Below are 395,771 nucleotides of genomic sequence, written 5' to 3'. Positions count from 1 at the left end.
GTGGCGGCGAACGCGGCGACGCCCCGCCCCGCCCCGCCCGCCCCGCCCAGCCCCGCCACGTCCCGCCATGGAAGAGGTGTCCGGCCATACCACCCGCCCTCCCCCACTCCCGACGTCGCTCGCGCGCGGGCGCCTCCACCGCCCCCGGCCGGCTGCTGTCCGTGCTCGCCGTGTTCGACCACGAGCACCCGGCGCTGTGTCTGACGGACATCAGCCGCCGGGCCGGGCTGAGCCTGACCACCGCGCACCGGCTGGTGGGCGCGCTGACCGAGTGGGGCGCGCTGGAGCGGGACGAGTCGGGTGCCTACCACGTCGGACTGCGGCTGTGGGAGGTCGCCGCGCTCGCCCCGCGCGGTCTCGCGCTGCGGCAGGTCGCGCTGCCGTACCTGGAGGACCTGTACGAGGCGACGCACGAGAACGTGCAGCTGGCGGTGCGCGACGGAGACGAGGTCGTCTACACCGAGTGGCTGGCGGCGCGGTCGTCGGTCGGCGTGCACATCCGCGTCGGCGCCCGCTGGCCGCTGCACGCCACCGGGGTCGGGCTCGCCCTGCTCGCGCATGAGGGACCGGAGTTCCAGGAGGAGTACCGGGCCGGCCCGCTCGCCGCCTTCACCCCGTACACGATCACCGACCCGGCGCGGCTGCGCCGGGTGCTGGCCGGGGTGCGGCGCACCGGTGCGGCGGTGAGTGACCGTCAGATCACGGACGACGCCCTGTCGGTGGCCGCTCCGGTGCACGGGCGGGACGGCGCGGTGGTCGCCGCCGTGTCGGTCGTGGTACCGCACGCGGACGCCCAAGTGCCCACGCTGGTCCCGGCGGTGCGGCTGGCGGCACTCGGTATCTCACGGGCCCTGGGGTGGCGCCCGCCGGACGCGGTACGGCGGACTTCGTGAACGTCGACCGGTTCGGCTTCGGCCGCTGAGCGGCCAACGCCCCCGCTGGTGGGCGGAGGGACTCACGCGCCTGCGTGAACCCCTCCGGCATGATCGGGCGGGGACTCCCGGCGCAGCTCCGTCCGGAACGCCGCCGGGGTCTGGTCCGTGTGCTGCTGGAAGAACTTGGAGAAGTTCGCCGCGTCCGGGAAGCCGACCGCCGCGCCGACCCGGCCGATCGGCATGTCGGTGTGGGCGAGGAGCCGTCTGGCCTCCAGGACGACCCGCTTGTCGATGAATCCCTTGGGCGTCTCGCCGGTGGCGGCGCGTACCGCGCGGACGAGGGTGCGGCGGGAGTAGCCGAGCGCGTCGGCGTAGGCGCTGACGCTGTGGTTGGTGGCGAAGCCCCGCTCGACCGCGTCCCGGAAGAGGGTGAAGGCGTTGTCGCCCGGCGGGTCCGCCTGCCGCCGGCGTGCCTCCTCGGCGGAGCCGGCCGCGAGGTGCGCGAGACGCAGCAGGAACGCCGACAGCGTGTGGCGCAGTACGGCGGTGTGCAGGCTGAGCGGCAGGGTGGTGGCGTCCTCGTACTCGCGCCGCAGCTGGTCGAGGGCCGCCGTGAGCCCGGCGAGCCGTGCCTCGTCGGGGCGGAGCAGGGGCGGCAGGTCGTAGCGGTAGAGGCCGGTGGCCTCCACGGTGGCGCGGGGCAGGAAGCCGGGCTGCATGGTCAGCACCGTTCCGCGGTACTCGCTCCGCGGTGAGAAGCGGTGGACCTGTCCGGGCCGGATCCACAGCAGATCGCCGGCCGTCGCCTCGTACTCGGCGAAGTCGATCATGTGGCGGACCGGGCCGCCGGTGAAGAGCATGACGACGTGGAAGTCGATGCGGTGCACGCGGTGCAGCGGGGCCTGCGCGTGCCAGGTGCGGCCGGCGCCCATGGGACCGACCTGCATGCCGACGCCGAGGAGGCTGAGATCGACCGGGAAGGGAAAGGTTCTGATCCCGTCGCCGTCACCTTGGATGCTTTCGTCCGCCACGTCCGCCATGTCCTTCTCGTGCCGCCCCGCCCGCGCGCCCCCCGGCGCCGGGGCGTGTCCCAGTTTCACCACAGGCTGGCACACCACGACCTTCACTCCAAAAAGTCAGACTTTTAAGTTTGAACACGTCAGACCAGCTACTCCGCTTCGATCGAGGACTTCTTGAAGATGAGCACGCACACAGTGGACGGCGCGGACCGCTTCGAATGGACCGAACTCGACCGGCGTGCCGTCGACACCGCCCGGGTTCTCGCGGCCGACGCCGTACAGAAGGTCGGCAACGGCCACCCCGGCACGGCGATGGCCCTCGCCCCGGCGGCGTACACGATCTTTCAGAAGGTGATGCGGCACGACCCCGCGGACCCGGAGTGGACCGGCCGTGACCGCTTCGTCCTCTCCCCCGGTCACACCTCGCTGACCCTCTACACCCAGCTCTACCTCGCCGGGTACGAGCTGGAGCTGGACGACCTGAAGGCCTTCCGCACGCACGGTTCCAAGACGCCCGGCCACCCCGAGTACGGGCACACCGCCGGCGTGGAGACCACCACCGGCCCGCTCGGCCAGGGCGTCGCCAACGCGGTCGGCATGGCGATGGCGGCCCGCTACGAGCGCGGCCTGTTCGATCCCGGGGCGCCGACGGGTGAGTCCCCCTTCGACCACACCGTCTGGGCGATCGTCTCCGACGGCGACCTCCAGGAGGGCGTCTCCGCCGAGGCGTCGTCGATGGCCGGCCACCAGCGGCTCGGCAACCTCGTCCTCCTCTACGACGACAACCACATCTCCATCGAGGGCGACACCGCGACCGCGTTCTCCGAGGACGTGCTGAAGCGCTACGAGGCCTACGGCTGGCACGTGCAGCGCGTCGAGCCGGCCGAGAGCGGCGACGTCGACGTGCGCGCGCTGTACGCGGCCCTGACGGCGGCGAAGGCGGAGACCGGCCGCCCCTCCATCATCGCCATGCGCACGGTCATCGCCTGGCCCGCCCCGAACGCGCGGAACACCGAGGCCTCCCACGGCTCCGCCCTCGGCGAGGACGAGGTCGCCGCCACCAAGCGCGTCCTCGGCTTCGATCCGGAGCGGTCCTTCGAGGTCGCGGACGAGGTCCTCGCCCACACCCGCACGGCACTGGACCGGGGCGCCGAGGCGCACGCCGCCTGGGACAAGCGGATCGCCAAGTGGCGCGGTGACCAGCCGGAACGCGCCGGCCTGTTCGACCGCGTGGTCGCCGGTCGGCTGCCCGAGGGCTGGGAGGACACCCTGCCGGTGTTCGAGACCGGCAAGGCCGTCGCCACCCGCGCCGCCTCCGGCAAGGTGCTCCAGGCACTCGGCCCGGTACTGCCCGAGCTGTGGGGCGGCTCCGCCGACCTGGCCGGCTCGAACAACACCACCATCGACAAGACCAGCTCCTTCCTCCCCGAGGGCAACCCGCTGCCCCAGGCCGACCCGTACGGCCGCACCATCCACTTCGGCATCCGCGAGTTCTCGATGGCCGCGGAGATGAACGGCATCGCCCTGCACGGCAACACCCGCGTCTACGGCGGCACCTTCCTGGTGTTCTCCGACTACATGCGCAACGCCGTCCGCATGTCGGCCCTGATGCAGCTGCCGGTGACGTACGTGTGGACGCACGACTCCGTCGGCCTCGGTGAGGACGGCCCGACCCACCAGCCCGTCGAGCACCTCGCCGCGCTGCGCGCCATCCCCGGTCTGAACGTCGTCCGCCCGGCCGACGCCAACGAGACCGCCACCGCCTGGGCCGAGATCCTCAGGCGCCACTCCACCCACCCGGCCCCGCACGGCCTCGCCCTCACCCGTCAGGGCGTACCGACGTACGAGCCGAACCCGGACGCGGCGCGCGGCGGCTACGTCCTCGCCGACGCCTCCACCGGAGCCCCGGACGTCGTCCTGATCGCCACCGGCTCCGAGGTGCGGCTCGCCGTGGCCGCGCGGGAGGCGCTGGAAGCGGAGGGCACGCCCACCCGGGTGGTGTCGATGCCCTCGGTGGAGTGGTTCGACGAGCAGCCGCGCGAGTACCGCGAGAGCGTACTGCCGCCGTCCGTGCGGGCCCGGGTGGCCGTGGAGGCCGGTATCGGCCTGACCTGGCACCGGTTCACCGGGGACGCGGGCCGCATCGTCTCCCTGGAGCACTTCGGCGCCTCCGCCGACGCCACGACCCTGTTCGCCGAGTTCGGCTTCACCGCCGAGCACGTCGCCGCCGCCGCCAGGGAGTCCCTGGCAGCCGTCCGCGGCTGATCCCACCGGATCGGCCCACGGACGGATCCGACCGCAGAAAGAGAAGATGATCACTGTGACCGAAGCAGTCGCACCCGCGGCAGCACTCCGACGCCTGTCCGACGAGGGCGTCTCCATCTGGCTGGACGACCTGTCGCGGCGGCGGATCGAGTCCGGCAACCTCGCCGAGCTGATCGGGACGAGGAACATCGTCGGTGTCACCACGAACCCGTCGATCTTCCAGGCCGCCATCGGCTCGGGCGAGGGCTACGAGGAGCAGCTCGCCGACCTCGCGACCCGGGGCGTCACCGTCGACGAGGCGGTCCGCATGATGACCACCGCCGACGTCCGCGCCGCCGCCGACGTGCTGCGTGAGGTGTACGACGCCACCGGCGGCCGGGACGGCCGGGTCTCCATCGAGGTCGACCCTCGGCTCGCCCACGACACCCGGGCCACGATCGCCGAGGCCCGTCAGCTGGCCTGGCTGGTCGACCGCCCCAACGTGATGATCAAGATCCCGGCGACGAAGGCCGGTCTCCCGGCGATCACCGAGGTCGTCGGCGCCGGCATCAGCGTCAACGTCACGCTGATCTTCTCCCTGGAGCGCTACCGCGAGGTCATGGACGCCTACCTCGCCGGCCTGGAGAAGGCGCGGGCGGCCGGGCTCGACCTGTCGGGCATCCACTCCGTCGCCTCCTTCTTCGTCTCCCGCGTCGACAGCGAGATCGACAAGCGCCTGACGCTGCTGGGCACGGACGAGGCCCTCGCCCTGAAGGGGAAGGCGGCGCTGGCCAACGCGCGGCTGGCCTACGAGGCGTACGAGAACGTGTTCGGTTCCGCCGGCGTTCCGTCCCGGGCGGGCGACCGGTTCACCGCCCTGGCCGGGGCCCGCGCCAACCCCCAGCGCCCCCTGTGGGCGTCCACCGGGGTGAAGGACCCGGCATTCCGGGACACCCTGTACGTGGAGGAGCTGGTCGCTCCCGGCACCGTGAACACGATGCCGGAGGCCACCCTGGACGCCGCCGCCGACCACGGCGACGTGCGGGGCGACACGGTCACCGGTGGTTACGCCCAGGCCCGGGCCGACCTCGCGGCCGTGGAGCGGCTCGGCATCTCGTACGACGAGGTGGTGCAGCAGCTGGAGCAGGAGGGCGTGGCCAAGTTCGAGGTGGCCTGGCAGGACCTGCTCGACGCCGTGACGAAGTCCCTCGACAGCAAGGGAGTTGACGGGGAATGAGCGAGGACCTTCCCGCTACGACGGTCCACGAGACCAAGGCGACGAAGGAGGCCAAGGAGGCGCGGACGGCCCAGGAGGCCGCGGGACCGCCGCTCGCCGAGGACGCCGAGGAGTCCCGGGCCTCCGGGACGCCGAAGGCGCCGAAGGCGGCCGGGTCCGCCCGGACCGCCAGGAAGCCGCGCGCGGCCGGCGCCGCCAAGGGGGCGAAGGAGGCGGGCGCGGACGAGAAGGCCGTCGCGCCCGTCGCGCCCCTCGACTGGAGCAACCCCCTGCGCGATCCCCAGGACCGCCGCCTCCCCCGTATCGCGGGCCCGTCCGGACTGGTCATCTTCGGTGTCACCGGAGACCTGTCCCGCCGCAAGCTGATGCCGGCCGTCTACGACCTGGCCAACCGCGGCCTGCTGCCGCCGGGCTTCTCCCTGGTCGGCTTCGCCCGCCGGGACTGGGAGAACCAGGACTTCGCCGAGGTCGTGCACGACGCCGTCAAGGAGCACGCGCGCACGCCGTTCCGCGAGGAGGTCTGGCAGCAGCTCGCCGAGGGCATGCGCTTCATCCCCGGCGACTTCGACGACGACAACGCGTTCGAAGAGCTGCGCAGGGCCGTCGAGGAGCTGGACACCTCCCGCGGCACCAGCGGCAACTACGCCTTCTACCTCTCGGTGCCGCCGAAGTTCTTCCCGAAGGTCGTCCAGCAGCTCAAGAAGCACGGGCTGACCGACGCCCCGGACGGCTCCTGGCGCCGGGCGGTGATCGAGAAGCCGTTCGGGCACGACCTCGGCAGCGCCCGCGACCTGAACGCGCTCGTGCACGAGGTCTTCGACCCGGAGCAGGTCTTCCGCATCGACCACTACCTGGGCAAGGAGACCGTCCAGAACATCCTGGCGCTGCGCTTCGCCAACCAGATGTACGAGCCGATCTGGAACCGGTCGTACGTCGACCACGTCCAGATCACCATGGCCGAGGACATCGGCATCGGCGGCCGGGCCGGCTACTACGACGGCATCGGCGCCGCCCGCGACGTCATCCAGAACCACCTGCTCCAGCTGATGGCGCTCACCGCCATGGAGGAACCCGCCTCCTTCGACGCGGCGTCGCTGCTCACCGAGAAGCTGAAGGTGCTGCGGGCGGTGCGGCTGCCGGACGAACTCGGCGAGCACACCGTGCGCGCGCAGTACGCGGGCGGCTGGCAGGGCGGCGCGCAGGTCCCCGGCTACCTGGAGGAGGAGGGCATCGACCCGGCCTCCGCGACCGACACGTACGCGGCGATCAAGCTGGGGATCGACAACCGCCGCTGGGCGGGCGTCCCCTTCTACCTGCGCACCGGCAAGCGCCTCGGCCGCCGGGTCACCGAGATCGCGGTCGTCTTCCAGCGGGCCCCGCACTCCCCCTTCGACTCCACCGCGACGGAGGAGCTGGGCGAGAACGCGATCGTCATCCGCGTCCAGCCCGACGAGGGCATGACGGTGCGGTTCGGCTCCAAGGTGCCGGGCACGTCGATGGAGATCCGGGACGTGTCCATGGACTTCGCGTACGGCGAGTCCTTCACGGAGTCCAGCCCCGAGGCGTACGAACGCCTCATCCTGGACGTGCTGCTGGGCGACGCCAACCTGTTCCCCCGCCACCAGGAGGTGGAGGAGTCCTGGCGGATCCTCGACCCGATCGAGGAGTACTGGGCCACGCACGAGCGGCCCGCGCGGTACGCCTCGGGCAGCTGGGGGCCGCGGGAAGCCGACGAGATGCTCGCACGAGACGGACGGAGCTGGCGCAGGCCATGAGGATCGACCTGACCGACACCACGGCAAGCAAGATCAACAAGGCGCTGGTGCAGGGCCGCCGGGCCATCGGCACACCGGCCGTGGGCATGGTGCTCACACTGGTGATCGTCACGGACGAGGAGAACGCCTACGACGCGCTCAAGGCCGGAGAGGAGGCCTCGCACGAGCACCCCTCGCGCACCCTGGTCGTCATCAAGCGGCACCCCCGCAACCTGCGCGACCGCACCCGCTCGCACCTCGACGCCGACGTCCGGGTGGGATCCGAGGCGGGCACCGGCGAGACGGTCGTGCTGCGCATGTACGGCGAGGTGTCCGAGCACGCCGACTCGGTCGTGCTGCCGCTGCTGCTGCCGGACGCCCCGGTCGTCGTGTGGTGGCCGGTGGACGCGCCCGACAATCCCGCGAAGGACCCGCTGGGCGCGCTGGCCAAGCGCCGCATCACCGACCTGTACGCGGCCGAGCGGCCGATGGAGGTCCTGGAGCGCCGGGTCCGCTCCTACGCGCCCGGCGACACCGACCTCGCCTGGACCCGGCTGACGCTGTGGCGGTCCATGCTGGCCGCCGCCCTGGACCAGGCCCGGGTACCGGTGACCTCGGCGACGGTGGAGGCCGAGCCCGAGAACCCGGCCGCGGAGCTGCTGGCCCGCTGGCTGGAGGCCCGGCTGCACGTGCGGGTCGACCGGGTGATCACCGACGGACCGGTCGTCACCGCCGTCCGACTGGGCACCGCGAACGGCGAGATCGTCATCGACCGGCCGGAGGGCCCGCTCGCCACCATGACCCTGCCCGACCAGCCCCCGCGCTCCCTCGCGCTGAAGGTGCGCCCCACCTCCGAACTCATCGCCGAGGAGCTCAGGCGCCTCGACGCGGACGAGATGTACGCCGTCGCCCTGCGCGGCGAGGCCGGCAAGGAGACCCCTGTTCATGTCTGACCCCAAGTCCGACTCCACGCCCGACTCCCCGAAGCTCACCCGGCGGCCGGAGTGGGCCGCGCTGGCGGACCACCGCGCGGACGCCCTCCAGCGGCCGGACATCGGCGAACTGTTCGCCTCCGACCCCGGCCGGGCGGAGCGCTACGTCGTGCGCGTCGGCGACCTGCGCATCGACTACTCCAAGCACCTGGTCACCGACGAGACGCTGACCCTGTTGCGGGAACTGGCCTCCGTCACCGGCGTGTTCGAGCTGCGCGACGCCATGTTCCGCGGCGAGCGGATCAACATCACCGAGGACCGGGCGGTGCTGCACACCGCGCTGCGCGCCCCGCGCGACGCGGTGATCGAGGTCGACGGCGAGAACGTCGTGCCCAAGGTGCACGCCGTGCTGGACCGGATGACCGACTTCGCGAACCGGGTCCGCTCCGGTGAGTGGACCGGGTACACCGGCAAGCGGATCCGCAACGTCGTCAACATCGGCATCGGCGGCTCCGACCTCGGTCCGGCCATGGCGTACGACGCGCTGCGCGCCTTCACCGACCGCTCGCTCACGTTCCGCTTCGTGTCCAACGTGGACGGCGCCGACCTGCACGAGGCGGTCCGGGACCTGGACCCGGCGGAAACCCTGTTCATCGTGGCGTCCAAGACGTTCACCACGATCGAGACGATCACGAACGCGACCTCGGCGCGCTCGTGGCTGCTGGCGGGACTGGACGGTGCCGCGAAGGGCGACGAGAAGGCGGTCGCCCGGCACTTCGTGGCCCTGTCGACGAACGCGGAGAAGGTCGCCGGCTTCGGCATCGACACGGCCAACATGTTCGAGTTCTGGGACTGGGTCGGCGGCCGGTACTCGTACGACTCGGCGATCGGCCTCTCCCTGATGATCGCCATCGGCCCCGACCGCTTCCGGGAGATGCTCGACGGCTTCCGCATCGTCGACGAGCACTTCCACAACGCCGAGGCCCCGGCCAACGCGCCGCTGATCCTGGGCCTGCTGGGCGTCTGGTACGACAACTTCTTCGACGCCCAGTCGCACGCGGTCCTGCCGTACAGCCACTACCTGTCGAAGTTCACGGCTTACCTCCAGCAGCTCGACATGGAGTCCAACGGCAAGTCGGTCGACCGCGACGGACGCCCGGTGGAGTGGGAGACCGGCCCGGTGGTCTGGGGCACGCCGGGCACCAACGGGCAGCACGCGTACTACCAGTTGATCCACCAGGGCACCAAGCTCATTCCGGCCGACCTGATCGGTTTCGCCCGGCCCGTCGCCGAGCTGAGCGACGAGCTGAAGGCGCAGCACGACCTGTTGATGGCCAACCTGTTCGCCCAGGGGCAGGCGCTGGCCTTCGGCAAGAGCGCCGAGGAGGTCCGGGCGGAGGGCGTGCCCGAGGAGCAGGTCCCGCACCGCACCTTCCAGGGCAACCACCCCACCACGACCGTCCTGGCCACCGAGCTGACCCCGTCCGTCCTCGGCCAGCTGATCGCGCTGTACGAGCACAAGGTGTTCGTCCAGGGCGCGATCTGGAACATCGACTCGTTCGACCAGTGGGGCGTGGAGCTCGGCAAGGTGCTGGCCAAGCGCGTCGAGCCCGCCCTCACCCGGGGCGCTGACGTGCCCGGCCTCGATCCGTCCACGGCCGCGCTGGTGGCCGCCTACCGTGAACTGAAGGAAGTGCACTGACATGCAGATCGGTCTTGTTGGTCTCGGCAAGATGGGCGGCAACATGCGCGAGCGCCTGCGCAACGCCGGCCACACCGTCGTCGGGTACGACACCAATCCGGAGAAGGCCGACGTCAGCAGTCTGGTCGACCTCGTCGACCAGCTGGAGCGGCCGCGCGCGGTGTGGGTGATGGTCCCGGCCGGCGCCGCGACCCAGCACGTCATCGACCAGCTGGGGACGCTGCTCAAGCCCGGCGACACCGTCATCGACGGCGGCAACTCCCGCTGGACGGACGACGAGAAGCACGCCGAGGAGCTGGGCAAGCGCGACATCAACTTCGTCGACGCGGGCGTCTCCGGCGGTGTGTGGGGCCTGAAGAACGGCTACGCACTGATGGTCGGCGGTGAGAAGGAGACCGTCGACGACCTCAAGCCGATCTTCGACGCGCTCAAGCCCGAGGGCCCCTACGGCTACGTCCACGCCGGCAAGGTCGGCGCCGGGCACTTCTCCAAGATGGTCCACAACGGCATCGAGTACGCCATGATGCAGGCGTACGCGGAGGGCTGGGAGCTGCTGGAAAAGGTCGACTCCGTGGACAACGTCCGCGAGGTCTTCCGCTCCTGGCAGGAGGGCACCGTCATCCGTTCCTGGCTCCTCGACCTGGCCGTCAACGCCCTCGACGAGGACCACCACCTGGACAAGCTGCGCGGCTACGCGGAGGACTCCGGCGAGGGCCGCTGGACCGTGGAGGCGGCCATCGACAACGCGGTACCGCTGCCCGCGATCACGGCCTCCCTCTTCGCGCGGTTCGCGTCCCGGCAGGACGACTCGCCGCAGATGAAGATGATCGCCGCGCTGCGCAACCAGTTCGGCGGGCACGCCGTGGAGTCGGCCGAGAAGCAGTAGGGACGTGGCGGTAACACGTTGACGTGACCGGCCGGTTCGGGTCAGAGTCCCCGCGATGGAGATCAACGACCTGACACCGGCCGAGGCACGCGTATGGCGGGCGTTCGCCACGGGCGCCGCCGTGGACTTCCGCGCCGCCGACGACGAGGACCCGGCCGAAGGCGGTGCCTGGGGGCCCGAACGGACCGTTCGCGCGGCCGTGTTGCGGGCGCTGCTCCTGGACGGCCCCCGGGAGGGCGGCGAGGTGGCCGCGCTGAACCTGGCGGGAGCGCGCGTCACCGGGCCGCTGGAACTCCAGTACGCGACGGTCGACCACCCCGTGCGGCTGCGGCACTGCCACTTCGACGACGTACCGAGGCTGTTCGCGGCGCGACTGCGCGACGTGAACCTGAGCGAGTCGGTGCTGCCCGGGCTGATCGCGCACGCGCTTCGGGTGGAGGGCGTGCTGCGGTTGACCCGCGCCCGGTTCGGCGGGATGGTGCGGCTCGGCGGCGCGGAGATCACCAGCAGCCTCTACCTGGAGAGCACGGAGATCCACGCGCCGGACACCGAGGAGCCGGTGCTCCAGCTGAACCAGGCGGTGCTGGGCGCCGACCTGTGGGCGCCGGGGCTCCGGGCGCGGGGCACGGTGCGGCTCGACGGCGCCCGGGTGGCCGGGACGGTCAACCTCACCGACGCGGTACTCGACCGGCCGGACGGCACCGCCCTGCAGGCCGAGACGCTCGCGGCCGAGGCCGACGTGCTCCTGCGTCGCGCCCGGGTGCGGGGCCGGCTGGAGTTCCGCGGCGCGCGCGTACCCGGCCGGCTGGACCTGTCGCAGGCGAGCCTGGCCAATCCCGCGGGGACCGCGCTGCGCGCGAGCAGTTGCGTGATCGGTGAACTGTGGCTGCGCCAGTGCCCGAGAGTGGAGGGCACCCTCAATCTGCGCCGCTCCCAGGTGGACGTGCTGTTCGTGGAACCGGAGGCGATACCGCGCTGGGTCCAGCTGAACGACCTCACCTACACGTCGCTCATCCCGCACGAGCCCGCCGAGAGGCGACTGCCGATGCTGGAGATGGGCGACAGCTACCTCCCCTTCGTCTACGAGCAGTTGACCGCCGCGTACCGCAGGATCGGTGACGACGACGCGGCCCGTAGGGTCCAGCTCGCCAAGCAGCGGCGGCACCGGCGGACCCTGCCCTGGTACGGCCGGCTGTGGGGGCATCTCCAGGACGTCACGGTCGGGTACGGCTTCCGGCCGCTGCGCGCGGGCGGCTGGCTGCTGTCGCTTCTCGCGGTCGGCTCGGTCGCGTACGGACTGGACCACCCGCCGCCGCTCAAGCCCGCCGAGTCCCCCGACTTCGACCCGGTGTTCTACACGCTGGACCTGCTGCTGCCCGTGATCTCCTTCGGCCAGGAGAACGCCTTCGCCCCCGAGGGCGGCCACCAGACGCTGTCCTACGTCCTGATCATCACGGGCTGGATCCTGGCCACCACGGTGATCACCGGTCTGACCCGCACCGTCAGCCGCCAGTGAATCCCCGCACCGCGTGCTGCGCGGCCAGCCGGACGGGCGCGTTGGCCGCGCCGTAGCCGCGGTAGCCGCCGTCGCGCTGGACGAGTTCGAAGAAGACCCGGCCGACGGTGTGCGTGTAGCAGTGCCGGAAGGTGCCGTGCGCGTCGCGGTCGTAGAGGATGCCCAGCTCCCGGTACGTCTCCAGCTCGCCGTCGGCGAACTCGAAGCGGGCCGCGAGGTCGTCGTAGTAGTTGGCGGGGATCGGCAGCAGGCTCCCGCCCGCCGTCCGGAAACGGCGGGCGGCTGCGACCACGTCGTCGGTGGCCAGGGCGATGTGCTGGGCGTGCGCGGTGTCGTCGGTGGGTGCCGCGCCGACGGTCAGGACGATACGGACCCCGCCGTCGTCGGTGGTGACGGCGCGGCTGCGCAGCAGGCCGTAGGGGTCGGCGACGTCCACGCTCTCCTGCGGGCGCAGCCCGAGGACGCTGCGGTGGAAGAGCGCCGCCTCGTCGAACTGGTGCCAGGGCTGGGTGAGGGACAGGTGGTCGACGCGCCAGGGCTCTCCCTCGTACGAGAGGTGCGAGGGGTGCGAGGGGTCCGAGGGGTGCGCGGGATCCGGGGGGTCCGAGGGGTGCGCGAGGTCCTCGAAGTCCGCCCGCCAGTCGGGCGGTCCGGGGCGCCCGGTGGCGCAGAAGAACAGCTCCGTGCCGTCGGGCGCGGCGACCGCCTCCAGTGCCGCGTCCCCGGGCGCGCGGCGGCGGGGCAGCACCGGAGCCAGCAGGGCCTCGGCGCGGCGGGCCGCCCCGGCGGGGTCGGGCGACTCCAGGCCGACGGCGGCCAGCCGGGTGCCGTCGCGGCGTTCGGCCGGTCCGGTGTTGACCAGGAGGCGGGCGTCGCCGCGCTGCCACAGGTCGACGGGTTTGCCGCGGTGGCGTGCGGTCCGGGCGAAGCCCAGCGCGCCGAGCACGGCACAGACGGGTGCGGCGTCCGGCGTGACCAGCTCGGCGAAGGCGACCCCGGTGGGCGGGGCGGGTGCGGGCGGCGCGGCGAGCCCGACCGTCTCCTGAAGCAGCAGCAGGGAGCGCTGGGCGTCCACGGCCGTGGGGCCGGCCTCGGACTGCCGGAAGACGTCGTTGAAGACCTCCAGGGACAGTGGACCGTCGTACCCGGCACGAAGTACGCGCCGCAGCAGCCCGGCGACGTCGAAGCCGCCCTGGCCGGGGAAGCAGCGGTAGTGGCGGCTCCACTGGAGGACGTCCATCGCGAGCAGCGGGGCGTCGGCGAGCTGGAGGAAGAAGATCTTGTCACCGGGGATGGCCGCGATCCCTTCGAGGTCCCCGGGTTCGCCGCCGCGCGAGAGGATGTGGAAGCTGTCCAGGCAGGTGCCGAGCGCGGGGTGGCCGGCGCTCTCGACGACGCGCCAGGCGTGGTCGTACGTGCTGATGTGCCGGCCCCAGGCGAGCGCCTCGTAGGCGACGCGGACTCCGTGGTCCTCGGCCAGGCCGGCGAGCCGGCTCAGCTGCTCGGCGGCCAGCGCGTCGTCGTCCACGGCGTGCGGGGAGACACTGGAGCACACCAGGACGGTGTCCGCGCCGAGCCTGCGCATCAGCTCGAACTTGTGCCGGGCGCGGCGCAGCGCGCGGGCGTACTCGTCCTCGGGCAGCGCCTCCATGTCCCGCATGGGCTGGTAGAGGTCGATGGTGAGTCCGAGGTCGGCGCAGCGGGCGCGGATCTCCTCGGGGGCCAGGGGGCTGGCCAGCAGGTCGTTCTCGAAGATCTCCACGCCGTCGAAGCCGGCCAGGGAGGCGGCCGTGAGCTTCTCGGTGAGGGATCCGCTGAGGGAGACGGTGGCGATGGACGTCCGCACGTGGCTACCTCTTTCCTACTGCGGGGCCCCGAGGGCGCCCGCCAGGTCGGTGATGTCGGCGAGCATCCGCACGGCGTCGGGTTCCCGCCCGGTGAACAGCCGGAACGCGTCCACGGCCTGGAAGACGGCCATGCCGCCGCCGTCGAGCGTGGCGCAGCCCAGCGCGCGGGCGGTGCGCAGCAGCTCGGTCTCCAGCGGGCGGTAGACGACCTCGGCGATCCACAGCCCGGGGTGGAGCCGGGCGGCGGGCAGGGGCAGCCCGGGGTGTGCGGCCATGCCGGTGGGGGTGGCGTGCACGATGCCGTCGGCCGTGGTCAGCAGCGCGGGCAGCCGGTCCGGCGTGGCGTGTGCGGCGCGGCCGTCGCCGAAGTGCCGGTTCAGCTGGGCGGCGAGTGCGGCGGCCCGCTCGGGCAGGGCGTCGACGAGGGTGATCCGTCCGGCGCCCAGGGTGAGTGTGGCGTGGGCGACGGCCGCGCCCGCGCCACCGGCGCCGAGCTGCACGATCCGGTCCAGCGGCGCGTCGGGCAGCCCTCGGGCGAAGGAGGCGGCGAAGCCGGTGACATCGGTGTTGTGGCCGGTGGCCCGGCCGTCCTCGTCGAAGACGACGGTGTTGACCGCGCCGAGCGCCTCGGCCTGCGGGGCGAGGGCGTCCAGGTGCTCGATGACGAGCTGCTTGCACGGGTGGGTGATGTTCAGCCCGTCGAAGCCCAGGTCCCGGGCCGCGCGCAGCAGGTCGCCCACCGCCTCGGGAGGGACACCGAGGGCGTCGATGTCGATCAGCCGGTACAGGTAGCGCAGACCCTGTCGGGCGGCCTCCCGTTCGTGCAGTGCCGGGCTGAGCGACGGGCCGATGCCGGAGCCGATCAGCCCGACGAGATACGAGTCCTTGGCCACCGGGGACCTCCTGAGCGGCTCGGGCTGTTGCCCGAGCGACCAATGTACGAACCAGTACGTTAGTCATAGCAGGAGGTCGGGGCGGGTGGGAAGGCGGAGGCTTCTAGAATCACCGGCACGCCCTCAGCCGGCGCCCTCGCCCCACGCCCGCCCCGCGCCCGCCCCGCAGTCGAAGGAACCCGATGACCAGCGTCGACGAACCGGCACGATCCGCCACGCGCACCCGCGACGCCGCCCGCACCCGGGCCGAGATCCTCGACGTGGCGACGCGGGAGTTCGCCCGGGCCGGCTACGACGGGGCCCGCGTCGACGAGATCGCAGCCCGCACCCGCACCACGAAGCGCATGATCTACTACTACTTCGGCGGCAAGGAGCAGCTGTTCACGGCCGTGCTGGAGCGGGCGTACGGCGTGATCCGGGAGGCCGAGCAGCAGCTCGACGTCGAGCATCTGGACCCGGTGGCGGCCATCCGGCGCCTCGCCGAGGTGACCTTCGACCACCACGAGCGGCACCCCGACTTCATCCGCCTGGTGAGCATCGAGAACATCCACGACGCCGAGCACATCGCGTCGTCGGAGATGCTGGCCAGCATCGGTTCCCCGGCGCTCGACGTGATCCGCCGGATCCTGGAGGACGGGCAGCGGTCCGGCCTGTTCACGGCCGACGTCGACGCCGTCGACCTGCACGCGATGATCAGCTCCTTCTGCTTCTTCCGGGTCGCCAACCGGCACACCTTCGGCGCCCTGTTCGGGCGCGACCTGGTCGCGCCCGAACAGCGCGAGCACTACCGGACCATGCTCGGTGACATGGTGATCGCCTACCTGACGGCGGAGCGCGCGGGGGGCTGAGCGGTCCGGCTCCGGAGCGGCGGGACCTCTTGACACACAGGAGACGTGCGCGCAACATCCCTTCCCAACCGCGACTAACTACCCAGTGGGTTAATTAGCCGATCGGCACCTCTCCCCGCCGCTCACTCCGCCTACCGTGGAGTCCCCCGAAGGAGCAACGCCGTGTCCGTCCCCGCCCCCGCGTCCCCGGGCGCCGCCCCGCCCGGCCAGCCGAAGAAGGCCGCGACCGCCGCCTGGATCGGCAGCGCGCTGGAGTACTACGACTTCTTCATCTACGGCAGCGCCGCCGCGCTGATCTTCCCCGAGGTGTTCTTCGACGAGTCCGACCCGGCCACCGCGACCCTGCTGTCGCTGGCCACGTTCGGCGTCGCGTACGCCGCCCGCCCGGTCGGCGCCCTCTTCCTCGGTCACGTCGGCGACCGCATGGGCCGCAAGAAGATCATGGTCTTCACGCTGATCCTGATGGGTGTGTCGACGTTCCTCATCGGCTGTCTGCCCACGCGCGACCAGGTCGGCACCCTCGCCCCGGTCCTGCTGGTGCTGTGCCGCGTCCTCCAGGGCATATCGGCGGCCGGCGAGCAGGCCAGCGCCAACTCCATGACCCTGGAACACGCGCCACCGCACAAACGCGGCTTCTTCACCAGCTTCACCCTCAGCGGCACCCAGGGCGGGCAACTGCTCGCCACCCTGGTCTTCCTCCCCGTCGCCGCGCTCCCCGAGGACCAGCTGCTGACCTGGGGCTGGCGCGTGCCGTTCTGGCTGAGCGTCGTGGTCGCCGTCGTCGGCTACGTCATCCGGCGCAAGCTGGACGAGACACCGGCCTTCACGCAGCAGACCGCCACGGAGGGCGTCGTGAAGATGCCGCTGGCCGTGCTGGCGCGCGACCACTGGGCGGACGTACTGCGGGTCGTCGCGGGCGCGCTGATCGCCTCGGTCAGCACCATCTTCACGGTCTGGGCGCTGGCGTACGCCACCAGCGACTCGGTCGGCATGTCCCGTACGGCCATGCTGTGGGTGGGCGCCCTCGCCAACGTCGTCGCGCTCGCCGCGATCCCCCTGTGGGCGATGCTGTCCGACCGTATCGGCCGGCGCCCGGTGTTCCTGATCGGCGCGGTGGGCAGCGCGGTGACGATGTTCCTGTACCTGTGGGCGATCTCGACCGGCTCGTACGCGCTGACGTTCCTGACCGGCATCGTCGCCTTCGGTGTCGTCTACAGCGCCGCGAACGGCGTGTGGCCCGCCTTCTACGGCGAGATGTTCTCCACCCGGGTCCGGCTGTCCGGCGTGGCGATCGGTACGCAGATCGGCTTCGCGGTGGCCGGGTTCGCGGTGACCTTCGCCGCGCGGATCGCCGGTCCGGACGGCGACGACTGGGTCGCGGTCGCCCTGTTCACGGCCGCGCTGTGCGTCCCGCCGGTGATCGCCGCGCTCTCGGCCCGGGAGACCCACAAGGTCCCGACGGAGGAACTCGGCGAACGGGCCCGACGGGAGACGGCGCGGTCCGAGACGGAGACGGTGACGGCCTGACGCCCTCCCGCTCCGCTCCCCTCCCGCTCCCCTCCCGCTCCCCGCCTCCTCCCCAGACGTGACCAGGTCTGAAGTCGCGTGCGCGGGGTAGGCCGGACGCACCTCGACGAACGACCAAGGAGGGCGATGGGGATGGCACCGCTGCGGCAGGAGGTCGACGCGGGTGCGGCCGGGCTGGATCCGCGGGCGCTGGACCGGCTCGACCTGCACTTCGCCCGGCAGGTCGACGAGGGGCGGCTGCCCGGGTTCCTGGTGGCCGTCGCCCGTGGCGGGCGGGTCGCCCATCTGACCGTGCACGGCCGGCGGGACGTCGCGGCCGGGCTGCCCGTCACGGCCGACACGCTGTGGCGGATCTACTCCATGACCAAGCCGGTGACGGCCGTGGCCGTGCTGGTGCTCATGGAGGAGGGACGGCTGTCGCTCGACGACCCGGTGGACCGGTACCTGCCGGCGTTCGCCGAGCCGCGGGTGTACGTGGAAGGGACCGGGGACGAGGTCGTCACCCGGCCGGCCGCCGGGCCGGTCCTCCTGCGGCACCTGATGACCCACACCGCCGGGCTGACCTTCGGCTTCTACCAGGCCCATCCCGTCGACGAGCTGTACCGCGCGGCCGGTCTGCGGTCCTCGGTGCGGGCGGGTGCGGGGCTGGCCGAGACGGTCGACCTGTACGCGAGCCTGCCGTTGCAGTTCGACCCGGGCACGCAGTGGAACTACTCGGTGGCCAGCAACGTGCTCGGGCGGCTGGTGGAGGTGGTGTCCGGGCAGCCGCTCGACGTGTTCTGCGCCGAGCGGATCCTCGGGCCGCTCGGCATGGCGGACACCGGTTTCCACGTCACCGACGAGCAGGCCGGCCGGCTGGCCGAGCTGTACGGCGAGACGGACGGCGGCGGCATCGAGCCGGCCCCCGGGCTGCCGCTGCGGGGCGGCCGGCCGCGGTTCCTGTCGGGCAGCGGCGGTCTGGTCTCCTCGGCATACGACGTGCACCGCTTCGCGGAACTGCTGCGACGCCGGGGCGAACTGGACGGCGTACGCCTGCTCGCACCCTCGACGGTGGACCTCATGACCCGCAACCACCTGCCCGGCGGCGCCGACCTGCGCGCCTACGGCAGCCGACCCGCGCACGACGAGCCCGGCAACGACGGTGTCGGCTTCGGTCTCGGCGTCTCCGTGGTGACCGACCCCGCCCGTACCCAGGCGCCCTCCGGGCTCGGCACGTACGGCTGGAGCGGGGTGGCGACGACGACCTTCTGGGTCGACCCGGGCCGTGACCTGACGGTGCAGTTCATGACCCAGGTACGGCCGAAGTCCTCGCACACGGTCTACCCGGACCTCAAACGGCTCGTGCACGAGGCCGTCCTGGACTGACCGGGGCCGGTACCGCCGCGCGCGGTTCAGGACAGGTGCGCGACGGCGTCCAAGGCGTCCAGGTGGGGCAGGTGGTGGTCCAGGCGCTCCCGTTTGGTCCGCAGATAGGTGATGTTGCTCTCGCACGGCGGTATCAGCAGCGGCACCTGCTCGACGACCTGGACGCCGTGGCGCACCAACGCCTCCCGTTTGCGCGGGTTGTTGGACATCAGCCGCACGGACCGCACCCCGAGATCCGCCAGGACGCGGGCCGCGGCACCGTAGTCCCGGGCGTCGACCGGCAGGCCGAGGGCGAGGTTCGCCTCCACCGTGTCCAGGCCCTCCGCCTGCAGCGCCATCGCGCGCAGCTTGGCGAGCAGTCCGATGCCGCGCCCCTCGTGGCCGCGCAGGTACACGACGACACCACTGCCCGCGGCGGCCACCGCACGCAGCGCGGAGGCGAGCTGGTCACCGCACTCGCAGTGCCGCGAGCCGAAGGCGTCGCCCGTCAGGCACTCCGAGTGCAGCCGGGTGAGCACGCCGTCGGCGCCCGGGTCGCCGTGGACGAGCGCCACTTGCTCGTCACCGCGCTCGTGGTCGAAATAGCCGAACGCCCGGAATTCCCCGTACACGGTGGGCAGCGGCGTGACCACGACGCGTTCCACGTCCGTGCGCCGCGATCGCCTCGACGCTTTCTTGCCGAGTACACCAATTTTTTCTGTCATGATTCTCGCGTTCCTCAACAGATTGCCCATCAGGTTGTTCAGCAGCTCGCTCAGCAGCTTGCTCAGCGGTCGCTGGGCGGAGACGAAAGGCCGTGCGGATATGGATGTTTCACTGGTGCCGGCGGACACGACTCAGGACGTGCGCGTGCGCGGCCTGGGAGTCGCGCGACAGGTCGCCGTGCTGCCGGTCGGGAGTTTCGAGCAGCACGGCCCGTATCTGCCGCTGGCGACGGACACGCTCGTCGCCTGCGCCGTCGCCCGGGAGATCGCCGCCAGGTACCCGGTGCACCTGCTCCCACCGGTGACGATCGGCTGCTCGCACGAGCACGCGGACTGGCCGGGGACCGTCAGCATCTCCTCCGTGACCCTCCACGCGGTGGTACGGGACATAGCGGACTCGCTGCGCCGCTCGGGCGTCGACGCCCTGGTGGTGGTCAACGGGCACGGCGGAAACTACGTACTGGGCAACGTCGTCCAGGAGTCCACCGCGCGCGGCGAGCGGATGGCGCTGTTCCCGGCCGCGGAGGACTGGGAGGCGGCGCGGGAGCGGGCCGGGGTGACCACTTCGCTGCTCACCGACATGCACGCGGGGGAAATCGAGACCTCCATTCTTCTGCACACTCATCCCGAATACGTACGGCCCGGTTACGAGGCCGCCGATTTCGTCGCGGACGACCGGCGTCATCTGCTCTCCCTCGGTATGTCCGGCTATACCGATTCCGGTGTCATAGGGCGTCCTTCACTGGGTTCTGCGGAAAAGGGGAGGGAACTGCTGGGGAGTCTCGCGGATTCCTTCGGCGCGTGTTTCTCGCTGCTGACGTCGGTGCCGGTCGGCGTGCCGGACGGTGAGCACGGGTAGGCTCCGTCGGGCGCGCGGCTCGGAGCCGGGCCGCGGACCCGCGTACCGGCGGACGACGAGCACGACGACGCCGGGCAGGCTCGCCGCGAGGCTGAGCACCCCGTAGACCACGGCAACGCCCAGCCCGGTGCCCGCTCCCAGCCCGGCCGCGCCGAACGCCCAGGCGGTGACGCCCTCCCGGGGCCCCCAGCCGCCGACGTTCAGCGGCAACCCCATGGCGAGCAGCGCCAGCACGGCCAGCGGCGTCAGTACGGCGACGGAGGCACCGCTGCCGGCCACCCGGGCGGCGAGGACGAACATCGTGAGGTGCCCGGCCAGTACGACGACGGACGACACGGCGATCCACGGCAGGTCGCGCCGGGACAGCAGCCCTTCACGCGCCTCGCCGAGCGCCGTCCGCAGGGCTCCGGGTTCCCGGCCTGGGCCTGGGCCTCGGCGCGCGGGCGCCCGGTTCATGCGCAGGGCGAGGACGACGGCGAGCGCGCCGAGTACGGCCGCTCCCACGAGCGGTGCGATGTGCCGGGCCCCGGCCAGCACGGGAGACGGCATCGTGAGCAGCACCGCGCCTCCGACGCCGATCAACACGAGCTGCCCGGCGGCGCGTTCGAGGACCACGGCCCGCACGCCGCGCCCCAGGTCGCCCGCGCTCCGTCCGTGCCGTACGGCGCGGTGCACGTCACCGAGGACGCCGCCGGGGAGGGCGGCGTTGAGGAACAGGGCGCGGTAGTAGTCGGTGACGGCCGGGCCGAGCGGCAGCCGGATGCGCAGTCCCCGGGCCACCAGGGCCCAGCGCCAGGCGCTGAACACCGTGGTGACCAGCCCGATCCCGAGCGCCGCCAGCAGCGTGGGCACGTCGATCCGGCGCAGACCGTCCAGGAGGACACCGGTCCCCGTCCGCCACAGGAGTACGGCGAGGATGGCGGTGCCGGCGAGGCTGCCCAGACGGGCGCGCAGGGCGCGGCGGCGGGTCGGAGCGCTGGGAGGGCCGCCGGGAGGGCCACCGGGAGGGCCACCGGGACGGTCGCCGGGCGGATTGCCGCCGGTCGTCGTGGTGTCCCGGCGTACGGCCGCCGCAGGCAAGGCCCTCGCCGGTGCCGTCGGTGCGCTCACCGGTCCCCGCCCGTCGGCCGGCACAGCGCCAGCAGGTCGGTGTGGTGGACGACGACGCGCAACTCGCCCGCCGCACAGGCCGCGAGGCGCTCGTCCAGGTACCGGCCGGCCCGTTCACGCAGTTCCGGGCGCTGTTCGACGGCCGCGCCGACCCAGCCCCGCAGCCACTGCCCGGTGAGCGCGGCCTCGCCGGGGCCCAGCCGCCAGGGGCTGGGGTGCGCCCGTACGGTGGCGCCGTGCCCGGCGAAGGCCTCGGTCGCCGCGGTGACCGCGTCCGGACCGAGCATGCCGGTGCGCCGCTGGTGGTCGTTGAACGCCTCGGCGATCTCGGCGTCCAGGGGGTGGGCGGGGGTGAGGTCGACGCGCCCGGCGACGGAGAGGGTCAGCAGGGCGGGGCAGCCGGCCGAGGCGCAGGTGGCGGCGAGCGCCTCGACCTCCTCGGCGGTGAGGACGTCGAGCAGCGCGGACGCCGTCACCAGTGCGGCCCCGGTCAGCGCGTCCGGGGTGAGACGGGCCAGGTCGCCGCGCCGTGTCTCGACCGTGACGCGGCTGCCGTCGGCGGCCGACCGCGGGGCGGCGACCGCGGCGAAGTGCAGGAGGTACGGGTCGCGGTCGTGCAGCACCCAGTGCTGGGCGCCGTCGAGCAGCGGGGCGAGCCAGCGTCCCATCGAGCCGGTGCCGCAGCCCACGTCGTGCACGACCAGCCCGTCCACCCGCCGCGGCAGGTTGGCGAGGCGGATCCGCAGCGGGTCGAGCAGGTCGTGCGCCCGCGCGGCGGCATCGGCGTTCTCCCGAAGCCGCAGCCACTCGGGCGCGTAGCGCGGGGATTCGCCGGGTTCGCCGGGATGCCCGGGAGCCTCGCGGAGACGGAGGGTGGCGCGCTCCGCCGAGGGCTGCCCGGGGCGGTCGGTGAGCTGCTCGGCGGGCGGGTCGTCCGACCGCACCACGGGCGGGTCGTCCGACCGCACCACGGGCAGGCCGCCCGACCGCACCACGGGCAGGCCGCCCGACCGCACCACGGGCAGGCCGCCCGACCGCACCACGGGCAGGCCGCCCGACCGCACCACGGGCAGGCCGCCCGGCCGCACCACGGGCAGGCCGCCCGGCCGCACCACGGGCAGGCCGCCCGGCCGCTCAACGGTCGGGCCGCCCGACCGCTCGGCAGACTGGCCGTCCGACCGTTCGACTGGCGGGACGTCCGACCGTTCGACTGGCGGGACGTCCGACCGTTCGACTGGCGGGACGTCGGTCGGGCCGGCGCCGGGGATCATGCCGTGCGCGGTCTCGGGGGAGTCCTGCGGGCCGGGCTGGGCCGGGACGGCTCCCGCGGCCGGTGCCGTCGATTTCCTCATGCCGCCCTCCGGGGTCGGCTCGGCAGCCGGTGCAGTACCCCGGCCAGGCTCTGTGCCGTGGTCGCCCAGCCGTTCAGGGCGGCGCGGCGACCGCGTGCCGCGGCCTTCAGCCGGCGTCGTACGTCCGCTTCCCCGAACCAGCCGCGCAGTTCGGCGGCGAGGGCGGCGGGGTCCTCCGGCGGGACGAGGATGCCGGGCACCCCGCCGTCGGGCGCGCGCCCGACCGCCTCCGGGAGGCCTCCGACATCGGTGGCCAGCACGGGGATGCCGCGCGCGAGGGCCTCCGTCACCGCCATGCCGTACGTCTCGGCGTACGAGGTGAGGACCATCAGGTCGGCGGTGGAGTAGGTGGCGTCCAGTTCCGTGCCGGACCGCGGTCCCGCGAGGACCAGCCGGTCCTCCAGACCGTGCCGCGCGATCAGTGCCCGCAGCCGGTCGACGTAGGCCGGGTCATGACCGAGCCCGCCGACGCACACGCAGTTCCACGGCAGGTCGGTGCCGGTCGCAAGGGCCTCCACCAGCCGGTGCTGGCCCTTGCGGGGCGTGACCGCGGCGACGCACAGCAGCCGGGAGACGCCGTCGGTGCCGGGCGCGAGGGGCGCGATGTCGGCGCCGGGGGCGGCGACGTGGACGCGGGCCGGGTCAAGTCCGTGGTGGGAGACGAGGCGGCGGACCGCCCAGTCGCTGGTGGCGACGACGGCCGGTACGGCCCGCAGCACCGCGCGTTCACGGGCGTCCAGTGCGGCGGCCACGGCGGGGTCGAGGCCGGTCTCGTCACCGAGCGGAAGGTGGACGAGGACGGCCATGCGCAGCCGCTCGGCCTCCGGGACGACGACCTCCGGGACTCCGCAGGCGACCAGCCCGTCGAGGAGGACGACGGCACCGTCCGGCAACCGGCGCAGGGCACGGGCGAGTTCGGCGCGCGCGGCGTCGTCCGGCCGGGGCCAGGACCCGTCGACGGGCAGTCCGCGCACCCGCCAGCCGAAGCCGGGCAGGTCCAGCCGTACGCGCCGGTCGTAGGCGTTGCCGCCGCTGGGCGCCGCCGGATCGTCGACCCCGCCGGGCATGACGAAGTGCACGGAGCGCAGGGCCATGGGGACGATCCCGCCGTTCCTCGACGCGGCCGACGTCTGTGCCGGCACATGGGCGAGACGAGCGCGCCCCGGCGTCGCGGCCGCCATCGGTTCGATGGAGGTGTCGGTCACAGCGCACGCTCGTAACTCGCCCAGGCGACGTGCGACTCGTGCAGGGTGACGGTGAGACCGGCAAGGCCCTTGGCCCCTTCCCCGAGCGCGCCCTTGTGCACGCGCTCGGCGAGCCGGTCGGCGATGACCTTCGCCAGGAACTCGGTCGAGGTGTTGACGCCGGCGAAGTCGGGTTCGTTGTCGAGGTTGCGGTAGTTCAGTTCGCTGACGACGGCGCCCAGTTCGCGGGTGGCCAGTCCGATGTCGACGACGATGTTGTCGTCGTCCAGCTGCTCGCGCCGGAAGGTGGCGTCCACCAGGAACGTCGCTCCGTGCAGGCGCTGCGCGGGCCCGAAGACGTCGCCGCGGAAGCTGTGGGCGATCATGATGTGATCGCGGACGGTGATGCTGAACAACGGACGACCCTCCAGGTGTGGCACGTCTGGTCCTCCCCCGCCTGTCCCTGCGCGGGGTACCGTCCATTACGGCCGGGTGCCCTCCCGTGTTCAGCGGCCGCCCCTCTTTCTCAAGGTCAGGCGCCGATGACTTGGTACCGCCTCAGTGGTCGTCCCCGGCGTAGCCGATCCGGTGGCAGAGGGCGGGGATCTCACCGGACGCCAACCCCGGCATGATGTCCGGCAGTTCCGTGAACGCGGACTCGCCGGTGACGAGCGCGTCCAGCGCAGGGTCGGCGAGCAGGTCGAGGGCGAGGGCGAGCCGGTCGGCGTAGGTGCGGGTGGCGCCGCGCGCCGGGGAGACGGTGCCGACCTGGCTGCCGCGCAGGGTCAGACGGCGGGAGTGGAAGGCCTCGCCGAGCGGGAGGGTGACGCGCCGGTCGCCGTACCAGCTCAGTTCGACGACGGTGCCCTCGGGCCGCAGCAGCTCCAGTGACCGGGCGAGGCCCGCTTCCGTCGCACTGGCGTGCACGACGAGATCGAGGCCGTCGAGGGCGTCGGCGGGGGACGCGAAGCCGACGCCCAGCGCGTCGGCGACCTTCGCCCGGTCCGGGTCGGCGTCGACCAACTGGACGCGGACGCCCGGGAAACGGGCCAGCAGCGCGGCCACCGAGCAGCCGACCATGCCGCCGCCGACCACGGCGATCCGGTCGCCGACCAGGGGCGCCGCGTCCCACAGCGCGTTCACGGCGGTCTCGACGGTGCCGGCGAGCACGGCCCGCCCGGCAGGGACGGCCGGCGGTACCGGGGTGACGGCGGCGGCCGGGACGACGTAGCGCGTCTGGTGCGGGTACAGGCAGAAGACGGTCCTGCCGACGAGCTCCCGCGGCCCCGCCTCCACCACACCCACGTTGAGGTAGCCGTACTTCACCGGCCCCGGGAAGTCGCCCTCCTGGAACGGCGCGCGCATCGCCGCGTACTGGCTCTCCGGCACCCGGCCGCGGAAGACGAGCGTCTCCGTGCCCCGGCTGACGCCGCTGAAGAGCGTGCGCACGAGCACGTCACCCGCCCCCGGCTCGGGCAGCCGCACCTCGCGGATCACGCCCCGGCCGGGCGAGTCGAGCCAGAACGCACATGCGGTGCCTGTCATCGGATGTCCTCCTGAACGATCGGGAAGCCGCCCACGTACCGAGGGATGCACGAGCCGCGCACAAGGTAGCGGCGTTGATCGACTCTGTCACTCGGCCGGAGGGTGTTCGGTGGCCCTGAACAACACGTACGACGCCTACGACGCTTACGACGCGAGGCCCGTTCAGCAGGAGACAGCGGTGGGGGCGGCCGTACAGATCCTCCTGCTCACGCTGCTCGGTACCGCGCTCGGCATGGGCACCGCGGGCCGGCTGACCGGCCTGGCCTTCGCACTCGCGTCATGGGCGGTGCTCTCCCGGGCCCTGCGCCGTTCCCGGCTGCCGTCCTTCGGCCCGGCCAACCGGGTCACCCTCGGCCGGGCGACCCTGGTCGGCGGGGTCACGGCCCTGGTCGCGGACTCCTTCCGCGGCGCACCGCCCGTCTCCCTCCTCGTCGGCCTGACGGCCGTGGCCCTGATCCTGGACGGCGTGGACGGCAAGGTCGCCCGCCGCACGGGCACGTCGTCGGCGCTGGGCGCCCGCTTCGACATGGAGGTCGACGCGTTCCTGATCCTGGTGCTCAGCGTGTACGTCGCGATGGACCTGGGCCCGTGGGTGCTGCTGATCGGCGGCATGCGCTACGTGTTCGTCGCCGCCGCCCGCGTGTGGCCGTGGCTGACCGCCCCGCTGCCGCCGAGCACGGCCCGCAAGACGGTGGCCGCGCTGCAAGGCGTGTTGCTGCTGCTCGCGGGCGCGGACCTGCTGCCGCGGACGGCGAACGCCGGGGTGGTACTGGCCGCGCTCGGTCTGCTGGTGTGGTCCTTCGGCCGGGATGTGCTGTGGCTGTGGCGGCGGACGTCGCGGGTGCGGGACGACGCCCCGGCGGCGCCGGCGCGAACCTTGAACCGGACGGCAGGGCTCGTCGCACGGCGCGGGAGGTGGACGCGTGTGTCAGACGCGCCTGAGCTGGACGGTGTTGCCGAAGCGCTTGCCGAGCCAGATCTTCTGGTCGTTTCCGCTTCCGGCGAGCCGCGGGTTGTCGTAGGTGCGCGTTCCGGAGCCGCCCGGGTTGACGGTGACGGTCACCCTTTCCAGGCACCAGTCGTCGTCGTTGTCCTTGCCCGAGAAGCGGACGTAGACGGGGTACCGGTCGGCGTCGTCGGTGTCGAGCCGGGGCAGGCGCGGGTCGTTGCGAGCGTCGTCCAGGACGTTGGCGCCGTCGCCGAAGATGTAGGTGAACTGGTCACCGGCTTCGAAGTCGTTGCGGGAGGCGTCCACGTGGAACTCCCGGCCGGCGATCCCGACGTACACGAACCCGTCGGTGCCGGCTCCCGCGTCGGTCGCCGTGTACAACTGGACGCTGATCTTGGTGATGTCCGTCATCTTCTCCTCCGTAGGGAGACGCGACCTCCTCGCCCGCATGACGGGCCGGACGCAAGGGGGCCCGAGAGGCACTGTGCGTGGCCAGAGGTCTGTGCGGCGGTACAGCCATACAGCTGAACTCACCACGAGTATTCGGTCCGCTACGCACGGCATTCAATGCCTGGTCCGCCGGTGCGCCTGGCGCACCGAGGCGTAAACGTCGAGCGGAGGTACGCGGCTTCAGGGACAGAAGTCTTGGGTACGGGTGCGAGCTGGGCGTATGCCGGGCATCTCATCACATCGGGCCGCTCGAAACGGCACCACGACGGACCGCTCGTCGCAGCGGCACCACGACGGACCGACCGCCGAAGCGGCACCACGACGGACCGACCGCACGTCGCCGATCCGCACGTCGCCGATCCGCACGTCGCCGACCCGCGGGCCGCGGTGACACGGCGCGGCCGCCCGAGCCGGGCGAACCCCGAAGGACTCAGTGGCGCCGAGGCAGCAACCCCACCGCCGCCAGCGGTACGACGGCCAGGACCAGCCACGGCACGGCGGGCGGCAGCCCGCTGTCCAGCAGCAGGCCGGTCGCGGAGCTGCCGGCGAGCACGATGAGCCCGGAGACCGAGGACAGCGCGCCCGTGTACAGCCCGAGCCGCCCCTCCTCGGCGAGGTCCGGCACCCAGGCACGGGCGACTGGCGCGACGAGCATCTGCCCGAGGGTGAGCAGGACGACGAACCCGGCGGCGGGCACCAGCCCGCTCGTCCCCGTCCATCCGGCGGGCCGGGCGAGCGCAACGACGGCGAAGCCGGCCGCGATCAGCGTCAGCCCCGCCACCATCGACCGGCGCGGCGCCAGCCGCTCCCCCGCCCACCGGGTCACCGGCAACTGCGCGGTCACCACCAGCAGCGAGGACAGGGCGAACAGCCAGGCCAGCGGCGCCTGCGAACCGGCGGCCCGCTCCACCTCGGCGGGCAGTGCCAGATAGAGCTGGTTGTAGGCGAGCAGATAGGCGCCGTACGCACAGCACAGCGCGAGGAAACGCCGGTTGCGCAGCAGCAGCCGCGCCCCGCCCCTGGCCCGGACCCGCGCCCGCCCGGGGATGTGCTGCGGCAGCAGCCACGCGTGCCCGGCGAGGACGAGCACGAAGACCCCGGCCCCGGCCAGACACGCGGTACGGAAGTCGACGGCGAGCAGCAGGGCACCCAGCAGCGGCCCGACGAACGCCCCCGCCTGCCCGGCGACGGTGAACAGCGCGAGCACCCGGGTCCGGTCCCCTCCGCCCTCCTCCTCCCAGGTCACGGCCTGCCGGGCGACCTCGGACTCGACGGCCGGCGAGAAGAGCGCGGCGGCGAACCCGATCAGCAGCACCGCCCCGACGACCGCCCAGGTCCGCTCGGCGAAGCCGAGCCACGCGAACCCGGCGATCCGCAGCACGCACCCGGCGAGCACGACGGGCCGGATGCCGTACCGGTCGGCCAGCGCCCCGCCGACCACGAACAGCCCCTGCTGGCTGAAGGTCCGCAGCCCGAGCACGAACCCGACCAGCCACCCCGCCATGCCGATGGCCCCGCCCAGATGCTCGGAGAGGAAGGGCAGTACGGCGAAGAAGCCGATGTTGAAGGCGAGTTGGGTGAGGATGAGCAGGCGGAGCAGCGGGGAGAGCGGGGCACCGCGGCCGCCGGAAACCTTCGCGGGCCGGCCGGTGGATGTGTGCGTCATCGGATTCCGGCCGGTTCCTTCCCCGCGGTGGGCTGGTCGTCCGCGACCGAGGCCGTACGACGAGACCGCCGACCCGGCCGTCGCTCAAGCCGCCGGTCCGCTGGTCGCCCCGCCCGTCGTCGCGGCCGGCGCAGTCCGCCCGCCGCGGTGACGGCCAGCGCGCCGAGCAGGGCGAGTACGGCGGCGGGGGCGAGGACGGCCCAGGGGGCGCGCTCGGCGTAGGGCTGGTTCTCGGCGAGGAGCAGGCCCCACTCGGGGGACGGCGGCTGGGCGCCCAGGCCGAGGAAGCCGAGCGAGGCGAGCGCGAGGGCGACGCCGGGCAGCCGCAGCAGGGCGTGGCGCAGGACGGGCGGCAGCACGGCGGGGAGGAGTTCGCGCCGCAGCAGGTACCACCGTCCCGCGCCCAGCCCTTGGGTGGCGGTGATGTGCAGGGTGGCGCGTTCCTGGCGCAGCAGCGCCGAGGTGTGCGCGGCGAGCGGCGCCCAGGCCACGGCGCCCACGGCGAGCGCGGGTGTGGCCGCCCCGCTCCCCGCGACGGCGGTGACGAGGAGGGCGGCGAGCACGGGCGGGACGGCGTTGACCGTGTCGACGAGCGGCGCGGAGACGCGGGGCACGAGCCCGAGGAGTACGCCCGCGAGCAGCGCGGCGACGCTGATGGCGGACGCGAGGAGCAGCGTGTCCAGGGCCCCGTGGCCGACGCGGGCGAGCAGGTCGCGCCCGAGGGCGTCGGTGCCGAAGGGATGGTCGAGGGAGGGCGCACGCAGCCGCTCCCCGGTGCTGAGCGCGAGCGGATCGCGGGTCAGCCCGAACCCGACGACGACGAGCAGGACGGCGCCGTAGAGGAGGGGCAGCAGCCCGCCGGCGGGCGGGGCGGGCCGGTGCAGGGAGGAGAGGGCGCCGTCGCGCAGGGCGGGTCCGGTGAGCAGACGGGCGGCGACGCGGGTGGCACCGGTCGCGAGCGCGGCGAGGAGCACGAGGGCGAGGGTGCCGGCCTGGAGGACGGGCAGGTCCTGGGCGAGGGCGGCCTGGAGGGTGGTCCGGCCGAGCCCGGGGATGTCGAAGACCTGCTCGACGGCGACGGCGCCACCGGTCAGCCCGACGACGAACAACCCGAGGTTGGGCAGCAACGCGGGTACGCACCGCCGCAACGCCTGCCGTGCGACGCGCCGTCCGGTCAGTCCCCGGGCGGCGGCGGCCAGCGCCCACGGTTCGCCGAACGCGCCGGGCAGCAGATCGTCGAGCAGCCGCCCGAGCACGGCCCCGGCGGGCAGCCCGAGGGCGAGCGCGGGCAGTACGGTCCACTGCGGCCCGTACCACCCCAGGGCGGGCAGCCACCCCAGCTGCACCCCGACGACGGTGGCGAGCACGGAGGCGACGAGGAACTCGGGCAGCGAGGCGATCACGGCGGAGGCGCTGCCGCCGCGCCGCTTCCCACCGAGCCGCCGCCGGGCGCCCAGCCGCAGCGTGCGCGCGCAGATGAGCCCGGCGGTGAGGGCGGCGACGAGGAGCGCGACGGCCATGAGCAGCAGGGAGGCACCGAGCGCTTGGAGCACGTCGGGCAGGACGTCGCTCCCGGAGATCCACGACTGTCCGGCGTCACCGCGCACGAGTCCGCCGAGCCACTGTCCGAGCAGGTGCAGCGGCCCGTCGTCGAGCCCGAGCTGCGCGCGGATGTCGGCGAGCACCTCGGGTGTGGGGTCACGCTCGGCCGACCGCGCCTTGAGAACGGTGTACGCCGGATCGGTCCGCGTCAGCCACGGCAGCAGCCCGATCCCGCACACCAGCCCGGCCGCGAGGACGATCCGCCACGCAACGGTGGCCACCCGCTGCCGCACGGGTCAGCGCCGCGTGCCGGTGCCGACGAGGGTGCGCTCGTACGGGTCGAGGATCACGCCCTGTACGGAGCTGCCGACGCCGGTGATGATCCGCTGGTGCACGAGCGGCACGACGGCGTCGCTGCCGAGGATGCGGGCCTCGGCGGCCATGGCGGCGTCCTGCCGCTTCGCGGTGTCGGCGATCTTCTCGGCCTCGGCGACGGCGCGGTCGACGTCCTTGTCGCACAGCTGGGCGATGTTGAAGCCGCCGTCGCAGGTGTAGTCGCTGGCGAGGACGGCGACGGGGTCACCGGTGTCGAGGAGGGTGTTCCGGGCCAGCACGAAGGCGTCGAACTTCCCCGCCAGGGCGTCCCCCTCCAGCCGCGAGTACTCGCGGACGGTGAGCTTCACCTTGAACCCGGCCTTCTCCAGCTGCTGCTTGACGACCTGGGCGACCTCCGGCAGCTCGGGCCGGTTGTCGTAGGTGGCGAGGTTGATGGTGGCCCCGTCGGCCTTGCCGGCCGCCGCACGTCCGACGGGCGCGGTCCGCTTCCCGTCGGCCCAGGTCACGGCGGGCCCGTAGATACCGGCACCGGGGTCGGCGTACCCCTCGTACACGTCCTTGGCGAACACGGAGGTGTCGACGGCTCCGCGGGCGGCGGCCCGCAGCCCGGCGTCCTTGAGGGGCCCGGAGGAGGCGTTGAAGAGCAGGCTGGTGGTCCGGGTGGTGGCGGTGTCGCGCCGGGTGTCCTCGTCGAGGGTCGCCGCCTGGGAGACGGGGACGGCCTCGGCGATGTCGAGCTCGCCGGTCCGCAGGGCGTTGGCGCGGGCGGTGCCGTCGGCGATGAAGCGCGCGTCGATTCCGGAGGCCTGGGCGCGGCCGCCCCAGTAGTCGTCGAACCGGTCGAGGGAGGCGGAGGTGGCGCCGTTGACCTTGGTCAGCTCGAAGGGGCCGGTGGCGGTGCCGACGGGGTCGACGCGGTTCTTGTCGGCGTAGGCCTTGGCGGAGAGGACGGCGAGGCTGGGGCTGGAGAGTCGCAGCGGCAGCACGGGGTCGGGCTCGGCGGTGGTGATCCGGACGACTCGCTCGCCCTGGGCCTTGGCGGTGAGGGTGACGCCGGCCAGGGCGGCGGGCGCGGGCTCGGCGTCGGTGGCGTGGGTGAGGGAGTCGGCGACGGCGGCCGGGGTGACGTCGGTGCCGTCCTGGAAGGTGGCGTCGCGCAGGGTGAACTCCCACGCCTTCTCACCGTCCCGCCGCCAGGACTCGGCGAGCGCGGGCGCGGCACTGCCGTTGGCGTCGAGCGCGGTGAGGCCCTCGGTGACCGCGAGGCGGCTGAGGAGGGTGGCGTCGGCGCCGTAGGGCGAGAGGTTCTCGGCGGGCGGGAAGGCGAGGGCGACGCGGAGACGGGAGCCGTCACCGTCCTCGTCGCCGGATCCGGAGTCGTCGCTGCCGCCGCCCGACGCGAAGCAGCTGGATATCAGCGGGATGAGCAGGAGCGGGGCGAGCAGCCGGGAGCGGCGGTGGGAGCGCATGGTCCTCGGATCGATCGGGTGTGCGGGAGCGGTTCGGGCGATGGCGGCGACGAGCAGGAGCCTACATGGCAACCGTTTCCATTACCTTGCCGCCCTTGGTTCCGCCGCCCCTCGCTCCGTCGTCCCGCGTTCCGCCGCCCCTCGCTCCATCGGCACGTCGAAGTGCACGATCCCCTGCCCGCCCCCGGCGTCCTCCCGCTCGTCGTGCACGACCTTGGCGAGCGACCGCCAGAAGGGCTCGGCACCGGTGACGGCCGGGTCGGTGTGCAGATACACGGCCCGGTACCCGCCGTCGGCGGCGGCGAAGGCGAGCAGCTCGTCGACGAGCCGCCGCGCCAGCCCACGCCGACGGTGCTCGGGCCGGACGTAGATCCGGCGCAGCTGCGCGGTCACGCCGGAGGGGTAGCGCTCGGCGAGCTCCCGCGGGTTCGGCGGATGCGCGGGCCCCCGGGAGTCGAGGGCACCCGTGGCGACGACCTCACCGTCCCCGTCGACCGCGACGAGCAGCGTGTGCCGCTCCGACGCGAGATACGCCCCGGCCGGGTCGACGATGTCACCGTGCCAGCGCGGGACGTACCCGGTGCCGAAGTCGCGGTAGACGGTGTCGAGCATGACGGCCCGGGCGCCGTCGAGGTCGGCGGGGGTCGCTGTCCTGATGCTGTAGTCACTGCTGCGCACTTGCACATGGTACGCATTAACCGGGATCCGCTGATCAACGTCCCCCTCGGGTCGTGCCCCCGCCGCCCGCCTCCCCTCGGGTGGTGTCCCGCCACTCCGACCGTTCCCTCAGCCGCGCATCAGTTCGCCCTTGCCCACCTGGGCCAGCAGCGGGGGCTCCGACTCCCCCTCGTATCCGAGGTGGAGCTCGCGCCGGGCCCTGGTCGCCAGGACGTAGTACGTCATGCGCAGGGCGGCGGCGGAGGGGTCGCCGGCCGCGTCCGTGTGGGTGTCGGGAATCACGACCGTGTCGAAACCGAGCCCCTTGGCGCTGGCCCGGTGGACGATGACGATGCCCGGGCGGCCGAGGTCGAGGTTGCGGTACTGACCGCCTTTCGCCTCGGACGTGTAGAGCTGGGGCTTCAGTCGTGGCGCTCGGCGGGCCAGGCTGCCGAGCAGTGAGAACTGGGTGTGCTTGGAGGCCACGATCACGCCGATGGTGTCCTTCGGACGCCGCTCTGCCAGGAGTGCCAGCAGGTCCGCGGCGCCGCGCTCGGGGAAGCGGTGCAGCCGCGGCGGCGGCCCCTGCCGGTCGGGCAGGACCGGCGCTCCGGCGCCCGTGTGGAAGTGGGCGGCGAAGGACGCGATCTGCTCGGTGTTGCGATGGTTGCCGTCGAGTTCGTGCCGGGTGCAGCGGCCGAGGTTCCGGGCGATCTCGGCGAGGGTGGAGTGGGTCTCGGTGAGGCGCTGGCATTCGTCCGCGTAGACCGTCGTACGGGCCCCGAGCATCCGGCAGAGCAGGTAGAACTCGGGCGGCAGGTCCTGGCCCTCGTCGACGACCAGGGTGAGGCCGGGAACGGGTCCGGTGTCGGCGGCCCGGTCGAACAGCGTGTGCCAGTCGTACCAGCCGTCGGCGCTGCGCGAAGCCTTGCCGCCGTACCACTCGGCGAGCCAGGCGTGTGCGGTCGTGACGCGCACGCTGCGGTCGGCGGGGCCCAGGGCGTGGACCGTCGCGGCCAGCGACTGGCGCAGCAGGTTGGAACGGGTGAGCACCACGGCCGGAGTTCCGGTGAGGGCGAGCATGACGGCCCGCTGTGCCGCCAGCAGGCTCTTGCCGCTGCCCGGCGGGCCGCTGACCAGGTGGTTGCCGTCGAAGGGCAGGGCGTCGAGGCCGGCCCGCTGATCGGGGGTGAGGTCGAGGTAGGTGAGGGTCATGCCTGCTCCAGTGCGTCGGCGGCGGCGGCGCGTGCGGCGGTGACGATGGACTGCAGGTAGCCGGGCACGTGCTCGCCACCGACGACGAGGGCGCGGTCCAGGAGGGTGTTGCCGGTCTCGCAGCTGGTTTCGGGCAGCAGGGCACAGGCGTGGCAGGCCGCGCGGTTGAGGTTGCCGAAGCCCTGGCCGGTGTGCTCGGCGCAGAGCGGGTCGGCCGAGCACCAGGCGGCGGCCTCCGTCATGCGCAGGAGTGTCTCCGCCAGTCGCGGGAGCTCGCCCTGGCGGACCAGCCCGCCGAGGGTGCCTTCGGCGTCGCCCGCTGCCGTGTAGACGAGGATGCCGTACTGGTTTTGCCCGGGTCGGGCGTACACGCGCTCGCGCAGGCTCGCGGTGGTGTATCCGGACTCGAAGGAGAGCTGACGGATCAGCAGGTGCGCGAGGGTGTGGAGGAGGACGAAGCGCGGCGCGAGTTCCGGGCCGGTCAGGGCCTCCAGGCGGTCCCGTTGGAAGGAGCGGGCCAGGTCGGCCCGCATGCCGGTGACACGCTGCCGTACGTTCCCGTCCGCCTCCCAGTCCGCCAGCCCGGCCGGGTCGAGAGTCAGGAAGATCCCCTCGCCGAACACCTCCACCGCCGGTAGCCACTTGAGGCGGCGGGCGGTGTCGACCGGTACGGGGGGAGCGTCCGGGGAGACCCGGCTGAAGCCGGAGAGGGCGCGCACCTCGCGGAGCCGGTCGGCGAGGACGATCCTGCCGAACCGGCGGCCGAGGGCGGCCCACGGGTCGGCGGTCTCCCCGGCCAGACCGAGGGTGGTCTCGCGCAGCGCGAAGTCCCGGGTGGCGGGCGGGACGGGCGCGGTGAAGGCAGCCCACTCCTCGCGGCTGAGATCGGGGCGGGCCGGCCCGCCCTGCGCATCGGAGGACAGCGCCTCGGGAGAGGGGACTGGCTGCCCCGTCTCCTCGGCGATCAGCGCGTCCAGGAGAGCGTCGTCGGCGCCGGTGTCCTCCTGGATCATCGTCCGGAACACCCCCGCGCGCGGCGTGGCGGCCACCCGGCACAACGACACCCACAGGTCGTGTTCCCGCACCTCGGCCGCGAGCCTCTCGTCGCCGTGGTCGGCCGGTACGTCGGACTCGGGGATGTCGAGTGCCGAGTGGACGATCGGGTAGTACAGGTTGCCTGCCGTGCGCTGCACGATCTGTACGGGCCGGGGGCACTCCGTCCGCTCGTTCGCCCGCTGCCACGGGTTGCGCCCCGAGCAGCGCAGGCCGTGCGTGCCGAGGATGTCGAGCAGGTCCCGGGACGCGCCGCACCCCTTGGCGGTGCAGGCGACGGAGAGCGCCTCGAGGCCGGAGGCCCGCTCGGAGACGAGGAAGCGCAGTCTGTCGCGCTCCTCGCACCGCCGTCGTTCCCCGGCGTCACGCCGCGAGTGCGCCCAGAACCACCAGTCGACGTCGCTGAGATGCCCGGCCTGGCAGATCTGCACGAACCGCATCGGCGCCAGGGTCCGCGCCGGCGAGCAGGACGGGCAGCGCGGCGGCTGCCCGGGCTTCTCGTCGGCGATCCGCCAGCGCTTCATCCGGCGGCAGGAACCGCAGAACAGCCAGGACGGGAAACGGATGTACGGCGCTCCCGGGGCGTCGGGGACGTCGAAGCGGTCGCCGGCGGCCGCCGGTGCGGCGTAGAAGCCGGTGACGCCCAGGCGGGAGGCGAGACGCGGGGACTCGAGCTTCTGCCTGCCCCTGGTCGGCCAGTCTCCGATGCCGGTGGCGACGAAGGACTCGCCCTGGATGTCGAAGACGGCTCCGACGCCGAACGGCACCACCGTCTGCGACTGGCGTACCCGCAGTGTGCGGCTCACAGGTCGGCTCCCTTCACCGTCACCTGGCATTCCCGGTCCACGTTGCGCATGGAGTTCGGTGTCTCCCACAGGCCGTAGTTCTGCTCGAAGCTCTTGATCAGGTTGGACTGGCCCTTGCCCTGGCTGCGGTAGTACAGCTCGCGGCCGTCCTTGCGGGCCTCGCGCGCCGCGTCCTCCCAGTCGGCGATCAGTCCCGCGACTTCCTTGCGGACGGCGTCGCCGATGGCCGGTTCGGCGGCCTCGGCCCGTACGGCCAGTTCCTCCGCGAGGGCCTCCACCTCGGGGAGGCGTTCCAGGACCTGCCCGGCCTGGTTCTCGGCGGCGAGCCCGAGCCGGTGCCGTACGAGGACGACCAGCGCGGCGTGCAGGGCGCGCCGCCTGGAGGGCACGGACCAGGGGGTGACACTGGTCGGTTCGACGTGCCGGTACAGGGACCGGTGGTACACGTCGAAGGTCTCGTAGTGCGAACGGTCCCTGGGCCGGGTGGCGTTGAAGAACGTCACGACGAGTCCGGGCACGGTGTGCCGGCCGACCCGGCTGGTGGCCTGGATGTACTCGGCGGTCGTCTTGGGCTGCCCCTGCATCAGCATCAGCGCGAGTCGCTTGACGTCGACGCCCACGGACAGCATGTTCGTGCAGGGCAGGAAGGACACCGACTGCGGGTCGTCCCAGTCCTTCTCCAGCCGGTCGAGCAGGACGGGCTGTTCGGCGCGCGGGAGGTTGCTGGTCAGTTCCTGCACCTGGTTGTCCGCCAGTTCCCGTACTCCGCTGCCCGTGTCGAGTCCGGCGAGCTGGGCGGGGATGTCGTCGGCCGCGGCCGTGACGGTGCGGCCGAGCTCGCGCAGGCTGTGGTGGTAGGCGACCAGCGTCCAGTAGGCGTCCCGGTGCTCCTCGGGCAGTTCCCACGCGCCCTGGAGCAGGGCGGCTGCGGTGGCCACGGCGGCGCGGCCGGCCGTGTGGCCCTGGGCCATGACGCCCAGGTAGCGGCGGCCGGGCTTGGACGTGTCGGGTTCCGCGAAGTAGGAGTGGCGGGCGTCGAGTCCGGCCGGCGGGAAGAGCTGGACGCCTCCGCCGCCGTACAGGGCGCGGACCTGTTCCCCGGAGCGGCGGATGGTGGCCGTGGACGCCACGACCTTGGGGCCGGTGCCGTCGGGGCCGGCGCACAGTCCGAGGACGGCGGACTCGTACAGGCCGACGGTGGTGCCGAGCGGGCCGGTGAGCAGGTGCAGCTCGTCCTGGATGACGAGCGACGGCGGCAGGTTCCCGGCGCCACCCGCACTCGCCCCGCCGCCACTCCCCACGCTCGCCCCGCCGCCACTTCCCCTGCTCGCCCCGCCCGCACGGCCCGTGCTCGCCCCGCCCGTGCCGAACAGTCGTCCCGCGCGCGGCTCCCAGGCGAGCCGGGCGAACTTGTCCACGGTCCCGAGGACGAACGTCGGCGGCCGGTCGTAGAGGTGCTCGTCCACGACGGCGACGGGCAGTTCGTCGTGGAAGACGCACTCCTGTCGCGGGCAGAAGAAGGCGAAGGAGTCGGCCGTGGCGCGAACGCCGTAGTCGCCGATGTCGGGCGACTTGTGGGCGGGCAGAACGCGGGTGCCGCACCACGGGCAGCGGTCGAGAATGAAGACGTCGTCGGGCTGGGCGGCCTGGCGGGCGTTCTCGAAGGCCGTGCGGGCCTTGTCGTACGTGTTCGGGGTGGTGGTCTCGCCGACCCACAGACCGATGGAGAACGGCTCCTCGCCGTAGGCCGCCGGATCCGCGCGGCGCAGCGTCTCCAGGGCGCAGACGGTGGTGGCGGCGCGCTGGAACTGCTGGGTGGTGAGCAGACTGAGGGTGTAACGGCTGAGCACGGCGGTACCCCCGCCGTCCGGCCGGCCGCGACGCAGCACGATCGCGAAGGCGGCCAGCAGCAGATACGCCTCGGTCTTGCCACCGCCGGTCGGGAACCAGATCAGGTCCGTCACGGCCCGGTCCGCGTGCCGGGGGTCGGCCGTGCCATCCACGGCGAGCAGGAAGAACGCCAGCTGGAAGGGGCGCCAGGTGGCTCCCGGCTTCGGCTCGGGATCGTGCGGTACGGCTTCGCGGGGCGAGCGCCGGCTACCCGCCAGGTCGGGTGCGGTGTGGCGCATCTGCAGGGCCATGGCACGGTTGGCGGCGCGGAAGGCGTGCAGCAGTTCGGGGCGGCGCGGGTCGCAGAGGGTGCGGACGCCGGACTCGATGCGGGTGACGGCGGTGCCGATGCGGTCGAGGACGCGGGCGGCGGCCTCACGCCCCCACCCGGGCACGTCGGCGTTCAGCTGTCCGACGTACCACGCCCGGTAGTCCGCCGCGAACTCGGCCAGTTCCTCGCGGAGTTGATCGACCGACACGGCGGGATCAGCGAGGTGGAGGAGATCGAGCACCGGCGAGCCACTGAGCCCCGCGGCCCGTACGCCGGTGACCTCGGCCTCCGGCAGGACGGCCGCACTCAGCTCGGTCACCTGTTCACCGGCGTCGTCGTACCGTTCCGCGACCGCGCATCCGTGGCCGACGGCGTGCGTGCGGACGTGCCGGTACTGGAGGCGGAGTTCCTGCTCCTCCGGATCGCGACTGGCCAGGCGGACGCTCGGGTACTGGAGCACCCTGCCGCCCACGGGCCGGGCGCGCAGCTCCACCTGGAACAGCATCCGGTCCCACTGGGCGGCCTTGCCGAGGTCGGGTTCGTGCGCGGCGGCGTTGACCAGTGCGACCGTGACGAGCCGACCGGTCCCGAAGACCCGACGGCGTACGCGGAGTTCGGCGCGCCCGTCCAGCACCGTGACGTGGTCCTTCCCCGGGGCGAGCCGGTGCGTCTCGGCGGTCAGCGGAATCCGCTGCCAGTTCCGGCCGCGCTCACCGGTACGGGCGCGGGTCTCGTAGCGGGCGGCGGAGCAGTCGATCTCCACGGTGTCCGCGTCGGTGTAGAAGCTGAACCCGAGGGAGGAGGGCAGCCAGGCGTTGGACTCGGGAACGGGGTCGGTGGCGGGCGCGGTGTCCTCGGCCCGCCCCTCGGTGCCGGCGCCCTCCAGTTCCTCGGCGGCCACGTCCAACTGGCGCTGGAGGTCCGCCTCCTGCGGATACAGGGTGCCCATGAGGTACTGCCGGTCGGGCGGGGCGTCGAGTGTCTCCCGGTCACCGCCGACCGGGCCGACGAGCTGCCGTCGCAGGTAGGTGACGAGTTCCTGTCGGGGATCCATGGTGTTCCTGGTGGTCGGGCCTGTGAAGTGCTCGGACGGACTGACGGGTGCGGCGGACGCGCTGCTCATGACCGGCGCCAGCGGTCCCGCAGCGAGGTGCGGCTCTGGGCAGCCGCCGCTTCCTGCGCGGCGGCCAGTTCCGCCTGGACGGTGCTGAGCTGCGTCTGCAGATCGGTGACGCGGAGCCAGGCGTTGTGCTCGCTCTGCGCGATGCGCTGTGCCGCCTGCTGCTCGGCCTCCTCGGCGCTCCGGCGGGCCGCCTCCACGAACAGGTCCCGCTGTGCGACGGCCGCCTCGGCCTCCCGCAGCCGCGCCTCCATCTCGGCGACCCGCACCTGCACACCCTGGCGGTATTCCTCCCGGGCCGACGCGGCGGCTCCCTCCCGCTCGGTGGCGGCTGCCTGCGCCTGCCGCATCCGTGACTCGAAGCCCTGGACGCGGGCCTCGGCGCCCTCGCGGTAGTCGCGCAGTCTCTGCTCCAGCTCGTCCGCCCGCTGTACCTCGCCGACCGCCTGCCGGGCGGCTTCCTCGGCGCGTTCCGCCCTGTGCAGCAACGCCTCGTACGACTCACGGTGCTGCTCCTTGAGGTGCGCGAGGTGCTCCTCGGCCTGCCGCCGCACATGCGCCTCGCGCCGGTTGAGGGCTCGGTCCGCACGGTGCAGCAGCTCCTCTTCGAGCGCGTCGAGCCGGCGCTCGGCCTCCGCCCGGACGGCCGCGACACGCTCGTCGGCGGCGCCTCGCACGTCGCTCAGCCGGCGCTCGTGTTCCCGTGCCAGCAGGGCGAGTTCGGCCTCGTGCCGGACCCGCGCAGCGGCAAGCCGTTCCTCGACGTCGACCGCCGGCTGCTCGACCGCCGGCTCTTCGACCGCCGGCTGCTCGACCGGAGCGGTCTTCGCGGCGATCGGCGCCGAGCGCTCATGCCCTGCGTCGGACGCCTCGGCCTTGGACGCGCTGACGCGGTCACCCCTGTCAGGGGGCGCGGACTCGGCACGCACCGGAGGCGCCGCGACGAGCTCCCGCAGAGCATCACGGACGGCCAGACGCGAGGCGGCGTGCACCAGGGGCTTGGTCGCGAGGTATGCCCGAGGGGTCGCACCGAGCAGCGCGTCGGCGGGCTTCTCGAAGAAGTGCTCGGGCCGGATCTCCGCACGCTTGACCGCGTCGAGGACTTCCCTGAGCACCTCGAGAGCCTCCACCACGGGGCGGTCCAGCATCCCGCGCTGCCGTGCGGCCCGCACCACGGAGTCCGTGACGGACGAACCGAGCAGCACCGACAGTTGCAGGTGCCCGAGGGCCAGCACCGCGTATTCGGCGAGCCAGGCCACGCCTCCGCCCAGGGGCGGCCGCGGCAACGCCCGGGCCTTGTCCCAGTCGGCGGTGGTCTGAGGCATCGTCCCGGCCGGAGATTCCGTTTCCTGCGGTTCCGTTTCCTGCGGTTCCGTCTCCTGCGGTTTCGTCTCTTGTGACTTCTCCGCCGGCTCCGCCTCCCGCCCCTCCGACACGGGCTCCGGCTCCGGCTCGGCAGGAGAAGCCTCTGCGGCGAGGAACTCCCGCAGGGCGTCACGCACTGCCAGCCGCGATTCGCCGTTCACCAGAGGGTTGTTTTCGAGGTAGGCGCGAGGTGTCACCCCGCGCAGTGCTTCGGCGGGGCGGTCGAAGAAGTCCTCCGGTCTCCGCCCGGCCTCCGCCACGGCGTCGCAGACGCGCCGCAGTACTTCCAGTGCCGTCAGCACCGGACGTGGCAGCGGTACGCCGTCCCGGGCGCCCCGCGCCACCGCGTCGGCAGCCGACTGCCCCAGCAGCGCGACCAACCCCTCGTCCCCCACGGCCGCCCGTGCGTAGTCCGCGAGCCACGAGATCTGGTCAACAGGTGCTTGCGCCAGTCGGCAGGCATGCTCCCAGTCGGCGACGACCACGTCCGACACCGCAGCGTCGCCGGTCTCCTCGTCGACCGGTGAGGTCTTTTCAGTCACCACATCCTGGATTTCCGGCTCCGGCCCACCGATCGGCGCGCCGCCGCCCTCTTCCCTTTCATCCGCCGCCCCCGCTGTCCGCACCGAAACCGCGGTCTCCAGTCCTCGCTCTGCGGTGGCCCGGGCGAGGCGTTCTGCCCTGACTCTGCGCAGGGCGAGTCGGGCACGTGCGGTCCGGGCCGCCCTGGTGGCACGCGCGAACCGTTCCGCGCGTTCGGCCTCGGCCGCCTCCTCCGCATTACGCTCGGCTGCCTCATACACGGCGTCCCCACCCACGAGCCCCGCCTCGCGCAGCCGTACCAGCAACGCCGGACGTGCCTTCCCCGCGATCTGCCGGATGCGCTCCCGCGTGACGCCGAACTCGCTTCCGAGCTCGTCCAGGGTCGAGGGCTCGTCCCCGTCGAGCCCGAGGCGTCGCACGAGGATGCGCGCCTCCCGTTCGGTGAACGTGTCCACCACGTTCAGCACATCCCGCATGTACTGGTCTCTGACCACCTGCTGCTCCACCGACGGCAACGTGTGCGTCCGCCCCACGAAGTCCGCCAGCGTCGCGCCGTCGCCGATGACACGGTCGAGGGAGTCGGTGCGGCGGGTGAGGCGCCGTATCTCCTCCACCTTCCGCAGGGTCATGTCGCACGCCACCGCCACGTCGGCAGCGGTCGCCGGACGGCCCTGGCTCATCAGGTCCCGTTCCGCCCTGGCCACCTTGCGCATCTGCTCGTGCATGTGGACCGGAATCCGGATCACGGCGCCCTCGTCGGCGATGGCCCGGGTGATGGACTGCCGGATCCACCAGGTGGCGTAGGTCGAGAACTTGAAGCCCTTGCTGGCGTCGAACTTGCGCGCGGCCCTGAGCAGGCCCAGGAAGCCGTGCTGGAGCAGGTCCTCGTAGTCAAGGCCCTGTTCGAGGTAGGGCCGGACCAGGGAGTGCACGAGGCGCTGGTTGTGTACGACCAGACAGTCCCGAGCACGGATTCTGAGGTCCTGCGGCGCCAGCGCCTTCAGATCGTCCTCGGTCGGCTCCTCGCCGATCCGGTCCGGCCCGCCCCTCAGCAGCACGGACAGACCGACCTCCGCCTGCGCGTCCAGCAGACGGGCGCCGGGACGCCGTTCACGCCGGTCCCGGTCCAGCACGGCGTGCGCGGCGGCCACGGCGTCGGCGAGGTCTCCGCGGGGCAGGTCCGCCGTGAGTCCCAGGTCCGGTGCCTCGTCCGGTCCCTCGTCCGATTCCATGTCCGGTTCCCCGTCCGACGAACCGGTCGCCGTGGCTCCGGCGCGATCGCCTCCGGCGGATTCCACTTCCTGGAGGGGCCGCGTTCCCTCCAGGGCGGTTCCCGGCTCGTCGGCGGCTTCGGCACCGTCGTCGTCCAGGACACGGCCTCGCACCTGCACCTGGGCACGCAGGAGGGCGGCCTCCCGCGCGCTGAGCCCGGCCAGTCGGGTCACGCCGTCCATGACCGGCAGGGTGACGCACCCGTCGGCGTCCGCGTATCGCGTTAGCAGACTCCGCACGGCCCGAATACGAGGGAACACATTTTCCTCACCATCCGGTGCAACCTTTTCACCATTCCGCTTGTCGCCCTCTGTGTGCAGAGGCATGTCCCGCACGGGCAGTCCCAGCAGGGCCAGCTCGTCACGCAGTCGCTCTCGCTCGCCGTCGCCGAGCGACAGCTCGCGCACGCCCTCCAGGAAGGCACTCTCCGGGACGACACCCTTCACAGCGGCCTGCCGCAGCCGCACCAACAGCTCGCCCATCGCAGCCCTTATGCCGGGCGAGCCTGTCCCACCCGCCGCTCGCAGCGTCATCCCGTCCACCCCCAAGGCGTTTCACAGATGACGCTAGAGCGATGCGTTGATGATGTCAACAGACGAATCACTACCGCTCTTTACCTGCTTCGTGTACGGTGAGGCTCGCCGCACCGTTCCTCTGCCACGATGACCACGACGATCGACGACGAACTACGACGAACTACGACGAACGGCGGGAGCCCGCGAGGACGGGCGTGCGGCAGCGGGTCAGGGGGCTTCCCGCGCGCGGACGCAACCGTCCGCCGACGCGGGACATAGGACTAAGGAGCGGCAGTGAGCCACGGGCTGGTCGGCGGCAGATTCCGCGTCGGGCGTGTCATCGGCAGGGGCAACATGGGGGAGGTCCATCAGGCGGAGGACCTCCAGGCCGCGGAGGGGGCGCCGGAACGCACCGTCGCTGTCAAGACCATCCTGCGCCGCCGCACCGGGGCGCAGATCGACACCGGCGGCGACGCGAAGGCCGTGCAGCGGTTCAACCGCGAGGTGCGGATCATGCGCCGGCTGCTGCATCCCAACCTCACCCGCCTCGTGGCCGGCGGTATCGACGAGGACGCCGGAGCACTCGCGGGCCTGCCCTACCTGGCCATGGAGTTCCTGGACGGCGAGACCCTGCGCGACCTCGTCGAGGAGGAACCGCAGCTGCCCGTCTCCTGGGCCGCCGCCATCGCCGCTCAGGTCGCCGCCGGCCTCGCCACTGCCCACGCCGCCGGAATCGTGCACCGCGATCTGAAGCCCGCCAACGTGATGCTCACCCAGGGCGGCACGGTCAAGGTCCTCGACTTCGGCATGGGCAGCATCGTCGACGACCCGGACCAGACCCGGCTGACCAGCACCGGCGTCAGTGTGGGCACCGCCCGCTACATGGCCCCCGAGCAGTGCCTGGCCAAGCAGGTCACCCAGGCCGCCGACCTCTACGCGCTGGGCTGCGTGCTCTACGAGATGCTCGTCGGTGTCCCCCCGTTCACCAGCGAGTCCGCGTACGAGCTCGCCGGCCGGCACGTCAACCAGCAGCCCGCTCCCGTCCGGGTGATCCGCGGCGAGGTACCCGTCGAGCTCGCCCGGCTGGTCGAGCGCCTGCTGGCCAAGGACCCGGCGGACCGTCCCGCCGACGCGGTGTCCGTGCGGGACGCGCTGCTCCCGCTCGCCCTGGCCGGCGCCGAGGACTTGCTGCCGCACTGGGGCGCCCTCGACCCGACGGTCCCCCTGCGGGAGGCCGCCCCGGCGCCGGCCTCCGTGTCCCCCGCCGCCCCGGAGGAGGCCGCCTCCCAAGCGGCGGCTTCCCCGGGCGCCGTCATGGACGTCTTCGGTGTTCACCGGACGCTCATCAAGGACTACCGCTCCTTCACCGAGGGCGGCACCGTCATCCGCGACGACCGGGTCGCGGACTACGTCGAGAAGGACCTCGACGCCAAGTCGCAGTGGCCGGACCCGTGGCTTTCGCTCAACCCGTTCTTCCAGGGCGGCGGCACCGTGGTCGAGCTCGCCCAGCAGAAGGTGCTGCACGCCGAGTGCGCCCGCATCTTCCAGGCGAAGAAGACCGAGGGCGGCACCGTCTGCGACGGCCGTCCGCTCACCCTCCACCGCCACCAACGCGACGCCATCGACGCCGCCGCCTCGCAGGCCTCGTACGTCCTGACGACCGGCACCGGCTCCGGCAAGTCGCTCTCGTACATCGTCCCGATCGTCGACAAGGTGCTGCGCGAACGCGACCAGGAGGGTCCCGACGCACCCAAGCGTGTGCGGGCGATCATCGTCTACCCGATGAACGCGCTCGCCAACAGCCAGCTGCGCGAGCTGGAGAAGTACCTGCGCGACGGCTACGGCGACGGCAAGGAGCCGGTCACCTTCGCCCGTTACACGGGCCAGGAGGACGACGAGAAGCGCCGCGAGATCCGCGACAACCCGCCGGACATCCTGCTCACCAACTACGTGATGCTGGAGCTGATGCTCACCCGCCCCGCCGACCGGGCGAGCCTGATCCGGATGGCGCGGGGCCTGGAGTTCCTGGTCTTCGACGAACTCCACACCTACCGCGGGCGTCAGGGCGCCGACGTGGCCCTGCTCATCCGCCGCGTCCGCGAGGCCTGCCAGGCCGGGGACCTCCAGTGCATCGGCACCTCGGCCACCATGTCGACCGAGGGCACACTGGACGACCAGCGCAAGGTGGTCGCCGAGGTGGCGAGCACCCTGTTCGGCACGCGGGTGCGGCCGGAACACGTCATCGGCGAGACCCTGGTCCGCGCGACCGGCGAGGCACCCGAGACCGTACCGGCCGAGCGCCTGATCTCCCCCGCCGCCCCGCGCGCCTACGACGACCTCGTACGCGACCCGCTGGCCCGCTGGATCGAGAGCCGCTTCGGCCTGGTCGAGGACGAGGAGTCGGGCCGTCTGGTGCGGCAGCAGCCGGCGAAGATCGAGATCGCGGCGAAGGAACTGAGCGAGCGGTCGGGCGTCCCCGAGACGGACTGCGTCGCCGCCATCCGCGCCACCCTGGAGGCCGGTTCGCAGGCGCTCCACCCGGTGACCGAACGCCCCCTGTTCGCTTTCCGGCTGCACCAGTTCCTCTCCAAGGGTGACACCGTGTACGTCACCCTGGAGGACAAGCTCTCCCGTCACCTCACCCGCTCCTATCAGCTGGAACAGCCGGGCAGCGGCGGCAAGTTGCTGATGCCGCTGGCGTTCTGCCGCGAGTGCGGCCAGGAGTACCTGACGGTGTGGCGCACCGAGAAGGACGGCGAGATCCGCTACGAGGCCCGCCGTGACACGTCGGCGACCGGCGGCAGGCAGGGCGACGGCTACCTCTACGTCGACCACGAGCGGGAGTGGCCGTCGAACGTCCAGTACGCCGTCGACGACCGCCGGCTGCCCGAGTCCTGGCTGGAGGTGGACGACAGGGGCCAGGAGGTCGTCAAGCGTTCCTACCGCGACCGCGTACCGCGCGCGGTGACCGTCGACCCGTACGGCCAGGAGGGCCAGGGAGAGCTGAAGGCGGCCTTCGTCCCGTCCCCGTTCCTCTTCTGCCTGCACTGCGGGGTGGCGTACGAGCAGACGCGCGGGAAGGACTTCGCCAAGCTCGCCACGCTGGACCAGGAGGGCCGCTCCTCGGCGACCTCCCTGGTCTCGGCCTCGATCGTGCGGTCGCTGAAGTCGGTGCCGGAGGAGGCCCTGGACAAGGAGGCACGCAAGCTCCTCACCTTCGTCGACAACCGCCAGGACGCCTCCCTCCAGGCCGGCCACTTCAACGACTTCGTGCAGATCACCCAGTTGCGCGGGGCGCTGTACCGGGCGGCCCTGGACGCCGGCAAGGACGGCCTGCACCACGAGGAGCTGGCCTCGGCGGTGACGAACACCCTGGCCCTCTCCCCCGCCGACTACACCGGCGACACCGACCTCGCCCCGGGCCTGGCCCGCAACGCGGCCCGCACGCTGCGCGACGTGATCGCCTTCCGGCTGTACCTGGACCTCGAGCGCGGCTGGCGCATCACCATGCCCAACCTGGAGCAGACGGGCCTGCTGGAGATCGGCTACGAGGACCTGCACTGGGTGGCCGGCAAGCAGGACCGCTGGGACACCACCCACCCGGCACTGCGCGACGCCGACCCGGCACTGCGCGCCGAGATCGTCAAGACGCTGCTGAACGAGATGCGCCGCTCCCTGGCGATCGACGTGTCCTACTTCCGCGACGACACCTTCGAGTCCCTCCAACGCGCCACCGAGGAACGGCTGGTGGACCCCTGGGTCCTCTCCTCCGGCGACAAGCCGCGGGTCGGCACCGCCTACCCGCACCCGTCCCGCCCGGGCGCCGACCGCTCCAGCCTCTTCCTGTCGGCGCGCGGCAAGTACGGCAAGTACCTGAAGCGCGCGGACACCTCCTTCGCCGGGCTGGACCAGGACGACCTCCAGCTGATCATCGCCCAGCTGCTGACGGTCCTCACGGGGGCGGGCCTGGTCAAGGAGGTCGAGACCGCCCCGCAGCGCCCCGGCCGCTACCGTCGTGCCTCGGGCCCGACGACGACCGGCTACCGGGTCGCGGCCCAGTCGCTCGTCTGGCGGGCCGGCAAGGGCGAGGCGGGCGCGCACGACCCGCTCACCCGCACCTACCAGAGCGGCGACGGCCCCCGCATCAACACCTTCTTCCTCAAGCTGTACCGGGAGACCGCCAACGCGCTGTCCGGCCTCTTCGCCCGCGAACACACCGCGCAGGTCGCCCCCGAGGACCGGCAGAAGCGTGAGGACGCCTTCCGCAAGGCGGAGCTGAAGCTGCTGTACTGCTCCCCCACGATGGAGCTGGGTGTCGACATCTCGTCCCTCAACGCGGTGATGATGCGCAACGTCCCGCCCACCCCCGCCAACTACGCCCAGCGCTCGGGCCGGGCCGGCCGCAGCGGCCAGCCCGCGCTGGTCACCACGTACTGCGCGACGGGCAACAGCCACGACCAGTACTACTTCCGCCGCTCGCACCGCATGGTCGCGGGCGCCGTCGCCCCGCCCCGCCTCGACCTCGCCAACGAGGACCTGGTCCTCTCCCACCTCCAGGGCATCTGGATCGCCGAGGCCGGCCTGCGCCTCGGCCGCGCCGTCCCGGACGTCCTGGACGTCTCCCACCCGGACACCGGCGACCGCCCGAACCCCGCCCTGGACCTGCTCCCCGACATCCAGGCCGCCTCGTACGACGACGGGGCCCAGCGCCGCACCGTCGACGCGGCCCTGCGCGTCCTCGGCCCGCTCCTCCGCGACTTCGTCGACACCACGTGGTGGCACGACGACTGGATCCAGGACAAGGTGCGCACGGTCCCGGAGCGTTTCGACCGGGCCTTCGACCGCTGGCGCAGCCTGTTCCGCGCCGCCCTCGACGACCAGTACGTGCAGAACAAGCGCCGCCTCGACTACAGCCTCACCGAGGGCGACCGCATCCGCGCCAACGCCCGCCGCCGCGAGGCGGAGACCCAGCTCAACCTGCTGATGAACGAGAGCGTGGACAGCAAGTCGGTCCTCTCGGACTTCAACCCGTACCGCTACCTGGCCTCCGAGGGCTTCCTGCCCGGCTACAGCTTCCCGCGCCTGCCGCTCGCCGCGTACATCCCGACGGTCGGCCGCCGCCGCGGCGACGGCGACTACCTCCAGCGGCCCCGCTTCCTCGCCATCCGCGAGTTCGGCCCCGGCGCGCTCATCTACCACGAGGGCGCCCGCTACCAGGTGACCCGCATCCAGCTCCCGCCCGACTCCTCCGGCGAGCTGACGACGGGCGAGGCCCGCCGCTGCGCGCACTGCGGCTACCACCACGACCCGAAGGAGCGCGAGGACCGCTGCGGCTTCTGCGACCAACCGCTGAGCTCGGCGACGTACGGCCTCCTCCACCTCCACACCGTCTACACCACCCGCCGCGAGCGCATCTCCTCGGACGAGGAGGAGCGCCGCCGGGCCGGCTTCAAGCTGGAGACGTCGTACCGCTTCCACGACCACGGCGCCCGCCGGGGCCGCCTCAACGCCACGGTCGCCGACGCGGCGGGCGGACAGCTCGCCGAGGTCGCCTACGGCGACTCCGCGACCGTCCGCATCACCAACACCGGCCGGGTCCGCGCCAAGAAGGACGAGCCGGCCGGCTACTGGCTGGACCTGGCCGACGGCCGCTGGATGAACGACAAGGACGCCTCGGAGGCCTCCGGCGACTCCAGCGAGCTCCCGGTCGCCGACGCCGACGGCAACGAGCGGCGCCGCAAGAAGCGGGTCATCCCGTTCGTCGAGGACCGCCGCAACATCCTCGTCGTCACCCTCGACGAGGCGCTGCCCGAGCCGATCGCGCTGACCCTGATGTACGCGCTGGAACGCGGCATCGAGGCGGCGTTCGAGCTGGAGGACGCCGAGCTGACGGCGGAGCTGCTGCCCCCGGACGACGGTCCGCGCCGCCGCCTGCTGTTCATGGAGGCCGCGGAGGGCGGCGCGGGGGTCCTGCGCCGCCTCCAGGCCGAGACCGACGCGGTGGCCAAGGCGGCCCGCCGCGCCCTGGAGATCTGCCACTTCTCCGCCGACGGCACGGACGAGGGCGACGAGTCCCACCGCGGCGACCGCGCCTGCGCGCTCGGCTGCTACGAGTGCCTGCTGACGTACGGCAACCAGCTCGACCACGCCCGCATCAACCGCCACACGGTGGCCGCGCTGCTGGTCCGCTTCGCGTCGGCGACGGCGACACGGGAGGCGCGCGGCGAGTCCCGCTCGGAGCAGTTCCGGCGCCTGGTAGCCCAGACCACCCCGGCGCCGGCCGGACCGACGGTGGTCGAGCCGACGGTGGTCGAAGCCGCGGCGGCCGCGGAACTGGCGAAGACGGGCGACTTCCTGGGCTGGGTGAAGGCAAAGGGCCTTCACCTGCCGACGGAGACCGCCGCCTTCCTCACCGAGGCCAACGCCGCACCCGACTACGTCTACCGGCAGCCGGGCCTGCGCCTCGCCGTCTTCGTCGACCTGCCCGACACGGAGCAGACCGCCCTGCGCGACGAGGACGCCGAGGAACGCCTCCTCGACGCCGGCTGGGAGTACGTCCGCTTCCGCCCCGGCGACGACTGGGACGCGCTCGCCTCCTCCTACGCCGACTGCTTCGGCTCCCCCACGACCAACTGACCTCCTGCCCTGCCTTCTCAAGGATCTGACGACTGACATGGCACTCACGTACTCCGCAGGCTCCCTGGTCACCGCACGCGGCCGGGAATGGGTCGTACTCCCCGAGAGCGAGCCCGACCTGCTGGTGCTGCGCCCGCTGGGCGGCTCGGACGACGACATCGCCGCCGTCTTCCCGGCCTTCGAGACGGTCCAGGGCGCGGAATTCGCGCCCCCGGAGCCCGGCGACCTCGGCGACCAGCGGGCGGCCGGCCTGCTGCGCACCGCGCTGCGCGTCGGCTTCCGCTCGGGCGCGGGCCCGTTCCGCTCCCTCGCCGGGATCGCGGTCGAGCCGCGCGCCTACCAGCTCGTACCGCTCCTGATGGCCCTGCGCCAGAAGACGGTCCGCATGCTGATCTCCGACGACGTCGGCATCGGCAAGACCATCGAGGCGGGCCTGGTCGCGAGCGAGCTGCTCGCCCAGGGCGAGGCGAAGGGCCTGGCGATCCTCTGCTCCCCCGCGCTGGCCGAGCAGTGGCAGCAGGAGCTGCGCACGAAGTTCGGCATCGACGCGGAGCTGGTCCTGTCCTCGACGGTCTCGCGCCTGGAGCGCGGCCTGGACCTGGGCCAGTCGCTGTTCGACAGGTATCCGCACGTGATCGTGTCGACGGACTTCATCAAGTCCACCCGCCACCGCGACGACTTCGTACGCCACTGCCCCGACCTGGTGATCGTCGACGAGGCTCACACGTGCGTGGCCGCCGACGACACGAAGGTGAGCACGCAGAACCAGCTCCGCTACGAGCTGCTGCGCCGCGTCGCCGAGGACACGGAGCGGCACCTGCTCCTGGTGACGGCGACCCCGCACAGCGGCAAGGAGTCGGCGTTCCGGAACCTGCTGGGCCTGGTCAAGCCGGACCTCGCCCACGTCGACCTGGACTCGCAGTCCGGCCGCAAGCTCCTCTCCCAGCACTTCGTGGCCCGCAAGCGGGCGGACGTACGCCAGTACCTCACCAAGGAGGACGGCCTGGCCGACGACTCCCTCGCCGAGCGCACGGCCTTCCCGTCCGACCGCTACTTCAAGGACGAGACGTACAAGCTCTCCCCCGAGTACCGGGCCCTGCTGGACGACGCGATCACCTATGCGAGTGAGCGCGTGGAGGAGGCGGATGGCCAGGGCCGGCGCGAGGCCCGTATCGCCTGGTGGTCGGCGATCGCCCTGCTCCGCTCACTGGTGTCGTCGCCGAGGGCGGCGGCACAGACCCTGCGCACCCGTTCCGCCGCGGCCGTGGCCGCGTCCGCGGAGGAGGCGGACCGCCTGGGCGCCCCGCTGACCAGCGACTCGGCGGACAGCGACGCCCTGGAGGGCATGGACGTGGCCCCCGGCGCGGAGACGGAGGAGAACGCGGGCTCACGCCTCGCCGACCTCGCCGCACGCGCGACGACGTTGGAGGGCCCGGCACAGGACCTGAAGCTGAAGGCGCTCATCAAGCACCTGAAGTCCCTCCTGGCGGACGGCCACAACCCCATCGTCTTCTGCCGCTACATCCCCACCGCCGAATACCTGGCGGAGCAGCTCGCCAACGACCCGGAGACGAAGAAGCGCGGCCCGCTCGGCGCGAAGACGGTCGTGAAGGCGGTCACCGGCACCCTCTCGCCGCAGCAGCGCATCCAACGCATCGAGGAGTTGGCGGCGGAGGCCGGCCAGGACGCCGCCGCCCGCCGCGTCCTGATCGCCACCGACTGCCTCTCCGAGGGCGTCAACCTCCAGCACCACTTCGACGCCGTCCTCCACTACGACCTGGCCTGGAACCCGACCCGCCACGACCAGCGCGAGGGCCGCGTCGACCGCTACGGCCAGAAGCGTGACGAGGTCCGCGTCATCACGCTGTACGGCGAGGACAACGGCATCGACGGCAAGGTCCTGGAGGTGCTGATCAAGAAGCACCGCCAGATCAAGAAGGACCTCGGCATCTCGGTCTCCGTCCCCGACGAGATGTCGACCGGCGTGACGGACGCGATCGTGGAGTGGCTGCTGCTGCGCGGCCGGCAGGGCGAGCAGGAGGCGCTCTTCGAGTCGGACTCCTTCCAGCAGAGCTTCGCCGACCTGGACAAGGACTGGAACTCGGCCGCCGACCGGGAGAAGGCGTCCCGGTCCCGCTTCGCGCAACGCTCGATCCACCCGGAGGAGGTGGCCCGCGAGGTCGCCGCCGTGCGGGAGGCACTGGGCGGCGCGGGCGAGATCGACACGTTCGTACGGGAGTCGCTGAACGCGCTGGGAGCGGTGCTGCGCGACTCCGGCGACTCCACCGCCTCCGACGCGGACTTCATGGCGCAGGTCGGGGGCACGCCGAAGGGCTTGCAGGACGCGTTGTCCCCGGTCATCGGCGCGGAGGCGGTCGATCGGGACCGCCCGATCCCGTTCCGCTCGACCTCAGCGGTCACCCGAGGCGAGGCGGCGCTGGTCCGCACGGACCCGGTGGTGGGCGCGCTGGCCTCGCACGTACTGAACGCGGCCCTGGACACCCAGGCGGACGGCGCCCGCCCGGCCCGCCGCTGCGGGGTGGTGACGACGGACGCGGTGACGACCCGCACGACGCTGCTGCTCGTACGGTTCCGCTTCCACCTGACCCTGCCGTCACGGAACGGCGAGAAGCAGGTGGTGGCGGAGGACGCCCGCCTGCTGGCCTTCGAAGGCGCACCGAGAAACGCGGTGTGGCTGCCGCAGGAGCGGGCGGTGGAACTGCTGGACGTGCGGGCCACGGAGAACACGGCGGCGGCGTCCGGGGAACGCACGATGACCCGCATCCTGGACCAACTGGGTGACGTGACGCCGTACCTGGAGTCGTACGGCGACGAACTGGCCGCCGAGCTGGACGCGTCGCACCGCCGGGTACGGACCGCCTCCGGCGAGATCGTCCGGGGCCTGTCGGTCACGGCCCAGAAGCCCGCCGACATCCTCGGCACCTACGTCTACCTGCCCGCCGCCCTCTCCCCCGCCTCTGCTTCCGCTGGAGTGTCCGCCTGATGTCCGCCACCACTCGCAACCAGGTGTTCACCGCCGTCCACACCGTCGGCGGGCTGCTGCCGGCCGACATGCTGGTCCGCATCTCCGAGGGCAAGGACGTCCCCGGCTCCAAGCCCGCCGACTACGGCATGCCGTCGTCACGCTCGGTCCGGGACGAGGCCGAGCGCAGCTGGGAGTACCTGAAACCCCTCTGGCGCGACCTGCGCAAGCACCTGCCCGAGAACCCGGAGACGGGCGTCCCGGCCACCGACCCGACCGGCCGCGCCGACACCGACTGGCTCGCGCCGCTCTGGCAGGAGCTGGGCTTCGGTCGGCTGACACCGGTCGGCCCGGCGGGCATCACGGCCGACTCGGACACGGAGAAGAAGTTCCCGGTCTCCCACCGCTCGGGCCACGCCCTGATCCACCAGACGGCATGGAACGCCGAGCTCGACAAGCGCCCCGGCGGCGCGGGCACGGTCCCGCCCCAGTCGATGCTCCAGGAGTGCCTGAACCGGACGGAGGCCCACCTGTGGGGCGTCCTGACGAACGGGCGTCAGGTGCGGCTGCTGCGCGACTCCAGCGCCCTGGCCACGGCGTCGTACGTCGAGTTCGACCTTGAGGCGATCTTCGACGGCGAGCTGTTCAGCGAGTTCGTGCTGCTGTACCGGCTGCTGCATGTGTCGCGGTTCGAGGTGGCGGAGGCGTCTCCGCCCTCTTCGTGCTGGCTCGAGAAGTGGCGCACGGAGGCTATTGCGTCCGGTACGCGTGCACTGGCCCAGTTGCGGAAGGGTGTGCAGGAGGCGATCACAGCACTGGGCACGGGTTTCCTGCGGCACGCGGAGAACGGCTCGCTACGCGAGGACGTCCGCCCGAAGCCCTTGCAGAAGGCGCTGCTGCGCCTGGTGTACCGGCTCCTGTTCGTCTTCGTGGCGGAGGACCGGGACGCGCTGCTGTCGCCGGGTGCTGACGGCATCGCGCGCGAGCGGTACGAGAACTACTTCTCGTCGGCCCGGCTCCGCGCCCACGCCCGGAAACGACGCGGAACGGCCCACGGTGATCTGTACGAGGCCCTGCGGATCGTCCTGACGGCCCTCGGCGAAGAAGAGGGCCGCCCCGAACTGGCCCTCCCCGGGCTCGGTGGCCTGTTCAACGAAACGGACACGGACGCCCCGCTGCACGACCTGAAGCTCTCCAACGAGGCGCTGCTGACGGCCGTACGGCACCTCTCTCAGGTCCGGGACGGCAGCTCGGGCCGCTGGCGGGCAGTGGACTACCGGCACCTCGACGCTGAGGAGCTGGGGTCGGTGTACGAGTCGCTGCTGGAGCTGGAGCCGAAGTACAGCGCGGCCGACCGCACCTTCACGCTCATCGAGGTTTCCGGCAACACCCGCAAGACGACGGGTAGCTATTACACCCCGTCGTCGCTCATCGAGTGCCTGCTGAACTCCAGCCTGGACCCGGTGATAGGGCAGGCTGTGAAGCGCGGCGAAGAGGCGGCTGCGCGGTCAGGCGCAGCAGATCCGGCGGACGCAATCGTGAACGAGCTGCTGTCCCTGACGGTCTGCGACCCGGCGTGCGGCTCCGGACACTTTCTGGTGGCGGCGGCCCGACGGATTGCCAAGCAGGTCGCTGCCGTTCGTGAGCGCAACCCCGAGCCCACGCTGGACGCGGTCCGCCACGCCCTACACGAGGTCGTTGCCCGCTGCATCTACGGCGTCGACCTCAATCTCATGGCCGTGGACTTGGCCAAGGTGTCCTTGTGGCTAGAGGCGCTAGAGCCGGGCAAGCCGCTGAATTTCTTGGACGCGCATATCAAGCACGGCAATGCCTTGGTGGGCGCAACGCCTGCCCTGCTGAGGGATGGCGTCCCTGACAGAGCGTTCAAGCCGATCGAGGGTGACGACAAGAAGTTCGCCAGGGCGCTGGAAAGGCAAAATCGGCAGGAGCGCGGCGGCCAGCGCGGACTATTTGATCTGGCAACAGAGACGAAGGTAGCCAACACCCGCTTCGCCTTCCAGCTGCGCCGCATCACCACAGCCGAGTCCGGCACCTTGGCCGAAGTCCGCCGCCAGGAGGCCGCCTACCACGATTGGTCTCGGTCGGCCGAGTACGTCCACGCCCTGCATGTGGCTGACGCTTGGTGCGCGGCGTTCGTGTGGCCGAAGAGGCCCAGTGCTCCACTGGCGGTCACGGAGGAGCTCTTCCAAAACCTACAAGACCCGGCGACCGGCGCGGCACCTCAGTCCACTCACGATCAAATCGGCTACCTAAAGGGCCAGTACACCTTCTTCCATTGGCACCTGGAGTTTCCTGACGTATTTTCCGTGCCAGAGTCGGGCACAGGGGCAGAAACGTCTACTGGATGGGTGGGAGGGTTCGATTGTGTGCTGGGAAATCCTCCGTGGGACCAAGTCCAGGTTGACGCAAGAGAGTTTTTTGCGGCGACGCGAGCAGACATCACAGAAGCCCCGACGATGGCCGCCCGGAACCGCATAATCAAGAATCTGGCCAGTGAAGACCCGGAACTGCACGCGGATTTTGCGAACGAGCAGCGAATCAACGATGGCTTCAAGCACTTCGTTCACTCCTCTGGACATTTCCCACTCACCGCATATGGCCGCCTCAACACATACTCTCTATTTTCCGAGCTTGCCCGAAGGTTGGCGAGCCCGGAAGGCACCGTAGGTCAAATTATCCCAACCGGCATCGCCACCGACTCATTCAATCAGCACTACTTCAATGAGCTGATCAATAGGAAATCGCTGGTCTCGCTGTACGATTTCCGGAACACCGGATTCTTCGGCGACGTCGCAGGCGCTCAAGGCAATAGGTTCTGCTTGCTAGTCTCCCGATCGGCGCCCCACGGCCAACCCCTCGACCTTGCTTTCCGACTGGAGTCTGTCTCAGACCTTGGTGATGCAAGTCGACGCGTCCAGATCACCCCAGAGGAAATCCAACTCGTCAATCCCAACACCGGCACATGCCCGATCTTCAAGAGTTCACGCGACGCGCGAATCACAATTGAAGTTTACAAGCGACTCCCGGTACTGATTCGCGAGCGCACCAACCACGGAAACGCTTGGCATCTCGACTTCCAGCTTATGTTCATGACTAACACCGATTCTCACCTTTTCAGGAAGGGTGGTGAGCTACGCGAAGAAGGGTGGCAAAGCGAAAAGAATACCCTTATCGCCGACACCAAGAGAATGCTCCCTCTGTACGAAGCAAAAATGCTACATCAGTACAACCACAGGTTCGGCGACTACGCCCTCACTGAAATACAAGCAGGAAAAGGCGTACGCTCACTTCCCACTCCTCTAATCGGTCAACTAGACACTCCCACCTACTTCACAGAACCTCGCTACTGGATTCCCGAGGCATCGGTTGACGCCAAGTTGACCGAGAAGGGGTGGAGAAACGAGTGGGTCATGGGATTCAGGAAGATCACTAGCTCCTTGGACGAACGGAGCGTAATCGCCTTTCTCGCCCCACGAGGGGGGGTGGCGGATTCAGCGAATGTCATTCTCCCCCGGATCACCAAGCATGTATCGGTTCTCTACGCCCAACTGTCCTCCTTCATTTTCGACTATGTTGCTCGGCAGAAGTTGGGAGGAGTGAATTTGAACTTCTTCATCTTTGCACAGTTGCCCACATTGCTGCCGTCGCAGGCCGAACGCCACGCCCCCTTCGTTAATCCGCGAGTACTTGAACTTGCATACAGCGCTTACGATATGCAGGGGTTCGCGCGCGAGAAGGGCGACGCCGGAACGCCCTTCCGGTGGGACGAGACTCGTCGACAAGGAATCCGCGCCGAACTCGACGCCCTCTTCTTCCACCTCTACGGGATCTCCCGCGAAGACGTCGACTACATCCTCGACACCTTCCCTATCGTCCGCCGCAAGGAAGAGGCCAAATACGGCACGTACCGCACCAAGGAACTGATCCTCACCGAGTACGACCGTATGGCCGCCGCCGGTCTCTCTCTAGAGACCCCCCTCGTCGACGGCGAGAACTACACCTCCACCCTCGCCCCGCCCCCCGGCCACGGCCCCCGCCACCCGGCCTGACCGCGCTTGCACCCCAAGGGTGACGAGGTCGCATTCCGGCGGAGACACCCGCGAGATTTGGACAACGGTCACTGGCTGGCGATAGCCGCGCGCACCCCGACTACTTTCAACTGCGAGAATCCACTTCAGGAGCGGGCCATGGACAACCAGATTCAGCTGATCAGTGACGGTGATGGACTGGCAGTCATAGGGAATGCAGTGGATGTCGACCGCTTCCTCACCTCAGAGGGACTGCCGTCGAAGGACCTCGGACTGCAACGGCTCAAGTCCGTCTTCGGTACCGGGTCTACAGCCGCGCAGGCAGGTTCGGACATTGCCGCCAACACCGGCCGCTGGGTGAAGCTGACCAAAGAGTCCGCAGAGCGTGTCAAAAAGTTCGGGCTGATGGAAGGCAAGACGCCAGGCGTCACCCATGCGATGGTGGGGAAGCCTGGCTCAATCAAGTCATGGCTGCAGATCGAGAAGGGGGCCGGCTCGTTCCTGACCAACCCTGCACGTCTGTCTAGTGCAGCAGGGATCATGGCGCAGCTGTCGATGCAACAGACCATGGACGAGATCACCGACTATCTCGCCACGATCGACGAGAAGGTCGACGATATTCTGCGCGCACAGAAGGACGCTGTGTACGCCCGCATGATCGGAGTTGGCTTCGTCATCGAGGAGTCCATGACGATCCGGGAAATGAGGGGCAGGGTCGACGAGGTTACGTGGTCGAAGGTGCAGAACGCACCGACGACGGTCGGAGAGACCCAGGCATACGCACTGCGTCAACTCGAGGCCCTCGCGGAGAAGATGGAACGCAAGTCCAAGATCGGCGATTTGGCCACAGTGGTCAAGGAAATCGAGCCCAAGGTACGGGAGTGGCTCGCCGTTCTGGCTCGCTGCTTCCAACTGCAGGACGCGATCGCCGTACTCGAACTCGACCGGGTGCTGGACTCTTCTCCAGAGGAACTGGACGGGCACCGCCTCGGACTGAAAACTGCCCGGCAGGACCGTCTGAAACACATCTCTCGGTGCACCGAACGTCTGCTGATCCGGATGAATGAGGCCGCCGACACAGCCAACGCGAAGGTGCTACTGCACCCGTCCAAGTCACCGGATCTGGTCCAGTCGAGCAATCACGTCGCCACGGGCGTACACGTCTTCCACACCCGGCTCGGGATTGAGCCCGGTGGTCAGTCATCAGAGGCGAGACGATGGGTGGAGGCGGCCGCCGAGGCGAGGGACAAGGCACTCGAAACCGGAGCCAAGGGCGTCAATACCGCCAGAAGCCTCCGCAACGAGACCCTCGACCGGGCTAGTTCGGTGAAGGGCAAGATCTCGAGCGGGATCGCCGAGCGAGCACGCCGTCGACGCGGGGAGGAAGAGGCAGGCGCAGCCGGGAAGCCCGAGTGAGCGCCAACCATCAGCCATGGGAGCAGCCCGGCCGTGGGGCGGGCCATGAACCACCCACCCCACGGCCGGCCTTCGTCAGCTCCGTGCCGACGCGAAGCCCACGAAGCGTGCCCAGCCCTCGCGCCCCACGGTGAACGGCAGGCGCGACACGTCCTTGGAGTCCCGGACATGGACGGTCTGCTCCGTGACGGCGACCTCCACACAGTCGTCGCCCGAGCTACCGCTATAGCTTGACTTGAACCAGGCGAGTTCCGTCGTGCTCATGTCTCTCCTCGCAGTCGCTCCAACAAGGCCCGGGAATCTTTGGGGCGCAGGGCCTGCGACCGCAGTGTGTCATAGCGCTGCTGGAGGACTCTCACCTCTTTCGGGTCACCGATCAGTCGTCCGCTCTCCTGGCCCTCTGAGTACGCAAGTCGACGCCCCTCCGGGGTCTCCAGCAGGCGTAGAGGCCCATCCATGCACGAGTGGTACTCGGCTTCCAGCGGCATGATTTGCAAGGTGACGTTGCGAGACAATGTGTGCTCCAGAACGTGGTTCAACTGCTCATGTCGCACGTCGGCCCCACCCAGCCTGCGTCGCAAGACCGCTTCCTCCACGATGAAGTGGAAGGGAACGGTCGGACGTTCGTACAGCGTCCGTTGCCGCTCCATCCTCGCTGCAACCTGGGCCTCCAATTGCTCGTCCGTCAACAGCGGGATCCGGTTCTCAAAGAGCGCCCGTGCGTACCCCTCCGACTGCAACAGCCCCGGCACCAACCGGCACTCATAGGTACACAGGCTCACCGCCACCCGCTCCAGCTTCGCCCACCGCCGGAACCACACCGCCAGCCCCGCCTCCCCCCGCGTCAGAAACCGCGCCGAGTGCCGCAACGCCCCCGTGTTCCCCAGTGCCTCCTCCGCCCGCTCCACGAACGACTCGTCGGGCATCCGGCGCCCCAACTCCACCGACTCCACCGTGTGCTTGGAAAACCGCACCAGCTCCCCGAACTGCACCCTGCTCAGCCCCGCGTGCTCCCGCAGCGCCTGAACCACCGCCCCGAACGTCCGCAGGCTGTCCGACGGATCCGGCTCCCGCTCACACTCTCCGCCCGGCACCGCCGGCTCAACATGATCAGTCGTCATTCGAGGCCCACCTCCAGGTGCTCACACGCCAGGTCCCGCTCCCTGAGAACGCCCAGAGTGGCCGGAAGAAATTCGTACAGTCCACCGAACGTGTCCGTACGATGACACGGCGTACGGACTGGGTCGGTTGATGGAGTACGTCATGCCCTCTTCGGAGATCAGGCCGCAGTGTGCCGGCCATGGGCTGGAGGACGCATCACCTGAATGTCTACCTGTCCAGCTGGCGTGTTCCCAGGCCACCGACGCCCTCGTGCGAGGTTCCCCCGAGATGCGGGGAACCTCAGGTGGACTTCTCCTCCAGTTTCCGGGAGAACGCCGCCGCGGACGCGCGCGACGCCTGCTCCACGATGCTGATGCCGACCTCCTGGGTGCTGCAGCCGTTGAGAAGTACCGCCATCAGGTAGACGCGGCCCTCATGCTGTATCCGACCGATGCTGTTGACGTCCCATTTCTTGGTCTGGCTCCGCTTGAGCCACCCGTTCTTCAGCGCGGTCCTGCCCGAGTCGGCCGCTGCGGACACGCCCCAGGTCTGGCTTCCAACGACGTGCCGCATCAGATCCCGGATGTAGGCACGCGACGCCTCGCTCAGGGGTGACTTGTCGCCGAACACGCAGTGGAGCAGGCGGATCTGATCTTCCGCTGTGGTTTGAGTGATGCCCCAGACGGTCCCTTCACCGCCCTGTGTCTGGGACAGACCGAGCCGTTCGTTGGCAGCGTCGAGCCCGGGGGCACTGCCTATCCGGGTCCACAGGGCACTGGTGGAGTCGTTGTCGCTCTTCTGGATCATGGCAGCGGACTGGGCGCGCTCCTCGGCGCTCAAACTCCGGTTCTGGTCCTGGGCCTGGAGCAGCAGGGCCGCCAGGATGTTCACCTTCACGATGCTGGCGGTGTCGAAGGCGTCGTGTCCGTACGTCGCCATGGCACCGCTGTTGACGTCCAGCATGGCCACGGACATCCGGTTGTCGCCGAAGAGCGCGGTCACGGGGGCCAGAGCCGGTTCGAGATCGAACGGCTTCTGCGCCAGGGTGGGCGATGGCAGCGGTTTCGTTGCGTCCGCAGGCGCCTCGCCCGCCTGCGCCCGGGCCGAGACGGCCGATGAGGACGGAGCCTTCGCCTGGTCAGGTGCGGGCGACTCACCTGAGTCGCTCCCGGTGATGGCATAGATCGTGGCGCCGCCGATCAGGAGCACGGCCGACGTCACGGCCCACGTCATGCGGCGTCGTCTGGCCCTGCGGCGACGTCGTTGCTCCCGGCGGGAGCGGCCGCGTCGTCGAGCAGGTGGGTTCGCATTCACGGGTGAGATGATAATCGAATCAAAGTTCGAGATTATTATGTGCTCGGGCCATCAGGGCGGTGAACACCGCCTCCCGGGTGCCATCGACGGTCAACATCCGGAGCCGGTTGTAGAAGACCCGCCGCCCGGCGCGTGGCCGTGATCACGGACGGAGACAAGGGGGCCGCCGAAAAGACCGCGCGAGCACGAATCAACAAGCCCAAGGCGTTGATGGCGGCTACGGGCTCCGCTGGCCTGGCCCGCGTGTTCCACAACGAGTTCACCCTGAAGCCCGAGATCCTCAGGGCGGGCGGGCCGAACCGCAGCCTGCTCGTCGAGGCTTGACGGGAACAACGGCCTCAGGCGTGGACCCAGCACTGGAAGACCGTGGGTGACGACTCCCCCGACGGGCAGGCGGAGGAACTGAGCGAGCTGCTGCACAAGACGGACAAGATCCGCAAGGGGGGACCTCGCTCAGGCGTTCCTCGCCGCAGCAGCTCAACGTACCGGGTGTGCCAGAGCCCGCCGAGCAACGCGCGGGGCTCTGGCGCGTCTTGAGTTCAGAAGGTTGGGTCAGCGGTCAGGTGCCTGTTGAACCGCCTGCACTCCCTCTGCCTCAGCAGGTGACTGTGCGGTCGTACGTGCCGAAGACACCCTCGTAGATGTACAGCTTGCTCGAATTGTTCGCAATCGTGTAACACGGGCTGTCGCCGGCGTTGTTCACGATCACCTTCACCCGCATCGATTTGCCACAGTTGTTGGAGAGGTTCACGTCGAAGCCGCTGGGCGTGCCGGTCACGTACCGACCGATACACGCGGGCGCGGTGCCGGCTGCCGCAGCGTGAGCGGCCGGAGCGGAGAGAGCGAGGCTGCCCCCGACTGCTGCTGCCGTGGCGACGACCATGGCGAGTTTCCTGCGAGAAGACATGAGTCCCCCTGGAACGAACGTTGCTTCCTCGGTCGAGAGCTACAGTGCCCACTCCGGGCTCCACTTAGGCGTCATCTCACATGGTGGGCACCTTCTTGGGGATCTTCCGGTTACCTCGCTGCTGCCCGAGTTCGCCCGGCTCACCCTCACCGGCGAAGGCGTCCAGCGGTTCCACGGAACGGCGCTCGTACCCATCGACGGCGTCGACTTCCTGCCGTACATGCGTGTCCTGTTGAAGCAGGACGTCGAGAGCGGGCATCGGATCGCCCGGCGCGTGGCCGTGATCACGGACGGAGCCAAGGGGTCCGCCGAGAAGACCGCGCGATCACGCATCCACGACCTCAACGCGCTGATCACGGCTACCGGCACCACGGAACTGGCCCGCGTGTTGCACAACGAGTTCACCCTGGAGCCCGAGATCCTCAGGGCGGGCCCGTGACCTCAACCCGGTGCGCACCCAGCGTGATGTCCGACCCACGTACCATGCACAGAAAGTGAGCGTACGGTGACCCCACGTACGGGGTCACCCTCTGGAACGCGCGGTCGCACGGCCGTCACCGTGGCACCATGAGCGCAACCACGCCCCAGCCTTCCGCCGCCGTGCGGACGTTCACGCAGCAGTTCTCGTCCACGCGTCGCGGTGCTCGTCTTGCCCGGCTGCTCGCCTACGAGCAGTTGCGCACCTGGCAGGCCTCTCCCTACGTCACCGACCGCGCGGAGCAGATCGTGGCGGAGCTCGCGGCCAACGCGGCGCTGCACGGCCGGGTCCAGGGACGCGACTTCCGTCTCTCCCTCACCCACGACCTGGCCACCGGCGTCCTCCGCATCGCCGCGACAGACGCCCGCGGGGACCGACTCCCGTCCCCCGTGACGGACTTCGTCACACCGCTGGACAGCGAGTCGGGCCGCGGCCTGCTCATCGTCACCGCGCTGGCCGACCGCTGGGGCACGGAACCGTATCCACCAGGCGGCAAGACCGTATGGGCCGAACTGTCCCACCAGCCGGCGAGCACCGTGCCGCCTGCCGTCACCGGCCATGACGACACAGCCATGCGGACGACCGTCCCATGGCTGGAGGAAGCCGGCCGTCCACGTCAAGCCTGAAGGCCTTCGCGGGCCGGCACCAAGAGGCAGACACTCGAACGTCGTTCACAAATTCGAATAACTCGCACCCATAAAGCACGTTGACTCCGTTAACAGGCTTCAGGCATGCTCAGACCGCCAACACGGCAGCTCTCTGCCAGTGCTGGTGCCATGCAGCCATGCCTCAAGGAGCAGAACGTGCCCGAGCAGCCGCACACTTCGCCCGACCCCGGTATCGAGTCAGCGGCCGAGAGCCCCGACTCACTGCGCAGCCTCCTGCTCACTCGCCTGAGTCATGCCGGGCTCGAGCCGGAAGCCCACGCGCTGCTGCGGGAGCTTCTGCCGGAAGAGCGGGCCGGGAAGAAGAACGGAGGGCGGGCCGAACCCATCCAGCTCCGGTCCATCACCGCGGCCGGCTGGCGTGGGATCGGGCCCCGGACCACTCTCGAACTGCCGCCCGGACCCGGCCTGGTGGTCGTCGCCGGGCCGAACGGCTCGGGCAAGTCCAGCTTCGCCGAAGCGGCGGAGACCGCGCTGACGGGGCGCAACTCCCGCTGGGAAGAGCGACGAGCCGGCGACTGGCAGAAGGGCTGGCGCAACCTGCACAGTCCCGACGTCACACCTGAGGTCGGCGTCGAGTTGGCGGTCGGAGAGCGGGGCGAGACCGTGACCGTGCGGCAGACGTGGCACGGCAACAAGCTCGACGAAGCGCGGGTCAGGGCGGAGGCTGCGGACGGTTCGGAGCGGAAGCCGGCGGAGGTCGTCGACGTGGAGGCGCTGGACCTGGCGCGCCCCTTCCTGCCGTACAGCGAGCTAGGTTCGATGATCAACGGCACGCTCGGCAGTCTGCATGACGCCTTCTTCAAGCTGCTCGGCCTCGAACTGCTCGCCGAGTTCGACGGCCGGGTCAAGGCCGCCGCGAGTGAGTGCGACAAGACCATCAAGCACGCGGACTCACTTACCGCGCCGTTGCGTGACGAGCTGACCGCGCTGGACGACCCCAGGGCTCGCGAGGCCGCGCAGGCGCTGTCGGGCGCCAGGCCCGACCTCGGCCGGGTGCGGGCGCTGCTGGAGAGCCGTGCTCCCGCCGCGGAGGCCGAGCTGAACCGGCTGCGGCAGCACGCGAGCCTTGCCGGGCCGGATCTGCGGGAAGTCGGCGGGGCGGTGGCCCGGCTGCGGGCCGCGGCCGCCGCCGCTGAGGAGGCGCGGTACGGCGACGCCGAGGAGGCGCGCCGCCTGGCCCGGTTGCTGGAGTCGGCGCTGGAGCACCAGCGCCGGTCCGGGAGCGCGAACTGCCCGGTCTGCGGCACGGAGGACCGGCTCGACCGGGCGTGGGCCGAGCAGGCCCGTGCGGAGGTCGAGCGGCTCCAGAGGGAGGCCGTGGCGGCCGAGGGCGCCCGTAAGGCCGGGACGGTCGCGGTGCGGGCCGTCCACGACCTCGTACAGCCGGTTCCGGTGTGGCTGCGTGGTGAGACGTCCCCGCTCGCGTCCCTCTGGCAGGAATGGGCGCAGTGCCGGGACATCACGCATCCCAGGGAACTCGCGGACCGCGTCGAGCAAGCCGCGACCGTATTGGACGACGCGTGCCGGCAGGAACGGGAGGACGCCGCGCTGCGTCTGTCGGAGCACGACGGTGCCTGGCGGCCGACGGCCGTGCGCCTCGCCGAGTGGCTGGGCGCGGCCGAGGCCGCCGAGGCGGCGCGCGACCGTCGAAAGCACGCGCGCAAGGCCCGGACCTGGTTGCGGCCGATCATCGACGAGCTGCGCGACGAGCGGCTGCGCCCCTTCGCGCAGCGGTCTCAGGAGGTGTGGCAGAAGCTGTGCGAGCACAGCAGTGTCATGCTCGGATCCGTCACGCTCGCGGGCACCCCCGGACGGGGCAAGGTCGAACTCGGCGTCTCCGTCGATGACATGAACGCCCCTGCCTACAGCGTGATGAGCCAGGGTGAGTTGCACTCCCTCGCGCTCTCCCTGTTCCTGCCGCGCGCCACCCATGAGGCCAGCCCCTTCGGCTTCCTCGTCATCGACGACCCCGTGCAGTCGATGGATCACGACAAGGTCGAGGGGCTGGCCCGGGTCCTGGACGCCTGCGCGAAGGACCGCCAGGTGATCGTCTTCACCCACGACACCCGGCTCCAGCAGGCCATCGCTCACCTCGGCATCAAGGCGACCGTCCTGCGCGTCACCCGGCAGACCGACTCAGTGGTGGGCGTGGAGCCTCTCACCGACCCGGTGGAGCAGGCGCTCGCGGAGGCGCGTGCCGTCTCCCTCGACCCGGGCATCCCCCAGGACGTGGCCGAGCACGTGCTGCCGGCCATGTGCCGGGTGGCGGTGGAGGCGGCTTGCCTGGGGACCGCCCGACGCAGGCTTCGTGACGAGCGGGGGATGGGCCTGCGGGCCGTCGAGGAACGCATCGCCTCCCTGGACCGCACGAAGACCTACGTGTCCTTCGCCCTTCTCGGAGACGAGCGGCAGCACGCTCGTGAGGCCGTCGAACGGATCTGCGGCGGCGGCTGGGCGCTGGTGGAGGCCTTCAACTCAGGAGCGCACGCGCCTCTGCCGGACGTCGGTGACCGTAAGGACCTCGTGAGTCGCACCACAGCCCTCGCGACGGCGATCCGGCGCAGCACCGGGCCGCAGCAGGCCGGGGGCGCCCGATGAGCACGTCCCCGGAAACCCTGGTGGCCGCCGCCCGCCGTCTCCTGCTGCCCGAGCCCGGGACCGTGCACTCGCTGGCTCCCGGCCTGCGCGCCCGCGCCGCCGCGGTACTGCTCCGCATGGCGCTCGACCTGGCCCTGGACGCGTACTGGCTGCGCGTCACCCCGTCCATGACGCGCGTCGGCAAGCACCGGATGCTCTGCCTGGAGTGGTACGCGGACCACGACACCGCACGCAGGTGCCGGGCCACCTGGGCGGCGCTCAGTGCCACATGCCACTACCGCGCCTACGAGCTGCCCCCGAGCCCGGCGGAGATCCACGCCCGGCTGCACGAGGTCGACGGGCTTCTGGTGGCCCTGAGCCCGCGGAACAGCTGAGCCCACGTACCCGAACGGCCCCGGAACGGCCCCGGAACGGAGAATGCGACATGGACAACCGGCGCTACCGCATGGTCGTCGCCAGCGGTCTGGACTACGTCAACACGGGTGCGAAGGTCGACGGCCAGCTGCGCCTGTGGCTCAAGGAGCCCCCGAAGGCCTACGACGTCGCGGCGTTCGCCGAGGGGCGCAACGAGATAGCCCGCGGCGTCACCCTCGACCACGACTCGGCCACCGGAACCTCGGGGGCGTACGGACGATGGCGCCTGCGCGAGACGCTGCCCGGCGGAACCTGGCAGACCACCGTGCTGATCCGTCAGGAAGGTGACGGTCCCACCCGGGTCCAGTTGGATGTCGAACACCTTCCGGACGATCCCGAGGTGGTGCCCGTACCGGCCAGGACACCCCGGCTCGCACGCAGTCTCCTCGGGGTCCTCCACGCGCGCGACGGCATCGCCGACGTCACGGCCCAGCCCCAGGTGGTCGAGGCGGAGGACGTGGACGCCGTCATCGATGAGCTGTGCGACGAGACCCGGCGGCTGCCGGTCGTCGTGGCGAGCACGCCGTACGGTGTCGACTTCGACACCTGGCTGGAGGACACGGTGGACCCTTTGGTCCGCCCCCTGGCCGGGCTCGCCGTCCTCTACCTTCTGTCCCCGGAAGCGGAACCCCGTTTCAATCGCGCTTTGGAGTATCACCAGGTGTACGGCGGCGGAGTGCGCACCTACCTCCCCGGGGTCGATCCGGCCTGGCCCGCGGACGGGCAGCGGCACCGGGTGATGTCCCGCCGGTTGATCACCGAGCGAGCCTCCCAGGCCCGCAGGATCATCGCCCATCTGCCCCAGCGACTGGCCGCCCGGGCGCCGCTGCCCGCCGAACTCGACTCCGTGCCTGTCATGCGGACCCGCGCGCTGGGCGACTCGGCCGCACCCGAGCTGGAACGACTGCGTGTGGAGAACGAGGTCCTGCACGAGATCCTGGAGGAGGCTGGGCGGGAACAGCGCGTGCGGGCCGACGAGATCCGCGATCTCAAACACGAGCTGCGCAAGGCCGAGGACAACGAGACTCTGCTGATCGCCGAGTACGACGACCAGTACCGGGAACTGCACACCTCCCGAGCGCGGTTGCAGATTCTGCGAAAGCAGATGGTGGATCTGGGCGCCGGCGCCACCGCCTACGCCCACTTCTCCGCGCCGGACGACGAACCGCAGTCCTTCGAGGAACTCCTCCGCCGTATCGCCGATCTGCCCCGGCTGCATTTCACCGGCTCCCGCAAGGTGACTCTCGAACTCGACGCACAGGCGCACGGGTCGTCATGGGTGCGCATGACCTGGGACGCGCTGCTGGCTCTGCGGGACTTCGCCGAGGCGGCCGCCTCCGGTCGTGCCGGTCGTGACTTCAAGCAGTGGTGCGCCGACGCTCCCGGTGGTGCCCGCACGATCTCCCCGCGGAAGATAGTGCGTGACGAGTCCAAGTCCGTGAAGGCCAACTCCAGCTGGCGTCGTCAGCGCACGTTCCCCGTGCCGGAGCACATCGACTCCATACGCAAGGTCTTCATGGGCGCGCACGTCCGCGTCGGCGGCGGCAACACGATCGCGCCGCGACTGCACTACTTCGACGGGGCCTGCGTCGAACACGGTATCTACGTGGGGTACATCGGGCCCCACCTGTCCAACACCCTGACGTGACCACCCGGAGGCGGAGCCCGCTGTCGGTGACTGCCAGTACGCTGCCAGCCAGGATCGGACCAGCAGGTGAGGGGCACATGGCCGACGAGTACCCGGAGTTCCGGCTGCGGCTGCCGAACGGTGGACCGTACGCACGCGGGCGTGTGCTGCCCTCGAAGGGGATGAACGGCAGCCCGCGGTTCCTGGTGCTGGCCGGTTCGCCGGTGCGGCGGGAGACCTTGCCGGGTGCGGGCCCGTACGCGACGGCGCAGCGGGAGGCGCTGATCGAGGAGGGCGCCATCCGGGAGTCGGAGCAGTGGCCCGGCTACCTGGAGGCGGCGCGGGACATCGAATGCAACTCGCCGTCGGCCGCCGCGTCGATCGTGGCCGGGCGCGGCTCGGACGCCCTGACCGAGTGGCGTACGGAGGAGGACTTCCCGCTCGTCGACTACCTGGGGCATTCGTGGCGCGCGCCCCGCAAGGCGTGGCTGGTCCGCGGATCAAACGTGGCGGGGCGTGACCTGGTGAGGCGGCTGTGGCTGCCCGACGGGCTGGTCACGCTCGCGGCGACGCACCTGCCGCCGGTCGGCGCGGACGACCCCACCAAGAGTGCCCTGCGCCGGTACGTCCAGGACGGCTACGACGCCAGCGCCTCCTACAGTCAGAAGCAGGTGATGGTCGACGAACTGCACTACTTCCTCACGCAGATGCGCACCGGCGACACCGTGTGCACCATCTCCGGCGGACGCCTCCACGTCGGTCTCGTCGACAGCGCGGCCGAGCAGGTCGAGTCCGAGGACGGGCTCACCAACCTGCGCCGGAAGGTGACCTGGCAGCGGGACGTGCCGTACGACGAGTTGCCGGAGGCGCTGCAGCAGAAGTTGTCGGTGCAGCACGACGTCGTGGACCTCACCTCGGTGCTCCCTCTCGTCGACGGACTGGGGCGAAGCGACGAGGAGCTGGCCGAGGAGGCCGAGTCGGAGGACCGGGACCCGACCACGGAGGTGCCGGCGATCGTCGCCCGCCGCGATCCCGAACTGCCCGAGCCGACGGAGGAACTGGCCGCCGAGTTGCTCGTGCACGACGCGGCATGGCTGCGCGAGGTGCGTGACCTGCTGGCCGACGAGCGGCAGCTGGTGTTCTACGGTCCTCCCGGCACCGGCAAGACCTTCCTCGCGCTGAGGCTCGCCGAGTTCCTGGGCGGTGGGCCGGAGCAGGTCAAGCTGGTGCAGTTCCATCCGTCGTACGCCTACGAGGACTTCTTCGAGGGGTTCCGGCCGCAGGAGGACGCGGAGACGCGACAAGTGGCCTTCCGGCTCACCGCCGGCCCCCTGCGCGAGCTCGCGGACCTCGCCTCCCGCGAGGGCAACCGGCACGTTCCGCACTTCCTGATCATCGACGAGATCAACCGCGCCAATCTGGCCAAGGTCTTCGGCGAGCTGTACTTCCTGCTGGAGTACCGGAACAAATCGGTGCGCCTGACGTACTCCGGGGACGACTTCGCGCTGCCGCCCAACCTGTTCGTCATCGGGACGATGAACACGGCCGACCGCTCGATCGCCCTCGTCGACGCGGCCATGCGGCGGCGGTTCGCCTTCGTGGAGCTGTCGCCGCGTACGGAGCCGACGAGCGGGCTGCTGCGCAGGTGGCTGGAACGGGAGGGCAGGGAGGGGGAGCCCGCCGATCTGCTCGACGCGCTCAACTCCCGTATCGACGACGCCGACTTCCGCATCGGGCCCTCGTATCTGATGAAGAAGGGCGTCTTCCGGGAGGGCGGCCTGGAGCGGACCTGGCGGACGAAGATCCTGCCGCTGCTGGAGGAACACCACTACGGCGAGGGCGTGGACATCGAGGCGCGGTACGGGCTGACCGCGCTGCGAGAGTCACTGGGATGACGCCCGCCGGAGACGGTGCCCGCTCGGAGCCCGCGGCAGTGGAGGTGCCGACAGCGGAGGTCCTGTCCGGGGTCGATCTGGCCGAGTACGCGGCCGCCTCCGGCCTGGCCCTGCCCGACGGCGTGGGGCGGGCGCTGGCCGCCGGCGACGTCGTCGACGCGGCGCCCGACCCGTACGCGCCCGGCCGTTGGACGGTGCGTGCCGGCAGCAAGGTCGGGGCGGTGAACGTCGCCGTGCCGGGTGTGCGGGAACCGTTCACCGTACGGGTGAGCCCCAAGGTGCCCATCGCCCGGCTGTTCTTCCTGCTCGGCTACAGCCTCGACCCCGCGGGCGGCTGGCGGGACGGGGAAGTGGACGTGACCGGGCACCGGGACGTGGTCCCCGCCCTCGCCCATGCCGTGGAGCGGCAGATCGACCGCGCACTGCGCCACGGGCTGCTGCAGGGCTACCGGGCCGTGCAGGAGAGCTCTCTGGTCGTCCGCGGCCGGATCAGGGAGGCCGAGCAGATCCGGCGGCGGTTCGGCGCGATGCTGCCGGTGGAGGTGGCGTACGACGAGTTCACCACCGACATCGCCGAGAACCGCGTCCTGCGCACGGCCGTCGAACGCCTGCTGAGACTGCCCGGCGTACCGCGCGGCGTCCGGCGTGGGCTGCTGCACCAGCGTGCCCGGCTCGCCGACGTCACGCCCGTCGTACGGGGGCAGCGGATGCCCGGCTGGCAGCCGACCCGTCTCAACGCCCGCTACCGGCACGCCCTGCGTCTCGCCGAGGTCCTTCTCGGCGGTGGCTCCGTCGAGCACGCGCCCGGTGGGCTGCGCATCGACGGGTTCCTGTTCGACATGAACCAGCTCTTCGAGGACTTCGTGACGGTCGCGCTGCGTGAGGCCCTGAAGGGTGCGGGCCGGGTGGCCCGACTCCAGGACTGCCACCACCTCGACGAGGCATCGGCCATCCGCATGCGTCCTGACTTCGTGCTGTACGGGCCGGACGGCATCCCGTGCGCGGTGGCGGACGCCAAGTACAAGGCCGAGAAGCGGGGCGGCTATCCGGACGCCGACCTGTACCAGATGCTCGCGTACTGCACCGCCCTCGGCCTGCCAGAAGGGCACCTGGTGTACGCGAAGGGCAACGCCTCGCACGCCGCCCACCGGGTGCGTCACGCCGGCATCCTGATCCACCAGCACGCGCTCGACCTGGACCAGGGGCCGGCGGGGCTGCTCGCCGACATCGCTCAGGTCGCGCGGCGGATGGCGGACGGCTGAGGCGACGGTGCCGGGCCGACGCCGGCACCTCGCCCGTATGATCGGCCGGGCAGTGTCCGTCAGGGGTGGGGAGTACGCGTCGTGCCGCAGCTTGCGTTTGCCAACAGCTTCTGGGAGAGCTACGACGCTCTTGAGAAGCCGGTCAGGAACGGCGTTCGCAAGGCGATGCAGAAGTTCCAGCAACTCACCGTGCCGGAGCTGCAGCAGGACAAGGGGCTGCACCTCGAGTCGGTCGAGAAGGCCGCCGACCGCCGCATGCGGACCATCCGCATCAACGACTTCTGGCGGGGCGTCGTACTCGCCCCGGACGACGGCAGTGATGTGTTCCTGCTGGTCAACGTGGTGGCGCACGACGACGCCTACACCTGGGCCGCCAAGCGGCTGTACACCACGAACTCCGCGACGCGCGCCCTGGAGGTCCGCAACGTACGGGCGATCGAGCAACTGACCCCGCAGCTCGAGAAGGCGGCTGCCGCGGCCCAATCGCTGCTGTTCTCCTCGTACTCGAACACCGTGCTGCGCGAGCTCGGTATCGACGGCCAAGTGCTGCGCGCGGTGCGGACGGTCATCGACAGGGCTCAACTGGAGGCTTTCGGGACGCTGTTGCCGGAAGACCAGTTCGAGGTGTTGCAGTACCTCGCCGAGGGGTTCCCGCCCGAGGAGGTGTACCGGGACGTGGTCGCCGTCCGTCGTCCCGTCGACGCCGGGCCCGATCCCGACGAGACGCTCGCCGCCGCCATCGCCAACACCACCAGCCGGATCACCCTCGTCAGCGGACCGGACGAGCTCGCCGAGATCCTGGAGAAGCCGTTCGCGGCGTGGCGGGTCTTCCTGCACCCCTCACAGCGCCGGGTCGCCTACCGGGTTTCGTACGGCGGTCCGGTACAGGTCACCGGCGGCCCCGGGACCGGCAAGACGGTCGCCGCCCTGCACCGGGTCAAGCACCTGCTGACCCGGTCGCCCAACGCGCGGGTCCTGCTCACCACGTACACCAACGCACTGGCCGCTTCGCTGCGCGAGAACCTCGGCCTGCTCCTGGACGGTGACGCGGCGCTGCTCGACCGGGTCGAGGTGACCACGGTCAACGCGTACGCGCACGGTGTCGTGGCCCGTATCGACGGCAAGGTGCCCTCCCCCGTCGGTGACCGGGAGGAGCGGCAGGTGTGGCAGCGGGTCGTCAAGAAACTCGGACTGCCATGGACGGAGCAGTTCCTGGCGCAGGAGTACCGGCATGTCGTCCTCGCCCAGGACCTGCGCACCCTGGACGCGTACCGTGCCGCGTCCCGGCGCGGGCGTGGCAGCGCGCTGTCACCGGCCCGGCGGGAGCTGCTGTGGCCCGCCGTCGAGCTGTTCGAGTCCATGCTGCGTGACCAACGGTCGACGACGCATCTGAAGGTGTGCGCCCGGGCCGCCGAGCTCCTGGCCGCGTCGGCGCCGACGCACGACCACGTGGTGGTCGACGAGGCGCAGGACCTGCATCCCGCCCAGTGGCGTGTACTGCGTGGCGCGGTGGCGTCCGGCAGCGACGACCTGTTCCTCACGGGCGACCCTCACCAGCGGATCTACGACTCGAAGGTCTCGCTCGGTTCCCTCGGCATCGCGGTGGCCGGACGCACCCACCGGCTGCGCATCAACTACCGCAGCACGGAGGAGATTCTCACCTGGTCGACGGGCATCCTCAGCCCGGTGTCCGTCGACGACCTGGGGGGCGAGGGCAGCGACACACTCGCCGGATACCGTTCGCTGCTGCACGGGCGCAGCCCGCAGGTGGAGGGGCACGGTTCGGAGCACGGGGAGGTCGCCGCGCTCGTCGAGCGGGTCCAGGGATGGATCGCGCAGGGCATCAGACCGTCCGAGATCGGCGTGTGCGCCCGGTTCAACGTGCTGCTGGACAAGGCGTACGACAAGCTGACCGGGGCCGGGGTGCCGGTGGCGCGCGTCAGGGACAATCCGGGGCCCGATGTGGACGGTGTGCGTCTCGCCACGATGCACGCCATGAAGGGGCTGGAGTTCCGCTGCGTGGCCGTGCTCGGCGTGACGGCGGGAGCGGTGCCGTTCACCCGGGAGGTGACTCCGGCAGCCGTGGACGCTTTGCAGCACGACTCCGACCTGTTGCGGGAACGCTGCCTCTTGTTCGTCGCCTGCACCAGGGCTCGCGAGGCGCTGGCCGTCTCGTGGAGCGGGGAAGGCAGTCCGTTCGTACCGGATGCTTCGTGACGGGGCGTCATTTCCGTGGTTGCAGCGCTCCGTTGCCGATGCCGTCGCGGGCCAGCTCGGCCGCCTGCCTGCTGAGCTCGGCGATCCGCCGCGTCCGTTCCTCGAACTCACGCAGTCTGCGGTACGCGGTGCCGTAGCGGCGCTGCTCGGCGATGTCCATCTGCGGGATGCGGGCTCCCTTGCCGTCGAGCCGGAAGGTGCCGCTGGCGCTGGTGGAGCGTCGGGTGTTGGACGCGCTGCGCAGGAAGCCCTGCAAGAAGTCCGTGTCGAGCTGGTCGCTGGTCGAGACGGGTTCCGCCTCTCCGTACTCGACCAGCCCGGCACGCGCGAGGTCGGCCACGCTCACCGACGAACCGTCCAGGACACCGGGGCCCTCGCCCGCCACCAGTTCCGGGAGCAACTCGGCCAGCTTCCCCACCTGCTCGGCCAACTCCGTGCGAATGGCCTCGTACTCGGTCGCGTAGTCGCGGTGCGTCTCCCGCACGTGGCGGCCAGGCGTGAGGTCGACCGTGTCGTCGAGGAGGTCGATGAGGGGGACGTCCGCGATCTGCTCGGGTGCGGGTTCCGGGTCCGCGTCCGGATCGTTCGCCGTCAGGTCGATCATGCGGACGCCCGTCGCGGCGTCGCCGAGGGAAGACGGGCGGCGCAGGTGCCAGAGATGCACGGGCAGGGCATGCGAGGCGGCACTGCCGGCCGGCAGGGCGGTGACCTGGGTGAGGATGCCGCGCCGTACCAGCTCGGCGCGGATACGCCGACCGGCCTTGCGGTAGGCGACCGAGGCGGGCATGACCATGACGACCCGGCCTCCGGAGGCGGTGTGCGCGTAGGCGTGCTGGAGCCAGGCGAGCTCCCCTTCGGCGCGCGAGGGTGTGCCCAGTTCCCAGCGGGAGTCGAGCAGCAGCTCCTCCCGTCCCCAGTCCGCGTCTCCCACCGGGGGGTCGCAGACCACGAGGTCCGCCTTGAGGTCCGGCCACTTGTCATCCCGCAGGGAGTCCCCGGCGAGGATTTCCAGCCCGGTGCGCCCCGTCAGGTCCGCGCGCAGCTGGGCGAGCCGGGCACTGTGGGGATCCGTCTCCTGACCGCGTCGTGTCGGCCCGCGGTCAGGGCCGACGGCGAGCAGCAGGGTGCCGATGCCGCATGCTGGATCGAGCACCGTGGCTTCTGGCTCGACCGGATCCGCGAAATACCGCAGAGCACGGACGATGCGAGGCGAGGTGACCTGGTCCGATCCGGCCCGGCGCACGGAGTCCGTGAACCGCTCCGCCAGAGCCTCCACCACCTCCCCCGCCGGCCCGCTCTCGGCGAGGACACGCGCCAGGCGGACGACCTCTTCCGGCAAGGCGTGGGCGTACGGCACGCCGTCGTCCTCGGCGAGGACCTGTGCGACCGCTGCGATCCCCCGGACCATGTCGTCGCCGTATGCCGCCCGCAACGCCTGCCAGAGTTGCACCTCCTGCGAGACGTCCTGACCCTTCCGCTGCTTGTTCAGCCACGTCTGCACATCGGCCAGAGCGAAGAGAGGGCTGTTCACACTGCCGCCGACGGGCGCGGGAAAGTCGTCGTACCGCCGTCTCCAGTTGGATACGGCGGCACGCGTGACGCCCGCCAGCCGGGCGATCTCGGAGCCGGTGACCATGGAGCCGGCCGGGGTCGCGGGAGTGTCTACCATAGTAGGCAACCGTACACAGCACCTATCAGCACTTCAACGGCCGTCTTGTTGACTGCGCTAACGCGAAGAGGGCTGATGTACCGGTAAACCAAATGTGGATCGCCGCCGACGGCAACAACACCGTCTGGACGGCGGGAGCGGATCCGACGGCTTCTACGGCCTGGTGCTCTTCATTCCGGGCTACAAGGAAAGCCTCGACACCCCCGGTGAGTACGACGCTCCGTGGGGCGAGTGGGCCGCCCGGTCGTTCGTGGCCCCCGAGGCGTGGACCCAGGACAAGGACTACAACGAGGGCGACCTGGCCGCCTTCACCGTCCAGGCCCCGGCCGGCTACACGCAGTTCTACTGCACCGGCGATGTCGTGGACGCGATGAACTGGAACCCGTTGGACAACCGGCTCGAGATGAACTGCGACATGGGAGCGGGCGCGAGCGGTGGGCCCATGGCCACCACCGAGGGGCAGATCGTCGGAGCGAACTCCCACGTCGAGACCGACGACCAGGACCAGCGGATCAACGATCACCTGTACTCGTCCGACCACGGCGACCAGGCCGTCGCGGTGATCAACGCGATCAACGACGCGAACTGACCGACCCGACCCACAGCGGACGGGCCTCGACCCGGCCTCGGCGGGGCCCATTCCCTCACTCGTCCTACTCGTCCGCGCGGCGGCCCATGTCCGGGTCGATCTCCTCGGCACTCGGAGCGTTGACCATCCGCTGGTGCAGGTAGCGGCCCCGGATCTCGTCCGTGGTCAGCACTTCCCACCCCTCCGGCAGCTCTTTGCCCGCGTGCTCGAGCTCGGCCGTCCACGCTTTGACGAGTTCGGCCCGGGTTGTCGGTAGCTGCGACTCCGTCGGTTGCGGTACGCCGACCGTCACCGGAGGCGTCTCGTCCTCCTGAACGACCGCCACCGTGAACCCCAGCGCGCCGCCCGCCGCGAACGCCGTCGCGGCTATGCCCCATACCTGCCTGGGCGTCATCCTGCTCCCCTCACGAGCCGCTCCCGACCTGTACCGTGCCACAGCCCGGCGAGGAGGACGAAGACCGGGCACCCGGCGTTCCGTCCGAGCCCCGCGGCCGAGGTCCGGGATCCCGGCCGTCCCCCACACCGCGTACCGGCCTCCCTGCCGCCGTACAGCACCCCGCCGTACAAGCCGTGACGCTGGTGGCGGGCCGGGCGCCGCCGCAACGCTGGGCCCATGCACATCTCCCTCGATCCGCGGACGCCGACCGGTTCGCCATGGCCTTCACCTCCACCCCGCGTGGCGCCCGTCTGGCCCGGCTCTTCGTCTCGCACTGCCTGGATGCCTGGGGGCACCCCTACGACGGCGACGTCAACGAGACGCTGACCCTGATCACCGCCGAGCTGTGCGCCAACGCCGTACGGCACGGGCGGGTCCCCGGCCGGGACTTCCACGTCCGGCTGGCCGTCGAGGCGTGCGGTGGGCGGCTGCGTGTGGAGGTCTCCGACACGCGCGCGGAACGCCGGCCCGTCGTGACCGACCCCACGGATCCCGACGCCGAGGCCGAGTCCGGCCGCGGTCTCCTCCTCGTCACCGCCCTGGCCGACGACTGGGGCGTCACCGAGCGCCACGGCGGCCCCGGCAAGACGGTGTGGGCGACCCTGAGTACGCGCCGGCCCTCGGCCGAATGACCACATCGGATACGCAGCCCGCTGACACCCGGCCCGAATGCGTTGAGCCACGACGTTCCGCTCGCGATCGACACGTATCGAGTGCGAGCGGCAGCCGCCCCTTCGCACCTACCCGATAGGTCCCCCATGCCCGGCCGTCTCCTCGAACTGCGCGTCGACCCGGTCGAACATGTGCGCATCCCTTTCATGCGTCACTGGCCATTGGCCGATCCCTCGCGACCGGCCTGCTCACCCTGTACCGGCGGCCCGTAGTCGGCTCGCGGCACCACGAGCCGGCCGGCGACGGAAGCGAGCCAGCCGCTGGGGCCGTACGGCGCCGGAGGATCGACCTCCATTCCCAGTTCGACGGCGGCAAGGGCGTAATCCGACTCGTCCAGGTCGAGGGCGAGGAGTTCGTGGAGCTCACCGGCGAGCCGGGCGGCCCGGCGGGACCGGGACTCGTCGCGCCGGCGGAGGCGCCGGCGCGGCTCGTCCGGCTGACCCACTCGGGGTAGCTTCCGGTCGCGGCACCCTCCATCGACCTCGTCGATCAGCGGCGCGAAAGGGGAGCCGAAGTCGATGCAAGGGCCGTCCCCTGCCGCGCCTTCCTTGATCGAACACGTTTGCTGGACGAGGCGTCGGTGGGTGATACTCCACCTCCCCCACCTGTCTTGTCGTACCTCTCCTGCCGTGAAGGACTCTGCCCGATGGGTGTGTTCGTGTGTGCGCAAAACGCCGTGGTGATCGTGGCCTCGATGGGCGGTGCGTGACCTGTGGAGATCGCTCGCATCGTCGTCATCGGACTCGCGGCCGCGGTCGGCGTCCTGTACTACCGCCGCACCATGGGCGGTTCCGTCTCCGGACGCCTGTCCCGGAAGGCCAAGGCGCTGGGCTTCCTTCCCCAGCGCAGGCAGGACTCCCAGCGGGCAGCCTCCGATCCCGAGCTGGAAGGGGCCAAGGCCGCGGCCTCCCGCGGCCGTTGGGAGCCGGCGGCGCAGTTGCTGGCCCGGACCAGGGAGCAGCGGGACTGGACGCGCCGCTCGTACTACGCCGCCGCGTTCGGCTCTCACGAGGCCGCGCGTCCTGACAGCTGGCTGGACGCGTGGCAGTCGGCGGTCGGCCAGGACGACCCGGACCTGGCACTCGTTCGAGCCGCCGCGAGGGTGTCACTGGCCTGGCATCTGAGGGGCGGCGGCTGGGCGAAGCACACCAGCCGGGAACAGTTCGCGGGTTTCCACGACGTACTGCTGCGAGCACCGCGGGAGAACGCGCGGGCCGCGGAGTTGAACCCGGAGGACCCCTCGCCGTACGTCTCCGAGATCTGGACCGCGCTCGGCCTCGGCTACTCGCACGAGGACATGCGGCGAGTCTGGGACGAGGTTACCGACCGGGACCCGTACCACTACCGCGCGCACTCCGCGGCGCTTCAGTACTGGTGCGCGAAGTGGCGTGGCTCGGAGGAACTGGCCACATCCTTCGCCCGGGAGGCCGCGGCGAACGCGCCTCTCGGCAGCCTCCTCACCGCCCTGCCGCTGGTCGCCTGGTACGAGCACCGCGACGACGACGCGCAGACGGCCGACTTCCGAGCCCCACAGGTGGTCGCCCTCGTCGACGCGGCTCTGGCGGACGTGGAAGCAGCCCCGTCGGACCATCCGGACACGTCCGCCGTACGGCACCTGCTGGCCTACTTCCTCACCCGACAGGGTCGCTACGACGCGGCGCTGGAGCAGTTCCGGCTGGTCGACGGTTGTGTGGACGCACTCCCGTGGAGGTACTGGGACGACCCCGCCTCCGTGTACTGCCTCTGGCGGAACAAGGCGCTCAGGGGATCGGGCCGGTTCTGAGAGCCGGCAAGCACCAGTTCATCTCGTGGGAGCGTGTCCGTCCTGCCCCACGGGCTCAGCGGGGACCGGCGCGGTGAGCCGGCCAGGGATCCGGCGGCGCGGCGACCACGTGGGACGGAGTGATCGCCGCAGCCGCTCAGGAGTGGGGTGCGACGGCAGGGCGAGCGCGGGGACCCTGTCAGCGGACGACGTCGAAGACGTTCTTCTGCAGGCCGTTGGCGTAGGCCTCGTGCTCGACGAGCTTCAGTTTCTGCGTGTCCTTGTCCGTGGCGCTGAAGAGCCGCTTGCCCGCACCGAGCAGGAGCGGGAAGACGATCAGGTGGTAGCGGTCGATCAGGCCGGCGTCCGAGAGGGCCTGGTTCAGGGAGGCGCTGCCGTGGACGATGATCGGGCCGCCCTCGGTCTCCTTGAGCGCGGCGACCTCGTCGAGTGAGCGCAGGATCGTCGTCTCGCCCCAGTTCGACACCAGGTCGTCCCCGGTGAGGGTGGTGGAGACGACGTACTTCGGCATCACCTTGTAGCCGGCGAAGTCCTCCATGTCGGGCCACACGGGGCTGAATGCCTCGTAGCTGGTCCGGCCCATCAGTATCGCGGTGGCTACCTTCTGCTCCTCGCCCTTGATGCCGAAGGCCTCGGGAAGGAACTCGACGTCCTTGAAGGTCCACCCCGAGTTGCGGTAGCCGGGCTCGCCGCCCGGGGCCTCCACGACGCCGTCGAGCGAGATGAAGGCGGTGCTGATCAGAGTGCGCATTAGAGGGATCCTCGGTATCTCGTGTCCGGTTCTCAGCGGGTTCGGTCGGTGCACGCTGCCGCCACACTCGTAGCTGCGGCGCACCGACCATGATCTCTGACTGCGGAACACGGAGAAACTCATCGGTCGTCGCCCGATCCCTTCCGGCGGCCTCGGTCATCCGGACGAAACGGCCACGTCTCTTGCGTCCAAGGTCAGGGTCAGGACGTGTCCGGCGGTCAGGACCACTGCTTCTCCGCGGCCCCTGACTGTCGTTCCGGTCCGCGTGAACTCCGGGGTGCGGCGGAGTCACCCTGCAACTATCCAGGGTCCCTGTGGTGCCCTCTTGGCGGACCATGTGCCTGACAAGGCCAGGGGTTCGCCGATGAGCGGGGAACCCGCGAGGGAGGAGCAGTACGGATGAGGATCAGACGACAGTTGGGTGCGCTGCTCACCGGAGCACTGCTCACGGTGGGGACGGCCCTCGGCACGGCTACTTCGGCGCAGGCTTACAACCCGGACCCGAGAGCCACGTTCAAGTACGTCGACACGGACAACTGCCCGTGCTCCGTCGGCGACTCGTACGACGGCACGTACTTCCGCCACGACCCCGACGGAAAGGCCGTCAAGATCAACCTGTACCACCCCGACTCGGGAGCCTGGCTGGGCAAGATCGAGTGGCACCCGTACGGTGAGAAGCTCTGGGTCTACGACACCAAGAACGACGGCGACACCTTCTACGTCCAGCTCGCGTACGCGACGGTCTCCAACGTCTACCCGGTGGGACCACTGGTCTCAGCGCCCGGAACGTCCGCCGCCGTCGAGTACACGACCCAGGACTACAACCTCAGCGAAGGCGCTGGGTACCACATCTCCGTGTATGACGACGCCGGCAAGGACGATCACATCACGTCAAGCAACATCATCATTGCCTGACGGCACGACAGCCGCCCCGCCGCCCGGACCGCGCCCACCGCGGTGACGTACGGGGGTCGGCCCGACGGGTGATGTCAGAGGTCACTCCTAAGGTGATCGAATGACGTCGACCACTGCCACAACCGACCCGCTGCCGACCGTAGAAGACTCCTGGGCGCGCATCGACGCCTGGCTCTCGGAACACGCTCCGCTGAGCCGGGCATGGCTGCGGGCGCCCGCTTCTCCTGGCGAGATAGCGGATGCCGAGCGGCGGCTCGGGGTGACGTTCCACCCCGAGCTCGTGGCCTCGCTCCGCTGCCACGACGGTGTCGAGCTGAAGGAGGGGGCGCCGGAGTTCGCACTCAAGGGCCCGTTCGCCGGTGTCGCGGACATCGTGAACCACGCTCTGTTCCTGCGGTCCATGGCTGAGGACATCGAGGACGAGTACGACGACGACGATGAGGACGAGGAGGAGGACGAGGACGAGGAGGCCGAGCTCAACGCCTACTGGCGTCACGAGTGGCTGCTGATCACCCATGGCGTCGCCTGGGACGCCCAGGACGGCTTGTTCCTCACGTGCCGCGAGGGCGACGACTACGGGCGCGTAGGGCGCTACTTCAACGAGGACGCTCCCTCGTTCACCGGCTGGACCTCGCTGGGTGCGGCTCTGTTCGCGTTCGCCGAGGCTCTGGAACGGCGGTTGCCCGTCGAGGGCCGGGTTCCGTTGGCTTTCGACGGAAAGCTGATTTGGGAGGAGGCCACGCGCACCGTCAAAGCGCGGCCCACCTCGCTGCTCGAGCTTGCCACGCGTACGCCCGAGCCCGAGCCCAAGCCCGAACCGGTGCGCCGGCAACCGGAGCCGGAGTCGGAGCCGCCGCAGAGCGGGGCGTACATCACGATCGGCTCCGGGAGGTCACGGACGCCTGGGCCCCGCCAGCCGGACCTGGTCTTCGCCGAAGGCATGACGGCGGAGGAACTGCTGCTGCGTGCGGGCGTGGTGCAGCGGGACACCATCCGTGAACGCACCCACGCACAGGCCGAACGGTCCGCGGCGAGTCCTTGGGCGGCGTCCCGGCCCTTGGTACGCGCAGGCCGGTGCGGTGACTGGGGGTTCCTTGTGCAGAGCGCCGGAACCAAGCAGCTGACCCGCCCGGAGGTACTGCGCAGGCTGTCCCGGGGCACCCGGATCGTGGCCCTGACCAAGCGGGGCCCGGAGGTGCGTCTCACCGTGTACGTCAACGGGCTCCCGCACGCCCAGGGCGCCCATGACCGCCTTGTCTCGTCGCCGCGGGAGGACTATGTGCGGCTCCCGGACGGCACGGAGGTGCGGTCGATCGGAGTCGATCCCTGGCCCGGGTCGACCACCGCGTACGTGGACTTCCTCGCCGGCCTGCGGGGCGGGTTCGGCATCGGCTTCGACCTCGAGCGCGCGCTCGACGAGCCACTGCTCAGTGGCCTCGTCCTACCTGTCCTGGATGATTTCCCCGAGTGGTCGTGCCGTCCTCCCTCGGAGGTACGTCGATTCGATCTGGGCGCGCTGGTCGAGCGCACGCCCACGCCCCGGCTGCGTACGGCGATGGCCGCGCAGCTGCGCAGACTCGCCGCGGAGACGGGCCTTGACACCTTCCCCGAAGTGACACGGGTCCTGGCGGTCGTCGACCGCGGTGAGACCCCGGAGCTCGCCGAGGACAGTCCTCTGGACCTGCTGATGCGAAGTCTCGCGGCCGAAGCAGCGGCGGCCCGGCCGGCACTGGAACCGTCCTGGCGTCGAGAGCGGGACGCACCCGAACCTCCTGTCACTCGGGACGACTTCGAGGCCTGGGAGCTACGAGCCGACGCAGCGGACGCGCTACGCCGCTTCCTCCGACTGCCGTTGCCGGTCGCCGCGGCGTCCGTCCTGCGCCACAGGCTCAGCGAGGACTGGCGCAGTGAGCTGTCCAGGGATCTGGCGCCGCGGCGACCCCTTCGGACGGAGTGATCGCCACAGCCTCTCGGGAGTCATGGGGACGACCATCTCGTGGCCAGAAGGCAGTTGTCCGCGTCGATCTTGGTGGTCGTCAACGGGAGTTCCGTATGTCTCCCGCGCCATGCCGGGCGCTGCTGCTCACAGCCCTGCCCGTGCCAGCAGCAGGGGCAGCGCATCCGACTTCACCTTCTGCACCGACCTCACCTGACCGAGGCGCAGGTCCTCCCTCGGCACGGGGTTGCCGAACAGTGCCTCCGTCGGCTCGGGCAACAGGGTCACGTAGACGCGGTAGCCGTACTCCGGGTCCTCGGGGTCCTCGTAGGGAACCTCGTCGATCTCGGCGACGGCGGCGACCGCCGACGTGGGGTGAGTGAAGAAGAACCACAGGCGGTCGCCCTTGTTCATGCGGTTGCACCGGCTCAGCCAAAGGTCGAGTTCGGGATCCTCACGGGCGAGGCGGTGAATGGTCTCGCTGGTGGAGGGCTCCCCGTCCAGGGTGTCCTTGTTCGGGTTGAGGATGTAGATCCAGTCCTCCACCGTTCCCCCTCGTCAGCCACGGCGCCCGACAGCCCGAGCGCGGATACCGGGTGCCATGGTGCCAGTCGGGAGAGCCATGCGCACCAAGGTTCGCGAGCCGGGATCGAGAAGCAGGCACTCGACATCGTCCTTACACGGTCCCCTGTCCCGCGGTCATCAGGAGAGGTAGTACGCGTCGAGCGGCGCGCGGGCCTCGGGGAACAGGGCCGGTCCGTCGTGTGGGATCGTCGGCCAGGCGCCCGACTGGGGGTTGAGTTCGACGAGTTGCTCGGTGGAGAGCGCGAAGACGACGCGGCCGAGGCCGGAGCGGACGAGGGCGCCCGCGCACATGCCGCAGGGCTGGCAGCTGGTGTACAGGGTGGTGCGTGAGGCGGTGTCGGGGGTGAGTTCGCGGGCTGCCCAGCGGGCGAGCTTCAGTTCCGGGTGGGCGGTGATGTCGTCGTCGCGTCGGACCGTGTTGTGGGCCTCGGTGAGGACCGTGCCGTCCGGGGCGGCGAGCAGGGAGCCGTAGGGGGCGTCCCCCAGGGTGACTGCGTGGGCCGCGACGGCGATCGCGCGGCGCAGGAGTGCCTCGTCGGCGGTGCTGATCACGATGTCGTCCTTCGATGGGTGGCGACGGCGGTGAGCGCCTGCCAGGCCGCGTCGGGCCGCCGGGTCTCTTCGGGGTCTCCGCGGTAGGGGTCGAGTACGACGGTTTCGGCGCCGAGCGCTCGCAGCTGGTCGAGGTCGTCGAGGACCTGTTCGAGGGTGCCGACGCCGGCGATGCGCTCGGGATCGTCGACCGGCGTGCCGGTCAGTCTCAGGGCGATGCGGGGCGCGAACCCCGGCAGGGTGTGTTGGGCCAGGACCGAGCGCATCCACGGGAGGGTGCCGTGCAACGGGTGCCAGGCGTCACCGTGTCCGATGGCGCGCCGGATTCCGGCCTCGCTGTTGCCGCCGACCCAGATGGGTACGGAGGTGGGGTTGTTGCTCCGCAGGGTTTCCAGGTGCTCGTCGGTGAGTCTGCCGCGTGCGCCGAAGGGTACGCCGAGTGCGTCGAACTCCTGGCGCGCCCAGCCGACGCCCACTCCGAGGACGAGCCGGCCCCCGCTCAGCCGGTCGAGGTTGGTCGCCATGCGGGCGGTGAGCAGCGGTGGCCGGTAGGGCAGGACGAGTACGGTCGTACCGAGGCGCACCCTGGTGGTGAGACCGGCCAGCCAGGACAGTGTGGTGAACGGCTCGTAGAACGGTTCCGGGTACCGTTCGGCCACGTCCGGCGTGACGGTCACGTGGTCCGACACCATGAGGAGGTCGAAGCCGAGGCCCTCCACGGTCCGGGCCCACTCGCGCAGCACGCCGGGGTCGGTCCCGGGTCCGAAGTTCGGTACGTTGACGCCAAGTTGCATGGCTGGAGGTTATCCCCGCGATCACCAGGGACTGAAGATGCTTCTCCTGGTCCTTACGGGTTTCTGCCGTGATTCTGCCGGTAGGCTCGCGCAATGGCCGCGAATCTCGACGACGTCGACTGGGCGATCATCAGCCAGTTGCAGCAGGAAGCCCGCGTCTCCCTCAGCGAGTTGGGGCGGCGCGTGAATCTCAGCCCGTCCGCCACCACCGAGCGGGTACGCCAGTTGGAGGCGTTGGGTGTCATCACCGGCTACCGGGCGACGGTCGACCTGGCGAAGGTCGGCTATCCGGTGCTCGCCGTCGTCCGTCTCAAGTACCCGGGCAACCGCCACCAGCCGCTGCGGCGACTGCTCGACGAGCGACACGAGATCTTGGAGTGCCTGCGTACGACAGGGGACGACTGCTACACGCTGAAGGTGGCCGCGACGTCCATGGGGCACTTGGAGACCCTCATGGACGAGCTGGCCGGCTTCGGCAGTACGACCACCAGTGTCGTCTACAACCAGACCTTGCCGTACCGCGGGCCCGTCCGGCCCGAGCCCCTGACCGGCCCGCGCCCCTGACCGGCCGGGCACTGACGCGTCGGTCGGCGGGGGTCGCCGCCGGTCGTGCCGTGCCCTTGGCCGGCCGTGGCCGCCGCGGTTCAGTGGCCGTTGCCCAGCGCCCTCAGCAGCATCGGCAGCGAAGCGTGCAGCTCCCGCTCCCAGTACGCCCAGCCATGCGTTCCGGGGCCGTAGAAGTTGGTGGTCACGTGCCGTGCCCCCACCCGCTTCAGCTCCGCGGCGAGGGCGTGGTTCTGCCGGTTGAAGTCGGCCTCCAGAGCACTGGTGCTCCCTGGTGTGTCCAGGGGTCCCGTGGTGCCGTCGCCGCAGGACAGGTAGACCGGGATCGACCGGAGTCGTTTGGCGAGGTGGAAGGGGTCGTGGGCCCGCCATATGTGGCGTTGGGCGACCGGGTCGCCCCAGACGCGGAGCGGGTCGTTGTCCTGGCCGGCGAAGAAGCCCATGACGCGGTCGACCGACTCGTCGTTCAGGAGGGGGTGCGCGGAACCGGAGTAGGCCGCTGTCGCCCTGAACATGCCGGGGTGCCTGGCGGCGTACAGCAGGGCGCCCTGGCCGCCCATGGAGAGGCCGGCCACCACGCGGTTGGTGCCCGCGCCCCAGTCACGTTCCAGGAGGCGGCGCAGCTCCACGGTGTGGAAGGTCTCCCATGCGGGGTCGCCGCCCTCGCCGTGGTTCCACCAGTCGCTGTACCAGCCGTTCCAGCCGGCCTCGGGCATGACGACCAGGACGTCGCGCAGGCTGTCGGTCCGCGCCACGTCCGTCATGCTCGTCCACGACGTGTAGTCGCCGCAGCAGCCGTGCAGCAGCCAGAGGGTGGGCCATTGCTGTCGGTGGCGTCGGTCGTGCGGGTTCCAGCCGTCCGGGGTCAGGAGACGGACCTTGACCGTGCGGCCTCCGAGGGCCGTCGAGCGGACCGACAGGTCGACCTGCCGGTCCGCCACCTGGGTGACGGCGACGACTTCGGCGCCGGGGCGGGCGGCGCCCTGCTGCCCGGTGGCCAGTGCCGGGGCGGTCGGTGCGAGGGTGGCCAGCAGTACGGCCAGGATCAGGAGGACCCTGGCTCTGAAGGCGGGCAGGACGGTTGTTGGCACGTTCGCGGACACTGCGGCTCCCTGGGGTGGGTTGCTGTTCGTCGCGCTGTGGTGCGGGTCTTCGGTCTTCGTGTCTTCGGGGGTTTGTGTCTCCGGGTCTCCGGGTCTTCGGGTCTCCGGGTCTTCGTGCGGGGACCTGGACGTCAGTTCCCGTGCCTGCGGGGCAGGATCAGCAACGCGTCGCCGACAGGGCGTTCGCCTGCGGCGTCCGACGGCTCGTTGATCACGTCGCCGTTCGTCACCATCGTCGTCGAACCGCCGCCGTCGAGGTTGACCGCGTCGCGCAGGCCCAGTGACTTGGCGACCTTCGCGCTCTCGCCGATGCTGAGCCCGAGGGAGTCGGTGCTGCGTCCGTCGGCGGTGACCAGGACGGTGCGGCCGGCGGCGTCCACTCCGGCCAGGGTGCGCGGGTTGCGCTTGTGGACCCAGCCGTAGTACCAGCTCGGGTCGCCGGGGTGCACCATGCCGTCGGTGGCGGGCGTGACGTGGAGCCGTCCGTCGCGGACGAGTTCGGGGCCCGCGTTCAGGATGTCGGTCCGGGGTGAGGGTGAGACGCGGTGACCGCGTTCGTCGAGCAGGGTCGTGCTGACGCGGAGGCGGTGGCCCGTGTGTGCCAGGGCGGTCAGGTCGGCGACGCGCCGGCCGGTTGCCTGGACCGAGCTGCCGCCCGGCGGGAGTTCTCCGCCTCGTGGTGAGCGCAGCTCCACGACCCGGTCGTGGGCGTCCAGTACGGCCTCCAGGCCTTCACCCTGGGGAGTGTGCCGGCCGTAGTCCGGTGTGAAGGCGACCAGTTCGTCGGGGTTGGTGCACGTCACGTCGTGCAGGGGCAGGGCGGTGGGAACGTCGCCCTCGGTGCCGCCGCAGTTGCGGATCAGGCCGGGGACGCGGTTGACACCGTTCAGGCGGAGGGTGGACTCCCGGCCGGTGACCTGGCCCCGCCAGGTGAGACGGGTGACGTCCGTTCGCCGGCCGTTGTCGTGGATCACCAGGCTGGGGCGGCCGGCCACCGGCTCGCTCAGCAGGCGTCCGTCGTACACGCCCACGCCTGCCGGGTCGCCCGGCGCGCCCGCCTTGGGGTCGAGGACGAAGAATCCGGCGTTGACGGCGGCGGTCGCGTCGGCCGACTTCGACAGTTCGCTGGTGGTCTCCCGCTGCTCCAGGTCGGGGCCGTACGACGCGTCGAGGCTCCCGCGGAACCTGCGCGGGTCGATGGTGAGCACGTCGACGCGCCATGGGCCGCGGTCCGTGGCGTCGCCGTCCCAGCCCGTGTACACGGCGGATCCCGAGTAGCCGGCCGTCCGGAGGCGGGTGCGTTCGGTCGTCGCGGCGGACTGCGAGTCGTACGTTCCGATGCGGACCCGCCAGCCGAGGGTGCCGCCGGCGTAGTCGGCCGCCTTCGGTGTGGTCACCTGTTCCACCCTGGCCTGGAAGCCGTCGCGCTTCAGCTCGGCGGCCAGTTCGTCGGCGCTCGCCCTGTCCTTCAGGGCGGTCGGCGGCGCGTCGGGGTCCGGCGAGGTGACGCCGCCGGGGATGGAGACCTCGACCGTCCAGTGCTGCGACGGGTCGTGCGACGGATCTTCGGCGCCGCGCACGATGCGGGTGAGGGTGACGCCCGGTTGAAGTGTCGTGGTGGTGCGCGTCTCGGGCAGGTCTGTGCGGCCCAGGGGCAGGGCATGCCGGTCCGGTTGGACGGCTGGTGCCGACGCCTGCGCCGGTAGTGCGCCCACCGTGACCAGGACGCCGAGGACGGCACCCGCACCGCACAGTCTCTTCTTCATCTGCCTCTTCTTCATCTGCACCGTATGGATCGAAGACCGGGGACGAACATCGCCATCCTCTCCGCTCACTTCTGACACAGACATGGACAGCCGCCCAACGTCCACTGCACAAGTAGCGACCGGATTCAGCGCAGCGTCAAGGTCCGGACCGGGCTCTCAGCCGTAGCAGGCCGGGAGGGGCTCCAGACCTTGCGGCACCCCGTACTCGAAGACCGCCGTGTACGCCTCCGCGATGTTGCAGCCCCTGTCGAACCACGGGTAGGCGAACCCGCTCCAGATCAGGAGGACGACGATCAGCGCGTTGCGCGTCACCTTTGACATGTATGCGATTATTCCGTCCGGCTCACCGGAATATGCCGCACCGCCTTCTTCCCTACGTGGCGACTCGGCTGGGCTGTTCGCGCCTGCCGGGTCGGTCCGCATCAGCCGCGCCCTGACGGACGGACACGCCGGAGAGGGGCAGGGGGCTGCCCCTGTTTCCGCCCGTGCTCGGCGAGACAGTACGGATGCGTCATCGACGAGACGGGCGCGCCGACTTCGGGGATGTCGGCCGTGCCGTCGGCGGTGGTGTCCTTTCCCTGACTCGCCGCCCCCGGCCCGGGGGCTGTCCCCTCCCGCGCGGGAGGGGACAGCCCGGCCGCTACCGCGCCGGTGTCGACGCCGCTGTCGGCGCCGGGGCGTAGCCGGTGGGCCGGGCGGTGAAGGTGCCTCGGCCCTGGGTGCGGCTGCGCAGCCGGGTCGCGTAGCCGAACAGTTCGGCCAGCGGCACGGTGGCCGTGACGGCCGCCGCGCCGCCCCGCGTGTCGGAGCCGGTGACCCGGCCGCGGCGGGCGGCCAGGTCACCGAGCACGCCACCGACCGCGTCCTCGGGGACGGTGACCGTGACCTCGACGACCGGTTCCAGCAGGACCATCGCCGAGGCGCGCAGAGCGTCGCGGAGACCGAGCCTGCCCGCGGTGCGGAAGGCGGTGTCCGAGGAGTCCTTCACATGGGTCTGGCCGTCGGTGAGCGTCACTCTCAGGCCGGTCACCGGGTGCCCGCCGAGCGGACCCGTGGCCAGGGCGTCCCGGCAGCCGGCCTCGACGGCCCGGACGAACTCCTGCGGAACGCGCCCGCCGACGACCGCCGAGCGGAACACGAAACCGCCCTCGTCCCCGTTCCCCTCCCACGGCTCCACGTCGAGTACGACGTGCGCGAACTGTCCCGCGCCGCCGTCCTGTTTGACGTGCCGGAAGACGAAACCGGACACGCCTTCACCGACCGTCTCCCGGTACGCCACGCCCGGACGGCCGACGGCGACCTCGATCCCGTGCTCGCGCCGTACGCGCTCCACCGCCACCTCCAGGTGCAGTTCGCCCATGCCCGACAGCACGGTCTGGCCTGTCTCCGGGTCGGTCCGCACGGCCAGCGAGGGGTCCTCCTCGGTCAGTCTGGCCAGCGCCGAGGCCAGCCGGTCGGTGTCGGTGGAGCGACGGGCTTCCACCGCCACGTGCACGACCGGCTCGGCCACCCCCAAAGGCTCCAGGAGGAGTGGGGCGCCCGGCGCGCACAGCGTCGAGCCGGCGCGGGCGGACTTCAGCCCGACCACGGCGACGATGTCCCCGGCGACCGCCCGCTCCAGCGGGTCGTGGCGGTCGGCCCGCACCCGCAGGATGCGGCCGATGCGCTCGGTGCGGCGCGTGCCCGCGTCCCACACGGTGTCTCCCTTCTCGATCGTGCCCGAGTAGACCCTCAGGTAGGTCATTCGTCCCGTCGGGGTGGCGTTCACCTTGAACGCCAGTGCCACCATCGGTGCCGCCGGGTCGGCGGGCCGGTCCTGCTCCGTGCCGTCGTGGGTGCCGCGTACCGGAGGCACGTCCAGCGGCGACGGCAGGTAGGTCACGATGGCGTCCAGCAGGGGTTCGACACCGCGGTTGCGGTAGGCGGAGCCGCACAGCACCACCACGCCGTCGCCGCCGCGCGTCAGGTCGCGCAGGGCGGCGGCGAGGGTGGCCGCGCTGAGCGCCTCCCGGTCGCAGAACTCCTCCAGCGCGGCCGGGTGGCGTTCCGCCACCGTCTCCTCCAGCAGTCGCCTTCTGCGGGCCGCCTCCTCGCGCAGGGCATCGGGCACCGGTCCCTCCTCGGCCGCCTCCGCACCATCGGCCCACGTCAGGGCGCGCATGCTCAGCAGGTCGACGACGCCGGTGAATCCGTCCTCCGTCCCGATGGGCAGCTGCACCACCAGGGGCGCAGGGTGCAGCCGCTCGCGGATCGAGGCGACGGCCGTGTCGAGGTCGGCGCCCGCCCGGTCCATCTTGTTGACGAACGCGATCCTCGGCACACCGTGCCGGTCGGCCTGCCGCCACACGGACTCGCTCTGCGGTTCCACACCGGCGACGGCGTCGAACACGGCGACCGCGCCGTCCAGCACGCGCAGGGAGCGCTCGACCTCGTCGGCGAAGTCCACGTGTCCCGGGGTGTCGATCAGGTTGATCCGGTGACCGCTCCAGGAACAGCTGATCGCCGCGGCGAAGATGGTGATGCCGCGATCGCGCTCCTGCGGGTCGAAGTCGGTGACGGTGGTGCCGTCGTGGACCTCACCGCGCTTGTACGTGGTGCCGGTGGTGTAGAGGATCCGCTCGGTCACCGTGGTCTTGCCGGCGTCGACGTGGGCGAGGATGCCCAGGTTGCGGACGGTGGTGAGGGGGTTGGTGTGGGTGCGCACGGCCCGTGGCCTTTCGCTCATGCGTGAACAGGGCGACGCGATTCCCGGGACGAGGGCGGGACGGGGAGACGGCCCGCCGCGAGAGGGCGGGCGTGACGGTACGTCAGATGCTCGTCGCGGGCATCCGGTGCCGGCCGCGCAGCGGACACCGGACGGCCGAAGACACCAGGATCACCTCGTACCGGGACGGGGGAACGACGGCAGCGGTGCGGATACGCACGGCCCGGCTCCCCTCACTCGATCTCGGTGTCGTGGTGAGTGTAGGAAATCCGCGAGGGACACCGCATCGGGTTTTCCACGGCGCTCCCGGCACCCGGACAACGCGAAATGCCGACCGGAATCACTCCCGGTCGGCATGTCACCTTTTGCCTGATCTTGTGTCCGAGGGGGGACTTGAACCCCCACGCCCGATAAAGGGCACTAGCACCTCAAGCTAGCGCGTCTGCCATTCCGCCACCCGGACTAGGTGTCTGCCGCCTGTGCGGGCTGTTCCCCGCGGCGACATGGACAACCATACCAAGGTTTCGCAGTGCCTTTCACCTGCGTTTCCTTCCCCTGCCCCGGGCTCGCCCTCCCTCCGGCCCTCCGCCTGGGCGGCGGTCCGGGACCGGCGGCTCCGCCACACCCGGGGCCGCACCGTGAGTAACCGGACAGCTACTCGCAGCGCGCTTCCGGTGCGACCCCGTGCTTCCGGGCCACCCGCACCAGCCGCGCAATGCGCACGTCCCGCAGCACAGCGGCTGCGCGTCGTGAGCGGCCCATGTGTGTCCAGCTGATCAGGACGAGAAGTGTGCGGGGCGAGGGCGGGCCTTCGCCGTGCTGCCGGAGCCGACCTGGTCCGAACGACACCTCTAGGGCATGAGGTGGTGGTCCGGGAAGTTCCCGGGCAGCCGCTCCCCCGCCGGGCCGCGCGTGACGGCGCGCACCAGCAGGTCGCCGCCGACGAAGGCACCGCGCCAGGACGCGCCGTGCCCGCCGAACAGCTCGTCGCGGTCACCGCGGGAGCGCGGGACACCGTGGCCGACCTTGAAGGCTCGGATCTGCGGCGCCAGCCTGTCGTAGGTCGCCGGGTCGTCCGTGGAGAGGGTGGCGACCAGTGCGCCGTTGGACGCGTTCATGGCGGCGAGCAGTTCGGCCTCGGTGTCGACCAGGACGATGGTGTCGACCGGGCCGAAGGGTTCCGCGTGGTGCAGCGGCGACGACCGGGGCGGGTTCAGGAGCGTGACCGGCTGCACATAGGCCGAGGTGTCCTGGCCCGGCAGGAACCGTGCGTCGTCCGCGCTGCCGCGGTGCAGCGGTACGGCGCCGCGGTCGACGGCCTCGGCCACCTGGTCCCCCAGCTCCTTCGCCTTGGCCGCGTTGATCACCGGCCCGAAGTCGAGGTCCGGGTACGGGTCGTCCGGTGCCCGGACGGCGAGTGGGTGGCCGACCCGCAGCGTGCGCACGGCCGGGAGGTACGCCGCGAGGAACGCGTCGAACAGCTGCCGCTGGACGACGAAGCGCGGGTACGCCGTGCAGCGCTGTTTGCCGTAGTCGAAGAGCTTCGGGATCGTCGCGGTGAGCGTGTCCCAGTCCGTGAAGTTCCAGATACCCCAGGTGTTGAGTCCTTCCTGTTCGAGGATGTGCCGTTTGCCGAGGTCGGCGACGGTCGTGGCGACGGCGGCGCCGGTGTCGCGGCCGCCGACGAAGGAGACGCAGCCGATCTCGGGCGACCGCACGAGCGCCTCGGACAGCTCACCTCCGCTGCCGCTGACGAGGGTGACGGGGATTCCCTCGCGGGCGGCGAGTGCACAGGCCAGGGTGAGACAGGCGACGCCGCCGTCGGTCGGGGTCTTGGCGATGACCGCGTTGCCCGCCAGGGCCTGTACCAGTAATGCGTGAACGAGCACGCTCATCGGGTAGTTCCAGCTCGCGATGTTGGACACCGGGCCGTCCAGCGGGGCCCGGCCCTCGATCATTTCGTCGATGCCGTCGACGTACCAGCGCACTCCGTCGACGGCCCGGTCGACGTCGGCCTGTGCGAGCCGCCACGGCTTGCCGATCTCCCGGACGAGCAGGAGCGCGAGCAGTTCGCGGTGCTGGGCGAGGGCGTCGAGGGTGGCGGCGACGCGGGCGCGGCGTTCGGGCAGGGGGACGTGGCGCCAGGCGCGGTGCTGGTCGAGCGAGGCGCGTACGGCTCGACGGGCGGTGGCCCGGTCGAGGCGGGGCGGGCCGGCGATCGGGCTGCCGTCGACGGGGCTGGTGGCGGGCAGGACCCGGCCGTCCGCCCGCCAGCCGGCGTTCCAGAGGTTGAGGACGCGGTCGTCCCGGAACGCCTCGGGGGCGACGGCGAGGCAGCGTCGCCAGGCGTCGGTCCAGGAGGTGCCGGACTTGAGGGTGAGGACGGCGCCCTCGGCACCGGCCGTCATACCGGGGCTCCGTCCCGTGCCACGCCGCCGAGTGCGGCGACGACGTGCCGTGCCGTCTCGGTCGGTGTGCTCCCGACCCGCACTCCGGCCGCCTCCAGGGCTTCCTTCTTCGCCCGCGCCGTGCCCGAGGAGCCGGACACGATCGCGCCGGCGTGGCCCATGGTCCGGCCCTCGGGCGCGGTGAAGCCGGCGACGTAGCCGACGACCGGCTTGGTGACGTGGTCGCGGATGTAGGCCGCCGCGCGTTCCTCCGCGTCACCGCCGATCTCGCCGATGAGGACGATCAGTTCGGTGTCGGGGTCGTCCTGGAAGGCGGCGAGGCAGTCGATGTGACTGGTGCCGACCACCGGGTCGCCGCCGATGCCGACGCAGGACGAGAAGCCGATGTCGCGGAGTTCGTACATGAGCTGGTACGTGAGCGTGCCCGACTTGGAGACCAGGCCGATGCGGCCGGGCCTGGTGATGTCGGGCGGGATGATGCCCGCGTTGGACTGGCCGGGGCTGATCAGGCCGGGGCAGTTGGGGCCGATGACCCTGGTGCCCCTGGCCTTGGCGTACGCGGTGAAGGCTACGGAGTCGTGGACGGGGACGCCCTCGGTGATGACGACGGCGAGCGCGATGCCGGCGTCGACGGCCTCCACCACCGCGCCCTTGGCGAAGGCCGGCGGCACGAACACGACGGTGACGTCGGCGCCGGTGCGTTCGACGCCCTCGCGCACCGAGCCGAAGACCGGCACGGCACGCTCGTCGAAGTGGACGGTGCGGCCCGCCTTGCGCGGGTTGACGCCGCCCGTCACGTTCGTGCCGGCGGCCAGCATGCGGCGGGTGTGCTTCATGCCCTCGGCGCCGGTCATGCCCTGGACGAGGACCTTGCTCTCCTTGGTGAGGTAGATCGTCATGTCGTCGTGTCTCCTTATGCCGCGGTGGCGAGTCGGGCGGCACGGCGGGCGGCGCCGTCCATGGTGGTGGCCTGTTCGACGAGCGGGTGTGCGTGTGCGTCGAGGACGGCCCGGCCCCGGGCGGCGTTGTTGCCGTCGAGGCGTACGACGAGCGGTTTGGTCGGCCGGACCTCGTCCAGGGCCCGGACGATGCCGTCGGCGACCGCGTCGCAGGCGGTGATGCCGCCGAAGACGTTGACGAGGACGGACTTCACGGCGGGGTCGGAGAGGATCACGGAGAGTCCGTCGGCCATGACCCGGGCGGAGGCGCCGCCGCCGATGTCGAGGAAGTTGGCGGGTCGGGCGCCGCAGCCGGCGACGACGTCGAGGGTCGACATGACCAGTCCGGCGCCGTTGCCGATGACGCCGACCTCGCCGTCGAGCTTCACGTAGTTCAGGCCCTTGGCCGCCGCCCTCACCTCCAGCCGCTCGGCGGGCACCTCCCGCTCACCTCCCCAACGGGTGCGCCGGAACCGGGCGTTGTCGTCCAGGGTGACCTTGCCGTCGAGGGCGACGATCCTGCCCTGGACCGTCCTGACCAGCGGGTTGATCTCGACGAGGAGGGCGTCCTCGCGGACCAGTGCCTTCCACAGCCGGACGAGCGTGTCGACGGTCTGCGGGGGCAGGCCGGCGGCGTCCGCGATGCGTACCGCCATGGCCGTGTGCACGCCCGTGGCCGGGTCGACGGGGATGCGTGCCACGACCTCGGGCCGCTTGGCCGCCACCTCCTCGATCTCCGTGCCACCCTCCGCCGAGGCGATCGCGAGGAAACGGCCGGCCGCTCGGTCGAGGACGTAGGAGACGTAGAACTCCCGCTCGATGTCGAACGGTTCGGCGAGCATCACCGTGCCGACCTTGTGGCCCTTGATGTCCATGCCGAGGATGTGCCGTGCCGCTTCCTCGGCGGCGGCCGGGTCGGCGGCGAGCCGTACTCCGCCCGCCTTGCCGCGCCCGCCGGTCCTCACCTGCGCCTTGACGACGACGCGTCCGCCGAGCGCTCGGGCGATCTCGCGGACCCGTTCGGGCGAGTCGGTGACCTCTGCCCTCGGTACCGCGATGCCGTGCTCCGCGAGGAGTTCCCTTGCCTGGTGCTCGTACAGGTCCATTCCGGCTCCTGACTGAAAGTGCCGCACGCCCCCTGGACACCACCCACCGGATGCGGGATAACAAGCTTCATACAGTATTCGTCGACTGTATGCAATGTACCGCGACAGCGCCCCAACCCCTCGTGAAGGGACAGGACTTCGCCATGCCCGACGACACCCAGGACGTCATCTCCGGCGGTCACCTCGTCGCCAAGGCACTCAAGGCCGAGGGGGTCGACCGCATCTACACGCTGTGCGGCGGCCACATCATCGACATCTACGACGGTTGCGTCGACGAGGGCATCGAGGTCGTCGACGTGCGCCACGAGCAGGTCGCCGCGCACGCCGCCGACGGCTACGCCCGCGTCACCGGCAAGCCGGGCTGCGCGGTGGTCACCGCGGGACCGGGTACGACCGACGCCGTCACCGGTGTCGCCAACGCCTTCCGCGCCGAGTCACCGATGCTGCTGATCGGCGGCCAGGGCGCGCACACCCAGCACAAGATGGGGTCCCTCCAGGACCTGCCGCATGTCGACATGATGACGCCGATCACCAAGTTCGCGGCGACCGTGCCGGACACGGCGCGCGCCGCCGACATGGTGTCGATGGCGTTCCGTGAGTGCTACCACGGGGCGCCCGGCCCCTCCTTCCTGGAGATTCCGCGCGACGTGCTGGACGCCAAGGTCGCGGTGGACAAGGCGCGCGTCCCGAAGGCGGGGGCCTACCGCGCCTCGACCCGCTCGGCCGGCGACCCGGAAGCGATCGAGCGGCTCGCCGACCTGCTGGTCCACGCGGAGAAGCCGGCCATCCTGCTCGGCAGCCAGGTATGGACGACCCGCGCGACGAAGACGGCCGTCGAACTGGTCCGCACACTGAACATCCCGGCGTACATGAACGGCGCCGGACGCGGCACCCTGCCGCCCGGCGATCCGCACCACTTCCAGCTGTCGCGCCGCTACGCCTTCTCCAACGCCGATGTGATCGTCATCGTCGGCACCCCCTTCGACTTCCGCATGGGCTACGGCAAACGGCTCTCCCCGGACGCGACCGTCGTGCAGATCGACCTCGACTACCGCACCGTCGGCAAGAACCGAGACGTCGACCTCGGGATCGTCGGCGACGCGGAGCTCGTGCTGAAGTCGGTGACCGAGGCCGCCTCCGGACGGGTCAACGGGGGCGCGTCCAAGCGCAAGGAGTGGCTCGACGAGCTGCGCGCGGCGGAACGGACCGCGTTGGACAAGCGGCTGCCGCAGCTCAGGTCGGACGCCTCCCCCATCCACCCGTACCGGCTGGTCAGCGAGATCAACGACTTCCTCACCGAGGACTCGGTCTACATCGGCGACGGAGGCGACATCGTCACCTTCTCCGGACAGGTGGTGCAGCCCAAGTCGCCGGGTCACTGGATGGATCCGGGGCCGCTGGGCACGCTCGGCGTCGGTGTCCCCTTCGTACTCGCGGCCAAGCAGGCCCGGCCCGACAAGGAGGTCGTCGCCCTCTTCGGTGACGGCGCCTTCTCGCTCACGGGCTGGGACTTCGAGACCCTGGTCCGCTACGACCTCCCCTTCGTCGGCATCGTCGGCAACAACTCCTCCATGAACCAGATCCGCTACGGCCAGGCCGCGAAGTACGGCGAGGAACGCGCGCGGGTCGGCAACACCCTCGGCGACGTCCCGTACGACCAGTTCGCGCGGATGCTGGGCGGCCACGGCGAGGAGGTACGCGACCCCGCCGACATCGGCCCCGCTCTGCGCCGGGCCCGCGAGTCCGGCAAGCCGTCGCTCGTCAACGTCTGGGTCGACCCGGACGCCTACGCCCCCGGAACCATGAACCAGACGATGTACAAGTGAGGTGGGACCCATGACCGGAACGCCTGCCAAGGCACTCGACGGCATCCGCGTGCTGGACATGACGCACGTGCAGTCCGGACCGTCGGCGACCCAGCTGCTCGCCTGGCTCGGCGCGGACGTCGTGAAGCTGGAGGCGCCGAGCGGTGACATCACGCGCAGGCAGCTGCGCGATCTGCCGGACGTCGACTCCCTCTACTTCACGATGCTCAACTGCAACAAGCGGAGCATCACCCTCAACACCAAGACCGAGCGCGGCAAGGAGATCCTCACCGAGCTGATCCGGCGCTCGGACGTCATGGTCGAGAACTTCGGGCCGGGCGCGATCGACCGGATGGGCTTCACCTGGGACCGGGTCAGGGAGATCAATCCACGGATCGTCTACGCCTCCATCAAGGGTTTCGGCGACGGTCCGTACACCGACTTCAAGGCGTACGAGGTCGTCGCGCAGGCCATGGGCGGATCGATGTCCACCACCGGTTTCGAGGACGGGCCACCGCTGGCGACGGGGGCCCAGATCGGGGACTCGGGCACGGGCGTCCACGTCGTGGCGGGCATCCTCGCCGCCCTCTACCAGCGGGAGCACACCGGACGTGGCCAGCGGGTGAACGTGGCCATGCAGCACGCGGTGCTCAACCTCTGCCGGGTGAAGCTGCGCGACCAGCAGCGCCTGACCCGTGGTCCACTCGCCGAATATCCCAACGAGGACTTCGGCGACGAGGTTCCCCGGTCCGGGAACGCGTCCGGCGGCGGGCAGCCGGGCTGGGCGGTCAAGTGCGCACCGGGCGGCCCGAACGACTACGTGTACGTCATCGTCCAGCCGGTCGGCTGGCAGCCGCTGAGCGAACTGATCGGCCGGCCCGAACTGGCCGACGACCCCGAGTGGGCGACGCCCCGGGTCCGGCTGCCGAAGCTGAACAAGATGTTCCAGCTGATCGAGGAGTGGTCGTCCACCCTGCCCAAGTGGGAGGTGCTGGAGCGGCTCAACGCGCACAACATCCCGTGCGGGCCGATCCTGTCCACCAAGGAGATCATCGAGGACCGGTCCCTGGCCGCCAACGAGATGGTGGTGACCGTCCCCCACCCCGAGCGCGGCGAGTTCGTGACCGTCGGCAGCCCGCTCAAGCTCTCCGACTCCCCCGTCGAGGTGAGCGCTTCGCCGCTGCTCGGCGAGCACAACGAAGAGGTCTACGTCGGTGAGCTGGGCCTCGGCGACGAGGAACTGCGCCTGCTCAAGTCGAACGGGGTGATCTGACGTGAGGGCCGAGGACCGGGTGGCGCGGGTGCGCGGGCTGCTGGACTCCGTACGGGCGAAGGGGCGCACCGCGCTGACCGCTCCCGAGGGCAAGGTGCTCGCCGACGCCTACGGGATCGCCGTACCGGGCGAGGAGCTGGCGCGGGACGTCGACGAGGCGGTGGCGTGTGCGGCGCGGTTCGGCGGGCCGGTCGTGATGAAGATCGTCTCCCCGGACATCCCGCACAAGACCGACGCCGGCGGTGTGGTCGTCGGAGTGGAGGGGGCGGCGGACGTACGGGCCGCGTTCCGCCGGATCGTCGACAACGCGCGCGCGTACAGCGGCGACGCGCGGATCGAGGGCGTGCAGGTCCAGGAGCTGCTGCCGCGAGGGCTGGAGGTCATCGTCGGCGCGGTGACCGACCCGACGTTCGGGAAGGTGGTGGCGTTCGGGCTCGGCGGGGTGCTGGTCGAGGTCCTCAAGGACGTCACGTTCCGGCTCGCTCCCGTGGACGTCGACGTGGCGCTGTCCATGCTGGACTCGATCCGGGCGGCGGAGGTCCTGCGCGGGGTGCGTGGGCAGGCCGGCGTGGACCGGTGGGCCCTCGCCGAGCAGATCCGCCGGGTGTCCGAACTCGTCGCGGACTTCCCGGAGATCGCCGAGGTGGACCTCAACCCGGTGATCGCCACTCCCGAGGGCGCGGTCGCCGCCGACGTCCGGGTGATCCTCGCGACCGGCACGCCCAAGGAGCGCCGACGGTACACGCGCGAGGAGATCCTCACCTCGATGCGCCGTCTGATGCAGCCCTCGTCGGTCGCCGTGATCGGCGCGTCCGGTGAGCCGGGGAAGATCGGCAACTCGGTGATGCGCAACCTGGTCGACGGCGGCTTCGCGGGCGAGATCCACCCGGTGAACCCCAAGGCCGACGACATCCTGGGCCGCAAGGCGTACAGGAGGGTCACCGACGTTCCCGGTGAGGTGGACGTGGCGGTCTTCGCGATCCCCGCCAGGTTCGTGGCCGCGGCCCTGGAGGAGGTGGGGCGCAAGGGGATCCCCAACGCCGTGCTGATTCCCTCCGGGTTCGCCGAGACCGGTGAGCACGCGCTCCAGGACGAGATCGTGGCGGTCGCCGAACGGTACGGCGTCCGGCTGCTGGGCCCGAACATCTACGGCTACTACTCGACGTGGCAGGACCTGTGCGCCACGTTCTGCACGCCGTACGACGTGAAGGGCGGGGTCGCTCTGACCTCGCAGTCGGGCGGCATCGGGATGGCCATCCTGGGCTTCGCCCGGACCACGAAGACGGGCGTGTCGGCGATCGTCGGACTCGGCAACAAGTCGGACCTCGACGAGGACGACCTGCTGACCTGGTTCGGTGAGGACCCGCACACCGAGTGCATCGCGATGCACCTGGAGGACCTCAAGGACGGACGCGCGTTCGTCGAGGCCGCGCGGGCGACGGTGCCGAGGAAACCGGTCGTGGTGCTCAAGGCGGGGCGTACGGCGGCGGGTGCGAAGGCCGCCGGCTCGCACACCGGGGCGCTCGCCGGGGACGACGCCGTGTACGACGACATCCTGCGGCAGGCCGGGGTCATCCGGGCGCCCGGCCTGAACGAGATGCTGGAGTACGCGCGCGCGTTGCCGGTGCTTCCGGCGCCGGCGGGCGACAACGTGGTGATCATCACCGGGGCGGGCGGCAGCGGGGTGCTGCTCTCGGACGCGGTGACGGACAACGGGCTGTCGCTGATGGAGATACCGCCGGACCTGGACACGGCGTTCCGCGCGTTCATCCCGCCGTTCGGGGCGGCGGGCAACCCGGTGGACATCACCGGCGGCGAGCCCCCGTCGACGTACGAGGCGACGATCCGGCTCGGTCTCGAGGATCCGCGCATCCACGCGCTGGTCCTCGGCTACTGGCACACCATCGTCACGCCTCCCATGGTGTTCGCCGAACTCACCGCGCGCGTGGTGGCCGAGTTCCGTGAGCGCGGGATCGAGAAGCCCGTGGTGGCCTCCCTCGCGGGCGACGTGGAGGTGGAGGAGGCGTGCCAGTACCTCTTCGAGCGCGGGGTCGTGGCGTACCCGTACACGACCGAGAAGCCGGTGGCGGTACTCGGCGCGAAGTACCGCTGGGCGCGGGCCGCGGGGCTGCTGGGGGGCGGTTCATGAGCTGAGGGAGCACGGGACCGGCCGACGGTGCGCGTCGGCCGGCCCCAGGACCCGCGCGCGCACGAAAGGAAATGGACAGGGGGCGCTGGCCAGGTCTTTCGAACGCAAGGGGTGCAAACGACATGACAACCACCGAGGTCCCACGGGCAGCGGCGTACAGGGAGGTCACCGACAGGAACGGACGCGTCTATCGCGTGGGCGAGTCCGACATCGACATCATGGGGCGCAAGCGCAAGTGGATGGTGATCCTGCCCTGGATCGGCATGATGGGCATCTCCTCCGCCGAGTACGCGTTCGCGTCCGCCGAGGACACCCTCCACGAGGCCCACCACTGGTCCAGCGGCAACATCTACTGGATGATGACCGCCTGGATATTCTGCCAGGCCGCGGTCGCCTTCCCCGCGGGGCGGCTGCGTGAGAACGGCAAACTGCCGGCGCGCTGGGCGATGATGTTGGGCTCGGCCGGCACACTGCTCGGCTATCTGTCGCTGGCCTTCGCGCCGCACGTCTCGCTCGCCTTCATCGGGTTCGGCGTGTTCAGCGGCATGGGTGCGGGCATGGTGTACGCGACCTGCGTCAACATGGTCGGCAAGTGGTACCCGGAGCGCAGGGGCGGCAAAACCGGTTTCGTCAACGGCGGTTTCGCCTACGGCTCGGTGCCGTTCGTCTTCATCTTCCACGGCTTCATGGACACCTCCAACTTCCGCTGGGTACTGGTCTCGGCCGGTGTGTTCCTCGCGGCCGTCGTGGCTTTCGCCGGCTTCTACTTCCGGGACCCGCCGAAGAACTGGTGGCCGGCCTCCATCGACCCGCTGAACCCGCCGGACGACCCTCGGGCCCGGCGTTCGCTGGCGAAGAACCCCCCGGCCACCAAGCAGTACTCCCCGCTGGAGGCCTGGAGGACGGGCAGGGTGGCGCTGATGTGGTTCTGTCTCGCCTGCACCTCCGGCGTGAACATCTTCGGTATCGCCTTCCAGGTCGACATCGGTGAGGACGCGGGCTTCGCGGCCGGAATCGTGGCCACCGCGATGTCGCTGAAGGCGATCGTCAACGGCACCGGGCGGGGCGTCATCGGCTGGCTCTCCGACCTCTACGGCCGCAAGCAGTGCCTGCTCTACGTGTGCGCGATCCTGGGTCTCGCCCAGTTCGGCATCATCTGGTCGGCCGAGATCAAGAACCTGCCGCTGTTCCTGGTCTTCTCCGCCGTCTCCGGTTTCGGCGGCGGTGCGATCTTCCCGATGTTCGCGGCGCTGACGGCGGACTACTTCGGCGAGAACAACAACGCCACGAACTACGGGATGGTCTACAGCTCCAAGCTCGTCTCCGGTCTGGGCGCGGGCATGGGATCCGTGGTCGTCGGTGCCTGGGGGTACAACGGCGCCTTCACCCTGGCGGGCTGCATCTCGATCTTCGCCGGGTTCATGGCGCTGTTCCTGCAACCGCCGGGACGCTCGAAGAACAGGAGCGTCACGCCCAACCCCCGGCCCCTGGGCGAGGGATGACCGGACGAGGCTTGCCCGCCCGGTCCGTGTCCGGGGTCAGTGACGCCGCTTGCGCAGGGCCGCCAGGTTGTCGTAACTGATCTTGGCCTCGCGCAGTGACTGCGCGGGATCGGTGGCGCTCGGGGAGTTGTCGTCCTCGATCATCGGGTTGTGGTAGTTGCGCTGCCCGACCCGCGAGAAGAACGTCGTGTAGTCGATGACTCCGGTACCGAAGGGCACCATGTCGTAGCCCATGCCGTTGGTCGTGCTGACGACGCCGTCCTTGGCGTGGAACAGCGGGTAGCGCTTGTTGTTGCGGGCGACGAGACCGGCCGGGTCGAAGACGCTCTTGCGGGTGGAGCCGTCGTGGGCCGTGTAGGTGTGGAACTTGTACTGGGCGACGTGTGCCCAGAAGATGTCCATCTCCAGCCAGACCGCCCTCGGGTCGGTGACCTTCAGGAAGTACTCCAGTTTCCGGATGCCCGAGCTGCGGGTCGGCCGGCCCTGGTCGTCCAGCGGGCCGCCGTCGAGCAGGAAGCCGTAGGCGCTGTCGTGGTTGTGGGTGTAGAGCTTGACGCCCTCCCGGCGGGCTATCGCGCCGAGCGCGTTCCACTTGTCGGCGGCCACGTCCCAGTCGGCGCGGTACGAGCTGCCGGTGGGGTCGCCACCGGTACCCATGTGATCCAGCCCGAGGATGTTGGCGATCTCCAGGTGCTTCTTGAAGGTGTCCTTGTCCGCCGTGGTCAGCGGCCAGGAGGAGGGGATGAAACCGTGGTTGCCCTGGGCACGCAGGCCGTAGTCGTCGAGCCAGCGGCGCAGCAGCCTGGCGCCCTCGACGGATTCCAGGTCGGCGCCGCCGGGCGCGTTGGCGTGCTGGCGGTAACCCGCGAACTCCACCTGGCGGTAACCGTGACGGGCCAGCTGCTTGAACACCTCGCGGAAGCCGGAGGGCAGGTCGGAGGCGAGAGGGTCGCGGGCGGTGGCGTCCCGGACGGTGTAGAGGATGATGCCCCGCTTGTCGGCCGGGACGAGGGCGTGCCGGCCGTGTCCGTGACCTTCGCCGTGCCCGTGGCCGTGCCCGTGCCCGTCGCCGTGGTCTCTGTCGCGGCCGTGGGCGAGGGCGGGGGCGGCACCGAAGACGGGGGCGGCGACGGCTCCGGCCGCCACGGCGGTGCATGTGCTGAGGAAGCGCCGCCGGTCCACGCCGAGGGAGCGGCGCAGGTCTTCACCCGGGCCGTCGACGGCGGCCGGGTCCGTGGTGGCATCAGTGCGGGAGGGGTCGGGGAACAGGGTCACGGGTGCCTGCCTTCTGGGTCGTGGCCTGCCCCGATGCCGCTGGGGCGGGCCGTTGTCAGTGCCGTGTGTTTCACTCTCCGTAGCTGGATCTCGGCAGGCTTTGCCTGGTGGCACGTCAGCCGAGTCCGGCGAGCCGGAGCAGGAGTTGTTTCACATCGGTGGCCGCGACGCGGTCTCCGACAGCGCGGGGGGTGGAGCAGATGAGGAGCGGACCGTCGTCGTCGCTCGCGGGGAGGCGGCCGTGGCTGCCCCGAATAGGTGAAGCGTCCAGCGGCACGACCGCCATGCGGTAGCGCATGCCGAGCTTCTTGCGCGCCAGCGCGGAGGCCGCCTTGACCTTGACGTAGGGGTCGAGCGGATCCATGAACAGCTCGACCGGGTCGTAGCCGGGTTTGCGGTGGATCTCGACCAGCTGCGCGAAGTCGGGCGCGCGGTCGTCGTCGAGCCAGTAGTAGTACGTGAACCAGGCGTCCGGCTCCGCGACGGCGACGAGTTCACCGGCGCGCGGATGGTCGAGGTGGTGGGCCTTCTTGCCCTCGTCGTCGAGGAGTCGCTCGATCCCGGGCAGCCCGTCCAGGGCGGCGCGGGTGGCGTCGAGGTCCTCGGGACGGCGGACGTAGACGTGGGCGATCTGGTGGTCGGCGACCGCGAAGGCACGGGAGGCCATCGGGTCGAGGTACTCCATGCCGTCCTGGGTGTGTACCTCGAGGAGTCCGGCGCGGCGCAGGGCCCGGTTGATGTCCACGGGCCGGTTCACGCGGGTGATGCCGTACTCGGACAGCGCGACGACGGTACGGCCCTCGGCTCGGGCGTCGTCCAGGAGCGGGGCCATTGCCGCGTCCAGGTCGGCCGCCGCTTTCAGGGAGCGGGGGTCGTCGGGGCCGAAGCGCTGGAGGTCGTAGTCGAGGTGAGGGAGGTAGCAGAGCGTCAGGTCGGGGTGGCGGGTGCGCATGATGTGCCGGGTCGCGTCGATGATCCACTGGCTGGAGACCAGGTCCGCGCCGGGCCCCCAGAAGTGGAAGAGGGGGAAGGTGCCGAACGCGTCGGTGAGTTCGTCGTGCAGGGCCGGGGGCCGGGTGTAGCAGTCGGGTTCCTTGCGGCCGTCGGCGTAGTAGACGGGGCGGGGGGTGACGGTGATGTCGGTGTCGGCGCCCATGGCGTACCACCAGCAGATGTTGGCGACGGTGTAGCCGGGGTGCGCGCGGCGTGCGGCGTCCCAGAGCTTGTCGCCGGCGACGAGTCCGTTGTGCTGGCGCCACAGCAGGACGTCACCGAGCTCGCGGAAGTACCAGCCGTTGCCGACGATGCCGTGCTCGGACGGGTGGGTGCCGGTGAGAAAGGTGGACTGGGCGGCGCAGGTGACGGCGGGCAGGACGGTGCCGAGAGGGGCGCGGGAGCCGGACTGGCCGAGCTTCTTGAGGTGGGGCATGTGATCGAGGAGACGGGGGGTGAGGCCGACGACGTCCAGGACGAGGAGCGGGGTCGGTCCGTCGGAGGGGGTCGAACCGTCGGAGGGGGTCGGTCGGGTCATGGCAGTTCCTTCAGGCCGAGGTCCGTCAACAGGTCGCGGGCGAGGGTGAGCTCGGCGGCGATGCCGTCGGTGAGCTGGGCCCGGGCGCGGGGCCGCAGCTCGGGCGGAAGGGCCTGCCAGGTGTAGGTCTCGACCTCCAGATGACGGGTGAGGGGGCGCGGGCCGCCGACCAGCCGGGTCAGCGCGGTTTTGAGCACGGGGAGCGTGGAGGTGAGGGGCGTGGCGGGGGCCGCGTGCAGGGGCACGTGGAAGTGGGAGCGCCAGGGCGCTGTGCCGGGCAGCGTGTCGCCCGTCAGGGCCTCGTCGAGGTCGTCGGTGCCGTGCAGGGCGGCGGTGCCGGACGCGTCGACCGGGCCGGTGGTGCGGGTCTGGTGCAGGAAGCGGGGCTCGGCGAAGGCCGCGAGGGCCTGCCGGACCTCGGGAAGGTGGGGGTGTTCGGCGTGCAGGGCGGCCGACAGCTGGGACTTGACGACGGGGACGCCGGCCGCGGTCAAGGCGTCCAGGGCGGTGTGCGGGTCTTCGAAGGAGGTGGCGAGGTGGCAGGTGTCGACGCAGATGCCGATGCGGTCGTGGGCGATCGCGGCGAGGGGGGCGATGGCGTCGTGGGTTGTCTCCACGACACAGCCGGGTTCGGGTTCCAGACCGATGCGGATGGAGCGTCCGGTCAGCTCCTGAAGGGCGTCGAGGCGTTCGCCGAGGGTGACCAGGGCGGTGCGGGCCTTGTCGGCGCGGGTCTCGTCGTAGGTGGTGCGCCAGGCCAGCGGCAGGGTGGAGATGCTGCCCTCGGTGACGTCGTCGGGCAGGAGGCCGGCCAGGAGCCGGGCCAGGGAGGTGGTGTGGTCGAGCCGTTCGGGATCCGCCCAGTCCGGCTTGTAGACACGGTACTTGACCTCTTCCGCACCGAATCCCTCATACGGGAAGCCGTTGAGGGTGACGACCTCCAGGCCGCGCCGGTCGAGCTCGGTGCGCAGCCCGCGCAGCGCGGAGGGGTCGGTGACCAGGGCGTGCGCGGCGTCCCGGGCGAGCCACAGCCCGATACCGAGGCGGTCGCGGCCGAGGCGGCGGCGGACCGGTTCGCAGTGGTCGCGGAGCTGGGCGAGGACGCCGTCGAGGGTCTCGGCGGGGTGGACGTTGGTGCAGTAGGCGAGGTGGACGGTGGAGCCGTCGGGGTGGCGGAAGCGCATGGCTCACTCCCCGCCGCGCAGGATGGAGTTGCCCTCGTGCGTGGTGTCGGCCGAGGTCACCTCGAGGCTCAGGCGCCCGCTGAGTCCGTAGAAGGCGACGGGATTGCGCCACAGCACCCGGTCCACGTCGTCCTCGGTGAATCCCTCGGTGAGCATCAGGTCGCCGACCTTGCGGGTCTTGAGCGGGTCGCTCCTGCCCCAGTCGGCGGCCGAGTTCACCAGGACCCGTTCCGGGCCGTACTCGCGCAGCAGGGCGACCATGCGGGCCTCGTCCATCTTGGTGTCCGGATAGACGGAGAAGCCGAGCCAGGCGCCGCTGTCCTTGGCCTCCTTGACGGTGGTCTCGTTGAGGTGGTCGACCAGCACCCGGTCCGTGGGCAGCGCGGACTCGCGGACCACGTCCAGGGTGCGGCGCAGGCCGGCGAGCTTGTCGCGGTGCGGGGTGTGCACCATCGCCGGCAGGCCGTGGTCGGCGGCGAGCTGGAGCTGGGTGGACAGGGCCGTGTCCTCGGCGGGCGTCATCGAGTCGTAGCCGATCTCACCGACCGCCACGACCCGGTCCTTGACGAGATAGCGGGGCAGTTCGTCGAGGACGGGGAGGCAACGGGGGTCGTTGGCCTCCTTGGGGTTGAGCGCGATCGTGCAGTGGTGGGCGATGCCGTACTGGGCGGCGCGGAAGGGCTCCCAGCCGAGCAGGGCGTCGAAGTAGTCACGGAAGGAGGCGGGGGAGGTACGCGGCTGGCCGAGCCAGAAGGAGGGCTCGACGACGGCGCGGACGCCGGCGGCGTGCATCGCCTCGTAGTCGTCGGTGGTCCGGGAGGTCATGTGGATGTGGGGGTCGAAGATGCGCATCAGGACTCCTTGCCGTGGGGGCCGGCCGTGCCGTGCGGGGGACGCTCGGACTCGGTCAGGGCCAGGACGCGGTGCAGGTCTTCGGGGACCGGGCGGCCGGCGGCGGTGCGTTCGGCGGCGTAGTCGGCGAGCATGCGGGCGAGTTCCGCGTCGGCGTGGGCCCGTCGGCCGAGGTCCGCCACCCGGTCGACGGGGACGCCGGTGAACAGGCACTTCAGAACGGCGTGCCGCCACTGGTGCGCGTCGAGGTGCCGGGCGGCGTACGGGCCGAGGGCGGCGGCGACCAGCCGGGTGTCGTTGGTACGCAGGGCGTCCTCGACGAGCGGGAGAGCGTCGGGTCCGGGCACGAGGTGGGGCAGCGCGTGCAGGACGGCGCGGCGTTCGTCGGCGGTGCCCTGGGAGTAGACCCGGGTCAGGGCCTCCGTGTCGGCGTGGGCCGCGTGCAGGACGAGGACGCGGGCGGCGTCGGCATGGGCGGGGCCGCAGCGGCGTCCCGCCTCGGCGAGGCGCAGCTCCCACACGGAGATGGGGCCGTGGGTGCCGGGGTGGGCGGCGGCCTCTTCCAGGGCCTGGTCCAGCCAGGCGCGGGCGGCGCCGCCCAGGCGGGCGGTGAGGGCGGCGCGCAGTTCGGCGGGCGGGACGTGGGCGGGGGTGGTGCCCTGGGGGTCCTGCCCGGCGCGGGAGCCGTCCGCGTCGTGGGGGGTGGGGGTGACGTCGGTGGCGTGTGGCTGCGTCATGGGGTGTGGCTCCCTTCAGCGGGTGGCGGAGGGCTCGCCCGAGCGGTTCGAGAGGGGGGACGCCGCCGCGGCCCGGCGGAGGAACGGGAGGGAGTGTTCGGCGAAGTGGGGCCCGGCGTGGGAGTGGCGGGGCAGTTCGACGACGGTCAGGCCCTGGTAGCCGGTGGCGGCGAGGGCCTCGAGGACGGGCGGGAAGTCGATCTCGCCGTCACCGAAGGGGAGGTGTTCGTGGACGCCGCGGCGCATGTCCTCGATCTGTACGTGACGCAGCCAGGGGGCGGCGGCACGCACGCAGTCGGCGGGAGGGTCCGGTTCGAGGCACTGGCAGTGGCCGATGTCCAGGGTGAGGCCGAGGTTCTCGGGGTCGCCGAGGGCGCGGCGCAGTCGGTGGAAGTCGGCGAGGGTGGCGAGGAGGTGACCCGGTTCGGGTTCCACGGCCAGGGGAACGCCCGCGGTGGCGGCGGCGTCCAGGACCGGGGCGAGGGATGCGGCCAGCCGCTTCCACGCCGTGTCCTCGTCCGTGCCGGCCGGGGTGATGCCGCTGAAACAGTGCACGGCGTGGGCGCCCAGGTCGGCGGCGACCCGGACGGCGCGGATCAGGAGGTCGGCGCGGCGGGCGCGGTCGTCCGGGTCCGGGTCGAGCAGGGAGGGGCCGTGTTTGCGGCGCGGGTCGAGCACATAGCGTGCCCCCGTTTCCACGGTGACGCCCAGACCGAGCGCGTCCAGCCGGTGAGCGACCTTGCGGGTGCGGGCCGCCAGGTCCGGGGCGAGCGGGTCGAGGTGCATGTGGTCGAGGGTCAGGCCGACGCCGTCGTAGCCGAGGTCGGCGAGCAGGGCGAGGGCGTCGTCGACGCGGAGATCGGTGAGGCCGTTGGTGCCGTAGCCGAAGCGGAGGGGGGTGCGGGCGGAGGTGTCTGCTGCCTTGGGCGTCACGTGATGCTCACCTTCCTCGCGAACTTCCGGCCGAGCGGGGCCAGCGCGGCGATCAGCAGCGCGGTGGCCGGTCCGCCGGTGCGGGCGGTGAGCGCGGCCTGGAGCGGGATCGTGGCGCGGATGCCGCCACCGACGGCGCGTTGGGTGAGCTGGGGTGAGGGGTTGAGGGCGGCGTGGAAGTAGGGGCGGGCCGCGGTGGCGGCGTAGGCGGCGGTGAGGACGGAGGTGAGCGCCGCGGTGGTCCGGCCGGGGGTGAACCGATGACCCGGCCCGGCCAGAGCGGCCCTCTCGGACAGACCCGCCCTCTCGGACAGACCGGTGAGCCCGGACAGCCCGGTCGGCCCGCACCGGCCTGCTCCCCACCGGCCGGCTCCCGCCCAGGAACCGGCTCCCGCAGTGGACGTGCCGCCCGGGGACGGGACGGCCACGCCCGTCGCTCCTCCCAGCAGGCCGGACCCGCCGGGCAGACCGGACGCGTCGGAGGTGCGAGGCCCGTCTGGGGCGGGGCGGTGGGTGGTCGGGCCCGGCAGGCCGGGGGCGGCTGCTTCCCGTCGGTCTGCCGGGAGTCGGGTGGGGCGGTGATGGCTCACCATGCAGGCCAGGAGGCCGGTCGTGGCGAGGGCCGCCAGCGGGGCGAGGGAGGAGCCGCCCCGGGTCTCCTCGCGGGAGACTGCCGTGACCGCGAGGGTGTGGGTGCCGAGCAACGTCGCTGAGGGCACGGCCGCGCGGACGTCGCCGCCGGTCGCCGCGGCACCCAGCAGCAGGTCGAGGCCCCGGGCGGCGGCCATGGCCAGGGGCCCGGCGGGCGTGTGCTTCAGGGTGAGGTCGTACGCCCATACGGTCGCGGCCAGCGGGACGGCCACGGCCACGGCGGGCCGGCCGGCGCGGGCCGCGAGGGCCAGGCCGGTCGCGGTCAGTCCGCAGGCCGCCGTGAGGGCGGCGGCCGGGTGGACGCGGCCGGACGGGATGGGCCGGTGCGGGCGTTCGGCGGCGTCCTCGGCACGGTCCGCCCAGTCGTTGAGTGCCATACCGGCCTCGTACAGGCACAGGGAGGAACCGACGGCGAGCAGGGTGCGGGGGCCGGCCCGGACACCGGTCGCCGCCGCGCCGGCGAGTACGTCGCCGGGGACGGTGAACAGAGCGGGGAGCCGGAGCAGTTCGGCCCAGGCGCCGACGCGGGCGCGGACACCGGGACGGCGCCCGTCGGCGCTCGGGCCGTCCCGGTCCGGTCCCTCGCGGTCCATGTCCGGCCCCTCGCCGTCCCGGGGCGCCGCGCCGGCCTCGGCCGGCTCCACACCCGGGTCGCCCGTGGGCACCGTCTCCGTCCGGCTCATCGCCGCTCCCCGGCGCCGGAGGCGTCGGCGTCCGCGCGGCCGCCCCCTGGGTCCCCGCTCCGCAGCTTGGCCGCGAACCGCGTCAGCTCCGCGTACTGTTCCGCGAGGCCAGGGGGACCGTCGCCCACCGGGTCCTTGAAGTAGAAGCCCAGTTCGCCCAGGGGGCCGGACAGGCCCCGCTCCCGGGCGCGGACGGCCAGACGGGCCAGGTCGAGGACGAGCGGGGCGGCGAGCGCCGAGTCGCAGCCCTGCCAGGTGGTCTGCAGGATCATGCGGGCGCCGAGGAAGCCGTCGAAGGCGATGTGGTCCCAGGCCGTCTTCCAGTCGCCGAGCGCGGGCACGTCGTCGATGTGGACCTCGCCCTGGGGCGCGGCGCCCAGGGTGTCGGCCAGGACGCGTTCCTTGCCGGCGTTCTTGGCGGCGGCCGCCGCGGGGTCGGCGAGTGCGGCGCCGTCGCCGCCGCCCAGGAGGTTGGTGCCGGACCAGGCGCGCACGGCGAGGGCTCGCTGCAGGAACATCGGGCCGAGCACGGAGCGCAGCAGGGTCTGCCCGGTCTTGCCGTCGCGACCCGCGTACGGCAGGCCCGACGACTCGGCGAGCTGGGCCAGCGCCGGGTGGTGCAGGCCCGTGGAGGGGGTGAAGTTGACGTAGGGGCAGCCGGCGCGCAGGGCGGCCGCCGCGTAGAGGGAGCTGGGCGGCAGTGTGCCGTCGGTGGGGGCGGGTTCGGTGGAGGCGACGTTCACCACGACGGCGCCCGAAAGGCCCTGGCGGCGCACGAAGTCGCGGATGTCGTCCGCGAAGACGTCGATCCAGTCGTCCTGGGTGCGGTCCGGGCCGCCGTCCGTGCCACCGGGAAGGGGACGGCTGCCGGTCGGCGGACCGCCGGACAGGGGGCCGCCGGCCAGGGAGACACCAGGCAGGTGATCGCCGGACATGGGCCCGCCGAGCCTGATCTCCCGGTCGGCGGCGACGAGTTCGGCGTGCACGGCGGACGGCAGGCCGTGCGGCAGGACACCGCCGGCGGCGAGGTGTTCGGCACGTTTGGGCAGCGGGCAGTCGACGGTGTCGTGGCCGCCGAAGACGAGAGACGACAGCGCCGGCAGACCGGACGAGGTGAAGGGAGGGGTCTCGGTGATCATGCCGGTCGGTGGATGGAGCCCGGCGGCGACGGCGGCGCAGCCCGCGATCGCCGTCGTGGCCACGGATCCGCGTGCCCCGATGAACCAGACGCCGAAGCGCGGGGCCGAGGAGGGGGCGGGCAGGGACGGTTCGGCGGACATGGGCAGCCTCCTTGTCGTACGCGAACCGGGTGTGAGCGCCGGAAGGGGACGAGCGGGGTGCCGGGCCCGGGGCCCGGCTGGACGGCGGGCGGAGGTCCGGCGTCCTCCGCCCGCCGCCGTTCCGGTAGCCCTAGGAGGACAGTTCCTTGAGCTGGATGTTGCGGAAGGAGACCTGGTCGTCGGCGCCGTGGTTCTGCAGGCCGATGTGGCCGTCGGTCAGGCTCCGCTCGGGGTCCTTGTTGGTGAAGTCGTTGATCTTGACTCCGTTGAGGAACACCTGGAGGCGTTCGCCCCGCACCTTGATCTCGTAGCTGTTCCACTGGCCGGGCGGCCGCAGGACCTGGTCACGGGCCTTGATGTTCGCCGACTTGAACGAGTAGACGGAGCCCGTGGTGCGGTCGGCCGCGTCCGTGGCGTCGATCTGGATCTCGTAGCCCTTGTTCACCGCGGACCAGGGGTCGTCGGAGGCCGGGAAGCCCACGAAGATCCCGGAGTTGTCGTCGCCCCGCATCTTCCAGTCGAGCTTGAGGGAGTACGACTTGAGCTCCTTGGCCTGGTACCAGAGCAGGCCCATGCCGCCGTTGGACTCCAGCGTGCCGTCCTTGACGTCGAAGGAGCCGGGGCCGGCCTGCTTCCAGCCGTCCCGGGTCTGGCCGTTGAAGATGTCCCGGTAGCCCTTGTCCGGCTTGCAGTCCGCCTTCACCTGGCCGGTGGCGTACCGCATGCCGCCGAGCAGGTGGGTGCGGAAGGCCTCGTCGGCGTAGGACTCCTTGGTGTGGCCACCGCCGGTGTAGAAGGAGCGGCCGCCGCCGTAGCTCTGGCACCAGGCGATCGGGTGGTCGCCCTTCATGTTCCCGCCGTCGTAGGTGGTCTCGTCGAGGGTGGCGAGGACCTTGGCCTGGTCGCGCGGGTTGGTGCGGTAGTTGTACCACTCGTCGGTGCGCTCCCAGGTGTCGCCGAGGTGCGCGGTGGACGGGTGGTCGTGGTCGTGGACGCGCACGGTGGCCTTCTGGATGGCCGGGTGCGAGTCGAAGTGGGCGCCGACGAGGCCGCCGTAGAACTCCCAGTCGTACTCGGTGTCGGCGGCGGCGTGGATGCCCATGTAGCCGCCGCCGTTCTTGACGTAGTTCTCGAACGCCTTCTGCTGGTCGGCGTTGAGTACGTCACCGGTGGTGGACATGAAGGCCACCGCGTCGTACTTGGCGAGGTTGGCCGTGGTGAACTGTCCGGCCTCCTCGGTCGCGGTGACCGAGATACCGGCGGGGGCGCCCAGCTCCTTCAGTGCGGCGACGCCCTCCGGGATGGAGTCGTGGCGGAAGCCGGCCGTCTTGGAGAAGACCAGGACCTTCTTGCCCTTCTTGAACGGCTCCTTGGAGAACTCGAAGTCGTCCACGTCGAACAGCGCGCCTTCGCCGCCCCGGAAGACCAGGTAGATCTCCGTGGTGCGCTTGGGCAGCGAGCGCAGCGGCACGTCGACGTTCTGGAACGTCTCCCAGCCGCCGGTCGGCGGGATGTACGCCGAGCCGTGCAGCTTGCCGGTGGGCGAGCCGGTGCGCAGCTCGACGAAGCCGCCGGCGCCGCCGGAGGAGGCCCGGACGGTCAGCTTCTTCTGCCCGTCGAACTTGTAGGGGCTGAAGGAGATCCAGTCGCCGTCGTTGATGTCGCCGACGGTCTTGCCGCCGTTGGCACCGGTCTTGTCGATCACCGCGACACCCTGCTGGGTGGCGAAGTGCTCGGCCTGGCGGTGCGGCGGCTGGATCACGGTGCGCGCGGTGCCGGTCAGTGCCTCCTGGCCGTTCGCACCGCCGTCGGTGTAGCTGGCGCCGACGACGCCGTAGATGTTGGCGTTGGGGTCGTGGCCGCCGTCACCCGGGGGCGGGTTGAGGGTGCCCTCACAGCCCATCTCGCTGGTCAGCTCGTGGGCGTGGGAGTCGTGGCCGAGGCTGTAGGCGACCTTGACCTTGGAGCAGTCGATGGTCTCCTCGGGGTCGGTGACCTTCACCTTGAAGGGGATGGGCTCCCCCATGGGGAGAAGGGTGCCGTTGCCCGGGACCTCGATCTTCACCGTGGGCTCGGTGTTGCCGACCACGATGCGGGCGCTGGCGGTGCCGGTGTTGCCCTCGGCGTCCTTCGCGGTGAAGGTCGCGGTGTAGGTGCCGACCTTCTTGTACTTGTGGGTGGGGGTGAGGCCCTCGCCCTTGGTGCCGTCGCCGAAGTCCCAGCTGTAGGTGAGGTCCGGGGAGTCGGCGTCCTTGGCGGTGGCGGTGAACTTGACCTTCAGGCCGGCCGCACCCGACGTCTTGTTGGCGCTCACCTCGGCGATCGGGGAGAAGCCGTCCTCGGCGTTCTCGATCCGGTACAGCGCGGAGTCCTTGTCGCCCTGGAACCAGGAGAGGCCGTAGTCCAGGACGTACAGCGCGCCGTCGGGCCCGAACTCGCTGTCCATGATCTGGGTGCCGGTCCACGGGAAGTCGTTGATCTTCGCGACCGTGCCGTCCGCGTTCTGCTCGATCCGCTTGATCCAGCGGCGGCCGAACTCAGTTGCGAAGAAGTCGCCGTCGTACTCCTCGGGGAACTTCACGGAGGAGTCGAGGTCCGGGTCGTAGCGGTAGACCGGGCCGCCCATCGGGGACTCGGAGCCGGTGCCGAACTCGGGCACGGAGTCGCCGTCGTACGGGATCCAGGCTGCCTGCGCGGGCGGCAGGTCGGTCAGGCCCGTGTTGTGCGGCGAGGTGTTCTTCGGGGCGGCGCAGTCGAACTTCTCGCCGGAGGTCTTGGTGGCGAAGTCGTAGTCGACGTAGGCGTCGTTGTCGCCGGTGCAGAAGGGCCAGCCGAAGTTGGCGGGCTTGGTGACCTTGGCGAACTCGACCTGGCCCGCCGGGCCCCGGTTCGGGTCGGCGGCGCCGGCGTCGGGGCCGTAGTCGCCGACGTATATGGTCCCGGTCTTCTCGTCGATGTTCATCCGGAACGGGTTGCGGAAGCCCATCGCGTAGATCTCGGGACGGGTCTTGTCGGTGCCGGGGGCGAAGAGGTTGCCCTCCGGGACCGTGTACGAGCCGTCCTCGGCGACCTTGATCCGGAGGATCTTGCCGCGCAGGTCGTTGGTGTTGCCGGAGCTGCGGCGGGCGTCGAAGGCCGGGTTGCGGTCCGGGCGCTCGTCGATCGGCGTGAAGCCGTCGGAGGCGAACGGGTTGCTGTCGTCGCCGGTGGACAGGTAGAGGTTGCCCTCGGCGTCGAAGTCGATGTCGCCGCCGACGTGGCAGCAGGTGCCGCGGGACGCCGCGACGTCCAGGACCTTCTTCTCGCTGGCCATGTCCAGCGTGCCGTTGGGGTTGAGGACGAAGCGGGAGAGGCGGTTGACGCCGTCGAACTTCTTGAAGTCCTCGGCGGTGCCGGTCTCGGGGGCGTCGCCCGCGGGCGTGTCGAGCGGCGGGGCGTAGTAGAGGTAGATCGCCCGGTTGTTCTCGAAGTCCGGGTCGATACCGACGCCCTGCAGGCCCTCCTCGTCGTGGCTGTAGACGTCGAGCTTGCCCGCGACCTTGGTGACGCCGCCCTGGTCGGTGATGCGCAGCGTGCCGTCGCGGGCGGTGTGCAGGACGCTGCGGTCCGGGAGTACGGCGAGCGACATCGGCTCGCCCATCTCGGGCTCACCCTTGGCCAGCGGTACCTGCTGGAACTGGCCCTCGGCGGCCGCCGGTTCGTCGGCCGCCGGCTGGGCGCCGGCCACGGTCGCCGGGGTGCCCACGGCCAGCATCAGGCCGGTGAACAGGGCGAGGGTGGTGCGAAGCCTGGGACGCCTCGTGGTTCTGGTGCTGGTGCCGGTGCTTTTGAGTCTGGTTCTGTGCACGAAGTCCCTCCGGGAACGGGTGGGCCGTACGGAACGGGTGCGAAGACGTGCGATGCGGCGGGCGCCGGGGTGCGCCGTCACCCCGGAGGTGCTGGTGTTCCGATGTCCTGAACACTTCAGGGACGGTAACCGCGTTCTTCCGGGGCGAACACCCCTTGGATCAGAACCGGTTCAACTTTTTCCCAATACAGGACAAAGCAGGATTCGGGCAGGCCGGACCGGGGACCGGCGGACGTTCCGGCCCCCGTCCCGACCTGCGGTCACGGTCGCACTGATCAGCTGTTGAACGCGGCGTCGAAGGACGCGCTGGGCGGATCGAAGTCGAAGGCCTTGAGGCGGGTGAGTGCTTCGGGGGCGCCCTGGAGCCGGTCCATGCCGGCGTCCTCCCACTCGACGGAGACCGGGCCCTGGTAGTCGATGGAGCGCAGCATGCGGAAGACGTCCTCCCAGGGGACGTCGCCGTGTCCGGCCGACACGAAGTCCCAGCCGCGGCGCGGGTCGCCCCACGGCAGGTGGGAACCGAGCCGCCCGTTGCGGCCGTCGAGGCGCTTGCGGGCCTCCTTGCAGTCGACGTGGTAGATCCGGTCGCGGAAGTCCCACAGGAAGCCGACCGGGTCGAGGTCCTGCCACACGAAGTGGGAGGGGTCGAAGTTGAGGCCGAAGGCGGGCCGGTGGCCGACCGCCTCCAGGGCGCGCTGGGTGGTCCAGTAGTCGTAGGCGATCTCGCTGGGGTGGACCTCGTGCGCGAACCGCACCCCCTCGGCGTCGAAGACGTCGAGGATCGGGTTCCAGCGGTCGGCGAAGTCCTGGTACCCGCGCTCGATCATCGACTCGGGGGCGGGCGGGAACATGGCGACCAGGTGCCAGATGGCCGATCCGGTGAAGCCGATGACGGTGTCGACGCCGAGGCGCGCGGCGGCCCGTGCGGTGTCCTGGATCTCGGCCGCGGCGCGCTGCCGTACGCCCTCGGCGTCACCGTCGCCCCAGATGCGGGCGGGCAGGATGGCCTCGTGGCGCTCGTCGATGATGGCGTCGCACACGGCCTGGCCGACCAGGTGGTTGGAGATCGCCCAGCACTTGAGTCCGTACTTGTCGAGCAGTTGGTGGCGCGAGTCCACGTAGGAGGGGTCCGCGAGGGCCTTGTCGACCTCGAAGTGGTCGCCCCAGCAGGCGAGCTCGAGGCCGTCGTAGCCGAAGTCACGGGCGAGGCGGCAGACCTCCTCCAGGGGGAGGTCCGCCCACTGGCCGGTGAAGAGAGTGAAGTTGCGCGGCATGTCGCTGCCAGCCTCCTCAGGGGGCGATCGTGGTGTAGACGGAGTTCTTCTCGGCGCTCTCCTCCACCGCCGCGAGTACGCGCTGCACCTGCAGCCCGTCGGCGAAGGAGGGTTCGGGCCGGCGGCCCTCGGCGACGGCGTGGACGAGGTCGCGCACCTGGTGGACGAAGGTGTGCTCGTAGCCCAGTCCGTGGCCCGGCGGCCACCAGGCGTCCAGGTAGGGGTGCTCGGGCTCGGTGACGAGGATGCGCCGGAAACCGGCGTGCTCCCCCGGCTCCGTACCGTCGTGGTACGACAGCTCGTTGAGCCGTTCCAGGTCGAAGGCGAGCGAGCCGCGCTCACCGTTGAGCTCGATGCGCAGGGAGTTCTTGCGGCCGGTGGCGTACCGGGTGGCCTCGAAGGAGACCAGTGCGCCGGAGCTGAGGCGGCCGGTGAAGACGGCCGCGTCGTCCACGGTGACCTCGCCGGTGGCACCGTCCGCCGAGCCGGCCGACAGGCCGCGGGGTGCGCCGTCGGGCAGCGGGCGTTGACGTACGAAGGTCTCGGTGAGGGCGGAGACGCCCGCGATCCGCTCCCCCGTCAGGTACTGCGCGAGGTCGACGATGTGGGCGCCGAGGTCGCCGAGGGCTCCGGATCCGGCCAGCTCCTTGCGCAGCCGCCAGGTGAGCGGCGCCTTGGGGTCCACCAGCCAGTCCTGGAGGTACGTCACCCGCACGTGTCGCAGGGGGCCGATGCGGCCCTCGTCCACCATCCGGCGGGCCAGCGCGGTGGCCGGTACCCGGCGGTAGTTGAACCCGACCATCGCCAGCTGTCCCCGTGCGCCCGCCTCGTCGGCGGCCCGGGTCATCGCCTCGGCCTCCGCGACCGTGTTGGCCAGCGGTTTCTCGCACAGGACGTGCTTGCCGGCGGCGAGCGCGGCCAGCGCGATCTCGGCGTGGCTGTCGCCGGGGGTGCAGATGTCGACGAGGTCGATGTCGTCCCGTTCCACCAGCGCCCGCCAGTCGGTCTCGGTGCTCGCCCAGCCGTGTCGGTCGGCCGCCGTGCGGACGGCGTCGGCGTCCCGGCCGCAGATCGCGGCCAGTACGGGGTTCAGCGGCAGGTCGAAGACGCGGCCGGCGGTGCGCCAGCCCTGGGAGTGTGCGGCACCCATGAAGGCGTAGCCGACCATGCCGACGCGCAGCGGCGGTCTGGTCGCGGACGCCCCCGTCGCACTGGTCCCGGTCCCGCTTTCGGTCCCGGTTCCGGCGGCTGATGCCTCCGCCCCGGCCCCCTCGGGCTGCTGCGGCTGTCCCATGCGGAAGTCCTCCTCGTCGTGGTGGCGCGGTGGGGGGTGGGCCCCGCCCGACGGCCGGCTGGTCAGGCCGGCCGTGGGGCGGCGGCCCTCACTTGAAGCCCGTGGGCATGTACTGGTCGACGTTCTCCTTGTCGACGACGGCCGAGTAGCAGGTGACGGTCGAGGGGATCTCGAACTCGGCGAGGCCGCTGATGCCCTTGCCCTGGCCGAGGGCGCGGGCCAGGTCGATCGCGGAGGCGGCCATGGTCGGCGGGTAGAGCACGGTCGCCTTCAGTACGCCGCTGTCCGCCTTGATGGCCTGGAAGGCGGAGAGCGCGCCCGCGCCGCCGACCATCAGGAAGTCGTCGCGGCCGGCCTGCTCGATGGCGCGCAGCGCGCCCACGCCCTGGTCGTCGTCGTGGTTCCACATGGCGTCGAAGTCCGACTGGGCCTGGAGCAGCTGGGCCATCTTGGCCTGGCCGGACTCGACGGTGAAGTCGGCGGCCTGCCGGGCCACCTTCTTGATGTTCGGGTAGTTCTTCAGGCCGTCGTCGAAGCCCTTGGTGCGCTGCTGGGTCAGTTCCAGGTTGTCCAGGCCGGCCAGCTCGATGACCTTGGCACCGGACTTGTCCTTGAGCTTCTCACCGATGTAGTGGGCGGCGTTGAGGCCCATGCCGTAGTTGTCGCCGCCCACCCAGCAGCGGTAGGCCTGCGGGCTGTTGAAGATGCGGTCGAGGTTCACGACCGGGATGCCGGCGCGCATGGCCTGCAGTCCGACCTGGGTGAGCGCCTTGCCGTCGGCGGGCAGGATCACCAGGACGTCGACCTTCTTGTTGATGAGGGTCTCTATCTGGCCGATCTGCTGGGCGGTGTCGTTGGAGCCCTCGGTGACCTCGAGGGTGACGTCCGAGTACTTCTCCGCGCGCTGCTTCGCGTTGTCGTTGACGGCGTTGAGCCAGCCGTGGTCGGCCTGCGGGCCGGCGTAGCCGATGGTGACGGCCTTGCCCGGCTTGTCGTCGGCGGCCGGCTGCGTGTCCGCGGAGGCCTTGTCGCCGCCGTCGTCGGGGTCGTTGCTCGTACACCCGGTGAGGACGGCACCGGCGGACACGGCGGCGGCTCCGAAGAGCAGTCCTCTGCGACTCGTGAGCTCTGTCATGGCGGTGAACCCTTTCCTCAATGCGTGCTTGCGGTACGGCGCTGGACCAGCACGGCGGCGACGATGATCGCGCCCTTCGCGATCTGCTGGACGTCGCTCTGCAGGTTGTTCAGGGCGAAGATGTTGGTGATCGTGGTGAAGATCAGGACGCCGAGCACGGAGCCGAGGATGTGGCCGCGCCCGCCGGTCAGCAGCGTTCCGCCGATGATCGCGGCGGCGATGGCGTCGAGTTCGTAGAGGTTGCCGTTGGTGTTCTGGCCGGAGCCGGCCAGGACGATCAGCAGGAAGGCGGCGATGCCGCAGCACAGCCCGGACAGCAGGTAGAGGTAGAGCCGCTGGCGGCGGACGTCGATGCCGGCGAGCCGGGCGGCCTCCGCGTTGCCGCCGACGGCGACCGTGCGGCGGCCGAAGGTGGTCCGGTTGAGTACCAGCCAGCCGATGACGGTGACGGCCGCGAACACCAGCACCAGGGGCGGGATGCCGAGGATGTAGGCGTCGCGCTCACCGAGGTCCAGGACGCTGGGGACCGTGACGACCTGGGTCCGGCCGTCGGTGATCTGCTCCGCGAGGCCACGCGCCGAGGCCAGCATGGCGAGGGTGGCGATGAACGGCACCATCTGGCCGAACGCGATGAGCACCCCGTTGACCAGTCCGCAGCCCACGCCGACCACGACCGCCGTGAAGAGGATGCCGGCGAACCCGTACTCCTGGGTGGCGACCGTGGTCGCCCACACCGAGGCGAGCGCGACGATGGCGCCGACGGACAGGTCGATGCCGCCGGAGACGATGACGAAGGTCATGCCGACGGTGACGACGCCGATCACGGACGCCTGGGTGAGCACCAGCTGGAGGTTGCGGGTGTCGAGGAACGAGTCGGGCTGGGTGATGCCGCCGATCAGGACCAGTGCGGCGAGCACGCCGAGCAGGGTGAGGGTGCGGACGTCGGCGCGGCCCAACTGGACCCGCCAGGCGGGCGGACCGTCCACCGGTGCCGTCTTGCCGGTGCCGTCCCGCGGCGGGGACACGTGCTGCGTCATGACGCCGGGCTTCCTTCCATCACGAGGTCGAGTACGCGGTGTTCGTCGAGTTCGCGGGCGGGGGCCTCGTGCACGACACGGCCCTCGCGCAGCACCAGCACGCGGTCGGCGAGGCCCAGTACCTCGGGCACCTCGCTGGAGACCAGCAGGACGGCGAGGCCCTCGTCGGCGAGGCGGCGGATGACCGCGTAGAGCTCGGCGCGGGCGCCGACGTCGACACCGCGGGTGGGTTCGTCGAGCAGCAGGACCCGGCAGCCGCGCAGCAGCCAGCGGGCGAGGACCGCCTTCTGCTGGTTGCCTCCGGACAGGGTGCGCACGGGTGCGGAGGGGTTGTCGGGCCGTAGTGACAGCTCGCGGGTCGCCTTGCGGGCGGCCCCCAGTTCCGCGCCCCGGTCGATCCAGCCGCCGCGCGAGAAGCGGGACATGGTGGAGACCGACACGTTGCGGGTGACGGACTCCAGCATCAGCAGGGCCTGCGCCTTGCGTTCCTCGGGGGCGAGTCCGATCCCGGCCCGCACCGCGGCGCGCACGCTGCCGGGCCGCAGCGGGCTCCCGTCCACGAGGACCTGTCCGGCGCTCGCCTTCCGGGCCCCGTAGACGGTCTCCAGGATCTCGGAGCGGCCGGAGCCGACGAGGCCGGCGAGACCGACGATCTCGCCGGGGCGGACCTCCAGGTCGAGGGGGGCGAACTCGCCGGCCCGGGCCAGTCCCCGCACGCTCAGCACGGGCTCGGCCGAGGGCGGTGAGGTGGGCCGTTCGGGGAAGACGTACTCGACGTTGCGTCCGGTCATCAGCGCGACCACATCGCGGGTGGGCGTCGACTCGGCGGGCAGTCCGCCGGCGACGGCCCGGCCGTCCTTGAGGACGGTGACCCGGTCGCCGATGCGGCGGATCTCCTCCAGGCGGTGCGAGATGTAGACGACGGCGACGCCGTCGGCGGTGAGGTCGGCGACGATGCGGAAGAGGTTGTCCACCTCGTCGGGGTCGAGCGCGGCGGACGGCTCGTCCATGACGATCAGCCGTACCTCGTGCGAGAGCGCCCGCGCCATGGACACGATCTGCTGCTGTGCCGCCGAGAGCTCGCCGACCAGTTGCCCGGGATCGACCTCCGGGTGCCCGAGTCGCTTGAGCAGCTCGGCTGTCGACGCCTTCGCGGCCCTTCCCCGTACGACGAAGCCGGCGGCGGTCGGCTCGTGACCGAGGTGGACGTTCTCGGCGACCGACAGGTGCTCCACCAGGTCGAGTTCCTGGTAGATGGTGGCGATGCCGAGGCGCATGGCCGCGATGGGCGAGCGCAGGGTCACGTCGTCGCCGCGCCAGCGGATGGTGCCGGTGTCGGGCTGATGGGCGCCGGCCAGCACCTTGATGAGGGTGGACTTCCCGGCGCCGTTCTGGCCGAGCAGGCAGTGCACCTCGCCGGCCTGGACGTCGAGGTCGACGCCGTCCAGGGCCCGGACTCCGGGGAACGACTTGGTGATGCCGGACATGCTGAGCAGCGGTGGTTCTGGTGCCATGTGAGGTCCCCTCGGCGGGCGTACGGGCCGGTGTCAGGGCAGAGCGGAGCAGGGCAGGGCGGAGCGAGACGGGGCAGAACAGGACGGAGCGCTGTGCTGATGGAGCTCGGGAACCGAGTGGTGCCTACGCGGGTGCCAGGTGGCACCTACGCGGGTGCTGGGTGGTGCTGCGCGGGTGCTGGGTGGTGCTGCGCGGGTGCTGGGTGGTGCTGCGCGAGTGCCGGGTGGTGCTGCGCGAGTGCCGGGTGGTGTTACGCGGGTGAGAACAGGTGGTCGCTGATAAGCCGGGCCGCGCCGATGACTCCGGCGGTGGGGCCCAACTCCCCCAGTACGATGGGCAGGTTGCCGGTCGCCAAGGGCAGCGACTGGCGGTAGACCTGGGTACGGATCGCGGCGAGCAGGTTGTGGCCGAGGCCGGTCACCCCGCCGCCGATCACCACCAGGCCCGGGTTGAAGAAGCTGACCAGGCCGGCGATGACCTGGCCGGTGCTCCGGCCGCCCTCCCGGATCAGTTCGAGCGCGGTGGCGTCACCCGCGGCGGCCGCGGCGGCGACGTCGGCGGCACTGAGGCCTCCGTTCGCCTCCAGACGGCTCGCGAGCTCGGCCGACAGGCCCTGCTGGGCGGCCTCCGTGGCGTCGCGGGCCAGCGCCGCGCCGCTGAAGTGAGCCTCCAGACAGCCCCGGTTGCCGCAGGCGCACTGGCGTCCGTCGGGCACGGCCTGGATGTGCCCGATGTCGCCCGCGCTGCCCGTCGTCCCGCGGTAGACCTCACCGCCGACGACGATGCCGCAGCCGATGCCGGTACCGATCTTGACGACGAGGAAGTCGTGCACGGTGCGGGCGACGCCCGCGTGCTGCTCCCCCAGCGCCATCAGGTTCACGTCGTTGTCGACCATGACGGGGCAGCCGAGTTCCTGACTGAGCGCCTCCCGTACGGGGAAGCCGTCCCAGCCCGGCATGATCGGCGGAGCCACCGGCACACCCTCGGGGAAGCGGACCGGCCCCGGGACACCGATACCGGCGCCGTCGAAGCCCTCCGCGAGCCCCGAGGCCCGCAACTTGGCGGCCATGGCGAGTACTTGCTCGAAGACCGCGACGGGTCCCTCGCGTACGTCCATGGGCTGGTTGATGTGTCCGAGGATCTCCAGCTCGGCGTTGGTGACGGCGACGTCGACCGAGGTCGCGCCGATGTCGACACCGAGGAAGCGCAGCCCGGGGTTGAGGCGGACGTTGTGGCTGCGGCGCCCGCCGCGCGAGGCGGCGAGTCCGTCGGCCACGACCAGCTCCGTCTCGAGCAGCCGGTCCACCTCCACGGCCAGCTTGGACCGCGAGAGGTCGACCTGGTCGCCCAGCTGGGCACGGGAGTTGGGCCCTCCGTCGCGCAACAGCTGGAGCAGTCGTGCTTGGTGAGCGTTGGCGGGTCGTGCCGTCATGCGTCTCACGAACCCCTCCCCGCCTCGATCGGCCTTGAGTGTGTGCCGGTTTCCGGCCACGTCCAGTGGCTTGCTTTCGGAGGGAACGTAGCAGTGGGCGCCGGGTGTGGGAAGAAGTCACGCACGAATTGCTGCGAACTTTCTCCACTGAGTGGACAAAGAAGGTTCCGGTGCCCGGCGGCCCAGGACACGACGAGGCCGCCCTGCCATCGCGCCGGGCGGCCCCTGAACAGCCTCTGACCTTACGATTCTTCCCGCGCGTGGTAGGAACGCCGGGTGTGCTCGGTGTGCTCGCGCATCAGCCGGGTCGCCGCCTGCTCGTCCCGGTCGGTGATGGCGGCGATGAGCGCGCGGTGCTCGATCCAGGACTGCCGGCCGCGCTGCCGGGCGATGGGCGTGTAGTACCAGCGGACCCGGCGGTCGACCTGGGCGGCCAGTTCGGCGAGGACGGCGTTGCTCGCCAGCTCCATGATCTTCGCGTGGAAGCGGGCGTTGAGGACGACGGCGGCGTCCACGTCGTCGGCGGCGACGGCCCCTTCCCCTTCCCCGCACAGCTCCTCCAGGGCGGCCACGCCCGCGCTGGACGCGTTGGCCGCGGCGAGCCGGGCCGCCTCGGCCTCCAGGAGCGTACGGACCGTCAGGAGCTGGTCGGCCTCCTCCTCCGTCGGCTCGTGCACGAACGCGCCCTGGGCGGGGCGCAGGTCCACCCAGCCCTCCGTGTTCAGCCGTTGCAGGGCCTCGCGCACGGGCTGCCTCGACACTCCGAGATGCCCGGCGAGTTCGCTCTCGACCAGGTGCTGGCCGGGCTGGAGGGCCCGGGTGGTGATGAGTTCGAGCAGTGCCTCGTAGACACGGTCACGGAGCGGGCCGGGCCGTTCGAGCCTGGGCACCGCGCCCTGCGGCAGTCCTGCGGACAACATCGGTCCCCCCTCGGCGGCCGGAGCACAACCAGTACGCGAAGTATTGATTGTCTTTCGTCTACAGTCTACGGCGCTCGGAGGGCGGCGACCGGGGTGTAGTCCACGTCACACCGTGGGTGGGTGTGGTCGTTCAGGGGCAGCGGACGACCTGTCCGGCGTAGGAGAGGTTGCCGCCGAAGCCGAAGAGCAGCACCGGGTCGCCGGTGGTGATCTCGCCCCGCTCCACCAGCTTGGAGAGGGCGAGGGGGATGCTCGCGGCCGAGGTGTTCCCGGACTCGACGACATCGCGGGCGACCACGGCGTTGACGGCGCCGATCTTCGCGGCGAGGGGTTCGATGATGCGCAGGTTCGCCTGGTGCAGGACGACCGCGGCCAGGTCGGCCGGCTCCACTCCGGACCTTTCGCAGGCCTGGCGCGCGAGGGCGGGCAGCCGTGTGGTCGCCCAGCGGTAGACGCTCTGTCCCTCCTGCGCGAAGCGGGGCGGTGTGCCCTCGATGCGGACGGCGTTGCCCATCTCGGGCATGGACCCCCACAGCACGGGGCCGATCCCCGCCTCCTCACCCGGCGCGCATGCCTCCACGACGGCGGCCCCCGCCCCGTCGCCGACGAGCACGCAGACGGTGCGGTCGCTCCAGTCGGCCACCTCGGACATCTTGTCCGCGCCGATGACCAGTGCGCGGCTCGCCGAGCCGGCCCGCACGGCGTGGTCGGCGGTGGCCAGGGCGTGCGTGAAGCCCGCGCAGACGACGTTGACGTCCAGCGCGGCGGGTCCCGGGATGCCGAGGCGGGCCGCGACACGGGCGGCGGTGTTCGGGGAGCGGTCGATCGCGGTGGAGGTGGCGACCATGACCATGTCCACGTCGGCGGGGGTCAGCCCGGCCGCCGCGAGCGCCTTCGCCGCGGCGTGCCCGGCCAGCTCGTCGACCGGCTCGTCGGGTCCGGCGATACGGCGGGTGTGAATGCCTACCCGGCTCCTGATCCACTCGTCGCTGGTGTCGACCATGCCCGCCAGATCCTCGTTGGTGAGGACCCGGGCGGGCTGGTAATGACCGACGGCGGTGATGCGGGAGCCGTGCATGGGTGGAGACCTCGCTGCCTCGGGTACGGGATCCACCAGTGTGATGAGTGACCGACGGGTACGACGGCAGGTGATACGACAGGAAACGGGCGCCCGGCTTGTCGGCTTCGGTCAGCATCCCCGGCGCCCTTCCCCGCGTCCTCGCGTTCGGCAGGCGCTCAGCCGGTGAACAACTGGGACGCCTTCCGGACGAGTTCGTACAGCCCGTAGGCGAGTGGCGCGCCCACCCAGAGCCAGGCGAAGGCGATCAGCGGCCGCCGGTCGGGAAGGTCAGGCGGACTCTGGCTGCTGTCGTCGGGCATCGGTGGCCTCCTTCGGCGTGGGGGCGGCGGGCAGGTGGTGGCGGGCGTGGACCGGACGGACGAGTTCGTTGGCGACGAAGCCGACGACCAGCAGCCCGATCATGATGACGAAGGACGTCCCGTACAGGGCCGAGCCGTGCCGCCCCGCCTCCTCCTGCCGGTCGGCGATCCAGTTGACGATCAGCGGCCCGAGGACTCCGGCCGTGGACCAGGCGGTGAGCAGCCGTCCGTGGATCGCGCCGACCTGATAGGTGCCGAAGAGGTCCTTGAGGTAGGCGGGGGCCGTGGCGAAGCCGCCGCCGTAGAAGGACAGGACGACGAGGGCGCACAGGACGAACAGCGGCTTGGAGGCGTCGCCGAACAGGGCGATCAGTGTGTACATCAGCGCGCCGACGCCGAGGTAGACGCGGTAGATGTTCTTGCGCCCGATCAGGTCGGAGGCCGAGGACCAGCCGATCCGGCCCGCCATGTTGGCCGCCGACAGCAGCGCCACGAACCCCGCGGCGGCGGTCACCGACACCGGTGTGGAGGTGTCGGCGAAGAAGTCGGTGATCATCGGCGCGGCCTTCTCCAGGATGCCGATGCCGGCCGTGACGTTCATGCAGAGCACGACCCACAGCAGCCAGAACTGCGGGGTGCGCACGGCAGCGCGCGCCGAGACCTGGACGCCCTCGAGCGCGGCCGGTGAGCCGTCCGCCCGTTCCTTCGGACGCGGCACCCGTACCAGCAGCACGCCCAGCAGCATGAAGACGGCGTACGTCAGTCCGTGCACGAGGAAGGCGAGCGCGATTCCGGAGTTGTCGGTGCCGAAGGACTTCAGCATCTGCGCCGACCAGGGGGAGGCGATGAGCGCGCCGCCGCCGAAGCCCATGATGGCGATGCCGGTGGCCATGCCGGGCCGGTCCGGGAACCATTTGATCAGCGTGGAGACGGGCGAGATGTAGCCGATGCCGAGGCCGATCCCGCCGACGAAACCGTAGCCGAGGACGATCAACCAGTACTGCTCCACCGCCGCGCCGAGCGCGGAGAGCAGGAAGCCGGACGAGAAGCAGACCAGGGCGACGGTCATCGCCCAGCGCGGCCCGTGGCGCTCCACGAGCGTGCCGCCGAAGGCGGCCGACAGCCCGAGCATGACGATGCCGAGCTGGAAGGGCAGCGCGCTCTGGGTGCCGCTGAGACCGAGCGCGGACTCGAGGGGCGGTTTGAACACGGACCAGGCATAGGCCTGGCCGATGGAGAGGTGGACCGAGAGGGCGGCGGGGGGAACGAGCCAGCGGCTCCAGCCCGGGGGCGCGACGGGGGGACTCATGGGTCCCCCACCGTAGGCAGCGGGAAAGCGGTTGAGAAGACGGTTGAGCAGACAACCACCGTCCTTGCACAAAGCCTTGCCGGGGCAACCTCCATACTGTAGACAATATTTCGTCGACAGAATCGCTCGAATCGGCTGAATCCCTTGAATCCGCTGGATCGGCTGGATCGGCTGGATCGCTGAACATGCCACCGGTGTCCCCTCGGTATCCCTCGACCGAACGGAGCTCCCCCGCCATGAAAGTCGCAGTCCTCGGCGCCGGGGCGATCGGCGCCTACGTCGGCGCCGCGCTCCACCGTGCGGGCGCCGACGTGCATCTCATCGCCCGTGGACCGCATCTGGCGGCCATGAGGCAGTACGGAGTACGGGTGCGCAGCCCGCGCGGCGACTTCGCCGCGCGGCCCCACGTCACCGACGATCCGTCCGAGGTCGGGGCGGCCGACTACGTGTTCCTGGGTCTGAAGGCCAACTCGTACGCGGCGTGCGGGCCGCTGATCGAGCCGCTGCTGCACGACGCCACGGCGGTCGTGGCCGCCCAGAACGGCATCCCCTGGTGGTACTTCCACCGGCACGGCGGCCCGTACGACGGGCACCGCCTGGAGAGTGTGGATCCGGGCGGCGCGGTCAGTGCGGTCCTCGCGCCCGAACGGGCCGTCGGCTGCGTCGTCTACGCCGCCACCGAACTCGAACAGCCGGGCGTGGTCCGGCACCTGGAAGGCACCCGCTTCTCGATCGGCGAGCCCGGCCGCGATGTCTCGGCCCGGTGCCTGGCGCTCAGCGAGGCGATGCGGTCGGGCGGCCTGAAGTGCCCGGTCGAACCGGATCTGCGCAATGACATCTGGCTGAAGCTGCTGGGCAACATCTCCTTCAACCCGATCAGTGCCCTGGCCCGCGCCACCATGCGGCAGATGTGCCTGCACGGCGGCACCCGCCAGGTCATCGAGACCATGATGGCCGAGACGCTGGCGGTCGCCGCGGCCCTCGGCTGCGAGGTCGGCGTCTCCATCGAGCGCCGTCTCGCGGGCGCCGAGAAGGTCGGCGACCACCGCACCTCCACGCTCCAGGACCTGGAGCGCGGCAAGCCGCTCGAACTCGACGTGCTCCTCGCGGCCGTCGTCGAGCTGGCGGAGATCACCGGGGTGGAGGTGCCCACCCTGCGCACCGTGCACGCCATCTCGGACCTGCTCGCGCTGAGGAGCGCCGCATGAGGAAACGGCAACCGAAGACCTACACCCGACTCACCCACCCGCTGGTGCGCGACTTTCGCGACGCGCCGTTGCGCCGGGCGACCTGGGACGAGGCCCTGGACCGGACCGCCCGGGGCCTGGCGGCGGCGCGCGGCGCGTTCGGGATGTTCTCCTGCGCGCGGGCGACCAACGAGATGAACTACGTGGCGCAGAAGTTCGCCCGGGTCGTCATGGGCACCCACAACGTCGACTCGTGCAACCGCACCTGCCACGCGCCGAGCGTCGCGGGCCTGTCGGCCGCCTTCGGCTCGGGCGGCGGGACCTCCTCGTACGAGGAGATCGAGCACACCGACGTGATCGTGATGTGGGGCTCCAACGCCCGCTTCGCGCACCCGATCTTCTTCCAGCACGTACTGAAGGGCATCCGGGGCGGCGCCCGCATGTACGCCGTCGATCCGCGCCGCACCTCCACCGCCGAGTGGGCGGAGAGCTGGCTCGGCCCGAACGTCGGCACGGACATCCCGCTGGCGCACGCGATCGGCCGCGAGATCATCCACGCCGGTCTCGTCAACGAGGCGTTCGTGAGGCGGGCGACCACCGGCTACGAGGAGTACCGGGCCCTGGTCGAACCGTGGACGCTCTCCCTCGCCGAGAAGGTGACGGGCGTGCCGGCCGCCGCCGTCCGCGACCTCGCGCACGCCTACGCCCGCGCCGAGCGCGCCCAGTTGTGCTGGACCCTGGGCATCACCGAACACCACAACGGCACGGACAACGTCCGGGCGCTGATCAACCTCTCGCTGCTCACCGGCCACGTCGGCCGCTACGGAGCCGGGCTCCAGCCCCTGCGCGGCCAGAACAACGTGCAGGGCGGCGGCGACATGGGCGCGATCCCCAATCGGCTGCCCGGCTTCCAGGACGTCCTGGAGGACAGCGTCCGGCGGAAGTTCGAGTCGGCCTGGGGCACCGTCCTCCAGCCGCGGCACGGCCTCACCCTGACCGAGATGTTCGAGGCCATGGACGAGGGCACGTTACGGGCCGTCTACTGCGTCGGCGAGAACCCCGCCCAGTCGGAGGCGGACGGCGAACAGGCCGTACGGCGCCTGCGCGCGCTGGACTTCCTCGTCGTGCAGGACATCTTCCTGACGAAGACCGCCGAACTGGCCGACGTGGTCCTCCCGGCGACCGCCGGCTGGGCGGAGACCGACGGCACCACCACCAACAGCGAGCGGCGCGTCCAGCGCGTCCGCAAGGCGGTCACCCCGCCCGGTCAGGCCCGGGAGGACATCGACATCCTCTGCGACCTGGCGGCCCGCCTCGGCCACGACTGGAAGTACGCCGACGCCGAGGCCGTCTGGAACGAACTGCGCTCCCTCTCACCGGACCACCACGGGATGACGTACGCCCGCCTGGAGGAACACCAGGGCATCCAGTGGCCGTGCCCGAGCACCGAAGAGCTGGAACCGACCTACCTGCACGGCCGGTTGTGGGAGACGGACCCGGAACGGCGTGGGGCTCCCGCGCCCTTCGGCATCGTCCGGCACGATCCGCCCGTGGACCTCACCGACGAGGAGTACCCGATCCGGCTGACCACGGGCCGGCGGCTCGACTCCTACAACACCGGCGTGCAGAGCGGTGGTTATTCGTCCCCGCTGCGCCGCGGGGAGTCCGTCGAGCTGTGCCCGGAGGACGCCGAACGCTACGGGGTGGCGGTCGGCGAGGAGGTGCGGGTGACCTCGCGGCGCGGGTCGCTGGTCGCGCCCGTGTGGGTCGACACCGCGCTGCGCCCCGGGCTCGCCTTCATGAGCTTCCACTTCCCCGACGAGGTGGACACCAACCAGCTGACCATCGAGGCCAACTGCCCGATCGCCGGGACGGCGGAGTTCAAGGCCTCGGCGATCCGGATCGAGAAGGTGAGCACCGGTGGACCTGCGCTTCGGTGACAGCAAGCCGACGGACGAGGAACGCGCGGCCGTCGACGCCCTGCTCGGTCCGCCCGAGTCGTCCTGGGAGGGCGCCGACCGCTCCGACGCCGACCTGCGGTGGGCGCGCGGCGGGCGGGAGGCCCGGGACCGCCGCGACCTGCTGCTGCCGGGGCTGCACGCCCTCAACGACCGGGTCGGCTGGATCAGCGAGGGCGCCCTGGACTACCTGTGCCGACGTCTGACGGTGCCGCCTGCGGAGGCCTACGGGGTCGCCACCTTCTACGCCATGTTCTCGGTGAAGCCGCGCCCGGCGACCGTACTGCACCTCTGCACCGACCTCGCGTGCACGGCCGCCGGGGCCACGCGGCTGTGCGCGGACGTCGAAGCGCGCCTGGGCCCGGTAAGCGGCGTGCGGGTCGAGCGCGGCCCGTGCCTGGGCCTGTGCGAGCGCGCCCCGGCGGCTCTGGCCATCCGGGCGGGTGTCCCAGCCCGTCCGGGGGTACCCCCTCCGGCGGAGTTCGGGGACGAGGCCGTCCAGGCCGGGAGCGGGGGCCCGGGAGCGGCAGCCCCCGGGGTCGGGAACGGGGAGGGGCTGCGGGGGCGAAACACCCTCCACGCGACGGCGATATGCGCCCCCGCGACCCCGGACGCGGCAGTCCAAGCCGCCACCACCCCCGAATCGGCCCCCGCCGAACCCTCCCCCGAAGCCGCCGTCCCCCAGGCCGGCGACCCCGCCCTCACCCTCCTCACACGCGTCGGCACCGTCGACCCCGCCTCCCTCGACGACTACCGCGCCCACGGCGGCTACACGGCCCTGCGCCGCGCCTTCGCCCTCGGCCCGGCGGCCGTCATCCGCGAGGTCACCGACTCCGGCCTGGTCGGCCGCGGCGGCGCCGCCTTCCCCACCGGCCGCAAGTGGCAGGCTACGGCCGCCCAGCCCGACCACCCGCACTACGTCGTCTGCAACGCCGACGAGTCCGAGCCCGGCACCTTCAAGGACCGCGTACTCATGGAGGGCGACCCGTACGCGCTCGTCGAGGCGATGACGATCGCCGCGTACGCCACCGGCGCGCACCAGGGCTACCTCTACCTCCGCGGCGAGTACCCGCGCGCCCTCGCCCGCCTCACCCACGCCATCACGCAGGCCCGCGTCCGCGGCCTGCTCGGCGAGGACGTCCTCGGCCAGGGCTACGCCTTCGACATCGAGATCCGGCGGGGCGCGGGCGCGTACGTCTGCGGTGAGGAGACGGCGCTGTTCAACTCCATCGAGGGCTACCGGGGCGAGCCGCGCTCCAAGCCGCCGTTCCCCGTGGAGAAGGGCCTGTTCGGCAGGCCGACGGTGGAGAACAACGTCGAGACACTGGTCAACGTGCTGCCCGTCCTGACCATGGGCGCCCCGGCATACGCGGCGATCGGCACGGCGGCGTCCACCGGACCGAAGCTGTTCTGCGTGTCGGGAAGCGTGGAGCGCCCCGGCGTCTACGAGCTGCCGTTCGGCGCCACACTGGATGAACTGCTCACACTCGCCGGAGTGCGGAAGCCACTGCGGGCGGTACTCCTCGGCGGCGCCGCGGGCGGCTTCGTACGCCCCGACGAACTCGACATCCCCCTCACCTTCGAGGGCACCCGCCAGGCGGGCACGACGCTCGGCTCCGGAGTCGTCATGGCCTTCGACGACACCGTCCCGCTCCCTGGGCTGCTGCTGCGCATCGCCGAGTTCTTCCGCGACGAGTCGTGCGGACAGTGCGTGCCGTGCCGGGTCGGGACCGTGCGCCAGGAGGAGGCGCTGCGCCGGATCGCGGACCGCACGGGCGCCGCCGCGGCCGACGACATCGCCCTGCTGCGCGAGGTCGGCCGCGCGATGCGGGACGCCTCGATCTGCGGTCTGGGACAGACCGCGTGGAACGCCGTCGAATCCGCCATCGACCGTCTGGGGGCGTACGAATGACCGCGATACCGCTCGGAGTGCCGCGCCGGCTGGTGGAGTTCACCCTCGACGGTCAGGACACCCGCGTCCCCGAGGGGTCGACGATCCTGGACGCCTGCCGGGCCGCCGGGAAGGACCTTCCGACCCTGTGCGAGGGCGACACGCTGACCCCGAAGAACGCCTGCCGGATCTGCGTGGTGGAGGTCGAGGGCTCCCGGACCCTCGCGCCCGCCTGCTCCCGCCGGGCGGAGCCGGGCATGGAGGTACGGACGGACACCGAACGCGCCCGGCACAGCCGCAAGGTCGTCCTCGAACTGCTCGCGTCCTCGGTCGACCTCTCCACGACCCCGTCGGTCGCGCGGTGGATCAAGGAGTACGAGGCGAAGCCGGACCGCTTCGGCCCGGACGCGGCCCGCGTCGAGGAGGAGCCGAGGGTCGACAACGACCTGTACGTACGCGACTACGGCAAGTGCGTCCTGTGCTACAAGTGCGTGGACGCCTGCGGCGACCAGTGGCAGAACACGTTCGCGATCTCCGTCTCCGGCCGCGGCTTCGACGCCCGGATCTCGGTCGAGCACGACGCCCCGCTGACCGACTCGGCGTGCGTCTACTGCGGCAACTGCATCGAGGTCTGCCCCACGGGTGCCCTGTCGTTCAAGTCGGAGTTCGACATGCGCGCGGCCGGCACCTGGGACGAGGAGCGGCAGAGCGAGACGACCACGGTGTGCGCGTACTGCGGAGTGGGCTGCAACGTCACCCTCCACGTACAGGACAATGAGATCGTGAAGGTCACCTCACCGCACGACAACCCGGTGACCCACGGCAACCTCTGCATCAAGGGCCGCTTCGGCTACCAACACGTACAGAACCGGGACTGACCGGCACAAGGGGCACGGACCATGGGACGAGTCACGGAACGACGCAAGGTGATCCGCATCCGGGACGGGGCGGTCTCCGCCCGCCCGGACACCCTCGTCGCCGAGGAACCGCTGGAGATCCGGCTGAACGGCAGACCCCTGGCGATCACGATGCGCACTCCGGGCGACGACTTCGCGCTCGCGGCCGGGTTCCTGGTCAGCGAGGGGGTCCTCGCGGAGCAGGAGGACCTGCGGAACATCGTCTACTGCGCGGGAGCCACGGCCGACGGCTCCAACACCTACAACGTCGTCGACGTGCGGACGGCCCCGGACGTGCCGATCCCCGACATCACGCTGGAGCGGAACGTCTACACGACCTCGTCCTGCGGGCTGTGCGGCAAGGCCAGTCTGGACGCGGTGCGCACGACGGCCCGCTGGCCCATCGCCGACACTCCCCCGGTCCGCGTCACCCCGGAGCTGCTGGCGGACCTGCCCGACCGGCTGCGCGCCGCCCAGCGGGTCTTCGACCGGACCGGCGGGCTGCACGCGGCGGCCCTGTTCACCGAGGACGGCGAGCTGGTGGACGTACGGGAGGACGTGGGCCGGCACAACGCGGTCGACAAGCTGGTCGGCCGCGCGCTGCGCAACGGCGACCTGCCGCTGTCCCGGTCGGTTCTGCTGGTGTCGGGGCGGGCCTCCTTCGAGCTGGCGCAGAAGGCCGTGATGGCGGGCATCCCGGTGCTGGCCGCGGTGTCGGCGCCGTCCTCGCTCGCGGTCGACCTGGCCGGCGAGACGGGGCTGACACTGGTGGGCTTCCTGCGCGGCAGCTCCATGAACGTGTACGCGGGCGAGGACCGCGTCACCCTGCGGGCCGCGGCCGTCCAGGGCTGACCCGGCTCCCCGCGGCACGGCGGCGGGGCCCCGGCCGGCGGGGAGCGCCCCCTGCGCCGCGGGGGCCCCGTCTCTAGCCGGGGTTCCCGCGTGTCTTCCGCGCGCCTTCACGCGCCTTCACGCGCCTTCCAGGTGTCTTGCGTGGTTCCGTCGGACGACACGCGCGTGGACACAAGGCGCGTATCGGGCATGAGATGTACTGATGTCCTGACGACCGGCTCCCTCCCCACCAGCCGCCCGAAGGGCAGACCGTTCCATGCCGTCACCTCCCCGTACGCGTCCGCGCTCCCCCCTGTTCGCCCTCGCCTCCCTGTTCGCCCTGGCCGCCTCCTCGCTCCCCGCCCCCGCCGAAGCCACGACCAGGGCGCCGGAGTTCGAGCAGCAGGTCCTCTTCAGGGCGGACCGGGACCCCGGCGGTTACGCCTGCTTCCGTATTCCGGCGATCGTCCGGACGACGGGCGACACCCTGCTGGCCTTCGCCGAGGGCCGCGTACTGAACTGCGGTGACGCGGGCGACATCGACATCGTCGTCAAGCGCTCCACCGACGGCGGGCGCACCTGGGGCCCGCTCCGGGTCGTCAACGACGGCGGCGGCGACACCCACGGCAACCCGGCCCCGGTCGTGGACCGCGCCACCGGCCGCGTCCTGCTGGTCGAGACGTACAACGCCGGCCGTACGGACGCCGCCGGCTGCGCGGTGCCCTGCGCCCGCACGCCCCACCTCCAGTACAGCGACGACGACGGCCGCACCTGGTCCGCTCCCCGCGATCTGAGCGCCGGGATCCTGCCGCCCGACTGGAACTCCTGGTACGCCACCGGCCCCGTGCACGGCGTCCAGCTCACCGGCGGCGCCCACCCCGGACGGCTCGTGGTCGGCGTCAACGCCGAGACCTGGGACGGCGGCCGGGTCACCGCCAACCACGCGGCACTCGTGGTCAGCGACGACGGCGGCGAACACTGGAAGGCCGGTGCCACCGACACCTGGCCCGTCGCCGCCGACGGCACCTTCCGGCAGAAGCCGTCCGAGCTCACCCTCGCCGAGCGCGCCGACGGCACCCTCCTGGTCAGCGGCCGGGAGGAGCACGGCACCGACCTCGGCCACCGCGCCCAGGCCGTCAGCCGCGACGGCGGGGACAGCTTCACCGGCCCCTTCAGTGCCCTCCCGGACCTGTACACCCCGCAGGTGCAGGGGGCCCTGCTCCGCCTCGGCGACCGGATGCTGCTGTCCGCGCCCGCCGACCCCGACCGCCGCCGGACGATGACGATCCGTTCCTCCTACGACGGCGGCGCGACCTGGGACAGCGTGGACCGCGGCACGGTCGTCACCCGGGACTGGTCCGGCTACTCCGACATGGTCGCCGTCGACGAAGAGACGGTGGGCCTGCTGTACGAGGGCGGCACGGCCGACGCCCGCGACGAGATCCGCTTCGCCCGTTTCACCGAGGACTGGCTCCGGCCGCGCCGGGCCGCCGATCCCACCACCCCCGACCTCGCCACCGGCGCCGCGCCCGCGACCGTGCTCGGCGGCGCCGGGACGACGGACGGCGTGGTGGGCGGCGCGCTCGCCCTCGACGGCGCCGACGACGCCGTACGGCTGCCGTACGACGAGCGGCTGCCGCTCGGGGCCGGGGACTTCACGGTGTCGCTGTGGTTCCGGTACGCGGCGGACGACGGGGAGCAGCCGCTGCTGTGGATGGGCGGGGTCGGCACCACACAGCCCCAGGTGTGGCTGCGCGCCGAGCCCGGCAACGGCCGGATCCAGGGGCTGATCACCGCGCGCGACGGCGGGGCGGCCCCGCGCTCGGCGTGGGTGCGCACCGACCGCGCCCACAACGACGGCCGCTGGCACCAGCTGGCGCTGCGGCGCGGCGGGGGCCGGCTCACGCTGTTCGTCGACGGTACGACGGCCGGCGCGGCGGACGTGCCGGGCTCGGTCAGCCGGAACTCGCCGTTCGGTGTGCACATCGGCGAGCGCGTGGACGGCCGGGCCCGCTTCACCGGCGCGATCGACGAGGTGCACGTGTGGGACCGGGCGCTGACCGACGAGGAGATCGGCGCCGGGGCGCCGCCCTCGGCCGCCGGGAACACCGTCCTGCACCTGCCCATGGACCGGGTGGACGCGGCCGGCTGAGGGCGCGCGCCCCGCCGGTTCAGCGGCTCCCGGTGCCTGCCGTGGTGCGCGGCGGGGCGGCGGACGCCTCGGCCCCGTCGGACCCTCCGGACCCGTCGGATCCTTCCAACCCGTCGGACCCTTCGGGCTTTTCGGGCCTTTCGGGCCTTTCGGAGGAGGCCGCCTCCGGGTCGTGCGACCGGCGCTTGGCGATGACCGCGCACACCATCAGCTGCATCTGGTGGAAGAGCATCAACGGCAGCACGGCCAGCGACGCCTGGGCGCCGAAAAGGACGCTCGCCATCGGCAGTCCGGCGGCGAGGGACTTCTTCGACCCGGCGAACTGGATCGCGATCCGGTCCTTCCGGCCGAAGCGCAGTGCCTTCGCCCCGTACCAGGTCAACAGCAGCATCACGGCGAGCAGTACGGCCTCGACGGCCAGCAGTCCGGCCAGCCGGGCCGGGCTGACCTGGCCCCAGACGCCCTGCACCATGCCCTCGCTGAACGCGGTGTAGACGACGAGGAGGATCGAGCCCCGGTCGACGAGCCCGAGGACCCTTTTGTGCCGGGCGACGAAGCCCCCGACCCAGCGGCGCAGCAGCTGCCCGGCGACGAACGGCACCAGCAGTTGCAGCACGATCGAGACCACCGAGTCGGCCGAGAACCCGCCCCCGCCGCTGCCGAGCAGGGCGGCCGCGAGCAGCGGCGTGAGGACGATGCCCACCAGCGAGGAGAAGGACCCGGCGCAGATCGCGGCGGGCACGTTGCCGCGGGCGATGGAGGTGAAGGCGATGGACGACTGGATGGTCGACGGGACCAGGGTGAGGAAGAGCAGACCCTGGTAGAGGGGGTCGGTCAGGAAGACCGGGACGAGTCCGCGGGACGCGAGCCCCAGCAGCGGGAAGACGACGAAGGTGCAGGCCAGCACGGTGACGTGCAGCCGCCAGTGCCGCACCCCGTCCATCGCCTCACGGGTGGACAGCCGGGCGCCGTAGAGGAAGAAGAGGAACGCGATCGCGGCGGTGGAGGCGCCGGAGGCGACATCCGCGCCCGTGCCGCGGGCCGGCAGCAGCGCCGCGAGGCCCACCGTCCCGAGCAGCAGCAGGATGTACGGGTCGATCGGCATCCAACGCGGCCATCGCAGGCGTTTCACGGTGCTCCACTTGCTCGTTCACTGTCGTCCGGCGGGGACACGGGCGGGGGAAACGGACCCGGGGTCAGGGGTCCGGAGTCACGGGCCGGGGTCACGGGCCCGGGGGTCACGGGCCCTGGCGATCCTGGCGACGGGTCCGGTTCACGGGTCCCCGCTCCATCCTGCTCCCTCACTCAGCGATCGGGAATCCGGTATACCGCTCTGACTGTCATCACGTCGCGCGATAGCCTGGGAGGATGTACGACCCGTCCCACCTGCGCACCTTCCTGTCGGTCGCCCAGACCCTGAGTTTCACGCAGGCCGCCCGGCGGCTCGGGCTGCGCCAGTCGACCGTGAGCCAGCACGTGCGGCGGCTGGAGGACGCCACCGGCCGGCAGCTGTTCGACCGTGACACGCACTCCGTGGAGCTGACGGAGGACGGGGAGGCGATGCTCGGGTTCGCGCGCCGGATCCTGGAGGTGCACGAGCAGGCGACGGCCTTCTTCACCGGCACCCGGCTGGGCGGCCGGCTGCGCTTCGGGGCGTCCGAGGACTTCGTGCTGACCCGGCTGCCGGAGATCCTGGAGGGCTTCCGGCACGACCACCCCGAGGTCGACCTGGAGCTCACGGTGGAGCTGTCGGGCACGCTGCACGAGCAGCTGGCCGCCGGGAAGCTCGACCTGGTGCTGGCCAAGCGACGGCCGCAGGACCCCCAGGGCGAGCCGGTCTGGCGGGACCGGCTGGTGTGGATCGGCGCGGAGCGGCTGCGTCTCGACCCGGACCGTCCGGTGCCGCTCATCGTGTATCCACCACCGGGCATCACCCGCGCGCTCGCGCTGGACGCCCTCCAGCGGCAGGGCCGCGAGTGGCGCGTCGCGTGCACCAGCGGCAGCCTCAACGGCCTGATCGCGGCGGCCCGGGCGGGCCTCGGCGTGATGGCGCACTCGCGCGGGCTCATCCCGCCCGGGCTGGTAAGGGTGCCGGAGCGGGCCGGACTGCCCGAGCTGGGCCGGGTCGACTTCGTACTGGTCCACGGGCGGCGTCACCCCTCGGCGCAGGGCGCGGCGGACGCCTTGGCGTCGGCGATCCTGGCGAGCGGCGACCGGTTGCACCGGCCGCCGCGGACCGGCCTCGGGTAGCCGGGCGTACCGACACCTCGGACAGCCGGGCGTACCGGCGGTAAGCAGGTCGTACAGATTCGGTGGAGATTACCGCACGGAAACTTACTCAACGGTCAGGAAAGTGTCCGACCCTTCCCCATGTGAGCGCATTTCCACTCGCTGACCAGCGCGAACACAAGCGCTGTTCGATTTTCGCGCCCCTCCCGCCCCCGTTCGGCGTGGGGTAGCTTTCACCGCGCTGTGCGGGGGCGTCACGAGAAGCGGGGAGCGGGGTTTGCGCGAGTTCACCAGTCCTCCGTCGACGTCGGCACCACCGGTGGGCGGTCTCGCCGACGTCGTCTTCCGGCACGCCCAGGAGGACCCGCGGCACATCGCGCTCGGCCGCAAGGACGACGCCGGCCAGTGGCGGGACGTGACCGCCGGGGCGTTCCGCGACGAGGTGCTGGCCCTCGCCAAGGGCCTGCTCGCCCAGGGCATCCGCTTCGGCGACCGGGTCGCCATCATGTCCCGCACCCGCTACGAGTGGACCCTCTTCGACTTCGCCCTGTGGACGATCGGCGCCCAGGTGGTGCCCGTGTACCCGACCTCGTCGCCCGAGCAGTGCGTGTGGATGCTGTACGACGCCGAGGTGACGGCCGCGGTCGTGGAGCACGAGGACCACGCGATGACGATCGCCACCGTCATCGACCGGCTGCCGCGTCTGCGCGGCCTGTGGCAGCTCGACTCCGGCGCCGTCCAGGAGCTGTACGAGGCGGGCGCCCATCTCGACGACGACGTGGTGCACCGGCACCGGAAGGCGGTCACGCCCGACACGCCCGCCACCGTCATCTACACCTCGGGCACCACCGGCCGCCCCAAGGGCTGTGTCATCTCGCACGGCAACTTCATGTACGAGGCGGACACCGTCATCGAGCGCTGGGAGCCGGTGTTCCACTCCAGGAAGGGCGACGAGGCGGCGACCCTGCTCTTCCTGCCGCTCGCCCATGTCTTCGGCCGGATGGTGGAGGTCGCGGCGATCCGCGGCCGGGTCCGCTTCGGGCACCAGCCGCAGTTGAACGCGGCCGCCCTGCTGCCCGACCTGGCGGCCTTCAGGCCGACGTTCATCCTGGCGGTGCCGTACATCTTCGAGAAGGTGTTCAACGCGGCCCGGCGCAAGGCCGAGAAGGAGGGGAAGGACGGTCCCTTCGAGAAGGCCGTCGACGTGGCCGTGAAGTACGCGGAGGCGGTGGAGGCCAAGGCCTGGGGCGTCGGCCCCGGCCCGTCGGCGGGGCTGCGCGTGCAGCACCAGCTCTTCGACAAGCTCGTCTACACGAAGGTGCGGGCGGCGATGGGCGGGCGCCTGCGCAACGCCATGTCGGGCGGCTCGGCGATGGACCGGCGGCTCGGCCTGTTCTTCGCGGGCGCGGGCGTGCAGATCTACGAGGGATACGGCCTGACCGAGTCCACGGCGGCGGCCACCGCCAACCCGCCCGAACGCACCCGCTACGGCACCGTCGGCCGCCCCGTCCCGGGCGTCACGGTGCACATCGCGGACGACGGCGAGATCTGGCTGAACGGCGGCAACGTCTTCCAGGGCTACCTCAACAACCCGAAGGCCACCCACGAGACCCTGCGGGACGGCTGGCTGGCCACCGGCGACCTGGGCGCGCTGGACGAGGACGGCTACCTCACCATCACCGGCCGCAAGAAGGAGATCCTGGTGACCTCCGGCGGCAAGAGCCTCTCACCGGGTCTGCTGGAGGAACGCGTCCGGGACCATCCGCTGGTCAACCAGTGCATCGTCGTAGGCAACGACCGGCCCTACGTCGCCGCTCTCATCACCCTCGACCAGGAGGCCGTCGACCACTGGCTGACGATGCGCAACAAGCCCCGGCTGCCCGCGGCCGAGCTGGTCCACGACGCCGACCTGGAGACCGAGGTGCGGCGCGCGGTCGTCGCGGCCAACACGCTGGTGTCACAGGCCGAGTCGATCCGCACGTTCCGCGTCCTCGCGCAGCCGTTCACCGAGGAGCACGGGCTGCTGACGCCCTCGCTGAAACTGAAGCGCAAGGCCATCGAGAAGGCCTACGGCAGCGAGGTCGAGGCGCTGTACACAGCGTGACTTCGCGGGTCAGGAATGCATCACGGGCCGTGATCGTTGACCATGTGAGTACCACCTGACCACAACCGAAGGATCAAGAGCTCGTGAGCAGCAAGGTCCCCCCGATCATCCTGAACAACGGCGTCGAGATGCCCCAGCTGGGCTTCGGCGTCTGGCAGGTTCCGGACGACGAGGCCGAGAAGGCCGTCGCCCACGCGCTGGAGGCCGGGTACCGCAGCATCGACACAGCGGCGATCTACGGCAATGAGGAGGGCACCGGCAAGGCGATCGCCGCCTCGGGCGTCGCCCGCGAGGACCTCTTCGTCACCACCAAGCTCTGGAACAGCGACCAGGGGTACGACTCCACCCTCCGCGCCTTCGACACGTCGCTGGCGAGGCTGGGCCTGGAGTACGTCGACCTGTACCTGATCCACTGGCCCATGCCGGCCAAGGAGCGGTACGTCGACACGTACAAGGCGTTCGAGAAGCTGCACGCCGACGGCCGCGTCCGGGCCATCGGCGTCTCCAACTTCTACCCGGAGCACCTGGAGCGGCTGATCGGCGAGACGTCGGTCATCCCGGCGGTCAACCAGATCGAGCTGCACCCGCACCTCCAGCAGCACGCCGCCCGTGAGTACCACGCGGAGCAGGGCATCGCCACCGAGGCCTGGTCCCCGCTCGGCCAGGGCAAGGGCCTGCTGGAGGTCCCGGCGATCGTGGCGATCGCCCAGAAGCACGGCCGCACCCCGGCCCAGGTCGTGCTGCGCTGGCACCTCCAGATCGGCAACGTGGTGATCCCGAAGTCCGTGACGCCGTCCCGGATCAAGGAGAACATCGACGTGTTCGGCTTCGCCCTGGACACCGAGGACCTCGCGGCGATCAGCGCGCTCAACGAGGACCGACGGCTGGGATTCGACCCCGCGGAGTTCAACGGAGAATGACCGACGGGGAATGAGACGCGACCCCGCCTGAAGGGGCCCGGCCGGTGCGGCCGGGCCCCTTCACGGTCTCGGTGGGCCTGCACCGGCCGCCGTCGGCCACCCGGTCAGGAAGGCCGCCGGGCCGTGTAGACCGTGTGCGCCACCAGCACGAACACGTCCTGGCGCCGGTGCACGCTCGCCTCGTCCCCGGGGTCGAGCAGCCGGTCCAGGGTGGCCCGGTCGCCCGCGTCCAGACCGTCCCCGACCCGGTCACGCATCCGGGACAACGAGGAGACGACGTAGGCGCGGGCCTCGTCCGAAACGGGCGCGGGCAGGTCGAGCAGGAAGCTGCGGGTGCCGCTGTGCTCGAGTCCCGCCGAGGTCAGCAGCGCCGGCCAGTCCTCGGTCACGGCCACCGTGCCGGGCAGGCTCGCGCGCATCTCCGCGAAGAAGTCCTCCTCCACGGCGTGCATCCTGGCCTGCAGCCCGGGCCGCCCGATGCCGAGGTCGCGGGGCAGGAACCGGCCGGGCAGTCCGCCCTCCAGGACCGCCAGCGTGCCGCCGGGTGCCAGGTGCCCGGCGAGCGCGGTGAGGGCCGCGCGCTGGTCTCCGAGGTGGTGCAGACTCTGGCTGGCCCACAGCAGGTCGGCGGGGTACTCGAGCTCGCCCAGTACGCCGGGCAGGTCACCGGCGAGGGTGCCGAAGCGGTCGCCGACGCCGAGCCGGGCGGCGCGGGCGCGGGCCCGCTCCAGCAGCGGCCCGGCGCCGTCGACGGCGACGACACGGGCTCCCGGGAAGGTGTCGGCGAACAGGCAGGAGACGACGCCGGGCCCACTGCCGACGTCGACGACCAGGCCGGGCTCGGTCACCTCGCGTGCCAGCCAGGTCATGGCCTGCCGGTACAGCGGCGTGTACAGCTCCGCCTGCGCCTCCAGCAGCGGGGCCATCTCGGCCCAGTCCATATGCTCATGGTCGTGGTCGTGGTCGTGCCCGGGTGCGGAGTCGTGGCCGTGGCCGGGTGCGGAGTCGTGGCCGTGGCCGGGTGCGGAGTCGTGCTTGTGCTGGTGGTGGTGGTCGTGCGCCATGGTGTTCAGCCTCCCGTTCGCGGTGCCGCCAGAGTGCGACGACTCACCGCGTCGAGGCAAATCATGTTGCCGCAATCGCAAAAGCGCACCGTCGGGGCCCGGTCCGGAGACCGGACCCCGACGGTGTCACCTACGCGGGGGCCCGCTTACGACAGCGGCGGGTAGGCGTTCTTCATGAGCTCCTGGAACTGCGCGGAGAACCAGTGCCCGGACACCGGGGCGTTGTCCAGGGCGCCCGACGGGTTGCCGCCGTTGCGCGGGTTGCCCTCGTACGTGGGGTCGCACATCCGGTCGAAGCCCTTGCCCTCGTCGTTGTCGATCGGCTCGCTCGCGCCGTCGGACTCGCCCGGGGGCTTCATCCAGACGTACGCGTCGATCCCGGCGGCGGGAGAGGCCTGCGGGCGTTCACCGAGGCCGGCTCCGGACTGGTTGCACCAGTTGCCGAGGTGGATGCGGCGGTCGTAGCGGCCGCCGTCCACGTAGGCGTTTACGTCGGTCTGCGGGCCGGGACCGGCGGGCCGGGCCGCGCCGCCCCAGCCGTTGCGGGAGGTGTCGATCAGCATGCCGAGGTTCTGGTCGAAGCCGAGTGTGACCAGCTTGTCGCGCATGGCCTGGGCGTAGGACAGCTCGTCGGTGTACTGGTTCCAGTCCACCCAGTCGGACTGGCGCACGGAGGTTCCGTTCACGGAGTCCGTGATCTTGAAGTTCTCCTCCTTCAGGGCGCTGTAGTTGGCGGTGTTGACGATGAAGCCGTGTACGTCGTCGACGGTCGCCCCCTCGGTGGTGGCGGCGGTCTTGAACATGTCGGCGGAGGGGCCGAAGTTGCTGTCCCAGCCGAGCCAGCCGTGGTGGCCGGCGTCGACGTAGTTGTAGACGTTGGCGGTGTCACCGAGCTTGTTCAGGGCGTAGCCGACGCCCTTCTGGTAGTTGCCGTTGGCCTTCATCTCGTCGCAGTTCTCCGTGGCGGTCTCCCGCGGCGAGACGTTGGTGACCAGGTTGGGCAGCGAGTCGATCTCGACCGTGGTGACGATCCTGAGGCCCGCGTACTTCGGGTCGGCGAGGATCGCGGCGATCGGGTCGATGTACTCGGTCTTGTACCGGTCGATCTCCGTCGCGTCCAGCTCGCCGTTGGAGGCGAGGGCCGCGCAGTCACGGCCGGGCAGGTTGTAGATGACCAGCTGGATGGCGAGTTCGCCGGAGCCCTTCTGCACCAGCGCCTCGTCGAGGTGGTCGCGCAGGCCCATACCGCCGTTCACACCCTCGATGGCGGCTATCCGGTCGAGCCACACGCCGGTGGGCTGGTCGGAGATGCGGTCACCGCCGGGCTCGGCCGCGGCCTTCTCCTGCCACTCGGGGTTCACGTAGACCTTGGCGCCGTCATAGGGGTTGTCCACCCGGTCGGACGGACCACCGGGGTCCGGCGGGTCGGTCGGGTCCGGGTCGGTCGGGCCCGGATCGGTCGGGCCGCCGTCGTCGACGTTGCAGGTCTCGCCGTTGAGGGTGAAGGTGGCCGGGATCGCGTTGCTGCCGCTGTAGGTGGCCTGGAAGCCGAAGCTGGCCGAACCGCCCGTGGACAGGGTGCCGTTGTACGACTCGTTGGCCGCGGTGACGGCGGCACCGCTCTGACTGACCTTCGCGTTCCAGCTGTTGCTGACCTTCTGGCTGCCGGCGTACGTCCACCCCAGCGACCAGCTGGAGGTGGCGGCGCCGTTGTTGGTGACGGTCACGGCCGCGGTGAAGCCGCTGCCCCAGTCGTTCTGTACCTCGTAGTCGACGGTGCAGGGGACGGCCGCCGCGCCGGCGTTCGCGGAATGGGCGGCGAAGGCCGTGCCGGACGCCCCGGCGACCAGCGTCAGGGCAGCGAGCATCGCGGTTCTGCTACGGGTCATGAGTGCGGGTTCCTTCTTTCGTGGGGGTGCGGGTGCTGTCGTGCGGGGCCGCGCGCCAACCGGGCGCGGCCCGCCGCCGAACGGCATGGGGGTGCCGTTGCCGGAGATCAGGAACGGCCCGCGGGCACGGTGGGACCGCCCGGGGGATGTGCGAGCCGGCACGCCGGCCGATGACGCGTGGGACTGGCCGCGACCGCGGCTAAAAGTCCTGAACACGGAGGGTGGAGCGGGGGGTGTCGCATGAGCGACTCCTTGCAGTTCGGGCGCGCCGTGACGAACGCGTCGACTGATGGAACCGCTCCCACTGGTGCCGACGAAGGTAGCGCCAAGTGACGGTAAAGAACAGGGGAGTCACCGACTTTCTCGCGGCGACATCTGTCGAATCTTTTCGACTGTCCACACATCTTGACCGCAATGGACCCGCTCTTCACTATGGGAGCGCTCCCACTGGTTCAAGGCTTGTTGCTCCTCCCCCACCGCCCCCGAGCCGCAGGAGGAACCAGCACCATGTACCCCCGACACAGACCCGGACGCCGCACCACGCGGCGCCTGTGGACGGCCGCACTGGCGGCCCTCGCGCTCCCCCTCACGATGGTGGGCACCGGCTCGACCCCCGCCCGGGCGGCCGCCCTCCAGTGCAGCGTGGACTACCGGACCAACGACTGGGGCTCCGGCTTCACCGCGGAGCTGACGCTCACCAACCGCGGCGGCGACGCCATCGACGGCTGGACGCTGACGTACGACTACGCGGGCGACCAGAAGCTGACCAACGGCTGGAACGGCACCTGGTCCCAGTCCGGCCGGACCGTCACCGTGAAGAACGCCTCGTACAACGCGCGGATCGCCGCCGGGGCCGCCGTCTCCACCGGCGGGCAGTTCACGTACAGCGGCACCAACGCCGCGCCGGCCGGCTTCGCCGTCAACGGCACCGCCTGCGCCGGCGCGCACCAGCCTCCCATCACCGTGCTGACCAGCCCGGAGGCGGGCGCGGTGTACTCGCAGGGCGAGGCGGTACCGCTGGCGGCCACGGCGGCCGCCGCCGACGACGCCACGATCAGCAAGGTGGAATTCTACGACGACACCACGCTGCTGGGTACGGACACCAGCTCGCCCTACACGCACTCCGCCTCCGGCTTGACCGTGGGCAGTCATTCGCTGGTGGCGAAGGCGTACGACAGCGCGGGCGCCTCCGCGAGCTCGACGCCGGTCGGCATCACGGTCGCCTCGGGACCGACCGTGGTGGCCACACCCGCCCAACTGGGTGTCCAGCAGGGCGAGTCCGGGGCGTACGAGGTCAAGCTCTCGAAGCAGCCGACCGCGAACGTCACGGTGACGACGGCCCGCGCGAGCGGCAACACCGGCCTGACCGTCTCCGGCGGGGCGAGTCTCACCTTCACCCCGTCGAACTGGGACACCGCCCAGGAGGTGACCATCGCGGCCGACGCCTCCGGCACCGGCTCGGCCCTCTTCGAGTCGACGGCCCCCGGCCACGGCAAGGCCGCGGTCAACGTGACCCAGCTGGCAGCCGCGAAGGACTACGACGCCCGCTTCCTGGAGCTCTACGGGAAGATCACCGACCCGGCGAACGGCTACTTCTCGCCCGAGGGCATCCCGTACCACTCGGTCGAGACGCTGATCGTCGAGGCCCCCGACCACGGGCACGAGACCACGTCCGAGGCGTACAGCTACCTGCTGTGGCTCCAGGCCATGTACGGCAAGGTCACCGGCGACTGGACGAGGTTCAACAACGCCTGGGAGATCATGGAGACGTACATGATCCCCACGCACGCCGACCAGCCGTCCAACTCGGCCTACAACGCCTCGAAACCGGCGACGTACGCACCCGAGCTGGACACGCCGGACGAGTACCCGGCGCCCCTGGACGGCGCGGTCTCCGTCGGCCCGGACCCGATCGCCGCCGAGCTGAAGTCGGCGTACGGCACGGACGACGTCTACGGCATGCACTGGCTCCAGGACGTCGACAACACCTACGGTTACGGCAACTCGCCCGGCAAGTGCGAGGCGGGTCCGTCGGACACCGGCCCGTCGTACATCAACACCTTCCAGCGCGGCGCGCAGGAGTCGGTGTGGGAGACGGTGCCGCAGCCGACCTGCGACGCCTTCAAGTACGGCGGCGAGAACGGCTACCTGGACCTCTTCACGGGTGACGCCTCCTACGCCAAGCAGTGGAAGTTCACCAACGCCCCGGACGCCGACGCGCGGGCCGTACAGGCCGCGTACTGGGCGGACATCTGGGCGGAGGAGCAGGGCAAGGGCGAGGAGATCGCCGGGACCCTGGACAAGGCCGCCAAGATGGGCGACTACCTGCGCTACGCCATGTTCGACAAGTACTTCAAGAAGGTCGGGAACTGCGTGGGTCCGACGAGCTGCCCGGCGGGCACGGGCAAGGACTCCTCGCACTACCTGCTGTCCTGGTACTACGCCTGGGGCGGCGCCGTGGACAGCTCGGCGGGCTGGGCCTGGCGCATCGGCTCCAGCCACACCCACGGCGGCTACCAGAACCCGCTGGCCGCGTACGCGCTGAGCACCTACGACGACCTGAAGCCGAAGTCGGCGACGGGCGCGCAGGACTGGGCCAAGTCCCTCGACCGTCAGGTGGAGTTCTACCGCTGGCTGCAGTCCGACGAGGGCGCCATCGCGGGCGGCGCCACCAACAGCTGGGCGGGCCGGTACGCGACGCCGCCGGCCGGTACGCCGACCTTCTACGGCATGTACTACGACGAGAAGCCGGTGTACCACGACCCGCCGTCCAACCAGTGGTTCGGCTTCCAGGCGTGGTCCATGGAGCGGGTCGCAGAGTACTACCAGCAGAGCGGTGACGCGGCGGCCAAGGAGGTCCTGGACAAGTGGGTCGACTGGGCGCTGTCGGAGACGACGGTCAACCCGGACGGCACCTTCCGGATCCCCTCGACGATGCGGTGGTCGGGGCAGCCCGACACCTGGAACGCCTCCTCCCCGGGTGACAACAGCGACCTGCACGTCACCGTCTCGGACTACACCGACGACGTCGGTGTGGCGGCTGCGTACGCCAAGACCCTGACGTACTACGCCGACCGCTCGGGCGACACCGAGGCGGCGGCGACCGCGAAGGCGCTGCTGGACGGCATGTGGGAGAACAACCAGACCGCGCTCGGCATCGCCGTGCCGGAGACCCGCGCCGACTACAACCGCTTCGACGACCCGGTCCACGTCCCGAGCGGCTGGACCGGGACCATGCCGAACGGCGACACGATCGACGAGTCGTCGACCTTCGCCTCGATCCGCTCCTTCTACCAGGACGACCCGGCCTGGTCGAAGATCGAGAGCTATCTCGCGGGCGGTGCCGCGCCCACGTTCACGTACCACCGGTTCTGGGCCCAGGCGGACATAGCCCTCGCCATGGGCTCGTACGCGGAGCTACTGGAATAGCCCCCGCGAAGCGCTCCGCGGGCCGGCGGTTCTCCGGCCCCGGTAACGCTTGACGGCTCCGCGTACACGGTCTTGTCACCGGACGACGAGACCACCCGACCGGGCGGCCCCCACCCACACCGAGGGCCGCCCGGTCCTCGCGCGTTTCCTTCCCTCCCTGGCACCAGGTCCATGAGCGTTGAGGACCGCCCGGGAGGGCGCGTGCCGGCGGCGCGTTCTCCCGCCTCGGTGACCAGTGCGCCCGTTTCACGCCCTTGTGTCCCCGCTGTACTTCTTCGACCGTTGTGGGAGTGGGAGTGGTGGCGAGGACAGGGGGCGCCGCATGGCGCGAACGTGGGAGGGCGCGGCAGGGCGGCTGTCGCTCGGACTGGCGGTGCTGCTGCACCGGACGGTCGCGGGCGAGGCCGCGAGAAGGAGACTTCAGAACTGGCGGGACGCCGCCCTGCGCGACGCGTACCGGCGGGGCGTCCCGGTGGAGGTGCTCGCCTCCCGGACGCGGCTGACACAGGGGTGGCTCAGGACAGTGGTCACCGGCGGGAAGCCCCCGCCGGTGGACCGGGCCGCCTGAAGGGGCGGACGTGGATCAGGGCGTGCGGACCGTCGGCCTGGGTGCCGTCGGCATCCCGCTGCCGAGGAAGAAGCTCGGGTGCGGCGGCTGGTTGTAAGCCGTGTTCTGCCAGGCCAGGGCCGTGCGGTACTGGGTGTCGTGGAGGAGGGTCGTGATCCTGCGGTCCGTGTCGTGCGGCGTGGAGTAGATACGCAGGGCCGTGTTGTTGGTGCTGCGCCAGATGACCTCCTCGCGCCAGTCGCCGAGGATGTCGCCGGCGAGGACCGGTGTGGCCTTCGTCCCGTTGTTGGAGGCGACGCCGGAGCCGGTCAGGAGGCGGGTGTCGCCGGAGGTGCCGTACTTGTCGACGCGGGTGCCGTCGAGGAGTTCGCGGACGGGGTCGCCGTCCCACCAGGACACGAAGTTGGCGCTGGAGGGCTTGCGGCTGTTGACCACCGTGCCCTTCGGGCCGCGGATGCCGCTCTCGGCCGACGACCAGGACTCGGCGCCCGCGCTGCCGGACCAGATGTCGGCACAGACGCCCCGGCCGTTGTCGCCGCTCGCGCCGGTGGCCCAGATGATCTGGCCCGTGCGCGCGTCGGCCATCCACGACGAGGGCTTCGAGCTGTCCTCGTCGACCTTGAACTCCTCCAGGCCCGCGCGGGACGGGTCGAGGTCCCCGACGTGCATGGCGTCGCCGTGGCCGTTCCTCGTGGTCCACAGGGCGTGGCCGTTGTCGTCGACGGCCATGGCGCCGTAGACGATCTCGTCCCTGCCGTCGCCGTCGACGTCGGCGACGGAGAGCTGGTGGTTGCCCTGGCCGTCGTAGCCCCTGCCGGCGTTGGTGGAGGAGTTGGTGTCGAAGGTCCAGCGGCGGGTGAAGGAGCCGTCGCGCCAGTCCCAGGCGGCGATCACCGAGCGCGTGTAGTAGCCGCGCGCCATGATCAGGGAGGGGCGGGAGCCGTCCAGGTACGCCGTGCCGGCCAGGAAGCGGTCGACGCGGTTGCCGTAGGAGTCGCCCCAGGAGGAGACGTTGCCCCGGGCGGGCACGTAGTCGACGGTGCCCATCGCCCTGCCGGTCTGCCCGTTGAACATGGTGAGGTACTCGGGGCCGGACAGGATGTAGCCGGAGGAGTTGCGGTGGTCGGCCGAGGAGCTGCCGATGACCGCGCCGGTGCCGTCCCTCGTGCCGTCGGCGGTCTTCATGGCGACCTCGGCCTTGCCGTCGCCGTCGTAGTCGTACACCTGGAACTGCGTGTAGTGGGCGCCGGAGCGGATGTTGCGGCCCAGGTCGACGCGCCACAGCCGGGTGCCGTCGAGCTTGATGCCGTCGACGATCGTGTTGCCCGTGTATCCGGACTGCGAGTTGTCCTTGGCGTTGGTCGGCTGCCACTTGAGGACGATGTCCAGCGCGCCGTCGCCGTCGAGGTCGCCGACGGAGGCGTCGTTGGCCTCGTAGGTGTAGGAGACGCCGTCGGGTGTGGTGCCGCCGGACGGAGCGCTGATCGGCACGTCCTTGTAGCCGGCCCGGAACTGGATGGCGTGGACCGAGTCGCCCTGCTCCGTGCCGCCCACGACGGCTCGGACGGTGTAGTCGGCGTGGGAGGGGGCGCCGGAGTGGAAGTAGGTGGTGGAGCCGGTGAGAGGTGCGGAGTTGACCTTCGTGCCGGCCCGGTAGACGTTGAACGAGACGTTGTCCGGGTCGGTGCCCAGCCAGCGCCAGCTGACCAGGTTGCCGTCGCCGGTGTGGACGCTGACCACGCCCCGGTCGAGGGCCTCGACCTGCCGGGCGGTGGCGGCCTCGGCGGTGTCGGTGGTGAGAGCGGTCAGGCCGGTGCCGACGAGGCCTGCGGCGGCGAGGGCCGCGCCCAGGACGAGTGGACGACGTCTGCGTTTCTTGTGGGGGTGCCTCACGGGACGAACCTCCTGGAGGACGGATGGTTTCCGTCTGTCGGTCGCCGCCGGGGGCCGCCGGGTTGCCGCTCCGGGCCCACGGCTTCCTACGGTTTCGCGAACGCTCGCAGGGTGAAGACCGGGTCGGGGCGCGGCCGTTCCTGGTCGGGGAGGGCCGCGAGCCGGGCGGCGAAGCGCTCCGCGAGCGGGTCGCCCGGCGGCAGCGTGACGAACCAGCCGCGTCGCAGGTCGGCGACCGTGCGGCGGGGGCTGCGGCCCTGGCCCCGACCGGTGAACCGGACCTGCCCCGCCGGGATCAGGCCGTGGGCGCGGGCGTACGACTCGACGAGGGCGGCGGCGTCGTGGGCGGTGCTGGGCGGGCGGGAGGCGAGCACGGCGTCGATGTCACTGCCCACGTTGTGCGAGGCGCCCTTGTCGACCGTCGTCACGTACACCCCACCGGGCCGCAGGACGCGGGCGCACTCGCCGACGATCGCCCGTACGTTGTCGGCGCCGCCGGCGAGGTGCAGCAGCCACACGCTGCTGACGGCGTCGAACTCCCCGTCCCGGAAGGGCAGCCGGCGGCTGTCGGCCAGCACGACGGCGCCGGGCAGCCGGGCGGCGGCGTAGCGGGCCATGGCGGGGGCGAGGTCGGCGCCGGTCACGCGCATGCCCTCACGCCCGGCGGCGAGGCGCCGGGTGACGATGCCGGTGCCGCAGGCGACGTCGAGCAGGCTGCGCGCCTGCCGCGGCACGAGGCTCAGTACGGCCTGCGCGGCGGCCTCGGCGCGGGGCTCGCCGCCGCGGGAGGCGTCGTACCGCTCCGCTTCCTTGTCGTAGTCGAGCACATCGGTCAGTGTGCCGCATGGCCGGCGGCCAGGTCCTCCACCCTGCGGGCGAGCTCGACGTCCTTCTCGGTGACGGCACCGCCCGCGCTGTGGGTGTGCACGGCCAGGGAGACGGTGTTGTAGCCGAGGGTCAGGTCGGAGTGGTGGTCCAGTTCCTCCTGTGTCTGGGCGATGTGGACGACCATCGCGGCGGCCGCGAAGTGGGAGCCGAGCCGGTAGGAACGGGTGAGGCGGCCGTCCTCCAGGGACCAGCCCGGCAGCTCGGCCAGCCGCTCCTCGATCTCCTTATGCGACAGCGGTTCGACGGGCATGGGCCGCGCTCCCTTCCTGGGGTGGGTCTCCCTCGTGCATCCGGTACCCGGGGTCTCCCCCTGATACCTGGTACCCGTTCAGCCTGCCACAACGCGGCCGTCCGGGCCTTGGCCGGAAGGTCGGCCGGTCCCTGCTCAGGAGCGTCCGCCAGTCCCTGCTCCAGGAGCGTCCGCCAGTCCCCGCTCCAGGGGCGTGGGCCGGTCCCGGTGCGGACCGCTGTCGGCTACCGTTCGGCGTATGACCGCACTCATGTCCGGTACCGCCCCCACCGCCCAGGGCGTGGGCCCGCTGCTGCGGGCCTGGCGGGAGCAGCGGCGGGTCAGCCAGCTGGAGCTGGCGCTGCGCGCCGACTCCTCCGCCCGGCACATCAGTTTCGTCGAGACGGGCCGCTCCCGGCCGAGCGAGGAGATGGTGCTGCGGCTCGCCGAGCACCTGGACGTCCCCGTGCGGGAGCGCAACGCGCTGCTGCTCGCGGCCGGTTACGCCCCGCACTACCCGGAGACCCCGCTGGACGACCCGGCGATGGACGCCCTGCGCGAGGGCATGGAGCGGCTGATCCGGGGATACGAGCCCTATCCCGCACTGGTCGTGGACGCCACGTACCGGGTGCTGGCCGCCAACCGGGGCATTCTGATGCTGATGGACGGTGTGTCGGAGCGTCTGCTGGAGCCGCCGCTGAACGCGATCCGGCTCACCCTGCACCCGGAGGGTCTGGCGCCGCGCATCCGCAACCTGCGCGAGTGGCGCGGGCATCTACTGGAGCAGATGGAGCGGCAGATCGCCCTGCACCGCTCGGAGCCGCTGCGGGCGCTGTACGAGGAAGTGGCGGCGTATCCGGTGCCGGACACCGCGGGGGGCGGTGAGCCGGCCGAGCCGGTGCCGTACTTCGCACTGCCGATGCAGATCGAGCACGAGGGCCACACCCTGTCGTTCATCTCGTCCATCTCCACCTTCAACACACCGATGGACGTGACCGTCGCCGAGCTGGCCATCGAGACACTGCTCCCGGCCGACCCGGCGACGGTCAAGTACCTTCACACACTGCTGTCCTGACGTTGCCGCAGCGCCACGTACTGCAGCAGGGCGAACCCGGCGACGGTGAGCGCCTGGAGCACCGTCCACACCGCGCCGGCCGTGGTGGGCGTCAGCCAGAGGGCGAGGGCGGCGAGACTGACCGCCGCCCAGGCGAGGTTGGCCTCGACGACGGCCCGTACGGCGAGCACCGGGGGCCGGCGGCGGGAGGCCAGCAGGGCGACTCCGGCCGCGTACACCGCGAGGAACGCGCCGAGGCCGATCAGCAGCCCGGAACCGGCGCCGAGGAACCGGCCCAGCGGTCCGGCGAACGCGAGGTAGGCGAGCGCGTTGGCGCCGGTCACCACCGCGTCGAGGGCGAGGAAGCGGCGCAGCATCAGCTGCGGCTCGGCGGTGCGGACAAGTGCGGCCATCTGGTTCGTGGACATGACGAGTCACCCTCCGTCAGGGTCGGACACGGCTGTGGGAACCGGGTCCCGGACCGGAGTGCGCCGGACCGGAACCCGATGACCCCACGATCCCGTCCGGACCGCGCCCGGTCGATTACCCGCCAGGTAATGATGTTGATCCCCGACCACCCCTTGTGAACCTGACCGGAGAGCATGACAGACTGCGGGCAGACTTGGGCGCGTTGGGGAGGCGTGGCGTGAGTGAGCGGCGGGCCGCACCCACCGTGGGCCAGGTGGTCCTCGGCAGACGGCTTCAGGAACTCCGGGAGACGGCGGGCCTCAAGCGCGAGGAGGCCGCCAAGGTGCTGCGGGTGGCCCCGGCGACCGTGCGACGCATGGAGATGGCCGAGGTCGCGCTGAAGATACCGTATGTCCAGATCCTGCTGACGGCGTACGGAGTGCCCACGAGCGAGGTCTCGGCGTTCGTGGCGCTGGCCGAGGAGGCGAACCAGCCGGGCTGGTGGCAGCGGTTCCACGACGTGCTGCCGGACTGGTTCAGCATGTACGTGAGCCTGGAGGGCGCCGCACGGATCGTCCGCTCCTACGAGCCGCACTTCATACCCGGGCTGCTGCAGACCGAGGACTACGCCCGCTCGGTCCTGGAGGCCGGGACGATCGGGAGCGCGGGCCGGGACGCGGTGGAACGGCACGTGTCCCTGCGCATGGAGCGGCAGCGGCTGCTGGAGGACGCGGACGCGCCCCACCTGTGGGTGGTGATGGACGAGACGGTGCTGCGGCGCCCGGTGAGCGTCGACGGCCGGGTGATGCGCGACCAGTTGGACAAGCTGCTGGAGTTCTCGGCCCGGGACCGGGTGACGCTCCAGGTCGCCGAGTTCGAGGACGGGCCGCACCCCGGGACGTACGCGCCGTTCACGCTCTTCCGGTTCGCGGAGCCGGAGCTGCCCGACATGGTCTTCACCGAGTATCTGACCGGTGCCCTGTACCTGGACTCCCGCGCGGAGGTATCCGCGCATCTGGAGGTCCTGGACCACATGACGGCGCGGGCCGCCTCGACCCAGCGCACCGAGAAGGTCCTGCGCGAGTACCGCGAGATCTTCTGACCCGGCGACCCACCGCACCAGGCCCGAACACGACCGCACCCGAACACCACCAGGCTCCGAGGAGACGACAGCGCATGACCGGATCCGACGCCACCCCCGCCCCCATCGACACCAGCCGGCCGCACCCGGCCCGCGTCTACGACTGGTGGCTGGGCGGCAAGGACAACTACCCGGTGGACGAGGAACTGGCCCGCAGGATCCTCGCGGCGGACAACACGGCGGTCCGTGGGGCGCGGGCCAACCGCCGGTTCATGCACCGGGCCGTCCGTACGCTCGCCGAGACCGGGATCCGCCAGTTCCTGGACATCGGCACCGGCATCCCCACCGAGCCGAACCTGCACCAGGTGGCCCAGGCCGTGGCTCCCGAGGCGCGGGTCGTCTACGCCGACAACGACCCGATCGTCCTGCGGCACGCCCAGGCGCTGCTGCACGGCTCGGCACAGGGGGCCACCGAGTACGTCCACGCGGACGTCCGGGACCCGGACCTCATCCTGCGGCTGGCGGGCGAGTCCCTGGACTTCGCACGGCCGGTGGCCCTGTCGCTGGTGGCCCTGACGCACTACCTCGGCGACGCGGTCGACGGTGACGACGTGCACGGGCTGCTGAAGCGGTACGTCGACGCGCTCGCGCCCGGCAGTTTCCTGGTCCTGTCGCAGGTCACGCCCGATCTGAATCCCGAGGCGGTGGGCAAGGCCGCCGGTCTGTTCGCCCGCGGCGGCACGCCGTTCTACCCGCGCTCGCTCACCGAGTTCACGCGCTTCTTCGACGGCCTGGAACTGCTGGGCCCCGGTGTCATCCCGGTCATCGGGTGGCGGCCGGACCCGGAGGACGTGGCGGTCCAGGCGGAGGGCATCGTGCCGGTGTACGCGGGGGTGGCGCGCAAGCCCTGACGGGCCCGGCCGCCGGTGCCTCCTGACCCGTACGGGCGCCGCGAACAGGTGCGCTCCCCCGCCCGCCCCTAGGTTCGATAGCCAGGGCCCGGTCGATCGAGGGAGCGCACGTGACCGACACGCGGACACCGCCCACCGAGCCGGGCGCGGCGCTACTGCGGGCAGGGCGGTTCTTCCGGCCGGGCACGGCCGCGCCCGACCTGCACAGCATCGGGCTGGTCGGCGGCCGGGAGGCGGACGCCTTCTACCGGGACCGCTGGAGCCACGACAAGGTCGTGACCTCCACGCACGGCGTGAACTGCACCGGCTCCTGCCGCTGGAACGTGTTCGTCAAGGACGGCATCATCACCTGGGAGACCCAGGCGACGGACTACCCGTCGGTCGGCCCGGACCGCCCCGAGTACGAGCCGCGCGGCTGTCCCCGGGGCGCGGCGTTCTCCTGGTACACGTACTCGCCGACCCGCGTGCGCTACCCGTACGTGCGCGGGGTGCTGCTGGAGATGTACCGGGAGGCGAAGGCCCGGCTGCCGGACCCAGTACTGGCCTGGGCCGACATCCAGGGCGACCCGGAACGCCGGCGGCGTTACCAGCGGGCGCGGGGCAAGGGCGGTCTGGTCCGGGCGACGTGGGACGAGGCGGTCGAGATGGTCGCCGCGGCCCACGTCCACACCATCCGCACGCAGGGCCCGGACCGTATCGCGGGCTTCTCCCCCATCCCGGCGATGTCGATGGTGTCGCACGCGGCGGGCGCCCGCTTCCACTCCCTCATCGGCGCCCCGATGCTGTCGTTCTACGACTGGTACGCCGACCTGCCCGTGGCGTCCCCGCAGGTCTTCGGCGACCAGACGGACGTGCCGGAGTCGGGCGACTGGTGGGACGCCGCGTACCTGATCATGTGGGGTTCGAACGTCCCGGTGACCCGCACGCCGGACGCGCACTGGATGGCGGAGGCCCGCTACCGGGGCCAGAAGGTCGTCGTCGTCTCCCCCGACTACGCCGACAACACCAAGTTCGCCGACCAGTGGCTGCACCCGCACCCGGGGACGGACGCCGCGCTGGCCCTGGCGATGGGGCACGTGGTCCTCAAGGAGTTCTTCGTCGACCGCGTCACCCCCTTCTTCGACGACTACGTACGGCGCTTCACCGACCTGCCGTTCCTGGTGACGCTGGACGAGCGGGACGGGGCGTACGTCCCGGCGAAGTTCCTGCGCGCGGCCGACCTGGGGCAGGAGGGTGAGGACGCGCGCTGGAAGACGGTCGTGCTGGACGAGGCGACGGGCCGGGCCGTCGTCCCGAACGGCTCCCTGGGCTTTCGCTGGAACGAGGCCGACCAGGGCAGGTGGAACCTCGACCTGGGCGACGTACGGCCCCGGCTGAGCCTGCACGGCCACGAGATGGCGTCGGGCGTCAAGGTGCTCCTCCCCCGCTTCGACACCGACGGCGGCGCGCACGCGCAGGGCCGCGGGGAGGTCGTCCGGCGGGGTGTCCCGGCGACCCGGCTGGGCGGGGCGAACGGGCCGCTGGTGACGACGGTCTTCGACCTGCTGCTGGCGCAGTACGGCGTGGCCCGTGACGGGGTGCCGGGTGACTGGCCGGCGTCGTACGAGGACGCGGACGCGCCCTGCACCCCGGCCTGGCAGGAGACGCACACCTCGGTGCCGGCGGCGGCCTGTGTGCGGATCGCCCGGGAGTTCGCGCGCACCGCCGAGCGCTCCAAGGGGCGCTGCATGATCCTGATGGGTGCGGGCACCAATCACTGGTTCCACTCCGAGACGATCTACCGGGCCTTCCTCGCCCTGCTCCAGCTGACCGGCTGCCAGGGCCGCAACGGCGGCGGCTGGGCGCACTACGTGGGTCAGGAGAAGTGCCGGCCGGTGACCGGGTGGGCGTCGCTGGCGGCCGCGTCGGACTGGTCGCGTCCGCCGCGCCAGATGATCGGCACCGCGTACTGGTTCCTGAACACCGACCAGTGGCGCTACGACCGGTTCGGCGCCGACGTGCTGGCCTCGCCGCTGGGCGAGGGGCGGCTGGCGGGGATGACGGGCGCGGACTGCCTGGCGCTGTCGGCGCGCACGGGGTGGATGCCGTCGTATCCGACCTTCGACCGCAACCCGCTGGAGCTGGGCGAGACGTTCGGCGACCCGGTGGCGAACGCGGTGGCCGAACTGCGCGCCGGCACGCTGAAGTTCGCCTGCGAGGATCCGGACGCGCCTCAGAACTGGCCGCGGATCCTGACCCTGTGGCGGGCCAATCTGCTCGGCTCGTCGGCGAAGGGCGCCGAGTACTTCACCAAGCACCTGCTGGGCACGCACTCCTCGCTGCGTGCCGAACAGGCCGCGCCGGGTGAGCGTCCCCGGGACGTGGTGTGGCACGACGAGGCACCCGAGGGGAAGCTCGACCTGCTGCTGTCGCTGGACTTCCGGCACACCTCGTCCACGCTGCTGTCCGACGTGGTGCTGCCCGCCGCGACCTGGTACGAGAAGCACGACCTGTCCAGTACGGACATGCACCCCTACGTGCACGCCTTCTCCCCGGCCGTGGACCCGCCGTGGCAGACGCGGACCGACTTCGACACCTTCAAGGTGCTGGCGGAGAAGCTGAGCGAGCTGGCCGCCGGGCATCTCGGCGTGCGCAAGGACCTGGTGGCGGCCCCGCTCCAGCACGATACGCCGGGTGAGATCGCTCAGCCGGGCGGCGTCGTACGGGACTGGCGGAGCGGGGAGTGCGCTCCGGAACCCGGGAAGACCATGCCCGGCCTGGTCGTCGTGGAGCGGGACTACACGGCGGTCGGCGCGAAGTTCGCGGCGCTGGGCCCGCTGGTGGAGTCCAAGGGGCTGCCCGCCAAGGGCATCACCCTGAGGCCGGACGAGGAGGTGGAGCGGCTGCGGCACATGAACGGCGCGGTGCGCGGCGGCCCGGCCGACGGGCGTCCGGCACTGGACACGGCGGTGAAGGCCGCCAACACCATCCTGGCCCTGTCCGGCACGACCAACGGGCGCCTGGCCGTCCAGGGCTTCCACACGCTGGAGGCGAAGACCGGGCAGGAGATGGCCCACCTGGCCGCCGAGCACGAGGGCAAGCGGGTCACGTACGCGGACACCCAGGCGGCGCCCGTGCCGGTGATCACCTCGCCGGAGTGGTCGGGCAGCGAGGCGGGCGGACGCCGGTACACGGCGTTCACGCTCAACACCGAGCACCTCAAACCCTGGCACACCCTCACCGGCCGCCAGCACTTCTTCCTCGACCACGACTGGATGCACGAGCTGGGCGAGGCGCTGCCCGTGTACCGGCCGCCGCTGGACATGAGCCGGCTCTTCGGCGAGCCGCGGCTCGGCCCGGACGGGCACCGGGAGGTGACGGTCCGCTACCTCACCCCGCACAACAAGTGGTCCATCCACTCCGAGTACCAGGACAACCTGTTCATGCTGGCGCTGTCCCGGGGCGGCCAGACCATCTGGATGTCGACGCAGGACGCGGACGCGATCGGGGTGTCCGACGACGACTGGATCGAGGCCGTCAACCGCAACGGCGTGGTCGTGGCCCGCGCGATCGTCTCGCACCGCATGCCGCCCGGCACGGTCTACATGCACCACGCGCAGGAACGCACCGTCAACGTGCCCCTTGCGGAGACGACCGGCAAACGCGGCGGCATCCACAACTCGCTCACCCGCCTCATCCTCAAACCCACCCATCTCATCGGCGGCTACGCCCAGTTGTCCTGGGCATTCAACTACCTCGGCCCGACGGGCAACCAGCGCGACGAGGTCACCGTGATCCGCCGCCGCGGCCAGGAGGTCGAGTACTGATGCGCCCGATGGCCCAGGTCGCCATGGTCATGAACCTCGACAAGTGCATCGGCTGCCACACCTGCTCGGTCACCTGCAAGCAGGCGTGGACCAACCGGCGCGGCATGGAGTACGTCTGGTTCAACAACGTCGAGACCCGCCCCGGCCAGGGCTACCCCCGCCGCTACGAGGACCAGGAGAAGTGGCGGGGCGGCTGGGAGCTGAACCGGCGGGGCGCGCTGAAGCTGAAGGCGGGCGGCCGGTTCAGCAAGCTCGCCGGGATCTTCTCCAACCCGAGGCTCCCGGAGATCAAGGACTACTACGAGCCCTGGACGTACGACTACAAGAACCTCACCGACGCCCCGCTCGGCGGCGACTACCCCGTCGCCCGGCCCGTCTCACAGCTCGACGGCAAGCCGATGAAGATCGCCTGGTCCTCGAACTGGGACGACAACCTGGGCGGCGCCCCCGCCTACGGCGACCTCGACCCGATGGTGGAGCGGACCCGCGAACAGGCCTCGGAGAAGGTGCGGTTCGCCTACGAAGAGACCTTCATGTTCTACCTGCCGCGCATCTGCGAGCACTGTCTCAACCCGTCGTGTGTGGCGTCGTGTCCGTCCGGGGCGATGTACAAGCGCTCCGAGGACGGCATCGTCCTGGTCGACCAGGACCGCTGCCGGGGCTGGCGGATGTGCGTGTCCGGATGCCCGTACAAGAAGGTGTACTTCAACCACCGCACCGGCAAGGCCGAGAAGTGCACCTTCTGCTATCCGCGCATCGAGGCCGGCCAGCCGACGGTCTGCTCGGAGACCTGCGTGGGACGGCTCCGGTACCTGGGGGTCGTGCTGTACGACGCCGACAAGGTGACCGAGGCCGCCTCCACACCGGACGAGAAGGACCTGTACGAGGCCCAGTTGGGCGTCTTCCTCGATCCGGAGGACCCGGCGGTGCGGCGGGCAGCGGAGGAGGCGGGCATCCCGTTCGACTGGATCGAGGCGGCCCGGCGCTCCCCCGTACACGCGCTGGTGAGCAGGTACCGCGTCGCACTGCCCCTGCACCCGGAGTACCGCACCATGCCGATGGTCTGGTACATCCCGCCGCTGTCGCCGGTGGTGGACGCGCTGACGGAGACCGGGCACGACGGCGAGGACGCGGGCAACCTCTTCGGCGCGATCGACACGCTGCGCATCCCGCTGGAGTACCTGGCGGAGCTGTTCACCGCGGGGGACGTCGCGCCGGTGCGGGCCTCGCTGGAGAAGCTGGCGGCGATGCGCTCCCACATGCGCGCCATCAACCTCGGCGAGGACCCCGACCCGGCCGTCTGCGCGGGCGTCGGCATGGGAGCCGAGGAGATCCAGGACATGTACCGGCTGCTGGCGATCGCCAAGTACGAGGAGCGGTACGTGATCCCGACGGCGGCCGTCGGGGACGCGCACCGGCTGGAGGCGTCGGCGCTGCCGGACACGTGCAGCCTGGACACCGACGGCGGGCCCGGCATGGGCGGCGACGGGCCGTTCGGCCAGGACTCGGGACGCAGGAGGCTGCCGCTGGTGCCGGTGGAGAACTTCCACATCCTGCGCCGACGGCAGACCGCGGACGACGAGAGGGAGGCCTGATCAGATGCCCGGGTTCGAGGTGCTGTACCAGGCGGCGGCACTCTGTCTGACGTATCCCGACGACGACTTCCGCGTCCGGCTGCCCCTGCTGCGCGAGGCCGCGCCGCAGCTGCGCGCCTTCACCGACCACGCGGCCGTGACACCGCAGGGCGATCTCCAGGCGCACTACGTGGAGGTCTTCGACTTCAAGAACCGGCACAGCCTGTACCTGAGCTGGTGGACCGACGGCGACACCCGCAACCGGGGGATGTCGCTGGTCCGCTTCAAGGAGCTGTACCGCGCCCACGGCCTGGAGTTCACCGACGAGGAACTCCCCGACTTCCTCCCGGCGGTGCTGGAGTTCGCCTCCCGCACCGGGGACATCGGCATGCTCACCGAGCACCGCGACGCCCTGGACCAGCTCCGCTCCCGGCTCACCGCCTTCGGCACGCCCTACGCGTGCGTCCTGGACGCCGTGTGCGCCACCCTGCCGCCCGCTTCCACCGGAGCCCGCCGATGAACGTCTTCCTCTGGGGCGTGCTGCCCTACGCCGCGTTCGCCCTGCTGATCGCGGGCCTGGTCTGGCGTCACCGCTACGACCGCTTCGGCTGGACGACCCGCTCCTCGCAGGTCTACGAGTCGAAGCTGCTGAACGTCGCGTCGCCGGTGTTCCACTACGGCATCCTGTTCGTGCTGGTCGGCCATCTCGTCGGGCTGTTCGTCCCCGAGTCGTGGACGGACGCGATGGGCGTGAGCGAACACGCCTACCACCTGCTGTCGCTGTACGGCGGCACGGCGGCCGGGGTGCTGACGGTCGCCGGGATCCTCGTCCTCGTCTACCGGCGGCGCACCAACGCGCCCGTGTTCCGCGCGACGACCGCCAACGACAAGGTCATGTATGTCTTCCTGCTCGGGGCGATCATCCTGGGCATGGTGGCCAAGCTCGCGCACTCCTCCGGCACCGGCTACGACTACCGGCACACCATCGCGCCCTGGTCGCGCAGTCTGTTCACCCTCCAGCCGAAGACGGAGCTGATGGTGGGGGTGCCGGTGCTGTACCAGGTGCACGCGGTGATCGGGATGGTGCTGATCGCCCTGGTGCCCTACACCCGGCTGGTGCACATGTTCAGCGCGCCGGTGCAGTACCTGTTCCGGCCGTACGTGGTGTACCGGTCGCGCGACCCCAGGCAGCTGGGGCCGCGCCCGGACCGTCCGGGGTGGGAGCGCGCGGGCTCCTAGGCCCGTGCCCCCGGCCCGACTAGGCCAGCTTCGCCGTCAGGGTGATGGTCGTGCCGGTCAGGGCCTGGCTGACCGGGCAGTTCTTCTTGGCGTCCTCGGCGGCGGCGACGAACGCGTCGTTGTCGAGGCCGGGGACGGTGCCCTCCACCGTGATGTGGATGCCGGTGATGCCCTCACCCGGCTGGAAGGTGACGTCGGCGGAGGTGGTGAGCTTGGTGGGCGGGTTGCCCGCACCGGCGAGGCCGTTCGACAGCGCCATGGAGAAGCAGCTGGAGTGGGCGGCGGCGATCAGCTCTTCCGGGCTGGTCTTGCCGTTGGCCTGCTCGGCGCGCGACGGCCACGACACCGGCTGCTCGCCGATGCCGGACGAGTCGAAGGTGACGACACCCTTGCCCTCGAGCAGGTTGCCTTCCCAGACGGTGTGTGCGGAGCGCGTGGTTGCCACGACGGGTCCTCTCGAATTCTGTTGCTGTACAGGGGCGGTGGGAGCCCGTCTCCGGGTTCCTCACCCCCCATCCGATCACACTCCGGCTCAGCTCACGCGAAAGACCGGCCCCCGGGCGGTGAACGGCAGGCGCGCCCCCTGCGGGATCAGGTAGGCGTGCTCACGCCGTACCCGCAGTACGTCGCACCAGCCGTCGGTGATGACGAGGACCGGCGCGGTGGGCGGGAAGTCGTCGGCGCGCAGCAGCAGGTCGACGCCGGGCTGGAGGACGGTGCCGCCCCGGCCGTGCACCCGCACCCGGCCCGCGATGTCCGTCACGGGCAGGTACCCGGCGTCGTGCGGTGCCGCGTCGCAGAAGACGACCCGGGCGGCGGGTACGTCGCGGGCCTCGGCGTAGGAGGCGATGGCGCCGAGCGCCTTGCCGAGCAGGGTGCGGTCCATGGAGCCGGAGGTGTCCAGGACGACGCCGAAGGTGCAGCGGGCGATCTCCTCGGGCGGGAAGTACCGGCCGGCGCGCGGGATGTCGGGGGTGGCCGCCTGGCGTCGGGACGGGCGCGCGTAGGACCGTACGGGCTCGGGGCGGGGCACGAACTCGTCGAACCAGCGGGCGAGCCGGGCGTCCCAGGGCAGCGGTGGGTGGCTGAGGGCGCGGATCTCCTGGACCAGGCCGCCGGGCAGGAAGCCGCGCTCCTGCCGCTGGTGCAGGTCCAGGCCCTGGGCGAGGCCCCGGCGGTAGAAGCCGTCGAGGTCGACGTAGTCGCGGGGCGAGCCGAGCGGGCCGCCGAGGATGTCGCCGACGCCCTTGCCGCGAGGGGTGGACAGGCGGCGCATGCGGCGCAGGTCGCCGGCGACGCGGTCGTAGACCTCCTCGGCGGACAGGCCGGTCAGCTCGGGGTCGTGCAGCAGTCCTTCGGGCATGGTGCCGACCTGCATCTCGACCAGCCAGCCGTTGATGACGTAGTCGCAGGCGACGTTGAAGAGGTACGGGTCGCGGGTGCCGCAGCGGTCGCCGTGGCGCAGGGCGGCGTGCAGCATCTCGTGGGCGAGGACGAAGCGCCACTCCTCGTCGTCGTACCGGCGAAGTGGGTTGACGTAGATCTCGCCGGCGTCGGCGTCGACGGCGGCGACGGAGATGCCGTGGGCGCGGGCGAGTTCGGCGTCGGCGACCAGGGTGATGCCGGACGCGATGCCGCCGAGGAGCGGGTAGGAGGAGACGAACCAGCTCAGGGCCCGCTCCCAGGGGCGCCGGTGAGGCGCCTCGCCATCCATGGAGTCGCGGCGCCCGCCCGCCATGTCCAGCGCGGTGGAGACGGTCCGGGTGAGTGCGCTCGCGAACGCCGTCTGCCAGTCGGGGGCCCGTCCGAGCCAGCCGTTCCACGGTACGAGCAGCAGGTCGGCCGTGTTGCCCGCGGTGCCGCAGTGCTCGTAGACGGCCGGCACCCCGTCCCGGCGCCAGCGCGCTGCCAGCCGCTCCTCGTCGCCGTCGGGGTAGGAGTCGGGCAGGTCGTCCGGGGCGCGGCCGATACGGAAGCCGAGCAGGAAGCGGTTGACGACGGCGCAGCGTGCGGCGAGGTCCGGTCCGTCCGGCTGGGTGCGGTCGCCCGTGGCGGCGGGTACGTGTCCGAAGCCGAGGTGGAGTGCGGCGTGCGCGATCGCCCAGGCCCAGACGGCGGGCTCGGTGAGCCGGTCCGGGTGGGCGTGCACGACGCCGTCGGAGTCGACGCGCACCAGACCCCCGCGGGGCGCGACGGCGCACTTCTCCCGGCGGCAGACGGTGAACTCCACGGCGCCCAGGGACGGGTCGGCGCGGACCAGTCGCAGTCCCGCCTCGAACGCCTCCGCCGCCAGGTCCCGCTTCTTGCGGCCCTTGGTGGTCCGGGTGCGGCTCATCGCCGGGCTTCCACGAGCCGGGGCATGTCGCGGGCGGCCTCGACGAGGAACCAGGCGGGCAGCACCGGGTTGCCGTCGTTGTCGGAGGCGATGACGCTCTGGGCGACCTCGACGGAGATCTCGGCGAGCTGCACGAGCAGCGACTTGGCGCGGTACGCGGTCTGGCGGCCGTTCGCCGACATGTGCTCCTTGCTCGCGGGCAGCTCCTTGACCAGCCGGCCGCGGAAGGACTCGGCGAGGTAATAGAGCAGGTCGCGGTCCTGGAGGCGGTGCGGCCAGCGGGCCTCGCCCTTGAGGACCGCCTCGATGCCGAACCGGCTGCGGACGATCTTGACGTAGCCGCAGAAGGCGGTGGCGTGGGCGGGGGTCAGCGTGCCGTGCGCGACGATCTTGAGGGTCTCCTCGTCGAGGTCCTGCCCGAAGGAGTGCAGGGCGTCGGAGAGCATGTGCCAGGAACGCGGGGTGGAAAAGGGTTCCTCGGTCTTGGGCGGCTTGGACCACAGGTGGTCGGGGCGGTCGGTGAGGTGGTCCGTGATCCAGGGGTGGATGCCGTTCTCGGCGGCCCAGACGAGCCAGTCCTTCGCGGAGGCGTCCAGGTGGACGTGGGTGAGGCGGTTGACCAGCGCGGAGGCGATGGGGCGGGCGAGGGCGTTGTCGGTGGCGCGGTTTCCGGCGCCGATGACGATGGACCCCTTGGGCAGCTCGTAGCCGCCGATGCGGCGGTCCAAAATGAGCGAGTAGAACGCCTTCTGCACATCCGGGCCGGCCGCGTTCAGCTCGTCCAGGAACAGGCAGTACGGCTCGTCGCGGGCGATGGACTCGGGCGGGCAGAACACCGACCGCCCGTCCCGGATCTGCGGTACGCCGATCAGGTCCTCGGGCGCGAGCTGGGTGCCGAGCAGGCTCACGCACTCCAGGCCCAGCGAGTCGGCGAACTTCCTCACCAGGGAGGACTTGCCGATGCCGGGTGCGCCCCACAGGAAGACCGGCCGCACGGTGGCGAGGCCGAGCAGCAGTTCCGGGAGACGGGCGGGAGTGACGGTGACGGCTGCCTGCACGCAGGGGCTCCTCGGGCTGCTCTTCGAAGCGGACCCGCCCAGTGTGGGCGGGACAGGGGCCCGTACGCAGCCGATTTACGGGGCGGTGGGCTCCTGGGCGCGCTGCCTGCGGGCCGCCATCACCGCGTAGACCAGTACGCCCGCGAAGAGGAACAGCACGCCCTGGTACACCGCCGCGTAGCCGGCGCCGGCGACCAGCCAGAGGGAGAAGGCGGCCGCGACCGCCGCGATCACGCCGTCCCGCACGAGCCGCGCCCGGTCGACCTTCTCGCCCTGTCCGGAGATCAGGTGGAAGATCTGCGCGGCGGTGGCCAGCAGGTACGGGACGGTCGCGGTGAAGGTGGTGACGAGGACGAGGACCTCGAAGACCTTCGCCGAGCCGGACGTGTAGTTGTAGACGGTGAGGAGGGAGGCGAGGACCACGGTGACGCCGACACCGAACGTGGGAACGCCGCGCCGCCTGCGGGCGAACGCGGCGGGGAACAGGCCGTCCTTCGCGGCGGCGTACGGGGTCTGGGCGCTCAGCAGGGTCCAGCCGTTGAGGCAGCCGGTCATCGACACCAGGGCGGCGAGCGCGACGGCCCAGCCGCCCCAGGCGCCGCCGAACATGGAGTTCACGGCGTCGGAGAAGGGGGCGCTGGAGTCCACCAGCCGGTCGTGGGCGACCGTGCCGAAGACGGACAGGGTGCCCAGCAGGTAGACGAGGGCGGCGCCCGCGGTGCCGATGACCGTGGCCCGGCCGACCGTGCGACGGGGGTCCTTGACCTCGCCGGCGCTGACGGCGGCGGACTCCACGCCGAGGTAGGAGAAGAGCAGGATCGCGGCGGCGGCGGAGACCGCGCCGATGCCGCTGCCGCCGCTCGCGTTGAACGGGCCGAGGTTGTCCGGGTCGAAGAAGAACAGGCCGCCGACCGCGACGAGCAGCAGCGGTGCGAACTTCAGCACGGTGGAGACGAGCTGCACGGCGCCCACGTAGCGGGAGCCCGCGAAGTTGGCGAGCGCCGGCAGCCACTGGATGACGAGGGCGGCCAGGCAGGCGGTCCAGCGGTGGTCGTTCACCGGGATCAGGACGTCCAGGTAGCCGACGGCGGCGACGGCGAGCGCCGCGTTGGACACCCAGGTGGTGATCCAGTACGCCCAGGCGGCGAGGAAGCCGGCGAAGTCGCCGAAGGCCTCGCGGGCGTAGACGTAGGGGCCGCCGGTGCGCGGGTCGCGGGCGGCGAGGCGGCCGAAGACCAGGGCGAGGGCGATGGCTCCGACGGTCAGGACGCCGAAGGCGAGCAGGCTGATGGTGCCGAAGGGGGCGACGGAGGCCGGGAGGAGGAAGATGCCGCCGCCGATGATGTTGCCCATGACCAGGGCGGTGGCGACGGGCAGCCCGAAGCGGCGGGCGTGTCTGCCGTTGCCGGGAGCCGGGGCGGAGTCGGGGGCCGCGGGGGTCCCCCGCGGGTCCGGAGCCGGTGGGGGGACGGACCCGGTGACGTGCATGGGGTGGTGCGCCTTCCTTGGAACCGGTGCCCGGGATCGCCGGGACGGCGCCCATGGTCGGGCACGGTCGGGCGCGGTTCCAAATCAGGCGCTTTTGTCCTGTACGACCCCGCCCGGCACCGGAAAAGGTCCGCCCTGGACGGTCCTGGGCCGAGGATCCTCCACGGGCACCTGCGGGCCGTTCGACTCGCGCAGCCAGCGGCGCAGGACCCGGTGCACGTGCTCGGCGCCGACGATCTCCGCGCCCTCGGCGACCGGCGCGGACAGGACGACCGGCGACAGCAGGAAGGCGCGGGACTGGGCGCCGCCGAGTCCGCCGTGCGAGCCGATCTGCTCCTCGAAGGCGAGGACCTCGCCGTCGGCCGGGTCGTGGAAGGAGTTGACCATGATGTCGGCGGTGTGCGGGAAGGAGTGCGTGCGGCGCACGGCGTCGGCGGCGCCGGGCCCGAAGGGCGCGAGCGGGCCCGGGTCCTCGTCGAGCCGGTCCAGGGGGATCTCCGCGCCCCGCGCGCCGAGCACCACGCCTCCGTGCTTCTCGCTTCGCACCAGCAGGAAGCCGATGCCGGGGTGGTTGGCGAGGGTCGCCAGCAGGGCGGGGTGGCGGGCGTCGATCTCCTCCCGGGTCATCCGGTGGTGCACGTCCGGGAAGGAGACCAGGCCGAGATTGCCGGAAGCCAGCACGATCGGCTCGGAGCGGCGGCCCGAGGGGGTGTCGGCCGGGCGCTGCTGCTCGGCGCCCTCCTCGACGGGCCGGTGCAGGGCGGCCCGGACGGTGTTGCGGGCCTCGGCGCCGCTGCGGGTGCGCTGGGCGCGGCGCGGCACGGGCAGCCCGCAGCCGGCCCGCACCAGGTCGCCGAGGGTGAGCCCGTAACGGGAGCGGAAGGTCTCGCCGGGGCTCTGGCCGTGGTCGGACAGGAGGACGAGCCGGTACTTGCGGGGGGCGTGCTCGGCGACCTCCTCGATCAGCGCGAGGGACCGGTCGAGGCGCTGGAGGACCTTCGCGGCGTCCCGGCTGCGCGGCCCGGAGTGGTGCGCCACCTCGTCGTAGGCCACCAGGTCGGCGTAGACGGCGGTGCGGCCGGCGAGCATGTCGCCCATCACCGCGGCGACGACGACGTCCCGTTCGACGACGGTCGCGAAGGCGCGGACGAAGGGGTAGAGCCCGCCGCGGGAGACGCGCGGGCGGACCTCGTGCACGCGGGCGCGGATGGACTGCCCGATCTCCCGGCACACCTCGGCGACGAAGGACATGGCGGTGCGGACGGCGTTGGCCGGGTCGGAGAAGTAGGCGAAGTAGCCGGACCGGGACCGGGTCTCGGGGCTGCGGCGGCGGGTGGCGATGGAGAGCACGAGGGCCTGTTCGTCGGCGCCGCCGCCGAACAGGTTGCCGCGGCTGGCGCCGTCGAAGGTGAGCAGTCCGCCGTCACCGGTGTGCTTGACGGCACGGTGCTGGAGTTCGGCGGCGCTGGTGGGGCGGTTGCAGACCACGACCTCGCCGCTGTCCTTCTCGTACCAGCGGAAGGCGGGGACGTCGTGGTTGGAGCCGTGCAGGATGCCGAGCTGGCTGGCGCCGGTCTGGCTGGACCAGTCGGTGCGCCACTGGGCGAGCCGATGGGTCGCGGACGTGCCGTCGCGGCCGAGCCAGCGGGCGACGGTGGGCATGGTGCCGTTGTCGACGGCGGCCAGCAGGACGTCGTGGCCGACGCCGTCCAGTTGCAGGAAGACGGTGCCGGGGTCGGCCGGGCAGGGCGGGCCGGATCTGCGGCGGCGGTCGGCGAGGCGGTAGAGCCGGCGCCGGTAGGCGTCGTCGTCGCGCACGGCCAGGGCACCGCCGGTGGCGGAGGCGACGGCGGACATGACGGCGGCCACCACGACCGCCGTCTCGGGGGCGACGCCGCCCCGCCCGGCCGGGTTCACGTCGATCGCGAGGAGCAGCAGCCCGCCGTTGAGGAAGAAGACGAGGAGTCCGAGGACGAGCGTCGGCACCAGGAGCAGCAGCCGGACCAGCAGCGGCCACACCAGGGCGGACAGCAGGCCGAAGGCGCCGGCGCCGATGGCGGCGGTCATGGCGATGTGGGTCGCGCTGTCGCCGTCGGGCGACTGGAGCCGGAAGTCCGGCAGGATCCCGGCGAGCACGAGCATGGTGAGCGTGGAGACGGCCCACACCGCGACACTCCGCCCGATCTGACTGGCGACCCGGCGCCAACGCCCTCCACCCACGCTCCGCACACCTCACGTCCCGGGCCCGTCGTCCGCGCGGGCCTTCCCCACCCTGTCACAACGGTCCGGAGCGACCGTTTGTCCCCCCAGGTCCGGTTCACACCCCCGCGGCCCGGCGACGGAGGTCAGCGGCCGTCGTACCCGGCCGTCGGCATCGACAGCCGCCGGTGCACGCACGCCTTCATCCGGGCGTCGTAGGACGGTTCCGCGTGGCCGGTCGTCTCGACGCGGACCCCGCGTCGCGCGCACTCCGCGGTGAACTCGTCCACGGACGACAGCGCGCTCTCCAGCACGCGGTGGCTGGGCGCCACGAACAGGTCGTGCCCCGGGCGGACGCCGTCCCACAGGGCGTCGTGGTCGGGTCGCAGACCGCGTACCAGCAGCTCTCTGGCGACGACGTAGCCGTGCTCCGCGGCCCAGCGGGCGCACATGGCGTGCTGGCTGCGGGAGTCGACCAGGAAGGGATCGTCGTCCAGCTGCTCCAGCGGCGTCAGACTCGCGATCGCCGTCACCCGCACCGGCCCCATGGTGTCCCCCTCACCTCCCGTTTTCGCCGCCGACCCTACTCCTGGACGTAGGCTTCGGGGAGTCGCGCGAAGGAGGCAAAGGAGTGCCGGTGGAGCTCACGTGGTGGGGTCACGCCACCTGCACGGTCGAGGACTCGGACACACGTGTGCTCACCGACCCGTTGTTCGTCCGCAGGCTCGCCCACCTGCGCCGCAGGCGGGGCGCGGTGCCACCGCCGGACGCCTGGCGCGCGGACGTGGCGCTCGTCTCCCATCTGCACGCCGATCACCTGCACGTGCCGTCGCTCGCGCGGCTCGCGCCGGGCACGCGCCTGCTCGTGCCCCGGGGCGCGCGACGGGCGGTGCCGGGGCTGCGCCGACTCGGGCATCTGAAGGTGAGCGAGGTGGCGCCCGGCGACGAGATCACCGTCGGTGACCTGCGGATACGGGCGGTACCCGCGCGGCACGACGGGCGGCGGCTGCCGATCGGACCGCACCGCGCGCCCGCGCTCGGCTACGTCGTCGAGGGCGAGGCCCGGACGTATTTCGCCGGGGACACCGGCCTGTTCGACGGCATGGAGAAGGAGGTCGGACCGGTCGACGCGGCGCTGCTGCCGGTCGGCGGCTGGGGGCCGTACCTGGGCGAGGAGCATCTGGACGCGGGGCGCGCGGCTCAGGCACTGGCCCGGCTGGCGCCGCGCACGGCGGTGCCGGTGCACTACGGCACGTACTGGCCGATCGGGATGGACGCCGTGCGCCCCCACGAGTTCCACACGCCGGGCGACGAATTCGTGCGCCTGTCGGCGCTGCGCGCGCCGGGGGTCGCGGTGCACCGGCTGGGGCACGGCGGGAGTGTGCGGGTGGAGGTCGCGCGGTGAGCTGGCTGAGTGCCGCCACGACGCTGAGTGCCACTACGACGAGCATCCCGACCGATCCGGCCCAGCAGGCCTTCGGCTACCCGTCGCTGTTCCTGCTGGTGCTGATCGGGGCGCTGGTGCCGGTGGTGCCCACGGGTGCGCTGGTGAGTTCGGCGGCCGTGGTGGCGATGCACCAGACGGTGCCGTTCTCCATGCTGATGGTGTTCGTGACGGCGTCGCTGGCCGCTTTCTGCGGGGACATGGCGCTGTACTGGCTGGGGCGGCGCGGGGTCGGCTCGAAGAACGGTTCGCGCTGGCTGGAGGCGATCCGGTCCCGGGCGCCCGAGGACCGGCTGGAGCAGGCGCAGAAGAAGCTCGCCGAGCACGATGTCGCGGTGCTCGTGCTGTCCCGGCTGGTGCCGGCCGGGCGCATACCCGTGATGCTGGCCTGTCTGCTGGCCAAGTGGCCGCTGCGCCGGTTCGCCCGGGGCAATCTGCCGGCCTGCCTGGCCTGGGCGGTGACGTACCAGCTGATCGGCATCCTGAGCGGCGCCCTGTTCAGCAAGCCGTGGGAGGGTGTGGCCGCGGCGATCGCGCTGACCGTGCTGGTGGGCGGGGCGCCGAGCGTGTGGCGTCGCTGGCGGGGGCCCGCCAAGGCTTGAGGTCACTCCAGCACGCGCGAGGCGCCGACCGGAAGGTCCCACAGGTGCTCCCGGGGCAGACCGGCCCGCTGCCAGGCGGCGCGTACGCGGGTGAGCGGTTCCAGTACGGGTTCCGCGGAGAGCACGAACGTGCCCCAGTGCATCGGCGCCATCCTGCGCGCGCCGACGTCCTGGGCGGCCCGCACCGCCTCCTCCGGGTCGCAGTGCACGTCGCTCAGCCACCAGCGGGGGTCGTAGGCGCCGATGGGGAGCAGGGCGAGGTCGATACCGGGGTAGCGGCGGCCGATGCGGGTGAACCAGTGGCCGTACCCGGTGTCGCCGGCGAAGTACACGCGCCGCCCGTCGGGGTCGGTGAGGACCCAGCCGCCCCACAGGGTGCGGCAGGTGTCGGTGAGGGTGCGCTTGGACCAGTGGTGGGCAGGTACGAAGTCGAAGCGGACGCCGTCCAGCCGCGCCGCCTCCCACCAGTCCAGCTCGGTGACGCGGGTGAAGCGGCGGCGCTGGAACCAGCGGCCGAGCCCGGCCGGCGCGAAGACGGGGGTGTCGCGCGGCAGCCGGCGCAGGGTGGGGGCGTCCAGGTGGTCGTAGTGGTTGTGGCTGATGACGACCGCGTCGACGCGCGGCAGGGCGCTCCAGGCGACGCCGACCGGAGTGACACGGGCCGGGGTGCCGAGGATGCGACGGGACCAGACCGGGTCGGTGAGGACGGTGAGCCCGCCGATCCGCACCACCCAGCTCGCGTGTCCCGCCCAGGTGACGGCGACGGTGCGCGCGTCCACGCGGGGCAGCGGGCCGGGGGCGCAGGGCAGCCGGGGGGTGTCGGCGAGACCCTCGGGGCCGGGTCTCACCGCGCCCTCCCGGGCGAATCTGGCGAAGGCCTTCAGGCCGGGCAGCGGCGCGGTCAGCCGGTCGTGGAAGGCGCGCGGCCACACGCGGTGCTCGGCGAGCGGCCGGGGTTCGGCGAGCGGCGGGCACGAGGGTGCCGGGGAGGACGTGGCCGACCGCGCGGCGGAGCCCTCGGAGGAGGTCGGGGTGGACGCTGACGTGGGCGTGCTCGCGGTTGAACGGGGCTGCTGCGTCATCGAGGAGGCTCCCATCGCTGAGCGTCGCGGAGATCGCCGAAGACCGACTTCAGCCCGATCAACGCGCGTTGCACGTGTGGCAGTTCCAACGGGTCGGGGGACGTGAGGGCTGCCGCCCGCTGCTCGTCGGTGCCGCCGCCGAGCAGCGGGCCGGTGGCGAGCCGGACGCGCAGGGCCGGGAGGTCGTCGCCGAAGCGGTGTCCGCCGGGGGCGGGCATGCCGAGCCGGGCGGTGAGGAAGTCCTCCAGTTCCTGTGCGTCGCCGACACCCTGGGCGGCGAGCGCGTCGCGCAGCGGGCCGAGGTCGGCGTACAGGTGGCGGCCGGCCTGCGGGGGCCGGGCGGTGGCGCCGGCGGCGACGACGGCGGCGTGCACGGCGGCGGCCACGCGCGCGTGCAGGCGTACGGCGGCCGACCTGCGGGCGGTGACCGGCTCGGGTTCGGCGAGCGCGTACCCGGCCGCGGCGGCGACCGGGGCGGCGACGCGGGCGCCGAGGGCGGTGAGCACGTCGAGCACGCGTGCGTGCAGGCCGTCTCCGGCGGCGGACGCGGGAAAGCGGGCGGCGGCGGCCGGCCAGCCCGGCGGCAGCAGCGCACCGGCCAGGTCGGTGACGACGGTCACCCGCTCGGGCAGCATCTCGGCGGGGCTGAGCAGCACGGTGGCGTGCGGGTCGTGCAGGGTGTCGCGCCAGGTCTCGTCGCTGACCAGGTGCAGTCCCTCACCGGCCGCGGCCTCGACGGTCTCGTGCAGCAGTTCGGGCGGCGCGACGGTGCCGGTGGGGTCGTCGGCGACGGACAGGACGAGCAGGCGGGGGTCGCCGCCCTCGGCACGCACCCGGCGGACGGTTTCCAGGAGGGCGTACGGGTCGGGAACGCCACCGGACTCGGCCGGGGTCGGCACGTGGAAGACGGGCCTGCCCAGCAGCCGCGCGTACGGCGCCCACCAGGCCGCGCAGGGGCGGGGCACCAGGACGTCGCCGCCGAGCGCGGCGGTCAGCGCGAGCAGCAGGGCGTTGGCACCGGGGGCGGCGGCCACATGGCCGGGCTCGGTGGGCAGACCGCGCCGGTCCCAGTAGCCGCAGGCGGCGTCCAGGAGGGCGGGGGCGCCGCCGGCCGGTTCGTCATGGCCGCGGCCCGCGGCGGCGGCCAGTACGGCGGACAGCTCGGGCAGCACGTGCAGTCCGTCATCGGGGAGGTGCGGACCGTAGCGCACGGGGCCGTGCCCCATGGGGGCGAGCCCAGCGGGGCCGTGCCCGGCAGGGTCGCGCCCGGCAGGATCGCGCCCGGCAGGGTCGTGCCCGGCGGCATGACCTTCGCGGTCATGAGCTCCGCGGTCATGGCCTGCGCCGTCATGGCCTACGCCGTCGCCACCTGCGCCGTCATGGCCTTCACGGTCATGGCCTTCGAGGTCCGTCCGCCGCATGCGTGCCTCCGCGCGGTCCGTGGTGCCGTGTCCTGTCGCCGCCCGACCGGGTGCTCTTCGTCCGGTCGTTGCTCCCAGTACCCACCGTGCCGCCCTGCCATGGCTGTGGCCCGGGTCGCGCGGAACGCCCGCGGTCGCGAGCCGTGCCGGTCAACGGTGCTCGGCGTCCCCGCGCAGGCGGTGCCGCAGCCGGTGCGCGGCCGCGCCGAACGCGCCCGTGATCAGGACGCCGCCCGCGACCAGGGCGGGCGTCGAGTCGGTGAACGCCCCGCCCGTGCCGGCCCGGACCCCGTGCTCCACCGTCGCCCCGCCGCAGGGTTTCCCCTGCGCGGAGGCCTCGCCGTGCGGGGCGGCGGGTTCCGGGCACGCGGGCTTGGGGGCGCAGGACGTACCGTGCGCGGAGGCCTCACCGTGCGGGGCCGCCGGGTCGGGACACGCGGGCTTGGAGGCGCCGCACGGCTCGCCCGGTGTGCCCGGTGTGCCCGGTGTGCCTGGTGTGCCCGGTGTGCCTGGTGTGCCTGGTACGGCCGCCGCGCCCGCATCACCCGCCGCGCCCGGCTCAGCCGGTGCGGCCGGCTCGCCCGGTTCGGCCGGTGCGGCCGGCTCGCCCGGTTCGGCCGGTGCGGGGCACGGGGGTGTGACGGCGCCGCCGTTCTCCCCGGGCATGGTCATCGTCGCGCTCCACGGATCGCCCTCGCCCCCTGACGCCTCCGGGCAGGCGCCGTCGACGGTCCACGCGCCCTCGGAGTCCGACGTGTCCGGGTCGGCCTCGAAGTCCTCGGCGGCGGCTATCCGCGCGGTGCCCCGGTAGGCGGGCCCGGACGTGGTCCCGTCGTCGCCCTCCACCTTGCGCAGCGCGACGGTGCCGCCGTCGAAGGCCGGTGAGGTGGCGTCCAGGGTCGCGGGCGCGGCCCCACCGGTCGAGGCGCAGGCGACGGAGACGGTGACGGTGCCGCCCGGGGTGACGTCGGCCGGGCTGACCTCGGCGGCGGGTTCACCGGCTCCCGCCGACGGCTGGGGAACGCCGGGGTCGGCCGAGACGGGGCCCGCGACGACGCCGAGGGCGGCACTGGCCAGGACGGCGGCGGACAGGGCGCGGGCGGTGCGGCGCATGGGGCGGGCTCCTTCGAGCGGCGAGCGGCGAGCGACGGCTGCGGGGGCACGGCACTCGCGCCCCCTCGGCCATCACAGCCCGCCCGGCACGGGCGCGCGCGCCACCGTGCGCCGTTCGCGGGAACGGGGCGCCCGAGCGGGTGAGTACGAGGTTTCGACCCTGCCCGCTGCCGTCACGAAGTTCCCCGCACGTCGCCCTCCGGCGCCCCTGGGCGCACCGCGGCGCGGCGGCGCCGGGGCGCCGCGGGGAGCCGCTCCGCTCAGGCGGCGGCGTCCCGCAGTACCTGCTCCCGCACCCGGTCGCAGCAGCGGCTGATCAGCCGGGAGACGTGCATCTGGGAGATGCCGAGCTCTTCGGCGATGCGGCTCTGGGTCATGTCGTCGAAGAAGCGCATGTAGAGGATGGCGCGTTCCCGCTCGGGCAGTGCGGCGAGACGGTCCTTGACGGCCTCGCGGTCGACGACGGTGTCGAGGGCCGGGTCGAAGCCACCGAGGGCGTCGCCGAGCGAGTAGCCGTCCTCGCTGCCGGGGAGTTCCGCGTCCAGGGACAGGGCCGTGAAGCTCTCCAGGGCCTCCAGCCCGGTCCGGACGTCCTCCTCGCTCAGATCGGCGTGCTCGGCGATCTCGGCGACGGTGGGCCTGCGGCCGGAGATGGTCTGGGACAGGTCCTGGCCGGCGAAGCGCACGCGGTTGCGGAGGTCCTGGACCCGGCGCGGCACGTGCAGGGTCCACATGTGGTCACGGAAGTGGCGCTTGATCTCGCCGGTGATCGTCGGCACGGCGTAGCTCTCGAAGGCGTTGCCGCGCTCGGGGTCGTACCGGTCGACGGCCTTGACGAGCCCGAGGGCCGCGACCTGGCGCAGGTCCTCGTAGCTCTCGCCGCGGCTGCGGAACCGTCCCGCGAGCCGTTCGGCCATGGGCAGCCAGGCCTCGACGATCCGGTCGCGGACCGCGTCGCGTTCCGGGCCGTCGGGGAGGGTGGTGAGTCGGTGGAAGGCGTCGGCGGTGTCGGGGGCGTCGTCGTGCGGGTGCTTCACGCTGGCGTGGATCGGCATGGTGCGTCGCAACTCCCTCGGAGCGCGGGGTCCTGTCGTCGCGGCCGGTCGACGCCCCGGCCGGTGCCGGGGTTCGTCGAGCCTCCGGTGCGCGGGACTGGCGTCACCGGTGCGACGACACGGCCCTGGGGTTCGGGCGGTCACCGTGGGAGGGCGTCCGGCCCGGACGGACGCATCCGTGGCGGCGTCACGCCGCTCCCACGGACGTGCCTCCTGTCCGAAGCACTGCATGTGCGCCTGCCCCCCTGACCCCACGGCAAACACCCGGATGTCCCACCGATTTCTCCGGCCCGGAACGGGGTACCGGCCCGTGATCACCCTGGGGCGATCACGGGCCGGTATCCGGAAGGAGCGGGGCGGGGCGAGTATCCGGCGGAGCGGCGCTCACCCCTTGCGCGGCTGGTTGAAACGCAGCATGTTGCCGGAGGGGTCGCGGAAGGCGCAGTCGCGGACACCGTAGGGCTGGTCGACCGGCTCCTGGAGGACCTCCGCGCCCGCGGCCTGGACGCGTTCGAAGGTGCCGTCGACGTCGTCGGTGGTGAAGATGACGCCGCGCAGCAGGCCCTTGGCCAGCAGTTCGGCCATGGCCTCCTTGTCGGCGGCGGAGGCGTTCGGGTCGGCGAGCGGGGGTTCGAGGACGATGTCCACACCGGGCTGGGCCGGGGAGCCCACGGTCACCCAGCGCATGCCCTCGAACCCGACGTCGTTGCGGACCTCCAGTCCGAGCACGTCCCGGTAGAAGGCGAGCGCCTTGTCGTGGTCGTCGACGGCGATGAAGCACTGCGAGAGGTTGATGTCCATGGCCTTCACGCTACGGGCGGGGGCACCGGCCTCGCTTCTCCGTTTCTGACCGGCCGCGTGTAGATCTTGGCGACGCAGGCCGGGATGTCGGCGCCGTCGGCGTGGTCCCGGGCCCGGTAGGCGCTCGGGCTCTCGCCGACCAGCTCGGTGAACCGCGAGCTGAACGACCCCAGCGAGGTACAGCCGACCTCGAAGCAGACCTCCGTGACGGACAGGTCGCCGCGCCGCAGCAGGGCCTTGGCCCGCTCGATCCGGCGCGTCATCAGGTAGCTGTACGGCGTCTCCCCGTAGGCGGCGCGGAAGCTGCGGGAGAAGTGGCCCGCCGACATGAGGGCGACGCGCGCCAGCGCGGGAACGTCGAGCGGCTCGGCGTATGCGCGGTCCATCAGGTCGCGGGCCCGGCGCAGCCTGACAAGGTCGTCCAGCGTCGTCACCCCACCACGATCCCACAGCGCCGGGCACGAACGGTACCGGCGCTGTGGGCCCGTTCGCGGTCAGGCGCCGACGTACGCCGCGAGGTGTTCGCCGGTGAGGGTGGAGCGGTCGGCGACCAGGTCGGCGGGGGTGCCCTCGAAGACGATCCGGCCGCCGTCGTGGCCGGCGCCGGGGCCGAGGTCGATGATCCAGTCGGCGTGTGCCATGACCGCCTGGTGGTGCTCGATGACGATGACCGACTTGCCGGCGTCGACGAGCCGGTCGAGCAGGCCGAGCAGTTGCTCGACGTCGGCGAGGTGCAGGCCGGTGGTGGGCTCGTCGAGTACGTAGACGCCGCCCTTGTCGCCCATGTGGGTGGCCAGCTTGAGCCGCTGGCGCTCGCCGCCGGACAGCGTGGTGAGCGGCTGGCCGAGGGTGAGGTAGCCGAGCCCGACGTCGGCGAGCCGGTCGAGGATCTTGTGCGCGGCCGGGGTGCGGGCCTCGCCGGTGCCGAAGAACTCCTCGGCCTGGGCCACCGACATCGCGAGCACCTCGCTGATGTCCCGGCCGCCGAGGCGGTACTCCAGGACCGACGCCTGGAACCGCTTCCCCTCGCAGTCCTCGCAGGGCGTGGCGACGCCGGCCATCATCGCCAGGTCCGTGTAGATGACGCCGGCGCCGTTGCAGGTGGGGCAGGCGCCCTCGGAGTTGGCGCTGAAGAGGGCGGGCTTGACGCCGTTGGCCTTGGCGAAGGCCTTGCGGATCGGGTCGAGCAGTCCCGTGTACGTCGCCGGGTTGCTCCGCCGGGAGCCCTTGATGGGGCTCTGGTCGACCGAGACGACGTCCGCGCCGGCCGGCACCGAGCCGTGGATCAGGGAGCTCTTGCCGGAGCCCGCCACGCCGGTGACCACGCAGAGCACGCCGAGCGGGACGTCGACGTCGACGCCCTGGAGGTTGTGCGTCGTGGCGTCGCGGATCTCCAGCGTCCCGGTGGGCTCGCGGACCGTCTCCTTGAGGGACGACCGGTCGTCGAGGTGACGGCCGGTGACGGTGTCGCCGGCCCGCAGCCCCTCGACGGTGCCCTCGAAGCAGACGGTGCCGCCCTCCGTGCCGGCGCCGGGGCCGAGGTCGACGACGTGGTCGGCGATCGCGATCGTCTCCGGCTTGTGCTCGACGACGAGGACCGTGTTGCCCTTGTCCCGCAGCCGCAGCAGCAGGTCGTTCATGCGCTGGATGTCGTGGGGGTGCAGGCCGATGGTGGGCTCGTCGAAGACGTACGTGGTGTCGGTGAGGGACGAGCCGAGGTGGCGGATCATCTTCACGCGCTGCGCCTCTCCGCCCGACAGGGTGCCCGCCGGACGGTCGAGCGAGAGATAGCCGAGGCCGATCTCCACGAACGAGTCGAGGGTGTCCCGCAGCGCGGTGAGCAGCGGCGCCACCGACGGATCGTCGAGAGTGCGGACCCATTCGGCCAGGTCGCGGATCTCCATCGCGCAGGCGTCGGCGATGCTGGTCTTCCCGATCCTCGACGACCTGGCGCCCTCGCTGAGCCGGGTTCCGTCGCACTCGGGACAGGTGGTGAAGGTGACGGCCCGCTCCACGAACGCCCGGATGTGCGGCTGCATCGCCTCCTTGTCCTTGGACAGGAACGACTTCTGGATCTTCGGGATGAGTCCTTCGTAGGTGAGGTTGACTCCGCTGACCTTCACCTTGACCGGCTCGCCGTAGAGGAAGTCCCGCAGCTCCTTCTCGGTGTACTCGCGGATCGGCTTGTCCGGGTCCACGAAACCGGACTGGGCGTAGACCTGCACGGTCCACTGGCTGTCCGACTTCCAGCCGGGGATGGTGAACGCGCCCTCGGACAGCGACTTGGAGTCGTCGTAGAGCTGGGAGAGGTCGATGTCGGAGACCTTGCCCCGGCCCTCGCAGTTCGTGCACATGCCGCCGGTGCGCTCGTAGGTCGCCTTCACGGCCTTCTTGTTGCCGCGCTCGACCGTGATCGCGCCGCTCGCCCGGACGGACGCGGTGTTGAAGGAGTACGCGCTGGGCGGGCCGATGTGCGGGTCCCCGAGCCGGCTGAAGAGGATGCGCAGCATCGCGTTGGCGTCGGTGGCGGTGCCGACCGTGGAGCGGGGGTCGGCGCCCATCCGCTGCTGGTCCACGATGATGGCGGTGGTCAGGCCGTCGAGGACGTCGACCTCGGGCCGTGCCAGCGTCGGCATGAAGCCCTGCACGAAGGCGCTGTAGGTCTCGTTGATCAGCCGCTGGGACTCGGCGGCGATCGTGTTGAACACCAGCGAGCTCTTGCCCGAGCCGGAGACTCCGGTGAAGACCGTCAGCCGCCGCTTGGGGATCTCGATGCTGACGTCCCTGAGATTGTTCTCGCGGGCGCCGTGCACACGGATCAGATCGTGGCTGTCGGCGACATGGGGCGCGGCCGGCTGCCGGTCCGTTCTCCTGGCGCTGCTCATCGTGCTCTCCATCTGTCGGGCGGGTCGGCAGGGACACGCTAGACGGAGTGCGCACGGCCGCGCTTCTCGATTCCTGATCCACTGTCCGCTTCTCCCGACGAGGACGCGGACGCGTCGGGGCCGGGGCCCGGGTCCGGGCCGTCGGGCGGCGGCGCGGTGCCCGGCAGCACCAGTTCCTCGTAGCGGCCCAGGGCCAGCACCACACCGAGCATGAGGACCGGGATGAACACAGCGAGCAGCACCGCCATGGTCCGTCCTTCCCGACGAGGGGTGGGCGTGGGGGGTGGTGGCGCGGGCCGGGTTCCCCGTGCCCGCCGGGCAAACCGACGGTGTACGGGGGCACACGCAGCGTGTCGGGGGAAATCGGACCGGACCCGTCCGGATGAATCCGTGTCGGCCCGCGGTGCCCGGGTACGCGGTCGGCACCCCCTGAAGGATGTGGAGGGAGACATGCAGCGAGGCAGTGACCGGATGAGCGTCCATCGTGACGACGAGATGAAGCACGAACTGCAGGGTCTGCTCAGGTCCGGGCACCCCACCCGCAGTGAGGAGTGGAACGACCCGGAACCGGCCGCGGAGGACGACCCCGAGGTCACCTACGGACCGGTGACGCCGGGTCGCGGGCCGACGTATCTGGAGGCCCTCCGGCTCGAACTGGCCCGGAACCTGACCCGGGGCACCTTCCCCGCGAACCCGCGGGAACTGACCCGGGCGCTGCGCCGCGGCAACGCGCCCGACGCCCTCGTCGAGGGTCTGGAACGGCTGCCGCACAAGGCGCGCTACGACAACGTGCAGGAACTGGCGGTGGCCCTGACCGAGAGCGGCGGATCCTAAGCGGCCGGGCCGCGGAGCGCGTAGGCGCCGGGAAGGGTGACTCCATGGCCGAGTACGCGGCCGAGTACGTGCGGGACGTCATGACCCCGGGCGTGGCCGCCGTCCGCCCGGACTCCTCCCTCGCCGAGGCGGCGCGGCTGATGCGGACGCAGGACATCAGCCGAGCGGAGCCGGACGCCACGGGCGGCGGCTGAGGCGCGCCGGGCCGCGACACACGGCCGAACGACACACGCGCGCCGGGCGGCGACGCCGGCCGACGCGCCAGGAAGGGAATCCGATCACATGCGTATCGCGTTTCTGACCGCTCCCGAGGGCGTGGAGCAGGTCGAGCTGACCGAGCCGTGGCAGGCGGCGAAGGACGCGGGTCACGAGCCCGTGCTCGTCTCCACCCAGTCCGGTGAGATCCAGGGCTTCAACCACCTCGACAAGGCGGACACGTTCCCGGTGGACGAGGTGGTGGGCGACACGTCGGCCGACTCGTTCGGCGGGCTGGTCCTGCCCGGCGGCGTGGCCAACCCGGACTTCCTGCGGACCGACGAGAAGGCCGTGGCGTTCGTCAGGGACTTCTTCGAACAGGGGCGTCCGGTCGCCGCCATCTGTCACGCCCCGTGGACGCTCGTCGAGGCGGATGTCGTACGCGGCCGGGTCATGACCTCGTGGCCCAGCCTGCGGACGGACCTCCGCAACGCCGGCGCCACCTGGGTCGACGAACAGGTGAAGGTGTGCGACCACGGCGACAACGTCCTGGTCACCAGCCGCAAGCCGGACGACCTCGAGGCGTTCTGCGAGACCTATCTCGCGGAGTTCGCCAAGGCGGGCGGCTGAGAGAGGGCGAGAGCCTGACGCCGGGCCCGGTCCGCCGGTGCGCCACGATCGCGCCGGAGGACCGGGCCCCACGCGTGTCCGGACCACTCGCCCCACGCGCGCCCGAACCACCCGCCCCACGCGCGTCCGGACCGCCTGGCCGGACCGACCGAACTCAGCCGCCGGTGGTGGTGTCCTCCCCGCAGCCCCGTTCCCGGGCGCCCTCGCGGGTGCGGCCCGCGGCGACCGGGCGCCGGGGGTTGCGGCGCAGCCACTCGCCCTCCAGTTGCGCCATGCGACCGTTGTGGGCCCGCAGCGCGTCGTTCGACCCGTACAACAGGGTGTCGTGACGCGTGCGGTGGATGGTCTCGAGCTCCTTCATGAGCTGCTGGTCGTCCAGGCGGCCCGGGTCCACTCCGGTCATGGTGCCCACTCCGGTCCTGGTGTCGTCCCTCGTGTCGTGTTCGTTCATGCGGTCCGGGTACCCGCCCCCGAAGCACTACCACCCCCGAGCGGCACCCGGGAGGGAGCCATGGATCTCGCGTTTCTGCATCCTCTCTACGAACATCAGGGGCCCTGGGCCTCCGTGTACATAGACCTTTCCCGGAACACGGAGGACACCCCCCACGAACGTGAGCTGACGGCCGCCGCGGTGGCCCGGGAGCTGGCGGACCAGGGCGCGGACGACGCGACCTGCCGGGCCGTGAAGGAGGCGGTGGAGGGGCTGCGCCACGCCACCGACCCGCACGGGCGGGCACTGTTCGCGTGTGCCGGGCGGGTGGTGCTCGATCCGCCGCTGGCCCGGCCCCCGTACGGCGGGACCACCGCCGACTGGGCGCCGCTGCCGCACGTCGCGCCGCTGCTGGAGCTGGCCGGCGAGGACCCGGTGTGCGTGGTGGCCTATGTCGACCGCAAGGGCGCCGACTTCGAGCTGCGCAGCGCGCTGGGCAGCTCGGACGCGGGCGGCGTCACCGGTCGGCAGTGGCCGGTGCACCGCACGAGCAGCGTCGACTGGTCGGAGCGCCACTTCCAGCTGCGGGTGGAGAACACCTGGGAGCACAACGCGGCGGAGATCGCGGACGCGCTCGCCGTCTGCCAGGAGGAGACGGGCGCCGATCTGGTGATCCTGGTGGGTGACGACCGGGAGCGGCGGTCCGTGCACGAGCGGCTGCCCAAGCGGCTGCGGGGCCGGGTCGCCGAGGCCTCGCGCGGCGCCGGCAGCAGGCTGCTGGACGACGAGGTGGAGCGGCTGCGCGACGACCATGTGCGCTCGCGGGCGCGGGAGGACCTGGACCGGTTCCTGGCCGCCCGCACGCCGGACGGCGAGGGCCGGGCCGGCGCCGCGGAGGGTGTGCCCGCGCTGGTCGAGGCGGCCCGGGAGCACCGCATCGACGAGCTGCTGATCATCCCGGACGGCCCCGACACCCACCGCGAGGTGTGGATCGGCGAGGACGCCGACCAGCTGGCTGTGCGCCGTACGGAGCTGAAGACGCTCGGCGAGCAGAACTCCTGGTCGGCCCGCGCCGACGACGCCCTGCTGCGCTCGGCGGTGATGACCGGCGCCCCGGCGATCTCGGTGACGGCGGCCCTGCCGTCCGAGGCCGCGGAGAAGTCACCGGTGGGCGGCCTCGGGGCGCTGCTGCGCTGGAAGTGAGCTCCGTGTCCGGCGGCGTCAGCGGGCCCGCTCCACCCGCCGTTCGTCCCAGACCGGCTCCGGTGTCTCCCGGACGCGTCCGTCGCTGCCGAAGACGAGGTACCGGTCGAAGGAGCGGGCGAACCAGCGGTCGTGGGTGACCGCGAGGACCGTGCCCTCGAAGCCCTCCAGGCCTTCCTGGAGGGCTTCCGCCGATTCCAGGTCGAGGTTGTCGGTCGGCTCGTCGAGGAGCAGGGCGGTGACGCCCTGGAGCTCCAGCAGGAGGATCTGGAAGCGGGCCTGCTGGCCGCCGGAGAGCCGGTCGAAGGTCTGCTCGGCCTGCTGGGTCAGCTCGTAGCGGCGCAGCCTCGACATGGCGGCGCCCCGGTCCTGGGAGTGTTCGGTCCACAGGATGTCCAGGAGCTCCCGGCCCAGCAGTTCGGGGTGGGCGTGCGTCTGCGCGAAGTGTCCGGGGACCACGCGCGCGCCGAGTTTCCAGTTCCCGGTGTGGGCCACGTCGCCGCCGGCGAGCAGCCGCAGGAAGTGCGACTTGCCGGAGCCGTTGGAGCCGAGGACGGCGACGCGTTCGCCGTAGAAGACCTCCAGGTCGAAGGGTTTCATCAGGCCCGTGAGTTCCAGTTGCTCGCAGGTGACGGCGCGTACGCCGGTACGGCCGCCCTTCAGGCGCATCCTGATGTCCTGCTCGCGCGGCGGCTCGGGCGGCGGTCCGGCCTCCTCGAACTTGCGCAGCCGGGTCTGGGCGGCGGCGTAACGGGAGGCCATGTCGTGGCTGACCGCGGCGGCCTGACGCAGCGTCAGTACCAGTTTCTTCAGCTGCGCGTGCTTCTCGTCCCAGCGGCGGCGCAGTTCCTCGAAGCGGGCGAAGCGTTCGCGCCGGGCGTCGTGGAAGGTGGCGAAACCCCCGCCGTGCACCCAGGCGTCGGCGCCCGCGGGGCCGGGCTCCAGGGAGACGATCTTCTCGGCGGCGCGGGCGAGCAGTTCCCGGTCGTGGGAGACGAAGAGAACCGTCTTGCGGGTCTCCTTCAGCCGCTCCTCCAGCCAGCGTTTGCCGGGCACGTCGAGGTAGTTGTCCGGCTCGTCGAGCAGCAGCACCTCGTCGGTGCCGCGCAGCAGTGCCTCCAGTACCAGCCGCTTCTGCTCACCGCCGGACAGCGTGCTCACCTGCCGCCACTGGGCCTTGTCGTACGGCACCCCCAGCGCGGCCGTGGTGCAGATGTCCCACAGGGTCTCGGCCTCGTACCCCTGCGCCTCGGCCCAGTCTGCGAGCGCCTGCGCGTAGCGCATCTGGGCGGCCTCGTCGTCGACGGTCAGGATGCCGTGCTCGGCGGCGTCGACCGCGCGCGCGGCCTCGCGGATGCGGGGGGACGCCACGGACACCAGCAGGTCGCGTACGGTCGTCTCGTCCCGGACGGAGCCCACGAACTGGCGCATCACCCCGAGGCCGCCACCGACGGTGACGGTCCCGCCGTGCGGCTTGAGCTCCCCGGACAGCAGGCGGAGCAGGGTGGTCTTGCCCGCCCCGTTGGGTCCGACGAGGGCCACGACGGCCCCCTCCCCCACCCGGAAGGAGGCGTCGCCGAGCAGCGCCCTTCCGTCGGGGAGGTAGTACTCCAGGTGCGCGGCTTCAAGATGACCCATGGCACCGGATTCTGCGGCTCCGGGCACGTCCGGGGCAAACCACTTTCCCCCGCCGCGGCCCCGGGCGCCGGTACGTGGGGCGCGCCACCCGCAGGAAACGCCGTCCGCAGGGTAGGCGGGAGCCATGAGCCCCGACGTAGACCTCACCGCCCCGACGCCCGGCCCGCGTCCGGTCCGCACCGGTTTCCTCCGGCTGGACCAGCGTGTGTTCGAGGCCGTCGCCGCCCGTACCTGGCCCGGCGCCGACCCCCTCCTTCCCCTGCTGAGCCGTAGCGCCAACCACGGCGTGCTGTGGTTCGCGGCGGGCGCCGTCCTGGCCGCGTCCCGTACTCCGAGGGCCCGTCGCGCCGCCGCCAGGGGACTCGCCTCGCTGGGTCTGGCCTCGCTGACGATCAACACCCTCGGCAAGCGCTCGGTCCGCCGGCCCCGTCCCGTACTGGACCCGGTGCCGCTGATCCGGCAGCTGAAGCGGCAGCCGATCACGACGTCCTTCCCCTCCGGCCACGCCGCGTCGGCCGCCGCGTTCGCGACCGGTGTCGCGCTGGAGTCCCCGGCGTGGGGCGCGGCGGTGGCGCCGGTGGCCGCCGCGGTCGCCCTCTCGCGGGTCTACACCGGGGTCCACTTCCCGAGTGACGTGCTGGCGGGCGCGGCCCTCGGCGCGGGGGCCGCGTTCGCCGTACGGGGCATGGTGCCGACGCGTGCCCAGCTCACCCCGCCGGCCCGGCCGCGTGCCGAGGTGCCGGCGCTGCCCGGCGGCGAGGGCCTCGTCATGGTGGCCAACATCGGCTCGGGCACCTCGGACCGGGTGCGGGCGCTGTGCGACGCGCTGCCCGACGCGGAGGTCGTCGAGTGCGAGCCCGCGGACGTCCGGGCGGAGCTGGGGAAGGCGGCGGGCCACGCCCGGGTGCTCGGCGTGTGCGGCGGCGACGGCACCGTGAACGCCGCCGCCGAGATCGCGCTCCGCCATGGACTGCCGCTGGCGGTCCTGCCCGGCGGCACGCTCAACCACTTCGCCTACGACCTGGGCGTGGAGGACGTACGGGATCTGTGCCGGGCACTGGAGCGGGGCGAGGGGGTGCGCGTGGACGTGGGCCGGTTCGCCTCCGGCGGGCAGCGCGGCATCTTCCTGAACACCTTCAGCCTCGGTGTGTACCCGGAGCTGGTGCGCGAGCGGGAGCGCTGGTCGCCCAGGATCGGCGGCTGGCCGGCCGGGGTGCTCGCGGCCGTACGGGTGCTGCGCGCCGACCGGCATCCGCTGGAGGCCGAGGTGCGGGGCCGTCGGCGTCCGCTGTGGATGCTGTTCGCGGGCAACGGCACGTACCACCGTCGGGGCCTCGCCTCGGGGCGCCGGCTCGACCTGGCGGACGGGCAGCTGGACGTGCGGGTGGTGCACGGTGGCCGCCGGCCGGCCGTGCGACTGCTGTCCGCGGCCCTCGCGGGTCCGCTGACCCGCTCCCCCGCCCACGCGGCCGTGCAGGTGGGCCGGCTGCGCCTGTCCGGGGTCGCGCCGGGCACGCTGATGGCCTTCGACGGCGAACTGACGGAGACGGAGGGGGAGCTGACGCTGGAGAAGCTGCCCGAGGCGCTCACGGTGTACCGCCCGCTGCCGGGTGACGGGCTCCTCTCCTGACCGCGTCCGACACGCCGTTGGTCCATATACTGATACGTGGGTCTCATCATTCGGCCGGTGTGCGTACGGTGGGCGCATCGTCGGGAGAGGGGACCCACCATGTCGAAGCCGCGGGAGACCGCCGTCTACACGCACGGGCACCACGAGTCCGTGCTCCGCTCGCACACCTGGCGCACCGCCGCCAACTCCGCCGCCTACCTGCTCGGATCCCTGAAGCCCCACATGCGGGTCCTGGACATCGGCTGCGGCCCGGGCACCATCACCGCGGACCTCGCGGAGCTGGTCCCACAGGGTCATGTCACCGGCGTGGACCGAGCGCCTGAGATCGTCGAGCGGGCCCGGGCCACGGCTGCCGAACGCGGGCTGGCCAACACCGCCTTCGCGGTCGCCGACGCGCACGCGCTGGACTACCCGGACGACACGTTCTGCGTGGTCCACGCCCACCAGGTCCTCCAGCACGTCGGCGACCCGGTCCAGGCCCTGCGCGAGATGAGGCGGGTCGCGCGGCCCGGCGGGATCATCGCCGTCCGCGACTCCGACTACGGCGCCATGACCTGGTACCCCGCCTTGCCGGGCATGGACGACTGGCTGGACCTGTACCGCCGGGTCGCCCGCGCCAACGGGGGCGAGCCGGACGCCGGACGCCGGCTGAAGGCCTGGGCGCTCGAGGCGGGGTTCACGGACATCACGGCCACCTCCGCCACCTGGACCTTCGCCACGCCCGAGGAGCGGGAGTGGTGGAGCGGGCTGTGGGCGGACCGCACCGTCGCGTCGGCATACGCCGGGCTCGCCGTCGGGGGCGGCCATGCGACGACGGAGCGGCTGCGGGCCGTCGCGGCGGCCTGGCGGGAGTGGGGCGAGCGGCCGGAGAGCTGGTTCAGCGTCCTGCACGGGGAAATTCTGTGCCGAAAGAAAGCCTGACGGGCGCCTGATCGATGGAATTCGGGAAAGCAGTACGACAGGAGGTACACATTATGGTTCCGCTTCTGATCGTACTGCTTCTCGCCCTCATTCTCTTCGGTGCCGGATTCGCCGTGAAGATTCTCTGGTGGATTGCCCTGGCAGTCCTGGTCCTGTGGTTGCTGGGTTTCCTGGCCCGCGGGACGAAGGCCGGCGGCGGCAGGGGCCGCTGGTACCGGTGGTGAACCGCTGACGGCGAACCACAGGCGACGAGGCTGCTGCCCCGGGAGGCTCACTCCCGGGGCAGCAGCGGTCCCAGCGGCCCGAGGTCCAGGTTCAGGTCCTCGGGCCGCAGGCCGTAGCGGTCGCGCAGTTCGGTCATCCGGTCGTCGAGGAGCATCAGGGTGAGCCCGATCCGCTCCTCCTGCTCCTCGTTCAGGTCGCCCTCGTCGACGCGGCGCAGCGCCTGCCGTTCCATGAGCTGACGCAGCAGCTCGACGACCGTCAGCACCAGTTTGATCAGGTCGCGCTCGACCGTGTCGGGCTCGAGGTCGAGGCGCTTGCGGGGCTCGGGATGTTCACTCACGTCAATCCCCGAACGGCGACGGTACATTGCGGTTGACCGAGCTGATCAGCGCGTTCAGGTCGATGCGGACCAGGTCGACGTCCGCGATGCGCAGCGTGACGTCGCCGGTGATGACGACGCCGCCGGCCAGCAGCCGGTCCAGCAGGTCGACGAGGGCGATCTCCCGGCGTTCGACGACGGTCATGATCCCACCCCCGTACCTTCCTCACCGGCGGCCTCGTCACCGGTGCCCTCGTCACCCGCGAATGAATACGCGGCCCATGGACCGGTGAGTTCCACGCGAATTCCGGGCGCGTCGTCCTTCGTCCGGTCCACCCTTTCCACGAATTCCTCGGAGACGTCCCGGCGCACCAGATAGGCGGCGTTGAGAACATTCCGTCCGGCGGCGCCGGAAATGCTGGGATTCTGCGGCGCGTGCAGCCGCGCGTCGTCGGCCCGGGAGGAAAGCGTTTCGTGCAGGCGCGTGGCGAACTCCTCCGCCTTGGACCACAGATCGTCGTTCGCCCGCGTCCGCATGCGCCGCTGCCGCAGGTAGTCCCGGCCCGAGGCGGGCTTGGGGGCGGGCTCCGCCGGGCCGGCCGGCCTTTCGGGCTCTGTCTCGACGTACACCTTGACGCCCCATTCCACCCGCCCGTCCAGCCGGTCGAGCGTGCGCCGGAAGGCATCCTCCCGCTCCTCCAGCATCACGCGCACGCCGCTGTCGTCCCGGAAGACGGTGGCGAGCCGGAGCGGCAGCGGGGTGGTGACGGCGGTGAGCGCGTCGATCACCTGCTGGTGGGCGCGGGCGGTCCCGGCCAGCCAGTCCAGGTTCTCGAGGTGGGCGCGCAGCGCCTCCTCGGAGAAGTCGGCCTCGGGCACATGACTGACCACGGCGACCAGGTCGCGGTGGGCCAGCAGCCGGGGCGGGTCGCCCGCCACCCCCGTCAACTGGGCCTGGAGGGCCGCGTCGAAGGGGCGGCAGACGGCGTAGACGTACCGCAGTCCGGTCACGGCGCCTCCCTCGGTACGCGGCCCGGGTCCAGTTCGCGCAGGCGTTCACGCAACTCGGCGTTCTCCCTCGTCAGTTCCTCGTGCCGGGCGCGCGAGGAGAGTGCGGGGTCGCTCTCCCACCAGTCGATGCCCATTTCCTTGGCCTTGTCGACGGAGGCGACGACGAGCCGCAGCTTGATGGTGAGCAGCTCTATGTCGAGCAGGTTGATCTTGATGTCGCCGGCGATGACGACTCCCTTGTCGAGCACCCGTTCCAGGATGTCGGCGAGGTTGGCGCTCTGTCCCTGGCCGCCGTAGGGATCGGGCAGCCGGCTGGGCGTGGTCATCGACGGCTCCCGCGGTCGGCGTCCTCGTGATCGTCGTATGCGTCACGGGACGGGTACTCGTCCTCGCCGGCTTCCTTGTCCTCCTCCTCGTACTCGCCCTCGGGCTCGGAGTCGGAGTCGGGCTCGGAGTCGGAGTCGGACTCAAGCTCGCCCTCCGGGTCCTCCTCGTACTCGTCCTCGTACTCGCCCTCGGGCTCCTCCTCGTAGCCGGCTTCGGCTTCGTCCTCGTTCTCGTCGTCCCCGTCCTCGTCCTCGTCGTACCGAGCCTCGTCCTCGGGGGCGTCCCGGGCCTCCCGGTCCTCCTCTTCCGCGCCGGGCTCCTCGCCCTCCTGCTCCTCGGCGAGGGCGTCCTCGTGGCTGCGGACGACCTCGCCGTCGCGGATCTCGCCGCGCCAGCCGTCGTCCGCCTCGCCCTTGAGGGTGATGTGGCGGACGTAGTTCTTCAGGTCCAGGCGGGCCCGGCGGCCCTGGGCGCGCCAGATGTTGCCTGTCTTCTCGAAGAGGCCCTTGGGGTAGTACTCGATGACCAGGATCACGCGGGTCAGGTTGTCGGCCAGCCGGTGGAAGCTGACGACGCCCTTCGTCGTGCCCTTGGCGCCCTCCGACGTCCAGGAGATCCGGTCGTCGGGCACCTGCTCGGTGGTCTTCGCCTTCCAGCTGCGGTTGGACCAGAAGACCTTCAGCTGCCAGTCGGACGAGGTGTCGTCGGCGCGGTTCGCGCTCTTGACGCCCTTGGCGAAGGTGCTGAAGTCCTGGTACTGGGTCCACTGGTCGTAGGCCGTGCGCAGCGGTACGCCGACGTCGACGTACTCGATGATGACGGTCGGCTTCTGGCCGCCGCCGCCCTTCTTCCTGCCCTTGCCGCCGCCGAGGTTCTTGAAGGCGCCGACCACGTTGTCCTTCACCTTGCCGGCGCCGACCTCGAACGCGGTCCGCATGGGGCCCTTGCCCTCGGCGAGCTTGCGTCCGCCGTCGAGGGCGAGCTTGGCGAATCCCGGGCTGTTGCCCTCGGCGATGTCGTTCAGCTTGCCGGTGGTCTCCCCGAGCTTGGTGCCGACACCGGTCAGCAGCCGCGTGACCTGGGCGGCGAGGTACTCCTGCACCTCCGCCTTGAGGCGGTCCGCCGCCTCGCTCTGGGCCACGTCGGCGATCGGGTTCTTCTTCGCGGCCTTGCCCGCCGTGGAGGCCGCGGAACCGAGAGTGTCGGTCATCGTTCACCACCGCCCTTCGACTGCCGGGTGCCCACGCCGCGGGCGGCGCTCCTGGGCCCGGCCGCCTTCTTGCCGGCCGCCTTCTTCGCGGGCTGCGCGCGCTTGGCCGCGGCCTTCCTCGCGGGTGCCTTGGCCGCCGCCTTCTTCGCGGGCGCGGGCGCCTTCCTGGCCGCCTTCCGCGCCTCGGGCGGGGCCTTCTTCGCGGCCCGCTCGCGTCGCGGCTCCCGTCGCTGCGGACCTGGCTCCTCGCGCTCCCGCCCGGTCCGCTCCTCCTCCGGCTCGTCCTCCCGCTCGTCCTCCTCGTAGCGCTCGTCGTCGTCCGCCGCGCGCTCCTCCGAGTCCTCCGAGGCCTCGGAGTCGCGGGAGTCGTCGGAGTCGTCGGATCCGACGCCCGGTACCTGGGACGTCACGCCGGCGAGCTGGTCGCGCACCTGGGCGGTGCGGCCGTGCAGGCGGTCGGCGAGCGCGTCGATCTGCCGCTCGACCATGGCGCCCGAGGCCGCCTTGCCCACGCCTCGCAGGTCCGTACGCAGCTGGTCCCCGATCTCCTTGAACTGGGGGTTGTTCTGCAACTGCGTGGAGACCAGTTCGGCGATGCCCTTCGGCGTCAGGTTCATCTTCTTGCCGGCCACCATGGTGCCGACGGCGACCGCAAGTTTCAGCTTCTTCGTGCGTCCCAGCAGATAGCCGGCCCCTACCGCGAGGCCCATTCCCACTCGATTCATGGCGCCGTCCCGTTGCCCAATCCCGCGCTCGTGCGCGTAGCGATCTCCAGCCGGTCCAGAAGCTCGTCCTCCTGTCGGTCGAACTCCTCCTCCGTGATCTCGCCGGCCTCCAACTGCTCTTCCAGACGGGCAAGTTCGGCTCTGATCGTGGCCGGGTCGTAGTAGATCCGCTCGGCCTCGCTCAACACCTGTCTGATGGCCCACGCGCCGCCGCGCACCGGGGCGAGCGGCAGCAGCAGAACCTCCGAGATCAGTCCCATCTCGTCACCCCGCTCCGGCGTCAGCCCCGCCGGCCGCGGTGCCCGCCGGCTCGGCCGGGCCGGGCTCGACGAAGCTGTACGGCGGCAGGGGTCCGTTCACACGCACCTCCAGGTGCGGCATGTCCCCGCGGGCCCGTTCCACGGCGGCGAGGAACTCCTCGGCCGAGTCCTGCTTCACCAGGAACGAGACGTTGGCCAGCCACCCGGTGGACTCGGGGCCCACGCTCACCGCGTCGGCGACCGGTTCCAGGGCGCGCTCCAGCACCAAGGCGTCCTCGGCCTCCTTGCCCTGGATCGCGGCCGCGACCATCTCGCCGAGCTGGATCTTGCTCTCGTAGCTGCCGCCACCCGACTGCCGGTTGGACTCGGCCAGGGCCCGGATCTCCGGGTTCTCGGCCATCACGTGGTGCAGCACGGCCTCTTCGACGTGGTTGGCCTTGACGTTGTACTCCACCCGGCCGTCCAGCGCCCCGAGGCGTTCCTTGTAGTGCTCGGCCCGCTCGGCGAGGACGCCGGTGACCGCGCTGTCGTCCGGAGCCACGCTGCCGAACCGCATGGGCAGCACACAGCCGCCCGCGCCCGCCTCGCTGAGCACGTTCTGGTGGGCGAGCAGCTCCCTGCGCTTGGGGCGCAGTCCCTCGGGCGCGTCGCTGACGACGGCCGCCAGGCCACCCGCCTCGACGACGCGTACCTCGCGCGGTGGTTCACCGACGCCGGCCAGTCCCTCGGGCAGCGAGGGGTGGGAGCCGGCGGTGATGCCGTAGACGTACGTACTCACTCCTGCTCCTCCTTCCGGCGCGAGGGCGCGGCCTTACGGGCGCGCGGACGCGACGCGGTCTCGCGCTCGCGCTCGGAGCCGTCCTCGTCGCGGGCCTGCTTGAAGGCGTCGGATATGGTCTCGGCGGCGCCGGACAGCGCCCCCTTGGACTTGCCCTTGGCGCCGGACTCGGTCATCTTCCCGACCAGGTCGGGCAGGCCCGGGTCCTTGCGCGGTCCGGCCTCCAGATCGAGCCGGTTGCACGCTTCGGCGAAGCGCAGATAGGTGTCGACGCTCGCGACGACGATACGTACGTCGATCTTCAGGATCTCGATGCCGACCAGGGAGACGCGCACGAATGCGTCGATGACGAGCCCCCTGTCCAGAACAAGCTCAAGTACGTCGTAAAGGCCGCTGCTGCCGCCTCCACCGCCGGACTGTTGTGCCGGTACGACAGTCATGCCTGCTGTTCCTCCGTCTTTTCTCGGGTGTGAGTGTGCTGAGTCGGTCTGCGGCGGACCGCCTAGCGGCCGCCGGACCCGCGGGCGTCGGACCGGCCGCGCTCGTAGCGCCTGACTCGGCGATAGCCCGTGAGCTGCCCCTCGACGTCGAGCTCCACCTGGTAGCTCCCCATCAGGCTCATCGTGTCGGGCACGCGCTCGAGCTCGAGAACCTCGACCTCCAGCGCCCAGCCCTCCTCCGTCTGCTCGAAGGACGACACCGTCTCCGCGGTCATTCCGGTGAGCTCCGCCAGTTGGGCGCGCGCCTCGCGCAGCACCTCCATCGGCCGGGGCCGACGCGACTCCTGTGCGTCCTGCGACTCTTGGGACTTCTGTGGTTTCTGTGTTCTGCGTGAACTCTGTTGTGAGCCTTGTGATTCGGACGTGTTGTTCGTGTTCGACATGGCCACCTCCCCCTCCGTGTGGCCGCAAGAGTGTTCGCCAAACCTCCACGGGCGCATGCATGTGCCACCCGCGGATGCCCCCCCCTACGGCCCCGGGCCGGCTCAGCCGCGCAGGGCGTTCAGCCGCCGCCGGGCGGGGCCCAGGGCCCGGGCGCGGCTCATGGACCCGGCCCAGGGCCGGGTGCGCGCCTGGTCGACGGCGTCCGCGATCGTCCAGCGCCGGGCGTGCAGCGCGGGGTCGTCGAGCTGGTCCCAGGAGATGGGAGTCGCCACGGGCGCGCCGGGCCGGGCGCGGACGGTGAAGGGGGCGACCGCCGTCTGCGCGTAGGCGTTGCGCTGGATGTCGAGGTAGAGCCGCTCGCCGCGGTCCTTCTTGCGGGCGGCGGTGGTGAGCCGGTCGGAATGGGCCGCGGCCAGCACCTCGGCGACGTCGCGCGCGAACTCCCGTACGTCGTCATATTCCTGACTGACACTCAGGGGAACGACCACGTGGAGTCCTCGGGACCCGGTGGTCATGAGGGCCGAGGGCAGCTCCAGCTCGTCGAGCAGCTCGCCCAGCAGCCGGGCCGCCTCCCGTACCGCCTCGAAGTCGTCGCCGGCCGGGTCGAGGTCGAAGACCATCCGGTCCGGCCGGTTCACCTGCCCGGCCCGGGACAGCCAGCGGTGCAGGGTGAGGGCGGCCTGGTCGGCGAGGTAGAGGAGGGTGGCGGTGTCGTCGCAGACGGTGTGGCAGACGGTGCCGCCCTCCTTGCCCACCTCGACGCGGCTGATCCAGTCCGGGTAGTGCTCCGGAGTGTTCTTCTGCATGAAGCGCGGCCCGTCGACCCCGTCCGGATGGCGCTCCAGCATCAGGGGACGGCCCCGCAGGTGCGGCAGCATGAACGGGGCGACGGCACGGTAGTAGTCGACGAGGTCGCCCTTGGTGTACTCCTCCTTCGCGCCGCCGTCTCCCCCGGCGCCGCCCTCGCCCGTGGGGAACAGCACCTTGTCCGGCCGGTGGACCTCCACCGTGTGCCGGCCTGCCCGGACGGTCCGTGCGGCGCCACCGCTCACGGGATGATCGCCTGCTCCACCAGCATCCGTGCGGCCGCCTCGATGGACTCGGCGTCGATCCCGGCGGCGTGCAGCTCCTCGGCCGGGGTGGCGGAGCCCGGCATCGTCCCGACGGCGAGCCTGACCAGGCGGGGCACGGGCCGTCCGTCGCAGAAGGCGTCCAGGACGGCGTCGCCGATGCCGCCCTCCTGACGGTGGTCCTCCACGGTCAGCAGACAGCCGGTGTCCTCGGCGGCCTCGCGCAGGGTGTCCCGGTCGACGGGCTTGACCGAGTACAGGTCGATCACCCGGACCGCGATGCCGTCCTGGCCGAGGGCGTCGGCGGCGGCGAGCGCCTCGTGCAGGGTGACGCCGGCCGCGACGACGGTCAGCCGGTCGCGGTCGGAGGAACGCAGCACCTTGCTGCCGCCGACGGGGAACTCCTCGTCGGGGCTGTAGATCACCTTGCTCTCGCCCCGTGAGGTGCGCAGGTAGCGGATCCCCTCCAGGCCGGCCATCTCGACGACGAGGCGAGCGGCCTGGTTGGCGTCGCACGGGTAGAGCACGGTCGAGCCGTGGATGGCCCGCATCATCGCGAGGTCCTCCAGACCCATCTGGCTGGGCCCGTCCTGGCCGATGGCGACACCCGCGTGGGAGCCGACCAGGTTGATACCGGAGCCGCTGACGGACGCCATGCGCACGAAGTCGTGGGCGCGGGTCAGGAAGGCGGCGAAGGTGGTGGCGTACGGCACCCAGCCGCGTGCCACCATGCCCACCGCGGTGGCGACCATCTGCTGCTCGGCGATGTAGCACTCGAAGTAGCGCTCGGGGTGTTCCTTGGCGAAGAACTCGGCGCGGGTGGAGTCGCCCACCTCGCCGTCGAGGGCGACGACGTCGCCGCGGGCGGTGCCGAGTGCGGCGAGCGCCTCTCCGAAGGCGTTGCGGGTGGCGACCTCGTCGCCCTCGTCGTAGCGGGGCAGCTCGGTCTGTCCGGTGCCGGCCGAGTGCAGTGCCCGTGCGGAAGGCGGCTCCTGCACCCGGACCGTGAGGTCGCGCGGGCCGCCGAGTTCCGCGATGGCCTCCTCGGCCTCGGGGAGCGGCTTGCCGTGCTGGCCCTCGCGGTCCTCCACGGCCTCGACGCCCTTGCCCTTGAGGGTGCGGGCGATGATCGCGGTGGGCTGGCCCTTGGTGGACAGGGCCTCCCCGTAGGCGCGGTCGATGGCGTCCACGTCGTGGCCGTCGATCTCGATCGTGTGCCAGTCGAAGGCCCGGAATCGGCGCGCGTACGCGTCGAGGTCGTGGCCGTGCCGGGTCTGACCGCGCTGGCCGAGCCGGTTGACGTCGACGATCACGGTGAGGTTGTCGAGGTGCTCGTACCCGGCGTGCTCGGCGGCCTCCCACACGGATCCCTCGGCCATCTCGCTGTCGCCGCACAGCACCCACACCCGGTAGTCGGCGTGGTCCAGCCGCTTGCCGGACAGCGCGATGCCGACACCGACGGGGAGTCCCTGGCCGAGCGAACCGGTGGCCGTCTCGACCCACGGCAGCCGCTGCGGGGTGGGGTGCCCCTCCAGGCGGCTGCCCAGCTTGCGGAAGGTCAGCAGCTCCTCGTCGTCGATGGCGCCGGCCGCCTTGTAGGCGGAGTAGAGAAGGGGTGAGGCGTGTCCCTTGGAGAGCACGAAGCGGTCGTTGCCGGGGTGGGCGGGGCGCTCGAAGTCGTAGCGGAGGTGGTTGGCCAGGAGTACGGCCATCAGGTCCGCGGCGGACATCGATGAGGTCGGGTGTCCGGAGCCCGCGGCGGCGGACGTCCGTACGCTGTCGACGCGCAGCTGCTGTCCGAGGTCGACGAGTTCACCGGTGTTCATGAGTCTCCTTCCGCTCCACGTCCGTCGGAGCGCTTGACGGGGCCGGGGGCGATGTCGGGTCCGGGGGGTGGCTGGTCCGCCGGGGGTTCGGGGCCGGGGTCGTCGGACGCGCCGGCGGACCGGGCGGGGGTGGGCGCGGCTCCGGTGGGCCGGGGCCTACCGTGCGCCGCACCGGTGGGCCGGGGCTTGCCCGGCGCCGCGCCCGGACGCCGTTGACGCCGTGGCTCGGCGGGCGCGTTGGCGGACGGCGGCTCGGCGGGCGCCGCGGTGGACGGCGGCTTGGCGGGCGGCCCGGCGGGGCGTGACTTGGCGGTGGCGTCGGCTGGACGACCCCCCTTGGCCGGTTCAGCGCCGGGCTGCTTCTTGGCGGGCTCACCACCCGGCTGCTTCTTGGCGGGCTCACCACCCGGCTGGTTCTTGGCGGGCTCACCACCGGGCTGGTTCCTCGCCCGCTCACCACCGGGCGTGCCCGTCGTCGGCGTCGTCGGCTTGGCGTCGGCGGGCTCGGCGCTCGACCGGTGGCTCTGCGCGGACTTGGGGCCGTCTCCGCCCCCCGCGCCGTCTCCGGCCGCCGCTTGCGCCTTCTTCCGTGTGTCCGCCCCGCCCGGCACCCGCGCCACCTCCGGCGACGCCGATTCCAGGGGCACGGACCAGGACCGTACGAGGCCCAACTGGACCGCCTGGCGGGGCAGTACCGCGTCGAGCAACCAGTCGGCGGCGACCCGCACCCGGTTGCCCGGCATCGCCGCGAGGTGGTAGCCCCGCGTGACCGCGCCCGCCGCCGGACCGGACATCGGCACCCCCAGCGGGTTGGCGGCGGCCTTCGCGCCGCCCAGGTCCACGACGAACCCCATGTCACGGTGGCGGTACGTCCTCCGCTCTCCGCCGACGCCGAGCGACGCGGCGACGTTCCGCGCGCAGACCTTGCCGTGCCGCCACGCGTGCTGTGCGGTCATCGGCGTGTACTGGCCGGGCCGGTTCAGGTCGGGCACCGCGGCCACGTCACCGCACGCGAACAGCTCGGACCGCCCCGGCACCTGGAGGTGCGGGTCCACGAGCAGCCGGCCGCGTTCCATGGGCAGCCCGAGGGACTCCACCAGGGGGTCGGGCCGTACGCCCACGCACCACACCAGCGTGCGTGTGTCGACGCTCGTGCCGTCGGTCAGCAGGACCCCGTCGTGCGTGGCCTCCTTCACGGAGATCCCCATCCGCACGTCGACGCCCCGCTGCCGCAGTACCCGGTCGGCGGTGCGGGAGAGCCGTTCGTCCATCTCGGGCAGCACCCGGGGCGCCACGTCCAGCAGCATCCAGCGGGGCCGCATACCGGTGCGCATCGGGTGCTTGCGGACCTGCGCGTCGGTGTACATCTGGCCGTGCGCGGCGACCTCCGTACCGGTGTATCCCGCCCCGACCACGACGAAGGTGCACCGCGCGGCGCACTCCGCGCGGTCGCCGGCCGCGGCGGCCAGCTCCACCTGCCGGGTCACGTGGTCGCGCAGATAGAGCGCCTCCGGCAGCCCGCGGAAGCCGTGGGCGTGCTCGGCGACGCCGGGGATGGGCAGCAGCTTGTTGACGCTGCCCGCGGCGAGCACCAGCCGGTCGTAGGACAGGGTGCCCTCGTCGCCCTCGGGACCGGTGTAGTGCACGGTGCGCCCGTCGAGGTCGATGCCGTCGGCCTCCCCGAGCACCAGCCGTACGCGCGGCAGCGTGCCCGACAGGGACACACTGACCCGGCGGGGTTCCAGGATGCCGGCGGCGACCTGCGGCAGCAGGGGCAGGTAGAGGAAGTAGTCGGTCGGGTTGAGCAGGGTGATGTCGGCCTGGTGCCGGGTGAGCCGGGACAGGGTGCGGGCCGTCCGGTACCCGGCGAAGCCGGCACCGACGATAACGATGCGGGGTCGGCTCACGGTTCGCCTCCGGGCTGTCGCGTACCTCGTGAGCCTTCCGCGTCCCCCTGACCAGGGCACCCAAACGTCCGCCGGGCCCGTACGGCGGCGCCATACGACGGCCCCCGCGCGGTACTGCGGCCCCGCACCGCCGGTTTCCGGCCGGGCCCCCGGGTAACCCGGGCCGGGACCCACCCGCTGCATGTCCCGGAGGCAACCCCCCATGCCCGAGTACGGCTATTTCCTCTCGTGCGAGCAGTACGGTCCGGCGGAGTTGATCGAACAGGCGCGGATGGCCGAGCAGGCCGGATTCCAGGCGCTGTGGATCTCGGACCACTACCACCCCTGGAACGGCGAGCAGGGGCAGAGCCCGTTCGTGTGGTCGGTGATCGGCGCGCTGTCCGACGCGGTGTCCCTGCCCGTCGAGACGGCCGTGACCTGCCCGACCGTGCGTATCCACCCGGCGGTCGTGGCGCAGGCCGCGGCGACCAGCGCGGTGATGACGGACGGCCGCTTCCGGCTCGGCGTCGGCACCGGCGAGGCGCTGAACGAGCACATCTTCGGTGACGCGTGGCCGGCCGCGCACGTACGCCTGGAGATGCTGGAGGAGGCCATCCTGATCATGCGCCGGCTGTTCACCGGCGAGGAGGTCAACCACCACGGCACGCACTACACGGTCGAGAACGCCCGCCTGTACACCGTCCCGGACGAGCCCGTCCCGATCGACATCTCCGGCTTCGGCCCGGCGGCGACCAAGCTGGCGTCCCGGGTGGGCGACGGCTACATCACGATGATGCCGGACACCTCGATGGTGGAGCAGTACCGCAAGGGCGGGGGCGGCGGCAAACTGGTCAGCGGGGGTACCAAGGTCTGCTACGACACCGACCGGGACGAGGCGGTACGGACCGTGCACCGGCTGTGGGCCAACGAGCAGCTGCCGGGCGAGCTGGGCCAGGTGCTGCCCTCGCCCAAGCACTTCGAGCAGGCGCAGACCCTGGTCACCGAGGACATGGTCCGGGACAACCGGGTGTGCGGCGACGACGCGGACGAACACGTCGCGGAGCTGAGGAAGTTCGCCGACGCCGGCTTCGACCGCGTCTACGTCAACCAGATCGGCCCCGACCTGCGCGGCTTCTTCGACTTCTACCGTACGACCGTGCTGCCGCGGCTCCAGCGGAGCGCCTGACCGGCACGGCACGGCGCCCCCCGAGCCATTCTCGGGGGGCGCCGTGCCGTGCCGGGTCGCGGCCGGTCAGCCTCGGCCGTGAGTGCCGTGAGTGCCGTGCGGGGCCTCGGGGTCGATGTCGTCCCGGCGCGGCGCCGCCGGTCCGGTGCCGCCCGGTGCGGGTGTGCCCGCACCCGGGGCGCCGGTCGCGCCGCCGACTCCGCCGGGCGCGACGGGCGGCATCGGCGGGTAAGGCACGCCGAGTCCGCTCGCCGGCCCACCCGGCGCGTCACCGCCGAGGGTGCGGTCGTGCCCCGGGCCGTGGGCGGACGCCGGCCGGGCCGCGCCGCGCAGCAGGTAGGCCGCGACGCCCAGGAGGGCGGCCGTGATCAGCGCGGCGGCCCAGTCGGGCATACCGGCGGCGAGGGCCAGGCCCACGGTGAGCGCGAGCGCGGCACCCGCGTACAGGGCGGCGGCACCGGACGCGGCGTACAGCGTGGCCTTGCGGCGCTGCTTGCGCGTCTGCTCACGCAGCTCGTCGCGCACGGTCTCGCGTGCCACCTGCGCCAGTTCGTCGACCAGATGCTTGTCCAGGTGTTCCAAGTGATCCATGCGGTCCATACGTCGCGGGTACCCGGAGGCGGAACTTCCATGGGCCGGACCGTGCGTTGGACCCGTCCTGTGCCAACTAGGCTCGTCCGCATGGACATTCTGGGAGCCACACTGCGCATCTACGTCGACGACCTGGACAAGGCGATCCCCTTCTACGAAGGACTGGCCGGCGGCCGGGCCCACCGCTCCGAGCGCGGCGGTGTCGAAGTCGCCGCGGTCGGCTGCTTCCTGCTGATGAGCGGGCCCGAGTCCCAGCTCGAGGTGCTGCGCAAGATCACCGCGACGATCGCCGTGACCGACGTCGAGGAGACCCACCGCGTCCTCTCCTCGCTGGGCGCGGACATCGTCGCGGGTCCGGTCCCGACACCCGCGGGCCGCAACCTGATCGCCCGGCACCCGGACGGGACGATCTACGAGTACGTGGACCGACGGGCGTAACCGCGGACAGCGGCGGGCCGGGCGGGCTCACCTCCCGCCCGGCCGCATCCGGAAGTCGTGCCGGACGGGGAGCGGTTGGTCGCCGAGCCGGGCCCACAGCCGGTCGATGCTCTCCGCGCCCTCCCGCAGGTCGGCGACCTCGAAGCCCTCGTCGAAGACGGCCCGTGCCTCCTCGCGGCGGCCCTCGGCGGCCAGCAGCTCCGCCTCGGTCAGCCGGAACCGGCCGAGGGCCCGGGTCGCGGGGCGCAGCCGCTCCCACACGGCACGGGCGTCCACCGTGCGCCCGACGGCGAGCAGCGCCTCGATCGCCTCACGGCCGAGCGCGGCGGCGACGGCCGCCCACTCCTCGTCACCGCCGCGATCGTCCCTCTCCTCCCGCGCTTCCTCCAGCCGCTCGCACAGGTCGTCGAAGGCCTCGGTGTACCGGTCGGCGGCCCGCTCGTGGTGGCCGTCCTCCTGGTCGGCGACGGCGAGGCAGCGCAGCAGCGGCCAGCCGGCTGTGGCGGTCTTCAGGCCGCGTTCCCAACTGCGTACCGCCTGGGCCCGGTCACCGCCGTGCCACTGTGCGATGCCGAGGTGGTACTCGGCGACCGGCGTGGCGGCCGTGGTCTCCAGCATGTCCCGCCAGGGCCGGGCGACCAGCGTGTCTCCGGGCGGCCGATGACGCTCGGGACCGGGCAGCGACCCGGCGCGCAGCAGGTGCAGCCAGGGCCGCTGCTCGTCGCCGAGGGTGCTCTCCTCGAAGGGCGTGCCGGGCAGCTTCCAGCCCGCGCGCAGCACTTCGAGCGCGCCCCAGCCCGAGCCGGTGGCGAGGCTCTCACCGGGCTCGGCGTCGGCGTGGGGCCGCCATGCCTCGTACGCCGCGTCCACACGGGCGCGCGGCAGGACCGTCTCCAGCCGGTCCTCGGCCCCGCGCAGTACGGTGTGCCACTCGCCCTCGGGTGCCGCGTCGAGCGGCCCGTAGGCCTCCAGCCACGACACCTCGCTCTCCGCCTCCAGCCTGACGTGCTCGAGCTGGGTGCGGGCGAGCCCTGCCTGGATCTCGCAGTAGCCGCCGGTGCCGGGCTCGGTGAGCCACTCCTGCCAGCGCCGCCCGCCGGGTCCGGTGCCCCACACGAACAGCTTGCGGCCGCGCAGCACGTCGGTGGACGTCTGCACGAGCCCGGTCCCGTGTTCGTCGAGTGCGGCGATCCAGCGGCGCCGGCCGTCCGGCACCTCGTAGAAGTAGTCGGCGGGGTAGGTGCTGTTCAGCGGGTACGTCCGGTCGGTCCCGTCGTACGACGGGACGCTCACGCGGCGCAGCCGCCGCTCGTAGCCGAAGTGCCAGGCCTCGTCGGCCGGGGCGAGGACACGTCGCTCCTCGGGGACCGCGATGTTGGACCACCAGTACGTCGGCACCGGGCGTTCGTGCGGGTTGCGGATCCGGACGCCGACGTGGAGGAAGTCCGATCCCTCCGGCAGCCACAGGTCGACCTGGAAGGGCAGGTCGCGCAGCCGCTCCCACTCCCACAGGCGCAGCATCTGACCGCCGTCGGGGGCGGGCACGCGGGCCGCGTGAAGGGGCGAGCAGGACAGGGTGGTGTGGCCGGTGGCGCCGATGTTCCACTCGATACCGCCGGAGAACCAGGCGCCGTTGAGGGCGAAGTTGGCGGGCTGGAGGACGGGGTTGACGTTGAGGAGTTCGCGGTCGGTCGGTTTGTGGTGGAGGGAGGCGACGCGGCCGCCTAGACCGGGCAGGACGGTGGCCCGCAGCCGGTCGTTCTCGATGACGAGGGCATCGATCTCCCGTGCCTCGCGGGTCCGGTCGTAGCCGTCCCGGACCCGCACGGGCAGCAGGCCGCGCAGCGGCTCGTAGTCGACCTGGCGGGCCATGTCGCGCGGCAGGGCGGCCCGGTCGCGTTCGTCGATGCGGTGGGCCTCGTCCAGGGGGCGCAGCGGCGGCAGGGGGTTGTCCGGTCCCAGCGGCGCGGCGGGCAGGGTCAGTACCTCACGTCGGATCGTCGTCACGCTTCCCCATGGAAGCCGCTCACCGGCCCGCTGAACAGGGGCGCCGTCGGTCACGTTCGCGCGATGTCGCTCACGTTCGGCACGACGGGGATCACCCGGAGGTCACGGTCTCGGCGGTGATCGCCCAACGCTGGTGGTCGCGCCAGGCCCCGTCGATGTAGAGCATCCTCGGCGAGAAGCCCTCCAGGTGGAAGCCGCAGGCGCGGGCCAGCGCGATCGAGGCGGCGTTGCCCGGCTGCACGTTGATCTCCAGCCGGTGCAGCCGCATCGGCCCGAAGGCGTACCGCACGACGAGGTCCAGCCCCTCGCGCATCAGCCCGCGGCCCGCCGCGTGCGCGAAGGCGCCGTAGCCGAGCGCGCCGCTGCGGAAGCCGCCCTCGACGATGTTGTTGATGTTGACGAACCCGGCGATGGAACCGCCGTCCGCCCCGCCACCGATCGCCTCGCGACCGATCGCCTCGCCACCGTCCGTCCCGCCGCTGTCCGTCCCGCTCGCGTCCTTCTCGCACACCAGGAACCCGGCCTTGGTCGGGTCCTCGATCAGCCGCGCCGCGTAGGCGTCGTACGCCCGGGCGCTGTCCGGCGGGAAGAGCCACGGGTGGTGCAGGTCCTTGCTCTGACGGGCCCTGGCGGTGAACTCGGCGCCGTCCTCGTGGGTGAAGTGCCGTACGACCACGCGGGGGCCCTCGGCGAGGATGGGGGACGGGGTGCGCGGCATTCCGTCAGCCTACGACGCCGGGTCGCCGCGCGCGGGGCCGGTCAGCGCAGCGCCGGCCGGTCCAGCGTCAAGGTGCCCGCGTCCGCGTCGAGTTCCGCCGTTACTCCGAACGGGACGGTCAGCGCCCCCTCGCAGTGCCCGAAGCCGAAGTCCTCGACGACCGGCACACCGAGGCCGCCGAGCCGGTCGGCCAGCATGGGCCGCAGCCGCTCGTAGGGCTCGCACTCGTGCCACGAACCGAGCAGCACGCCGCCGACCCCGTCGAGCAGGCCGGCGCGCAGGAGCTGGGTGAGGTAGCGGTCCAGCCGGTACGTCTCCTCCCCCACGTCCTCCAGGCACAGCAGCCCGCCGCGTGTGGACGGGCGGGCGTGCGGGGTGCCCAGTTCGGCGGCGAGCAGGGCGAGGCAGCCGCCGAGGGTGACGCCGCGCGCCCGGCCCGGGACCATCGGGGTGCTGCCGCCGGAGGCGATCACGCGGACCGTCTCCGGGGCGAACAGGGTGGCCTTCAGATGCTCCTGCGCCCGCGCGTTCTTGAGGAAGTCGATCCCCGCGGCCATCGGCCCGTGCAGCGTGACCAGGCCCAGCCGGGTGGCGAACGCCTCGTGCAGCGCGGTGATGTCGCTGAAGCCGACGAGCACCTTCGGCCCGGCCGCGCGCATCGCCTCCCAGTCGAGCAGGTCGGTCATGCGCTGGACGCCGTACCCGCCGCGGGCGCACAGCACCGCGTCCACGGCCGGGTCGCACCAGGCGGCCTGGAGATCGGCGGCCCGGTCGGCGTCCGTGCCCGCGAGGTAGGCGAAGGCCCGGTGCCGGTCCAGGACGTGCGGCCCCACGACCGGGTCGAGGTCCCAGCCCCGCAGCACGTCCAGCCCCGCCTGCAGCCGCTCCTCGGGCACGGGCCCGCTGGGCGCGACGACGGCCACCCGGGCTCCGGGGGCGAGCCGGGCCGGCCGGGTCAGCTCCCGCACCGGTCTCCCCTCCCTCATCCGGTCAGCTCCAGGGTCGGGATGCCGCGCGGGTCGAGGCCGAAGACCTGCGCGTAGAGGGAGAGCTCGGCCTCCAGGGCGCGCACCATGGTCCCCGCCCGGCGGAATCCGTGCCCCTCGCCCTCGAAGGCGAGGTACGCGTGCGGCACTCCCCGGCCGTCCATGCGGGCGAGGAACCGCTCGCACTGTACGGGCGGGCAGATCACGTCGTCGAGCCCCTGGAGGAGCAGGAAGGGCACGGTGACCCGGTCGGCGTGCTCGGAGGGCGACCGCTCGACGTACCGGACGGGTACGTCGGCGTACGGGCCGATGAGGCTCTCCAGGTACCTCGACTCGAAGTCGTGGGTCTCCCCCGTGCCCCAGCCCGTCAGGTCGAGGATCGGATAGATGACCGTGCCGCAGGCGTAGACGTCGGTCGTGGCCAGCGAGGCGGCGGCCGTCCAGCCACCGGCACTGCCACCGCGCACGGCGAGCCGCTCCCGGTCGGCGGTGCCCTCCTCCGCCAGGGCGAGGGCGACGGCCGCGCAGTCCTCGACGTCGACGACGCCCCACTGCTCTCGCAGCCGGTTGCGGTACTCCCGGCCGTACCCGGTGGAGCCGCCGTAGTTGACCTCCGCGACGCCGATGCCGCGCGAGGTGAAGTAGGCGATCTCCAGGTCGAGGACGAGGGGCGACCGGCTGGTGGGACCGCCGTGCGCCCAGATGACGTACGGCGGCAGCTCGCCGTCCGGTGCGCGGCAGCCCGGGTTGTGCGGCGGATAGAGGTGGGCGTGGATCTCCCGCCCGGCGGGTCCGGTGAAGGTGCGGATCCGCGGTTCGGGGTAGTACGCCGGGTCCACGGCGTCGTCGTGAGCGGCGCCGACGACCCGGGCCCGGCCGGTACGGGCGTCCAGTTCGACCACCTCGTAGGAGCTGCGGGGACTCGCGCCGACGGCCACCACTCGCTCGCCGTACGCGGCGAGGGTGCCCGCGAACTCGGTCCAGGGGCCCGCCGCGTCGACGACCTCGCCGGTCTCCGGGTCGAGTATGCCGAGGGCGGTGGCGCCACGGCCGTGCACGACGGCGATCAGGCCGCTGTCCAGCGGCGCGAACCAGCGCTGGCCGAGCTTCCACAGCGGCCCGCCGAACTCCTCCTCGCGGGCGCACAGCGGCTGCCCGTCGCGGTAGAGGTTCCACCAGCCGGTGCGGTCACCGGCGTACAGCAGGGCGCCGTCGGGGGCCCAGTCCGCCTGGGCGATCGACTCCTCGGGGCCGCCGGCGACGGTCCGCGCGTCCCGGAACGTGCCCTCCGGGCCGACCTCCGCGACGATCAGCTCGGTGCCGTCCCAGGGCATACGCGGGTGGTCCCAGGCGAGCCAGGCCGCGCGCCGCCCGTCGGGCGAGAGGCGGGGGCCGGTGACGAAGCGGTGCCGGTCGCCCGTGAGTTCGCGAACCGCGTCCCGGTCGTCGGCCGCCGAGCCGTCCAGCGGCACCGCTGCCAGGACCCGGCGCACGTCGCTGGGCCCGTCGCCGGTGAACTCCTCCAGGACGCACCAGACCTCGCCGTACTCGTCACGCACCTCCGGCTCGGCCCAGCGCAGCCCGCCGCCCACCGGCGAGACGGGTGTCAGCGGACGCGGCTCGCCGCCGCCCGGCTCGTAGGCGTACAGCCGCTGGTCGGCGAAGTTCACGAAGACCACCAGCGGCCCGGTCCCGGTCATGTGCGCGGCCCAGGGCCGGCCGCCGTACTCGATGACGCGGCTGCGCACGTTCCAGGGGGCGGGCAGCACCGGCTCCTCGGTGCCGTCGGGGTGCCGCCGCACCAGGGTGCGCCGGCCGCCCTCGGCGGGCCGGGGCGCGGTCCACCACACCTCGTCGCCGACGAGGCCCACGTCGTCGGGCCGTCCGTCGTGCGCGGCGGCGAGGGCCGCGTCGACGGGCGAGGGCCACGATCCGTACGCCAGGGTCGGCACTGACTTCCCCACTTCTCCTCCAGATCCTTGTCGAACGGTCCCAGGGTGTCCGCTACGCCGTGCGCAGGAACCGGTCGAGGACGCGTACGCCGAAGTGCAGCGCCTCGACGGGGACCCGTTCGTCGACACCGTGGAACAGGGCCTGGTAGTCGAAGCCCTCGGGCAGCTTCAGCGGCGCGAAGCCGTAACCGGTGATGCCGAGCCGCGAGAACTGCTTGGCGTCCGTCCCCCCGGACATGCAGTACGGCACCACGTGCCCCTCCGGGGCGAACTCCTCGACGGCGGCACGCATCCGGGCGTACGTCGGCGAGTCCACCGGCGCCTGGAGGGCGACCTCGCGGTGGGCGAACTCCCAGTCCACGTCCGGCCCCGTGAGCCGGTCGAGGGTACTGCGGAACTCGTCCTCGCAGCCGTGCAGGAAGCGCCCGTCGACGTACGCGACGGCCTGCCCGGGGATCACGTTGACCTTGTAGCCGGCGTCCAGCATGGTCGGGTTGCTGCTGTTGCGGACGGTGGCCTCGACCAGCCCCGCGGCGGGCCCGAGCTTGTCCAGCAGCGCGTCGACGTCACGCAGATCGGTCTCGATGCCGTAGACGGCGGCGAGTTCGGTGAGGGCGGCGCGCACGGTCGGGGTCAGGCGCAGCGGCCACTCGTGGTCACCGATGCGGGTGATCGCCGCGGCGAGCCGGGTGACCGCGTTCTCCCGGTTCACCTTGGACCCGTGGCCGGCCCGCCCCCGCGCGGTGAGCTTGAGCCAGCCCGTGCCGCGCTCCCCGGCGGCGATCGGGTAGAACTGCCGGCCGGCACCGTCGTGGAAGGTGAACGCACCCGACTCGCTGACACCCTCGGTGCAGCCCTCGAACAGCGCGGCGTGCCGGTCGGCGAGGAAGCCGGAGCCGTCCTCGGCGCTGGCCTCCTCGTCCGCGGTGAACGCGATGACGACGTCCCGCCGGGGACGTACCCCACGCCGGGCCCAGTCGCGCGCGACGGCCAGGATCATCGCGTCCATGTTCTTCATGTCGACGGCGCCGCGCCCCCAGACGACCCCGTCGCGGATCTCCCCGGAGAACGGGTGGACGCTCCAGTCGGCGGCCTCGGCGGGCACCACGTCCAGGTGACCGTGTACGAGCAGCGCGCCGGCCGACGGGTCGGTGCCCTCGATCCGGGCGACGACGTTGGTGCGGCCCTCGGTGCGTTCCAGCAGCGTGGGCTCGATCCCGGCCTCGGCGAGCCGCGCGGCGGCGTACTCGGCGGCCGGGCGCTCCCGGCAGTCACCGCCGCCGCGGTTCGTCGTGTCGATCCGGATCAGCTCGGAGGTGAACCGCACGACCTCGTCCAGCGCCTGGGCGTCCGTACCCCCGGACGTGCCGTCGGACAGGCCGTCGGACGGGCCCTCGGATGTGCTCACGGCCCGCTGCTCAGCCATACTGCTCCTCCACCGCGGCCGAGGCGATCGTCGTGACCGCCTTGAAGGTACGGATCGCCTCGAACATGGTGTCGTGGGTGTACGCCACCTTCCGCTCCGCGACGCGGGCCACGCCCGGCACGACGGTCGAGGCCGCCGCCAGGTGCTCGGCGTCGAACTCCACGGCGACGGTGAAGGGCCCCCCGTTCACCGGCTCGTGCCGCACCGCGAGCGCCGCCGCCTCCTTGGCCGCCGCCCGGATGTCACCGGCGGTCCTGGCCGGCGTACGGCACACGGCCGCGTACCGCGACACATGGTCCTTGACCGCGACCTTCAGCGCCTCGGGCGCGTACCCGAGCGCGTCCTCGCACGCCACGTCGTCCCCGGTGACGAGCACCACCGGCACCCCGTACTCGGCGACGACGTGCGCGTTGAGCAGGCCCTCACTGGCCCGTACGTCGTTCAGCCAGACGCCGGTGATCTGGTTGGCGAGGAAGGTGTGCGCGAGGACGCCCTCCATCCCGGCGCCCGCGTGGTACCCGACGAAGGCGATGCCGTCCACGTCCCCGTGCTGGACGCCCTCCACCATGGACAGCGGTTTGTGCCGGCCGGTGAGCATCTGCGTCCGCTCGTCGAGCCGCTCCAGGAGGAGGTTGCGCATGGTCCAGTGCGCCTCGTTGACGAGCACCTCGTCGGCCCCGCCGTCGAGGAAACCCAGCACGGCGGCGTTCACGTCCGAGGTGAACATCGACCGGCACCGCTCCCACTGCGGCGTCCCCGGCAGCACGTCGGCCGGCCAGGTGACACCGGTGGCGCCTTCCATGTCGGCGCTGATGAGGATCTTCATGCTGCGCCACGTTACGCGGTCGTGCCGAATGGCAGCCAGGCCTGTGGAAAACTCTCACCGGCCCAGACCAATGGCTGGTCACCGCCCCGTGCGCCCCGTCACGCGCGCCGCCCCGCCACCACCCACGTCGACGGCAGCTCGATCCGGGCGCCGTCCGGTGTGTACTCCGTGGTGATCAACGGGAGTTCGCCGCTCGCCAGGACGGTGAGGCCGGCCGCGGCCAGGTACTCCGGTATCGCCTCGTCGGGGACCGCGCCGGGGGTCAGGCCGTGCCGGAGGACGGGCGCGAGCTTGGCCGGCGGCCCCTCGGGGCCCTGGGCCAGCCCCGTCAGTACGGTCCTGGCGGCCTGGGAGGGCTCCACCAGGAAGGCGCGGCCACGTTCGCCGACGAGTGCGGCCAGGGCGTCGGCCAGTGGCCGGCGGTCGTCGGGCTCGCACTGGTGCAGGACGCCCCGCACATAGACGTTGGCGTCACCCAGCTCCGCGTGCAGCGTCTTGGTCTCGGCCTTGTCGGCGGCGTCCAGCCGCCGGTACGCCGCCCGGCCGGCGGGGTCGGCGTGGCGGGCGTGGCCGAGGGCGGCGGCGGACAGGTCGGCGCCGACGACGTGCGGGAAGCGGTCCGCGAAGTAGCGGGTCTGGGTGCCGTTGCCGCAGCCGAGGTCTATCAGGGGCAGGCCGGGGTCGGTCAGGTGTGGCTCGAAGTGCGCCAGGTGACGGCCGGCGGTCAGCATCGGCTCCGCGTCCCAGAACACCGCCCCCTGTCCTTCGGGCGCCTCGCTCCAGAAGCTCTCCCAGGCGTCCCGGTACCGACTCGTCACGCTCATGCCCGTCTCCCCACCTGCGACGACGTACGGCCCGCCGAAGGCGACGAGCCCGTACGGTGTACCGCGCCCCGCTCACGGCCACAAGCGCCCGGCGCATACCTTCACCGGACATACCAACGGCGCGCGCCCCCGGGTGGCGCGGGGCGGTTCAGCGGCGGGGCAGCGTCAGCTCGAACCAGACGGTCTTGCCCGCCTTCGTGCGGCTCGCTCCCCACTCGCGGGCGAGGGTGCTGACGACGCGCAGGCCGCGCCCGGCCTCGTCGTCCGGGCCGGCGCCGCGCAGCGCGGGCAGTTCGTGGTCGTCGTCGTCCACCTCGCACAGCAGCGTGTCGGCGCGGACCAGACGCAGCTCGACGGGGCGGGCGTGGGCGTGCCGTACGGCGTTGGTGACCAGTTCGCCGGCCATCAGCTCGGCGGAGTCGGCCAGCTTCGGCAGGCCCCAGTCGTGGAGTTGCTCGCGGACCGCCGCGCGGGCGCGGCCGACCTCGGCCGGGTCCCGGGCGAGGCGCCATTCGGCGACGGCGTCCGGCTGGATTCCGGTGAGCCTGGCCATCAGCAGGGCCACGTCGTCCTTGCGGCCCCCGCGCGTGCCCAGCGCGCGGATGATGGTGTCGCAGGCGTCGTCCATGGAGGCGGCCGGGTGGGCGGCGGACTCGCAGAGGGCGGCGAGGCCCACGCCGATGTCCTCGCCGCGCACCTCCACCAGGCCGTCGGTGCACATCACCAGCCGGTCGCCGGGCGCCACGCGTACGCGTACCGACTCGAAGGGCACTCCACCGACCCCGATCGGCGCCCCCGTGGGCAGGTCGATCAGCTCACTGGCGCCGTCCTCGGCGCGCACCAGGACCGGCGGGATGTGACCGGCGTTGGCGAGGTGCAGCTCACCGGCGATGGGGTCGTAGACGGCGTACAGGCAGGTCGCCAGGTGGGTGTCGCCGAGCCGCTGGGCGAGGTCGTCGAGGTTGCGCAGGAGTTGGGCGGGCGGCAGGTCGAGGCCGGCCATGGTCTGTACGGCGGTGCGCAACTGGCCCATCATGGCGGCGGAGCCCAGGCCGTGGCCCATCACGTCGCCGACGACGAGGGCGGTGCGGGCACCGGGCAGCTTGACCGAGTCGAACCAGTCGCCGCCGACGCGTCCGAGGAGGGTGCCGGGCAGGTAGCGGGTGGAGATGTCGCAGCCGGCCATGTGTGCGGGGATGTGCGGCAGCATGCTGTCCTGGAGCGTCTCTGCGACGTTCTCCTGGTACGTGTACATGCGCGCGTTGTCGAGGACGAGGCCCGCGCGGGCGGCGAGTTCGGCGCCGGTGACCCGGTCCATGTCGTTGAAGACGGGCCGCTCCGGGTGCCGGAGCAGGATCATGAAGCCCAGGACGACGTCGCGTGCCTTCAGGGGCACCAGCAGCATCGAGCGGCCCGTGATGAGCGGCCGGATGTCCCGCTTCTCGAACTGGGAGGCGATGGCGTGGCCCATCTCCTCGGTGATGCGGGGCACCAGGACCGGCTCGCCACTGGTCATGCACTGGAAGAAGGGGGTGTGCGCCGGGAACGGCATGGCCTCGCCGACCGGTACGACGTCGTCCCAGCGGCCGGGTTCGTCGGTGTGCTCCAGGGCGACCCGGTGCCACATCGTCGTCGTGTCCGGCACGCCGTCGGGGAAACCCTCGCCGGCGACGACCTGTTCGCGCAGGTAGGTTCCGGCGACGTCGGTGAAGCGCGGGACGACCGCCTTGCTGACCTCCACGATGGTCCGGGAGAGGTCGAGCGAGGTGCCGATCCGGCCGCTGACCTCGTTGAGGAACTCCAGGCGTTCGCGTACGGCGGCGTACTCCAGGTCCTCGGCCTCGTCCCGCAGGTCGTCCGGTACCGGCTCGCCGGCCGCCAGTGCCCGGGCCGCCCGCTCGCGACGCGCCCCGCGCCCGGCCCGCCGGGGCACGCCCCAGTCGGGAGTGACGGGTACCCGGTCGTTCCGGCTGAACTCCAGGATCGGATAGCCCAGTTCGAGGACCTGCGCGACGATGCGGGCGCTCTCGCCGACGCTCATGCTGGGCAGGATCTCGGGGAGGCGGCGGGCGAGTTCCCCGGCGCCGGGGAAGTCGGTGTGCGGCGCGAAGCCGGGCGCGATCCGTTCGACGGTCGGCCCGTCGCCGGCCGACTCCTCGGCCCTCGTCTCCGGGGTGGGCCGGCCCCCGGCGCGCCCTTCGGTGTGGTCCCGCCGCAGTCCGTCCGCGTCGGCGGCCAGTACGAGCAGCCGTTCCCGCCCGGGCCCCACCAGGGGGTACGCCCACCACAGCACGTCGACGCGGTCGTTGCCCGGCACGGTCAGACGGGCACGGCCCGCCACCGGGTAGGACAGCTGTCCGTCGAGGGAGGACTCCAGGCCGGGCCCGAGGCCGTCGTACGCCGCGTACCGGCCGTAGGCGGTGGCGTCCTCGGTCTCGTCGTCCGGGAGCACGCCCGAGACGGGCAGCAGGTCGGGGGCGGGCCTGCCGATCGCCTCCTCCTTGGGCAGGGCGAACAGCCGCCGTGCGCCCCGGCTCCAGTGGGAGACCAGCCCCTCTCGGTCGACCACGACGACGGCCAGCGGGACACGGCCGGCCACGGGGTCCGCGGGCACGGCGCCGGGTCCGGCCCGGCGGCCTGGAGGTGCGTCCCGCTGGGTGCCATGGTCCATGGCGTCAGGCCCTCTCTCCCCACGGCTCCGCGAGATCTGTGTCGCCGTCACCACCGTACGGCGGTGGCCGGTGGCCGTGTGCGGCAACGGGGGAATTGGTGGCGCGCGAACACACCGGCGCGCGCCCGCGCGCCGGTGTCCGGTCTCAGTCCTCGTGCCCGAGCTGGAGGTCGCGTTCCGTACGGCCGCCGCCGGCCACCTGGAGGACGGTCGCGACGGGCGGGTAGCCGGCGGCGATGACGGTGTACTCGCCGGACGACAGGTCGACGAACCGGAAGGTGCCGTCCGGCCCGGTGGTCATCGTGTCCACCACGTTGCCCGCCGCGTCGAGCAGCGTCACGCGCGCGTCCTCCACGGCCCGTCCGCCACTGGCGCGCACGGTGCCTCGCAGTACGGCGCCGCCGGCCAGCTCCACGTCCTGGCGGGTCTCCCGGGCGGCCTGGACGCTGACGGGCAGCGCGGCCGGGCGGAAGGCAGGGGCACTGCCGGCGAGGGTGTACTCGCCGGCCACCAGCTCGGTGATGACGTAGCCGCCCTCACGGCCGCTGCGGGTGGTGGCGACGACCTCGCCGTGGACGTTGGTGAGGGTGACGGTCGCGTCGCGTACGGGGCTGCCGTCCGCGGTGAGCACGCTGCCGGCCAGGCGCCCGGCGCCGCCGAGGACCACGTCCAGTTCCACCGGGCGTTCGCCGACGGTCACGGAGACCGCCTGCGGCTGGTGGCCGCCGGCCGCGGCGATCAGGACGTACGACCCCGAGCCGGGCGTGGCCAGCGCGTACCGTCCGTCGTCGCCGCTGGCGCCCCGGCCGATCTGCTGCCCGCCGACGTTGATGAGGGTGAGCGCCGCGCGGGGCACGACGGTGCCGTCGGGGTGCTGCACCGTGCCGCAGACGGGGATGCCTGCGGCGTACGGCGAGCGTGCCTGCGGGACGGGGGCGACGGGCTGTGCGGTCTGCGGGTCGGTGACGGGGGCGTTGTGGGACACCAGGGGTTTCTCCTTGAGGAAGAAGGCGATGAGCAGCCCGAGGACGAGCACCGGCACCAGGTAGAGGAAGATCCGCGGCATGGCGTCGGCGTACGCCCCGATGTAGGCGTCGCGCAGCGCCGGGGGCAGGGAGTGGACGAGTTGTGGGGTGATGGCCTCGGCGTCGGGCAGGGCGGTGCCCGCTTCGGCGGGGATCCGGTCGGCCAGGGCGTCGGTGAGCCGGTCGGCGAAGAGGGTGCCGAAAATGGCCGCGCCGACGCTGCCGCCGATCTGCCGGAAGTAGTTGTTGGCGCTGGTGGCGGTGCCCAGGTCGGCGGGGCGCACGGAGTTCTGCACGGCGAGGACCAGGACGGGCATCACCATGCCGATGCCGGCGCCGAGGACCGCCATCCAGAGGCTGTAGTGCAGCCGGGGCGTGTCGGCGTCGAGCCGGGACAGCAGCCACATGCCGATGACGGACAGCGCTCCGCCGAGGATCGGGTGGATCCGGTAGTGACCGGTCCGGCTGATCATCTGCCCGGAGATGATCGAGGCGCCGACGATGCCGCCCATCATCGGCAGCATCAGCAGGCCCGACTCGGTGGCGGTGGCGCCGTCGACCATCTGCAGGAAGGTCGGCAGGTAGCTGGCGGCGCCGAACAGGGCGACGCCGATGACGAGCCCGACCAGGCCGGTGACGTTGAAGACGGAGTCGCGGAACAGCCGCAGCGGGATCAGTGGTTCGGGCGCGAAGTGCTCGGCGACGAGGAAGAGGACGGTGGCCGCGACCGCTCCGGCGGCGAGACCGAGGATGACCTTCGAGCCCCACTCGTACTCGGTGCCGCCCCAACTGGTCAGCAGGACCAGGCAGGTGGAGGCGGCGGCGAGCAGCAGGGCGCCCAGGATGTCGAGCCGGGGCTTGACCTGCGGCTTGGGCAGCTTCAGGACGACGGCGACGACAGCCATGGTGACCAGGCCGAAGGGCACGTTGATGTAGAAGCACCAGCGCCAGGAGAGGTGGTCGGTGAAGTAGCCGCCCAGCAGGGGGCCGGCGACCGAGGCGAGCCCGAAGGCGGCGCCGATCAGACCCATGAAGCGGCCGCGTTCGCGGGGCGGCACGATGTCCGCGATGATCGCCTGCACACCGATCATGAGGCCGCCCGCGCCGACGCCCTGCACGGCGCGGAAGGCGATCAGCTGGTCCATGGTCTGCGCCCGCCCGGCGAGTGCCGAGCCGACGATGAACACCAGGATGGCGAACTGGAAGACGCCCTTGCGTCCGAAGAGATCGCCGAGCTTGCCGTAGATCGGCAGGCCGACGGTGGAGGTGAGCAGGTAGGCGGTGATCGCCCAGGACATCTTGTCCAGACCGTGCAGCTCGCCGACGATCTTCGGCAGCGCCGTGGCGACGATCATCTGCTCCAGGGCGGCGAGCAGCAGCGCCAGCATCAGTCCGACGAAGACCAGCCGGACCCGGCGCGGGCTCAGCCCGGCATCCCACTCCGGTGCGGGAGCGGGGGGTTCGGGAGGCGTCGGGGGTGCGGCGACCGGTTCGTCCTGCACCAGAGTGATCCCGCCCACGTACCGCTCCCCTCGTCACACCTGCTCACAATTGCCACCAGAGGCGACAACTGCGAACAAGTGCGAAGAGTTACGGCATACAGCGGAATCGCATGGATATCACTCGAACCGGTGAGACGGTCGATGGCCGCTCAACATCCCTGTCACATCTGCTCGTTGGCTACTTCTCGACCTCGGCGGCGAGCTTGACGAGCATCGCGTCGTAGATCCGGGCGAGCCCCTTGGGCGCGAAGGTCTTCTCGAAGAAGCCGCCGACGCCGCCGGCGCCCTGCCAGGTGGTGAGGACCACCACGCGGGACTTGCCCTCCCCGGCCGGAGTGACCCGCCAGGTGGTCACCATGGAGGAGTTGCGGTCCTTCTCGACGAGTTCCCCGTCGGTCGGCTCGGTGACCTCCAGCAGGCAGTCGCGGACGCGCTTGCTGGTGGCCTGGAGCTTCCAGTGCACGAGGGTGCCCTCGCCGTCGCCGCCCTCGCGGACCTCGTACTCGCTGAAGTGCTCGGGCAGCAGCTTCTCGCGGGTGCCGCTGTAGTCGGCGAGGGTGTCGAACACCGTCTCCGCGTCCGCCGCGACGATCCGCTCCGTCTCCGCCTCGACCTGCGCCATCGGGTACCTCCAGGGCCTGGTTCTCGGGGTCGGGGCAAGCCAACCACCCCGCCGCCCGGCCACCAAATCGGGGGCGCGAAGCGGACCGGCGCGACTCGTCCGCACGATCAAGGGAACAAGTGTTCTATTGTGTGGGCGCAGCACTACCGAGGAGGCGCCATGCGCTGGGAGAACCTCACGGACTCCGACCACGCCCGAGCCGCCGACCCCGCACTGTTCGGCGCGGACGCGGTCACCACCCGTACCTTCGACACGCCCGAGTTCCGCGGCATCACCTTCCACGAGGTCCGGGCCCGCTCGATCCTGAACCGGGTGCCGGGCGCCTCGCGCATGCCGTTCGAGTGGACGGTGAACCCCTATCGGGGCTGTACACACGCGTGCGTGTACTGTTTCGCGCGCAAGACGCACGGCTACCTGGACCTCGACACAGGACTCGGCTTCGACTCACAGATCGTCGTCAAGGTGAACGCGCCCGAGCTGCTGCGCCGCCAGCTGGCCTCGCGGCGCTGGCAGGGCGAGCACGTCGCGATGGGCACCAACGTCGACTGCTACCAGCGCGCCGAGGGCCGCTACCGGCTGATGCCGGGCATCATCGCGGCCCTCACCGAGCGGGCCAACCCGTTCTCGGTCCTGACCAAGGGCACGCTGATCCTGCGTGACCTGGACCTGCTGACGCGGGCGGCACGCGTGACGGACGTGGGGATCTCGGTCTCGGTCGGCTTCACCGACCCCGAGCTGTGGCGCACCGTGGAACCGGGGACGCCCGCGCCGGAACGCCGCCTGGAGGTCGTACGTACCCTCGGCGAGCACGGCATCGGCTGCGGTGTGCTGATGGCGCCGGTCATCCCGTTCCTGAGCGACGAACCGGCCCAACTGCGCGCGACGGTGCGGGCGATCGCCGCCGCCGGCGCCACGTCGGTGACGCCCCTGGTGCTGCATCTGCGTCCGGGCGCCCGGGAGTGGTTCATGAGCTGGCTCGGGCAGCACCACCCCCACCTCGTACGCCGGTACGAGCGGCTGTACGCGGAGGGCGCCTACGCCCCGAAGTGGTACCAGCGCCGGATCACGCGACAGGTGCACGACCTGGCGCGGGAGTACGGCATCGGACCCGCGCGGGCGGGGACGCCGCGACGGATCACGCGACCGGAACCCGAGCCCGCGCCCACGCCCACGCCGACCGAGCCGGTCCAACTCTCCCTCATCTGACAGATGACGCCGCCGCGCGTGACCGCGTACCACGGCAGGCGTTCGAAGAGGACACCGGGCGACGTCCGCCACCGTCCGTGCGGGCGCGCAGCCGGGCGCCGCCGCCCGGGCGTCGGGTCGTACCCGGGCGGCTCACCACCGCCCGGCTCCCGCCGTGCGCACCCGGCCCGGACCGCGCGCCCGACCACGGCCTCCCCCGGGCGGTCGCGTGCCGGCGCTCCCCCGGTGGTCAGGGGTTGGCGTGCATCAGGACGGTGACCCGGTCGAAGCGGAGTGCCGCGAGGTACTGGCGGGGCATGGTCCAGTACACGGTCGACATGGGGAAGCCCACCCACTGCGCGAGCAGGACCCAGTCGTCGGGGTCCAAGACCTCTTCGTCCTGCTCCGCGTACGCGGCGGAGGCCACCGGGTCACCGTAGTCGTCGAAGTTGGCGGCGTGGCCGCCGAGCTATCCCGGATGCAGGTCCGCGACGGCGGCGACGCTCTCGTCCGGCCAGTTGCCGCTTCCGGACACCATCCGCGCGTACTTCGTGGATCGCGGGTCGTCCAGTACGGCCAGCATCTCCGGTCCCGTGCCGTGCAGGACGTACCCGAACACGCCGTCGTAGACACCCCCCGACTTCAGCGGCGTCAGGCAGGTGCGCAACGCGGACGCGAGGTCGGCCGGTGTACTCGTCGGGAGCTGAACGTCCCTGTTCCTTTCTGTCTCATGGCGCGGCATTCAGCAGATTCTTGCGAGGAACCCCAGGATTTCAGTCTTGGGAGGAATCGCATCCTCGTGGTCGCGGCGCGGAGCGCCGCGGCATCGCTCGTGTGTGCTTGGCCGCGAAGCGGCCGAGTGTCGTGTCCGGCGGAGCCGTGTGCGCCGGAAGTGGCGGGTTCACTCGGCCGGGTGACGCATGGCGAACGTACGGTGGCTGGTCGTACGGGTATGTAGGTTTGTTGATCGTGAAGCTGATGGTGCAGGTCAAGTTGGTGCCGACGCCGGTGCAGGCGGCGGCGCTGGAGGCAACCCTGCGGGCCTGCAACGAAGCGGCGACCTGGGCGAGCGAGGTCGCCTTCGAGAAAGACGTGAAGAGGAACTTCGCGCTGCGCGAGCACACCTACACCGAGATCAGGGCCCGGTGGAACCTGGGTGCGCAGGCCGCCCAGCACGTGATCAAGAAGGTGTGTGACGCGTACGTCACGCTGAAGGCCAACCTGAAGGCCGGGAACCTGGGCAGGCCGGGCTCGGAACGCTACCGCGGGGCGGTGGAGAAGCCGGTCGCCTTCCGCCCGGCGGGCGCGCAGCCCTACGACGACCGCATGCTGTCCTGGCAGATCGACCGGCGCCGGGTCTCGGTCTGGACGACCGCCGGGCGGGTGAAGGACGTGGCGTTCACGGCCTCACCGGAGCAGATGGCGACCCTGGCTCTGTACCGCAGGGGCGAGTCCGATCTGCTGTGTCGGGACGGCATGTGGTTCCTGAACGCCACCTGCGATGTCCCCGAAGCGCCGCCGAACACCGCTCCGGTGGACTTCCTCGGCATCGACCTGGGCGTCGTCAACATCGCCACCACCAGCGACGGCGAGATCATGGCCGGACGAGAGCTCAACCGCACCCGTAGCCGGGAGCGCACGCTCCGCACCAAGCTACAGAAGAAGAACACCCCATCCGCCAGGCGTCGGCTGAGGAAACGGCGGCGCAAAGAAGCGCGGCGGGCCAAGGACATCAACCACAAGATCGCGACACGTGTGGTGGCCGAGGCAGAACGCACCGGTCGCGGAATCGCCCTGGAGAACCTGACGGGCATTCGTGAGCGGGTACGGCTTCGCAAGCCCCAACGGGCCACCCACTCCAGCTGGGCCTTCGCCCAGCTGGGGCAGTTCATCGCGTACAAGGCCCGCAAGGTGGGGGTGCCGGTGGTGTACGTCGATCCGGCGTACACCTCCCGCACCTGCGCCGAATGCGGCCACATCGACAGGGCGAACCGGGTCTCCCAGGCCCGGTTCGTATGCCGGTCCTGCGGATTCGTTGATCACGCGGACCGGAACGGCTCCCGCAACATCCGCGCGAGAGCGTGGGAGTTGTGGCGACGCGGGGCGCAGTCAACCGCCCCAGACCCACTTCCCCGACCGGGACGTGGGACAGGACGCAAACGCAGCACCCCAGCCAGTGGTGCCCGTTCTGCAAGCCCGGGACTTTAGTCCGGGTCGTTGACGGATCCTAGGTCTTTCTGAACCCCGGCAGGGACGGTCGGTGCACGCCTGTGCCAGGAGCTGAGAACCAGTCCGAATCCCGCCCGGCGCCTCCGTGCCTGCCGCGGTGACCGGCCCACGTGCACGGCGAGCACGGCGTCCGACCGGCGCCGTACGACCCGGCCCGGGAGCATTCGAGGGCATCTGCCGACCCGATCGGGTCAAGCACGGTCCGGCGGCGTTCTTCCCGAGGCGCTCTCCGGGACGATGCGGCGAGGACCGCGACCCGCGCGGGCCGCAAGCCGCTCCGTCCTCGGAGGACGCCATGAGACAACGCGCAGCCCTGCTGTGCGGCGCCGCCGTCATCGCCGCAGGGACCGTCACGGCCGTCCCCGCCGGGGCGAGTGCTCCGCACCCCGTGGGCGCCCCCTACGCCGCGGAGCCCGACTGGGAGAAGTGCGGCACGGACGACTACCCGTCGCTCCAGTGCGCGTCCCTCACCGTGCCGCTCGACCACGCGCGTCCGGACGGGAAGCAGATCACACTGGCGCTGTCCCGCGTTCCGCACACCGCCGAGAAGTACCAGGGGCCGTTGCTGGTGAACCCGGGCGGGCCGGGCGGCAGCGGGCTGACGCTCGCCGGGTTCGTGGCGTCCTCGCTGCCCGCCGAGGTGGCCTCGCAGTACGACGTCATCGGCTTCGACCCGCGCGGTGTGGGCGAGAGCGAGCCCGCCCTGAACTGCCGGCCGGGCCACTTCGACCCGGTGCGCCCGGACTCCGTGCCCACCACGCCGGACGTCGAGAAGGCCAACCTCGCGCGGGTGAAGTCCTTCGCCGAGGCCTGCGGCGAGAAGTACGCGGACGTGCTGCCGTACATCGACACGGTCAGCACGGCACGGGACATGGACGCGATCCGCAGGGCGGTCGGCGCGAAGCGGATCAACTACTTCGGTTACTCGTACGGCACCTATCTGGGCGCCGTGTACGCCAAGCTGCACCCGGACCGGGTGCGGCGCCTGGCCCTGGACTCCGTCGTCGACCCGACGGACGTGTGGCACGACGCCAACCTCAACCAGGACCTCGCCTTCCAGGACCGCCACCAGGACTTCCTGGCCTGGACCGCCGAGCACGACGCGGCGTACGGGCTGGGCTCCGACCCGCGACGGATCGAGGCCGCCTGGTACGCCATGCGGACGGCGCTGGTGAAGGCGCCGGCCGGCGGGAAGGTCGGCGCCTCGGAGCTGGAGGACACCTTCCTGCCCGGCGCGTACTACAACGGCTACTGGCCTTACCTGGCGGAGGCGTTCGCCGCGTACGTGAACGACGGGGACACCGGTCCGCTCGTCGAGGCGTACGAGAACTTCGGGGCCGTGGACGCCGGTGGCGACAACGGTTACAGCGTCTACACCGCGGTGGAGTGCCGGGACGCCGGCTGGCCGCGTGACTGGGACGAGTGGCGCGACACCCACTGGGGTGTGTACGAGAAGGCACCCTTCATGGTATGGAACAACGCCTGGTACAACGCGCCGTGCGCGTTCTGGCCCACGGACTCGCGTCGGCCGGTGGACGTCGCCAACCACGAGCTGCCGCCGGCCCTGCTGTTCCAGGCGACCGGTGACGCGGCCACCCCGTACGAGGGCGCCCTCACCGCGCACCGGCTGCTGCGCGGCTCCCGCCTGGTGGTCGAGGAGGGCGGCGGGAGCCACGGCATCACACTGAGCGGGAACACCTGCCTGGACGAGCACTTGGCCGCGTATCTGGCCGACGGCACCGTGCCGCGCCGCGTCGGCGTCGGCGACGGCGACGGCGACGGCGACGGCGACGGCGACGGCGAGGCGGACGCGGTGTGCCCGGCACTGCCCGGCCCGAAGCCGCTGGAGGCGAAGGCTGCGTCGACGTCCTCGCGCGGCTCGACGCTGCACGGACTGCTGGGATTCCGGGGATAGTACGGGGGCGTTGTCAGACCCATGGTCCACCATGGACGCATGAGTGAGCTGACCAGGATTCCCGCCCCCGACGGCGTCGCGCCCGCCGCCCAGTACACCCATGTCGTCCTCGGCACCGGGCGGTTCGTGGCCGTCTCCGGCCAGCTCGCCCTGGACGAGGACGGCGAGCTCGTCGGCGAGGACGATCCGGCGGCTCAGGCCCGCCAGGTCTTCGAGAACCTGCGCAGGTGTCTGGCGGCGGCCGGGGCGACCTTCGACGACGTGGTGAAGCTGACCTTCTTCGTCACGGACATGGCGCACATGTCCGCGATCCGCGCGGCCCGCGCCGAGCACATACCCGACGACCGGCTGCCGGCCGCGTCGGCGGTCCGGGTCGCCGGGCTGGTCCGGCCGGAGTTCCTGATGGAGATCGAGGCGTTCGCGGTCGTGGCCCCATGAGCGGGGGACGGGTGCGGGAGATGACACTCGACGACTGCGACCGCGTCTCCGCGATCCGCGTCCGGGGCTGGCGGACGGCCTACCGGGGGCTCGTGCCGCAGCCGTACCTGGACAGGCTCGACGTGAGCGAGGACGCCGAACGGCGCCGCGACCTCCTCACCCGCGCCCCGGACGGCATGGTGAACCTGGTCGCCGAGGACGACGCCGGCCAGGTCGTCGGCTGGGCCTGCCACGGTCCGTACCGGAGCGGCGAACCGCGCACCGCCGACGCGGAGTTGTACGCCCTGTACGTCGACGCCGGGCGATTGGGCACCGGCCTCGGGCAGGCCCTGCTCGGGGAGTCGGTACGCCGGTGCGCGGCCGCCGGGCACGCGCGCATGCTGCTGTGGGTGCTCGAGGGCAACGCCCGCGCCCGGCGCTTCTACGAACGGGCGGGTTTCCACGCCGACGGTGCCGAGGAGCCGTTCGAGGTGGACGGGGTGATCGTGCCCGAGGTGCGGTACTCGAGAGCACTGACCGGCTGACGGGTCATCGCTGCCCCGGGATGCGCGCCAGCGCCCGCACCGCCGCCTGAGCCAGCGCCGGGTGGGCCAGGGCGTCGTTCAGGACGGGGCGTGCCCGGTCGTCACCGAGTGTGCCGAGGCCGTCGACGCAGGCGAGCGCCACGCGCCGGTACGGGTCGTGCGGGCGCAGCCGTCGCTCCAGCGTGGTGATGAGGGCGGGCACGGCCTCCGGGGCCCGCAGTCCGACCAGCAGCCGCACCGGGTGCAGGGCGTAGGCGACCCGCAGTTCGTTGGTGGCCAGGGCGGCGGCGGCGCGGGCGGTGCGCGGGTCGCCGAGGCGGGCGAGGGCGTGGGCGGCGGAGGCGCAACGCGGCGGATCGCGGTGGTTCAGCAGCAGCACGAGGGACTCGAAGGCCCGCCGGTCCCCCGCCACGCCCAGCCGGAACGCGGCCAGTTCGCGGGCCCACAGCGGCTGTCCCTGCTCGGTGAGCACCGCGGCCAGCTCGTCCAGGTCCCCGTTCGCCACGAGCCGGTCGTACGCCGCCGAGGCACCCTGAGCGCCCTGAGCGCCCGACGCCGCCGCTTCGGCCCGTAAGCGCTCCGTGAGCGTTCGCAACTCTTCGTCCATGACACCGAGGTTAGGGGCCTCACAGGACCTGTGGGACGTACATCACGAACACCGGGGGCTGGCGCGCTCGTTACCCGCGAGTTAATCTCAGACGAGCGAGTTACCCACTCGCGGTACTCCTCACGACGGTCTGGTGACGCGGCCGCCGTGAGCGCAGAGAGCAGTCGGTTCGGTACTCCAGGTACCCGGTGGACCAAGCAGACCAAGTATCCGGGTCTCAGGTACCGCTGTACGGCTCGGCCTCGGGACAGGGCCGGTCGCAGACCGCCGCGCGGGCGTGTGCACGCCCTGAGCGACGGCACCGGGCGTGTGCGCCAGTCAGCCCGGCAACACCCGCACTCCACTCCCTTCCGCACGCACCCGGTGCGCCCCTCGGCGCACCCGGGCGTGTTCCCGTCGTCACCCTCATTCCTGGAGTCCCGCGATGGCCACTCCCCCGTCCGACACCCCTCTGTCCCCGATCCGGAGCGTCGCCGTCGTCGGCCTCGGCACCATGGGCACCGGCATCGCCGAGGTCCTGGCCCGGGCCGGCCGTGACGTCGTCGGCATCGACATCAGTGAGGCGCAGGCCGCGACGGCCGTCGCCACACTGGAGTCCTCCACCGCCCGTGCCGTCGAGCGCGGACGCCTCACCGGGCAGGAACGCGCCGACACCCTCGCCCGTATCCGTACCTCCACCGACCTGCGGGCGGCGGCCGACGCCGACCTGGTGATCGAGGTGGTCCCGGAGTCGTACGAGATCAAGCAGCAGGTCTTCCGGGAGCTGGACGCAATCGTGCGCCCCGAGACCGTCCTGGCGACCGGCACCAACGCGTTGTCCGTGACGCGGCTGGCCGCCGACTCGGCCCGCCCGGAGCGGGTGCTCGGCCTGCACTTCTTCAACCCGGCACCGGCGATGAGGCTGGTGGAGGTCGTCTCCTCCGTGCTGACCGGGCCGGGCGCCGTCACGGCGGTCACCGACCTCGCCCTGGACCTCGGCAAGGAACCCGTCGCGGTCGGCGACCGGCCCGGATTCGTCGCCGACGGGCTGCTGTTCGGCTACCTCAACCAGGCCGCGGCGATGTACGAGGCGAACTACGCCTCCCGCGAGGACATCGACGCCGCGATGCGGCTCGGCTGCGGCCTGCCCATGGGCCCGCTGGCCCTGCTGGACCTGATCGGCGTGGACACCGCCCGCACCGTCCTGGAGGCCATGTACGCCGCCTCCCACGACCGTCTGCAGGCTCCGGCACCGATCCTGAGGCAGCTCAGCGAGGCGGGTCTGACCGGCCGCAAGGCCGGGCGCGGCTTCTACACCTACGAGGCGCCGGGCAGCGCGGTCGTCGTGCCGGATGCCTCGTCCCCGCGTGCGAGCGACACCCCGGTCCCCGGCCGTCCCGTCCGCGCGGTGGGCGTGGCCGGCTCCGGCACCATGGCGTCCGGCATCGCCGAGGTGTTCGCCAAGGCCGGGTACGAGGTCGTGCTCGCCGCCCGCAGCGCGGAGAAGGCGCGAACGGCCAGGGCCCGTATCGGCAAGTCCCTGGCGCGCGGCGTCGACAAGGGGCGGCTGACCGCGGAGGCCGCCGCGCAGGCGCTGGAGCGGATCACGCCGACGGGGACGTACGACGACTTCGCCGACGTCGATCTGGCGCTGGAGGCGGTCGCCGAGGACCTGGACGTCAAGCGGCAGTTGTTCGCCACGCTGGACAAGGTCTGCAAGCCGGGCGCGGTGCTGGCCACCACCACCTCCTCGCTGCCCGTCGTCGCCTGCGCCCGCGCCACCTCGCGCCCGCAGGACGTGATCGGCATGCACTTCTTCAACCCGGCGCCGGCGATGAAGCTGGTCGAGGTCGTGCGTACGGTGCTGACCGCCGACGACGTGCACGCCACCGTCCGCGAGGTCTGCGCCAAGGTCCGCAAGCACGCCGTGGACTGCGGCGACCGGGCCGGGTTCATCGTGAACGCGCTGCTGTTCCCGTACCTGAACAACGCCGTGAAGATGGTGCAGGAGCACTACGCGACCCTCGACGACATCGACGCGGCGATGAAGCTCGGCGGCGGCTACCCGATGGGCCCCTTCGAGCTGCTGGACGTGGTCGGGCTGGACGTCTCGCTCGCCATCGAGAAGGTCCTGCACCGCGAGTTCCGCGACCCGGGCCTGGCTCCGGCGCCGCTGCTGGAGCACCTGGTGGCCGCGGGCTGCCTCGGCCGCAAGACGGGTCGCGGCTTCCGCGAACATGCCCGCCGCTGAGCCCGGTCCCGGCCACTGGTTCCGGTCCGAGGAGGACTGGGGCGGGCTGCTCGATCCGGCCGCGTCTTCCCCGGCCTCCCCGGCAGGGGCTTCCCCGCCTTCCCCCGCCGGTTCTCCCCCGCCCGTCCCGGGCGGGGGAATCCCCGGTCACGCGCATGATTGCGTGCACATGCAGTACGTTCGGGGCATGTCCCAGCCCGCCAAGTCCTCACGTACACCAGCTACGCCCGACGCGCCGGAGAGCGCGGCCGGCAACCGAGCCGCCGCCCAGCGGCTCAAAATGCGCCGGGAGCTGGCGGCAGCGGCGATGGAGCTGTTCGCGACCAAGGGGTACGAGGCGACCACCGTCGACGAGATCGCGGCCCGTGCCGGGGTCGCCCGCCGCACCTTCTTCCGCCACTTCCGTTCGAAGGAAGAGGCGATCTTCCCGGACCACGACGACACCCTGGTCCGCGCCGAGGCGGTGCTCAACGCGGCACCCGCGCACGAGCATCCGCTCGACACGGTGTGCCGCGGCATCAAGGAAGTCATGAAGATGTACGCGGCCCGGCCGGAGATCTCGGTCGCCCGGTACAAGCTGACGCGTGAGGTGCCCACCCTGCGCGAGGCGGAGATCGCGTCGGTGGCCCGCTACGAACGTCTCTTCACCCGCTATCTACTCGGTCACTTCGACGAGCACGCGCACGACGACGACGCCAACGACGACCCGCTGCTGGCCGAGGTCGCCGCCTCCGCCGTGGTCACCGCCCACAACCACGTGCTGCGGCGCTGGCTGCGAGCGGGCGGCCAGGGGGACGTGGAGAACCAGCTCGACCACGCCTTCGCGATCGTGCGGAAGACGTTCGGCACCGGCATCGGCGCCGGGCGCTCCACGGCCTCCTCCGCGCGGCCGGCCGCCTCCTCGGCCTCCGTGCGGGGCGAGGTACTGGTGACGGTCGCGCGGACCGACGCGCCGCTGCACGAGGTCATGCGCACCATCGAACAAGCACTCAAGGAGCGCTGACCCGCTCCACCGTCTGTGTGACAACGGCCACCCACCGGGTGGCCGTTTTTGCATGTCAACGCCCCTTTTCGCGGCCCGCCCGATCCTCGTTCGATCGATCATCGCTCATCTGATGGGTAAAGATTTCATCTGAGAGCAAGTTCTGGCACTCAGTGCCTTGCGGGGTGACACGCGGTGTCATACGTTGAAGGTGTCCGGGCTGTCCCCGCAAGCGACCGCCTGCGTGCCCGGCGCCTGCGTCACAGGCACCCTCCCGCGCCACAAAGCGCTGCCGAACAGCACCCTCCCGCCGAACCGACGGCACCCCTCACCACAACCCTCAGCAGCACCGACGTAACCCTCAGCGCCCCTCCCTCAGGGCGCTCACCGCCGGAGGCAACACCGTGACCATGAAGGACATCCTGGCCGCGATCCAGTCACCCGACTCGACGTCGGCCGACATCGCCGCCCTGCCGCTGCCCGAGTCGTACCGCGCGATCACCGTCCACAAGGACGAGACCGAGATGTTCGCGGGCCTCGAGACCCGCGACAAGGACCCGCGCAAGTCGATCCACCTGGACGAGGTGCCGGTGCCCGAGCTGGGCCCGGGCGAGGCCCTGGTGGCCGTGATGGCCTCCTCGGTCAACTACAACTCCGTGTGGACCTCGATCTTCGAGCCGATGTCGACGTTCGGGTTCCTGGAGCGCTACGGCAGGGTCAGCGAGCTCGCCAAGCGCCACGACCTGCCGTACCACGTCATCGGCTCCGACCTGGCCGGCGTCGTCCTGCGCACCGGCCCGGGCGTCAACGCCTGGCAGGCCGGCGACGAGGTCGTCGCGCACTGCCTCTCCGTCGAGCTGGAGTCGTCCGACGGCCACAACGACACCATGCTCGACCCCGAGCAGCGCATCTGGGGCTTCGAGACCAACTTCGGCGGACTCGCCGAGATCGCGCTGGTGAAGTCCAACCAGCTGATGCCGAAGCCGGGCCACCTCAGCTGGGAGGAGGCCGCGGCCCCCGGCCTGGTCAACTCCACCGCCTACCGCCAGCTGGTCTCCCGCAACGGCGCCGGCATGAAGCAGGGCGACAACGTGCTCATCTGGGGCGCGAGCGGCGGCCTCGGCTCCTACGCCACCCAGTTCGCACTGGCCGGCGGCGCCAACCCGATCTGCGTCGTCTCCAGCGAGCAGAAGGCGGACATCTGCCGGGCGATGGGCGCCGACGCGATCATCGACCGCAGCGCCGAGGGCTACCGGTTCTGGAAGGACGAGCAGACCCAGGACCCCAAGGAGTGGAAGCGGTTCGGCAAGCGCATCCGCGAACTCACCGGCGGCGAGGACATCGACATCGTCTTCGAGCACCCCGGCCGCGAGACCTTCGGCGCCTCCGTCTACGTCACCCGCAAGGGCGGCACCATCACCACCTGCGCCTCCACCTCGGGCTACATGCACGAGTACGACAACCGCTACCTGTGGATGTCCCTGAAGCGCATCATCGGCTCCCACTTCGCCAACTACCGCGAAGCCTGGGAGGCCAACCGGCTCATCGCCAAGGGCAAGATCCATCCGACGCTCTCCAGGGTCTACTCGCTGGAGGACACCGGCCAGGCCGCGTACGACGTCCACCGCAACCTCCACCAGGGCAAGGTCGGCGTGCTGTGCCTGGCGCCCGAGGAGGGCCTGGGCGTGCGCGACGAGGAGATGCGCGGCCGGCACGTCGACGCCATCAACCGCTTCCGGAACGTCTGAGGAGCGCCGTATGACCGATCGTCAGAAGGACCGGCCGTGGTTGATGCGGACCTACGCCGGCCACTCCACGGCCGAGGCGTCCAACGAGCTGTACCGGCGCAACCTCGCCAAGGGCCAGACGGGTCTGTCGGTCGCGTTCGACCTGCCGACCCAGACCGGCTACGACTCCGACCACATCCTCGCCCGCGGCGAGGTGGGCCGGGTCGGGGTGCCGGTCGCGCACCTCGGTGACATGCGCCGGCTGTTCCAGGACATCCCCCTGGAGCAGATGAACACCTCGATGACCATCAACGCCACGGCCATGTGGCTGCTGGCGCTCTACCAGGTCGTCGCCGAGGAGCAGGGCGCGGACGTCACCGAGCTCAGCGGCACGACCCAGAACGACATCGTCAAGGAGTACCTGTCCCGGGGGACGCACGTCTTCCCGCCGGGGCCCTCGCTCCGCCTGACGACGGACATGATCGCGTACACGGTCTCCCACCTCCCGAGGTGGAACCCGATCAACATCTGCAGCTACCACCTGCAGGAGGCGGGCGCCACACCGGTCCAGGAGATCGCCTACGCGATGTCCACCGCGATCGCCGTGCTCGACGCCGTGCGCGACAGCGGCCAGGTGCCGCGGGAGCGCATGGGCGACGTCGTCGGCCGCATCTCCTTCTTCGTGAACGCGGGCGTCCGCTTCGTCGAGGAGATGTGCAAGATGCGGGCCTTCGGGCGGATCTGGGACCGCGTCACGCGGGAGCGGTACGGCATCGAGGACCCCAAGCACCGCCGCTTCCGCTACGGCGTCCAGGTCAACTCCCTGGGCCTGACGGAGGCCCAGCCCGAGAACAACGTCCAGCGGATCGTGCTGGAGATGCTGGCCGTCACCCTCTCCAAGGACGCACGCGCGCGCGCCGTGCAGCTGCCGGCCTGGAACGAGGCGCTGGGCCTGCCCCGCCCCTGGGACCAGCAGTGGTCGCTGCGCATCCAGCAGGTGCTGGCGTACGAGAGCGACCTGCTGGAGTACGGCGACCTCTTCGAGGGCTCGAAGGTGGTCGAGGCGAAGGTGGACGAACTGGTCGAGGAGTCGCTCGCCGAGATCGAGCGCATCCAGGAGATGGGCGGCGCGATGGCGGCCGTCGAGTCCGGCTACCTCAAGTCGCAGCTGGTCGCCTCGCACGCCGAGCGGCGGGCCCGGATCGAGTCGGGCCAGGAGAAGATCATCGGTGTCAACGCCTTCGAGGGCACCGAGCCGAACCCGCTCACCGCCGACCTGGACACCGCCATCCAGACGGTCGACCCGGCGGTGGAGGCCCGTGTCGTCGCCTCGCTCCGGCACTGGCGGGACACCCGCTACCAGCCGCCCTTCAACCACCCGCGCCCCTGCAAGGCCCTGGAGAAGCTGAAGGAGGCCGCCAAGGGCACCGACAACCTCATGGAGGCCACCCTGGAGTGTGCCCGCGCCGGTGTCACGACCGGCGAGTGGGCCGGGGCGCTGCGCGAGGTGTTCGGCGAGTTCCGCGCCCCGACCGGGGTCTCGTCGGCGCCGGTGGCGATCGCCGCCGAGGAGGGCTCGGCGCTCGGCGAGGTCCGCCGCAGGGTGGACCTGACCGCCAAGGACCTCGGCGTCGGCAAGCTGCGCTTCCTGGTCGGCAAGCCCGGCCTGGACGGCCACTCCAACGGCGCGGAGCAGATCGCCGTGCGGGCCCGCGACGCCGGGTTCGAGGTGGTCTACCAGGGCATCCGGCTCACCCCGGAGCAGATCGTGGACGCCGCCCTCGCCGAGGACGTGCACGCGGTCGGCCTGTCCATCCTGTCCGGCTCGCACGCCCAGCTGGTGCCCGACGTGCTCGAACGGCTCCGTGTGGCCGGTGCCACAGACATTCCGGTGATCGCCGGTGGCATCATCCCGAACGGAGACGCCGAAGAACTGCGGGCCGCCGGAGTGGCCGCGGTCTTCACACCGAAGGACTTCGACATCACCGGAATCATCGGCCGCATCGTCGACGAGATCCGCAAAGCGAACAAGCTCGACCCCCTGGAGGTCCCCGCATGACCAGCCCAGCTCCCCAGGTCAACCGCCTGCGCCCCCGGCGTTCCTGCCTGGCGGTGCCCGGAAGCAACCCCCGCTTCCTGGAGAAGGCCCAGGGCCTCCCGGCCGACCAGGTCTTCCTCGACCTGGAGGACGCCTGCGCGCCGCTCGCCAAGCCGGAGGCACGGCACACCATCGTCAAGTTCCTCAACGAGGGCGACTGGACCGGCAAGACCCGCGTCGTGCGCGTCAACGACTGGACGACCGAGTGGACGTACCGCGACGTCGTGACGGTCGTCGAGGGCGCCGGCCCGAACCTCGACTGCATCATGCTGCCCAAGGTTCAGGACGCCCAGCAGGTGGTGGCCCTCGACCTGCTCCTCACCCAGATCGAGAAGACGATGGGCTTCGAGGTCGGCCGTATCGGCATCGAGGCGCAGATCGAGAACGCGCGGGGCCTGAACAACGTCAACGAGATCGCGCAGGCCTCCCCGCGCGTCGAGACCATCATCTTCGGCCCGGCCGACTTCATGGCGTCCATCAACATGAAGTCGCTGGTCGTGGGCGAGCAGCCGCCCGGCTACCCGGCGGACGCCTACCACTACATCCTGATGAAGATCCTCATGGCCGCCCGCGCCAACGACCTCCAGGCGATCGACGGCCCCTACCTCCAGATCAAGAACGTGGACGGCTTCCGCGAGGTCGCCGGCCGCGCCGCCGCCCTCGGCTTCGACGGCAAGTGGGTGCTGCACCCGGGCCAGGTCGAGGCCGCCAACGAGGTCTTCTCCCCCTCCCAGGAGGACTACGACCACGCCGAGCTGATCCTGGACGCGTACGAGTACTGCACGTCCGAGGCGGGCGGCAAGAAGGGCTCCGCGATGCTCGGCGACGAGATGATCGACGAGGCCAGCCGCAAGATGGCGCTGGTCGTGGCGGGCAAGGGACGCGCCGCCGGCATGACGCGCACCAGCGAGTTCGAGATCCCGGAGGGCTGAGCGCGATGCAGTTCGGACGCACCTACGAGGAGTTCGAGGTCGGGGCGACGTACAAGCACTGGCCGGGCAAGACGGTCACGGAGTACGACGACCACCTGTTCTGCCTCCTCACCATGAACCACCACCCGCTCCACATGGACGCCAACTACGCCGAGAAGACGACCGACTTCGGCAAGAACGTGGTGGTCGGGAACTACATCTACTCCCTGCTCCTCGGCATGTCCGTCCCGGACGTCTCCGGCAAGGCGATCGCCAACCTGGAGATCGAGTCGCTCCGGCACGTGGCGCCGACCTTCCACGGCGACACCCTCTACGGCGAGACGACCGTGCTCGACAAGTGGCCGTCCAAGTCGAAGGACGACCGGGGCATCGTCCACGTCGAGACCAAGGGCTACAAGCAGGACGGCACGCTCGTGTGCGTCTTCCGCCGCAAGGTGATGGTGCCCACCGAGACGTACACCAAGGAGCGCGGCGGCGAACAGCCGGGCCGCCCCGAACCGAGGGAACAGGGGAAGCAGTAATGGCGCGACTCGCCCAGACCGCCGGTCTGACGGACATCCAGCGGGAGATCCTGTCCACCGTCCGGGACTTCGTGGACAAGGAGATCATCCCGGTCGCCACGGAACTGGAGCACCGCGACGAGTACCCGCAGGACATCGTGGACGGGCTCAGGGAACTGGGCCTGTTCGGCCTGATGATCCCGGAGGAGTACGGGGGCCTGGGCGAGTCGCTCCTGACCTACGCCCTGTGCGTGGAGGAGATCGCCCGCGGCTGGATGTCGGTGTCCGGCATCATCAACACGCACTTCATCGTGGCGTACATGCTCAAGCAGCACGGCACGCGGGAGCAGAAGGACCACTTCCTGCCCCGCATGGCCGCCGGTGACGTCCGGGGCGCCTTCTCCATGTCGGAGCCGGCGCTGGGCTCGGACGTCTCCGCCATCTCCTCGAAGGCGGTGAAGGACGGCGAGGAGTACGTGCTGAACGGCCAGAAGATGTGGCTGACGAACGGCGGCACGTCGTCGCTGGTGGCCGTTCTGGTGAAGAGTGACGAGGGTCACCCCGACGGCACGGCGCCGCACAGGTCCATGACGACCTTCCTGGTGGAGAAGGAGCCCGGCTTCGGCGAGGTCCGGCCCGGACTGACCATCCCCGGCAAGATCGACAAGATGGGCTACAAGGGCGTCGACACGACCGAGCTCATCATGGACGGCCTGCGCATTCCGGCCAATCGGGTACTCGGCGGCGTCACCGGCCGAGGTTTTTACCAAATGATGGACGGCGTCGAGGTCGGCCGCGTCAACGTGGCGGCACGTGGTTGCGGCGTCGCTCAGCGTGCCTTCGAGCTCGGAGTCCGGTACGCCCAGCAGCGTCACACTTTCGGCAAGCAGATCGCCCAGCACCAGGCCATTCAGTTCAAGCTGGCGGAGATGGCTACCAAGGTTGAGGCGGCGCATGCGATGATGGTGAACGCTGCACGCAAAAAGGACTCGGGCGAACGAAACGACCTGGAAGCGGGTATGGCCAAGTACCTTGCCTCCGAGTACTGCAAAGAGGTCGTGGAGGACGCCTTCCGGATCCACGGCGGGTACGGCTTCTCCAAGGAGTACGAGATCGAGCGCCTCTACCGCGAGGCCCCGATGCTGCTCATCGGTGAAGGCACCGCCGAGATCCAGAAAATGATCATCGGCCGTCGACTGCTCGAAGAGTATCGATTCCAGGGTTAGATGTCCGGATACGGGGTGTTTTCTTGGAGAAGAAGGTCACACCCCGTAGGCACTGTTCGGCCGCCGACTCAGCTTCCTGGCTTACCCAGTTGCGGCGTGGAGCCGCTACGATCGCCGGAAAGCCGCCGTCCCCCGTCGAAGCGCGGCATCATCCGCTACGAAGGTCATCCATGCCCCACAGCCAAACCTCTGCATCTCGCGACAGCCTGGCCGGCGTACGCCTCGCGCGCGGAGCATCGCCGTGGCTTCTGCCGACCGTCGCCACCGCAGCCGTCAGCCTTCTCCGTGCCCGTCGTTCCGGCGCCGCCAAGGCCGTCGCCGTCCCCGCCACCGCACTCGCGGCGGGGATGCTGTGGTTCTTCCGCGACCCCGAGCGCGAGATCACCCAGGGCCGGGTCATCTCGCCCGCCGACGGCGTGGTGCAGAGCATCATGCCGTGGAAGGACGGCCGTACCCGCGTCGCGATCTTCATGAGCCCGCTCAACGTCCACGTGAACCGGGCCCCGCTGGCCGGCGAGGTGACGTCGGTCGAGCACGTCCCCGGTGGCTTCGTTCCCGCCTTCAACAAGGAGAGCGAGAACAACGAGCGGGTGGTGTGGCACTTCGACACCGAGCTCGGCGACATCGAGATGATCCAGATCGCCGGCGCGGTGGCCCGCCGCATCGTCCCGTACCTGCCGCAGGGCACGAAGGTCGAGCAGGGCGACCGGATCGGCCTGATCCGCTTCGGCTCCCGCGTCGACCTGTACCTGCCGGAGGGTGTGGAGGTCGCGGTCGAGGTGGGTCAGAAGACGGTGGCAGGGGTGACTCGAATTGACCGTGATTGATCCACAGACCCAGGCCGGATGGGTACCGGAGGCCGACGAGATGGACGACGAGGAGGAGATGCCCCTCTCGCTCCGCCTGTCGATAGCCGACACGCTCACCCTGGGCAACGCCACGTGCGGCTTCATGGCGGTGTACTTCACCACCACGGGCATCCTCATCCCGCACCTCATGGGCGGCGACGAGTCGGGCATGGCCCGGCAGAGCGCGGCCACCGCGGTCATCCTGATGCTGTGCGCGGCGATCTTCGACCTGTGCGACGGCCTGGTGGCGCGCAAGCTGCGCAGCTCGCCGATGGGCGCGGAACTGGACAACCTCTCCGACCTGATCAGCTTCGGGCTGGCCCCGGCGTACTTCGTCCTCGTCTACGGCATGGTCGCGCACGACGCGTACCAGCGGGTGGCGGCGGTGGGGGCGATCGTGGTGCTGCTGGCGGTGGTGCTGCGGCTTGCGCGGTTCTCCTGCGTCACCGTCAAGGACGGCACGTTCCAGGGCATGCCGTCGCCGTTCGGAGCGCTGACGGTGGTCTCGATCGTGCTGCTGGAGCTGCCCTTCGTGGCGACGCTGCTGGCGATCATCGGCACGGCCTGGCTGATGGTGAGCCGGGTCGAGTACCCGAAGCCGCGGGGGCGCCTGGCGGTGGCGATGCTCGCGTGGATCGTGCTGTCGATGGGGCTGCTGGCCGGCTGGGCCTTCGACGCGCCGAGCGGGCAGCTGCTGCTGCAGACGGGATGCGCGCTGCAGCTGGTGATGGGCGCGGTGATTCCGCTGTTCGCCACGGCTCGGCGGGTGAACAACTTCCGTGACAACCGGCGGGAGGCGCGGGCGGCACAGTTGCCGTGACGCGCTCCGCCGAGTGGGCCCCGGACCCGGGTCGGGTCCGGGGCCCTTTCGTTCGTCCGCGCCCGGCGCCGGGCCTGGCCGAAGGCTCCGCCCCCAGACCCCGCCCCGGGCCTGTGCCCACCCACCGACCCGACTCGGTCGGGACAGGCTCCTAGGCCAGGAAGTCCCGCGCGATGCGCTCCGCGACCCGCTCCAGGATCGGGCCGGCCTCGGCGACGCACTTCGCCACGTCCGGCTCGACATCCGTCAGCGGATACGCCCGCCGGATCCCGGCCCGCCCCAGCGCCTCGGCCGGCAGCGCGAGCCGCCCGCACACCGCGACGACCTCCTTGCCCGCGGCCCGCCCCGCCGCGGCGACGCCCGCCGGGGCCTTCCCGTGCAGGGTCTGCTCGTCCAGCGAGCCCTCCCCCGTGATCACCAGGTCCGCCCGCTCCAGCGCCGGCGCGAAGCCGAGCACGTCCAGCATCACCTCGATGCCCGGCCTGAACCGCGCTCCGAGCAGCATCGCGCCGAAGCCGATGCCGCCCGCGGCGCCGGCGCCCGGCGAGGCGGCGTACTCGGCGGCCCGTGCTCCCACGGTCTCCGTCTTCTCCAGCACCGTCGCGAAGTGTGTGAGGGCCGCGTCCAGCGCCTCCACGTCCTGCGGGGAGGCACCCTTCTGCGGGCCGTAGACCGCCGGGGCGCCCTTCGGCCCGGTCAGTGGATTGTCGACGTCGCTCGCGAGGACCAGCTCGACGCCGGACAACCGCGGATCGATGCCCACGAGGTCGGCCGAGGCCAGGCCGGCGAGGCCGCCTCCGCCCGGCGCGACCGGCTCCCCGTCCCGGCCGAGGAACCGCGCGCCCAGCGCGGACAGCATCCCGGCGCCGCCGTCGGTGGTCGCGCTGCCGCCGACCCCGAACACGATCGTCCGCGCGCCCGCGTCCAGCGCGGCCCGCAGCAGCTCACCGGAGCCGTACGTGGAAGCGGTGAGTGGTGCGAGTACGCCGTCGGGCAGCCGCTGCAGGCCACTGGCCTCGGCCATCTCCACGACCGCGGTGCCCTCGCGCAGCGCGTACGCCGCCGTCACCTCGTCGCCGAGGGGCCCGGTGACCCGTACCTCCCGGCGTTCGAACCCGGCCGCCACCGCGGCGGCGACGGTGCCGTCGCCGCCGTCGGCCACGGGCAGGGCCTCGACGCGCAGGCCCGGCACGACGCGGCGCAGTCCGGCCGTCACCCGCTCGGCGACCTCGACGGCCGTCAGCGTCCCCTTGAACTTGTCCGCGGCGACGAGTACCCGGCGGGTCCCGTCCACTGCAGCGTCAGCCACCTTGCTCTCCCCTTGCTCTCCGAGCCTTGCGCACGTCAAGGCAGTCGCGCCGCTGCGACCTTAACCGCAGGACGGCCACGCCGTCATGCCCCTGCCCGCAGGGTGGACCCACGGCCGCCCGGCCAGCCGGTGGGCGCCGGCGCGGAAGCCGGGTGGCCCGGGCCGGCACGGCGGCCCCGGTTCTCCCGCCGCGTCCGGCCCGGTTCTCCCGCCGTGTCCGGCCCGGTTCTCCCGCCGTGTCCGGCCCGGTTCTCCCGCCGTGTCCGGCCGCGGGCTCGTTACGCTTCCGGAATGACCACTCCTGACTACGCCACCTACATCGCCGGTCTCCCCCGCGTCCTCGCCGGTGCCGCCGCGGTCCTCCGGGACGCCGAGGGACGGGTGCTGCTCGTCGAGCCCAACTACCGCGAGGGGTGGACTCTGCCCGGAGGCACGATCGAGTCGAACGACGGGGAGACCCCGCGGCAGGGCGCGTGGCGGGAGACCGTCGAGGAGATCGGGCTGGACCTGCGGCTCGGCCGGCTGCTCGCGGTGGACTGGGCGAGCGGGACGGGCCGGCCGCCGATCGTGGCGTACCTGTACGACGGCGGGGTCCTGTCCGAGGACGACTTCAAGGCGATCCGGTTGCAAGAGGAGGAGTTGCTGTCCTGGCGGCTGGTGCCGCGCGAGGAACTGGGCGACCACCTGCGCGGCTCCCTGCACGGCCGGGTGCTGGCGGCGCTGGACGTGCTGGCGGAGGGGTCCGGGACGGCCGAGCTGGAGAACGGCGTCCGGGTCGACCGATAACCGTTCGCCGCCCGCACACCGGCGCCCTACCCTCGACCGCATGACCAGCAAGCCCCTCGTCGCCATCCTGAGCGGTGCCGGTGTCTCGACCGACTCCGGCATCCCCGACTACCGCGGGCCGAACGGGCTGTGGCGGCGCGATCCGGAGGCCGAGAAGCTCGTCACGTACGAGTACTACATGGGCGATCCGGAGATCCGGCGCCGCTCCTGGCGGATGCGGCGCGACAACCAGGCACTGGGGGCCGAGCCGAACGCGGCGCACCGCGCGGTGGCCGAGCTGGAGCGGTCCGGGGTGCCGGTCCGGGTGATCACGCAGAACGTGGACGGTCTGCACCAGCTCGCCGGACTGACCGCCCGCAAGGTCCTCGAACTGCACGGCACCGCGCGCGGTTACGTGTGCACCAGCTGCGGTGCCCGGGGTCCGATGGAGGAGGCGCTCGCCCGGGTCGAGGCCGGTGAGGACGACCCGCCGTGCCGGGAGTGCGGCGGCATCCTGAAGTCGGCGACCGTCATGTTCGGCGAGAGCCTCGACCCGGTGGTCCTCGGCGAGGCGGTCGCCATCAGCAAGGCGTGCCAGGTGTTCATCGCCGTCGGCACCAGCCTCCAGGTGCAGCCCGCCGCCGGACTGGCCGGTGTGGCCGCCGACCACGGGGCCCGCCTGGTCGTCGTGAACGCCGAGCCGACCCCCTACGACGACCTGGCCGACGAGGTGGTCCGGGAGCCGATCGGCTCAGCCCTGCCCGAGCTGCTGCGCGGGTTGGGCTGAGCCGGACGGGTCAGAACAGCGGCTGGGGTCCCGCCGTCCCCCGTTCGAAGTCCAGCAGGCGCTGCTTGCGCTCCAGGCCGCCGCCGTAGCCGGTGAGGCCGCCGCTCGCGCCGATGACCCGGTGGCAGGGGACGATGATGCCGACCGGGTTGCGGCCGTTGGCGAGGCCCACGGCACGGGAGGCGGCCGGGTTTCCGAGGGCGTCGGCGAGTTCTCCGTAGGTGCGGGTCTCGCCGTACGGGATGCGGCGCAGTTGGTCCCAGACGGTGCGCTGGAACGGCGTTCCGTTCAGGCGCAGGGCGATGGTGAAGTCCTTCAGTTCGCCGGCGAAGTACGCCGTCAGTTGGTCTTCCGCCTCTGCGAACGGCCCGTCGTCGGCCGCTCCGAAGCTCTCCTCCGGTGGGCGGTGGCGCTGGTCGGTCATGTAGAGGCCGCACAGGACGCCGTCCTCGGCGACGAGGGTGAGCGCGCCGTAGGGGCTGTCGATCACGGTGTGCTGTTTCAGGGATCCCACGGGGTTTTTCCTCACACGGGCAGGAAGTTGATCGGGTGGCTGTCGGTCGCCCACAGGTACTGGACGGCGTACGCGCGCCAGGGCCGCCACGCCGCCGCGCGGGCGGTGAGCGCCGCCGGGGTCGAGGGCAGGCCCAGTTCCCCGGCGGCGCGGCGGATGCCGAGGTCGGTGGGGAGGAAGGCGTCGGGGTCGCCGAGGGCGCGCATGGCGATGACGTCGGCGGTCCAGGGGCCGAAGCCGGGGAGGGCGAGGAGCCGGGCGCGGGTCTCGGCCCAGTCGCACTCGACGCCGAGGTTGAGCGAGCCGTCGGCCAGGTGGGACACGAGGGTGGTGAAGGTCGTGCGGCGGGTGCGGGGCATCGCCAGGGTCTCCGGGTCCACCGAGGCCAGCGCGGTCGCCGTCGGGAAGAGGTGGGTGAGGCCGCCCTCGGGGTCGTCGACCGTGTCGCCGTGTGCCGTGACCAGGCGGGCGGCGTGGGTGCGGGCGGCGGCGGTGGAGACCTGCTGGCCGAGTACGGCGCGTACGGCGAACTCCGCCTCGTCGACCGTGCGCGGGACGCGTCGGCCGGGTGCCTTGTCGACCAGCGGCGCGAGCAGCGGGTCGGTGCGCAGCTGGTCGTCGACGGCCGCCGGGTCGGCGTCCAGGTCGAGGAGGCGGCGGCAGCGGCTGATGGCGACGGTCAGGTCGCGCAGGTCGCTCAGGGTGAGGCGGCAGGCGATGTGGTCGAGGGCCGGGGTGAGGGCCACGATGCCGTGACCGTACGGGAGGCGCAGGGTGCGGCGGTACGCGCCGTCCCTCCACTCCTCCACGCCGGGTACGGCGGTGGCGGCGAGGTGGCCGAAGAGGTTGTCGGGGTTGAGCGGGGCGCGGAAGGGGAGGCGGAGGGACAGGGTGCCCGGGGTGGTGCCGACGACGCGGCTCTTCGGTGCGCGGGCGCGCAGCTCGCTCGGGGAGAGAGCGAAGACCTCGCGGACCGTGTCGTTGAAGGTGCGGATGGAGGAGAAGCCGGCCGCGAAGGCGAGGTCCGCCATCGGCAGCGTGGTCGTCTCGATGAGCAGGCGGGCGGTCTGGGCGCGCTGCGCGCGGGCGAGCGCGAGCGGGCCCGCGCCCACCTCGGCGAGGAGCTGGCGTTCGACCTGCCGGGTGCTGTAGCCGAGCCGGGCGGCGAGGCCGGGCACGCCCTCGCGGTCCACGACGCCGTCGGTGATCAGCCGCATGGCGCGGGCGGTGAGGTCGGCGCGCTGGTTCCACTCCGGGGAGCCGGGGCTGGTGTCCGGGCGGCAGCGCTTGCACGCCCGGAACCCGGCCTGCTGGCAGCCCGCCGCGCTCGGGTAGAAGGTCATGTTCTCGGCTTTGGGCGGCACCACCGGGCAGCTGGGCCGGCAGTAGATGCGGGTCGTCAGGACCGCCGTGAAGAACCAGCCGTCGAACCGCGCGTCCTTCGACTGGACGGCGCGCACGCAGCGCTCCGTGTCGGTGTGCATTCCCGTCTGCATGCGCCCAGGATGGTCCACCGACCGGGCCGGGGCTGGCGGAATTCCGACATGGACGTCACTCTTCCTGGGCTTCGCCGGATCGCCCTCGACCTTCCGACGGTCCTCGTCGTCCCGGTCCTCGTCGTCCCGGTCCTCCGCGTCGTCACTCCGCTCGCCACGCCGACTCGCGCAGCAGCCGCAGTCCGTTGAGGCCGACCAGCACGGTCGATCCCTCGTGCCCCGCGACGCCGATCGGCAGTGGCAGGTGTCCGATCAGGTCCCACAGGACGAGGACGGTGATGAACACGCCGGCGATGACCAGGTTCTGCAGCACCAGCCTGCGCGCGCGCCGGGAGAGGCGTACGACGGCGGGCACGGCCGCCAGCTCGTCGCGCACCACGACCGCGTCGGCCGTCTCCAGGGCCAGGTCGGAGCCGGCGCGGCCCATGGCGACGCCGGCGTGCGCGGCGGCGAGCGCGGGGGCGTCGTTGACGCCGTCACCGACGAAGAGCACCCTGCGGCCGGACCGTTCCAGTTCCCGTACCGCCTCGACCTTGCCCTCGGGCAGCAGCTCCGCGCGGACGTCGGTGATGCCGGTAGCGGTGGCCACACGGGTGGCGGCGGCCGCGTTGTCGCCGGTGAGGAGGGCGGGGGCGGTGCCGGTGAGGGCGGTGAGCGCGGCGGCGGCCGGGGCGGCGTCGACGCGGAGGCGGTCGGTGAGGGCGAGGGTGCCGACGGGGGTGCCGTCGCGGCTGACCTGGACGGTCGTGTCGGCGCCCTCGGGGGTCTCGGCGCGGCCGACCCGTACCTCGTGGCCGTCGACCACCGCCGTCACCCCGCGGCCCGGGGTGGCCGTGAAGTCCTCCGCGGGCGCGATGCGCAGGCCGCGGGTGCGGGCGGCGGCCACGATCGCGCGGGCCAGCGGGTGCTCGCTCGGGTGCTCGGCCGCGGCGGCGAGTGCGAGGAGGGCGTTCTCGTCGAGGCCGGAGCCGGGCAGCGGCCGTACGGCGGTCACCTCCGGGGTGCCCTCGGTGAGGGTGCCGGTCTTGTCGAGGGCGGCGGTGTCGATCTCGCCGAGGCGTTCCATGGCGACCGCCGACTTCACCAGGACGCCATGCCGGCCGGCGTTGGCGATGGCGGAGAGCAGGGGCGGCATGGTCGCGAGGACGACCGCGCAGGGCGAGGCGACGATCATGAAGGTCATGGCGCGCGGCAGGGCGTCGGTGAGGCCGGCGCCGAAGGCGAGCGGGACGCCGAAGACGGCGAGGGTGGCGGCCACCATGCCGACCGCGTACCGCTGCTCGATCTTCTCGATGAACAGCTGCGTCGGGGCCTTGGTGCGGGACGCCTCCTCGACGAGGGTGACGATCCGGGCGATCACCGAGTCGGCGGGGTCGCGCCCGACGCGGACGCGCAGGGCGCCGGTGCCGTTGAGGGTGCCGGCGAAGACGTCGTCGCCGGGACGCTTGAGGACCGGGAGGGACTCGCCGGTGATGGTCGCCTGGTCGACCTCGCCGGCGCCGTCGAGGACCGAGCCGTCGGCGCCGATCCGCTCCCCCGGCCGGACCAGGAGCACGTCGCCGACGGCGAGGCCGGCGGTCGGGACGGTCTCCTCGCGGTCCCCGGTGAGGCGGGTCGCGGTGGTGGGCGCGAGGTCGAGCAGGCCGCGTACGGAGTCGGCGGTGCGGGCGGTGGCCAGGGCCTCCAGCGCGCCGGAGGCGGCGAAGATGACGATCAGCAGGGCGCCGTCGAGGACCTGGCCGATGGACGCCGCGCCCAGCGCCGCGACGATCATCAGCAGGTCGACGTCCAGGGTCTTCTCGCGCAGCGCGCGCAGGCCCTCCAGAGCGGGCTCCCAGCCGCCGGCGGCGTAGGCGACGGCGTACAGCGGGCCGTACGCCCAGACGGGGGCGCCGCCGAGGTCGAGGGAGAGCGCCGACAGGAACGCGAGCAGGGCGGCCATCGCCCAGCGGGCCTCGGGCAGGGCGAGGACGCGGGTACGGCGGCGGGGCGCCGTCCGGGCGGGTGCGGGGACGGGAGCGGGGGCGAGTGTGGTGGACACGCGGCACACCATACAGGAACAAATGAAGACTCATTCATGTGTTCATCCGTGGTGAGTAGGATGAGCGCATGGGTCACGGAGCCGCCACCACAGCGCAGGACGCCGCCGCACGCGTGCGTCTGGACGCGGACAACGTCGCCAAGGTCGCCACCACGCTCCAGGCCCTGTCCACACCCTCCCGGCTCCTGATCCTGGCCCGGCTGCGCGAAGGCCCGCTGCCCGCCACCGAGTTGGCGGCGGAGGTCGGAATGGAGCAGTCGGCCTGCTCGCACCAGCTGCGGCTGCTGCGCAACCTGGGCCTCGTGGTGGGTGAGCGCCAAGGCCGGTCGGTGGTGTACGCGCTGCACGACCACCATGTCGCCGAGCTGCTCGACCAGGCCGTCTACCACGTGGAACACCTGCGGCTGGGCATCAGCGACGCGACGGACTGACCCGCCGCCGCACGTGGGCGGCGACGGGTCGGTACGTCTCGGTACGGGATCCGGCCGGTGCTATTCGGTCGCCGTGGGCCGCCGCGAGGCCGCCATCGCGTCCTTCACGTCGGTCAGCGGACGCAGCCGGTACGTGTAGGAGTAGTCCCGGTCGGTGAAGAGCTTGAACTCGTCGTGGGTGTGCGCGCCCCAGCTGTTGTCGCCGCCGACGCCCATCTGGCGGTGGTTCAGGCGCAGGACGACCTCGTCCCTCGGGGTGAGCTGGTAGTCGTGGCGCACGCCGGCCGACAGGTCCTCCGGTGTGAAGAAGGAGGCGTTCGCCTCCAGCAGGGGTTCGCCGGAGGCGAGCAGGCCCACGCCGCGGCGGTCGGTGAGGGCGATCCAGCGGACGTCGGTCTTGTTGCCGTTCTCCTGCGGACGGATGTACGGCGTCCACTGCTCGGCGACGGTGCCGGAGTACAGGCCGACGTCGGTGCCGGTGTTGCGGTCCCAGTGGTTCTCCTCGGGGCCGCGGCCGTAGTAGTGGAGGCGGTCCAGACGGCGCGGGAGGAAGAGCAGGGTGCCGACCTCGGGGATGTAGGGCAGGCTCGCGGCCCCCGGGTGCAGGGTGTTGTCCACCTTGATCTCACCGTTGCCGAACACCGTGTACGTGGTGGTGTACGTGGACTCCACCGTGGTGGGCAGCGTGCCGCCGACCTCGATCTCGACGGCCCGGTCGCCGAGGGCCCGCACGGTGACGTCCGTGACCTTCCGCCGGGCACCGGCGTCGCGCCAGGTCTGGTTGCGGGTGTGCTGGCCGTTGCCCTTGTCGTTGTCGGTGGGCGCCCGCCAGAAGTTGGGCGCGGGCCCGGAGGTGAGCAGCCGGGTGCCCTTCGCCTCGTAGGAGGTGATGGTGCCGGTGCGCTTGTCGACGGTGACCGAGAAGCCCCTGCCGCTGACCCGCACGTCCTTGTCCCGGTCGTCGTGACGCAGGGCCGGGACGCGGTCCAGGCGTACGGGGGTCGCGCCGGGGCCGCCGGACTCGACCGGGAGCTGCTGCCGGGCGACCTCGAAGCCGGCCTCGGCCCACTGCGTGGACTCCTTGGTGGTGAAGGAGAGTTCCAGGAAGTACTCGGTGCCCGGGTCCGGGTCTCCCGGCGGCCGCACGGGGATGATGATGTCCTTGCTCGACCGCGGTGCCACGTCCAGCTGGCCGCGGGTCAGCTTTCCGCGCCGTACGGCCTTGCCGTCGGCGACGAGTTCCCAGCGGGCGTCGAAGTCGCCCAGGCCGGTGAAGAGGTACTCGTTGGTGAGGGTGACGGCGCCGGGGCCGCCGCCGGGAGTGCGGGCGGCGTTGATGGCCTGGTAGACGCGTTTGACCTCGGTGGCCTTGCCGGTGTGCCCGCGGTCGGCGGTGACGATGCCGTCCGCGACGAAGGCTCCGTCGTTGGGGTTGTCGCCCCAGTCGCCGCCGTACGCGAGGAACGTCTTGTCCTTCGGCCGCTTCTCGCTGGTCCGCACGGTCGCGGCGTCGAACCAGAACCGCACGCCGTCGTCCCCGGGGCCGCGGCCGTCGTCGGCCAGTTCGGTGGCGCCGAGCGCGCGGGCGTAGACGCGGGCGCGGCGGATGGTGCCGCTGAACTCCCGGACCTGGGTGTCAGCGTCGGTGGCGAGCGCGAGGGGCGCGGTGTTGCTGCTGGGCCGCCGGCCGGTGGTGCGGGTGGCCCGTACCGTGCCGTCGACGTACAGGGTCAGGGTCCCGGCCTCGGCGTCGAAGACACCGGCGATGTGGTGCTCCCGGCCGGTCCAGTCGTCCGGCACGGTCCAGTTCGCGGTGATCCACTGGCCTTCGGAGTGGATGAAGAACTCCAGTCGCCGGTCGTTCTGCTTCAGCGCGTACTGGGTGTCGCCCTTGGCGAGGATGGGCTGGTGGTAGCCGGTGAAGTGCGGGGTGACCCAGGCCTCCAGGGTCAGGGAGTCCGTGAGGTCGAGGCTGTCGTCGCGCTCGAAGACCGTGATGCCGGACAGGCCCTTGTCACGGTCGAGCCTGCCGCGGGTGGCGAGGATCTCGCCGCGCAGCCCGGCCGGCCCGGTCTCGGTGAGCAGGGTGCGGGCGGGGACGGGCGTGTACAGGGACTGGTCGACGAAGTCCCAGATCCAGCCGCCCTGGAGCACGTCGTGGCTTCGCACGATGTCCCAGTACTTCTTGAAGTTGCCGTTGGAGTTCCCCATCGCGTGGGCGTACTCGATCATGACGTACGGCCGGGTGTCGGCGGTGTCCTTCGCGCGCTGCTCGACGCGCTGCGGGCTGTCGTACATCTCGGAGCGGATGTCGCTGATCCCGGGGCGGTCGTCGCCCTCGTACTGGATGACCCGGGTGGTGTCGTAGGAGCGGATCCAGTCGTGCATGGCGGTGAAGGTGCTGCCGCCGCCGGCCTCGTTGCCGAGCGACCAGATGACGACCGAGGCGTGGTTCTTGTCGCGGTGGACCATGTTCTGGGCGCGGGCCACGCAGGCCTCGGTCCAGTCGGGGTGGTCGCCGGGGTACTCGTCGCGGATGCCGTGGGTCTCGAGGTTGGTCTCGTCGACGAGGTAGAGGCCGTACTCGTCGGCGAGTTCGTACCACACGGGGTTGTTCGGGTAGTGCGAGGTGCGGACGCTGTTCATGTTCATCCGCTTGATGATCTTGATGTCCTCGACCATGTCCTCGCGGGTCAGGGCCGTGCCGCGGGCCGGGTGCATCTCGTGGCGGTTGGTGCCCCGGAAGGAGACGGGCTCGCCGTTGATCCGCATCAGCCCGTCCTTGAGCGCGAACTCGCGGAAGCCGACCCGGTGCGACAGGGTCTCGACCACCTTGCCCGCCGGGTCCCGCAGCCGCAGGACGGCCGTGTAGAGGTCGGGGTGCTCGGCGGACCACAGCCTGGGCTTCGGTACGGCCCTGGCCGCCCGTACGGTGACGTCCTGGCCGGCGCCGACCGTGCCGAGGTCGGCGGACTGCTCCAGCGGCCGGGACCAGACGGCGTGGCCGCGCGCGTCGTACAGCTGGGTCTCCACGGTGTACCGGCCGGTGGCGCCGTCACCGCCGCCGTACGCCCGTACGCTCGCGGTGACCGCCAGTTCGGCGTCCGTGTACGTGTCGTTCAGCGGGGTGTCCAGCTTGAAGTCGCGCAGGTGCACGGTCGGGGTGGAGTAGAGATGGACCGAGCGGAAGATGCCGCTCAGCCGGATCATGTCCTGGTCCTCCAGCCAGTCGCCGTCGGCGTAGCGGTAGACCTCCACGGCGATCTGGTTGGTGCCGGGCCGCAGGTGGTCGGTGATGTCGTACTCGGAGGGCGTGTAGGAGTCCTCGTCGTAGCCGACCAGTTCGCCGTTGATCCACACGTAGTGGGCGGACTTGACGCCCTCGAAGTGGAGGAAGGTGCGGCGGCCCTTCCAGTCGCGCGGGACGGTGAAGGTGCGCCGGTACTGGCCGACCGGGTTGTAGCGGGTCGGCGCGGCGGGCGGCCGCGGGTCCTCACCGCGGCCGTTGGGGCCCCAGTAGGGGTACGTGATGTTCAGGTAGATCGGGAAGTCGTGGCCGTGCAGCTGCCACACCGAGGGGACCGGGATGGTGTCCCAGTCGCCGTCGTCGGTGTCGGTGCGGTGGAAGTCGGCGTCCCGGTCCTCGGGGCGGTCGGCGTAGGCGAACTTCCAGGTGCCGTCGAGGCTCTGCCGGTACGGCGAGCGGGTGCGGTCGCCGGTGAGGGCCGCTCTCACGTCGGGGTAGGGCATGAGCGTGGTGTGCGGCGGCTCGGTGCCGAGCCGGAAGACACCGAAGTCGTTCCACTCCGGGGGTTGGCCGGCCGCCGCCCGCCGGCCGGCCGCGTGCGTCGCGACCGGCGACGCGGACGACAGGGCGAGCGCGCCGAGGACGGCGGCGCCGCCCTCCAGGAGACGGCGGCGGCTGACGACCGGACGGGAGGGGCTGGACGGGCGGGACGTGGATCCGGCGGGTGACACGGGCGAGTGCGGCATGACCGTGGCCTTCCGTGGGCATCGGGGGCGGCTCAACGCACGGTGCTGTGACGGCGGTTGTCGTGGGGCTGGAACACAACTGCCGGTGACGCGGCGACTACTGAGTCAGCCCACACCCTAGGACCCGAACACAACCGAATCAATTACCCCGTCGGACTTTGTTGGTTCCTGAGCGACAGGCGCCGGCACCCGAACAGGAGGCCGACGCCCGACGCCCGGACACGAGGCCGACGCTCGCCGGCCGCCGCCCGCCGCTCAGACGGCCTGGACTCCCGGCACGCCCGTCTCGATCACGAACGACTTGTCGGTGCGGACCGGGGCGCCGGGCCGGGTGACGTAGTCGACGACGCGGTAGTCGGCCGTGTACCGCTCCTTGGACACGGTGCAGCGGACGTAGCCGCGGCGGCTGCTGTAGTACTTGGTGTGCGGGTTCTCGTCCCAGTAGACCTGGCCGGGATCGTGGGTGGCCGATCCGTCGCCGCCCGAGGTGATCGACGTGGTGACGAACTCGCTGCCCACCAGCCGCGTCTCGGGACGCTCGAAGTCACGTCGCAGGTCGTTGGTCCAGTTGTTGTGCACGTCGCCGGTGAGCACGACGAAGTTGTCGATGCCGCGCTCCTCCACGTAGCCGAGCACCCGGTCGCGGGAGACGCGGTAGCCGTCCCAGCCGTCGTTGTAGCCGCCGTCGTCCGGGCCGGCGACGGCGTCCCAGTTGGCGAAGTAGATCTGCTGCGGGAGCACGTTCCAGGTGGAGCGCGAGCGCGACAGGCTCCGCTCCAGCCAGGCGTGCTGCTCGTCGCCCAGGATGGTGGCCTTCGGGTCCCACTGGTCCGGTCCGGAGACCTGCCACTTGTCGCCGTAGGGCTGGTTGGTGCGGTACTGGCGGGTGTCCAGCACGCTGAAGGTCGCGGTGGACCCGAACTCCAGGCGCCGGTACAGCGGCAGCGCCGTGTCCACCGGCTTGCGCAGGCGGCGCAGCGGCATGTGCTCCCAGTACGCCTGGTAGGCGGCCCGGCGGCGGGCGGCGAAGTGGGCGGTGGTGTCGTTGCCCTGGCCGGCGTCGCTGTTCTCCGGGCTCAGGTCGGCGTAGTTGTTGTCGGTCTCGTGGTCGTCCCAGGTGACGACGAACGGCGCCGTGGCGTGCAGCAGCCGAAGGTCGGGGTCGGTCTTGTACTGGGCGTGCCGCGCGCGGTACTCGGCGAGGGTGTTCATCTCGTCGCCGTGGTGGGTGCGCACCTTGCCGTTGACGCCGGCCGCGTACTCGTAGAGGTAGTCGCCGAGGTGGAAGACCACGTCGGGGCGCTCCTCGGCCATGTGCCGGTACGCCGTGAAGTGGCCCTGCTCCCAGTTGGCGCAGGAGGCGAACGCGAAGTCGACGGTGGGCGACGTGCCGGCGGCCGGGGCGGTGCGGGTGCGGCCGACCGGCGAGACGGCGCGGCCGGCGCGGAAGCGGTAGTAGTACTCGTGGTGGGGCCGCAGGCCGCGCACGTCGGCGTGGACGGTGTGCGCCTCGGCGGGCACGGCGTGCTCTACGCCGCGCCGGACGACCTTCCGGAACCGCTCGTCCAGGGCGATCTCCCACCGCACGGCGACGGGACGCCGGGGCATGCCGCCGTCGTCGTCGAGCGGCTTGGGCGCGAGACGGGTCCAGAGCACGACACCGTCGGGGAGCGGGTCGCCGGACGCGACGCCGAGCTGGAACGGGTCGGCCGGGACGTTGCCCGGCGCGGCGGGCGCGGCACCCAGGGCGGGTGCGGCACCGGTGCCGAGCAGCACCGCGCCGGCGCCGGCGGCGCCCGCGATACCGAGGAAGCCCCTTCTCTTCAGGGCGTTCGGGGTACTGGTGCGCGGCGGGGTCATCGAACCTCCAGAGGACGGACGGCCGGACGACAGACAGGCAAACGGCACGGGATGAACCCCGGCTGCTGTGCCCGTGGACCGCACTTGACGGAGACATGTCGATGAAGGTGTTCAGCGGGAACGGGGGCGGGGCGCGTCGTCGCGGCCCTGCCCCCGTCGACGCGTCCCGGTCAACACGTCCCGGTCAACGCGTCCCGTCCGACGGTGCGGTCAACGCGCCCCATTCGACGGTGCGGTCGCACCAGCGGTCCAGGAGGACACGGTCGTGGCCGACGGCCAGCAGCCCCGCGCCGGTGTCGGCACGGTAGTCCTCCACCACGCGAACCAGGGCGGCGGTGGTCGAGGCGTCCAGCATCGCCGTCATCTCGTCGCACACCAGCCAGCGTGGACGCAGCACGAGGGCGCGGGCGAGGCAGGCGCGCTGCAACTGGCCGTCGCTGACCTCGTGCGGGCGCCTGCCGAGCAGGTCGGCGGTGAGCCCGACGGTGGCGGCCAGTTCGGCGACCCGGTCGGCGACGCCCTCGCGCCGGCCGGTGGCGCGCAGTGGCTCGGCGATCAGGTCGGTGAGTGCCAGCCGGGGGTCGGCGGAGAGCCGGGCCTGCTGGAAGACGACGCCGAAGGCGGTGCGCTGTTCGCGCGGGGCGCGGTGGCGCCAGCGGCGTACGGGTGTGCCGTCGACGACCAGGGTCCCGGCGTGGGGGTGGTGCAGCAGGGCCGCGACCCGCGCGAGGGTGGACTTGCCGCAGCCGCTCGGTCCGAGCAGCCCGACGGCCTCGCCCGGCGCGACGGACAGGGAGATGTCCCGGATCACGGGCGGGTTCTTGTCGTATCCGGCGGTGACGGCACGCAGTTCAAGCACGGTCGGCGGCCTCCGTGAGGGCTGCGTGCGGATGGTGGCAGGCGACTGTGGCGGTCAGCGGCGGCAGCGCGGCGCAGGCGTCGGTGGTCCGGTCGCAGCGGGGGGCGAAGGCGCAGCCGTCGGGAAGGGAGCCGAGTTCCGGCGGCAGGCCGGGGATGGGGGCGAAGGCGCGGTCGGGCAGGGCGTCGAGCAGGCCCCGGCTGTAGGGGTGGCGCGGGCCGGGTGTGCCGAAGAAGTCGCGGGCGTCGGCCAGTTCGACGATCCGGCCCGCGTACATCACGGCGATCCGGTCGGCGATGCGTTCGGCGGCGGCCAGATCGTGGGTGATCATCAGCAGGGCCCGGTCGACGTCCGTCGCGCCGCCCCCGGGGCCGCCCTTGTCGACATGTCGTCGTAGCTCGTCGACGGTGCGGTCCACCAGGTCCCGGTCGAGACCGGTGGTCGGCTCGTCGGCGAGCAGCAGCGGGGCGTCGCCGACGAGGGCGAGGGCCGTGGCGGCGCGCTGGGCGAGGCCTCCGGAGAGTTCGTGCGGGTGGTGGTCGAGGTGGTCCAGGGGGAACGCCGCGCGCTCGGCGGCGGTCTCGGCGGCGGTGCGCAGGGCGGCGCGGCCGCGGACGGCGGTGAGTTCCGCGACCGTCTCCTCCAGCTGCGAACGGATGGTGCGGACCGGGGTGAGGTGGGCGGCCGGGCTCTGCGGGACCAGACCGATCAGCCGGCCCCGTACGGTGCGGGCGAAGGTCCGCTCGTCGGCGGCGAGCAGGTCCAGGTCGCCGAGGAGCGCGCCGCCCGCGGTCTGCGCGTTGCCGGGCAGCAGCCCGAGCAGGGCGGAGGCGAGGACGGACTTGCCGCAGCCGCTCTCGCCGATCAGGGCGAGGCACTCGCCGGCCGCCACGTCGAAGTGGGCGTCGGTGACGGCGGCGATCCGGCGCCCGCCCGGCATCAGGAAGCGCACCGACAGACCGCGTACGGACAGCACGGGGGCTCGCTCGGTCACAGCATCAGCTCCGATCGGCGGCGCGGGTTGATCCGCTCCCGCCAGGCACCGGCGAGGCCGGCGACTGCGAGGGTGGGGACGATGATGAACAGGCCGGGGAAGAGGGTCGGCCACCACTGCCCGGCGAGCAGCGAACCCCGTGCCTCCTGGATCAGGTTGCCGAGGCTCGCGGTGTGGGTGGGCAGCCCGAGTCCGAGGAAGGACAGCGCCGACTCGTGCCACATGGCGTGCGGCACCATCAGTACGGCGGCCAGCGCGGCCTGGGGCAGCACGCCGGGCAGCAGATGCCGTACGGCCACCCGCCACCGGGAGGCGCCGCCGGAGACGGCCGCGTCGACGTAGGGGCGCGAGCGCAGGGACAGCACCTCGGCGCGGACGATGCGCGCGGTGGACAGCCAGTGGGTGAGCGCGACGGAGATCACCACCGGCCAGACGCCTGGCCGGAACATCGCGACGATGAAGATGCCCATCAGCAGGTGGGGCACGGAGGAGAGGGTGTCGACGACCCGCATGACGGCCCGGTCGACCCAGCCGCCCAGCGCTCCGGCGGTGGCACCCACGGCGGTGCCGACCACGGTGGCCGTCAGCGCCGCCGCCACCCCGACGAGCAGGGAGACACGCAGTCCGTACACGCAGCGCAGCAGCAGGTCGCGGCCCACGTCGTCGGTGCCGAACGGATGCTCCCAGCTGGGCGGTCGCAGCTTCGCGGCCAGGTCGACCGCCTGCTGGTCGAGCTGCGCCAGGGGCGGTACGAGGAGGACGGCGAGGACGGTGACGGCCAGCAGCACGGCGGAGGTGCGCAGGCGCAGGGTGCGGGTGGAGCGGCGGTTGCCGCCGTGGGAGCGCCACACCGGGCCGAGGCGCTCGGTCTTCTCCGCCTTCCCGGCCCCTGCCTTTTCCGCTGTGGTCTCAGCCATGGACATCACATCTCACTGTGCTTCACCCTCGGGTCGAACAGTCCGTAGAGCAGGTCGGCGAGCAGGTTGCCGGCGAGTACGGCGGCGGTGGCGAGGACCGTCAGGGCGGCCAGCAGCGGGAAGTCGACGGCGGTGGCCGCCTCGACGGTGGCCGCGGCGATGCCGGGCCAGCTGAACACGGTCTCCACCAGCAGGGCGCCGGTGATGAGTTCGGGCACGCGGGAGCCGATCAGGGTGAGCACCGGCAGCAGCCCCGAGCGCAGGGCGTGCCCGAGCAGGACCCTGCCCTCGCCGATACCGCGGGCCCGCGCGCCGCGCACCGGGTCCTCCGCCAGGGCGTCACCGACGCCCTGGCGTACGTACAGCGTGAACCAGGGCAGCTGTGAGACGGCGAGCACGCCCGCGGGCAGCAGGATGTGGCTCCTGACCTGCCCCGGCGTGACCTGTTCGCTGGCGGTGTCCGTCAGGCCGCCGGCCGGCAGCACGTCCCACTGGAGGGCGAACAGCCACACGGCGAGCAGCGCGATCCAGAACACCGGCGCGGCCTCCAGGACGTACGCGAGCGAGGTCACCGCCCGGTCGAGCATCGATCCGGGGCGGCGGGCGGCCAGCACGCCGAGGAGGGTGCCCACCAGGACGGCGACGGCGAAGGCGACGGCGCACAGCAGCGCGGACCAGACGAGGCGTTCGCCGATGACCTGTGCCACCGGCTGGCGCATCACCCCGGAGTGGCCGAGGTCTCCGGTGAGCGCGGAGGTCAGCCAGTTCCACCAGCGGACGACGAACGACTGGTCGACGCCGAGGTTGTCCCGCAGGCGGTCCAGGGTCTCCTGGTCGGCGCCGAGCGCGGCGGTGCCGGCGTACGCCTTGACGGGGTCGAAGGGGGAGGCGGCGGCGATGGCGAAGACGCCGAAGGTGACGACGAGGACGATGGGGGCGGCGAACAGGGCCCGCCGCCCGGCCAGGCGTGCCATCGCTCCCCACGGCAGCCGCCGGGGAGACCGGGTCATTTCTTCGGCTGCCAGTCCTCGATGTTCCACCAGGGCCCGCTGGCGAAGCCGTGCTCGTGCGGCTCCAGCTGCGTGGTCAGTCCGTCCCAGCGGTCGGCGAGGACGTACAGGTGGTCGATGTGGGTGAGGAAGGTGTAGCCGGGGTTCTCCACGAGCGCCTTCTGGATCTTCTCGTAGGCGGCGCCGCGCACCTCGGGGTCCTGGCTGCGGCGGCCGGCGTCGAGTGCCTCGTCCACCGCCGGGTTGTCGTAGTGGGCCATGTTGTTGAAGCCGTCGCCGGCGAGCGAGGAGTGCAGCAGGGTGTAGAGGCCGAAGTCCGGGTCGCCGACGCTGCCGAAGCCCGCCATGACCGCGTCGCTCTTCATCCGCGGCTCGATGACCTCCCAGGTGGCGCCCTCCACCTTCACCTCGATGCCGGCCTTCTTGGCGTCGGAGGCGTAGGCGAGCGCGTGGTCCTGGCGGACCTTGTCGCCCGAGGGGTAGTACAGGGTGAAGGAGGCGCGCTGTCCGTCCTTGGCACGGACGCCGCCGGAGCCTTGCTTCCAGCCGGCCTCGTCCAGGATGCGCTCGGCCTTGGCCAGGTCGTGCGGGCGCTCGATGCCGCGCGCGTACCAGGGGTCGTCGGCGGGCAGCGGCCCGTACGCCGGCCGGCCCGCGCCGTCGAGGATCTTGTCGACCATGGCCTGCCGGTCCACGGCGGCGTCCAGGGCCTGCCGGATCGCGCGGTCGCCGGTCACCTTGCCCGCGGTGGGCAGGGTGACGGCCCGGAAGTCGTACGACTTGGCCTCGTACGTGCGCCGGCCGTCGTCCTTCTCGAAGGTGGCGGCGAGGTTGGGCGGCAGGACGGCACCGTCGAGGTCACCGGAGCGCAGGCGGGTGGCGCGTACGTTGTCGTCGGCGATGACCGCCATGGTGAACGACTTCACCGCGGGCTTGCCGCCCCAGTAGTGCGGGTTGGCCTTGAAGGCGAGTTTCTCGCCCTTGCTCCAGTTCGTGAGGACGTACGGACCGGTGCCGACGGGCTTGGTGTTGAAGTCGCCGGTGTTGGGGTCCTGCTCGCCCGCCACGTGCTCGGGGACGATGGGCAGCACCGTGCGGGCGGCGAAGGGCGCGTAGGGGTACTTGAGCGTGAAGACGACGGTGTCGTCGCCGTTCGCGCGGACGCCCTCGATCGCGTCGAGTTCGCTCCGGGCGGTGCTGTTGGTCTTGGCGTCGAGGATGGTGCGGTACGTGTAGACCACGTCCTGGGCGGTCAGCGGTTCGCCGTCGCTGAACTTCACGCCGTCGCGCAGGGTGTACGTGTACGTCCGGCCGCCGTCGGCGATCTTCGGCAGCGCGGTCGCCAGGGCGGGCTTCAGCTTCAGGTCGGTGTCGCGGGCGAGCAGCCCGTCGAAGATCTTGGAGTTTCCGTCCTTGCCGTAGCCGAGCAGCGGGCTGAGGGTGTCCGGCTCGGAGCCCACCCCGATCACCACGGACTCGGCCGCCTCCGCGTCACCGTCGCCCGTTCCGCCCCCGGGTGCGGAGCAGGCGGTGACGCCGGCGGCAAACGCCGCCGCGGCGGCGGCACTTCGTATCCGACGGGTCGTCATGTCTCCCCCACACTTGTTGTTGATGCGAGGTTATTGCACATCAGTGGCAATTACCTCGTCAAGCCAGGTGGGCGAGATGTGCCGCCCCTCGGCGAGAGGCCGACACGGCCGACCGGTGCTGGACGGACCGCGTGATCGGCAGCACACTGCCTTAACGCCCGAGTCAGCCCATATGGGCGCCAAACCGGAGGAAACGGCCGTGTCGACCGCAGGAGACAAGAGCGCCGGAGCGGATCCGGAAGGGCCGTCGCCGGACACGGAAGCGGCGGGCACCGGCACGCTCAAACCCGTGGTCTTCTTCGGGTCGGCCGTGCTGATCCTGGCGATCTCGGTCTGGGCGATCGTCACGCCCTCCGGCGCCGAATCGGCCATCGGGGTGGCGGTCGACAGGATCTCCTCCTGGTTCGGCTGGTACTACTTCCTCGCCGCGACCGTCTACCTGGTCTTCGTCGTCTTCATCGGCGTGTCCAAGTACGGCACGATCAAGCTGGGCCCCAAGCACTACAAGCCCGACTACGGGCTCTTCGCATGGGCGGCGATGCTGTTCGCGGCGGGCATCGGCATCGACCTGATGTTCTTCTCCGTCGCCGGTCCGGTCAGCCACTACCTCGCGCCGCCGGAGGGCGACCCGGAGACGGTGGAGGCGGCCCGGCAGGCCGTGGTGTGGACGCTGTTCCACTACGGCATCACCGGCTGGGCCATGTACGCGCTGATGGGCATGGTGCTCGGCTACTTCGCCTTCCGGTACCGGCTCCAGCTCGCGATCCGTTCCGCGCTCTATCCGATCATCGGGCGCCGGATCCACGGGCGGATCGGTGACGCCGTCGACCTGGCGGCCATCATCGGCACCGTGTTCGGCATCTCCGTGTCGCTCGGCATCGGTGTGGTGCAGCTGAACTACGGGCTGAAGGTGCTCTTCGACGTACCGGAGGGGCTTCCCGCGCAGATCGGCCTGATCGTCGTGGCGGTGGTGATGGCCACGGTGTCCGCGGCATCCGGTGTGGACAAGGGCATCCGCCGCCTGTCACAGCTCAACGTCCTGCTCGCCGCCCTGCTGATGCTCTTCATCCTGGTCGTGGGCGAACCGTTCCGGCTGCTCAACTCGCTCGTCCAGAACGTCGGGGACTACGTCAGCCGCTTCCCCTCGATGACCCTGAACACCTTCGCCTACGACCAGCCCACCGAGTGGCTGGACGCGTGGACGCTGTTCTTCTGGGCCTGGTGGATCGCCTGGGCGCCGTTCGTCGGACTGTTCCTGGCCCGGATCTCCCGCGGCCGCACCCTGCGTCAGTTCGTCGCCGCGACGCTGATCATCCCGTTCATCTTCACCGGCCTCTTCCTGTCCGTCTTCGGCAACAGCGCGCTGTTCGTGGTCCGTGACGGCGACACCGCCTTCGGCCAGAGCGCGATGAACGCCCCCGAGCAGGGCTTCTACGGCCTGCTGGAGCAGTACCCGGGTGCGCTGTTCAGTGCCGGGCTCGCCACGTTCGTCGGGCTCCTGCTGTATGTCACCTCCGCCGACTCCGGGGCCCTGGTCATGGGCAACCTCAGCTCCCATCTGCCGACCCCGGTGACGGACGCGGCGCCGTGGCTGCGCATCTTCTGGGCGGTGACGACGGGGCTGCTCACCCTCGCCATGCTCATCGTGGGCGGCGTGCAGGCACTCACCGACGCCACCATCATCATGGGTCTGCCCTTCTCCTTCGTGATGTTCCTGATCATGGTGGGGCTCTATCTGGCGCTGCGCACCGAGTCCATGCGGGAGGAGGCGCTGGCCACCACGCTGCCGGCGTCACTGTCCGGGCGTACCACGCAGCAGGGGCCCCCGGGGGCGCGGAACTGGCGGCACCGGCTGGCGCGGGCGATGGCGTTCCCGGGCAGGCGGGCCGCCGCCAGATTCGCCGAGGAGGTGTGCCGCCCCGCCTTCCAGGAGGTCTGCCAGGCACTGCGGGAACAGGGAGCGGAGGCGGAGTTCCTGGAAGGGGTCAACGAGGAGAACGGCCTCGCGCACGTCGGTCTGAGGGTACCGATCGGTCCGAGCGCCGCGTTCGTGTACGAGGTCTGGCCCGTCGAGAAGCCGACGCCGGGCTTCGCCACCCGGTCGGTGACCACGCACGACACCTACGTGCGCTACGAGGTCCGGCTCGCCGAGGGCAACCAGGGCTACGACGTCATGGGGTACACCAAGGAACAGCTCATCGGCGACAGCCTCGACCAGTACGAGCGGCATCTGGAGTTCCTGCGCATGCACCGCGAGGCGGCCGACCGCTCCGCCCTGCCCGACCACCGCCCGGACGCTCCGGAGGCACACCTGCCGGAGTAGTCACCCGACGGCCGGCCGGCCGGCCGAGCCGTGACCGGCCGAGCCGAGCCCGGTGACCGGCCGAGCCCGGTGGTCAGCCGAGCCGCGTGGCGAACGCCGCGTGGGCCCGGTCGTCGAAGAGCACGAACCTGACCTCCTCGACTTCGGTGTCCGCCTCCCGCACGGCCGCCACGGCGATCCGGGCGGCGTCCTCCAGCGGCCAGCCGTAGACGCCGGTGGAGACCGCCGGGAACGCCACGGTACGGGCGCCCAGTTCGTCGGCCACGCGCAGGGACTCCCGGTGGCAGGACGCGAGCAGGCCGGAACGGTCCTCGCCGGCCGACCAGACCGGACCCACCGTGTGGATCACCCAGCGCGCGTCCAGGTCTCCCGCGGTGGTGGCGACCGCACGGCCGGTGGGCAGGCCCTTGCCGAGGTGCCCTGCGCGGAGCGCCCGGCACGCTTCCAGGATCGCGGGACCACCGCGCCGGTGGATGGCACCGTCGACGCCGCCTCCGCCGAGCAGGGAGGAGTTGGCCGCGTTGACGATCGCGTCGGCGCTCTCGCGGGTGATGTCGCCCTGGACGAGCGTGATGGCGGTCATGGCCGCTTCCCGGTCATGTCGGCTTCCCGTTCGTGTCGGCTTTCCGACCGTGTCGGCTTCCCGATCGTGTCGGCTTCCCGATCGTGTCGGCTTCTTCGTGGCGCGCCCGCCGTGGTCACGTCTGCCGCAGCCGGCGCCAGACGGCCTTCGCCGCGTTGTGCCCCGACATGCCGTGCACGCCGGGGCCCGGCGGCGTGGCCGACGAGCAGATGAAGACGGCCGGGTGCGGGGTGGCGTACGGCAACAGGGACACTTTGGGGCGCAGCAGGAGCTGGAGTCCGGAAACCGCGCCGGAGGCGATGTCCCCGCCGACGTAGTTGGCGTTGCGGACGGCGAGTTCGGGCGGGCCGGCGGTGGCGCGGGCGAGGACACGGTCGCGGAAGCCGGGGGCGAAGCGCTCCAGTTGGCGTTCGACGGCGTCGGTGAGGTCGCCGGTCCAGCCGTTGGGGACGTGTCCGTACGCCCAGAAGACGTGCTTGCCCTCCGGAGCGCGGGTGGGGTCGGCGACGCTGGGCTGCGTGGTGATGAGGAACGGCGCGTCGGGGGCGCGGCCCTCGCGGGAGGCCGCGTTCAGCGCGGCGCCGATCTCCGCGCTGCTGGCGCCGATCTGCACGGTGCCGGCGGTGCGGGGTTCCTGGGCGGTCCATGGGACCGGGCCGTCCAGCGCGTAGTCGATCTTGAAGACGCCGGGGCCGTAGCGATAGTTCGCGTAGTGGTTGCCGAGGCCGGCGATGCGGGCCAGGGCCGTGGGCGAGGTGTCGAAGACGTACGCGCGCGCGGGTGGCAGGTCGTCGAGGCGCTTGACCTCGTAGTCGGTGTGGACGGTGCCGCCGAGGTCCTTCAGGTAGGCGGTCAGGGCGTCGGAGATGGCCTGGGAGCCGCCGCGGGCCATGGGCCAGCCGCGGGCGTGCGCGGCGAGGGCGAAGACCAGGCCTATGGCGCCGGTGGCGAAGCCGCCGAGCGGGGCCATGACGTGCGCGACGAGGCCGGCGAAGAGGGTCTTGGCCCTGTCGTCGCGGAAGCGGCGCATCAGCCACGTCGACGGGGGCAGGCCGACCAGGCCGAACCGGGCGAGGGTGACCGGGTCGCGGGGCAGCGCGGTGAGCGGCAGGGACATGAAGTCGCGGGCCAGGGTGTCCCACCGGGGCAGGAAGCGCTCGACCAGCCGACGGTACGCGCCCGCGTCGCGCGGCCCGAAGGAGGCGGCCGTCTCACCGACGGACCGGGACAGCACGGCGGCCGAGCCGTCCGGGAACGGGTGCGCCATGGGCAGCCCGGCGTGCAGCCACTCCAATCCGTACCGCTCCAGGGGCAGGGCGCGGAACGCGGGCGAGTTGATGCCCAGCGGGTGCGCGGCGGAGCACGGGTCGTGCCGGAAGCCCGGCAGGGTCAGTTCCTCCGTGCGCGCCCCGCCGCCCACGGTGTCCCGAGCCTCGAACACGGCGACCGAGAAACCTCGGCGGGCCAGCTCCACGGCGGCGGTCAGTCCGTTCGGCCCCGCACCCACTACGACAGCATCGAGCATCGACGGCACCTTCGGACCCCTTCGTCAGCCGATGGCCACTGGGGAGCAGGATATGCCCGGGCACCGACAGCCCACGGGCAAGGGTGGGACGGGCGGGGCCGATAGGGTCCGGGGATGACACGCCGGACATGCTTTCCCGGCCCCCGGGAGGGGCTGTGGCTCTGGTACGAACTCGGCGTGGACGGCCACGCCCTGCGGCAGGCGGCGTTCGACCGGTCGCTGCCGGTCCCGCACGCCGGGGACCTCCTCTACCGCGCGGGCGAGGTGGTCACCGACGGCGGCGCGTCGGTGGCGGCCGCGCGCGACGACCTCCGCTCGACGCTCGAACGGTTCGGCCCGGACGCCCTGCCGTTCTACGAGACCGTGTACGGCGTCCTGACGGACGGCCCGGTCGAGGTGCCGCCCGGCGCCGGTGACGTCACCGGCGCCGAGTTCGAGCGGGTCTGGGAGACGGCGAGGCGCCACCGGCGGTTCATGCGCCACCTCACCGGGCCGCTGCCCGAGGGATCGCTGGTCACCGGTACGGTCACCGTCGCTCCGTGGGGCCCCGGCCGGACGGGGCTGGTGGTGGACATCGACCGGCCCGGACGGGCCTTCGTGGACATGGGGCAGCTCCCCCGGCGCGACGAGGACTGGCCACCGGTCGGGACCGTGACCGAGTTCGAGGTCGTCCAGATCCGCTTCGACGTCCGGCCGGAGCGCCCCGACCTCGAGATCAGGCTCCGCCCGACAGCAGTGCCACCACCTGGCGGGCCGTGGCCGCGTCGCGGGCCGCGGTGAACGGCAGCTCGTTGCCGCCCGTGATCCGGAAGGGCTCGCCCGAGCGGGTCAGGTGGGTGCCGCCCGCCTCCTCGACCAGGAGGATCCCGGCGGCGTGGTCCCAGGCGGCCTCCCAGGAGAAGGCCGTGGCGTCGGACTCTCCCTGGGCGACGGCGAGGTACTCCAGTCCGGCCGAGCCGCAGGAGCGGGGGGCCACCCCCGGGGCGCGCAGGCCGAGCAGTACCTGCTTCTGCTCGTCGGTCGTGTAGTCCGGGTGGGACGTGGCGACCCGCAGGTCGTGGCCGGGCTCGGGCGGGCCCGCGTACAGCCGCTCACCGTTCAGGAAGGCGCCTCGGCCGCGTACGGCGGTGGCGAGTCGGTCGTCGGCGGGGGCGTAGGTCCAGGAGGCGTGCACGACTCCGTGCTGGGCGAGCGCCACCAGCGTGCAGAAGCCCGGGTCGCCGTGCACGAACTGCCGTGTCCCGTCGACGGGGTCGATGATCCACACCGGTGCCTCGCCGCGTATCGCCTCGTACGAGGCGGGGTTGTCGTGCACCGCCTCCTCGCCGACCACGACGGAGCCGGGCAGCAGGGCGGCCAGTATCTCGGTGAGGTACAGCTCGGCCTTGCGGTCGGCGTCCGTCACCAGGTCGTGCGGGCCGGCCTTCTCGTCGACCTCGTGGGCCGCGAGCCGGCGCCAGCGGGGCATGATCTCCAGGGCGGCCGCCTTGCGGACGGCTTCCTCCACCTCGTCGGCGTGCCGGGCGAGAAACTCGTCGATGGTTTCGTTGTTCTCGATCATGGCTCCATGAGAGCACGCCCCACTGACAATCCCCACCCGGGTGGTGTACTCCGGGTGGAATCGGCACGAACACGGGGGTCGGGGTCAGCGGCCGACCGCGTAGCCCTGCGCTCCGCGCGGGTTCGCCGCCGCCGACAGCACGCCCGTCTCCGGGTCACGTGCGACCGCGCACAGCCGGCCCTCCGACCAGGCCTCGCCGACCGTCACGTCGTGCCCGCGGCGCCGCAGCTCCTCGACGACCTCCGCCGGCATCCGGGACTCCACGGTGACGCTGCCCGCTCGCATGCCGCGCGGGAAGAAGGAGCCGGGGAAACTGTCGTTGTGCCAGTTCGGGGCGTCGATCGCGCCCTGGAGGTCGAGACCGCCGCGGACCGGGGCGCGCAGCGCGACCGCCAGCAGGAAGTGCAGCTGCCACTGGTCCTGCTGGTCGCCGCCGGGCGTGCCGAAGGCCATGACGGGCACCCCGTCGCGCAGGGCTATGGAGGGTGTGAGCGTGGTGCGGGGCCGTCGGCCGGGCGTGAGCGAGTTGGGCAGGCCCTCCTCCAGCCAGGTCATCTGGAGCCGGGTGCCGAGCGGAAAGCCCAGTTCGGGGACGACGGGGTTGGACTGGAGCCAGCCGCCGCTGGGCGTGGCCGAGACCATGTTGCCCCAGCGGTCCACGATGTCGAGGTGGCAGGTGTCGCCACGGGTGCTCCCGTCGGCGGCGACGTCCGGTTCGCCCGGCACGGGGGACGTGGGGCTCTTGGCGACCGTCGGCTCGCCGATCCCCAGGGCGTCGAGGCCCTCGCCCTCGACGGCCGCCACGCGCGCGTGGGCGCTGAGCCGCGGGGCGCGTCCGCCCGGGCTGCCGGGCCGCAGCTCGAAGGACGCCTTGTCGCCGACGAGCGCCCGCCGTGCCGCGTTGTACCGCGGCGACAGCAGGTCGTCGAGCGGCACCCCTGCCGCACCGTCCGCGTCCCCGTACCAGGCCTCCCGGTCGGCCATGGCGAGTTTGCAGCCCTCGACCAGCAGGTGGACGTAGTCGGCGGTGCCGTGGGCGGGCAGTTCGGGCGGGAGCAGCGCGAGCTGCTGGAGCAGGACCGGGCCCTGGCTCCAGGGGCCGGCCTTGCACAGGGTCCAGCCGTTCCAGTCGTACGTCGCGGGAGCCTCGTAGGACGCGGACCAGTCGGCGAGGTCGGCGGCGGTGAGGGTGCCGGTGTGGCGGTCGCCGCTGGTGTCCATGGTGGGCCGCCCGGCCTGCCGGACGAGGGCCTCGGCGACGAACCCGGTGCGCCAGACCTCCCGGGCCGCGTCGATCTCCGCCTCCCGGTCCCCCGCCCCGGCGGCCTCGGCGAGCAGCCGCTTCCAGGTGGTGGCGAGGGCGGGGTTGCGGAAGAGCTCGCCGGGGCGGGGCGGACGGCCGTCCGGCAGGTAGACCTCGGCCGAGGACGTCCACTCCGTCTCGAACAGCTCCCGTACGGTCTCGATGGTCTCCGTGACGCGTTCCACGGGCGCGTGCCCGTGCTCGGCGTAGCCGATGGCGTACTTCAGTACGTCGGCCAGCGGCCTGGTGCCGTGGTCGCGCAGCAGGAGCAGCCAGGCGTCGAAGGCGCCCGGCACGGCGGCGGCGAGCGGTCCCGTGCCGGGGACGAGGTCCAGGCCGAGCCCCTTGTAGTGCGCGACCGTCGCCCCGGCCGGCGCCACGCCCTGCCCGCACAGCACCCGCACCTCGCCGCCCGCCGGTGCGAGCAGGATCGGCACCTCCCCGGCGGGTCCGTTCAGGTGCGGCTCGACGACGTGCAGCACGAAGGCACCGGCGACGGCGGCGTCGTAGGCGTTGCCTCCGTCCTCCAGCACCGCCATGGCCGACTGGGAGGCCAGCCAGTGGGTGGAGGAGACCATGCCGAAGGTGCCTTGCAGGGTGGGGCGGGTGGTGAACTGCATCTCTCACCTCGGTGACTGCGTGTGTCGGGTGGGTGCGTCGTCGGCTGTGTGCGTCGTCGGCTGTCCGTGTGCGTCGGCGGTCTCAGCGATTCTCCCCGCCCGCTTCGGGGGTGAGGGCGGCGGGGCCCGGGTCCCCGGGGCCGGAGCCGGTCGCGGTGGTGTCCCGTGCGCGGGGTCGGGCCTCCTCGTCGGCGCGGCGGCGAGCGGCGTCCTCGTCGGTCCGGGCGTCGTAGCTGATGAGCCTCGGCAGTGCGACGGTGAGCATGCCCACCGCGGCGACGCAGGCGAGGCCGCCGGTCCAGATCGCCGGGCGGGCGCCGGTCCAGCCGGCCATCGCACCGGCGCGGACCTGGCCGAGTTGCGGACCGACGCTGTAGGAGAGGACCTCGATGCCGGCGAGGCGGCCGCGCAGCCGGTCGGGGATGGTCTGGTTCCAGATGGTGGAGCGGCCCAGCCCGCTCAGCATGTCCCCCGCACCGGCCAGACCGAGGAACACCAGTACCAGCCAGACCTGCGACGTCCAGCCGGCCGCCGCCATGGCCAGGCCCCAGGCGGCGGCGCCGAACACCACCAGCAGGCCGTGCCGCTGCGTTCTGGACACCCAGCCGCTGGTCAGGCTCACCAGCAGCGATCCGACGGCGCCCGCGGAGTACATCAGTCCCAGCGACCAGTCGGCGTCGAGTTCGTCGGCGAGGAAGGGGAAGATGGTGTTCGGGAAGGCGAAGAACATCGCCGCCAGGTCGATCGCGTAGGTGCCCAGCAGCACCGGTCTCGACCAGGCGTACCGGGCCCCTTCCACGATGCCGCGCAACGACGGCTTGGTGGCGTGCTCGACGGGCGGCACGGACGAGAGCCGACGGCACATCAGGACCGACACGCAGAAGCAGACCACCGTGGTGGCGTACGCGGGGACGTTGCCGGCGTAGGCGACGACGAGGCCGGCCAGCGCGGGGCCGGCGATGGCGCCGGCCTGCCAGCGCAGGGCGTTCAGGGCGGCCGCGGCGGCGAGCTGGTCGTGCGGGACGATCCGGGCCAGCAGCGAGTCCAGCGCGGGCCGTTGGAGTCCCGCGAGGGCCGCCACCCCGCCCGCCACCACGTACAGCGGCCAGAGCAACGGATTCGGCAGCAGCGCGTTCACGAGCAGGACGGCCGCCAGCAGCCCCAGTCCCGCCTCGGTCAGCACGATGACCTTGCGCCGGTCCACCGCGTCCGCGAGCGCTCCGCCGTACAGTCCGAAGACGACCAGCGGGACGAGTTCGACGGCGCCCATCACACCGACCGCGAGCGGGGAGCCGGTCAGGTCCTTGATCTGGAGCGGCAGCGCGATCAGCGCCATCACGCTGCCGAGGTAGGTGACCAGGCCCTGCGTCCACAGCAGGCGGAAGTCGCGGGAGGAACGCCAGGGCGCGAGATCGGGCAGCAGCGCCGCGAGTTTCGGGGTCACGGCCTCGCTCCGGACTTCGGGGTGCCGGCGCGGGAGGTGCCCGCCGTAGTGGTCCCGGCCTCGGTGCCGGTGTGCGAGGTGCCCGACGCGGTGGTCCGGACGGCCTTGGCGGCGTCCGTCGTGTGGTGGCGGCCGATCGGCAGGACAAGGGGCTTGCCGGAGACCGGGTCCTCGATGACGCGGCTCTCCATTCCGTACAGGGCCCGGACCGTGTCCACGGTCATCACGTCCTCGGTCGTCCCGGCGGCGTGCAGTCGTCCGGACGCCAGGGCGATGAGCCGGTCCGCGTAGCGCGCGGCCAGGTTGAGGTCGTGCAGGACCATCACGATCGTGGTGCCGCGGGTCCGGTTCAGGTCGGTCAGCAGGTCGAGGACCTCCACCTGATGGCTGATGTCGAGGAACGTGGTGGGCTCGTCGAGCAGCAGCAGGTCGGTCTGCTGGGCCAGCGCCATCGCGATCCACACCCGCTGGCGCTGGCCGCCGGAGAGTTCGTCGACGGCCCGGTCCATCAGGTCGGTGGTGTGGGTGGCGTCCAGAGCGGCGGCGACCGCCGCGTCGTCCTTCGCCGTCCAGCGGGAGAAGGCGCGCTGGTGGGGATGGCGTCCCCGGCCGACCAGGTCCAGCACCGTGATGCCCTCGGGGGTGACCGGCGACTGGGGCAGCAGGCCCAGGGTGCGGGCGAGTTCCTTGGCGGGGGTGCGGTGGACCTCCTTGCCGTCCAGGACGACCCGGCCGGTGCGCGGGACGAGCAGCCGGGACATGGCGCGCAGCAGCGTCGACTTGCCGCAGGCGTTGGCGCCGACGATCACCGTGATCCGCCCGGCCGCGAGGGTCAGGTCCAGGCCCTCGATGACGGCACGGTCGCCGTAGCCGAGCGTGAGGTCCTCGGTGGCGAGGGTGTGGGACGCGGTCACAGTGAGCCTCCGGCCCGGTTGGTGCGGACGATCAGGTAGACGAGGTAGGGCGCGCCGAGAACTCCCGTGACGATACCCACGGGGTAGCGGGTGTCGAAGGCGTACTGGCCGGTGAAGTCGGCGACCAGGACGAGCAGGGAGCCGACCAGTCCCGCGGGCACCAGCAGGGATCCGCCGGGCCCCGTCAGCCGGGCGGCGATCGGCCCGGAGAGGAACGCGACGAAGGCGATCGGTCCGGCGGCCGCCGTCGCGAACGCGATCAGTCCGACGGCCGCGACGATCACCGTGACGCGGGTGCGTTCGACGCGGACGCCGAGCGCGGAGGCCGTGTCGTCGCCCAGGCTCAGCGCGCTCAGGTCGCGGGCCCGGGACAGCAGCACCGGGCCGCACACGAGTACGGCGAGGACGGCGGGCACGGTCTCTTCCCAGGTGGTGCCGTTGAGGCTGCCCGTGAGCCAGCGCATCGCCTCCTGGAGGTCCCACTCGCCGGCCTGCGACAGGACGTAGGAGGTGACGCTGTCGAGCATGGCGGCGACACCGATGCCGATCAGGATGAGCCTGGTTCCGGCGACCCCGTCGCGGAAGGCGAGGGTGTACATGACCAGCGCCACTCCGAGCGCGGCGGCGATCGCCACGATCGACACCCCGGTCCCGCTCATCGAGAAGGTCACGATGGCGAGGGCCGCCGCCGCGCTCGCCCCCGCGCTGATGCCGATGACGTCGGGGCTGGCGAGCGGGTTGCGGAGCATGGTCTGGAAGGTGACGCCGGCCATGCCGAAGCTGAACCCGGCGGTCAGCGCCAGTACCGCCCGGGGCAGCCGCAGCGTGCCGACGGTGAAGGAGGCGCCCGGCACCTGCTCGCCCATGACCACGCGCAGCACGTCGCCGGCCGGGTAGAAGGTGTGGCCGGCCATGAGTGTCGTGACGAACGCGGCGACGACGAGCAGCAGCAGCGTCAGGGCGAGCAGCCGTCGCCGGTACGCGCCGCGGACCCGGGCGCGGGTGACGGCCGCCGACGTGGACGGGGCGCGGACGGCTGGGGCGCTCACAGGGACCTGACCTTTTGGCGTCGGACGATGTGGATGAAGAAGGGGGCACCGATGATCCCGGTCAGGATCCCCACGTCGATCTCGGCCGGCCGTGCCACGACCCGGCCCAGCACGTCCGCGGCCGTCAGGAGGATCGCGCCGCTCAGCGCGGAGAACGGCAGCAGCCAGCGGTGGTCGACGCCGGCCAGGAGCCGGCAGACGTGCGGTACGAGGAGACCGACGAAGAGGATCGGCCCGGCGACGGCGGTGGAGGCGCCGCACAGCACGACCGCGCCGAGCGCCGCGCCGGCCCGGACGAGGGCCACCCGTTCACCGAGTCCGGCGGCCAGGTCGTCGCCCAGTGCCAGCGAGTTGAGGGCCCGGGCGGAGACCAGGCAGATGACGAACCCGGCGCCGAGGAACGGCAGGACGCTGCCGAGCTGGTCGTAGGAGGCGCCTCCGACGCCGCCGATCTGCCACAGCCGGAAGGTGTCGGAGATGTCGTTGCGCGGCAGTACGACGGCGCTGACCAGGGAGGTGAGGGCGGCCGTGATGGCGGCGCCGGCGAGGGCCAGCTTCAGCGGGGTGGCGCCGCCGCGGCCCAGCGATCCGATGGCGTACACGAAGCCGGCGGTGAGTGCCGCCCCGAGCATCGCCACCCAGATGTAGCCGTCCGCCGAGGAGAGGCCGAAGTAGGCGATGGCGGTGACCACGGCCAGGGAGGCGCCCATGTTGACGCCGAGGATGCCGGGGTCGGCCAGCGGGTTGCGGGTGACGCCCTGCATGACCGCGCCGGAGAGTCCGAGGGCGGCGCCCACGACGACGGCGAGGAGGGTGCGAGGTATGCGCTTGGCGACCGCCGCCTCCTCCAGGGTGGACTCCGCGCCGCCGAGCGCCGCCCACACGTCGGACCAGGCGACGCCGCGGGAGCCGAAGGCGAGGGAGGCCGTCATGACGGCGATGAGGACCGCGGCGACCACGAGGAGCCACAGGACGCGGACGCGCGCCGGACGCCGTAGCAGCACGGCGTCCGGCGCGGTCGGGGTGTCGGTGACGGTCACTTGACCTTGTCCGCGGCCTCGGCGAGCGCCTTCGCGTAGTCGTCCAGGACGTACGGGATCGACAGCGGGGTCGGGTTGGCGGCGGTGGCCAGCGGGGTGCTGCCGGGCAGCAGGTAGATGGAGCCCCGCTTCACGGCGGCCAGCTTGGAGGTGAGCGGGTCGTCCTTGAGGGCCCCCAGCAGTTCGCCCGTGTCGTCGCCGTAGCCGGTGATGATGTCGACGTCGTTGAAGTCGTCGATGCGCTCGGCGCTCTTGGTGAGGACGAACTTCTTCGTCGACTCGGACGGACCGGAGACGCTCGCGGGGATCTTCATGCCGAGGTCGGTGAAGAACTGGGTGCGGGTGTCGTGGGTCGTGTAGAAGCCGACCTGGCTGACGTCCTTGGAGGACACGTGCGTCATGAACATCGCCGTCTTGCCCTTGAGCTGGGGGTACTTGGCGGCGGTCTTGCTGATCCGCCCCTCGAGGTCGCCGATGAGCTTGTCGCCCTCCTCGGCGAGTCCGATGGCCTTGCTGTTCTGGCGGATGATGTCGCGCCACGGGGTCGCCCAGGCGGCCTCGGGGTAGGCCACGACGGGGGCGATCTGGCTGAGGGTCTCGTAGTCCTGCTCGGTCAGCCCGGAGTACGCGGCGAGGATGACGTCGGGCTTGGTGTCGGCGACGGCCTCGAAGTCGATGCCGTCGGTCTCGTCGAACAGGACGGGCGTCTTGGCGTCGAGTTCCTTGAGGCGCTTCTCGGTCCAGGGCAGTACGCCGTCCCCGTCGTCGTCACCGAAGTTGGCCTTGGCCATGCCGACGGGGACGACGCCGAGTGCGAGCGGCACCTCCTCGTTGGCCCAGTTCACGGTGGCGACGCGCTTGGGCTCGGACGGGACGACGGTGGTCCCGAGCGCGTGCTTCACCGTCACGGGGAACTGACCGGAGCCGTCGGCGCCGGCGGCGCCGCTGTCGTCCTGCTTCCCCTGGTCGCCGTCCTGGCCGCCGCAGGCGGTGAGGCCGAACAGGAGGGCCGCCGCGAGGGCGAGCGCACGAAGGCGTGGAGTTCTCATCGACCCGTGTTTTCACTTTCGGTCGGCGGTGCCGGGGCCCCTGCTCCGGACCGCGGACTCGGGGGTCACGGACTCAAGGGTTCACGGAGCAGGGCACGGCACGCGCACCAGTACGGTTAGGTAAGGCTTACCTGCACAGAGTATGGAGTTGGTGCACGCGCATCAATCGAGCCTTTTCGACAGGCCTTGTAGCGATCGGGACACCGACGAGTCCGTCAGCGGACCCGGAACCTGCCCGGAGTCGTCCCCGTCGTCCGCCGGAAGGCCGCCCCGAAGGCACTCGCCGAGCGGTAGCCGACCACGTCGGCCACCACGTCGACCTCGAATCCTCGGGCGAGGAGCTGCACGGCGTGCTGGGCCCGTACCGCGGCGACCCAGCGGGCGAAACTCGTGCCCGTCTCGGTCTGGAACGCACGGGTCAGGGTGCGGGCGCTGCACCCGAGGGCGGCGGCCCAGCCGGTCAGCGTCCGCTGGTGGGCGGGGTCGGCCCGGACCGCGTCCACGATCGGCCGCAGCAGCGCGGAGGTGGGCAACTGCACCAGCAGCGCCCGGGACGACGGCCGCAGGACGTCGAGGACCATCGCCTCGGTCACGGCCCGGGAGCGCGACGGCAGGTCCGCCTCCTCCAGCCGCTCCAGGAGGAGCCGGAGCAGCGGGGTGATGTCCACCGCGACCGGCACGTCCGGCAGCGCCGACACCGTGCCGTGCCGGAAGAAGTGCGCCCGGTACGAGGTGCCCGCGACCGCGGAGGCGGAGTGCAGTTGCCCCGCCGGCATCCACAGGCCCAGCGTCGGCGTGACGCACCACACCTGGGGTCCCACCACGACCGTGGACGCCCCGTGCTCGTTCCAGAGCAGTTCGTGCCACGGGTGCGAGTGCTCGTTCCAGGCCGTGTCGTCGGCGACGACCTCCTCGTACCCCTTGATCACGAAGGGCACGTCCACCTCACCGGCGGCGAGCGTCGGCAGCTCCCTCGTGACACGCATGCGGTCAGGCTAACCGGCGGCCGGGCAGCGGCGTGCCGCCGGTCGCGTTGCGGCATGCCCCAGGTGGGCGAGGGTGACGCCGACGCGTGGTTCGGGAGCGCGGTGCCGGTCGGTGGCGGCCCGGACCAGGTCGGTGAAGCCGCCCGGTCCGGCTGGAACAGCGGGACCGGGCGGGCGGAGGCCCGGCCAAAACAGCGGAATCTCACCCGGCGGCGCGGCGCCCCGGCGGGCTGAAGACATGGAGGTCCAGGATCTCCGGCAGGGGCGCCACACCGGGGCCGCCGGCGCCGACCCACGCGGCGACGTCCTCGGTCGCGTCCGGGTCGTTGACCAGTCCGAGCCAGACGGGCCGGGCACCGGCCGCGCGGCCTTCCCCGGAGGGCTGTACGACGATGACGTTGGCCTGGTCGCAGACGTCGAGGCAGTCGGAGACGCGTACCGGTGCCGCGGCGCGCAGGCGTTCGGTCTGGGCCGCGTGGTCGACGCCGGCGACTTTGGGGCTGCCGCAGCAGCAGTCGCGGCACACGACGATGCGGCACGGCACGGGGCCGGTGGCTCTCGCGGGCCACGCGTCGTCTGTCGTTCGTCCGGTCGGCGTTGCGCGCATGCGGTGCCGTCCCTCTCTCCGGGGAGATCCGCCCCGGTGGTCCGTCGAGGAGGCGACCGCGTGAGTCTCCTGGCTCTCGGGTCGATGCTCGTCCCGGCCTTCCCACCCGCTGTCGGGCAGTGGCCTGTCGGGACTCGCTCGCCGATCACAGTGGCGGGACCGCGCCGGATTCACACCGGCTTCCTCGTTCCGCCGTCGCCTTGTCGCCGGCCATCATCCCATTCCACGACGCCGTCCCGCCCGCCCCGTTCCAGCCGTCATTCCGTCTCCTGTGTGTGCGGGGCCGTCGCGGGCGGATGGGTCGGACGGTCCCGTCCGCCGTCGCGGCCGGACACCACCACGATGACGAGCCCGACGACGACGGCTCCGACGGCGACCCGTCCGGCCGCCCGCACCCACCACCCCGGCCGGGCCGCGCCCTCGTGCCCGCCCGGCCGGCCCAGCTGTTCGGCCCGCCGGGCCGGTCTCAGCAGACGCAGCAACAGCAGTCCCGCGACTGGCAGTTGCAGCAGCCACAGGACGGTGCGCGGCCACTCCCCGAACCAGACGTTGGTTCCGTACAGCAGGGTGTGCCACACGCTCAGCACGTAGACGACGATCACGAAACGGTGCAGCCGCCGCCAGGTGTTCGCCCCGATGCGGTGCCGGACGTAGAACAACAGCCCCAGCGGAATCGCCAGGTACAGGGCGCCCTGCCCCAACGGGATGGCGATCCGGCCGGTCCCGGAGTCGTACCAGCCGGGGACGAAGCTGTCGGCGAAGCCCACCCACAGCCGCTCGGCCCAGTCCACCTTCGTCTCGTAGCGCACGAGTTCCGCCGCGAACATCAGCGCGTGCGCGAACATCAGGGCCATCGTCGTCAGACTCGTGGTCCGGTGCCAGCGCTCCAGCACCTGCCGGGAGACCGGCAGCCGGGTGGGGCGTGGTCCCGACAGCAGCAGACCGAGCATGACCGTGCCCCAGGCCCACAGCAGCCCCGACCATCCGAACGCCTGGCTGAGCAGGTACATCCAGTATGTCCCGGCGTCGTCCATGAACGGCATGACCGCGACGGTGTCCGAATCACCCGACTCCATGCGCGCGTACAGCAACACGAACACGAGCGCCGTGACCACCACGGCCGCGGAGGCGTCCGGCAGAGCGGACCGCAGGTCACCGCGGAGAGCGACGCGGTCACCGGGAACCCTTCGCCGTCCGGACGGGTTCGCTGCCCCGTCCTCGTCCGGCCTCGCGTCTGACAGCATCCAGGGCCTCCCGGGCACGGGCCACCGCGGCAACGGGGCGCATGTGTCGTGGGGCAACAAGTCTTGCTGAGGGGACGACGAACCACCGAGGCGATATCCGGCCAGAGACCGGACCGGTGACGCGGGCCACCTCGACCGGTTCGTGTACAGCGCCGCGGCGGACGGCCGAGGAGGCGGGGACCGGCCGCGTGGCCGTCTTCGGCGGCAGGGGCGGCACGCCCTTTCGCCGCCGGCTCGGGGAAACGTAGGATCACCGGGTCATCGCCGCGACGGGAGACAGGAAGCCGGTGCGAATCCGGCACGGTCCCGCCACTGTGACCGGGGAGTACACCCTCTCGACATGCCACTGCGCGCCGCGCGGGAAGGCGGGGGGAGCGTCGATCCGGGAGTCAGGACACTGGTCTGTCGCGGGCCCATTCCGAGGAGCGCGGACTCCGCAGGAGGCTCTACGTGTACCACGGCATGCCCCATGCCCTTCTCTTCTCCCCTGCCCGACGGCGCCGGTCCCCGCACGCCGCGGCCGCGGCCGTTGCCCTGGCCTCGGCTCTGCTGGCCGGCTGCGGCTCGTCGGCCGGCACCGCCGAGGACCCGAAAGCCGCAGCGTCGTCGGCAGCCGGCTTCCCCGTCACCATCGACAACTGCGGCGTGCGCACGACGTACGAGGAGCCGCCGTCCCGGGTGGTCACCATCCACCAGCACCCGGCGGAACTCATGCTCGCCCTCGGTCTGAAGGACCGCATGGCCGGCACCGCCTTCCCCGACTCCCCCGTCCTGCCCGAGCTGAGGAAGGACTACGAGTCCGTCCCGGAACTGGCCGAGAGGGAACCGTCCTTCGAGACCGTCCTGGACGCCGAACCGGACCTCGTCTACGGCGGCTACGGCAGCGCCTTCGACGAGAACCAGGGCCGCTCCCGCAAGGCGTTCGCCGACGCCGGGATCGACACCCACCTCAACCGCGAGTACTGCGGCGAGAAGCGGGTGACGATGCGGGACACCTACGACGAGATCCGCACCGTCGGCAAGATCTTCGGTGTCCCGGACCGGGCCGACGAACTGGTCGCCGACCTCGAGAGCCGTGTCGACAAGGCCGCCACCGCCGTCGGCGGCGAGCCCGAGGTGCCCGTCTTCGTGTACGACAGCGGCGACAAGACCGCGTTCACCGCGGGCGGCAAGAGCCTGGGCACCGAACTGATCCGGCTGGCCGGCGGCACGAACGTCTTCGCCGACCTCGACGACGTCTTCGGGGACGTCTCCTGGGAGCAGGTCGTGGCACGCAAGCCCGAGGTCATCGCCATCTACGACTACGCCGGCGCCGGAAGCGTCGAGCAGAAGAAGAAGTTCCTGCTCTCCCAGCCCGCCCTCGCCGACGTACCCGCCGTCAGGAACGAGCGGTTCGTCGTCCTGCCGCTGACCGCCACCCTGGTCGGCATCCGCTCGGCCCACGCGGTCGACGACCTGGCCCGCGGACTGCACCCCGAGAGCTTCCGGTGACCCAGGCCGCCGTCGACACCTCCACCGAGCGGACGGTTCAGCGGCGGAAGACCACCGAGCCGGGGGCGGGCCGTACCAGGCCGGCCGTCACGCTGTTCGTACTCACCGCTCTGCTCCTGGTCTCCGCCACGGCGGGGCTGGCGATCGGCTCCGTCCAGGTCCCGCCCGGTCAGGTGTGGGGCATCGTGACGCACGCGCTGGGTGCCGACTGGCAGGAGCCGGGCTGGACGCGGGCCCGGGAGACCATCGTGGTGGACGTGCGGGCGCCGCGAGTACTGCTCGGCGCGGTCATCGGTGCCGGACTGGCGGTCATCGGCACCGCCCTGCAGGCCCTGGTCCGCAATCCGCTCGCCGAGCCCTATCTGCTGGGCGTCTCCTCCGGGGCGTCCCTCGGGGCGGTCTCCGTGATCGTCTTCGGCGTCACCCTGTTCGGGCCTCTCTCCCTGTCCGCGGCCGCGTTCGTGGGCGCGCTCGGCGCGCTGCTGCTCGTCTACGCCACCGCGCGCACCGGCGGACGCATCACCTCCACGCGGCTCGTGCTGTCCGGGGTGGCGATCTCGGCGGTGCTCACCGCGGTACTCGATCTGCTGCTGCTCACCACCGACCAGGGCAACGAGGCCCGCGCGGTCCTCGCCTGGACCCTCGGCGGCCTCGGCGGCGTCACCTGGGGCACCCTGTGGCTGCCGAGCGCGGCCCTGCTGCTCGGCATCGGCGTCCTCATGGTGCAGGCACGCAACCTGAACCTGCTGCTGGCCGGCGAGGAGGCCGCCACCACGATGGGACTGGACGTGGCCCGGTTCCGCGCCCGTCTGTTCGTCCTGCTGTCCCTCGTCACGGGCGTTCTGGTGGCGGCGGCCGGGCCGATCGGCTTCGTCGGCCTGATGATGCCGCACATCGTGCGCCTGTTCGTCGGCGGCGACCACCGCCGGGTGCTGCCGACGGCGGCACTCGGCGGTGCGGTCTTCCTCATCTGGGCCGACATCGCCGCACGGACGGTCGCCGCACCGATGGAGATACCCGTCGGCGTGCTCACGGCCCTGTGCGGAGGGCCGTTCTTCCTGTGGCTGATGCGCCGGGACGCCCGGCGCGGCACCGACCGAGGAGTGGCATGACCGCGACCGAACTCTCCGTCGACGGCGTCACGCTGACCGCCGGAGCCCGCCACCTGGTGCGCGACGTCTCCCTGACGGCCCGCCCCGGCGAGACCATCGGGCTCGTGGGCCCCAACGGCAGCGGCAAGTCGAGCCTTCTGCGTACCGTCTACCGCGTGCTGCGCCCGGACACCGGCCAGGTCCTGGTCGACGGGAACGACGCCTGGTCGGTGCCGGTGCGGCGGCTGGCCCGGACGGTGGCGGCGGTGGTGCAGGAATCGGCCGCCGACTTCGACCTCGCCGTCCGCGAGGTCGTGGCCATGGGGCGTACCCCGCACAAACGGCTCCTCGACGGCGACACCCCCGAGGACGCCGGTCTCGTCGACTCCGCGCTCGTCGAGGCCGACGTCGCCCACCTGGCCGACCGCCCCTTCGACCGGCTCTCCGGCGGCGAACGCCAGCGGGTGCTCATCGCCCGGGCCCTCGCCCAGCAGCCCACCCTGCTGGTCCTCGACGAACCCACCAACCATCTCGACATCCGCCACCAGCTGGGGGTGCTCGGCGTACTGCGCCGACTGCCCGCGACCGTGCTGCTGGCCCTGCACGACCTCAACCTCGCCGCCTACTACTGCGACCGCCTCTACGTCCTGAGCGACGGCGCGATCACGGCGTCCGGCCCGCCCGCCGCCGTCCTCACGCCCCGGTTGCTGGCCGAGGTGTACGGGGTGGAGGCGGAAGTCGCCACCCATCCGCGAACAGGCGCCCCGCAGGTGACGTTCCTTCCCGGACAGCGGCACGTCTGACGGGCTCCGCCGGGCGGCGACTGTCCCGAGGGCACGATGACGATCGCACGCCGGGCACCCTCCGGTACCGACCGCTGCGTGGCCGCTCATCGCGGGCGGGCATTAAGGTGCGATACGAAGCATGTGCGTGTCTGTCCGGATGCCGGAGCAGCAGGCCCGGGATCCACGCCGCGCACTGGAAGGGAACGAAGCCGTGCATGGCGAATACAAGGTGCCCGGCGGCAAGCTGGTCGTCGTGGATCTGGACGCCGAGGAAGGCGCCCTCCGCGACGTGACCGTCGCCGGGGACTTCTTCCTGGAGCCCGACGAGGCGATCCTCTCGATCAACAAGGCCCTGGAGGGCGCCCCCTCCTCCACGGACGCGGCGGGACTCGCCGCGCGGATCGACGCGGCGCTGCCCGAGGGCACCGTGATGTACGGGCTGACCTCGGAGGCCGTCGGCATCGCCGTGCGCCGCGCCCTGGCGCACGCCACCGACTGGACGGACTACGACTGGCAGCTGATCCACGAGGGCCCGCAGCCCCCGGCCCTGCACATGGCGCTGGACGAGGTGCTGACCGCCGAGGTCGCCGCGGGCCGGCGTCCGCCGACGCTGCGGGTGTGGGAGTGGGGCGCCCCGGCGGTGATCATCGGCAGCTTCCAGTCGCTGCGCAACGAGGTGGACGCCGAGGGCGCCGCGCGCCACGGCATCGAGGTGGTGCGCCGGATCTCCGGCGGCGGCGCCATGTTCGTGGAACCCGGCAACACCATCACCTACTCGCTGTCCGTGCCGGAGGCGCTGGTGCAGGGGCTCTCCTTCCAGGACAGTTACGCCTACCTCGACGACTGGGTGCTCGGCGCACTCGGCGACATGGGCATCAAGGCCTGGTACCAGCCCCTGAACGACATCGCCACCGACCAGGGCAAGATCGCGGGTGCCGCCCAGAAGCGCGTCGTGGGACCGGGTGGCGGTCCCGGCGCCGTGCTGCACCACGTGACCATGTCGTACGACATCGACGCGGACAAGATGCTCGAGGTGCTGCGCATCGGGCGCGAGAAGATGTCCGACAAGGGCATCAAGAGCGCGAAGAAGCGGGTGGACCCGCTGCGGCGCCAGACCGGGCTGGCCCGGGAGGCCGTCATCGAGCGCATGATCGAGTCGTTCGGCGGCCGGTACGGGCTGTTCCGGGGCAAGGTGACCGACGAGGAGCTGGCCCGGGCGCGGGAGCTGGCCCGCACCAAGTTCGGTTCCGACGAGTGGACGGCGCGCGTCCCCTGACGGCGGCGCGCGTCGCCTAACGGTGGCGTGCCTCCACCAGGCCCGACTCGTAGGCGAACACCACGAGCTGTGCCCGGTCCCGGGCGCCCAGCTTGGTCATCGCCCGGCTGATGTGCGTCTTGGCGGTCAGTGGGCTGATCACCATGTGCGCGGCGATCTCCTCGTTGCTCAGGCCGTGGGCGGCGAGCGCGGTGACCTCGCGTTCGCGGCGGGTGAGGCGGTCCAGGCCTGGCGCGGTCGCCCGGTCCGGGGGCCGGGCCACGAACTCGCCGATGAGGGTGCGGGTGACCGACGGGGAGAGCAGCGCCTCGCCCCGCGCCACCACCGCGATGGCCTGGAGCAGGTCGGCCGGCTCGGTGTCCTTCAGGAGGAAACCGCTCGCTCCCGCCCGCAGCGCGTCGAAGACGTACTCGTCCAGGCCGTAGTTGGTGAGGATGACCACGCGGACGGCGGCGAGGGCCGGGTCGGCGGCGATACGGCGGGTCGCCTCGATGCCCGACATCACGGGCATCTGCACGTCGACCAGTGCCACGTCGGGCACCTGTGCCCGCACCAGTGCCACGCCCTGCTCGCCGTCGGCGGCCTCGCCGACCACCTCGATGCCGTCCTCCGCGTCGAGGAGCGCCCGGAAGCCGGCGCGCATCAGCGCCTGGTCGTCGACGAGCGCCACCCTCAGGGCCACCTCGCTCATACCGTCTCCCCCAGCGGCAGCCGTGCCCGCACCGAGAAACCGCCCTCCGCGCGCGGGGTGGCGGACAGAGTGCCGCCGAGAGCCGTCACGCGTTCCCGCATGCCGGTCAGGCCGATGCCCGGCGTCGGTGGGCGGGCCGGGTCGGCGGCTCCGTCGTCGTCCACGTCTATGGTCAACTCCCCTTCGTTTCCCGTGCCGTAGTCGATCCGGACCATCACCTTCGCCGGTCCCGCGTGGCGTGCAGCGTTGGTGAGCGCTTCCTGGACGATGCGGTAGGCGGCCCGGTCGAGGGCCTGCGGCAGGGGGCGCTCGTCGCCGGTGACCGTCAGGCCGGCGGCCAGACCGGCCGCGCGGGCCCGCTCCACGAGCAGCGCCGGGGTGCCGGTCGGTTCGTCGGCGCGCAGCACCTGGAGGGCGGAGCGCAGCTCGCGCATCGCCTCGCCGCCGGCCTCCTGGATGGCGAGCAGCGCGGGAGGCACCTCCTCGCCGCGTTTGCGGGCCAGGTGGACGGCGACGCCCGCCTGGAGCTTCACGATGGAGATGCTGTGGGTGAGCGAGTCGTGCAACTCCCGCGCGATGCGCAGGCGTTCCTCGCCGGCGCGGCGCAGTGCCGCCTCCTCCCGGGTGCGCTCCGCCTCCAGGGCGCGCTGTTCGGTCTGACGCAGATACGCCTGCCAGTTCCGGTCGGCCAGCCCGGTCACCACCGCGCACAGGAACCAGCCGGCGAGCAGCCCGGCCCGCTCGGCCACCTCCTGCGTCCCGGGGCCGGTGGCCACGTATCCGGCCAGGAACACCGCGCCGCCGGCCGCCGCGACGCCCCGGTGACCGACCCGGGCCGCGGTGTGCACGGCCCCCAGGACGGGCAGCGCGGCAAGCGGCCCGGGGTGGGCGTGCAGGACGTACGCCGTGCCGAGCACGGTGGCGACGGCGAGGACCGCGCGCGGGGCGGCGCGGTGGAAGGCGAGCGCCGCCGAGGCGAGGGCGATCAGCGTGTGGTCGAGGGCCCGCGTGCCGTCGTCGAAGGCGGCGGCGGTCATGCCGAGGGCACCGACCACGACCGCGAGGATCACGTCGGCGAGCCGTCCGCGATCGATCTGACGCCCACTCATGCCCGCACCCTAGACGGACCCGCCGGCGGCCGCGTCGGCCCTGGGGACGGCTTGCGGACTACTCCCGGCGAAGTAGTGCCCGTCGGGACCGGGCCTCGGCGGCGCAGCGCCGACCGCATCCGGCCGTACGACGACCACGGGCACCCCGGCGGCGCACGCTGCTGTCCATGCCCACACCCTTCCGTCACACCGAACCGCTGCCCCCGAAAGCGGCCACCGGCCGCGTCGCCGAGGTCTACGCACAGGCCGCGCGGGACTTCGGCATCCCCGAGCCCGCCCCGTTCGTAGTCCTGTCCTCCGCGCCCGCGCTCGTCGCCCCGGCCTGGGCGCTGATGCGCGAGTCCCTGATCGCCGGCCCCGGCGGCCGGACCGGCAAGGAGGTCGCCGCCTTCGGGGTGTCGCAGGCCAACAAGTGCCGGTTCTGTGTGGACGCGCACACCATGCTGCTGCACGCGACCGGCGACCACGCCCTGGCCGAGCGGCTGGCCCGGGGCCGGGAGCCGGCGGACGAGGGGCACGCGCGCGTGCTCGACTGGGCGCGGCGCACCCGGGTCCCAGGGGCCGCGCGGGATCCGTACCCGTTCCCGCGCGAGGAGGTTCCCGGCTATCTCGGCACCGTGCTGGCCTTTCACTTCATCAACCGGATCGTGTCGGCCCTGGTGACCGAGAACCTCCTGCCGGCCGACGCGCAGCGGCTGCGGCCGGTGCGGAGCCTGGCGGGCCGGTCGCTGTCCCGTACCGTGCGCCGCCCGGCCGCCCCCGGCGCCGCCCTCCCCCTGCTCGACGACCCCGGCCCGGGTCCGGCGTGGGCGGCCGGCACGCCGGTCGGCCCCGCGTACGCGGCGCTGAGCAGCACCGCCACGATGGGCGCGGGTCTCCTCGACGCCGACGACCAGACCCTCGTACGCACCACCCTGCGCGCCTGGGACGGGTCCCACCCGGGTCTCGTCCCGGACCCGTTCCCCGACCGGCGGGAGCGGCCCGGCGCGCGGCTCGCGCTGCTGGCCGCGCTCGCGCCGTACCGGATCACGGACGCGGACGTCGCGGCGTGGCGCCGGCCGGAGCACACCGACCACTGCCTGGTGCATCTGGTGGCGTACGGCGCGTTCGCCGCCGTGGACCGTGTCGAGACCGCCCTGACCGCGCCCGCCACCCGGCCCACCACGCCGCCCACCGGCAGGGAGACCCCATGACCGTGCTCGTCCGTCCGCCCGAGGCGCGGACGCGTGCCTCGTCCGCGGTCCTCGCCGGGCACGAGGAGGTGGCGGCCGGCCCCGTCACCTTCGAGGCGGCCGGGGGCCGGGACGTGCGGGACGCCGTCGAGTTCCTGCTGTCGCCGGTACCGGGCGGCGCGCTCCCCGCGTCCCGGCTCGACCGGACCCGGCGCGTCCGGACCCGGCGCGTCCGCTCGTCTGCGTCACCGCGCGGCCACGCACCGAGTTCGCCCTTCCGCCCCACGGGGACTCGTGTGAGACTGGCGTCCCGTCCGCTGTGCGGGCCCCCCGCACCATCCCCCACGAGAAGTGCGCCGTGCGTTCTCTTCCCCTGCCGCTCGCCCTGACCGCGCGCCTGGCACCGGTCGCCGTGCTCGCCACGGCGGGCTGGGCGCTGTCGTCCGGGCCGGACTCCTCACCGGCCGCGAAGGACAAGACGCCGCCCGACACCACGAACCGGTCGGCCTCCGCGCCGGCGACCGAGGCGGTGACGAAGACGTACGCCGCCGCCCCGGCGCCCTGCGAGAGCCTGGCCGGCAAGACGGTCGGCTCACTGGTGCCGGGCGCGAAGGCGGACGGCAAGGAGATCCCGTCGACGGACACGCAGGCACGCCGCACCTGCTCCTGGAACGCCCTCAAGGGGTACGACTACCGGTGGCTCGACGTCGCCTTCGAGGTGATGGAGTCGGACGAGGCGGCGCTGAAGTCGTACAAGGAGCGGGTCGCCGACCGGAGCGGCGGTGGCGAGGTCCCGGGGCTCGGCGACGCGGCCTACTCCGTCGTGAACCTCACCACCGAGGACAAGCAGCAGACGCGCGAGGGCACCGTGCTGGTCCGCGCGTCCAACGCCCTGGTGATGATCACGTACAACGGCAGTGACTTCGAGTCGAAGAAGGCACCGAGTACGGAGACGATCAACAAGGGTGCCATCAAGGCGGCCAAGGAGGCGGTGGCCGCCCTGGAGAACGGTCAGGGCTGAGGAGCCGGGCCGGCCGCCGTACGGGGCCGGGTGGCGGGCAGCAGCATCAGCGCCAGGTACAGCACCGTGGAGGTGCCCAGGCCCACCGCCCAGCCGTAGTCGGCCAGCGGTTCCAGGAACGGCACGGGACGGCCGTCGATCAGCGGGTGGAAGTCGGCGCCCCCGATGGCCAGGACGCCTCCGACGAGGAAGGCGACGACCGCCCGCCAGTTCCAGCCCCGGTCGTACCAGTAGCGTCCGCCCGTGCGGTAGAGGTCGACGAGGTCGAGCCGGGCGCGGCGCAGGATCCAGTAGTCCGCGATGAGGATGCCGGCGACCGTGCCGAGCAGACCGCCGACCAGGCCGAGCCAGGTGAAGATGTAGCCCTGCGGGTCGGAGTACAGCTTCCACGGGAAGATCAGGACGGCGAGGACGCAGGTGATGAGGGCGCCGGACCGGAAACTCACCTTGCGCGGGGCGACGTTGGAGAAGTCGAAGGCCGGTGAGACCAGGTTGGCCGCGATGTTCACGGACAGGGTCGCCACCAGGACGGTGACGAGGGCGAAGAGCAGTCCCACCACGTTGTCCGTCTTCGCGGCGAGCTTCACCGGGTCCCAGATGGCCTCCCCGTACACCGCCTGCGAGCCGGAGGTGACCATCACGGAGAGGAACGCGAACAGCGTCATGGTGGTCGGCAGGCCGAGGGCCTGGCCGCGTGTCTGCGCCTTCTGGCTCTTCCCGTAGCGGGTGAAGTCGGGGATGTTGAGGGACAGGGTGGACCAGAAGCCGATCATGCCCATGAGGGAGGGCCAGAACAGCTTCCAGAAGTCGCCGCCCCAGCCCAGCCGCGACGGCTGGTCGAAGAGCGGGCCGAAGCCGCCCGCCTTGTCGGCCATCCACCACAGCATCACGAACGCGCCGACCAGGACGAAGGGCGCCGCCCAGTTCTCGAAGCGGCGGATCGTCTCCATGCCCCGGTAGATGATGGCGACCTGGATCGCCCAGAAGATCGCGAAGGACAGCCACATGGTCCAGGCGTGGCCGCCGAACGTCGCGGCGTTCGTCCAGCCGTCGCCGATCAGTTTGCCGGCCAGGAAGTAGATCGCCTCGCCGCCGATCCAGGTCTGGATGCCGAACCAGCCGCACGCCACCAACGCCCGTACGACAGCGGGCAGGTTGGCGCCGCGGATGCCGAAGGAGGCGCGGGCGAAGACCGGGAAGGGGATGCCGTACTTGGGTCCCGCGTGCCCGGTGAGCAGCATCGGGACGAGCACGATCAGGTTGGCCAGGGCGATGGTGAGCACCGCCTGTTTCCAGTCCATGCCGACGGCGATCAGACCGGAGGCCAGGGTCCAGGAGGCGGTGTTGTGGGCCATGCCGACCCACAGGGCGGAGAAGTTGTACGTGGTCCAGGTGCGCTTGCCGACGGGGACCGGCAGCAGGTCCTCGTTGGCGTAGGGGCCGCTCGGCGGCGGGGAGCCCGGGGCGAGCTCCACACGCCCGTCGGGGAGGGTGACTTGGGCGGACGGCGGTATGGCCGTGGGCGCGGTGTCGGTCATGGGCAGGCCAATCGTGCGCTGGGACGGGAGAGGCCGTGCGGGCGGTGCCGAGGGGGGTGCGCGGGTGCGCCCTGGGCCCCCTTCCCCGAGGCGGGGAAGGGGGAAGGAGAGGGAGTCAGGCGTTGACAGCCGGGATGATCTTCGTGCCGTAGGCGTCGATCACGGCTTCCTGCGCGTCGTGCATGTCGTAGAGCGCGAACTGGTCGACGCCGAGGGCGCGCAGCGCGTTCAGCTTCTCGATGTGCTTCTCTGGCGGCCCGATCAGGCAGAACCGGTCGACGATCTCGTCCGGCACGAACCGGGTGTCCGGGTTGCCGCTGCGTCCGTGGTGGGCGTAGTCGTAGCCCTCGCGGGCCTTGATGTAGTCGGTGAGTTCGTCGGGGACGGCGGCGGAGTGCTCGCCGTACTTCTCGACCAGGTCGGCGACGTGGTTGCCGACCATGCCGCCGAACCAGCGGCACTGCTCGCGCGCGTGGGCGAGTGCTTCGGGCGAGTCGTCGGCGGTGACGTAGGCCGGGGCGGCGACGCAGATCGTCACCTCGGACGGGTCCCGTCCGGCGGCGACGGCGGCGTCCTTGACGGCCTTGACCATGTACTCGGTCAGGTAGAGGTCGGCGAGCTGGAGGATGAAGCCGTCGGCCTCCTCGCCGGTCATCTTCAGCGCCTTGGGGCCGTACGCCGCCATCCACACGGGCACTTCGGCGCCCGGCTTGGTCCAGGGGAACCTGACGACGGTGCCGCCGCCGAGGTCGGCCTCCTCTCCCCTGCCCAGCGCCCGGATGACCCGCATGGACTCGCTGATGCGGGCCAGGGTGTTGGGCTTGCGGCCGGCGACACGCATCGCGGAGTCGCCGCGGCCGATGCCGCAGACGGTGCGGTTGCCGAACATGTCGTTGAGGGTGGCGAAGGTGGAGGCGGTCACCTCCCAGGTGCGGGTGCCCGGGTTGGTGACCATCGGGCCGACCTTCAGAGTCGTGGTGTTGGCCAGGATCTGGCTGTAGATCACGAACGGCTCCTGCCACAACACGCAGGAGTCGAAGGTCCAGCCGTAACGGAAGCCGTTGCCCTCCGCCCGTCGCATCAGGTCGACGACACGGGAGGCCGGCGGGTCGGTCTGCAGGACGAGTCCGAAGTCCATGGGCACCGCTCCTAGTTCAGGTACTGGCAGGTGGCGCGCGGGGTGTAGACGCCGTGGCCCTTGCGCCCGGTGTACTCCCGCTCGGTGACGACCGGTACGCCGCGCGAGAGCACGGTCTCCACCCGGCCGGTGATCCGCCGGCCCTCGTACGCCGAGTAGTCGACGTTCATGTGGTGGGTCTCGGCGGAGATGACCTGCTCGGCGTGCGGGTCGTAGACGACCACGTCGGCGTCGGCGCCGGGCGCGATGGTGCCCTTCTTCGGGTAAAGGCCGAACATACGGGCCGGGGTGGCGCAGGCGATCTCGATCCAGCGGCGGCGGGTGATGTGCCCGTCGACGACGGCCTGGTGGAGGAGGTCCATGCGGTTCTCGACGCCCGGCATGCCGTTGGGGATCTTGGAGAAGTCGCCGCGTCCCCGTTCTTTCTGGCCGCTGAAGCAGAAGGGGCAGTGGTCGGTCGACACCACCTGGAGGTCGTTGGTCCGCAGGCCCCGCCACAGGGCCGCCTGGTGCTCGCGCGGGCGCAGCGGCGTGCTGCACACGTACTTGGCGCCCTCGAAGCCGGGCTCGGCGAGGTTGTCGGTGGACAGGAACAGGTACTGGGGGCAGGTCTCGCCGAAGACGTTCAGGCCCTCGTCGCGGGCCCGGGTCAGCTCCGCGACCGCCTCGGTCGCGGACACGTGCACGACGTAGAGGGGCGCGCCGGCGACCTGGGCGAGCTTGATGGCGCGGTGGGTCGCCTCGGCCTCCAGGAGGGCCTTGCGGACCTCGCCGTGGTACCGCGGGTCGGTCTCGCCGCGGGCGAGGGCCTGCTCGACCAGGACGTCGATCGCGATGCCGTTCTCGGCGTGCATCATGATCAGGCCGCCGTTCTCGGCGGCGCGCTGCATGGCGCGCAGGATCTGGCCGTCGTCGGAGTAGAAGACGCCGGGGTAGGCCATGAACTGCTTGAAGGAGGTGACGCCCTCCTCCACCAGCAGGTCCATCTCCTTGAGCGTCTTCTGGTTGACGTCGGAGACGATCATGTGGAAGCCGTAGTCGATGGCGCAGTTGCCCTCGGCCTTGGCGTGCCAGTCGTCCAGACCCGCGCGCAGGGAGTGGCCGACGCCCTGGATGGCGAAGTCGACGATCGTGGTCGTACCGCCCCAGGCGGCGGCCCTGGTGCCGGTCTCGAAGGTGTCGGCGGCGTAGGTCCCGCCGAAAGGCATCTCCATGTGGGTGTGGCCGTCGACACCTCCGGGGATGACGTACTTCCCGCTCGCGTCGATGCTGTGCTCGGCCGTGAAGGCCTCGGCGGCCGGGGTGCCGGACGCGGCGAGGGCGGCGACGCGGCCGTCCTCGATCAGGACGTCGGCGTGGATCTCGTCGGACGCGGTGACGACGAGGCCACCGCGGATGACGGTACGGCTGCTCATGCTGCTGTTCCCTCCTGTCAGGAGCCCCGGGTCGGTCAGGGCGCGGTCAGCGGGGAGTACGCGCCCGGCGCCCGGTCGCGGTAGAACTGCCAGCGGTCGCGGACCTCGCGCAGCTTGCCCATGTCGAGGTCCCTGACGACGAGTTCGCTCTCCTTGTCGCTCGCGACCTCGCCGACGAACCGCGCCTCGGGATCGACGAAGTACGAGGTGCCGTAGAAGTCGTTGTCGCCGTACTCCTCGACGCCGACGCGGTTGATGGCGCCGACGAAGTACTCGTTGGCGACGGCCGCCGCCGGCTGCTCCAACTGCCACAGGTAACCGGACAGGCCGCGCGAGGTGGCCGACGGGTTGAAGACGATCTCCGCGCCTTCGAGACCCAGCGCCCGCCAGCCCTCCGGGAAGTGCCGGTCGTAGCAGATGTAGACGCCGATCCTGCCGACGGCGGTGTCGAAGACCGGCCAGCCGGAGTTGCCGGGGCGGAAGTAGAACTTCTCCCAGAAGCCGCGCACCTGCGGGATGTGCGTCTTGCGGTACTTGCCGAGGTAGGAGCCGTCGGCGTCGATGACGGCGGCGGTGTTGTAGAGGACGCCGGGCTGCTCCTCCTCGTACATCGGGAGCACCAGGACGATGCCGTGCTCGCGGGCGAGCCGCTGGAAGCGCTCCACGATGGGGCCGTCGGGGACGCGCTCGGCGTAGGCGTAGAAGTCGGGGTCCTGGACCTGGCAGAAGTACGGTCCGTAGAACAGCTCCTGGAAGCACAGGACCTGTGCCCCCTGGGCGGCGGCGTCGCGGACCGCCTGCTCGTGGACCTGGATCATCGATTCCTTGTCGCCCGTCCAGGTGGTCTGGAAGAGCGCGGCACGGATCACTCGGCTCATCTTCGGCCTCCACTCGCTCGGTGTGCTGCGAGCCTAGGAAGGGCGGACGGCCGAATTGAGTGGCACGGTGTCACGTCTGCGGGGGTCGGGCATTGCACGGTGTCACCCCTGTTGCGCGTCGTGGGCGAGGAGCGCGATGTGGACGGAGGCGGCCTGCTCGAAGTCGTCGAGGTCCACACCTAGACGGCCCTGTATGGCTTCCAGGCGGCGGTAGAGGGCGGGGCGGGAGACGTGGTGGAGCCGGGCGGTGCGGGACTTGTTGCGGCCGGTGGCGAGGTAGGTGCGCAGTACGGACAGCAGGTCCTCGTCGGGGCCGCGCAGCAGCCCGTCCAGCTCCCGCTCGGCGAAGGACTGGACGCGGGGGTCGTCGCGCAGCAGTCGGACCAGTCCGCGCAGGTGGATGTCGCGCAGGCGTACCACGGGCGGCGGGTCGAGGGCGGTGGCGGAGTCGGCCACGGCGTCGGCGACGTGCCGGGCCTCGCGCAGGCCGGCGGGTACGTCGTCCCAGGCGGCGCGGGCGTCGGCCGCCGCCACCACGGTGTGCGAGGAATCCGGCTCCGACCGCAGCCGGGCCGCGAAGTGGGCGGTCAGCGCCCTGGCGTCCTGGTCGGGGGCGAGGCTGAGCAGGACGGCGCTGTCGCCGTCGGCGAGTTCCGCGACGATCCCCGGCAGACCCAGCAACCGCAGCACCCGGTCCAGACGGGCGGGTTCCCGGTCGTGGACGACGAGCGGGACGAAGACGCGCCGGTTGACCGGCAGCCCGGCGGCGCGCGCCCGAGGCAGCAGCTGCCGCGCCGGTACGGCACCGCTGACCAGGTCGGTGAGCAGGCTCCGCGCGGACTGCGCCTCCCAGGAGTCCCAGCCGCCTCCGGGGCCCCCACCGGCCCCGGAGCCCCCGTTGTGTGTACCGTCGCCGCCGAGCATGCGGTGCAGGACGAGTGCCTCGGCGGCGCGGTCGGCGAGCAGCCGGCCGGCCGCCCGGTCACCGCGGTAGCCGCACAGCACCAGCCGCCCCCAGCGCTCCCCGCGGCCGCTCAGCTCGGCGCGGATCCAGCCGTCGGCCGTCCCGGCGCCGGCCTGGCGGGCGATGCGCTCCCAGTCCCGGAGCACGTCGTCGACCGCGGGCCGCTCCCCCGCCGTGGCGAGGACGCGGTGGGCGAGGTTGGTGACGACGACCGGGCAGCCGGCGTGCCGGGCCACCTCGTCGAGGATGCGCTGCACCGGGGCGCCCGCGGTGATCAGGCCGGTCAGTTCGGTGCGTACGGCCTCGGAGAGGCTGACGGCGGCGAACTTGCGCCGCAGCAGCCGGGACTGCACCTCCTCGGTCAGTTCGGCGAAGGGGAAGGGCCGGTGCAGGACGACCAGGGGCAGTCCGCACCGCTCGGCCGCCCGGCGCATCACCTCCGGCGGGGCGGGGAAGGCGCGGCCGAGTCCGAGTACGACGGCGGCGGCCTCCGCACGGTGCAGGGAGCGGATGTACTCGCCCTGCTTGTCCTCGTCGCCGGCGAGCAGGACCCCGGTGGTGAGCACCATCTCGCCGCCGCTGAGCATCACGCCGACGTCGGCCGCCTCGGCGACGTGCACCCAGCGCACGGGCCGGTCGAGACGGTGCGCGCCGGCCACCACCTCGGGCTGCCCGGCGAGCACCCGCTCCAGGCCGAGGACCTGGCGGACCGAGAGGGCGGGCTCCCAGGCCTGCTGCTCCGAAGCCTTCGAGGTCCCCGAAGCCCTCGAGGTCTCCGAGGCCTTCGGGCTCTCCGAGGTGGAGGTCATGGCGGCGGTTCCTCCGCTCGTTGCACGGCCCGCGTACGGCTGTCAGACGCTCCGCAGAGCGCGTTCGAGGATCGCGGCGCCCTCCTCGGCCTCCGCGACGGTGAGCGACATCGGCGGGGCGATGCGCAGGACGCTGGTGCTGTGGCCGCCGCCCTTGCCGATGAGCAGCCCGCCCGCGCGGGCCTCCTCCAGCACGGTGGCCGCCACCTCGGGGACTGCCTCGTCGGTGCCGGGCCGGGCCAGCTCGACGCCGATCATCAGCCCGCGTCCGCGCACCTCGCGTACGTGCGGCACCCGGGCGGCGACGGCCCGCAGCCGTTCGATGAGCAGTCCGCCGACGCGCCGGGCGTTGCCCTGGAGGTCGTGCTCCAGCAGGTACGTGAGGTTGGCGAGGCCGGCCGCCATGGTGACCTGGGTGCCACCGAAGGTGGAGATGCTGTTGGCGTCCAGGCAGTTCATGATCTCGGCGCGGGCGATCACGCCGCCGACGGACATGCCGTTGCCGATGCCCTTGGCGAAGGTCACGATGTCCGGCGGGCCGCTGCGCCCGTGGGCCTGCCAGCCCCAGAAGTGCTCGCCGGTGCGGCCCCAGCCGGTCTGCACCTCGTCGGCGATCCACAGGATGCCCCGCTCGTGCAGCACCTCGCGGAACGCGGCGTACAGGCCGTCCGGCCCAGAGGTGAAGCCGCCGACGCCCTGGACGGGTTCGGCGATCAGCGCGGCGGGCGGGCGGGTGTGGCCGAGGAGGTCCTCGAGGTCCGCCACGCAGGCGTCGATGAAGTCCCGGTCGTCCAGGTGCGCGTAGGGGCCCCGGGTGCGCACGCCGCCGTGGACGTAGAGCGTCTGGAGCGGGGAGAGCGAGGTCGGGGACCAGCCGCGGTTGCCGGTGATGCCGACCGAGCTGAAGGAACGGCCGTGGTAGCTGTTGCGCATCGCCAGGATCGTGTTGCTGCGCCGGTGGGCGGTGGCGAGCAGCAGGGCGGTGTCGTTGGCCTCGGTGCCGGAGGTGGTGAAGAAGACGCGGGCGTCCGGGATGGCGGACACCTGGGCGACGCGCTCGGCGAGTTCGACCATCGGCCGGTTGAGGTAGAGGGTCGAGGAGTGGATGATCCGCCCGGCCTGCTCGCTCACCGCCTTGGTCACCTCGGGCAGGGCGTGGGCGGTCATCGTGGTGAGGATGCCGCCGAAGAAGTCGAGGTACGTGTTGCCCGCGGCGTCCCATACCCGGCGGCCCTCGCCGTGGGTGATCTCCAGCGGGTCCTCGTAGTACAGGGCGAGCCAGTCGGGCAGGACGGCGCGGTGCCGGCCGAACAGGTCCCTGGTCATGGCCGCACCAGCCCTTCGTAGGCGTCGGGGCGGCGGTCGCGGTAGAAGGCCCACTGCTGCCGCACCTCGTCGATGAGGTCGAAGTCGAGGTCCCGGACGACGAGTTCCTCCTCGGTGTCGCTGGCCGTCTCGCCGACGAACTGCCCGCGCGGGTCGACGAAGTACGACGTCCCGTAGAAGTCGTTGTCCCCGTACTCCTCCTGCCCGACCCGGTTGATCGCGGCGACGAAGTACTCGTTGGCGACGGCCGCCGCGGGCTGTTCGAGCCGCCACAGGTGGGCGGAGAGGCCGCGGTGGGTTGCGGAGGGGTTGTAGACGAGCTGGGCGCCGCCGAGGCCGAGTTGCCGCCAGCCCTCGGGGAAGTGCCGGTCGTAGCAGATGTAGACGCCGACCTTGCCGACGGCGGTGTCGAAGACGGGCCAGCCGAGGTTGCCGGGACGGAAGTAGAACTTCTCCCAGAAGCCCTTCACCTGCGGGATGTGGTGCTTGCGGTAGGTGCCGAGGACGGTGCCGTCGGCGTCGATCACGGCCGCGGTGTTGTAGTAGAAGCCGGACTGCTCGACCTCGAAGACGGGGACGACGATCACCATGCCGGTCTCGCGGGCGAGGTCCCGCATACGGCGGGTGGTCGGGCCGTCGGGCACGGGCTCGGCCCAGCGGTAGTGCTCGGGGTCCTGGACCTGGCAGAAGTAGGGGGCGTTGAAGACTTCCTGGAAGCCGATGACCCTGGCCCCCTGGCGGGCCGCCTCGCGGGCGTGCTCCTCGTGCTTCGCCACCATGGACTCGGTGTCGCCGGTCCAGGTGGCCTGGACCAGAGCGGCACGTACGACGTTGGCCATGAGCTGCTCCTTCGACACGACGTCAGAGCCTCTACGCCCGTAGAGCAGGCCGTAGAGGGTCGAACGTAAGCCTGCCCGGAGGGGCTTGCCAAGACCATCGTCGCCACGGCGCGGTGTCGATCGGTTTTCGCACTCCTGCGGGTGAGTGGAGTGGCCGGTGGTGCGGCTGGGCCGGACGTCGCCGTCCGGCGCTCACACGCCCGCGAGTGCGCACCACCCCGCCAGCTCGTCCATGGAGAGGCCCAGCGCGCGGGCCAGCGCGGCCACCGTGAAGAACGCCGGGGTGGGCGCCCGGCCGGTCTCGATCTTGCGCAGGGTCTCGGCGGAGATCCCGGCCTCGGCCGCGACCTCCGTCATGCTCCGGTCGCCGCGGGCCACGCGGAGCAGCCGTCCGAGGCGCTCACCGCGTTCACGCTCTTCGGGGGTCAGGGGGGTGCGTACCATGCCGTCATTCTAATACCGGTTTCCCGTACCGGGCCGGTGTGCGGACCAGGAGACCGGTGACGCGGGCCTCGGCGGGAATCCAATTCAAATACCGGTATAGTAATTGGCATGGTGGAACTGAAGACAGACTCATCGATCGACGCCATGCACGCGGCCGGCCAGGTCGTCGCGCGCGCCCTGACCGCCGTACGGCGGGCCGCGGCCGTGGGCGTGTCCCTGCTGGAGCTGGACGCGGTGGCCCGCGAGGTGCTGCGGGAGGCGGGCGCCGGTTCGCCGTTCCTCGGCTACCGGCCCTCCTTCGCGCCGACGCCGTTCCCGGGCGTCATCTGCGCGTCGGTGAACGACGCGATCGTGCACGGCATCCCCGACGGCTACCGGCTGCGCGACGGCGACCTCGTCTCCATCGACTGCGGCGCGACGCTGGACGGCTGGGCCGGCGACTCGGCCATCAGCTTCGTCGTGGGCACCCCGCGCGCCGCGGACGTGACGCTGATCGACGCCGCCGAGCGGGCCCTCGCGGCGGGCATCGACGCGGCCGTCGTCGGCAACCGCGTCGGCGACATCGCGCACGCCATCGGCACGGTGTGCCGGGGAGCCGGCTACGGCATCATGGAGGACTTCGGCGGACACGGCATCGGCCGGCACATGCACGAGGACCCCGGGGTCCCCAACGAGGGCCGGCCGGGACGCGGACTCCCCCTGCGGCACGGCATGGTCATCGCCATCGAGCCCATGCTGATCAGCAGCGGCCGGGACGACTACCACCCCACCCCGGACGGCTGGACCCTGCGCACGAACGACGGCTCCCGGGCGGCGCACGTGGAGCACACGGTGGCGATCACCGAGGCCGGTCCGCGCGTCCTGACCTCGCGGGACGGCCTCTGAGTCGGGCCGGGGCCCGGGGTTCCCGCACATGCCCGCCGGAACAGAACGTGTCATGTTGGGCATGAGCTCACCCCGCCCGGGTTACCCGGCCCCGGCACGTCGATCAGCGAAGCAGCGGAGGACCGGAAACGATGAGCAGCGGCTTCATGGGCCCGGAGGGTGACCCGTTCGCGGAATTCCTGGCACGCTTCTTCGGCGGGCCCAGGCCGAGGCAGATCGACATCGGGCGGCTGCTCAGCCAGCCCGCCCGGGAGCTGGTGCGCGGCGCCGCCCAGTACGCCGCCGAGCACGGCAGCCGGGACCTGGACACCGAGCACCTGCTGCGGGCCGCGCTCTCCACCGAGCCGACCCGTGGCCTGCTCAGCCGGGCCGGTGCCGACCCCGACTCGATGGCGTCGCAGATCGACGAGCGGAGCGGCCCGGTGCAGCACCCGCCCGGTGAGGCGCCGCCTCCGACCTCGCTCTCCCTGACCCCGGCCGTCAAGCGCGCCCTGCTGGACGCGCACGAGCTGGCCCGGTCGACCGGCACCGGGTACATCGGCCCGGAGCACGTGCTCAGCGCCCTGGCCGCCAACCCGGACTCGGCCGCCGGGCACATCCTGAACGCCGCCCGGTTCGCACCCTCGGGTCTGCCGACGGAGGCACCGGACGCCGCGAAGGCCCGCGCGGAGGGGCCGCGGACCACCAACACGCCGACCCTGGACAAGTACGGCCGCGATCTCACCGACCTGGCCCAGCAGGGCCGGATCGACCCGGTGATCGGGCGCGAGGAGGAGATCGAGCAGACCGTGGAGGTGCTCTCCCGCCGCGGCAAGAACAACCCGGTCCTCATCGGCGACGCGGGGGTCGGCAAGACCGCCGTCGTGGAGGGGCTGGCGCAGCGCATCACCGACGGCGACGTGCCCGACGTGCTGGTCGGGCGCCGGGTGGTCGCGCTGGATCTGACCGGCGTGGTCGCCGGCACCCGCTACCGGGGTGACTTCGAGGAGCGGATGAACAACATCGTGGGCGAGATCCGCGCCCACTCCGACCAGCTGATCATCTTCATCGACGAGCTGCACACCGTCGTCGGCGCGGGCGGTGGCGGCGAGGGCGGTTCGATGGACGCCGGGAACATCCTCAAGCCGGCCCTGGCCCGCGGCGAGCTGCACATCGTGGGCGCCACCACGCTGGAGGAGTACCGCCGGATCGAGAAGGACGCGGCCCTCGCCCGCCGCTTCCAGCCGATCCTGGTCCCGGAGCCCACCACCGCGGACGCGATCGAGATCCTGCGCGGCCTGCGCGACCGCTACGAGGCCCACCACCAGGTCCGCTACACCGACGAGGCGCTGGTGGCGGCCGTGGAGATGTCCGACCGCTACCTCACCGACCGCCGGCTGCCGGACAAGGCCATCGACCTGATCGACCAGGCCGGCGCCCGGGTGCGGCTGCGGGCCCGCACCAAGGGCACGGACGTACGGGCCATGGAGCGCGAGGTCGACCAGCTGGTCCGGGACAAGGACCAGGCGGTCGCGGACGAGAGTTACGAGCAGGCCACCCAGCTGCGCGACCGGATCGTTGAGCTGAAGAAGCGGATCACCGAGGCCGACGGCGGTGGCGAGGCCGACGAGGGCCTGAACCTGGTCGTCGGCACCGAGTCCATCGCCGAGGTGGTGTCCCGGCTGACCGGCATCCCGGTCAGCAGCCTCACCCAGGAGGAGAAGGACCGCCTGCTGGGCCTGGAGTCCCACCTGCACGAGCGGGTGGTGGGCCAGGAGGAGGCCGTACGGGTCGTCGCCGACGCCGTACTGCGCTCCCGCGCCGGCCTGGCCAGCCCCGACCGGCCCATCGGCAGCTTCCTCTTCCTCGGTCCGACCGGCGTCGGCAAGACCGAGCTGGCCCGCGCGCTGGCCGAGGCGCTGTTCGGCAGCGAGGAGCGGATGGTGCGGCTCGACATGAGCGAGTACCAGGAACGGCACACGGTCAGCCGCCTGGTCGGCGCCCCGCCCGGCTATGTCGGACACGAGGAGGCCGGTCAGCTCACCGAGGTGGTGCGCCGGCACCCGTACTCGCTGCTCCTGCTGGACGAGGTGGAGAAGGCGCACCCGGACGTCTTCAACATCCTGCTCCAGGTGCTCGACGACGGGCGCCTGACCGACTCGCAGGGCCGGACGGTGGACTTCAGCAACACGGTCGTCGTGATGACCAGCAACCTGGGCTCCGACGTGATCACCCGGCGCGGCGCGGGCATCGGCTTCGGCGCCGGCGGGTCGGAGGCGGACGAGGAGGCCCGGCGCGAGCAGGTGCTGCGCCCGCTGCGCGAGCACTTCCGGCCCGAGTTCCTCAACCGCATCGACGAGATCGTCGTCTTCCGCCAGCTCAGCGGCGAGCAGCTGCGGCAGATCACCAGCCTGCTGCTGGAGCAGACCCGCCGCATGGTGCACGCGCAGGGCATCACGGTCGACTTCACCGACGAGGCCGTGGACTGGCTCGCCGAGCGCGGCTATCAGCCCGAGTACGGCGCGCGTCCGCTGCGCCGCACCATCCAGCGCGAGGTCGACAACGAGCTGTCCCGGCTGCTGCTGGACGGCCGTATCGCGGAGGGCGGCCGGGTGACGGTCGACGTCGAGGACGGGCGGCTGGCGTTCCGGACGCCCGAGCGGCCCGTCCCCGAACTGTGAGTCCTGGCTAGCGCACCGGCCGTACGACCATCGCCGAGCCGCCGCCGCGGCGTTCCTTCTCCGCGGCGGCCAGCCACGTGCCGTTCGGCAGTCGCTGTACTCCGGTCGCCGCGCCGATCTCGGGGTTCTCCTTGAAGGAGTGCCCGAGTGCCTCCAGCTCTTCCCGCACTCCGCTGTCGTGGAGGCCGGGTTCGAGCTCCGTCTGGGTGGTGTTGCGCTGGCTGGCGCGCGGGGCGGCGATCGCGTCGACGAGCGGGAGTCCGCGGTCGATGACGCCGGTGAGCGTCTGGAGCACGGTGGTGATGATGGTGGAGCCGCCGGGTGAGCCGACCGCCACGACCGGCCTGTGGTGCTGGTCCAGGACGATGGTCGGCGCGATCGAGGACCGCGGGCGCTTGCCGGGGCCGGGCAGGTTCGGGTCGTGGACGGCCGGGTTGGCCGGGGCGAAGGAGAAGTCCGTCAGCTCGTTGTTGAGCAGGAAGCCGCGGCCGGGCACGGTGATGCCGCTGCCGCCGGTCTGCTCGATGGTGAGCGTGTAGGCGACGACGTTCCCCCATTTGTCGGCCACCGTCAGGTGCGTGGTGCTCTCGCCCTCGTACGTCGTCGGCGCCGCCGTGCCGCCGCCCGCGCAGGGGGCGGGGTGCCGGGGATCACCGGGCGCGAGGGGGCTGGTGAGCACCGCGTCGTCCTTGATCAGGCACTCGCGCGAGTCGGCGTACCGCTGGGACAGCAGTTCCTTCGTGGGTACGTCCTCGAAGGCCGGGTCGCCGAGCCAGCGCCCGCGGTCGGCGAACGCGATGCGGCTCGCCTCGATGAAGCGGTGCAGGTAGCGGGCCTTGCTCGCCTTGGACAGGTCGGTGCGCTCCAGGATGTTGAGGGCTTCGCCGACCGTGGTGCCTCCGGAGGAGGAGGGCGCGATGGAATAGACGTGCCGTCCGCGGTACGAGGTCCTGGTGGGCGCCTGGAACTCGGCCTCGTAGGCCGCGAGGTCCTTGGCGGACAGGTCGCCGGGGCGGGCGTTCCAGCCGGAGCCCGGGTCGACGGGCGGCTCGTTGACGGTGGCGACGATGTCCTCGCCGAGCTCGCCGTGGTAGATCGCGCCGACGCCCTCGCGGGCCAGCTCCTTGTACGTGCGTGCCAGGTCCGGGTTCTTGAACGTGGAGCCGACGACCGGGAGTTCGCCGCCCGGCAGGAACAGCTCGGCGGTGTCCGGGAAGTAGCGGAACCGCTGCTCGTTGGCGGCGGTCTGGGAGCGGAAGGTGTCGTCGACGGTGAAGCCGTGCCGGGCCAGCCGCTCGGCGGGCTGGAGCACGGAGCCGAGCTTCCGGCTGCCCCACTTGTCGAGAGCGGCCTGCCAGGTGGCGGGCGTGCCCGGGGTGCCGACGGCGAGGCCGCTGCTGACGGCGTCGGCGAAGGCGATCGGCTCGCCGTTCTCCGTGAAGAGGCTCTCGTCGGCGGTCAGCGGCGCGGTCTCACGGCCGTCGATGGTGCGTACCGTGCGGGACTTGGCGTCGTAGTAGACGAAGTAGCCGCCTCCGCCGATGCCGGCCGAGTAGGGCTCCGTGACGCCGAGCGCGGCGGCGGTGGCGACGGCGGCGTCCACGGCGTTGCCGCCCTTGCGCAGGACCTCGATACCGGCGGCCGAGGCGTCCGGGTCGACGCTGGCGACCGCGCCGCCGTAGCCGACGGCGACCGGGGTCTTCGGGGCGGCGGGTCTGCTCTGGGCGGCGGGTGGCGCCGCCGCCCCCACCGACACCACGGCGGCCGAGACCGCCAGGACCGTCAGATTCCGTGCGACAGGGCGACGCATCCGCACCTCCAGGGAAGGGCCGTTCGGGCAGCTTAGTTGATCGTCATGGCCGCGTCAGGAGCATGTTCGCCGCGACCCGTCGAACGCCGGTGCGCCCACGCCCGCTAGCATGCGCGCCCATGACTGACGACGTACGCAACATCGTCCTCGGCGTGGTCGCGGCCGGCATCAGCGCCGCGCTGGGCTGGTTCGTCCGCGCCTACCTCTGGAAGCGGAGACTCCGCCGCAAGCAGGCGTTCTTCGGGCTGCCGGACAGTTCCGAGTCGCTGTTGGTCGTCAACCGGGACCCCGCCGCCTCCGAACCGGCGGTCCACCGCTTCGACGTCTTCGCGCTGCTGGAGCTGTCCGCGCTGATCAAGGACTGCGGCGCGCACGTCCAATTGGTCACGCAGGACATGGTCCATCAGGGCTTCGGCGAGCGCACGGAGTTCTGCGTGGGCGGTCCCGGGTCGAACCGGCGCATGGTGGCCCACATGGCGGCCATGCTCCCCGGGGTGCGGATCAACATCGATCCGGAACCGGGCCCGGACCGCGGCGCCTTCCAGATAGGCGCGGAGCGCTACCGCATGGACGCGGGCGTCACCGAGTACGTCCTGCTGGCCCGGCTGACCGCCGGGGACCGGCGCGAGGCCCGGCCCGCGTTCCTGTTCTGCGGCCAGCGCGCGATCACCAACCAGGCCGCCACCCGCTACCTCGCGCGTCACCACGAGAAGCTGGCCCGCAAGCACGGCAACAACTCCTTCGTGCTGCTGCTGAAGGTGGTCAACTCGCAGGCGTACGGCCCGGACGTCGTCGAGCTCGTCGGGGACGTGACCCGGGCGGCGACGAGCCCCCTGCCGGCACCGGCGCCCGCGCCCCGCAACTCCCACCGGGCCTGAACCCGGTGCGCAGCTGACCTTCTGCTCGCCCGCGGACGCCCCGTCGTGGTGTCCGATCCGCCGCGCGAGCAGTGATCTCCGGCTGCACCCTGCGTATGCCCCTGTGCGGTCGCGTGTGCCCTGACCACTGCAACGTATCGGCACAAGCAGCAGGTATCCCAACGACACGCACCTTTCGGGCATTAGCCCTATTTACGGCGTTCGTGGGGCCGGAGGTTCACGCCTCCGCGACTTCGCCGTACAGCTGCGACAACTCGGGCACGCCGTCCTCCGCCCACGCGTGGCCGGACGCCACCACGTCGAACTCCCGGCCGGAGGCGAGGCGGACGACGGGCTGCCCGTCGGACCGGATGGACCAGGCGGCTCCGGGCACGGTGCGCACGATCACGGTGCCGAGGTACAGACCGGCGTCGTTGCCGAGCCAGGCAAGGATCTCCTCGTCGCTCCGCCAGCGCGGCAGCATCTGGTCGAGCTGCTCCAGCGAGACCTCGGAGTCGTCGAGCCGGACACCCTCCCGGACCGCCTGCGAGCGCAGCAGGTCGCAGTCGGCGAGCAGGTCACCGATGCCCTCGGCGTCGTGAGCCCGGGTGTCCTCGCGCCGCCTGCCCAGGAAGGGGATGTTCATACTGACAGACTGTCATTCATACCGCCATGTGCACCACAGGGCACGCGGGAGCGGCGAGCGAGGAGCCGGAATCAGCGCGGAGGCGAGGGCGAGACGCTCGGGGCGGAGGCGGGAGGCGAGGGCGGGAGCCAGGGGGGCGCCAGATGGGCGGGAGGCGGGGGTGCCTACACGTCCAGGTCCACGACGACCGGCGCGTGGTCCGAGGCGCCCTTGCCCTTGCGCTCCTCGCGGTCGACGTAGGAGTCGGTGACCGCCTTGGCGAAGGGCTCGTTGCCGTACACCAGGTCGATGCGCATGCCGCGGTTCTTGGGGAAGCAGAGCTGACGGTAGTCCCAGTAGGTGTAGGGGTGGTCGTACTTCAGCGGGCGCGGGACCACGTCGGACAGCCCGGCGCCGCGCAGGGAGGCGAGGGCGGCACGCTCGGCGGGGGTGACGTGGGTGGAGCCTTCGAAGGCGGCGGGGTCGTGGACGTCGTCGTCCGTCGGGGCGACGTTGTAGTCGCCCATCACCGCGAACGGGCGGCCGCCGGTCGCGTCACCCTCGACGGCCGCGCGCAGCGCCTCGAACCACTGGAGCTTGTAGGCGTAGTGGGGGTGCTCGACCTCGCGGCCGTTGGGCACGTACACCGACCAGACGCGGACCGGGCCGCAGGTGGCGGAGATCGCGCGGGGCTCCTCGACGCCGTCGTAGCCGGGGTCGCCGGGCAGGCCCTTGACCACGTCGGCGAGGCCGACTCGGGAGAGCACCGCCACGCCGTTCCACCGGCCGGTGGCGTGCACCGCCGCCTCGTAGCCCTTCTCGCGCAGCTCGTCGAAGGGGAACTGCTCCTCGGCGACCTTGGCCTCCTGGAGGCAGAGCACGTCGGTGCCGCTGCTCTCCAGCCAGGCGAGCAGCCTCGGCAGGCGGGCGGTGATCGAGTTCACGTTCCAGGTCGCGATGCGCATGTCCCACAACCTACCCGGCGGCACTGACAACCCGGCCCGGGTCCCCGCCCCGCCGTCCCGCCGGATCGCGCCTCACACCCGAGCGGAGTCCCCTGGGGTCAGGCGCAGGTGCTCCGAGCCGCCCAGCTGTCCGATCTGACGGTCGTAGATCGGGCGGGCGAGGTCGGTGAGCAGGGCGTCGTGGATGTCGTAGGCGCGCTGCGGCTTCACCTCCCGGACGTAGTCGATGACCTCGGAGATCTTGTTCCACGGCGCCATGACGGGGAGCATCAGCGTCTCGACCGGGTGGTCGGGGACGGTGAGGGCGTCGCCGGGGTGGAAGACCTTGCCGCCGTCGACGAGGAAGCCGACGTTGGTGACGCGCGGGATGTCCGGGTGGATCACCGCGTGCAGCTCGCCGTGCACCTGCACGTCGAAGCCGGCGGCTGTGAAGGTGTCGCCGTGGCCGACCGTGTGCACGCGGCCGGGGAAGGCCGCCGAGATCTTCTCCGCGACCGACTTCAGCGTCCAGATCCCGGCGGCCGGGTTGTTCTCCATCGCGGCACGCAGCCGCAGCTCGTCGAAGTGGTCGGGGTGCTCGTGGGTGACGAGGATGGCGTCCGCGCCGAGAGCGGCGTCCTCCTCGCTGAATCCGCCGGGGTCCAGGACGAGCGTCCGCCCGTCCTTTTCGAGGCGGACGCAGGCGTGCGACTTCTTGGTGAGCTTCATGGCTCCATCCTGCCGCCGCACACCGGCCTCCGGCTCGGCGGGACTCACTCCGGCGGCGTGGTCTCCTCACGGATGACCTGCTGCGCCACCCGGAAGGCGCCGTTCGCGGCCGGTACGCCGCAGTAGACGGCCGCCTGGAGCAGCACTTCCTTGATCTCGGCCGGGGTGAGGCCGTTGCGCAGGGCGGCCCGGAGATGGGGCGCGAGTTCGTCCGGATGGCCGCCGGCGACGAGAGCGGTGAGGGTGACGCAGCTGCGGGTGCGCCGGTCCAGGCCCGGCCGGTCCCAGATCTCGCCCCACGCGTACCGGGTGAGGAGCTCCTGGAAGTCCCCCGAGAACTCGTCCGCCTGCGCCAGCGCCTGGTCGACGTGCGCGTCACCGAGCACTTCGCGGCGCACCTTGAGTCCCGCGTCGTACGGGTCGGGCCGCCCGTGAGCCGGTGCCTGCGGTGGTACGGCGGCCGGGGCGATCTCCGCGATGGGCGACGCGGCCTGCGCCGGAGCCAGGGCCGGTTGGACGGGTGCGGTGGAGGCCACGGGGGCCGTGGGAACCGCTGGTGCCATGGCATGGGCGGCCGGGACGGCGATCTGCCCGGTGGACGCGTCGTGGGCGGTCTGCCAGGCGGTGGAGAAGTGCCGCACGAGCAGGTCGGTGACGGCCGCCGGCTGCTCGACCGGGACGAGGTGAGAGGCGCCGGGGACGACGGCGAGACGGGCGTCGGGGATACCGGCGACCAGGGTGCGGGCCTCTGCGGGGCCGGTGACCTGGTCGTCGGAGCCGACGAGGACCAGGGTCGGGACGCCGACACGGCCGAGTTCGCCCCGGACGTCGAACGCGGCGAGCGCCTCGCAGGCGGCGATGTAGCAGCCGGGGTCGGTGGTCCGCACCATCTGCACGGCCCACTCCGTGATGGCGGGCTGGGCGGCGGCGAACCCTCCGGTGAACCACCTCTCCGGCGCGCTGCGGGCGATCGGGTCGAGCCCGTTGGTGCGGACGATCACGCCGCGCTGGCGGAACTCGTCGGCCGTACCGAAGCGCGGCGAGGTGGCGATCAGGGCGAGGGAGGCGAGGCGTTCGGGGTGGCGCAGGGCCAGTTCGACACCGACGGCGCCGCCGAACGCGCAGCCCGCGTAGCCGAAGCGCTGCACGCCGAGTCCGTCCAGCGTCGCCAGCAGACGCGTGGTGAGCTCGGCGACGGAACCCGCCGGGTAGGCGGGAGCGCCCCCGTGCCCGGGCAGGTCGAAGCGGAAGACCCGCCACTGCTGAGCCAGGTCGGGCACCTGCCGGTCCCACATGTGCCATGTGGTGCCGAGAGACGGCCCCAGGATCAGGACTGGTAGGTGTTCTGGCCCGTCAAAGCGGTATTGCAGCGTCTCGGTCTTGCCTTCGGTCACGGGTTCACACCTTCATCTGTCACGATCTTTCACACGCCCCCTGCGAGACCTCCCCATGCCTCCGCCGCTGGAAGCAGGTCCGCCACGTCCGGCTTCACGTACCACTTCTTCGTCGTCTTCACGTTGGTGTGCCCAGCCCACATGGCGAGCAGGTGATCCGGCACCCCGTTGTTGGCCAGGTACGTGAGGCAAGACGCCTGTGCATCGTACAGACGAACCCTGCGAAGGCTGTTTGCGTCCATTATTTTGTAGGCCCGCGTTCTGAGCTGCCGACCGTTCAACGCGCCCCCAAGTTCATCCACGAGCACATACCCGCCGCCCTCGTACCCCTCGCCCGCCGCCAGGCGTTCCACTGCCTGCGTGGCGCAGAAGGTCTTCAGCGCCTCCCGTACGAGGCTCGGGAGCGGCAACACACGCTCCCCCGCCATACTCTTCGTGTCCTTCTCCACCACCGTGCGGTTGCCCATCATGGTCCGGGTGTTGGTGATGCCGAGCGTGGCCGCGTCCAGGTCGATGTCCGACCACCGCAGGCCGCAGACCTCCGCCGGACGGAGCCCCATCACGGACAGCAGCAACGGCGCGAACAGGCGGTCACTCTTCATCGCAGCGACGAAGGCACCCACCTCCGAGGCGTTCCATGGCTGGACAACCTTCTTACTGAGGTTGAACTCGTGGAGTCGTAGGGGCTGACACCTCGACATCCGTGCGGTATCACCGGGGCATGCGGTATCCACAAGGGGGCGGGCTGACCGCCGAACGGCAGCAGTTCCGCGAAGACTTACGGATCAAGGCGGCCGAGAGGTTCGCTCAGGGCGACGCGAGCTCGGTGATCGCCGGGGACTTGCGGGTCAGCGTCCGCTCGGTGCAGCGATGGCGGCGGAAGTGGGACGAGGACGGCCCACGGGCTCTGCGGTCACAGGGGCCGGCATCGCTGCCGAGGCTGAACGAGAGGCAGTTCGCCCAGCTGGAGGCGGAGCTGGCCAAGGGGCCGGCCGCCCATGGCTGGGAGGACCAGCGCTGGACCCTGAGCCGTGTGAAGACGGTGATCGGCCGGCGCTTCCACCTCACCTACACCATCCAGGGCGTGCGCAAGCTGCTGGTGCGCAACGGCTGGTCCTGCCAGGTCCCGGCCCGACGGGCGATGGAGCGGGACGACGAGGCGGTCGCCGGGTGGGTCAAGGAGGTGTGGCCCTGCGCGGAAGACTCGCGGCGGCCCGTGGAGCCTGGCTGATCTTCGAGGACGAAGCCGGATTCTCCATGACGCCGCCGCAGGCCAGGGCCTGGTCACAGCGCGGCCGCACCCCAGTGGTACGAGTCCGCGGCCGATCCCGCAGACGCATCTCCATCGCAGCGTTGACCTGCTACAAGCCCGGCCACCGGCCCCGCCACGACGACGGCAACCGCGACGGACGCAAGAGCTTCTCCTGGCGCGACTACCGGGACCTGCTGATCGCAGCACACCAGCAACTCGGTGGCCCGATCGTGCTCGTCTGGGACAACCTGAACGTCCACAAGGCCGCCGACCTACGGGAATGGGCGGCAACCCGGGACTGGCTCACCATCTATTACCTCCCGCCCTACGCACCCGACCTCAACCCCGTCGAAGGCATCTGGTCGCTCCTGCGACGCGGCTGGCTCTCCAACGTCGCCTTCAGCACCCCCGAACACCTCGTCCAACGCATCCGGCGCGGTCTCCGCCACATCCAGTACCGCAACCACCTCATAGACGGCTGCCTTGCCGAGACGGGACTGACCATCAACCCCTGATCACCGAAGACGACACCACGAGTTCAAGCTCAGTAGCATCTACCGGTGGCGTCCAGCATCTTCTGGGACCAAACTGTCCAAGATCTCACGGGACCTCACACCGTCACATGACATTTCATCGGAAGCCGAACTGGAATGAGCGGAGTCGCGACGAGGTCTGGACGATATCCGCTCACTGGCTCTCAAAGATATACTTTTCATGCCTGCGTCAATTTCGCTTTCGATAAGCCTTTCCGAGAGCGGCCAGGGCCGCTTCGATGTCCGTGGTCCCGGAGAATAGAGCTTCGACCTGGGCAAAGTGTGCCTGCTGCACGGCGGAGTTCGGCCAGCGCTGATCCATGAAGGGAACGGTAGTTCCAGCCTTCTGCCGCTCCGCGACCTCCCTGATCGCGGGGTCGACGGTGAAGGAGGCGTTCGGGATGGCGGGCAGGGTGGCGCCGGAGCGGTTGTACAGGTTCTGTCCGCGATCGGATCCCAGGAAGTCGATGAAAGCGAGGGCCTCCTTGCGGTGTGGAGTGTCGGGGTTGAGGCCATAGGCGGCCGATACCGCACCCGGCATCCGTGTGTCGTCGGGGTCATCTGTGGCGGGCAGTGCGGTCATGTGCAGTGTCAGGCCGGGGGCGGCGGCACGTAGCTCGGACAGTACGCTCGCGACCTGGACGACTCCCACGGCCCGGCCCGTGGCCACCTGGTCGAGTGTCTCCTCGTACGTCGTGTCCAGTGGGTCGGCGTTGAAGCAGCCGCGCTCGTCCATCTCCATGTACTTGTGCAGGGCGGTTCGCCAGCCGGAGTTGGCGAAGGTTTCCTTGCCGAGTTCCATGTTGCTGTCGAAGTCCGGTTCGTCGGCGTAGACGGTTGTCGCGACCAGGGCGTAGGTGATGAGTTGGGTGACCCAGGGGGTGGCGTTGCCCAGGGCGAGGAGGACCTTGCCGTGGTCACGGGCCTTGTCGCAGAGGGTCAGAAGTTCTGTCCAGGTCCGGGGCGGTGCTCCTCCGATGGTGTCCAGTGCTTCCGTGGAGAAGACTGTTCCGATGCCGCTGAAGGTCACGGGTACCGCGAACGTGCTGCCGTTCACGTCAGTGACCGGTTTGACGCCTGTGGGCATCGTGAGGTTGAAGCGGCGAAGGCTCAGGTTCTCCAATAGGCCGTCGTGCTCCAGCGCGGTGACGGAGGCGGGGTTGCCGTTGCCGGGCCAGACGGTGAACACGTCGGGGCCGTCACCCGCGCGGAGCTCGCCCGGGAGTTCCTGCTGGAGGTCGCCGGCGTCGGAGTAGTCGACCGTGACGTGTGTGTCAGAGGTGAGGCGGTGGAACTCGGCGACGACAGCGTCCATCGCGGACTTGTCAGTGGCGCTTGCCCTGACGGACAACTCGACTGGCCCGTCCTGTTCGGTGCCGAACGGGCCGCATCCGGTCGTCGTGGTGGCTGCGAGCGCCAGGCTGATGGCGAGGCCGAGCAGGTGTGAGGTGCGTGTCACGGACGGACTCCGGGCGGGAAGGAGTTGTGTGGTTGGCTGGAGCGAGGCGTGGGGTGTCAGGGCTGGGTCGGCTGGTGGCGGCTCGTGTGACGTTCACTCGACCGCGCAGCGGTCACACGAGCCGCCGACGACTCGGGAGGTCTGACGGTGGTCAGCCGAGCGTGAGGGAACGCTGCGCGGTGATAACGCGGGACGACCGTGCTGTGGCGAAGGTGTAAGCACCCGGGGTGAGCGTCATCGCTCCCGACGACCACACGCTGAGGTCCTGGACCGGGATCGGCAGGCTCAGCCGCTTGGAGCCGGCCGCGGGGAGGGTGACCTTCTGGAACGCGACCAGGTGGCGAGGCTCCGCCGCCGCCGAGGCGGGAAGGGTGGCGTACACCTGGAGGACTTCGGTGCCCTCGCGCCGTCCGGTGTTGGTCACGGTGACCTCGATGATGACCTGCTGGGCGGCCTTGTCGTAGGTGGCTTCCAGGGAGCCGTGCGCGAAGGTCGTGTAGGACAGGCCGTGGCCGAAGGGGAAGCGGGGTTCCTGCTTCTTGGCGTCGTAGAAGCGGTAGCCGACGGCGATTTCCTCGTCGTAGGCGACGGTGCCGTTCGTGCCCGGGTAGGTGGCGGGGGTGGTGCCGGGGCCCTGGGTGGCGTCGGTGGGGAAGGTCACCGGGAGGCGGCCGGCCGGGTCGCTGTCGCCGAAGAGGACGGCGGCGATGGCTGTGCCGGCACCGCGGCCCGCGTACCACGTCTGGATCACGGCCTCCACGTCGTTCAGCCAGGGGGTGGCGACGGGGCCGTCGGTGTTGAGGACGACGATCGTGCGCGGGTTGGCGCCGGCCACGGCCTTGATGAGCTGGTCCTGGTCGCCGGGCAGCGCGTATCCGTCGTGGTCCATGCCCTCGCCGGCGACCCGGTTCACGAAGACGACGGCGGCGTCGGCCGCGCGGACCGCCATCACGGCGGCGGGGATGAGGGACTCAGGTTGCCAGCCGAAGGTCAGGCCGCACGTTCCGGGTTCGGCGGTGGCGTTGTTGTAGGTGATCTCCACGGTGACGGCGCGTCCGGCGGTCAGTTCGGCGGTTCCCTGGAGCGGGTAGTCGTAGGGGCCGAGGAAGAAGCGGGCCATCTGGCGGGTGCCGGAGATGACCGTCCTGCCGTCGATCTTGAGCGTGGTCGTCCCTGAGGGCAGCAGGGAGAAGCGGTGCAGGCCGGTGGTGGTCGGGGTCAGCGTGCCGGTCCACTTGGCCGACCACACCTGTGGCAGGCCCTCGACGGGGGCGGCGGTGAAGTCGACGGTGGTGTCGGTGCGGGTCGCGACCGGTGTGCCGGTGCCGTCGGCACTGGCGTAGTAGCTCGCCGTCAGGCCGGCCGCCCCGGTCGGGGTGCGCAGGACGGTGGAGGGGACCGTGGTGAGGGGGAGGTCGCCCTTGGTTCCCTGGGCGTGTGTGACCTTGACGGAGCTTCCGGCGCGGGCCCGGATCGCGTCGAGCGGGGTGGTCCAGGTCCCGGGGTCGACGTAGGTGGAGCCGGACACGCCGGTGAAGGTGTCGGACCCGGCCGGGCCGATGACGGCGAGCGACTTCACCGTGCTGGTGAGCGGCAGGGCCGCGGTGCGGTTGGCGAGGAGCACCGTGGAGGCGACGGCCGCTTCGTGCGCGAGGTCTTTGTGCGCCTGGGTGCTGACGTTGCCCGACGGGGCGGGGACGGGGTGGTCGAAGAGGCCGTTCGCGAACATGGTGACGAGGATGCGCCGGGCCGCGTCGTCGAGCCGCGCGGCCGGTATCGCTCCGCCGGTGAGGGAACCAGCCGGGATCTGGACACCGCCGGGGCCGAGTCCGGCGAGGTCCATGCCGGCCCGAGCGGCGGCCACCTGGTCGTCTCCGGCCCAGAAGTCGGGCACGGTGTAGCCCTGGAGGCCCATGCCCTTCTTCAGGTCGTCGAACAGGCCGGGGTGCCGTGTCGCGAACGTGCCGTTGATCTTCGGGTACGCCATCATCACCGAGGTGGCGGGGGCGGCGGCGATCACGCGACGGAAGGGCGCCTGGTAGTACTCGTGGAGCGCTCTGTCGGACACCTTGGTGTCGATGAAGAAGCGGTTGACTTCCTGGGTGTAGGCGGCGAAGTGCTTGAGAGTGGCCGCCATGTGCTGGGACTGGATGGCCACGGTGAGGGCGGCGCCCAGCCGTCCGGCGAGTACTGGGTCCTCGCCCATGGCCTCGGCCTGACGGCCGAAGTGCCAGGTGCGGGTCAGGTCGATGGTGGGGCCGAGGGCGTTGTTGTACCCCTTGGCCCGGCCCTCGGTACCGATGGCCTTCCCGATCCGGCCCGCGAGCGTCTCGTCGAAGGTGGCCGCCTGGGCGACCGGCACGGGGAACGCCGTGACTCCCGTCTCGCCGCGCAGCCCTGCAGAGGCGTCGACCATGGTGAGGGCAGGGATGCCGAGGTGGGCCACGGCGGCGAAGTCGCAGCGTACGAGGGCCTCCTTCTCGCCGGCCGTCATGCGGGCGAGCAGTGCGGCGGCCCGGTCCTGCGCCACGGACCGCGGCGCGGCGACCGCACGGTCGGTGACCGCGGGGGCCATGCTCGCGGCCAGGGCCGTGAAGGCTGCGGCGGATAGGAACGTTCGTCGGTTCACAGCGGCTCTCCGGACTGAGGGATGGCGGCAGTACGAAGCGCCGCCGCGGGTTGGGGGGGGAGGTGAGGCCGGCCGAGGGGTCAGGTCACGGCCGGCCCCGGCTCGATGGGGCTCTGGGAGCAGCCGCGTGGTCGCGGAGCTGCGAGGGATCGCATTCCCTTTTTCACTTCTCGGCGGCAGAGTGCTCGCCGCGTCCCACGGTGAGCACTCAGCGCCACGGCCGTATTCAGCCACGAAGTTCTTCCCAGCAGGCTGGAAACTATGGCCTCCTCCGATGCAAGGTCAACCCTCCGGGACCTCGTATTTAAAATAGGCCCTCACCAGCAGGTTTCCTTCCTTGGGATTTTAATGGCGCCCTAAAATTTCAATTGAACGGGCCGATAGAATTCTCCGCCATCGACGCCCTGGATGATCTGAATTCGCTAGACAAATAGCAGCCCGACGCATCGCGTGATGCGTCGGGCTGTCCCTCTTCGCGTATGGGAGACGGTCAGGCCGCCGCTCCGAGTTCTGCGGTGTCCAGGACATGTTCGCCCGGCCCGAGGGCGAGGGGTGGGCAGCCGGGGAGTTCCACTGTGGCCGTACAGCCTTCCGGCACCGTGATGTCGGCCGTCATGCCAGTGGCGGTGAGCTCCCAGGACAGTGCGGCCGTCCCGTAGGGAGTGTCATGGCGGACACGGGCCCAGCTGATGCCGCCGCCCGGACGGGGGCGGAAGGAAAGCCGGCGGTAGCCTGGGGCGGTGGCGCTGATACCGCCGACCACCCGGTGCAGCCAGTCGGCAACGGCTCCGAGCGCGTAGTGGTTGAAGCTGGTCATGCCGCCCGGGTTGAGGGTGCCGTCGGGCCGCAGACTGTCCCAGCGCTCCCAGATCGTGGTCGCTCCCATGGTCACGGTGTAGAGCCAGGAGGGGCACTCGGTCTGCAGCAACAGCTGGTAGGCGACGTCGAGGTGACCGTTGTCGGTGAGGGCGTCGCAGATGAGCGGGGTGCCGACGAAGCCGGTGGAGATGCGCGCGCCGTCGGCGAGCACGATCTCGGCGAGGCGGTCGGCAGCCGGTCGGCGCTGTTGCGGCGTGAGCAGGTCGAAGGCGAGGGCGATCGCGTACGCGGTGGCGCTGTCGCTCGTGAGGCGGGCCGAGGGCAGGACGTACCGTCGCCGGAATGCGTCGGCTACCTCGGCGGCGAGTGCCGCGTACCGTTCGCTGTCCGCGTCGAACCGCAACTCCGCTGCGGCCAGGGCGAGATGTCGCGCGGAGTGGGCGAAGTAGGCGGTGGCGACCAGGTAGCGGTCGGTACGGCCTGCGGCCGGATCGTCCGGTGGGGCGGCCGGGTCGAGCCAGTCCCCCAGCTGGACGCCGGTGTCCCACAGGCGCGTAGGACCGGCGAGGCGTTCGACCAGCTCGACCCACGCTTTGGCCATGGGGTAGTGGCGGCGCAGGAGTTCCAGGTCGCCGTAGCGCTGGAAGAGCGTCCAGGGAGTGAGTGTGGCGACGTCGCCCCATGCGGCACCGGGGTGGATCGGCGTCCACATCGGTTCGCCCGGGATGACGGGGACGTACCAGGGGATCGTGCCGTCCGGGAGCTGTTCGATGCCGACGTCGGTGAGCCAGGAGTCGAGCAGGCCGGCGCAGTCGTAGAGGAAACTCGCCGTCGGGGCGAAGACCTGGATGTCGCCGGTCCAGCCGAGGCGTTCGTCGCGCTGGGGGCAGTCGGTGGGCAGGTCGACGAAGTTGCCGCGCATGCTCCACACGACGTTCTCATGCAGGCGGTTGACTAGCGGGTCGCTGCACTCGAACCATCCGGTGCGGCGCATGTCCGTGTGGTACACGCGGGCGGTCACCTGCCCCGCCGTCAGGTCGCCCGGCCAGCCGGCGATCTCGGCGTAGCGGAATCCGTGCAGGGTGAAACGGGGCTCCCAGGTCAGCGGTCCCGTGCCGGAGAGGATCAGGGTGTCGACGGACGTCGCCTCGCGCAGGGGGCGAGTGGCCAGCTCGCCGTCCTGGAGGACTTCGGCGTGCCGCAGGGTGAGGGTGGTACCGGCCGGTCCGTCGACGGTGACCCGGAGACGGCCGACGAGGTTCTGCCCGAAGTCGAGCAGGTGACGCCCGTCGCCGGTGCGGGTGACGGTGACCGGGGTGACCTCCTCGGTGCAGCGTACGGGCGGTCCGAGAGGAGCGACGAGGGTGCCGGCGTCTCGTGCGCCCGTGCGGACCGGCGTCCAGTCCCCTGTGCCGGCCGCGGACGGTGTGGCCCACGCGGGATCGTGCAGGCGGGCGTCGAAGGTCTCCCCTTCGTACAGGCCGCTGGTGAGGATCGGGCCGGGCGCCGCTTCCCAGGTTCGGTCGGTGGCGACGACCTGCGTGGTGCCGTCGTCGTACTCCACCTCCAGTTGGGCGATGAGGGACTGGTCGGTGCCGTAGATGTTGCGGGTGCCGCCGTCGAAGCCGTACTTGCCGCGGTACCAGCCGTCGCCGAGCCAGGCACCGACGGTGTTGGCGCCCTCGGTGAGGTGGGCGGTGACGTCGTGGGTGCGGTACCGCAGCCGGTGCGGATAGACGGTCCAACCCGGTGCGAGCGCATCGTCGCCGACGCGGTGTCCGTTGATCTCCACCTCGTACAGGCCGTGAGCGGTGACGTAGAGGCGTGCGCGGGCAATGGGCCGGTCGAGACGGAAGTCCTTGCGCACGCGGGCGGGGCGGCGCTCGCCCTCGGGTTCCTCGTCCCAGTCGGCGCCCACGGGTACGGCCTGCCAGTCGGCGGCGTCGAGGAGTCCGGCCTCGACGTCTGCCGGTGTGCTCCACTCCGAGGGGCCTGCGGCGTCGGGGGTCCAGACGCGGACGCGGACGGTGGCGCGTTCCCGGGATGTCAGGGGGTCGCCGGGCCACGGCACGAGGACCTGCTCGGCGCTGTCGACGCGCCCGGTGCGGCGGATGCCGCCACGGCGTTCGAGTTCCAGCTCGTACGACACCTGGCGGCCGGTGCCTGCGGGCAAGGTCCAGGTCAGCCGGGGGGAGGCGACACCGATACCGAGTCCGTCCGGCAGGTGCTCGAAGCTGACCGGGGAGGGCTGAGGGGGGAGCAAGGGGCGACCCTTCTTTCACGTGTGGTCACAGTCGGGAGCGTGACGGGTGGGCGCGGCGAACTCCCCGGAGCCGAGTGCCGGGGAGACGGCAGGCCGGGGCGAGGACCGGGTCAGCCCTTCAACGCTCCCGAGGTGAGGCCCTTCATGACCTTCTGGTTGAGGAAGAGGTAGATCACGAGGGTGCCGAAGACGTTGATGCAGATGGCCGCGAAGAGGGGGCCGTACTGGGTGGCGCCGAAGTCGCCGGTGAAGTTGAGCAGGCCGACCTGGATGGTGCGCAGGTCCTGGTTGTTGGTGAAGGTCAGCGCGATGAGCAGGTCGTTCCAGATGAAGAAGAACTGCACCAGGCCGACGGTGAGCAGGGCGTTGCGCACCAGGGGGAGGCTGATGGTCCAGAAGGCGCGCAGGATGCCGGCGCCGTCGATCGTGGCGGCCTCGAACAGCTCGCGGGGGACGCTGCGGTAGTAGGTGGCCATCATGAAGACGGTCAGGGGCAGGCCCGTGCCGGTGTAGGTGAGGATCAGCGGCCACAGCGTGCCGGACAGGCCGGTCTGGAAGTACACCGTGAACAGGGGCAGCAGGATCATCTGCGGCGGGACCATCATGCCCGCGAGGAAGACCAGCAGAGTGAGGCTGCGGCCCTTCCACACCATGACCTGCAGGGCGAAGCCGGCGGCGGTGCCCAGCAGCAGCATCAGCGCGAGCGCGGGGACGACGGCGAGCAGGCTGTTCTGCACGTAGAGGCCGATGTTGCCGGTCGTCCACGCCTCGGTGTAGTTGCCCCACTCCCAGGTGGTGGGCAGGCTCCAGGTGGAGTTGTTCAGGTAGTCGTCGTTGGACTTCAGCGAGGTGAGGAACATCCAGATCATCGGGTAGACCTCGACGACCAGCAGGAGAGCGACGACGACCTTGACCCACAGGCGGCTTCCCGGACGGCCGCGCCGGGCCCGCGGGGCACGCACGGGCGCCTGCCCGGAGCCGCCTGCGGAGGTCTTCACGGGTGTGTCGATGGTGGCCATGACTCTCAGCCCTCCGTGAGGTCGCGCCGCGAGACGCGGTAGACGACCAGGCTCACCAGCAAGCACACGACGGTCAGCAGCAGAGCGATCGTGCTGCCGTAGCCGTAGTCGCTGTAGGTGAACGACGTCTGGAACATGTACAGGGTCAACGGCGTCGTGCCCGTGCCGGGGCCGCCGTTGGTCAACGCGACGATCGAGTCGAAGACCTTCAGCGTGCCGTTGATGCTGAAGATCAGCGAGGACATCAGGACCGGCAGGGACAGCGGCAGCACGATGTGGCGGACCAGCCTGAGCCCCGTGGCTCCGTCGAGGCGAGCCGATTCCAGGACCTCGTCGGGGATGTCGACGAGGCCGGCGAAGAGGAGTACGGCGTAGAAGCCCATGGAGCGCCAGATGTCCATGGCGATCAGGACCCAGAAAGCGCTGCCGGCGCTGCCGAAGAAGTCGATCGAGTCGATGCCGACGGCGTTGAGAAGGGAGTTGACCGGGCCGGTCTGCGGGGCGACCTGGAAGAACTTCTGGAAGAGCAGGCCGACCGCGACGGTGGGCAGCACGACCGGGAAGAACACCAGGGTGCGGACGAGCGCCGAGGCGCGCTTGAGGAAAAAGACGTAGAGGAGCGCCAGGAGATACCCGGCGGCCACCTGCCCGGCGGTGACGACGACGGCGTACTTCAGGGTGAACCACAGGGCGTCGTGGACGGCCGGGTCGTCCAGGAGGCGGGAGAAGTTGGCGACGCCGTTTCCGGTGAAGCCGTTGATCGTGTTGCCCTTGGTGAAGGAGTACCCGAGCGACCACACCATCGGGACCAGCATGATCAGGGAATAGACGAGGAGGGCGGGACCAAGCAGGAGCGCGATGGCCCTGCGGTCACCGAGTACGCGGTGCATGGGTGGTGTCCACTTTCTTCGGAGGGACGGGGACGGCCCGCGCGCGGCGGGGCGGGCAGGAGCGAGCGGGCCGTCCCCGGCCGGTCACTGGGCGGCCAGCGCGTCCTGAACCGTCTGCATGAACTGCTCGGGGCTCGTGCTGCCGCTGACCAGACCCGCCGCGTTCTGCTGGCTGACGGTGGTCGCCTTGGTGCTGAACAGGGCCTCGAACCACAGCACGTTCTGCTTCGAGGCACTGATGGTGTCCCGCACCTGGGTGGTGACCTCGTTGGCGTCCTTGACCTCGGTGTTCACCTTGAAGCCAGAGATGGCGCCGTGGTCCTTCAGCGCGGTGGAGCCGTAGTTCTTCGCGATGCAGGACACCCAGTCGCCGGTCTTCTTGTCGAAGGACTTCGAGGCGAAGGTGATACCCAGGCCGACGTTGGACGGGTACTGGTCCACGGAGCCCTTGCCGCCGGTCACCGCCGGGAAGGGCATGAAGCCGGTGTTCTCCGCGCCGATCTTGTTCTGCTTGTCGTCGGAGATGTTCGCCAGTGCCCAGCTGCCCATGTAGAACATGGCGGCCTTGCCGGTGAGGAACTGGTTCATCGCCGTGTCGTAGTCGATGGACCCGACACCCTTGCCGAAGTAGCCCTTCTTGCCGAGGGCCGCGACCTCCTCGGCGGCCTTCACGTACTCCGGGTCGGTCAGCTTCGCCTTGCCGTCCGCCACCTTCTGCAGGGCATCGGGGCCGAGGCTGCGGTAGAGGTAGCCGCTGATGAGACGGGTGAGCGGCCAGCCCTGCTGACCGGAGGCGGAGAACGGCTGGACGCCCTTCGCCTCCAGCTTCGCCGCGGCCGACACCAGCTCCTCCCAGGTGCCCGGCACCTTGATCCCGTTGTCCGCGAAGACCTTCTTGTTGTAGAAGATGCCCTCGATGTTGTACTCGTACGGCAGGACCTGGAGTTCCCCGCCGTACAGGGCCTTGATGGTGGAGACGGCGGCCGGCTCCAACTGGTCGAGAACGCCCAGCTCCTTGAGCTTCGCCTCCAGGTCCGCGACCTTGCCGGACTTGGCCAGCTGCTGGGTGAGCGCCGGGGCGTTGCCCGCCGCGAACTGCACCGGCAGCGCGTCCTGGCCGGCCAGCAGCTGGAGCTTCTGGTCCAGGCTCGCCTGCGGAACGGTCTCCACCTTCAGCGGCAGAGCGTCGTTCGCGGCCTTGCACTCGCCCTTGGACATGGTGGTCAGCGCCGTCTTCACGGTGGTGTTCTCGGTGACGCTCAGGTAGTCGAAGTTCTCGGGGGCGGAGGAGGAGCCGCCGGCCCCGCTGCCGCCGCACGCGGTGGCGAGCAGCGCGAGCGAGGCGGTGCCGGCGGTGAGCAGGCTCAGTCGCGCACGACGGGCGCGGGAGGTACGAAGGGGCACGAAGGACTCCCAAGGATCATGACGAGCGGGGCGAGGTGCGGGAAACAGCGCCAGGGGCGAAGTACGAGGCCCGGCAGCACGCGGGCAGCGACCCGGCAGAGCCGTGTAAAACGTTCTTCACAGCGAGTGGGCAACACCCTGCACCGCTCCCCCGCCACCGTCAAGACACAAGCAGGTAACACCGTGGTGATCAACGAAGGGCTTGACGGATAGCGGGGAGTAACATGTAGACCGTTACACCAACGACTACTTACTTCGGGACGTGGACCATGGACGGGGCTTCCGCAGCCAAGCCGAACAAGCGCGTGACCATCACCGATGTCGCCCGGCACGCCGGGGTGTCCACGGCCGCCGTCTCCAAGGTGATGCGTAATGCCTACGGCGTGAGCGAGGCCATGCGGGAGAAGGTCCAGGCGGCCATCGCCGACCTGGGCTACCGTCCGCACGCGGCGGCGCGAGGGATGCGCGGCCGGACCTACACCATCGGCGTACTGCTGGACAACGTCCGCAACGCGTTCTTCGCCGACATCCTCGACGGCATCCGGGACGAACTCCGCCACACCGACTACACGGTGCTGATCGGCGCGGCCGGCTTCGACCCCGAGGAACAGGCCAGGACCATCCGTTCCCTGGTGGACCGGCAGATGGACGGACTGATCCTCATCGCCCCGGGGACACCGCGCGCGGAGGTGCTGGACACGGCCGCTTCGACGCCGACCGTGGTCATCGGGCACCACGACGCCTGCGACACCTACGACTCGGTCGTCGACGCCGACGACCTCGGCGCCGGTCTGGTGGTGGATCACCTGGTCTCGCTCGGCCACCGTGACATCGCCCTGGTCTCGGCCCCGGGTACCCGGGCCAACAAGTGGAAGCGCACTCCGGAGGCCGTGCTGAGCGAGGGCTATCTGCGCGCGATGCAACGGCACGGACTCGACCGGTTCGCGCGGGTCCACCACACCGCCTACTCCGACGACGGCGGCTTCAAGGCGGGCATGACACTGCTGACGGCCGACCGTCCGCCGACCGCCGTGATGACCGGTGCGGACGTCGCCGCACTGGGCGTATACCGCGCGGCGCACGAACTCGGGCTGCGCATCCCCCAGGACCTGTCGCTCGTCGGCTACAACAACACCGCGCTCGCCGCCCTGGCCCCCGTGCAACTGACCAGCGTGGACCAGGCGGGGCACACCATGGGCTCCGCCGCCGCCCGGATGCTCGTCGAGCGCGTCGAAAACCGAAGGGACAGAGCCATGCAGACCACGATGACCCCTCGTCTGGTGGTGCGCTCCACCACCGGCGCGCCGCAGGGACGCTAGGCCGTGGACCGGCGACCGACCGCCACTCCCCCAGCTCACCGCGAACGTGACTCCGACGGAGCGACGGCGGTGGCCGGACCTGTCGGCCGCCCACATCCCCGGGTCGGCATCAAGGACGTGGCGCGGGAGGCAGGCGTCTCGCTCGGTACGGTCTCCAACGTCCTCAACCGGCCCGAGATCGTGTCCGAGGGAACGCGCTCGCGCGTCCTGGAAGTGATCGACTCCCTCGGCTACGTCCGGGCCGAGGGCGCCCGGCAGTTGCGCGGCTGGGCCTCCCGGGTGATCGCCGTCATGGTGCTCGACATGGCGAACCCGTTCTTCACCGCGCTCGCCTCCGGGGTGGAACAGGCCGCCCGTGAGGCGGACCTCGGCGTCATGGTCTGCACGGGCGCCCACGATCCGGCAGAGGCGGCACGTCACCTGTCGCTGATCACTTCGCACCAGGTCCGCGGTGCCGTGCTGGCCTCCGGCGAAGGAGTCGGGCGCACCGTCGCGGCCTTCCGCCGCAACGCCGTGCCCTTCGTCGTGGCCGACCAGTACGCGCCCCAGCCCGCGGCATGCTCCGTCGGCATCGACGACGTGGTGGGCGGACGGGCCGCGGTACGGCACCTGCTCGAACGGGGCCACCGCTCCCTCGCCTACGTCAGCGGCCCCGACCGCCTCCAGCAGGTGAGGGACCGCCGCCGCGGCGCCCTCACCGCGATCAGCGAGTCCGGCCTGCCGTCCACCGCGCTGAGAGAACTGTCCTGCGACACCCTCACCGTGACGGCCGGCAAGGACGCCGGGCACCGCATCCTCGGCCTGCCCGAGCGGCCCACCGCCGTCTTCTGCGCCAACGACCTGCTCGCCCTCGGTGTCCTGCAGGCCCTGTACGAGGCCGGCCTGAGAGTGCCGGACGACATCGCTGTGGTGGGATACGACGACATCGAATTCGCCGCGTCCGCCGTGGTACCGCTCACCTCGGTGCGACGACCGGCATCCGCCATGGGGCGGCAGGCCGGCCGACTGCTCATCGAGGACACGGCCCACGGAGTCAGGCACACGCACCGCCACGTCGTGCTGCAACCCGAACTGGTCGTACGCCGGTCGACGCTGGCGGCTCCCGCGCGCTGACGGGGTCGGCTCGGGGCCGTGGGGAGCGATGACGGGTACGGCATGGAAAACGAGCACGGCGAAACTCCGGCCGACGGTACGGGAGGGTCGACCGCGGAGACGATGATCACCTCCGGCTGTCGGATAGAGACGTCGAGCGAGAGCGCACCGACGGGCCCCGTCCGAGCATGCGTCCTGCCGGCCGGCCCTGCCCACCCCCACCGTCATTCACGTTACGGATGGATTCCATCCATAACGTGAATAGGGCCCTCCGTTCACGTGCGGGGCCTCGCTCATCACCCGGTCTCGTCGGCCATCCGCCTGCCGACCCGGGCGGCCGTCTCCCGCAGCCAGATGTGCGCCGCGTCGTGGGTGTGCACCGGGTGCCACCACAACGCCTCCCGCAACGGCACCGCCTCGTAGGGCGGCTCCACCACGCGCACGGCGGCGAGTGGCGCGAGGAGCCGGGCCAGGCGGGCCTGGATCAGGGCGATGCGCCGGGTTCCGCTGACCAGCAGCGGCATGATCTGGAAGCTGTCCACGGAGACCTCGACCCGGGGCTCGATGCCCAGCATGCCGAGCTGGCGCACCGCCGGGGCGTCGTAGGTGCGCTGGTAGGTCACCCAGGGCAGCCGGGCCAGGTCCTCCCGGGTCAGCCGGTCGTCGACGCTCGGGTGATCGTCGGCGACGAGGAAGACCCACCGGTCCTGGTAGAGGTCGGTGGCGGGGAAGTCGCTGATCACACCGTGCGGCATGAGCAGACCGTCGGTGGTGCTCAGCAGAGTGTCCGTGGCATCCACCACGGTGGGCGGCGTCTGCGCGAAACGCAGCCGGATGCCGGGGGCCTCCTGATGCACGACCCGGGCGAGTTCGGCACCGAAGACGGCGACCGCGTAGTCGGACGCCACGAGCTTGAACTCACGGCTCTCCTTGGCCGGGTCGAAGTCCGCCTGGCTGGCGAAGAGACGTTCCAGCAGGTCGTAGGCGGTGGACGCGCGGTCGAGGAGGACCTGCCCGAGGGCGGTGAGTTCGTAGTGGCCGCCGACCCGGGCCAGCAGGTCGTCGTCGAAGTGCCGGCGCAGGCGGGAGAGCGCCGCGCTCATCGCCGGCTGGCTGAGGCCGACGCGCTGTCCGGCGCGGGTGACGTTGCGCTCTTCGAGGAGAGCGCGCAGGGCGACGACGAGGTTGAGGTCCAGGCGACTGAGATTCACGGCGGCTTTTCTCGTTGTTCGGCGGTGACCTGCGGAAATTCGACTCATGGATGACTGTCATCCACGGAATCTATTTCCATGATCGCGGGTGGCGAGTCCAGATTAGTGCCATCGCAATCAGGAGGACATGTCCGTGAAACCTGAAGCCGCGTCCGCCCTCTTCGCCGGACCCTTCGCCCTCGCCACCCTTTCCGCCCTCGACGGGGCCGCCTTCCCCGCTCTCGTCACCTCCGACGCCCAGGTGATCGACCTGCGGGACGCCCTGGACGACGCCGCCCTGAGCGTGCGGGACCTCCTGGACGACTGGGAGGCGGTGCTGCCCCGGCTGACGGCCCTGGCCGACGACAGCGCGCCACGACGCGCGCCCCTGGCGGACTTCCGGGTGCACGCACCGGTCGAGCCGCGCCAGGTGTTCCAGTCCGGCGCCAACTACCGGCAGCACGTCATCGACCTGCACGTCGCGCACCGCGCGCCCGGTGACGACCGGCCGGAGGCGGAGCGGCGCGCGGAGGCAGCCGAGATCATGGACCGGCGGGCCGCCGAGGATCTGCCGTACGTGTTCATCGGGCTGCCGAGCGCGATCACCGGTCCCTACGACGACGTCGTGCTGCCGTCCTGGGCGAAGAAGCCCGACTGGGAGCTGGAACTGGCCGCGGTGATCGGCCGCCCGGCCCACCGGGTGTCCGTCGAGGAGGCCCTGGGCCACGTCGCGGGCTACACGATCGCCAACGACCTGACCGACCGGGCCACCGTCTTCCGCCGGGACATGCCGCAGATCGGGACCGACTGGCTGCGCAGCAAGAACGCCCCGGGCTTCACGCCGCTCGGACCCTGGATCGTGCCCACCGCCTCGATCGCGAACCCGGGCGACCTGCGCCTCACCCTGAAGCTCAACGGCGAGACCATGCAGGACGAGTCGACCAAGGACATGATCTTCGGCGTGGCGCGGATGGTCTCCTACGCCTCGCAGACCGCCCGCCTCCTGCCCGGTGACCTGGTACTCACCGGCTCCCCGGCGGGCAACGGCATGCACTGGGGCCGGCTGCTGCGCGACGGTGACGTCATGGACGGTTCCATCACCGGGCTCGGTGCCCAGCGCACCCGATGCGTGGCGGAGGCGGCCCGATGACGCTGGACCGCACCGACCCCGAGGGCTCGATCGCCCGGACCGCGAAGGCGTGCTCCAACTGGAACCGCTGGGGCGAGGACGACGTGCTCGGCACGCTCAACTTCCTCGACGAGGCCAAGCGCCGCGAGGGCGCCGCCCTGATACGGCGGGGTACTAGTTTCTCCCTGTCCCAGCGCTTCGACATCGACGGCCCGCAGAAGGGCTGGCGCAAGCGCACCAATCCGGTGCACACCATGCTGGACACCGGCACGGACGCGGCCCTCGGCAACCAGGGCCTGCCGCACGGCATCGGCGGCGCCGACGACGTCATAGCGATGCCGCTGCAGTGCTCCACCCAGTGGGACGGGCTCGGCCACATCTTCGACCACGGCAAGGCGTGGAACGGACGCCCGGCCGAGCAGGTCGTCACCTCCGACGGCGACCAGGTCACCGGCATCGAGCACATGGCCCCGCACGTCGCCGGACGCGGAGTGCTCCTGGACGTCGGCCGGATCGTCGGTGACGACGGTGAGCTGCCGGACGGCTTCGCGATCACCGAGGAGCACCTGGCCGCGACCGCCGAGGCCCACGGTGTGCGGGTGGGCCGCGGCGACATCGTCCTCGTCCGCACCGGCCAGCTCGCCCGAGTGCGCCGCGACGGCTGGGGCGACTACGCCGGCGGGCCCGCGCCCGGGCTGTCGTTCACCACGGCCGGCTGGCTGCACGGCAGCGGGATCGCCGCGATCGCCACCGACACCTGGGGCTTCGAGGTCCGCCCGAACGAGTTCGAGCACGCCTTCCAGCCGCTGCATCAGGTCGCCATCCCCCACATCGGCCTGCTGATCGGCGAGATGTGGGACCTGGACGCCCTCGCCGACGACTGCGCGGCCGACGGGGAGTACGCCTTCTGGCTCACCGCCGCACCCCTGCCCATCACCGGGGCCGTCGGCTCACCCGTCAACCCGATCGCCGTCAAGTAACCAGCGGAACAAGGGAATTCCCCATGAGCAAAGCCCGTAAAGTCCTGGTGATCGGCGGGGGCGCGGCCGGCAATGCCGTCACGATCCTGCTGCGCCGCGCCGGGTACGCGGTGGACCTGATCGAGGCCAAGGACGACTGGAACGCCACGGCCGGTTCCGGCATCACCCTCCAGGGCAACGCCCTGCGCGTGCTGCGCGAACTGGGCGTCTGGAAGCAGGTGGAGGCATCCGGATACGGCTTCGGCTCGGTCGGCATCACCGCCCCCGACGGCACCGTCCTGCACGCCCAGGACGACCTGCGCACCGGCGGCGACGACCTGCCCGCCACCGTCGGCATGCAGCGCCCCCGGCTCCAGCAGATCCTCATCGACGCCGTGCGCTCCAGCGGCGCCACCGTCCGCCTCGGCACCACCGCCGAGATCCTGGACCAGGACGCCGACGGCGTCGCCGTGCGCCTCAGCGCCGGCACCGAGCACCGCTACGACGTCGTGGTCGCCGCCGACGGCCTCGGCTCCGCCACCCGCGCCGCGATCGGCATCACCGACAAGCCGGAACCGACCGGCATGGCCATCTGGCGCATCGCCGCCCCGCGTCCGGCGGGCGTCGTCCGTACCGACCTCGCCTACGGCGGCCCGGCCTACATCGCCGGCTACTGCCCCACCAGCGAGACCACCCTGTACGCGTACGTCGTAGAGGCCAACCGTGACCGCGCGTCGATCCCGCCGGAGTCGTACGCCGACGAGATGCGGCGCCTGACCTCCTCCTACGGCGGCCACTGGCCGGAGATCACCGAGCACATCACCGACCCGGCGAAGGTCAACTACACCTGGTTCGACCGGCTGCTGGTCGAGGGCTCCTGGCACCGCGGCCGGGTCGTCCTCGTCGGCGACGCCGCACACTGCTGCCCGCCCACCCTTGCCCAGGGCGCCGCACTGTCCCTGGAGGACGCCTGGGTGCTCGCGCAGATGCTGACCGGGACCGACGACTGGGACGACGCGCTGTTCCAGGCGTACTACGAGCGGCGGATCACCCGCGTCCGCCCGGTCGTGGAGGCGTCCGTACAGATCGGGCAGTGGCAGCTCGACGGGGTGCGCGACGCTGATGTGCCCGGCCTGATGGGCCGCACCATGACCCTGCTCCGGGAGTTGCCGTGACCGCCGAGAACGCGCCCACCGCCGTGACCGCGGCGAACGCGCCCACCATCGACGTGCACGCCCATGTCCTGCTGCCCGAGGTCGAGGCGCTCGTCGCCGGCCTGCCCGGCCACGCCGAGGCCAAGGAGCTGGACGCCCGCCGCAACGGCCCCGCCGCCCTCGCCGTCAGCGGCCCCATGGTCCGCGAGCGCATCCCGCGGCTGACCGACGCCGCCGTGCGCCTGGCCGCGATGGACGCCCAGGGCGTGGACGTGCAGCTGGTCAGCCCCTCCCCCTCGCACTATCACTACTGGGCCGACGAGGACACCGCCGAGAAGCTGTACCGGCTCGCCAACGAGGCCACGGCCGCGCACTGTTCGGCCTCCCCCGAGCGGCTGCGCGGACTCGGCCTGGCCCCGCTCCAACACCCGGAACAGGCGGTCCGCGCCCTGGACCACGCCCTGGAACAGGGCCTGGCCGGGGTGGAGATCTCCAGTCACGCCCCCGGCCGGGAGCTGTCCGACCCGGCGTACGAGCCCTTCTGGTCCCGGGCCGGGGAAACCGGCGCGCTCGTCTTCCTGCACCCCTTCGGCTGCACCCTGGACGAGCGGCTGGACCGGTGGTACCTGTCCAACACGGTCGGACAGCCCACCGAGAACGCCGTCGCGCTGTCCCACCTGATCTTCTCCGGGGTGCTCGACCGCCACCCGGGGCTGACGCTGATCGCCGCGCACGGCGGCGGGTACCTGCCCACCCACATCGGCCGCTCCGACCACGCCTGGTCGGCCCGCTCCGACGCGGGCGCGGGCTGCGCGCACCCGCCCAGCAGCTACCTGAAGCGGCTGTACTTCGACTCGCTCGTCCACGACCCGCACGTCCTGCGCGAGCTGATCCGGGTCGCCGGAGCGGACCGCGTCCTGCTCGGCTCCGACTTCCCCTTCGACATGGGCACCGAGGACCCGGTCGGCGCCCTGCGCGCCGCGGACCTGTCCGACGCCGACTTCCACGCCGTCCGGGGCGGCAACGCCGCCGCCCTCCTCCGGAAGGACTGATCATCATGCGCCTGCTCACCCACCTGCGGCACGTCGACCTCGCCGTGCCCGACTACGACAAGCAGCTCGACTTCTACTCCGGCGTCTGGGGCCTGACCAAGGTCGCCGAGGACTCCGGCATCTCCTTCCTGGCCGCCGAGGGCTCCCCCGAGCAGTACGTCGTCCGGCTCCGCAAGGCCGAGGAGAAGCGCCTCGACCTCGTCTCCTACGGTGCCGCGTCCGCCGCGGACGTCGACACCCTCGCCGAGCAACTCCTCGCGGGCGGCGTGCAGTTGATCTCCCAGCCGGGCAAGGTCGACACCCCCGGCGGCGGCTACGGCTTCCGCTTCTTCGACGTCGACGGACGCACCATCGAGGTCTCCGCCGACGTCGAGGTCCGCCGGCACCGCAGGATCGAGGAGAAGGAGTCCATCCCGGTCAAGCTCTCCCACGTCGTCCTCAACAGCCCCGACCTGAACCGCACCCGCGAGTGGTACGAGCGCCACCTCGGCTTCGCCCTCTCCGACACGCTCAGCTCGCCGCACATGGGCGAGGTCATGCACTTCATGCGGATCAGCAGCCAGCACCACTCCATGGCCATCGCGCAGGGCCCGCACACCGCCCTGCACCACGTCTCCTTCGAGATGCGCGGCATCGACGAGTACATGCGCGGTTCCGGGCGCGTCATCCGGGCGGGCTTCAAGAAGATCTGGGGCCCCGGACGGCACATGGCCGGCGACAACACGTTCACGTACTTCCTCGACCCGCACGGCAACACCGTCGAGTACACCACCGAGCTGGAGAACCTGGACGAAGACACCTGGCACCCCCACGTCTACGACTTCTCCCAGCCCGAGGTCACCGACCAGTGGGGCACCGCCAATCCCATGAACGAACTCGTCGCCAAGGAGTCCTTCAACGACCCCGACCGCGGCGTGTTCGTCGCCCCGCCGGTCTGACCCGCTCCCCGTACGCCGGGGACGCGGCGTCGGCGTCCGCGCCCTGACTCCCGCCGTCGCATCCCCGGCCCCGCTCGCCCCCTTCCTCACCCCCCACGGCTCCTGCATCAACGACGATCGAAGGAACCGCCCCGATGACCCCTCGCACGACCCCGCTGTCCCGTCGCGGCCTGCTGGCCGGCGGCGCGGCCGCCACCGCGCTCGCCGTCACCCCGCAGGCCGCCGCCGCGCCCCGCGCCGAGCCACGCGACAAGTCCCGGCCGGGAAAGGGCACGGTCGTGCACCTGCTGGGCACGGCGGGCGGCCCCCCGCCGTACGGCGAGCGCATGGGCATCGCCTCCGCCGTGTCGGTCGGCACCGACATCTACCTGGTGGACTGCGGCCGGGGCGCCGTGACCCAGTACCTGCGGGCGGGACTGTCGATGCCGTCGCTCAAGGGAATCTTCCTCACCCACCTGCACGCCGACCACATCGTCGACTACTTCGACTTCCCGCTGCTGTGCGCCGGCGTCATGCCGCCCCAGCCGGGGTTCGGCGGCACAGTACGGGTGTGGGGTCCTGGACCGAGCGACACGGTCACCTCGGGTCCCGTCACCCCCGAGCAGCCCGCGCCCGGCATCGCCGAGACCACCCGGCGCGCGAACGCCACCTTCGCCGCCTCCACCAACGCCTTCGTCGCCGGGGGCTTCGGCATCGACCCCGTGTCCATGCTCGACGTGACCGAGCTGTCGGCGCGGCCCGGCACGGTGGTGACCGTCCTGGAGACCGCCACCGTGAAGGTGACGGCGACCCGGGTCCCGCACGGCAACATGTCCCCCTCGTACGCGTACCGGTTCGACACCGCGGACGGTTCCGTCGTCTTCTCCGGCGACACCAGCCGCAGCGACGACCTGATCGCGCTGGCCCGCGGCTGCGACCTGCTGGTCCACGAGGCCGTCGACGTCGCGTGGTTCGAGGGGCAGGGCATGCCCGCTCCCCTCGTCGACCACATGCGCGAGGTGCACACCGACGTCGCCGAGGTGGGCACCATCGCCGCCGCCGCGGGGGCGCGCCAGGTGGTCCTCAGCCACCTCGCGCCGGCCGACCCGGCCCAGTTCTCCGACCGCGAGTGGGGCGCGGCGGCCCGTGCCTCCGCCCGCGCGGCCGGCTACCGGGGCCGCGTCACCGTGGGTCACGACCTCATGCGCATCCCCCTCTCCTGATCACACTCCGCTGGAGCCGCACCATGCGTTTCGCCGCATACGAACACCGACACCACCACCGGGTGGCGGTCGTGGAAGAGGACGGCACCCTCTTCCCCCTGCCGGGCGTCACCTCGCTCACCGCACTGATCCAGCGGACCGACGGGCTCCCCGGGTTGCTCGCCGCCGGCGCCGCGGCCCTCGACGTGCCCCCCGGCCCGCACGTCTCCCAGGTCCGGTTGCTGCCTCCGCTGCAGCCCGCGTCCGTACGGGACTTCGTGACCTTCGAGGAGCACGTGGAAGGGGTGCGCCGGTCCGTGGAGGGAACCGGCGGCGTCCCCGAGCAGTGGTACGCGGCCCCGACCTTCTACTTCACCAACCCGCATGCGATCTACGGCCCCGGGGACGGCATCCCCGTACCCCCCGGTTCGGCGGTGCTCGACTTCGAACTCGAAGTGGGCGCCGTGGTCGGCCGGGAGGGCCGCGACCTCACCGCCGCACAGGCCCGCGACCACATCGTCGGCTACACCGTGTTCAACGACTGGTCCGCGCGTGACCTCCAGGGCGCGGAGATGAAGGTGGGCCTTGGCCCGTGCAAGGGCAAGGACACCGCCACCACCCTCGGCCCGTACCTGGTCACCGCCGACGAGTTGGAGCCCTACCGGGACTGCGAAGGATTCCTGCGCCTGGCCCTGACCGCCGAGGTCAACGGCGAGAAGGTCGGCGAGGACCTGCTGTCCAACATGAGCTGGACGTTCGAGGAGATGACCGCCTACGCCTCCCGCGGCACCCGCGTCGTCCCCGGCGACGTCCTCGGCTCGGGCACCTGCGGCAACGGCGGCTGCCTCGCCGAACTCTGGGGCCGGCGCGGCGAGCAGACCCCACCCCCGCTGAAGCCCGGCGACACCGTCACCCTCACCGTCGAGGGCCTCGGCACCCTCACCACCACCGTCGTCCCCGGCGTCGAGCCCGTCCCGCTGCCCGTCGGCCGGCGCCGCTCCCGGGAGCGGCCATGAGCGGCCTGCACCCCAAGAGGCTGCTCGGCAAGGTCGTCGTCGTCACCGGCGCCGCCCGCGGCCAGGGCGCCGCCGAGGCCGAGGCCCTCACCCGCGAGGGCGCCCGGGTCATCGCCACCGACGCCACCGAAGCGCCGGGCTGCCGGCGCCTGGACGTCACCCGCGAGCAGGACTGGGCCGCACTCGCCGCCGAGCTGCGGGAGGCGTACGGGCAGGTGCACGGCCTCGTCAACAACGCCGGCATCACCTGGCGGGCCCGCCTCGGCGACGTACGCCCCGAGGACATGACCCGCGTCCACGCGGTCAACGTCACCGGCCCGCTCCTCGGCATCCAGCACCTGGCTCCCCTCATGCCGCCGGGCTCCTCGGTCGTCAACGTCGGCTCCTCGGCGGCCCTCACCGCGCACTACCCGGTCGCCTACACCACGAGCAAGTGGGCGCTGCGCGGCCTGTCGAAGACCGCCGCCCTGGAGCTGGGCCCGCGCGGCAGCCGCGTCAACACGATCCACCCCGGCTACATCGAGACGGAGATGACCGCCTCCGCCGCGCCCGCCTTCCGCGAGGCCAACATCCGGGAGACGCCGCTGGGCCGCACCGGCTCCGTCGGCGAGGTGGCGCCGCTGGTCGTGTTCCTGCTGTCCGACGACGCGTCGTTCATCAGCGGCGCGGAGATCCCGGTGGACGGCGGCATGACCGCGCACGGCGGCGTCAAGTCCGTCTCCGACGCCCTGCGGGAGGGAGCGCTGTGAAGCGGCTGGAAGGCAAGGTGGCGCTGATCTCGGGGACCGCGCGCGGCCAGGGCCGGGCCGCCGCGCTGCGGTTCGCCGCCGAGGGCGCCCTCGTGGTCGGCGGTGACCTGCTGCACGAGGAAGCCGTCGAGACCCAGCGCCTCATCGCCCGCGAGGGCGGCACCGCCCTCACCCCCGGCCCGCTCGACGTCACCGACGAGCAGTCCGTCCGTGCCTGGGTGGACGAGGCGGTGGACGCGTTCGGCGGCGTCGACATCGTGTATGCCAACGCGGGCGCCGTGCGGTTCGGCCCGATCGACAGCCAGCCGTACGAGGACTTCGCGTTCACCATGCGGGCCGAGCTGGACTCGGTGTGGCTGACCGTGCGGGCGGCCTGGCCGCACCTGGTGCGCAGCCGCGGCTGCGTCCTGACCGTCGGCTCGACCGCGGGACTCACCGGTTCCCTCACCAACCACCGGACGGCCCATTCGGCGTCGAAGGGCGCCGTCATCGCGCTCACCCGCCAACTCGCCGCCGAGGGAGCACCGCACGGCGTCCGGGTGAACTGCGTGAGCCCCGGGATGATCGACACCAAGGGCTCGCGCGACAACCTGCTCGCCGACGACCACCCGATGAGCGACATCTCCGGCCACATCCCGCTCGGGCGGCTGGGCCACCCCGACGACGTCGTCAACGCGGCCGTCTTCCTGGCCTCCGACGAGGCCGCCTACATCACCGGCGCCAACCTGGTCGTGGACGGCGGCTGGTCCACCGTCCTGCCCGGCGCCCCGAACCGAAAGGCAGTCCGCACGTGAACAAGGTCCGCGCCGACGCCGCCGAAGCGGTCGCCGACATCCCCGACGGCGCCTCGCTCGCCGTCGGCGGCTTCGGCCTCAGCGGCGTCCCCGAAGTCCTGGTCCGCGCCCTGTACGAGCGGGGCACGAACGGCCTGAAAGTCGTCTCGAACAACTGCGGCGTCGACGGCCGGGGACTCGGCATCCTGCTCTCCGCGGGCCGCATCGCCCGAGTGACCGGCTCCTACGTCGGTGAGAACAAGGAGTTCGCCCGCCAGTACCTCGGCGGAGAACTGGAAGTGGAACTGACCCCGCAGGGCACCCTCGCCGAGCGGCTGCGCGCCGGCGGCGCGGGCATCCCCGCCTTCTACACCCCGGCCGGCGTCGGCACCCAGGTCGCGAACGGCGGGCTGCCGTGGCGCTACGCGCCCGACGGCACCGTGGCCGTCGCCTCCCCGCCCAAGGAGACTCGCGACTTCGCCGGCCGCCCGTACGTCCTGGAGCACGGCATCACCACCGACTTCGCCCTCGTCCGGGCCTGGCGCGGCGACCACCACGGCAATCTCGTCTTCCGCCGGGCCGCCGCCAACTTCAACCCCCTCGCCGCCATGGCCGGCCGCGTCACCGTCGCCGAGGTCGAGGAACTCGTCGAACCGGGCGAACTCCGACCCGATGAGGTCCACGTGCCCGGGATCTACGTTCAGCGGGTCGTGGCGCTCACCGCGGGCCAGGCCGCCGACAAGCCCATAGAGAAGAGGACCGTACGCCCATGAGCTGGACCCGCGAGCAGATGGCCGCCCGCGCCGCCGCCGAACTCACCGACGGCTCCTACGTCAACCTGGGCATCGGCCTGCCCACCCTGATCCCCGGACACCTCCCGCGCGGCGTCCACGTCGTCCTCCATTCCGAGAACGGCATCCTCGGCACCGGCCCCTACCCCACCGAGGACGAAGTCGACCCCGACCTGATCAACGCCGGCAAGGAAACGGTCACCGTCCTGCCCGGCGCTTCCTTCTTCGACTCGGCGCTCTCCTTCGGCATGATCCGGGGCGGCCACATCGACACCGCCGTTCTCGGCGCCATGCAGGTCTCCGCCCGCGGTGACCTCGCCAACTGGATGATCCCCGGCAAGATGGTCAAGGGAATGGGCGGTGCCATGGACCTCGTCCACGGCGCCCGCCGCGTCATCGTCCTCATGGAACACACCGCCAAGGACGGCACCCCCAAGATCGTCGACGAATGCACCCTTCCCCTCACCGGCGAGCAGTGCGTCCACCGGATCATCACCGACCTCGGCGTCCTCGACGTCACCCCCCACGGCCTCGCCCTGGTCGAGACCGCACCCGGCGTCACCGTCGAGGACATCACCGCCCGCACCGGCACCGCCCTGGAGGTGGACAGCGTCTCCGCCGCGTGCTGACCAGCGGCCGAGAGAGTTTGTCCACGAACCATTGACACGGGGGAAACACCCTCCGAATATAGTCCGTACATCAATGATTGGTGTACGGACCATCGGAGGCCGAGTCTGACCGCCTCCGCTCCCGATGTCCTCCCGAGCTGACTTTTGGAGGCCAGATGCCCGTCCTCACCTCTCCACTCCACATCGCCGTAGTCGGAGGCGGTATCGGCGGACTGGCCGCCGCGCTGGCGACTGCCCGCTCCGGCCATCGCGTGACGCTCGTGGAGCGAGCCGCCCGCTTCGGCGAGATCGGGGCCGGCCTGCAGCTCGCCCCGAACGCCTCCCTCGCCCTCGACGAACTCGGCGTACTGCCGGCCGTCCGGGCATCCGCGGTAGCCCCGCCCCGGCTGGTCATGATGGATGCCCTGACCGGTGACGAGGTCACCTCCCTCCATCTGCGCAGCGCCGCCTACACCGACCGTTTCGCGCACCCGTACCTGGTCACCCACCGCACCGACCTGCACGCCGCACTGCTGACCGCCTGTCAGGAGCACCCCGCCGTCACGCTGCGCACGGGACACACCGTCGCCGAGGCAGACCAGGACGGATCCGGGGTACACCTGCACTTCGCGGAGGGCCACGCCCCGCTGACCGCCGACGCGGTCGTCGCCGCGGACGGACTGCACTCCCGGCTGCGCCAGGTACTGGTCGGTGACGGGGAACCGGTCTGCTCGCGCTACGTCGCCTTCCGTGGCGCCCTGCCCACCGGGAAGATGACCGGCCGGATGTCCCAGCACGCCGCCTCGGAAGCGGTGATGGTGTGGGCCGGGCCGCGCATGCACCTGGTGCAGTACCCCGTACGTCGCGGCGAGCTGTACAACCAGGTCGCCGTGTTCGAGAGCGACCACTACACGCCGGATTCCGACGACTGGGGCACCGAGGCCGAGCTGGAGGAGCGCTTCGCCGACGCCTGCGAGGCCGTGCGCGACGCGCTGCCGCTCGTCTCCCGCGACCGGCGCTGGCCGCTGTACGACCGCGCCCCGATCAGCACCTGGGTGCACGGGCGGATCGCGCTGCTCGGAGACGCCGCCCACCCCATGCTCCAGTACCTCGCGCAGGGCGCCTGCCAGGCGCTGGAGGACGCCGTGGCACTCGGCCAGGCCCTCGGCCAGAGCGCGGACCCCGCCGAAGCCTTCGCCGCATACGCGGACCGGCGTCGAGAACGGGCGACTCTCATCCAGACCAACGCCCGCCGCTTCGGCGAGATCTGCCACCTCGAAGGCATGGGAGCCACCCTGCGCAACATGCTCCTCTCGTCGCGCGGCCCCGAGGCGTTCGACGACATCTCCTGGGTGTGGACCCCCACCCCCGCACCTGCTCCCGCCCTGTGATCCGGCTCGCGTAGGAGGACACCATGACAACCGACGAACTCGCCTACAAGGCCCTGGAGGGCCTGGGAGCCGCCCCGCTGTGGCGCTTCTACGGCAACCTGTTCCCCGCCCAGCCCAAGAGCCGCGCCGTCCCCTACCGCTGGGACTGGCGCGAACTCCGCCCGCATCTCCTGCACTTCTCCAGGACCCTGTCCCTGGAAGAGGCCGAACGACGGGTCCTCATGCTCGTCAACCCCGGCCTGACCGACCCCCCGGCCACGGTCAACACCCTCTACGCGGGGCTCCAGATCATCCTGCCCGGCGAGACCGCACAGGCACACCGGCACACCTCCAACGCCTTCCGCTTCATCCTCGAAGGCGACGGCGCCTGGACCACCGTCAACGGCGAGCGGGTCTTCATGGCCCCCGGCGACCTCCTGCTCACTCCCGGCTGGCACTGGCACGACCACACCCACGAGGGCGACGCGCCGATGATCTGGCTCGACGCACTCGACTACCCCCTGGTCAACGCCCTGGAAGCCGGCTTCTACGAGCAGTACCCTCAGCGGCTCCAGCCCGTGACCAAGTCCGACGACGCCGGCAGCCGCCAGTTCCTGCACGGCCGGCTCACCCCCGCCTGGCTCACCCAGGACGGCCCCAACTCCCCCGTCACCCGGTACACCTGGCAGGAGACGGAGCGCGCCCTGGACGCCATCGCCGACACGGCCGACGGCAGCGACGTCGACGGCGTCGTCCTGGAATACACCAACCCCTGGACCGGGGGACCGGTCATGCCCACCATCGGCTGCCGCGTCCAGCGGCTGCGCCCCGGCTTCGAGGGAGCCGGCCGCCGCCACACGGCGTCGACCATCTTCAACGTCGTCCGCGGCGAAGGCGCCACGATCGTCGACGGCGAGCGGCTGGAATGGTCCGAGCACGACACCTTCGCCGTCCCCGGCTGGGCCTCCTACAGGCACGTCAACACCTCGGCCTCCGCGGACGCCGTCCTCTTCTCCTACAGCGACGAGCCGGTCATGCGCTCCCTCGGCCTCTACCGCACCGAAGACGCCGACCCCGGCGCCTGACCCTCCCACCCGACACCCACAAGGAGGCCAGCATGCGTCTGGCACTGTTCAACAAGGGACGCCTCGGACTCATCGCCGGTGACGACCTCGTCGACGTGACCGACCAGGTCGCCGGAGCCGACACCGCCGGCCCCGCCGGTGCGCTCCAGCGGTACGTCGAGGCGGCCGCCGACGGGGAGACGGCCCGTTTCGAAGCAGCCGGCCGGCCCCGCATCCCCCTGGCCGAAGCGGTCCTGGAGGCCCCGCTCCCCCGCCCCGGGAAGATCATCGGCGCACCGGTCAATTACCTCGACCACAAGGCCGAGATGGAGTACACCACCTCGGTCGCCGACCTCGGCGTCTTCCTCAAGGCGAACTCCTCCGTCATCGGCCCGGGCCAGGACATCCTCCTCCCCTACTCCGACAAGCGCACCGACCAGGAAGGCGAACTGGGCGTCGTCATCGGCCGCACCGCCTCGCACGTGAGCACGGACGAAGCCCTGGACCACGTCTTCGGCTACACCTGCGTCCTGGACATCACCGTCCGCTCCGGCGAGGACCGCTCCACCCGCAAGTCCTTCGACACGTTCACCCCGCTCGGCCCCTGGATCGTGACCGCCGACGAGATCCCGGACCCGGACACCCTCGACCTGCGCTGCGACGTCGGCGGCACCACCCGGCAGCGCACCAACACCGCGGACCTCATCTTCGGCGTCCGCGAACTGATCGCCTATACCTCCTCCGTCATGACCCTGCACCCGGGCGACGTGATCGCGACCGGCACCCCGGCCGGAGTGGGACCGCTCAGCCATGGAGACCGCGTGGTCCTGGACATCGAGAAGGTCGGTCGCCTGGAGGTCGGTGTCGACGGCTCCCGTGCCCTTCCCTACGACCAGCGCCCCGGCCGCCGCAGCCGCTGACCACCTGGTCACCGCCGGGGTGGTGCCCGCACTCGTAGACTCCCCACACCGGCCGTCCCCGGCCGGCACCACCCCGGCGACAGACGGACGGAAAACTGTGGCGCACGCACTGGAACTGCACAACTACGTCGGACACCTGATCCGGCGCGCGGAACAGGTGCACACCGCCCTGTGGTACCGGCACGTGTCCAGGGAGATCACCTCCCAGCAGTTCGCCGTCCTCAACACCCTCAGCCGGGACCCCGGCATCGACCAGCGCACCCTCGCGCACTTCACCTCACTGGACCGCTCGACGGTCAACCACATCGTCCGCCGGCTGACCGAGCAGCACTACGTCAGTCAGATCCGCGACGAGGAGGACCGCAGGCGGACCCTGCTGAGCCTCACCGATCAGGGAGCCCAACTACTCGACTCCCTGATCCGTCCGGCCGAGGCCGTCAACGAGCAACTGCTCGACGCGCTTCCCGGTGACGAACGCAAGCTCGCCGTCGACGTCCTCCGCAAAATCGCGTCGCTGGACGCCGAGGCACTCAGCGACGGCCCGTGAGTCGGTGAAGCGCGGGACGTCCAGGCAGCGAGGAAGGACTCACGCCTTGACCCGTCACGCCCTGCGCAGCGCGCCTCCCTCCGCTCCCCCGCAGGAAGCCGGTACCTCGGCCGCCACCACAACAGGGCCCGTCATCGGCCGGGCTCTGCGCATCCTCGGTGCCTTCAGCGCACAACGTCCTCACCTGTCCCTGAGCGAGCTGGCCCGGCGATCAGGTCTGCCCGTCTCCACCGTGCACCGCATGCTGGGCGACCTGCTCGTGTGGGGCGCTCTGGAACGCGACGCGCAAGGCCGCTACCGCATCGGGCTGCGACTGTGGGAGGTCGCGTCCTTGGCTCCGCGCAGTCAAGGACTGCGCGAGCGTGCACTGCCCTACCTGGAAGACCTCTCCACCCTCGTCCGTGAGAACGTCCAGCTCGCCGTCCGTGACGCGAGCGAGGTGGTCTTCATCGAACGCATCGCGCCGAGCTGTGCCGTGCCCACGCTGACACGAGTCGGAGGACGGCTGGGCATCACCACGACAGCAGCGGGACTGGTGCTGCTCGCCCACGCACCGGCAGCCGTTCAGGAGGAGGCTCTCGCGCGGACGATACCCCGGCACACACCGCTCACGCTCACCGACAGCGGCCGGCTCAGGGCGGTCCTCGCCCAGGCACGCACGTGCGGCTACGCGGTCAGCGACCGGCAACTGTCCACCGACACCCTCTCCGTCGCCGCGCCCGTCACCACCGGCGACGGCGAGGTGACCGCAGCTGTCTCCGTGGTGGTCCGGCACGGGTCCACGTCCGTCGGAGCGCTCGCCGATCTGGTCCGCTCATGCGGCCGCGCCATTTCCCGAGCTCTTGACACACCCGACCTCTGAAGGACATCGGCCCGCAACACTTGTTTTCCGGCATCCGGGAAACCACCTGGCCGCGCGAGACCGCCGCTCGCACCATGACTGCTCCCACTGCCGAACCCGAGGCTGCCGCCCACGGCGCGCCGACGAGTCGGTTCGGCCATCCCGCAGTCGACAACGGAGTGCTGCCATGGAGAAGTGCCCCCACCGCCCCACCGCCCCGCAGGCCGTCCGGTGACCGCCCGCCTCACGCAGGCCCTGGACGACGGGCCCATGAGCCGTTTCCAGTGGGGTGTGATTGCTATCTGCGTGCTGCTCAACACCCTTGACGGTTTCGACGTGCTGGTCATGTCCTTCACCGGGAAGACGATCTCCGGCGAGTGGCACCTCGACTCCGGTACCCTCGGGCTGCTGCTGAGCAGCGGGCTGGCGGGCATGGCGTTGGGCGCCTTGCTCATCGCTCCCCAGGCCGACCGGATCGGCCGGCGGCCTGTCATCCTGGCGGGCCTGGCCCTCGCAGCCGCGGGCATGCTGCTGTCCTCGGTCAGTCAGAACTGGCAGCAGTTGGGGGCGCTGCGCCTGCTCACCGGTGTCGGAATCGGCGCCGTTCTCGCCTGCAGCAACGTCATCGCCGGTGAGTTCGCGTCCCGCCGCTGGCGCGGTCTGGCCGTCAGCCTCAACTCCACCGGATACGCCGTGGGCGCGACGATCGGCGGCGTCTCTTCTGTCGCCCTCATCGACCGCTACGGATGGCGCTCGGTGTTCCTGGCCGGCGGACTCGCCACCCTGGTCGTCATTCCTCTCGCCTTCCGTCTCCTGCCGGAATCCCTCGACTTCCTCCTCAACAGGAGACCCGCCAATGCGCTGAGCCGTGTCAACGAGCTCGCCCGCCGCATGGGACAGCCGAACCTGTCCACGCTCCCGGACAAAGAACAGACAACGCTCACCTCCGCAGACGGGTTCCGCCGCCTCCTGGCGCAAGACCTCCGCCGCCCCACCCTGGTGCTGTGGGGTGCCTTCTTCCTCGTCATGGCCGCCTTCTACTTCGTCACGAGCTGGACGCCAACCCTGCTCGTCCAGGCAGGTATGTCCGCGACACAGAGCCTGACCGGCGGAACACTGCTCAACCTGGGCGGAGTCTTCGGCACCGCACTCCTGGGCGCACTCGCCGCGCGGTACGCGCTCGGCAGCGTCCTGCGTACCTACCTGTTCGTATCCGCAGCACTCGTCGTGGCCTTCGCGTCGTCCACCGACACACTCGTCCTGGCCTTCTGTATCGGAGCCGTCATCGGAGTCGCGGTCAACGGCTGCATCGCCGGCCTCTACGCCCTGACCCCGAGCGTCTACCCGGCACCACTGCGGGCCACGGGTGTGGGAGCGGCGATCAGTGTCGGCCGCGTGGGTGCCATCATCGCCCCCACCACGGCGGGCTGGCTGTTGGACGCGGGCTGGACACCGCTGGCCTTGTACGTCACGACGGGTGCGGTGTTCTGCGCGGCCGGCTTGCTCCTTCTGGCCATGCGAAGGAAACAGCCGACAGTGAAGGCGGCACGTGACACCAGGCCAACACCGTCGTCTGCTTGAGCTCCCTGACCGCCCGCCTAGCAACAAGACAGGCCAGTGAGTCTGGCAAACCAGGAGTTAGCGCCACGCGAAGTACCTTGTTCCGTCCCGCCGAACGTCGTCCGTGAACGGGAGACCAGACCGACAGGCACTTGGCGATGACCTGTACGTCGACGTTGTCCTGCGCAACTTCTTCGACGAATCTGCCCATGGGAGACGGGCGGCGGGACTGTACCGATATTAGCACTGCTCAACCGAGAGAGCGCGTATGGCCTGGGGCCAGCCGTGTCCCTCTCAGCTCGTGGCCCGGCGGCAGAACGTGATGCGCGTGGGAACTCCCGACCTTGCCTGTCCGCGATGAGAACGGGCGGACGATGTCTGCTTCTTCAGGATGTGGCTTCCACCGGTGGGCGCACCATGTCACCGTAGTATCCACACTCCCCTGAAACCTCACCGAATTCAGGGACATAAGTAAATCCCAGCTTGAGCCATACCTTGTAAAGCTCCCGGTTCCATGCAGACAACACAATCTCCTGATCGGGCACCCGAGCAAACAACTCATCGACCAAGGCACGCGCCACTCCCATCCGCCGGAACTCGGGAGGGACGTAAAGCTCATAAAGCCTGACGTAGCCGGGCTCGTCGCCTACCGCGCACTGCAGACTGGAGTGAAGCCACCCCATACACACGCCTTGGTCGGGATCCTCTGCGATCAGGGCATGCAGCGCCTCCGCCAGGGAGGCGGACCCCTCCTGCTTCTCGACCGTGACCGTCCAGCCCTCGGTGTTTTCGCTCATCCATTTGACGTCGATTGGATGAGCGTCACGGACTCTGATCTTCATACTTCCTAGCGTACGACCGGCCTTCTGGTGGGTGTCATGGCCGGGTGGGCCTGACCAAGTGGCCGACCTCTCGGGCATAGAAGCGATTGAGGCATGGGCCTATCTCGCGGATTCCCGACGCGGCGTTCGTAGTAGTTACGGAGGAGAGTGACGGCGCTGTCGGGCCGATGCCCACCGGTTCTAGCAGCTGCGGGGCGTGGTGCTCGACGAGCCGGGTCAGGCGTTGGTTGAGCTCGTTGATAGCTGTTTGACTCGCCAGTCCTGACTTGCGGTTCCTCAACGGGAGTTGCACCACTCGACGCGCAGATCCGCGTCTGACTCCGAGCGGGTAGATTCAGACGATGCCGTGCCGTTGAGAACGTTCCTGGCTCACGTTCACCGGGCTGGAAAGGTCATTCCGACCGAATGGTCAGCAAGGGGTAGGTGGCCAGGGCGAGGGCTGTCGGCCTGACGTCGGTGAAGGCGGCGGGTCCTGTGGACATCGAGGCGACTTTGGCTCCGTCGAGGAGGGACAGGATCACGCGGGCGACCGCGGCGCGCTCATCCTCAGCCTCCCGGTCGACGTTCTCCGTGAGAAAGGCCAGCAGGTCGGCACGATGCATGGCGATGATGTCGCCGACGGGGCCCGGCAGGTGTTCGGCTGCGGCGTTGATGAAGCCGCACCCCTGGTAGCCCGGCTCCGCCGCACTCGCGGCCGCACTGTCGAACAGCACGCCGATGCGGGCTGGGCCGGGTGGTGTCGCGCGGGCGGCCTCGGCCAGACCGGCGCGGACACGCGCGGCGTCACGGCGCAGGCACTCTGCGACGAGCTCGTCCTTGGAGCGGAAGTGCGTGTACAGCGTCGCCTTGGCGACCTTCGCTTCGGCGATCACCCTGTCGACGCCGACGGCGCGGATTCCATGCGTGTAGAAGAGCTGCTCCGCGGTGTCCAGGATGCGGTCACGGGCGGGGCGGCGGAGTGATGCGGAAGGCATGAATTTGACGTTAGCAGACTGATCTGTCTACCTTCACGGTCAACGGACAGACAGGTCTGTCTACCTCAATCCCGGAGCGAGTGACCCACCTCATGAGCACGCAGCACGACACCAGCCCCTACCCCTCCACCCCCCGCTACGATCTGGCCGTCATAGGCAGCGGCCCGGCCGCGGTCACCGCCGCCATGGCCGCCCGGGGCCGCGGCAAGACGGTCGCCCTCGTCGAGCGCGGTGCGTACGGCGGCGTCTGCCCCAACACCGGCTGCATGCCGTCCAAGCTCCTGATCTCCGCCGCCGCAACCCGCGCGGACGCCGGAGCCGGGCGCTTCCCCGGCGTCACCACCACGGCAGGCCCCGTGGACATGCGCGTCCTGATCGAGGACAAGCGCGACATGATCGCCCAACTTCCGGGCGCCAACGCGGCCCTCGCCAAGGCCCGGGGCATCGAGACGTTTCAGGGAACCGCCTCCTTCGGCGGCGGCGCCGGCGGCGAACCGCCCGTACTGTCCGTGGCACACGCGGACGGAAGTCACACCGAGATCACCGCCGAGCACGTTCTGATCGCGACCGGCGCCGAACCGTTGCTCCCGGCAATCGACGGCCTTCCGGACGTCGACCATCTGACCTCCACCACCGCCATGGATCTGGACCGCGTCCCCGAGACCCTCCTCGTCATCGGCGCCAATGCCGTCGGCCTGGAGCAGGCGCAGACCCTGTCACGACTCGGCGCCAAGGTGACCGTCGTCGACATCGCGCCGCGCATCACCCCGCAGGAGGACGCCGCCGTCTCCGCCGCACTGGAGGAGGCCCTGACGGAGGAGAGCATCTCCTTCCGTACCGGTGTCACGCCGGTACGTGTCGCGCCCTCCGGCGACCAGGTCGTCCTCACCGTCGACGACGGCACGGGCACCAGCACCCTGTCCGCCGAGCGCCTCCTCGTCGCCACCGGCCGCCGGCCCGTCACGGACGCGCTTGACCTCGAGGCCGCCGGACTGGAGACCGGCCCTGCCGGAGAGGTCGTCGTCGACGAGCACCAGCGCACCACCCACCCGCGGATCTGGGCCGCCGGCGACGTGACCGGGCGCGCCCGCCAGTTCGCATACGTGGCCGTCGCCCAGGCGGAACTCGCCGTCGCCAACGCCTTCGACGGCGACGGGACCGGCACCCTGGACTACCGGCATCTGCCGCACGTCACCTTCACCTCGCCCGCCGCCGCAGGCGTCGGCCTGACCGAGGAGCAGGCGCGCGAGAGCGGCCGACCCTACGAGGTCCGCGTCCTGCCCCTGGCGCACATCGGAAGGACGATGGTCAGCCGCCGTCCGCACGGCATGGTCAAGCTGGTCTCCGACGCTGAGACGGACCGCCTGCTGGGTGTCCACATCGTCGGCGACGAGGCGGGCGAGATCATCGTCGCTGCCACCTACACCCTGGAAGCCGGCTTCACCGTGGAACGGCTGGCCCGTACCTGGTCGCCCTTCCTCACCATGGGTGAGTCCCTCAAGATCGCCGCACAGCGGCCCGCCACCGAGCCGGCCTGAATCAGTTCCCTGTACGTCACGGTGATGCTGTTCACCAGGTCCTCGAGGTGGCTGCGGGGCATCCAGTGCGTCGACGGCGCCAGGCGCAGCATGCCTCCGTCGTCCTTCCTCCAATCTCCGCGTCGAGGGGCCTCGGCGTAGAGTCGTCGCCCTCGGCGACACCACTGGTGCCGTTCGAGCTCGGAGCTCACGGTGAGGGCAGTGCGTAGTGGTCGGCGATGAGCTCGACCGTGCGTGCCTGGACCCGGCGTGAGTGACCCCCGACCACGAGCATCACCTCGTCGGCCCCGGTGCGGGCGTGGAGGCGTTCGAGGGCCGCGGCCACCTGCGGACCGGTTCCGTTGAGGAAGCGGTGGGTGTAGGCATCGATGATCTGTCGCTCCTGGAGAGTGGCGGGGTATGCCTCGACTTCCTCCGGAGGGAGCAGGCTGTAGGGCTTGCGCTGGAACATCCGCAGCATGGCCATGGCCGACGAGGCCGCCTGCCGCCGGGCCTCGGTGGGATCTTCGTGCGCGATCGCGCCGACGCTGACGAGCGTGTACGGCTCGGCCAGGACCTCCGAGGGACGGAAGTTCTCCCGGTACAGCCGCAGGGCCGAGACCACGTCGGCGTCGCCGAACTGCAACGCGAAGGCGTAGGGGCGGCCGAGCTCGGCCGCGAGGCGAGCCGAGTGGGGCGAAGAGCCCAGTATCCAGGTCTCCGGCGCGGTCTGGGGGCGGGGCACACGGTTCTCGTCCGCCTGCCACGGCCCCGGCACCGCGTGGACGTTCTGGTAGGCATGGCCGTCCGGGAAATCGTCGCCGAGGAACCCGAGCAGTTCCAGCACCTGCTGCGGGAAGCCGTCGTTGGCGTCGTGGTGCCGGCGCAGCGCCGCTGCGGTCGGCAGGTCCGTGCCGGGCGCGCGCCCCAGTCCCAGATCGATCCGTCCCGGGGCGAGTGCCTCCAGCATGCCGAACTGCTCGGCGATCACCAGCGGCGCGTGGTTGGGCAGCATGATCCCGCCCGCGCCGAGCCGGATGCGGTCCGTCTCACCGGTCAGCCGCGCCAGCATCAGCTGCGGCGAGGAGGTCGCCGCACCCGGCATCGCATGGTGCTCGGACATCCAGAACCGGTGGTACCCCCGCCGCTCGGCCAGCCGCGCCAGCGCGATGACCTCGCCGAAGGCTTCCTCAACGGTCTGCCCGACAGCGGTGTGCGCGTTGTCGAGCACCGACAGGGCGAAGGGGGCGGTGCCCGAAGGCGGTGCGGGGGTCATACGGCTCCTCGATTCTCGTTCTCACGGTAAATAATGTTCTCTACCGTGAATCCACGGTAACAGGAAGCTCACGGAATACCTGAACTGTTACCATGAGAAAGATGTCGAAGATCCCACTCCCACCCGCCCCCGGAGCTGACGAGCACGTCAGTCTCGCGCTGCTCAACAGCGCGGCGCCCCTCCCCGGGGGACACCGCGCGGACGAACTGGGCACCCCCGAGGAGGCCACCGACTGGCTCATCGGTCACGGCCTAGTACCCGCTCGGACGGCACTGCTGGCGTACTGCCAGAACCAGCTCGCGGGGCTTCGGGACGACCTGCGCCTCCTCTTCGCGGCACAGGTGGGAGGCGAAGCTCCCCCACAGCAAGCCCTGGACGGCGTCAACCGGGCCCTGGCGCAGGTCCCCAGCGCGCCGTTGCTGCGCCACGCACCGGATGGAGGATTCCACCGGACGCCGGCGCACCCCGTGACGCGACTCGTCGAGCACGCGATGGCCCAGATCGCCGAAGACGCCACCACCCTGCTCACCGGCGACGACGCGTCTCGGATCGCACGCTGCGAAGCATCCCCCTGCGACCGGTTCCTCCTGCGCACCCATGCGCGCCGTCAGTGGTGTTCCACCCGTTGCGGGGACCGCGTCCGAGCAGCCCGCGCCTACGCCCGCAGGCAAGACCGAGCTCCTGCCTGACGGCCCGGGTGCGGAGGCCGACCGGGCCGCCGGTGGACCTTGTCCCGAACCCGGGCACAGACTGCGCCCTGACGTGACGATGCCCGCCCTGCCCGTACCGCCCTCCTCGGGAGTCGGTACGGCCCCAAGGGCGGCCCGGTCAGATGTGTGGGGCGACGTTGACGGTGCTCCGGAAGCCCGGAGTCACGACCGGTCGGCCGCGACCGGTGCGTAACGCACCGTCCGGCCGTGATACCTGTGACCCCCTCCCGTCACCGCCCCGCACACCGGACAGGGAAGCTGGAACCCGCCGCGATCCGCGCACCCGCAAGTCCCGTCAGCAGCTCGCGGAGCGGGCGCGGGCCTCTTCGGGGGCGACGGGACGTGTCTGTGCCGGTGCTCCCTCCGACCGGGGGAAGGGTTCCGGTGCGGAGCCGGCCGCTCCCGTGTGGTGGGTGAAGCGGTGGCGGTACGACGTCGGTGTGGTCGCGTAGTGCGCGGTGAAGTTCTGCCGGAAGGTCACGGCGCTGGCGAACCCGCATGCCGCCGAGATGCGGGTGATGCTCCAGGTGGTCGACTCCAGCAGTCTGCGGGCCTCGTCGAGCCTGCGGGTGAGGACCCACCTGGCCGGGCTCATGCCGGTCGTCTCGTAGAAGCGGCGGGAGAAGTTGCGGGTGCTCATGTGGGCGTGGGCGGCGAGTTCGGTGACGGACAGGCGCTGGTCGAGGTTGGCCAGGGCCCAGGTGATCGTGTCGCCGATGGGCCCCGCGGCATCGTCGGGCACGGGCCGGTCGATGTACTGGGCCTGGTCGCCCTCCCGGTGGGGCGCGATGACGAGATGGCGCGCGACGGTGGTGGCCGCCGCGGATCCCAGTCGGTCGCGGACGATGTGGAGGCAGGCGTCGAGCCCGGAGGCCGTGCCGGCCGAGGTGAGCACGTCACCGTGGTCCAGGTACAGGGCGTCCGCGTGCACGTCCACGGCGGGATACCGTTCGGCCAGTTCCTCCGCCAGGGCCCAGTGGGTGGCCGCGGTGCGGCCGTCGAGCACGCCACTGCCCGCCACGGGGAACGCGCCGAGGCAGAGCCCGGTGATCCCCGCCCCGCGAGCGTGCGCGTCCCGGATCAGGGCGACGAACTCGCCGTCCGGTTCCGGGAGGTCGGTCGGCCAGGAGGGGAACACGAGCAGGTCGGCCGATTCCGCCGCGGCGGGCCCGGCGAGATCACCGATCAGGATCCCCTCCGAGGTGCGGACCGGGTGCGCGTCCGCGCTCCACACCGTGGTGGTCCACCCCTGGGCCAGGCCCTGCCGGGCCACCTCGCCGAACACGAGCAGAGGAGTGGCGAGATGGAAGGCGGTGATCCCGTCGAAGGCGTGAATGGCGATGCGCATGCCTGTCCTGATCTCATCGATTAACTGCTTTTCTGCCACTCACTGTAGTGGCCGCGGCCCCGTGAGGATGGAGTCCGCGGCGCCCTCCGCGCCGCATCCGCCAGGAACAGGAGAGAACGTTGACCGCCCCACGCCGCGCCCTTGTCCTCATCGACGTGCAGCAGGAGTACTTCGACGGACCGCTCAGCATCCAGTACCCGCCCCGCGACGCATCGCTGGCGAACATCCTGCGCGCCCTGGACACCGCCGCGCAGACGGACATGCCCGTCGTCGCCCTGCAGCACGAGTCCCCCGAAGGGTTCCCGGTCTTCGCGGCCGGCTCGCCCGGCTGGGAACTCCACCCCGAGGTGGAGCGCCGCCTCGACTCCACGGCCAAGCGAGTGACCAAGAGCTTCTCCGACATCTTCACCTCCACCGGCCTCGCCGACTGGTTCCGGGAGAACGGGATCGACACGCTGACCCTGGTCGGCTACATGACGAACAACTGCGTCCTGTCCACCTCCGCCGCCGCCGAGCCCCTCGGTCTCACGGTCGAGGTCCTCTCCGACGCGACCGGCGCCATCCACCTCGCCAACGAGGCCGGGACCGCCTCCGCGCAGCAGGTCCACGAGACCCTGATGACGCTGCTGCACTCGAACTGGGCCGCGGTCACCACCACCGACACCTGGGCGTCGGCCGTCACCGGCGGAGACCGACTCACCAAGAGCGATCTCGTCACCTCGGCCCTGCAGGGCCGTGCCGCTCACTGACGGGCACACCGCCCCCTACACGAGGTGAGAGCGCCTCGCGGGCCGACGGCCCCGTGGCGCTCTCGCCCCGGCGGGCCTGCGGCGACAACGAGGTGGCACCCGCCCTGACGCGGTCCCACTGACCGAGAGGCCGAGAAGGGCGCCCGCTCCGAGAGCGCCCGCAGGAACCCAGCGGGGAACGGAGTCACCCCCGCCGCCCTTCCGAAGGCACCGACCGGACCCGTCAGTCCCCCGCCCCGGTGTGCGTCTTCACAGGCTGAGGCCCGTGCTGTTCTGTGGCCGGGTGGGCGCTGAGGGTGGTGAGGGCGAGGAGGCCGGCGGCGAGGAGGATGCCCGCGGCGACGGTCAGGGCCGTGCCGTATCCGGCGACCAGTGCCTCGCCCGTGCCCAGTGCGGCCTTCTCCGGCTGCGCGGTGACGGTGGCGGCGACCCCGGCGAGTACGGCCAGGCCGAGGGCGACCCCGATCTGCTGGGCGGAGTTGAGCAGGGCCGAGGCGATCCCGGCCTTGTCCGCGTCGACGCGGTAGACCGCGGCCTGGGTCAGGGCGAGGACGCCGAGACCGAAACCGAGCGCGAGGACGAACATCGCCGGCGCCAGGTGCGGCCAGTAGCCCGTGTCGACGGTGATCGTGGAGAACCAGAACGCGGCCAGCGCGCTCAGCAGCGCGCCCAGGGCGGCGACGAAACGGGGAGCGATCTTCAGCAGGAGCTTCGGGGCGGCGCCGGCACCGAGCACCAGTCCGGCGGCGAACGGCAGCCATGCCGCTCCCGTGCGAAGGGGGCTGAACTGCTGCACCTGCTGGAGGTAGAGGGTGACGACGTAGAACGTGCCCATCGGGCCGATGGCCAGCAGCAGCATGGTCAGGTAGGCGCCGGAGCGGTTGCGGTCCCTGAACAGGCTCAGCGGCACCAGAGGACTGGCGCTGCGGGCCTGGGTGAGGACGAACGCGACGAGCAGTACGGCGGCCGCCGCCAGGAGGACCAGCGCGACCGGGTCGGTGAAGCCGTCCTCGCCGAACCTCGTGATCGCGTAGACGAGCGCGACCATTCCGCCCGTACCCAGCACCGCACCCACCGTGCCGACCCGGCCGGAGTGACGGCCGGCAGCGAGCAGAGTGCGGCTGCCGAGGAGAACAAGCAGGCCGAACGGGACGTTGATGAAGAACACCCACCGCCAGTCGAGGAGGTCGGTCAGCACACCGCCGAGGAGCAGTCCGACGACGATACCGAGCGCGGACATCGCCCCGTAGAGGGACAGCGCCAGGTCACGCAGCTTGCGGTCGGGGAACGTGGTCGTGATCAGCGCCAGCGCGTTCGGGGCGGTCAGCGCCGCTCCGACGCCCTGCACGGCACGGGCGACGATGAGCATGGTGACGTTCTGCCCCAGCCCGCCCGCCAGGGACGCGATCACGAAGACCGCGATACCGAGCTGCAACGTGCGGCGGCGCCCCCACAGGTCGCCGACCCGGCCACCGAGCAGGAGCAGTGCTCCGAACGCGAGGATGTAGGCGTTGACCACCCAGGGCAGGTGCTCCGCCGTCACACCGAAGTCCCGCTGGATGCTCGGCAGCGCGATGTTCACGATCGAGTCGTCGAGCACCAGCATCAGCTGGGCGGTCGCGATGACCAGCAGCGGGATCATCCCGGCCCGCTGCCTCGTCGTGGTGGTCACGTCGTCTCCTTCGCTCGGTGCCCGCAGGATCTCCATCCGTCGGCACTGCTTCACGGGGTCTGACCGCCGTTACGGTCATCCACCGCGGACAGATACCCCCTACCCGTATGTAACCATATACGGGAGGGGGGTATTTCCTCAGGGTGAGGCGGCGGAGAGATCATGAGGGCAGGAACGGCTACCGAGCGGCCGAGAACGGCACCGCCGTGCACGTCTCGCACTCCGGACGCACGCCGCCGGCCGGAACGGCACCGGCGGGGCGGCCGGCTCCCGTCGCGCAGCCCGGATGGGGCTCGTGCTCGTCGCGTTCTCCGGGGAGATGACCCCGTTCTCGGTGGCCATGGCCGTCTCCGGGGTCGGCATCGGCGTCTACTTCGCGATCGACCTGGCCCTTGTGGCCGATGTCCTGCCCGACCCGCGCAACGCCGCGAAGGACCTGGGGGTCTTCAACATCGCGAGCGCCCTGCCGCAGTCGATCGCCCCGGCCGTCGCACCCGCGATCCTGGCCATGGGCGGCGGGGACTACTCCGTCCTCTTCCACGTCGCCGCGGTCTTCACCGTGCTCGGCGCGCTCACGATCCCGCGCGTACGGGGAGTGCGCTGAGCCGTGGGGTTGCGCGGCCGTGGGGTCCGCATGCCGTGGACGGCGTGCGGGCCCCAGGGGGATTCAGGCGGGACGGGCCGCCGCGAGCACCGCGTCCGTGATCGACTCGGCGTACTCGTCGGTCAGCCGGTCGAAGTCGAAGAGCAGCGCGTACCACATGGGCCCGTAAATCAGGTCGATGAGGACGTCGTCGTCGGGGCAGGTGACCTCGCCGCGCTCCCGGGCGCGCGCGATGACCTGACGGAAGAGATCCCGGCGGGGGTTGATGACGGACTCGACGGCCAGCCTCGCGAAGTCCGGTCCCTGGGCCGCCTCCGCGGCGACGGCCTGGCTGAACGCCTTGTCGCTGTAACGATGCAGTTCGAACGCCGCCCGCACCATCGGCAGCAGATCGCTCCTGAGGCTGCCGGTGTCCGGCACCGGGAACACCTCACGTCCGACCGAGTCCAGGGCGTCGAGCAGCAACTCGCCCTTCGAGGCGTAGCGGCGGTAGACGGCCTGTTTGGACACGCCGCTGCGGGCCGCGACGCCTTCCATGCTCATGCCCCGGTAGCCACGTTCCGTGACGATCTCCAGGGCCGCTTTGCGGATCGCATCGTCGCGAGCCGGATCTCGTGGTCTTCCTTGCACGTCATCAGCCTACGTGAGTTCCGTGACGGTGCGTGGGGGAATCCGGTGCGGTGCCGGACACGCCCGGGGTGCTCCACACACGGCGGTGTGGAGCACCCCGGGGTGACCCGGCCGGGCCGGGTTCACGTCACTGTGCGCAACAGGAGCACGCGGTCGTGCCGGGATCCTGGGCGTCATCGGCGTTCTGGGCGTCGTCCGCGTCCTGTTCACCCTGCGGGCCGCAGCACCCGGACGCAGCCCCGTCCTCGAAGGCGCTCAGCCTGCAGAAGCAGGAGGCCGCGACGGGGACGTCGGCCGAGGCGACGGCGATGTCGCGGGCCAGGGCGATCTGCCCGGCCTCCGTGTGCCGTCCCAGGAGGGTGAGGCACTCGTGGAGTCCGTGCAGGCTCCAGACGTTGTTGGGGTGGGTGCGGCGACGGGCGAGAGTGCGGTCCAGGTAGAGGTCCGCGCGGTAGATCGCGGCGGCCTCTTCGATCCGGCCCTGTTCCATGGAGAGCGCGCCGTAGGCGTGGCGCACCGGCTGGAGCCAGGCCGGCGGATCGGTGTAGGGCAGCGCGTCCTCCGCCTCGATGGCACGCTCGAGGGCGGTGAAGGCGGCCTCGAAGTTGCCCTTGCGGTACTCGAGTTCGCCCTCCAGCATCCCGGCGGCGACCTCGAGGACGTCGACCTCCTTGGCCGGCACGGCGTTCCACCGGGTCCCGGGCACCGTGGCGCGAGCGGCTGCGAACTGTTCCCGGGCCGCCTCGGCCTCGGCGATGCGGCCGAGCGCGGAGAAGGCGATGCCGCGTGCGTAATGGATCATCGCGGTGGTCGAGCAGAACAGCTCCTGGTCCTGCGGGAGTTCGAGCTCGAGGATCTCCTGCCAGCGGCCGAAGCGGATCAGGGCGTGCGGCAGGGTGGTGCGGTAGCTCTCCATCAGGTCGGCCATGGGCGGGCTGTCGACCTTCAGGAGTTCCGGCGTGACGAGTGCGTCGATGCGGCGGGCGGCGTCCAGCGCCTCGCGGGACCTTCCGGACATCATCGCGCCGTAGGCCAGGACGCACAGGTTGTGCGCGCGGTAGAGGGAGTACCAGTGCCGGCCGTCCTCGCGCGCGAAGAAGCGGTCGTCGGCCGCGACCGCGACGGCGTTGGACTCCACCACGCGGCGCCAGTCGCCGCAGGCAGCGTCGATGTGCGTGGACATGTGGGCCATGTGCCCACCGTCGGGGGCCAGGTTCCGCAGCCGGTCGGCCGCGGGGAGGGCGGTCTCCGGGAACGGGGACATCTCCATCAGGTGGATGTAGAGATGGTTGAGAGCCGGATGCCGGTCTCCGCCCGGCCGGGCGAAGGCGGACTCGATGACCTCGCGGGCCTCCAGAGTGCCGTAGCCGACCGGCTCCCCCGTGTCCAGGTCCCACAGGGCGCGCGGGCTCACGCACAGCAGCGCGTCGGCGAACAGCGCCGCGGAGTCCAGGTCCTCCGGGTGAGCCCGGCGGACCTCGCGCATGGCGTCGGCGTACGCGCGGTCGAGGGCGGCGAACCCGTCCGGCCCTTCGGGGAGGCCGTGGCGCGGGAAGCGTGCCGCCATGGCCTCGATCAGGGCCCGCTCGAAGGAAGTGCACGAGGCGGAGGCGGCGCGCGCCCGCTCGAGGGCGCCGTTGGCCCGGTCGACGGAGGCCTTCAGGTCGGCGGCGTCGAAGAAGCGCCAGGCCTTGTTGTAGTTGGGGCCCTTGGCGAAGGCGATCCCCCAGTGGGCCATCGCACACTCGGGGTCCTCGACGACAGCCTTCTCGAAGCAGCTCACGGCCTCCTCGAAGTTGAAGCAGTACGCCCACAGCAGGCCACGGTCGAACCACACCTGCGCCTGCGGGGAGGACGTGGTGACGGTGCGGCGATGGTCGCCGAGGTCGTAGTACGTGTCGGTCACGGTGCTGACTCCGATCTCGGATGGGTGGGCACGGCGGCGTACGGGGCGCCCCTGGGAGCAGGGGCCGGGTCGTTCCCGCGCGGTGCCGTGCGTATCCTTTATTCAATACGCACCGTACCGTATTGGAAAAAGGTCCTCATGCCTCCTCCCCGTTCACCGATGCCGGCCCTTCTCGCCCTGACCGTCGCCTACTTCGCCATGGTGGCCGCCGCGGTCGCCCTCGTCGGGCTCGGTCCGCTGATCACCGACGGTCTCGGCGTCGGTTCCGGTGCGGCCGGGACGCTGAGCACCGTGTACACGGTGGTGTTCGCCCTGGGCGCCCCCGTCGCGGCGGTGGCCCTGCGGCGCGTGGACCGCAAGAAGGTCCTGCTCGTCGGCCTGGTCCTCATGGTGCTCGGTGGCCTCGGCAGCGCCGTGGCACCGCACCTTCCGCTGATGATCGCCGCCCGCACGGTGCAGGGCGTCGGCGCGGCCGTCTTCGCCCCGACGGCGCCTGTCGCCGCGGCGATGATCGTCCCGCCGGAACGCCGTGCCCGCATGCTGTCGCTGGTCGGGAGCGGCGCCATCGCGGCGATGGTGCTCGGCGCACCGCTGGCCTCCGCGGCGGGGACCCTGATCGGATGGCGCTGGACCCTCGCCGCCCTCGCCGTACTGATCCTCGTCGGCATGGCCGTGCTGACGGCGCTGCTTCCGCCGCTGCCGCCGAAGACGGTCCTGCGGATGCGCGACTTCGGATCGGTGGTGCGCGTTCCGGGGGCCCGGCCCATCCTGTGGACGACCTTCCTGGCCCTCATCGGCCAGTACGTCGTGTACGGCAGCGTGGCCGTCTACCTGCCCCGGCGCTTCGGTGCCTCGGACACCATGTCGCTGGTCATCCTGCTGGCCTTCGGCGCCGTGGCCCTGTGCGGCAATGCGCTCGGCGCCGGCGCGTACAACCGGTTCGGTGGCGATCGAACCCTCGCGGGAGGCATCGCAGGCGTGGCGCTCGCCTTCATGTGCGCCATGCTCCTGCCCGCACACCCCGCGTCCGGCATCGCGGTCTTCGCCTTGTGGGGGCTGTTCAACCCGGTCTTCATCTCACCCCAGCAGGTACGCATCATCGACCTGTTCGGCGAGCGGAGCAGTCTGCTCATCCCGCTGAACACCACCTGCGTCTACCTCGGCATGAGCCTGGGAGGCCTGCTCGGCGCGGGCCTGCTCCCGGCAGTGGGCCCATCGGCCCTGTCCGCCGTGGCGCTGGTGCCGCTCGCCGCGGCCGCCGTGGCGCACGGCGTCTCGATGCGGCGCCGCGCCCCTTCCCGGCCACGGCCGTCCGGCCTGGCCGCCGACGCCTCGACCCGCGGCTGACCAGATCGGTCCATACGGGTGGGGGGTATAGCCTGGACGTGCTGCCGGTACCGCCACAGGCCGTTTTGGCGGAGAGCACAAGAACGACGAGAAAGGGTGACTCAATGCATTCGCACCACGAGGAAGCGCAGTTCATGGCCGACATCAAGGAGGCCGCGCCGGAGATGGTGTCGGCGTTCTTCGGCTTCGACAAGGCCGTGTTCAGCAAGGACACCGGCAATCTGGACCTGGCCACCCGTGAGCTGATCGCGGTCGGCGTCGCGGTGACGACGCAGTGCCCCTTCTGCATCGAGGACCACGCCAAGCGCGCCGTGAAGGCCGGTGCGTCCAAGGCCGATGTGGCCGAAGCGGTCATGGTCGCCGCCGCCCTGCGCGCCGGCGGCGGCGTCACGCACGGTTGGAAGGCGATGAAGAGCATCGCCGAGGACGAGTGAACCCACCGGCACCGCGCGGGTAGTCAGCGCGAGCACGGCGGCGGGAGGACTCCCGCGCCGAGCAGAGTTCCGAGGGTGCCCGCCGCCCAGGTCGCCCTGCGACTTCCCGCGGTCGAAGACACCGGCACCGGCCGGCCCGGGTCCTTCGAACGGATCGGTGACGTCGTACGCCGGGTGCACCTCTTCCGTCCTGAGCGGTTCCGCTCCACTCAGCGGTCCGATCCGGTCGACCGACCGCCGGCCGGAGGCCGTTGTCCGCTGAAGCGGCTGACGAACTGGATAATCGCCGGCGAAAGGCGCCAACGTTCCGGTCAGCGTCGAATCGCAGTGGCGAGATCGTCCGCCCAGGGTGGATTCGCACCGGGGACCGAAACCGTCAGGGCGGCGACTTCGGCGGCGAACGAGCAGGCATCAGCGACGTCTTCGAGGGTCAGTTCGTCGAGGCGGCCACCCAGGTGTCCGGCATCGGCAAGGCGGTGCAGCAGGCCCGCGGTGAAGGAGTCGCCGGCACCGACGGTGTCGATGACCACCGCGGGAGGGGCTGGGACGGTGACGCGCGCACCGTCGAGGGACGCGAGGGCGCCGCGTCCGCCGAGGGTGATGACGACGAGGCGCGCGCCTGCGGTGTGCCAGGTGTCGCAGGCTTCTTCGAGGCCGGCACCGGGCGCCAGGAAGGTGCAGTCGTCTTCGCTGAGGCGGAGGATGTCGGCGACGGCGCACCAGTGGGCCAGCCGTTCGCGGTAGGCGGAGGGCGGTACGAGCAGGGGGCGGACGTTGGGGTCGATGGATACGGTGGTGAGCTCGCGCACCTGATCGAGGTGTTCCTCGATTCGGCTGCCGCCGGGCCGGCGGATCAGCGCGAGAGAACCGGTGTGCAGGCAGACCGTGTCGTCGTTCCGCGTCGCGGCGAGTTCGCTGTCGGTCCACTGCCAGTCGGCGGCGCCGTCGGCATAGAAGCCATAGGTGGCTTGGCCGGTCGCGTCAAGGTCGGCGACGGCGAGCGTGCTGGGCTCGGTGGTGGTCACGCTGCTGGTCAGGTTGACACCGGAGGCGTTGAGGCGGGCACGGAAGAGGGGGCCGAAGGCGTCGCTGGAGAAGCGTCCGAGGAAGCGGGTCGGGGTGCCGAGCCGGGCGAGTGCGACAGCGGTGTTGGCCGGGCCGCCACCGGCCAGCGCACGCAGGGCCAGACCGCCGGTATCGGACCGGTCGCAGTCCTCGAAGATGTCGGCGACGCACTCGCCGAGGACGTCGACGCTGCCGGGGGACCCGGGTCGGGCCATGATGACTGTCTGCCTCTCAGGTAGGGCGCGGGGCTGTCGCCCCGCGCCACGGAACGCAGCCGCGGGCGCCGTAGAAGCGTGGGATGCTGCGGTGGACATGTCTGCCGCACACGGTGCGAGGTCACGGGGCCTGTCAGTGTGCGGGTGGGTCAGTCTTCGGGCCGCGTGCGGCCCAGGGCATCAAGCACGCTGTGCTGTCCGGGGCGCCGGCTGGACTTCCTGCCGGATGCCCTGCGGGGTCAGGTTCCAGGCCGCGACGGCGAACTCGCTGCTCCCTGACCCTGTCGTACGGGCCTGCAGCCGCCACGGTCCGTCGGTGGACGGGTAGAACCTCAGGGTGAGGACCTGCTCGTCGGCCAGGTAGACCTCGGCTATCGAGCGGTCCACGATCACACGGAGTTCGACGGGGGCGCCGGGGCGTGCCGCGGCCGGGCACGGTGCGGTGTAGGCCCCTCCCCGTGCCCGCGTGTCCGGTGAGGCGTGGGTGCGGTCGACGGCGAGGCGGCCTGCCGTGGGGTCGAGACTGATGTCGAGGTACTCGGAGCCGTCGGTCGACGTGATCAGGCGCAGCCCGCTGGTACCGGTGGTGTCCGGGACGAGGGTGGCGGTGAGGTCGAAGGTGTGGCTGACCTCGCCGAGTTCGGCGGGCTCGGTCCGGATGACGTGTCCGGTTCCGTGCAGGACGCGCGGGCCGCGCAGGGCCAGCAGTTCGCGGGCGGGGCGCTGGGCGACCGTGCCGTCGGCGGTGAGGCTGACCTCTCGGGGGAGCGTGAGGACGCCTGCCCAGCCCGCTTCGTGCGCCCAGGAGTCGTCCCGTGCTTCCCAGGCCCAGCCCCACATCAGCCAGCGGTCTTCTCCTGGGGCCTTCAGCAGGGCGGGGGCGTAGAAGTCGGGACCGTGGTCCAGCGGCACGAGGGCCGTGGCCGCCGTGAAGCGTCCGTCTCTCTCCTGGCCGGTGATGACGCTGGTGTGGCTGGGGCCGCCCTGAGGGGTCCAGTCGCTGAGGATCAGAACACCTTGGTCGCCGAAGGTGGCGTACTGGGGGCATTCCCAGCCGATCGGGCCCGTGCCGGTGTCGGTGTCGCTGGTGTGGAAGGGGCCGCGGTAGGTCCAGTGTTCCAGGTCGTCGGACTCGTACAGTTGCGCCGCGGCGCGGCCGTCGTCGAGGGCGGAGCCGACCAGCATCCTCCAGCGCTCGTCCTGCCGCCAGACGTAGGGGTCCCGGTACATGGTGGTGCCGGCGGGTGGTTCGGGGATGAGCAGGTGGGGACGTTTGGTCCAGGTGCGGCCGTTGTCCGACGACTCGGCGGTCGTGATCGGCTGCCACCAGCGGTCGTTGTGGTGGGCGGAGTAGAAGGCCAGGATGCGGCCGCCGGTGGAGACGGCGTTGCCGGAGTAGCAGCCGTCGGCGTCGTGCCCGCCGGGTGTGGGGGTGAGGGCGACGGGGAGGGGTTCCCAGGTGATCAGGTCGGGGCTGCGGTAGTGGCCCCAGTGCATGTTCGCGTGCTGAGGGCCGTGCGGGTTGTACTGGAAGAAGACGTGGTAGTGGCCGTCGTGGAAGACCAGGCCGTTGGGGTCGTTGATCCAGTTGCGGGGCGGTCGCAGATGGACGGTGGGCAGGTGGGGGTCGGCAGGCGACGTGGACACACGGGGCCTTTCTCAGGGCGTGCGAAGCGCACGGAAGTCATGAGGACGAAGCGGGATCGCAAGTGCGGTGCGGGGGTCAGCCCTTGACGCCGGTGGAGGCGATGCTGTTGACGAAGGACCGCTGGAACGCCACGAACAGGGCGAGGATCGGCACGGTGATCATGGAGGAGTAGGCCATGATCTGGCCCCAGCCCACGTTCAGCTGGAAGAAGTAGGAGATGCCGACCATCACCGGTCGCAGCTCTTCGCTCTGCACGACCATCAGCGGCCACAGGTAGGAGTTCCAGGCGGGCAGGAAGGTGAGGATGGCGACGGTGGCGACTGCCGGGCCGGACAGCGGCATCACGATGCGCCGGTAGATGGTGAACCAGCCGGCGCCGTCCATGATCGCCGCCTCGTCGAGTTCCTTGGGGATGCTCTGGAAGAACTGGTGGAAGAAGAAGATCGAGAAGGCGTTGGCGACGAACGGCAGGATCTGCACCTGGTAGGTGTCCATCCAGCCGGTGGTCCACTCCAGGTGGAAGCCGTTCACGCGGAGCAGTGGAAGCTGGTTGACCCACCACACCAGCGGCAGCGCGAAGGTCTCGAACGGCACGATGAGGGTGGCGATGACCGTCGTCAGGACGAGTTTGCGGCCTGACCACCGCATCCGCGCGAGCGCGAAGGCGGCCAGGCTGTTGACGACGATACCGAGCACCACGGTGACCGACGAGATCAGCACGGAGTTCAGCAGGAACTGTGCCGCCGGGACCCGTTCGAACATGCCGGTGTAGTTGTCCAGCGACAGGGCGCCGACCGGCAGGAAGGCGCGCAGTGAGCCCAGGTCGCCGAAGATCTGGTCGTCCGACTTGAACGACGAGACCAGCATGAAGAGGAGCGGCAGCGCGAAGACCAGGGCCAGCACGATGCGGCCGGCGTGACCGCCGAACCGCTTGAGGAGGGAGGTCATGTCAGTCCTTCTCCCGGGTCAGGAAGCGCTGGACGAGCGACACGGTCAGGACGAGTACGAAGAAGACCAGCGAGATGGCTGCCGCGTAGGCGGTCTGCTGCTGGTCGTAGCCGGTGCGTACGGCCTGGTAGACGACGGTGGTGGTGGAGTCGAGCGGACCGCCCTGCGTCATGACCCTGATCTGGGTGAAGAGGCTGAACGCCGCGATCGTGATGGTCACGAGCACGAAGGTGCGCGTGGCGCGCAGCCCCGGCCAGGTGACGTGGCGGAAGCGGTGCCAGGGTGTGGCGCCGTCGATCTCGGCGGCCTCGTACAGCTCGGCGGGGATGGTCTGCAGGCCGGCCAACCAGATGATCATGTGGAAGCCGACGCCCTGCCACACCGACATCAGGATGATGGCGGGCATCGCGGTGGACGGGTCGCCCAGCCAGTCCGGGCCCTGGACGTGGCCGAGGGTGAGTGTCGAGATGACGTGATTGACCAGGCCGTCCTTCCGGTAGAGGAAGGTCCACAGGAGGGACACCACGACCATCGAGGTGACGACGGGCAGGAAGTAGACGGTGCGGAAGAAGTTGACGCCCCGTACTTTCGCGTTGACCAGCAGCGCCAGGACCAGGGCGAGGCCGGCCTGGAGCGGGACGACGACGGCGGCGAAGTACGCGGTGTTGCGCAGGGACTTGTAGAAGACCGGGTCTGCGAAAAGCCGGGTGAAGTTGCGCAGGCCCACGAAGCGGGCCGGGGTGGGCGAGATGAGCCTCGCGTCGGTGAAGGCCAGGGCGAAGGCGAGGGCGACCGGTACGACGAGGAAGACGATCAGCAGCACGACGGCCGGGGTGGCCATGCCGAGGGCGGTGAGGCTCTCACGGCGACGGGTGTTGGTCGTTCGGGTTCGCCGGACCGGGCGCAGCCGCTGAGGGGCTGCGGTCTTGGTGGTCACGGTATCTCCAGGGAGCCGGTCCGGTTCGGGCGGCGCGGTCGGGGACCGAACCGGACCGGGACGGGTCAGCCTGAGTAGTTGTTGTTCGTCTTCAGGTTGTTGTCGATGTTCTTCGCGGCCTGACCGAGAGCGTCCTCGGGGTCGGCGCCGGCCAGGATGTCCTGGGCCGCCTTCTGGAACTCGGTGGAGATGTACGGGTAGGCCGGGGTGACCGGTCGCACCGTGGCGTACTCGCGCGCGAACTGGACGAGTACCTCGAACTTGCCGCCCGGCTGGTAGTCCGCGATCCGCCGCGCGGCGGCGTCCGTGGCGGGGATAGTGCTGGTGGCCTTGGCGTAGTCGACGAAGTACTTGGTCTGGCGGGAGAACTTCAGCCACTCCTGCGCGCCGTCCTTGTTGGAGCAGGTGGAGCTCATGGCCCACTGCCAGGAGGCACCGCCGATCTTGGGCCCCCCGCCGAAGTCGACCGGCGGGATGATCGCCAGGTCGTCGCCGAGCTTCTCGGCGTTCTTGGCAGCGTTCCAGCTGCCGTCCCACTGGATGGCGCTCTTGCCGGCCAGGAAGTCCTTGTTGGGGTCGGCTCCGGACTTCTTCGCCATGTAGCCCTTGGTCACCAGCGAGCGGAACCAGTTGCCCCACTCGACGGAGTCCTTGCCGTCGAGGGTGCCGGAGGCGGTCTTGTAGCCGTCGCGGTCGATGAGGTCGCCGCCGAAGCTCTGCAACTGCGGCGAGTAGGCGTACGGCCACCACTCGCCGGTGCCGCCGGTGCCCATCTCCAGCGGGTACTCGAACTTCCCGCTCTTCTTCAGCTTGGCCAGCGCGGTGTCGAACTCGCCCCTGGTCCAGGGCTTGTCCATGGTGGGGATACGGATGCCGTGCTCGTTCAGCACGGACTTGCGGGCGAAGAAGGACAGGGAGACGTCGTAGAAACCGAAGGAGTACAGCTGGTCCTTGTACGTTCCGACGGTGCTGGCGAGCTGGTCTTCCACCGGCACCTCGCTGCCGGAGACGTCGATGGGGGCCAGATAGCCGCCCCAGGCCCAGTTCGCCACGTTGGGGCCGTCCACGTCGAGCAGGCAGGGCAGCTTGCGGGCCGAGGCGGCGGCCACGACGGAGTTGTTGTAGTCGGTCTGCGGGAACGACTGGAGCTCGACCGTGTACTTGTCCTGGGAGCCGTTGAAGTCCTCGATGATCTTCTTGACGACATCGAGTTCGGCCGAGTTGCCGGCGTTGTGCGTCCACAGGGTCAGCGTGTCGCCGCTGGCTCCGGACGAGCTCCCGCCACTGCCGGACGCGCACCCGGCGACGAGCGCGGTCGCCGCCGCGGCGGCTACACTCGCAAGCGCGAGGCGCCTTCTTCTGAACACCACGAGGTTCCTCCATCTCACGGAGGCGGGTCTTGCAGGACCCGCCCTTGGCGACCGGTTGCGACGGTCGCCGTTCTTGGTGGCCGTCCCGCCGTCCGCGCCGGAATCATCGGAGCGGGCGGCGGGACGGCTGTCTTCGGATGCCGGTGTCACTCCCCGGCGGGGGCACCGAGGGAGGCGCGCTCCCGCAGTGGCATGGGCACGCGGTGTACGGCCGCTTCGAGCGGCCCGCCGCGGAGGATCAACTCCACGGCGAGGCGTCCGAGCTGGTAGTGCGGCAGCTTCAGTGTGGTGAGGGCCGGACGCAGCACGGACGCGATGTCCTGGTCGTCGAAGGAGATCACCGACACGTCGCCGGGCACCGACAGCCCCGCCTCACCGAGCGCCTGGTAGGCGCCGAAGGACACCCGGTCGGCCAGGCACACCAGCGCCCGGGGACGGGTCCCAGCCGCCAGCAGGGCGGACACCTCCCGGTAGCCGTCCAGCGTGTCCCAGTCGCTCTCGATGACGCCGTCCAGGTGGGCGCCGCCCTCGCGCAGTACTTCCTCCAGGCCGCGCATGCGCTCGTTGCCGGCGATGATCCCCTCCGGCGTGGCCGGGACGGCCTGGTGGCCGCCGATCGCCCAGATGCCCCCGGTGTGGCCGGCCGCGAGCAGGGCGCGGGCCGCGTCCCGGCCGGCCTCCAGTTCGTCCGGGACGACGGAGGGGGCGTCGAAACCCGGGGCCAGGCAGTTCAGCAGCACCACCGGGCGGCCGAACAGCTCCTTCGGCGGGGTCACGTAGCGGGTGAACATGGATGCGTAGATCACGGCGTCGACCTGGCGGTCCAGCAGGGCGTGGACCAGGGACGACTCGGCGGCGCGGTCGCCGCCGGCCTCTGTGATGAACAGCAGGTGGTCCTGCTCGCGGGCGGCCTCCATGGCGCCGCGGATGACGTCGCCGGCGAACGGCGTGGTGGTGATCCGGTCCGATACGAGCCCGATGGTCTGCGTGGACTTCGTCCGGAGGCTGCGCGCGGTGACGTTCGGACGGTAGCCCAGTCGCCTGGCCGCTTCCAGAACCCGTTCCCGGGAGGCGTCCGAGATGCGCATGTCGGTGCGGCCGGACAGGGCGAACGACGCGGTCGTCGGCGACACGCCCGCCTCGCGGGCGACGTCGGCCATGGTCACGCGGCGTTCGGACATCAGTGGATCAGCTCCGCTCGGCTAAATCGGATTAGCAGGACGCGATGAGAGTGCTCCACCTGTCATGCGCTGTCAATACCCCGGACATCTCGCCTACGTAACAGTGGCGATCTATGGCGATTCATCCGCTGTTGGGCAACGCGAAGTTGAGATCCGTGTGCGTTAGCTCTTGCTTTAGCGGAGACGGCGCGCGAACCATGCCGATCCATCACCTAAATCGAATTGGCATCCCGTCAGGTCGCCGTCCGTCACCCATCCCAGGAGCCAGCATGAGGAGAAGAACCGCGCTCGCGGTCGTGTCCGCCGCCGTCGGCGGCGCCGTCGTGCCCCTCTCGTTCTCGCCCGCTTTCGCCGCCGCCGGCGGTCGGTCCGGCCCGCAGAAGCCCACCGCCCGCTGGGACTTCGACGAGCGGTCCGGCACGGTCGCCCGCGAGGCGGTCTCCGGATCGGCCACCCCGGTGGAGTACGTCTTCAACGACGCCCGGTACAAGCCCGACAGCGACCCCGTACGCCGCCGTGGCGTACGCGGGCGGGCCCTGTACTTCGACGGCTGCTCCACCTACGTCACCGCCGAAGGGCCGGGCAAGCTCGACCTCGCCGACGGCGTGACCGTCGACGTGTGGATCGCCCCGTACGCCTACGAGCACGGCATCGACGGCAAGCCCCAGGCCCTGGTCAACCAGCACGACCCGGGCGCCAGGACCGGCTTCCTGCTCGGACTGCGCCGCTTCGGGCAGATCGTCTTCCAGCTCGGCTTCGGCACCGACCTGATCGAGGTCAAGGGCGCCCCGGACCGTCCGGCCGCCAAAGGCCGGTGGAGCCACGTCGCGGCCACCTACGACCCGGCCGCCCACCAGCTGCGTCTCTACCTCGACGGCCGCCTGATCGGCACCGCCACCACCCCGGACAAGGCCCCCGAACCGGCGTCCGGCGAGCCTCTCCTCATCGGGAAGCACAACCACCCGACCCTGCTCAACGGCGAGTTCCACGCCAACATGTACATGGGCCTGATGGACAGCCTCGTCATCCGCCCGGGCGCCCTGGACGACGCGACGGCACAGCGCGAGCACTCCGAGAAGACCGCCGCCCTGCCCGGTCACCGCGTGCCCCGCCCGGACCTGGCCCCCCACCGGACCCGCTTCGACGGCGACCGGCACCGCCCCCAGTTCCACATGCTGCCGCCCTGGCACTGGATGAACGAGCCGCACGCGCCCGTGTACTTCAAGGGCAAGTACCACATCTTCTACCAGCACGACCCGCTCGGACCGTTCTGGGGGCAGATCCACTGGGGGCACGCCGTCAGCACCGACATGGTGCACTGGCGCGACCTTCCCATCGCCCTCGCCCCCGCCGCGGACTCGCCCGGCCCGGACGGCATCTGGTCGGGCTCCGCCTGCGTCGACGGCGACCGCGGACCAGTCCTCTTCTTCACCGGCGGCGACGACCGCCTGCCCTACCGCCAGCGCACCGGCCTCGCCCTGTCCACCTACCAGGCCGACGGTGACACCGACCTGCCCACCTGGACGATGCGCTCCGAACCGGTCACCGAAGCCCCGGCCGGTCTGCCGGCCGGCCCGGGAACCGCGTGGGCGGAGAACTTCCGCGACCCGTTCGTCTGGGAGGAGGACGGCGTCTGGTACCAGCTCGTCGGCAGCGGCATCGTCGACTACGACGGCGCTCAGGTCACCCGCAAGCATGGCGGAACCGCTCTCCTCTACACGGCCCGCCGGCCCGAGGGGCCCTGGACCTACCAGGGTCCGCTGCACTGGAACGACCTCGCCAAGGTGCCCGAGCCCGGTGAGGTGTGGGAGCTGCCGGTGCTCCTCCCGCTTCCCGGCCCCCGCGGCCGGCGCACCGGAAAGCACATCCTGCTGATCTGTCCGTGGTGGGAGGGGTTCAACCCGAACGCCGTCAAGCACACGTACTACTGGATCGGCACCTTCGACAAGCGCGAGCACCGCTTCGTGCCCGACCACGACAAGCCCCGCGAGTTCGACTTCGGCGAGCACTTCACCGGCCCCTCCGGCTTCGTCACCCCCGACGGCCGGTCCGTGATCTTCAGCATCACCCAGGACCGCCGCACCGAGCAGCAGCACGCCCAGTCCGGCTGGGCGCACAACGCCGGCATGCCTGTCTCCGTCTCCCTGCGCCAGGACGGAACCCTCGGGGTCGAACCGATCGCCGAGGCCGCCGGTCTGCGGGGCAAGCGACTCGCCCGCATCCGGCAGACCTCGGTGGCGGAAGCGAACCGGCGGCTCGCCGCAGTCTCCGGCGACCTGCTCGACATCAGCGCCGTCATCGAACCGCGCGGCGCGCGCACGATCACCCTGGCGGTACGGGCCTGCGCCGACGGCACCGAACAGACCCTGCTGACCTACGACACGGCCGAGCACCGCTTCCTGATCGACCGCGGTCGCTCCAGCCTCGACCCGGACGTCCGCAAGGGCGTCCACGGAGGCAACGTCGCACTCGACGGCGGGCGCCTCGCGCTCAGGGTCCTGCTCGACCGCTCGATGCTGGAGGCGTACGTCAACGGCACCCACAGCATCACCAGCCGCGTCTATCCCACCCGCGAGGACGCCACCGGCCTGCGGCTGACCAGCGAGGGCGGATCGGCCCGTGTCGTGTCCCTGGACGTCTGGCGCATGAACGGCGCCTACGACACGCCGGCCGTGCCCGCCGCGTACGACCCGCCGCGCCCGGCGGACGTCGACGCGCTGCCCAACCACGACTTCGCCACCGGCGACCTCACCGGATGGACCGTCGTCTCCGGCACGACCTTCGGCGACGCCAACGTCACCACCCGCACCGACTGGGGCTGGGGCGGCCCCTTCTACCAGGCCGAGACCGAAGACGACCCGGCAGGCCACCACCTGTGGGGCTTCAACCCGGACGCGGGCGGAGACGACGCCACCGGCGTCCTGCGCTCCACCACCGTGCTCCTCGGCGGAGACGGTGTGATCGACCTGCTCGTGTCCGGCGGCAACGACCCCGACCGGCTCTACGCGGCGGCCGTCCGCGCCGACGACGGCAAGGTCCTGGCCAAGGCCACCGGCCGTAGCACCGAGCAGTACCACCGCGTCGTCTTCGACCTCTCCGCCCACATCGGCGACCGGATCTACATCGAGGTGGTCGACCGGGCCGACGGGGGCTGGGGTCACATCAACGTCGCCGACGTCAACGTCCCCGTCCGGCGCTCCTGACCCCCGATTCCGGCCCGATGCACGCGCCGACGGGCGGACCGTGCCGCGCCGAGGGCCGACGTCCTTTCCGCCCGATCAACCAACCCCACACCGACGGAGGTTCGCATGCGAACCCGTGCACCATCGAGAGCCGCGACCAGACACAGTCTGGTGCGTCTGCTGCTCGCACTCGCGATATGCCTGGGCCTGACATCACCCCTGATGACGCAGACCGCAGACGCGGCCGAGACCAGCCTGTCCAACCCCGACTTCGAGTCCGGCGACCTCAGCGGCTGGACCACCACCGGAACCGCCTTCACCGGAGCGGTCACCGACGACCCGGGCTGGGGCTGGGGCTGCTGCTTCAACCAGCAGGGCTCCTACCACCTGTGGGGGTTCGCCGCGGGCGGTGACGCCGCCACCGGGACGGCGACGTCCGAGCCGTTCACCCTGACCGGTACCGGCATGGTCAGCGTCCTGGTCTCCGGCGGCCGTGACGAAAACGACCTGTACGCGGCCCTGACGACCCGCGACGGAACCATTCTGCACAAGGCCACCGGCACCGACGACGAGGCGTACCGACGCGTCACCTGGGACGCCCGCGCGCACCTGGGCAAGCAGCTGCGCGTCACCGTCGTGGACAAGGCCACCGGCGGCTGGGGCCACATCAACCTCGACGACGTCCGCGTCGGCACCGACCCCGCACCCACCGCGGCAACCTTGTCGAACCCCGGCTTCGAGACCGGCGACCTCAAGGGCTGGACCACCACCGGAACCGCGTTCAACGGTGCCGTCACGGACAAGACCGGCTGGGGCTGGGGCTGCTGCTTCAACCACGCGGGCACCCGCCACCTGTGGGGGTTCGCCGCCGGCAGCGACGCCCTCACCGGGACGGCGACGTCCGAGCCGTTCACCCTGACCGGTACCGGCATGGTCAGCGTCCTGGTCTCCGGCGGCCGCAACGAGAACGACCTGTACGCGGCCCTGACGACCCGCGACGGAACCATTCTGCACAAGGCCACCGGCACCGACGACGAGGCGTACCGACGCGTCACCTGGGACGCCCGCGCGCACCTCGGCGAGCAGCTGCGCGTCACCGTCGTGGACAAGGCCACCGGCGGCTGGGGCCACATCAACCTCGACGACGTCCGCGTCGGCACCGACCCCGCACCCGATCCCTCTCAGCGGGGACTCGCCGCCCACTGGGACTTCAGCGAGGGGAAGGGGACCACGACCAGGGAGAAGGTCAGCCAGGCCGCCGACCCCATCAGCTACGTCTTCAACGACGCGCAGTACAAGCCCGACAGCGGCCCGCTCTGGCGCCCGAAGGACGAAGCCGACGGGGTACTCTCCGGCGCCCTGTTGTTCGACGGCTACTCCACCTGGGTCACCCGCGCCGCAGCCCAGACGCAGCTGCCCACCGACGGCCTGACCGTCGAGGCGTGGGTCGCACCGCGTGCGTTCGAGTGGGGAGACGAAGGCAAGCCGTCCGCCGTCGTCAACCAGCACGACAAGGCGGCCAAGCGGGGCTTCTCCCTCGGTGTCGGCCGGCACGGCAGGTGGCAGTTCGGCATCGGAACCGGCGACGCGTGGCACGAGGTGACGGTCCCGAAGCAGGCGGCCCTGGCCGCGGGCGAGTGGGCGCACCTGTCCGCCGTGTTCGCGCCGGGCGAGGGCGCGATCAGGCTCTTCCTCAACGGCGAACAGGTCGCCCAGACCACCGTCCCCACCGGCGCACGGCTGGCCAAGGCCGACGTCCCCCTGATCATCGGCCGTCACAACCAGCCCGCCATCATCAACGGCACGTTCGCCGTCAACATGTTCAACGGGCTCATCGACGAGGTGAAGGTCCACAACAGCGCCCTCACTCCGGCGTCGGTCACAGCCGGCCACCAGAAGGACGTGCAGACCTTCGCGGGCGGCATCACCCCCAAGGCCCGGATGGAGATGGACCGCTCCCGGTACGACGGTGACCGCTACCGTCCCGGCTACCACTTCACCGCCCCGAACCACTGGATGAACGAGCCCCACGCCCCCATCCAGTACAAGGGCAAGTACCACCTCTTCTACCAGCACAACTCCCACGGCCCCTACTGGCACAACATCGCCTGGGGACACGCGGTGAGCGAGGACCTGGTCCACTGGCGCGACCTGCCCGTCGCCCTCGCGCCCACCGAGGACAGCGTGGCCCCCGACGGGGTCTGGTCCGGTGACGCCGCCTACGACGAGAACGGCGTGCCCGTCCTGCTGTTCACCGCCGGCAACGACTCCCAGCGCCCCAACCAGGCGACCGGGCTCGCCCGCCCCGTCGACCCCGACGACAGCGACCTGGTCGAGTGGAAGATGCACCCCACCCTCGTCACCAGCCAGACCGCCGACCTGGACGTCGGTGCCGGACACAAGGTCCGCTTCGGCGACTTCCGCGACCCCTTCGTCTGGAAGGAGAAAGACACCTGGTTCCAACTGATGGGCTCCGGCGTCCAGACCACCGACGGCAAGGACGTCGGCGGCACCGCCCTCCTCTACACCTCCAAGAACCTCACCGACTGGACCTACTCGGGTCCCCTGATGACCGGTGACGTGGCGGCCCACCCCAAGACCGGCCAGGTCTGGGAGCTGCCCACTTTCCTGCCCATCGGCAAGGACGCCCAGGGCCGCGAGCGCCGGGCCCTGCTCGTCAACCCGGCCTTCCCCTCCGGTCCCGGCGAGTACAGCAGCAAGTACGTCTACTACTGGGTCGGCACCTGGGACGCCCAGACACGCCGCTGGACCCCCGACACCACCGAACCCCGGCTCATGGACTACGGCGACCACTTCACCGGACCCAGCGGAACGGTGGACGACAAGGGACGCTCCCTCGTCTTCAGCATCGCCCAGGACCGCCGCACCGAACGCGCCCACTACGACGCCGGCTGGGCCCACAACGCGGGCCTGCCCATCGAACTGTCCATGCGGCCCGACGGCGACCTCGGATTCCGCCCCGTGGAGGAGGTCTCCCGCCTCCACACCGGGGAACCACTCCTGGACATCAGCACGCCGACCTCTCTCACCGACGCCAACACCCGACTGGCCGGCATCAAGGGGGACATGCTCCATATCAAGCTCACCTTGGAACGCGGCAGCGCCGACACCTTCGGCCTCGACGTGCTCCGCAGCCCCGGAGACGAAGAACGCACCCGCCTCTTCTACGACGCCCCCGCCGGACAGCTGGGCGTCGACCGGACACGCTCCGGGAACAACTCCAGCGCCGAACCCGGCTTCGGCATCCACAAGGGCCCGCTGGCTCTCTCCAACGGCACCCTGACCCTCGACGTGTTCCTTGACCGCTCGATGGTCGAGGCGTACGCGAACAACCACAAGTCCATCACCACCCGCGCCTACCCCTTCCGCCAGGACTCCCTCGGCCTGCGTCTCTTCGGCGACGGCAGCACCGTCAAGTCCATGACCGTCTGGAAGATGGGCAACATGACCGACTGATCCAGGCGCTCAACCACACACTGGGACGACAGCCCGGCCCATAACGGCCGGCGCAGCCCCGAGCTCCTGGGCTCGGGGCTGCAGGCGTTCATTCGTCGCGTAGTTCACGGCTTGAACAGCGTCCTGCTCGGCGACGGCGACGGCGAGGGACCCGAGTACGAAGTCCGAGGAGAACAGGATCGAGCACCTCCCGACCGAGAAGGAACCTCCCGCGGCCGAGAAGTACTCGTGGATCAGATCTCCGCTCGGCCCTCCCCCGTGCCTACACCGCCGCTTGGTCCTGGCGGCGGCCGGCCACACCGGGCAAGCGAATGGGCCGACGCCCCCGGCCGCCCCCTCGAAGACCAGCTCGCCGAAATCGCCCAAGAGGTCACACTCCGCGGCGAAGCCGTCGCTGCCTGTTCCACCCTGCGCCCCGACCCTCCTGCACGGGAAGACGGCCTTGTCCCCCAAGCCCCCCATGGTTCGTCACCAACCGCACCCCGGCTGACACGGGCCGCCTCCTCGCCGACTTCGCAGCGGCTCTCCGCTGGGCGGCGCTGCCGAAGAACTTCGCCTCGCGCTGCGCGGCTGATTCCGCACCCCGCTCCGGACGCCACGTCGGCCGGGGGCACACTCTTCCCAAGGCTCACGAGCATCGACAGCGGAGTCACCGTCCTGGTGGGCGCCGAACGGGGCGCCTACCCCTACGCCAACTCCGTCCTCGTCCGCGGCACCGCAAGAACCTGGTCTTCGTGAGCCACGCACACGAGGACCACGTCGCAGGTATCGCCGACTGCGACGTGCCCGTCTGCATCCACGAACAGGACTTGGCCGCGCTGAGGTCGCAGGAGGTCATGGTCAACGGCTACGGACTGCCTCCGGACGCCACTGAGCGTACCCACGCGGTGTTGCGCGACCATTTCACGTGCGGGACCGTCCCGATGCGATCGCCGAGAGTACTCCAGCTGACGGATGTCCATCAGCACCTCAGCCGGTACGGGCGCCTTCACGGTCTTCCAGGGCGCTGATCGCGTTGGCGGTGAGGCTGTGGGTGATGTGGTCGCGCATCAGCTGAGCGGCCTCGGCGGCCCGGCCGTCCTCGATGAGGTCGACGAGCTGGTGGTGCTCCTGGAGGTCGCGGGTGCGGGGTTCGTCGCCGGGCGGGAGTTCGAGACCGAGGCGCCGGTAACGGTCGGACTTGTCCCACAGGTCGTCCAGCAGGCGGATGAGGACGTCGTTGTGCGAGGCGCGGTAGAGCGCCTGGTGGAAGGCGCGGTGGGCCGTGAGTGCCTCCTCGCCCCACAGGCGGGTGACGGGCAGCAGCCGCGTGACGGCGGACCGCATGACGGCGATGTCCTCGTCGGTGCGCCGCCGGGCGGCGAGTTCCGCGGCCGTGGGATCCAGGGACAGGCGAACCTCGAACAGCTGCCGGGCCTCGTCCGAACTCATGGTGGACACGCGGACGTCGCGATGCGTCTCGACGGTGACCAGGCCCTCGCTGCTGAGGCGGCGGATGGCCTCGCGCAGTGGCGTGATGCTCATGTTCAGCGACTCCGCGAGGTCGTACTGCGCGAGCCGCGTCCCGGCGGGAAGCGTCCCCGACAGGATCTGTCCGCGCAGTTCCGCGTAGGCGTAGTCACTCTTGCTGACGAAGAGATTCGTGTCGGCCATCGCCCCCCGAAAATCCTTCCCGGGTGCTCGCACCCCTCTTGACAGTTCCCATCGCGTCACCTCAGCCTAACACCGACGCAACTTATAAGATATGAGAAAGGCGCGGTCGTGAAGATCACCAACGTGTACGAGGGCGTCGTCCCGATCAGCTCCTCGATCCGCAACGCCTGGATCGACTTCAGCTCCATGGACTGCTCGATCGTGGCGATCGAGAGCGACGTCATCCGCGACGGCAAGCCCGTCGTCGGTTACGGCTTCAACTCCAACGGCCGCTACAGCGCCGGCGAGATCCTGCGTCGCCGGATCCTGCCCCGCCTGACCGCCGCCGAGCCCGGCAGCCTCCTGGACGAACAGGGCCGCTTCGACCACGCCAAGGCGTGGGACGTGATGATGAACAACGAGAAGCCCGGCGGCCACGGCGAGCGCTCCGTCGCCGTCGGCGTCGTCGACATGGCCCTGTTCGACCTCGCGTCCAAGATCGAAGGCAAGCCGCTGTACCGGTACCTGTCCGAGCGCTACGGCGACGGACAGCCCGACGACTCCGTCTTCGTCTACGCCGCCGGCGGTTACTACGCGCCCGGCAAGACCCTGACCGACCTCCAGGACGAGATGCGCGGCTTCCTCGACCTGGGATATGACGTCGTCAAGATGAAGATCGGCGGTGCCGACCTGGTCGAGGACCTGCGCCGCATCGAGGCCGTCATCGACGTCCTCGGCGGTGACGGCTCCCGCCTCGCCGTCGACGTCAACGGCCGCTTCGACCTCAGCACGGCGCTGGAGTACGGCCGGGCGATCGAGCCCTACGGCCTGTTCTGGTACGAGGAGATCGGCGACCCGCTCGACTACCACCTCAACGCCACCGTCGCCGAGCACTACGCCGGCTCCATCGCCACCGGCGAGAACCTCTTCTCCCTCCAGGACGCCCGCAACCTGATCCGCTACGGCGGCATGCGCCCCGACCGCGACACCCTCCAGTTCGACCCCGCGCTCTCCTACGGCCTGGTGGAGTACCTGCGCATCCAGGACATGCTCAAGCAGCACGGCTGGTCCTCCCGGCGCTGCGTCCCGCACGGCGGGCACCAGTTCTCCCTGCACATCGCCGCCGCCCTCAAGCTCGGCGGCAACGAGTCCTACCCGGGCGAGTTCCAGCCCACCGGAGGCTTCGCCGACGACGCCGTGGTGGAGAAGAGCCGCGTCGGCCTGACCGACATCCCCGGCATCGGCTTCGAGGGCAAGGCCGCCTTCTACAAGGTGCTGCGCGACCTGCACAGCTGACTGTCACCGCACTCACACACCGCACCGTGACGCGCCCGCCGTCGGCGAGCGCCGTCCGCCGGCGCAGTTCCATCGAAGCGCCACGTACGACCACGGGGGACGCGAGCCGCTTCGCGTCCCCCGCGCACACCCCCCACGGGACAGGGCCAGACACGATCGTCGTGCAAGGGAGCACCCTCGATGACATCCGCTACTACTGCCGCCGGCCGCCCGCAGCGGTCACGGCTGAACCGTCTGATACGTGAGCTGTGGTTCCAGGTCGTGCTGGGCGCGGTCCTCGGTATCGCCGTCGGTATCCTCGCCCCCGGGCTCGGCAAGGAACTCAAGCCGCTCAACGACTGGTTCATCGACCTGGTCAAGATGATCGTCGTCCCGGTCGTCTTCTGCGTGGTCACCACCGGCATCGCCTCCATGGACAACCTGCGCAAGGCAGGCCGGATCGGCGTGAAAGCGATCGGCTACTTCCTGGTGCTGTCGCTGCTGTCCATGCTGATCGGACTGGTGGTCGCCAACATCTTCCAGCCCGGCTCCGGTCTCCACGTCGATCCCTCCTCACTCAACGCGGACGACGTACCCGAGACCGCCGCCGAGCACGCCACCTTCACCGGCTTCATCTCCTCACTGATCCCCACCTCACTGCTGGGCGCGATCACCGGTGACGCCATCCTCGCCGCGCTCATGGTCTCCATCGTCTTCGGCGTCGCCCTGAACATGGCCGGCGAGGACGGCGCACCCCTGACCCGCGGGATCAAGGCCCTCTCCGACGTCGTGTTCCGCATCGTGGGCTGGGTGATGTGGCTGGCACCGCTGGGCACCTTCGGCGCCCTGGCCACCGTGGTCTCCACATACGGCGCCGAGAGCCTCAAGCAGCTCGGCTACCTCATCGTCCTCTTCACCGCGACCTGCATCGTCTACGTCGTGGTCGTCCTCGGCGCCATCATGCGCGCCTGCCGCCTGAGCCTGTTCGGCCTCATGCGCTTCCTCAAGGCCGAACTCCTCGTCGCCCTGAGCACCTGCTCCAGCGAAGCCGTCCTGCCCCAACTGGTGCGCAAGCTGGAGACCCTCGGCATCGGTCGCCCGGTGGTGGGCATCGTCATCCCCTCCGGGTTCTCCTTCAACCTGGACGGCTCCGCCGTCTACCTCACCATGGCCTCCCTCTTCCTGGCCCAGGCCATGGGCATCGACCTCTCCTGGCAGCAACAGCTGATCATGGTCGGCGTCATGATGCTCACCAGCAAGGGCACCGCGGGCATCGCGGGCGGCGCGTTCATCGTCCTCGCCAGCACCGTCACCGCCGTCGGCCACGTTCCCCTGGCCGCCCTCTCGCTGATCGTCGGCATCGACCGCATCCTCAACGAGGGCCGCGTCTTCATCAACGTCCTCGGCAACGCCGTCGCCACCATCGTGATCGGCAAATGGGAGAAGGACCTCGACATCGACAAAGCCCGCACGATCTTGAAGTCCCGCACCCCAGCGGCAACCGCACCCGCCGACACCGAAGCCGGAAGCAAAACCGGCACCGACACCACCACAAAGGTCGGCGCCGACACCTGACCTCCCCCACCGCCGCATCCGCCGGCGATGCACCACCATCCCCGCCGCTCCACAGAAGATGAGGACAGTCCGCATGAGCGCGCCCAGCGTCTCCTACTCGATCACCGTCCGGCTCGAAGTGCCCGCGGGCGGCAGTGCCGTCTCACAGCTGACGGCCACCATGGAGGCGCTGGGCGGCTCGGTCACCGCCCTCGACGTGATCCACTCCGATGCCGACCGCCTGGGCATCGACGTCACCCTCTCGGCCTCCTCCACCTCGCACGCCGACGAGATCGTCGAGCGGCTGCGCGGCATCGAGGGCGTGACCCTGGGCAAGGTCTCCGACCGTACCTTCCTCATGCACCTCGGCGGCAAGATCGAGATGGCGTCGAAGCACCCCATCCGCAACCGCGACGACCTCTCCATGGTCTACACGCCCGGTGTCGCCCGCGTCTGCATGGCGATCGCCGAGAACCCCGAGGACGCCCGCCGCCTCACCATCAAGCGCAACTCCGTCGCGGTCGTGACCGACGGCTCCGCCGTGCTGGGCCTCGGCAACATCGGCCCGAAGGCCGCGCTGCCGGTCATGGAGGGCAAGGCGGCCCTGTTCAAGCGGTTCGCCGGCATCGACGCCTGGCCGCTCTGCCTCGACACCCAGGACACCGACGCGATCGTCGAGATCGTCAAGGCCATCGCCCCGGGCTTCGCCGGCATCAACCTCGAGGACATCTCCGCGCCCCGCTGCTTCGAGATCGAGGCCCGGCTGCGCGAGGCCCTGGACATCCCCGTCTTCCACGACGACCAGCACGGCACCGCGATCGTCGTCCTCGCCGCGCTGACCAACGCCCTGCGCGTCGTCGACAAGCCCATCGACAACGTACGGGTCGTCATGTCCGGTGCCGGCGCGGCCGGTACGGCCATCCTGAAGCTGCTGCTCGCCGCGGGCGTGAAGAACGCCGTCGTCGCCGACATCCACGGCGTCGTGCACGCCGGCCGCACCGACCTGGTCGACGCCGCCCCGGAGTCGGCGCTGCGCTGGATCGCCGACAACACCAACCCCGAGGGCCTCACCGGCACCCTCAAGGAGGCCGTGCACGGCGCGGACGTCTTCATCGGCGTCTCGGCCCCCAACGTCCTGGACGGGGACGACGTGGCCGCCATGGCGGACGGCGCGATCGTGTTCGCGCTCGCGAACCCCGACCCGGAGGTCGACCCGGCGATCGCCCGCCAGACCGCGGCGGTCGTCGCCACCGGCCGCTCGGACTTCCCGAACCAGATCAACAACGTGCTGGTCTTCCCGGGCGTCTTCCGCGGCCTGCTGGACGCCCAGTCCCGCACCGTCAACACCGAGATGATGCTCGCCGCCGCGCACGCCCTCGCGGACGTGGTGACCGAGGACGAGATCAACCCGAACTACATCATCCCCAGCGTCTTCAACGACAAGGTCGCCGGTGCCGTCGCGGGCGCCGTGCGGGAGGCGGCCACGGCCGCCGGCGCGACGGCACCCAACTCCCCCTCCGCCCGCTGACCTACCTTCCGCGCCGCAGGCCGGGCACCGTGGTGCCCGGCCTGCGGCAGCCGTCGAAAGACCTCCCCATGCAGCTGATGCGTATCGGCCCGTCCGGCCATGAGCGGCCCGTCGTCAGGGTCGACGAACACACCTACGTCGATGTCTCCGACCTGGTCGAGGACTACAATCAGGCGTTCTTCGCAGCCGGCGGCCCCCGTCTCCTGGAGGAAGCCGTCGCCGCCCGCCGCGCATCCGGAGCGACCCACCGCTTCGTCACCGAACGGATCGGCGCCCCCATCGCCCGCTCCCACCAGATCCTCGGCGTCGGAGCCAACTACCGCGGCCCCGGCACACACGCCCCGCCTCCCCGGGAACCGCTCGTCTTCTCCAAGGCACCCAACTCACTGTGCGGGCCGCACGACCCCATCTGTATCCCGCGGGGCTCCACGCAGACTGATTGGGAAGTCGAACTGGGTATCGTCATCGGCACCCGCAGTCTCTACCTGGCCGACGACGACGCGGCCACCGCGGCCATCGCCGGATACGTCCTCGTCAACGACATCACCGAGCGCTCCTTCCAGAAGGAACGCGGAGGCCAGTGGCTCAAGGGAAAGTCCGCCCCCACGTTCAACCCCTGCGGCCCCTGGCTGGCCACTCCCGACGATCTCGGCGACATCTCAAACCTGCGCCTGTGGCTGGACCACAAGGGCGCCCGCCGCCAGGACGGCACCACCGCGGACATCATCTTCGGCCCGGCTCACATCGTCCGCCATCTGAGCCAGTTCATGATCCTTGAGCCTGGAGACCTGATCAACACCGGCACCCCGTTCGGCGCGGGCAAGGACCTCAACCCACCGCACTACCTTTCCGCAGGTGACACCCTCACCTGCGGCGGAGACGGACTGGGCAGCCAGCACCAGACCGTCACAGCAGCCCCCTGACCGAACCGGTCAGTCCACGGCTACACGCGGTCCGAGCGCGATGGACACGGTCCCGGTGGTGCTCACCTGATGCGGCAGGTCACAAGCAAGGAGCCGATCGCATCATCAGCCGTGGGAACGCCCGGCAGCATTTCCTGTGCAGCGCTCAGCCTTCGATGTGGTAACGGCTCTGGGACACGACGGCTTGGCGGATCTTGATCGTAAAGTCGGAGGTACGGGCGATCCGGTCTACGCCGCCGGCCTTGTTGCGGCGCAGGACGCTTTTGAAGCTCTGTTCCAGAGTGCCTGTCATGCGGAACATCAAGTCATCGCTGAGGTGCCCGGGGTCGATGTTGAGCAGGTCTCGCGGCGAAGGCTGCCGCAGCCGAGTGAGTGTGAGTGTGCGCCGCAGTCGACCGCGCACAGTTCCGGGGCGCACGCTGTGGCTCGACCCTGGAGGCTCGCTGTCACCGCGTCCCCGCCTCCGTACTCGGAGAGGAGGAACCCAAGTGAAAGGACGCCCAAGACAGAGGCAGAAACCCACCAGCTCAAGAGCCCTGCCGGACTGCACCTGCGGAGCTTCTCGTCGAACGCCGCTATCACACGCCGGTCACCAACTGCGTCGACGCCTTCAGATCAAAACGCTCTGAGCTGGCCTTACACGGGCACCCTGGACTGGCGTGGACGCCCATAGACGGTCTCTACAACCTGTGCCATGTAGTACCGAGGGACGGTCCCAAGATCAGCACGGGGAGGTGTTCTGGCCCGTCAAAGCGGTATTGCAGTGTTTCGATCTTGGCTTCGGTCACGAGTTCACACCTTCATCTGTCACGATCTGTCACACGCCCCCTGCGAGACCTCCCCATGCCCCCGCCACTGGAAGCAGGTCCGCCACGTCCGGCTTCACGTACCACTTCTTCGTCGTCTTCACGTCGGTGTGCCCGGCCCACTTGGCGAGCAGGTGATCCGGCACCCCGTTGTTGGCCAGGTACGTGAGGCAAGACGCCCGAGCATCGTACAGACGGACCCTGCGAAGGCCGTTTGCGTCCATTTTTTGTAGACCCGCGTTCGGAGCTGCCGACCGTTCAGCGCCCCCGAGTTCATCCACGAGCACATTCCCGCCGCCCTCGTACCCCTCGCCCGCCACGCAGGCGTTCTATTGCCTGCGTGGCGCGGAACGTCTTCAGCGCCTCCCGTACGAGGCTCGGGAGCGGCAACACACGCTCCCCCGCCATACTCTTCGTGTCCTTCTCCACCACCGTGCGGTTGCCCATCATGGTCCGGGTGTTGGCGATGCCGAGCGTGGCCGCGTCCAGGTCGATGTCCGACCACCGCAGGCCGCAGACCTCCGCCGGACGGAGCCCCATCACGGACAGCAGCAACGGCGCGAACAGGCGCTCACGATCTCAAACGCGGTCTCAGCGGGGTGTAGTGCGGGCGCGGAGGTGTGCACGTTCTCCTTGGTGGCCGAGGAGGCTGAGGATTTCGACGGGGTGGGCGTCGGCGTTGCCGAACCAGTGGGGGGTGCGGGTGTCGAATTCGGCGGCTTCGCCGGGGCCCATGATGAGGTCGTTGTCGCCCAGGACCAAGCGCAGGCGGCCGTCGAGGACGTAGATCCATTCGTAGCCCTCGTGGCTGGACTGCTCGGGCTCGGGCGAGCGCATCTTCGGCGAGATGATCAATTTGTACGCTTGCAGGCTGCCTGCCCGTCGGGTGAGCGGGAGCATAGTCATGCCGTGGCGAGTGACGGGCTGGAGGTGTAGCCGGGGGTCGCCCGTCTGGGGTGCGCCGATGAGCTGGCCGATGTCCACGCGCAGTTCCCGGGCCAGGGGCAGGAGCAGTTCGAGGGTGGGGCGGCGCTGGCCCGATTCCAGTCGCGAGAGCGTACTGAGGGAAATCCCGGTGGCTTCCGCCAGGGCCGTCAAAGAGAGGCTGCGCTGGGTCCGCAGCCCTTTCAGGCGCGGGCCGACCGCGGCCATCGTCGACTGCGTTTCTTCGTCCATCCCTCCACCTTGCCACCGCAGCAAGGATCTTTGCGTGTTGTGCTGGGCGAGCCGACGGTGGTGGGAGGCGCTCCGACCGGGGCTGCCGTCCGGAGGGAGAGGCGCAATGAGGAAAGACAGCGGAAGCGAGGTGGCACAGGTGCAGCGGGCCGCAGCGCCGCCCGGCGCCCCGGTGAAGGTGCGCCGTGAACCGGTCGCGCTGGCGGTGGTGATTTTGGTGCTGACGCAGCTGATGTTCGTCGTGGACACCTCGATCGTTAACGTGGCGCTGCCCGACATCGGCCGTGATCTGGACTTTTCCAGCGCGGGCCTGTCCTGGGTCGTCACCGCCTACGCGCTGACCTTCGGCGGCCTGATCCTGCTGAGCGGGAAGGTCGGTTCCATGATCGGGCCGCGCCGCGCCCTGGTTCTGGGCGTTGTGGTCTTTGTGATTGCTTCCATCGCGGGAGGGCTGGCCCCCTCGGCTGGGGTGCTGGTGGCGGCGCGGGCCCTTCAGGGGGTGGGAGCGGCGGTGGCGGCGCCCAGTGTGATGGTGCTGCTGATCGGGATCACTACGCCGGGCCCGCAGCGCTCGCGTGCCATGGCGCTGTTCGTCATGACCGTCGGCGCTGGAGCAGCGGTGGGACTGCTGGTGGGCGGGGTGCTGACACAGACGCTGGGCTGGCAGTGGGTGATGTACGTCAACGCCCCCATCGGGCTGGTGGTGCTGCTCGGAGCGGTGCGCAACCTGTCGGAGATGGAACGTCGGCGCACCTCGCTGGACATCGGCGGCGCCACGTCCTCGATCCTGACGATGGTGGCGCTGGTGTTCGCCTTCACCTCTGCCGCGGACCGCGGCTGGAGCAGCCCGGTGGTTCTCGGGTCGTTCGCCGTCGCCGCCCTCGCGCTCGCGGCCCTGATCGTGTGTGAGCGCCGGCATCCGCATCCGGTGATGCCGCTGGCGTTCTTCTCCTCCATGCGCAGCGCCGGCCCCCTGCTGTCGATGCTGCTCGTCCCGGCCGGGCAGGTCGGCTTCCTGTTCTTCACCACCCTGCTCACCCAGCAGGTGCTCGGCTTCACCCCTCTCCAGACCGGTCTTGCCCTGGTGCCCTTCACCGTCGGCCTGATCGCCACCAACCAGCTCACCCCACGGCTGCTTCCGCTCCTGGGCGAGCGCGTCATCGGCAGTACGGGCCTTGCCGGACTGGTGCTGGGCATCGCCTGGATGGCGCTGGTGGCCGCCGACGCCGACGCGAACACCTCGATCGTCACCGTGCTGCTGCCCTCGATCCTGCTCGGCGCGGGCGCCGGCGCCACCTTCGCCCCCGTCACCGCCGTGATCATGCACCAGGCCCCCGCCGAACACATCGGTGCCGCCGCCAGCCTCAACCAGGGCCTGCAACAGCTTGGCGGCGGCATGGGCCTGGCCGTCCTGACCAGCGTGCTCTCCGCCACCGGCGGACTGGAGGGCGGTCTGGGAGCAACCTTCCTCGCGACCGCCGCCTTCCCCCTGGCCGGCCTGCTCCTGTTCGGCCTCTGGGCGCGCCGCATCCCCGCTCCCGACACCACCCCCGCTTGATCACCACAGCTCCCGACCACACCCTGGAGAACGCCTGATGAGTGACACCGACCCCCGCTACGAAGCCGCGTTCTGGGACCAGCGCTACAACGCCCCCGACCCGCTGTGGAGCGGGCAGCCCAACCCCGCGCTCGCCGAAGAAGTCACCGCACTGACGCCGGGGAGGGCGCTGGAGGCAGGCTGCGGCGAGGGCGCCGACGCCATCTGGCTGGCCCAGGCTGGCTGGCAGGTCACCGGCACCGACTTCTCCGCCCAGGCCCTCGCACGCGCAGCCGACCACACGCCCACCGCACTGACCGGACGCCTCACCTGGCAACCGGCCGACATCCGCACCTGGACACCCCAGGACGACGCGCCTCACTACGACCTGATCACCGCCTCCTTCCTCCACTTCCCCTCTCCCCTGCGCCGCGCCGTCTTCGCCGCCCTCGCCGCGCGGGTGGCGAGCAACGGACATCTGGTGATCATCGGCCACCACCCCAGCGACCTGGACACCGCGATGCCCCGCCCGCCTGAGCCCGACATCTTCTACACCGCCGACGACCTCATCAACGACCTGCCTGCACCCGCCTGGAAGGCCGTCACCCGCGCCGCCCGCCCCCGCACTGCCACCACACCTGACCGCCGGCACGTCACCATCCACGACACCGTCCTGACCGCCCAGCGCACCCAGTAACCCACCCCTCACCCACACGCGACGCCACGCAGAAACGAGTACGACCATGCAGCACGACCTCGGTGACCAGACCGCCCTGGTCACCGGTGCCACCGCCGGTATCGGCCGGGCCACTGCCCTGGCCCTGGCCGCCCACGGCGCCGCCGTCATCGTCCACGGCCGCGACAAGGAACGCGCGGCCGACACCTTGAAGCGCATTGAGGCCCTCGGCGCCACAGCCCGCTTCGAGCCGGCTGATCTGTCCGACCCCGCACACGTGACAGACCTGGCCGAACGCGCCGGGCAGGTCGACATCCTGGTCAACAACGCCGGCATCTTCCACTTCGCCCGCACCGCCGACACCACCCCCGCCACCTTCGACGCCCACATCGCCATCAACCTGCGCGCCCCCTACCTCCTCGTCCAGGCCCTCGCCCCCGGCATGACCGAACGCGGACACGGCTCCATCATCAATGTCAGCAGCGGCGCCGCCGGCACCCCCGGTCTCGGCAGTGGCATCTACGGCGCCACCAAAGCCGCCCTGGAATCCCTCACTCGCGTCTGGGCCGCCGAATACGGGCCCGCCGGAGTCCGCGTCAACGCCATCGCCGCCGGCCCCACCCGCACAGAGGGCACCGCCGCCTACGGTGAAGCCTTCGAATCAGCCGGACAAGCCGTCGCCCTCCAACGCCTGGCCGACCCCGAAGAGATCGCAGGGGCCATCGCCTTCATGGCCTCCCCCGACGCCAGCTACGTGAACGGCGCCACCCTCAGCGCCATGGGCGGTCAACCAGCTCTCGGATAACGCGCGTGCAGACAACGACACAGGCGGACGGACGACACCGCCGAAGCCCCACAGCGGTCCGAAGCCGCTGGTCCAGCCGCATCCTCATCCCCCGACTCATCGGATGAGCGGCGGCTGCGCGGCTGGCCCGGTGGGCGGCGTAGGGGGGGGCGTAGGGGGGGGCGTAGGGGGCGTCCTCGCCGCCGCTCTCGGCCGTCCAGTTGGCGGCGGTCTGCTCACTGAAGCCGAGCAGACGGCTGAAGACCGGTTCTCGTGATCGTCACGGACTCATGGCAGGCCGAGCCCTCCACGGTTCGCGCACGCGTGGAACCCGTCCACGGTCAGCGTCGGATGCGCAGGGCTTGGCGGCATGGGGAAGGGCAGTCCGGCCCCGCGTACCTCGATGATCTTTGGGGTGGGGTCTCGTCGCAGCCGTGTGTCTCGTGGAGGCGGGCCCGGAGCACGTCACTCGATATGGGTCGTTGCCCTACCTGTCGGCCAGGGCTGCTGATACTCGATGAGTCGGCCTGCCGGGTCGTGTCGGCGGCCGGGTGCGAACAACAACTTCGTTCAGAAGGCAGCGCCGGGTATGCGGCCCGAAGAAGGGAGTGTCTTGTCGCATACTCGGCGCTGACCGGCAGAGTCACGCCCTCGTGGCTGCTGTCTCGGTGGCTTCGACTGCGGACTTGAAGTCAGGGTGGACCCCGATTTGATCAAGCCACACGCTCATCGAGTTGTAGCAATTGAACCTTTCGATCTTTCCGTCACGGAGGTACCAGAGATCCGCCGCCGGCACGTCGATCCGGTTCCCGGTCGGTGGTATCTCGCCGACCGGAGTCGGAAACCCTCCGAGATGCGTGCCCTGGATTCGCAACTCGACGGCGACGACATCACCGAACGCATGTACCTCGAGCAGCTCACGGTGTACATCGGGGAACGAGCGGGCGAGGCCCGCGATCACCTGAGGAATCCTCTCTCCGCGGAAACTCTGCGAGGTCGACATGTCGTTGAACGACCCGTCCTCGGTGAACAAGGCCAGGAAGCCGTCACCGTCGAGAACGCTTCCTTCCGCGAGCCGGTAAGCCTCGCGAACGGTCTTTTCGTTACTTTCCATTCCTGTTCTCCTTTGAGTTCGCAACACGCTCACGGTCCGCGCTTGTCTTTGATTGACCCTTCCCGACTGTCGTAACGATAGTTGTTACGTCGGGTTGTCGCAACCTTCACTGTTGCGACCGCGCTGTCGTAACATGGAGCGTTGCGACCGGAGGAGGATCATGAGCGCCAACAGCAGGCTGACCATTGCCGCCCATGCGCTGGCCTGGATCGGTCTCTACCAGCGTCAGGACCACGAGGTCGCCACCTCCGAGCAGATCGCAGCCAGCGCGAACACCAACCCCGTGGTGATCAGACGGCTGCTCGGCGAGCTGCGCAGGGCCGGCCTCGTGGAATCCCGGCGGGGCGCGGGCGCGGGCTGGTCGCTGGCGCGCGAGCTGGGGTCGATCACCCTGCTCGACGTGTACGAGGCAGTGGAACCCGGCCCGCTGTTCGCGATGCACCGCACCACCCCGGACCAGGGATGCGTGGTGGGTCACGGCATCCAGCCGGCAATGCGGGGCATCTACCAGGACATCGAGGAGACCCTGAGACACGAACTGGCCCGCGTCACGCTCGAGAAGGTACTCAGCGACGTACTCGCGGCACCTCGCCAGCCTTTCTGATCAGCTGGGCGGCCCCGTGCGAACCGTAGGGTTCGGCGTGGGTTCCGCCCATCGGGGCGGAGTGACGTGAGCGTGGAGATGGTGTCCCGCGCCGAACACGTTGGATCCGCCGCCGGAACGGACGGCGGGCGCAGGCCGAGCTCACCGCGGACCAGGCCGCGCTCCGTCCAGCGGCTCTACGACGACGAGCGGGAGAAGACCGTCCAGCAGATACCCGACAGATTCGACGTGCCCCCGTTTCACGGTGCACGGGCACCTCGACAAGCCCAGACCGTCCCCCGCCAGGCCCAGAGACTGCGACCGCCCACCCAGCCGGACAGCCCATCAGCTGCCGCAATGATCGGCAGACCCTTAGCTTAAGATTTAACCTTCGCGAACTTTGAGACGATTACGTTCAGCGATGCTCTCGGGGCGTCTGGTCGTTTTGCCCACGTCGTAGCGGGTGGCGGGATGGCGGTTCTTCGAGCCAACAGGGCGTCATGGTCCGGGTGTTGTGGGTTTCGGTGCACGGGCAGAGCGGTGCAGGCGCGGGCGTAGGTTGCGAGATCCCCGGCAGACGCGGGCCGGGGTGAGCCGGGCAGGCTCCGCTCGCTTCTCCCACGGGCGACGGAGGTCGGCGGCGGCTTCGCGGAGGAGTCTCAGCTGGGCGGGGGCTGCGATCACGAGCCATGTCCAGCGGTCCGCAGCCTCAGGGCTGCGGAGCTTGGGGCGGGTCCAGCCGAGCGTCTGCTTGATCATGCGGAAGGTGTGCTCGATGTCGAAGCGGCGGAGGAACGCTTGCCACCGCAGATCGACATCTTCGCCGGTCATGCCGGTCTTCGAGGACCACAGCCAGACCGGCTGCGGGTCCTGGCCACTGGGCAGCCGGCCGACCGTCAGACGGATCTGGGTGCCCTCGATGATGGGGAGCTCGCCGGTGTGGTCGATCCATGCGCAGCGGGTGGTCAGATGTGGATGGATGCGGTCGAAGGCCACGGCCCGCGCGGTGCCGTAGCGGTCGGTGACCTGCACGGGTTCCTCGTCCGGGAGGCCCCAGGTATCCGGATCGGCGAAACGGAACACCGCTCCGTGCCTGGTCGGCGGCCGGCCCTGCGGGTGCGGGGCGGTGCCGGGCGTCGCATGACACGGTCGGAGCGCATCCGGTCCAGCACCTCGATGGGCAGACCCGCGAGGAGGTAGGCCAGGCGCGGGGCGTCGTAACCGGCATCACGGACGATCAGGATATCCGGATCACCGGGCTCCCACTGGCCTGCGTCGATCAGGTCGGTAACCACACGGCGGGCCTGGGCCGCGGTGACCTCGGCAACGTCGTCGTCGGGGGCGAGCCGCCTTGCGTCCAGGAACTGGCACCAGGAGGTACGGCCGGTCTCCAGGGCGGCGACGAACGAGTACGGCCAGCCGGGCACGAGCTGGTCGCTGGAGCGCCCGCTGCGTCCGTAGACGTGACAGAACAGACAGTCCGGGCTGCACGGGGCGTCGGGGGCGCAGCCAGTGGGTCACGTCGACCGCGAGGACGATCCGGTTGTCCGCAGCCTTGGGCTGTGGCAGCACGGCCAGAGCCTGCCGCAGCCCGTCCGTATCGATGCGGCCGCGGTTCAGCGCGTCGTACAACGCACCGTGACGAATGCCCAGGTGAGTGACAGTGTCCTACCCGGTGCTCGAGACCGGACCATGAAGAACTAGCTTGGGCCAGGACGTCGACGCGCCCCGAGCACGCCCGCTGAATGGCCTGCAGATCCGCCCGCACAGGGCCGGCTCTTCCGCCGTGGACAGCTGTCCGCACCTTCGCCTCGATGCCGCGCAGCCGCCGGATCCAGGGCTTCGCCGTGCTCGTCGTGCTGCGGCTGCGTGCCTGGTCGAGCTCGTCGAGGTCTCTCAGCAGGGTCTGTATGTCGGCGTGGATCTGCGTGCACAGCTTCCGCGCCCGGGCGAATGTCTTGTGGCTGACCACCGCGGCGGCCACCACGAGCGTCCGGCCAGTGGAAAGGACTGCCAGCCGTCGGCAGAGAAGAAGTGCACCAACACGCGGCGGGACGGTACGTCCGCTTCACGACCCTCATCAACTGCTAACCCTATGTCCGGTCGACGGGAGTTGAGGAATGTGAGACACGCCGAGAAGGCAGCGACAGACCTTGACCAGACTGACGGTCGGGCCGGGGACCGCGAAGCTCCCGACGATGAACAGGATCACGAAGATTTTGAGAATGCCCTCACGGAGATGGTTCGCCTTCAGGTAGCGGTTCAGGGCTGGCATCCCGGAAAGTGCCACCACCCATCCGCTGACGAAGAGGAACTCACCCAGCCCCGCTGGCCGTCCCGGAAGAGCAGGTCGCCGTACATGATGCTCGCGAACCCGAGGGGAAGCAGCGCGAGTTGCCCGTGGGTGCGCACGGTGCGGACCGTTGTCATGGGCCCACTGTGTGAGACCGCACCGGTCGGCCGTGCCGGTCCCTGACCTGGTCGAGGTCGGTGAAGTCGTTGTGTGCGACGACTACGCGCCGGCGATGTGCCATGAACGCTTCCGTTGTCGTTGGTGGCGGGTGTCACGGTGTCAGACGGTCGCGTTGTGTCTCGCACAGTTCCCAGATCGCGTTGCGAGTGGTTTCGTCCAGGACTGCTTCGGGCCACGGGGTCGAGGTGGCCTTGCTGTTGAAGTAGGTCCCGTTGGTGTCCCGGACTTCGGGACTGGCCGCGAGGTACACGCTGGAACGCGTGGCTCTGAGCAGCGCGCGATGCCCGTACACGACCGGCACGGCCAGGCGCAGGAGCGGCACGATCGGGCGTGCCGGCGGCGGGTAGGTACCGATGGTCAGGCTCTTGTTCATCGAGGTGTAGGCGTGCCCGGGGTAGGCGACATTCAGCGTCACCGGCGACCCGTCGAGTTCCTGGGCGAAGCGGTAGCTCATCGCCATCTGCGCCAGCTTGGTCTGGTTGTAGAACGACAGCCCGACATAGGACTTCTCGCCCTGCAGGTTGTCCAGGTCGATCCGCCCCCGCGGGATGCCGCCGGTGATGTTGATGACCCGGGCCGGGCCTGAGGCCGTCAGGGCCGGCATCAGCCAGTGAGTGAGGCAGAACGGCGCGACCACGTTGACCGCGAACGCGGTCTCGACGCCGTCCTCGGTCAACTCGCGGTGCGGTCGGGTGGCCCCCGCGTTATTGATCAGCACATCCACGCCACCGGTCCGGGCGCCGACCTCCTGGGCGAGGCGATGGACATCACGGAGCCGGGACATGTCGGCTGTGATCGCCGTGACCTTCTCATTCCCACTGGAGTGACGGATGTCCCCAACGGCAGCGTCGGCGCGGTGCTTGTCGCGGCCGACAAGGATGACGTCGGCGCCGAGTCCGGCCAGCCGTCGCGCGGTCTCCTTGCCGATGCCCCCGGTGCTACCGGTCACCAGCACGGTCTTGCCCTCCATGCCACCACTCCTTCGACGTGTCACTCGGTGTCATTATAGACATCAAGTGATGCAAAGTAGTCTGGGTGCATGAAAGAAGGACTGCGCGAACGGACGCGCCGAGCAGTGCGGGCAGAGCTCGCCGAGGTGGCCATCGGCCTGTTCACCCACCAGGGTTTTGACGAGACGACCGTCGAGGACATCGCTCGAGCAGCCGGAATGACCAAGCGCAGCTTCTTCCGCTACTTCCCCACCAAGGAAGACGTCGTCTTCGACGGCGTCGACCTCACCGGGGAGAAGGTGGTCGCCGACATCGCGGCGCGACCGGCAGACGAAGATCCTTGGGACTCCCTGCATCACGTCCTACGGGCCTGGCAGGAAGAGATCCATGCCAGTGAGCAGGTTCTCGAAACCCTGCGACTTATCGAAGCCACACCCGCGCTGGTCGGGCGGCTCCACCAACGCAGAACGGAATGGCGTCGACGAGTAAGCGACGCGCTCCAAGACCGGCCAGGGGCCGCAATCGACCCATACACCGCGGACCTGCTCACCAACGCCGCCACCGCTGTCCTCGACGCCGTGTCCAGTCAGTGGGTGCGATCAGACGGGCAGGCGAACCGACCAGCTCTACTGGACCAGGGATTCATGCAGATTCACGTAGTCCCCAGCACGCCACAGGCATGAACCCGTGGCGCCCGTTCCCGGCGCGCTCGGCCCGGCAGTCGGCGCATGGCTGACCGAGACGCTCGCACCGAGCGCCCTCACGCTGGATGTCGCCCTGACACCGCTGCCCCTCGGCGACCTGCGGCTGCCCCTTCTGGACGAGGAGGAGCACCCCTCGACCGGCGTCTACCACCACGAACACACGCGCCGGTGGAGCGCGATCGTCGATGAGGCCGACGGCTTCGTCGTCGTGACGCCGGAGTACAACTACGGGATGCCCGCGACCCTGTGGTGTGGTCCTCGGTCGGCGGGCCCACTGCCGCCTCGGTGAGGGCCGGCCCGGAGAGGGCGACGGTGTAGCCGCCGCGTTCGGCCGGGGCCACGGCGCCTTCCTCCGCCAGCAGGCGCAGGGCCTGGCGGACGGGTGAGCGGGAGACCTTCAGCTGGTCCGCGAGTACGCGCTCGACCAAGCGGGTGCCGACGGCCAGCCCCTCCGCCACGATGTGCTCCACGATGCGTGCGGCTGTCCGACGCGTCAGCGGAGTGGGGGCGGCCCCTCCGTCCGACCCGGACGTCCCTTTCCGCGTGGTGGGAGGGGTCATCGTCTGTGCCTCCGCGGGGGTGCCGGGGCCGGCCGGGACGGGCTGTGCGGTCCCGGCCGCCGACGTCACGGAGCGAGGACGGAGTTACGTGTTCGACCCGCGGTGGACCCGCGAAGTGCGGTCCGGCCAGGGCCCGCCAGCGGGCGAAGCCCTGGGAGCCGCGGAAGGTGACCGTGTGGTGCTCGACCGTCTCCCACCGGACCATGAGCCGGTAGCGTGAGGAGTGTTCGACACTGCGGTGCAGGTCGACTCCATGGCAGCCGTCGGCCGTGAGGCAGAAGGGCAGGGCCTGGGCGACCGCCTCCTCGAACTCCTCCTCCTGACCCGGGTGGATGTCGATCTGGGCGATCTCGGTGATCACGGGATGGTTCCTGTTTTCGGGGTGCGGCGTCGGTCAGTCGCGGTTCGCGGCGGCCTTGTCGTGTTCGGCGTCGACCCGGGCGGTGACACCCGTCTCGACGATGGTGCGGGTGGCGTCGACCGACGCGTAGATCCACAGGATGCGCATCGGCTCGGTGGCGGAGGCGTTGCGGAACCGGTGGGGCATGCCGGCGGGGACGTAGGTGGTGTCGAAGCGGGTGACGTGGTGTTCGGTGCCGTCGATCTCGACGATGGCGTCGCCTTCGAGGATGGTGACGCTCTCGGGGCAGTTGTGGGTGTGCGGGGCGATGCCGGCGCCGCCCTCGAAGAGAGTCTGCCCGGTGAGGAAGACCTCGGCGCCGACGGCCTGGGTGGCCAGCGGAATGGTGCGGGCGCCGCCGCCCCGGCTGAAGGAGGTCGACTCGGCCGGGCGCAGGACCGCGGGCTCGAAGGAGCTGAAGCAGGGCTCGTCGCCGTCGTGGTTGTGCATGGTGTTCTCCAGGTGGGTGGTCAGGCGGTCGGGCCGATCCAGACGGTCTTGGTGTTGACGAACTCGCGGATGTCCTCGGCGCCGAGTTCCCGGCCGTAACCGGACTTCTTGATGCCGCCGAAGGGCAGGCGCGGGTCGGAGGCGACCATGCCGTTGACGAAGACGGCGCCGGCGTCGAGGACGCGGGTGAGTCGGCGGGCCCGGTCGAGGTCGCTCGTCCACAGGGCGGCGCCGAGGCCGTACTCGCTCTGGTTGGCCAGGGCGATGGCCTCGTCGGCGTCGGCGACGCGGGTGATGGCGGCGACGGGTCCGAAGGTCTCCTCGTCGAAGGCGGCCATGCCGGGGCGCACGTGGTCGAGGACGGTGGGCGGGTAGTAGCAGCCCGGCCCGTCGGGGACCTCCAGCAGGGACCCCGGAAATGCAGCCACCGGTCGACTACGGAGTCGAGGCCGCTTACCAACGCGATGCTGCTTCGTCGTACACCACCGCCCATGGACGGGGCAGCTCAGTGACTGCGGGCGCGCCGTCGTCGCCGTGCGGGGTCGCCGGGGGGTCGCGGGTGAGTACGTCGGCTGCGAGTTCGGCGAAGTGTGGGGCGGCCGGGTGGGAGGATCGGCCGGCGGGCCAGACTCCGCTGGTCCGCTGGGTGAGGGGGCGGCCTGCCAGTGGCCGCCAGACGACGCGGGGCTCCTTGCCGGCCACCGACCCTCAGCGCGACCCAGCGGTCTTGGACCATGTCACAGCAGGTCCTTGAGCCGCGCCTGGCGATGGCTGGCCCATGCTGCGCCGCGGCCGCCCCCTCATCCCCTGGTCCGAGCCTGTAGAGCACCGACGGCCCAGTCGAGTACCGGCCGCAGGCTCTCCGGCCCGGCCAGCCGTTGATCACCGCAGGAAGGGAGAGGTGCCGCTCTCCGCGCGGGTCATTCATGCGTGCCGGCCGGGCCAGGAGCTGCCTGGCGACGTGGCATCGTCACAGCGGCCGAGGAGAGGTGCGCGGCGGTTCATGAGGACCGCGAGGGTCGGACCGGCCTGGAGCGAGGCTGGTTTCAGACCGCCGCCGGTTCCTGCGTCTGCGCGACCCAGCAGGCCACATCGGAGCCCTCCGTCGCCCCTGGCGTCCCCAGCAGTTGGGGCTCGTCCGTCCGGCACCGGTCGACGGCCAGCGGGCACCGCGGGTGGAAACGGCAGCCGGGCGGGGGGCTGCCCGGATCGGGCACCTCGCCGGTCAGCGCCCGCGGACGGGCCCCGGTGCCGTCCGGTACGGGGACGGCGACCAACAGGGCCCGCGTGTAAGGGTGCCGCGGCGCGTTGAAGATCTGTTCGACGGTGCCCGTCTCGACGATACGGCCCAGGTACATGACGACCACCCGGTCGGCGAGCGCGCCGACCACCGCCAGGTCGTGCGAGATGAACGCGAGCGCGATCCCCTCCTCGCGCGACAGGTCCCGCAACAGGTTCGCCACCGCCGCCTGCGCGGAGGCGTCCAGGGCCGACACCGGCTCGTCCGCGACGATCATCTTCGGGCGGGAGGCGAGCGCCCGGGCGATCGCGGCGCGCTGCCGCTGCCCGCCCGAGAACTCGTGCGGGTACTTGTCCGCAGCCCCGTCCGGTAGGCCGACCCGGCGCAGCGCCTCGACGGCCTCGCGTGCGGTCTCCGGGTCGCGGCGGCCGCGTCCGGAGCCTTGCGCGCGCTCGCGTGCGACCACGACTTCCTGGATCTGGGCGCCGATGGTGCGCCGGGGATTGAGCGAGGCGTTCGGGTCCTGGAACACCATCTGCAGCGGCAGCAGGCCGGGGGCGCGGCGACGACGCCCCATGGTGCCGACCGGCGTGCCGTCAAAGGTGACCGACCCCGCCCGCACCGGGGCAAGGCCGGTGATCGCCCGGGCCAGGGTGGACTTGCCGCAATCGGACTCCCCGACGATGCCCACGACTTCGCCGGGGGCGATCTCCAGGCCGACGCCGGCCAGGGCACGCATCGGGGGCAGCCCCTTGCGCGGATATGCGACGACCACGTCCTCGACGCGGAGCAGCGGTGCGGTCGGGTGGTCTGCGGGCACGCTCATGCCTTCCTCCTGGCGGGGGCGTCGGCCGCGGAGAGGTGGCCGGGAGTCGGTGGGGTGTCGGCGGGGCGGGCGGCACCGGGCTCGGCCAGTACGCAGGCGACCGTACGGGCGGGGCCGATGGTGACCGGCGCCGGACGGGTGCGGTCGCAGCCGTCGACGGCCGACGAGCAGCGCGGATGGAAGGGGCAGCCCGGCACCGGCGCGTCGGCGGCAGGGGCCGAACCGGGGATGGGGCGCAGCGGCACGGCGTGCCCGACGGTGGCGCGCTCACCGAGTGAGGCGTGCGGCAGGGCCTGCAACAAGCCTCGTGTGTAGGGATGTTGTGGGGCGCCGATGACTTCTTCGACGGTGCCGGTCTCGATGACGCGGCCGGAGTAGAAGACGGCGATCCGGTCGGCGATGGAGGACAGGACGCCGAGATCGTGGGTGACCATGACGACGGCCATGCCCGTCTCGCGCCTCAGTTCGTCGAGGAGTTCGACGATTCCGGCCTGGACGGTGACGTCGAGGGCGGTGGTCGGCTCGTCGGCGATGAGCAGGCGCGGGCCGCAGGCCAGGGCGGAGGCGATGGCGATGCGCTGGCGCATGCCGCCGGAGAACTGGTGCGGGTAGCGGGCGGCGGCCGAGGCACCGCCGGGGATCCGCACCATGTCGAGCAGTTCGGCCGCGCGGGCGGCCGCGTGCTTGCGGCTGATGCCCTGGTGGCGGCGGACGTGATCGGTGAGCTGCCGGCCGACGGTGAGCATCGGGTGCAGGGCGGCGGACGGGTCCTGGAAGACGACCGCGATGTCCCGGCCGCGCACCTGCCCCCACTCCTTGTCGGGGAGTGCGACCAGTTCCCGGCCGTCGAAGCGGACCGACCCGGTGACGGTGGCCCGGTCGGGTCCGAGGCCGACCAGGGTCATGCCGGTCACGGTCTTGCCGCTGCCGGATTCCCCGGCGATGCCGACAACCTCGCCGGGGCGGACCTCCAGGCCGACACCGTCGACGAGCCGGACATCGCGTCCGCCCCGGGGAAGGGTGACCGTCAGGTCCCGTACGCACAGCAGTGGTTCGACGGCCGTACCGGGATCGGTCGTACCGGGATCGGTCGTACCGGTTCGTGCCGTGCCCGTGCCCGCGCGGGATTCCAGCGGGGTGCGCGCGTCGAGGGTCCGGTCCCCACTCATCATCGTTCTCCAGCCGTCGAGAGCTTGGGGTCGAGCCGGTCGCGCAGGGCGTCGCCGAGGACGTTGAAGGCGACCACGACCGTGACGATGGCGAGGCCGGGGACGACCGCGAGCCACCACTGGTTGAAGTACTGCGACGCCTCGGAGATCATCGATCCCCATTCGGCGGCCGGCGGCCTGGCACCGAGCCCGAGGAAGGACAGCCCCGCGAGCAGCAGGATCGCGCCGCCGACGTCGAGCATGGCCAGGACGAGGAGCGAACCGGCGACGCCGGGCACCAGGTCCACGAGGATCGAGCGGACCGAGCCGACCCCGGCGAGCCGGTTGGCGTGGACGAAGTCCGTCTCGCGCAGGGAGAGCACGGTGGAGCGCACGGTGCGTGCGTATCCGGGCCACCAGACGAGGGCGCCCGCGAGGACGGAGTTGGGCAGGGACGGGCCGAGCGAGGCGGCCACCGCCATCGCCAGGATGATGACCGGGAAGGCGAAGACGACGTCGGTGACGCGCATCAGGACCTCGTCGACCCAGCCGCCGAAGAAGCCCGCGACGAGACCGACGACCGTGCCGATCACGGCGGTCACCGTGATGAGCAGCAGACCCACCGGTACGGACAGCCTGGCGCCGTACAGGACACGGGAGAGCACGTCGCGCCCGGCGGGGTCGGTGCCCAGCCAGTGCGCGGACGAGGCGCCCTCCAGGGGCGCGGCGCTCTGGTCTAGCGGGTCGTACGGCGCGAGTACGGGGGCGAGGACGATGACGACCGTCCACAGGAGCAGCACGCCGACGGCGACGCCCTGGGCGGGGTTGCGGCGTGCCCAGCGCCATGCGCCGGCCACCCGTCCCGTGCGGTGGCCCGGTGCGGCGACCGGGGAAAGGGTAGCGGTCATGAGAGGCGGATCCTCGGGTCGAAGGCGGCGTACAGCAGGTCGGCGACCAGGTTGACCACGACGAAGACCAGGGCGATGAGGATGGATACGCCCATCACGGCGGGCAGATCGAGGTTGGTCGAGCTGCGGAAGGCGTACTGGCCGATGCCGTTCCAGGAGAACTGCTGCTCGATGTAGACGGTCGCGGCGAGCAGCAGGCTGAAGGAGAGGGTGGTGGCGGTGATCAGTTGGCCGGACGCCGAGCGCACCGCGTAGCCCCACAGCACGCCGCGCCCGCGCAGTCCCTTGGCGCGCCCGGCCTTGACGAAGTCGGACGACAGCGCTTCCAGCACCGCGCTGCGGGTGAAGCGCAGCACCATGCCGATGACGGACAGTGCGAGGACCGAGGCGGGCAGGACGAGATGGGCGGCTGCCGACGCGAAGGCGTCGAGGTCGCCTGCCAGGAGGGCGTCGGCCGTGTAGAAGCCGGTGACCTGGTCCGGTGGATCGAGGGCGGGGGCGAGCCGTCCGGAGCCGGGCAGGACGCCGAGGTTCTTGACGAAGAGCACGGCGGCGACCATGCCGATCCAGAAGGTGGGCAGGGAGACCCCGGTGAGCGACAGGGTCCGGGAGACCCGGTCGAGGCGTCCGCCGCGCCCCTTCGCGGCGAGTACGCCGAACAGCACGCCGATGAGCAGAGCCATGACGGTGGCGACGGCGACCAGTTCGAGGGTGGCCGGGAGCTTCTCCGCGAGGTCGTCGAGGACCGGGCGCTGGGTCTGCTGCGAGGTGCCCAGGTCCCCGGTGAGGAGGTTGCCGAGGTAGGAGGCGTACTGCATCGGCAGCGGCCGGTCGAGGCCCTGCTCGGCGCGGTAGCGGGCGACGATCTCGGGGTCGTCCAGGGCGCGTTGGCCGAGGTTGGCGGTGGCCGGGTCCGCCGGGACGACGGAGCTGAGCAGGAAGGTCACCAGGGTGACGCCGAAGACGATCAGCACCGAGGAGGCGACGCGACGCAGTGCGTACGCCAGCAGGGGTGGCATCCTGCGGCGGCCGCGGCGCGTGTCCCCTGCGGGGGCCGGGGGCACCGGCGGTGCGGGGGCCTTGAGGGCGGTGTCGGTCATGGGGTCACCCCTCCGAGCGGCCGAGCGCGGCCAGATCGAGGTAGTAGAGCGGGTTGCGGACCAGTCCGGTGACCTCGGAGGAGGCGACGGTGACGAAGTTCGGCTCCAGCAACGGGAGGAAGGGGCCGTCCTCGTTCATCGCCCGGTTCCACGCCGTGTAGGCGGTGAGCCGGTCCTGCTCGTCGACCGAGCCGTACGCCTTCTTCGTCAACGCGGCGAGTTCGGGGGCGTCCTTCGCGGGCCAGTGCACTCGCTTGGAGAGGAAGTCACCGGGCGCGAAGCCGAGGATGCTCCGGGGGTCGAGGTAGTCCGGCGGGTAGGACCACAGGGCCAGTTGCGTCTTGCCGTCCACGTACCGCTGCAGGGAGGTCGACGTCGGCGAGGGCCGGAGCGTGACCGTGATGCCGATCTTCCGCAAGTCGCTCTGGACGCGTTGGGCCAGTACGCCGTAGTCGAGGCCGGCCAGCCGGTGGTAGTCACTGGCGTAGTCGAGGGTCAGCTCGATCTCTTTCAGGCCCTCTTCCTTCTTGGCCTTGTCGACGAGGGCACGGGCCGCCTCGGGGTCGTACGCGGTGGCGTCCTCCTGGCCGAGACCCCCGGTGAAGACGGTCGGCACGATGCCGGTGGCCTGGCTGGAGCCGGGACCGGCGATCTCGACGAGGCCCTCGTAGTCGATGCCGAGCCGGATCGCCCGCTGCACGTCGGCGGAGGCGGTGGGGAGGTTCTTCGCGCGGCTGACCGCTAGGTAGAGCACCTCGGCCGCGCGGCTGTTGTCGATCGCGAGGTTGTCGCCGTGCAGGCCCTTGGTCTGCAGGGCCGAGATGTCGAGGGCGATCTGCGAGTCACCCGACTGCACTCCGAGCAACTGCTGCTGCGCCGACGGCACGTTCCTGATGATCACCCTGGGGTAGGCCGGCGCGTCGCCGGCGTACTCCGGGTTGGCCTCCAGGACGATCTGCGAGGAGTTGCTGTAACTCTTCAGCCGGTACGGCCCTGAGCCCGCGGACTCCGTGTTCAGCCAGGTCTCGGCCTTGTCCTCGGTGACCGCGTCCTTCGCGTCCGTACCGCCGTGCGCACGCACCGCGTCGGCGTTGAGGACCCCGAACTGCGGGGTGGCGAGCAGGGCGGGCACATCGGCGCGGGGCGACTCGGTGGTGAGGACGACGGTCCGCGTGCCTTCGGCCGTCACGGAGATCCCGGCCATCAGATAGGCCGGGCTGGCATCGACGTGACGCAGCCGGTCGAAGGAGAAGGCGACGTCGCTCGCCTCGACGGCGGTGCCGTCGGAGAAGCGGGCGTCCTCGCGGAGGTCGAACGTCCAGGACTTCCCGTCCTGCGAGTTGGACCACGAGGTGGCCAGACCGGGCACGGGCTTGCGCAGGTCCTTGCCGCGGTAGGTGGTCAGCGTCTCGTACAGGGCGTGGTCGACGAGGTAGTCGGTCGGCTGGTAGACGCGCGCCGGATCGATGGACTTGGCGTTGAACGCCGTGTCGACGACGAGGGTGCGGTGCGCTGCCTCGGCGGAGACACCGGCGGTCGCGCAGGAGGTGAGCGAAGCCGTCAGGGCGGCGGCCAGAGCTACGGCGGTGAGAGTGCGCCGCCGGGGCCTGGGCGGCGGGGAGCGGTGAGGCATCAGGGTCTCCACTCGGAGAGACGGGCAGGGAGGAGGCGTGGGAAGTCACTCCTGGATGGCGTCCCGGGCGGGCTCGCACCGGGTGCGTACGGCGGGGTGGCGGGGCCCTCGGCAGTGCGTACGGCGGGTGGCGGTGCTCCGGCAGGTGCGTACGGCGGGTGGCGGTGCCCGCGGCGGGTGCGGTCCCGGGGAGGCCCGGCGGTGGCGGTGCCCGCCGCGGGTGCGGTCCCGGGGAGGCCCGGCGGGGGTTCGGGGCCCCCGCCGGGCCCGGGCGCCGCGTCTAGGCGGTCACGGGTACCGGCAGCCGGCCGCCCCGCAGGTCCACGTCGATGGTCTGCCGGTACAGGCGCAGCCAGTTCCCGCCGCACAGCTTCTCGACCTCGGCCGCGGAGAACCCGGCCTTGGCCAGCCCGGCGGGGATGTTGCCGAACTGCGCCGCCGTCTCGAACCACTCCGGGTCCGGCACGACCGGCGACTGCCCGGGCTTGCCCGCCCCGTACTCGGGGCCGCGTGTCCAGTGGCCCTTGCGCATCTCCACCATGTGCTCCTCGGTGAGGAAGCGCCCGAGGTCGGAGCCTACGCCGACGTGGTCGACGCCGATCCGCTCCACGGTGCGGGCGACGAGCTCGCACCAGCTCTCGACGGTCTCGCACCACTCGCCGGCGATGTTCGGATACATCGTCAGGCCGAGCACCCCGCCGCGCTCCGCGAGCGCGTCGATGACCTCGGGCCGCTTGTTGCGGGCATGGTCGAAGAACTCGCGCGGATTGGCGTGGTTGATCGCCACCGGGACGGCCGAGGCGTGGATGGCGTCGTAGGAGGTCCGGTCGCCCACGTGGGAGCAGTCGACGACGACGCCGCAGCGGTTCATCTCCTCGACGGCGTTGCGGCCGAAGCGGGTCAGGCCCGCGTCGGTGGTCTCGTAGCAGCTCGCGCCCAGGGTGTTCTGGATGTTGTAGGTGAGCTGCATGACGCGCAGGCCCATGCGGGCGAACAGCTCGATGTAGTCGAGCCGGTCCTCGATCGGGGACGCGTTCTGGGTGCCCATGAGGACGGCGGTACGGCCTTCGGCGGCCGCCGCCTCGATGTCGGCCGTGGTGTACGCGATCCGTATGAGGTCGGCGTTGTCGCGTTCCATGCCGTACCAGTCGGCGAGGGCCTGCATGGTCTCCGCCGCGTTCTCCCAGAACGCGATGGTGTTGGTCACGCAGTCCACGCGCCCGGCGCGCAGTTCTTCGAAGACCGTCCGGTTGAAGACGCCGCACTCGAGTCCGTCGATGTTCATCGCTGCTCCTGCTCCTTCTTGGCCGTGCCGCCGACGAAGTCCACGTCGTCGGTGAGGTCGGGTTCGATCACGCCGTTCTCGTCGACGGCGGTGGCGCCCGCGTGCTTGAGAGAGGTCACCGACTCGGCGGACAGGGCGCGTGCGGAGGCCTCGAACAGCGACCACCACAGGGCAGCCGGGGTCTCCACCCCGCCGCGTACCGCGCGGGCGGCGGGCAGCGAGCCGACGAGCGGCAGCAGCCGGAGCAGCTCGGGATCGTCGGGCAGCTCGGGTGCGCGTCGCTCCATGACGAGGAGCACGCCCTCACCGGGCAACGCCTCGCGCAGCGGGGGCAGTCCGGCGACCGGTGCGGCGTCCGTGGCGGCGGGTGTCACCGTGAGGACCACTCCCCGGTCGGTGCCCTGGTGCTCCAGTACGGCGGCGAGCCCGGCGCGCTCGACGTGCCCGGCCCACAGGGTGACCCGCTCCCCGGGTTCTGCCTGGAGCAGGTCGAGCAGAGCGGGGGCGACGACGAGGGCGCTCTGGCCGAGGCAGTCGACCATGAGCGAGCCCGGCGACTCGGCGACGATCTCCACCCGGCCCGAGTGGGCGCGGTCGGCGGCATTGAGCCCGTCCGAGAGGAACTGGAGAGCGGGCAGCCCCGCTGCCTGGGCGTGCAGCACCAGATCACGTACGGCGTGTACGGCGCCGAGCGCCAGGCCCTGGGCCTGGAGCAGCCGCTCGGTGATCAGCCGCAGTTCGCGCAGCGACAGTCGCAGGGTCTCCGCGTCGGAGGCGTTCTGCCAGGTGCGGCCGAGGCGGTCGGCGGTGCCGTCGCCGCCGGGGCCGCCGGTGAGCGTGGCGGAGGTCATCGGGAGGCTCCGTTCGAGGCGGTGGACGCGGATGCGTCGAGGACGACGGTGTCGGCGGGGCGTGGTACGGCCGGCCAGAACCACGGACCCGCGGCACCGGCGTCCAGATCGGCCGCGGTGGGAGCGCCCTGGAAGATCACGCCGCGCAGGTCGCGGCCCAGATAGTCCTTGGTGCGTTCCAGGCCGTAGAGGGCCGCGTTCGCCAGGCGGATGATCCGCGCGGGCACGAAGGCGGCGTCGCGGATGTTGGTGTGCGGGTCGGCGTACGGGTGCGCGGCGAGGGACTGGAGGCGCTCCACGGCTCCCCGCAGTTCGGGACGGCGGGCGAGGAGGCGGCCGACGGGCAGGGCCGGGTCCTCGGTGGCGAGTACACCGTCGAGGTGCTGGACCATGCCGGGTACGTCCACGGTGAGATCGACGGTGCCCTCGGGCAGCTCGGCGGTGGCGCCGCAGCGGGGCTCCTCGGCGGACCGGGACTTGTACCAGGTGTTGGCGACCGTGCCCGGCGCCGTCCGGTCGACGGCGAGTGCCCAGGCGTACCGGTCGGCGAGCAGCGCGCGAAACTCACCGGCGGTCATCGAACCGTCCCTGCGGAACGTCTCGTTGACGGTGAGTTCCGCCGCGAGCCGGTCCGACTCCTCGGGGTCGAGCTCGGTGAGTACGGAGTTGACCACCTCGGCTGCCTCGTCGCAGACGTTCTCGACGCCGTCGACCAGCTCTGCCACCGTCGGCACCCGGCCGTCGGCCTCGGCCGCCGCGGCGCGTGCGGGGATCGCGGCGAGCACGCGGCGCAGGTCGGCGACGATCCGCTCGGCCGGGGTGAAACAGGTGTACTCGTTGACGTCTTCGCTCTGGTACAGCGCGGCCCGCTCCAGCAGGGCGACCAAGGTGTCGGTGACGGCGGAACCGGGCGCCGCCGTGAGGCCGCGGGCATGGGCCAGGGCCTGCTCGCGGAGCGAGATCCAGCGGTCCACCAGCACCGGGTGGTTGCCGACCCAGAGGACCAGACCGAGCGCGGAGCTGTTGCCGACGCCGAGGAAGCGGCGGACCCGTGGGTCGAGGGCCACCGCGGTGTCCGAACGGCGGGCGGCCAGCGCCTCGACCAGGTCGGCGCTCAGCTCACGCATCATGTAGGCGGACAGCAACTGGGCGTGGTACGGCACCGTCAGCGGGTGGTCATCGCCGTACGCCAGGAACGTGCGCGTGCCGAAGGTGCCGTTTCCGTCGAGACCGATGTTGCGCATCAGGTAGCCGACGCGGGCGAGGGCGACGGTGTCGGGTTGCCGGCCTGCGGCCAGCGCCTCCACGACGTGCTCGAAGACGCGCAGCGAACGGTTGGCGCGGCACCAGGTGAGCGTGTGCCCCGTGGCCCGGCCGTGGTAGAGGCGCGGCATCTCGTTGCGGGTGTGCTCGATGTCCTCGGCCGTGGCGGGACCGTCGAGGAGGGCGCCCATCATGTCCCAGCCGAGGTCGAAGATGCGCAGGGTGCGCTCCTGCGACGAGGGCGGGAAGGCGAAGGCCACGAAGTCCATCACTCGGTCCACTGTGTGGATGCGGTAGACGGCCTCGCCGCTGCCGTCCGCCTCGACGGTCAGCGAGCGGCGCTCGACGCGCCAGTCCTCGCGGAGCATCCGGTTGACCAGGGAGCGGGCCGACGAGAGGCGGCCGGCCTGCAGGGAGGAGAGGGCGGCCGAGGTCATGATCTCGTCGGCCGGCCGGCCGGCGGGCCCGGCCGGGCTGGGCTGTGGTGCCACGGATGGTTCCTTTCGTGCGGGTCACGCGGTGCGGTGCCGCCGCGGGGAGCGGCGGTCGTGGCCGGTGGGCCGGTGATCCGGCCTGTGCGGGGCGACTGGGTGGGTGCGGGCGAGCGGCAGGGCAGAGGGCAGCCCGGGGCCAGGCACACGGAGAACTGAGGGGACGGCAGGCAGGGGATGGGGACCGGTCGCGAGGTGGTGCGCGGGGGTGGCGGCGTGGCGGGGCACGCCCCGGTCAGGGGCGGCGGCGCCAGGATGCCGCGTGGGGCCGCGTTCGGGCGGACGAGGGCCGGCACCGTGCGAGGGGAACGGAGGCAGGGGCGGAGGGCTGCGGACGCGGCCCGGGTCGGGGCGCGGTGGCGAGGAGTCGGACGGCGGCGGTCACCTGCTCCCGGAGACGATCTTGGTGACGCGGGCCGCGCAGGCCACGGCGTCGCCCGCCGCGGCCTCGGCGTCGAAGCGGACCATCGGGCCGACCACGGACAGAGCCGCCATCACCCGGCGCCTGGCGTCGAAGACCGGGGCCGCCACGGCGACCGTCGGTTCCAGCCGGTTCGGCAGCGAGATCGCGTAGCCGAGCTGCCGGATGTGCTCCAACTCGGCGTCGCCGGCGGTGGGGACGCCCGCGTCCCGCAGCGCTGCCAGATCGTGCGGCAGCGCCCAGGCGGTGAGCACCCGGCCGGAGGCGGTGTCCGAGATCGGCATCCGCGCCTCGATCCTGGAGTCGACGCGCAGCAGCCGGTCCACTTCGACCCGCTGCACTATCCGAGCGGAGTCGCCGTCGAGGACGGCCAGGGACACCGTCTCGTCGACCAGGGCGGCCAGTTCCTCCATCGCCGCGGTGGCCCGGTGGCCGAGCCCGGCCTGGGCGAACGCGGCGTCGGAGAGCCTGGAGACACGGAGGCTGAGCCGGTAGGTCCCGTCCTCCGCCTGCTCCGCCCAACCGCCCGCGCACAACGTCACCAACTGCCGGTGCACGTATCCCCTGTTGCCGCCCGTGCGACGGGCCAGCTCGGAGACACCTACCCCCTGCGGCTCGTCGGCCAGGGCTGCGAGGACCTCAAGCGTCTTGAGCGAGGAGGTGAGGATCTGGGTGACCAATGCACTGTCTCCTATAAGAGGACACTGTCTCCGATCGAGATGCGTCACTTAAACACCGCACCGGCCGGGCCGTCAATGGTCGCCGGACAGGAAACACCAGACGCACCATCAGTCATGGCATCCACCCGCGTACACCTTCAATTCCATTCCTGTGCACGCACTTTACTTGTGAATGCAAGAGTCAACCGGTGCAGCGAGGGGGCTGCGCCCGTCTTCCATACGGAGACAGGGATGGTGCTCCTGTCGCGGCAGCCGAGAGCCAGGGGCGATTCCGTCGTACGTCGATCCACGTCGCGTGCGGCCCGGCCCGCACGGAGTCGATCGGTCACGGATGCGGCCCACGGCTACCGCCTGGACGGGCTCACGCGGAGGCGCGGGCGATGGTGCCCGCGGTGAGCGTGGCCAGCATCTCCTGCAGGGCGGTCACGAAGTCCAGCTTGAACGCGGTGAGTGAGGGGTCGGCTTCGTAGGCGGCGAGCATCGCCGGGGAGGGCCGTGCGTGTGTCCAGACGGCGCCGACGGCCATGATCATGGCTGCGGTCAACCGCGGTGCGCTGTTGCCCAGCTCAGGGAGGTACTGGTGGGCCAACGCCGCGATGTCGGCGACGTTGGCCACGGCCGCGCGCTTATGACGGGCGGCCACCTGCGGGGAAACGTTGTGTTCCAGTACGCCCGCCTGCGCGCTCAGCAGGTCGCACAGGACCCGGCGTTGGGCGAGGGAGCCCGCGATGACGGCGGCGAACCGCTCCGCACGCCGGCTCACCGGAGCGTCCTCGTCGACACCGGCGCGCACGAGGGCAGGCAAGTCGGCCGCCCACTGCCGCCAGGCACGGTCGAGCAGCTCCAGCAGGATCGCCTCACGCGATTCGAAGTAGCGCAGCACATTGGACTTCGCCAGCCCTGCGCGGCGACTCAGCTCGTTCAGGCTGATCTCGGCGATGGGCATCTCCTCGAGCATGGCGACGGTGGCGTCGAGGATGGCCTGGCGCCGGATCTCACGCTGCTCCTCACTGCGCGCGCGCTGGAAGTTCGTCATACCCCCAGTTTACAGACTGCCGGTCTTTTGACATCAGACCAGCGGTCTCCTATGTTGGGCCGCAGCCAAACAGACCACCGGTCTGAAAAAAGGGAGGCGTGTCCTGGGCATCGCACCAGGACACGAAGCCGTCGCCGAACCCCGCGTGACCGAGCACGAATCAACTCAACGAATCCGAGGAGCGTGACGACGGTGACCCACTGGACCCCCGACGACATCCCCGATCAGACCGGCCGCACCGCACTGATCACCGGCGGGAACGGCGGGATCGGACTCGAGACCGCACGCGCGCTCGCCCGGCACGGGGCCCGCGTCATCCTGGCCGGCCGCAGCCGGACCAAGCTGGACCGAGCCGCGGAGGCCATACGCGCCGCGACCCCCGAGGCCCGGACGGACACCCTCCTGCTCGACCTCTCCGACCTCTCCTCCGTCCGCGACGCGGCCACCCGAATCGCCGAGACCGAGACGGTCGACCTGCTCTTCAACAACGCCGGTGTGATGAACCTGCCCGAGCGTCGGACCACCCACGACGGCCACGAGATGACGGTCGGCACCAATCACCTCGGCCACTTCGCCTTCGACGCCCAGGTCTGGCCCGCCGTGCGCCGCTCGACCGCACCGCGGGTGGTTACCGTCAGCGCCATCGCGGCGCGGTGGCCGATGGGCAGGCTGGACGACCTGATGAGCGAGAAGAGCTACCGCGCCATGGGCGCCTACGCCAAGTCCAAGCGCGCCAACGTCGTCTACACCCTCGAACTCGCGCGCCGCACTGCGAACAGCCCCGTCAAGGCGCTCGTCGTCCACCCCGGATCAGCGATGACCGGCCTGCAGCAACACGGCAACGGCGCTCTGAGCCGCGTGGTCACCCCGATCGCCGCACGCCTGCTCATGGGCTCGGCCGAGGGTGCCGCCTGGCCCTCCCTGTACGCGGCGACCAGCCCGTACGTCCAGTCGGGCAGGTTCATCGGCCCCGCCGGACGGGACCAGACCTCCGGCACCCCCAAGCCCGCCAAGCTCCCCACAGGCGCCGACGACCCCGTGCAGGGCGGGCGACTGTGGACGAAGAGCGAACAGCTCACAGGTGTCCCCTTCGACCTCGAAGCCGAGGCCGCCATCTAGCTCGTCGATCCGGCGGTGCCCGCGGACCGGCACACCGCGTCATTCCGAAGCGACGCGAAACTCGAATTCGGGACGGTCCCACGGCACGGCGGGCGGATTCGCGAGCACGGTCCCGATCCGCACCGCACCTGCGCGGTGGTAGAAGTCCTCGGCGGGAGGATGCGACACGACCTTGACACGGTCGAGCCCGGCGGCACGGGCCTCGGACTGCATGTGCGCGACGAGCAGCCGTCCGATACCCCTTCCTCGCGCTTCGTCGGCGACGAACAGCAGGTCGAGCTCCGGTGGAGCGAGGACGAGCGAGTAGAAGCCGAGCACCCGGCCGCCGTGCTCGTCGGCGCCGACGGCCACGAAGACGCGGTGGGCCTCGATGTAATCAGGCCCGGCCCGGTAGCCCGCGACTGCGGCTGCGTACTCACCCGCGTAGGCGCCTGAGCCACGCACGAGCCGCGTCAGCCGTTTGGCGTCCCGTGCAACGGCCCTCCGTATCGTGATCGGCCGGCTGATCGGGGAAGTGCGTGAACTCACTGGGAGAGTATGTCGCACCGGGGCGCCGTCGTGCGGCGGGTCGACCGCTCGGGGCGGGATTCCTGAACCGTTCCCGGGAACCGCCTGCCCAGGTCCCGATCGGCCAAGTCACTGCCGCCGCATCGGCCGCCCACCGACCGGGTGGCTTCCGGCCGCGCAGTCGCGGGTGTCGGGGCCGGTCACGAGCCGCAGCAGCCGCCCGCCGAAGCGTCCTCGGCGGCGGCGCCCACTGCCGCGGGCGCGGCGAGTCGGACGAGCTGGGGTTCCGGTGCGGCGCAGCAGCCGCCGCCGTCGGCCTGCTGCGCGTCGGGGGTGTCGAACAGACCCGCGCCGCCGCAGACTCCGGTCTCCGGGAGGGTGAGTTCGACTCGGTCGGCGGAGTCGAGGTCGCCGGCGATGGCCGCGGCGACGGAGCGGACCTGCTCGTACCCGGTCATGGCGAGGAAGGTGGGGGCGCGGCCGTAGGACTTCATGCCGACCAGGTAGACGCCCTGCTCGGGGTGGGAGAGCTCGCGGTGGCCGTGGGGGTAGACGGTGCCGCAGGAGTGCTGGTTGGGGTCGATCAGCGGGGCGAGTTCCACCGGGGCCTGGAGGCGCTCGTCCAGGCCCAGGCGCAGCTCGTCCAGGAAGGACAGGTCGGGGCGGAACCCGGTCAGTACGATCACCTCGTCCACCGCGTCCAGACGGCGTCCGTCCTCGCCGAGGAGGACGAGGCGTCCGTCGGCGTCGCGTTCGAACGCCGCGGTGCGGAAGCCGGTGACCGCGTCCGCGTGTCCCTTGTCGACGGCGGCCTTCGCGGCGAGGCCGAGGGCACCGCGGGCGGGGAGCTGGTCGGCGGTGCCGCCGCCGAAGGTGGAACCGGAGATGCCCCGGCGCAGGATCCACACCGCGTGCGTTCCCGAAGCGTCCTCGGACTCGGCCAGCTCGTCGAGGTATGCGAGCGCGGTGAACGCGGAGGCTCCCGAACCGATGACGGCCGTGCGCCTGCCCGCGTACCGGGCACGGACCGCCGGGTTCGTCAGGTCCGGGACGCGGTAGGTGATCCGGTCGGCCGCCGCCTTCTCGCCGAGTGCGGGCAGGCCGCTGCCGCCGGCCGGGCCGGCCGTGGCCCAGGTGCCGGAGGCGTCGATCACCGCGCGGGCGAGGACGCGCTCCTCGCGGCCGTCGGCGTACTCGACGTGCACGACGAACGGCTGCTGTTCCCGGTCGGCGTCGACGATCCGGTCCCGGCCCGCGCGGGAGACACCGGTGACGGTGGCGCCGGTGCGGACCTTGTCGCCGAGGGCGTCGGCGAGCGGCCGCAGGTACTGCTCGGCCCAGTCGCCGCCGGACGGATACGTCGCCGGGTCGGGCCGGGTCCAGCCGGTGGGGGCCAGGAGCTTCTCGGCGGCCGGGTCGACGACCTCGCCCCAGGTGGAGAACAGACGCACGTGGCTCCACTCACGCACGGCCGCGCCGGCTTTGGCGCCCGCTTCCAGAACGAGGGGCTCGATGCCGCGCTCGACGAGGTGGGCGGCTGCGGCGAGTCCGGCGGGCCCGGCTCCGATGACGACGACGGGGAGCTGCTGGGTGCTCATGATGCTCGGTCTCCTCTGGGGTGAAGGGGTCAGCGGGCGTGGGTGAGGGCGGTCGTCCGGGCGTGCCGCCGGTGTTCCGCCACGCGGGAGGCGCTGTCGCTGACCTGGGCGCAGCTGTCGCAGAAGCTGACTCCGGCCAGGTGGCGGGTGGTGCGGCGGGCCCGGGCCGCGGTGAGCGCGGTACGGAGGGAGGTGGTCACGACGACTCCTTGCTTCGATGTCTGTCGATGTCTCTTCACGTCTCGGAGCTTGCCACTCGTATCGACGAGTGTCAACATAGACGCATGTCGAAATCAGAGGTCGCGGAACTGTCCGTACTCCAGGACGGCGACGCAGTGCCGTGCTGCCCGCCGATCACCGCCGGCGAGCTGTCCCGGGCTGACGCGGAGAAGATGGCCGCCATGTTCAAGGCCCTCTCGGACCCGGTGCGCCTGCGGCTGTTCTCGAAGGTCGCCTCCCACCCGGGCGGCGAGGCGTGCGTGTGCGACATCGCGGACGTCGGCGTCTCCCAGCCGACCGTCTCCCACCACCTCAAGAAGCTGCGCGAGGCCGGACTGCTGACCTCCGAGCGGCGCGGCACCTGGGTCTACTACCAGGTCGCCCCGTCCGTGGTGGCGGCCATGGCGGCCATGCTCGACCTGCGCGGCTGACCACCGCCCGAGCCGGGTCTGACGTGCCGTACGGCTGGTCTGCCGTACGGCTGGTCACGGGGGTCAGGGATTTATCTGACGCGCGATCTGTTGGGCGGCCTCGCGGGCAGGGCGGCCCACTCCGATCAGGGTGGCGGAGGCGGGGCCGGTCCAGTCGCCGTATCCGAGCAGGTGCAGGCGGGGTTCGCCGACGGCTCGGGTACCGGCGGTCGCGACGTGGCCGCGCGGGCCGCGCAGTCCGAGCGGGCCGAGGTGGGCCAGGGCGGGCCGGAAGCCGGTGCACCAGATGATCGCGTCCGCTTCCGACCGACTGCCGTCGTCCCACTGGACGCCGGTGGCGGTGAGCCGGCGGAACATCGGGCGCGGGCCCGCAGGAGTCCGGCGGCGCGGACCGGCGGGACGGCGACGACGTCCCCGAGTAAGGCGATCCCGCCTGTGTCGCTGCGGCCTGCGTCGAGGGCACGATGGGGGTCCCCCCGCTCGAGCGAAGCCGAGAGTGGGGGAGGGCGGAGGCGACGTCGAACAGGACGCGGCCGTCGATGTCGTCGGGCAGGAGGCGGGGTGGACGCCGGGTCACCCACGTCGTCTCGACGTGGTCGTCCAGGGCGAGGTCGGCCGCGATCTGGGCGCCGGAGTCTCCTCCGCCGACCACGAGGACGTGCTGTCCGGCGAAGTCGCCCGGGCGGCGGTAGTTCACGGTGTGCGACTGCCCCCGGTGAAGTCGCTGCTGCCTGGGACGGCGGGGACGAAGGGCCGCGACCAGGTGCCGGTGGCGCTGATGACTGCCCGGGCCCGCCAGAGGCCGGAGTCGGCCTCGACCAGGAGCCGGTCGCCGTCGCGGTGCACGGCGTCCACTCGGGTGCCGTGCTGGACGGGCAGGTCGTAGCGCTTCTCGTAGCCGGTCAGGTAGTCCACCACGTGACCGGTGTCGGGGTAGGTCTCGCCGGGCTGTGTGGGCATGAGCCGGCCGGGCAGGGAGGAGTGGTCGGCCGGGGAGAACAGGCGCAGCGAGTCCCACATGTGCTGCCAGGCCCCGCCCGGCGCCGGTTCGGCGTCGAGGATGGTGAAGTCGATGCCCTGACGACGCAGGTGATAGCCGGCGGCGAGCCCTGCCTGGCCGCCGCCGGCCACCACCACATCCACGTATTGGGTCATGGGGTCGTGGTCACCGCGTCGGCAGTGAATTTCTTGCGCCAGGCGAGCGCGACGTAGACGAGGCCGATGAGCACCGGGACTTCGATGAGCGGTCCGACGACGCCGGACAGGGCCTGGCCGGAGGTGACGCCGAAGGTGGCGATGGCGACCGCGATGGCCAGCTCGAAGTTGTTGCCCGCCGCGGTGAACGCCAGGGTGGTGGTGCGGTCGTAGGCCAGGCCGAGGCCCTTGCCGAGGAGGAAGGTGCCGAAGAACATGACCGCGAAGTACACCAGCAGCGGCAGCGCGATGCGGGCGACGTCCAGCGGCTGGGAGGTGATGGTCTTCCCCTGGAGGGCGAAGAGGATGACGATCGTGAAGAGCAGCCCGTACAGCGCCCAGGGGCCGATCTTCGGCAGGAAGCGGGACTCGTAGCTCTCGCGGCCCATCTTCTTCTCGCCGATACGGCGGGTCAGGAAGCCGGCCAGCAGGGGGACGCCCAGGAAGACGACCACGTTGAAGGCGATCTCCCACATCGAGATGTCCAGGCGCTCCCCGTCGCCCAGGCCCAGCCAGCCGGGCAGCAGGTCGAGGTAGAACCAGCCCAGCAGGCCGAATGCGATCACCTGGAAGACGCTGTTCAGGGCGACCAGCACGGCGGCGGCCTCGCGGTCGCCGCAGGCGAGGTCGTTCCAGATGATGACCATGGCGATGCAGCGGGCCAGGCCGACGATGATCAGGCCGGTGCGGTACTCGGGCAGGTCCGGCAGGAAGATCCACGCCAGGGCGAACATGACCGCGGGACCGAGGACCCAGTTGATGACCAGGGAGGAGATCATCAGCTTGCGGTCACCGGTGACCGCGTCCAGCTTGTCGTAGCGGACCTTGGCCAGGACCGGATACATCATGATCAGCAGGCCCAGGGCGATCGGCAGGGAGATGCCGCCGACCTCCACCTTCGCCAGCGCGTCGTTCAGTCCGGGGATCACTCGCCCGAGCCCCAGGCCGACGGCCATGGCGATGAGGATCCACACCGCGAGGTAGCGGTCGAGGGTGGAGAGCTTCTTGACGATCGAGTCGTCCCCCGCCCCGGCCGGAGCGGAGGTGGTGGGCTCGGTGGAGGTCACGGGCAGGCCCTCTTGTTGTCGGCGGCGGTGCGGGCGGACTCGGCCAGGTCGGCGAACTGCCCGGCGAGCTGGGCGATGACGTCGGGGCGGAGCTTGTAGTACGTGAAGCGCCCGCACGGCTCGGTCTCCACGACCCCGGCCTCGCGCAGGACCTTCAGGTGGTTGGAGAGGTTGGTCTGCCGGGCGCCGGTCTCCTCGACGAGGTGGGTGGTGCACAGCGTCTCGCGGGCCAGCAGGGTCACGATCCGGAGCCTGAGCGGGTCGGCCAGCACCCGGATCAGGTCAGTGTCGACTGACGTCATCATGGGCTGATACTCTCACATCATCCGGCACTGATACCAGCCGGGGCTGATCCATGGGCCCGTCGAAAGGGTCTTCCCATGTCCGTCGTCCCCACTCGTCATCACCATGGACTGTGGCGACGCCTGCCCGATCGCCTCCGGCCGCCGCCATCCGGACTGGCCGGTGGCCGACCCCGAGGGCGCCCCGCTCGGGGTCGTCCGTCGAATACGCGACGACATCGACCGTCGGATCACCGACCTGCTCGCCGGCCTGCCGAGCACCTGAGCCCCCTACACCACCTGCCACTCGCTCCGTGAAGGAAAAACACATGTCCTCCGCTCCGCTCGCCTCCGTGCTGTTCGTCTGCGTCCACAACGCGGGCCGCTCCCAGATGGCCGCCGGCTTCCTCCAGCACCTCGCGGGCGACCGCGTCGAGGTCCGCTCCGCCGGCTCCGTCCCGGGCGACCAGGTCAACCCGGCCGCCGTGGAGGCGATGAGGGAGGTCGGTGTCGACATCGCCGACGCCAAGCCGAAGATCCTCACCACCGAGGCCGTCCAGGCGTCCGACTACGTCATCACCATGGGCTGCGGCGACGCCTGCCCCGTCTTCCCCGGCAAGAAGTACCTCGACTGGGCCCTGGAGGACCCGGCCGGCAAGGGTGTCGACGCGGTCCGCCCCATCCGCGACGAGATCCGGACCCGCATCGAGGCCCTCGTCGCCGAGATCGACGCCAAGCAGGAGGCGTAACCTCAGTGACCGACAGCGGGCGCCCGAGCGGTGCCGTACTCCGTGACGATGCCATCTTCTGTCCGGTCGGTTCGGGGAGAGCGGCTAACCCCCGGTCGTACTCAGTGGTCGTCGGTGGCCACACCCTCTGAGACGAGATGGCCCGACCCCTCGCGACACGGGTCTGGCTGGGGTGAGCACATCCCGAGCAGGGCACACCGCATCAAGCCATGCGCAGTCGGACTCACCGGCGAAGTTCCACCGGAGCACTCCGCCCGTACGCCCGCGCTCGTGCGCCAGCGCCCGACAGGCGGCCGAGCCCGGGGGCCGAGACCGTTGCGCTTCTGACTGGCACACCAGTCAGTTTCTCAATAGGACTCTTCACCTGGGTCTCCTCTCTCCCGGAGTGTTGAGTTTTTCGCAACACGCTTCTAAGGTCATGCCCGTGGAAACCGACGATGTCCTAGACGGCGCACCGACCGCCGACGCCGCCGCCCGTGTCCGCGAGGTCATCGCGGCCGCGGGCGTCAGCCAGCGCGAGTTCGCGCGCCGTGTCGTCATGGACCCGTCCAAGCTCTCGCGTTCGCTGAGCGGCACCCGCCGCTTCACGGCCGCGGAGCTGGCGCGGATCGCCGACGAAGGCCGGGCCGACGCGGGCTGGCTGCTCGGCACCCGGCCCCGCGAGGAGGCCGCGGCGCCGGCCGCGGGCGTCGAGGGCGGGCGACCGCTGCAGATCGTCCGCGAGACGGTCCGGCTGATCGCCGAGCACGGTTTCCACGCGGTGCGGGTCGCCGACATCGCCCGCGCCTGCGCCACCAGCAGCGCCGCGATCCACTACCACTTCCCGGGTCGCGCCGAACTCCTGGAGGCGGCCGTGCGCTGGTGCATGGACGAGGACACCTCGCGCCGTGCCGCCCGTCTCGCCGAGGCGGACGACGCGGCGGCGGAGCTGCGTCAGCTGATCGAGCTGCAGACGCCGCGCACCGCGCAGCAGCGCCGCCAGTGGGCGGTGTGGCTCGATCTCTGGGCCGAGGCCGCGCGCTCCACGGCCGTGGGCCGGCTGCACTCCGAGTACTACCGGCAGTGGCGGGAGACCGTCGCCGACGTCGTACGCCGAGGTGTCGGACAGGGCGTGTTCCGCGCCGGGTTGGACCCGCAGGCGGCGGCGCTGACGCTGACCGCGCTGATCGACGGCCTGGCGACACACGTCCTCTCGGTGAGCGGGCCGTCGTCCGCCACGGCCGCGGACGCGATGCACGCGGCACTGACCACCCACGTCACCCACACGATCCTGGCTCCGTAGCCCAGAAGCCACCGAAGCCTCGCCCCTGCCTCCACGCCCCCTGCCCCGCACCCCCCACCCCACCCCGCCCCGCCCCGCGCATCGCCGGAGCGGCAAGTTTCCGGGAGGCCCCCGCATGCCCATGACCGAGAACGTCATCATCACCTGCGCGCTCACCGGCGCCGGCGACACCGTCCGCAAGAGCCCCCACGTCCCCGTCACCCCGGAACAGATAGCCAGGAACGCCGTGGAGGCGGCCGCCGCCGGAGCGGCCGTCGTCCACATCCACGTACGCGATCCGGAGACCGGCGATCCGTCCCGCGACCCGAAGCTGTACCGGGAGGTCGTCGAGCGCATCAAGGAGACCGGCACCGACGTCGTCATCAACCTCACCGCCGGCATGGGCGGCGATCTGGTCATCGACCCGGACGACCCGCTCACCCACCTCCCCGGCACCGACCTCGTCAGCGGTCTGGAGCGCCTTCCGCACGTCGAGGACCTGCTTCCCGACATCTGCACGCTGGACTGCGGCTCCCTCAACTTCGGCGACGGCTCGAACCTCTACGTCTCGACGCCCGACATGCTGCGCGCGGGTGCGCGGCGCATTCAGGAGCTGGGCGTCCGGCCCGAGCTGGAGATCTTCGACACGGGTCAGCTCTGGTTCGCCAAGCAGTTGCTCGCGGAGGGCCTGCTCGACGACCCGACCGTGTTCCAGCTGTGCATGGGCGTTCCGTGGGGCGCGCCCGCTGATCCCGGAGTCCTCCAGTCGATGGTCAACATGCTCCCGGACGGAGCGCGTTGGGCGAGCTTCGCGCTCGGCCGGATGCAGATGCCGTGGGTCGCGCAGTCGATCCTGCTCGGCGGTCATGTCCGCGTGGGCCTGGAGGACAACCTGTACCTGGGCAAGGGCAACAAGGCGACCAACGCCCAGCTCGTCGAGCGGGCCGTGACCCTCACCGAGTCGATCGGCGCTCGCGTCGCGACACCGGACGAGGCCCGCGCCACCCTCGGCCTCAAGCCGCGCAAGTAGCCCGCCGCGACGACGAAGGATCCCTCTCATGACCTCACCCGAGACGACCTCGCCCGAGCCGACGACACCGAAGACGGGAACACCTCAGACCGGAACACCGCAGACCGGAGCACCGGTGACGGCATCACCGATGCCGGCATCGCCGGAGATCGCCTCACCGGAGAACGTCCGCCGGGTCGCCTGCGTCGGCGCCGGAGTCATCGGCGGCGGCTGGGTCGCCCACTTCCTGGCGCGCGGCTACGACGTGACCGCCTGGGACCCGGCGCCCGACGCCGGGCGGAAACTGCGCCGCCTGGTCGACGCCGCCTGGCCGGCGCTCACCCTGCTCGGTCTCGCCGAGGGTGCGTCGACCGACCGGCTCACCGTGACCGACACTCTCGAACAAGCCGTGGCCGACGCCGAGTTCGTGCAAGAGAGCGCGCCGGAGAAACTCGACCTCAAGCGCGATCTGCTGGCCCGCCTGGACGCGGCGACGCCGCCCGGCGTGGTCATCGCCTCCTCCACCTCCGGCTATCCGATGACCGACATGCAGACGACGGCCGCGGATCCGTCGCGACTGGTCGTCGGCCACCCGTTCAACCCGCCGTACCTCATCCCGCTCGTCGAGGTCGTCGGCGGCGAGCACACCGATGCGACGGCGGTCGCCTGGGCCTTCCGCTTCTACGAGGTCGCGGGCAAGTCCGTCATCACGATGGACAACGAGGTACCGGGCTTCATCGCCAACCGCCTCCAGGAGGCCCTGTGGCGCGAGGCGCTGCACATGGTCGCGGCCGGCGAGGCGACGGTCCGGGACATCGACCTGTCGATCACCGAGGGTCCCGGGCTGCGCTGGGCGGTGATGGGGCCGATGCTGACGTTCGCGCTCGCGGGCGGCGAGGGCGGCATGGCGCACATGCTGGACCACTTCGGTCCGTCCCTGAAGTCACCGTGGACGCGCCTCGAAGCGCCGGAACTGGACAAGGAGTTGTACGACGCCGTGGTGGCGGGCTGCGACGAGGCGGCGGACGGCCGCTCCATCGCGGACCTGGTGGCCGAACGCGACCGGGGCGTCATCGAAGTGCTGCGCGCCACCGGCCGCCTGGACCGCGAGGAGGACTCCCGATGACGAGGCTCCCTCTGTTCCACAGCACGGTCCGTCCGGAGTGGATCGACTACAACGGCCATATGAGCGAGGCCTTCTACGTCCTCGTCTTCGGTCACGCCACGGACGCGTTGATGATCGAGACGGGTCTGGACTCCGGCTACCGCGAGTCCACGGGCTGCTCCCTCTACACGGTCGAGTCGCACATCCGCTTCCTCCAGGACGTGCCCGATGCCGCGCACCTGACCATCCGCACACGCGTGTTGGGAGCGGCGGCGCGCAAGGCGCGCTTCGTGCACGAGATGTACGTGGTGTCGGAACCGGAGTCGGAGCCGACGCCCGACGCGGCCCCGGTGGCGACGACCGAACTGCTCACGGTCCACGTCGACCAGCAGGCGGGCCGGGCCGCCGAGTTCCCGGCCGCGGTCCGGCACCGTTTCACGGAACTGACCGAACCGGCTCCCGACTGGGCGGGCCGCTCGATCGCTGACGTGCCCTGACGGGCGCGGGGGCCCGACCACGTGTCGGGCCCTCGTGCTTCGTCACACCGTCACACCGTCACGGCCGGCGCGGGCAACGCCGGTGGAAGGGTGCTCGCGACCGGGACAGGCCGCCCAGGTCCACCCGGCCCTCGCCGGGGTCGCGCGCCTCGGTGCTGTCCCAGGGCCCGTGGGGACGCGGCTCCGGCTCCAACTGCCGTCTAGGGCCTGCCGGCGGATCATGCCGCAGACGCGGGGGCTGGCACGCCCACCTGCGGCGTTGTCGTCGGGTGCCGACTCCCCCACGCTCGACTGCGCTCGCGCGGGGGGACCCCCATCGCGTCGACGCCCTCCTCCGCCTTGCAGCTGGACGCACCAGCCCCCGCTCACCGGCGCCGATCAGGCACCGTGACTTTCC

324 protein-coding genes, 1 tRNA gene, 9 pseudogenes and 2 riboswitches are annotated in these 395,771 nt (G+C 71.4%); of the genes and pseudogenes, 139 read left to right on the top strand and 195 right to left on the bottom strand.

The window, feature by feature from the left end; translation table 11 throughout:
• Positions 1-86 precede the first annotated feature (86 nt).
• Positions 87-893: an IclR family transcriptional regulator gene (locus tag QC283_RS12275; RefSeq protein ID WP_279561488.1), complete on the top strand. Its 807-nt coding sequence runs from the start codon at positions 87-89 to the stop codon at positions 891-893.
• Positions 894-955: 62 nt separating this feature from the next.
• On the opposite strand, the gene QC283_RS12270 is transcribed toward QC283_RS12275, so the two are convergent.
• Positions 956-1,915, bottom strand: a complete 960-nt coding sequence (locus QC283_RS12270; protein ID WP_279561487.1) for a helix-turn-helix transcriptional regulator — start codon at positions 1,913-1,915, stop codon at positions 956-958.
• Between the two features lie 159 nt (positions 1,916-2,074).
• Here QC283_RS12270 and tkt point away from each other — a divergent pair, with 159 nt between their 5' ends.
• The 7 genes from tkt to QC283_RS12235 are packed head-to-tail and all read left to right on the top strand — an operon-like array spanning position 2,075 to position 12,165.
• Positions 2,075-4,159: a transketolase gene (gene tkt / locus QC283_RS12265; RefSeq protein ID WP_279561472.1), complete on the top strand. Its 2,085-nt coding sequence runs from the start codon at positions 2,075-2,077 to the stop codon at positions 4,157-4,159.
• Between the two features lie 46 nt (positions 4,160-4,205).
• Positions 4,206-5,375 (top strand): transaldolase, encoded by a 1,170-nt coding sequence (gene tal, locus QC283_RS12260; protein WP_279561471.1) that lies wholly within the window; start codon positions 4,206-4,208, stop codon positions 5,373-5,375.
• Positions 5,372-7,150 (top strand): glucose-6-phosphate dehydrogenase, encoded by a 1,779-nt coding sequence (gene zwf, locus QC283_RS12255; protein ID WP_279561470.1) that lies wholly within the window; start codon positions 5,372-5,374, stop codon positions 7,148-7,150. The genes tal and zwf overlap by 4 nt, the downstream gene beginning before the upstream one ends.
• Positions 7,147-8,082: a glucose-6-phosphate dehydrogenase assembly protein OpcA gene (gene opcA / locus QC283_RS12250; protein ID WP_279561469.1), complete on the top strand. Its 936-nt coding sequence runs from the start codon at positions 7,147-7,149 to the stop codon at positions 8,080-8,082. The genes zwf and opcA overlap by 4 nt, the downstream gene beginning before the upstream one ends.
• Positions 8,075-9,763: a glucose-6-phosphate isomerase gene (pgi, locus tag QC283_RS12245; RefSeq protein ID WP_279561468.1), complete on the top strand. Its 1,689-nt coding sequence runs from the start codon at positions 8,075-8,077 to the stop codon at positions 9,761-9,763. Before opcA ends, pgi begins: the two co-directional genes overlap by 8 nt.
• Position 9,764: 1 nt before the next feature.
• Positions 9,765-10,649 (top strand): phosphogluconate dehydrogenase (NAD(+)-dependent, decarboxylating), encoded by an 885-nt coding sequence (gene gnd / locus QC283_RS12240; protein ID WP_279561467.1) that lies wholly within the window; start codon positions 9,765-9,767, stop codon positions 10,647-10,649.
• 55 nt (positions 10,650-10,704) lie between these two features.
• The gene (locus QC283_RS12235) at positions 10,705-12,165 is read left to right on the top strand and encodes a membrane-associated oxidoreductase (protein WP_279561466.1); all 1,461 of its coding nucleotides are present in this window, start codon (positions 10,705-10,707) and stop codon (positions 12,163-12,165) included.
• On the opposite strand, the gene QC283_RS12230 is transcribed toward QC283_RS12235, so the two are convergent.
• Together QC283_RS12230 and QC283_RS12225 are read right to left on the bottom strand one after the other, a co-directional pair.
• The gene (locus QC283_RS12230; protein ID WP_279561465.1) at positions 12,152-14,011 is read right to left on the bottom strand and encodes a bifunctional sugar phosphate isomerase/epimerase/4-hydroxyphenylpyruvate dioxygenase family protein; all 1,860 of its coding nucleotides are present in this window, start codon (positions 14,009-14,011) and stop codon (positions 12,152-12,154) included. The two genes, QC283_RS12235 and QC283_RS12230, sit on opposite strands and share 14 nt — an antisense overlap.
• 15 nt (positions 14,012-14,026) lie before the next feature.
• Positions 14,027-14,905 carry a shikimate dehydrogenase gene (locus QC283_RS12225; protein WP_279561464.1) on the bottom strand — a complete coding sequence of 293 codons (879 nt, stop codon included), beginning with the start codon at positions 14,903-14,905 and terminating at the stop codon, positions 14,027-14,029.
• A gap of 182 nt (positions 14,906-15,087) precedes the next feature.
• Here QC283_RS12225 and QC283_RS12220 point away from each other — a divergent pair, with 182 nt between their 5' ends.
• The 3 genes from QC283_RS12220 (at position 15,088) to QC283_RS12210 (ending at position 18,645) form a co-directional block, all read left to right on the top strand.
• Positions 15,088-15,753: a TetR/AcrR family transcriptional regulator gene (locus tag QC283_RS12220; protein ID WP_279561463.1), complete on the top strand. Its 666-nt coding sequence runs from the start codon at positions 15,088-15,090 to the stop codon at positions 15,751-15,753.
• Between the two features lie 162 nt (positions 15,754-15,915).
• Positions 15,916-17,280, top strand: a complete 1,365-nt coding sequence (locus QC283_RS12215; protein ID WP_279561462.1) for an MFS transporter — start codon at positions 15,916-15,918, stop codon at positions 17,278-17,280.
• 132 nt (positions 17,281-17,412) lie between these two features.
• Positions 17,413-18,645, top strand: a complete 1,233-nt coding sequence (locus QC283_RS12210; protein ID WP_279561486.1) for a serine hydrolase domain-containing protein — start codon at positions 17,413-17,415, stop codon at positions 18,643-18,645.
• A 26-nt stretch (positions 18,646-18,671) separates the two neighbouring features.
• Here the strand turns inward: QC283_RS12210 and ribA are convergent, their stop codons facing one another.
• Positions 18,672-19,349 carry a GTP cyclohydrolase II gene (gene ribA, locus QC283_RS12205; protein WP_279561461.1) on the bottom strand — a complete coding sequence of 226 codons (678 nt, stop codon included), beginning with the start codon at positions 19,347-19,349 and terminating at the stop codon, positions 18,672-18,674.
• Between the two features lie 100 nt (positions 19,350-19,449).
• Here ribA and QC283_RS12200 point away from each other — a divergent pair, with 100 nt between their 5' ends.
• On the top strand, positions 19,450-20,208 hold the full coding sequence (locus QC283_RS12200; protein ID WP_279561485.1) for a creatininase family protein: 759 nt from the start codon (positions 19,450-19,452) through the stop codon (positions 20,206-20,208).
• On the opposite strand, the gene QC283_RS12195 is transcribed toward QC283_RS12200, so the two are convergent.
• The 5 genes from QC283_RS12195 to QC283_RS12175 form a co-directional block, all read right to left on the bottom strand.
• Positions 20,089-21,318, bottom strand: coding sequence for a lysylphosphatidylglycerol synthase transmembrane domain-containing protein (locus QC283_RS12195; RefSeq protein ID WP_279561460.1), 1,230 nt, complete (start codon positions 21,316-21,318; stop codon positions 20,089-20,091). The two genes, QC283_RS12200 and QC283_RS12195, sit on opposite strands and share 120 nt — an antisense overlap.
• The gene (locus QC283_RS12190; RefSeq protein WP_443032589.1) at positions 21,315-22,262 is read right to left on the bottom strand and encodes a methyltransferase domain-containing protein; all 948 of its coding nucleotides are present in this window, start codon (positions 22,260-22,262) and stop codon (positions 21,315-21,317) included. Before QC283_RS12190 ends, QC283_RS12195 begins: the two co-directional genes overlap by 4 nt.
• Positions 22,263-22,666: 404 nt before the next feature.
• Positions 22,667-23,851, bottom strand: coding sequence for a glycosyltransferase family 4 protein (locus QC283_RS12185; protein ID WP_279561484.1), 1,185 nt, complete (start codon positions 23,849-23,851; stop codon positions 22,667-22,669).
• Positions 23,852-23,871: 20 nt separating this feature from the next.
• Positions 23,872-24,270 carry a 6-pyruvoyl trahydropterin synthase family protein gene (locus QC283_RS12180; protein ID WP_279561459.1) on the bottom strand — a complete coding sequence of 133 codons (399 nt, stop codon included), beginning with the start codon at positions 24,268-24,270 and terminating at the stop codon, positions 23,872-23,874.
• A 142-nt stretch (positions 24,271-24,412) separates the two neighbouring features.
• Entirely contained in the window at positions 24,413-25,399 is a 987-nt protein-coding gene (locus tag QC283_RS12175) for a zinc-dependent alcohol dehydrogenase (RefSeq protein WP_279561458.1), read from the bottom strand.
• A gap of 109 nt (positions 25,400-25,508) precedes the next feature.
• On the opposite strand from QC283_RS12175, the pseudogene QC283_RS12170 reads away from it, so the two are divergent.
• Positions 25,509-26,270, top strand: a pseudogene (locus QC283_RS12170) (CDP-alcohol phosphatidyltransferase family protein); the annotation flags it as partial.
• 57 nt (positions 26,271-26,327) lie between these two features.
• Here QC283_RS12170 and QC283_RS12165 read toward each other — a convergent pair.
• The 9 genes from QC283_RS12165 to QC283_RS12125 all read right to left on the bottom strand — a co-directional run bounded on the left by QC283_RS12165 (position 26,328) and on the right by QC283_RS12125 (position 42,485).
• A complete protein-coding gene (locus QC283_RS12165) occupies positions 26,328-26,759 on the bottom strand; it encodes a hypothetical protein (protein WP_279561457.1) in 432 nt (143 codons plus the stop codon).
• Between the two features lie 469 nt (positions 26,760-27,228).
• On the bottom strand, positions 27,229-28,464 hold the full coding sequence (locus QC283_RS12160; protein WP_279561456.1) for an MDR family MFS transporter: 1,236 nt from the start codon (positions 28,462-28,464) through the stop codon (positions 27,229-27,231).
• Positions 28,461-30,299, bottom strand: a complete 1,839-nt coding sequence (locus QC283_RS12155; RefSeq protein ID WP_279561455.1) for an ABC transporter permease subunit — start codon at positions 30,297-30,299, stop codon at positions 28,461-28,463. The genes QC283_RS12160 and QC283_RS12155 overlap by 4 nt, the downstream gene beginning before the upstream one ends.
• Positions 30,300-30,302: 3 nt before the next feature.
• Positions 30,303-31,811: an ABC transporter substrate-binding protein gene (locus QC283_RS12150; protein ID WP_279561483.1), complete on the bottom strand. Its 1,509-nt coding sequence runs from the start codon at positions 31,809-31,811 to the stop codon at positions 30,303-30,305.
• A gap of 81 nt (positions 31,812-31,892) precedes the next feature.
• The gene (locus tag QC283_RS12145; protein WP_279561454.1) at positions 31,893-32,489 is read right to left on the bottom strand and encodes a GNAT family N-acetyltransferase; all 597 of its coding nucleotides are present in this window, start codon (positions 32,487-32,489) and stop codon (positions 31,893-31,895) included.
• Positions 32,490-32,597: 108 nt separating this feature from the next.
• Positions 32,598-33,683 (bottom strand): DNA helicase, encoded by a 1,086-nt coding sequence (locus tag QC283_RS12140; protein ID WP_279561453.1) that lies wholly within the window; start codon positions 33,681-33,683, stop codon positions 32,598-32,600.
• Positions 33,680-35,542 carry a DUF1998 domain-containing protein gene (locus QC283_RS12135; protein ID WP_279561452.1) on the bottom strand — a complete coding sequence of 621 codons (1,863 nt, stop codon included), beginning with the start codon at positions 35,540-35,542 and terminating at the stop codon, positions 33,680-33,682. Before QC283_RS12135 ends, QC283_RS12140 begins: the two co-directional genes overlap by 4 nt.
• Positions 35,539-38,757 (bottom strand): helicase-related protein, encoded by a 3,219-nt coding sequence (locus QC283_RS12130; RefSeq protein ID WP_279561451.1) that lies wholly within the window; start codon positions 38,755-38,757, stop codon positions 35,539-35,541. Before QC283_RS12130 ends, QC283_RS12135 begins: the two co-directional genes overlap by 4 nt.
• A gap of 65 nt (positions 38,758-38,822) precedes the next feature.
• Positions 38,823-42,485 carry a sigma-70 family RNA polymerase sigma factor gene (locus QC283_RS12125; RefSeq protein ID WP_279561450.1) on the bottom strand — a complete coding sequence of 1,221 codons (3,663 nt, stop codon included), beginning with the start codon at positions 42,483-42,485 and terminating at the stop codon, positions 38,823-38,825.
• A 327-nt stretch (positions 42,486-42,812) separates the two neighbouring features.
• On the opposite strand from QC283_RS12125, the gene QC283_RS12120 reads away from it, so the two are divergent.
• From QC283_RS12120 to QC283_RS12105, 4 genes are all read left to right on the top strand, one after another.
• Entirely contained in the window at positions 42,813-49,154 is a 6,342-nt protein-coding gene (locus QC283_RS12120; protein WP_279561449.1) for a protein kinase domain-containing protein, read from the top strand.
• Positions 49,155-49,191: 37 nt separating this feature from the next.
• Positions 49,192-52,158 carry a DEAD/DEAH box helicase gene (locus QC283_RS12115; protein ID WP_279561448.1) on the top strand — a complete coding sequence of 989 codons (2,967 nt, stop codon included), beginning with the start codon at positions 49,192-49,194 and terminating at the stop codon, positions 52,156-52,158.
• Positions 52,158-56,207, top strand: coding sequence for an Eco57I restriction-modification methylase domain-containing protein (locus tag QC283_RS12110; RefSeq protein ID WP_279561447.1), 4,050 nt, complete (start codon positions 52,158-52,160; stop codon positions 56,205-56,207). The genes QC283_RS12115 and QC283_RS12110 overlap by 1 nt, the downstream gene beginning before the upstream one ends.
• Positions 56,208-56,345: 138 nt before the next feature.
• Complete coding sequence (locus QC283_RS12105) at positions 56,346-57,602, top strand: hypothetical protein (RefSeq protein WP_279561446.1); 1,257 nt, start codon at positions 56,346-56,348, stop codon at positions 57,600-57,602.
• Between the two features lie 75 nt (positions 57,603-57,677).
• Here QC283_RS12105 and QC283_RS12100 read toward each other — a convergent pair whose 3' ends face one another.
• From QC283_RS12100 to QC283_RS12090, 3 genes are all read right to left on the bottom strand, one after another.
• Complete coding sequence (locus QC283_RS12100) at positions 57,678-57,866, bottom strand: DUF397 domain-containing protein (RefSeq protein WP_279561445.1); 189 nt, start codon at positions 57,864-57,866, stop codon at positions 57,678-57,680.
• Complete coding sequence (locus QC283_RS12095) at positions 57,863-58,723, bottom strand: helix-turn-helix domain-containing protein (protein WP_279561444.1); 861 nt, start codon at positions 58,721-58,723, stop codon at positions 57,863-57,865. Before QC283_RS12095 ends, QC283_RS12100 begins: the two co-directional genes overlap by 4 nt.
• Before the next feature lie 280 nt (positions 58,724-59,003).
• Positions 59,004-60,017 (bottom strand): serine hydrolase, encoded by a 1,014-nt coding sequence (locus QC283_RS12090; protein WP_279561443.1) that lies wholly within the window; start codon positions 60,015-60,017, stop codon positions 59,004-59,006.
• A gap of 132 nt (positions 60,018-60,149) precedes the next feature.
• Between QC283_RS12090 and QC283_RS12085 the strand changes: the two genes are divergently transcribed.
• Complete coding sequence (locus QC283_RS12085) at positions 60,150-60,341, top strand: hypothetical protein (RefSeq protein ID WP_279561442.1); 192 nt, start codon at positions 60,150-60,152, stop codon at positions 60,339-60,341.
• Positions 60,342-60,612: 271 nt separating this feature from the next.
• Here the strand turns inward: QC283_RS12085 and QC283_RS12080 are convergent, their stop codons facing one another.
• Positions 60,613-60,900 (bottom strand): beta-Ig-H3/fasciclin, encoded by a 288-nt coding sequence (locus QC283_RS12080; RefSeq protein ID WP_279561441.1) that lies wholly within the window; start codon positions 60,898-60,900, stop codon positions 60,613-60,615.
• 22 nt (positions 60,901-60,922) lie between these two features.
• Between QC283_RS12080 and QC283_RS12075 the strand changes: the two genes are divergently transcribed.
• From QC283_RS12075 to QC283_RS12040, 8 genes are all read left to right on the top strand, one after another.
• Positions 60,923-61,363, top strand: coding sequence for a hypothetical protein (locus QC283_RS12075; protein ID WP_279561440.1), 441 nt, complete (start codon positions 60,923-60,925; stop codon positions 61,361-61,363).
• Positions 61,364-61,491: 128 nt separating this feature from the next.
• Positions 61,492-62,028 carry an ATP-binding protein gene (locus tag QC283_RS12070; protein WP_279561439.1) on the top strand — a complete coding sequence of 179 codons (537 nt, stop codon included), beginning with the start codon at positions 61,492-61,494 and terminating at the stop codon, positions 62,026-62,028.
• A gap of 177 nt (positions 62,029-62,205) precedes the next feature.
• The gene (locus QC283_RS12065; RefSeq protein ID WP_279561438.1) at positions 62,206-64,668 is read left to right on the top strand and encodes an AAA family ATPase; all 2,463 of its coding nucleotides are present in this window, start codon (positions 62,206-62,208) and stop codon (positions 64,666-64,668) included.
• Positions 64,665-65,042, top strand: coding sequence for a hypothetical protein (locus QC283_RS12060; RefSeq protein ID WP_279561437.1), 378 nt, complete (start codon positions 64,665-64,667; stop codon positions 65,040-65,042). The genes QC283_RS12065 and QC283_RS12060 overlap by 4 nt, the downstream gene beginning before the upstream one ends.
• Before the next feature lie 50 nt (positions 65,043-65,092).
• Positions 65,093-66,730 (top strand): hypothetical protein, encoded by a 1,638-nt coding sequence (locus QC283_RS12055; RefSeq protein ID WP_279561436.1) that lies wholly within the window; start codon positions 65,093-65,095, stop codon positions 66,728-66,730.
• Between the two features lie 77 nt (positions 66,731-66,807).
• A complete protein-coding gene (locus QC283_RS12050) occupies positions 66,808-68,604 on the top strand; it encodes a DUF4357 domain-containing protein (protein ID WP_279561435.1) in 1,797 nt (598 codons plus the stop codon).
• Positions 68,601-69,866 (top strand): McrC family protein, encoded by a 1,266-nt coding sequence (locus QC283_RS12045; RefSeq protein ID WP_279561434.1) that lies wholly within the window; start codon positions 68,601-68,603, stop codon positions 69,864-69,866. Before QC283_RS12050 ends, QC283_RS12045 begins: the two co-directional genes overlap by 4 nt.
• A gap of 81 nt (positions 69,867-69,947) precedes the next feature.
• Positions 69,948-72,083, top strand: coding sequence for a UvrD-helicase domain-containing protein (locus QC283_RS12040; protein ID WP_279561433.1), 2,136 nt, complete (start codon positions 69,948-69,950; stop codon positions 72,081-72,083).
• A 7-nt stretch (positions 72,084-72,090) separates the two neighbouring features.
• Here QC283_RS12040 and QC283_RS12035 read toward each other — a convergent pair whose 3' ends face one another.
• Positions 72,091-73,752: an N-6 DNA methylase gene (locus QC283_RS12035; RefSeq protein ID WP_279561432.1), complete on the bottom strand. Its 1,662-nt coding sequence runs from the start codon at positions 73,750-73,752 to the stop codon at positions 72,091-72,093.
• A gap of 94 nt (positions 73,753-73,846) precedes the next feature.
• On the opposite strand from QC283_RS12035, the gene QC283_RS12030 reads away from it, so the two are divergent.
• Positions 73,847-74,341: a hypothetical protein gene (locus QC283_RS12030; RefSeq protein WP_279561431.1), complete on the top strand. Its 495-nt coding sequence runs from the start codon at positions 73,847-73,849 to the stop codon at positions 74,339-74,341.
• A gap of 64 nt (positions 74,342-74,405) precedes the next feature.
• Here QC283_RS12030 and QC283_RS12025 read toward each other — a convergent pair whose 3' ends face one another.
• A complete protein-coding gene (locus QC283_RS12025) occupies positions 74,406-74,735 on the bottom strand; it encodes a hypothetical protein (RefSeq protein ID WP_279561430.1) in 330 nt (109 codons plus the stop codon).
• Positions 74,736-74,995: 260 nt separating this feature from the next.
• Between QC283_RS12025 and QC283_RS12020 the strand changes: the two genes are divergently transcribed.
• Positions 74,996-75,409, top strand: a complete 414-nt coding sequence (locus QC283_RS12020; RefSeq protein ID WP_279561429.1) for an ATP-binding protein — start codon at positions 74,996-74,998, stop codon at positions 75,407-75,409.
• 191 nt (positions 75,410-75,600) lie between these two features.
• Here the strand turns inward: QC283_RS12020 and QC283_RS12015 are convergent.
• Positions 75,601-75,855, bottom strand: a pseudogene (locus QC283_RS12015) (contact-dependent growth inhibition system immunity protein); the annotation flags it as partial.
• Positions 75,856-76,161: 306 nt separating this feature from the next.
• Between QC283_RS12015 and QC283_RS12010 the strand changes: the two are divergent.
• Entirely contained in the window at positions 76,162-77,232 is a 1,071-nt protein-coding gene (locus QC283_RS12010; RefSeq protein ID WP_279561427.1) for a hypothetical protein, read from the top strand.
• A gap of 178 nt (positions 77,233-77,410) precedes the next feature.
• Here QC283_RS12010 and QC283_RS12005 read toward each other — a convergent pair whose 3' ends face one another.
• Complete coding sequence (locus tag QC283_RS12005; protein ID WP_279561426.1) at positions 77,411-77,983, bottom strand: dihydrofolate reductase family protein; 573 nt, start codon at positions 77,981-77,983, stop codon at positions 77,411-77,413.
• Between the two features lie 399 nt (positions 77,984-78,382).
• Between QC283_RS12005 and QC283_RS12000 the strand changes: the two genes are divergently transcribed.
• Positions 78,383-78,898, top strand: coding sequence for a hypothetical protein (locus QC283_RS12000; protein ID WP_279561425.1), 516 nt, complete (start codon positions 78,383-78,385; stop codon positions 78,896-78,898).
• A 100-nt stretch (positions 78,899-78,998) separates the two neighbouring features.
• The gene (locus tag QC283_RS11995) at positions 78,999-80,855 is read left to right on the top strand and encodes an SMI1/KNR4 family protein (protein ID WP_279561424.1); all 1,857 of its coding nucleotides are present in this window, start codon (positions 78,999-79,001) and stop codon (positions 80,853-80,855) included.
• 126 nt (positions 80,856-80,981) lie between these two features.
• On the opposite strand, the gene QC283_RS11990 is transcribed toward QC283_RS11995, so the two are convergent.
• The 3 genes from QC283_RS11990 to QC283_RS11980 all read right to left on the bottom strand — a co-directional run bounded on the left by QC283_RS11990 (position 80,982) and on the right by QC283_RS11980 (position 82,765).
• The gene (locus QC283_RS11990; protein ID WP_279561423.1) at positions 80,982-81,380 is read right to left on the bottom strand and encodes a hypothetical protein; all 399 of its coding nucleotides are present in this window, start codon (positions 81,378-81,380) and stop codon (positions 80,982-80,984) included.
• 156 nt (positions 81,381-81,536) lie between these two features.
• The gene (locus QC283_RS11985) at positions 81,537-81,971 is read right to left on the bottom strand and encodes a nucleoside deaminase (protein WP_279561422.1); all 435 of its coding nucleotides are present in this window, start codon (positions 81,969-81,971) and stop codon (positions 81,537-81,539) included.
• The gene (locus tag QC283_RS11980) at positions 81,968-82,765 is read right to left on the bottom strand and encodes an LLM class flavin-dependent oxidoreductase (protein WP_279561421.1); all 798 of its coding nucleotides are present in this window, start codon (positions 82,763-82,765) and stop codon (positions 81,968-81,970) included. The genes QC283_RS11985 and QC283_RS11980 overlap by 4 nt, the downstream gene beginning before the upstream one ends.
• A gap of 93 nt (positions 82,766-82,858) precedes the next feature.
• Between QC283_RS11980 and QC283_RS11975 the strand changes: the two genes are divergently transcribed.
• Positions 82,859-83,329 (top strand): Lrp/AsnC family transcriptional regulator, encoded by a 471-nt coding sequence (locus QC283_RS11975; RefSeq protein WP_279561420.1) that lies wholly within the window; start codon positions 82,859-82,861, stop codon positions 83,327-83,329.
• Positions 83,330-83,409: 80 nt separating this feature from the next.
• Here QC283_RS11975 and QC283_RS11970 read toward each other — a convergent pair whose 3' ends face one another.
• The 8 genes from QC283_RS11970 to sucC all read right to left on the bottom strand — a co-directional run bounded on the left by QC283_RS11970 (position 83,410) and on the right by sucC (position 93,354).
• Positions 83,410-84,432 carry an alpha/beta hydrolase gene (locus tag QC283_RS11970; RefSeq protein WP_279561419.1) on the bottom strand — a complete coding sequence of 341 codons (1,023 nt, stop codon included), beginning with the start codon at positions 84,430-84,432 and terminating at the stop codon, positions 83,410-83,412.
• 131 nt (positions 84,433-84,563) lie between these two features.
• On the bottom strand, positions 84,564-86,198 hold the full coding sequence (locus QC283_RS11965) for a phosphodiester glycosidase family protein (protein ID WP_279561418.1): 1,635 nt from the start codon (positions 86,196-86,198) through the stop codon (positions 84,564-84,566).
• Between the two features lie 156 nt (positions 86,199-86,354).
• Entirely contained in the window at positions 86,355-86,519 is a 165-nt protein-coding gene (locus tag QC283_RS11960; RefSeq protein ID WP_279561417.1) for a hypothetical protein, read from the bottom strand.
• 319 nt (positions 86,520-86,838) lie between these two features.
• Entirely contained in the window at positions 86,839-88,923 is a 2,085-nt protein-coding gene (fusA, locus tag QC283_RS11955; protein ID WP_279561416.1) for an elongation factor G, read from the bottom strand.
• Between the two features lie 357 nt (positions 88,924-89,280).
• A tRNA-Leu gene (locus tag QC283_RS11950) sits at positions 89,281-89,365 on the bottom strand.
• 388 nt (positions 89,366-89,753) lie between these two features.
• Positions 89,754-91,310 (bottom strand): aldehyde dehydrogenase family protein, encoded by a 1,557-nt coding sequence (locus QC283_RS11945; RefSeq protein ID WP_279561415.1) that lies wholly within the window; start codon positions 91,308-91,310, stop codon positions 89,754-89,756.
• Complete coding sequence (sucD, locus tag QC283_RS11940) at positions 91,307-92,209, bottom strand: succinate--CoA ligase subunit alpha (RefSeq protein ID WP_279561414.1); 903 nt, start codon at positions 92,207-92,209, stop codon at positions 91,307-91,309. Before sucD ends, QC283_RS11945 begins: the two co-directional genes overlap by 4 nt.
• Before the next feature lie 14 nt (positions 92,210-92,223).
• Entirely contained in the window at positions 92,224-93,354 is a 1,131-nt protein-coding gene (gene sucC / locus QC283_RS11935; RefSeq protein WP_279561413.1) for an ADP-forming succinate--CoA ligase subunit beta, read from the bottom strand.
• A gap of 143 nt (positions 93,355-93,497) precedes the next feature.
• Here sucC and QC283_RS11930 point away from each other — a divergent pair, with 143 nt between their 5' ends.
• The 4 genes from QC283_RS11930 to QC283_RS11915 all read left to right on the top strand — a co-directional run bounded on the left by QC283_RS11930 (position 93,498) and on the right by QC283_RS11915 (position 100,083).
• Entirely contained in the window at positions 93,498-95,180 is a 1,683-nt protein-coding gene (locus tag QC283_RS11930) for a thiamine pyrophosphate-binding protein (protein ID WP_279561412.1), read from the top strand.
• Between the two features lie 10 nt (positions 95,181-95,190).
• The gene (frc, locus tag QC283_RS11925) at positions 95,191-96,432 is read left to right on the top strand and encodes a formyl-CoA transferase (RefSeq protein WP_279561411.1); all 1,242 of its coding nucleotides are present in this window, start codon (positions 95,191-95,193) and stop codon (positions 96,430-96,432) included.
• Position 96,433: 1 nt separating this feature from the next.
• Positions 96,434-98,581 carry an acetate--CoA ligase family protein gene (locus tag QC283_RS11920; RefSeq protein ID WP_279561410.1) on the top strand — a complete coding sequence of 716 codons (2,148 nt, stop codon included), beginning with the start codon at positions 96,434-96,436 and terminating at the stop codon, positions 98,579-98,581.
• 122 nt (positions 98,582-98,703) lie between these two features.
• Positions 98,704-100,083 carry an OFA family MFS transporter gene (locus QC283_RS11915; protein WP_279561409.1) on the top strand — a complete coding sequence of 460 codons (1,380 nt, stop codon included), beginning with the start codon at positions 98,704-98,706 and terminating at the stop codon, positions 100,081-100,083.
• 36 nt (positions 100,084-100,119) lie between these two features.
• On the opposite strand, the gene QC283_RS11910 is transcribed toward QC283_RS11915, so the two are convergent.
• The 19 genes from QC283_RS11910 to QC283_RS11820 form a co-directional block, all read right to left on the bottom strand.
• Entirely contained in the window at positions 100,120-101,358 is a 1,239-nt protein-coding gene (locus tag QC283_RS11910; RefSeq protein ID WP_279561408.1) for a sugar phosphate isomerase/epimerase family protein, read from the bottom strand.
• Between the two features lie 115 nt (positions 101,359-101,473).
• Complete coding sequence (locus tag QC283_RS11905; RefSeq protein ID WP_279561407.1) at positions 101,474-102,889, bottom strand: nucleotide pyrophosphatase/phosphodiesterase family protein; 1,416 nt, start codon at positions 102,887-102,889, stop codon at positions 101,474-101,476.
• Entirely contained in the window at positions 102,886-104,073 is a 1,188-nt protein-coding gene (gene eboE / locus QC283_RS11900; protein WP_279561406.1) for a metabolite traffic protein EboE, read from the bottom strand. The genes QC283_RS11905 and eboE overlap by 4 nt, the downstream gene beginning before the upstream one ends.
• Before the next feature lie 3 nt (positions 104,074-104,076).
• Entirely contained in the window at positions 104,077-104,925 is an 849-nt protein-coding gene (locus tag QC283_RS11895) for a TatD family hydrolase (protein ID WP_279561405.1), read from the bottom strand.
• Positions 104,925-105,662 carry an EboA domain-containing protein gene (locus QC283_RS11890; RefSeq protein WP_279561404.1) on the bottom strand — a complete coding sequence of 246 codons (738 nt, stop codon included), beginning with the start codon at positions 105,660-105,662 and terminating at the stop codon, positions 104,925-104,927. The genes QC283_RS11895 and QC283_RS11890 overlap by 1 nt, the downstream gene beginning before the upstream one ends.
• Before the next feature lie 15 nt (positions 105,663-105,677).
• The gene (locus tag QC283_RS11885) at positions 105,678-106,595 is read right to left on the bottom strand and encodes a sugar phosphate isomerase/epimerase family protein (protein WP_279561403.1); all 918 of its coding nucleotides are present in this window, start codon (positions 106,593-106,595) and stop codon (positions 105,678-105,680) included.
• Positions 106,592-107,839, bottom strand: coding sequence for an SCO3242 family prenyltransferase (locus tag QC283_RS11880; protein ID WP_443032588.1), 1,248 nt, complete (start codon positions 107,837-107,839; stop codon positions 106,592-106,594). Before QC283_RS11880 ends, QC283_RS11885 begins: the two co-directional genes overlap by 4 nt.
• An 86-nt stretch (positions 107,840-107,925) precedes the next feature.
• Entirely contained in the window at positions 107,926-109,209 is a 1,284-nt protein-coding gene (locus QC283_RS11875) for an inositol-3-phosphate synthase (RefSeq protein WP_279561401.1), read from the bottom strand.
• A gap of 130 nt (positions 109,210-109,339) precedes the next feature.
• A complete protein-coding gene (locus QC283_RS11870) occupies positions 109,340-113,056 on the bottom strand; it encodes a ThuA domain-containing protein (protein WP_279561400.1) in 3,717 nt (1,238 codons plus the stop codon).
• A gap of 275 nt (positions 113,057-113,331) precedes the next feature.
• Positions 113,332-114,330, bottom strand: coding sequence for a sugar phosphate isomerase/epimerase family protein (locus QC283_RS11865; protein ID WP_279561399.1), 999 nt, complete (start codon positions 114,328-114,330; stop codon positions 113,332-113,334).
• A gap of 16 nt (positions 114,331-114,346) precedes the next feature.
• Positions 114,347-115,624 carry a Gfo/Idh/MocA family protein gene (locus QC283_RS11860; protein WP_279561398.1) on the bottom strand — a complete coding sequence of 426 codons (1,278 nt, stop codon included), beginning with the start codon at positions 115,622-115,624 and terminating at the stop codon, positions 114,347-114,349.
• Between the two features lie 88 nt (positions 115,625-115,712).
• Entirely contained in the window at positions 115,713-116,759 is a 1,047-nt protein-coding gene (locus tag QC283_RS11855) for a substrate-binding domain-containing protein (protein ID WP_279561397.1), read from the bottom strand.
• 17 nt (positions 116,760-116,776) lie between these two features.
• A complete protein-coding gene (locus QC283_RS11850; RefSeq protein ID WP_279561396.1) occupies positions 116,777-117,796 on the bottom strand; it encodes an ABC transporter permease in 1,020 nt (339 codons plus the stop codon).
• On the bottom strand, positions 117,793-119,310 hold the full coding sequence (locus QC283_RS11845; RefSeq protein ID WP_279561395.1) for a sugar ABC transporter ATP-binding protein: 1,518 nt from the start codon (positions 119,308-119,310) through the stop codon (positions 117,793-117,795). Before QC283_RS11845 ends, QC283_RS11850 begins: the two co-directional genes overlap by 4 nt.
• Positions 119,311-119,561: 251 nt before the next feature.
• Positions 119,562-120,743, bottom strand: coding sequence for an ROK family protein (locus QC283_RS11840; protein WP_279561394.1), 1,182 nt, complete (start codon positions 120,741-120,743; stop codon positions 119,562-119,564).
• Positions 120,744-120,985: 242 nt separating this feature from the next.
• Positions 120,986-121,663 carry a GntR family transcriptional regulator gene (locus tag QC283_RS11835; RefSeq protein ID WP_279561393.1) on the bottom strand — a complete coding sequence of 226 codons (678 nt, stop codon included), beginning with the start codon at positions 121,661-121,663 and terminating at the stop codon, positions 120,986-120,988.
• A gap of 130 nt (positions 121,664-121,793) precedes the next feature.
• Entirely contained in the window at positions 121,794-122,741 is a 948-nt protein-coding gene (locus tag QC283_RS11830; protein WP_279561392.1) for a beta-ketoacyl-ACP synthase III, read from the bottom strand.
• Positions 122,742-122,899: 158 nt separating this feature from the next.
• The gene (locus QC283_RS11825; RefSeq protein WP_279561391.1) at positions 122,900-123,043 is read right to left on the bottom strand and encodes an MFS transporter small subunit; all 144 of its coding nucleotides are present in this window, start codon (positions 123,041-123,043) and stop codon (positions 122,900-122,902) included.
• The gene (locus QC283_RS11820) at positions 123,012-124,352 is read right to left on the bottom strand and encodes an OFA family MFS transporter (RefSeq protein ID WP_279561390.1); all 1,341 of its coding nucleotides are present in this window, start codon (positions 124,350-124,352) and stop codon (positions 123,012-123,014) included. Before QC283_RS11820 ends, QC283_RS11825 begins: the two co-directional genes overlap by 32 nt.
• Before the next feature lie 236 nt (positions 124,353-124,588).
• Between QC283_RS11820 and QC283_RS11815 the strand changes: the two genes are divergently transcribed.
• From QC283_RS11815 to QC283_RS11790, 6 genes are all read left to right on the top strand, one after another.
• Entirely contained in the window at positions 124,589-125,560 is a 972-nt protein-coding gene (locus QC283_RS11815) for a 2-dehydropantoate 2-reductase (protein ID WP_279561389.1), read from the top strand.
• Positions 125,557-127,479: a molybdopterin oxidoreductase family protein gene (locus QC283_RS11810; protein WP_279561388.1), complete on the top strand. Its 1,923-nt coding sequence runs from the start codon at positions 125,557-125,559 to the stop codon at positions 127,477-127,479. The genes QC283_RS11815 and QC283_RS11810 overlap by 4 nt, the downstream gene beginning before the upstream one ends.
• Positions 127,460-129,409, top strand: a complete 1,950-nt coding sequence (locus QC283_RS11805; RefSeq protein WP_279561387.1) for an NADH-ubiquinone oxidoreductase-F iron-sulfur binding region domain-containing protein — start codon at positions 127,460-127,462, stop codon at positions 129,407-129,409. The genes QC283_RS11810 and QC283_RS11805 overlap by 20 nt, the downstream gene beginning before the upstream one ends.
• Positions 129,406-130,266 carry a 2Fe-2S iron-sulfur cluster-binding protein gene (locus tag QC283_RS11800; RefSeq protein ID WP_279561386.1) on the top strand — a complete coding sequence of 287 codons (861 nt, stop codon included), beginning with the start codon at positions 129,406-129,408 and terminating at the stop codon, positions 130,264-130,266. Before QC283_RS11805 ends, QC283_RS11800 begins: the two co-directional genes overlap by 4 nt.
• A 21-nt stretch (positions 130,267-130,287) precedes the next feature.
• Positions 130,288-131,136 carry a formate dehydrogenase accessory sulfurtransferase FdhD gene (fdhD, locus tag QC283_RS11795; protein WP_279561385.1) on the top strand — a complete coding sequence of 283 codons (849 nt, stop codon included), beginning with the start codon at positions 130,288-130,290 and terminating at the stop codon, positions 131,134-131,136.
• Between the two features lie 256 nt (positions 131,137-131,392).
• Positions 131,393-133,267, top strand: a complete 1,875-nt coding sequence (locus QC283_RS11790) for a sialidase family protein (protein WP_279561384.1) — start codon at positions 131,393-131,395, stop codon at positions 133,265-133,267.
• A 19-nt stretch (positions 133,268-133,286) separates the two neighbouring features.
• Here QC283_RS11790 and QC283_RS11785 read toward each other — a convergent pair whose 3' ends face one another.
• Positions 133,287-134,372, bottom strand: a complete 1,086-nt coding sequence (locus QC283_RS11785; RefSeq protein ID WP_279561481.1) for a bile acid:sodium symporter family protein — start codon at positions 134,370-134,372, stop codon at positions 133,287-133,289.
• A 263-nt stretch (positions 134,373-134,635) separates the two neighbouring features.
• Between QC283_RS11785 and QC283_RS11780 the strand changes: the two genes are divergently transcribed.
• From QC283_RS11780 to QC283_RS11770, 3 genes are all read left to right on the top strand, one after another.
• Positions 134,636-135,517: a LysR substrate-binding domain-containing protein gene (locus tag QC283_RS11780; RefSeq protein WP_279561383.1), complete on the top strand. Its 882-nt coding sequence runs from the start codon at positions 134,636-134,638 to the stop codon at positions 135,515-135,517.
• Between the two features lie 256 nt (positions 135,518-135,773).
• Positions 135,774-137,600 carry an AMP-dependent synthetase/ligase gene (locus tag QC283_RS11775; RefSeq protein WP_279561382.1) on the top strand — a complete coding sequence of 609 codons (1,827 nt, stop codon included), beginning with the start codon at positions 135,774-135,776 and terminating at the stop codon, positions 137,598-137,600.
• Positions 137,601-137,683: 83 nt separating this feature from the next.
• Positions 137,684-138,520 carry an aldo/keto reductase gene (locus tag QC283_RS11770; RefSeq protein WP_279561381.1) on the top strand — a complete coding sequence of 279 codons (837 nt, stop codon included), beginning with the start codon at positions 137,684-137,686 and terminating at the stop codon, positions 138,518-138,520.
• A gap of 104 nt (positions 138,521-138,624) precedes the next feature.
• On the opposite strand, the gene QC283_RS11765 is transcribed toward QC283_RS11770, so the two are convergent.
• Together QC283_RS11765 and QC283_RS11760 are read right to left on the bottom strand one after the other, a co-directional pair.
• Positions 138,625-139,584, bottom strand: coding sequence for a class I SAM-dependent methyltransferase (locus tag QC283_RS11765; protein WP_279561380.1), 960 nt, complete (start codon positions 139,582-139,584; stop codon positions 138,625-138,627).
• Between the two features lie 146 nt (positions 139,585-139,730).
• Positions 139,731-141,473, bottom strand: a complete 1,743-nt coding sequence (locus QC283_RS11760; RefSeq protein WP_279561379.1) for a glycoside hydrolase family 6 protein — start codon at positions 141,471-141,473, stop codon at positions 139,731-139,733.
• 507 nt (positions 141,474-141,980) lie between these two features.
• Between QC283_RS11760 and QC283_RS11755 the strand changes: the two genes are divergently transcribed.
• Entirely contained in the window at positions 141,981-144,902 is a 2,922-nt protein-coding gene (locus tag QC283_RS11755) for a glycoside hydrolase family 48 protein (protein ID WP_279561378.1), read from the top strand.
• A gap of 322 nt (positions 144,903-145,224) precedes the next feature.
• Positions 145,225-145,470: a hypothetical protein gene (locus QC283_RS11750; protein ID WP_279561377.1), complete on the top strand. Its 246-nt coding sequence runs from the start codon at positions 145,225-145,227 to the stop codon at positions 145,468-145,470.
• A 15-nt stretch (positions 145,471-145,485) separates the two neighbouring features.
• On the opposite strand, the gene QC283_RS11745 is transcribed toward QC283_RS11750, so the two are convergent.
• The 3 genes from QC283_RS11745 to QC283_RS11735 form a co-directional block, all read right to left on the bottom strand.
• Entirely contained in the window at positions 145,486-147,363 is a 1,878-nt protein-coding gene (locus QC283_RS11745) for a rhamnogalacturonan lyase (protein WP_279561376.1), read from the bottom strand.
• A gap of 86 nt (positions 147,364-147,449) precedes the next feature.
• Entirely contained in the window at positions 147,450-148,190 is a 741-nt protein-coding gene (locus tag QC283_RS11740; protein ID WP_279561375.1) for a class I SAM-dependent methyltransferase, read from the bottom strand.
• Positions 148,191-148,195: 5 nt separating this feature from the next.
• On the bottom strand, positions 148,196-148,501 hold the full coding sequence (locus tag QC283_RS11735; protein ID WP_279561374.1) for a 4a-hydroxytetrahydrobiopterin dehydratase: 306 nt from the start codon (positions 148,499-148,501) through the stop codon (positions 148,196-148,198).
• Between the two features lie 238 nt (positions 148,502-148,739).
• On the opposite strand from QC283_RS11735, the gene QC283_RS11730 reads away from it, so the two are divergent.
• On the top strand, positions 148,740-149,555 hold the full coding sequence (locus QC283_RS11730) for a helix-turn-helix domain-containing protein (RefSeq protein WP_279561373.1): 816 nt from the start codon (positions 148,740-148,742) through the stop codon (positions 149,553-149,555).
• Here the strand turns inward: QC283_RS11730 and QC283_RS11725 are convergent.
• Entirely contained in the window at positions 149,537-149,962 is a 426-nt protein-coding gene (locus QC283_RS11725) for a hypothetical protein (RefSeq protein ID WP_279561372.1), read from the bottom strand. The genes QC283_RS11730 and QC283_RS11725 overlap by 19 nt on opposite strands.
• A gap of 218 nt (positions 149,963-150,180) precedes the next feature.
• Between QC283_RS11725 and QC283_RS11720 the strand changes: the two genes are divergently transcribed.
• The 6 genes from QC283_RS11720 to narI all read left to right on the top strand — a co-directional run bounded on the left by QC283_RS11720 (position 150,181) and on the right by narI (position 158,553).
• Positions 150,181-151,044, top strand: coding sequence for a helix-turn-helix domain-containing protein (locus tag QC283_RS11720; protein ID WP_279561371.1), 864 nt, complete (start codon positions 150,181-150,183; stop codon positions 151,042-151,044).
• Between the two features lie 74 nt (positions 151,045-151,118).
• On the top strand, positions 151,119-151,934 hold the full coding sequence (locus tag QC283_RS11715; protein ID WP_279561370.1) for an SAM-dependent methyltransferase: 816 nt from the start codon (positions 151,119-151,121) through the stop codon (positions 151,932-151,934).
• A gap of 110 nt (positions 151,935-152,044) precedes the next feature.
• Positions 152,045-155,740, top strand: a complete 3,696-nt coding sequence (locus QC283_RS11710; protein ID WP_279561369.1) for a nitrate reductase subunit alpha — start codon at positions 152,045-152,047, stop codon at positions 155,738-155,740.
• Positions 155,740-157,335 (top strand): nitrate reductase subunit beta, encoded by a 1,596-nt coding sequence (narH, locus tag QC283_RS11705; protein WP_279561368.1) that lies wholly within the window; start codon positions 155,740-155,742, stop codon positions 157,333-157,335. Before QC283_RS11710 ends, narH begins: the two co-directional genes overlap by 1 nt.
• Before the next feature lie 4 nt (positions 157,336-157,339).
• A complete protein-coding gene (narJ, locus tag QC283_RS11700) occupies positions 157,340-157,834 on the top strand; it encodes a nitrate reductase molybdenum cofactor assembly chaperone (protein ID WP_279561367.1) in 495 nt (164 codons plus the stop codon).
• The gene (gene narI / locus QC283_RS11695; RefSeq protein ID WP_279561366.1) at positions 157,831-158,553 is read left to right on the top strand and encodes a respiratory nitrate reductase subunit gamma; all 723 of its coding nucleotides are present in this window, start codon (positions 157,831-157,833) and stop codon (positions 158,551-158,553) included. Before narJ ends, narI begins: the two co-directional genes overlap by 4 nt.
• Before the next feature lie 19 nt (positions 158,554-158,572).
• On the opposite strand, the gene QC283_RS11690 is transcribed toward narI, so the two are convergent.
• The 6 genes from QC283_RS11690 to QC283_RS11665 all read right to left on the bottom strand — a co-directional run bounded on the left by QC283_RS11690 (position 158,573) and on the right by QC283_RS11665 (position 166,181).
• The gene (locus QC283_RS11690) at positions 158,573-158,998 is read right to left on the bottom strand and encodes an OsmC family protein (RefSeq protein ID WP_279561365.1); all 426 of its coding nucleotides are present in this window, start codon (positions 158,996-158,998) and stop codon (positions 158,573-158,575) included.
• 87 nt (positions 158,999-159,085) lie between these two features.
• Positions 159,086-160,888, bottom strand: coding sequence for a vWA domain-containing protein (locus QC283_RS11685; protein WP_279561364.1), 1,803 nt, complete (start codon positions 160,886-160,888; stop codon positions 159,086-159,088).
• Positions 160,885-161,946 (bottom strand): ATP-binding protein, encoded by a 1,062-nt coding sequence (locus QC283_RS11680; protein WP_279561363.1) that lies wholly within the window; start codon positions 161,944-161,946, stop codon positions 160,885-160,887. The genes QC283_RS11685 and QC283_RS11680 overlap by 4 nt, the downstream gene beginning before the upstream one ends.
• A 75-nt stretch (positions 161,947-162,021) precedes the next feature.
• Entirely contained in the window at positions 162,022-163,434 is a 1,413-nt protein-coding gene (locus QC283_RS11675; RefSeq protein WP_279561362.1) for an amino acid permease, read from the bottom strand.
• Between the two features lie 84 nt (positions 163,435-163,518).
• Positions 163,519-165,663 carry a phage holin family protein gene (locus QC283_RS11670; protein WP_279561361.1) on the bottom strand — a complete coding sequence of 715 codons (2,145 nt, stop codon included), beginning with the start codon at positions 165,661-165,663 and terminating at the stop codon, positions 163,519-163,521.
• 116 nt (positions 165,664-165,779) lie between these two features.
• The gene (locus QC283_RS11665) at positions 165,780-166,181 is read right to left on the bottom strand and encodes a hypothetical protein (protein WP_279561360.1); all 402 of its coding nucleotides are present in this window, start codon (positions 166,179-166,181) and stop codon (positions 165,780-165,782) included.
• 83 nt (positions 166,182-166,264) lie between these two features.
• On the opposite strand from QC283_RS11665, the gene QC283_RS11660 reads away from it, so the two are divergent.
• Positions 166,265-167,038 carry an MBL fold metallo-hydrolase gene (locus QC283_RS11660; protein ID WP_279561359.1) on the top strand — a complete coding sequence of 258 codons (774 nt, stop codon included), beginning with the start codon at positions 166,265-166,267 and terminating at the stop codon, positions 167,036-167,038.
• A complete protein-coding gene (locus QC283_RS11655; protein ID WP_279561358.1) occupies positions 167,035-167,679 on the top strand; it encodes a DedA family protein in 645 nt (214 codons plus the stop codon). Before QC283_RS11660 ends, QC283_RS11655 begins: the two co-directional genes overlap by 4 nt.
• 2 nt (positions 167,680-167,681) lie before the next feature.
• Here the strand turns inward: QC283_RS11655 and QC283_RS11650 are convergent, their stop codons facing one another.
• The 8 genes from QC283_RS11650 to QC283_RS11615 all read right to left on the bottom strand — a co-directional run bounded on the left by QC283_RS11650 (position 167,682) and on the right by QC283_RS11615 (position 176,284).
• Positions 167,682-168,761 (bottom strand): MBL fold metallo-hydrolase, encoded by a 1,080-nt coding sequence (locus QC283_RS11650; protein WP_279561357.1) that lies wholly within the window; start codon positions 168,759-168,761, stop codon positions 167,682-167,684.
• Positions 168,758-169,987, bottom strand: coding sequence for an aminotransferase class I/II-fold pyridoxal phosphate-dependent enzyme (locus QC283_RS11645; protein WP_279561356.1), 1,230 nt, complete (start codon positions 169,985-169,987; stop codon positions 168,758-168,760). Before QC283_RS11645 ends, QC283_RS11650 begins: the two co-directional genes overlap by 4 nt.
• 345 nt (positions 169,988-170,332) lie before the next feature.
• On the bottom strand, positions 170,333-171,295 hold the full coding sequence (locus QC283_RS11640) for a hypothetical protein (RefSeq protein ID WP_279561355.1): 963 nt from the start codon (positions 171,293-171,295) through the stop codon (positions 170,333-170,335).
• A gap of 260 nt (positions 171,296-171,555) precedes the next feature.
• Positions 171,556-172,350 (bottom strand): RNA polymerase sigma factor SigF, encoded by a 795-nt coding sequence (locus QC283_RS11635; protein WP_279561354.1) that lies wholly within the window; start codon positions 172,348-172,350, stop codon positions 171,556-171,558.
• A 384-nt stretch (positions 172,351-172,734) separates the two neighbouring features.
• Positions 172,735-173,151, bottom strand: coding sequence for a VOC family protein (locus tag QC283_RS11630; protein ID WP_279561353.1), 417 nt, complete (start codon positions 173,149-173,151; stop codon positions 172,735-172,737).
• Between the two features lie 5 nt (positions 173,152-173,156).
• The gene (locus QC283_RS11625) at positions 173,157-173,585 is read right to left on the bottom strand and encodes a helix-turn-helix transcriptional regulator (RefSeq protein WP_279561352.1); all 429 of its coding nucleotides are present in this window, start codon (positions 173,583-173,585) and stop codon (positions 173,157-173,159) included.
• A 60-nt stretch (positions 173,586-173,645) separates the two neighbouring features.
• Positions 173,646-176,036 carry an excinuclease ABC subunit UvrA gene (locus tag QC283_RS11620; protein ID WP_279561351.1) on the bottom strand — a complete coding sequence of 797 codons (2,391 nt, stop codon included), beginning with the start codon at positions 176,034-176,036 and terminating at the stop codon, positions 173,646-173,648.
• Between the two features lie 38 nt (positions 176,037-176,074).
• A complete protein-coding gene (locus QC283_RS11615; protein WP_279561350.1) occupies positions 176,075-176,284 on the bottom strand; it encodes a hypothetical protein in 210 nt (69 codons plus the stop codon).
• A gap of 202 nt (positions 176,285-176,486) precedes the next feature.
• Here QC283_RS11615 and QC283_RS11610 point away from each other — a divergent pair, with 202 nt between their 5' ends.
• The 3 genes and pseudogenes from QC283_RS11610 to QC283_RS11600 all read left to right on the top strand — a co-directional run bounded on the left by QC283_RS11610 (position 176,487) and on the right by QC283_RS11600 (position 177,695).
• The gene (locus tag QC283_RS11610) at positions 176,487-176,870 is read left to right on the top strand and encodes a DUF2795 domain-containing protein (RefSeq protein ID WP_279561349.1); all 384 of its coding nucleotides are present in this window, start codon (positions 176,487-176,489) and stop codon (positions 176,868-176,870) included.
• Positions 176,871-176,914: 44 nt separating this feature from the next.
• Positions 176,915-177,028: pseudogene (locus QC283_RS11605) on the top strand (CBS domain-containing protein); the annotation flags it as partial.
• Between the two features lie 124 nt (positions 177,029-177,152).
• Positions 177,153-177,695: a type 1 glutamine amidotransferase domain-containing protein gene (locus tag QC283_RS11600; protein ID WP_279561348.1), complete on the top strand. Its 543-nt coding sequence runs from the start codon at positions 177,153-177,155 to the stop codon at positions 177,693-177,695.
• Between the two features lie 154 nt (positions 177,696-177,849).
• Here the strand turns inward: QC283_RS11600 and QC283_RS11595 are convergent, their stop codons facing one another.
• Positions 177,850-178,146, bottom strand: coding sequence for a DUF6158 family protein (locus QC283_RS11595; protein ID WP_279561347.1), 297 nt, complete (start codon positions 178,144-178,146; stop codon positions 177,850-177,852).
• Positions 178,147-178,206: 60 nt separating this feature from the next.
• On the opposite strand from QC283_RS11595, the gene QC283_RS11590 reads away from it, so the two are divergent.
• Complete coding sequence (locus QC283_RS11590) at positions 178,207-179,328, top strand: baeRF2 domain-containing protein (protein WP_279561346.1); 1,122 nt, start codon at positions 178,207-178,209, stop codon at positions 179,326-179,328.
• 18 nt (positions 179,329-179,346) lie between these two features.
• On the opposite strand, the gene QC283_RS11585 is transcribed toward QC283_RS11590, so the two are convergent.
• Positions 179,347-180,966: an ATP-binding cassette domain-containing protein gene (locus QC283_RS11585; RefSeq protein ID WP_279561345.1), complete on the bottom strand. Its 1,620-nt coding sequence runs from the start codon at positions 180,964-180,966 to the stop codon at positions 179,347-179,349.
• Between the two features lie 124 nt (positions 180,967-181,090).
• Here QC283_RS11585 and QC283_RS11580 point away from each other — a divergent pair, with 124 nt between their 5' ends.
• From QC283_RS11580 to QC283_RS11570, 3 genes are all read left to right on the top strand, one after another.
• Positions 181,091-182,596, top strand: coding sequence for a bifunctional phosphatase PAP2/diacylglycerol kinase family protein (locus QC283_RS11580; protein ID WP_279561344.1), 1,506 nt, complete (start codon positions 181,091-181,093; stop codon positions 182,594-182,596).
• Between the two features lie 99 nt (positions 182,597-182,695).
• Positions 182,696-183,517, top strand: coding sequence for a class I SAM-dependent methyltransferase (locus tag QC283_RS11575; protein WP_279561343.1), 822 nt, complete (start codon positions 182,696-182,698; stop codon positions 183,515-183,517).
• Between the two features lie 53 nt (positions 183,518-183,570).
• The gene (locus QC283_RS11570; protein ID WP_279561342.1) at positions 183,571-183,741 is read left to right on the top strand and encodes a hydrophobic protein; all 171 of its coding nucleotides are present in this window, start codon (positions 183,571-183,573) and stop codon (positions 183,739-183,741) included.
• Positions 183,742-183,788: 47 nt separating this feature from the next.
• Here QC283_RS11570 and QC283_RS11565 read toward each other — a convergent pair whose 3' ends face one another.
• From QC283_RS11565 to QC283_RS11505, 13 genes are all read right to left on the bottom strand, one after another.
• Positions 183,789-184,109 carry a gas vesicle protein K gene (locus tag QC283_RS11565; protein WP_279561341.1) on the bottom strand — a complete coding sequence of 107 codons (321 nt, stop codon included), beginning with the start codon at positions 184,107-184,109 and terminating at the stop codon, positions 183,789-183,791.
• On the bottom strand, positions 184,084-184,266 hold the full coding sequence (locus tag QC283_RS11560) for a gas vesicle protein (protein WP_003972471.1): 183 nt from the start codon (positions 184,264-184,266) through the stop codon (positions 184,084-184,086). Before QC283_RS11560 ends, QC283_RS11565 begins: the two co-directional genes overlap by 26 nt.
• Positions 184,263-185,072 (bottom strand): GvpL/GvpF family gas vesicle protein, encoded by an 810-nt coding sequence (locus QC283_RS11555; protein ID WP_279561340.1) that lies wholly within the window; start codon positions 185,070-185,072, stop codon positions 184,263-184,265. Before QC283_RS11555 ends, QC283_RS11560 begins: the two co-directional genes overlap by 4 nt.
• Positions 185,069-185,398: a gas vesicle protein gene (locus QC283_RS11550; protein WP_279561339.1), complete on the bottom strand. Its 330-nt coding sequence runs from the start codon at positions 185,396-185,398 to the stop codon at positions 185,069-185,071. Before QC283_RS11550 ends, QC283_RS11555 begins: the two co-directional genes overlap by 4 nt.
• A complete protein-coding gene (locus QC283_RS11545) occupies positions 185,395-186,609 on the bottom strand; it encodes an SRPBCC family protein (protein ID WP_279561338.1) in 1,215 nt (404 codons plus the stop codon). Before QC283_RS11545 ends, QC283_RS11550 begins: the two co-directional genes overlap by 4 nt.
• Positions 186,606-187,334 (bottom strand): DNA primase, encoded by a 729-nt coding sequence (locus tag QC283_RS11540; RefSeq protein WP_279561337.1) that lies wholly within the window; start codon positions 187,332-187,334, stop codon positions 186,606-186,608. The genes QC283_RS11545 and QC283_RS11540 overlap by 4 nt, the downstream gene beginning before the upstream one ends.
• Positions 187,331-187,594, bottom strand: a complete 264-nt coding sequence (locus tag QC283_RS11535; RefSeq protein ID WP_279561336.1) for a gas vesicle protein GvpG — start codon at positions 187,592-187,594, stop codon at positions 187,331-187,333. The genes QC283_RS11540 and QC283_RS11535 overlap by 4 nt, the downstream gene beginning before the upstream one ends.
• 4 nt (positions 187,595-187,598) lie before the next feature.
• The gene (locus QC283_RS11530) at positions 187,599-188,372 is read right to left on the bottom strand and encodes a GvpL/GvpF family gas vesicle protein (RefSeq protein ID WP_279561335.1); all 774 of its coding nucleotides are present in this window, start codon (positions 188,370-188,372) and stop codon (positions 187,599-187,601) included.
• The gene (locus tag QC283_RS11525; RefSeq protein ID WP_279561334.1) at positions 188,369-188,812 is read right to left on the bottom strand and encodes a gas vesicle structural protein GvpA; all 444 of its coding nucleotides are present in this window, start codon (positions 188,810-188,812) and stop codon (positions 188,369-188,371) included. Before QC283_RS11525 ends, QC283_RS11530 begins: the two co-directional genes overlap by 4 nt.
• Before the next feature lie 62 nt (positions 188,813-188,874).
• A complete protein-coding gene (locus QC283_RS11520; protein WP_279561333.1) occupies positions 188,875-189,255 on the bottom strand; it encodes a gas vesicle protein GvpO in 381 nt (126 codons plus the stop codon).
• Between the two features lie 102 nt (positions 189,256-189,357).
• Entirely contained in the window at positions 189,358-190,308 is a 951-nt protein-coding gene (gene ligD / locus QC283_RS11515; protein WP_279561332.1) for a non-homologous end-joining DNA ligase, read from the bottom strand.
• A complete protein-coding gene (locus QC283_RS11510; protein ID WP_279561331.1) occupies positions 190,305-192,152 on the bottom strand; it encodes a transketolase in 1,848 nt (615 codons plus the stop codon). The genes ligD and QC283_RS11510 overlap by 4 nt, the downstream gene beginning before the upstream one ends.
• Positions 192,149-194,059, bottom strand: a complete 1,911-nt coding sequence (locus QC283_RS11505; protein ID WP_279561330.1) for an NAD(P)/FAD-dependent oxidoreductase — start codon at positions 194,057-194,059, stop codon at positions 192,149-192,151. Before QC283_RS11505 ends, QC283_RS11510 begins: the two co-directional genes overlap by 4 nt.
• 202 nt (positions 194,060-194,261) lie before the next feature.
• Here QC283_RS11505 and QC283_RS11500 point away from each other — a divergent pair, with 202 nt between their 5' ends.
• Positions 194,262-195,224, top strand: a complete 963-nt coding sequence (locus QC283_RS11500; RefSeq protein WP_279561329.1) for an LLM class F420-dependent oxidoreductase — start codon at positions 194,262-194,264, stop codon at positions 195,222-195,224.
• 66 nt (positions 195,225-195,290) lie between these two features.
• Here QC283_RS11500 and QC283_RS11495 read toward each other — a convergent pair whose 3' ends face one another.
• On the bottom strand, positions 195,291-195,824 hold the full coding sequence (locus QC283_RS11495; RefSeq protein WP_279561328.1) for a phage holin family protein: 534 nt from the start codon (positions 195,822-195,824) through the stop codon (positions 195,291-195,293).
• A gap of 81 nt (positions 195,825-195,905) precedes the next feature.
• On the opposite strand from QC283_RS11495, the gene QC283_RS11490 reads away from it, so the two are divergent.
• Positions 195,906-196,253 carry a VOC family protein gene (locus tag QC283_RS11490; RefSeq protein WP_279561327.1) on the top strand — a complete coding sequence of 116 codons (348 nt, stop codon included), beginning with the start codon at positions 195,906-195,908 and terminating at the stop codon, positions 196,251-196,253.
• Positions 196,254-196,280: 27 nt separating this feature from the next.
• On the opposite strand, the gene QC283_RS11485 is transcribed toward QC283_RS11490, so the two are convergent.
• From QC283_RS11485 to QC283_RS11440, 10 genes are all read right to left on the bottom strand, one after another.
• Positions 196,281-198,260 carry a DUF5107 domain-containing protein gene (locus QC283_RS11485; protein WP_279561326.1) on the bottom strand — a complete coding sequence of 660 codons (1,980 nt, stop codon included), beginning with the start codon at positions 198,258-198,260 and terminating at the stop codon, positions 196,281-196,283.
• A 91-nt stretch (positions 198,261-198,351) separates the two neighbouring features.
• Entirely contained in the window at positions 198,352-198,978 is a 627-nt protein-coding gene (locus QC283_RS11480; protein ID WP_279561325.1) for a GNAT family N-acetyltransferase, read from the bottom strand.
• 41 nt (positions 198,979-199,019) lie between these two features.
• Positions 199,020-199,946 (bottom strand): S66 peptidase family protein, encoded by a 927-nt coding sequence (locus QC283_RS11475; protein ID WP_383526239.1) that lies wholly within the window; start codon positions 199,944-199,946, stop codon positions 199,020-199,022.
• A 14-nt stretch (positions 199,947-199,960) separates the two neighbouring features.
• The gene (locus QC283_RS11470) at positions 199,961-201,928 is read right to left on the bottom strand and encodes a prolyl oligopeptidase family serine peptidase (RefSeq protein WP_279561323.1); all 1,968 of its coding nucleotides are present in this window, start codon (positions 201,926-201,928) and stop codon (positions 199,961-199,963) included.
• A gap of 40 nt (positions 201,929-201,968) precedes the next feature.
• Complete coding sequence (locus QC283_RS11465; RefSeq protein ID WP_279561322.1) at positions 201,969-203,342, bottom strand: M20/M25/M40 family metallo-hydrolase; 1,374 nt, start codon at positions 203,340-203,342, stop codon at positions 201,969-201,971.
• Complete coding sequence (locus QC283_RS11460) at positions 203,335-204,168, bottom strand: M55 family metallopeptidase (protein WP_279561321.1); 834 nt, start codon at positions 204,166-204,168, stop codon at positions 203,335-203,337. The genes QC283_RS11465 and QC283_RS11460 overlap by 8 nt, the downstream gene beginning before the upstream one ends.
• Positions 204,169-204,266: 98 nt before the next feature.
• Positions 204,267-204,992, bottom strand: coding sequence for a class I SAM-dependent methyltransferase (locus QC283_RS11455; RefSeq protein ID WP_279561320.1), 726 nt, complete (start codon positions 204,990-204,992; stop codon positions 204,267-204,269).
• Positions 204,993-205,140: 148 nt separating this feature from the next.
• A complete protein-coding gene (locus tag QC283_RS11450) occupies positions 205,141-207,663 on the bottom strand; it encodes an ATP-binding SpoIIE family protein phosphatase (RefSeq protein WP_279561319.1) in 2,523 nt (840 codons plus the stop codon).
• Between the two features lie 145 nt (positions 207,664-207,808).
• Positions 207,809-210,208 carry an MFS transporter gene (locus tag QC283_RS11445; protein ID WP_279561318.1) on the bottom strand — a complete coding sequence of 800 codons (2,400 nt, stop codon included), beginning with the start codon at positions 210,206-210,208 and terminating at the stop codon, positions 207,809-207,811.
• 160 nt (positions 210,209-210,368) lie between these two features.
• On the bottom strand, positions 210,369-210,812 hold the full coding sequence (locus QC283_RS11440; protein ID WP_279561317.1) for an SRPBCC family protein: 444 nt from the start codon (positions 210,810-210,812) through the stop codon (positions 210,369-210,371).
• 159 nt (positions 210,813-210,971) lie between these two features.
• Here QC283_RS11440 and QC283_RS11435 point away from each other — a divergent pair, with 159 nt between their 5' ends.
• A complete protein-coding gene (locus QC283_RS11435) occupies positions 210,972-212,018 on the top strand; it encodes an Rv2578c family radical SAM protein (protein ID WP_279561316.1) in 1,047 nt (348 codons plus the stop codon).
• Between the two features lie 229 nt (positions 212,019-212,247).
• On the opposite strand, the gene QC283_RS11430 is transcribed toward QC283_RS11435, so the two are convergent.
• Positions 212,248-212,424, bottom strand: a complete 177-nt coding sequence (locus QC283_RS11430) for a hypothetical protein (protein WP_279561315.1) — start codon at positions 212,422-212,424, stop codon at positions 212,248-212,250.
• 42 nt (positions 212,425-212,466) lie between these two features.
• Positions 212,467-212,739, bottom strand: coding sequence for a hypothetical protein (locus QC283_RS11425; RefSeq protein WP_279561314.1), 273 nt, complete (start codon positions 212,737-212,739; stop codon positions 212,467-212,469).
• 236 nt (positions 212,740-212,975) lie between these two features.
• Here QC283_RS11425 and QC283_RS11420 point away from each other — a divergent pair, with 236 nt between their 5' ends.
• The 4 genes from QC283_RS11420 (at position 212,976) to QC283_RS11405 (ending at position 217,103) form a co-directional block, all read left to right on the top strand.
• Positions 212,976-214,205, top strand: coding sequence for an RNA-guided endonuclease InsQ/TnpB family protein (locus tag QC283_RS11420; protein ID WP_279561313.1), 1,230 nt, complete (start codon positions 212,976-212,978; stop codon positions 214,203-214,205).
• Positions 214,206-214,521: 316 nt separating this feature from the next.
• Positions 214,522-216,141 carry an alpha/beta hydrolase gene (locus QC283_RS11415; RefSeq protein ID WP_279561312.1) on the top strand — a complete coding sequence of 540 codons (1,620 nt, stop codon included), beginning with the start codon at positions 214,522-214,524 and terminating at the stop codon, positions 216,139-216,141.
• A gap of 39 nt (positions 216,142-216,180) precedes the next feature.
• Positions 216,181-216,579, top strand: a complete 399-nt coding sequence (locus QC283_RS11410) for a RidA family protein (protein ID WP_279561311.1) — start codon at positions 216,181-216,183, stop codon at positions 216,577-216,579.
• A gap of 20 nt (positions 216,580-216,599) precedes the next feature.
• Positions 216,600-217,103: a GNAT family N-acetyltransferase gene (locus QC283_RS11405; RefSeq protein ID WP_279561310.1), complete on the top strand. Its 504-nt coding sequence runs from the start codon at positions 216,600-216,602 to the stop codon at positions 217,101-217,103.
• A gap of 4 nt (positions 217,104-217,107) precedes the next feature.
• Here the strand turns inward: QC283_RS11405 and QC283_RS11400 are convergent, their stop codons facing one another.
• Positions 217,108-217,710: an adenylosuccinate lyase gene (locus QC283_RS11400; protein ID WP_279561309.1), complete on the bottom strand. Its 603-nt coding sequence runs from the start codon at positions 217,708-217,710 to the stop codon at positions 217,108-217,110.
• 424 nt (positions 217,711-218,134) lie between these two features.
• On the opposite strand from QC283_RS11400, the gene QC283_RS11395 reads away from it, so the two are divergent.
• The 9 genes from QC283_RS11395 (at position 218,135) to pssA (ending at position 229,073) form a co-directional block, all read left to right on the top strand.
• The gene (locus tag QC283_RS11395; protein ID WP_279561308.1) at positions 218,135-219,940 is read left to right on the top strand and encodes a 3-hydroxyacyl-CoA dehydrogenase family protein; all 1,806 of its coding nucleotides are present in this window, start codon (positions 218,135-218,137) and stop codon (positions 219,938-219,940) included.
• 187 nt (positions 219,941-220,127) lie between these two features.
• Positions 220,128-220,943, top strand: coding sequence for a TetR family transcriptional regulator (locus QC283_RS11390; protein ID WP_279561307.1), 816 nt, complete (start codon positions 220,128-220,130; stop codon positions 220,941-220,943).
• A 389-nt stretch (positions 220,944-221,332) separates the two neighbouring features.
• Entirely contained in the window at positions 221,333-222,670 is a 1,338-nt protein-coding gene (gene ccrA, locus QC283_RS11385; protein ID WP_279561480.1) for a crotonyl-CoA carboxylase/reductase, read from the top strand.
• A 10-nt stretch (positions 222,671-222,680) separates the two neighbouring features.
• The gene (locus QC283_RS11380) at positions 222,681-224,708 is read left to right on the top strand and encodes a protein meaA (RefSeq protein WP_279561306.1); all 2,028 of its coding nucleotides are present in this window, start codon (positions 222,681-222,683) and stop codon (positions 224,706-224,708) included.
• Positions 224,705-225,679, top strand: coding sequence for an HpcH/HpaI aldolase/citrate lyase family protein (locus QC283_RS11375; RefSeq protein ID WP_279561305.1), 975 nt, complete (start codon positions 224,705-224,707; stop codon positions 225,677-225,679). Before QC283_RS11380 ends, QC283_RS11375 begins: the two co-directional genes overlap by 4 nt.
• 5 nt (positions 225,680-225,684) lie before the next feature.
• Positions 225,685-226,200, top strand: a complete 516-nt coding sequence (locus QC283_RS11370) for a MaoC family dehydratase (protein WP_279561304.1) — start codon at positions 225,685-225,687, stop codon at positions 226,198-226,200.
• Complete coding sequence (locus tag QC283_RS11365; RefSeq protein ID WP_279561303.1) at positions 226,200-227,405, top strand: acyl-CoA dehydrogenase family protein; 1,206 nt, start codon at positions 226,200-226,202, stop codon at positions 227,403-227,405. Before QC283_RS11370 ends, QC283_RS11365 begins: the two co-directional genes overlap by 1 nt.
• 170 nt (positions 227,406-227,575) lie before the next feature.
• Complete coding sequence (locus QC283_RS11360; protein ID WP_279561302.1) at positions 227,576-228,232, top strand: phosphatidylserine decarboxylase; 657 nt, start codon at positions 227,576-227,578, stop codon at positions 228,230-228,232.
• Between the two features lie 40 nt (positions 228,233-228,272).
• Positions 228,273-229,073 (top strand): CDP-diacylglycerol--serine O-phosphatidyltransferase, encoded by an 801-nt coding sequence (gene pssA, locus QC283_RS11355; protein WP_279561479.1) that lies wholly within the window; start codon positions 228,273-228,275, stop codon positions 229,071-229,073.
• Positions 229,074-229,224: 151 nt separating this feature from the next.
• Here pssA and QC283_RS11350 read toward each other — a convergent pair whose 3' ends face one another.
• Positions 229,225-230,367, bottom strand: a complete 1,143-nt coding sequence (locus QC283_RS11350) for a glycerate kinase (protein WP_279561478.1) — start codon at positions 230,365-230,367, stop codon at positions 229,225-229,227.
• A gap of 306 nt (positions 230,368-230,673) precedes the next feature.
• Here QC283_RS11350 and QC283_RS11345 point away from each other — a divergent pair, with 306 nt between their 5' ends.
• Positions 230,674-231,168: an NUDIX hydrolase gene (locus QC283_RS11345; RefSeq protein ID WP_279561301.1), complete on the top strand. Its 495-nt coding sequence runs from the start codon at positions 230,674-230,676 to the stop codon at positions 231,166-231,168.
• A gap of 40 nt (positions 231,169-231,208) precedes the next feature.
• Positions 231,209-231,934: an SIR2 family NAD-dependent protein deacylase gene (locus tag QC283_RS11340; protein WP_279561300.1), complete on the top strand. Its 726-nt coding sequence runs from the start codon at positions 231,209-231,211 to the stop codon at positions 231,932-231,934.
• A 10-nt stretch (positions 231,935-231,944) separates the two neighbouring features.
• On the opposite strand, the gene QC283_RS11335 is transcribed toward QC283_RS11340, so the two are convergent.
• The 3 genes from QC283_RS11335 to QC283_RS11325 all read right to left on the bottom strand — a co-directional run bounded on the left by QC283_RS11335 (position 231,945) and on the right by QC283_RS11325 (position 235,997).
• On the bottom strand, positions 231,945-232,439 hold the full coding sequence (locus tag QC283_RS11335; RefSeq protein ID WP_279561477.1) for a methylated-DNA--[protein]-cysteine S-methyltransferase: 495 nt from the start codon (positions 232,437-232,439) through the stop codon (positions 231,945-231,947).
• Positions 232,440-232,459: 20 nt separating this feature from the next.
• Positions 232,460-233,932, bottom strand: coding sequence for an AlkA N-terminal domain-containing protein (locus QC283_RS11330; protein WP_279561476.1), 1,473 nt, complete (start codon positions 233,930-233,932; stop codon positions 232,460-232,462).
• A gap of 154 nt (positions 233,933-234,086) precedes the next feature.
• Complete coding sequence (locus QC283_RS11325) at positions 234,087-235,997, bottom strand: heavy metal translocating P-type ATPase (protein ID WP_279561299.1); 1,911 nt, start codon at positions 235,995-235,997, stop codon at positions 234,087-234,089.
• Positions 235,998-236,053: 56 nt separating this feature from the next.
• On the opposite strand from QC283_RS11325, the gene QC283_RS11320 reads away from it, so the two are divergent.
• Positions 236,054-236,416 carry an ArsR/SmtB family transcription factor gene (locus QC283_RS11320; protein WP_279561298.1) on the top strand — a complete coding sequence of 121 codons (363 nt, stop codon included), beginning with the start codon at positions 236,054-236,056 and terminating at the stop codon, positions 236,414-236,416.
• Positions 236,417-236,476: 60 nt separating this feature from the next.
• Here QC283_RS11320 and QC283_RS11315 read toward each other — a convergent pair whose 3' ends face one another.
• From QC283_RS11315 to QC283_RS11285, 7 genes are all read right to left on the bottom strand, one after another.
• Positions 236,477-240,409, bottom strand: a complete 3,933-nt coding sequence (locus QC283_RS11315) for a glycoside hydrolase family 2 TIM barrel-domain containing protein (RefSeq protein ID WP_279561297.1) — start codon at positions 240,407-240,409, stop codon at positions 236,477-236,479.
• A 255-nt stretch (positions 240,410-240,664) separates the two neighbouring features.
• Positions 240,665-242,269, bottom strand: a complete 1,605-nt coding sequence (locus QC283_RS11310; RefSeq protein WP_279561296.1) for an alkaline phosphatase D family protein — start codon at positions 242,267-242,269, stop codon at positions 240,665-240,667.
• A 184-nt stretch (positions 242,270-242,453) separates the two neighbouring features.
• A complete protein-coding gene (locus QC283_RS11305; protein WP_279561295.1) occupies positions 242,454-243,128 on the bottom strand; it encodes an ABC transporter ATP-binding protein in 675 nt (224 codons plus the stop codon).
• Positions 243,121-244,122, bottom strand: a complete 1,002-nt coding sequence (locus tag QC283_RS11300) for an ABC transporter ATP-binding protein (RefSeq protein ID WP_279561294.1) — start codon at positions 244,120-244,122, stop codon at positions 243,121-243,123. The genes QC283_RS11305 and QC283_RS11300 overlap by 8 nt, the downstream gene beginning before the upstream one ends.
• Positions 244,119-245,039: an ABC transporter permease gene (locus QC283_RS11295; RefSeq protein ID WP_279561293.1), complete on the bottom strand. Its 921-nt coding sequence runs from the start codon at positions 245,037-245,039 to the stop codon at positions 244,119-244,121. The genes QC283_RS11300 and QC283_RS11295 overlap by 4 nt, the downstream gene beginning before the upstream one ends.
• Before the next feature lie 5 nt (positions 245,040-245,044).
• Positions 245,045-246,013 (bottom strand): ABC transporter permease, encoded by a 969-nt coding sequence (locus tag QC283_RS11290; protein WP_279561292.1) that lies wholly within the window; start codon positions 246,011-246,013, stop codon positions 245,045-245,047.
• 32 nt (positions 246,014-246,045) lie between these two features.
• Positions 246,046-247,638, bottom strand: coding sequence for an ABC transporter substrate-binding protein (locus QC283_RS11285; RefSeq protein ID WP_279561291.1), 1,593 nt, complete (start codon positions 247,636-247,638; stop codon positions 246,046-246,048).
• Between the two features lie 199 nt (positions 247,639-247,837).
• Between QC283_RS11285 and betT the strand changes: the two genes are divergently transcribed.
• A complete protein-coding gene (gene betT / locus QC283_RS11280) occupies positions 247,838-249,961 on the top strand; it encodes a choline BCCT transporter BetT (RefSeq protein ID WP_279561290.1) in 2,124 nt (707 codons plus the stop codon).
• 73 nt (positions 249,962-250,034) lie between these two features.
• Here the strand turns inward: betT and QC283_RS11275 are convergent, their stop codons facing one another.
• Together QC283_RS11275 and QC283_RS11270 are read right to left on the bottom strand one after the other, a co-directional pair.
• Entirely contained in the window at positions 250,035-250,544 is a 510-nt protein-coding gene (locus QC283_RS11275) for an O-acetyl-ADP-ribose deacetylase (RefSeq protein WP_279561289.1), read from the bottom strand.
• 115 nt (positions 250,545-250,659) lie between these two features.
• Positions 250,660-252,069 (bottom strand): phytoene desaturase family protein, encoded by a 1,410-nt coding sequence (locus QC283_RS11270; RefSeq protein ID WP_279561288.1) that lies wholly within the window; start codon positions 252,067-252,069, stop codon positions 250,660-250,662.
• Positions 252,070-252,183: 114 nt separating this feature from the next.
• On the opposite strand from QC283_RS11270, the gene QC283_RS11265 reads away from it, so the two are divergent.
• Positions 252,184-252,849: a hypothetical protein gene (locus QC283_RS11265; RefSeq protein ID WP_279561287.1), complete on the top strand. Its 666-nt coding sequence runs from the start codon at positions 252,184-252,186 to the stop codon at positions 252,847-252,849.
• Here QC283_RS11265 and QC283_RS11260 read toward each other — a convergent pair.
• The 10 genes from QC283_RS11260 to QC283_RS11215 form a co-directional block, all read right to left on the bottom strand.
• A complete protein-coding gene (locus QC283_RS11260) occupies positions 252,785-253,630 on the bottom strand; it encodes an inositol monophosphatase family protein (protein WP_279561286.1) in 846 nt (281 codons plus the stop codon). The two genes, QC283_RS11265 and QC283_RS11260, sit on opposite strands and share 65 nt — an antisense overlap.
• Before the next feature lie 84 nt (positions 253,631-253,714).
• Positions 253,715-255,553 carry a gamma-glutamyltransferase family protein gene (locus tag QC283_RS11255; protein WP_279561285.1) on the bottom strand — a complete coding sequence of 613 codons (1,839 nt, stop codon included), beginning with the start codon at positions 255,551-255,553 and terminating at the stop codon, positions 253,715-253,717.
• 82 nt (positions 255,554-255,635) lie between these two features.
• Entirely contained in the window at positions 255,636-256,997 is a 1,362-nt protein-coding gene (locus QC283_RS11250) for an MFS transporter (RefSeq protein ID WP_279561284.1), read from the bottom strand.
• On the bottom strand, positions 256,994-257,911 hold the full coding sequence (locus QC283_RS11245; RefSeq protein ID WP_279561283.1) for an ABC transporter ATP-binding protein: 918 nt from the start codon (positions 257,909-257,911) through the stop codon (positions 256,994-256,996). Before QC283_RS11245 ends, QC283_RS11250 begins: the two co-directional genes overlap by 4 nt.
• Positions 257,908-258,960, bottom strand: coding sequence for a FecCD family ABC transporter permease (locus tag QC283_RS11240; RefSeq protein WP_279561282.1), 1,053 nt, complete (start codon positions 258,958-258,960; stop codon positions 257,908-257,910). The genes QC283_RS11245 and QC283_RS11240 overlap by 4 nt, the downstream gene beginning before the upstream one ends.
• Positions 258,957-260,000: a FecCD family ABC transporter permease gene (locus QC283_RS11235; protein ID WP_279561281.1), complete on the bottom strand. Its 1,044-nt coding sequence runs from the start codon at positions 259,998-260,000 to the stop codon at positions 258,957-258,959. Before QC283_RS11235 ends, QC283_RS11240 begins: the two co-directional genes overlap by 4 nt.
• Positions 259,997-261,049 (bottom strand): iron-siderophore ABC transporter substrate-binding protein, encoded by a 1,053-nt coding sequence (locus QC283_RS11230; RefSeq protein WP_279561280.1) that lies wholly within the window; start codon positions 261,047-261,049, stop codon positions 259,997-259,999. Before QC283_RS11230 ends, QC283_RS11235 begins: the two co-directional genes overlap by 4 nt.
• A 215-nt stretch (positions 261,050-261,264) precedes the next feature.
• Positions 261,265-262,035 carry a helix-turn-helix transcriptional regulator gene (locus QC283_RS11225; RefSeq protein WP_279561279.1) on the bottom strand — a complete coding sequence of 257 codons (771 nt, stop codon included), beginning with the start codon at positions 262,033-262,035 and terminating at the stop codon, positions 261,265-261,267.
• Between the two features lie 202 nt (positions 262,036-262,237).
• Positions 262,238-262,642, bottom strand: coding sequence for a (2Fe-2S) ferredoxin domain-containing protein (locus QC283_RS11220; protein ID WP_279561278.1), 405 nt, complete (start codon positions 262,640-262,642; stop codon positions 262,238-262,240).
• Between the two features lie 47 nt (positions 262,643-262,689).
• Positions 262,690-262,868: riboswitch (cobalamin riboswitch) on the bottom strand.
• A gap of 31 nt (positions 262,869-262,899) precedes the next feature.
• Positions 262,900-263,886 (bottom strand): ferric reductase-like transmembrane domain-containing protein, encoded by a 987-nt coding sequence (locus QC283_RS11215; RefSeq protein WP_279561277.1) that lies wholly within the window; start codon positions 263,884-263,886, stop codon positions 262,900-262,902.
• Positions 263,887-264,126: 240 nt separating this feature from the next.
• Positions 264,127-264,306, top strand: a riboswitch (cobalamin riboswitch).
• A gap of 42 nt (positions 264,307-264,348) precedes the next feature.
• On the opposite strand from QC283_RS11215, the gene QC283_RS11210 reads away from it, so the two are divergent.
• The 4 genes from QC283_RS11210 (at position 264,349) to QC283_RS11195 (ending at position 268,529) form a co-directional block, all read left to right on the top strand.
• Complete coding sequence (locus tag QC283_RS11210) at positions 264,349-265,377, top strand: ABC transporter substrate-binding protein (protein WP_279561475.1); 1,029 nt, start codon at positions 264,349-264,351, stop codon at positions 265,375-265,377.
• The gene (locus QC283_RS11205; protein ID WP_279561276.1) at positions 265,374-266,489 is read left to right on the top strand and encodes a FecCD family ABC transporter permease; all 1,116 of its coding nucleotides are present in this window, start codon (positions 265,374-265,376) and stop codon (positions 266,487-266,489) included. Before QC283_RS11210 ends, QC283_RS11205 begins: the two co-directional genes overlap by 4 nt.
• Positions 266,486-267,271, top strand: coding sequence for an ABC transporter ATP-binding protein (locus QC283_RS11200; protein ID WP_279561275.1), 786 nt, complete (start codon positions 266,486-266,488; stop codon positions 267,269-267,271). The genes QC283_RS11205 and QC283_RS11200 overlap by 4 nt, the downstream gene beginning before the upstream one ends.
• Positions 267,272-267,464: 193 nt before the next feature.
• Positions 267,465-268,529, top strand: coding sequence for a lipoate--protein ligase family protein (locus QC283_RS11195; RefSeq protein ID WP_279561274.1), 1,065 nt, complete (start codon positions 267,465-267,467; stop codon positions 268,527-268,529).
• 16 nt (positions 268,530-268,545) lie between these two features.
• Here the strand turns inward: QC283_RS11195 and QC283_RS11190 are convergent, their stop codons facing one another.
• Together QC283_RS11190 and QC283_RS11185 are read right to left on the bottom strand one after the other, a co-directional pair.
• A complete protein-coding gene (locus QC283_RS11190; RefSeq protein ID WP_279561273.1) occupies positions 268,546-269,220 on the bottom strand; it encodes a response regulator transcription factor in 675 nt (224 codons plus the stop codon).
• The gene (locus QC283_RS11185) at positions 269,217-270,329 is read right to left on the bottom strand and encodes a sensor histidine kinase (RefSeq protein ID WP_279561272.1); all 1,113 of its coding nucleotides are present in this window, start codon (positions 270,327-270,329) and stop codon (positions 269,217-269,219) included. The genes QC283_RS11190 and QC283_RS11185 overlap by 4 nt, the downstream gene beginning before the upstream one ends.
• Before the next feature lie 167 nt (positions 270,330-270,496).
• Here QC283_RS11185 and QC283_RS11180 point away from each other — a divergent pair, with 167 nt between their 5' ends.
• Positions 270,497-271,522: a carboxymuconolactone decarboxylase family protein gene (locus tag QC283_RS11180; protein WP_279561271.1), complete on the top strand. Its 1,026-nt coding sequence runs from the start codon at positions 270,497-270,499 to the stop codon at positions 271,520-271,522.
• A 337-nt stretch (positions 271,523-271,859) separates the two neighbouring features.
• Positions 271,860-272,522 (top strand): hypothetical protein, encoded by a 663-nt coding sequence (locus tag QC283_RS11175; protein WP_279561270.1) that lies wholly within the window; start codon positions 271,860-271,862, stop codon positions 272,520-272,522.
• Here the strand turns inward: QC283_RS11175 and QC283_RS11170 are convergent.
• The 8 genes from QC283_RS11170 to QC283_RS11135 form a co-directional block, all read right to left on the bottom strand.
• Positions 272,513-274,060 (bottom strand): NCS1 family nucleobase:cation symporter-1, encoded by a 1,548-nt coding sequence (locus QC283_RS11170; protein ID WP_279561269.1) that lies wholly within the window; start codon positions 274,058-274,060, stop codon positions 272,513-272,515. The two genes, QC283_RS11175 and QC283_RS11170, sit on opposite strands and share 10 nt — an antisense overlap.
• Positions 274,061-274,175: 115 nt before the next feature.
• Complete coding sequence (locus QC283_RS11165; RefSeq protein ID WP_279561268.1) at positions 274,176-275,198, bottom strand: TIGR03842 family LLM class F420-dependent oxidoreductase; 1,023 nt, start codon at positions 275,196-275,198, stop codon at positions 274,176-274,178.
• Between the two features lie 11 nt (positions 275,199-275,209).
• Complete coding sequence (gene hydA, locus QC283_RS11160) at positions 275,210-276,613, bottom strand: dihydropyrimidinase (RefSeq protein WP_279561267.1); 1,404 nt, start codon at positions 276,611-276,613, stop codon at positions 275,210-275,212.
• Positions 276,614-276,648: 35 nt separating this feature from the next.
• Positions 276,649-277,491: a nitrilase-related carbon-nitrogen hydrolase gene (locus tag QC283_RS11155; protein WP_279561266.1), complete on the bottom strand. Its 843-nt coding sequence runs from the start codon at positions 277,489-277,491 to the stop codon at positions 276,649-276,651.
• 102 nt (positions 277,492-277,593) lie between these two features.
• Complete coding sequence (locus tag QC283_RS11150; RefSeq protein ID WP_279561265.1) at positions 277,594-279,264, bottom strand: PucR family transcriptional regulator; 1,671 nt, start codon at positions 279,262-279,264, stop codon at positions 277,594-277,596.
• A gap of 42 nt (positions 279,265-279,306) precedes the next feature.
• Positions 279,307-280,590, bottom strand: a complete 1,284-nt coding sequence (locus QC283_RS11145) for an aspartate aminotransferase family protein (RefSeq protein WP_279561264.1) — start codon at positions 280,588-280,590, stop codon at positions 279,307-279,309.
• The gene (locus tag QC283_RS11140; RefSeq protein WP_279561263.1) at positions 280,587-281,429 is read right to left on the bottom strand and encodes a nitrilase-related carbon-nitrogen hydrolase; all 843 of its coding nucleotides are present in this window, start codon (positions 281,427-281,429) and stop codon (positions 280,587-280,589) included. Before QC283_RS11140 ends, QC283_RS11145 begins: the two co-directional genes overlap by 4 nt.
• A gap of 192 nt (positions 281,430-281,621) precedes the next feature.
• On the bottom strand, positions 281,622-281,873 hold the full coding sequence (locus tag QC283_RS11135; RefSeq protein ID WP_279561262.1) for a helix-turn-helix domain-containing protein: 252 nt from the start codon (positions 281,871-281,873) through the stop codon (positions 281,622-281,624).
• 108 nt (positions 281,874-281,981) lie between these two features.
• Between QC283_RS11135 and map the strand changes: the two genes are divergently transcribed.
• The gene (gene map / locus QC283_RS11130) at positions 281,982-282,758 is read left to right on the top strand and encodes a type I methionyl aminopeptidase (RefSeq protein WP_279561261.1); all 777 of its coding nucleotides are present in this window, start codon (positions 281,982-281,984) and stop codon (positions 282,756-282,758) included.
• Between the two features lie 131 nt (positions 282,759-282,889).
• Entirely contained in the window at positions 282,890-285,418 is a 2,529-nt protein-coding gene (locus QC283_RS11125; RefSeq protein ID WP_279561260.1) for an ATP-dependent Clp protease ATP-binding subunit, read from the top strand.
• 7 nt (positions 285,419-285,425) lie between these two features.
• Here QC283_RS11125 and ggt read toward each other — a convergent pair whose 3' ends face one another.
• Entirely contained in the window at positions 285,426-287,228 is a 1,803-nt protein-coding gene (gene ggt / locus QC283_RS11120; protein ID WP_279561259.1) for a gamma-glutamyltransferase, read from the bottom strand.
• A gap of 119 nt (positions 287,229-287,347) precedes the next feature.
• On the opposite strand from ggt, the gene QC283_RS11115 reads away from it, so the two are divergent.
• Positions 287,348-288,106 carry a hypothetical protein gene (locus tag QC283_RS11115; RefSeq protein WP_279561258.1) on the top strand — a complete coding sequence of 253 codons (759 nt, stop codon included), beginning with the start codon at positions 287,348-287,350 and terminating at the stop codon, positions 288,104-288,106.
• 217 nt (positions 288,107-288,323) lie between these two features.
• Here QC283_RS11115 and QC283_RS11110 read toward each other — a convergent pair whose 3' ends face one another.
• From QC283_RS11110 to QC283_RS11090, 5 genes are all read right to left on the bottom strand, one after another.
• On the bottom strand, positions 288,324-288,731 hold the full coding sequence (locus QC283_RS11110) for a DUF6278 family protein (protein WP_279561257.1): 408 nt from the start codon (positions 288,729-288,731) through the stop codon (positions 288,324-288,326).
• 164 nt (positions 288,732-288,895) lie between these two features.
• Positions 288,896-289,675 carry an exodeoxyribonuclease III gene (locus tag QC283_RS11105; protein ID WP_279561256.1) on the bottom strand — a complete coding sequence of 260 codons (780 nt, stop codon included), beginning with the start codon at positions 289,673-289,675 and terminating at the stop codon, positions 288,896-288,898.
• Positions 289,676-289,747: 72 nt separating this feature from the next.
• A complete protein-coding gene (locus tag QC283_RS11100; RefSeq protein ID WP_279561255.1) occupies positions 289,748-290,383 on the bottom strand; it encodes an MBL fold metallo-hydrolase in 636 nt (211 codons plus the stop codon).
• A gap of 44 nt (positions 290,384-290,427) precedes the next feature.
• The gene (gene pcaDC / locus QC283_RS11095; protein ID WP_279561254.1) at positions 290,428-291,777 is read right to left on the bottom strand and encodes a bifunctional 3-oxoadipate enol-lactonase/4-carboxymuconolactone decarboxylase PcaDC; all 1,350 of its coding nucleotides are present in this window, start codon (positions 291,775-291,777) and stop codon (positions 290,428-290,430) included.
• Between the two features lie 29 nt (positions 291,778-291,806).
• Positions 291,807-292,400 carry a site-specific integrase gene (locus tag QC283_RS11090; RefSeq protein ID WP_279561253.1) on the bottom strand — a complete coding sequence of 198 codons (594 nt, stop codon included), beginning with the start codon at positions 292,398-292,400 and terminating at the stop codon, positions 291,807-291,809.
• 98 nt (positions 292,401-292,498) lie between these two features.
• Here QC283_RS11090 and QC283_RS39555 point away from each other — a divergent pair.
• Positions 292,499-293,544 (top strand): IS630 family transposase gene (locus QC283_RS39555; RefSeq protein ID WP_443032585.1). Its coding sequence is split into 2 segments (ribosomal slippage): positions 292,499-292,942 and positions 292,945-293,544, totalling 1,044 coding nucleotides; the frame shifts between segments, so codons are not numbered across the junction.
• Between the two features lie 208 nt (positions 293,545-293,752).
• Here QC283_RS39555 and QC283_RS11075 read toward each other — a convergent pair.
• The 6 genes from QC283_RS11075 to QC283_RS11050 all read right to left on the bottom strand — a co-directional run bounded on the left by QC283_RS11075 (position 293,753) and on the right by QC283_RS11050 (position 304,045).
• Complete coding sequence (locus QC283_RS11075; RefSeq protein WP_279561251.1) at positions 293,753-295,021, bottom strand: ABC transporter substrate-binding protein; 1,269 nt, start codon at positions 295,019-295,021, stop codon at positions 293,753-293,755.
• Positions 295,022-295,172: 151 nt separating this feature from the next.
• Positions 295,173-297,650, bottom strand: a complete 2,478-nt coding sequence (locus QC283_RS11070) for a glycoside hydrolase family 3 protein (protein ID WP_279561250.1) — start codon at positions 297,648-297,650, stop codon at positions 295,173-295,175.
• A gap of 490 nt (positions 297,651-298,140) precedes the next feature.
• Complete coding sequence (locus QC283_RS11065) at positions 298,141-300,732, bottom strand: alpha-L-rhamnosidase (RefSeq protein ID WP_279561249.1); 2,592 nt, start codon at positions 300,730-300,732, stop codon at positions 298,141-298,143.
• A 110-nt stretch (positions 300,733-300,842) separates the two neighbouring features.
• Entirely contained in the window at positions 300,843-301,751 is a 909-nt protein-coding gene (locus QC283_RS11060; protein ID WP_189557648.1) for a carbohydrate ABC transporter permease, read from the bottom strand.
• A gap of 5 nt (positions 301,752-301,756) precedes the next feature.
• Complete coding sequence (locus QC283_RS11055; protein ID WP_244789937.1) at positions 301,757-302,641, bottom strand: carbohydrate ABC transporter permease; 885 nt, start codon at positions 302,639-302,641, stop codon at positions 301,757-301,759.
• A gap of 84 nt (positions 302,642-302,725) precedes the next feature.
• Positions 302,726-304,045 (bottom strand): ABC transporter substrate-binding protein, encoded by a 1,320-nt coding sequence (locus QC283_RS11050; RefSeq protein WP_279561248.1) that lies wholly within the window; start codon positions 304,043-304,045, stop codon positions 302,726-302,728.
• Between the two features lie 269 nt (positions 304,046-304,314).
• Here QC283_RS11050 and QC283_RS11045 point away from each other — a divergent pair, with 269 nt between their 5' ends.
• Together QC283_RS11045 and QC283_RS11040 are read left to right on the top strand one after the other, a co-directional pair.
• The gene (locus QC283_RS11045) at positions 304,315-305,364 is read left to right on the top strand and encodes a LacI family DNA-binding transcriptional regulator (RefSeq protein WP_279561247.1); all 1,050 of its coding nucleotides are present in this window, start codon (positions 304,315-304,317) and stop codon (positions 305,362-305,364) included.
• Between the two features lie 69 nt (positions 305,365-305,433).
• On the top strand, positions 305,434-306,477 hold the full coding sequence (locus tag QC283_RS11040; RefSeq protein WP_279561246.1) for a LacI family DNA-binding transcriptional regulator: 1,044 nt from the start codon (positions 305,434-305,436) through the stop codon (positions 306,475-306,477).
• 275 nt (positions 306,478-306,752) lie between these two features.
• On the opposite strand, the gene QC283_RS11035 is transcribed toward QC283_RS11040, so the two are convergent.
• The gene (locus QC283_RS11035; RefSeq protein ID WP_279561245.1) at positions 306,753-307,667 is read right to left on the bottom strand and encodes a LysR family transcriptional regulator; all 915 of its coding nucleotides are present in this window, start codon (positions 307,665-307,667) and stop codon (positions 306,753-306,755) included.
• A 127-nt stretch (positions 307,668-307,794) separates the two neighbouring features.
• Here QC283_RS11035 and QC283_RS11030 point away from each other — a divergent pair, with 127 nt between their 5' ends.
• The 17 genes from QC283_RS11030 to QC283_RS10950 all read left to right on the top strand — a co-directional run bounded on the left by QC283_RS11030 (position 307,795) and on the right by QC283_RS10950 (position 324,319).
• Positions 307,795-308,796 (top strand): fumarylacetoacetate hydrolase family protein, encoded by a 1,002-nt coding sequence (locus tag QC283_RS11030; protein WP_279561244.1) that lies wholly within the window; start codon positions 307,795-307,797, stop codon positions 308,794-308,796.
• Positions 308,793-309,755, top strand: a complete 963-nt coding sequence (locus tag QC283_RS11025) for a cyclase family protein (RefSeq protein WP_279561243.1) — start codon at positions 308,793-308,795, stop codon at positions 309,753-309,755. The genes QC283_RS11030 and QC283_RS11025 overlap by 4 nt, the downstream gene beginning before the upstream one ends.
• A 23-nt stretch (positions 309,756-309,778) precedes the next feature.
• Positions 309,779-310,909 (top strand): FAD-dependent oxidoreductase, encoded by a 1,131-nt coding sequence (locus QC283_RS11020; protein ID WP_279561242.1) that lies wholly within the window; start codon positions 309,779-309,781, stop codon positions 310,907-310,909.
• Positions 310,906-311,940: an amidohydrolase family protein gene (locus tag QC283_RS11015; RefSeq protein WP_279561241.1), complete on the top strand. Its 1,035-nt coding sequence runs from the start codon at positions 310,906-310,908 to the stop codon at positions 311,938-311,940. Before QC283_RS11020 ends, QC283_RS11015 begins: the two co-directional genes overlap by 4 nt.
• 5 nt (positions 311,941-311,945) lie before the next feature.
• Entirely contained in the window at positions 311,946-312,878 is a 933-nt protein-coding gene (locus QC283_RS11010; protein ID WP_279561240.1) for a VOC family protein, read from the top strand.
• Between the two features lie 134 nt (positions 312,879-313,012).
• Positions 313,013-314,080: an MBL fold metallo-hydrolase gene (locus QC283_RS11005; protein ID WP_279561239.1), complete on the top strand. Its 1,068-nt coding sequence runs from the start codon at positions 313,013-313,015 to the stop codon at positions 314,078-314,080.
• Positions 314,081-314,103: 23 nt separating this feature from the next.
• On the top strand, positions 314,104-315,075 hold the full coding sequence (locus tag QC283_RS11000) for a fumarylacetoacetate hydrolase family protein (protein ID WP_279561238.1): 972 nt from the start codon (positions 314,104-314,106) through the stop codon (positions 315,073-315,075).
• The gene (locus QC283_RS10995) at positions 315,072-315,824 is read left to right on the top strand and encodes an SDR family NAD(P)-dependent oxidoreductase (protein ID WP_279561237.1); all 753 of its coding nucleotides are present in this window, start codon (positions 315,072-315,074) and stop codon (positions 315,822-315,824) included. Before QC283_RS11000 ends, QC283_RS10995 begins: the two co-directional genes overlap by 4 nt.
• Complete coding sequence (locus QC283_RS10990; RefSeq protein WP_279561236.1) at positions 315,821-316,618, top strand: SDR family NAD(P)-dependent oxidoreductase; 798 nt, start codon at positions 315,821-315,823, stop codon at positions 316,616-316,618. The genes QC283_RS10995 and QC283_RS10990 overlap by 4 nt, the downstream gene beginning before the upstream one ends.
• Complete coding sequence (locus QC283_RS10985) at positions 316,615-317,370, top strand: CoA transferase subunit A (protein WP_279561235.1); 756 nt, start codon at positions 316,615-316,617, stop codon at positions 317,368-317,370. Before QC283_RS10990 ends, QC283_RS10985 begins: the two co-directional genes overlap by 4 nt.
• Positions 317,367-318,017 carry a CoA transferase subunit B gene (locus tag QC283_RS10980; protein WP_279561234.1) on the top strand — a complete coding sequence of 217 codons (651 nt, stop codon included), beginning with the start codon at positions 317,367-317,369 and terminating at the stop codon, positions 318,015-318,017. The genes QC283_RS10985 and QC283_RS10980 overlap by 4 nt, the downstream gene beginning before the upstream one ends.
• Before the next feature lie 155 nt (positions 318,018-318,172).
• Positions 318,173-319,387, top strand: a complete 1,215-nt coding sequence (locus tag QC283_RS10975) for an FAD-dependent monooxygenase (RefSeq protein ID WP_279561233.1) — start codon at positions 318,173-318,175, stop codon at positions 319,385-319,387.
• A 23-nt stretch (positions 319,388-319,410) separates the two neighbouring features.
• Complete coding sequence (locus tag QC283_RS10970; protein ID WP_279561232.1) at positions 319,411-320,451, top strand: cupin domain-containing protein; 1,041 nt, start codon at positions 319,411-319,413, stop codon at positions 320,449-320,451.
• A 32-nt stretch (positions 320,452-320,483) separates the two neighbouring features.
• The gene (locus tag QC283_RS10965; protein WP_279561231.1) at positions 320,484-321,350 is read left to right on the top strand and encodes a fumarylacetoacetate hydrolase family protein; all 867 of its coding nucleotides are present in this window, start codon (positions 320,484-320,486) and stop codon (positions 321,348-321,350) included.
• A 97-nt stretch (positions 321,351-321,447) separates the two neighbouring features.
• Positions 321,448-321,897 (top strand): MarR family winged helix-turn-helix transcriptional regulator, encoded by a 450-nt coding sequence (locus QC283_RS10960; RefSeq protein ID WP_279561230.1) that lies wholly within the window; start codon positions 321,448-321,450, stop codon positions 321,895-321,897.
• Between the two features lie 46 nt (positions 321,898-321,943).
• Positions 321,944-322,759, top strand: coding sequence for an IclR family transcriptional regulator (locus tag QC283_RS10955; RefSeq protein WP_279561229.1), 816 nt, complete (start codon positions 321,944-321,946; stop codon positions 322,757-322,759).
• Positions 322,760-323,008: 249 nt separating this feature from the next.
• Positions 323,009-324,319, top strand: a complete 1,311-nt coding sequence (locus tag QC283_RS10950) for an MFS transporter (RefSeq protein WP_279561228.1) — start codon at positions 323,009-323,011, stop codon at positions 324,317-324,319.
• A 365-nt stretch (positions 324,320-324,684) separates the two neighbouring features.
• Here QC283_RS10950 and QC283_RS10945 read toward each other — a convergent pair whose 3' ends face one another.
• On the bottom strand, positions 324,685-325,140 hold the full coding sequence (locus QC283_RS10945) for a GNAT family N-acetyltransferase (protein ID WP_279561227.1): 456 nt from the start codon (positions 325,138-325,140) through the stop codon (positions 324,685-324,687).
• A 392-nt stretch (positions 325,141-325,532) separates the two neighbouring features.
• Positions 325,533-326,114 (bottom strand): TetR/AcrR family transcriptional regulator, encoded by a 582-nt coding sequence (locus tag QC283_RS10940; RefSeq protein WP_279561226.1) that lies wholly within the window; start codon positions 326,112-326,114, stop codon positions 325,533-325,535.
• A gap of 92 nt (positions 326,115-326,206) precedes the next feature.
• Between QC283_RS10940 and QC283_RS10935 the strand changes: the two genes are divergently transcribed.
• Positions 326,207-327,652 carry a dihydrolipoyl dehydrogenase family protein gene (locus tag QC283_RS10935; RefSeq protein WP_279561225.1) on the top strand — a complete coding sequence of 482 codons (1,446 nt, stop codon included), beginning with the start codon at positions 326,207-326,209 and terminating at the stop codon, positions 327,650-327,652.
• Positions 327,653-327,839: 187 nt separating this feature from the next.
• Here the strand turns inward: QC283_RS10935 and QC283_RS10930 are convergent, their stop codons facing one another.
• On the bottom strand, positions 327,840-328,907 hold the full coding sequence (locus tag QC283_RS10930) for an LLM class flavin-dependent oxidoreductase (protein ID WP_279561224.1): 1,068 nt from the start codon (positions 328,905-328,907) through the stop codon (positions 327,840-327,842).
• Between the two features lie 101 nt (positions 328,908-329,008).
• Here QC283_RS10930 and QC283_RS10925 point away from each other — a divergent pair, with 101 nt between their 5' ends.
• Positions 329,009-329,596, top strand: coding sequence for a CGNR zinc finger domain-containing protein (locus QC283_RS10925; RefSeq protein ID WP_279561223.1), 588 nt, complete (start codon positions 329,009-329,011; stop codon positions 329,594-329,596).
• Between the two features lie 316 nt (positions 329,597-329,912).
• Here the strand turns inward: QC283_RS10925 and QC283_RS10920 are convergent, their stop codons facing one another.
• Complete coding sequence (locus tag QC283_RS10920; protein ID WP_279561222.1) at positions 329,913-330,965, bottom strand: GlxA family transcriptional regulator; 1,053 nt, start codon at positions 330,963-330,965, stop codon at positions 329,913-329,915.
• A 119-nt stretch (positions 330,966-331,084) separates the two neighbouring features.
• Between QC283_RS10920 and QC283_RS10915 the strand changes: the two genes are divergently transcribed.
• Positions 331,085-331,714 carry a cysteine hydrolase family protein gene (locus QC283_RS10915; RefSeq protein ID WP_279561221.1) on the top strand — a complete coding sequence of 210 codons (630 nt, stop codon included), beginning with the start codon at positions 331,085-331,087 and terminating at the stop codon, positions 331,712-331,714.
• A 223-nt stretch (positions 331,715-331,937) separates the two neighbouring features.
• Here the strand turns inward: QC283_RS10915 and QC283_RS10910 are convergent, their stop codons facing one another.
• Entirely contained in the window at positions 331,938-333,386 is a 1,449-nt protein-coding gene (locus QC283_RS10910; RefSeq protein WP_279561220.1) for an MFS transporter, read from the bottom strand.
• 295 nt (positions 333,387-333,681) lie between these two features.
• Between QC283_RS10910 and QC283_RS10905 the strand changes: the two genes are divergently transcribed.
• Complete coding sequence (locus QC283_RS10905; RefSeq protein ID WP_279561219.1) at positions 333,682-333,990, top strand: hypothetical protein; 309 nt, start codon at positions 333,682-333,684, stop codon at positions 333,988-333,990.
• 63 nt (positions 333,991-334,053) lie between these two features.
• Here QC283_RS10905 and QC283_RS10900 read toward each other — a convergent pair whose 3' ends face one another.
• Together QC283_RS10900 and QC283_RS10895 are read right to left on the bottom strand one after the other, a co-directional pair.
• Positions 334,054-334,620 (bottom strand): TetR/AcrR family transcriptional regulator, encoded by a 567-nt coding sequence (locus tag QC283_RS10900; RefSeq protein ID WP_279561218.1) that lies wholly within the window; start codon positions 334,618-334,620, stop codon positions 334,054-334,056.
• Positions 334,621-334,747: 127 nt separating this feature from the next.
• A complete protein-coding gene (locus QC283_RS10895; RefSeq protein ID WP_279561217.1) occupies positions 334,748-336,526 on the bottom strand; it encodes a hypothetical protein in 1,779 nt (592 codons plus the stop codon).
• 159 nt (positions 336,527-336,685) lie between these two features.
• Here QC283_RS10895 and QC283_RS10890 point away from each other — a divergent pair, with 159 nt between their 5' ends.
• Positions 336,686-337,873 (top strand): MFS transporter, encoded by a 1,188-nt coding sequence (locus QC283_RS10890; RefSeq protein ID WP_279561216.1) that lies wholly within the window; start codon positions 336,686-336,688, stop codon positions 337,871-337,873.
• Positions 337,874-337,977: 104 nt separating this feature from the next.
• The gene (locus QC283_RS10885) at positions 337,978-338,307 is read left to right on the top strand and encodes a carboxymuconolactone decarboxylase family protein (protein ID WP_279561215.1); all 330 of its coding nucleotides are present in this window, start codon (positions 337,978-337,980) and stop codon (positions 338,305-338,307) included.
• 311 nt (positions 338,308-338,618) lie between these two features.
• Here QC283_RS10885 and QC283_RS10880 read toward each other — a convergent pair whose 3' ends face one another.
• From QC283_RS10880 to QC283_RS10855, 6 genes are all read right to left on the bottom strand, one after another.
• Positions 338,619-339,587 (bottom strand): carbohydrate kinase family protein, encoded by a 969-nt coding sequence (locus QC283_RS10880; protein ID WP_279561214.1) that lies wholly within the window; start codon positions 339,585-339,587, stop codon positions 338,619-338,621.
• A gap of 180 nt (positions 339,588-339,767) precedes the next feature.
• The gene (locus tag QC283_RS10875) at positions 339,768-341,234 is read right to left on the bottom strand and encodes a glycoside hydrolase family 32 protein (RefSeq protein WP_279561213.1); all 1,467 of its coding nucleotides are present in this window, start codon (positions 341,232-341,234) and stop codon (positions 339,768-339,770) included.
• 76 nt (positions 341,235-341,310) lie between these two features.
• On the bottom strand, positions 341,311-342,183 hold the full coding sequence (locus QC283_RS10870) for a carbohydrate ABC transporter permease (RefSeq protein WP_107477708.1): 873 nt from the start codon (positions 342,181-342,183) through the stop codon (positions 341,311-341,313).
• Between the two features lies 1 nt (position 342,184).
• On the bottom strand, positions 342,185-343,120 hold the full coding sequence (locus QC283_RS10865) for a carbohydrate ABC transporter permease (protein WP_279561212.1): 936 nt from the start codon (positions 343,118-343,120) through the stop codon (positions 342,185-342,187).
• A gap of 65 nt (positions 343,121-343,185) precedes the next feature.
• A complete protein-coding gene (locus tag QC283_RS10860; protein ID WP_279561211.1) occupies positions 343,186-344,490 on the bottom strand; it encodes an ABC transporter substrate-binding protein in 1,305 nt (434 codons plus the stop codon).
• Between the two features lie 146 nt (positions 344,491-344,636).
• On the bottom strand, positions 344,637-345,671 hold the full coding sequence (locus QC283_RS10855; RefSeq protein WP_279561210.1) for a LacI family DNA-binding transcriptional regulator: 1,035 nt from the start codon (positions 345,669-345,671) through the stop codon (positions 344,637-344,639).
• A gap of 269 nt (positions 345,672-345,940) precedes the next feature.
• Here QC283_RS10855 and QC283_RS10850 point away from each other — a divergent pair, with 269 nt between their 5' ends.
• Together QC283_RS10850 and QC283_RS10845 are read left to right on the top strand one after the other, a co-directional pair.
• The gene (locus tag QC283_RS10850; protein ID WP_279561209.1) at positions 345,941-348,874 is read left to right on the top strand and encodes a GH32 C-terminal domain-containing protein; all 2,934 of its coding nucleotides are present in this window, start codon (positions 345,941-345,943) and stop codon (positions 348,872-348,874) included.
• Positions 348,875-349,075: 201 nt separating this feature from the next.
• Positions 349,076-352,330, top strand: a complete 3,255-nt coding sequence (locus QC283_RS10845; RefSeq protein ID WP_279561208.1) for a GH32 C-terminal domain-containing protein — start codon at positions 349,076-349,078, stop codon at positions 352,328-352,330.
• A 9-nt stretch (positions 352,331-352,339) separates the two neighbouring features.
• Here the strand turns inward: QC283_RS10845 and QC283_RS10840 are convergent, their stop codons facing one another.
• Positions 352,340-352,783: a hypothetical protein gene (locus QC283_RS10840; protein WP_279561207.1), complete on the bottom strand. Its 444-nt coding sequence runs from the start codon at positions 352,781-352,783 to the stop codon at positions 352,340-352,342.
• A 516-nt stretch (positions 352,784-353,299) separates the two neighbouring features.
• Positions 353,300-353,983: a GntR family transcriptional regulator gene (locus QC283_RS10835; RefSeq protein WP_279561206.1), complete on the bottom strand. Its 684-nt coding sequence runs from the start codon at positions 353,981-353,983 to the stop codon at positions 353,300-353,302.
• Between the two features lie 108 nt (positions 353,984-354,091).
• Here QC283_RS10835 and QC283_RS10830 point away from each other — a divergent pair, with 108 nt between their 5' ends.
• From QC283_RS10830 to QC283_RS10815, 4 genes are all read left to right on the top strand, one after another.
• Positions 354,092-355,258 carry a mandelate racemase/muconate lactonizing enzyme family protein gene (locus QC283_RS10830; protein WP_279561205.1) on the top strand — a complete coding sequence of 389 codons (1,167 nt, stop codon included), beginning with the start codon at positions 354,092-354,094 and terminating at the stop codon, positions 355,256-355,258.
• 180 nt (positions 355,259-355,438) lie between these two features.
• Positions 355,439-356,812: a cation:dicarboxylate symporter family transporter gene (locus tag QC283_RS10825; protein WP_279561204.1), complete on the top strand. Its 1,374-nt coding sequence runs from the start codon at positions 355,439-355,441 to the stop codon at positions 356,810-356,812.
• A gap of 73 nt (positions 356,813-356,885) precedes the next feature.
• A complete protein-coding gene (locus QC283_RS10820) occupies positions 356,886-358,319 on the top strand; it encodes an NAD-dependent malic enzyme (RefSeq protein WP_279561203.1) in 1,434 nt (477 codons plus the stop codon).
• Between the two features lie 68 nt (positions 358,320-358,387).
• Positions 358,388-359,242 (top strand): fumarylacetoacetate hydrolase family protein, encoded by an 855-nt coding sequence (locus QC283_RS10815; protein WP_279561202.1) that lies wholly within the window; start codon positions 358,388-358,390, stop codon positions 359,240-359,242.
• A gap of 145 nt (positions 359,243-359,387) precedes the next feature.
• On the opposite strand, the gene QC283_RS10810 is transcribed toward QC283_RS10815, so the two are convergent.
• The 4 genes from QC283_RS10810 to QC283_RS10795 all read right to left on the bottom strand — a co-directional run bounded on the left by QC283_RS10810 (position 359,388) and on the right by QC283_RS10795 (position 361,224).
• On the bottom strand, positions 359,388-359,534 hold the full coding sequence (locus tag QC283_RS10810) for a hypothetical protein (protein WP_279561201.1): 147 nt from the start codon (positions 359,532-359,534) through the stop codon (positions 359,388-359,390).
• 525 nt (positions 359,535-360,059) lie between these two features.
• Complete coding sequence (locus QC283_RS10805; protein WP_279561473.1) at positions 360,060-360,272, bottom strand: tyrosine-type recombinase/integrase; 213 nt, start codon at positions 360,270-360,272, stop codon at positions 360,060-360,062.
• A 49-nt stretch (positions 360,273-360,321) separates the two neighbouring features.
• A complete protein-coding gene (locus tag QC283_RS10800; RefSeq protein ID WP_279561200.1) occupies positions 360,322-360,588 on the bottom strand; it encodes a hypothetical protein in 267 nt (88 codons plus the stop codon).
• Between the two features lie 51 nt (positions 360,589-360,639).
• A complete protein-coding gene (locus QC283_RS10795; RefSeq protein WP_279561199.1) occupies positions 360,640-361,224 on the bottom strand; it encodes a helix-turn-helix domain-containing protein in 585 nt (194 codons plus the stop codon).
• Positions 361,225-361,330: 106 nt separating this feature from the next.
• Here QC283_RS10795 and QC283_RS10790 point away from each other — a divergent pair, with 106 nt between their 5' ends.
• Genes QC283_RS10790 through QC283_RS10780 form a run of 3 tightly spaced genes read left to right on the top strand, consistent with a single transcriptional unit; the run spans position 361,331 to position 364,242 of the window.
• A complete protein-coding gene (locus tag QC283_RS10790) occupies positions 361,331-362,782 on the top strand; it encodes an MFS transporter (RefSeq protein ID WP_279561198.1) in 1,452 nt (483 codons plus the stop codon).
• 37 nt (positions 362,783-362,819) lie between these two features.
• Complete coding sequence (locus QC283_RS10785) at positions 362,820-363,458, top strand: class I SAM-dependent methyltransferase (protein ID WP_279561197.1); 639 nt, start codon at positions 362,820-362,822, stop codon at positions 363,456-363,458.
• A 46-nt stretch (positions 363,459-363,504) separates the two neighbouring features.
• The gene (locus QC283_RS10780; protein ID WP_279561196.1) at positions 363,505-364,242 is read left to right on the top strand and encodes an SDR family NAD(P)-dependent oxidoreductase; all 738 of its coding nucleotides are present in this window, start codon (positions 363,505-363,507) and stop codon (positions 364,240-364,242) included.
• Between the two features lie 622 nt (positions 364,243-364,864).
• On the opposite strand, the gene QC283_RS10775 is transcribed toward QC283_RS10780, so the two are convergent.
• On the bottom strand, positions 364,865-365,335 hold the full coding sequence (locus QC283_RS10775; RefSeq protein ID WP_279561195.1) for a nuclear transport factor 2 family protein: 471 nt from the start codon (positions 365,333-365,335) through the stop codon (positions 364,865-364,867).
• A gap of 160 nt (positions 365,336-365,495) precedes the next feature.
• Between QC283_RS10775 and QC283_RS10770 the strand changes: the two genes are divergently transcribed.
• On the top strand, positions 365,496-365,939 hold the full coding sequence (locus QC283_RS10770) for an Rrf2 family transcriptional regulator (protein WP_279561194.1): 444 nt from the start codon (positions 365,496-365,498) through the stop codon (positions 365,937-365,939).
• A gap of 363 nt (positions 365,940-366,302) precedes the next feature.
• Here the strand turns inward: QC283_RS10770 and QC283_RS10765 are convergent.
• A pseudogene (locus tag QC283_RS10765) lies at positions 366,303-367,559 on the bottom strand (NF041680 family putative transposase); the annotation flags it as partial.
• Positions 367,560-368,482: 923 nt separating this feature from the next.
• A complete protein-coding gene (locus QC283_RS10760) occupies positions 368,483-369,361 on the bottom strand; it encodes an SDR family NAD(P)-dependent oxidoreductase (RefSeq protein ID WP_279561193.1) in 879 nt (292 codons plus the stop codon).
• A gap of 69 nt (positions 369,362-369,430) precedes the next feature.
• On the opposite strand from QC283_RS10760, the gene QC283_RS10755 reads away from it, so the two are divergent.
• A complete protein-coding gene (locus QC283_RS10755) occupies positions 369,431-370,024 on the top strand; it encodes a TetR family transcriptional regulator (protein ID WP_279561192.1) in 594 nt (197 codons plus the stop codon).
• A 4-nt stretch (positions 370,025-370,028) separates the two neighbouring features.
• Positions 370,029-370,292 (top strand): annotated as a pseudogene (locus QC283_RS10750) (NADPH-dependent FMN reductase); the annotation flags it as partial.
• 73 nt (positions 370,293-370,365) lie between these two features.
• Here QC283_RS10750 and QC283_RS10745 read toward each other — a convergent pair.
• From QC283_RS10745 to QC283_RS10675, 14 genes and pseudogenes are all read right to left on the bottom strand, one after another.
• Positions 370,366-370,605: pseudogene (locus tag QC283_RS10745) on the bottom strand (GntR family transcriptional regulator); the annotation flags it as partial.
• Between the two features lie 190 nt (positions 370,606-370,795).
• Positions 370,796-370,966 (bottom strand): annotated as a pseudogene (locus tag QC283_RS10740) (antibiotic biosynthesis monooxygenase family protein); the annotation flags it as partial.
• Positions 370,967-370,999: 33 nt separating this feature from the next.
• On the bottom strand, positions 371,000-371,455 hold the full coding sequence (locus tag QC283_RS10735) for a cupin domain-containing protein (RefSeq protein WP_279561191.1): 456 nt from the start codon (positions 371,453-371,455) through the stop codon (positions 371,000-371,002).
• 20 nt (positions 371,456-371,475) lie between these two features.
• Positions 371,476-371,883 (bottom strand): aldehyde dehydrogenase family protein, encoded by a 408-nt coding sequence (locus tag QC283_RS10730; protein ID WP_279561190.1) that lies wholly within the window; start codon positions 371,881-371,883, stop codon positions 371,476-371,478.
• Positions 371,884-372,501: 618 nt separating this feature from the next.
• Positions 372,502-373,521 carry an ABC transporter ATP-binding protein gene (locus QC283_RS10720; protein ID WP_279561189.1) on the bottom strand — a complete coding sequence of 340 codons (1,020 nt, stop codon included), beginning with the start codon at positions 373,519-373,521 and terminating at the stop codon, positions 372,502-372,504.
• Complete coding sequence (locus QC283_RS10715) at positions 373,518-374,690, bottom strand: ABC transporter ATP-binding protein (RefSeq protein ID WP_279561188.1); 1,173 nt, start codon at positions 374,688-374,690, stop codon at positions 373,518-373,520. The genes QC283_RS10720 and QC283_RS10715 overlap by 4 nt, the downstream gene beginning before the upstream one ends.
• Positions 374,690-375,577, bottom strand: coding sequence for an ABC transporter permease (locus tag QC283_RS10710; RefSeq protein WP_279561187.1), 888 nt, complete (start codon positions 375,575-375,577; stop codon positions 374,690-374,692). The genes QC283_RS10715 and QC283_RS10710 overlap by 1 nt, the downstream gene beginning before the upstream one ends.
• Positions 375,574-376,677: an ABC transporter permease gene (locus QC283_RS10705; protein WP_279561186.1), complete on the bottom strand. Its 1,104-nt coding sequence runs from the start codon at positions 376,675-376,677 to the stop codon at positions 375,574-375,576. Before QC283_RS10705 ends, QC283_RS10710 begins: the two co-directional genes overlap by 4 nt.
• A 4-nt stretch (positions 376,678-376,681) precedes the next feature.
• Positions 376,682-378,310: an ABC transporter substrate-binding protein gene (locus QC283_RS10700; protein WP_279561185.1), complete on the bottom strand. Its 1,629-nt coding sequence runs from the start codon at positions 378,308-378,310 to the stop codon at positions 376,682-376,684.
• A gap of 280 nt (positions 378,311-378,590) precedes the next feature.
• On the bottom strand, positions 378,591-379,595 hold the full coding sequence (locus QC283_RS10695) for a membrane dipeptidase (protein WP_279561184.1): 1,005 nt from the start codon (positions 379,593-379,595) through the stop codon (positions 378,591-378,593).
• Entirely contained in the window at positions 379,592-380,446 is an 855-nt protein-coding gene (locus QC283_RS10690; protein ID WP_279561183.1) for a hypothetical protein, read from the bottom strand. Before QC283_RS10690 ends, QC283_RS10695 begins: the two co-directional genes overlap by 4 nt.
• A complete protein-coding gene (locus tag QC283_RS10685) occupies positions 380,443-382,200 on the bottom strand; it encodes a hypothetical protein (RefSeq protein ID WP_279561182.1) in 1,758 nt (585 codons plus the stop codon). Before QC283_RS10685 ends, QC283_RS10690 begins: the two co-directional genes overlap by 4 nt.
• A 381-nt stretch (positions 382,201-382,581) precedes the next feature.
• On the bottom strand, positions 382,582-383,301 hold the full coding sequence (locus tag QC283_RS10680) for an IclR family transcriptional regulator (protein ID WP_279561181.1): 720 nt from the start codon (positions 383,299-383,301) through the stop codon (positions 382,582-382,584).
• Between the two features lie 361 nt (positions 383,302-383,662).
• Positions 383,663-384,337, bottom strand: coding sequence for a TetR/AcrR family transcriptional regulator (locus tag QC283_RS10675; RefSeq protein ID WP_279561180.1), 675 nt, complete (start codon positions 384,335-384,337; stop codon positions 383,663-383,665).
• A 192-nt stretch (positions 384,338-384,529) separates the two neighbouring features.
• Between QC283_RS10675 and QC283_RS10670 the strand changes: the two genes are divergently transcribed.
• The gene (locus tag QC283_RS10670) at positions 384,530-385,456 is read left to right on the top strand and encodes an oxidoreductase (RefSeq protein WP_279561179.1); all 927 of its coding nucleotides are present in this window, start codon (positions 384,530-384,532) and stop codon (positions 385,454-385,456) included.
• 39 nt (positions 385,457-385,495) lie between these two features.
• Here QC283_RS10670 and QC283_RS10665 read toward each other — a convergent pair whose 3' ends face one another.
• The 3 genes from QC283_RS10665 to QC283_RS10655 form a co-directional block, all read right to left on the bottom strand.
• Positions 385,496-385,984, bottom strand: coding sequence for a GNAT family N-acetyltransferase (locus QC283_RS10665; protein WP_279561178.1), 489 nt, complete (start codon positions 385,982-385,984; stop codon positions 385,496-385,498).
• Positions 385,985-386,163: 179 nt separating this feature from the next.
• Positions 386,164-387,561, bottom strand: coding sequence for an NAD(P)-binding domain-containing protein (locus QC283_RS10660; protein ID WP_279561177.1), 1,398 nt, complete (start codon positions 387,559-387,561; stop codon positions 386,164-386,166).
• A 29-nt stretch (positions 387,562-387,590) separates the two neighbouring features.
• The gene (locus tag QC283_RS10655) at positions 387,591-387,761 is read right to left on the bottom strand and encodes a hypothetical protein (RefSeq protein WP_279561176.1); all 171 of its coding nucleotides are present in this window, start codon (positions 387,759-387,761) and stop codon (positions 387,591-387,593) included.
• An 84-nt stretch (positions 387,762-387,845) separates the two neighbouring features.
• Here QC283_RS10655 and QC283_RS10650 point away from each other — a divergent pair, with 84 nt between their 5' ends.
• Complete coding sequence (locus QC283_RS10650) at positions 387,846-388,211, top strand: ArsR/SmtB family transcription factor (protein ID WP_279561175.1); 366 nt, start codon at positions 387,846-387,848, stop codon at positions 388,209-388,211.
• A gap of 63 nt (positions 388,212-388,274) precedes the next feature.
• Here the strand turns inward: QC283_RS10650 and QC283_RS10645 are convergent.
• From QC283_RS10645 to QC283_RS10635, 3 genes and pseudogenes are all read right to left on the bottom strand, one after another.
• A pseudogene (locus QC283_RS10645) lies at positions 388,275-389,366 on the bottom strand (ArsO family NAD(P)H-dependent flavin-containing monooxygenase).
• Positions 389,363-390,472 carry an ACR3 family arsenite efflux transporter gene (gene arsB / locus QC283_RS10640; protein ID WP_279561174.1) on the bottom strand — a complete coding sequence of 370 codons (1,110 nt, stop codon included), beginning with the start codon at positions 390,470-390,472 and terminating at the stop codon, positions 389,363-389,365. The pseudogene QC283_RS10645 and the gene arsB overlap by 4 nt, the downstream one beginning before the upstream one ends.
• Positions 390,469-390,777, bottom strand: coding sequence for an ArsR/SmtB family transcription factor (locus QC283_RS10635; protein ID WP_279561173.1), 309 nt, complete (start codon positions 390,775-390,777; stop codon positions 390,469-390,471). The genes arsB and QC283_RS10635 overlap by 4 nt, the downstream gene beginning before the upstream one ends.
• 103 nt (positions 390,778-390,880) lie before the next feature.
• Between QC283_RS10635 and QC283_RS10630 the strand changes: the two genes are divergently transcribed.
• From QC283_RS10630 to QC283_RS10605, 6 genes are all read left to right on the top strand, one after another.
• The gene (locus tag QC283_RS10630; RefSeq protein WP_279561172.1) at positions 390,881-391,039 is read left to right on the top strand and encodes a hypothetical protein; all 159 of its coding nucleotides are present in this window, start codon (positions 390,881-390,883) and stop codon (positions 391,037-391,039) included.
• Between the two features lie 43 nt (positions 391,040-391,082).
• A complete protein-coding gene (locus tag QC283_RS10625; RefSeq protein ID WP_279561171.1) occupies positions 391,083-391,502 on the top strand; it encodes an arsenate reductase ArsC in 420 nt (139 codons plus the stop codon).
• 424 nt (positions 391,503-391,926) lie between these two features.
• Positions 391,927-392,784, top strand: a complete 858-nt coding sequence (locus tag QC283_RS10620) for a TetR/AcrR family transcriptional regulator (protein ID WP_279561170.1) — start codon at positions 391,927-391,929, stop codon at positions 392,782-392,784.
• 115 nt (positions 392,785-392,899) lie between these two features.
• The gene (locus QC283_RS10615; RefSeq protein ID WP_279561169.1) at positions 392,900-393,793 is read left to right on the top strand and encodes a 3-keto-5-aminohexanoate cleavage protein; all 894 of its coding nucleotides are present in this window, start codon (positions 392,900-392,902) and stop codon (positions 393,791-393,793) included.
• A gap of 28 nt (positions 393,794-393,821) precedes the next feature.
• Positions 393,822-394,898: a 3-hydroxyacyl-CoA dehydrogenase NAD-binding domain-containing protein gene (locus tag QC283_RS10610; protein WP_279561168.1), complete on the top strand. Its 1,077-nt coding sequence runs from the start codon at positions 393,822-393,824 to the stop codon at positions 394,896-394,898.
• The gene (locus QC283_RS10605) at positions 394,895-395,374 is read left to right on the top strand and encodes a thioesterase family protein (RefSeq protein ID WP_279561167.1); all 480 of its coding nucleotides are present in this window, start codon (positions 394,895-394,897) and stop codon (positions 395,372-395,374) included. Before QC283_RS10610 ends, QC283_RS10605 begins: the two co-directional genes overlap by 4 nt.
• Positions 395,375-395,480: 106 nt before the next feature.
• On the opposite strand, the pseudogene QC283_RS10600 reads toward QC283_RS10605, so the two are convergent.
• Positions 395,481-395,576, bottom strand: a pseudogene (locus tag QC283_RS10600) (DUF3710 domain-containing protein); the annotation flags it as partial.
• Positions 395,577-395,771 lie beyond the last annotated feature (195 nt).

This window comes from Streptomyces sp. DH41 (assembly GCF_029813785.1).
Classification (GTDB): Bacteria; Actinomycetota; Actinomycetes; order Streptomycetales; family Streptomycetaceae; genus Streptomyces.
This window is presented reverse-complemented; position numbering and strand designations above follow the sequence as displayed.

Coding starts and splice junctions, on each gene's coding strand:
- QC283_RS12270 (WP_279561487.1), bottom strand. CDS start 1,915: ATGGCGGACGTGGCGGACGAAAGCATCCAAGGTGACGGCGACGGGATC.
- tkt (WP_279561472.1), top strand. CDS start 2,075: ATGAGCACGCACACAGTGGACGGCGCGGACCGCTTCGAATGGACCGAA.
- tal (WP_279561471.1), top strand. CDS start 4,206: ATGATCACTGTGACCGAAGCAGTCGCACCCGCGGCAGCACTCCGACGC.
- zwf (WP_279561470.1), top strand. CDS start 5,372: ATGAGCGAGGACCTTCCCGCTACGACGGTCCACGAGACCAAGGCGACG.
- opcA (WP_279561469.1), top strand. CDS start 7,147: ATGAGGATCGACCTGACCGACACCACGGCAAGCAAGATCAACAAGGCG.
- pgi (WP_279561468.1), top strand. CDS start 8,075: ATGTCTGACCCCAAGTCCGACTCCACGCCCGACTCCCCGAAGCTCACC.
- gnd (WP_279561467.1), top strand. CDS start 9,765: ATGCAGATCGGTCTTGTTGGTCTCGGCAAGATGGGCGGCAACATGCGC.
- QC283_RS12235 (WP_279561466.1), top strand. CDS start 10,705: ATGGAGATCAACGACCTGACACCGGCCGAGGCACGCGTATGGCGGGCG.
- QC283_RS12220 (WP_279561463.1), top strand. CDS start 15,088: ATGACCAGCGTCGACGAACCGGCACGATCCGCCACGCGCACCCGCGAC.
- QC283_RS12210 (WP_279561486.1), top strand. CDS start 17,413: ATGGCACCGCTGCGGCAGGAGGTCGACGCGGGTGCGGCCGGGCTGGAT.
- ribA (WP_279561461.1), bottom strand. CDS start 19,349: ATGACAGAAAAAATTGGTGTACTCGGCAAGAAAGCGTCGAGGCGATCG.
- QC283_RS12200 (WP_279561485.1), top strand. CDS start 19,450: ATGGATGTTTCACTGGTGCCGGCGGACACGACTCAGGACGTGCGCGTG.
- QC283_RS12185 (WP_279561484.1), bottom strand. CDS start 23,851: ATGGCGGCCGCGACGCCGGGGCGCGCTCGTCTCGCCCATGTGCCGGCA.
- QC283_RS12175 (WP_279561458.1), bottom strand. CDS start 25,399: ATGACAGGCACCGCATGTGCGTTCTGGCTCGACTCGCCCGGCCGGGGC.
- QC283_RS12165 (WP_279561457.1), bottom strand. CDS start 26,759: ATGACGGACATCACCAAGATCAGCGTCCAGTTGTACACGGCGACCGAC.
- QC283_RS12160 (WP_279561456.1), bottom strand. CDS start 28,464: ATGACGCACACATCCACCGGCCGGCCCGCGAAGGTTTCCGGCGGCCGC.
- QC283_RS12150 (WP_279561483.1), bottom strand. CDS start 31,811: ATGCGCTCCCACCGCCGCTCCCGGCTGCTCGCCCCGCTCCTGCTCATC.
- QC283_RS12140 (WP_279561453.1), bottom strand. CDS start 33,683: ATGACCCTCACCTACCTCGACCTCACCCCCGATCAGCGGGCCGGCCTC.
- QC283_RS12130 (WP_279561451.1), bottom strand. CDS start 38,757: ATGGATCCCCGACAGGAACTCGTCACCTACCTGCGACGGCAGCTCGTC.
- QC283_RS12125 (WP_279561450.1), bottom strand. CDS start 42,485: ATGGGCGAGCTGTTGGTGCGGCTGCGGCAGGCCGCTGTGAAGGGTGTC.
- QC283_RS12115 (WP_279561448.1), top strand. CDS start 49,192: ATGGCACTCACGTACTCCGCAGGCTCCCTGGTCACCGCACGCGGCCGG.
- QC283_RS12110 (WP_279561447.1), top strand. CDS start 52,158: ATGTCCGCCACCACTCGCAACCAGGTGTTCACCGCCGTCCACACCGTC.
- QC283_RS12105 (WP_279561446.1), top strand. CDS start 56,346: ATGGACAACCAGATTCAGCTGATCAGTGACGGTGATGGACTGGCAGTC.
- QC283_RS12100 (WP_279561445.1), bottom strand. CDS start 57,866: ATGAGCACGACGGAACTCGCCTGGTTCAAGTCAAGCTATAGCGGTAGC.
- QC283_RS12095 (WP_279561444.1), bottom strand. CDS start 58,723: ATGACGACTGATCATGTTGAGCCGGCGGTGCCGGGCGGAGAGTGTGAG.
- QC283_RS12080 (WP_279561441.1), bottom strand. CDS start 60,900: ATGGTCGTCGCCACGGCAGCAGCAGTCGGGGGCAGCCTCGCTCTCTCC.
- QC283_RS12075 (WP_279561440.1), top strand. CDS start 60,923: ATGAGTCCCCCTGGAACGAACGTTGCTTCCTCGGTCGAGAGCTACAGT.
- QC283_RS12070 (WP_279561439.1), top strand. CDS start 61,492: ATGAGCGCAACCACGCCCCAGCCTTCCGCCGCCGTGCGGACGTTCACG.
- QC283_RS12060 (WP_279561437.1), top strand. CDS start 64,665: ATGAGCACGTCCCCGGAAACCCTGGTGGCCGCCGCCCGCCGTCTCCTG.
- QC283_RS12055 (WP_279561436.1), top strand. CDS start 65,093: ATGGACAACCGGCGCTACCGCATGGTCGTCGCCAGCGGTCTGGACTAC.
- QC283_RS12050 (WP_279561435.1), top strand. CDS start 66,808: ATGGCCGACGAGTACCCGGAGTTCCGGCTGCGGCTGCCGAACGGTGGA.
- QC283_RS12045 (WP_279561434.1), top strand. CDS start 68,601: ATGACGCCCGCCGGAGACGGTGCCCGCTCGGAGCCCGCGGCAGTGGAG.
- QC283_RS12035 (WP_279561432.1), bottom strand. CDS start 73,752: ATGGTAGACACTCCCGCGACCCCGGCCGGCTCCATGGTCACCGGCTCC.
- QC283_RS12025 (WP_279561430.1), bottom strand. CDS start 74,735: ATGACGCCCAGGCAGGTATGGGGCATAGCCGCGACGGCGTTCGCGGCG.
- QC283_RS12020 (WP_279561429.1), top strand. CDS start 74,996: ATGGCCTTCACCTCCACCCCGCGTGGCGCCCGTCTGGCCCGGCTCTTC.
- QC283_RS12005 (WP_279561426.1), bottom strand. CDS start 77,983: ATGCGCACTCTGATCAGCACCGCCTTCATCTCGCTCGACGGCGTCGTG.
- QC283_RS12000 (WP_279561425.1), top strand. CDS start 78,383: ATGAGGATCAGACGACAGTTGGGTGCGCTGCTCACCGGAGCACTGCTC.
- QC283_RS11995 (WP_279561424.1), top strand. CDS start 78,999: ATGACGTCGACCACTGCCACAACCGACCCGCTGCCGACCGTAGAAGAC.
- QC283_RS11980 (WP_279561421.1), bottom strand. CDS start 82,765: ATGCAACTTGGCGTCAACGTACCGAACTTCGGACCCGGGACCGACCCC.
- QC283_RS11975 (WP_279561420.1), top strand. CDS start 82,859: ATGGCCGCGAATCTCGACGACGTCGACTGGGCGATCATCAGCCAGTTG.
- QC283_RS11965 (WP_279561418.1), bottom strand. CDS start 86,198: ATGAAGAAGAGACTGTGCGGTGCGGGTGCCGTCCTCGGCGTCCTGGTC.
- QC283_RS11960 (WP_279561417.1), bottom strand. CDS start 86,519: ATGTCAAAGGTGACGCGCAACGCGCTGATCGTCGTCCTCCTGATCTGG.
- fusA (WP_279561416.1), bottom strand. CDS start 88,923: ATGAGCGAAAGGCCACGGGCCGTGCGCACCCACACCAACCCCCTCACC.
- QC283_RS11945 (WP_279561415.1), bottom strand. CDS start 91,310: ATGACGGCCGGTGCCGAGGGCGCCGTCCTCACCCTCAAGTCCGGCACC.
- sucD (WP_279561414.1), bottom strand. CDS start 92,209: ATGACGATCTACCTCACCAAGGAGAGCAAGGTCCTCGTCCAGGGCATG.
- sucC (WP_279561413.1), bottom strand. CDS start 93,354: ATGGACCTGTACGAGCACCAGGCAAGGGAACTCCTCGCGGAGCACGGC.
- QC283_RS11930 (WP_279561412.1), top strand. CDS start 93,498: ATGCCCGACGACACCCAGGACGTCATCTCCGGCGGTCACCTCGTCGCC.
- frc (WP_279561411.1), top strand. CDS start 95,191: ATGACCGGAACGCCTGCCAAGGCACTCGACGGCATCCGCGTGCTGGAC.
- QC283_RS11915 (WP_279561409.1), top strand. CDS start 98,704: ATGACAACCACCGAGGTCCCACGGGCAGCGGCGTACAGGGAGGTCACC.
- QC283_RS11905 (WP_279561407.1), bottom strand. CDS start 102,889: ATGACCCGACCGACCCCCTCCGACGGTTCGACCCCCTCCGACGGACCG.
- eboE (WP_279561406.1), bottom strand. CDS start 104,073: ATGCGCTTCCGCCACCCCGACGGCTCCACCGTCCACCTCGCCTACTGC.
- QC283_RS11895 (WP_279561405.1), bottom strand. CDS start 104,925: ATGCGCATCTTCGACCCCCACATCCACATGACCTCCCGGACCACCGAC.
- QC283_RS11890 (WP_279561404.1), bottom strand. CDS start 105,662: ATGACGCAGCCACACGCCACCGACGTCACCCCCACCCCCCACGACGCG.
- QC283_RS11880 (WP_443032588.1), bottom strand. CDS start 107,839: ATGGACCGCGAGGGACCGGACCGGGACGGCCCGAGCGCCGACGGGCGC.
- QC283_RS11875 (WP_279561401.1), bottom strand. CDS start 109,209: ATGTCCGCCGAACCGTCCCTGCCCGCCCCCTCCTCGGCCCCGCGCTTC.
- QC283_RS11865 (WP_279561399.1), bottom strand. CDS start 114,330: ATGCCGCGCAACTTCACTCTCTTCACCGGCCAGTGGGCGGACCTCCCC.
- QC283_RS11860 (WP_279561398.1), bottom strand. CDS start 115,624: ATGGGACAGCCGCAGCAGCCCGAGGGGGCCGGGGCGGAGGCATCAGCC.
- QC283_RS11855 (WP_279561397.1), bottom strand. CDS start 116,759: ATGACAGAGCTCACGAGTCGCAGAGGACTGCTCTTCGGAGCCGCCGCC.
- QC283_RS11850 (WP_279561396.1), bottom strand. CDS start 117,796: ATGACGCAGCACGTGTCCCCGCCGCGGGACGGCACCGGCAAGACGGCA.
- QC283_RS11845 (WP_279561395.1), bottom strand. CDS start 119,310: ATGGCACCAGAACCACCGCTGCTCAGCATGTCCGGCATCACCAAGTCG.
- QC283_RS11840 (WP_279561394.1), bottom strand. CDS start 120,743: ATGACGGCACGACCCGCCAACGCTCACCAAGCACGACTGCTCCAGCTG.
- QC283_RS11835 (WP_279561393.1), bottom strand. CDS start 121,663: ATGTTGTCCGCAGGACTGCCGCAGGGCGCGGTGCCCAGGCTCGAACGG.
- QC283_RS11830 (WP_279561392.1), bottom strand. CDS start 122,741: ATGCACGGCTCCCGCATCACCGCCGTCGGTCATTACCAGCCCGCCCGG.
- QC283_RS11825 (WP_279561391.1), bottom strand. CDS start 123,043: ATGCCCGACGACAGCAGCCAGAGTCCGCCTGACCTTCCCGACCGGCGG.
- QC283_RS11820 (WP_279561390.1), bottom strand. CDS start 124,352: ATGAGTCCCCCCGTCGCGCCCCCGGGCTGGAGCCGCTGGCTCGTTCCC.
- QC283_RS11815 (WP_279561389.1), top strand. CDS start 124,589: ATGAAAGTCGCAGTCCTCGGCGCCGGGGCGATCGGCGCCTACGTCGGC.
- QC283_RS11810 (WP_279561388.1), top strand. CDS start 125,557: ATGAGGAAACGGCAACCGAAGACCTACACCCGACTCACCCACCCGCTG.
- QC283_RS11800 (WP_279561386.1), top strand. CDS start 129,406: ATGACCGCGATACCGCTCGGAGTGCCGCGCCGGCTGGTGGAGTTCACC.
- fdhD (WP_279561385.1), top strand. CDS start 130,288: ATGGGACGAGTCACGGAACGACGCAAGGTGATCCGCATCCGGGACGGG.
- QC283_RS11790 (WP_279561384.1), top strand. CDS start 131,393: ATGCCGTCACCTCCCCGTACGCGTCCGCGCTCCCCCCTGTTCGCCCTC.
- QC283_RS11785 (WP_279561481.1), bottom strand. CDS start 134,372: ATGCCGATCGACCCGTACATCCTGCTGCTGCTCGGGACGGTGGGCCTC.
- QC283_RS11780 (WP_279561383.1), top strand. CDS start 134,636: ATGTACGACCCGTCCCACCTGCGCACCTTCCTGTCGGTCGCCCAGACC.
- QC283_RS11765 (WP_279561380.1), bottom strand. CDS start 139,584: ATGGCGCACGACCACCACCACCAGCACAAGCACGACTCCGCACCCGGC.
- QC283_RS11760 (WP_279561379.1), bottom strand. CDS start 141,473: ATGACCCGTAGCAGAACCGCGATGCTCGCTGCCCTGACGCTGGTCGCC.
- QC283_RS11755 (WP_279561378.1), top strand. CDS start 141,981: ATGTACCCCCGACACAGACCCGGACGCCGCACCACGCGGCGCCTGTGG.
- QC283_RS11750 (WP_279561377.1), top strand. CDS start 145,225: ATGGCGCGAACGTGGGAGGGCGCGGCAGGGCGGCTGTCGCTCGGACTG.
- QC283_RS11735 (WP_279561374.1), bottom strand. CDS start 148,501: ATGCCCGTCGAACCGCTGTCGCATAAGGAGATCGAGGAGCGGCTGGCC.
- QC283_RS11730 (WP_279561373.1), top strand. CDS start 148,740: ATGACCGCACTCATGTCCGGTACCGCCCCCACCGCCCAGGGCGTGGGC.
- QC283_RS11725 (WP_279561372.1), bottom strand. CDS start 149,962: ATGTCCACGAACCAGATGGCCGCACTTGTCCGCACCGCCGAGCCGCAG.
- QC283_RS11715 (WP_279561370.1), top strand. CDS start 151,119: ATGACCGGATCCGACGCCACCCCCGCCCCCATCGACACCAGCCGGCCG.
- narH (WP_279561368.1), top strand. CDS start 155,740: ATGCGCCCGATGGCCCAGGTCGCCATGGTCATGAACCTCGACAAGTGC.
- narJ (WP_279561367.1), top strand. CDS start 157,340: ATGCCCGGGTTCGAGGTGCTGTACCAGGCGGCGGCACTCTGTCTGACG.
- narI (WP_279561366.1), top strand. CDS start 157,831: ATGAACGTCTTCCTCTGGGGCGTGCTGCCCTACGCCGCGTTCGCCCTG.
- QC283_RS11685 (WP_279561364.1), bottom strand. CDS start 160,888: ATGAGCCGCACCCGGACCACCAAGGGCCGCAAGAAGCGGGACCTGGCG.
- QC283_RS11675 (WP_279561362.1), bottom strand. CDS start 163,434: ATGCACGTCACCGGGTCCGTCCCCCCACCGGCTCCGGACCCGCGGGGG.
- QC283_RS11665 (WP_279561360.1), bottom strand. CDS start 166,181: ATGGGGCCGGTGCGGGTGACGGCGATCGCGAGTCTGACGCCGCTGGAG.
- QC283_RS11650 (WP_279561357.1), bottom strand. CDS start 168,761: ATGACGCAGCAGCCCCGTTCAACCGCGAGCACGCCCACGTCAGCGTCC.
- QC283_RS11645 (WP_279561356.1), bottom strand. CDS start 169,987: ATGGGGCACGGCCCCGTGCGCTACGGTCCGCACCTCCCCGATGACGGA.
- QC283_RS11640 (WP_279561355.1), bottom strand. CDS start 171,295: ATGCGCCGCACCGCCCGCGCCCTGTCCGCCGCCGTCCTGGCCAGTGCC.
- QC283_RS11635 (WP_279561354.1), bottom strand. CDS start 172,350: ATGCCGATCCACGCCAGCGTGAAGCACCCGCACGACGACGCCCCCGAC.
- QC283_RS11630 (WP_279561353.1), bottom strand. CDS start 173,151: ATGGACATCAACCTCTCGCAGTGCTTCATCGCCGTCGACGACCACGAC.
- QC283_RS11620 (WP_279561351.1), bottom strand. CDS start 176,036: ATGAGCAGCGCCAGGAGAACGGACCGGCAGCCGGCCGCGCCCCATGTC.
- QC283_RS11615 (WP_279561350.1), bottom strand. CDS start 176,284: ATGGCGGTGCTGCTCGCTGTGTTCATCCCGGTCCTCATGCTCGGTGTG.
- QC283_RS11610 (WP_279561349.1), top strand. CDS start 176,487: ATGCAGCGAGGCAGTGACCGGATGAGCGTCCATCGTGACGACGAGATG.
- QC283_RS11600 (WP_279561348.1), top strand. CDS start 177,153: ATGCGTATCGCGTTTCTGACCGCTCCCGAGGGCGTGGAGCAGGTCGAG.
- QC283_RS11595 (WP_279561347.1), bottom strand. CDS start 178,146: ATGAACGAACACGACACGAGGGACGACACCAGGACCGGAGTGGGCACC.
- QC283_RS11590 (WP_279561346.1), top strand. CDS start 178,207: ATGGATCTCGCGTTTCTGCATCCTCTCTACGAACATCAGGGGCCCTGG.
- QC283_RS11585 (WP_279561345.1), bottom strand. CDS start 180,966: ATGGGTCATCTTGAAGCCGCGCACCTGGAGTACTACCTCCCCGACGGA.
- QC283_RS11580 (WP_279561344.1), top strand. CDS start 181,091: ATGAGCCCCGACGTAGACCTCACCGCCCCGACGCCCGGCCCGCGTCCG.
- QC283_RS11575 (WP_279561343.1), top strand. CDS start 182,696: ATGTCGAAGCCGCGGGAGACCGCCGTCTACACGCACGGGCACCACGAG.
- QC283_RS11570 (WP_279561342.1), top strand. CDS start 183,571: ATGGTTCCGCTTCTGATCGTACTGCTTCTCGCCCTCATTCTCTTCGGT.
- QC283_RS11565 (WP_279561341.1), bottom strand. CDS start 184,109: ATGTACCGTCGCCGTTCGGGGATTGACGTGAGTGAACATCCCGAGCCC.
- QC283_RS11560 (WP_003972471.1), bottom strand. CDS start 184,266: ATGACCGTCGTCGAACGCCGGGAGATCGCCCTCGTCGACCTGCTGGAC.
- QC283_RS11550 (WP_279561339.1), bottom strand. CDS start 185,398: ATGACCACGCCCAGCCGGCTGCCCGATCCCTACGGCGGCCAGGGACAG.
- QC283_RS11545 (WP_279561338.1), bottom strand. CDS start 186,609: ATGACCGACACTCTCGGTTCCGCGGCCTCCACGGCGGGCAAGGCCGCG.
- QC283_RS11540 (WP_279561337.1), bottom strand. CDS start 187,334: ATGAATCGAGTGGGAATGGGCCTCGCGGTAGGGGCCGGCTATCTGCTG.
- QC283_RS11535 (WP_279561336.1), bottom strand. CDS start 187,594: ATGGGACTGATCTCGGAGGTTCTGCTGCTGCCGCTCGCCCCGGTGCGC.
- QC283_RS11525 (WP_279561334.1), bottom strand. CDS start 188,812: ATGACTGTCGTACCGGCACAACAGTCCGGCGGTGGAGGCGGCAGCAGC.
- QC283_RS11520 (WP_279561333.1), bottom strand. CDS start 189,255: ATGTCGAACACGAACAACACGTCCGAATCACAAGGCTCACAACAGAGT.
- QC283_RS11510 (WP_279561331.1), bottom strand. CDS start 192,152: ATGAACACCGGTGAACTCGTCGACCTCGGACAGCAGCTGCGCGTCGAC.
- QC283_RS11500 (WP_279561329.1), top strand. CDS start 194,262: ATGCCCGAGTACGGCTATTTCCTCTCGTGCGAGCAGTACGGTCCGGCG.
- QC283_RS11495 (WP_279561328.1), bottom strand. CDS start 195,824: ATGGACCGCATGGATCACTTGGAACACCTGGACAAGCATCTGGTCGAC.
- QC283_RS11490 (WP_279561327.1), top strand. CDS start 195,906: ATGGACATTCTGGGAGCCACACTGCGCATCTACGTCGACGACCTGGAC.
- QC283_RS11480 (WP_279561325.1), bottom strand. CDS start 198,978: ATGCCGCGCACCCCGTCCCCCATCCTCGCCGAGGGCCCCCGCGTGGTC.
- QC283_RS11465 (WP_279561322.1), bottom strand. CDS start 203,342: ATGGCTGAGCAGCGGGCCGTGAGCACATCCGAGGGCCCGTCCGACGGC.
- QC283_RS11460 (WP_279561321.1), bottom strand. CDS start 204,168: ATGAAGATCCTCATCAGCGCCGACATGGAAGGCGCCACCGGTGTCACC.
- QC283_RS11455 (WP_279561320.1), bottom strand. CDS start 204,992: ATGAGCGTGACGAGTCGGTACCGGGACGCCTGGGAGAGCTTCTGGAGC.
- QC283_RS11450 (WP_279561319.1), bottom strand. CDS start 207,663: ATGGACCATGGCACCCAGCGGGACGCACCTCCAGGCCGCCGGGCCGGA.
- QC283_RS11440 (WP_279561317.1), bottom strand. CDS start 210,812: ATGGCGCAGGTCGAGGCGGAGACGGAGCGGATCGTCGCGGCGGACGCG.
- QC283_RS11435 (WP_279561316.1), top strand. CDS start 210,972: ATGCGCTGGGAGAACCTCACGGACTCCGACCACGCCCGAGCCGCCGAC.
- QC283_RS11425 (WP_279561314.1), bottom strand. CDS start 212,739: ATGCCGCGCCATGAGACAGAAAGGAACAGGGACGTTCAGCTCCCGACG.
- QC283_RS11420 (WP_279561313.1), top strand. CDS start 212,976: ATGGTGCAGGTCAAGTTGGTGCCGACGCCGGTGCAGGCGGCGGCGCTG.
- QC283_RS11415 (WP_279561312.1), top strand. CDS start 214,522: ATGAGACAACGCGCAGCCCTGCTGTGCGGCGCCGCCGTCATCGCCGCA.
- QC283_RS11410 (WP_279561311.1), top strand. CDS start 216,181: ATGAGTGAGCTGACCAGGATTCCCGCCCCCGACGGCGTCGCGCCCGCC.
- QC283_RS11405 (WP_279561310.1), top strand. CDS start 216,600: ATGACACTCGACGACTGCGACCGCGTCTCCGCGATCCGCGTCCGGGGC.
- QC283_RS11400 (WP_279561309.1), bottom strand. CDS start 217,710: ATGGACGAAGAGTTGCGAACGCTCACGGAGCGCTTACGGGCCGAAGCG.
- QC283_RS11395 (WP_279561308.1), top strand. CDS start 218,135: ATGGCCACTCCCCCGTCCGACACCCCTCTGTCCCCGATCCGGAGCGTC.
- QC283_RS11390 (WP_279561307.1), top strand. CDS start 220,128: ATGTCCCAGCCCGCCAAGTCCTCACGTACACCAGCTACGCCCGACGCG.
- ccrA (WP_279561480.1), top strand. CDS start 221,333: ATGAAGGACATCCTGGCCGCGATCCAGTCACCCGACTCGACGTCGGCC.
- QC283_RS11380 (WP_279561306.1), top strand. CDS start 222,681: ATGACCGATCGTCAGAAGGACCGGCCGTGGTTGATGCGGACCTACGCC.
- QC283_RS11375 (WP_279561305.1), top strand. CDS start 224,705: ATGACCAGCCCAGCTCCCCAGGTCAACCGCCTGCGCCCCCGGCGTTCC.
- QC283_RS11370 (WP_279561304.1), top strand. CDS start 225,685: ATGCAGTTCGGACGCACCTACGAGGAGTTCGAGGTCGGGGCGACGTAC.
- QC283_RS11365 (WP_279561303.1), top strand. CDS start 226,200: ATGGCGCGACTCGCCCAGACCGCCGGTCTGACGGACATCCAGCGGGAG.
- QC283_RS11360 (WP_279561302.1), top strand. CDS start 227,576: ATGCCCCACAGCCAAACCTCTGCATCTCGCGACAGCCTGGCCGGCGTA.
- pssA (WP_279561479.1), top strand. CDS start 228,273: ATGGACGACGAGGAGGAGATGCCCCTCTCGCTCCGCCTGTCGATAGCC.
- QC283_RS11345 (WP_279561301.1), top strand. CDS start 230,674: ATGACCACTCCTGACTACGCCACCTACATCGCCGGTCTCCCCCGCGTC.
- QC283_RS11340 (WP_279561300.1), top strand. CDS start 231,209: ATGACCAGCAAGCCCCTCGTCGCCATCCTGAGCGGTGCCGGTGTCTCG.
- QC283_RS11330 (WP_279561476.1), bottom strand. CDS start 233,932: ATGCACACCGACACGGAGCGCTGCGTGCGCGCCGTCCAGTCGAAGGAC.
- QC283_RS11325 (WP_279561299.1), bottom strand. CDS start 235,997: ATGGTGTGCCGCGTGTCCACCACACTCGCCCCCGCTCCCGTCCCCGCA.
- QC283_RS11320 (WP_279561298.1), top strand. CDS start 236,054: ATGGGTCACGGAGCCGCCACCACAGCGCAGGACGCCGCCGCACGCGTG.
- QC283_RS11315 (WP_279561297.1), bottom strand. CDS start 240,409: ATGCCGCACTCGCCCGTGTCACCCGCCGGATCCACGTCCCGCCCGTCC.
- QC283_RS11310 (WP_279561296.1), bottom strand. CDS start 242,269: ATGACCCCGCCGCGCACCAGTACCCCGAACGCCCTGAAGAGAAGGGGC.
- QC283_RS11295 (WP_279561293.1), bottom strand. CDS start 245,039: ATGGCTGAGACCACAGCGGAAAAGGCAGGGGCCGGGAAGGCGGAGAAG.
- QC283_RS11290 (WP_279561292.1), bottom strand. CDS start 246,013: ATGGCACGCCTGGCCGGGCGGCGGGCCCTGTTCGCCGCCCCCATCGTC.
- QC283_RS11285 (WP_279561291.1), bottom strand. CDS start 247,638: ATGACGACCCGTCGGATACGAAGTGCCGCCGCCGCGGCGGCGTTTGCC.
- QC283_RS11275 (WP_279561289.1), bottom strand. CDS start 250,544: ATGACCGCCATCACGCTCGTCCAGGGCGACATCACCCGCGAGAGCGCC.
- QC283_RS11270 (WP_279561288.1), bottom strand. CDS start 252,069: ATGCTCGATGCTGTCGTAGTGGGTGCGGGGCCGAACGGACTGACCGCC.
- QC283_RS11265 (WP_279561287.1), top strand. CDS start 252,184: ATGACACGCCGGACATGCTTTCCCGGCCCCCGGGAGGGGCTGTGGCTC.
- QC283_RS11260 (WP_279561286.1), bottom strand. CDS start 253,630: ATGATCGAGAACAACGAAACCATCGACGAGTTTCTCGCCCGGCACGCC.
- QC283_RS11255 (WP_279561285.1), bottom strand. CDS start 255,553: ATGCAGTTCACCACCCGCCCCACCCTGCAAGGCACCTTCGGCATGGTC.
- QC283_RS11230 (WP_279561280.1), bottom strand. CDS start 261,049: ATGAGAACTCCACGCCTTCGTGCGCTCGCCCTCGCGGCGGCCCTCCTG.
- QC283_RS11225 (WP_279561279.1), bottom strand. CDS start 262,035: ATGCGTGTCACGAGGGAGCTGCCGACGCTCGCCGCCGGTGAGGTGGAC.
- QC283_RS11220 (WP_279561278.1), bottom strand. CDS start 262,642: ATGCGCGCAACGCCGACCGGACGAACGACAGACGACGCGTGGCCCGCG.
- QC283_RS11215 (WP_279561277.1), bottom strand. CDS start 263,886: ATGCTGTCAGACGCGAGGCCGGACGAGGACGGGGCAGCGAACCCGTCC.
- QC283_RS11210 (WP_279561475.1), top strand. CDS start 264,349: ATGCCCCATGCCCTTCTCTTCTCCCCTGCCCGACGGCGCCGGTCCCCG.
- QC283_RS11200 (WP_279561275.1), top strand. CDS start 266,486: ATGACCGCGACCGAACTCTCCGTCGACGGCGTCACGCTGACCGCCGGA.
- QC283_RS11190 (WP_279561273.1), bottom strand. CDS start 269,220: ATGAGCGAGGTGGCCCTGAGGGTGGCGCTCGTCGACGACCAGGCGCTG.
- QC283_RS11185 (WP_279561272.1), bottom strand. CDS start 270,329: ATGAGTGGGCGTCAGATCGATCGCGGACGGCTCGCCGACGTGATCCTC.
- QC283_RS11180 (WP_279561271.1), top strand. CDS start 270,497: ATGCCCACACCCTTCCGTCACACCGAACCGCTGCCCCCGAAAGCGGCC.
- QC283_RS11170 (WP_279561269.1), bottom strand. CDS start 274,060: ATGACCGACACCGCGCCCACGGCCATACCGCCGTCCGCCCAAGTCACC.
- QC283_RS11165 (WP_279561268.1), bottom strand. CDS start 275,198: ATGGACTTCGGACTCGTCCTGCAGACCGACCCGCCGGCCTCCCGTGTC.
- hydA (WP_279561267.1), bottom strand. CDS start 276,613: ATGAGCAGCCGTACCGTCATCCGCGGTGGCCTCGTCGTCACCGCGTCC.
- QC283_RS11155 (WP_279561266.1), bottom strand. CDS start 277,491: ATGAGCCGAGTGATCCGTGCCGCGCTCTTCCAGACCACCTGGACGGGC.
- QC283_RS11150 (WP_279561265.1), bottom strand. CDS start 279,264: ATGACCTCCACCTCGGAGAGCCCGAAGGCCTCGGAGACCTCGAGGGCT.
- QC283_RS11145 (WP_279561264.1), bottom strand. CDS start 280,590: ATGACCAGGGACCTGTTCGGCCGGCACCGCGCCGTCCTGCCCGACTGG.
- QC283_RS11140 (WP_279561263.1), bottom strand. CDS start 281,429: ATGGCCAACGTCGTACGTGCCGCTCTGGTCCAGGCCACCTGGACCGGC.
- QC283_RS11135 (WP_279561262.1), bottom strand. CDS start 281,873: ATGGTACGCACCCCCCTGACCCCCGAAGAGCGTGAACGCGGTGAGCGC.
- map (WP_279561261.1), top strand. CDS start 281,982: ATGGTGGAACTGAAGACAGACTCATCGATCGACGCCATGCACGCGGCC.
- QC283_RS11125 (WP_279561260.1), top strand. CDS start 282,890: ATGAGCAGCGGCTTCATGGGCCCGGAGGGTGACCCGTTCGCGGAATTC.
- ggt (WP_279561259.1), bottom strand. CDS start 287,228: ATGCGTCGCCCTGTCGCACGGAATCTGACGGTCCTGGCGGTCTCGGCC.
- QC283_RS11115 (WP_279561258.1), top strand. CDS start 287,348: ATGACTGACGACGTACGCAACATCGTCCTCGGCGTGGTCGCGGCCGGC.
- QC283_RS11110 (WP_279561257.1), bottom strand. CDS start 288,731: ATGAACATCCCCTTCCTGGGCAGGCGGCGCGAGGACACCCGGGCTCAC.
- QC283_RS11105 (WP_279561256.1), bottom strand. CDS start 289,675: ATGCGCATCGCGACCTGGAACGTGAACTCGATCACCGCCCGCCTGCCG.
- QC283_RS11100 (WP_279561255.1), bottom strand. CDS start 290,383: ATGAAGCTCACCAAGAAGTCGCACGCCTGCGTCCGCCTCGAAAAGGAC.
- QC283_RS11060 (WP_189557648.1), bottom strand. CDS start 301,751: ATGGCCACCATCGACACACCCGTGAAGACCTCCGCAGGCGGCTCCGGG.
- QC283_RS11055 (WP_244789937.1), bottom strand. CDS start 302,641: ATGCACCGCGTACTCGGTGACCGCAGGGCCATCGCGCTCCTGCTTGGT.
- QC283_RS11045 (WP_279561247.1), top strand. CDS start 304,315: ATGGACGGGGCTTCCGCAGCCAAGCCGAACAAGCGCGTGACCATCACC.
- QC283_RS11030 (WP_279561244.1), top strand. CDS start 307,795: ATGTCCGTGAAACCTGAAGCCGCGTCCGCCCTCTTCGCCGGACCCTTC.
- QC283_RS11025 (WP_279561243.1), top strand. CDS start 308,793: ATGACGCTGGACCGCACCGACCCCGAGGGCTCGATCGCCCGGACCGCG.
- QC283_RS11020 (WP_279561242.1), top strand. CDS start 309,779: ATGAGCAAAGCCCGTAAAGTCCTGGTGATCGGCGGGGGCGCGGCCGGC.
- QC283_RS11010 (WP_279561240.1), top strand. CDS start 311,946: ATGCGCCTGCTCACCCACCTGCGGCACGTCGACCTCGCCGTGCCCGAC.
- QC283_RS11005 (WP_279561239.1), top strand. CDS start 313,013: ATGACCCCTCGCACGACCCCGCTGTCCCGTCGCGGCCTGCTGGCCGGC.
- QC283_RS11000 (WP_279561238.1), top strand. CDS start 314,104: ATGCGTTTCGCCGCATACGAACACCGACACCACCACCGGGTGGCGGTC.
- QC283_RS10995 (WP_279561237.1), top strand. CDS start 315,072: ATGAGCGGCCTGCACCCCAAGAGGCTGCTCGGCAAGGTCGTCGTCGTC.
- QC283_RS10980 (WP_279561234.1), top strand. CDS start 317,367: ATGAGCTGGACCCGCGAGCAGATGGCCGCCCGCGCCGCCGCCGAACTC.
- QC283_RS10975 (WP_279561233.1), top strand. CDS start 318,173: ATGCCCGTCCTCACCTCTCCACTCCACATCGCCGTAGTCGGAGGCGGT.
- QC283_RS10970 (WP_279561232.1), top strand. CDS start 319,411: ATGACAACCGACGAACTCGCCTACAAGGCCCTGGAGGGCCTGGGAGCC.
- QC283_RS10965 (WP_279561231.1), top strand. CDS start 320,484: ATGCGTCTGGCACTGTTCAACAAGGGACGCCTCGGACTCATCGCCGGT.
- QC283_RS10950 (WP_279561228.1), top strand. CDS start 323,009: ATGAGCCGTTTCCAGTGGGGTGTGATTGCTATCTGCGTGCTGCTCAAC.
- QC283_RS10945 (WP_279561227.1), bottom strand. CDS start 325,140: ATGAAGATCAGAGTCCGTGACGCTCATCCAATCGACGTCAAATGGATG.
- QC283_RS10940 (WP_279561226.1), bottom strand. CDS start 326,114: ATGCCTTCCGCATCACTCCGCCGCCCCGCCCGTGACCGCATCCTGGAC.
- QC283_RS10935 (WP_279561225.1), top strand. CDS start 326,207: ATGAGCACGCAGCACGACACCAGCCCCTACCCCTCCACCCCCCGCTAC.
- QC283_RS10930 (WP_279561224.1), bottom strand. CDS start 328,907: ATGACCCCCGCACCGCCTTCGGGCACCGCCCCCTTCGCCCTGTCGGTG.
- QC283_RS10925 (WP_279561223.1), top strand. CDS start 329,009: ATGTCGAAGATCCCACTCCCACCCGCCCCCGGAGCTGACGAGCACGTC.
- QC283_RS10920 (WP_279561222.1), bottom strand. CDS start 330,965: ATGCGCATCGCCATTCACGCCTTCGACGGGATCACCGCCTTCCATCTC.
- QC283_RS10890 (WP_279561216.1), top strand. CDS start 336,686: ATGCCGGCCCTTCTCGCCCTGACCGTCGCCTACTTCGCCATGGTGGCC.
- QC283_RS10885 (WP_279561215.1), top strand. CDS start 337,978: ATGCATTCGCACCACGAGGAAGCGCAGTTCATGGCCGACATCAAGGAG.
- QC283_RS10880 (WP_279561214.1), bottom strand. CDS start 339,587: ATGGCCCGACCCGGGTCCCCCGGCAGCGTCGACGTCCTCGGCGAGTGC.
- QC283_RS10870 (WP_107477708.1), bottom strand. CDS start 342,183: ATGACCTCCCTCCTCAAGCGGTTCGGCGGTCACGCCGGCCGCATCGTG.
- QC283_RS10855 (WP_279561210.1), bottom strand. CDS start 345,671: ATGTCCGAACGCCGCGTGACCATGGCCGACGTCGCCCGCGAGGCGGGC.
- QC283_RS10850 (WP_279561209.1), top strand. CDS start 345,941: ATGAGGAGAAGAACCGCGCTCGCGGTCGTGTCCGCCGCCGTCGGCGGC.
- QC283_RS10845 (WP_279561208.1), top strand. CDS start 349,076: ATGACGCAGACCGCAGACGCGGCCGAGACCAGCCTGTCCAACCCCGAC.
- QC283_RS10835 (WP_279561206.1), bottom strand. CDS start 353,983: ATGGCCGACACGAATCTCTTCGTCAGCAAGAGTGACTACGCCTACGCG.
- QC283_RS10825 (WP_279561204.1), top strand. CDS start 355,439: ATGACATCCGCTACTACTGCCGCCGGCCGCCCGCAGCGGTCACGGCTG.
- QC283_RS10820 (WP_279561203.1), top strand. CDS start 356,886: ATGAGCGCGCCCAGCGTCTCCTACTCGATCACCGTCCGGCTCGAAGTG.
- QC283_RS10815 (WP_279561202.1), top strand. CDS start 358,388: ATGCAGCTGATGCGTATCGGCCCGTCCGGCCATGAGCGGCCCGTCGTC.
- QC283_RS10810 (WP_279561201.1), bottom strand. CDS start 359,534: ATGACAGGCACTCTGGAACAGAGCTTCAAAAGCGTCCTGCGCCGCAAC.
- QC283_RS10805 (WP_279561473.1), bottom strand. CDS start 360,272: ATGGACGCAAACGGCCTTCGCAGGGTCCGTCTGTACGATGCTCGGGCG.
- QC283_RS10800 (WP_279561200.1), bottom strand. CDS start 360,588: ATGGGGCTCCGTCCGGCGGAGGTCTGCGGCCTGCGGTGGTCGGACATC.
- QC283_RS10795 (WP_279561199.1), bottom strand. CDS start 361,224: ATGGACGAAGAAACGCAGTCGACGATGGCCGCGGTCGGCCCGCGCCTG.
- QC283_RS10790 (WP_279561198.1), top strand. CDS start 361,331: ATGAGGAAAGACAGCGGAAGCGAGGTGGCACAGGTGCAGCGGGCCGCA.
- QC283_RS10785 (WP_279561197.1), top strand. CDS start 362,820: ATGAGTGACACCGACCCCCGCTACGAAGCCGCGTTCTGGGACCAGCGC.
- QC283_RS10780 (WP_279561196.1), top strand. CDS start 363,505: ATGCAGCACGACCTCGGTGACCAGACCGCCCTGGTCACCGGTGCCACC.
- QC283_RS10775 (WP_279561195.1), bottom strand. CDS start 365,335: ATGGAAAGTAACGAAAAGACCGTTCGCGAGGCTTACCGGCTCGCGGAA.
- QC283_RS10770 (WP_279561194.1), top strand. CDS start 365,496: ATGAGCGCCAACAGCAGGCTGACCATTGCCGCCCATGCGCTGGCCTGG.
- QC283_RS10760 (WP_279561193.1), bottom strand. CDS start 369,361: ATGGAGGGCAAGACCGTGCTGGTGACCGGTAGCACCGGGGGCATCGGC.
- QC283_RS10755 (WP_279561192.1), top strand. CDS start 369,431: ATGAAAGAAGGACTGCGCGAACGGACGCGCCGAGCAGTGCGGGCAGAG.
- QC283_RS10735 (WP_279561191.1), bottom strand. CDS start 371,455: ATGCACAACCACGACGGCGACGAGCCCTGCTTCAGCTCCTTCGAGCCC.
- QC283_RS10720 (WP_279561189.1), bottom strand. CDS start 373,521: ATGAGCGTGCCCGCAGACCACCCGACCGCACCGCTGCTCCGCGTCGAG.
- QC283_RS10715 (WP_279561188.1), bottom strand. CDS start 374,690: ATGAGTGGGGACCGGACCCTCGACGCGCGCACCCCGCTGGAATCCCGC.
- QC283_RS10710 (WP_279561187.1), bottom strand. CDS start 375,577: ATGACCGCTACCCTTTCCCCGGTCGCCGCACCGGGCCACCGCACGGGA.
- QC283_RS10705 (WP_279561186.1), bottom strand. CDS start 376,677: ATGACCGACACCGCCCTCAAGGCCCCCGCACCGCCGGTGCCCCCGGCC.
- QC283_RS10700 (WP_279561185.1), bottom strand. CDS start 378,310: ATGCCTCACCGCTCCCCGCCGCCCAGGCCCCGGCGGCGCACTCTCACC.
- QC283_RS10695 (WP_279561184.1), bottom strand. CDS start 379,595: ATGAACATCGACGGACTCGAGTGCGGCGTCTTCAACCGGACGGTCTTC.
- QC283_RS10690 (WP_279561183.1), bottom strand. CDS start 380,446: ATGACCTCCGCCACGCTCACCGGCGGCCCCGGCGGCGACGGCACCGCC.
- QC283_RS10675 (WP_279561180.1), bottom strand. CDS start 384,337: ATGACGAACTTCCAGCGCGCGCGCAGTGAGGAGCAGCGTGAGATCCGG.
- QC283_RS10660 (WP_279561177.1), bottom strand. CDS start 387,561: ATGAGCACCCAGCAGCTCCCCGTCGTCGTCATCGGAGCCGGGCCCGCC.
- QC283_RS10650 (WP_279561175.1), top strand. CDS start 387,846: ATGTCGAAATCAGAGGTCGCGGAACTGTCCGTACTCCAGGACGGCGAC.
- QC283_RS10635 (WP_279561173.1), bottom strand. CDS start 390,777: ATGATGACGTCAGTCGACACTGACCTGATCCGGGTGCTGGCCGACCCG.
- QC283_RS10630 (WP_279561172.1), top strand. CDS start 390,881: ATGGACTGTGGCGACGCCTGCCCGATCGCCTCCGGCCGCCGCCATCCG.
- QC283_RS10625 (WP_279561171.1), top strand. CDS start 391,083: ATGTCCTCCGCTCCGCTCGCCTCCGTGCTGTTCGTCTGCGTCCACAAC.
- QC283_RS10615 (WP_279561169.1), top strand. CDS start 392,900: ATGCCCATGACCGAGAACGTCATCATCACCTGCGCGCTCACCGGCGCC.
- QC283_RS10610 (WP_279561168.1), top strand. CDS start 393,822: ATGACCTCACCCGAGACGACCTCGCCCGAGCCGACGACACCGAAGACG.
- QC283_RS10605 (WP_279561167.1), top strand. CDS start 394,895: ATGACGAGGCTCCCTCTGTTCCACAGCACGGTCCGTCCGGAGTGGATC.